Annotated in this window: 425 protein-coding genes, 10 tRNA genes, 3 rRNA genes and 18 pseudogenes (2 of these 456 cut by a window edge); 257 read left to right on the forward strand and 199 right to left on the reverse strand. The window is 62.6% G+C overall.

Translation table 11 applies throughout. The features are described 5' to 3' along the window. On the forward strand, positions 1 to 207 hold the 3' portion of the coding sequence (gene trkA, locus WJU18_RS08885) for a Trk system potassium transporter TrkA (RefSeq protein ID WP_423459728.1). It extends 1,182 nt beyond the left edge of the window; only the last 207 of its 1,389 coding nucleotides appear in the window; the start codon falls outside the window, past its left edge; it ends in the stop codon at positions 205 to 207. Between the two features lie 21 nt (positions 208 to 228). Next, complete coding sequence (locus WJU18_RS08890) at positions 229 to 1,689, forward strand: TrkH family potassium uptake protein (RefSeq protein WP_423459729.1); 1,461 nt, start codon at positions 229 to 231, stop codon at positions 1,687 to 1,689. On the opposite strand, the gene WJU18_RS08895 is transcribed toward WJU18_RS08890, so the two are convergent. Continuing rightward, complete coding sequence (locus tag WJU18_RS08895; RefSeq protein WP_423459730.1) at positions 1,664 to 1,930, reverse strand: hypothetical protein; 267 nt, start codon at positions 1,928 to 1,930, stop codon at positions 1,664 to 1,666. The genes WJU18_RS08890 and WJU18_RS08895 overlap by 26 nt on opposite strands. Continuing rightward, the gene (locus WJU18_RS08900; protein WP_423459731.1) at positions 1,927 to 2,601 is read right to left on the reverse strand and encodes a LysR family transcriptional regulator; all 675 of its coding nucleotides are present in this window, start codon (positions 2,599 to 2,601) and stop codon (positions 1,927 to 1,929) included. The genes WJU18_RS08895 and WJU18_RS08900 overlap by 4 nt, the downstream gene beginning before the upstream one ends. 176 nt (positions 2,602 to 2,777) lie before the next feature. On the opposite strand from WJU18_RS08900, the gene WJU18_RS08905 reads away from it, so the two are divergent. The 3 genes from WJU18_RS08905 to WJU18_RS08915 are packed head-to-tail and all read left to right on the forward strand — an operon-like array spanning position 2,778 to position 6,591. Then, entirely contained in the window at positions 2,778 to 4,376 is a 1,599-nt protein-coding gene (locus tag WJU18_RS08905; protein WP_423459732.1) for an AMP-binding protein, read from the forward strand. A 9-nt stretch (positions 4,377 to 4,385) separates the two neighbouring features. Next, positions 4,386 to 5,594: an acyl-CoA dehydrogenase family protein gene (locus tag WJU18_RS08910; protein WP_423459733.1), complete on the forward strand. Its 1,209-nt coding sequence runs from the start codon at positions 4,386 to 4,388 to the stop codon at positions 5,592 to 5,594. A 25-nt stretch (positions 5,595 to 5,619) separates the two neighbouring features. Then, positions 5,620 to 6,591 (forward strand): tripartite tricarboxylate transporter substrate binding protein, encoded by a 972-nt coding sequence (locus tag WJU18_RS08915; RefSeq protein ID WP_423459734.1) that lies wholly within the window; start codon positions 5,620 to 5,622, stop codon positions 6,589 to 6,591. Here the strand turns inward: WJU18_RS08915 and WJU18_RS08920 are convergent. From WJU18_RS08920 to WJU18_RS08935, 4 genes and pseudogenes are all read right to left on the reverse strand, one after another. After that, positions 6,578 to 7,084: a DUF421 domain-containing protein gene (locus WJU18_RS08920; RefSeq protein WP_423459735.1), complete on the reverse strand. Its 507-nt coding sequence runs from the start codon at positions 7,082 to 7,084 to the stop codon at positions 6,578 to 6,580. The two genes, WJU18_RS08915 and WJU18_RS08920, sit on opposite strands and share 14 nt — an antisense overlap. 809 nt (positions 7,085 to 7,893) lie before the next feature. After that, positions 7,894 to 8,801 (reverse strand): annotated as a pseudogene (gene gluQRS, locus WJU18_RS08925) (tRNA glutamyl-Q(34) synthetase GluQRS). A gap of 51 nt (positions 8,802 to 8,852) precedes the next feature. Then, positions 8,853 to 9,929 (reverse strand): NAD(P)/FAD-dependent oxidoreductase, encoded by a 1,077-nt coding sequence (locus WJU18_RS08930; protein WP_423459736.1) that lies wholly within the window; start codon positions 9,927 to 9,929, stop codon positions 8,853 to 8,855. A 19-nt stretch (positions 9,930 to 9,948) separates the two neighbouring features. Beyond that, on the reverse strand, positions 9,949 to 10,884 hold the full coding sequence (locus WJU18_RS08935; RefSeq protein ID WP_423459737.1) for a LysR family transcriptional regulator: 936 nt from the start codon (positions 10,882 to 10,884) through the stop codon (positions 9,949 to 9,951). Positions 10,885 to 10,989: 105 nt separating this feature from the next. Here WJU18_RS08935 and WJU18_RS08940 point away from each other — a divergent pair, with 105 nt between their 5' ends. Both WJU18_RS08940 and WJU18_RS08945 read left to right on the forward strand, forming a co-directional pair. Beyond that, the gene (locus tag WJU18_RS08940; RefSeq protein ID WP_423459738.1) at positions 10,990 to 11,691 is read left to right on the forward strand and encodes a pirin family protein; all 702 of its coding nucleotides are present in this window, start codon (positions 10,990 to 10,992) and stop codon (positions 11,689 to 11,691) included. Between the two features lie 111 nt (positions 11,692 to 11,802). After that, positions 11,803 to 12,201, forward strand: a complete 399-nt coding sequence (locus WJU18_RS08945) for a DoxX family protein (RefSeq protein ID WP_423459739.1) — start codon at positions 11,803 to 11,805, stop codon at positions 12,199 to 12,201. 111 nt (positions 12,202 to 12,312) lie between these two features. On the opposite strand, the gene WJU18_RS08950 is transcribed toward WJU18_RS08945, so the two are convergent. Beyond that, positions 12,313 to 13,089, reverse strand: coding sequence for an MHYT domain-containing protein (locus WJU18_RS08950; protein WP_423459740.1), 777 nt, complete (start codon positions 13,087 to 13,089; stop codon positions 12,313 to 12,315). Between the two features lie 469 nt (positions 13,090 to 13,558). Here WJU18_RS08950 and dnaE point away from each other — a divergent pair, with 469 nt between their 5' ends. Both dnaE and WJU18_RS08960 read left to right on the forward strand, forming a co-directional pair. After that, positions 13,559 to 17,065: a DNA polymerase III subunit alpha gene (gene dnaE, locus WJU18_RS08955; protein WP_423459741.1), complete on the forward strand. Its 3,507-nt coding sequence runs from the start codon at positions 13,559 to 13,561 to the stop codon at positions 17,063 to 17,065. A gap of 143 nt (positions 17,066 to 17,208) precedes the next feature. After that, positions 17,209 to 17,625 (forward strand): FKBP-type peptidyl-prolyl cis-trans isomerase, encoded by a 417-nt coding sequence (locus WJU18_RS08960; protein ID WP_423459742.1) that lies wholly within the window; start codon positions 17,209 to 17,211, stop codon positions 17,623 to 17,625. A gap of 61 nt (positions 17,626 to 17,686) precedes the next feature. On the opposite strand, the gene tolA is transcribed toward WJU18_RS08960, so the two are convergent. From tolA to ribBA, 8 genes are all read right to left on the reverse strand, one after another. Next, on the reverse strand, positions 17,687 to 18,724 hold the full coding sequence (tolA, locus tag WJU18_RS08965) for a cell envelope integrity protein TolA (protein WP_423459743.1): 1,038 nt from the start codon (positions 18,722 to 18,724) through the stop codon (positions 17,687 to 17,689). Between the two features lie 59 nt (positions 18,725 to 18,783). Further along, positions 18,784 to 19,194, reverse strand: a complete 411-nt coding sequence (locus WJU18_RS08970; RefSeq protein WP_423459744.1) for an ExbD/TolR family protein — start codon at positions 19,192 to 19,194, stop codon at positions 18,784 to 18,786. A gap of 4 nt (positions 19,195 to 19,198) precedes the next feature. Next, complete coding sequence (tolQ, locus tag WJU18_RS08975; protein ID WP_423459745.1) at positions 19,199 to 19,903, reverse strand: protein TolQ; 705 nt, start codon at positions 19,901 to 19,903, stop codon at positions 19,199 to 19,201. Further along, entirely contained in the window at positions 19,900 to 20,301 is a 402-nt protein-coding gene (ybgC, locus tag WJU18_RS08980; RefSeq protein ID WP_423459746.1) for a tol-pal system-associated acyl-CoA thioesterase, read from the reverse strand. Before ybgC ends, tolQ begins: the two co-directional genes overlap by 4 nt. Before the next feature lie 6 nt (positions 20,302 to 20,307). Further along, complete coding sequence (locus WJU18_RS08985) at positions 20,308 to 21,537, reverse strand: pyridoxal phosphate-dependent aminotransferase (protein ID WP_423459747.1); 1,230 nt, start codon at positions 21,535 to 21,537, stop codon at positions 20,308 to 20,310. Further along, positions 21,534 to 22,061, reverse strand: a complete 528-nt coding sequence (gene nusB, locus WJU18_RS08990) for a transcription antitermination factor NusB (RefSeq protein WP_423459748.1) — start codon at positions 22,059 to 22,061, stop codon at positions 21,534 to 21,536. Before nusB ends, WJU18_RS08985 begins: the two co-directional genes overlap by 4 nt. Next, complete coding sequence (gene ribH / locus WJU18_RS08995; protein WP_423459749.1) at positions 22,058 to 22,522, reverse strand: 6,7-dimethyl-8-ribityllumazine synthase; 465 nt, start codon at positions 22,520 to 22,522, stop codon at positions 22,058 to 22,060. The genes nusB and ribH overlap by 4 nt, the downstream gene beginning before the upstream one ends. Positions 22,523 to 22,600: 78 nt before the next feature. Beyond that, positions 22,601 to 23,743, reverse strand: coding sequence for a bifunctional 3,4-dihydroxy-2-butanone-4-phosphate synthase/GTP cyclohydrolase II (ribBA, locus tag WJU18_RS09000; protein WP_423459750.1), 1,143 nt, complete (start codon positions 23,741 to 23,743; stop codon positions 22,601 to 22,603). A 100-nt stretch (positions 23,744 to 23,843) separates the two neighbouring features. Between ribBA and WJU18_RS09005 the strand changes: the two are divergent. Next, positions 23,844 to 24,795, forward strand: a pseudogene (locus tag WJU18_RS09005) (AEC family transporter). An 8-nt stretch (positions 24,796 to 24,803) separates the two neighbouring features. On the opposite strand, the gene pdxH reads toward WJU18_RS09005, so the two are convergent. Then, positions 24,804 to 25,439 (reverse strand): pyridoxamine 5'-phosphate oxidase, encoded by a 636-nt coding sequence (gene pdxH / locus WJU18_RS09010; protein WP_423459751.1) that lies wholly within the window; start codon positions 25,437 to 25,439, stop codon positions 24,804 to 24,806. Positions 25,440 to 25,476: 37 nt separating this feature from the next. Beyond that, positions 25,477 to 26,039: pseudogene (locus WJU18_RS09015) on the reverse strand (gamma-glutamylcyclotransferase). Positions 26,040 to 26,261: 222 nt separating this feature from the next. On the opposite strand from WJU18_RS09015, the gene WJU18_RS09020 reads away from it, so the two are divergent. Continuing rightward, the gene (locus WJU18_RS09020; protein ID WP_423459752.1) at positions 26,262 to 26,891 is read left to right on the forward strand and encodes an OmpA family protein; all 630 of its coding nucleotides are present in this window, start codon (positions 26,262 to 26,264) and stop codon (positions 26,889 to 26,891) included. A 122-nt stretch (positions 26,892 to 27,013) separates the two neighbouring features. On the opposite strand, the gene WJU18_RS09025 is transcribed toward WJU18_RS09020, so the two are convergent. Beyond that, positions 27,014 to 27,532, reverse strand: a complete 519-nt coding sequence (locus WJU18_RS09025; RefSeq protein ID WP_423459753.1) for a GNAT family N-acetyltransferase — start codon at positions 27,530 to 27,532, stop codon at positions 27,014 to 27,016. Positions 27,533 to 27,622: 90 nt separating this feature from the next. Here WJU18_RS09025 and WJU18_RS09030 point away from each other — a divergent pair, with 90 nt between their 5' ends. Genes WJU18_RS09030 through WJU18_RS09040 form a run of 3 tightly spaced genes read left to right on the forward strand, consistent with a single transcriptional unit; the run spans position 27,623 to position 29,289 of the window. Next, positions 27,623 to 27,895, forward strand: coding sequence for a metal/formaldehyde-sensitive transcriptional repressor (locus WJU18_RS09030; RefSeq protein WP_423459754.1), 273 nt, complete (start codon positions 27,623 to 27,625; stop codon positions 27,893 to 27,895). Between the two features lie 24 nt (positions 27,896 to 27,919). Beyond that, positions 27,920 to 28,900, forward strand: coding sequence for a CDF family Co(II)/Ni(II) efflux transporter DmeF (gene dmeF, locus WJU18_RS09035; RefSeq protein WP_423459755.1), 981 nt, complete (start codon positions 27,920 to 27,922; stop codon positions 28,898 to 28,900). Beyond that, complete coding sequence (locus tag WJU18_RS09040) at positions 28,897 to 29,289, forward strand: YkvA family protein (RefSeq protein WP_423459756.1); 393 nt, start codon at positions 28,897 to 28,899, stop codon at positions 29,287 to 29,289. Before dmeF ends, WJU18_RS09040 begins: the two co-directional genes overlap by 4 nt. Positions 29,290 to 29,303: 14 nt before the next feature. Here WJU18_RS09040 and WJU18_RS09045 read toward each other — a convergent pair whose 3' ends face one another. From WJU18_RS09045 to WJU18_RS09060, 4 genes are read right to left on the reverse strand one after another with little or no spacing between them, the layout of a single operon-like run. Then, entirely contained in the window at positions 29,304 to 30,824 is a 1,521-nt protein-coding gene (locus tag WJU18_RS09045) for a CHAD domain-containing protein (RefSeq protein WP_423459757.1), read from the reverse strand. Positions 30,825 to 30,862: 38 nt separating this feature from the next. After that, positions 30,863 to 31,276 carry a lactoylglutathione lyase gene (gene gloA / locus WJU18_RS09050; protein ID WP_423459758.1) on the reverse strand — a complete coding sequence of 138 codons (414 nt, stop codon included), beginning with the start codon at positions 31,274 to 31,276 and terminating at the stop codon, positions 30,863 to 30,865. Between the two features lie 53 nt (positions 31,277 to 31,329). Then, positions 31,330 to 31,641, reverse strand: coding sequence for a hypothetical protein (locus tag WJU18_RS09055; RefSeq protein ID WP_423459759.1), 312 nt, complete (start codon positions 31,639 to 31,641; stop codon positions 31,330 to 31,332). A gap of 8 nt (positions 31,642 to 31,649) precedes the next feature. Next, the gene (locus tag WJU18_RS09060) at positions 31,650 to 32,153 is read right to left on the reverse strand and encodes a metallophosphoesterase family protein (protein ID WP_423459760.1); all 504 of its coding nucleotides are present in this window, start codon (positions 32,151 to 32,153) and stop codon (positions 31,650 to 31,652) included. Positions 32,154 to 32,454: 301 nt separating this feature from the next. On the opposite strand from WJU18_RS09060, the gene WJU18_RS09065 reads away from it, so the two are divergent. Then, positions 32,455 to 32,838, forward strand: a complete 384-nt coding sequence (locus tag WJU18_RS09065) for a hypothetical protein (RefSeq protein ID WP_423459761.1) — start codon at positions 32,455 to 32,457, stop codon at positions 32,836 to 32,838. Between the two features lie 73 nt (positions 32,839 to 32,911). Here the strand turns inward: WJU18_RS09065 and WJU18_RS09070 are convergent, their stop codons facing one another. Next, positions 32,912 to 34,150, reverse strand: a complete 1,239-nt coding sequence (locus tag WJU18_RS09070; RefSeq protein WP_423459762.1) for an ArgE/DapE family deacylase — start codon at positions 34,148 to 34,150, stop codon at positions 32,912 to 32,914. After that, complete coding sequence (locus WJU18_RS09075; protein ID WP_423459763.1) at positions 34,151 to 35,131, reverse strand: Bug family tripartite tricarboxylate transporter substrate binding protein; 981 nt, start codon at positions 35,129 to 35,131, stop codon at positions 34,151 to 34,153. It abuts the gene before it with no gap. A gap of 115 nt (positions 35,132 to 35,246) precedes the next feature. Between WJU18_RS09075 and WJU18_RS09080 the strand changes: the two genes are divergently transcribed. After that, positions 35,247 to 36,152, forward strand: a complete 906-nt coding sequence (locus WJU18_RS09080) for a LysR family transcriptional regulator (protein WP_423459764.1) — start codon at positions 35,247 to 35,249, stop codon at positions 36,150 to 36,152. Between the two features lie 9 nt (positions 36,153 to 36,161). Here WJU18_RS09080 and WJU18_RS09085 read toward each other — a convergent pair whose 3' ends face one another. Next, the gene (locus WJU18_RS09085; RefSeq protein WP_423459765.1) at positions 36,162 to 37,967 is read right to left on the reverse strand and encodes an acyclic terpene utilization AtuA family protein; all 1,806 of its coding nucleotides are present in this window, start codon (positions 37,965 to 37,967) and stop codon (positions 36,162 to 36,164) included. A 2-nt stretch (positions 37,968 to 37,969) separates the two neighbouring features. Continuing rightward, entirely contained in the window at positions 37,970 to 38,974 is a 1,005-nt protein-coding gene (locus WJU18_RS09090) for a Bug family tripartite tricarboxylate transporter substrate binding protein (protein ID WP_423459766.1), read from the reverse strand. A gap of 111 nt (positions 38,975 to 39,085) precedes the next feature. Here WJU18_RS09090 and WJU18_RS09095 point away from each other — a divergent pair, with 111 nt between their 5' ends. The 4 genes from WJU18_RS09095 (at position 39,086) to WJU18_RS09110 (ending at position 43,192) form a co-directional block, all read left to right on the forward strand. Continuing rightward, positions 39,086 to 39,982: a LysR family transcriptional regulator gene (locus tag WJU18_RS09095; protein ID WP_423459767.1), complete on the forward strand. Its 897-nt coding sequence runs from the start codon at positions 39,086 to 39,088 to the stop codon at positions 39,980 to 39,982. Then, positions 39,979 to 40,665: a Crp/Fnr family transcriptional regulator gene (locus WJU18_RS09100; RefSeq protein ID WP_423459768.1), complete on the forward strand. Its 687-nt coding sequence runs from the start codon at positions 39,979 to 39,981 to the stop codon at positions 40,663 to 40,665. Before WJU18_RS09095 ends, WJU18_RS09100 begins: the two co-directional genes overlap by 4 nt. Positions 40,666 to 40,731: 66 nt before the next feature. Then, positions 40,732 to 42,183: a sulfatase-like hydrolase/transferase gene (locus WJU18_RS09105; RefSeq protein ID WP_423459769.1), complete on the forward strand. Its 1,452-nt coding sequence runs from the start codon at positions 40,732 to 40,734 to the stop codon at positions 42,181 to 42,183. A gap of 73 nt (positions 42,184 to 42,256) precedes the next feature. Beyond that, on the forward strand, positions 42,257 to 43,192 hold the full coding sequence (locus WJU18_RS09110) for a tripartite tricarboxylate transporter substrate-binding protein (RefSeq protein WP_423459770.1): 936 nt from the start codon (positions 42,257 to 42,259) through the stop codon (positions 43,190 to 43,192). A gap of 242 nt (positions 43,193 to 43,434) precedes the next feature. On the opposite strand, the gene WJU18_RS09115 is transcribed toward WJU18_RS09110, so the two are convergent. The 6 genes from WJU18_RS09115 to trxB all read right to left on the reverse strand — a co-directional run bounded on the left by WJU18_RS09115 (position 43,435) and on the right by trxB (position 46,085). After that, positions 43,435 to 43,824: a type II toxin-antitoxin system RelE/ParE family toxin gene (locus tag WJU18_RS09115; protein WP_423459771.1), complete on the reverse strand. Its 390-nt coding sequence runs from the start codon at positions 43,822 to 43,824 to the stop codon at positions 43,435 to 43,437. A gap of 15 nt (positions 43,825 to 43,839) precedes the next feature. Beyond that, positions 43,840 to 44,142: a type II toxin-antitoxin system Phd/YefM family antitoxin gene (locus WJU18_RS09120; protein ID WP_423459772.1), complete on the reverse strand. Its 303-nt coding sequence runs from the start codon at positions 44,140 to 44,142 to the stop codon at positions 43,840 to 43,842. Positions 44,143 to 44,267: 125 nt separating this feature from the next. Then, positions 44,268 to 44,355, reverse strand: a tRNA-Ser gene (locus tag WJU18_RS09125). 117 nt (positions 44,356 to 44,472) lie between these two features. Further along, positions 44,473 to 44,643: a 50S ribosomal protein L33 gene (rpmG, locus tag WJU18_RS09130; RefSeq protein WP_006298735.1), complete on the reverse strand. Its 171-nt coding sequence runs from the start codon at positions 44,641 to 44,643 to the stop codon at positions 44,473 to 44,475. A 22-nt stretch (positions 44,644 to 44,665) separates the two neighbouring features. Beyond that, complete coding sequence (gene rpmB, locus WJU18_RS09135) at positions 44,666 to 44,899, reverse strand: 50S ribosomal protein L28 (RefSeq protein ID WP_028601562.1); 234 nt, start codon at positions 44,897 to 44,899, stop codon at positions 44,666 to 44,668. A 232-nt stretch (positions 44,900 to 45,131) separates the two neighbouring features. Continuing rightward, a complete protein-coding gene (gene trxB / locus WJU18_RS09140; RefSeq protein ID WP_423459773.1) occupies positions 45,132 to 46,085 on the reverse strand; it encodes a thioredoxin-disulfide reductase in 954 nt (317 codons plus the stop codon). A 161-nt stretch (positions 46,086 to 46,246) separates the two neighbouring features. Here trxB and WJU18_RS09145 point away from each other — a divergent pair, with 161 nt between their 5' ends. The 3 genes from WJU18_RS09145 (at position 46,247) to lolA (ending at position 50,106) form a co-directional block, all read left to right on the forward strand. After that, entirely contained in the window at positions 46,247 to 46,921 is a 675-nt protein-coding gene (locus WJU18_RS09145) for a Crp/Fnr family transcriptional regulator (RefSeq protein ID WP_423459774.1), read from the forward strand. A 41-nt stretch (positions 46,922 to 46,962) separates the two neighbouring features. Continuing rightward, positions 46,963 to 49,302, forward strand: coding sequence for a DNA translocase FtsK (locus WJU18_RS09150; protein ID WP_423459775.1), 2,340 nt, complete (start codon positions 46,963 to 46,965; stop codon positions 49,300 to 49,302). Positions 49,303 to 49,449: 147 nt separating this feature from the next. Next, a complete protein-coding gene (gene lolA / locus WJU18_RS09155) occupies positions 49,450 to 50,106 on the forward strand; it encodes an outer membrane lipoprotein chaperone LolA (RefSeq protein ID WP_423460966.1) in 657 nt (218 codons plus the stop codon). A 50-nt stretch (positions 50,107 to 50,156) separates the two neighbouring features. Here the strand turns inward: lolA and WJU18_RS09160 are convergent, their stop codons facing one another. Next, positions 50,157 to 50,606, reverse strand: coding sequence for a MarR family winged helix-turn-helix transcriptional regulator (locus WJU18_RS09160; RefSeq protein ID WP_423459776.1), 450 nt, complete (start codon positions 50,604 to 50,606; stop codon positions 50,157 to 50,159). Positions 50,607 to 50,708: 102 nt separating this feature from the next. On the opposite strand from WJU18_RS09160, the gene WJU18_RS09165 reads away from it, so the two are divergent. Then, the gene (locus WJU18_RS09165; protein ID WP_423459777.1) at positions 50,709 to 51,473 is read left to right on the forward strand and encodes a siderophore-interacting protein; all 765 of its coding nucleotides are present in this window, start codon (positions 50,709 to 50,711) and stop codon (positions 51,471 to 51,473) included. A 49-nt stretch (positions 51,474 to 51,522) separates the two neighbouring features. On the opposite strand, the gene WJU18_RS09170 is transcribed toward WJU18_RS09165, so the two are convergent. After that, positions 51,523 to 52,362: an acid phosphatase gene (locus tag WJU18_RS09170; protein WP_423459778.1), complete on the reverse strand. Its 840-nt coding sequence runs from the start codon at positions 52,360 to 52,362 to the stop codon at positions 51,523 to 51,525. Between the two features lie 194 nt (positions 52,363 to 52,556). Between WJU18_RS09170 and WJU18_RS09175 the strand changes: the two genes are divergently transcribed. Then, positions 52,557 to 53,861 carry a replication-associated recombination protein A gene (locus WJU18_RS09175; protein WP_423459779.1) on the forward strand — a complete coding sequence of 435 codons (1,305 nt, stop codon included), beginning with the start codon at positions 52,557 to 52,559 and terminating at the stop codon, positions 53,859 to 53,861. 13 nt (positions 53,862 to 53,874) lie between these two features. On the opposite strand, the gene WJU18_RS09180 is transcribed toward WJU18_RS09175, so the two are convergent. After that, a complete protein-coding gene (locus WJU18_RS09180; protein WP_423459780.1) occupies positions 53,875 to 54,777 on the reverse strand; it encodes a LysR substrate-binding domain-containing protein in 903 nt (300 codons plus the stop codon). A gap of 75 nt (positions 54,778 to 54,852) precedes the next feature. Between WJU18_RS09180 and WJU18_RS09185 the strand changes: the two genes are divergently transcribed. From WJU18_RS09185 to WJU18_RS09210, 6 genes are all read left to right on the forward strand, one after another. Then, positions 54,853 to 56,022 (forward strand): MFS transporter, encoded by a 1,170-nt coding sequence (locus WJU18_RS09185; RefSeq protein WP_423459781.1) that lies wholly within the window; start codon positions 54,853 to 54,855, stop codon positions 56,020 to 56,022. 15 nt (positions 56,023 to 56,037) lie between these two features. Beyond that, on the forward strand, positions 56,038 to 56,844 hold the full coding sequence (gene dkgB / locus WJU18_RS09190; RefSeq protein ID WP_423459782.1) for a 2,5-didehydrogluconate reductase DkgB: 807 nt from the start codon (positions 56,038 to 56,040) through the stop codon (positions 56,842 to 56,844). A 267-nt stretch (positions 56,845 to 57,111) separates the two neighbouring features. Beyond that, on the forward strand, positions 57,112 to 58,041 hold the full coding sequence (locus WJU18_RS09195; RefSeq protein WP_423459783.1) for a branched-chain amino acid ABC transporter permease: 930 nt from the start codon (positions 57,112 to 57,114) through the stop codon (positions 58,039 to 58,041). Positions 58,042 to 58,207: 166 nt separating this feature from the next. Continuing rightward, positions 58,208 to 59,401 carry an ABC transporter permease subunit gene (locus tag WJU18_RS09200; protein ID WP_423459784.1) on the forward strand — a complete coding sequence of 398 codons (1,194 nt, stop codon included), beginning with the start codon at positions 58,208 to 58,210 and terminating at the stop codon, positions 59,399 to 59,401. 20 nt (positions 59,402 to 59,421) lie between these two features. After that, positions 59,422 to 60,195 (forward strand): ABC transporter ATP-binding protein, encoded by a 774-nt coding sequence (locus WJU18_RS09205; protein ID WP_423459785.1) that lies wholly within the window; start codon positions 59,422 to 59,424, stop codon positions 60,193 to 60,195. Further along, on the forward strand, positions 60,195 to 60,911 hold the full coding sequence (locus WJU18_RS09210) for an ABC transporter ATP-binding protein (protein WP_423459786.1): 717 nt from the start codon (positions 60,195 to 60,197) through the stop codon (positions 60,909 to 60,911). The genes WJU18_RS09205 and WJU18_RS09210 overlap by 1 nt, the downstream gene beginning before the upstream one ends. A gap of 30 nt (positions 60,912 to 60,941) precedes the next feature. Here the strand turns inward: WJU18_RS09210 and ribD are convergent, their stop codons facing one another. Further along, positions 60,942 to 62,063 carry a bifunctional diaminohydroxyphosphoribosylaminopyrimidine deaminase/5-amino-6-(5-phosphoribosylamino)uracil reductase RibD gene (ribD, locus tag WJU18_RS09215; RefSeq protein ID WP_423459787.1) on the reverse strand — a complete coding sequence of 374 codons (1,122 nt, stop codon included), beginning with the start codon at positions 62,061 to 62,063 and terminating at the stop codon, positions 60,942 to 60,944. A 110-nt stretch (positions 62,064 to 62,173) separates the two neighbouring features. Here ribD and hemH point away from each other — a divergent pair, with 110 nt between their 5' ends. The 6 genes from hemH (at position 62,174) to rrf (ending at position 68,850) form a co-directional block, all read left to right on the forward strand. Continuing rightward, the gene (hemH, locus tag WJU18_RS09220; RefSeq protein WP_423459788.1) at positions 62,174 to 63,187 is read left to right on the forward strand and encodes a ferrochelatase; all 1,014 of its coding nucleotides are present in this window, start codon (positions 62,174 to 62,176) and stop codon (positions 63,185 to 63,187) included. 399 nt (positions 63,188 to 63,586) lie between these two features. Next, a 16S ribosomal RNA gene (locus tag WJU18_RS09225) occupies positions 63,587 to 65,115 on the forward strand. Positions 65,116 to 65,224: 109 nt separating this feature from the next. Next, a tRNA-Ile gene (locus WJU18_RS09230) sits at positions 65,225 to 65,301 on the forward strand. 23 nt (positions 65,302 to 65,324) lie between these two features. After that, positions 65,325 to 65,400: transfer RNA gene (locus tag WJU18_RS09235), tRNA-Ala, on the forward strand. A gap of 349 nt (positions 65,401 to 65,749) precedes the next feature. Next, positions 65,750 to 68,620 (forward strand): 23S ribosomal RNA (locus tag WJU18_RS09240). Between the two features lie 117 nt (positions 68,621 to 68,737). Further along, a 5S ribosomal RNA gene (rrf, locus tag WJU18_RS09245) occupies positions 68,738 to 68,850 on the forward strand. The 16S, 23S and 5S rRNA genes sit together here with 2 tRNA genes alongside, the layout of an rRNA operon. A gap of 182 nt (positions 68,851 to 69,032) precedes the next feature. Here rrf and WJU18_RS09250 read toward each other — a convergent pair. The 7 genes and pseudogenes from WJU18_RS09250 to WJU18_RS09280 all read right to left on the reverse strand — a co-directional run bounded on the left by WJU18_RS09250 (position 69,033) and on the right by WJU18_RS09280 (position 76,620). After that, positions 69,033 to 69,910, reverse strand: a pseudogene (locus WJU18_RS09250) (alpha/beta fold hydrolase). Positions 69,911 to 69,918: 8 nt separating this feature from the next. Beyond that, entirely contained in the window at positions 69,919 to 71,010 is a 1,092-nt protein-coding gene (locus WJU18_RS09255) for a branched-chain amino acid ABC transporter permease (RefSeq protein ID WP_423459789.1), read from the reverse strand. A gap of 16 nt (positions 71,011 to 71,026) precedes the next feature. Beyond that, positions 71,027 to 72,010, reverse strand: a complete 984-nt coding sequence (locus WJU18_RS09260) for a branched-chain amino acid ABC transporter permease (protein ID WP_423459790.1) — start codon at positions 72,008 to 72,010, stop codon at positions 71,027 to 71,029. Next, positions 72,007 to 72,732: an ABC transporter ATP-binding protein gene (locus WJU18_RS09265; protein WP_423459791.1), complete on the reverse strand. Its 726-nt coding sequence runs from the start codon at positions 72,730 to 72,732 to the stop codon at positions 72,007 to 72,009. The genes WJU18_RS09260 and WJU18_RS09265 overlap by 4 nt, the downstream gene beginning before the upstream one ends. After that, on the reverse strand, positions 72,729 to 73,487 hold the full coding sequence (locus WJU18_RS09270) for an ABC transporter ATP-binding protein (RefSeq protein WP_423459792.1): 759 nt from the start codon (positions 73,485 to 73,487) through the stop codon (positions 72,729 to 72,731). The genes WJU18_RS09265 and WJU18_RS09270 overlap by 4 nt, the downstream gene beginning before the upstream one ends. A 218-nt stretch (positions 73,488 to 73,705) precedes the next feature. Continuing rightward, on the reverse strand, positions 73,706 to 74,905 hold the full coding sequence (locus tag WJU18_RS09275; protein WP_423459793.1) for a substrate-binding domain-containing protein: 1,200 nt from the start codon (positions 74,903 to 74,905) through the stop codon (positions 73,706 to 73,708). Between the two features lie 206 nt (positions 74,906 to 75,111). Next, complete coding sequence (locus WJU18_RS09280) at positions 75,112 to 76,620, reverse strand: sigma-54 interaction domain-containing protein (RefSeq protein ID WP_423459794.1); 1,509 nt, start codon at positions 76,618 to 76,620, stop codon at positions 75,112 to 75,114. 222 nt (positions 76,621 to 76,842) lie between these two features. Between WJU18_RS09280 and WJU18_RS09285 the strand changes: the two genes are divergently transcribed. Together WJU18_RS09285 and WJU18_RS09290 are read left to right on the forward strand one after the other, a co-directional pair. Further along, positions 76,843 to 77,367, forward strand: coding sequence for a DUF2239 family protein (locus WJU18_RS09285; protein ID WP_423459795.1), 525 nt, complete (start codon positions 76,843 to 76,845; stop codon positions 77,365 to 77,367). Beyond that, a pseudogene (locus tag WJU18_RS09290) lies at positions 77,364 to 78,756 on the forward strand (MATE family efflux transporter). Before WJU18_RS09285 ends, WJU18_RS09290 begins: the two are co-directional and overlap by 4 nt. 118 nt (positions 78,757 to 78,874) lie before the next feature. Here WJU18_RS09290 and WJU18_RS09295 read toward each other — a convergent pair. From WJU18_RS09295 to WJU18_RS09305, 3 genes are read right to left on the reverse strand one after another with little or no spacing between them, the layout of a single operon-like run. Further along, positions 78,875 to 80,365 (reverse strand): tripartite tricarboxylate transporter permease, encoded by a 1,491-nt coding sequence (locus tag WJU18_RS09295; RefSeq protein ID WP_423459796.1) that lies wholly within the window; start codon positions 80,363 to 80,365, stop codon positions 78,875 to 78,877. An 8-nt stretch (positions 80,366 to 80,373) separates the two neighbouring features. Continuing rightward, a complete protein-coding gene (locus WJU18_RS09300; RefSeq protein ID WP_423459797.1) occupies positions 80,374 to 80,934 on the reverse strand; it encodes a tripartite tricarboxylate transporter TctB family protein in 561 nt (186 codons plus the stop codon). Between the two features lie 55 nt (positions 80,935 to 80,989). After that, complete coding sequence (locus WJU18_RS09305; protein WP_423459798.1) at positions 80,990 to 81,952, reverse strand: Bug family tripartite tricarboxylate transporter substrate binding protein; 963 nt, start codon at positions 81,950 to 81,952, stop codon at positions 80,990 to 80,992. Between the two features lie 188 nt (positions 81,953 to 82,140). On the opposite strand from WJU18_RS09305, the gene WJU18_RS09310 reads away from it, so the two are divergent. From WJU18_RS09310 to WJU18_RS09320, 3 genes are read left to right on the forward strand one after another with little or no spacing between them, the layout of a single operon-like run. Next, positions 82,141 to 82,563: an RNA-binding S4 domain-containing protein gene (locus tag WJU18_RS09310; RefSeq protein WP_423459799.1), complete on the forward strand. Its 423-nt coding sequence runs from the start codon at positions 82,141 to 82,143 to the stop codon at positions 82,561 to 82,563. 10 nt (positions 82,564 to 82,573) lie between these two features. Continuing rightward, complete coding sequence (locus tag WJU18_RS09315) at positions 82,574 to 83,464, forward strand: alpha/beta fold hydrolase (protein WP_423459800.1); 891 nt, start codon at positions 82,574 to 82,576, stop codon at positions 83,462 to 83,464. A gap of 11 nt (positions 83,465 to 83,475) precedes the next feature. Continuing rightward, a complete protein-coding gene (locus tag WJU18_RS09320) occupies positions 83,476 to 84,141 on the forward strand; it encodes a DsbA family oxidoreductase (RefSeq protein ID WP_423459801.1) in 666 nt (221 codons plus the stop codon). A 29-nt stretch (positions 84,142 to 84,170) separates the two neighbouring features. Here the strand turns inward: WJU18_RS09320 and WJU18_RS09325 are convergent, their stop codons facing one another. Continuing rightward, a complete protein-coding gene (locus WJU18_RS09325) occupies positions 84,171 to 85,469 on the reverse strand; it encodes an Hsp70 family protein (RefSeq protein ID WP_423459802.1) in 1,299 nt (432 codons plus the stop codon). A gap of 208 nt (positions 85,470 to 85,677) precedes the next feature. On the opposite strand from WJU18_RS09325, the gene WJU18_RS09330 reads away from it, so the two are divergent. Next, complete coding sequence (locus WJU18_RS09330) at positions 85,678 to 86,586, forward strand: aspartyl/asparaginyl beta-hydroxylase domain-containing protein (protein WP_423459803.1); 909 nt, start codon at positions 85,678 to 85,680, stop codon at positions 86,584 to 86,586. Here the strand turns inward: WJU18_RS09330 and WJU18_RS09335 are convergent. The 5 genes from WJU18_RS09335 to WJU18_RS09355 form a co-directional block, all read right to left on the reverse strand. Then, positions 86,534 to 87,415, reverse strand: coding sequence for a zinc-dependent peptidase (locus tag WJU18_RS09335; RefSeq protein ID WP_423459804.1), 882 nt, complete (start codon positions 87,413 to 87,415; stop codon positions 86,534 to 86,536). The two genes, WJU18_RS09330 and WJU18_RS09335, sit on opposite strands and share 53 nt — an antisense overlap. A 31-nt stretch (positions 87,416 to 87,446) precedes the next feature. After that, positions 87,447 to 88,253, reverse strand: coding sequence for a UDP-2,3-diacylglucosamine diphosphatase (locus WJU18_RS09340; protein ID WP_423459805.1), 807 nt, complete (start codon positions 88,251 to 88,253; stop codon positions 87,447 to 87,449). 210 nt (positions 88,254 to 88,463) lie between these two features. Next, on the reverse strand, positions 88,464 to 88,970 hold the full coding sequence (locus WJU18_RS09345) for a peptidylprolyl isomerase (protein WP_423459806.1): 507 nt from the start codon (positions 88,968 to 88,970) through the stop codon (positions 88,464 to 88,466). Positions 88,971 to 88,999: 29 nt separating this feature from the next. Next, a complete protein-coding gene (locus WJU18_RS09350) occupies positions 89,000 to 89,668 on the reverse strand; it encodes a peptidylprolyl isomerase (RefSeq protein ID WP_423459807.1) in 669 nt (222 codons plus the stop codon). A gap of 42 nt (positions 89,669 to 89,710) precedes the next feature. Further along, positions 89,711 to 90,406 carry a tetratricopeptide repeat protein gene (locus tag WJU18_RS09355; RefSeq protein WP_423459808.1) on the reverse strand — a complete coding sequence of 232 codons (696 nt, stop codon included), beginning with the start codon at positions 90,404 to 90,406 and terminating at the stop codon, positions 89,711 to 89,713. Between the two features lie 233 nt (positions 90,407 to 90,639). On the opposite strand from WJU18_RS09355, the gene cysS reads away from it, so the two are divergent. From cysS to WJU18_RS09370, 3 genes are all read left to right on the forward strand, one after another. Next, positions 90,640 to 92,019, forward strand: coding sequence for a cysteine--tRNA ligase (cysS, locus tag WJU18_RS09360; protein WP_423459809.1), 1,380 nt, complete (start codon positions 90,640 to 90,642; stop codon positions 92,017 to 92,019). Positions 92,020 to 92,053: 34 nt separating this feature from the next. After that, on the forward strand, positions 92,054 to 92,710 hold the full coding sequence (locus WJU18_RS09365; RefSeq protein WP_423459810.1) for a DNA-3-methyladenine glycosylase family protein: 657 nt from the start codon (positions 92,054 to 92,056) through the stop codon (positions 92,708 to 92,710). A 212-nt stretch (positions 92,711 to 92,922) separates the two neighbouring features. Next, on the forward strand, positions 92,923 to 93,897 hold the full coding sequence (locus WJU18_RS09370) for an acetyl-CoA carboxylase carboxyltransferase subunit alpha (RefSeq protein WP_423459811.1): 975 nt from the start codon (positions 92,923 to 92,925) through the stop codon (positions 93,895 to 93,897). A 40-nt stretch (positions 93,898 to 93,937) separates the two neighbouring features. On the opposite strand, the gene WJU18_RS09375 is transcribed toward WJU18_RS09370, so the two are convergent. Next, the gene (locus WJU18_RS09375; RefSeq protein ID WP_423459812.1) at positions 93,938 to 94,219 is read right to left on the reverse strand and encodes a YkvA family protein; all 282 of its coding nucleotides are present in this window, start codon (positions 94,217 to 94,219) and stop codon (positions 93,938 to 93,940) included. Positions 94,220 to 94,377: 158 nt separating this feature from the next. Between WJU18_RS09375 and tilS the strand changes: the two genes are divergently transcribed. The 4 genes from tilS (at position 94,378) to WJU18_RS09395 (ending at position 97,640) form a co-directional block, all read left to right on the forward strand. Beyond that, a complete protein-coding gene (gene tilS, locus WJU18_RS09380; protein ID WP_423460967.1) occupies positions 94,378 to 95,304 on the forward strand; it encodes a tRNA lysidine(34) synthetase TilS in 927 nt (308 codons plus the stop codon). 156 nt (positions 95,305 to 95,460) lie between these two features. Beyond that, positions 95,461 to 96,729, forward strand: coding sequence for an aspartate kinase (locus WJU18_RS09385; protein ID WP_423459813.1), 1,269 nt, complete (start codon positions 95,461 to 95,463; stop codon positions 96,727 to 96,729). Between the two features lie 30 nt (positions 96,730 to 96,759). Further along, positions 96,760 to 96,852 (forward strand) — tRNA-Ser (locus WJU18_RS09390). 173 nt (positions 96,853 to 97,025) lie between these two features. Then, entirely contained in the window at positions 97,026 to 97,640 is a 615-nt protein-coding gene (locus tag WJU18_RS09395; RefSeq protein ID WP_423459814.1) for an intradiol ring-cleavage dioxygenase, read from the forward strand. A 32-nt stretch (positions 97,641 to 97,672) separates the two neighbouring features. On the opposite strand, the gene WJU18_RS09400 is transcribed toward WJU18_RS09395, so the two are convergent. Then, on the reverse strand, positions 97,673 to 98,497 hold the full coding sequence (locus WJU18_RS09400) for a DUF899 domain-containing protein (protein ID WP_423460968.1): 825 nt from the start codon (positions 98,495 to 98,497) through the stop codon (positions 97,673 to 97,675). Positions 98,498 to 98,602: 105 nt separating this feature from the next. Between WJU18_RS09400 and WJU18_RS09405 the strand changes: the two genes are divergently transcribed. Both WJU18_RS09405 and WJU18_RS09410 read left to right on the forward strand, forming a co-directional pair. Then, positions 98,603 to 99,829: a helix-turn-helix domain-containing protein gene (locus WJU18_RS09405; RefSeq protein ID WP_423459815.1), complete on the forward strand. Its 1,227-nt coding sequence runs from the start codon at positions 98,603 to 98,605 to the stop codon at positions 99,827 to 99,829. Positions 99,830 to 99,865: 36 nt separating this feature from the next. Further along, on the forward strand, positions 99,866 to 100,507 hold the full coding sequence (locus tag WJU18_RS09410; protein WP_423459816.1) for a PQQ-binding-like beta-propeller repeat protein: 642 nt from the start codon (positions 99,866 to 99,868) through the stop codon (positions 100,505 to 100,507). 31 nt (positions 100,508 to 100,538) lie between these two features. Here the strand turns inward: WJU18_RS09410 and WJU18_RS09415 are convergent, their stop codons facing one another. From WJU18_RS09415 to WJU18_RS09430, 4 genes are all read right to left on the reverse strand, one after another. Further along, positions 100,539 to 100,904 carry a nuclear transport factor 2 family protein gene (locus WJU18_RS09415; RefSeq protein WP_423459817.1) on the reverse strand — a complete coding sequence of 122 codons (366 nt, stop codon included), beginning with the start codon at positions 100,902 to 100,904 and terminating at the stop codon, positions 100,539 to 100,541. 132 nt (positions 100,905 to 101,036) lie between these two features. Further along, positions 101,037 to 102,452: an FAD-binding oxidoreductase gene (locus WJU18_RS09420; RefSeq protein WP_423459818.1), complete on the reverse strand. Its 1,416-nt coding sequence runs from the start codon at positions 102,450 to 102,452 to the stop codon at positions 101,037 to 101,039. A gap of 12 nt (positions 102,453 to 102,464) precedes the next feature. Beyond that, complete coding sequence (locus WJU18_RS09425) at positions 102,465 to 103,442, reverse strand: Bug family tripartite tricarboxylate transporter substrate binding protein (protein ID WP_423459819.1); 978 nt, start codon at positions 103,440 to 103,442, stop codon at positions 102,465 to 102,467. A 63-nt stretch (positions 103,443 to 103,505) separates the two neighbouring features. Further along, positions 103,506 to 104,960, reverse strand: coding sequence for a sulfatase-like hydrolase/transferase (locus tag WJU18_RS09430; protein WP_423459820.1), 1,455 nt, complete (start codon positions 104,958 to 104,960; stop codon positions 103,506 to 103,508). A gap of 106 nt (positions 104,961 to 105,066) precedes the next feature. On the opposite strand from WJU18_RS09430, the gene WJU18_RS09435 reads away from it, so the two are divergent. Next, entirely contained in the window at positions 105,067 to 106,032 is a 966-nt protein-coding gene (locus WJU18_RS09435) for a LysR substrate-binding domain-containing protein (RefSeq protein WP_423459821.1), read from the forward strand. Between the two features lie 16 nt (positions 106,033 to 106,048). Here the strand turns inward: WJU18_RS09435 and WJU18_RS09440 are convergent, their stop codons facing one another. The 10 genes from WJU18_RS09440 to WJU18_RS09485 form a co-directional block, all read right to left on the reverse strand. Further along, positions 106,049 to 107,149, reverse strand: coding sequence for an ABC transporter ATP-binding protein (locus tag WJU18_RS09440; protein WP_423459822.1), 1,101 nt, complete (start codon positions 107,147 to 107,149; stop codon positions 106,049 to 106,051). Continuing rightward, the gene (locus tag WJU18_RS09445) at positions 107,146 to 108,162 is read right to left on the reverse strand and encodes an ABC transporter ATP-binding protein (protein ID WP_423459823.1); all 1,017 of its coding nucleotides are present in this window, start codon (positions 108,160 to 108,162) and stop codon (positions 107,146 to 107,148) included. Before WJU18_RS09445 ends, WJU18_RS09440 begins: the two co-directional genes overlap by 4 nt. Beyond that, entirely contained in the window at positions 108,159 to 109,028 is an 870-nt protein-coding gene (locus WJU18_RS09450) for an ABC transporter permease (RefSeq protein ID WP_423459824.1), read from the reverse strand. Before WJU18_RS09450 ends, WJU18_RS09445 begins: the two co-directional genes overlap by 4 nt. Continuing rightward, entirely contained in the window at positions 109,025 to 109,945 is a 921-nt protein-coding gene (locus tag WJU18_RS09455) for an ABC transporter permease (protein ID WP_423459825.1), read from the reverse strand. The genes WJU18_RS09450 and WJU18_RS09455 overlap by 4 nt, the downstream gene beginning before the upstream one ends. Positions 109,946 to 109,952: 7 nt before the next feature. Beyond that, entirely contained in the window at positions 109,953 to 111,479 is a 1,527-nt protein-coding gene (locus WJU18_RS09460) for an ABC transporter substrate-binding protein (RefSeq protein WP_423459826.1), read from the reverse strand. A 21-nt stretch (positions 111,480 to 111,500) separates the two neighbouring features. Next, a complete protein-coding gene (locus WJU18_RS09465) occupies positions 111,501 to 112,631 on the reverse strand; it encodes a serine hydrolase domain-containing protein (protein WP_423459827.1) in 1,131 nt (376 codons plus the stop codon). After that, on the reverse strand, positions 112,628 to 114,061 hold the full coding sequence (locus tag WJU18_RS09470) for a serine hydrolase domain-containing protein (RefSeq protein WP_423459828.1): 1,434 nt from the start codon (positions 114,059 to 114,061) through the stop codon (positions 112,628 to 112,630). The genes WJU18_RS09465 and WJU18_RS09470 overlap by 4 nt, the downstream gene beginning before the upstream one ends. 11 nt (positions 114,062 to 114,072) lie before the next feature. Then, entirely contained in the window at positions 114,073 to 115,227 is a 1,155-nt protein-coding gene (locus WJU18_RS09475; RefSeq protein WP_423459829.1) for a mandelate racemase/muconate lactonizing enzyme family protein, read from the reverse strand. Positions 115,228 to 115,456: 229 nt separating this feature from the next. Next, positions 115,457 to 116,347, reverse strand: coding sequence for a LysR family transcriptional regulator (locus WJU18_RS09480; RefSeq protein WP_423459830.1), 891 nt, complete (start codon positions 116,345 to 116,347; stop codon positions 115,457 to 115,459). An 85-nt stretch (positions 116,348 to 116,432) separates the two neighbouring features. Beyond that, the gene (locus tag WJU18_RS09485) at positions 116,433 to 117,629 is read right to left on the reverse strand and encodes an acyl-CoA dehydrogenase family protein (RefSeq protein WP_423459831.1); all 1,197 of its coding nucleotides are present in this window, start codon (positions 117,627 to 117,629) and stop codon (positions 116,433 to 116,435) included. Between the two features lie 23 nt (positions 117,630 to 117,652). Here WJU18_RS09485 and WJU18_RS09490 point away from each other — a divergent pair, with 23 nt between their 5' ends. Beyond that, complete coding sequence (locus WJU18_RS09490; protein WP_423459832.1) at positions 117,653 to 118,552, forward strand: LysR family transcriptional regulator; 900 nt, start codon at positions 117,653 to 117,655, stop codon at positions 118,550 to 118,552. 40 nt (positions 118,553 to 118,592) lie between these two features. Here the strand turns inward: WJU18_RS09490 and WJU18_RS09495 are convergent, their stop codons facing one another. Continuing rightward, positions 118,593 to 119,585 carry a Bug family tripartite tricarboxylate transporter substrate binding protein gene (locus WJU18_RS09495; RefSeq protein WP_423459833.1) on the reverse strand — a complete coding sequence of 331 codons (993 nt, stop codon included), beginning with the start codon at positions 119,583 to 119,585 and terminating at the stop codon, positions 118,593 to 118,595. Positions 119,586 to 119,803: 218 nt separating this feature from the next. On the opposite strand from WJU18_RS09495, the gene WJU18_RS09500 reads away from it, so the two are divergent. Beyond that, entirely contained in the window at positions 119,804 to 121,357 is a 1,554-nt protein-coding gene (locus WJU18_RS09500; protein WP_423459834.1) for an AMP-binding protein, read from the forward strand. Positions 121,358 to 121,413: 56 nt separating this feature from the next. On the opposite strand, the gene WJU18_RS09505 is transcribed toward WJU18_RS09500, so the two are convergent. The 3 genes from WJU18_RS09505 to WJU18_RS09515 form a co-directional block, all read right to left on the reverse strand. Beyond that, entirely contained in the window at positions 121,414 to 123,831 is a 2,418-nt protein-coding gene (locus WJU18_RS09505; RefSeq protein ID WP_423459835.1) for a TonB-dependent siderophore receptor, read from the reverse strand. Positions 123,832 to 123,978: 147 nt separating this feature from the next. Then, the gene (locus WJU18_RS09510) at positions 123,979 to 125,217 is read right to left on the reverse strand and encodes a FecR family protein (protein WP_423459836.1); all 1,239 of its coding nucleotides are present in this window, start codon (positions 125,215 to 125,217) and stop codon (positions 123,979 to 123,981) included. A gap of 109 nt (positions 125,218 to 125,326) precedes the next feature. Continuing rightward, a complete protein-coding gene (locus WJU18_RS09515; protein ID WP_423459837.1) occupies positions 125,327 to 125,839 on the reverse strand; it encodes a sigma-70 family RNA polymerase sigma factor in 513 nt (170 codons plus the stop codon). A gap of 168 nt (positions 125,840 to 126,007) precedes the next feature. Between WJU18_RS09515 and WJU18_RS09520 the strand changes: the two genes are divergently transcribed. Both WJU18_RS09520 and WJU18_RS09525 read left to right on the forward strand, forming a co-directional pair. Next, a complete protein-coding gene (locus WJU18_RS09520; RefSeq protein WP_423459838.1) occupies positions 126,008 to 126,367 on the forward strand; it encodes an MmgE/PrpD family protein in 360 nt (119 codons plus the stop codon). A gap of 26 nt (positions 126,368 to 126,393) precedes the next feature. After that, on the forward strand, positions 126,394 to 127,395 hold the full coding sequence (locus WJU18_RS09525; RefSeq protein WP_423459839.1) for an MmgE/PrpD family protein: 1,002 nt from the start codon (positions 126,394 to 126,396) through the stop codon (positions 127,393 to 127,395). 80 nt (positions 127,396 to 127,475) lie between these two features. Here WJU18_RS09525 and WJU18_RS09530 read toward each other — a convergent pair whose 3' ends face one another. Further along, positions 127,476 to 128,243, reverse strand: coding sequence for an IclR family transcriptional regulator (locus WJU18_RS09530; RefSeq protein ID WP_423459840.1), 768 nt, complete (start codon positions 128,241 to 128,243; stop codon positions 127,476 to 127,478). Between the two features lie 208 nt (positions 128,244 to 128,451). On the opposite strand from WJU18_RS09530, the pseudogene purB reads away from it, so the two are divergent. From purB to WJU18_RS09550, 4 genes and pseudogenes are all read left to right on the forward strand, one after another. Beyond that, positions 128,452 to 129,823, forward strand: a pseudogene (purB, locus tag WJU18_RS09535) (adenylosuccinate lyase). Between the two features lie 77 nt (positions 129,824 to 129,900). Beyond that, positions 129,901 to 130,887: a Bug family tripartite tricarboxylate transporter substrate binding protein gene (locus tag WJU18_RS09540; RefSeq protein ID WP_423459841.1), complete on the forward strand. Its 987-nt coding sequence runs from the start codon at positions 129,901 to 129,903 to the stop codon at positions 130,885 to 130,887. Next, entirely contained in the window at positions 130,884 to 131,738 is an 855-nt protein-coding gene (locus WJU18_RS09545; RefSeq protein ID WP_423459842.1) for a sulfurtransferase, read from the forward strand. The genes WJU18_RS09540 and WJU18_RS09545 overlap by 4 nt, the downstream gene beginning before the upstream one ends. 10 nt (positions 131,739 to 131,748) lie before the next feature. Beyond that, complete coding sequence (locus tag WJU18_RS09550; RefSeq protein ID WP_423459843.1) at positions 131,749 to 134,043, forward strand: molybdopterin-dependent oxidoreductase; 2,295 nt, start codon at positions 131,749 to 131,751, stop codon at positions 134,041 to 134,043. Between the two features lie 98 nt (positions 134,044 to 134,141). On the opposite strand, the pseudogene WJU18_RS09555 reads toward WJU18_RS09550, so the two are convergent. Both WJU18_RS09555 and WJU18_RS09560 read right to left on the reverse strand, forming a co-directional pair. Next, positions 134,142 to 134,875, reverse strand: a pseudogene (locus WJU18_RS09555) (ABC transporter substrate-binding protein). After that, positions 134,872 to 135,804: a LysR family transcriptional regulator gene (locus tag WJU18_RS09560; RefSeq protein WP_423459844.1), complete on the reverse strand. Its 933-nt coding sequence runs from the start codon at positions 135,802 to 135,804 to the stop codon at positions 134,872 to 134,874. The pseudogene WJU18_RS09555 and the gene WJU18_RS09560 overlap by 4 nt, the downstream one beginning before the upstream one ends. Positions 135,805 to 135,908: 104 nt before the next feature. On the opposite strand from WJU18_RS09560, the gene WJU18_RS09565 reads away from it, so the two are divergent. From WJU18_RS09565 to WJU18_RS09630, 14 genes are all read left to right on the forward strand, one after another. Next, positions 135,909 to 137,060: a CaiB/BaiF CoA transferase family protein gene (locus WJU18_RS09565; protein WP_423459845.1), complete on the forward strand. Its 1,152-nt coding sequence runs from the start codon at positions 135,909 to 135,911 to the stop codon at positions 137,058 to 137,060. A gap of 10 nt (positions 137,061 to 137,070) precedes the next feature. Then, on the forward strand, positions 137,071 to 138,045 hold the full coding sequence (locus WJU18_RS09570) for a Bug family tripartite tricarboxylate transporter substrate binding protein (protein WP_423459846.1): 975 nt from the start codon (positions 137,071 to 137,073) through the stop codon (positions 138,043 to 138,045). A 14-nt stretch (positions 138,046 to 138,059) separates the two neighbouring features. Further along, on the forward strand, positions 138,060 to 139,331 hold the full coding sequence (locus WJU18_RS09575; protein WP_423459847.1) for a CaiB/BaiF CoA transferase family protein: 1,272 nt from the start codon (positions 138,060 to 138,062) through the stop codon (positions 139,329 to 139,331). Next, positions 139,328 to 140,116, forward strand: a complete 789-nt coding sequence (locus tag WJU18_RS09580) for an enoyl-CoA hydratase/isomerase family protein (RefSeq protein WP_423459848.1) — start codon at positions 139,328 to 139,330, stop codon at positions 140,114 to 140,116. Before WJU18_RS09575 ends, WJU18_RS09580 begins: the two co-directional genes overlap by 4 nt. Positions 140,117 to 140,121: 5 nt before the next feature. Then, positions 140,122 to 141,924, forward strand: coding sequence for an acyclic terpene utilization AtuA family protein (locus WJU18_RS09585; protein ID WP_423460969.1), 1,803 nt, complete (start codon positions 140,122 to 140,124; stop codon positions 141,922 to 141,924). An 18-nt stretch (positions 141,925 to 141,942) separates the two neighbouring features. Beyond that, positions 141,943 to 142,929, forward strand: coding sequence for a Bug family tripartite tricarboxylate transporter substrate binding protein (locus WJU18_RS09590; protein ID WP_423459849.1), 987 nt, complete (start codon positions 141,943 to 141,945; stop codon positions 142,927 to 142,929). A gap of 1,197 nt (positions 142,930 to 144,126) precedes the next feature. Beyond that, complete coding sequence (locus tag WJU18_RS09595; protein WP_423459850.1) at positions 144,127 to 145,110, forward strand: Bug family tripartite tricarboxylate transporter substrate binding protein; 984 nt, start codon at positions 144,127 to 144,129, stop codon at positions 145,108 to 145,110. 71 nt (positions 145,111 to 145,181) lie between these two features. Then, on the forward strand, positions 145,182 to 145,922 hold the full coding sequence (locus tag WJU18_RS09600) for a TetR/AcrR family transcriptional regulator (RefSeq protein ID WP_423459851.1): 741 nt from the start codon (positions 145,182 to 145,184) through the stop codon (positions 145,920 to 145,922). Positions 145,923 to 146,023: 101 nt separating this feature from the next. Beyond that, positions 146,024 to 147,307 carry an alpha/beta hydrolase gene (locus tag WJU18_RS09605; protein WP_423459852.1) on the forward strand — a complete coding sequence of 428 codons (1,284 nt, stop codon included), beginning with the start codon at positions 146,024 to 146,026 and terminating at the stop codon, positions 147,305 to 147,307. 79 nt (positions 147,308 to 147,386) lie between these two features. After that, positions 147,387 to 148,268, forward strand: a complete 882-nt coding sequence (locus tag WJU18_RS09610; RefSeq protein ID WP_423459853.1) for a VOC family protein — start codon at positions 147,387 to 147,389, stop codon at positions 148,266 to 148,268. Between the two features lie 144 nt (positions 148,269 to 148,412). Further along, complete coding sequence (locus WJU18_RS09615; protein ID WP_423459854.1) at positions 148,413 to 149,981, forward strand: AMP-binding protein; 1,569 nt, start codon at positions 148,413 to 148,415, stop codon at positions 149,979 to 149,981. A 52-nt stretch (positions 149,982 to 150,033) separates the two neighbouring features. After that, entirely contained in the window at positions 150,034 to 151,170 is a 1,137-nt protein-coding gene (locus tag WJU18_RS09620) for an FAD-dependent monooxygenase (RefSeq protein WP_423459855.1), read from the forward strand. Positions 151,171 to 151,204: 34 nt separating this feature from the next. Next, positions 151,205 to 152,194: a Bug family tripartite tricarboxylate transporter substrate binding protein gene (locus WJU18_RS09625; protein ID WP_423459856.1), complete on the forward strand. Its 990-nt coding sequence runs from the start codon at positions 151,205 to 151,207 to the stop codon at positions 152,192 to 152,194. Between the two features lie 21 nt (positions 152,195 to 152,215). Continuing rightward, positions 152,216 to 152,986, forward strand: a complete 771-nt coding sequence (locus WJU18_RS09630) for a maleate cis-trans isomerase family protein (protein ID WP_423459857.1) — start codon at positions 152,216 to 152,218, stop codon at positions 152,984 to 152,986. Here WJU18_RS09630 and WJU18_RS09635 read toward each other — a convergent pair. Together WJU18_RS09635 and WJU18_RS09640 are read right to left on the reverse strand one after the other, a co-directional pair. Beyond that, the gene (locus WJU18_RS09635; protein ID WP_423459858.1) at positions 152,983 to 153,936 is read right to left on the reverse strand and encodes a CysB family HTH-type transcriptional regulator; all 954 of its coding nucleotides are present in this window, start codon (positions 153,934 to 153,936) and stop codon (positions 152,983 to 152,985) included. The genes WJU18_RS09630 and WJU18_RS09635 overlap by 4 nt on opposite strands. Before the next feature lie 178 nt (positions 153,937 to 154,114). Then, positions 154,115 to 155,134: an aldo/keto reductase gene (locus tag WJU18_RS09640; RefSeq protein ID WP_423459859.1), complete on the reverse strand. Its 1,020-nt coding sequence runs from the start codon at positions 155,132 to 155,134 to the stop codon at positions 154,115 to 154,117. Between the two features lie 218 nt (positions 155,135 to 155,352). Here WJU18_RS09640 and WJU18_RS09645 point away from each other — a divergent pair, with 218 nt between their 5' ends. From WJU18_RS09645 to WJU18_RS09675, 7 genes are all read left to right on the forward strand, one after another. Then, entirely contained in the window at positions 155,353 to 156,198 is an 846-nt protein-coding gene (locus WJU18_RS09645; RefSeq protein ID WP_423459860.1) for a MarR family winged helix-turn-helix transcriptional regulator, read from the forward strand. A gap of 272 nt (positions 156,199 to 156,470) precedes the next feature. Beyond that, positions 156,471 to 157,670, forward strand: coding sequence for an ABC transporter substrate-binding protein (locus WJU18_RS09650; RefSeq protein WP_423459861.1), 1,200 nt, complete (start codon positions 156,471 to 156,473; stop codon positions 157,668 to 157,670). Beyond that, entirely contained in the window at positions 157,670 to 158,437 is a 768-nt protein-coding gene (locus WJU18_RS09655; protein WP_423459862.1) for an ABC transporter ATP-binding protein, read from the forward strand. The genes WJU18_RS09650 and WJU18_RS09655 overlap by 1 nt, the downstream gene beginning before the upstream one ends. Then, positions 158,434 to 159,153: an ABC transporter ATP-binding protein gene (locus tag WJU18_RS09660; protein ID WP_423459863.1), complete on the forward strand. Its 720-nt coding sequence runs from the start codon at positions 158,434 to 158,436 to the stop codon at positions 159,151 to 159,153. The genes WJU18_RS09655 and WJU18_RS09660 overlap by 4 nt, the downstream gene beginning before the upstream one ends. A gap of 10 nt (positions 159,154 to 159,163) precedes the next feature. Then, a complete protein-coding gene (locus tag WJU18_RS09665) occupies positions 159,164 to 160,036 on the forward strand; it encodes a branched-chain amino acid ABC transporter permease (protein WP_423459864.1) in 873 nt (290 codons plus the stop codon). A gap of 55 nt (positions 160,037 to 160,091) precedes the next feature. After that, positions 160,092 to 161,057 (forward strand): branched-chain amino acid ABC transporter permease, encoded by a 966-nt coding sequence (locus tag WJU18_RS09670; protein WP_423459865.1) that lies wholly within the window; start codon positions 160,092 to 160,094, stop codon positions 161,055 to 161,057. Between the two features lie 5 nt (positions 161,058 to 161,062). Further along, positions 161,063 to 161,917 (forward strand): SDR family NAD(P)-dependent oxidoreductase, encoded by an 855-nt coding sequence (locus tag WJU18_RS09675; protein WP_423459866.1) that lies wholly within the window; start codon positions 161,063 to 161,065, stop codon positions 161,915 to 161,917. Positions 161,918 to 162,015: 98 nt separating this feature from the next. On the opposite strand, the gene WJU18_RS09680 is transcribed toward WJU18_RS09675, so the two are convergent. The 5 genes and pseudogenes from WJU18_RS09680 to WJU18_RS09700 form a co-directional block, all read right to left on the reverse strand. After that, positions 162,016 to 162,561: a cupin domain-containing protein gene (locus tag WJU18_RS09680; protein ID WP_423459867.1), complete on the reverse strand. Its 546-nt coding sequence runs from the start codon at positions 162,559 to 162,561 to the stop codon at positions 162,016 to 162,018. Between the two features lie 31 nt (positions 162,562 to 162,592). Further along, positions 162,593 to 163,792, reverse strand: a complete 1,200-nt coding sequence (locus tag WJU18_RS09685) for an NAD(P)/FAD-dependent oxidoreductase (protein WP_423459868.1) — start codon at positions 163,790 to 163,792, stop codon at positions 162,593 to 162,595. Continuing rightward, positions 163,789 to 164,127, reverse strand: a complete 339-nt coding sequence (locus WJU18_RS09690; RefSeq protein WP_423459869.1) for a non-heme iron oxygenase ferredoxin subunit — start codon at positions 164,125 to 164,127, stop codon at positions 163,789 to 163,791. Before WJU18_RS09690 ends, WJU18_RS09685 begins: the two co-directional genes overlap by 4 nt. Before the next feature lie 13 nt (positions 164,128 to 164,140). Continuing rightward, entirely contained in the window at positions 164,141 to 165,076 is a 936-nt protein-coding gene (locus WJU18_RS09695) for a phthalate 4,5-dioxygenase (RefSeq protein WP_423459870.1), read from the reverse strand. A 14-nt stretch (positions 165,077 to 165,090) separates the two neighbouring features. After that, positions 165,091 to 165,363: pseudogene (locus WJU18_RS09700) on the reverse strand (Rieske 2Fe-2S domain-containing protein); the annotation flags it as partial. Positions 165,364 to 165,604: 241 nt separating this feature from the next. On the opposite strand from WJU18_RS09700, the gene WJU18_RS09705 reads away from it, so the two are divergent. Then, positions 165,605 to 166,873, forward strand: coding sequence for an NAD(P)H-dependent flavin oxidoreductase (locus WJU18_RS09705; protein WP_423459871.1), 1,269 nt, complete (start codon positions 165,605 to 165,607; stop codon positions 166,871 to 166,873). Continuing rightward, entirely contained in the window at positions 166,870 to 169,350 is a 2,481-nt protein-coding gene (locus WJU18_RS09710) for an adenosylcobalamin-dependent ribonucleoside-diphosphate reductase (RefSeq protein WP_423459872.1), read from the forward strand. Before WJU18_RS09705 ends, WJU18_RS09710 begins: the two co-directional genes overlap by 4 nt. Positions 169,351 to 169,359: 9 nt before the next feature. Here WJU18_RS09710 and WJU18_RS09715 read toward each other — a convergent pair whose 3' ends face one another. Beyond that, on the reverse strand, positions 169,360 to 171,174 hold the full coding sequence (locus tag WJU18_RS09715; RefSeq protein WP_423459873.1) for a tripartite tricarboxylate transporter substrate-binding protein: 1,815 nt from the start codon (positions 171,172 to 171,174) through the stop codon (positions 169,360 to 169,362). 108 nt (positions 171,175 to 171,282) lie between these two features. On the opposite strand from WJU18_RS09715, the gene WJU18_RS09720 reads away from it, so the two are divergent. The 6 genes from WJU18_RS09720 to WJU18_RS09745 all read left to right on the forward strand — a co-directional run bounded on the left by WJU18_RS09720 (position 171,283) and on the right by WJU18_RS09745 (position 175,353). Then, positions 171,283 to 172,287: a ketopantoate reductase family protein gene (locus WJU18_RS09720; RefSeq protein ID WP_423459874.1), complete on the forward strand. Its 1,005-nt coding sequence runs from the start codon at positions 171,283 to 171,285 to the stop codon at positions 172,285 to 172,287. 5 nt (positions 172,288 to 172,292) lie between these two features. Next, on the forward strand, positions 172,293 to 173,162 hold the full coding sequence (locus WJU18_RS09725; protein ID WP_423459875.1) for a fumarate hydratase: 870 nt from the start codon (positions 172,293 to 172,295) through the stop codon (positions 173,160 to 173,162). Beyond that, the gene (locus WJU18_RS09730; protein ID WP_423459876.1) at positions 173,159 to 173,650 is read left to right on the forward strand and encodes a fumarate hydratase C-terminal domain-containing protein; all 492 of its coding nucleotides are present in this window, start codon (positions 173,159 to 173,161) and stop codon (positions 173,648 to 173,650) included. The genes WJU18_RS09725 and WJU18_RS09730 overlap by 4 nt, the downstream gene beginning before the upstream one ends. After that, a complete protein-coding gene (locus WJU18_RS09735; protein ID WP_423459877.1) occupies positions 173,614 to 173,793 on the forward strand; it encodes a hypothetical protein in 180 nt (59 codons plus the stop codon). Before WJU18_RS09730 ends, WJU18_RS09735 begins: the two co-directional genes overlap by 37 nt. A gap of 68 nt (positions 173,794 to 173,861) precedes the next feature. Continuing rightward, positions 173,862 to 174,869 (forward strand): Bug family tripartite tricarboxylate transporter substrate binding protein, encoded by a 1,008-nt coding sequence (locus WJU18_RS09740; protein WP_423459878.1) that lies wholly within the window; start codon positions 173,862 to 173,864, stop codon positions 174,867 to 174,869. A gap of 88 nt (positions 174,870 to 174,957) precedes the next feature. Continuing rightward, positions 174,958 to 175,353: a RidA family protein gene (locus tag WJU18_RS09745; RefSeq protein ID WP_423459879.1), complete on the forward strand. Its 396-nt coding sequence runs from the start codon at positions 174,958 to 174,960 to the stop codon at positions 175,351 to 175,353. Here the strand turns inward: WJU18_RS09745 and WJU18_RS09750 are convergent, their stop codons facing one another. Then, positions 175,354 to 176,232 carry a LysR substrate-binding domain-containing protein gene (locus tag WJU18_RS09750; protein WP_423459880.1) on the reverse strand — a complete coding sequence of 293 codons (879 nt, stop codon included), beginning with the start codon at positions 176,230 to 176,232 and terminating at the stop codon, positions 175,354 to 175,356. Between the two features lie 120 nt (positions 176,233 to 176,352). Between WJU18_RS09750 and WJU18_RS09755 the strand changes: the two genes are divergently transcribed. The 5 genes from WJU18_RS09755 to WJU18_RS09775 all read left to right on the forward strand — a co-directional run bounded on the left by WJU18_RS09755 (position 176,353) and on the right by WJU18_RS09775 (position 182,016). Then, positions 176,353 to 177,363, forward strand: coding sequence for a Bug family tripartite tricarboxylate transporter substrate binding protein (locus tag WJU18_RS09755; protein WP_423459881.1), 1,011 nt, complete (start codon positions 176,353 to 176,355; stop codon positions 177,361 to 177,363). Positions 177,364 to 177,384: 21 nt separating this feature from the next. Beyond that, a complete protein-coding gene (locus WJU18_RS09760) occupies positions 177,385 to 178,563 on the forward strand; it encodes a M20 aminoacylase family protein (RefSeq protein ID WP_423459882.1) in 1,179 nt (392 codons plus the stop codon). Between the two features lie 45 nt (positions 178,564 to 178,608). After that, positions 178,609 to 179,004 carry a hypothetical protein gene (locus tag WJU18_RS09765; protein ID WP_423459883.1) on the forward strand — a complete coding sequence of 132 codons (396 nt, stop codon included), beginning with the start codon at positions 178,609 to 178,611 and terminating at the stop codon, positions 179,002 to 179,004. A gap of 110 nt (positions 179,005 to 179,114) precedes the next feature. Continuing rightward, entirely contained in the window at positions 179,115 to 181,184 is a 2,070-nt protein-coding gene (locus tag WJU18_RS09770) for a TonB-dependent receptor (RefSeq protein WP_423459884.1), read from the forward strand. Between the two features lie 118 nt (positions 181,185 to 181,302). After that, entirely contained in the window at positions 181,303 to 182,016 is a 714-nt protein-coding gene (locus WJU18_RS09775) for a hypothetical protein (protein ID WP_423459885.1), read from the forward strand. Here WJU18_RS09775 and WJU18_RS09780 read toward each other — a convergent pair. Both WJU18_RS09780 and WJU18_RS09785 read right to left on the reverse strand, forming a co-directional pair. Continuing rightward, on the reverse strand, positions 182,013 to 182,945 hold the full coding sequence (locus WJU18_RS09780; RefSeq protein ID WP_423459886.1) for an MBL fold metallo-hydrolase: 933 nt from the start codon (positions 182,943 to 182,945) through the stop codon (positions 182,013 to 182,015). The genes WJU18_RS09775 and WJU18_RS09780 overlap by 4 nt on opposite strands. Next, positions 182,938 to 184,647: a long-chain fatty acid--CoA ligase gene (locus tag WJU18_RS09785; protein WP_423459887.1), complete on the reverse strand. Its 1,710-nt coding sequence runs from the start codon at positions 184,645 to 184,647 to the stop codon at positions 182,938 to 182,940. The genes WJU18_RS09780 and WJU18_RS09785 overlap by 8 nt, the downstream gene beginning before the upstream one ends. Positions 184,648 to 184,752: 105 nt before the next feature. Here WJU18_RS09785 and queC point away from each other — a divergent pair, with 105 nt between their 5' ends. Together queC and WJU18_RS09795 are read left to right on the forward strand one after the other, a co-directional pair. After that, positions 184,753 to 185,478: a 7-cyano-7-deazaguanine synthase QueC gene (queC, locus tag WJU18_RS09790; protein WP_423460970.1), complete on the forward strand. Its 726-nt coding sequence runs from the start codon at positions 184,753 to 184,755 to the stop codon at positions 185,476 to 185,478. Between the two features lie 92 nt (positions 185,479 to 185,570). After that, positions 185,571 to 186,110, forward strand: a complete 540-nt coding sequence (locus WJU18_RS09795) for an acyloxyacyl hydrolase (protein WP_423459888.1) — start codon at positions 185,571 to 185,573, stop codon at positions 186,108 to 186,110. 181 nt (positions 186,111 to 186,291) lie between these two features. On the opposite strand, the gene WJU18_RS09800 is transcribed toward WJU18_RS09795, so the two are convergent. From WJU18_RS09800 to WJU18_RS09820, 5 genes are all read right to left on the reverse strand, one after another. Beyond that, on the reverse strand, positions 186,292 to 188,277 hold the full coding sequence (locus WJU18_RS09800; protein ID WP_423459889.1) for a peptidase U32 family protein: 1,986 nt from the start codon (positions 188,275 to 188,277) through the stop codon (positions 186,292 to 186,294). Positions 188,278 to 188,320: 43 nt separating this feature from the next. Next, positions 188,321 to 189,289, reverse strand: a complete 969-nt coding sequence (locus WJU18_RS09805) for a tripartite tricarboxylate transporter substrate-binding protein (protein ID WP_423459890.1) — start codon at positions 189,287 to 189,289, stop codon at positions 188,321 to 188,323. A gap of 58 nt (positions 189,290 to 189,347) precedes the next feature. Further along, positions 189,348 to 190,775 carry an amidase gene (locus WJU18_RS09810; RefSeq protein WP_423459891.1) on the reverse strand — a complete coding sequence of 476 codons (1,428 nt, stop codon included), beginning with the start codon at positions 190,773 to 190,775 and terminating at the stop codon, positions 189,348 to 189,350. Continuing rightward, a complete protein-coding gene (locus tag WJU18_RS09815) occupies positions 190,772 to 191,167 on the reverse strand; it encodes a RidA family protein (protein ID WP_423459892.1) in 396 nt (131 codons plus the stop codon). The genes WJU18_RS09810 and WJU18_RS09815 overlap by 4 nt, the downstream gene beginning before the upstream one ends. Before the next feature lie 172 nt (positions 191,168 to 191,339). After that, positions 191,340 to 193,109, reverse strand: a complete 1,770-nt coding sequence (locus WJU18_RS09820) for an ABC transporter ATP-binding protein/permease (RefSeq protein ID WP_423459893.1) — start codon at positions 193,107 to 193,109, stop codon at positions 191,340 to 191,342. A gap of 252 nt (positions 193,110 to 193,361) precedes the next feature. On the opposite strand from WJU18_RS09820, the gene WJU18_RS09825 reads away from it, so the two are divergent. Beyond that, positions 193,362 to 194,675 (forward strand): MgtC/SapB family protein, encoded by a 1,314-nt coding sequence (locus WJU18_RS09825; RefSeq protein ID WP_423459894.1) that lies wholly within the window; start codon positions 193,362 to 193,364, stop codon positions 194,673 to 194,675. Here WJU18_RS09825 and WJU18_RS09830 read toward each other — a convergent pair. From WJU18_RS09830 to WJU18_RS09855, 6 genes are all read right to left on the reverse strand, one after another. Continuing rightward, complete coding sequence (locus WJU18_RS09830) at positions 194,669 to 195,895, reverse strand: DUF1501 domain-containing protein (protein ID WP_423459895.1); 1,227 nt, start codon at positions 195,893 to 195,895, stop codon at positions 194,669 to 194,671. The two genes, WJU18_RS09825 and WJU18_RS09830, sit on opposite strands and share 7 nt — an antisense overlap. A gap of 34 nt (positions 195,896 to 195,929) precedes the next feature. Then, the gene (locus WJU18_RS09835; protein WP_423459896.1) at positions 195,930 to 197,426 is read right to left on the reverse strand and encodes a DUF1800 domain-containing protein; all 1,497 of its coding nucleotides are present in this window, start codon (positions 197,424 to 197,426) and stop codon (positions 195,930 to 195,932) included. Positions 197,427 to 197,506: 80 nt separating this feature from the next. Beyond that, complete coding sequence (locus tag WJU18_RS09840; RefSeq protein ID WP_423459897.1) at positions 197,507 to 197,914, reverse strand: EF-hand domain-containing protein; 408 nt, start codon at positions 197,912 to 197,914, stop codon at positions 197,507 to 197,509. After that, positions 197,911 to 198,852, reverse strand: coding sequence for a 5'-nucleotidase (locus tag WJU18_RS09845; RefSeq protein ID WP_423459898.1), 942 nt, complete (start codon positions 198,850 to 198,852; stop codon positions 197,911 to 197,913). Before WJU18_RS09845 ends, WJU18_RS09840 begins: the two co-directional genes overlap by 4 nt. 18 nt (positions 198,853 to 198,870) lie before the next feature. Further along, complete coding sequence (gene gspF, locus WJU18_RS09850; protein ID WP_423459899.1) at positions 198,871 to 200,091, reverse strand: type II secretion system inner membrane protein GspF; 1,221 nt, start codon at positions 200,089 to 200,091, stop codon at positions 198,871 to 198,873. 98 nt (positions 200,092 to 200,189) lie between these two features. Further along, positions 200,190 to 200,993: an IclR family transcriptional regulator gene (locus WJU18_RS09855; protein WP_423459900.1), complete on the reverse strand. Its 804-nt coding sequence runs from the start codon at positions 200,991 to 200,993 to the stop codon at positions 200,190 to 200,192. A 163-nt stretch (positions 200,994 to 201,156) separates the two neighbouring features. Here WJU18_RS09855 and WJU18_RS09860 point away from each other — a divergent pair, with 163 nt between their 5' ends. The 6 genes from WJU18_RS09860 to WJU18_RS09885 are packed head-to-tail and all read left to right on the forward strand — an operon-like array spanning position 201,157 to position 207,138. Then, positions 201,157 to 202,158 carry a Bug family tripartite tricarboxylate transporter substrate binding protein gene (locus WJU18_RS09860; protein ID WP_423459901.1) on the forward strand — a complete coding sequence of 334 codons (1,002 nt, stop codon included), beginning with the start codon at positions 201,157 to 201,159 and terminating at the stop codon, positions 202,156 to 202,158. Next, positions 202,155 to 202,982, forward strand: coding sequence for an SDR family NAD(P)-dependent oxidoreductase (locus WJU18_RS09865; RefSeq protein WP_423459902.1), 828 nt, complete (start codon positions 202,155 to 202,157; stop codon positions 202,980 to 202,982). The genes WJU18_RS09860 and WJU18_RS09865 overlap by 4 nt, the downstream gene beginning before the upstream one ends. Positions 202,983 to 203,009: 27 nt before the next feature. Beyond that, entirely contained in the window at positions 203,010 to 204,149 is a 1,140-nt protein-coding gene (locus tag WJU18_RS09870; RefSeq protein ID WP_423459903.1) for an acyl-CoA dehydrogenase family protein, read from the forward strand. After that, complete coding sequence (locus WJU18_RS09875; protein WP_423459904.1) at positions 204,146 to 205,045, forward strand: acyl-CoA dehydrogenase family protein; 900 nt, start codon at positions 204,146 to 204,148, stop codon at positions 205,043 to 205,045. Before WJU18_RS09870 ends, WJU18_RS09875 begins: the two co-directional genes overlap by 4 nt. Before the next feature lie 19 nt (positions 205,046 to 205,064). Then, complete coding sequence (locus WJU18_RS09880; protein ID WP_423459905.1) at positions 205,065 to 206,294, forward strand: CaiB/BaiF CoA transferase family protein; 1,230 nt, start codon at positions 205,065 to 205,067, stop codon at positions 206,292 to 206,294. Between the two features lie 19 nt (positions 206,295 to 206,313). Then, on the forward strand, positions 206,314 to 207,138 hold the full coding sequence (locus WJU18_RS09885; protein ID WP_423459906.1) for an enoyl-CoA hydratase/isomerase family protein: 825 nt from the start codon (positions 206,314 to 206,316) through the stop codon (positions 207,136 to 207,138). Here the strand turns inward: WJU18_RS09885 and WJU18_RS09890 are convergent. Continuing rightward, positions 207,135 to 208,340 carry a midcut-by-XrtH protein gene (locus WJU18_RS09890; protein ID WP_423459907.1) on the reverse strand — a complete coding sequence of 402 codons (1,206 nt, stop codon included), beginning with the start codon at positions 208,338 to 208,340 and terminating at the stop codon, positions 207,135 to 207,137. The genes WJU18_RS09885 and WJU18_RS09890 overlap by 4 nt on opposite strands. A gap of 269 nt (positions 208,341 to 208,609) precedes the next feature. Here WJU18_RS09890 and WJU18_RS09895 point away from each other — a divergent pair, with 269 nt between their 5' ends. Next, positions 208,610 to 210,376, forward strand: a complete 1,767-nt coding sequence (locus tag WJU18_RS09895; protein ID WP_423459908.1) for a kelch repeat-containing protein — start codon at positions 208,610 to 208,612, stop codon at positions 210,374 to 210,376. Positions 210,377 to 210,482: 106 nt separating this feature from the next. Here the strand turns inward: WJU18_RS09895 and WJU18_RS09900 are convergent, their stop codons facing one another. Then, complete coding sequence (locus tag WJU18_RS09900; RefSeq protein ID WP_423459909.1) at positions 210,483 to 212,495, reverse strand: TonB-dependent copper receptor; 2,013 nt, start codon at positions 212,493 to 212,495, stop codon at positions 210,483 to 210,485. A 471-nt stretch (positions 212,496 to 212,966) separates the two neighbouring features. Here WJU18_RS09900 and WJU18_RS09905 point away from each other — a divergent pair, with 471 nt between their 5' ends. After that, positions 212,967 to 213,746: an IPTL-CTERM sorting domain-containing protein gene (locus WJU18_RS09905; RefSeq protein ID WP_423459910.1), complete on the forward strand. Its 780-nt coding sequence runs from the start codon at positions 212,967 to 212,969 to the stop codon at positions 213,744 to 213,746. 57 nt (positions 213,747 to 213,803) lie between these two features. Here WJU18_RS09905 and WJU18_RS09910 read toward each other — a convergent pair whose 3' ends face one another. Continuing rightward, positions 213,804 to 214,784 carry a Bug family tripartite tricarboxylate transporter substrate binding protein gene (locus WJU18_RS09910; protein ID WP_423459911.1) on the reverse strand — a complete coding sequence of 327 codons (981 nt, stop codon included), beginning with the start codon at positions 214,782 to 214,784 and terminating at the stop codon, positions 213,804 to 213,806. 569 nt (positions 214,785 to 215,353) lie between these two features. Here WJU18_RS09910 and WJU18_RS09915 point away from each other — a divergent pair. The 3 genes from WJU18_RS09915 to WJU18_RS09925 are packed head-to-tail and all read left to right on the forward strand — an operon-like array spanning position 215,354 to position 216,402. Next, positions 215,354 to 215,587, forward strand: a complete 234-nt coding sequence (locus WJU18_RS09915) for a hypothetical protein (RefSeq protein ID WP_423459912.1) — start codon at positions 215,354 to 215,356, stop codon at positions 215,585 to 215,587. Between the two features lie 23 nt (positions 215,588 to 215,610). Further along, entirely contained in the window at positions 215,611 to 215,826 is a 216-nt protein-coding gene (locus WJU18_RS09920; protein ID WP_423459913.1) for a helix-turn-helix domain-containing protein, read from the forward strand. Continuing rightward, the gene (locus WJU18_RS09925) at positions 215,827 to 216,402 is read left to right on the forward strand and encodes a PIN domain-containing protein (RefSeq protein ID WP_423459914.1); all 576 of its coding nucleotides are present in this window, start codon (positions 215,827 to 215,829) and stop codon (positions 216,400 to 216,402) included. Between the two features lie 80 nt (positions 216,403 to 216,482). On the opposite strand, the gene WJU18_RS09930 is transcribed toward WJU18_RS09925, so the two are convergent. From WJU18_RS09930 to WJU18_RS09945, 4 genes are all read right to left on the reverse strand, one after another. Beyond that, on the reverse strand, positions 216,483 to 217,106 hold the full coding sequence (locus WJU18_RS09930) for a BRCT domain-containing protein (RefSeq protein ID WP_423459915.1): 624 nt from the start codon (positions 217,104 to 217,106) through the stop codon (positions 216,483 to 216,485). Continuing rightward, on the reverse strand, positions 217,103 to 217,480 hold the full coding sequence (locus WJU18_RS09935) for a hypothetical protein (RefSeq protein WP_423459916.1): 378 nt from the start codon (positions 217,478 to 217,480) through the stop codon (positions 217,103 to 217,105). Before WJU18_RS09935 ends, WJU18_RS09930 begins: the two co-directional genes overlap by 4 nt. Positions 217,481 to 217,828: 348 nt before the next feature. Beyond that, positions 217,829 to 218,134 (reverse strand): outer membrane protein assembly factor BamE, encoded by a 306-nt coding sequence (locus WJU18_RS09940; RefSeq protein ID WP_423459917.1) that lies wholly within the window; start codon positions 218,132 to 218,134, stop codon positions 217,829 to 217,831. A 154-nt stretch (positions 218,135 to 218,288) separates the two neighbouring features. Continuing rightward, a tRNA-Arg gene (locus tag WJU18_RS09945) sits at positions 218,289 to 218,363 on the reverse strand. A gap of 113 nt (positions 218,364 to 218,476) precedes the next feature. On the opposite strand from WJU18_RS09945, the gene WJU18_RS09950 reads away from it, so the two are divergent. Next, a complete protein-coding gene (locus WJU18_RS09950) occupies positions 218,477 to 219,073 on the forward strand; it encodes a hypothetical protein (protein ID WP_423459918.1) in 597 nt (198 codons plus the stop codon). Positions 219,074 to 219,093: 20 nt separating this feature from the next. Beyond that, a pseudogene (locus WJU18_RS09955) lies at positions 219,094 to 219,411 on the forward strand (tyrosine-type recombinase/integrase); the annotation flags it as partial. A gap of 52 nt (positions 219,412 to 219,463) precedes the next feature. Here WJU18_RS09955 and WJU18_RS09960 read toward each other — a convergent pair. From WJU18_RS09960 to WJU18_RS10070, 23 genes are all read right to left on the reverse strand, one after another. Next, a complete protein-coding gene (locus WJU18_RS09960) occupies positions 219,464 to 219,739 on the reverse strand; it encodes a hypothetical protein (RefSeq protein ID WP_423459919.1) in 276 nt (91 codons plus the stop codon). Further along, positions 219,736 to 219,915 (reverse strand): hypothetical protein, encoded by a 180-nt coding sequence (locus tag WJU18_RS09965; protein WP_423459920.1) that lies wholly within the window; start codon positions 219,913 to 219,915, stop codon positions 219,736 to 219,738. Before WJU18_RS09965 ends, WJU18_RS09960 begins: the two co-directional genes overlap by 4 nt. After that, the gene (locus tag WJU18_RS09970) at positions 219,908 to 220,216 is read right to left on the reverse strand and encodes a hypothetical protein (RefSeq protein WP_423459921.1); all 309 of its coding nucleotides are present in this window, start codon (positions 220,214 to 220,216) and stop codon (positions 219,908 to 219,910) included. The genes WJU18_RS09965 and WJU18_RS09970 overlap by 8 nt, the downstream gene beginning before the upstream one ends. Beyond that, positions 220,213 to 221,208 carry a hypothetical protein gene (locus WJU18_RS09975; protein WP_423459922.1) on the reverse strand — a complete coding sequence of 332 codons (996 nt, stop codon included), beginning with the start codon at positions 221,206 to 221,208 and terminating at the stop codon, positions 220,213 to 220,215. The genes WJU18_RS09970 and WJU18_RS09975 overlap by 4 nt, the downstream gene beginning before the upstream one ends. Then, positions 221,202 to 221,489: a hypothetical protein gene (locus WJU18_RS09980; protein WP_423459923.1), complete on the reverse strand. Its 288-nt coding sequence runs from the start codon at positions 221,487 to 221,489 to the stop codon at positions 221,202 to 221,204. The genes WJU18_RS09975 and WJU18_RS09980 overlap by 7 nt, the downstream gene beginning before the upstream one ends. Continuing rightward, positions 221,489 to 221,923 (reverse strand): hypothetical protein, encoded by a 435-nt coding sequence (locus tag WJU18_RS09985; protein WP_423459924.1) that lies wholly within the window; start codon positions 221,921 to 221,923, stop codon positions 221,489 to 221,491. The genes WJU18_RS09980 and WJU18_RS09985 overlap by 1 nt, the downstream gene beginning before the upstream one ends. Next, complete coding sequence (locus tag WJU18_RS09990) at positions 221,913 to 222,047, reverse strand: hypothetical protein (RefSeq protein WP_423459925.1); 135 nt, start codon at positions 222,045 to 222,047, stop codon at positions 221,913 to 221,915. The genes WJU18_RS09985 and WJU18_RS09990 overlap by 11 nt, the downstream gene beginning before the upstream one ends. Before the next feature lie 4 nt (positions 222,048 to 222,051). Further along, positions 222,052 to 222,387, reverse strand: coding sequence for a hypothetical protein (locus WJU18_RS09995; RefSeq protein WP_423459926.1), 336 nt, complete (start codon positions 222,385 to 222,387; stop codon positions 222,052 to 222,054). A gap of 3 nt (positions 222,388 to 222,390) precedes the next feature. After that, positions 222,391 to 223,026, reverse strand: coding sequence for a hypothetical protein (locus WJU18_RS10000; RefSeq protein WP_423459927.1), 636 nt, complete (start codon positions 223,024 to 223,026; stop codon positions 222,391 to 222,393). 363 nt (positions 223,027 to 223,389) lie between these two features. Beyond that, positions 223,390 to 223,560: a hypothetical protein gene (locus WJU18_RS10005; protein ID WP_423459928.1), complete on the reverse strand. Its 171-nt coding sequence runs from the start codon at positions 223,558 to 223,560 to the stop codon at positions 223,390 to 223,392. Then, positions 223,553 to 223,834 carry a hypothetical protein gene (locus WJU18_RS10010; protein WP_423459929.1) on the reverse strand — a complete coding sequence of 94 codons (282 nt, stop codon included), beginning with the start codon at positions 223,832 to 223,834 and terminating at the stop codon, positions 223,553 to 223,555. The genes WJU18_RS10005 and WJU18_RS10010 overlap by 8 nt, the downstream gene beginning before the upstream one ends. A 229-nt stretch (positions 223,835 to 224,063) precedes the next feature. Further along, positions 224,064 to 224,486, reverse strand: a complete 423-nt coding sequence (locus tag WJU18_RS10015) for a Lar family restriction alleviation protein (protein WP_423459930.1) — start codon at positions 224,484 to 224,486, stop codon at positions 224,064 to 224,066. Next, positions 224,483 to 224,659 (reverse strand): hypothetical protein, encoded by a 177-nt coding sequence (locus tag WJU18_RS10020; protein ID WP_423459931.1) that lies wholly within the window; start codon positions 224,657 to 224,659, stop codon positions 224,483 to 224,485. Before WJU18_RS10020 ends, WJU18_RS10015 begins: the two co-directional genes overlap by 4 nt. After that, positions 224,656 to 224,880, reverse strand: coding sequence for a hypothetical protein (locus tag WJU18_RS10025; protein ID WP_423459932.1), 225 nt, complete (start codon positions 224,878 to 224,880; stop codon positions 224,656 to 224,658). Before WJU18_RS10025 ends, WJU18_RS10020 begins: the two co-directional genes overlap by 4 nt. After that, positions 224,877 to 225,863 carry a phage Gp37/Gp68 family protein gene (locus WJU18_RS10030; RefSeq protein WP_423459933.1) on the reverse strand — a complete coding sequence of 329 codons (987 nt, stop codon included), beginning with the start codon at positions 225,861 to 225,863 and terminating at the stop codon, positions 224,877 to 224,879. The genes WJU18_RS10025 and WJU18_RS10030 overlap by 4 nt, the downstream gene beginning before the upstream one ends. Next, a complete protein-coding gene (locus WJU18_RS10035; RefSeq protein WP_423459934.1) occupies positions 225,863 to 226,177 on the reverse strand; it encodes a KTSC domain-containing protein in 315 nt (104 codons plus the stop codon). The genes WJU18_RS10030 and WJU18_RS10035 overlap by 1 nt, the downstream gene beginning before the upstream one ends. A 27-nt stretch (positions 226,178 to 226,204) precedes the next feature. After that, positions 226,205 to 228,235, reverse strand: coding sequence for a YqaJ viral recombinase family protein (locus WJU18_RS10040; protein ID WP_423459935.1), 2,031 nt, complete (start codon positions 228,233 to 228,235; stop codon positions 226,205 to 226,207). A gap of 10 nt (positions 228,236 to 228,245) precedes the next feature. Next, positions 228,246 to 229,229, reverse strand: coding sequence for a hypothetical protein (locus tag WJU18_RS10045; protein ID WP_423459936.1), 984 nt, complete (start codon positions 229,227 to 229,229; stop codon positions 228,246 to 228,248). Continuing rightward, complete coding sequence (locus tag WJU18_RS10050) at positions 229,222 to 229,428, reverse strand: hypothetical protein (RefSeq protein WP_423459937.1); 207 nt, start codon at positions 229,426 to 229,428, stop codon at positions 229,222 to 229,224. The genes WJU18_RS10045 and WJU18_RS10050 overlap by 8 nt, the downstream gene beginning before the upstream one ends. Beyond that, entirely contained in the window at positions 229,425 to 229,640 is a 216-nt protein-coding gene (locus WJU18_RS10055; RefSeq protein ID WP_423459938.1) for a hypothetical protein, read from the reverse strand. Before WJU18_RS10055 ends, WJU18_RS10050 begins: the two co-directional genes overlap by 4 nt. Further along, positions 229,637 to 230,278, reverse strand: coding sequence for a hypothetical protein (locus WJU18_RS10060; RefSeq protein ID WP_423459939.1), 642 nt, complete (start codon positions 230,276 to 230,278; stop codon positions 229,637 to 229,639). Before WJU18_RS10060 ends, WJU18_RS10055 begins: the two co-directional genes overlap by 4 nt. Before the next feature lie 58 nt (positions 230,279 to 230,336). Beyond that, positions 230,337 to 230,660: a hypothetical protein gene (locus tag WJU18_RS10065; protein WP_423459940.1), complete on the reverse strand. Its 324-nt coding sequence runs from the start codon at positions 230,658 to 230,660 to the stop codon at positions 230,337 to 230,339. Beyond that, positions 230,657 to 231,064 (reverse strand): hypothetical protein, encoded by a 408-nt coding sequence (locus tag WJU18_RS10070; protein WP_423459941.1) that lies wholly within the window; start codon positions 231,062 to 231,064, stop codon positions 230,657 to 230,659. Before WJU18_RS10070 ends, WJU18_RS10065 begins: the two co-directional genes overlap by 4 nt. 179 nt (positions 231,065 to 231,243) lie before the next feature. Between WJU18_RS10070 and WJU18_RS10075 the strand changes: the two genes are divergently transcribed. Together WJU18_RS10075 and WJU18_RS10080 are read left to right on the forward strand one after the other, a co-directional pair. Then, positions 231,244 to 231,546: a hypothetical protein gene (locus WJU18_RS10075; RefSeq protein ID WP_423459942.1), complete on the forward strand. Its 303-nt coding sequence runs from the start codon at positions 231,244 to 231,246 to the stop codon at positions 231,544 to 231,546. Positions 231,547 to 231,587: 41 nt separating this feature from the next. Continuing rightward, positions 231,588 to 231,893, forward strand: a complete 306-nt coding sequence (locus WJU18_RS10080; RefSeq protein WP_423459943.1) for a hypothetical protein — start codon at positions 231,588 to 231,590, stop codon at positions 231,891 to 231,893. On the opposite strand, the gene WJU18_RS10085 is transcribed toward WJU18_RS10080, so the two are convergent. From WJU18_RS10085 to WJU18_RS10095, 3 genes are all read right to left on the reverse strand, one after another. After that, on the reverse strand, positions 231,872 to 232,207 hold the full coding sequence (locus tag WJU18_RS10085) for a hypothetical protein (RefSeq protein ID WP_423459944.1): 336 nt from the start codon (positions 232,205 to 232,207) through the stop codon (positions 231,872 to 231,874). The two genes, WJU18_RS10080 and WJU18_RS10085, sit on opposite strands and share 22 nt — an antisense overlap. Positions 232,208 to 232,392: 185 nt before the next feature. Beyond that, positions 232,393 to 232,887, reverse strand: a complete 495-nt coding sequence (locus WJU18_RS10090) for a hypothetical protein (protein ID WP_423459945.1) — start codon at positions 232,885 to 232,887, stop codon at positions 232,393 to 232,395. An 818-nt stretch (positions 232,888 to 233,705) separates the two neighbouring features. Further along, positions 233,706 to 233,921 (reverse strand): hypothetical protein, encoded by a 216-nt coding sequence (locus tag WJU18_RS10095; protein WP_423459946.1) that lies wholly within the window; start codon positions 233,919 to 233,921, stop codon positions 233,706 to 233,708. A 346-nt stretch (positions 233,922 to 234,267) separates the two neighbouring features. On the opposite strand from WJU18_RS10095, the gene WJU18_RS10100 reads away from it, so the two are divergent. The 27 genes from WJU18_RS10100 to WJU18_RS10230 all read left to right on the forward strand — a co-directional run bounded on the left by WJU18_RS10100 (position 234,268) and on the right by WJU18_RS10230 (position 253,184). Further along, positions 234,268 to 234,528, forward strand: coding sequence for a hypothetical protein (locus tag WJU18_RS10100; protein ID WP_423459947.1), 261 nt, complete (start codon positions 234,268 to 234,270; stop codon positions 234,526 to 234,528). Continuing rightward, the gene (locus WJU18_RS10105; protein ID WP_423459948.1) at positions 234,521 to 234,697 is read left to right on the forward strand and encodes a hypothetical protein; all 177 of its coding nucleotides are present in this window, start codon (positions 234,521 to 234,523) and stop codon (positions 234,695 to 234,697) included. Before WJU18_RS10100 ends, WJU18_RS10105 begins: the two co-directional genes overlap by 8 nt. Beyond that, the gene (locus tag WJU18_RS10110; RefSeq protein WP_423459949.1) at positions 234,697 to 235,890 is read left to right on the forward strand and encodes a DNA-methyltransferase; all 1,194 of its coding nucleotides are present in this window, start codon (positions 234,697 to 234,699) and stop codon (positions 235,888 to 235,890) included. Before WJU18_RS10105 ends, WJU18_RS10110 begins: the two co-directional genes overlap by 1 nt. Then, the gene (locus WJU18_RS10115; protein WP_423459950.1) at positions 235,890 to 236,198 is read left to right on the forward strand and encodes a hypothetical protein; all 309 of its coding nucleotides are present in this window, start codon (positions 235,890 to 235,892) and stop codon (positions 236,196 to 236,198) included. The genes WJU18_RS10110 and WJU18_RS10115 overlap by 1 nt, the downstream gene beginning before the upstream one ends. Next, positions 236,191 to 237,201: a hypothetical protein gene (locus WJU18_RS10120; RefSeq protein WP_423459951.1), complete on the forward strand. Its 1,011-nt coding sequence runs from the start codon at positions 236,191 to 236,193 to the stop codon at positions 237,199 to 237,201. The genes WJU18_RS10115 and WJU18_RS10120 overlap by 8 nt, the downstream gene beginning before the upstream one ends. Further along, entirely contained in the window at positions 237,188 to 238,570 is a 1,383-nt protein-coding gene (locus tag WJU18_RS10125) for a replicative DNA helicase (protein WP_423459952.1), read from the forward strand. Before WJU18_RS10120 ends, WJU18_RS10125 begins: the two co-directional genes overlap by 14 nt. Positions 238,571 to 238,599: 29 nt before the next feature. Next, positions 238,600 to 239,307, forward strand: coding sequence for a hypothetical protein (locus WJU18_RS10130; protein ID WP_423459953.1), 708 nt, complete (start codon positions 238,600 to 238,602; stop codon positions 239,305 to 239,307). 2 nt (positions 239,308 to 239,309) lie between these two features. After that, positions 239,310 to 239,786 (forward strand): RusA family crossover junction endodeoxyribonuclease, encoded by a 477-nt coding sequence (locus tag WJU18_RS10135; RefSeq protein WP_423459954.1) that lies wholly within the window; start codon positions 239,310 to 239,312, stop codon positions 239,784 to 239,786. Then, a complete protein-coding gene (locus WJU18_RS10140) occupies positions 239,783 to 239,935 on the forward strand; it encodes a hypothetical protein (RefSeq protein WP_423459955.1) in 153 nt (50 codons plus the stop codon). Before WJU18_RS10135 ends, WJU18_RS10140 begins: the two co-directional genes overlap by 4 nt. After that, positions 239,932 to 240,477 carry a hypothetical protein gene (locus WJU18_RS10145; RefSeq protein ID WP_423459956.1) on the forward strand — a complete coding sequence of 182 codons (546 nt, stop codon included), beginning with the start codon at positions 239,932 to 239,934 and terminating at the stop codon, positions 240,475 to 240,477. Before WJU18_RS10140 ends, WJU18_RS10145 begins: the two co-directional genes overlap by 4 nt. Then, positions 240,474 to 240,743: a hypothetical protein gene (locus WJU18_RS10150; protein WP_423459957.1), complete on the forward strand. Its 270-nt coding sequence runs from the start codon at positions 240,474 to 240,476 to the stop codon at positions 240,741 to 240,743. The genes WJU18_RS10145 and WJU18_RS10150 overlap by 4 nt, the downstream gene beginning before the upstream one ends. Then, complete coding sequence (locus tag WJU18_RS10155; RefSeq protein WP_423459958.1) at positions 240,743 to 241,000, forward strand: hypothetical protein; 258 nt, start codon at positions 240,743 to 240,745, stop codon at positions 240,998 to 241,000. Before WJU18_RS10150 ends, WJU18_RS10155 begins: the two co-directional genes overlap by 1 nt. Then, positions 240,997 to 241,533: a nuclease domain-containing protein gene (locus tag WJU18_RS10160; RefSeq protein ID WP_423459959.1), complete on the forward strand. Its 537-nt coding sequence runs from the start codon at positions 240,997 to 240,999 to the stop codon at positions 241,531 to 241,533. The genes WJU18_RS10155 and WJU18_RS10160 overlap by 4 nt, the downstream gene beginning before the upstream one ends. 1 nt (position 241,534) lies before the next feature. Then, positions 241,535 to 241,849, forward strand: coding sequence for a hypothetical protein (locus WJU18_RS10165; RefSeq protein WP_423459960.1), 315 nt, complete (start codon positions 241,535 to 241,537; stop codon positions 241,847 to 241,849). Further along, the gene (locus tag WJU18_RS10170; protein WP_423459961.1) at positions 241,846 to 242,304 is read left to right on the forward strand and encodes a hypothetical protein; all 459 of its coding nucleotides are present in this window, start codon (positions 241,846 to 241,848) and stop codon (positions 242,302 to 242,304) included. The genes WJU18_RS10165 and WJU18_RS10170 overlap by 4 nt, the downstream gene beginning before the upstream one ends. Positions 242,305 to 242,548: 244 nt before the next feature. After that, on the forward strand, positions 242,549 to 243,094 hold the full coding sequence (locus tag WJU18_RS10175; RefSeq protein WP_423459962.1) for a hypothetical protein: 546 nt from the start codon (positions 242,549 to 242,551) through the stop codon (positions 243,092 to 243,094). Positions 243,095 to 243,158: 64 nt separating this feature from the next. Continuing rightward, positions 243,159 to 243,812, forward strand: a complete 654-nt coding sequence (locus WJU18_RS10180; protein ID WP_423459963.1) for a hypothetical protein — start codon at positions 243,159 to 243,161, stop codon at positions 243,810 to 243,812. After that, complete coding sequence (locus WJU18_RS10185; protein ID WP_423459964.1) at positions 243,809 to 245,254, forward strand: terminase large subunit domain-containing protein; 1,446 nt, start codon at positions 243,809 to 243,811, stop codon at positions 245,252 to 245,254. The genes WJU18_RS10180 and WJU18_RS10185 overlap by 4 nt, the downstream gene beginning before the upstream one ends. A 1-nt stretch (position 245,255) precedes the next feature. After that, positions 245,256 to 247,442 carry a portal protein gene (locus tag WJU18_RS10190; RefSeq protein WP_423459965.1) on the forward strand — a complete coding sequence of 729 codons (2,187 nt, stop codon included), beginning with the start codon at positions 245,256 to 245,258 and terminating at the stop codon, positions 247,440 to 247,442. A 39-nt stretch (positions 247,443 to 247,481) separates the two neighbouring features. Next, positions 247,482 to 247,697 carry a hypothetical protein gene (locus WJU18_RS10195; protein ID WP_423459966.1) on the forward strand — a complete coding sequence of 72 codons (216 nt, stop codon included), beginning with the start codon at positions 247,482 to 247,484 and terminating at the stop codon, positions 247,695 to 247,697. 33 nt (positions 247,698 to 247,730) lie between these two features. Then, positions 247,731 to 248,618 carry a hypothetical protein gene (locus tag WJU18_RS10200; protein WP_423459967.1) on the forward strand — a complete coding sequence of 296 codons (888 nt, stop codon included), beginning with the start codon at positions 247,731 to 247,733 and terminating at the stop codon, positions 248,616 to 248,618. A 17-nt stretch (positions 248,619 to 248,635) separates the two neighbouring features. Beyond that, a complete protein-coding gene (locus WJU18_RS10205; protein ID WP_423459968.1) occupies positions 248,636 to 249,682 on the forward strand; it encodes a N4-gp56 family major capsid protein in 1,047 nt (348 codons plus the stop codon). Between the two features lie 43 nt (positions 249,683 to 249,725). After that, the gene (locus WJU18_RS10210) at positions 249,726 to 249,932 is read left to right on the forward strand and encodes a hypothetical protein (RefSeq protein ID WP_423459969.1); all 207 of its coding nucleotides are present in this window, start codon (positions 249,726 to 249,728) and stop codon (positions 249,930 to 249,932) included. 24 nt (positions 249,933 to 249,956) lie between these two features. After that, a complete protein-coding gene (locus WJU18_RS10215; protein ID WP_423459970.1) occupies positions 249,957 to 250,325 on the forward strand; it encodes a hypothetical protein in 369 nt (122 codons plus the stop codon). A 54-nt stretch (positions 250,326 to 250,379) separates the two neighbouring features. Continuing rightward, the gene (locus WJU18_RS10220; protein ID WP_423459971.1) at positions 250,380 to 250,832 is read left to right on the forward strand and encodes a hypothetical protein; all 453 of its coding nucleotides are present in this window, start codon (positions 250,380 to 250,382) and stop codon (positions 250,830 to 250,832) included. 1 nt (position 250,833) lies between these two features. Further along, positions 250,834 to 251,490 carry a DUF6682 family protein gene (locus WJU18_RS10225; RefSeq protein WP_423459972.1) on the forward strand — a complete coding sequence of 219 codons (657 nt, stop codon included), beginning with the start codon at positions 250,834 to 250,836 and terminating at the stop codon, positions 251,488 to 251,490. Between the two features lie 17 nt (positions 251,491 to 251,507). After that, positions 251,508 to 253,184, forward strand: a complete 1,677-nt coding sequence (locus WJU18_RS10230; protein WP_423459973.1) for a hypothetical protein — start codon at positions 251,508 to 251,510, stop codon at positions 253,182 to 253,184. Between the two features lie 8 nt (positions 253,185 to 253,192). Here WJU18_RS10230 and WJU18_RS10235 read toward each other — a convergent pair whose 3' ends face one another. Together WJU18_RS10235 and WJU18_RS10240 are read right to left on the reverse strand one after the other, a co-directional pair. After that, the gene (locus WJU18_RS10235; protein WP_423459974.1) at positions 253,193 to 254,188 is read right to left on the reverse strand and encodes a hypothetical protein; all 996 of its coding nucleotides are present in this window, start codon (positions 254,186 to 254,188) and stop codon (positions 253,193 to 253,195) included. 295 nt (positions 254,189 to 254,483) lie between these two features. Next, on the reverse strand, positions 254,484 to 254,825 hold the full coding sequence (locus WJU18_RS10240) for a hypothetical protein (RefSeq protein WP_423459975.1): 342 nt from the start codon (positions 254,823 to 254,825) through the stop codon (positions 254,484 to 254,486). Between the two features lie 58 nt (positions 254,826 to 254,883). Here WJU18_RS10240 and WJU18_RS10245 point away from each other — a divergent pair, with 58 nt between their 5' ends. Both WJU18_RS10245 and WJU18_RS10250 read left to right on the forward strand, forming a co-directional pair. Further along, a complete protein-coding gene (locus WJU18_RS10245; RefSeq protein ID WP_423459976.1) occupies positions 254,884 to 260,706 on the forward strand; it encodes a JAB domain-containing protein in 5,823 nt (1,940 codons plus the stop codon). A 125-nt stretch (positions 260,707 to 260,831) separates the two neighbouring features. Next, on the forward strand, positions 260,832 to 263,399 hold the full coding sequence (locus WJU18_RS10250; RefSeq protein WP_423459977.1) for an LPD38 domain-containing protein: 2,568 nt from the start codon (positions 260,832 to 260,834) through the stop codon (positions 263,397 to 263,399). Here the strand turns inward: WJU18_RS10250 and WJU18_RS10255 are convergent. Beyond that, complete coding sequence (locus tag WJU18_RS10255; RefSeq protein WP_423459978.1) at positions 263,389 to 263,559, reverse strand: hypothetical protein; 171 nt, start codon at positions 263,557 to 263,559, stop codon at positions 263,389 to 263,391. The two genes, WJU18_RS10250 and WJU18_RS10255, sit on opposite strands and share 11 nt — an antisense overlap. A 128-nt stretch (positions 263,560 to 263,687) precedes the next feature. On the opposite strand from WJU18_RS10255, the gene WJU18_RS10260 reads away from it, so the two are divergent. From WJU18_RS10260 to WJU18_RS10365, 22 genes are all read left to right on the forward strand, one after another. Beyond that, positions 263,688 to 264,488, forward strand: a complete 801-nt coding sequence (locus WJU18_RS10260) for a hypothetical protein (RefSeq protein ID WP_423459979.1) — start codon at positions 263,688 to 263,690, stop codon at positions 264,486 to 264,488. A gap of 13 nt (positions 264,489 to 264,501) precedes the next feature. Next, positions 264,502 to 265,587, forward strand: a complete 1,086-nt coding sequence (locus tag WJU18_RS10265) for a hypothetical protein (RefSeq protein ID WP_423454261.1) — start codon at positions 264,502 to 264,504, stop codon at positions 265,585 to 265,587. Further along, positions 265,584 to 266,294 (forward strand): hypothetical protein, encoded by a 711-nt coding sequence (locus WJU18_RS10270; protein ID WP_423459980.1) that lies wholly within the window; start codon positions 265,584 to 265,586, stop codon positions 266,292 to 266,294. The genes WJU18_RS10265 and WJU18_RS10270 overlap by 4 nt, the downstream gene beginning before the upstream one ends. Next, positions 266,288 to 267,457, forward strand: a complete 1,170-nt coding sequence (locus WJU18_RS10275) for a hypothetical protein (RefSeq protein ID WP_423454257.1) — start codon at positions 266,288 to 266,290, stop codon at positions 267,455 to 267,457. Before WJU18_RS10270 ends, WJU18_RS10275 begins: the two co-directional genes overlap by 7 nt. Further along, positions 267,454 to 269,676, forward strand: coding sequence for a hypothetical protein (locus WJU18_RS10280; protein ID WP_423459981.1), 2,223 nt, complete (start codon positions 267,454 to 267,456; stop codon positions 269,674 to 269,676). The genes WJU18_RS10275 and WJU18_RS10280 overlap by 4 nt, the downstream gene beginning before the upstream one ends. A gap of 322 nt (positions 269,677 to 269,998) precedes the next feature. Then, entirely contained in the window at positions 269,999 to 270,433 is a 435-nt protein-coding gene (locus tag WJU18_RS10285; protein WP_423459982.1) for a hypothetical protein, read from the forward strand. A 2-nt stretch (positions 270,434 to 270,435) separates the two neighbouring features. Then, a complete protein-coding gene (locus tag WJU18_RS10290; RefSeq protein WP_423459983.1) occupies positions 270,436 to 272,241 on the forward strand; it encodes a hypothetical protein in 1,806 nt (601 codons plus the stop codon). Positions 272,242 to 272,315: 74 nt separating this feature from the next. Next, positions 272,316 to 272,732, forward strand: coding sequence for a hypothetical protein (locus WJU18_RS10295; RefSeq protein ID WP_423454249.1), 417 nt, complete (start codon positions 272,316 to 272,318; stop codon positions 272,730 to 272,732). Then, positions 272,729 to 273,397, forward strand: a complete 669-nt coding sequence (locus tag WJU18_RS10300; protein WP_423459984.1) for a hypothetical protein — start codon at positions 272,729 to 272,731, stop codon at positions 273,395 to 273,397. The genes WJU18_RS10295 and WJU18_RS10300 overlap by 4 nt, the downstream gene beginning before the upstream one ends. Positions 273,398 to 273,405: 8 nt before the next feature. Next, positions 273,406 to 273,915 carry a hypothetical protein gene (locus tag WJU18_RS10305; protein WP_423454245.1) on the forward strand — a complete coding sequence of 170 codons (510 nt, stop codon included), beginning with the start codon at positions 273,406 to 273,408 and terminating at the stop codon, positions 273,913 to 273,915. After that, positions 273,857 to 274,576 (forward strand): hypothetical protein, encoded by a 720-nt coding sequence (locus tag WJU18_RS10310; protein ID WP_423454243.1) that lies wholly within the window; start codon positions 273,857 to 273,859, stop codon positions 274,574 to 274,576. Before WJU18_RS10305 ends, WJU18_RS10310 begins: the two co-directional genes overlap by 59 nt. Beyond that, on the forward strand, positions 274,573 to 274,734 hold the full coding sequence (locus WJU18_RS10315) for a hypothetical protein (RefSeq protein WP_423454241.1): 162 nt from the start codon (positions 274,573 to 274,575) through the stop codon (positions 274,732 to 274,734). Before WJU18_RS10310 ends, WJU18_RS10315 begins: the two co-directional genes overlap by 4 nt. A gap of 2 nt (positions 274,735 to 274,736) precedes the next feature. Further along, positions 274,737 to 275,162 (forward strand): hypothetical protein, encoded by a 426-nt coding sequence (locus WJU18_RS10320; protein WP_423454239.1) that lies wholly within the window; start codon positions 274,737 to 274,739, stop codon positions 275,160 to 275,162. 509 nt (positions 275,163 to 275,671) lie between these two features. Next, positions 275,672 to 276,124 carry a hypothetical protein gene (locus tag WJU18_RS10325; RefSeq protein WP_423454237.1) on the forward strand — a complete coding sequence of 151 codons (453 nt, stop codon included), beginning with the start codon at positions 275,672 to 275,674 and terminating at the stop codon, positions 276,122 to 276,124. A 21-nt stretch (positions 276,125 to 276,145) separates the two neighbouring features. Continuing rightward, positions 276,146 to 276,565, forward strand: coding sequence for a hypothetical protein (locus tag WJU18_RS10330; RefSeq protein ID WP_423454236.1), 420 nt, complete (start codon positions 276,146 to 276,148; stop codon positions 276,563 to 276,565). Positions 276,566 to 276,619: 54 nt separating this feature from the next. Continuing rightward, on the forward strand, positions 276,620 to 277,465 hold the full coding sequence (locus WJU18_RS10335; RefSeq protein ID WP_423454234.1) for a hypothetical protein: 846 nt from the start codon (positions 276,620 to 276,622) through the stop codon (positions 277,463 to 277,465). 1 nt (position 277,466) lies between these two features. Next, positions 277,467 to 277,679, forward strand: a complete 213-nt coding sequence (locus tag WJU18_RS10340) for a hypothetical protein (RefSeq protein ID WP_423454232.1) — start codon at positions 277,467 to 277,469, stop codon at positions 277,677 to 277,679. A 13-nt stretch (positions 277,680 to 277,692) separates the two neighbouring features. After that, a complete protein-coding gene (locus WJU18_RS10345) occupies positions 277,693 to 278,382 on the forward strand; it encodes a glycoside hydrolase family protein (protein WP_423454230.1) in 690 nt (229 codons plus the stop codon). Then, on the forward strand, positions 278,382 to 278,567 hold the full coding sequence (locus tag WJU18_RS10350; RefSeq protein WP_423454228.1) for a hypothetical protein: 186 nt from the start codon (positions 278,382 to 278,384) through the stop codon (positions 278,565 to 278,567). Before WJU18_RS10345 ends, WJU18_RS10350 begins: the two co-directional genes overlap by 1 nt. After that, entirely contained in the window at positions 278,564 to 278,713 is a 150-nt protein-coding gene (locus WJU18_RS10355; RefSeq protein WP_423454226.1) for a hypothetical protein, read from the forward strand. Before WJU18_RS10350 ends, WJU18_RS10355 begins: the two co-directional genes overlap by 4 nt. Beyond that, positions 278,710 to 279,156 (forward strand): hypothetical protein, encoded by a 447-nt coding sequence (locus tag WJU18_RS10360; protein ID WP_423459985.1) that lies wholly within the window; start codon positions 278,710 to 278,712, stop codon positions 279,154 to 279,156. Before WJU18_RS10355 ends, WJU18_RS10360 begins: the two co-directional genes overlap by 4 nt. A 40-nt stretch (positions 279,157 to 279,196) precedes the next feature. Continuing rightward, positions 279,197 to 280,000, forward strand: coding sequence for a Gp49 family protein (locus WJU18_RS10365; protein ID WP_423459986.1), 804 nt, complete (start codon positions 279,197 to 279,199; stop codon positions 279,998 to 280,000). A 253-nt stretch (positions 280,001 to 280,253) separates the two neighbouring features. Here WJU18_RS10365 and WJU18_RS10370 read toward each other — a convergent pair whose 3' ends face one another. The 4 genes from WJU18_RS10370 to WJU18_RS10385 form a co-directional block, all read right to left on the reverse strand. Further along, on the reverse strand, positions 280,254 to 281,354 hold the full coding sequence (locus WJU18_RS10370; RefSeq protein ID WP_423459987.1) for a hypothetical protein: 1,101 nt from the start codon (positions 281,352 to 281,354) through the stop codon (positions 280,254 to 280,256). 124 nt (positions 281,355 to 281,478) lie between these two features. Further along, the gene (locus WJU18_RS10375; protein ID WP_423459988.1) at positions 281,479 to 284,280 is read right to left on the reverse strand and encodes a translocation/assembly module TamB domain-containing protein; all 2,802 of its coding nucleotides are present in this window, start codon (positions 284,278 to 284,280) and stop codon (positions 281,479 to 281,481) included. After that, the gene (locus tag WJU18_RS10380) at positions 284,277 to 285,344 is read right to left on the reverse strand and encodes a hypothetical protein (protein WP_423459989.1); all 1,068 of its coding nucleotides are present in this window, start codon (positions 285,342 to 285,344) and stop codon (positions 284,277 to 284,279) included. Before WJU18_RS10380 ends, WJU18_RS10375 begins: the two co-directional genes overlap by 4 nt. 118 nt (positions 285,345 to 285,462) lie before the next feature. Next, the gene (locus tag WJU18_RS10385; protein ID WP_423459990.1) at positions 285,463 to 287,394 is read right to left on the reverse strand and encodes an autotransporter assembly complex protein TamA; all 1,932 of its coding nucleotides are present in this window, start codon (positions 287,392 to 287,394) and stop codon (positions 285,463 to 285,465) included. 90 nt (positions 287,395 to 287,484) lie between these two features. On the opposite strand from WJU18_RS10385, the gene WJU18_RS10390 reads away from it, so the two are divergent. Further along, a complete protein-coding gene (locus WJU18_RS10390; RefSeq protein ID WP_423459991.1) occupies positions 287,485 to 288,033 on the forward strand; it encodes a hemerythrin domain-containing protein in 549 nt (182 codons plus the stop codon). A 62-nt stretch (positions 288,034 to 288,095) separates the two neighbouring features. On the opposite strand, the gene WJU18_RS10395 is transcribed toward WJU18_RS10390, so the two are convergent. After that, the gene (locus WJU18_RS10395) at positions 288,096 to 288,908 is read right to left on the reverse strand and encodes an IclR family transcriptional regulator (RefSeq protein WP_423459992.1); all 813 of its coding nucleotides are present in this window, start codon (positions 288,906 to 288,908) and stop codon (positions 288,096 to 288,098) included. Between the two features lie 90 nt (positions 288,909 to 288,998). Here WJU18_RS10395 and WJU18_RS10400 point away from each other — a divergent pair, with 90 nt between their 5' ends. From WJU18_RS10400 to WJU18_RS10415, 4 genes are read left to right on the forward strand one after another with little or no spacing between them, the layout of a single operon-like run. Next, positions 288,999 to 289,808: an enoyl-CoA hydratase-related protein gene (locus WJU18_RS10400; protein ID WP_423459993.1), complete on the forward strand. Its 810-nt coding sequence runs from the start codon at positions 288,999 to 289,001 to the stop codon at positions 289,806 to 289,808. Positions 289,809 to 289,812: 4 nt separating this feature from the next. Then, a complete protein-coding gene (locus WJU18_RS10405; RefSeq protein ID WP_423459994.1) occupies positions 289,813 to 290,982 on the forward strand; it encodes a CaiB/BaiF CoA transferase family protein in 1,170 nt (389 codons plus the stop codon). A gap of 31 nt (positions 290,983 to 291,013) precedes the next feature. Next, complete coding sequence (locus WJU18_RS10410) at positions 291,014 to 291,979, forward strand: Bug family tripartite tricarboxylate transporter substrate binding protein (RefSeq protein ID WP_423459995.1); 966 nt, start codon at positions 291,014 to 291,016, stop codon at positions 291,977 to 291,979. Further along, positions 291,976 to 292,740 (forward strand): enoyl-CoA hydratase/isomerase family protein, encoded by a 765-nt coding sequence (locus WJU18_RS10415; RefSeq protein WP_423459996.1) that lies wholly within the window; start codon positions 291,976 to 291,978, stop codon positions 292,738 to 292,740. The genes WJU18_RS10410 and WJU18_RS10415 overlap by 4 nt, the downstream gene beginning before the upstream one ends. Positions 292,741 to 292,753: 13 nt before the next feature. Here WJU18_RS10415 and WJU18_RS10420 read toward each other — a convergent pair whose 3' ends face one another. The 4 genes and pseudogenes from WJU18_RS10420 to kynB all read right to left on the reverse strand — a co-directional run bounded on the left by WJU18_RS10420 (position 292,754) and on the right by kynB (position 296,804). Further along, entirely contained in the window at positions 292,754 to 293,941 is a 1,188-nt protein-coding gene (locus WJU18_RS10420) for a vWA domain-containing protein (RefSeq protein WP_423459997.1), read from the reverse strand. A 78-nt stretch (positions 293,942 to 294,019) separates the two neighbouring features. Further along, a complete protein-coding gene (kynA, locus tag WJU18_RS10425; protein WP_423459998.1) occupies positions 294,020 to 294,859 on the reverse strand; it encodes a tryptophan 2,3-dioxygenase in 840 nt (279 codons plus the stop codon). A gap of 24 nt (positions 294,860 to 294,883) precedes the next feature. Further along, the gene (kynU, locus tag WJU18_RS10430; protein WP_423459999.1) at positions 294,884 to 296,167 is read right to left on the reverse strand and encodes a kynureninase; all 1,284 of its coding nucleotides are present in this window, start codon (positions 296,165 to 296,167) and stop codon (positions 294,884 to 294,886) included. An 8-nt stretch (positions 296,168 to 296,175) separates the two neighbouring features. Beyond that, positions 296,176 to 296,804 (reverse strand): annotated as a pseudogene (gene kynB / locus WJU18_RS10435) (arylformamidase). A 157-nt stretch (positions 296,805 to 296,961) separates the two neighbouring features. Between kynB and WJU18_RS10440 the strand changes: the two are divergent. The 3 genes from WJU18_RS10440 to WJU18_RS10450 are packed head-to-tail and all read left to right on the forward strand — an operon-like array spanning position 296,962 to position 299,471. Next, entirely contained in the window at positions 296,962 to 297,309 is a 348-nt protein-coding gene (locus WJU18_RS10440; RefSeq protein ID WP_423460000.1) for a FeoA family protein, read from the forward strand. Continuing rightward, complete coding sequence (feoB, locus tag WJU18_RS10445; protein WP_423460001.1) at positions 297,306 to 299,243, forward strand: ferrous iron transporter B; 1,938 nt, start codon at positions 297,306 to 297,308, stop codon at positions 299,241 to 299,243. The genes WJU18_RS10440 and feoB overlap by 4 nt, the downstream gene beginning before the upstream one ends. Before the next feature lie 24 nt (positions 299,244 to 299,267). After that, the gene (locus WJU18_RS10450; protein WP_423460002.1) at positions 299,268 to 299,471 is read left to right on the forward strand and encodes a hypothetical protein; all 204 of its coding nucleotides are present in this window, start codon (positions 299,268 to 299,270) and stop codon (positions 299,469 to 299,471) included. A 717-nt stretch (positions 299,472 to 300,188) separates the two neighbouring features. Here the strand turns inward: WJU18_RS10450 and WJU18_RS10455 are convergent. The 5 genes from WJU18_RS10455 to WJU18_RS10475 all read right to left on the reverse strand — a co-directional run bounded on the left by WJU18_RS10455 (position 300,189) and on the right by WJU18_RS10475 (position 307,965). Beyond that, a complete protein-coding gene (locus WJU18_RS10455) occupies positions 300,189 to 301,601 on the reverse strand; it encodes an efflux transporter outer membrane subunit (protein WP_423460003.1) in 1,413 nt (470 codons plus the stop codon). Next, positions 301,598 to 303,616, reverse strand: coding sequence for a MacB family efflux pump subunit (locus tag WJU18_RS10460; RefSeq protein ID WP_423460004.1), 2,019 nt, complete (start codon positions 303,614 to 303,616; stop codon positions 301,598 to 301,600). The genes WJU18_RS10455 and WJU18_RS10460 overlap by 4 nt, the downstream gene beginning before the upstream one ends. A 10-nt stretch (positions 303,617 to 303,626) precedes the next feature. Further along, positions 303,627 to 304,844: an efflux RND transporter periplasmic adaptor subunit gene (locus WJU18_RS10465; RefSeq protein ID WP_423460005.1), complete on the reverse strand. Its 1,218-nt coding sequence runs from the start codon at positions 304,842 to 304,844 to the stop codon at positions 303,627 to 303,629. Between the two features lie 141 nt (positions 304,845 to 304,985). Continuing rightward, entirely contained in the window at positions 304,986 to 305,369 is a 384-nt protein-coding gene (locus WJU18_RS10470) for a YkgJ family cysteine cluster protein (protein ID WP_423460006.1), read from the reverse strand. Between the two features lie 37 nt (positions 305,370 to 305,406). Next, entirely contained in the window at positions 305,407 to 307,965 is a 2,559-nt protein-coding gene (locus WJU18_RS10475) for a TonB-dependent siderophore receptor (protein WP_423460007.1), read from the reverse strand. A gap of 260 nt (positions 307,966 to 308,225) precedes the next feature. Here WJU18_RS10475 and WJU18_RS10480 point away from each other — a divergent pair, with 260 nt between their 5' ends. The 3 genes from WJU18_RS10480 to WJU18_RS10490 all read left to right on the forward strand — a co-directional run bounded on the left by WJU18_RS10480 (position 308,226) and on the right by WJU18_RS10490 (position 310,545). Continuing rightward, positions 308,226 to 308,540 carry a DUF3649 domain-containing protein gene (locus tag WJU18_RS10480; RefSeq protein ID WP_423460008.1) on the forward strand — a complete coding sequence of 105 codons (315 nt, stop codon included), beginning with the start codon at positions 308,226 to 308,228 and terminating at the stop codon, positions 308,538 to 308,540. A 92-nt stretch (positions 308,541 to 308,632) separates the two neighbouring features. Continuing rightward, positions 308,633 to 310,270 (forward strand): PepSY-associated TM helix domain-containing protein, encoded by a 1,638-nt coding sequence (locus WJU18_RS10485; RefSeq protein ID WP_423460971.1) that lies wholly within the window; start codon positions 308,633 to 308,635, stop codon positions 310,268 to 310,270. Continuing rightward, positions 310,267 to 310,545 (forward strand): DUF3325 domain-containing protein, encoded by a 279-nt coding sequence (locus tag WJU18_RS10490; protein WP_423460009.1) that lies wholly within the window; start codon positions 310,267 to 310,269, stop codon positions 310,543 to 310,545. Before WJU18_RS10485 ends, WJU18_RS10490 begins: the two co-directional genes overlap by 4 nt. Before the next feature lie 21 nt (positions 310,546 to 310,566). Here the strand turns inward: WJU18_RS10490 and argF are convergent, their stop codons facing one another. Both argF and WJU18_RS10500 read right to left on the reverse strand, forming a co-directional pair. Continuing rightward, positions 310,567 to 311,481 carry an ornithine carbamoyltransferase gene (gene argF / locus WJU18_RS10495; protein WP_423460010.1) on the reverse strand — a complete coding sequence of 305 codons (915 nt, stop codon included), beginning with the start codon at positions 311,479 to 311,481 and terminating at the stop codon, positions 310,567 to 310,569. A gap of 2 nt (positions 311,482 to 311,483) precedes the next feature. Next, the gene (locus WJU18_RS10500) at positions 311,484 to 312,680 is read right to left on the reverse strand and encodes an aspartate aminotransferase family protein (protein ID WP_423460011.1); all 1,197 of its coding nucleotides are present in this window, start codon (positions 312,678 to 312,680) and stop codon (positions 311,484 to 311,486) included. Between the two features lie 247 nt (positions 312,681 to 312,927). On the opposite strand from WJU18_RS10500, the gene WJU18_RS10505 reads away from it, so the two are divergent. Further along, positions 312,928 to 313,245, forward strand: coding sequence for a DUF3579 domain-containing protein (locus WJU18_RS10505; protein WP_423460012.1), 318 nt, complete (start codon positions 312,928 to 312,930; stop codon positions 313,243 to 313,245). Between the two features lie 146 nt (positions 313,246 to 313,391). On the opposite strand, the gene rpsT is transcribed toward WJU18_RS10505, so the two are convergent. Further along, positions 313,392 to 313,694 carry a 30S ribosomal protein S20 gene (rpsT, locus tag WJU18_RS10510; RefSeq protein WP_423460013.1) on the reverse strand — a complete coding sequence of 101 codons (303 nt, stop codon included), beginning with the start codon at positions 313,692 to 313,694 and terminating at the stop codon, positions 313,392 to 313,394. A gap of 142 nt (positions 313,695 to 313,836) precedes the next feature. Here rpsT and murJ point away from each other — a divergent pair, with 142 nt between their 5' ends. Further along, a complete protein-coding gene (gene murJ, locus WJU18_RS10515; protein WP_423460014.1) occupies positions 313,837 to 315,390 on the forward strand; it encodes a murein biosynthesis integral membrane protein MurJ in 1,554 nt (517 codons plus the stop codon). Between the two features lie 65 nt (positions 315,391 to 315,455). Continuing rightward, positions 315,456 to 316,307: a SirB1 family protein gene (locus WJU18_RS10520; protein ID WP_423460015.1), complete on the forward strand. Its 852-nt coding sequence runs from the start codon at positions 315,456 to 315,458 to the stop codon at positions 316,305 to 316,307. Here WJU18_RS10520 and WJU18_RS10525 read toward each other — a convergent pair. Both WJU18_RS10525 and purM read right to left on the reverse strand, forming a co-directional pair. After that, a complete protein-coding gene (locus WJU18_RS10525; RefSeq protein WP_423460972.1) occupies positions 316,304 to 317,266 on the reverse strand; it encodes an AI-2E family transporter in 963 nt (320 codons plus the stop codon). The genes WJU18_RS10520 and WJU18_RS10525 overlap by 4 nt on opposite strands. A gap of 72 nt (positions 317,267 to 317,338) precedes the next feature. Continuing rightward, positions 317,339 to 318,379 carry a phosphoribosylformylglycinamidine cyclo-ligase gene (purM, locus tag WJU18_RS10530; RefSeq protein WP_423460016.1) on the reverse strand — a complete coding sequence of 347 codons (1,041 nt, stop codon included), beginning with the start codon at positions 318,377 to 318,379 and terminating at the stop codon, positions 317,339 to 317,341. A gap of 138 nt (positions 318,380 to 318,517) precedes the next feature. Here purM and hda point away from each other — a divergent pair, with 138 nt between their 5' ends. From hda to WJU18_RS10565, 7 genes and pseudogenes are all read left to right on the forward strand, one after another. Next, entirely contained in the window at positions 318,518 to 319,204 is a 687-nt protein-coding gene (hda, locus tag WJU18_RS10535) for a DnaA regulatory inactivator Hda (protein ID WP_423460017.1), read from the forward strand. 18 nt (positions 319,205 to 319,222) lie between these two features. After that, the gene (locus tag WJU18_RS10540; protein ID WP_423460018.1) at positions 319,223 to 319,897 is read left to right on the forward strand and encodes an HAD family hydrolase; all 675 of its coding nucleotides are present in this window, start codon (positions 319,223 to 319,225) and stop codon (positions 319,895 to 319,897) included. Between the two features lie 9 nt (positions 319,898 to 319,906). Further along, positions 319,907 to 321,486 (forward strand): annotated as a pseudogene (gene pcnB / locus WJU18_RS10545) (polynucleotide adenylyltransferase PcnB). After that, positions 321,476 to 321,973: a 2-amino-4-hydroxy-6-hydroxymethyldihydropteridine diphosphokinase gene (folK, locus tag WJU18_RS10550; RefSeq protein WP_423460973.1), complete on the forward strand. Its 498-nt coding sequence runs from the start codon at positions 321,476 to 321,478 to the stop codon at positions 321,971 to 321,973. Before pcnB ends, folK begins: the two are co-directional and overlap by 11 nt. A gap of 67 nt (positions 321,974 to 322,040) precedes the next feature. Further along, the gene (locus WJU18_RS10555; protein ID WP_423460019.1) at positions 322,041 to 322,403 is read left to right on the forward strand and encodes a DMT family protein; all 363 of its coding nucleotides are present in this window, start codon (positions 322,041 to 322,043) and stop codon (positions 322,401 to 322,403) included. 152 nt (positions 322,404 to 322,555) lie between these two features. Further along, complete coding sequence (locus WJU18_RS10560) at positions 322,556 to 323,203, forward strand: DUF47 domain-containing protein (protein WP_423460020.1); 648 nt, start codon at positions 322,556 to 322,558, stop codon at positions 323,201 to 323,203. 30 nt (positions 323,204 to 323,233) lie between these two features. Further along, entirely contained in the window at positions 323,234 to 324,244 is a 1,011-nt protein-coding gene (locus tag WJU18_RS10565) for an inorganic phosphate transporter (protein ID WP_423460974.1), read from the forward strand. 31 nt (positions 324,245 to 324,275) lie between these two features. On the opposite strand, the gene WJU18_RS10570 is transcribed toward WJU18_RS10565, so the two are convergent. Then, positions 324,276 to 324,722 (reverse strand): hypothetical protein, encoded by a 447-nt coding sequence (locus WJU18_RS10570; RefSeq protein WP_423460021.1) that lies wholly within the window; start codon positions 324,720 to 324,722, stop codon positions 324,276 to 324,278. Positions 324,723 to 324,972: 250 nt separating this feature from the next. Between WJU18_RS10570 and rpsP the strand changes: the two genes are divergently transcribed. Then, positions 324,973 to 325,233 (forward strand): 30S ribosomal protein S16, encoded by a 261-nt coding sequence (gene rpsP, locus WJU18_RS10575; RefSeq protein ID WP_423460022.1) that lies wholly within the window; start codon positions 324,973 to 324,975, stop codon positions 325,231 to 325,233. Beyond that, positions 325,233 to 325,802 (forward strand): ribosome maturation factor RimM, encoded by a 570-nt coding sequence (rimM, locus tag WJU18_RS10580; protein WP_423460023.1) that lies wholly within the window; start codon positions 325,233 to 325,235, stop codon positions 325,800 to 325,802. The genes rpsP and rimM overlap by 1 nt, the downstream gene beginning before the upstream one ends. 120 nt (positions 325,803 to 325,922) lie before the next feature. Here rimM and WJU18_RS10585 read toward each other — a convergent pair whose 3' ends face one another. The 5 genes and pseudogenes from WJU18_RS10585 to WJU18_RS10605 all read right to left on the reverse strand — a co-directional run bounded on the left by WJU18_RS10585 (position 325,923) and on the right by WJU18_RS10605 (position 330,568). After that, the gene (locus WJU18_RS10585; RefSeq protein ID WP_423460024.1) at positions 325,923 to 326,198 is read right to left on the reverse strand and encodes a septum formation initiator family protein; all 276 of its coding nucleotides are present in this window, start codon (positions 326,196 to 326,198) and stop codon (positions 325,923 to 325,925) included. 170 nt (positions 326,199 to 326,368) lie between these two features. Next, positions 326,369 to 327,655: a phosphopyruvate hydratase gene (gene eno / locus WJU18_RS10590; RefSeq protein WP_423460025.1), complete on the reverse strand. Its 1,287-nt coding sequence runs from the start codon at positions 327,653 to 327,655 to the stop codon at positions 326,369 to 326,371. Positions 327,656 to 327,725: 70 nt separating this feature from the next. After that, entirely contained in the window at positions 327,726 to 328,016 is a 291-nt protein-coding gene (locus tag WJU18_RS10595) for a DUF1330 domain-containing protein (protein ID WP_423460026.1), read from the reverse strand. 28 nt (positions 328,017 to 328,044) lie between these two features. Then, positions 328,045 to 328,901, reverse strand: a pseudogene (gene kdsA / locus WJU18_RS10600) (3-deoxy-8-phosphooctulonate synthase). Next, the gene (locus tag WJU18_RS10605) at positions 328,898 to 330,568 is read right to left on the reverse strand and encodes a CTP synthase (RefSeq protein ID WP_423460027.1); all 1,671 of its coding nucleotides are present in this window, start codon (positions 330,566 to 330,568) and stop codon (positions 328,898 to 328,900) included. Before WJU18_RS10605 ends, kdsA begins: the two are co-directional and overlap by 4 nt. A gap of 211 nt (positions 330,569 to 330,779) precedes the next feature. On the opposite strand from WJU18_RS10605, the gene WJU18_RS10610 reads away from it, so the two are divergent. The 6 genes from WJU18_RS10610 to WJU18_RS10635 all read left to right on the forward strand — a co-directional run bounded on the left by WJU18_RS10610 (position 330,780) and on the right by WJU18_RS10635 (position 335,683). Continuing rightward, positions 330,780 to 331,511, forward strand: coding sequence for a hypothetical protein (locus tag WJU18_RS10610; protein ID WP_423460028.1), 732 nt, complete (start codon positions 330,780 to 330,782; stop codon positions 331,509 to 331,511). Between the two features lie 77 nt (positions 331,512 to 331,588). After that, entirely contained in the window at positions 331,589 to 332,770 is a 1,182-nt protein-coding gene (locus tag WJU18_RS10615; protein WP_423460029.1) for a trypsin-like peptidase domain-containing protein, read from the forward strand. Positions 332,771 to 332,866: 96 nt separating this feature from the next. After that, entirely contained in the window at positions 332,867 to 334,090 is a 1,224-nt protein-coding gene (coaBC, locus tag WJU18_RS10620; RefSeq protein WP_423460030.1) for a bifunctional phosphopantothenoylcysteine decarboxylase/phosphopantothenate--cysteine ligase CoaBC, read from the forward strand. A 19-nt stretch (positions 334,091 to 334,109) separates the two neighbouring features. Beyond that, entirely contained in the window at positions 334,110 to 334,319 is a 210-nt protein-coding gene (locus tag WJU18_RS10625) for a hypothetical protein (RefSeq protein WP_423460031.1), read from the forward strand. A gap of 235 nt (positions 334,320 to 334,554) precedes the next feature. Further along, the gene (gene dut / locus WJU18_RS10630) at positions 334,555 to 335,001 is read left to right on the forward strand and encodes a dUTP diphosphatase (RefSeq protein WP_423460032.1); all 447 of its coding nucleotides are present in this window, start codon (positions 334,555 to 334,557) and stop codon (positions 334,999 to 335,001) included. Between the two features lie 184 nt (positions 335,002 to 335,185). Continuing rightward, the gene (locus tag WJU18_RS10635) at positions 335,186 to 335,683 is read left to right on the forward strand and encodes a glycine zipper 2TM domain-containing protein (protein WP_423460033.1); all 498 of its coding nucleotides are present in this window, start codon (positions 335,186 to 335,188) and stop codon (positions 335,681 to 335,683) included. Between the two features lie 68 nt (positions 335,684 to 335,751). Here WJU18_RS10635 and WJU18_RS10640 read toward each other — a convergent pair whose 3' ends face one another. Beyond that, positions 335,752 to 336,276, reverse strand: coding sequence for an FKBP-type peptidyl-prolyl cis-trans isomerase (locus WJU18_RS10640; RefSeq protein ID WP_423460034.1), 525 nt, complete (start codon positions 336,274 to 336,276; stop codon positions 335,752 to 335,754). Positions 336,277 to 336,309: 33 nt separating this feature from the next. Here WJU18_RS10640 and WJU18_RS10645 point away from each other — a divergent pair, with 33 nt between their 5' ends. Both WJU18_RS10645 and WJU18_RS10650 read left to right on the forward strand, forming a co-directional pair. Continuing rightward, on the forward strand, positions 336,310 to 337,512 hold the full coding sequence (locus WJU18_RS10645) for a JmjC domain-containing protein (protein ID WP_423460035.1): 1,203 nt from the start codon (positions 336,310 to 336,312) through the stop codon (positions 337,510 to 337,512). Positions 337,513 to 337,831: 319 nt separating this feature from the next. Beyond that, complete coding sequence (locus tag WJU18_RS10650; RefSeq protein ID WP_423460036.1) at positions 337,832 to 338,152, forward strand: hypothetical protein; 321 nt, start codon at positions 337,832 to 337,834, stop codon at positions 338,150 to 338,152. A gap of 112 nt (positions 338,153 to 338,264) precedes the next feature. On the opposite strand, the gene WJU18_RS10655 is transcribed toward WJU18_RS10650, so the two are convergent. The 4 genes from WJU18_RS10655 to WJU18_RS10670 form a co-directional block, all read right to left on the reverse strand. Then, positions 338,265 to 339,041 (reverse strand): MBL fold metallo-hydrolase, encoded by a 777-nt coding sequence (locus WJU18_RS10655; protein ID WP_423460037.1) that lies wholly within the window; start codon positions 339,039 to 339,041, stop codon positions 338,265 to 338,267. A gap of 9 nt (positions 339,042 to 339,050) precedes the next feature. Then, positions 339,051 to 340,154: an outer membrane protein assembly factor BamC gene (gene bamC, locus WJU18_RS10660; protein ID WP_423460038.1), complete on the reverse strand. Its 1,104-nt coding sequence runs from the start codon at positions 340,152 to 340,154 to the stop codon at positions 339,051 to 339,053. An 84-nt stretch (positions 340,155 to 340,238) separates the two neighbouring features. Further along, positions 340,239 to 341,126, reverse strand: a complete 888-nt coding sequence (gene dapA / locus WJU18_RS10665; protein ID WP_423460039.1) for a 4-hydroxy-tetrahydrodipicolinate synthase — start codon at positions 341,124 to 341,126, stop codon at positions 340,239 to 340,241. A 36-nt stretch (positions 341,127 to 341,162) separates the two neighbouring features. Further along, entirely contained in the window at positions 341,163 to 341,807 is a 645-nt protein-coding gene (locus WJU18_RS10670) for a class I SAM-dependent methyltransferase (RefSeq protein ID WP_423460040.1), read from the reverse strand. Between the two features lie 158 nt (positions 341,808 to 341,965). On the opposite strand from WJU18_RS10670, the gene WJU18_RS10675 reads away from it, so the two are divergent. From WJU18_RS10675 to WJU18_RS10690, 4 genes are all read left to right on the forward strand, one after another. Next, on the forward strand, positions 341,966 to 343,942 hold the full coding sequence (locus WJU18_RS10675) for a DNA topoisomerase IV subunit B (protein ID WP_423460041.1): 1,977 nt from the start codon (positions 341,966 to 341,968) through the stop codon (positions 343,940 to 343,942). Positions 343,943 to 344,036: 94 nt separating this feature from the next. Continuing rightward, on the forward strand, positions 344,037 to 345,023 hold the full coding sequence (locus WJU18_RS10680) for a lytic transglycosylase domain-containing protein (RefSeq protein ID WP_423460042.1): 987 nt from the start codon (positions 344,037 to 344,039) through the stop codon (positions 345,021 to 345,023). 45 nt (positions 345,024 to 345,068) lie between these two features. Beyond that, positions 345,069 to 347,447 carry a DNA topoisomerase IV subunit A gene (gene parC, locus WJU18_RS10685; protein WP_423460043.1) on the forward strand — a complete coding sequence of 793 codons (2,379 nt, stop codon included), beginning with the start codon at positions 345,069 to 345,071 and terminating at the stop codon, positions 347,445 to 347,447. Beyond that, positions 347,444 to 347,632 (forward strand): hypothetical protein, encoded by a 189-nt coding sequence (locus tag WJU18_RS10690; protein ID WP_423460044.1) that lies wholly within the window; start codon positions 347,444 to 347,446, stop codon positions 347,630 to 347,632. The genes parC and WJU18_RS10690 overlap by 4 nt, the downstream gene beginning before the upstream one ends. Before the next feature lie 329 nt (positions 347,633 to 347,961). Here the strand turns inward: WJU18_RS10690 and WJU18_RS10695 are convergent, their stop codons facing one another. Beyond that, positions 347,962 to 348,246 carry a hypothetical protein gene (locus WJU18_RS10695; RefSeq protein WP_423460045.1) on the reverse strand — a complete coding sequence of 95 codons (285 nt, stop codon included), beginning with the start codon at positions 348,244 to 348,246 and terminating at the stop codon, positions 347,962 to 347,964. A gap of 62 nt (positions 348,247 to 348,308) precedes the next feature. Between WJU18_RS10695 and WJU18_RS10700 the strand changes: the two genes are divergently transcribed. After that, positions 348,309 to 348,914 (forward strand): isochorismate synthase, encoded by a 606-nt coding sequence (locus tag WJU18_RS10700; RefSeq protein ID WP_423460046.1) that lies wholly within the window; start codon positions 348,309 to 348,311, stop codon positions 348,912 to 348,914. Between the two features lie 73 nt (positions 348,915 to 348,987). On the opposite strand, the gene WJU18_RS10705 is transcribed toward WJU18_RS10700, so the two are convergent. From WJU18_RS10705 to WJU18_RS10735, 7 genes are all read right to left on the reverse strand, one after another. Then, a complete protein-coding gene (locus tag WJU18_RS10705) occupies positions 348,988 to 349,980 on the reverse strand; it encodes a Bug family tripartite tricarboxylate transporter substrate binding protein (protein WP_423460047.1) in 993 nt (330 codons plus the stop codon). A gap of 152 nt (positions 349,981 to 350,132) precedes the next feature. Continuing rightward, the gene (gene mmsB / locus WJU18_RS10710; protein WP_423460048.1) at positions 350,133 to 351,041 is read right to left on the reverse strand and encodes a 3-hydroxyisobutyrate dehydrogenase; all 909 of its coding nucleotides are present in this window, start codon (positions 351,039 to 351,041) and stop codon (positions 350,133 to 350,135) included. A gap of 233 nt (positions 351,042 to 351,274) precedes the next feature. Beyond that, positions 351,275 to 352,087, reverse strand: coding sequence for an enoyl-CoA hydratase/isomerase family protein (locus WJU18_RS10715; RefSeq protein WP_423460049.1), 813 nt, complete (start codon positions 352,085 to 352,087; stop codon positions 351,275 to 351,277). Beyond that, the gene (locus WJU18_RS10720) at positions 351,994 to 352,368 is read right to left on the reverse strand and encodes an enoyl-CoA hydratase/isomerase family protein (RefSeq protein WP_423460050.1); all 375 of its coding nucleotides are present in this window, start codon (positions 352,366 to 352,368) and stop codon (positions 351,994 to 351,996) included. The genes WJU18_RS10715 and WJU18_RS10720 overlap by 94 nt, the downstream gene beginning before the upstream one ends. 7 nt (positions 352,369 to 352,375) lie before the next feature. Then, positions 352,376 to 353,164 (reverse strand): enoyl-CoA hydratase, encoded by a 789-nt coding sequence (locus tag WJU18_RS10725; protein WP_423460051.1) that lies wholly within the window; start codon positions 353,162 to 353,164, stop codon positions 352,376 to 352,378. Further along, positions 353,161 to 354,321, reverse strand: coding sequence for an acyl-CoA dehydrogenase family protein (locus WJU18_RS10730; RefSeq protein WP_423460052.1), 1,161 nt, complete (start codon positions 354,319 to 354,321; stop codon positions 353,161 to 353,163). Before WJU18_RS10730 ends, WJU18_RS10725 begins: the two co-directional genes overlap by 4 nt. A 326-nt stretch (positions 354,322 to 354,647) precedes the next feature. After that, positions 354,648 to 356,162 (reverse strand): CoA-acylating methylmalonate-semialdehyde dehydrogenase, encoded by a 1,515-nt coding sequence (locus WJU18_RS10735; protein ID WP_423460053.1) that lies wholly within the window; start codon positions 356,160 to 356,162, stop codon positions 354,648 to 354,650. Between the two features lie 119 nt (positions 356,163 to 356,281). Between WJU18_RS10735 and WJU18_RS10740 the strand changes: the two are divergent. Then, positions 356,282 to 357,174, forward strand: a pseudogene (locus WJU18_RS10740) (LysR family transcriptional regulator). Between the two features lie 50 nt (positions 357,175 to 357,224). On the opposite strand, the gene WJU18_RS10745 reads toward WJU18_RS10740, so the two are convergent. Beyond that, positions 357,225 to 358,709, reverse strand: coding sequence for a PLP-dependent aminotransferase family protein (locus tag WJU18_RS10745; RefSeq protein WP_423460054.1), 1,485 nt, complete (start codon positions 358,707 to 358,709; stop codon positions 357,225 to 357,227). Positions 358,710 to 358,775: 66 nt separating this feature from the next. Between WJU18_RS10745 and WJU18_RS10750 the strand changes: the two are divergent. Together WJU18_RS10750 and WJU18_RS10755 are read left to right on the forward strand one after the other, a co-directional pair. Further along, positions 358,776 to 360,016 (forward strand): annotated as a pseudogene (locus tag WJU18_RS10750) (benzoate/H(+) symporter BenE family transporter). A gap of 15 nt (positions 360,017 to 360,031) precedes the next feature. Beyond that, entirely contained in the window at positions 360,032 to 360,838 is an 807-nt protein-coding gene (locus WJU18_RS10755; protein ID WP_423460055.1) for a YggS family pyridoxal phosphate-dependent enzyme, read from the forward strand. A gap of 12 nt (positions 360,839 to 360,850) precedes the next feature. On the opposite strand, the gene WJU18_RS10760 is transcribed toward WJU18_RS10755, so the two are convergent. Both WJU18_RS10760 and WJU18_RS10765 read right to left on the reverse strand, forming a co-directional pair. Beyond that, complete coding sequence (locus WJU18_RS10760; protein ID WP_423460056.1) at positions 360,851 to 362,857, reverse strand: sensor histidine kinase; 2,007 nt, start codon at positions 362,855 to 362,857, stop codon at positions 360,851 to 360,853. Next, positions 362,847 to 363,533: a response regulator gene (locus tag WJU18_RS10765; RefSeq protein ID WP_423460057.1), complete on the reverse strand. Its 687-nt coding sequence runs from the start codon at positions 363,531 to 363,533 to the stop codon at positions 362,847 to 362,849. Before WJU18_RS10765 ends, WJU18_RS10760 begins: the two co-directional genes overlap by 11 nt. 223 nt (positions 363,534 to 363,756) lie before the next feature. Between WJU18_RS10765 and WJU18_RS10770 the strand changes: the two genes are divergently transcribed. Next, positions 363,757 to 365,127: a glycerophosphodiester phosphodiesterase family protein gene (locus tag WJU18_RS10770; protein WP_423460058.1), complete on the forward strand. Its 1,371-nt coding sequence runs from the start codon at positions 363,757 to 363,759 to the stop codon at positions 365,125 to 365,127. Positions 365,128 to 365,142: 15 nt separating this feature from the next. Here WJU18_RS10770 and WJU18_RS10775 read toward each other — a convergent pair whose 3' ends face one another. Further along, positions 365,143 to 366,060 (reverse strand): LysR substrate-binding domain-containing protein, encoded by a 918-nt coding sequence (locus tag WJU18_RS10775; RefSeq protein ID WP_423460059.1) that lies wholly within the window; start codon positions 366,058 to 366,060, stop codon positions 365,143 to 365,145. 193 nt (positions 366,061 to 366,253) lie between these two features. On the opposite strand from WJU18_RS10775, the gene WJU18_RS10780 reads away from it, so the two are divergent. The 8 genes and pseudogenes from WJU18_RS10780 (at position 366,254) to WJU18_RS10815 (ending at position 373,327) form a co-directional block, all read left to right on the forward strand. Then, complete coding sequence (locus tag WJU18_RS10780) at positions 366,254 to 367,282, forward strand: amidohydrolase family protein (protein ID WP_423460060.1); 1,029 nt, start codon at positions 366,254 to 366,256, stop codon at positions 367,280 to 367,282. 10 nt (positions 367,283 to 367,292) lie between these two features. After that, positions 367,293 to 367,976, forward strand: coding sequence for a 4-carboxy-4-hydroxy-2-oxoadipate aldolase/oxaloacetate decarboxylase (gene ligK / locus WJU18_RS10785; protein ID WP_423460061.1), 684 nt, complete (start codon positions 367,293 to 367,295; stop codon positions 367,974 to 367,976). Positions 367,977 to 368,018: 42 nt separating this feature from the next. After that, complete coding sequence (locus WJU18_RS10790; protein WP_423460062.1) at positions 368,019 to 369,020, forward strand: Bug family tripartite tricarboxylate transporter substrate binding protein; 1,002 nt, start codon at positions 368,019 to 368,021, stop codon at positions 369,018 to 369,020. A gap of 10 nt (positions 369,021 to 369,030) precedes the next feature. Then, positions 369,031 to 369,963, forward strand: a complete 933-nt coding sequence (locus WJU18_RS10795) for an amidohydrolase family protein (protein WP_423460063.1) — start codon at positions 369,031 to 369,033, stop codon at positions 369,961 to 369,963. A gap of 20 nt (positions 369,964 to 369,983) precedes the next feature. Continuing rightward, positions 369,984 to 370,352, forward strand: a pseudogene (ligA, locus tag WJU18_RS10800) (protocatechuate 4,5-dioxygenase subunit alpha); the annotation flags it as partial. Between the two features lie 99 nt (positions 370,353 to 370,451). Then, a complete protein-coding gene (locus WJU18_RS10805) occupies positions 370,452 to 371,339 on the forward strand; it encodes a class III extradiol dioxygenase subunit beta (RefSeq protein WP_423460975.1) in 888 nt (295 codons plus the stop codon). Next, complete coding sequence (locus WJU18_RS10810) at positions 371,340 to 372,308, forward strand: Gfo/Idh/MocA family oxidoreductase (RefSeq protein ID WP_423460064.1); 969 nt, start codon at positions 371,340 to 371,342, stop codon at positions 372,306 to 372,308. An 11-nt stretch (positions 372,309 to 372,319) separates the two neighbouring features. After that, positions 372,320 to 373,327 carry an aldo/keto reductase gene (locus WJU18_RS10815; RefSeq protein WP_423460065.1) on the forward strand — a complete coding sequence of 336 codons (1,008 nt, stop codon included), beginning with the start codon at positions 372,320 to 372,322 and terminating at the stop codon, positions 373,325 to 373,327. A gap of 113 nt (positions 373,328 to 373,440) precedes the next feature. Here WJU18_RS10815 and WJU18_RS10820 read toward each other — a convergent pair whose 3' ends face one another. Both WJU18_RS10820 and WJU18_RS10825 read right to left on the reverse strand, forming a co-directional pair. Next, positions 373,441 to 375,081: a penicillin acylase family protein gene (locus WJU18_RS10820; protein WP_423460066.1), complete on the reverse strand. Its 1,641-nt coding sequence runs from the start codon at positions 375,079 to 375,081 to the stop codon at positions 373,441 to 373,443. A 106-nt stretch (positions 375,082 to 375,187) separates the two neighbouring features. Next, positions 375,188 to 375,808, reverse strand: a complete 621-nt coding sequence (locus WJU18_RS10825) for a penicillin acylase family protein (protein ID WP_423460067.1) — start codon at positions 375,806 to 375,808, stop codon at positions 375,188 to 375,190. Positions 375,809 to 375,917: 109 nt separating this feature from the next. On the opposite strand from WJU18_RS10825, the gene WJU18_RS10830 reads away from it, so the two are divergent. Next, positions 375,918 to 376,967, forward strand: a complete 1,050-nt coding sequence (locus WJU18_RS10830) for a GlxA family transcriptional regulator (RefSeq protein WP_423460068.1) — start codon at positions 375,918 to 375,920, stop codon at positions 376,965 to 376,967. On the opposite strand, the gene WJU18_RS10835 is transcribed toward WJU18_RS10830, so the two are convergent. Next, on the reverse strand, positions 376,955 to 378,823 hold the full coding sequence (locus WJU18_RS10835) for an AI-2E family transporter (RefSeq protein ID WP_423460069.1): 1,869 nt from the start codon (positions 378,821 to 378,823) through the stop codon (positions 376,955 to 376,957). The two genes, WJU18_RS10830 and WJU18_RS10835, sit on opposite strands and share 13 nt — an antisense overlap. 172 nt (positions 378,824 to 378,995) lie before the next feature. On the opposite strand from WJU18_RS10835, the gene WJU18_RS10840 reads away from it, so the two are divergent. Next, positions 378,996 to 379,745, forward strand: a complete 750-nt coding sequence (locus tag WJU18_RS10840) for a tyrosine-protein phosphatase (protein ID WP_423460070.1) — start codon at positions 378,996 to 378,998, stop codon at positions 379,743 to 379,745. 678 nt (positions 379,746 to 380,423) lie between these two features. Here the strand turns inward: WJU18_RS10840 and WJU18_RS10845 are convergent. From WJU18_RS10845 to WJU18_RS10880, 8 genes and pseudogenes are all read right to left on the reverse strand, one after another. Beyond that, positions 380,424 to 381,599: a PP2C family protein-serine/threonine phosphatase gene (locus WJU18_RS10845; protein WP_423460071.1), complete on the reverse strand. Its 1,176-nt coding sequence runs from the start codon at positions 381,597 to 381,599 to the stop codon at positions 380,424 to 380,426. Continuing rightward, complete coding sequence (locus tag WJU18_RS10850; protein ID WP_423460072.1) at positions 381,596 to 382,495, reverse strand: patatin-like phospholipase family protein; 900 nt, start codon at positions 382,493 to 382,495, stop codon at positions 381,596 to 381,598. The genes WJU18_RS10845 and WJU18_RS10850 overlap by 4 nt, the downstream gene beginning before the upstream one ends. Next, positions 382,488 to 383,372 (reverse strand): patatin-like phospholipase family protein, encoded by an 885-nt coding sequence (locus tag WJU18_RS10855; protein WP_423460073.1) that lies wholly within the window; start codon positions 383,370 to 383,372, stop codon positions 382,488 to 382,490. Before WJU18_RS10855 ends, WJU18_RS10850 begins: the two co-directional genes overlap by 8 nt. An 8-nt stretch (positions 383,373 to 383,380) precedes the next feature. Further along, positions 383,381 to 383,719 (reverse strand): STAS domain-containing protein, encoded by a 339-nt coding sequence (locus tag WJU18_RS10860; protein WP_423460074.1) that lies wholly within the window; start codon positions 383,717 to 383,719, stop codon positions 383,381 to 383,383. Positions 383,720 to 383,730: 11 nt separating this feature from the next. Beyond that, positions 383,731 to 384,164, reverse strand: a pseudogene (locus tag WJU18_RS10865) (ATP-binding protein). An 11-nt stretch (positions 384,165 to 384,175) separates the two neighbouring features. Continuing rightward, entirely contained in the window at positions 384,176 to 384,553 is a 378-nt protein-coding gene (locus WJU18_RS10870; protein WP_423460075.1) for a response regulator, read from the reverse strand. Further along, complete coding sequence (locus WJU18_RS10875; protein WP_423460076.1) at positions 384,550 to 386,340, reverse strand: ATP-binding protein; 1,791 nt, start codon at positions 386,338 to 386,340, stop codon at positions 384,550 to 384,552. Before WJU18_RS10875 ends, WJU18_RS10870 begins: the two co-directional genes overlap by 4 nt. A 187-nt stretch (positions 386,341 to 386,527) precedes the next feature. Further along, the gene (locus WJU18_RS10880; RefSeq protein WP_423460077.1) at positions 386,528 to 388,039 is read right to left on the reverse strand and encodes an exopolyphosphatase; all 1,512 of its coding nucleotides are present in this window, start codon (positions 388,037 to 388,039) and stop codon (positions 386,528 to 386,530) included. 148 nt (positions 388,040 to 388,187) lie between these two features. On the opposite strand from WJU18_RS10880, the gene pstS reads away from it, so the two are divergent. The 7 genes and pseudogenes from pstS (at position 388,188) to phoR (ending at position 395,020) form a co-directional block, all read left to right on the forward strand. Next, on the forward strand, positions 388,188 to 389,234 hold the full coding sequence (pstS, locus tag WJU18_RS10885; RefSeq protein WP_423460078.1) for a phosphate ABC transporter substrate-binding protein PstS: 1,047 nt from the start codon (positions 388,188 to 388,190) through the stop codon (positions 389,232 to 389,234). 148 nt (positions 389,235 to 389,382) lie between these two features. Beyond that, a pseudogene (pstC, locus tag WJU18_RS10890) lies at positions 389,383 to 390,347 on the forward strand (phosphate ABC transporter permease subunit PstC). After that, positions 390,344 to 391,228 carry a phosphate ABC transporter permease PstA gene (gene pstA / locus WJU18_RS10895; RefSeq protein WP_423460079.1) on the forward strand — a complete coding sequence of 295 codons (885 nt, stop codon included), beginning with the start codon at positions 390,344 to 390,346 and terminating at the stop codon, positions 391,226 to 391,228. Before pstC ends, pstA begins: the two are co-directional and overlap by 4 nt. A gap of 78 nt (positions 391,229 to 391,306) precedes the next feature. After that, the gene (pstB, locus tag WJU18_RS10900; protein ID WP_423460976.1) at positions 391,307 to 392,065 is read left to right on the forward strand and encodes a phosphate ABC transporter ATP-binding protein PstB; all 759 of its coding nucleotides are present in this window, start codon (positions 391,307 to 391,309) and stop codon (positions 392,063 to 392,065) included. 18 nt (positions 392,066 to 392,083) lie between these two features. Next, positions 392,084 to 392,785 (forward strand): phosphate signaling complex protein PhoU, encoded by a 702-nt coding sequence (gene phoU / locus WJU18_RS10905; RefSeq protein WP_423460080.1) that lies wholly within the window; start codon positions 392,084 to 392,086, stop codon positions 392,783 to 392,785. Positions 392,786 to 392,789: 4 nt separating this feature from the next. Then, entirely contained in the window at positions 392,790 to 393,518 is a 729-nt protein-coding gene (gene phoB / locus WJU18_RS10910; protein ID WP_423460081.1) for a phosphate regulon transcriptional regulator PhoB, read from the forward strand. Between the two features lie 164 nt (positions 393,519 to 393,682). Beyond that, positions 393,683 to 395,020 carry a phosphate regulon sensor histidine kinase PhoR gene (phoR, locus tag WJU18_RS10915; protein WP_423460082.1) on the forward strand — a complete coding sequence of 446 codons (1,338 nt, stop codon included), beginning with the start codon at positions 393,683 to 393,685 and terminating at the stop codon, positions 395,018 to 395,020. Positions 395,021 to 395,089: 69 nt separating this feature from the next. Here phoR and WJU18_RS10920 read toward each other — a convergent pair whose 3' ends face one another. After that, on the reverse strand, positions 395,090 to 396,475 hold the full coding sequence (locus WJU18_RS10920) for an MATE family efflux transporter (protein WP_423460083.1): 1,386 nt from the start codon (positions 396,473 to 396,475) through the stop codon (positions 395,090 to 395,092). Between the two features lie 82 nt (positions 396,476 to 396,557). After that, positions 396,558 to 398,267: a hypothetical protein gene (locus tag WJU18_RS10925; RefSeq protein WP_423460084.1), complete on the reverse strand. Its 1,710-nt coding sequence runs from the start codon at positions 398,265 to 398,267 to the stop codon at positions 396,558 to 396,560. A 118-nt stretch (positions 398,268 to 398,385) separates the two neighbouring features. Here WJU18_RS10925 and WJU18_RS10930 point away from each other — a divergent pair, with 118 nt between their 5' ends. Then, positions 398,386 to 399,360, forward strand: a complete 975-nt coding sequence (locus tag WJU18_RS10930) for an amidohydrolase family protein (RefSeq protein WP_423460085.1) — start codon at positions 398,386 to 398,388, stop codon at positions 399,358 to 399,360. 58 nt (positions 399,361 to 399,418) lie between these two features. On the opposite strand, the gene WJU18_RS10935 is transcribed toward WJU18_RS10930, so the two are convergent. From WJU18_RS10935 to trxA, 3 genes are all read right to left on the reverse strand, one after another. Then, entirely contained in the window at positions 399,419 to 399,673 is a 255-nt protein-coding gene (locus WJU18_RS10935; RefSeq protein WP_423460086.1) for a type B 50S ribosomal protein L31, read from the reverse strand. Between the two features lie 280 nt (positions 399,674 to 399,953). Next, on the reverse strand, positions 399,954 to 401,219 hold the full coding sequence (gene rho / locus WJU18_RS10940; protein ID WP_423460087.1) for a transcription termination factor Rho: 1,266 nt from the start codon (positions 401,217 to 401,219) through the stop codon (positions 399,954 to 399,956). Positions 401,220 to 401,538: 319 nt separating this feature from the next. Continuing rightward, on the reverse strand, positions 401,539 to 401,871 hold the full coding sequence (trxA, locus tag WJU18_RS10945; RefSeq protein ID WP_423460088.1) for a thioredoxin TrxA: 333 nt from the start codon (positions 401,869 to 401,871) through the stop codon (positions 401,539 to 401,541). Between the two features lie 77 nt (positions 401,872 to 401,948). Between trxA and WJU18_RS10950 the strand changes: the two genes are divergently transcribed. From WJU18_RS10950 to WJU18_RS10970, 5 genes are all read left to right on the forward strand, one after another. Further along, positions 401,949 to 403,634 (forward strand): hypothetical protein, encoded by a 1,686-nt coding sequence (locus WJU18_RS10950; RefSeq protein WP_423460089.1) that lies wholly within the window; start codon positions 401,949 to 401,951, stop codon positions 403,632 to 403,634. Further along, the gene (locus WJU18_RS10955; RefSeq protein ID WP_423460090.1) at positions 403,604 to 404,590 is read left to right on the forward strand and encodes a RecB family exonuclease; all 987 of its coding nucleotides are present in this window, start codon (positions 403,604 to 403,606) and stop codon (positions 404,588 to 404,590) included. The genes WJU18_RS10950 and WJU18_RS10955 overlap by 31 nt, the downstream gene beginning before the upstream one ends. Before the next feature lie 400 nt (positions 404,591 to 404,990). Continuing rightward, entirely contained in the window at positions 404,991 to 406,139 is a 1,149-nt protein-coding gene (locus WJU18_RS10960; RefSeq protein ID WP_423456874.1) for an IS481 family transposase, read from the forward strand. 245 nt (positions 406,140 to 406,384) lie between these two features. Next, on the forward strand, positions 406,385 to 409,660 hold the full coding sequence (locus WJU18_RS10965; RefSeq protein WP_423460091.1) for a UvrD-helicase domain-containing protein: 3,276 nt from the start codon (positions 406,385 to 406,387) through the stop codon (positions 409,658 to 409,660). Between the two features lie 26 nt (positions 409,661 to 409,686). Beyond that, positions 409,687 to 409,935, forward strand: a complete 249-nt coding sequence (locus WJU18_RS10970; protein WP_423460092.1) for a hypothetical protein — start codon at positions 409,687 to 409,689, stop codon at positions 409,933 to 409,935. Positions 409,936 to 409,968: 33 nt separating this feature from the next. Here the strand turns inward: WJU18_RS10970 and WJU18_RS10975 are convergent, their stop codons facing one another. Continuing rightward, complete coding sequence (locus WJU18_RS10975) at positions 409,969 to 410,916, reverse strand: LysR family transcriptional regulator (RefSeq protein WP_423460093.1); 948 nt, start codon at positions 410,914 to 410,916, stop codon at positions 409,969 to 409,971. Between the two features lie 78 nt (positions 410,917 to 410,994). On the opposite strand from WJU18_RS10975, the gene WJU18_RS10980 reads away from it, so the two are divergent. The 6 genes from WJU18_RS10980 to WJU18_RS11005 all read left to right on the forward strand — a co-directional run bounded on the left by WJU18_RS10980 (position 410,995) and on the right by WJU18_RS11005 (position 417,682). Next, the gene (locus tag WJU18_RS10980; protein WP_423460094.1) at positions 410,995 to 411,966 is read left to right on the forward strand and encodes a Bug family tripartite tricarboxylate transporter substrate binding protein; all 972 of its coding nucleotides are present in this window, start codon (positions 410,995 to 410,997) and stop codon (positions 411,964 to 411,966) included. Further along, entirely contained in the window at positions 411,966 to 413,198 is a 1,233-nt protein-coding gene (locus WJU18_RS10985; protein ID WP_423460095.1) for a CaiB/BaiF CoA transferase family protein, read from the forward strand. Before WJU18_RS10980 ends, WJU18_RS10985 begins: the two co-directional genes overlap by 1 nt. Before the next feature lie 3 nt (positions 413,199 to 413,201). After that, positions 413,202 to 414,779 carry an acyl-CoA carboxylase subunit beta gene (locus WJU18_RS10990; protein ID WP_423460096.1) on the forward strand — a complete coding sequence of 526 codons (1,578 nt, stop codon included), beginning with the start codon at positions 413,202 to 413,204 and terminating at the stop codon, positions 414,777 to 414,779. Between the two features lie 150 nt (positions 414,780 to 414,929). Beyond that, the gene (locus tag WJU18_RS10995) at positions 414,930 to 416,465 is read left to right on the forward strand and encodes an acyl-CoA carboxylase subunit beta (RefSeq protein WP_423460097.1); all 1,536 of its coding nucleotides are present in this window, start codon (positions 414,930 to 414,932) and stop codon (positions 416,463 to 416,465) included. An 11-nt stretch (positions 416,466 to 416,476) separates the two neighbouring features. Beyond that, positions 416,477 to 417,451: a Bug family tripartite tricarboxylate transporter substrate binding protein gene (locus WJU18_RS11000; RefSeq protein ID WP_423460098.1), complete on the forward strand. Its 975-nt coding sequence runs from the start codon at positions 416,477 to 416,479 to the stop codon at positions 417,449 to 417,451. A gap of 9 nt (positions 417,452 to 417,460) precedes the next feature. Next, positions 417,461 to 417,682, forward strand: coding sequence for a biotin/lipoyl-binding carrier protein (locus WJU18_RS11005; RefSeq protein ID WP_423460099.1), 222 nt, complete (start codon positions 417,461 to 417,463; stop codon positions 417,680 to 417,682). A 26-nt stretch (positions 417,683 to 417,708) separates the two neighbouring features. On the opposite strand, the gene WJU18_RS11010 is transcribed toward WJU18_RS11005, so the two are convergent. After that, the gene (locus tag WJU18_RS11010; RefSeq protein ID WP_423460100.1) at positions 417,709 to 418,641 is read right to left on the reverse strand and encodes a LysR family transcriptional regulator; all 933 of its coding nucleotides are present in this window, start codon (positions 418,639 to 418,641) and stop codon (positions 417,709 to 417,711) included. An 85-nt stretch (positions 418,642 to 418,726) separates the two neighbouring features. Here WJU18_RS11010 and WJU18_RS11015 point away from each other — a divergent pair, with 85 nt between their 5' ends. The 8 genes and pseudogenes from WJU18_RS11015 (at position 418,727) to WJU18_RS11050 (ending at position 427,190) form a co-directional block, all read left to right on the forward strand. Then, entirely contained in the window at positions 418,727 to 419,533 is an 807-nt protein-coding gene (locus WJU18_RS11015) for an alpha/beta fold hydrolase (protein WP_423460101.1), read from the forward strand. Positions 419,534 to 419,549: 16 nt separating this feature from the next. Next, positions 419,550 to 421,244, forward strand: coding sequence for a thiamine pyrophosphate-binding protein (locus WJU18_RS11020; RefSeq protein WP_423460102.1), 1,695 nt, complete (start codon positions 419,550 to 419,552; stop codon positions 421,242 to 421,244). Positions 421,245 to 421,409: 165 nt separating this feature from the next. Then, positions 421,410 to 422,681 carry an aldehyde dehydrogenase family protein gene (locus WJU18_RS11025; protein ID WP_423460977.1) on the forward strand — a complete coding sequence of 424 codons (1,272 nt, stop codon included), beginning with the start codon at positions 421,410 to 421,412 and terminating at the stop codon, positions 422,679 to 422,681. Positions 422,682 to 422,707: 26 nt separating this feature from the next. Further along, complete coding sequence (locus WJU18_RS11030) at positions 422,708 to 423,676, forward strand: Bug family tripartite tricarboxylate transporter substrate binding protein (RefSeq protein WP_423460103.1); 969 nt, start codon at positions 422,708 to 422,710, stop codon at positions 423,674 to 423,676. A gap of 35 nt (positions 423,677 to 423,711) precedes the next feature. Then, positions 423,712 to 424,332, forward strand: coding sequence for a hypothetical protein (locus WJU18_RS11035; protein WP_423460104.1), 621 nt, complete (start codon positions 423,712 to 423,714; stop codon positions 424,330 to 424,332). 8 nt (positions 424,333 to 424,340) lie between these two features. Next, positions 424,341 to 424,760, forward strand: coding sequence for a hypothetical protein (locus WJU18_RS11040; protein ID WP_423460105.1), 420 nt, complete (start codon positions 424,341 to 424,343; stop codon positions 424,758 to 424,760). Further along, entirely contained in the window at positions 424,757 to 425,770 is a 1,014-nt protein-coding gene (locus tag WJU18_RS11045) for a zinc-binding dehydrogenase (protein ID WP_423460106.1), read from the forward strand. Before WJU18_RS11040 ends, WJU18_RS11045 begins: the two co-directional genes overlap by 4 nt. A 150-nt stretch (positions 425,771 to 425,920) precedes the next feature. Further along, positions 425,921 to 427,190, forward strand: a pseudogene (locus WJU18_RS11050) (TIGR03862 family flavoprotein). 82 nt (positions 427,191 to 427,272) lie between these two features. Here the strand turns inward: WJU18_RS11050 and WJU18_RS11055 are convergent. The 5 genes from WJU18_RS11055 to WJU18_RS11075 all read right to left on the reverse strand — a co-directional run bounded on the left by WJU18_RS11055 (position 427,273) and on the right by WJU18_RS11075 (position 432,762). Continuing rightward, entirely contained in the window at positions 427,273 to 427,953 is a 681-nt protein-coding gene (locus WJU18_RS11055) for an OmpW/AlkL family protein (RefSeq protein ID WP_423460107.1), read from the reverse strand. A 20-nt stretch (positions 427,954 to 427,973) separates the two neighbouring features. Next, complete coding sequence (locus WJU18_RS11060) at positions 427,974 to 429,140, reverse strand: SGNH/GDSL hydrolase family protein (RefSeq protein ID WP_423460108.1); 1,167 nt, start codon at positions 429,138 to 429,140, stop codon at positions 427,974 to 427,976. A gap of 144 nt (positions 429,141 to 429,284) precedes the next feature. Next, the gene (locus WJU18_RS11065) at positions 429,285 to 430,748 is read right to left on the reverse strand and encodes an NAD-dependent succinate-semialdehyde dehydrogenase (protein ID WP_423460109.1); all 1,464 of its coding nucleotides are present in this window, start codon (positions 430,746 to 430,748) and stop codon (positions 429,285 to 429,287) included. A 130-nt stretch (positions 430,749 to 430,878) separates the two neighbouring features. Further along, the gene (gene cls / locus WJU18_RS11070; RefSeq protein ID WP_423460110.1) at positions 430,879 to 432,330 is read right to left on the reverse strand and encodes a cardiolipin synthase; all 1,452 of its coding nucleotides are present in this window, start codon (positions 432,328 to 432,330) and stop codon (positions 430,879 to 430,881) included. Positions 432,331 to 432,393: 63 nt separating this feature from the next. Then, positions 432,394 to 432,762: an ArsC family reductase gene (locus tag WJU18_RS11075; protein ID WP_423460111.1), complete on the reverse strand. Its 369-nt coding sequence runs from the start codon at positions 432,760 to 432,762 to the stop codon at positions 432,394 to 432,396. A 180-nt stretch (positions 432,763 to 432,942) separates the two neighbouring features. Between WJU18_RS11075 and folC the strand changes: the two genes are divergently transcribed. From folC to WJU18_RS11130, 11 genes are all read left to right on the forward strand, one after another. Then, positions 432,943 to 434,244 (forward strand): bifunctional tetrahydrofolate synthase/dihydrofolate synthase, encoded by a 1,302-nt coding sequence (gene folC / locus WJU18_RS11080; protein ID WP_423460112.1) that lies wholly within the window; start codon positions 432,943 to 432,945, stop codon positions 434,242 to 434,244. A 335-nt stretch (positions 434,245 to 434,579) separates the two neighbouring features. Then, entirely contained in the window at positions 434,580 to 435,191 is a 612-nt protein-coding gene (locus WJU18_RS11085) for an SPOR domain-containing protein (protein WP_423460113.1), read from the forward strand. Continuing rightward, on the forward strand, positions 435,188 to 435,676 hold the full coding sequence (locus WJU18_RS11090; protein WP_423460114.1) for a CvpA family protein: 489 nt from the start codon (positions 435,188 to 435,190) through the stop codon (positions 435,674 to 435,676). The genes WJU18_RS11085 and WJU18_RS11090 overlap by 4 nt, the downstream gene beginning before the upstream one ends. A gap of 200 nt (positions 435,677 to 435,876) precedes the next feature. After that, complete coding sequence (gene purF, locus WJU18_RS11095) at positions 435,877 to 437,382, forward strand: amidophosphoribosyltransferase (protein ID WP_423460115.1); 1,506 nt, start codon at positions 435,877 to 435,879, stop codon at positions 437,380 to 437,382. A 33-nt stretch (positions 437,383 to 437,415) separates the two neighbouring features. After that, the gene (locus WJU18_RS11100) at positions 437,416 to 438,654 is read left to right on the forward strand and encodes an O-succinylhomoserine sulfhydrylase (RefSeq protein ID WP_423460116.1); all 1,239 of its coding nucleotides are present in this window, start codon (positions 437,416 to 437,418) and stop codon (positions 438,652 to 438,654) included. A 144-nt stretch (positions 438,655 to 438,798) separates the two neighbouring features. Continuing rightward, positions 438,799 to 440,211 (forward strand): glutamate--tRNA ligase, encoded by a 1,413-nt coding sequence (gene gltX, locus WJU18_RS11105; protein WP_423460117.1) that lies wholly within the window; start codon positions 438,799 to 438,801, stop codon positions 440,209 to 440,211. Between the two features lie 58 nt (positions 440,212 to 440,269). After that, positions 440,270 to 440,345 (forward strand) — tRNA-Ala (locus WJU18_RS11110). Between the two features lie 30 nt (positions 440,346 to 440,375). After that, positions 440,376 to 440,451: transfer RNA gene (locus WJU18_RS11115), tRNA-Glu, on the forward strand. 75 nt (positions 440,452 to 440,526) lie between these two features. After that, positions 440,527 to 440,603 (forward strand) — tRNA-Asp (locus WJU18_RS11120). 71 nt (positions 440,604 to 440,674) lie between these two features. After that, positions 440,675 to 440,750 (forward strand) — tRNA-Glu (locus WJU18_RS11125). A gap of 75 nt (positions 440,751 to 440,825) precedes the next feature. Next, positions 440,826 to 440,902, forward strand: a tRNA-Asp gene (locus tag WJU18_RS11130). Between the two features lie 61 nt (positions 440,903 to 440,963). Here WJU18_RS11130 and WJU18_RS11135 read toward each other — a convergent pair. Continuing rightward, positions 440,964 to 441,920 carry a LysR family transcriptional regulator gene (locus WJU18_RS11135; protein WP_423460118.1) on the reverse strand — a complete coding sequence of 319 codons (957 nt, stop codon included), beginning with the start codon at positions 441,918 to 441,920 and terminating at the stop codon, positions 440,964 to 440,966. 191 nt (positions 441,921 to 442,111) lie between these two features. On the opposite strand from WJU18_RS11135, the gene WJU18_RS11140 reads away from it, so the two are divergent. The 5 genes from WJU18_RS11140 to WJU18_RS11160 all read left to right on the forward strand — a co-directional run. Beyond that, on the forward strand, positions 442,112 to 443,932 hold the full coding sequence (locus WJU18_RS11140) for a CocE/NonD family hydrolase (protein WP_423460978.1): 1,821 nt from the start codon (positions 442,112 to 442,114) through the stop codon (positions 443,930 to 443,932). Positions 443,933 to 443,943: 11 nt separating this feature from the next. Next, positions 443,944 to 444,954, forward strand: coding sequence for a Bug family tripartite tricarboxylate transporter substrate binding protein (locus WJU18_RS11145; RefSeq protein ID WP_423460119.1), 1,011 nt, complete (start codon positions 443,944 to 443,946; stop codon positions 444,952 to 444,954). Positions 444,955 to 445,067: 113 nt separating this feature from the next. Continuing rightward, positions 445,068 to 446,234 carry a thiolase domain-containing protein gene (locus WJU18_RS11150; protein ID WP_423460120.1) on the forward strand — a complete coding sequence of 389 codons (1,167 nt, stop codon included), beginning with the start codon at positions 445,068 to 445,070 and terminating at the stop codon, positions 446,232 to 446,234. A 1-nt stretch (position 446,235) separates the two neighbouring features. Further along, positions 446,236 to 446,637, forward strand: coding sequence for a Zn-ribbon domain-containing OB-fold protein (locus WJU18_RS11155; RefSeq protein WP_423460121.1), 402 nt, complete (start codon positions 446,236 to 446,238; stop codon positions 446,635 to 446,637). A 244-nt stretch (positions 446,638 to 446,881) separates the two neighbouring features. Continuing rightward, positions 446,882 to 447,083: the start of a VRR-NUC domain-containing protein gene (locus WJU18_RS11160; RefSeq protein WP_423460122.1), read on the forward strand. Its footprint extends 1,484 nt past the window's final position; the window shows 202 of its 1,686 coding nt (coding positions 1–202); it begins with the start codon at positions 446,882 to 446,884; the stop codon falls past the right edge of the window.

Genomic DNA, 447,083 nt, shown 5'->3' on the forward strand with positions numbered 1-447,083 from the left:
GTAGGCCGCCGGATCGAGGACATCAAGCTGCCCGCGGGCGTGCGTATCGGGGCCATTGTGCGCGGCGAAGAGGGCGATGCGCGCGTGCTGATCCCCAGCGGCGAGACCGTGATCGAAACCGATGACCACGTCATCATTTTCCTGCCGCACAAGCGCATGGTGCGCGAGGTCGAGAAGCTTTTCCAGGTACGAGCCACTTTCTTCTGAGCTTGTGCCTCTCTATAAAAAATGAAGCGCTTTTCCGGTACCTTCCTCGTGCTCTCATGGGTGATCATGGGCTTTTCGTTCGCCTTTCTGGTGCCCATGGCCTGGGATTGGTTCTGGGAGGGCGGGCGCAACTGGAGGATATGGGCCTGGTGTTTCATGTTCACGCTGGCCACCGGCGCTTGGCTATGGGTGCGCCATCGGGAATCCGCGGGCGAACTGACCGTGCGGGATGGTTTTCTGCTGGTCACCCTGGTGTGGGTGGTCCTGCCCATTTACGCCGCGCTGCCGCTGATGTTCGTGGTGCAAGGCATCAGCTGGACCGATGCCTATTTCGAAGCCATGAGCGGCCTGACGGCTACCGGCGCCACCACGCTGGCGGGCCTGGATCTGCTGGCCACTTCCGTCAACATCTGGCGGTGCTTCCTGCAATTGGTGGGCGGGTTGGGCATCATGCTGCTGGCGGTGGCCATTCTTCCATTTCTCGGGCTGGGCGGCATGCAGCTGTACAAGGCCGAGATGCCCGGCCCCATGAAGGAGCAGCGCCTGACGCCGCGCGTGGCCGAAACGGCGCGTGGCTTGTGGGGGGTGTACTTCGTGCTGTCGGCGGCCTGCATGCTGGCCTACCGCGCGGGCGGAATGGATTGGCCCGATGCTTTCATGCACATGTGCACCACGGTCGGCCTGGGGGGGCTCTCGTCGCATGACAAGAGCTTCGGTTACTGGAATTCGGCGCAACTGGAGTGGACGGCGATCCTCTTCATGGTCCTCTCGGGTATCAGCTTCGCGCGCTATTTCATGCTGTGGCAGCAGCGCTCGCTGACGCCCGTGGCGCGCGATGCCGAGGTGCGGGCTTATTTCACGGTCATGCTTTTGGCCACGGCCGTGATCACTGTCATGCTGCTGATCGGCTCGGTCTATCCAGATGCCGGCACCGCGCTTCGGCAGGCGGCCTTCCAGGTGGTTTCCGTATCCACCACCACCGGCTACGCCACCACGGACTACCTGCTCTGGCCCACCTTCGTGCCAGTGCTTCTGCTGTTCCTGGGCTGCTTCGTTTCCTGTGCGGGGTCGACTGGCGGCGGCATCAAGATGGTGCGCATGCTGGTGCTGGTGCGGGTCGCACAGCGCGAGTTGCTGCGCATTGTCCATCCGCGCGTCGTACACCCGGTGGCGCTCGGCCGCACGGTGGTGCCGCAGAACGTGATCAGCACGGTCATGGCCTTCATGCTCATCTATGGCGGCGTGATGGTGGGGCTGACCATGCTCATGCTGGCATCAGGCCTTGATGTGGTCACGGCCTTCACCGCGGTGATCGGCTGCCTCAACAACATCGGCCCCGGCATGGGCAAAGTGGGGCCGGCTGGCAACTTCGGTTCGCTGAACGCGTTCCAGATCTGGATCTGCAGCCTGGCCATGCTGCTGGGGCGTCTGGAGCTGCTTTCCGTGTTGGTGTTGTTTACCCCCCAGTTCTGGAGGCGATAGTCTTTCTGGAAGCGCTTTGCGCCTTTCCTTTTTGCAGGATTTCGATGAGCCTCACCGCCAGCGGAGGGAGCGGATGGTGCTTGCGGGTCACGACACCGATGGCCCGTGAAAGGCGGGCTTCGGCGAAGGGCAACGGCGCCAACCCCTGGCCGTTCGGCCCTGCGAGGCTGGCCTCGCTCATCAGCGCCACCAGGTCGCTCTGCGCGATCAGCCGGCTTAGCGGAGCAGTGGTGTTGCTCACCTCGATGGCAACGTGCGGGGAGGAAGGCCCGCTTCCGCCAATCTGGCTTCGACCCCGCGGCGGCTGGCGACGGCCGCACCCGGCAATATCCATTGCGCATCCACGAGGTCTGACAACCGCAGGTGACGCCGCGACAGCAGCGGATGGCCTTCGCGCACCACCATGCACAGGTCATCGCTCATCAGCGGCAGCGCTTGCAGATCGTCGGGCAAGACCTTCGGGATGGCATTGATGCTCAGATCCAGGTCGCCCAGGCGCAGCGCGGCCAGCAGTGCATCATTCAGGTTGATCATCAATCGTACCCGGGCCGCGGGGCGCTGCTGGTGCAACTGCAGGACGGCCGGCACGAAAAGCCGCTCTGCATACAGCGGGGAGACACCTGCGCGTAACGTGCCCATGGCTCCCAGATGGAGATCTGCCGCTTCCTTGATGGCGTCTGCCAGGCTGGCGCGCAAGGTTTTCGTGCGTTGGCGGAATTGCTCGGCGACGGGCGTCAGCGTCATGCCGCGCGAGCCCCGTTCGAACAGAGGAAAGCCCAGCTCTTTTTCCAGCCGCTGCAAGCCCTTGGTCAACGCGGGTTGAGACAAACCCAGCGCGGCGGCGGCTCTGCGCACTTGCCCATGCTCCGCTACCGCGAGGAAGTAGTCAACGTCGTCGAGCCGCAGCGCCAAAAGTGCCTCCTGAAAATTCCCGTTCGATAAAAGTGGACCATCTCCGATAACCATGTGTTATCGGAAAACGAGCTTGGATTATCCACAGGCGCGCCCGTGATTCCTAGACTTGCCTTCAACACTTCAGGAGACAAGCTCATGACCGACTTCGCAGTCCCGCTACCGAGGAGTTTTCCATGAATCTCGGCATGTACCTCGCGCGAGGTGCCCGCCAGTGGGGTGAACGCCCCGCCGTGATCTTCCGCGACCGGACGCTCAGCTACCGTGATCTGGAGTTGCGCTCCAACCGCCTCGCGCACGCACTGCTCAAGCTGGGTTTGAAGCGCGGCGACCGAGTGGCCGTAGTGTCTCCCAATCGCCCGGAAATCGTGGAGCTGGAGTGCGCGCTCTACAAAGCGGGCCTCGTCAAGGTCGCGCTCAATTCCCGGCTGGCGCCTCAGGAGCTGGCTGATGCGCTTGGCAACGCCGAGCCTGTGGCCTGCCTGGCGGGCCCGGAGCACCGGCGCATGGTCGACGAGGCCGTGATCAGCGTACCTTCCGTGGCCCACCGCATCGCGCTCGATCCCGCCGAGGCAGGTGCCACAGGTGCCACAGGTGCCACAGGCACCACGGGCGGCTGGCTCGCGTATGAAGCGCTGTTGGCCGGATCCCCGGAGACCCACATGCGCGAGGAGATGAGGCCCGAGGAGCTGGCCGTGCTGCACTACACCTCCGGCTCCACCGGCAAGCTCAAGGCCGCGATGCAGACCGTTGGTAACCGCTTTGCATCGCTTCGCAAGAACACCATGGGCCGCATGCATGCCGGCGAAGGTGATGTGCTGATGCTGTCGGGGCCCATCACACATGCCAGCGGCATGTTTATTCAACCCATGCTTTTTCAGGGCGCGACGATTCTGCTGATGGAGGGTTTCCGCCCGGCCGAATACCTGGAAGCGATCGAGAAGCACCGCGTCACCATGGTCTTCCTGGTGCCGGCCATGATTCATGCGCTGCTGGCCGAGCCGAGCGTGCGCACGCGGGATCTGTCGAGCCTGCGCCTGATGAGCTACGGCGCCGCACCGATGTCGCCTGCGCGCATACGCGAAGCCTGGTCCGCGTTCGGTCCGGTGCTGGCGCAAGGCTATGGCGCGGGCGAGACCACCGGCGGGGTCGTCGGGCTCAGCATCGCCGATCACGCGGCCGCCATCGAGGGCGGCAGGGAAGGGCTGTTGTCTGCCTGCGGCCGGCCTATCAGCGAGTCCGATGTGCAGGTGCTCGATGAGGCCGGTATTCCCGTCAGCGGGGAGGCCATCGGGGAAATCTGCGTGCGCGGTCCTGATGTGTTTGCGGGCTATTGGCGCGAGCCCGAGCAGACGGCACAAGCGCTCGATGCCAACGGGTGGCTGCGCACCGGTGATCTGGCGCGTGTGGACAGCGAAGGCTACATCTATATCGTCGACCGCAAGAAGGAAATGCTGGTCTCGGGCGGCTTCAATATCTATCCGAGTGAAATCGAATCGGTGCTGGCCCAGCACCCGGCGATTTACGAGGTTTGCGTGGTTGGTGTCCCTGACGACCATTGGGGCGAAGCCGTCAAGGCGGTTGTCGTGCTGCGGGACGGCACGCAAGCGGACGATGGCGACATCATGGCTTTCTGCCGAGGCCGGTTGGCCGACTTCAAACGTCCGCGCTCCGTCGATTTCGTGTCGCAATTGCCGAAGAACGGGAACGGAAAACTCTCCCGCAAGGACGTGCGCGAGCCCTATTGGCGCGGCCGCGAGCGGCGGGTCAACTGAGGAGGTGCCATGAGTTCTGAACACAACACACCACGTTCGCCGTGCACGCCTTTCGAGGGCTCCGACGCCGCGCGCGATTTCATCGCACGGCTCGATACCTTCTTCCGCGAGGAGTTGCATCCGCTCGCCGCCCAGCATGAGATCACCTCCGAGAAGGGCGCGTCGCGCGCCGTGCTGCAACAGGTCTGGAAGCGCTCGCGCGATCTGGGGTTCTACGGCATGACGCTGCCTGAAGCGCTGGGCGGCGCGGGGTTCAACGTCGTGGACCATGCGCTCATCAAGGAGTTCATCTATGCCAGCGGTTCACCTTTCGCGCCCCATGTGCTGGGCGAGCTGACAGGGCCGCCCCGCGTGGGCGCGCTGATCAGGCAGGCTACACCGGACCAGATGGAGCGCTTCATCCTGCCCGTCGCGCGCGCTGAGAAAGCCATCTGTTTTGCCATCACAGAACCCGAGGCCGGGTCCGACGCTGGCGCGGTGCAGACGAAGGCCCGGCGGGACGGAGACAGCTTCGTCCTCAACGGAACCAAGCGCTTCATTTCCGGGTCGCCCTTCTGCGATGTGGCGGTGATCATCTGCTCGACCAGCGACGATCCCGCGGTGCGCGAGACCACCGCCTTCTTCGTCGAGCGCGATCGGGAAGGGTTCCGCATCGAGGAGGGTTACAAGACCATGGCGGGCCAGTCCCACACCGGCAACATCGTGCTGACCGATTGCCGCATACCGGCGGGCAACCAGATCGGCGAGCGTGGCCGGGGGTTGGCCTTGGCCTTGGGGCGCATCACGGTCAACCGCTTGCTGCACTGTCCGGCCATGCTCGGCCTGGCCCGGTTGGCGCTGGATGACTCGCTTGCGTACGCTGCGAGAAGACGCCAGTTCGGGCAACCCATTGGCGCTTTCCAGGCGGTGCAGCACCTGCTGGCGGACATGGCGACCGAACTCGCCGCCGCGCGGGCGTTGATGCTGAGCGTGGCGCGCAGTCTCGATGCGGGCAGCGATGCCCGGGCCGAAGCCTCGATGGCGAAGCTGTTCTGTTCTGAGACCGCGTTTCGCGTGGCCGACCGGGCGGTGCAGATCCATGGTGGCGAAGGCATCGTGCAAGGCAGCCGGGTCGAGTTCCTTTTCCGCTTGCTGCGCATGTACCGCGTGCTGACGGGCACCAGCGAAATCCAGCGCAACACCATCGCCCGCGAATTGCTGGGCGCTTCCGTGCACTGACATCCATCGACAACAGGAGACGAACATGCAGACCATGACCCGACGCCATGTGATCCTGGCCGCGGCCGGCCTCGCGCTCAGCGGTGCGGCGGCCGCGCAGGAATACCCTGCGCGGCCCATCAAATGGATTGTTCCCTTCCTGGCCGGCACGGCGCCCGACACCACGGTGCGCATTGCTGCCGAGGCCATGTCGGAGATCCTGAAACAGCCGGTGGTGATCGAGAACAAGGCCGGCGCCGCCGGCAATCTAGGCGCGCAGATCGCGGCCCGCGCACCGGCCGACGGCTACACCTGGGTTTACTCTGCCACGCCCATGGCCACCAACATGCGCATGTACCGCAAGCCAGGGTATGACGTTATGAAGGACTTCATCCACGTGGGCGGGATCACGCGCTCGGATACCGTGGTGGTCGTTCCGGCGGATGCCGGCATCGAGAGCATGAAGGACCTGATCGAGCATATGCGGCGTGAGCCTGGCAAATTTTCCTACGCATCGGGCGGCGTGGGTTCGCCAGCGCACATGGGCAGCGAGTTGATACTCAAGGCGACCGGTACGCAGGCGCTTCATGTCCCCTATAAGGGCGCATCGGAATCCGTGAATGCCGTGATGGGCAAGCAGGTGAACTTCGCGCTCACGATCAGTTCGGTATCGCTGCCGCACATCGTGGGAGGCAAGCTCAAGGCGCTGGCGGTCACGGCGCCGACCCGCAATCCGCGCCTGCCTGATGTGCCTACGTTGGCGGAAGCCGGCGTGCCTGATATCTCGCTCGTGTCCTACGGCGGCCTTTCCGTCCCGGCAAAGACACCGGAACCCGTCGTGGAGCGCATCTCCGAAGCGCTGCAGCAGGCATTGGCCAATCCCCAGGTCCGGGCGAAGCTGGAAGCCAATGGCGGGGCCGTCGTGGCGAGCAAGCGCAGGGACTATTCGCACAGCCTGGAAACCGAGATCGCACTGACGGAGCAACTGATGAAAGCCACAGGAGTCAGCGCGCAGTAGGCTCCAGCGGTCCCGGCTCGGACGAATCGCGGTTTCGAAGCACCACAGTGATCTGGCCGCTGGTTTCGATGGTGGCCTGCTGGACTTCGTACGTATGCAGGCAGCCGGCGGCGCGCAGCGCCGCTTGCACGTCATCTGGCGTGAGCCGCTCGGCTTGCATCGTTTGCGGGTTCAATTGGCCGGCGTGGATGAGGACTTGCGGCTTGCCATCCACCCAGCGCGCTATCCGCGGGTAGCGCCAGCTGATCTGCGCCATCAGCGTATGGCAGCCGATGAGTGTCAGTGCGGAGATCAGGCCGCCGACCAGCGAGTTGTCGCCCGCGTTCATCGAATTCTGAACCGCGTTGGAGAGGATCAGCAGCAGGATCAGGTCGAACGGGTCATATTGCCCTATCTGGCGCCGCCCCGTGAGGCGCAGAAAGAACAGCAGGAACGCGTACACCGCGATCCCGCGAACGACGAATTCCCACCAGGGTACGCTCATCTCGAACATCTGGACGCCTTTCGTACTGAGTTGAATTGCTCTCGGAATTATTGAGTCGGCATTCTTGAACTTGAAATACCCGTTTGGGTTGAGCGAGTATTCACCGCCCCGAGGGCGGCGAAAGGCGAGTTGATCGAACAAGAGGCTGCGCTGTCTTAGCTCCTTCCCCCGCTGGGGGAAGGCTGGGAAGGGGGCTTTCACGGCTGGTTGATCTTGAACGGCTTTCTGCTTCCTAATGACCTTCTGCTGCCTGATTTGAGGTCGGAGGCCGGGATTGCCCCCGGCGGTGCACCTACTCTTCTTTGCGTCGCCAAAGAAGAGTAGGCAGAAGAAAGGCGACCCCACTTGCCGCGTCCCTACGCTTCGCTTCTGGCAACCTGCGGTGCTCGATCGTGGAGTGGTGCCGTCGAACTCGCTATGTTCACTTCGTTCACGCCGCTCGAACAACGCCGGCAAGTCAGAGCACGAAGCAAGGGCATCTTGCAGTGCCCTTGCCCACCCCACGCTCTGCGCTCCTCGGCGCAGCCAGAGGGGGTGGATACCTGGCTCGGGCCATGGCTTCGCTCGGCCTGCGAATTGCTGGATTCCTGCTTGCGCAGGAATGGCAAGTGGATCAAACAGCATGACGCTGTTTGGTCGTTCTGCTGAAGAGCGGAGTACGTTGCTAAGTGATTGAAATCAAAGAATGAAAAAAGCTGTTCGTTGAGAGCTTGTCGAAGTGGCCTCGCGCGTCACCACTTCGGCAGGCTCAGGACAGGCTTCGACAAGCTCAGCGTGAACGGGTTCAAGTTAGCTAATGCCGGCTCAAGAGGCTGGAGTCAGCTGTATTTTTCAGCCCATTCACCGGTCCAGCCGGACAGGGCTGCGGATAAGGTGCTGGCGCCCGAGGGCGTGAGCATCAAATGCCGCGCGGCCTGCGCTACGGTGTGCAGCGGATCGCCGAGGTCAAGCGCCTGGGCACCGTTCTGCTTGCTGAGCTTTTCGCCATCGCCGGCCATGACGAGAGGCGTGTGCAGGTAGAGGGGCGTGGGAAGATGGAGCGCCTGCTGCAACAGGATCTGCCTTGGCGTGTTGTCTGCCAGATCCTGCCCGCGCACCACGTGGGTAACGCCCTGAGCCGCGTCGTCAATGACCACGGCCAGCTGATAAGCCCACAGGCCGTCAGCCCGCTTGAGGACGAAATCCCCCACCGCCGATTCAACGTTCTGCTGCTGGGAGCCCAGGCGCCGGTCCTGCCAATGAATGAGACCGTCCTGCAAGGAGCTTCCAGCGGCACGGACGGTGTGCAGGCGCCAGGCCCGCGCTGATTTCTCGTGCAGGGCATGCGGAGGGGGCGTTCAGGCCGGCAGGTGCCTGGGTAAGGCAATTCACTGCCACGCACGCGCACTACGCCGCGAGCGGCCTGCGCTGCCTCGATCTCCTTGCGTGAGCAGGTGCAGGGGTAGGCCAGCTCCTCGGCCACGAGTTGATCGAGTGCTTGCTGGTACAGCGCCCCCCGCCGGGATTGCCAGAGCGGCGTTTCATCTGGCTGGAGACCGCAAGCGGCCAACTGGCTCAAAATGAGCTCGCCCGCTCCTGGCATGCACCGGGGCGTATCTACGTCCTCGATGCGCACCAGCCAGCGCCCGCCATGCGCGCGTGCATCCAGCCAGCTTGCCAGTGCAGCTACCAGCGAGCCTGCATGCAAGGGGCCCGTGGGCGAGGGGGCAAAACGGCCGATGTACATGAAAAAGGGCTGCGCGGGAGAATCACTCCCGCAAGCGCACAGTATTTCCGGTCAGGCGAGATGAAGCGCCAACTCCAGCCCCGACACAAAAGCGTCTTCCACCCGGTGGCCCAGGCACCAGTCGCCGGCCACACCCAGGCGAAGGTCGGCATCCCAGGCGAAAGCACGGCCGAGAGGCTGGAGCGTCTTGGCTTCATGCCACAGCACGGCCTTCGTCCAGGCCGGCGTGGCGCGGATGCCGGTGATTTCCGCAAAGGCTTTCAGCAGCTTGGCCGCGGCACGTGATTCATCATCTCCTTCATGCTCGCGTGACCAGCCCGGGCTGGCCTGCACCGTCCAACGTTCGATGGATTCGCGCCCTGGCTTGGATGATTCGCGGGCCAGCCACGCCACGCGGTGGTGGGTGCTGCGTGCGGCGTTCCACTGCGGGCCCAGGGTTTGCAAGCCGGGCTGGGTGGCATTCGGGAAGGCGATCATCAATGTCCAGCAGGGCGCTATCTCCACCGGCCCAGTGCTCTCGGCCAAGGTTGCCGCCTGCTTCGAACCGGCCAGCAGAAGCCGGAGCTCCGACACGGGCAGCGCCAGCAGCACAGTATCGAAGCCGCCAAATACCCGCTGACCGCCTTCGCTGTCTTCGGTGTGCAACTGCCAGCGCGTGGCGTCGAGCGCGTCGCGCTGCAACTGCGTCACGCGGGTATTGGTCAGCAACTGCTTCTGAGCCAGCAGCGGGGCCGCCCAACGCATTGGCAATTCGGCCATGGCCGGGGTGGCCACCCAATGCGCCTCGCCGCCTGGCAGGGATGCCTCCACCACACGGCCTTCGGCGTCGAGCACGCGCACGGCATTGGCGCTCCAGCGCCGGGTGAGGCTTGGAGCGGTGGCTTCCAGCACCTTGGCAAAGCGTTCATCGCGCACAGTGAAGTACTGTGCCCCCATATCGAAACCGCCAAAGGGTGATTCATAGGTTGCCACGCGGCCGCCGGGCGCGCTGGCGGCCTCGAACACGGTGACTTGCTGGCCAGCCTGTGCCAGTGTGCGAGCGCACGCCAAGCCGGCGATGCCGGCGCCGATGACGGCCGTGTGGCGCGGTTCTGATGGGGGGCGGTTGGTCACGTGTGATGCTTTCATTGATCGGATGGGATCCACTCTACACGCCGCGGTGCCGTTCCAGCAACGCATGGCGTGTGATAGGGCGTTCAAGTTGCTCCAGCCACCACGCCAAGGCCTTGCCGGGCGGTCCGCTGGCGCGCCATGCATAGGATAGGCTGACCTCGCGCGTGCTGCGCTCCACCTGACGGGCCACTAGGCGCCCGGTCTCCAGATAGGGGCGCGCCATCGGTTCCGAAAGAAAGCCCGCGCCCAAGCCACGCAACTGGGCATCGAGCTTGGCGGCGATGCTGCCCACCACGAAACTGTCCTGCCCTTCGAGAAGGCCGAAAGACTGGGTCACACCGCTTTGCGTGGAGTCGGCGACGACCACGGCCCGGTGCTTTTGCAGCTCTGCATCGCTGATGGGCTCGGGCATGCTGGCCAGAGGATGATGTGGTGCTACGGCGTAGACAAAACGCACCACGCCCATGGGTTGGGCCTTGAGGTCAGCTGCGCTCGACGGACCCAGTATGGCGCCCAGTGCCAGATCGGCGCGCCCTGAAGCCAGCGCGCCGATGGTGCCGCTGAGGATCTCGTCGCGCATGCGCAAGCGCGTTGGTGGGTTCAAGTCGAAAAAATCGCAGACCAGCTCCATCAGGGCCGGATGGGAGATCAGCCCATCCACGGCGATGGTCAACTGGGGCTCCCAGCCCGTGGCCATGCGCTTGACGCGATTCACCACCGCATCGACCTCGCCGCGCAGCCGCTCACCCTGCCGCATCAGCTCAGCGCCGGCGGCCGTGGGAATCGCCTGCCGCGAAGAGCGATCGAACAGCAACACATCCAGCGCATCTTCGATCTGGCGCACGCGGTAGGTGAGAGCGCTGGGGACCAACCCGAGCGCACGGGCCGCGCCGGCAAAACTGCCGGCCTGGGCAATGGCGTCCAGGATACGGAAGGCATCTGGCGTCAGGACATCGCTGGGGTTTTGCATGTTAAGCGTCGATTAATTCAAATTATTTGAATGATGCCATCAATGGCGTGCAGCCTCAAAAGCTCCGGAAATTCCTACATTCACTCTACTGAAGGAGAAAACACCATGCTTACTGTTCGTCAATCACAGGATCGCGGCTACGCCGACCACGGCTGGCTGAAATCTTTCCACAGCTTTTCGTTTGCCGGCTACTACGACCCGGACCACATGGGCTGGGGCAACCTGCGCGTGATCAATGAAGACCGCATCGCTCCCGGCACTGGGTTCGGCACGCACGGCCACCGGGACATGGAAATCATCAGCTATGTGCTGGAAGGCAATCTGGCGCACAAGGACAGCATCGGCAACGTCAAGGGCATTCCGCCCGGTGACGTCCAGCGCATGAGCGCCGGCACCGGTGTGATGCACAGCGAGTTCAATCACGCCGAAGGGCAGACCACGCACTTCCTGCAGATCTGGATTCTTCCCAACGTGACCGGCATCGAGCCCAGCTACGAGCAGATCACGGTGCCAGCCGGCGACAAGCGCGGCCAGCTCAAACTGGTGGCTGCCGCCAAGCCGGTGGACGGCGCCGTGAAGATCCATGCCGATGCGGCGATGTATGCCGGTTTGTTCGACGGTGCCGAGAGCGCCACGCTGGCGATCGATCCGTCGCGCAAGGCCTATGTGCACCTCGTGCGGGGCTCGCTGCATGTCAACGGCACCCCGCTCGCCGCGGGCGACGCGGCCTTGATCGAAAAAGAGAGCCAGATCGTGCTCGACAGCGGCAAGGAGGCCGAGGTTCTCGTCTTCGATCTGGAGGCGTGAGCCACCTCCCGTGTTCCCGGCGCGAGCCTTTGGGCCCTCCGGGAACACGTCACTTGATTATTTAGCCGAACTTTCTTATTCTTTTTCAACCACTTCCAAAGGAAATTGCCTGTGAACTCTCTCAACAACCTCCTGGCCCTGGTCGGCCGTGTCCTGCTGGCGTACCTGTTCATCCCTGCCGGTATCGGCAAATTGGGAGCCGGTTTTGCCGGCACGGTGGGCTACATCACTTCCAAGGGGCTGCCCATGCCCACGGTGGCTGCGGTGGTGGCGATCATTGTTGAGGTGGGTTGCGGCCTGCTGCTGCTGGTCGGTTTCAAGGCCCGCTGGGCAGCGCTGGCTCTGGCGCTGTTCACTCTGGTGGCCGGCTTTTTCTTTCACAACTACTGGACGCTGCCAGCTGATCAGCAAATGATGCAGCAGCTCATGTTCACCAAGAACGTGGCCATTGCTGGCGGCCTGCTGGCTTTCGTGGCGTTCGGTTCCGGAGCTTTCAGCATCAGGAAGTAATCCCAAGGGGACCTGCGCGCCCCACTTCTTCCGTGAATTGACATGTGCCCGACGCCCTCTCTGGAGGGCGTCGTCGCGTCGGCTACGGGGTTTCTGTCTGCGCCATGCCGGTCAAGTTGGGCGGTGCCCGGTGAAAGCCTTTTCCAGCCACTGCTCGTAGGCGATCACCAGGATCATGCCTACCGCAAAGATGCCGGTGAGGGCGGGCAGGTTCATGGCGCTGATGACGAGGAAACCATTCAGGGTGGCGAAGCGCTCGGTGGGGGGCGATGTGCAAACGAAGTCAGCGGCCGCCATGCCGGTGTAGTGCATCGCGCAGACCGCCACGCCCATCACCGCTGCCGCGACCATGCGCAAGCTCAGCGCACGGGTCCGGAAGGCCAGCCAGAGTGCCGCGCTGGCCGCTGCCATGGCAATCACCACCGAAAGTGCCACGATCTCCCAGGACCAGACGATGAAGCCGGGAAAGCGCATGCCGTACATGCCAAGATAGTGCATGACCGCTACGCCCAGGCCGAGCAGGATGCCCGCCGTCAGGATCCGGCGGGGGCTGCCTGGGTCTTTGGCCACATAAGCCAGGGCGGCGGCGGTCGCGCCGATGGCCGCGACGAGCGACACCACGGTTTCCACCATGGAGTAACCCGACGCCATGCCCAGTTTGAGGGCCAGCATCCCGGTAAAGTGCATGGACCAGACGCCAATGCCGCCGAGCGCAGTGCTGGCGGCCAGCAGGTTGAACAGGCTGATGCCATTGTTGCCGTAACGGATGCGGCGCGCGGCGGTCAACGCCACGAAGGACCCAACAGTCGCGAGGATGTAGGACAGCAGGACTAGGCTGACCTCGTAACTCGTGTTGAGAAGTTCACCTGCTTGCGCTGTTTCACTCATGCTGGACCTCCAAGTGGACGATGGGACAAGACACGAACCTGCTGAACTGGGCGCTTACAGTAAGTTACTCCAAAATCAGCAAGCGTGGTTAATTTATTTTTACATAGTATATTTTTTGTTTCATGCTTTGTGTAGCCATAAAGATGTATCGAATGCGCAACGGATTGCGATATATCTATTTTTATAAGTATTAAAGCTTATTGGCAACGTAAGTTCGTCAATATTTGCCGATCAATTCTCACAAGCGGGGTTTTCGGTCATGGGTGGCACCAATCGTTCTGGTGGCCTCATCATGGCTTCCTGCTCATTCCTTACATGCATGCCGTGGCCGCACTGATGGCTGCAATGAGGGACACTAGAGTTTTCAACGTGGGGTGGCTTGAGCCATTCCCAGTTCGAGGGTCCGCATGCCGGTAAAGTGCATGGTCCGAAGGGGCGGTCCTCACTGTCTGTCGTACTGAAGTTTTCAATGTTCGTTCATCTGCGTTTGCACACCGAGTTTTCGGTCATCGACGGCACCAATCGTGTCGATGACATCGTCAAGGCCGCCGCCGCCGATGGCCAGCCGGCGCTGGCCATTACCGACCTCGGCAACCTTTTTGGCGCCATCAAGTTCTACAAAACCGCGCGTTCGGCCGGCGTCAAGCCGGTCATCGGTGCGGAGGTGCTGCTGGAAGGGTCCGATGACGACAAGGGCACGCCTTCCCGCCTGCTGGTGCTGGTGCAAAACCATCAGGGCTATCTGAACCTGTCGGAGCTGCTGGCGCGCGCCTGGACCCAAGGCATGGTCAAGTCGCAGGCCGTGGTCACCTGGGACTGGCTGCGTGAGCTTGCCGATGGGCTTCTGGCGCTTTCTGGCGCGCAGGCGGGGCCTGTCGGGCAGGCCTTGGTGCGGGGCGACGCCGCGCGGGCCAGCGAGTTGGCGCTACGGTTGGCGGAGATTTTTCCGCACCGCTTCTATCTGGAACTGCAGCGCGCCGGCCGGCCCGATGACGAGCCCCACGTGGCGGCTGCCGTGCAATTGGCGGCACGTCTGCGCCTGCCCGTGGTGGCCACGCATCCCATCCAGTTTCAGCAGCGGGACGACTACGAATCGCACGAGGCCCGTGTCTGCATTGCCGAGGGAGAAATCCTCGGCAATCCGCGCCGCGTGCGCCGTTTCACGGAAGAGCAGTATTTCAAATCCCAGAAGGAGATGAGCGAGCTCTTCGCCGACGTGCCTTCGGCATTGGCGAACACGTTGGAGATCGCGCGCCGCTGCAGCCTCACGTTGACCCTCGGCAAGCCCCAACTGCCCGACTTTCCCACGCCAGGAGGCATGCCGATCGGCGAGTACTTCCGAATCGCCTCCCAAGAAGGCCTGGAAGAGCGTATGGCACACCTCTACCCGGACGAAGCCGAGCGGGCCGAACAGATGCCGCGCTACCAGGAGCGGCTGGAGTTCGAAATCGGCACCATCCTGAAGATGGGTTTCCCGGGGTACTTCCTGATCGTGGGTGACTTCATCAACTGGGCCAAGCAGAACGGCTGCCCGGTGGGGCCGGGCCGGGGTTCTGGTGCAGGCTCGCTGGTGGCCTATGCGCTCAAGATCACTGATCTCGATCCGCTCCGCTACAAGCTTCTCTTCGAGCGGTTCTTGAACCCGGAACGGGTCAGCATGCCCGACTTCGATATCGATTTCTGCCAGGCCAACCGTGACCGCGTGATCGATTACGTGAAGGACAAATACGGCAAGAACGCCGTGAGCCAGATCGCCACCTTCGGCACCATGGCGGCGCGCGCGGCCATTCGCGACGTGGGCCGCGTGCTCGATATGAGCTACATGTTCTGCGACGGCATCAGCAAGCTGATTCCCAACAAGCCGGGCCAGCACATCACCATCGCCGGCGCGCTGGAAGTCGAGCCGATTCTGGCCGAGCGTCTGGCGAAGGAAGATGAAGTCAAGACCCTGCTGGATCTGGCGCAGAAGCTGGAAGGCATGACGCGCAACATCGGCATGCACGCGGGGGTGCTGATCGCCCCGGGCAAACTCACCGATTTCTGCCCGCTCTACCAGCAGCCGGGCAGCGAATCAGCGGTGAGCCAGTACGACAAGGACGACGTGGAAGCCGTCGGACTGGTGAAGTTCGACTTCTTGGGCCTGGCCACGCTGACGATCCTGGAGATCGCCAAGGAACTGATCGTCCGCCGCCATCCGGGTCAGAAGGATTTTGCCTTCGAGAACATCCCGCTTGACGATGCCAAGACCTACAAGCTCTTCCAGGACGGGCGCACCGAAGCCGTGTTCCAGTTTGAAAGCCGCGGCATGCAGGGCATGTTGCGCGATGCGCGGCCCACGCGGCTGGAGGACCTGATCGCGCTCAACGCGCTCTACCGCCCCGGCCCGATGGATCTGATCCCCAGCTTCGTGGCCCGCAAGCATGGCCGCGAGCCGGTGGAGTACCCGCACCCGATGGTGGCCGAGATGCTGAGCGAGACCTACGGCATCATGGTCTACCAGGAGCAGGTGATGCAGACCGCGCAGATCCTGGGCGGCTACAGCCTGGGTGGCGCCGACTTGCTGCGCCGCGCCATGGGCAAGAAAAAAGCCGAGGAGATGGCCGAGCACCGCCAGATCTTCCGCGCGGGTGCCGCCAAGAACGGCATCGAAGAGGCCAAGGCCGACGAAATCTTCGACTTGATGGAGAAGTTTGCCGGCTACGGTTTCAACAAGTCGCACGCGGCTGCGTATTCACTGCTGGCATACCACACGGCTTGGCTCAAGGCGCATTTCACGGCCGAGTTCTATTGCGCCAACATGACCGTTGAAATGGACAACACCGACAAGCTCAAGGTGTTGTTCGAAGACGCGGTGCGTGGCGGCATGAGCTTTGATCCGCCCGATATCAATCGCGGCACGTACCGGTTCGAGCCTATCAGCGACAAATTGATCCGCTACGGCCTGGGGGCCGTCAAGGGTACGGGCGAGCAGGCCATCGAGGCGATCGTCGCCGCCCGCGAGGGGCGTGGCACGGGGCCCTCGGGCGATCAGTCGGGGCCGTTCAAGAGCCTGTTCGATTTCTGCAATCGTGTGGACCGTACACGCGTGAACAAGCGCACGGTGGAAGCGCTCATTCGGGCCGGTGCCTTCGATTCATTGCAAATGAACCGAGCAGCCCTGGCCGCGTCGCTCGATCTGGCTTTCGAGTATGGCGCCGCGTGCGCCGCGCATGCGAATCAGAGCGGCCTGTTCGACATGCTCGACGATGGCCACGGATCGGTGTCCCAGGAACCTGAACTCGCGCAAGTCACGCCTTGGGGCGTGAAGGAGCGGCTCTCGCTGGAGAAAACGGCCATCGGCTTCTACCTTTCGGGCCATCTCTTCGACGAAGTCGAGCGTGAGGTGCGGCAGTTTGCGCGCCGGCGCATCGACGACTTGACCGACAGCCGGGATCAGCAATTGCTGGCCGGCATCGTGGGCGATTTCCGCGTGATCAACGGCCAGCGCGGCAAGCTGGCGCTGTTCAAGCTCGACGACAAATCAGGCACCATCGACGCTCGCGCGGAGGAGTCGTTGATCAACCAGCACCGCAACCTGCTAAAGGACGACGAACTCATCATCGCCATGGGCAAGGTGCAGCCAGACCGCTTCTCTGGCGGCGTGCAGGTGACAATCACGCAGATATGGGATCTGCCGTCCGCGCGCTGCCGCTTCGGCAAGTTCCTGCGCGTGGCGGTCAATGGCCAGCCGCCGGACGTCAAGCGGTTGCTCACCGAGCATCCTCCGAAAGTGGAAGTGACCGAGCACGGCGAGCTGCCGCAAGGCCTACCCGTTCGCCTGGTGCTGGAGCGGCGGGCAGAAGGGCAAAGCGGCATCAAGGGCGTGATGGCCCAATTGCAATTAGGCGAGCAATCGCGCTTTTTCCCCAGCGATGCAGCACTGGCCTGTTGGATGGCCCAGGCTGACGAGGGGCGCGCGATGATCGTGTACGAATAACTGGGTCCCTGGGACCGCCGAGTTCCAGCTCGGCATGCCGCGCTTGGCTGCCCTGAGCCCCTCCAGAAAAACCCGCCTTTACCAAATTCTGCCCGGCCAATACGGGCGCAAAATATCGTTTTGACCTGAAAGTGAAAACTTCTATGAAAGCATTGACCGCCAGCGCCCTGTTCGTGGCTATCGCCTTGACCGCCGGCTTCGCCCAAGCGCAAAGCAAGCCTGTCACCACCAAGAGTGGCCTGGTGTACGAGAGCGTGAAGGACGGTACCGGCGCCAACCCCAAAGCCAGCGACGTCGTCAAGGTGCATTACAAAGGCACCTTCCCGGACAGCGGCAAGGAGTTCGACAGCTCCTACAAGCGCGGCGAGCCGATCGAATTTCCGCTGCAAGGGGTGATTCCCTGCTGGACCGAGGGTGTGCAGATGATGAAGGTCGGCGGCAAGGCCAAGCTGACCTGCCCGCCTGGCATTGCCTACGGTGCACGGGGCGCGGGCGGCGTGATTCCGCCCAATGCGACCTTGAACTTTGAAGTGGAACTGCTGGGCATCAGGGGGCAGTAAACCAGGCGGCTGAGGCCGCTCTCCCATGGAAACCAGGGCCGATCGAATCGGCCCTGTTTGCTTAGTCTCTCAGCTTGAACTGAATTTCCATCGGATTCCAGTACCGCCCGTTGTCCGAAGGCAGCTTCTCGGTGCGGTCCAGCGCGCGCAGCACCGCATCATCCCAGCTCTTGACGCCGCTGGATTTGATGATGCGCTTGCTGATGATGAGGCCAGTGGGGCCGGTGCGGACTTCTACCTCGGCCACAGGGTTGCCCGGCACGTTGTCAGAGAAGACGATGTTGGGGCGGACGGCGGCACGGATGCGGCCAGCGTAGCTGGAGGAGGGGCCTGCATCGCGCTCGTCGTTGCCACCGGCATTGCCCTTGCCGTTGCCTTTGGCAGAGGAGCCGCCGTCGCTGTCGGCGCTGCCAGCCAGTTTGGACAGGCGGGCTAGCTCGGCTTTGCGGCGGGCATCGGATTCCTTGGCCTCGCGTGCGGCGTCTGCCTTGGCTTTCGCCTTGGCCTCGGCGGCCTTGCGCTCAGCTGCTTCTTCTTTCTCGGCAGCCGCCTTTTCCGCTGCTTTCTTTTCGGCCGCTTTCTTCTCGGCAGCCTTTTTCTCAGCCTCTTTCTTCTCGGCGGCTTTCTTTTCAGCCGCTCTTTCCTCGGCCGCTTCCTTGGCCGCGAGTTCCTTGCGGCGCTTTTCTTCCGCGGCTTTCTTCTGCGCCAATTCCTTGCGCTCGAGCTCTTCCTCGCGGCGTTTTTCTTCACGCGCTTCGGCAGCCTTGCGGCGGGCTTCTTCCTCTTTCTTCTTTTTCTGCGCAAGGGCGATCTCGGCTTCGCGATCTTCGTCGACCGTCGGCTTGGGCGGAGGCGGTGCTTTGACGGCTGGCTCAGGCTCGGGGGCCGGCTGTGGCTTTGGGGGCGTGGGTGTACGTTCAGCCACTGGCTCCGGTGGCGGCTTCGGGGCAGCCCTGGAAGAGGCGCGCTGCACGGACGGCGACCAGAGCTCGGCCTCCACCGCATCTTCCTGCGCGTCTCGGCGCCAATGGACGCCCCACGTCAGGGCCAGGATCAGCAGCAGATGGGCTATCAGCGCCAGCACCATCGCACGCGTCATCCCCCCTGTGGGGGCGGGGCGAACTCGTTGCGTTCGGTGGTAACGGCGTTCATGGTGTGTTACTTCACAGCAAGGCCAACGCGCTGCACACCAGCTTCGCGCAATTGCTTCATCATGGTGATCACTTGCTGGTAGCGCAATTCGCTGTCAGCGGAGAGCATGACGGGCATTTCCGGATTGGCTTCCAGCGCTTCCTTGATGGCGGCAATGGCTTCCTTCTCGGAAGTTTTTTCCAGCTTGACCTCTCCGCCGAGCGAGAGGTTGCCATCGGCGTCGATCTGCACGTTGATGAGCTTGTCCGGTGCCTTCGATGATTTCCCTGCGCTCGGCACGTTGATGACCCCAGGCGTGATCAGCGGCGCCGTGACCATGAAGATGATCAGCAGCACCAGCATCACATCGATGAAGGGCACCATGTTGATTTCATTGATGGTGCGGCGTCCGCGGCCGCGCGAGCTGACGGCAGGCATGGTGTCAGTGTCCCGTGGCTGTGGCGCTGTGCGTATGCACGCCCAGGTTGCGCTGCAGGATGTTGGAGAACTCTTCGATGAAGGTTTCCTGCTTGTTGGCGATGCGGTCGATGTCGCGCGCGAAGCGGTTGTAAGCGATCACCGCGGGAATGGCGGCGAACAGGCCCAGCGCGGTGGCGACCAGTGCCTCGGCGATACCTGGGGCCACCGTCGACAAGGTGACCTGCTGCAAGCTGGCCAGGCCCGTGAAAGCATGCATGATGCCCCACACGGTGCCGAACAGGCCCACATAGGGGCTCACGGAACCTACCGAGGCGAGAAAAGAGAGATTGGTTTCCGCGGCATCCATCTCGCGCTGGAAACTGGCCCGCATGGCGCGGCGGGCGCCGTCGAGCAGGGTGCCTGGGTCCTGGATGCGGCGCTCGCGCAGCTTCTGGTATTCACGCATACCGCTGGCGAAGATGCGTTCCATCGGCCCGCAGCTCTTGGCGTTCTGGGCCGCTGCCGCGAACAGATCGTTCAGGCTCGTGCCGGACCAGAACTCCCGTTCGAAATCATCGTTGAGCTGCTTGGTTTGCTTGAGCGAGCGCAGCTTGCGGAAAATGGCCGCCCAACTGGCGATTGACACGGCCAGCAGCAGCAACATGACGAGTTGCACGACGAAACTCGCGTGCATCACGAGCTGGATGATGGAGAGGTCCTGGTTCATGCTTGTAGCTTTTCGATGATCACGGCCGGAATACGTGCGGGTTTGAGGGTTTGCGCGTCTACCCAGCCGATACGGATGCTGCCCCGGCAGAGCAGCACGCCGTTCGCCTTTTGGGTGGCTTGCTGTTCGATGACCAACGCCGCCCGGCCCGCTTCTTGGAGAGCCGCGGTGACAATAAGTTCATCGTCCAGCCGCGCCGGCTGATGGTATTTGACACTGGTCTCGCTGACAACGAACATGCCGCCCGCCTGTTCGCGCAGCAAATGCTGGCTCACGCCCAGCGCTCGCAGCCACTCCGTGCGGGCACGCTCGAAGAACTTGAGATAGTTGGCATAGAAAACGATGCCGCCAGCGTCGGTGTCTTCCCAGTAGATGCGAATGGGAAATGCGAAGGCCATGCAATTTCAGGCGAGCAGGGCACGCAGCCGCTCGATGGCGGCTTCGAGTTGCGCCATGGAGTTGGCGGTCGAAAACCGGATATAGCGCGCCGTGTCGGCGCGGCCGAAATCGCGCCCAGGCGTTACCGCCAGATGAGCACGTTTCATCAACTCGAAGGCGAATTCCCAGCTTCCGAGAGTTTGGCCGGCGGTCAGCATGTCGCTATTATATTCGGAGCGGCCGGCGAACAGTTTGTCACAGGCGGCGGAGCAATCGGCCCAGGCGTAAAAGGCGCCATCAGGTGTTACCGGCACCGGCAGCCCGAGCGCGCCGAGCTGGGGCACGAACCAATCCCGCCGTGCCTTGAATTCGGCCCGCCGGCTCTCGTAGATGGACAAGCTCTCGGGCTCGAAGCAGGCCAGCGCCGCATGCTGGGCGATGGTGCTCGGGCAGATGAAAAGGTGCTGCGCGATCTGCTCGACCACATCCACCAGAGCATCTGGCACCACCAGCCAGCCCAGGCGCCAGCCGGTCATGTTGAAATACTTGCTGAAGCTGTTGATGCTGATGATCTGGTCATCAAGCCCCAGGGCGCTGCGGCTGTAGGTATCTTCATAGCTGAGGCCGAGGTAGATCTCGTCGATCAGCGTAATGCCGCCGCGCTCCGCTACCGCCGCATGGATTTTGCGCAGTTCATCGGGGTGGATGGAGGTGCCGGTCGGGTTCGAAGGCGAGGCCAGCAGCACCCCGCGGGTATGGGCGTTCCAGGCCTGTTCCACCTTGTGCGCGCTGAGCTGAAAGCGCTTTTCGGCATTGGCTGGCAGCAGCACTGCGCGGCCTTCTGCGGCGCTGACGAACTGGCGGTTGCACGGATAGCTCGGATCGGGCATCAGCACCTCGTCGCCGACGTCCAGCAAGGCCAGGCACGCCAGCTGCAGCGCGGCCGAGGCTCCGGCCGTGACCACGATGCGCCGCGCCGGCACCTGCACGCCGAAGCGCTCGGCATACCAATGGCTGATGCGCTCGCGCAATGCGGGCAGGCCGGTGGCCTGGGTGTATTGCGTGCGGCCGTCCCGGATGGCTTTCTCGGCGGCTTCCTGAACCAGCGGCGGCGCGGTGAAATCCGGCTCTCCGATGTTGAGGTAGATCATGGGCCGGTCGGTGCCGGCTGCCTCGCGGGCGATGACGGCGGCCGACTTGGCCATTTCCATCACATAGAAAGGCTCTACGCGTTGCGCCCGGGCTGAGATCTTCATGAGGCTTTGTTTTTCAGGGCGGTCCGGTCAGCCTGCACCTCCGCGGGGCGCAGTTGAGGTGCGATGCCATTCAGCACGGCGTTGACGTATTTGTGTCCATCGGTGCCGCCAAAATCCTTGGCCAGCTCGATGCATTCGTTGAGCACCACGCGCCAGGGCACGTCGGGGCAGCGCAGGAATTCGTAGGCGCCAATCCACATGCAGCCATGCTCGATCGGGGAGATTTCGGTCAGCTTGCGATCCAGCAGGGGCACGATCAAGGCGTCCAGATCGTCCTTGAGCTCAATGCAGCCGTGCAGCAAGGCGTCATAGTGCACCGAGTCGGCCTTCGCAAAGCCTTGCAGCTCGCGTGTGAAGCCGTCGATGACCGCCACATCGCCGCCACCCACGAAGTGCTGGTAAAGCGCTTGCAGGGCGAATTCACGCGCGCGCGAACGCGCCGATTTGGTGGACGATCTGCGCGTGCCGGCGCTTTGGGCTGCGGCCGGTCTTTTGGCCCCGGTCTTGGGTGCTTCTCCACTCATGCCAAGCGCTCCAGCAGTTGTGCCATTTCCACGGCCACGCGCGCGGCGTCGCGCCCTTTGTCAACTTGGCGCGCCACGGCCTGCGCCATGTTCTCTGTCGTCAGGATCGCATTGGCGATCGGGATGCCGTGCTCCAGTCCCACCTTGGTAACGCCGGCCCCGGACTCGTTGGCAACGAGCTCGAAGTGATAGGTTTCCCCGCGGATGATGCAGCCCAAGGCGATCAGCGCATCAAACCGCTCGGAATCGGCCAAGACCTGCAGTGCCAGCGGTACTTCGAGGGCGCCGGGGACACTGACATGCTCGATGTTCTCGTTGGACACGCCCAGGGCGGCCAGTTCGTCCCTGCAGGCGTTGAGCAGCGCACCGGTGACATCTTCGTTGAAGCGGGCCTGCACGATGCCGACCCGCAACTGGCTGCCATCGAGTGCGGGCAAGGTGCCCTGGTTTGCGTTTTTCATAGAAGTATCTTGTTCTAGTTCACTGGCACAGCACTCTCAAGCGGTTAACCGCGTGGAGGACACCAATGGTTCGTTCGTTCATTCGTTCGTGATGTACCCAGCCACTTCAAGCCCGAAGCCCCCCGCCATGCTGGGCAGGCGGCGTGGCGTGCCCATGAGCTGCATGCGCTGCACGCCGCAGTCGCGCAGGATCTGCGCGCCCACGCCATAGCTGCGCAAGTCCATGCGGCCGCGCTCGGGCGCATGGGCAGCGCGGGACTTGCCCTCGAACTGGGCCAGCAGCTGATCGGCGCTTTCTCCGCAGTTGAGCAGCACCGCCACGCCCTTGCCTTCGGACTGTATATGCGCCAGGCTCGCGTGCACGCTCCAGGAGTGCATGCCGCCCTGGACTTCCAGCGCATCGAGCACGGAAAGCGGCTCATGCACGCGCACGGACACGGCATCTTCCGGTGCCCATTGGCCCAGGACCAGGGCGAGGTGCAGCTCGCCGCTCGGCTTGTCGCGGTAAGCATGGGCCATGAATTCACCGTGAGCGGTGCGCACGGTGCGCGAGGCGACCTTCTCCACCAGGGATTCGTGGCGGCTGCGGTATTCGATCAGATCGGCGATGGTGCCGATCTTCAAGCCATGCGTGGCGGCGAATTCCTGCAGATCCGGCAGCCGTGCCATGGTCCCATCGTCTTTCATGACCTCGCAGATCACGGCAGAGGGCGAGCAGCCAGCCATGGCGGCCAGATCGCACCCCGCCTCGGTATGGCCGGCGCGCATCAGCACCCCACCATCCACGGCCTGCAGGGGGAAAACGTGGCCTGGCTGAACCAGGTCGTCGGCCTGGGCGTTGGCGGCTACCGCTGCTTGCACGGTGCGGGCCCGGTCTGCGGCGGAGATCCCGGTGGTTACGCCCTCGGCCGCCTCGATCGAGACTGTGAACGCGGTGGAGTATTTGGTGCCGTTGCGGGTGGCCATGGGGCGCAACTGCAGGTGCTCGCAGCGCTCACGGGTGAGCGTGAGGCAGATCAGCCCGCGGCCGAATTTGGCCATGAAATTGATGGCATCAGGCGTGACATGATCGGCCGCAAGCACCAGATCGCCTTCGTTTTCACGGTCTTCCTCGTCAACCAGGATGACCATGCGGCCGGCGCGCAGCTCGGCAACAATGTCTTCCACCGGGGCGATGGCCGCTGGTGCGGCGGGTTTGGAAGGGGGCAGGGGAGCGTTCATGGTGGTGCCGTTCGGCGTGGCGCAATCGTGCGCGAGCCGGAAGAAAGCGGAAAAAGTGACATTATCGGCGCTTTGGAATGCTCCATTTGGCTTCTGTCCCATGACCTTGTCGCTTGACCACCCCGTTCTATCCTCGCTGCTGCCGGTGGTGGTGCTGATCGGCATCGGCTTTCTGGCCGGCCGCATGAAGCTGATTCGCGGCGAGGGCGTGCGCGATCTGTCCAATCTGGTGTTCCTGGTGCTGGTGCAGGCGTTGCTGTTCCGCACCATGGCCACGGCGCACCTGGAGCAGCTCGATTTGCGGTCGGTGGCGCTGTATTACATCGTGGCCGGAGCCCTGTTCTTCGCACTTTTGTTCATCCAGGGCCTGAACAGCCGCTCAGCCGTGCTGGCCCTGGCGGGAATTTTCAGCAATACCCTCATGATCGGCGTACCTTTGGTCCAGCTGGCCTACGGCCAGGCGGGGCTGGTGCATCTTTTCACGCTGATTTCCATGCACGCGCTGGTGCTGCTGACCATCGCAACCATCGTCATCGAGCTGCTGGTGGCCCGGGAAGGGGCCGCCGCAGAGGGGGCCGCCCCGGCACATCGTGGCCACGGTGGCGCAGGCTGTCAAAAACGCCATCCTGCACCCGGTGCCGCTTCCCATCATCGCGGGTTTTCTCTATTCACTGACCGGCATCGGTTTGCATCCCGTGGTCGAGCGTCCGCTCAAGTTGCTGGGGGATGCCTTCGGGCCTGTGGCGCTGGTGCTGGTGGGCGTGACCCTCGCGCAAACCGCCATTGGGCCTCACCTGCGCGGAGCGCTCGTCATATCAGCCATCAAGACGGTGCTGCACCCTTTGCTCATGGCCTTTGCGGGGTGGGCGCTCGGTATCACAGGCCTGCCACTCGCGGTCATGGTGGTCGCCGCGGCCCTGCCGGTCGGCGCCAATGTGTTTCTGTTTTCGCAGCGCTACCACAAGGCCGAGGATCTTGTGACGGCCTCGGTGGCTGTGTCGACGGCTGTGGCCATTGCCACGGTATCGGTGGTGATGGGCCTGTTGCGCTAGTCATGCTCCTAGGGAGCGAGCCGCTCCCGTGTCCAGGAGCCGTCCTGCAAACGGTAGCAAAGCCGGTCATGCAGCCGGCTCTTGCGGCCCTGCCAGAACTCCCAGCGGTCCGCCACCAGCCGGTAACCACCCCAATGCGGAGGGCGCGGCGGATTCAGGAGGAATTTGGCGCCGTATTTGGCGGCTTCCGCCGCCAGCCAGGTGCGGCTGGGGATGACTTGGCTCTGCGGGCTGGCCCAGGCGCCGATGCGGCTGTCGAGAGGGCGGCTGGCAAAGTACTCGTCGCTCTCGGCGTCGCTCACTTTTTCGACCTGGCCTTCAATGCGTACCACACGCTCCAGCTCCACCCAGTGGAATTGCAGTGCGGCATAAGGATTGCCAGCCAGTTCCAAGCCTTTGCGGCCCTGGTAGTTGGTGTACCAGACGATGCCGCGCGCATCAAAATCCTTGATCAACACGATGCGTGTGCTGGGCCGCATATTGCTTCCCACGGTCGCCAGTGTCATGGCATTGGGTTCGGGCACTTCGCTTTTGCGGGCCTCCTCGAACCATTGGGCAAACTGGTGCAGAGGATCGGCGTGTGAGGCTTCTTCGGAAAGCTCGGCGCGTTCGTAGCTTTTGCGCAGGTGGGCAATATCGCTCATACGCGGAAGTATAGGCAGGAGAACAGGCTGGAGAAGTTTATTTTCCCGGCTCCGCGTGGATGAGCAGCCGGCCAAGCGAGCGATCGCCAATGCCATGGGCGAGCAGGCTCTCGTGCGTCTGGCGGGCATAGTCCAGGGTGGTGCCGTAGCGCCCGCGCGCTTCCTGGAAGATGCGGCGGTACTGCTCCGGTGTCAGTTCTCCGGTGAACGACGGGCTGCGCCGCGAGAGCGTGAAGGCCAGTGCCGGTACCGTGCCGTGCGGCGTGGCGCAGGGCAGCCAGCGCGGGTCGTAGACCCCGGTCGGCATCTCGCGTGCCCATAGAAGATCGAACACTTCATCGGCATGGCGGCGCGGCACCCGATAGACCACCCCCGGCAACTGCCCCCGGCCAGCAGAGCGAACACCAAGCCGGGCAACTCGGGCGAGCCGCGATTGACGCGGCTCCACATGGCCAGCGCACGGTGCCAGCCGTGCACGCGCGTGGCATGGCGTTCGGTGTGATCGAAATCGGGGCGCCAGATCAGCGACGCGTAGCCGAATACCCACAGATCCTGCGTGTGGCCACGCTTTTGCCATTGTCCGCGCGCTTCCTCGAGCATGCGGGCGGGATCCCGCCCTGAGATGCGCAGATGCAGGTAGGGATCGGGCGCCGCGCGGACGGTCTGCTCCGGCGGTCCGGCATTTTCTCGAAGAAGGGACATGACTCTTTATATAATTTCCGGTGAATCAATAAAAGACCCCCCACGCTTTCCCGCTCCGCGTGGTCCGCTGCCCCCTTTGCCGGGGGCAGTTTTTATCTTAGGGCGGCTTAGCGATCAAAAATGGCTTCTTCTCAAGACGACGACAACAACCAGCGGCTGGCGCTTGGTATCGTGTTCAGCGTGATTGTGCTGGCGGTGGGCCTGGCCATTGGCGTGGCCATGCATCAAGTCAGCAAGCGGGCTGCGAAACTCGGCGGCGCGAATGCGGCCGTCAGTACGGTGGATGCGAGCGCGGCTGGCGCAGCCGGAGCTGCAGGGGCAACTGGTGCTGCGAGCGGCGGTGTGGCGCTGCCGGCCACACCGGGCAGTGGTGCAATGGGCATGGGCACTGGTGCGGCCAGCACGGGCGCCATGACGTCCGACGCCGCCAGCGTGGTGGTGGAGAGCGGGGTGGTCAAGTTCTACTTTGCCAGCGGCAAGGCCGAATTGGCTCAGGGCGCCAAAGAGGCGCTGGGCGATATCGTCAAGGGCGTGGCCGCGGGTCAGACCGCTTCGATCAGCGGTTTCCATGACGACACCGGCAACGCAGCGCAAAACGAAGAGCTGGCCAAGCTGCGTGCCGTGGCCGTGCGCGACACCCTGATTTCGCTCGGTATCGGCGAAGACAAGCTGGAGCTGCGCAAGCCCGAAGTCACCACGGCTACCGGCAGCAACGCCGAAGCGCGCCGCGTGGAAGTGCGTTTGCAGTAACACTGCTTTCCGCTCTTTCCTGTCGCATGGCGGGGAAGAGTGCTTGCGGAGCGCGGCCAGCGCCTCAGAGCATGTTCAAAGTCTCGGCGCAACGGACCCGCGAGGAGACTTTGAACATGCTCTCAGGCCGTGGCCTCAAAGGCCTCGCTATAGCGAACAAGGCCTTCGGGCACCGGCCCGTGCAAAGCCAGTGCCAGAAAATACTCGGGCGGTACTCCCGGTAGTTTCAGTTCCGGATAAGGCCGGAACCCAAAGCGGGTGTAGTACGCCGGCTCTCCCAGCAGCACGCAGCCTGCAGCCCCCATGGCTTTCAAGTCGGAGAGTGCCATTGCCATCAGGCGCGAGCCAACACCCTGCCTTTGCCTTTCGGGCAAGACAGAGATCGGCCCCAGGCCATACCAGTCGTTCGCTGGCTCTCCACTCTCTTTAGCGACGCTGACCGGGGAGACGGCCACGTGACCGACAATTTGCCCTCGTTCCTCGGCAACGATTGAAAGCGTTAACGCATTGGTGGCGCGCAGTGCACGCACAATGAATTGTTCAGTGTGGCTGGTGTGAGGCGCATGGGCAAACGCAGCGATAGTCACCTTCTCGATGGCGTCGGCATCGCCCCGGGTTTCCTGCCGGAATTGAATGGCCATGAATGGATGATAGCCTCTCGATCGATCATATTAGTATAGTCCCCTATACTATATTGACTGAATGTTCATGTGATTGCTTCGAACCTTGCCATGTCTCACACTTTGCGCCAGAAAGACAAGCTGATAGCCCGCGTTCGCCGCATCAAGGGGCAACTGGAGGGAATCGAGCGCGCATTGGCGGCAGATGCGGCATGTATCGAGGTGCTGCGACAAATTGCCTCGGTGCGGGGGGCGGTGGGCGGATTGACAGCGGAGGTGATGGAAGATCATCTGCGCGAGCATGTCGTGGAGGCGGCCACCGAACAGGAGCGCCGTCAGGGCGGCGATGAACTGCGCGACATCATTCGCGCCTACGTGAAATAAGCCGATTGATTCAGGAGCTCCCAAATGGTCAGCAGTAGTCCCTTGGCTTCGGGTCACGATCATTTCTTTCTTGGGAGCGACCACCAGCGCAATGAGCGCAAGGTATGGCTGGTGATTGCGCTCACGGCCGGCATGATGCTGGTGGAAATCGGCGCTGGTACGGTCTATGGCTCGATGGCTTTGGTGGCTGACGGCTGGCATATGTCCACCCATGCGGTAGCCATGCTGATTTCAGCGCTTGCCTATTGGTTCGCCCGTCGGCAGGCGGCCAATCCTCGCTTCACCTTTGGTACCGGCAAACTTGGCGACCTGGCAGGCTTTGCCAGCGCGGTGTTCCTGTTCCTGGTGGCCTTGCTGATTGGCTGGGAGAGTCTGATTCGCCTTGCCCAGCCTATACCTATCGACTTTGAGCAGGCGATCGCCGTGGCTGCTGCAGGGTTGGTGGTCAACCTGATCTGTGCCTGGTTGTTGAAAGACGACCATTCCCATGACAGCCCCCATCACAGCGATCACCCTCATCACCACGATCAACAACAACATCATCACAGCCATCACGAGGCGCCTCATGGGCCTGCCAAGGTCCGCGACAACAACCTGCAAGCGGCCTATCTGCATGTACTGGCCGATGCATTGACCTCCGTTCTGGCCATTGTCGCGTTACTGCTGGGGCGGAGCTACGGCTGGTCATGGGCCGATCCCGCCATGGGCGTGGTAGGCGGCGTAGTGATCGTCCGGTGGTCCTGGGGCTTGATCCGGGATGCTGGCAGCGTGCTGCTTGACGCTGTTGCCGAAGGGCAGGAAGTGCGGCGGGAAGTCCGGGAGACCATCGAGTCCACGGGAAGCCAGATCACGGACCTGCATGTATGGCAGGTGGGGCCTGGCCATTTCGCGGCCATCGTTTCACTGACCACAAGGAATCCCATGGAGCCCGCCGGCTACAAGGCGTTGCTGGCACACGTCCATGAGTTATCGCATGTCACTATCGAAGTCCAGCGCACGGCATGAGCATCAGCATTGCTCTGAAAAATTGGGCCAAACGGATCAAGCGAGACGGCGTGACGCTGTGGTTTGCAGGCAAACATCCGCAGACGCCATGGTACGCAAAGGCACTGGGTATATTCGTTGTGGCTTACGCGCTGAGCCCGATTGATCTGGTGCCGGACTTTATCCCCGTGCTGGGCTATGTGGACGACGTGCTGCTGCTGCCAGCGTTGATCTGGCTGGCCGTGCGCATGCTGCCTCCAGATGTCCTCCTGGAGTGCCGCGCTCAGGCAGATGAGTGGATGCGAACGCAGGGCGCCAAGCCGAGCAGCCGGTGGGGCGCGTTGCTCATCATGGCTGTTTGGGTGGCTCTTGGCGCCGCGCTGTGGTTTTGGTTGAAGCGGTACCTGTAGCCCTTGGAGCGGGTTTAGCGCACACTCTTACGGCTTGACCAGGCGTGGGCCGCGATGCCGCGCAGGAAGCCGATAATGGCGCGGTCCACTCCCAGGGGCTGCAGCAGGTCGGCCAGCAATTGCAAATCGCGCGCAGCGCCAATGCCGGTCTGCAGCTCGGTCGCCTGGTTCGTCCAGCGGCGCGCGCGAGCGGTAGGCACTACCGCTTGCATGGCTTCCAGGCAATAGCGTGTGCGCTTGGCCAACAGGCGTGCGCGGTGCTGATGCTTCACAGCCTCGTTGTCCTGCGAATCTTCGGTGGCTTCCATCGCGTCCACCTCTCGCGATAAGCGCTGATGCAGACGTTGAACGCGTTTCGCTGCCCAGGGGCCAAGCCGTTCCGGGGTGGCTTGGGCATGCAGTCCATGCAGCCATTCGCTGGCACGCACCAGTGCAGCACCGGTGGCCGGGGCCGCCAGGGCTTTCAGCAGCGTCGTACGGCCAGCGCGGCGTTGAACTTGCAAAGCGGCTTCCATGGCGCGCCAGTCAGCTTCGCGGCGCGCATCGCCAGCGATGAACGCATCAGCCCACGGGGGCAGGCTTTCGAGCGCGGCAACATCGAGATCACGCAGGGCGCCCAACGCCTTCAGCAGCGGCTCCAGGGCTGACATGTCTGGGGCGGGGTAGTGCTGCAGCAAGGGCTTGAACAGCCACAGCCCACTGCGCCAGCGGCGCCAGCCCACACGGGCTTGGTGCACCAGCTCCGCATGATCGGCGTGCAGGATGCCGGTCAGGTTTCCGGTGAACTGGCTCAGCATTTCGCCGAGGATTTCCTGCGCTGCCTCCAGTGCGGGCTGGTGGGGCTCAAGCGGCAGCACCCGCGCACGCACGGGGACCGCACTGATGCCGCTTGCGAGCCGCCAGCCATGTTCGGCCTTGCTGGTTTCGGCAGGAAGTACAGCCGTATGAGCTGCAATCTGCTTTGCCAGAGTGAAGATCGCCTCGGTACGGCCTTGGACCAATTCCAGCTCAAGCTCGCAGATCGGCAGGCGCAGTCCATTGGCACGCACGGTGCCGAGGTCGAGCGCGATCTCGATCCGGCTGCCATCCTCGGTGTTTATTTGCCAAAGGGTGCGCGTGCTCTCGGTTTCAAAGCAAGGGGCCAGTTGCGCGAACAGGTGCTCGTCGCCGTCGATGGCATGCCAAGGCGTGTCCTGCAAGGCAGCGGGGTCCAGTGCGCCCCGGCGAAGCGTGGTTTCCCACTCGCCCCGCTGGCTCAGTCCGCCCGCGCTGTGGCCGGCGGTTTTCAGGGTCTGAATCCATCGCGGGCGGCTTCCGGCCCCTTCGCGCACGCTGCGCAGGCGCAAGGCCGCCTTGTGCTTGCGCAGATGCTGTTCAGGCGTGTCGAAATAGATATTGCGCAGGCGTTGCTGCTTGAAATCGGTTCCCGCCAGCGGCAGAGCGGATGCCAACTGCTGAACGATGTGACGCTGCTCGGCTCCGGGCAGGGCGAGCTTTAGCTCGATTTCACCGGGCGTGCTGGAGGCATGTGCCATGGATCGCTCACGCTTTCACCGCTTGCTGTGGCTATCGGCTAACGCAGTCCCTGGCCGCCGCTCTCATCCGTGCGCTGGATGAGCTCGATCTTGTAGCCGTCCGGATCCGTGACGAAGGCGATTACGGTGGTACCGCCTTTGACCGGTCCGGCTTCGCGCGTGACATTACCGCCGGCCGCCTTGATTTTTTCGCAAGCCGCATAAGCATCAGGCACGCCCAGGGCGATATGGCCGTAGGCCGTGCCCATCTCATACTGTTCCGTGCCCCAGTTGTAGGTGAGCTCGATTTCCGCCTGACCGGGGTTGCCACCCGCATAGCCCAGGAAGGCCAGTGAATATTTGTACTCAGGGTTTTCGGAGCGGCGCAGAAGCTCCATGCCCAGTACACGAGTGTAGAAATCGATTGAACGATCCAGATTGCCGACGCGCAGCATGGTGTGAAGGAATCTCATGCGTCTATTTTCGCTCCATTGCCGCCATACACGACACCGTATTCAGCACTGCCTTAAGTAGGAAATGGCCCTGGAAATGGCTCCACATGGCTGAAGTGGCACGCCATGCCATCCTCGGCCGTCCAGCGGTACAGGCCGATCATGGGGGGTTCCAGCCGGCAGGCCACGGGTGCCCCGGGGCGCAGGTTCAGCTCGAGCTGGTGGGATGAGGAGGGTGCCACCAGCACGGGGGCACCTCCCAGCGAACCCAGGATCGGCCGATGCATGTGACCCGCCGCGATCAATTGCACCGCGCCGTGCGCTGCCACCAGCCGCTTCAACGGAGCGATGCCTTCCAGCAGGCCACAGGCATCCATGGCGCTCATGCCGGTCATCAGGGAGGGTGGTGCATGAAGATCACCACGGGCTGGCCGGCGCAGGCATTCAATCGGGCCTCCAGCCAGTCGAGCTGAGGCGGGCTCACGACACCGTAGGCCTTGCCGGGTACCACGGTATCCAATCCGATGAATTGCAGCCCGCCATGCTCGACGTGAACGCACGCGTGCCCGGCAGGCGCGTCTTCAGCCACGGGCATCAAGTCGCCCAACACAAGCCGCGCGGTTTCAGGGAGATCGTGGTTGCCCGGCACCGCAAGCACCAGCGGGCCTTGCGTGGCTTGTTCGGGCAGTTCTTCTTTCAGGATGTTCAGCAGCGTGGCGTAGTCTTGTGCACGCCCTGAATCACTCAGGTCGCCGCTCAGAAGCAACACCTTGGGGGCTGGGGAAAGCTGCTTGACATGCGCGAGCGCGCGCCGGAAGGCCACTTCGGTTCCCGGATGGCCGGGCATCGGGCTCATGTCCAGCCCGATGTGCGGATCGGTGACGTGGGCGATCAGCATGACATTCTCGAAGTCATGCTGTGGTGATCCTGCGATCCATCTTCATGAGAGCGTATGGGCGAGTACTGCTGCTGCATAAATCAGCTGAGTGAAGCTCGGGGTTTCCATGGAACCTCCGTTTTCCTGAACGAAGGCTCCATTTTGTATCTTTGGCGTCCATGTGTCATGGTTCAGACCTGTGACAATTGTCACGCGGAGGGCTTCCCGTTGAGGTCAGGCTTTGAGATTGCGCGCTGGGCGAGAATGCATGCCAAGTTCTGCGATCATTTGCCAGCCGATTGAACCGAAGAAAGAATTCTGCATGACCATGCTGACACAATCCTTGCTCTACACCGATGCCGATGGCCGTGCGCGCTGGCGTGACGAGGCCTTGCCCCTGGCTGAGGCCGCGCCAGGGGTGCGCCTGTCGGCGCTATCGGCTTCCGGAGGCGTGCAGTGGCGCAGCAGCCCGGTGGGTTTCAAGAGCGATTTTCATTGCACCACCACGCCGCAGTGGCTGGTGGTGATTCAGGGACGCATGGAGATCGGCTTGCAGGATGGCAGCACGCGTATATTCGGGCCCGGCGAGTATTTTTATTCCAACGATACTCTGCCCGCAGGCGCTACCTTTGATCCGGCGCTGCACGGCCATCGCAGCAGGCAAGTAGGCGACGAGCCCCTGGTCACGCTGTTTGTGCGTTCCTGAGTGCAGCCATGCGCGCGTTTGCGTGCGTAGCGGCGTGCGCAGTGGCATGCGCCGCCAATAGCACTTCGGCTGACTACGCCAGCGACAACAATTCCTTGGCGACAGCCAACTGCACCTGATATACAGCTTTCACCTGATCAATCAGGACATGCTCGTCCACCCCGCCCATATTGAAGGCCGTAGGGCCGTAGACGACGGCGGGCATACCGGCGTGCCTGAACAGGCGGGCATCCGTCAAGCCGACACGCATGTTGGCGACGGCCTCGGGGGCTACCTTTTCACGCGCATGCTTCAGGAAACATTGAACCAGGCGATGGTCCGGGGAAGTCAGGGCTGGTTCGGTTTCGCTGCCCGGAACTGTTTCCCATTGAATGGCGGGATGCCTGGACAAGCGCTCGGCGATAAGGCGCTTCATGTCTTCACCGCTGAAGCCGGACGGAAAACGGATGTCGACCGTGGCTTCCGCGTGCGCGGGAACGATGTTGGGAACCTGTCCTGAATGGAAAGAGCCCACATTGACCGTAATGTCCCGCAGGTTCTCGAACTCGCCAGTACCGCCTTCCTGCTCGGAGACTTCCCGCGCCTCCTTCATGGCTTCCAACACGTGTGCAGGAAGCCTGGTCGGCAAGTCGCGCAGGGTAAGGAGATCGTTCAGCGCTGCTGTCAACAGCTCGATCGCGTTCACTCCCAGATGGACGTGCGCGCCATGACAGGCTTTACCCCGGCTGGTGAGTTTGAGCCACATGACGCCTTTCTCACCATAGCGCACCACTCGGGGATGTCCGGCGTCGGCATTGAGCAGATAGTCGCCACGTGACTCCGGCACGTTTGCCAGCAGCCAGCGGGTTCCCCAGGTGCCGCCGGTTTCTTCATCGGACACCAGCGTCAAAACCAGCTCACCTTTCATTTTCCCTTGCTGCTGCGCCAGCGCCCGTACCACGGTGACGAGAATGGCGACGCCGGCTTTCATATCACCCGCGCCGCGTCCGTAGAGGCGGCCATCGCGGAGGTCTCCGCTGAACGGGTCCGCGGACCATCCGGCGGGATCGCCCGCGGTGAAGGTGTCCAGGTGTCCGTTGAGGACGACACGTGGGCCGGCTTCCGCTCCGCGGACAATCGCCACCAGGTTCACGATGCCTTTTTGCGGTTCGAAGCGATTGATCTCGATGTGAGGGTGGTCCAGATGCTTCGCGACGGCGCTGGCCACCGCGGTGGTATCGCCCGGAGGGTTCTCGCTCGGGATCTGGATGAGCTGGCGGGCCAACGAGATCAGCTCAGTGTCCGCGTGCGGTGTATCCATGTTGGCGGTCATTCAGTTCACCGTGATGTTGCGCGTCTTGACGACATCGCCCCAGCGTTTGTATTCGGTCTGGATTGCACGGGTCAGTGCGGGTCCCGATGTGTCAGATGCCTTGGTAATGGCCAGTGCATTGAATTTCTCTTGCACGCTGGTCGACAGCAACGCTTTGTCTAGTGCGGCACGGACGCGTTCCACGGCGGCTTTGGGCGTTCCCGCAGGTCCCGCGATGCCTAGCCAGTAATCGACCGTGACATCGCGGTAGCCGGCTTCGGCAAAGGTCATGGCGGAAGGAAATTCGGGTACCCGCTGATCCGAGGCGATCGCGAGCATGCGGACTTTTCCGCCATCGAGATAGGGCTTCGTCGCCAGATAGCTGTTGAAAAGGCCGTCGAGCCGTCCGGCCAGCAGATCGGGCAGCGCGGGACCGGTACCCAGATAGGGCAGGTGGGTCAGTTTGAAGCCGGCGGACTGGGCGAATACTTCTGCCATCAGATGCGTGAGACTCCCGTTTCCACCGGAGCCGATGCGCATGCCTTCGGGGCGTGAGCGGGCCAGCGTCACGAATTCGGCCAGGGTTTTCGCAGGCAAGGTGTCTGGAACGATGAATCCCAGCGAAGAGCCGCCGATCAGTCCGACGGGTTCCAGATCCTTGACGGGGTTGTACTTGACGGACGCCTTCAGCACATGGGGAACGATGGTGACAGGCAAATCCGTCAGCAAAAGCGTATAGCCATCCGCCGGGCTCCGGACAACGATCTCGGTGCCCACCATCGAGCCTGCTCCGGGCTTGTTGTCGATCACCAGGGGTTGCCCCAGTGAACGGCCCATCTCTTCGGCGATCACGCGTGCCACGATATCCGAAGGTCCTCCCGGTCCGTAGGGGACGACCAGCCGGATCGGCTTGCTGGGATAGGCGGCGGGCTGGGCGAGGGCGGCGACGCATGACAAGGCCATCATGCCGGCGAGGAAAGACTTGCGGGAGATGCGAATCATGGTGGGCCTCAGGTCAATTGAATCGGTTGAACCGGCAGGAGTGTCCCAACAGACTTGGTCATGAGTCAAATGAATAATAAGCGGCATTTTCAAACTTGGAGTTATGCTCGGCCAAATGAAAAATGCCCCCATACGGCTGCACCACATCGCGCTGCTGCAAGTTCTTGCGACATCGACCACCTTGACGCAGGCTGCGAACCGCTTGAACGTCACCCAACCTGCGGTGAGCAAGCAGTTGGCGCAGTTGCACGAGGCTTTGGGTTACCGGCTTTTCGAGCGCAAAGGCCATACGCTGCGGCCGACCTTCGAAGCCCGGGCGTTGCTGGACCAGATCAGCCGCGTAAGTTCTTCGCTATCGGTGCTCAATGAACTCGCGATCGAATTTCGAAATGCGCGGCCGGGACACTTGCAGATCGGGTGCATTCCCTCGGCCGCTATCCACCTCCTGCCGCATGCGCTGTCGCCGATCCAAGCCGAGAACAAGGATCTTCTCTGCACGGTGCATACGGGCAATACGCAGCAGGTGGTGCACTGGATCGATACTCAGCAGGTGGATGTCGCCATTGCCATGAAGGTGCATGACGCTGGCAAGTGGCACTATGAACGTCTGCTGCCGCTCAGGCTCGAGTGCCTGATGCTGCGCGATCACCCGCTGGCGAAACTGCGCTCCATCAAGGCAAGCGATCTGAATGAATGGCACGTGATCGGCATCGAGCTTCCATCCATTGTCTGGCCGGGAGCCGGGCAGCCCTGGTGGGACCAGGAAATCTCATCGGTTCAAACCCGGGTCGATTCAGCCCATGTCGCCTGCAAGATGGCCGAACTGGGCATGGGTGTAGCGGTCGCCGACAGCATGTCCGTGGCTTCGTTTGCGAATGAGCGCATGTGCCGCAGGCCACTCAGGAATGCGATGCGCGCGGAAATCGGGATTTACAGGGCGACGGACCGGCCGGGCAATGAAGTCGCGCAGAGCATGGTGAGCGCCCTGCACAGGTACGCGTCTTCCCTGGAGCCCTTGTGATGACATGATTCAGTGCGGGTCTGGAGTAGGCCGGGCCACTTCCATCTCAAGCAGCATCTGAGCCATGCCCTTGCCCATCGGATCGGTGCGCAAGGAGGAGGGGCCCCCGCCATCCAGGGCTTGGTCCATCACGAAGTTCAAGGCCTGAAGTCCTGGCACCTCATAGCGGCTGATGCCTCCCTTGACCAGGTGGCCAAGATGGCCGCGGACTTTGCCGACAGTCAGCACCCGCTTCAGGTGACCGAAGTGCGCTGGGTCGCGGGCGAACACAGCAACATTGGAGGTGTCGCCCTTGTCTCCCGAGCGGCCATGCGCGATCTCCAACAAAGGGATGGCAGTACCACCCGCAGGCACCTCTGGATAGCTGCTGTCCTGCCGCTCCGCCTCGGTATAAGGGTGCGGCGGCGAGCCTTCAGTATTCAAGGCCACGGGATGCTGCTGGCCTGCCAGGATCACCAGGGGAGGCGTCAACCGCGCCTTGCCGACCAGGCACGTGAACAGCCGATGCATGGGCTCCACGGGCGGCCGGGCATTCAGCGTCAGGGAGCTGCCGCTCGTGGTGCCGGGCGCGAAGGAAACCCCAGGCGCACGCGATTCCCGTGAGAACAGATCCAGGGCTTCGGCAGAGTCGTGCGTCACCACCAGCCGGGCAATGGCTTCCCGGCTGTGGCAGGGCTGCGCGTGCGGCCCATAGCCATCTTCGGCGCCCACGACCGTCGCGGAGTATCTCGAAAAATCCGAGAACCCTCGTGTCTTGAGCAAATGCCTCGTGCGATTCAGCAGCGCTTCGGCGGTGCGCCGCGCCTTGCCCGCGGCGTTAACTCCAAATACCGACACCTGGGCCGTGCACCGGTAGCCTGCCTGGTAGCTGGCGGACATCTTGTAGGTATCCGGTGCCATGCTGCCGCGCGCGCCCTGCACGAGAACCTGATCCTGCCCGACGGAGGTCGTGGTGACTTCCGTGAAATCGCAGACCACGTCAGGAAGCACATAGTGGGCTGGATCGGCGACCTCGTAGAGAATCTGCTCCTTCACCGTCATGGGTTCGACGAGACCGCCCGTCCGGGCCGGCTTGCGGAGGACGAAGGAGCCATCCGCTTGGCACACCGCGTAGGGGTAGCCGATGTTTTCCCAATCGGGCACGCGTTCCCAATCGGTGAAGATGCCGCCCGTTGCCTGGGCACCGCATTCCAGCACGTGCCCAACCAGTGAGCCGCTCGCGAGCAGATCCCAGTCATCGGCGCGCCAGCCGAACTCGTGCATCAGAATGCCCAAAGTGGCCGCGCTGTCCACGATGCGTCCCGTCACCACGATATCGGCACCCAACGCAAGCGCCTTGGCTATGGCGGGTGCGCCAAGATAGGCATTGGCGCTGTCCACGCTGCCGGGCGCCGGCGCTCCCGTATAGAAGTCCCGGGCATCCGATGCGCGGAGCTGGTCCATCAGATGCGTGCAATCATCGCCCGTGACATAGGCGACCTTCATGGACAGGTTCAGCTTCGCGAGATGGTCTTCGATAGCCGCGGCGCAGGCCTCCGGGTTGAGTCCGCCGGCATTGGCCACCAGTCGGATGCCCTTGCCGGCGCAAGTCCTGGCGATCTGAGGCAGCACGTAATCGACGAACTCGATGGAGTAGCCAAGCCGTGCATCATTCTTGCGCGTCTGGGAAAAGCCCGAGAGCGTCATCTCGGCCAGGTAGTCGAACACAAGATACTGCATGCCCGGTACCCCCACCAATTGAGTGGGGCCGAGAATGCTGTCGCCGACAAAAGCCGAGGCGCCGCCGATCAGGACGGTTCGGGATGGAGTGGTCACAATCAGTCCAGGGAGATGTTGAGCGCTTTGATGATCTTGCCGTTGACGTCCGATTCGCTGACGAGGAACTTGTCGAACTCGGCAGGCGTGCTGCCCACGGGGTCGGTGCTGATGGAGGCGAGTTTGCTCACCAGTTCCGGGTCCTTGAGCACTTCAGCCACTGTTTGCGACAGGCGGTCTACGATGGCCTTCGGGGTCTTGGCCGGCGCCAGCAAGCCGGACCAGGCGTAAGCCACCATATCGGGATAACCGGCTTCGCGCATACCCGGGGCGTCCGGCAGCAGGGGCGAGCGGCCTGAGCCGGTGACCGCCAGCGCGGTCAACTTGCCGCTCTTGATGTGCGCACCCATGGCCGAAACGGCATCGAACATGAAGCCCACGCGCCCTGCCAGCAGATCCGAGACTGCGTCGGCGGAGCCCTTGTAGGCCACATGCTGCGTCGAACTCATGCCCGAGCTTCTCGCGAACCGCTCACCCAGTAGATGCGCGGCGGAACCCACGCCGCTGCTCGCGAACGTCAGCGGCGCGTTCTTGTCGTTGCCTGATGCCACCAGTTGCTTGAGGCTGGTGATGCCTGGCCTGCCAGTGACCACCACCAGCGAGGTGTTGGTCATGTGCGAAATCGGCACGAGATCGGCGCGGCTGTAAGGCAGCTTTTTGTAGAGCGCAAAGTTGTTGGCGTAGGCGCCGATGGCCACGAGAAGCGTATAGCCATCCGGCGCCGCCTTGGCCACGGCTTCTGTGCCGATGATGCTGTTGGCACCCGGTTTGTTGTCGATGAGGAAGGTCTGGCCGAGCTTCGCCGACAGGCGCTTGGCGACCTCGCGCGCGATGATGTCCGTATTGCCGCCAGCCGGGTAGGGAACCACCACGCGGACCGGGCGCTCCGGGTAGGCTGTGACCGGGTCCGCGAAAGCGGTGGCGCTGGCCGCCAAGGCCAGCCCGGCTGCCAGCGCCGGAAAGAGGCGCGCCGGGCGGGCGGCCATGAGGAATCCATTCATTTTCATCTTGCGTCTCCTTCGGGTTTCTTTCTGCGTCCGATTATGGGAATGGACTCTCTCATGCGCTATGCTGAAACCGAGTTTTTTGTGATAACCAGATAGAATCGGTAGAGCGCCATGGAAATCGATGATTTGCTTTGGTTCAAGCGGGTGGCCGAGCGGGGCAGCGTGCGCCGGGCTGCGGCGGAACTGGGTGTGAGCCAGCCCGCGCTTTCCAAGGCCATCAGGCGCCTGGAAATCTCCTTTGGCTTGAAGCTGTTCGAGCGCACCGCGCGTGGCGTGTTGCTCACCGATGCCGGCCGCACGGTGTACCAGCGGGCGATCCAGATCTCGGACTGGAGCCTGAACATGGCTGCTGACGTCGCCAGCCTGAAATCAGCCAATACCGGCCTGCTGCGGGTGGGCGTGGTGCCTGCGCTGATCCAGGCTTTGCTGATACCAGCCGCCAGGGCCATGCTCGATCAGAGCCGGTTCACGATCCGCGTGCAACTGAGCGACCAGTTGTTTCAGCTTCTCAGCACTGGCGAGATCGATTGCGCGATCGCGGCCATGGACGACCGGGCATCAAACGAATTCAACCACCAGATTCTGGGTCAGCAACGCAGCATGGTGGTGGGGCGAGCCCACCATCCGCTTCAGAAACGTTCATTCGATGTGACCGATCTGGGGGCCCAGGAGTGGGTGTTGTCGCCCAAGCACATCGTGCTCAGGCAGTGGGTAGACCGCTTCCTGAGAACCAACTCCCGCAAGGAACTGATGCCTGCGATCGAAGTCGACGCCACACCAGCCGTGCTCGCACCCTTGATCGAAACCACTGACCTGTTGACCGTGCTCACGGAGGATGCCTTGAGATCGCCCGCATGCCGGAAGCTGCGCGCCTTGCCCGCGCCCGCGCCGGTCTGGTGTTTGGATATTGGCCTGTTCTGGCGCCGTACCGCACAATTCGGGCCTCAGATGGAGCGATTCCGCAGTCTGGTAGCGGAAGCCTACGCGGGCAGTCGGCATACAAAATGACCCATTCAAGACCGCAAGCGGCGCGCAGCCTCGATCTCGCTCTTGACCTGGCTGCGGCTCTGTTGGCCCACATGGGACTCGATCGGTACCCGGTGGTCAAGATGAGCAAGGGGAGGTGGGTCAAGAGAACGGGTGAACGGCTGGATGCCTTGCCCTATATTGTTCGGGGCCGATTGGACGCCGTGCTGCAGTTGGGCGAAGAGGGCATGCAGGTCATTCCAGTCACATTTGGCCCAGGTGAAATCGCCTTGCTCTCGGCGCTGTTCTCCGGAGAACCGATTCACGGTGAATTTCTCGCGTCCGAGGACTTGCAGATCCGCTGGTTGCCTATTCACGATCTGGAGTCATTGCTGCAGCTTGAGCCCGGGCTATTGTTGCTGCTGGTGAAGTTTCTTTCTCAACGGCTTCGCGAGGTACGGGCCAGAGAACGCGGCTGGCTTGAACGAGGTGTGCATGAGCGCGTTTGCGCTGGCCTGGCACGCGTCGCCTTGGAGGTGATGCCCGGCACATCTGACCAGCCCTGGACCGTGCGAATCACGCACGAACGCTTGGCGCTGCGTTGTGGTGTGAGTAGGCCCAAACTGTCGCTGACGCTCAAGCAACTGGAAAGTGCAGGCGCCATACGGCTGAGCCGTGGCCGCGTCGAGCTGCTGGACTACGCGGCGCTGACCGCCCGGCGGTGAGCGCGGACATGTGCAATGTTCCTGCGGGAACAGACACGCACGCACGAGCCGCGAACAATGCGGCCCATGAGCCACACGCTTGCGCCCAAGAATCTGCTGTTGATCGTTTCGGATGAGCACAACCCCAAGGCCATGGGCTTTGCCGGGCATCCGGAGGTGAAAACCCCGCACCTGGATCGCTTGGCCGCAGGGGGGACGTGCTTTACCAACGCGACCTGCGCCAGCCCGATCTGTGTGCCCGCACGCGCGGCCCTCGCGACCGGTCTCAACCTCTTCGAACTGGGCCATTGGGACAATGTAGACGCCTACGACGGCCGCACGCCGAGCTGGCACCATGTGGTCAGGGCTGCCGGCCATGAGGTGGTGTCGATAGGCAAGCTGCACTACCGCGGTTGGGAAGGTGACGACTACGGCTTCACCGAAAGCCTCCTGCCCATGCACATCCATGGTGGCCGTGGCGAAGTCAAGATGCTGCTGCGCAATCCGCCAACTTCCATTGGCGACGGCTCCAACATGCTGGCTTCGGCCAAAGCGGGCGAATCAGACTACACCCGCTACGACGCACAGATCACTCAGCGCGCGGTCGACTGGATACACGCGCACGGCCGCACGCCTAGTGACAAGCCTTGGGTGTTGATGGTGTCGCTGGTGGCGCCACATTTCCCGTTGACTGCGCCAACCGAATTCTTCAACCTGTATGCCGACAAGCCTTTGCATTTGCCCAAGGCTTATCACTTCGGCGTGGACCCGAAGGCCCATCCCTTTGTACGCCAATACGCGCAGCAAAGCGGCTACAACCAACACTTCAAGACCGAAGCCGATGTGCGGCGCGCGTTGTGTGGCTACTACGGCCTGGTGTCCTATCTGGATTCACACGTCGGCGCGTTGCTCGATGCGCTCTCCGAAGCCGGGCTCTCCGAGGACACTCGGGTGATATACACCAGCGACCATGGCGACAACACAGGCGCTCGCGGCCTGTGGGGCAAGAGCACGATGTACGCGGAGTCTGTGGGCGTTCCCATGATCCTGAGCGGACCCGGCGTGAAGCCCGCCCGCACAGAACACGCAGCCGTGAGCCACATCGATGTGTACAACACGGTGCTGGAGGCAGTGGGCGTGCCGCTGGACAGCAGCACCGCCAGTGTCCGGTCGCAATCGCTGTTGTCCCCGGTAGCGGCTGAACGCATCACGCTGTCCGAATACCACACCATCGGCTCGCACTCAGGCGTGTTCATGCTGCAGGATGCGCGCACCAAGTACGTCCATCACTGCGACCTGGCGCCGGAGCTGTTCGATCTGGAGAGCGATCCGCAGGAGTTGGTGAATCTGGCCGAGCGGCCTGACCGGCAAGCGCTGCTCAGGCATTGGGAGGCACGGCTGCATGGGCTGTGTGATCCCGGCGAGGTAGACCGGAGGGCCAAAAGCCGCCAGAACGCGTTGATCGATTTTTTCGGAGGTGAAGACGCTATCCGGTCAGGGCAGGGCATTGGTGGCTATACCCCGTCACCCATCCGTTGAGCCGGGCAGGCCACTCAAACTCAGGAGACCTATGAAAACCTTGCATACCCTGGTCCAAATCCAAGTGGCCGCCATGAGCGTGCTGTTGATGGCCACGGCGGCCCAGTCACAGACCGCTGGCGGCACAGTAAAAATTCTGGTGGGCTTTCCGGCCGGCGGCGCACCCGATGCAGTAGCACGCGCATTTGCCGACGAACTCAGGCAAACGACGAACGCGACCGTGGTCGTCGAGAACAAGCCGGGCGCGAGCGGCAAGATCGCCATCGACAGCTTGCTGTCTGCCCCTGCTGATGGCAACACCATCGCGGTGATCCCCTCCAGTATCTTGGTTTTGGTGCCCCAAATCATCAAGGTTGCCAAATACGATGCCGTGCGCGACTTCGTCACGTTGGGCAGCGTCGCGGAGTACGGGTTCGGCGTTGCGGCGGGGCCAGCCTCAAAGGCCACCACGATGGCTGAGTACAAGGCGTGGGCACGAGCCAACAGCAGCCATAGCGCGTTCGCGACGCCGGGTGCCGGTACGCCGCAGCATTTCCTGGGTGCGCAACTGGAAAAGGCCCTGGGCATCTCGTTGACGCAAGTCCCCTATAGAGGCGGAGCGGCCGCGGTCGGTGACGTCATAGGCGGCCAGGTTCCGCTTCTGATCACCACGGAGCAACTGCTTGTTCCGCACGAGGGGCAAGGCAAACTCAAGACACTGCTGATCACATCCAAGGAGCGCAATCCCAAATTGCCCAACGTGCCGACCGCGCGCGAAGCAGGTATGGCCCAACTGGAGTCGGTTGACTGGTTCGGTCTATTTGGAAAAGCTGGTATGGCATCGGCCAAAGCCGCCCAGTGGCGTGCGCAGGTGGACAAGGTTCTCGCATCGAACCGATACCGGGAAGCCATGAAAAACATGGGCTACACGGTGCCCGCCAAACAGCCGGACGATTTTCCTAAGTTGCTTGCAAGCGAGCGGGCTGCATGGGCAGATCGCGTGAAGCTGTCGGGATTTGCTGCCGAATGAAGCGGCTTCAGCCGGATAGCTGGCCCTCGCGATAGGTGCCAGTCGTGGGATCGGTCATCCGGCTGCATGGAATGCCGCAACCCTTCCTCCGTCATTCCCGCGAAGGCAGGAATCCAGTGCCTCCTCTTCACCGCTGCCTGGACTCTCGCTTGCGTGGGAACGACGAGAGTCATGTTCAGGGTTTTTACAATACCCTCATGCGGCTAGTCCCACAAAAATAAAAGCACATCAGAGCACCGGTTTCAGCTACTGGGCCACAACGCCTGAAAATCGAATGAAAGCTGCCGCTGATGGCGGATCGAAAGAAGGTAGACCGTGCCCATGATCCGCGCATACAGCAGCAGGTAGCGCGTCATCACGTATTCGCGCAACTCACCGTCCTCAGCGATCGAGCCCAGTTGTGTGGTCAGGCGGGCAATACCGTTGGCCACCTCGACTGACCGTGCAGGCCGTTTCAGGAATAAGCGCCCCATGCCGGGAAAGCTTTCCAGATTGGGGATGACAGTATCCGTCAGCTCGTCCAAAAGCGCGTCGAAGGCATGTGGAGCCTCGGCTGCGGCCGCGAAAGCCTCGATCTCTTCAAGGTTCCGCTCAAAGTTGCCTGTGAGTTTGACGGTGTGCTTGGCTGTCACGAAGCGAGGCCGTTCCTATCCTGCGGCCTTGGTCGCACGGCGGCGCTTGAGGGTAGTCAGCGTGCTGTGTGCGTCCTTGACCTTGCCCGCTGAGACATCTGCAAGGCCCTGGCTTGCATCGTCAATCAACAGCAGGTGGATGCGCTCGCGCTCAAGCTGGTGGTAGTAGTCCAGCCGCTGGGCGTCGATGATGGCCACATAGCTCTCACCGTTCTTGGTGATGATCTTCTCCGAACCCGCCTTCACCTGGTCAGCCAGTTCGGACAAGTTCGCCCTGGCTTGCGACAGCGGGATCACGTCACCAGCAGAAATGGCCATGGCTTGCTCCTTTGAGGCTTAGCATAGTGTACGAAATTTTGTACATCATACGCGCTCGAAAGTTGGCCGGTAAAAATCAAATAAATAAAAAAAGCACCTGGATAGGCGCTTTTTTTAAGATCATCTGGCGGAAGGGGTGGGATTCGAACCCACGGACACTTGCGCGTCGCCGGTTTTCAAGACCGGTGCAATCGACCACTCTGCCACCCTTCCTGAGACGTTCATCTGGATTCTACCGGCTCGAAGTGAACCGTTTTCCAGATTCCTCCAAAAAGAAACCCGCTGCGCACAGCGGGCTCAGTTTCTGAGAACGTCAGAATCAATGCTGAATTACTTCAGCTTGATTTCCTTGTACTCCACATGCTTGCGAGCCTTGGGGTCGAACTTCATGATCGACATCTTCTCGGGCATGGTTTTCTTGTTCTTGCTGGTGGTGTAGAAGTGGCCGGTACCGGCCGTGGATTCCAGCTTGATCTTTTCGCGTCCGCCTTTGGTGGCCATGATGCTGCTCCTTTAGTTCGGTTTAAGCTTGGCCGCGGGCACGCATGTCGGCGAGCACGGCGTCGATGCCATTCTTGTCGATCAGGCGCAGGGCTGCGCTCGATACGCGCAGGCGCACCCAGCGGTTCTCGCTCTCGACCCAGAAACGGCGGTATTGCAGGTTCGGCAGGAACCGGCGCTTGGTTTTGTTGTTGGCGTGGGAAACATTGTTCCCGACCATCGGGCCCTTGCCCGTGACTTCGCACACTCGTGCCATGAGATCTGACTCCACTAACAGCCGTTGCTGGGCGCCGCATGAAAAAGCGACTCGCTCCGGCCTCACCTCGCCAGGATAGGGGTGGCGGTAACCCCGAAATCAACCAATTCACTCTTCCACTCTTCATGCATTGCAATAAATTGCAATGAGAGTGACAGGCTAGATTTCGAAAAGCCTTTGATTATAGCCAGAATTGGCCCAGATGCGTAGCCGGGCCCAGTTCGGCCTGCCTTCAGTCGCCTTCCTGCTCCAGAAAACGCTGGGCATCCAGGGCCGCCATGCAGCCGGTGCCGGCGCTGGTGATCGCCTGGCGGTAGACATGATCCTGGACGTCTCCCGCCGCGAAAACGCCGGGCACGGAAGTCTGCGTGGCAAAGCCTTTCAGGCCGCCCTGGGTCACGATGTAGCCATTTTCCATGTTCAGGTGGCCCTGGAAAATCTCGGTATTGGGCGAGTGGCCGATGGCGATGAAGCAGCCTTTCAGCTCGAGGTCTTCGGTGCTGCCGTTTTCGGTGCTCTTCAGACGGATGCCCGTGACACCGGAGTCGTCGCCCAGTACCTCCTCCAGGGTGCGGAAGGTCTTGAGTTCGATCTTGCCGGCGGCCACTTTGTCCATCAGCTTGTCGACCAGGATCGGTTCGGCGCGGAATTTGTCGCGCCGATGCACCAGAACGACCTTGCTGGCGATGTTGGAGAGATACAGCGCTTCTTCCACTGCCGTGTTGCCGCCGCCCACCACGCAGACGGGCTGCTCCCGGTAGAAAAAGCCGTCGCAGGTGGCACAGGCCGATACACCCCGGCCCATGAAAGCTGTTTCTGAGGGTAGTCCCAGATACTTGGCAGACGCGCCTGTAGCGATAATGAGTGCATCGCAAGTGTAGGTACCGTTATCCCCTGTCAATGTAAAGGGACGCTGGTGGAGGTCTACTTTGTTAATGTGGTCGAATACGATCTCTGTCTTGAAGCGTTCGGCGTGGGCCTGAAAGCGCTGCATGAGGTCAGGGCCTTGCACGCCATCGACGTCGGCGGGCCAGTTGTCCACTTCAGTGGTGGTCATGAGCTGGCCGCCTTGAGCCATGCCCGTGATGAGAAGCGGGTTCAGATTGGCCCGGGCGGCATAGACAGCGGCGGTGTAGCCCGCCGGGCCGGAGCCCAGGATCAGGACTTTGGCGTGTTTGGCATTCATTTGGTGGAAACCTTGGGGTGTGCGTCCGTTACGCTACGATACAAACAATGTGAACCATTTCGCATTGTCGCTAAGAACGTGAAGCCGTTCTTAAAGCGGGGCGCGGGCGCTTCCGATTTTAAGAACTCGAAGAATGGTGCGAGAGCAAGAGGTTATTAAATATGACGATGCTGTCCAGTCTTGATCTGATCCGCAGGGTGCCGCTCTTTTCCATGCTGACTGACGCGCAGGCGGCCTCAGTGGCGGAGGCCGTGGTCAAGCGCCGCTTCAAACGAGGCGAGAACATTGTGGAGCAGGGGAAGAAAACGAATGCGCTTTTCATTCTCTTGAACGGAAGAGCGCGTGTGGTCACGGCAGATGGCCGCGGGCGGGAAGTGATTCTTGCCACGCTGCACTCAGGCGATCACATCGGTGAGATGAGCCTCATCGACAACGAACCGCATTCAGCCACCGTGCGTGCCGAGGTGCAAACCGACCTGCTCATGCTGGGGCGCCTGGAGTTCGCGCGCTGCCTGCCGGAGAACTCCTCCATGGCCTACGCCGTCATGCGCGGTCTGGTGCAGCGGTTGCGCCAGGCCGACCGCAAGATTGAATCGCTGGCGCTGATGGATGTTTATGGGCGGGTGGCGCGCTCGCTTCTGGAAGCGGCCAGCGAAACCAACGAAGGCGAGATGGTGATCCGCGACCGGGTTTCGCGCCAGGATATCGCCAAGATGGTCGGGGCTTCGCGCGAGATGGTCAGCCGCGTGATGAAGGATCTGGAAGAGCGCGGTTTCATCAAGACACAGGAAAACGGCCTGATTCTGGTCCAGGAGCGCCTGATCAAGCTGGAGTGATCCGCTGCATGCGGTAAGCTTAGGGGGCTGTAGTTATATCCATGGCCTACTCACTCAATACCCTCAATACGCCCGCAGGCGCCTCGGCGCCGCGCAGCGGAGCGAGCCGGTTCGCGCAAGAGCTCATATTGGTGCTCGGCTTGGCGGCGCTGATTTTCTTCATCATGGCGCTTGCCAGCCATTCGGCACAAGATGCCGCGTGGTCCACTTCCGGCTCTGGCGGGCCGATCCGCAACTGGGCCGGCAAGCTGGGCGCCTGGATTTCCGATCTGGCCTACGTGCTGCTGGGCTTTTCTGCCTGGTGGTGCGTGGCTGCTGGTGCGCATGCCTGGGTGACCGGTGTCATGCGCTGGCTGAACGGCTCACCCTCGGCTCCCCAGGTCTCCGCTGACGGCTGGTGGGGGCTTTTGCTCCATACCCGCGCCGCCTTCTGGGGCGGTTTGATCCTGTTGCTGGCGGCCAGCACGGGACTTGAATGGACGCGGCTTTACCGCTGGGAGGATCTCCTGCCCGGCTCGGCAGGTGGCGTCCTGGGCTATCTGGGCGGCCCGCTGGCGGTCAAGTGGCTGGGATTCACGGGATCGGCATTGCTCGGTATCGCAGCAGGGCTGGTGGGCGCGGCGTTGACATTCCGGTTCTCCTGGAGCCGGGTGGCCGAGCGCATCGGCGCCGCCTTGTATGCGCTGGTAGAAACGCGGCGTGAAAAACGTGAGCTTGCGCAGGACAAGGCGCTGGGCCAGCAGGCCGCGCGCGAGCGTGAAGAGGTGGTGCACCATGAGCGCGAGGAAAGCGAGGAGCAGCACCCGATCCCCGTACTGATCGAGCCAGCCATCGCACCCGTGCCCGCGAGCGAACGGGTCGTGAAGGAAAAGCAGAAACCCCTGTTCACCGAGTTGCCTGACAGCAGCCTGCCGCAGGTCGATCTGCTCGATGGCGCGCAAGCCAACCAGGAAACGGTCGCGCCTGAAACGCTGGAGATGACCAGCCGCCTGATCGAGAAGAAGCTGAAGGACTTCGGGGTCGAGGTGCGTGTGGTCATGGCCTCGCCGGGCCCGGTCATCACGCGCTATGAGATCGAACCAGCCACGGGCGTGAAAGGCTCCCAGGTGGTCAACCTGGCCAAGGATCTGGCGCGCAGCCTCAGCCTGGTGTCGATCCGCGTGATCGAGACGATCCCGGGCAAGAACTACATGGCGCTGGAGTTGCCCAATGCCAAGCGGCAGTCGATCAAGCTGTCGGAAATCCTGGGCTCGCAGATCTACCATGAGGCCAAGTCCATGCTGACGCTGGGCTTGGGCAAGGATATCGTCGGACGGCCCGTGGTGGCTGATCTGGCCAAGATGCCGCACGTGCTGGTCGCAGGGACCACCGGTTCGGGTAAATCGGTGGGTATCAATGCCATGATTCTCAGCCTGCTGTACAAGGCAGAGCCCAAGGACGTGCGCTTGCTGATGATCGACCCCAAGATGCTGGAAATGTCGATGTACGAAGGCATTCCGCATCTGCTGGCGCCAGTGGTCACCGACATGAAGCAAGCCGCCCACGGTCTCAACTGGTGCGTGGCCGAGATGGAGCGGCGCTACAAACTGATGAGCAAGGCGGGCGTGCGCAACCTGGCCGGCTTCAACCAGAAGATCGACGACGCCAAGTCGCGCGGCGAGTTCATCTACAACCCTTTCAGTCTCACGCCGGACGATCCGGAGCCGCTGGAGCGCCTGCCGCACATCGTGGTCGTGATCGACGAATTGGCCGATCTGATGATGGTGGTGGGCAAGAAGATCGAGGAATTGATTGCCCGGCTGGCTCAGAAGGCGCGCGCGGCCGGTATCCACCTGATCCTCGCTACGCAGCGGCCCAGCGTGGACGTGATCACCGGCCTGATCAAGGCCAACATTCCCACCCGTATCGCGTTCCAGGTGTCCAGCAAGATCGACAGCCGCACCATCCTGGATCAGATGGGGGCCGAGGCGCTGCTGGGCATGGGCGACATGCTCTACATGGCCAGCGGCACGGGCCTGCCGGTCCGCGTGCACGGTGCGTTCGTGAGCGACGATGAGGTGCACCGTGTGGTTCAATACCTCAAGGGCCAGGGCGAGCCGAATTACATCGAAGGCGTGCTCGAGGGCGGCGTGGCCGACGGCGAAGAGGGTGGCTTTGGCGAGGGCGGTGAAAGCGGTGGGGAGAAGGATCCCATGTACGACCAGGCGGTCGAGATCGTGCTGAAAAACCGCAAGGCCAGCATTTCGCTGGTGCAGCGCCACCTGAAGATCGGCTACAACCGCGCCGCGCGGTTGGTGGAAGATATGGAAAAAGCGGGTTTGGTCAGCGCCATGAGCGGCAGCGGCCAACGCGAAATCCTGGTGCCCGCGCGCGCGGAGTGAAGGGGACGCACGGTGTAGGAGATATCCGGGCGGGCAACAAGTGCCTGCCCTACGGCGCTGAAAAGCCCGCGGCGATATGCTGATACATCTGTTCACTGTGCGGGGGAACCTTCCTGCGCCGCGCATATTCCATTGCTACACATGAAAATGAATTCCCGCTTTACCCGAACCGCCGCCGCCATCGTCTTTGCAGCCGTGGCCCCCCTTTCGTGGGCCGGCGGTATGGATAGCCTGGAGCAGTTCGTCAAGTCCGCACGCTCCGGCAAGTCAGGTTTCACCCAGGTCGTGACGGCCCCGGCCAAGGAAGGCCAGGCACCTCGCAGCAAGACGCAAACCGGCACTTTCGAGTTCCAGCGCCCGGGTAAATTCAGGTTCCACTACACCAAGCCTTTCGAGCAGGTCATCGTCGCCGACGGGCAGACGCTGTGGCTGTACGACATGGATCTGCAGCAGGTCACGGCACGCCAGCAGGAGCAGGTGCTGGGCTCCACACCGGCGGCCATTGTGGCGGCGGCGCCCAATGTGAAGGCCTTGGAGAAAGACTTCAACCTCGCCGAGGAGCCGGACAAGGATGGTCAGCAATGGATCAAGGCTACGCCCAAATCACGCGATGGCCAGCTGCAGAGCATCCGAGTGGGCTTCAAGCAGGGCGCCAAGGGGCCTGAGCTCGGCACCTTGGAGATCCAGGATAGTTTCGGTCAGCGCTCGGTGTTGACCTTCAATGCGTTCGAGATGAATGCCGAACTGCCTGCCAGCACATTCCAGTTCAAGCCGCCTGCGGGCGTCGACGTGCTGCGCAACTGATAACGGCCCTCGCGACGAGATCGTGAATACGGTTCTCAGGGGCTGAATCTCTACTGCCCCTCCGCACATTTTCGGGCGCTGCTTCTGGCCTGTTGCAGCAGGGCCAGAAGCTCAGTCTGCTGGGGGAGCGGGCAATCTTGCAACAATTCCCTGGCCACCTGCTCCCGCACCCCGCGTAGCTGTCCATAAAGCCGCTGCCCCTGCTCGCTCAGATGCAGGCAACGCACACGCTTGTCGCTTTCGCTGGCGCTGCGCATGAGCCAGCCCTTGTCTTGCATGTGCACCAGGATGCGGGCCATCTGTGCCTTGTCGGTACGGCTGTGTTCCACCAGATCCTTCTGCGTCAGGCCCGGTTCGCGGCCTGTGCGCATCAGTATGCGCATTTCATTGAAGGTCAGTTCCGGATGCAAGGCTTCCATGGATCTGCGCATGCGGGCACGGAAAAGATGCAGAAGCTCGTGCAGGCTGTCGAATACTTCGATCGAAGGAAATGTATTCATGGTGGGTTTATTGTTGACTAAGTCAACTTTTAATCTGATAATAAGTGGACTTTATCAACTAATTGAAAGAACATGTCCACCCCTGACACAACAACCCCTATCATGCAGCGAGTACGCCATCCCTTCCGTGCCCGCCATGTGCAACTGCTGGCACGCGAAACCATCAGCCCGGGCTTCCTTCGCTTGACGCTGGGCGGGCCGGAGTTGTCCGGCTTTGTGAGCGCGGGCTTTGACGATCACGTCAAGCTCATCCTTCCGCAAGCCGGGTTGGAGAAGCCAAATCTTCCCGTCATGGTCGAAGGGCGTCCGCATATCGAGGGAGAGCGTCCCACCATGCGCGACTACACGCCATTGCGCTACGACGTCGCCCGCAACACGTTGCTGATGGACTTTGCCATCCATGGTGCCGGTCCTGCGGACGAATGGGCGCAGAGCGCTCCGATCGGCCAGTGGCTGGGCCTGGCTGGTCCGCGCGGCAGCCTGCTGATTCCGCGCGATTTGCAGTGGCATTGGCTATTGGGCGATGAAACTGCCATGCCTGCGATTGAACGGCGTCTGGCAGAGTTGCCGGCAGGCTCGCGGGCTGTGGTGCGGGTACAAACCGCGCATGCGGCCGACCGGCGTGCCTGGGTCAGCGCCGCCGATCTCGATCTGCAGTGGGTGGATTCGCTGGGGGAAGCGGTGCAGCCACTGGAGATTCCTCAAGGTGAGGGCTTTATCTGGGCAGCTGGAGAAAACCGGAGCATGGCCGAGCTGCGCACATGGATACTGGCCAAGCCCGGTGCCAATCCCAAGCGCATGCGCATTGCCTCCTATTGGAAACAGGGTGAAGTTGGGCACCATGAAGAACTCAGCGCCGCCGATTGAGTTTGGAGTTTGCAAGTACGGCGCTCGGCATGGCGGCTTTGAATAGGCTCTAAGGCGCCAGCTTCACAGAAGTGGCCAAGGCGGCGGCTTCAGCGCTGCAGTCAGCGGCCGGCGGTGTTCGGCCAGCGGTTCGGGCCTTGGCGATCTCTTCCTTGGCGGCGGCCATCTGCGCCAGGAACACCGGGTTGTCATGCAAGCGGGCCACCGTGGCAGATCCGATCAAGCGGCCAGCTTCGATATCGCTCATCCAGTGAACACCGCAGACGCCACGGCTTTGCGTATACGAGCGGCCCCGCTGCAACAGCGCATCGGCGCGTTCAGGTGCGATTTCGGTGAGCACCAGGGCCCAGGCCCAGCCCAATGCCGAGTGCCCTGAGGGATAGGATCCATCCTTGCGCAGCTTGGCTTCCTCGTCCGGCGTGCAGCTTTGACCGTTGAGCGCGGCAAAGGGGCGAGTGCGGTTGTAGTGATCCTTGGCCTTGTACGTTGCCAAGCCCGCATCGGTCAGGGTGCGGCGCAGAAGCATGTTCAGATTGGGCGTGCCCTGCTCCGAGATGTTGACGCCCAGTGCGCAGGAGAAATGCGAAGCGGCTGCGGGAAACTTGAGATCGGCGTCTTTGGTGGCTTGGGCACCGCGCGGGCCCTTCTGCAAGGCGGTAAGGGCGCGGTAGGCCTCTGCATCAGCTGCCAGCGCGGCCGAGCCCTCTGCCGGAGGCGGTGGCAGCAGCGCCAGGCTGTCGGGCAACTCGCTGCGCTGCAGGTACCCTTTGACCAGCCCGGGGCGGATCTCCCCCACCTGGCTTGTGGCCGTGGGCGGCTGGGGTGCCGTAGTGCAGGCGGAGGCAAGAACGGCGGCAGCGCCGAGCGCCAGCAGGGTACGAATGGGCATGAGCAAGGGTCTCCTGATTGAATTGAAATAATGCCAGTGGCTGGCATTTGCTTTTGCGCAAGTTTTGGGGGAACTATAGGCTCGCTGTGATTTTGCCCGCTACGATGTGAACCAGATGTTCATCATGATGCTCCTTTTCGATGTTTTCCAGTTCCCGGCCGGATGCCTTGCCCGCTGCCCGTTGAAGGTTCCGCATGCCTGATCTGTTTGCGCAAGAGCCCTCCGCGCCTTTGGCGGAAGCGCTTCGCCCCAAGACCCTGGATGAGGTCATCGGGCAGTCCCACCTGTTGGGTGAGGGCAAGCCTTTGAGGCTGGCGTTCCAGTCGGGCAAACCCCATTCGATGATTTTCTGGGGGCCGCCAGGCGTGGGCAAGACCACCCTGGCACGCCTCACGGCCACGGCGTTCAAATGCGAGTTCATTGCCTTGTCGGCCGTGTTTTCCGGTGTGAAGGATATCCGGGCTGCCATGGAGCAAGCCCAGCAGAACCTGGCGATGGGCAAGCACACCATCCTTTTCGTGGACGAAATCCACAGGTTCAACAAGTCTCAGCAAGACGCTCTGCTGCCGTATGCGGAAAGCGGCTTGGTCACGTTCATTGGCGCCACCACCGAGAACCCTTCTTTCGAAGTGAATTCGGCTTTGTTGTCACGGGCGCAGGTCTACGTGCTGAAGTCGCTGAATGAGGAGGAATTGAAGCAGCTTCTTCAGCGCGCACAGGAAAAGGCGCTGGGGGGCCTTGAGTTCGATGACCTGGCGAGGGACACCATCATCGGTTACGCGGACGGCGATGCCAGAAGATTTCTGAACCTGTTGGAGCAGTGCCAGACTGCGGCTGGTGCTGCTGGTGTTGCGCGGATCGACGCTGGTTTTGTCCAGAACGCCCTGACTTTGAACTCCAGGCGTTTCGACAAGGGTGGAGACAACTTCTACGACCAGATTTCTGCATTGCACAAATCCGTTCGCGGCTCACACCCCGATGCAGCGCTCTATTGGCTGACACGCATGCTCGACGGCGGGGCCGATCCCCGTTACTTGTCCAGGCGGATCGTTCGCATGGCCTGGGAAGATATTGGCCTGGCCGATCCGCGCGCCATGCAGATAGCCAACGATGCCGCATTGACCTATGAGCGCCTGGGTAGCCCCGAAGGGGAGCTGGCGCTGGGGCAGGCCGTGATCTACCTGGCTGTAGCGGCCAAAAGCAATGCCGGCTACAACGCCTACAACCTGGCCAGGGCCTTCGTGAAGCAAGACAAGAGCCGCGAGGTCCCCGTGCACCTGCGCAATGCGCCCACCAAGCTCATGAAGGAGTTGGGCTACGGGCATGAATACCGGTATGCCCATGATGAGCCCAACGCCTACGCGGCCGGTGAGACCTATCTTCCCGATGGCATCGAGGAGCCAGGTTGGTACCAGCCGGTGCCCAGAGGTCTGGAGACCAAGATCAGCGAGAAGCTGGCATTGCTGAAGAAATGGGATGAAGAGGCCGGAGAGGGGTGAGTCTCTTTCCTGGTCATTCATCGAATGGCTTGGGACCCAGGGCGCCAGCCACATGATCCACAAAGCAGGTGATCCGCGCGGCCAGGCTTGTATTCCGGTAATAGACGGCGTTGATCGGCTGGCAGATGTCCAGCGTTTGCCTTGGAAACAGTTGAACCAATTGGCCGCTGCGGCGGTCTTCGCGTGTCATGAAATCAGAAAGGCAGACGAGCCCCAGGCCGGCCAGGGCCATATGCCGCAGCGTTTCACCACTGGACGAAGCGATGGTCGGCTCGATGTGCACCGTATTGCCATCGGCGTAGCGCAGCGGCCATTCATTCAGTATCTCTGGTTGAGTGAAACCCAGGAGCACATGGGTCTTGAGGTGTGCGGGTTGAGTGGGTGTGCCACGCCGTTTCAGGTAGGTTGGGCTGGCCAGTACCCGCAGACGGCTGGTGCCGATGGGCCGCGCATGCAGGGTTGAGTCTTTCAGCCTGCCAACCCGAAACGCCACGTCAGTCCGCTTTTCGATCAGATCGACGATGCCCTCGTTCGAATTCATCTCCAGGGCCACTTCTGGATAGCGAGCATGAAAGCCTTCCAGCAGCGGTACCAGTACGTGCAGCATGAAGGGTGTGGAAGCGTCTACCCGCAACCGCCCGGCAGGGCGCAGGCGCCGCGCGGCCATTTGCTCTTCGGCTTCATCCACCGAGGCCAGAATGGCCCGGGCATGTAGAAGGAATGCCGAACCCTCCTCAGTAAGTTCCAGGCGCCGCGTCGTGCGCCGCAGCATGGTGGTCTGGAGTTTTTCCTCCAGCCGGCCCAGGGTACGGCTCGTGGCAGAGATGGTCAACCCGAGCTGCTCGGCGGCGGCGGTGATGGAGCCTGTGTCCACCACCGCCGCGAAAGCCTGCAACTCGTCGAGTGTGGTTTTCATATTTGATTTTTATTCAAAAGTATTTGATGGATATAGGGCTTAATCTGCAAATATTATCCAGGCAAACTGCGCAGCATGAAATCTTCCGCAGCCCTCTTAGCCCTGGCCATTGGCGCGTTTGCCATTGGCACTACTGAATTCACGCCCATGGGCCTTTTGCCCGTGATCGCGGATGGCGTTCAGGTGAGCATTCCTACCGCGGGAATGCTGGTCTCCGCCTATGCCGTGGGCGTCATGGCCGGCGCCCCGGTGATGACCTTGCTGTTCAGCCGCTTCGGCAAACGCACAGCCTTGATGTCGCTGATGCTCATCTTTACCATCGGCAATCTGCTTTCCGCATTCGCGCCGAGCTATGCGACGCTGCTGCTCTCGCGCCTGGTGACCAGCCTCAACCACGGTGCTTTCTTCGGCATTGGGGCCGTCGTGGCTGCCAGTGTCGTGCCCAAGGAAAAACAAGCCAGTGCGATCGCCGCCATGTTCATGGGCCTGACCATCGCCAATATCGGTGGCGTGCCGGCAGCCACCTGGATCGGCCAACAGCTCGGGTGGCGCCTGGCTTTTGGCGGGACAGCTGTACTGGGCCTCGTGACCATCGCGGCGCTGTGGGTGGCGCTACCCAAAGGCGAGCCTGGCGCGCGTCCCGACGTGCGCCGCGAACTGAAGGTGCTGACACGCCCTGAGGTTCTGCTGGCGATGGGCACCACGGTGCTGGGAGCCGGTGCCATGTTTGCGCTCTATACCTACGTGGCGCCGGTACTGGCCGAAATCACCCATGCCAGCCCGGGCTTCGTGGCTTTTGCCCTGGTGCTGATCGGTATCGGCTTTACCTTGGGCAACACCCTGGGCGGGCGCCTCGCAGACTGGTCGCTGGACGGTGCCACCAAGCTCATTCTCGCGGTCCTGGCGATCGTGATGGCCTTGCTGCCTTTCATGATGACGACCCATGTGGGTGCGGCCATTGGGCTGGTGGTCTGGGGCGCGGCCGCTTTTGGCATCGTGCCGCCGGTACAGATGCGCGTCATGCAGGCCGCCGCGCAGGCGCCTGGCCTGGCCTCATCCGTCAACGTCGGCGCCTTCAACCTGGGCAATGCGGTGGGTGCAGCTCTGGGTGGCGCCGTCATTGGCCAAGGGCTGGGCTACGCCGCGGTGCCCCTGGCCGGCGCGGCATTGGCTGCCGGCGGTCTGGCGCTTGTCTGGCTCGGCAATACCAGCCGCCGTACTTCGGTTTCCTCTTGTTCCATTTGATCCAAGGAGTTTTCCATGAGCAACATCCCTTCTTTTGGCGTCGGGACTTTCCGTTTGAAAGGGCAGGCTGTCCTCGATTCAGTGCGCAACGCGCTGGATGTCGGCTACCGTGCCGTCGATACAGCCCAGATCTATGGCAATGAGGCCGAGGTCGGCCAGGCTGTTGCGGCAAGTGGGGTGCCGCGCTCCGACCTGTTCGTGACGACCAAGATCTGGACTGAAAACTATGCCAGGTCCAAGCTCGTGCCCAGCCTGCAGGAGAGCCTGAAAAAGCTGCGCACCGATTACGTGGATCTCACGCTGATCCACTGGCCGGCGCCTGGCAACGGCGTGGAGCTGTCCGAATACATGGAAGCGCTGGCTGAAGCCAAGGCCCAGGGCCTGACTCGCCAGATCGGCATTTCCAACTTCAACATCGAACTCACTAAGCAAGCCATGGCCGCTGTGGGCCAGGGCGAGATTGCCACCAACCAGATCGAATTGAGCCCCTATCTGCAAAGCCGCAAGCTGACCGCCTTCCTGAAGGAGCAGGGCATCACAGTCACCTCGTACATGACTTTGGCCTATGGCAAGGTTCTGCAGGATCCGGTGCTGGCCCAGATCGCTGAGAAGCACCAATCCACTGTCGCGCAGGTGGCGCTGGCCTGGGCGTTGCAACTTGGCTATGTGGTGATTCCGTCTTCAACCAAGCGCGAAAACCTGGCCAGCAACCTGCTCGCCCGCGGCCTGAAGCTGGATATGGATGACATGGCCCGCATTGCCGGCCTCGAGCGCAATGGCCGCGAAGTCAGTCCGGACGGTCTCGCACCCGTGTGGGATTGAGCGCGTACTAACGTCTTCAGCATCTCCTCGATCCGTTTTACCGCAGAAATCGCCGGATGATCGCGAGGGAAAACCCCTGTGATAAACCGCAATTTGGCGCGCTTTTTGGCAAATCGCCTGGGATAGAATTTTTCACAAGAAACCCGCCGGAGAGAGCTGCTTGGCGGGTTTTTTGTTAAGTGAAGGCTGTCCACAAGATGGCTGATTCACTTGCTTGAAACGGAAATAAGCCGCCGGCGACCTCGGTGGAACAGGAGGAAATCCTTCATGGATATATTGCTTCAGCAGATCATCAATGGTCTGGTCCTGGGCAGCATGTACGCCTTGATTGCCTTGGGCTATACCATGGTGTACGGCATCATTCAGCTCATCAATTTCGCCCATGGTGAAGTGCTCATGGTGGGGGCGCTTACAGCGTGGACTTCCATAGGCTTCATGCAGACCCATATGGCCGGCACTCCGGGCTGGGTCATGCTCATCCTGGCCATGGTGCTCGCCTGCGCAATAGCTGCGGTACTCAACTTCGTGATCGAGAAAGTGGCCTACAGGCCGCTGCGCAACAGTCCGCGGCTGGCGCCGCTGATCACGGCCATCGGCATGTCGATCCTGTTGCAGACGCTGGCCATGATCATCTGGAAGCCGAACTACAAGCCTTTCCCCTCGCTGCTGCCCAATCAGCCTTTCCTGGTGGGCGGCGCGGTGATCACCTGGACGCAAATCATGATCCTCAGCGTGACCGCGGTGGCGCTGGCGGTGCTCATGTGGGTGGTGCACTACACCAAACTGGGCCGTGCCATGCGGGCTACGGCCGAGAACCCACGCGTGGCGGGGCTGATGGGCGTCAAGCCGGACATGGTGATCTCGGCCACGTTCATCATCGGCGCCGTACTGGCGGCCATCGCCGGGGTCATGTATGCCTCCAACTACGGCACGGTGCAGCACACCATGGGCTTCCTGCCGGGGTTGAAAGCCTTCACCGCGGCGGTGTTCGGCGGCATCGGCAACCTGGCCGGCGCGGTGATCGGCGGCATCCTGCTGGGCCTGATCGAGGCGATTGGCTCGGGCTACCTGGGATCGCTCACGGGCGGCCTGCTGGGCAGCAACTACACCGATATCTTTGCCTTCATTGTGTTGATCGTGATTCTGACCTTGCGTCCCTCAGGGCTGCTGGGCGAGCGTGTGGCCGACCGCGCTTGAAATGATGCTCCCCCTGAGTCGCTTACGCGCCTTCCCCTGAGGGGGACGCAGCCTGCGGCCGGGCCAAGCCCGCTCCGCGGCTGCTCTGGCATGGCCTGCTCCGCGGCCGTACGAGTCTTCGTGTTCCATACCCTGTGGATGGCGCGTAGCGCCCTGGAAGTCTGATATGACGCAAAAACAGAAGATCATTGTTTTCGTGCTGTGCGGCATCGGCTTGCTGGTGCTGCCGCTGTTTCTCCAGCAGTTCGGCAATGCCTGGGTGCGCATTCTCGATCTCGCCCTGCTGTACGTCATGCTGGCCCTGGGGCTGAACATCGTGGTCGGCTATGCCGGCTTGCTGGATCTAGGGTATGTGGCCTTCTTCGCGGTGGGCGCGTATCTCTACGGCCTGCTGGCCTCGCCGCACCTGACCTCGACCTTCCCGGTCATCGCGGCCATGTTCCCCAATGGTTTCCATACCTCGCTATGGATGGTGATTCCATTGGCGCTCTTGGTAGCAGCCGGCACGGGGGTGTTGCTCGGGATACCGGTACTCAAGCTGCGGGGGGATTACCTGGCTATCGTCACGTTGGGCTTCGGCGAGATCATCCGCATCTTCATGAATAACCTGGATCACCCGTACAACATCACCAACGGGCCAAAAGGGTTGAGCCAGATCGATTCGGTGAAAATCTTTGGGCTGAACCTGGGCAAGCCGCTCAGCATCGGCGGCTTCGAGATTTCCTCGGTGTCGCTGTACTACTACCTCTTCCTGGTGTTGGTGATCGTGACGGTGATCGTCTGCCAGCGCCTGGAGAATTCGCGCATCGGCCGCGCCTGGATGGCCATCCGTGAAGACGAGATCGCCGCCAAGGCCATGGGCCTGAACACCCGCAACCTCAAGCTGCTGGCCTTCGGCATGGGAGCGTCTTTCGGCGGGGTATCGGGGGCTATGTTCGCGGCTTTCCAGCAATTCGTGTCACCGGAATCCTTCAGCCTGATGGAGTCCGTGATGATTGTGGCCATGGTGGTGCTGGGTGGCTTGGGCCATTTACCGGGCGTGATTCTGGGCGCCCTGCTGCTGGCCGCGCTGCCCGAAGTGCTGCGCTACGTGGCTGGGCCTTTGCAGGGCATGACGGAAGGCCGGCTGGATGCTTCCATCCTGCGCCAGTTGCTCATCGCGCTGGCCATGATCATCGTCATGCTGCTGCGTCCGCGCGGCCTGTGGCCCTCGCCTGAGCAGGGCAAGATACGCAAGACACCGGCGGACGGCGGCATGGTGCAACCGCCCACTGCGCAGCAGGATCCGCCGGGCGTCGAGTTCCCGGGCGATGCGGTGCCTGGCAATGTGGAGAACCGTCAGTTCTCCGTCAATCCTTGAATGAACGGGAGTCGAGCAATATGAGCACCGATACCGTTCTCAAGGTACAAGGCGTTTCCAAACGGTTTGGCGGCCTGCAGGCGCTTTCCGAGGTGGGTATTTCCATCAACCGCGGGCAGATCTATGGGCTGATCGGCCCCAACGGCGCCGGCAAGACGACTTTTTTCAACGTACTGACGGGCCTCTATACGCCTGACCGCGGCACGTTCGAGCTGGCCGGCAAACCCTACAAGCCCAGTGCCGTGCACCAGGTCGCGAAGGCAGGCATTGCCCGCACATTTCAGAACATCCGCTTGTTCGCCGAGATGACCGCTCTGGAAAACGTGATGGTCGGCCGCCATGTGCGCACGCATTCGGGCCTGATGGGCGCTGTGTTCCGTACCAAAGGCTTCAAGGCAGAAGAGGCAGCGATCGAGCGGCGCGCGCGGGAGTTGCTGGATTACGTGGGTATCAGCAAATATGCCGACTACAAATCGCGCACGTTGTCTTATGGCGATCAGCGGCGGCTGGAAATCGCCCGTGCACTGGCCACCGATCCTCAGCTCATCGCCCTGGACGAACCCGCCGCAGGGATGAACGCCACCGAGAAGGTGCTGCTGCGCGAGCTCATTGACCGTATCCGCAAGGACAACCGCACCATCCTGCTGATCGAACACGACGTCAAGCTGGTGATGGGGCTATGCGACCGCGTCACCGTGCTTGACTACGGCAAGCCTATTGCAGAAGGCACTCCTCAGGAAGTGCAGAGGAACGAAAAAGTGATCGAGGCCTATCTGGGCACCGGAGGCCACTGATGTCACAAACCCTACTCAAAGTATCTGGGCTGAAGGTAGCCTATGGCGGCATCCAGGCTGTCAAAGGCGTGGATTTCGAGGTGCGCGAAGGCGAGCTGGTGTCGTTGATCGGCTCCAATGGCGCCGGCAAGACCACCACCATGAAAGCCATTACCGGCACGCTGCCGCTGAATGCCGGCGACATCGAATACCTGGGCAAGAGCATCAAGGGCCGGGGCCCTTGGGATCTGGTCAAGGAGGGCCTGGCAATGGTGCCCGAAGGGCGCGGTGTGTTCACGCGCATGAGCATCACCGAGAACCTGTTGATGGGTGCCTATACCCGAGGCGATAAAGCCGGCGTCGCGGCGGATGTGGACAGGGTCTTCACCATCTTTCCACGCCTGCGCGAGCGCAAGGATCAACTGGCGGGCACCATGTCTGGCGGCGAGCAGCAGATGCTGGCCATGGGCCGGGCGCTGATGAGCCGGCCCAAGCTCCTTTTGCTCGACGAGCCATCGATGGGCCTGTCGCCCATCATGGTGGACAAGGTTTTCGAGGTGGTTCGGGATGTTTACGATCAGGGCGTGACCATTCTGCTGGTGGAGCAGAACGCCAGCCGCGCCCTGGCGCTGGCTGATCGGGGCTACGTCATGGAGTCGGGCCTGATCAGCATGTCGGGCGCGGGCCAGGAGTTGCTGAATGATCCCAAGGTGCGCGCGGCTTATCTGGGGGAGTAGGGGCAGCGCTTTTGCAACTTGGAGGCTAGACTAGAAGCGATCTCGCCCTGCCACCCGGGCCCTCATCCGCATATCGCTTCCCACGGGGCTGGCTTCCGCCCATTCCAGCGCCACACCTTGTGCGAGCTCCGTGAAAGGCCCCAGGGCGGCGATGCCGGGGCCTTCGCCCAGCAACTTGGGCGCCTGGTAGAGCAGAAGCTCGTCAACCAGCCCTTCGCGCAGCAGCGAACCATTGAGCTTGTGCCCGGCCTCTACATGCACTTCATTGACTTCGCGTTGGGCGAGGTCGCGCAGCATGGCCGCCAGATCGACCTTGCCATTGGCCCCAGGCAGCGTGATGACCTGCGCGCCTCGTTCAGCGAGGACTTGCTGGCGGGCCGCATCCACGCTGGCGGTGTAGATCAGGATACGGCGCTCGGCGGCATCCCATAGCTGCGCCTGTACGGGCGTTTCGAGGCGGCTGTCCACCAGAGCCAGTGCGGGCTGCCTGCGGATGCCCGGAATCCGTACGTCGAGCCGGGGATCGTCTTCCAACACAGTGCCGATACCCGTCAAGATCGCGCATGCACGTGCCCGCCAGGCGTGGCCATCTTCGCGCGCGGCGGGGGAGGTGATCCACTGGCTGGCCCCGTTGGGCAATGCCGTGCGTCCATCAAGCGAGCTGGCGGCTTTCATTCGCACCCATGGCGTGCCTCGCACCATGCGGCTGAAAAAGCCGATATTCAATTCACGCGTTTCCTGCGCACCTTGCCCGATCTCGACACCGATACCCGCGGCACGCAGCCTGGCAAAGCCAGAGCCGCCAACCTTGGGATTCGGATCTTGCACCGAAGCGACCACGCGCCCGATGCCTGCCGCGATCAGGGCATCGCTGCATGGCCCTGTACGGCCCTGGTGTGAGCAAGGCTCGAGCGTGACATAAGCCGTGGCGCCCTTTACTGAATGGCCTCGCTGCGCGGCATCGCGCAGTGCCATGACTTCCGCATGGGCATGGCCGACAGGCTGTGTATGTCCTTGTCCCAACACGGCGCCACCGGCACTCACGATGACGCAGCCCACGGCCGGATTCGGCGGGCAGTCCAGCCGGGCCTGCTGCGCCAGTTCCAGTGCATGGCGCATGGGGGGATCAATGAGCGGTGCGGCAGTTGGCATGCGGGTAAGCGGAAGTCAAGTTCTGAGGGATGAATCAAAAATAGTAGCACGCGGTTACCTGCAGGGGCCGAAGCCGCGCGATTGCGCGCTGCTATGCGGGACAATACGGTATGCGATTCAAACAAGAACCTGCGATCAGCGAGGCGCAGGCCCCACGCACGGGAGTGCTGTTATGTAATCTGGGTACGCCCGATGCACCTACCTCGGCGGCGGTGCGGCGTTATCTGGCTGAGTTTCTGAGCGATCCGCGGGTAGTTGAAATCCCGCCGTTGGTATGGAAGCCCCTGTTGCATGGGGTGATCCTTCGTACGCGTCCGGCCAAGTCGGCCAGGAAGTACCAGCAAATCTGGACCCCTGAAGGTTCGCCTTTGGCCGTCTGGACAGCCAAGCAGGCCGTGATGCTGAGGGGTTATCTGGGAGAGCGCGGCCACCAGGTCAGTGTGCGGCATGCCATGCGCTACGGACGGCCTTCCATGGCGGATGAACTCGATGCGCTGAAGGCCGAAGGCTGTAGCCGTGTGCTGGTTGTGCCGCTCTATCCGCAATATTCGGGCTCCACCACGGGCAGCGTGATCGATGCGGTGGGGGACTGGGCACGCGGCATTCGGCATGTGCCGGAGTTGCAATTCATCAACCGCTTCCATGATGATCCGGGGTATATCCGGGCGCTTGCGCGGCAGGTCAGCAGCCACTGGCAGAGCCATGGCCGGCCAGGCAAGCTCGTGATGAGCTTTCATGGCGTGCCTGAGCGTGTGATCAAGCTCGGCGATCCTTACCAGAGGGAGTGCATGGAAACGGCGCATCTGCTGGCGGAGCGCCTGGCGCTGAAAAGCGATGACTTCGTGGTTTGCTTTCAGTCACGCTTCGGCAAGGCCAAATGGCTGGAGCCCTATACCGACCAGACCCTGCGCACCCTGGCGCAGCAGGGCGTGGCGCGCGTGGACGTCGTGTGTCCCGGCTTCGTGAGCGATTGCCTGGAGACGTTGGAGGAAATCGCGATAGAAGGGAAGGCCGCTTTCCTGGAAGCGGGCGGACAGGAGTTCCACCATATTCCATGCATGAACGACAATCCGGCCTGGGTGGCGGCGCTGATGGAGCTGATCATCCCTTCGCTCAGGCGCTGAGACTCCGACAAGAGCTCTCAGATCCAACGGAACCGGGCTGACATGGCAGACATCAAAAAAATGTCTCGAAAGTTTGAAGTTCCGAAAAACTGTGCCATAATCGAGGGCTTCGCTGATCGGCGGTTCTGACAGAAGTCAGCAAGCCGAACGGTAAAGAAAAAAGTTTGCCAGATCTTAAAAATCTGTGCTACAATCAAAGGCTTCGCTGATCGCAGCGAGCTGAGCGAAATAAGAGATTATTTCGCGGGATCATTAAAAATATACAGCCGATAAGCGTGGGCGTTTGAATGGTGAATAGCCAAGTCTTTTAGACTATCAAGCGCTCATGGAAATAGAAGTGAAGTTCACTTCAATTCCGTTTTTATGAGTGAACTCGAAAGAGTATAAATTTTCAAGATCGAACTGTAGAGTTTGATCCTGGCTCAGATTGAACGCTGGCGGAATGCTTTACACATGCAAGTCGAGCGGCAGCGCGGGGCAACCTGGCGGCGAGCGGCGAACGGGTGAGTAATACATCGGAACGTGCCCAGATGTGGGGGATAACTACTTGAAAGAGTAGCTAATACCGCATGAGATCTGAGGATGAAAGCGGGGGACCTTCGGGCCTCGCGCATTTGGAGCGGCCGATGGCAGATTAGGTAGTTGGTGGGGTAAAGGCTCACCAAGCCTGCGATCTGTAGCTGGTCTGAGAGGACGACCAGCCACACTGGGACTGAGACACGGCCCAGACTCCTACGGGAGGCAGCAGTGGGGAATTTTGGACAATGGGCGCAAGCCTGATCCAGCCATTCCGCGTGCAGGATGAAGGCCCTCGGGTTGTAAACTGCTTTTGTACGGAACGAAAAGGCTTTCTCTAATACAGAGGGCTCATGACGGTACCGTAAGAATAAGCACCGGCTAACTACGTGCCAGCAGCCGCGGTAATACGTAGGGTGCAAGCGTTAATCGGAATTACTGGGCGTAAAGCGTGCGCAGGCGGTGATGTAAGACAGTTGTGAAATCCCCGGGCTCAACCTGGGAACTGCATCTGTGACTGCATTGCTGGAGTGCGGCAGAGGGGGATGGAATTCCGCGTGTAGCAGTGAAATGCGTAGATATGCGGAGGAACACCGATGGCGAAGGCAATCCCCTGGGCCTGCACTGACGCTCATGCACGAAAGCGTGGGGAGCAAACAGGATTAGATACCCTGGTAGTCCACGCCCTAAACGATGTCAACTGGTTGTTGGGAATTCACTTTCTCAGTAACGAAGCTAACGCGTGAAGTTGACCGCCTGGGGAGTACGGCCGCAAGGTTGAAACTCAAAGGAATTGACGGGGACCCGCACAAGCGGTGGATGATGTGGTTTAATTCGATGCAACGCGAAGAACCTTACCCACCTTTGACATGTACGGAATCCTTTAGAGATAGAGGAGTGCTCGAAAGAGAGCCGTAACACAGGTGCTGCATGGCTGTCGTCAGCTCGTGTCGTGAGATGTTGGGTTAAGTCCCGCAACGAGCGCAACCCTTGCCATTAGTTGCTACGAAAGGGCACTCTAATGGGACTGCCGGTGACAAACCGGAGGAAGGTGGGGATGACGTCAAGTCCTCATGGCCCTTATAGGTGGGGCTACACACGTCATACAATGGCTGGTACAGAGGGTTGCCAACCCGCGAGGGGGAGCTAATCCCATAAAGCCAGTCGTAGTCCGGATCGCAGTCTGCAACTCGACTGCGTGAAGTCGGAATCGCTAGTAATCGCGGATCAGAATGTCGCGGTGAATACGTTCCCGGGTCTTGTACACACCGCCCGTCACACCATGGGAGCGGGTTCTGCCAGAAGTAGTTAGCTTAACCGCAAGGAGGGCGATTACCACGGCAGGGTTCGTGACTGGGGTGAAGTCGTAACAAGGTAGCCGTATCGGAAGGTGCGGCTGGATCACCTCCTTTCTGGAAGAAAAGCTATTCCGAATTTAAACGTCCACACTTATCGGTTGTTGGAAGGATGTCGCCAGCGACGCTGAGGCGCAAAGCTTTAGTGAAACCGAAGCGACCGGCCGGGTCTGTAGCTCAGTTGGTTAGAGCACCGTCTTGATAAGGCGGGGGTCGTTGGTTCGAGACCAACCAGACCCACCATTCCCTTTCATCTACGGATACCCGGGGGATTAGCTCAGCTGGGAGAGCACCTGCTTTGCAAGCAGGGGGTCGTCGGTTCGATCCCGTCATCCTCCACCACGCATCTTATCGAGTTAGCGTTCATATCAAAGCATCTGGAGAGACTTCAGGTGTTTTGATATTGGCGATAACGTCAATAATGAGTCGAAAGGCTCACGGCTGTTCTTTAAAAATTCATAGAGTCGAATCAGCGTTGTTAGCGGAAAGAGCAAAACGTACAAGGTTTTAGCTCACCGTGCCGCTAGCAACAAGAATTTTTGATTGCGTCAAAACGAATACAACTAGCTTGTTGAATTCGAGTATTCCGAGGTTAATTTATTAATTCTTGGGTACGGCATAACGCGTCAGGTGAGAGACCTGACAGGTCCTTGATGGATTTTGAGTTTCGTGAGAAACGTCAAAGTTATAGGGTCAAGTGACTAAGAGCATGTGGTGGATGCCTTGGCGATGATAGGCGACGAAGGACGTGATAGCCTGCGATAAGCTTCGGGGAGCTGGCAAATAAGCTTTGATCCGGAGATTTCCGAATGGGGAAACCCACCGAAAGGTATCTGCAGCTGAATACATAGGTTGCAGAGGCGAACCGGGTGAACTGAAACATCTCAGTAGCTCGAGGAAAAGACATCAACCGAGATTCCGAAAGTAGTGGCGAGCGAAATCGGAGAAGCCTTCTAGTGATAGCACGAGTGTTAGCAAAACGGGATGGAAAGCCCGGCCATAGCAGGTGATAGCCCTGTATGCGAAAGCGCCCGTGTGGTACTAGGCTAGAGACAAGTAGGGCGGGACACGTGTAATCCTGTCTGAACATGGGGGGACCATCCTCCAAGGCTAAATACTCATCATCGACCGATAGTGAACTAGTACCGTGAGGGAAAGGCGAAAAGAACCCCGGGAGGGGAGTGAAATAGATCCTGAAACCGCATGCTTACAAAAAGTCGGAGCCCTTCGGGGTGACGGCGTACCTTTTGTATAATGGGTCAGCGACTTACATTCAGTGGCGAGGTTAACCGAATAGGGAAGCCGAAGAGAAATCGAGTCCGAATAGGGCGAAATTAGTCGCTGGGTGTAGACCCGAAACCAAGTGATCTATCCATGGCCAGGATGAAGGTGCCGTAACAGGTACTGGAGGTCCGAACCGACTAGTGTTGCAAAACTAGCGGATGAGCTGTGGATAGGGGTGAAAGGCTAAACAAACTTGGAAATAGCTGGTTCTCTCCGAAAACTATTTAGGTAGTGCCTCAAGTATTACCTTCGGGGGTAGAGCACTGTTTTGGCTAGGGGGTCATGGCGACTTACCAAACCAAGGCAAACTCCGAATACCGAAGAGTAGAGCTTGGGAGACAGAGCACCGGGTGCTAACGTCCGGACTCAAGAGGGAAACAACCCAGACCGCCAGCTAAGGTCCCTAAAATTGGCTAAGTGGGAAACGAAGTGAGAAGGCTAAAACAGTCAGGATGTTGGCTTAGAAGCAGCCACCATTTAAAGAAAGCGTAATAGCTCACTGATCGAGTCGTCTTGCGCGGAAGATGTAACGGGGCTAAGCCAGTTACCGAAGCTGCGGATGCACAGTTTACTGTGCGTGGTAGGAGAGCGTTCTGTAAGCCTGTGAAGGTAGCTTGTAAAGGCTGCTGGAGGTATCAGAAGTGCGAATGCTGACATGAGTAGCGTTAAAGCGGGTGAAAAGCCCGCTCGCCGTAAGCGCAAGGTTTTCTACGCAACGTTCATCGGCGTAGAGTGAGTCGGCCCCTAAGGCGAGGCAGAGATGCGTAGCTGATGGGAAACAGGTCAATATTCCTGTACCGATGTATAGTGCGATGTGGGGACGGATTCTAATAGGTCATCCAGTTATTGGATTCTGGTTTAGGCAGAAGTAGGCGACAGGTAGGCAAATCCGCCTGTCATATACCGAGGCTGCCGATCGAGTGGGCTTGCCCATGAAGTGACTGAACGGGGTTCCAGGAAAAGCCACTAAGCTTCAGCTATACACGACCGTACCGCAAACCGACACTGGTGCGCGAGATGAGTATTCTAAGGCGCTTGAGAGAACTCAGGAGAAGGAACTCGGCAAATTGACACCGTAACTTCGGAAGAAGGTGTGCCCTTTTAGTGTGAGGTGAACAACTGAGCATGAACGGGTTGCAAAAAATAGGTGGCTGCGACTGTTTATTAAAAACACAGCACTCTGCAAACACGAAAGTGGACGTATAGGGTGTGACGCCTGCCCGGTGCTGGAAGATTAATTGATGGGGTGCAAGCTCTTGATCGAAGTCCCAGTAAACGGCGGCCGTAACTATAACGGTCCTAAGGTAGCGAAATTCCTTGTCGGGTAAGTTCCGACCTGCACGAATGGCGTAACGATGGCCACACTGTCTCCTCCTGAGACTCAGCGAAGTTGAAATGTTTGTGATGATGCAATCTCCCCGCGGAAAGACGGAAAGACCCCATGAACCTTTACTGTAGCTTTGTATTGGACTTTGAACAGATCTGTGTAGGATAGGTGGGAGGCTTTGAAGTATGGTCGCTAGATCATATGGAGCCAACGTTGAAATACCACCCTGGTGTGTTTGAGGTTCTAACCTAGGTCCCTTATCGGGATCGGGGACAGTGCATGGTAGGCAGTTTGACTGGGGCGGTCTCCTCCCAAAGCGTAACGGAGGAGTTCGAAGGTACGCTAGTTACGGTCGGACATCGTGACGATAGTGCAATGGCATAAGCGTGCTTAACTGCGAGACTGACAAGTCGAGCAGATGCGAAAGCAGGACATAGTGATCCGGTGGTTCTGTATGGAAGGGCCATCGCTCAACGGATAAAAGGTACTCTGGGGATAACAGGCTGATACCGCCCAAGAGTTCATATCGACGGCGGTGTTTGGCACCTCGATGTCGGCTCATCTCATCCTGGGGCTGTAGCCGGTCCCAAGGGTATGGCTGTTCGCCATTTAAAGAGGTACGTGAGCTGGGTTTAAAACGTCGTGAGACAGTTTGGTCCCTATCTTCCGTGGGCGCTGCAGATTTGAGAAAGCCTGCTCCTAGTACGAGAGGACCGGAGTGGACATACCTCTGGTGTACCTGTTGTCACGCCCGTGGCATCGCAGGGTAGCTAAGTATGGAAGAGATAACCGCTGAAAGCATCTAAGCGGGAAACTCGTTTCAAGATAAGATCTGCCGGGGCCTTGAGCCCCCTGAAGAGTCGTTCTAGACCAGGACGTTGATAGGCTGGGTGTGGAAGCGCAGTAATGCGTTAAGCTAACCAGTACTAATTGCTCGTGCGGCTTGACCCTATAACTTTGATGTAAATACCATCAAAGCAGTTATGCCAAGACGCAATCAAATTCACACTGATTCAACCTCTATGAATTCGTCAGCAAGTTCAAAAAACTCGCCGACAACAAGTTATGCCTGATGACCATAGCAAGGTGGTACCACTCCTTCCCATCCCGAACAGGACAGTGAAACGCCTTAGCGCCGATGATAGTGCGGATTCCCGTGTGAAAGTAGGACATCGTCAGGCTTCTACAGCCTCAAAACCCCCAGTCATTCACCTGACTGGGGGTTTTGTCTTTGTACCTCCCAAAATAAGCTCGCCACCCTCTCCTGCGTCATCCCCTCCCGCTCAGAAACAAACCAGCCGGTTATGAAGGGGGAAAAACTTCAGCCGTGATAAACCTTGGCTATCCGAATATCACGCGCCCATTACGCCTGCGCTCGCTCAATAAACTCGCTCACCAACACCAGTTGCTCCGGCACGTTCAACGCAGGCGCGTGGCCGCAATCCGGTACTTCAATGACCTGCAGCTGGCCTCGCGCCCCAGGACCGCGCCGACCCATTTCCTCCGCGGTCTCACGCAGCACCAGGTCTGACTCCGCTCCACGCAGAAGCAACACCGGCACATCAAGCGCGTCGTAGTGATGCCAGAGCAGATAGTCATCGGGATAATGAACGAACTGGCCCACCATGGCTGGGTCGTAGTGTGGCGTGACACGGCCATCCGGCAGGCGGCGGGCTGAGGTTTCGGTCAGGCGGCGCCATTGGGCATCAGTAAGGAAACCAAAGGGCTTGTAGGCTGCCCGAAAGAACGCCTCCAGCTCCGCGATGGTGCCAAATTGCGGTGGATGGCCGGCATACTGCTTGATACGTTCGATGGCTGGCTGCGCCAGTTGCGGCGCGTTGTCATTCAGCACTAGGCTCTGGATACAGGCTTTCAGTGCCGGCTCGAAATATCCGGATGCACCCACCGTGCCAATGGCTCCCCCATCGAGGTGCCCACCCAGTGGCAGCGCTCGATGCTCAACTGCTCGAGAAGCTCGCGTGCCAGGCGGGCGTAGAACGCCAGACAGTACTCGTCTTTCGGGTTCGAGGCCCACTGCGACAAACCCCTGCCGATGGTGTCGGGGCAGATGACGCGAAACCCCTTGCCGGCCAGGTGTGCCGCGAGTTCGTCCATGTCGCGGCCCGTCCGCGCCAGTCCGTGCCAGGCGATCACGGTGCCGCGTACGGTGCCCGCGGGTTGCCAGTCGGTGAAATGGACTTCGCGGCCGGAGCAGGTGAGGTAGTTGGAGGTAAAGCTCATGGGAGATATCAATGAGAAGCCGCGGAATCTGCTGAAGAACGGGATGCGCGGGCGCGCAGCTTGCCCACTACGCCCGTCGGGAAGTAGTACACGGAGAGCACGAACAGCAGGCCCAGCCACAGCAGCCAGCGATCGGGCGAGAGCAGCGAAGGCAACAGCGGAATGTTCGCGACCGCCTCATTGCCCAGACGCAGCAAGTCCTGCAGATAGCTCTGCGCCACCACGAACAGTACCGAGCCGATGAGCGCGCCGTAGATCGTGCCCATGCCGCCGATGACCACGATGAGCAGCACATCGATCATGATTTCGAAGCTGAGCGACGTGTCAGGACCGTTGTAGCGCAACCAGAGCGCCAGCATGCAGCCGGCGAGTGTGGCGAACAGGGCCGACAGCACCGAGGAAAGCGTGCGGTACACCACCACGCGGTAGCCGATGGCTTCGGCTCGGAACTCGTTCTCGCGGATGGCTTGCAGGACCCGGCCGAACGGGGAGTTCACGATGCGCAGAAGCAGCAGCACCAGCACCACGCAGGCGGCGAAGAGCAGGTAATAGCAGAGCAGGCGGCCATCCAGCGAGGCACCCAGGAAGGGTGTTTCGCTGAATTCGAAGGAGGGCGAGAGAATCTCGGGTACCTTGAAGGTGAGACCGTCTTCGCCACCGGTGAAATCCGAAAGCTGCGAGGCCAGCGTCTGGAAAGCGGCGGCCACGGCCAGCGTGATCATGGCAAAGAAAATGGCCCGCACCCTGAGCGAAAACAGGCCGATCGCCAGCGAAAGCAGCAAAGACAGCAGCAGCGCGCCGGCCACGCCCACGGCAAGCGCACCCCAGGTAGGCCCCAGGCGCGTGGTGGCGATCGCGATGCCGTAGGCGCCGATGCCGAAGAACATGGTGTGCGCGAAGCTGACGATGCCCGTATAACCGAGCAACAGATCGAACGCCGCCACAAGCACGATGAACACCAGGATTTTGGCGGCGACATTCAGCGCCTTCACGCCAGGGAAGATGAACGGCGCAAAGGCCAGCCCCAGCACGATGGCAATGAGGATGAACGCGAGCAGCTTGCTGCGCGGCAGATCATGGGAAAGCAGACGGCTCAGCATGAATGTATTTCCCGGATTACCTGTTCGTCACGGGGTAGACCCCCTGGGGGCGCCACAGCAGGATGGCGACCATCAGCGCGATGTTGGAGAACAGCGCCACCTTGGGAGCCAGAAAGCCCGTGTAGTTGGCGACCAGGCCTACCAGCAGGGCGCCGATCAGAGCGCCACCCGTGGAGCCCAGGCCGCCGATGATGATCACGATGAAAATCAGCACGTTCACCTGCGCGCCCATCTGCGGCGTCACGTTCTGCTGATAGAGCCCCCACATCACACCGCCCAGGCCAGCCAGCGCGCTGCCTGCCACGAACACGCCGATGAACAGGCGGCGGATACGGTAGCCTAGTGATTCGACCATCTCGCGGTCCTGCACGCCGGCGCGGATCAGCAGCCCGACCTTGGTGCGCGAGAGCGTCCAGGCCAGAAGCGCAAACACCACGAGGCCCACGATCACCGCCACCACGCGGTATTTCTCCACCGCGGCTTCACCGATCAGCCACGAGCCTTGCATGCCTGTGGGCAGAGGCAATGGAATCTGCTGCGGGCCCCAGATGACCTTGATCAGCTCTTCGCCGATGATCATGCCGCCCATGGTGATCAGAATCTGTTTCAGGTGCTGGCCATAAACCGGCCGCACGATGAAGCGCTCGAACGCCAGGCCTACGGCACCGGCCACCAGCATCGCTACCACCATCGCAGGCAGCACCGCCATCAGGTTGCGCCAGATGTCGCCGGAGCCTGTCCAATCGCCCATCAAGCCCAGCACACTGGTCGCCACGAAAGCGCCCAGCGCGATGAACACGCCGTGGCCGAAGTTGAGCACGTCCATCAGGCCGAACACCAGCGTGAGGCCGGAGGCAATGATGAAGATGATCATGCCCATGGCCAAGCCTGCCACGGTGAGTGTGAGCCAGGTGGAGGGCGAACCGATGAGCGGCAGGGCGACCGCGGCCAGCACGGGCACCAGCAACAGGGGTTTGAAGTCGATATCGCGCATGTTCATAGTGAGAGCCCCAGCAATGACTGCTGCAATGCCGTGTCCTGTGCCAGCGCCTGCATGCTGCCGGCATGCACCACGCGCCCGTCGTCCATCACGGCCACGGTGTCGCCCAGCCGCTTGGCGAAGCTGATGTTCTGCTCCACCAGCAGAATGGTGACGCCGCTTTGCTTGAGTTGCTGGAACGCGTCGATCATGTTGTTGATGATGCTGGGGGCCAGGCCCTTGCTCGGTTCGTCCACGATCAGCAGCTCGCGCGGCTCGACGATGGCGCGGCTCACGGCCAGCATCTGCTTTTGCCCGCCGGAGAGCTTGCCGGCCGGATGGTTCCAGAACTTCTCGACGGCAGGGAACAGCTTGAAGATCCACTGCAGGCGCGCCTCGTCCATCTGCGCCGCGTTGCGTGCGCCGCGGGCAGCCAGCACCATGTTCTCCTTCACCGTCAGGTCGGCGAAGATGCCCATGTTCTCGGGCACATAGGCAATTCCCAGGTGCGCGATCTGTGGTGTTTGCTTCTTCGTGATGTCTTGTCCCGCGAACGTGATGCGGCCTTGGCTGGCTTGCCACAGGCCCATGATGGTGCGCAGGGTCGTGGTCTTGCCGGCGCCGTTGCGGCCCAGCAGCATGGTGAGCTGGCCGCGCGGTACTTCCAGATCGACGCCATGCAGGATGTGATAAGCGCCGATATGGGTGTGAACGCCCTCCAGCTTGAGCAGGATATCGCTCATGCTTCAGCCTCCTCTTTGCTGACGCCCAGATAGGCCTCCTGCACCACGGGCGAGGCGATCACCTCGGCCGGCTCGCCATCGGCCACGAGGGTGCCGTTGGTAAGCACGATGATGCGGTCTGCCAGCTCGCGCACCACATCCATCTTGTGCTCGACCAGCAGAATGGTCTTGGTCTTGTCCTTCTTGAGTTCACGGATCAGATTCAGGATCACGGGGGCTTCGTCGTGACTCATGCCGGCGGTAGGTTCATCGAACATGTACACCTCCGGATCGAGCGCCATCAGGAGAGCCACTTCCAGCTTGCGCTGGTCGCCGTGGGGCAGGCTCGCGACGGGCATGTGCTGCTTGTCGGCCATGGCCACGGATTCGAGCAGGGCGAGCGCACGGTTCGTGAGTCCATGGTGGTCGCTCCAGATGCTCCAGAGATTCAGGCCCGTGTTCTGCACAGCTTGCACCGCCAGGCGTACGTTTTCCAGCACACTCAGGTTGGGAAACAGATTGGTAAGTTGAAACGCACGCCCCAGGCCCGCCTTGGTGCGCGCCGATGGCGACAGGCTGGAAAGATCCTGTCCGCCCAGATGCACGCTGCCAGCGCTAGCCTTGAGCTGGCCGGAGATCAGGTTGAAATAAGTGGTCTTGCCGGCCCCATTGGGCCCGACGATGGCCGTGAGCGTGCCGGGTTCAAATCGGCACGTGACCGCATTCACGGCCACGTGGCCACCGAAGCGGATGGTGAGATCGCGGGTTTCTAGCATCGAGGATGACAGAGGACTTCGCCGCTAATGCAGCGTAAAAGTGAGATGACTACGGGGATGACCACATATCTCGCGCGGTGTCGAATGCCACCCGTATCTCGCGAAACGCCCAAACTCGAAAGGCCGCGGAGCAGGCCATACGGGGCACCCGCGGAGCTGGCTTTGCCAGGCCGCCGGGTGCGTCCCCTGGGGGAAGGCGCGTCAGCGCCTCAGGGGGATCAACGCTTGTTCCGGATGGGAACCTGCATCTCTTCCGGCTTGATCTCGCGCACCAGCTCCGGCACACCCCAGGCGAATGCCGGATCGTTCTTGATCCGGAAGTGGTACATGCTCTGCATGGCCTGGTGGTCTTCCTTGCGGAAGGTCATCTTGCCTTTGGGCGTGTCGAAGCTCATGCCTTCCATGGTGCTAATGAGCTTGTTCGTGTTGGTGTCGCCGCCGGTCTTCTTCAGCGCGGTGACGACCGCCATGGCCGCCGAGAAGCCGCCCGCGGTGAAGAAGTCAGGCGGTGTCTTGTAGGCCTTGTAGTGGGCGGACACCATGGCTTCGTTGACCGGGTTCTTCGGGATGCCGAAGTAATAGTAGGTCGCACCTTCCATGCCCGGGAAGTTCTTGTAGGCCGCCATGGCCGGGAGGATGTTGCCGCCCGTGAATACGTCGATGTCATAGCGCTTCTTCAGATCGGCTGCGGCCAGGGCGTTGAACGGCGGCACGCCGCCTGCCCAGATCACCTCGATGGCCTTGCGGCCGGGCTTGCTCTTGAGCGCATCGACCACGCGCTGGATGCCGGCGGTGAAGTCAGTGGTGTTCTGAGGCAGGTATTCTTCATGCACGATCTTGGCGTGCTTGAGCGCGTCCTTGAACGCCTTCACGCCGTCGCGGCCGAAAGCGTAGTCCTGTGCCAGCGTGGCGACCGACACGCCGTCCTTGTCCATGGCGGCGGCGTTGCTGATCGCATCCTGGCTGGAGTTGCGGCCCGTGCGGAAAATGTACTTGTTCCACTTGTCGCCGGTGATGGAATCCGCCACGGCGGGTTCGACCAGCAGGATCTTCTTGTATTCCTCCGCCACCGGCAGCATGGCCAGCGCCACGCCGGAAGAGGTGGGGCCGACGGCCAGATCCACCTTGTCGTCCGCATAGGAGGCCGCCAGCAGGCTCTTGCCCAGGTCGGGCTTGCCCTGGTCGTCTTTCTCAATCACGGTGATCTTCTTGCCATTCACCGTCATGGTGCCGCCGGTGGCGTACTCCAGGCCCATCATCAATCCGGCCTGGGTTTGCTTGCCATAGGCTTCGAGAGGACCGGTCTTGCTGTAGATGTGAGCGATCTTGATGGTGCCTGATTGCGCCAGGGCAGACCCCGCGCCGGCAACGGTCAAGACAGTCAGCGTGGCCAGGGAGATGAGAGTGCGACGATGCATGAAAGAGTCTCCTAATGAATGAACGGAAGCTGCCAAATGAATCGCACAAGGCGTGCCAATGGATAAGTCTTTGATCTAAATGGAGAACGACCTTATTCTTAGATAGATTTGTATGAAAATAATGCAAAAATAGTGTCTATATATCAGTCAATTGTCTGAATAAAGATCAGCGTTTTCCCTGAATTCAAGGCATCCATGGTGGTGCGCTAAGCACTGTGAGTTTTCGTCGGATTCAGGCGTTCATACAGCTTCGCCCTTGAAATACCCAGCAAGCGCGCGGTGGCCAGTTTGTTGCCACCCGTCGTTTTCATGGCTGCCGCGATCGCGCGCTGCTCCAATTCGGTCACCTGTTCTGCCAGCGGGCGCAGGAGCGCGCCGGCGTCGGGGGGCGACGGTTCGGGCGGTAGCGCCGGCTGGATGAGGGCCAGGCCTGAATCGCGCAGGACGGCTTCCATCTGAGCCGCATCGAGCCGGTCCGAGTCAACTCGAAGTGCTGCTTGCTCGAGTACGTTGCGCAACTCCCGGATGTTGCCTCGCCAAGCCTGCGCCGCCAGAAGCGCGAGAGCGCTTTCCGTCAATTCGGGGGGATGGGTGCCTCGGTGGGCCATGTCCTCGCAGAGCGCATCGACCAGCGCGGAGATGTCACTGCGCCGTTCGCGCAGGGGCGGCACGCGGATCGGCAGCACATTCAGCCGGTAGTACAGGTCTTCGCGGAACGTACCCGCCGCCACCAGCGCGGAGAGATCGCGGCTCGTGGCGGCGATCAGCCGGGCATCGAAGGGCACCAGTTCATTGCTGCCCAGAGGTTCTATCTCGCCCTCCTGCAAGGCTCGCAGAAGTTTGGCCTGCAGCCCCAGCGGCATATCGCCGATTTCGTCCAGAAACAGCGTCCCGCCATCGGCCAGCTTGAATTTGCCTACGCGGCCCTTGCGTTCCGCGCCGGTATAGGCGCCGGGGGTGACGCCGAAGAACTCTGCTTCCAGCAGGGTGTCGGGCACCGCGGCGATGTTCACGCTGACCAGCGGCCCACGCGCCCGGGGTGACACCGCGTGAATGGCATGCGCCAGCAACTCCTTGCCCGTGCCCGTTTCACCCAGCAGCAGCACCGGGCTGCGCGATTGCGCGGCTCTGCGCGCCTGCCGCTTGACTTCCATCGCCGCCGGGCTGGCTCCCACAAAGCTTGCAAAAGTATAGCGGGATTGCCTTTCGGCACGCGGTCCAGCGCCTCTTTGTGCGGCGAGTTCACGGCGCGCATCGTCGAGGTCCTGCTGGAGGCGGGCAAATTTGGCGATCAGCGGCTGCAGATTGGTGGTGGGCTGATCGAACAGCACGATACCCAGCACGCCGATCACTTCTCCGGCATCGTCGCGCAGCGGAATGCGGCTGACCACGAAGGTCCCTGCGCGGTTGGTCAGAAGATCGATCAGGATCGGCCGGCCGGTCTTGAGGACCTGATCCATCTGCGTGTTCTGCACCACGCTGGATACCGGGCTGCCGATGAAGTCCTCTTCGCTCGCAAAGCCCAGCGCAGGCAGGAAGCGGCGGTATTGGTCGTTGATCCACACCACGCGCGCGTGGCGGTCAACCAGGATCATGCCCTCGCTCGCACCGGCGAACAAATCGAACATCGACCGCGCCGCCAGCTCCAGAATGCTGGCTGCATCGCGAGGCAAGCTCGAATCAACCATGGGCTCGGTGTTGAAAGTTGGCGACATGAGCATTGCCGGAAAAATTCACGACACCGCATCGTAACTCCTGAATCTATTGCCGAATCTATTGCCCGAAAACAACGGCCTCAAATAAAGTCCGGGTTAAATTAATAAATCCGGGTAGAATTTGACCATCATGAATACTTCACACACAGAGATTTCAACGGCTGAGCCCACCTATACCGCGTTCGCGGGTGGGCTGCGGGTGGCTGGGGGCCCCTGGCTGATGTGGCGCAGATACTGGCGGCATTGGGTGCCCAGGAGGCGCCCATTCTGGTTTTCAACGATGCCACTGGCGGGCTGGTCGATACACCGCCTTCGCCGGAGCAGGCGCAAACCCTGGCGGCCAGGGGGCCGGCCGTATCGCCCGCCATGTCAACGCCGGCACCGGCCCCCAGTGTGGGGCGGCCCCGCCTCGGTGTGGTGGCGCGCGAAGTGACGCTGCTGCCGCGCCATTGGCAATGGTTATCGGCTCAGCCGGGAGGCGCCTCGGCGGCGCTGCGCCGGCTGGTGGACGAAGCGCGCCGGACCCATGCGGAACGTGATGCGCAGCGCGCTGCGGCAGAGCGGGCCTATCGCTTCATGAGTGCCATCGCGGGTCACGAGCCTGGTTTCGAAGAGGCTTCCCGTGCGCTGTTCGCGCATGACGCGGCGAAGTTCGCCGCTTGCATCGGGCCTTGGCCGCAGGATGTGCAAGCCTACTTGCAGACGTTGGCGCGGGGCGCGTTCGAGACCGCCGGAGGTCAAGCATGAGCGCTCCCATGCCGTCCGGGCGGGCCAAGGCCGTGCCCCTGGCCTCTTCCACGCGTCCGCTGTGGCGCACCTACCTGGCCTTTCTCGGACCAATGGTGCTGGCCAACATATTGCAGTCACTCTCTGGCAGCGTGAACGGCGTGTACATCGGGCAGATGCTCGGCACCAAGGCGCTGGCGGCGGTGGCGGGCATGTTTCCGGTGATCTTTTTCTTCATCGCGCTGGTGATCGGCATCGGAGCAGGTGCGTCCGTGCTGATCGGCCAGGCCTGGGGCGCGCGCCAGGTTGAAAAAGTGAAGGCCATTGCGGGGACTGCCTTGACCCTCGGCGCTTTGATCGGTCTGGTAGGCGCGGTGTTGGGCAGCATCTTCACGCGCCCGGCGCTGGCGGCGTTGGGCACCCCCTGAGGTGCTGGGCGATGCCGTGGCCTATGCACGGGTGCTGATGATCAGCTTGCCGCTGCTGCTGGTGTTTATCCTCTATACCCAGTTGTTGCGCGGTGTAGGCGATACGGTGACACCGCTGTACTCGCTGTTGCTGTCCACCGGCATCGGTTTGCTGCTGACGCCTGCCTTGATCCTCGGTTGGGGTGGTTTGCCACAGTTGGGGGTGGTGAGTGCCGCCGTGGCGGGCCTTGTGTCGTTCACGGTGGCGCTGGGTTTCCTATACGTCTACCTTCTGCGCCGCCGCCACGCACTGGCGCCTGATGCCGTGCTGCTGCGTGCCTTGCGCATCCAGCCGGCGCTGCTCAAGGCGGTGCTGCGCATCGGTGTGCCGACAGGTATCCAGATGGTCACCATTTCGGCGGCTGAGCTGGCCATCCTGAGCCTGGTCAATCACTACGGCGCCGGGGCCACGGCGGCCTACGGCGCGGTCAATCAGGTGGTCAACTACGTGCAGTTTCCCGCGCTGTCGATCGCCATCACCGCATCGATTCTCGGCGCTCAGGCCATTGGTGCCGGCCGCACGGAACTGCTGGGAAAGATCGTGCGCACGGGACTACTGATGAACCTGGTGCTGACCGGCGCGCTGGTGCTGCTGGGCTATGCGTTGGCGCACTGGCTGCTGGGCTTTTTCCTGACCGATCAGCCTGTGCTGGAGATGGCGGCCCACTTGCTGCGCATCATGCTGTGGAGCAGCCTCGTGTTCGGCATGCAAGCGGTGATCGCGGGCATGATGCGGGCCAGCGGCACCGTGATGGTGCCCGTGGCCATCGCAGTCGGCTGCATTCTGCTGGTCCAGTTGCCGGCGGCCAACCTGCTCAGCGCGCGCTATGGGTTGGAAGGGGTGTGGATGTCGTACCCGGTCGTCTTCGTGACCATGCTGGTGCTGCAAAGCGCGTTCTATCTGCTGGTGTGGCGGCACAAGAAAGTGGAGCGGCTTGTGTAAAAAGCTCCCCCTGAGGCGCTGACGCGCCTTCCCCCTGGGGGGACGCACCCAGCGGCCTGGCAAAGCCAGCTCCGCGGGTGCTTTGGTGTGGCCTGCTCCGCGGCCCTTCTTTTGATTTTTAAGCAGCCTTGCGCCGCTTTGCCAGCCGGGGCAGCACGAGCACCGCGACGATCACGATCAGCAGGAAGATCGAGAACGGCCGGTCTACGAATACGCTCCACCGGCCTTCACCGATCGATAGCGCATTGCGCATCTGGGCTTCCGCGAGGGGGCCGAGGATCATGCCCACGACGACTGGAGCCGTCGGAAAATCAAAACGGCGCATCACTACACCGACCGCGCCGATGGCATACAGCAGAAACAGATCGAACGCGCTCTGGCGCATGCCATAGGCGCCCACGGTGGCAAAAACCAGGATGCCGGCATAGAGCTGCGGCTTGGGAATTTTCAGCAGCTTCACCCACAGGCCCACCATGGGCAGATTCAGCACCAGCAGCATCACATTGCCAATGTAAAGCGACGCGATCAGCGCCCATACCAAGGCCGCCGAACTCGTGAACAGCTGCGGCCCAGGCTGGATGCCGTAGTTCTGAAAGGCGCCGAGCAGAATGGCCGTGGTGTTGCTGGTGGGCAAGCCCAGAGTGAGCAGCGGGATCAGGGCCGCCGTCACGGTGGCGTTGTTGGCGGCTTCCGGGCCGGCCACGCCTTCGATGGCGCCAGACGTGCCGAATTCAGCACGGTTATCGCCCTTGGCCAGTTTCTTTTCGGTGGCGTAGCTCAGAAATGTGGGGATTTCAGTGCCGCCAGCCGGTATGCACCCGAACGGTGTGCCGATCGCGGTGCCACGCAACCACGCAGGCACGGAGCGGCGCCAGTCACCCCCCGTCATGTGGACGCGGCTCAAGCGGTTCTGTGTCTCGACGACCTTGCCTTCGAAGAGCACGGCATGCAGCACCTCGGCCACGGCGAACAGGCCCACGGCCACCAGCACGATCTCGATGCCGTCGAGCAATTCAGGTACGCCACCGGTATAGCGTGGCTGGCCGCTGATCTGATCCATGCCGATCAGGCCCACGGCCAAGCCGATGAACAGCGAGGTGAGGCCCCGCACCGTGCTTTTGCCGAGCACCGCGCTCACCGTGGTGAAGGCCAGCACCATCAGCAGAAAATACTCCGGCGGGCCAAGCCGCACCGCGTATTCGGCCACGTAGGGCGCGAACAGGGTCACGACCACGGTGGCAATCGTGCCAGCCACGAACGAACCGATGGCCGCGGTGGCAAGCGCCGCTCCGGCGCGGCCGCTCTTGGCCATCTTGTTGCCTTCCATCGCGGTCACCATGCTGGCGGTTTCGCCCGGCGTGTTGAGCAGAATGGAGGTGGTGGAGCCGCCGTACATGGCACCGTAGTAGATGCCCGCAAAGAAGATCATCGAGGCGGTGATGTCCACCTTGGCGGTGATCGGCAGCAGCATGGCCACCGTGGTGGCGGGACCGATGCCTGGCAGCACACCCACGGCCGTGCCCAAGGCACAGCCGAACAAGGCCCACAGCAAATGGCTGAGCGTGAGGGCCGTCTGGAAGCCCTGAATCAATTGGCCAAAGGTATCCATGGTGTACCTCAGAGCCAGCCGGTGCCCGTGAGGCCCGGGAGGTTGATGGCCAGAAACTTGGTGAACAGCCAGTACACCGGCGCCGAGAGAACGATGCCGGAGATGACGTCCACAAGCCAGGTATTGCCTTTTTGCCCATAGGCGCGGCGCAGGCCCTGCACCGCGAGCACATAGCAAAGCGCGCAGCTGAGAATGAAGCCCAGTGTGGTGATGAGCGCCGCATTCAGCAGCAACCCGGCTGATACCCAGACAAAACCGCCCCAGTCGGGCGCGGCCTGATCCGGAGCGTCTTCCATGGCTCGAAAACCGCCGGTGCGCGCTTCCCAGACCATGAACGCGCCACACACCGCCAGCGCCGCCGCGACCACCCATGGCAGGAAGTTGGAGCCGACGCCGCCATAGCCCGCCTCCGACGAAATGCTGAGGGCGCCGAAGCCCAGGCCCGCTCCGATCAGTATCACCAATCCCCCCAGCGCCGTTTGCCAGAACAGGGCTTGCCGATCGGGGTGCGCGGGCGGCGGGTGATCGGGGCGAAGTTCCGGGGCGATGTTGGGCAGCGGGCTGGTCATAGAGTGAGGGCCTTTTCTCGCGCGCGAAGCGTATCTTTCGGATCGGAACAGGTTCTCAGGTGGTCATGCCCGACTTGGCCATGATGGCGCGCAGCGAGGCGAAGTCGTCCTCGACGAACTTGCTGAAGGTGTCGCCGGAAAGTAGCGAGGGCGTCCAGTCGTTCTTCTTCAGGGCTTCCGCCCAGGATGCGGATTTGGTGGTGGCGACGATGAGATCGGTCAATGACTTGCGCTGTGCCGCCGTGATGCCAGGAGGGGCGAATACGCCACGCCAGTTGCCTATTTCGACATCGATGCCCTGCTCCTTGAGCGTGGGAACGTTGATACCGGGCAGCCGCTGGCCGGAGGTCACGGCGATGGCTTTCATCTTGCCGGCCTTGATGTATTCCGCGAATTCACTGTAGCCGGAGCCACCGATGGTGACATTACCACCCAGAATGGCAGCCGTGGCCTCGCCGCCTCCGCGGAACGCCACATAGTTGATCTTGGCCGGATCCACGCCTACCTTTTGCGCGATCATGGCTGCCGCGATGTGTTCCGTGGACCCGCGCGAGCCACCGCCCCATTTCACGCTGCCAGGATCCTTCTTGAGCTGCGCGATCACATCAGCCATGGTCTTGTGCGGCGAATCGGCTGGAAGCACGAAGACGTTGTATTCGTTGATCAACCTGGCAAGCGGAGTGCATTGCATCAGGTTCAACGGTGATTTGGCGGTGATCAGGCCGCCCAGCATCACGGCACCCATCACCATCAGCGAGTTCGGATCGCCCTTGGAGCCGCTCATGAACTGCGCCAGTCCCAGGGCACCGGCCGCACCCCCCTTGTTGTCGTAGGTGACAGTGTCTGCCTGCTTGGAGTCGATCATGGCCTTGCCCAGCGCGCGGCCGGTGGTGTCCCAGCCGCCGCCGGGGTTGGCGGGGATCAGCATCTTGAGGTTGGGGGCTGCCAGCGCCGACAAGGGCAGGGCGCCAGTGGCGGCCAACGCGGCCATGGATTTGAGGAAGGTGTCTCGGCGCATCGGAAGTAGTCTCCTGCTGGAAAATGAAGAATGGTTTTTTTCCAATCCACATCATCCTCCAACCAGCGATGGTTTTTGAGACCTCACCGATGAGGGAAAACACCTAACTTGGTAGCGGGGTGTTCAGGCCAAGGTCGAGCGCGAGAGAGTTGCGCACGCTTGGATCCTTCGATGTAGCATGCATGCTGATGGCAGAAATTCTCGACAGACAGCGCATCGACAAATGGCTTTGGGCGGCGCGCTTTTACAAGACCCGGGCACTGGCGGTGGAGCAGTTGGACAACAGCCGAGTGCAGATCAACGGCCTGGATGCCAAGCCTTCGCGCGAGGTCAAGCCGGGCGATGAGGTACGCCTCAGGCAGGGGCGTGACGAACGCACTGTGATCGTCAAGGCGCTCAGCAACATACGCGGGCCGGCACCGGTCGCCCAGCAGCTTTACGAGGAAACCGCCGCCAGCAGTACCGCGCGTGCCGAAGCCGCCGCCACGCGCCGGCTGGCCCCCGAGCCAGCGCATACCATTACCCAGGGCAGACCCACCAAGCGCGACCGGCGGGCCATCGACCAGCAACATGGCTGGGGCGATCGCTGGTCAGCTTCCATTGATGAATAATTTCCTTTTCATGACCGAATCCCAGCATTCACCTGAACTCGCGGTTCCCTCCATGTTGACGCTGCAGGAGCGTGGCCGGTTGGCCCAGGGCCGCCGTATGACCACCCCTTGCGGGGAGGGTGACATCGTCTGGCATGCCTGGGGGGAGCGGCGTGCGGGGGTGGCGCCGGTGGTGTTGTTTCATGGCGGCAGCGGCTCCTGGACGCATTGGGTGAAGAACATTCTTCCGCTAGTGGATGATGGCCGCTGGGTGCTGGCTGCTGATCTGCCGGGTTTTGGTGACTCCGCGCTACCGGAAGGCGGGGTTGATGCCAACGCCATGCTCGAGCCGCTGGCGGCCGGACTGCGTCAGTTGATTCCAGGCGAGCAGGCCGATCTGATCGGGTTTTCTTTCGGCGGCATGACGGCGGGCATGCTGCTCGCGGCCTATCCCGGGCTTGCGCAGCGCTTGGTGCTGGTGGGCGCGCCTGCCATGGGCGTGACCCCTGGGCCGCAATTCGAACTGAGAGCCTGGCGCCATCTGAAGACCCCGCAGGAACAGGCAGAAATCCATCGCCACAATCTGGCCGTGCTGATGCTGCATGATCCCAGTTTGATCGATGGTTTGGCGCTGGAGGTGCACATCGCGAACGTGCACCGCGATCGCCTGCCGAGGCGGCGCCTGTCGCGATCCGATATTCTGGCGACCAGCCTGCCGCAGGTAGCATGCCCGGTGCATGCCATCTATGGCGCGCACGATGTGTTGTATAGCCGCTATCTGCCTCAACTGGAGGCAGCGCTGGAGGCGAGCGCGCCAGATTTCCGCGGGCTCACCCTGATCGAAGGCGCGGGGCACTGGGTGCAGTTCGAAGCTGCCGAAGCTTTCAATGCCGCGTTGCGGCGCGCCTTGGTCTCATCCTGAAAGTTGAATCCATGCCTACTCCGATGAAGATTGATTTCGTTTCCGATGTGGCCTGCCCCTGGTGCGCCGTGGGCCTGGCCTCTCTGCAGCAGGCGCTGGCGCAAAGCGGTGATGCGGTTCAGGCCACCCTGCATTTCCAGCCTTTCGAGCTGAACCCCGACATGCCCGCTGGCGGCGAAGACATCAACGAGCATCTGGCGCGCAAGTACGGCGGCTCGCCCGAGCAGTTCGAGCGCAACCGCGCCGCTATCCGCGAAAGAGGCGCCGCCGTGGGGTTCTCGTTCAATCCGGCGGGCCGGGGCCGCATCTACAACACCTTCAACGCGCACCGGCTGCTCCATTGGGCTGGGTTGCAGAGCGACGAACAGCAACTGGCGCTGAAACGCGCATTGCTGGAGGCCTATCACGGCCGCGGAGAAGCGGTGGAACAAGACGAGGTACTGCTTGCCGCCGTGCGCGCGGCCGGGTTGGACGCGGCCCGTGCCCAGGCCATTCTTGCCGGCGAAGAGTATGGCGCTGAAGTCCGCGCTGCGGAGCGGCTTTACCAGCAGGCGGGTATTTCGTCGGTGCCAGCGGTCATCATCAACGACCGGCATCTGATTTCAGGCGGGCAGCCGCCGGAAGTCTTCGAGAAAGCGCTGCGCCAGATCGCCGCCGAATCGAGCGCGTCCCCTTGAGTGGCCTGTTTAGAACGTAGAACGTGTTCTTAGCGGTACAGCCGCTGCGCATGTACCCCAAGCCCTTGCGCCACGCTCGCATGGCGATCGCCATGCATGGGGCGCGCCGCTGGAAGGCTCTCGGCAATGCGCTGTGCCAAGGGGCGAAAGCCGGTGGAGCCGCCGGTGAAATAGAGCACGTCGACGGCATCGGCGGCGACGCCCGCCACGCGCAGTGTTTCACCCGCCGCGTCGACGATGCGCTGAAGATCGGCGTCGAGCGCGCGCACGGCCTGCGGCTCGTCGAGCGTGGCGGTCAGATCCTGCTCCAGCCGTGCCAGATCGATGCGTGTGGCACCGCCTTCAGCCACCGCGATCTTTGCGGCCTCGGCCTCGCCGAGCAGCGCATGGCCCAGGTGCTCTTCCAGCACCGTCATCAACCGTTCGTGCTGGCGCGGATCGCCATAGAAGCTGCGCATGCGTTGCAGCTCGGCCATGCGTGGCGCGGTATAGACGGTGTTGATCAGGTGCCAGGTCGCCAGGTCGAAATAGACTCTGCTCGGCACCTCGCGCGGCGTGGTGCCGGGCCGTGCCGGTCCAAGGCCGCGGTACCCGCATAGCGGCAGGATGCTGGCCAGTTCGATGTGGCGGTCGAAATCGGTGCCCGCGATGTGCACTCCGTGGTTGGCCAGAATGTCGTCCTTGCGCTCCAGCCGCTCGCGCCGTGCCGGACCCACGCGTACCAGCGAGAAGTCGGAGGTGCCGCCGCCGATGTCGGCTACCAACACCAGCTGCTCTTCCGTGGCCTGCTGTTCATAGTCGAGCGCGGCGGCGATGGGCTCGAACTGGAAGCTGATTTCCTCAAACCCCACTGAGCGCGCGGCCGCTTCCAGCGCGGCCTGTGCGGCGGCGTCGCGCACCGGGTCGTCGTCGACGAAGTAAACCGGCCGCCCCAGCACCGCGCGTGCCAGCGGCGCCCCGGCCTCACGTTCGGCCAGTGTCTTCAGGTGCTGCAGATAACCGCCCACCACGTCGAGGTAGCGCACCGCGCGGCCGTCGCCGACTTCAGTGCTCTGCTCGGCCAGTGTCGAGCCGAGAATGCTCTTCATGGAGCGCATCAGCCGGCCCTCATGCCCGGCCACGTAAGCCGCCAGCGCCGCACGGCCGTAGAGGCGATGCGGCGGCTCATGCGGCGCCAGGCCTTCGACTTGGTAGAAAACCGCGGTGGGCATGGTGTGCTGGCCGGATTCGACATCGACCAGTGCCATGCGCCCCGCCGCGCCCGAGAGGGCAATGGCGGAGTTTGAAGTGCCGAAATCGATGGCGCAGAAAAGGGTATGCGAAGTCATGCCAATAACACCTGGCTAGCATCCGGCATGCCGCGTCGCGCGGGCCGGGCCGATCGGAAATAGGGGAGGGGCGCGGATTATAGCGAGGCGGTTTCTGCGCTTGCAGGCACAATGTGCTCAATCACACGACAATAGAGTGTTGGCTGGCGCCCTACATCGGGATCACGTGGGTCTTGGTAGAGGCAGAGCGCTACAACGGTATTTTTTCATGAAAGTAACCATTTTTATTATCGTGCTGCTGTTCGCGGCCAGCGCGGCGGTCATGCACTTTCGCGGCCGGGTTCGCCTGAAAGCCACGCGCCAGGTATTCGACCATTCCACCTTCATGGCACCGGTGAACGTGTTCATGCTGGCGTTTTCTGGCGTACCGCGGCAACCCTACCTGCCGCCCGAGCGCTTCCCTGATCTGGCAGTGCTGCAGGCGCATTGGCAGGAGATCAGGGATGAGGCGCTGGCGCTGGCTGAAGCTCAGCGCATTCGGGCCGCCGCCAACATGGACGATGCCGGCTTCAACTCGTTCTTCAAGACAGGCTGGAAGCGGTTCTACCTGAAATGGTACGGCCAGGCGCACCCCTCCGCGACCGAACTCTGTCCGCGCACCACCGCGCTGCTGGCAGGGTTGCCGAGCATCAAGGCGGCCATGTTTGCCGAATTGCCCCACGGCGCCAAGCTGGGCAAGCACCGCGATCCCTATGCGGGCTCCCTGCGCTACCACCTGGGGCTCGTGGCACCGGGTGACGAGCGCTGCTTCATCGATGTAGACGGCGAGCGCTACAGCTGGCACGAGGGCGAGGGCGTGGTGTTCGATGAAACCTACATCCACTACGCTGAAAACCAGAGCGGGCAAAACCGTATCGTGCTGTTCTGCGATATCGAGCGGCCCATGAAGTACGGTTTTGCGCAGAGCCTGAACCACTGGTTTGGCCGCAACGTGGTGGCCGCCGCCAGCTCGCCCAACAGCGAGGGCGATCCCACGGGCCTGATCAGCAAGCTGTTCCGTCTCTCGTTCTATGCAGGCAAGGGGCGCCGGGCATTCAAGGCCTGGAACCCCACGGTCTACAAGCTCACGAAGCTCGGTTTGCTGGTGGGGGTGGTAGCGCTGTTTGTCTGGTGGTGAGCGCCTGCCCGCGCGGATCGAAGAAAGCATCAAACAGCATCGCCAGACCTGGCCACTCTTCAGCAAAGCGCTTCCGCTGCACGAAGTAGGCCTCGCAGGCCACCGGAAGGAATTCCACTAGTGATGTGGCGCCGTAGGCATCCAGCCAGGGCATCGGCTGGCCAAAGCGTTCTGCCTGCGTGACCTGCTCGCGCAGCGCATGATAGGCTGGTTGCAACATGGAGAGCCAGGCTGCGCGTGCTGCACGGGCGCTCTTGGTGCCCATGAAGCCGGGAGGCAGGGGCGGGCAACCGTTGGGGCGGCCGCTTTTCATGTCCATCTTGTGGATGAACTCGTGGATCACCACGCTATGGCCTGGGCCGCCATGGCTGGCGGCTTCCACCGCGGGCCAACTCAGCATGACCGGGCCGCGTTCCATGGCTTCGCCGGCAATGACCTCGTGGTAGCGGTGCACCACGCCAGCGGCATCCATGCTCTCGCGCCGCGCCAGTACATTGCCCCGTTGGATGACGATGCCCACGAAGTCGTCATACCAGGCCAACGCGGCCTCGGGGCGCCCAGGCGGTCCCAGGTGCACCAGAGGCAGGCACGCCTGGGCGGCAATGGTCACGGCCACGGCGTCGGTAATTTCGAATCCATGCGCCCCCGTGAACTCCTTCTGAGTCAGAAAATGCGCCGCAAGCCGCCGCAGCCGCTCATTGGCGGCTTCATCCGCTTGAACAAGGAACGGGTAGCGGGTGAGCGTGGCGGACCATAGCTCATCAGGAATGGGTGGGGGCGCGGCAAAGCCCTGAGCCCAGCGGGAGAGACGTTGAGCCAGTTTCATCATCAAGCAGAAGATGCGGCCCAGAGCCGATTCATCAAGGCTTGGCGGAAACTTCTACTTCTGTCAGCGCGAGGCGATGCAGGCCGGCGGTATCGAGCCGCAGGACATCGGCGCGTGGGGCAGGGCCATCCAGGTGCCAGTCGGAGAGCACCACGCGGCGCAGGGGGCTGCCCTGATCACTCGCGCCCAGCGAGTGCTCGGCAGGGCGATGCGTATGGCCGTGGATCAGGGTCGTTGCATGGGCGGTCGCCAGCCAGGTACGGGCGGCATTGGCGTCCACGTCAGCGTGGCTCGCCATTTCATGCTGGCGTGCGGCGCTGGCCTCGCGCATGGCCCGGCCCATCGCCTGGCGTTCGGCCAGCGGGCGTGCGAGGAAGCCGCGTTGCCAGGCCGCACTGCGCACCTGAGCGCGAAAACGCTGGTAGTCGGTGTCGTCCAGGCAAAGCTCGTCGCCATGGGACAGCAGCCAGCGCTGTCCGGCGAAAGTGAAGACGGTGGGGTCAGGCAGATCCCTGGCATGGCAGGCATTCAGAAAGCCCGAGCCGATAAGGAAATCGCGGTTGCCGCGCAGAAAGAATACAGAGCAGCGTGCGGCGGCTTCCCGCAGCAACTGGCCGCACTGCGCTTCAAAGCTGTCAGGCAGGGCGGCATCATCGCCAACCCAGACTTCGAAGAGGTCGCCTAGGATGAAAACACCATCGGCGGGGGTGTGGCGCAAATACTCGGCGAAGGCCGCCAACGTGGCTGGCTCGCCAGGGTGCAGATGCAGGTCAGAAAGAAACTCGACCGCCCGCCAATGGGGCGGGAGGGTGAGTTCAAACGCCGCGGGCGGATGCGCCATGGGATTACAGGAGAGGCTTCAGCCGCGGCGAGGCGCCAAGCGTGCGCTTAGAACGTGTTCAAAATCTCCTCGCGGGTCCCTTGCGCCCGAAAAACTGCGTCTGCCGCGTTGAAAATCCTCGCGATACCACGAGGTATACCTGCGGTTTTCGCCTTGCAGCCACAGCTTTTCGAACACAAGAGCCCTCGCGCCGAGATCTTGAACACGTTCTTACAGTGCGACCGCTTTTTCGATGACGACGTCATCCTTGGGTACATCGTCGTGCATGCCGCGGCGGCCCGTGGGCGTGCCCTTGATGGCATCGACCACTTCCTGGCCCTTGACGACCTTGCCGAACACCGCATAGCCCCAGCCTTGCGCGGTGGGAGCCTTGAAGTTGAGGAAGTCGTTGTTGGCCACGTTGATGAAGAACTGGGCAGTAGCCGAGTGCGGATCGGACGTGCGTGCCATGGCCAGCGTGTACTGATCGTTCTTCAGGCCGTTGTCGGCCTCATTGGTGATGGGGGCCTGCGTGGATTTCTGCTTCATGCCAGGCTCGAAGCCGCCGCCTTGGACCATGAAGCCGGGAATGACGCGGTGAAACACCGTGTTGTCATAGTGGCCGCTCTTGACGTAGGCCAGGAAGTTGGCGGCCGATTTCGGCGCCTTGGCTTCGTCGAGCTCGATGGTAATGACGCCGCGGCCGGCGATGTGCAGTTCGACTTGTGGATTTGCCATGGTGGTACGCTTTCTATGGATTCAATGGGTTACAGAATTTTTGCCGATTCGATCACGACCATTTTCTTAGGGACATCCGTGGGGAAGGGGCCGCCAGAGCCGGTAGGCGTGTTGCGGATTTTTTCCACGGTGTCCATGCCGCTCACGACCTTGCCGAACACGGTGTAGCCGAACAGTTGCGGATGGTTGATGACGTTCTTGCGCGGGATGTCCTTGTGGACCTGGCCCTGGAACTCAAACGTGACAGGGTCGCCCGGGGGAATGATGACCGGATCGAGGCGCTCGTTGTCCACCACGTTGATGAAAAACTGGGCAGTGGCTGAATGGGGGTCGCCTGTGCGTGCCATGGCGACGGTGCCTACCGTGTTGTGCAGGCCTTTGGCCAGCGCTTCGCGGCCTTCATGGGCGATCGCGGGCCGGGTGGGTTTCTGCTTGTAGTCCTTGTCGAAACCGCCGCCCTGGACCATGAAGCTGGGAATCACGCGGTGGAAGATGGTGCCGTCGTAGAACTTGTCTTTCACGTATTGCAGGAAGTTTTCCACGGTCTTGGGCGCTTTGTCGGGATAGACCTCGATCACGAATTCGCCTTCGCTCGTCACGAACTTCACGCGGGGCGCACTGGCGGCCATGGCGGGGACGGCCGTGGCGAGAGAGAGGGTTGCGGCCAGTGCGGCGATACGCCTTCTGGAAATCGGCATGAAAGGACTCCTGAGAAACAGCGGAAAGAATGAATGGATGGCTTACGGAAAAGGCCTCGTCATTCCCGCGCGGGCGGAATGACTGAGGCGCAGACTCCGGTTGGTTCTCTGGCAGTGCTGCAAGTTCCTGTCCAAAGGGTTACTGTGCGTTCTGGCGGGGGCTTTCTTGGGCGATGCCGGGGCCGTACTTGTATCCAGCATGGCGCGCAGCGCTTCTATCTTTGGGGCCAGGCGTGTATTTCCGGCATCGAGCTTGCGTGCCCGTTCATACGATTGGCTGGCTTGCCGGGCCTGGACGTCTCCCAGGTTTTCCAGCGCGGTGGCGTAGTCGGGGTTCTGGCGCACGGCGGTTTCAAGCGCCTCGCGGGCCTTGCTCAATTCCCCTTTGCCTGCATACAGCACGGCCAGGTTGTTCCAGGGCTCGGCCAGCTCGGGATAGTCCTGGGTGAGCCGTATCAGGATGGCCTCGGCTTCGCCGGGCTTGCCGCTTTTCTGCAGCACCTGGCTCTTGATGAAGCGCATCTGCGGATCGCGCGGGTTGGCGGCGATGTATTTGTCGGCTCGCTCCAGTGCCTCGGTGGTCTGGCCGGCATTCAGCAGGCGGTTGACTTCCGTGTATTCGTCGGCCAGCACCTGCGGGGCCAGGGTACCCAGCGCACCGGCGATCATCAGGGTACGCAGCCAGCCGAGAACAGCAGAGGAGGAAAATAGCCGCAGAGATATCTCGGGGGAGTGCACGAGGAAAGATCTCTCCAAAAAGTTAATGCCCAAAGCGGGCTGTGCATCAGGCACCCGCCGGTTTCCCGATCGCGGGCGCCCTTTATACTGTGAAGGATTGTAGCCATGCAGCCTGTCATGTCCCGCGTCCGCAGACAAGCGCAAGCCGAGCACACTCTTTCTGTTGACTTCTCTTCCGGCAGGCCGGGCTCCACGATTGGCGTATCGTGGCCTACCTGCAGCACCCATTTCCGATGACCTTGAAGATCTACAACACGCTTTCGCGTGGGTTGCAAAGTTTTTCGCCGATCGAGCCCGGCCACGTGCGGATGTACGTGTGTGGCATCACGGTCTACGATCTTTGCCACATCGGCCACGCGCGTTCCGCCGTGGCTTTCGATGTGGTGCGGCGCTGGCTCCTGGCCTCGGGGCTGCGCGTGACTTTCGTGCGCAACATCACCGATATCGAAGACAAGATCATCCGCCGTGCGCTGGAAAACGGTGAAACCATCCGTGAACTCACGGACCGCATGATCGGCGAGATGTACCGCGATTTCGATGCCCTGAGCATCGAGCGCCCCACGCACGACCCCCGCGCGACCGACTACGTGCCGCAAATGCTCGGCATCGTGCGCCAACTGGAGGACAAAGGCCTGGCCTACACCACTGCCAGCGGCGACGTGAACTATGCCGTGCGCAAATTCAAGGGCTACGGCAAGCTCTCGGGCAAATCGCCCGACGAACTCCAGGCCGGCGAACGCGTGGCCGTGGACAGCGAGAAACGCGATCCGCTTGATTTCGTGTTGTGGAAATCCGCCAAGCCCAGCGAACCCGAAGGCGCCAAATGGGACAGCCCTTACGGCCTGGGCCGGCCTGGCTGGCATATCGAGTGCTCCGCGATGAGCTGCGCCTTGCTGGGCGAAACTTTCGACATTCATGGTGGTGGAGCGGATCTGCAGTTTCCCCACCATGAAAACGAGATCGCCCAAAGCGAAGGAGCCCATGGCGTGCCCCTGGCGCACCTGTGGATGCACAACGGCTTCGTGAATATCGACAACGAGAAGATGTCCAAGAGCCTGGGCAACTTTTTCACCATCCGGGAAGTGCTGGAGACGTTCGATGCCGAGACCATCCGTTTCTTCATCGTGCGCAGCCACTACCGCAGCCCGCTCAATTACAGCGATGCGCATCTGCAGGACGCGCGCTCGGCGCTCAGGCGCCTGTACACGGCGCTCGACGCGATCACAGCGGCCGACATCACCGCCATCGACTGGAGCAATCCCTACGCGGCGCGCTTCAAGGCCGCGATGGATGAGGATTTCGGCACGCCCGAGGCAGTGGCTGTTCTCTTCGATCTGGCGGGCGAGGTCAACCGCGGCAAATCACCCCAGGATGCCGGCCTTCTGAAGGCGCTGGGCGCATGCCTGGGCCTGCTGCAAGCCGATCCCAAGGCGTATCTGCGCATCGGCGCCACGCTGGACGAAGCCGCGATTGCCGAGCGGATAGAAGCCCGCGCGGCGGCCAAGAAAGCCCGGGATTTCGCGGAGGCTGACCGTATTCGCGCTGAACTGCTGGCAGCCGGTATCGTGCTGAAGGATTCGCCCACGGGCACCACCTGGGAGGCCGCGCCATGATCGTGTTCGTGAATGCGCTCCGCCTGGAGGTGGTATGGCGGTAAAACCAGCGAAGAAGGATGAGATCGAGGCCAGCACGCCCGCTTATTGGGCCGAGGCCTGCGAAGAGCTGTCCAAGCGCGACCGCGTGATGAAACGGCTCATTCCGAAGTTCGGCAACGCCTGCCTCGAATCGCGCGGCGATGCCTTCATTACTCTGGCGCGCAGCATTGTCGGGCAGCAGATTTCGGTCAAGGCGGCGCAGTCGGTATGGAACCGCTTCGAAGCGCTGCCCAAGCGCATGACGCCCGCCAATGTGCTCAAGCTCAAGGTCGACGACATGCGCGCGGCCGGCTTGTCAGCGCGCAAGGTGGAGTATCTGGTGGATCTGGCGTTGCATTTCAGCAGTGGGCAGATTCACGTCAGCCAGTGGAAGAAGATGGAAGACGAGGCCATCATTTCCGAACTGGTGGCCATTCGAGGCATCGGCCGCTGGACGGCGGAGATGTTCCTCATGTTCCATCTGATGAGGCCTGACGTACTTCCCCTGGATGACGTGGGCCTGATCAACGGCATCAGCCTCAACTATTTTTCAGGCGAGCCGGTGAGCCGCAGCGACGCCCGGGAAGTGGCCCAGGCATGGCAGCCTTGGCGCAGCGTGGCCACCTGGTACATGTGGCGCTCGCTGGAACCCATACCCGTCGCGTATTAGCCCACCCCGAAGGCGCTGCGCGCCTCCCCCTCAAGGGGGCGCTCCTGGCGGCCTGGCAAAGCCAGCTCCGCGGGAGCCCTGGCGCAGATCCCTGAGGAGAGGTAGCTTCCGGTAGCTTGGCTAAGCCAGTTTCGCGCGGGGGCTTGGCACAAAATCAGGGGGTGCGTCGCATCCGGTAACATTGCAGCCATTACGGCAGTTGGAGAAACCATTTGGCCAAGAAGACATTTCTTGATTTTGAACAGCCGATCGCCGAGCTGGAAAACAAGATTGAAGAGCTGCGCTACGTACAGACCGAGAGTGCGGTCGATATCTCCGAGGAGATCGAGCAGCTCGACAAGAAGAGCTTGCAGCTCACCAAGGACATCTATTCCGATCTGACCCCGTGGCAGATCACCAAGATTGCCCGCCACCCCGAGCGCCCCTACACGCTCGACTACGTGCAAGGCATCTTCACCGATTTCGTCGAGCTGCACGGCGACCGGCATTTCGCGGACGACCAGAGCATCGTCGGCGGGCTCGCGCGCTTCAATGGCAACGCCTGCATGGTGCTGGGCCACCAGAAAGGCCGCGATACCCGGGAGCGCACGGTACGCAATTTCGGCATGACCCGGCCCGAGGGCTATCGCAAGGCGCTCCGGTTGATGAAGACGGCCGAGAAATTCAAGCTGCCGGTGTTCACTTTCGTGGATACGCCGGGCGCGTTTCCGGGCATCGATGCTGAAGAGCGCAGCCAGTCCGAGGCCATTGGCCGCAACATTTACGAGATGGCGCAGCTTGAGGTGCCGATCATCACCACCATCATCGGCGAGGGCGGCTCCGGCGGCGCGTTGGCCATCGCGGTGGCTGACCAGGTGCTGATGCTGCAGTATTCCATCTACTCGGTCATCAGCCCAGAGGGATGCGCCTCGATCCTCTGGAAAACCAGCGACAAGGCGCAGGAAGCCGCCGACGCCCTGGGCATTACTGCCCATCGGTTGAAGGCCCTCGGCCTAGTCGACAAGATCGTCAGCGAACCCGTGGGCGGCGCCCATCGCGACCACCGGCAGATGACGGCGTTTCTCAAGCGCGCACTGGGCGATGCCTGGCGCCAGCTCAGCGACCTCAAGGTCAAGGAGATGCTGGACCGCCGCTACGAGCGCCTGCAAAGCTATGGGCGCTTCAGCGATACCAAGGCGGAGCGTTAGTAGGGCGGTAGGGCACGAAACCGGGAGTTAGAACACGCTTTCAGGCCGCTCGGGCCTTGACTTTGGAGCGCAGCGCGGCATGCAGATCGGCCGGCAGGAACTTGAAGGCCGCCTGCAGCAGCAGATAGGCGATCAGGCCATCATCCAGCCAGCCGAGGATGGGGATGAAGTCAGACACCAGATCCACAGGACTGATCACGTACAGAATGGCCAATACGGCGGTCAGCTTGGCCGCCATCGGTGTGCGCGCATCGCGCAGCATGGCCCATACCATGAGCAGTTCCTTGCGGAACATGGCAACGATTTTCCCCAGTTTCCACATGCGATGATCTCCCGCGCCATTCATTTGGCGTACAAAACCTTAACGTAGGTCCACTTCCCGGGATGACAAGGTTTATCCTCAAGAAACCAATCCCGTGAAATATGACTGCTTCCGCGTCTGATCCGAGCCAGAACGCCGCCAGGCCCGTGAACGAAGCCATGGTCCGTTTTGCCGCCACGCATCCCGCGTTGCCTTTGGCCGTGGCCCTCTCGGGCGGCGCGGATTCCACGGCGCTGTTGCTGGCCTGCGCCGAACGCTGGCCGGGGCAGGTGCACGCCCTGCACGTGCACCATGGCCTGCAGAAGGCCGCGGACGATTTCGAGCAGCACTGCATCGCCTTGTGCGCGCGCCTGGCGCTTCCGCTGCATGTCCAGCGCGTGGATGCGCGCCATGCCGGCGGCCAGAGCCCCGAAGCCGTCGCGCGCGACCACCGCTACGAAGCCCTTGGCGCTCTGGCTGGCCAGGCGGGCGCACGGACGGTACTCATCGGACAACATGCCGACGATCAAGTGGAAACCATCCTGCTCGCGCTGTCGCGTGGCGCCGGCCTGCGCGGCCTGGCCGCCATGCCGGCGGCGTGGACGCGCGGTGGCGTGGCTTATGCGCGTCCGTTGCTCGACGTGCCAGGCGCCGCACTCCGCGCGTGGCTTCGGTGGCGCGGCGAAGCCTGGATCGAGGATCCGAGCAACGCCAGCGAACAGTTCACCCGCAACCGCATCCGGGCGCGGTTGCTGCCCGTACTGGAGGCCGCATTTCCGCAGTTCCGCACGACTTTCTCCCGCAGCGCCGGACATGCGGCCCAAGCGCAACAGGTTCTCGATGAAGTCGCCACCCAGGATCTGGCTGCCGTCGGTTTGCCGCCGCGCATCAGCGCCATTCAAGCCCTTTCTCGTCCGCGCCAGGCCAACCTGTTGCGCCACTGGCTCTGGGTATCGCACGCCGTTACGCCCAGCAGCGCCCAATTGACCGAACTGCTGGACCAGATCGCCGCCTGCAAGACGCGCGGCCATCGAATGTATTTGAAGGTGGGTGGCGGATTCGTCCAGCGAGAAGGTGCGGCCATTACCTGGCATCCGCCTTCCTGATGCGGTGCTTGTGAAGGGGAATTACCCGGAGTTGTCCTGGAAAAGCTAAAATCCCAGGTTTTTCGGCGAAAGCCAAATTTTTTCCGCGCATCCGCGTGTTCCGTCCGGTGGCGTGTCCCGTCCCATGCGTCGGGCGCCGGTCATCATTTTTTTGCCATGGCATTGATCGTTCACAAATACGGCGGCACCTCGATGGGCTCCACCGAGCGCATCCGCAACGTCGCCAAGCGTGTGGCCAAATGGGCCCGCGCCGGCCACCAGATGGTGGTGGTGCCCAGCGCGATGAGCGGGGAGACCAACCGCTTGCTGGGCCTCGCCAAGGAGTTGGCTCCCGGCAAGCACACCGCCGCTTATCGCCGCGAGCTGGACATGCTGGCCTCCACCGGCGAGCAGGCGTCTTCGGCGCTGCTGGCCATCGCCCTGCAGGCAGAGGGCATGCCATCGGTCAGCTATGCCGGTTGGCAGGTGCCCATCAAGACCGATAGCGCCTACACCAAGGCCCGCATCGACAGCATCGACGACAAGCGCGTGCGCGCTGACCTGAATGCCGGCAAGGTCGTCATCATCACCGGCTTCCAGGGCGTGGACCCTGATGGCAACGTCACCACCCTGGGCCGCGGCGGCTCCGACACCTCCGCAGTGGCCGTGGCGGCCGCTCTGAAGGCTGACGAAGCCTTGATCTACACAGACGTCGATGGCGTCTACACCACCGACCCGCGGGTGGTACCCGAGGCGCGCCGCCTGCAATCCTTGAGCTTCGAGGAAATGCTGGAAATGGCGAGCCTGGGCAGCAAGGTGCTGCAGATCCGCTCGGTGGAATTCGCCGGCAAGTACAAGGTCCCCATGCGCGTGCTCTCCAGCTTCACGCCCTGGGACATCGATCTCGCCGAAGAAGCCAAATCCGGCACCCTGATCACTTTCGAGGAAGACGAAAAAATGGAAAAAGCCGTTGTATCCGGCATTGCCTTCAACCGCGATGAAGCCAAGATTTCCGTACTGGGCGTGCCCGATCGCCCTGGTATCGCCTACCAGATCCTGGGCACGGTGGCTGATGCCAACATCGAGATCGACGTCATCATCCAGAACGTCAGCAAGGACGGCAAGACTGATTTCAGCTTCACCGTCAATCATGTCGACTACGCCCGCTGTATCGACCTGCTGAAGGAAAAGGTGCTCCCCGAACTCGGGGCTGCCGTGGTCGAGGGCGATCCGCGTATCTGCAAGGTGAGCATTGTCGGCATCGGCATGCGCAGCCACGTGGGTGTGGCGGCCAAGATGTTCCGTGCCTTGAGCGAAGAGGGCATCAATATCCAGATGATCTCCACTTCCGAGATCAAAACCTCCGTCGTGATCGACGAAAAGTACATGGAATTGGCCGTTCGGGCGCTCCATCGTGCATTTGATCTCGATCAGGCGCCGGTTTAAGCCCGAAAGAATGGCATAATCACTAGTTCTGGAGCGATGACCGAGTGGCCGAAGGTGCTCCCCTGCTAAGGGAGTATGGGGTGTAGAGCCTCATCGAGGGTTCGAATCCCTCTCGCTCCGCCAGTTTGCTGATTTTGGACGGTTCACAAAAGCGTTCAAGCAAGCATTGAAAAACCCTGTAGATCAAGAATCTACAGGGTTTTTTTAATTGCGCTCCATCCTTTCCATCACCTCAGCCTGAACTCTTGAAGAGGACCAGGGTCCTACGGTCTGTTGACTGCCTCCAGGGGAAACGGATGAAGCTGGAAAGACGCGGGTTCTTTGCAACGATTTCAGGCTTGGCTCTCTGGCTCAAGCCGTTCTCACAAGCCTTTGCACAAACGCGAACGCCACGCCAGACGGAGGGCCCCTACTATCCAAGCCAGTCCATGCGGGGCACGGACCAAGACAATGACCTCGTGCGGGTCAGCGGCGCTGTGCAAGAAGCGGGCGGTGAAATCATCCACCTGAAGGGCAAGGTGTTTGCGGAAGGCAAATTACCGGCATCGGGTGCTCGCATCGAAATCTGGCAGGTCGACACCAATGGCCGCTACCTGCACACCAGCGATGCCAATTCGGCGGTCCGCGACCCTCATTTTCAGGGCTTTGGTTATGCCATCGCAGATGCTGAAGGGGCTTTTCGCTTCCGCACCATCAAACCCGTGCCTTACCCCGGACGGACGCCGCATATACACGCCAAAGTTTTTCATCAAGGCCGGGAGCTCACCACCCAGTTCTATATCGCTAATCACCCACAGAATGATCGGGATTCGATCTGGCGCCGGCTGAGCACCGCCGAGAAAGAGGCGGTGGCCATGCGCTTTCGGAAAGGTCCTGACGGCGAAGAAACCGCGCTCACTGTTTACTTATAGAAGGTTGGCATTGAGCGAGAGCTGCCTCGTGGTCAATGACAACACCCTCCATTGAAGGTGGCAAAAAGCTCCGCGACTGAACTGCCCTTGGTTTTCCTGGTGGCAGTGGGCTCATAGCGGTCATGGTGGCGCACCCACTCCATTTTGTGTTCCACGTCTTTCTCGTCGCGGCCTTTGGGTACGAGATCAAGCATGCTGTAGGTGCCCATCATGGCTTCCACACCACGGCCATAGGTCGAATAGGTGTGGAAAATCTCTCCGGCTTCGTTCTTGAGGAAGGCGCTGATGCCGGGCCACTCCTCATATGAGTAGGGCCAGTGGCCGTAGTTGTAATCGAGATTTCCTCTGCTGACTTCTTCCGGTGTGAAGCTGACGCGAAAATCGTAGTTGAAGCTGCTGCCATTCGAGGAGACCCAATTGAAGCGCCAACCCATGCGCTGGCGGAAGCGCTCGATCTCCGGCAATTCCGCGCGGGAGACGGCCACCAGCGTGACTTCGCGATGGGCCAGGTGCACCAGCATGCCATCGGTGTGGTCCGCCATGAAGGAACAGCTCGGGCACCCTTGCTCCCAGCCGGGTGCAAGCATGAAGTGCTGCACCAGCAACTGGCTGCGACCGTCGAACAGATCGGCGAGCGAACGTTGGCCGTCAGGCGTGCCGAAGATATAGTTTCTCTCGACGCGAACCCATGGCAGGGCTCGGCGCTGTGCGGCGAGCTGGTCGCGCAGGCGCGTCAGCTCCTTTTCCCGCGCCAGCAGGAGACGCCTCTCGGCAAGCCACTCGTCCCGCGAGACGATGCGGTGCTTGTCGATGCTTTCGGAAGCGTTGCCCGGGGCGTTGGTGGCGTGCGTGGTCATCATCTGGCTCCTTTCGTGGTGGATTGGCTTTCACGTGAAAGAATGCTAGGGGCTGACCCGAAAAAGGGTGAGTGACAAATATGGCGTGATTATTTCTAACTCACCATGGATTCACTGATCACTGCTGCCGCGCGAGCACTCGCTCAGGGCGATCTCATTGGTGTGCTCAATCGCGTCGCTCTGCGCGAAGACCCGCCGGCGTTGGCGCTGCGTGGCATTGCGATGGCGCAACTCGGAGAGCTGGAGCGGGCCAAGTTACTGCTCAAGACCGCGGCGCGCGGTTTCGGACAGAAGGAACGGGTGGCGCGTGCGCGCTGCGTGGTAGCGGAAGCCGAGATCGCATTGGTCTCCCGGGATCTGGGTTGGCCGGAAGCCGCGCTTGAGACGGCACGGGGCACGCTGGCAGCGCATGGCGATACCGTGAATGCCGCCCATGCACGGCATCTTGCCGCCCGCCGGCTGCTTCTGGTCGGCCGGCTGGAAGAGGCGGAGCAGATGCTCTGGGCGCACGAGCCGTCGCACCTGCCGCCCGCGCTGCGGGCCGCCTACGAATTGACTACTGCGGGGCTCGCCATACGCCGGATCAAGACCGGGCAAGCGCGCGCCGCCTTCGTCCGCGCGCAAGAGGCCGCACGGGAGGCAGGCCATCCTGCCCTGACGGCTGAAGTGCAGCACGCATCCCGTGTTCTTCGCACGCCGGCGGCACGCCTGATCGCCGGCGGGGAGGCGCGTCTTGTCTTGCTTGAGGAGGTCGAAGCGCTGCTGGCGTCGGGCGATCTCGTGATCGACGCATGCCGTCACGTCGTGCGCCGGACGGGCACGGTGATTTCGTTGGCGACGCGGCCGATTCTGTTTGCGCTGGCTCGTCTTCTGGGCGAGGGGTGGCCTGATGATGTACCGAGAGAGGCGCTTCTTCTGGGGGCATTTCGCGCGAAGGAGACCGATGACTCGCACCGCGCGCGGCTGCGGGTTGAAATGGGCCGCCTGCGTTCGGAACTTCGCGAGCTCGCGGAGGTGAGGGCGACGAAACGAGGTTTTTTGCTGGTGCCGCGTGAAGCGAGAAGGCTGGTGGTGCTGGCACCGCCCGCCGATGAGCCGAATGCGGCGACGCTGGCCTTGCTCCACGATGGGGAGGCGTGGTCCAGCTCTGCGCTGTCCATTGCGCTTGGCGCAAGTCCGCGTACCGTGCAACGGTCGCTTGAGCAACTGGCGGCGGCAGGCAAGGCGCAGTCTTTCGGGCGAGGCCCGGCGCGGCGCTGGGTGGCTCCGCAAGGGCCGGGGTTCCCGACAACATTGTTACTCCCCGGTCCGCTGCCAGGACGGTTAGGCTAAGAGCATGTTCTTTGAAAAGCGAGAAGGCATCTTCCCATGAAACATTCTCAAGCTGAAATCATCCGCGAATACGGCCCTTTCCCGGGCGTGACCAATGTCCATGGCCTGACTTTCGATGGCCGGCATGTCTGGTTCGCATCCGGAGAAAAACTCCACGCGCTCGACCCTGATACGGGCGAGACCGTGCAGGTTTTCGACGTTACGGCGGATGCCGGAACGGCCTTTGATGGCAAGCACTTCTTCCAACTCGCCGAAGACCGCATCCAGAAGATCGACGCGAGGACAGGGCATGTGCTGGCCGTCATCCCGGCGCCTGGTCATGGTAACGATTCAGGGCTTGCCTGGTCCGATGGCTTTCTCTGGGTGGGGCAGTACCGCGACCGCAGAATCTGCCAGATCGATCCAGAGACAGGAAAGGTCCTGCGAACCATTGAATCCAACCGCCTGGTCACCGGCGTCACGTGGATCGATGGCGAGCTTTGGCATGGCACCTGGGAAGGGGATGAAAGCGATGTCAGGCGCATCGATCCCGCCACAGGCGAAGTCCTGGAGCAACTCGAGATGCCGGCAGGCACAGGTGTTTCAGGATTGGAATCCGATGGCGCCGGCCGCTTCTTCTGCGGCGGCGGAGGCAGCGGCAAAGTGCGCGCCATCCGCCGGCCAAAGGGAGGGTTGTAGAGGCGTTGCTTGATCTCCGGGGTCTGATCTTTCAAGCTCCGGCCGGGACTTTGTCCAGAAAGCCCGTCACCGATTTGAGCCTTCCGTTTTCCACGACCGCGAAGTCTGTTCCCTTGATCATGTCGGGTTCCGATTGCGGGCCGAGCATCCAGGAGAAGCGGATCTTGTCTCCATAGCCATCCGGATTTCCATCGAGCGTGAAGCGAAAGCCTGGAAAGCGCTCATGCACCGCCCCCATCAGGCCGGCGATCTGCTCGTGGCCGGCAGCTTGCATCATGGGGTCGATATAGATGGCATCCTTGGCCCAGTGGTCCAGGACGAGGCGTTGGCGCTGAGCCGCATCCGTCTCGTTCCAGGCGGCAATGTAGTTCTGGGCGATTTGCGTGGCATTGGTCATGGTTTTCTCCTGGGGTTGATGAACTGCCTTGGTCAGGCGGTTCCCATGGTGCAACCAAGCTGCGGTCTTCTCAATTACTTCCCGGGTAATGGAGGTGCTTCCAGCGAGTCGTGCGTTTCTCGTGATTCCGGATCAGTCAAGGGCCAGGGCAAAAATCTTCCCTGGATTCAACACATTGTTTGGATCCATCACGCGCTTGATCGACGCCATGACCTGCACGGGATCCAGCCCGGCCTCTTCGATGAGAAAGTCCATTTTGTGCAGGCCAATACCATGTTCTCCGGTGCAGGTGCCTCCAGACGCTATGGCCCGCCGGACCAGTTCGCGATTCAATTGCTCGGCTACCGCCCGTTCATTTTCCAGTGAGGGATCAATCAAGTAGCCCATGTGGAAGTTGCCATCGCCCACGTGGCCGACGATAAAGTAGGGAATGCCTGCAGCTTCGGCGTCGGCCACGGCATGATCAATGTTGCAGGCCAGCTCGGAGATGGGGACACATGCGTCGGTGGTGACGCTGCGGCAACCTGGGCGCGTCTGCAAGGCAGCCAGGTAAGCATGGTGCCTGGCGGTCCATAGCCGCGAGCGCGTCTCTGGTGTCGTCGCCCACTCAAACCTTTCACCGTTATTGTCTTCCGCCAGTTCTTCGACCATCTGTGCCTGTTCCTGGACGGCTGTGTCCGAGCCATGAAACTCCATCAGCAGCATGGGCGCCTCGCGCAGTTGGAGTTGGTCATGGCGGTTGACGGCGCGGACAGCATTGGTGTCGAGCAATTCGCAACGTGCGATGGGGATACCGCTTTGCATGATTTCGATCGCGGTCCGTACGGCTTGCTGCACGGTCGGAAAAGCGCAAACTGCGGCGGAGACGGCGGTTGGCAGAGGATGGAGACGCAGGGTGACCTCCGTGATGACACCCAGCGTGCCCTCGCTGCCCAGCATGAGCCGTGTCAGGTCGTAACCTGCGCTGGATTTGCGCGCCCGCGTTCCCAGGCGCAGCACCCGTCCGTCAGCAAGAACGACCGTCAATGCCAGCACGTTTTCACGCATCGTGCCGTAGCGCACAGCGTTGGTGCCACTGGCCCGAGTGGCGCACATGCCTCCCAGAGTGGCATCGGCGCCTGGATCCACAGGGAAGAAGAGGCCGGCATGCCGAACAGCTTCATTCAAGGCCAGCCGCCGAACTCCGGCTTGCACGGTGGCGGTCATATCGTCCGCGTTCACTTGGACGATGCGGTCCATCTGGCTCAGATCCAGCGAGATGCCTCCTCTAACTGCCAGGATCTGCCCTTCTACTGAAGACCCCGCGCCGTAGGGAATCACCGGAATGCGGTGCGCATTCGCGATTTTCATGAGTGCTGAGATTTCTTCCGCGCTGCGGGCAAGCGCCACGGCGTCCGGAGCGGTCAAGGGGAAAGGAGACTCGTCTCGCCCATGGTGTTCACGAATACCGGGTGCGGTGCTGAAGCGGTCGCCGAGAAGGGCCCGCAATGAGGCCAAGGCGGTTTCGGGGATGCTGGGGCAGCTGGCTGAATCGACAGGATGGAGCATGGTACTGCGCGCTTATTCAGCCTTGATATTGAATCGGCGGATGATGTCTTCGTAGCGCTTATGCTCTCGCTTGATGCGCTCGGCGAACGCAGCTGCGGGCAAGGCGACGACTTCGGAGCCCATCTCGTTGATCTTGGCTTTGATATCGGGCCGGGCCAAGGCTGCGCTAACGGACTTCTGCAGGGCTTCCACTACCACTGGCGGTGTTTGTGCTGGAGCCAGAAGGCCGTACCAGGTGCTGTAGTTGTCCATGCCGGTGACACCCAGGGCTTCTTCAAGAGTCGGGATGTCAGGCAGCAGTTCGCTGCGCTTGGGTTGAGTAACGGCAATGGCTTTGAGTTTGCCGGATTTGATGTGTGGAATCAGCGGTGGTGCGCCTGTCAGCGCCAGCCGTACTTGCCCACCCAGAACATCGATCACGGCGGGACCGGCACCCTTATAGGGGATGTGAATGAGGTCCAGCTTGCTTTTGCTCTTGAGTACCGCCACTGTCAAGTGTTGCGGCGACCCTTGGCCGGGCGTGCCTACCGTCAGCGGAGCATCGGCGTGTTGCGCGCCATTGGCGATTTCACGCAGGTTGATGTTGAATCCCGTCTGCGCCACCAGAACGTTAGGTGATTCCGCCACCAGCATGATGGGGATGAAATCTCGCGTGACGTCGTAGCGCGCGCCGGGCATCAAGGTCGGGTTGATGACCAGTTCCGGATTCCCAGCCATCAGCAATGTGTATCCATCCGGAGTGGCTTTGGCTACGGCTTCTGCGCCAATCATTCCTCCGGCACCGCCTTTGTTTTCCACGACGATCGATTGCCCCAATTTCTCTGACATGGCTTGTGCCACCAGGCGCGTGATGCCATCAAGGCCACCACCGGCCGCGTAAGGCAACACCATACGGATTGGCTTGGTAGGGTAGCTCGGCACTTGCGGCCACGCTTGAGGCGCAGCAAGGCAGGTCAGCGTGGTCAGGGCCGTCAAGATCCAGCGTTTCATGTTTGTCTCCTGTAATGGGTCTCCAAGAACGCGTTCGCGTTCTCAGGACACTTGTTTCACTGTTCAATAAAAGCGTGCTGACTCTCCGGGGGCTGGTGTGTTGCCAAAGTCGCCTCGCTCGACAATGGCTGCCCGTCCCCCGTTTTCTTGAATGATTTCTTCCTGCCGAGTCTTGGCACGGCGCTCGACGGCTTCCGGATCGCAGATCGCACGCAGCGCCCCTTCGCACGCCAGGCGTACGGCCTCATGGCCGGGATCACTTGCAAGGTTGTTCAGCTCTTCGGGGTCGCTCTCGAGATCGAACAGCTCAGGCGGGTGGGCGATGTAGTGCACGTACTTGAACCTCCCGTGGCGAACGGCAAAGGCGCCAGCTACGGAACCAGTCGCGTGATATTCGATCAGGAGATGGCGGCCGGGCACTTCACCATGCGCCAGGCGTTCCAGCGAAACCCCGTGGCGGTCATGCATCAATTCGCTGCTGGATTCTCCTACCGCGTCGAGAATGAATGGGAACACGTCGATATGGCCTACTGGAGTGGTGCAGACGTAGTCCTTGGGAATTCCCTCGCCGGCAACGATCATCGGGCAGCCGGCGGATTCCTCGTACATGGTCGACTTGCCCCAGAGGCCCCTGGCTCCGAGGTTGTCTCCGTGGTCGCTGGTATAGACGATGCGCGTGCTGGATTCCAGGCCGGCGGCGCGCAACGCGTCCAATACCTTTCCAATCTGCTCGTCAAGGAAGCTGCAGAGCCCATAGTACGAAGCCAAGGCGCGGTGTATATGGCGATCGTCCTCGAAGTACGCGCCGTAGTCTATGCACGAAGCGTAGTCTCGTACGTAAGGATGGCTGTGGGCTCCTGGGCGCTGGTGGAGCTTGGGCAGCGGCAACTGCTGGTCGGCATAGCGATAGTAGTGCTCAGGTGGTGCGGTCAGCGGAAAGTGCGGTGCAACGAATGATACGAACAACACCCATGGTTTGCCGGTATGGAGTCTGGCCTTTTCGCGCAGCCAGATCTGTGCCTGTGCTGCGATGGCGCGGTCGTAGGTCGTGTATGTCGATTCGCCTGGGCCGGCCGTGGCGGCGAGTTTTTTGGCGTGTCCGCGCGCGGCAATGGGATCGCGCAGCAAGCCGATCAGATCGCCTTTCTTGTCCACTACGTGCATCGGCAGGATTTCTTCCGAGAAGCCGTTGTCTTCATCAGTGCTGCGAAAGTGCAATTTGCCGATGGAGGTCACGTTGTGCCCGCGGTCACGCAGGATATGGTGCCAACTGGTGGCCGAGCCATCATAGGGATCGGCGTTGTCCCAGAAGCCGATCTGGTGCACATACTTGCCGACAGCGAAAGCGGCGCGTGCGGGCACGCAGATGGGGCTGCTGGTGTAGGCGTCAGTGAAGCGCGTGCCGCGGCTGGCCAGCGCATCCAGATGAGGTGTTTGAACAACGGAGTTTCCATGGCAGCCGAGGATCTTCCGGCTGTGCTCGTCGGACATGATGACCAGCAGGTTCTGAGGCTTCATTGGCGGATTCGCTTCGAGCAGTAGTGATGGCAAAAGTCTAGTAATTCACCAACCCGGAGCGCGGTTTGTTTCTGATGAGGGATAAGGTTTTGCTTATGATGAGCTTGTGAAAACCCTCGAATCACAAGCCGCCGCCCAGTTGTTGCGCCGCGTCACCATGAGCGAGCTCCGAGCTTTGCTGGCCATCAAGTCTGCCGGCACGCTGACCCGCGCCGCAATGGCATTGCAGATCACTCAGCCAGCCTTGAGCCAGCAACTGCGCGAAGTCGAGAACAAGTTGGGCATGCCGCTGTTCACCCGTCATCGGCGTGGCCTGGAGCCGACCCCGCCTGGCCATGTGATGCTGCGTCTGGCGGCGGCTTTTGGGGTGGATCTGAATATCGCGGCACAGGAGTTGGCGATGGCGACTCGGGAGGAGACGTCGGTGCTGCGCGTGGGCAGCATGGCGGTGACCTCCGCCGGCTTGCTGGCCGTGGCCCTGGGGCGCTTTGCGCAGCAGTCACCCGATACGCAGGTGGTGTTGATGGAAGGGCCGCGGGAGACTCTGCTGGAGCACCTGCGTCATCGCCGAATAGACGTTTTCGTCGGCCGCTTGCCGGATGCCGGCGAAGCCACGGACCTGGACCGCGAGACGCTGCTGCTTGATGGGGCGGGTGTTATTGCGTGTGCCCAGCATCCGCTCGGACGCCGCAGCCGGCTGAGTCTGGAGCAATTGTTGCAGGCGGGCTGGATACTTCCAGCGGAAGACACCAGTTTTTATCAGCAGATCGCGGCGTCGCTGCGTGCGGCGGGCCTGATCACACCGCTGGCCCGGATACATTCATATTCCATGTTGGCCATTCCCGCGGTAGTGTCGACCTCCGATCTGATCGGATTCCTGCCCACCTCGATGCTCGCCTCAGGTACCATGTCCGCAGGCTTACAACGCTTGGCCGTTGATTTCGATTGGCACGCCTCGCCGGTGGGCATCATGACGCGGAGCGAACCCCGGGTATCCGAGCAGACCATGCAGTTGCTGGCCATCCTGCGTTCCGTTGCGGCCAGTACGCGCGGCGTCAATGGAAGGCGATAGCGCTCATCGGCGTTGATCACTCCACGCGCGCGGAGTTTTCGCTGCGGCGCTCAGCGTAGAGCGCGAGCCGCTGCCGCGTCTTGAGAGAGGCCTGAGGCACAGCCACTGGTTGCCACTCGGGTAGTTCGTCCTGCCGATGGCACGCGGTCAGGTGCGCAGGCTCGCTGGGCAGCAGCGCGGGCACTTCGGAGCGGCAACGCTCGATGACAAAAGGGCATCGCGTATGGAACGGGCAGCCGTTGAGCGGATTCGACGGGCTCGGCAGATCGCCCCGTACATCGGCCGGCGATCGCTGCGCATCGGGATGGGGTGCAGGGACCGCCGCGAGCAGCATCCTTGTATAGGGGTGGCGCGGATGGGCGAACAGGGCATCCTTGGGCGCGATTTCCATCAGGCGCCCCAGATACATGACTGCCACGCGGTCGGCAATGTGCTTGACTACCGCCAGGTCGTGCGCGATGAACAAGTATGACAACTCCAGTCTCGCCTGCAACTCCTTCAACAGGTTGATGACTTGTGCCTGGATGGATACGTCCAGTGCCGAGACGGCCTCGTCGCAGACGATGAGATCAGGCTCCAGCGCCAGTGCGCGGGCAATGCCGACACGCTGGCGCTGGCCCCCGGAGAATTCGTGCGGGTAGCGCATGCCATGCTGGCTGGAGAGCTTGACCAGTTCCAGCAGTTCGTCCACGCGCGCGCGCCGGCTGGCGGCGTTGCCCAAGCCATGGGCAATGAGAGGCTCTTCCAGTGTCTGCCGCACTGTCATCCGCGGATCGAGTGAGGCAAAGGGATCCTGGAACACCATCTGCATGCGCCGCCGCAGAGGCCGAAGCTCGCGTTGGGACAAGGTGGTGATGTCCATACCGCCAAAACGGATGCGGCCGGCGGTCGGATCTATCAGGCGCAGCACGAGGCGCGCCGTGGTGGATTTCCCCGAACCGCTTTCACCCACGAGGCCCAGCGTCTCTCCGCGCCACACGCTGAAGCTCACGCCATCGACCGCCCGTACCTTACGGCTTCCTCCGGCCAACAGGCTGCCGCCGGTGCCGAATTGCTTGCCAATATCCTGGACCTCGAGCAATGGCTGTTCCTGAAGCATCTTTTCAGCCGGATTCATGCGGACTTTTCCATGGATGCAGAGACAAAGGTTTCCACGGGCGCGCGGATGCAGGCGGCGTGGTGCATAGGGGCCACCTCCAGCAGAGCCGGGTCCTGCCGCGAGCAGGCTTCGGCACGGAATGCGCAGCGCGGATGGAAGCGGCAGCCCGCCGGGAGGTTGCCCGGTGGCGGCAGCGTTCCCTCGATCGACAGGAGCCGGTCGCGGGTTTCCTCGATACGCGGGATGCTTCCCAGCAAGCCCAGCGTGTAGGGATGCTGAGGGTCTTCGAAGATGTCCGAGACGGATGCGCGTTCCATCACCCGCCCGGCATACATCACGGCCACTTCATCGGCCACGCTGGCGACCACGCCCAGATCGTGCGTGATGAAGATGATCGCCATGCCGGTGTCGCGCTGGATTTCCTTGAGCAGTTGCAATACCTGGGCCTGTACCGTCACATCCAGGGCGGTGGTCGGTTCGTCGGCGATCAGCAGATCAGGGGAGCAGCTCAACGCCATCGCGATCATGACCCTCTGGCGCATGCCGCCGGACATTTGATGGGGGTAGTCGTCAAACCGCCGGGCGGGATCCGGAATACGGACCTGATCGAGCGCCTGGATGGCGCGTGCCTTCAGGGCAGCCGCCGAGGCGCCCGGTTCATGCGCGCGCATGGCCTCGACAATCTGAAAGCCCACGGTATAGGAGGGATTCAGGCTGGTCATCGGCTCTTGAAAAATCATGGCCATGCGTTTGCCGCGCAACTCGCGCATCTGTGGCGCGGTGAGTTTGGCTAGATCCAGGCCATCGAAGGCGATGCGCCCCGAGGCGATACGGCCCGGCCGAGGCACGAGTCCCATTATTGAGAGCGACAGCATGGACTTTCCGCATCCGCTCTCACCCACGATGCCCAGTGTGCGGCCGCGGCGCACGGCCAGATCCACGCCATCGAGGACGGCAAGATCCCCGCTATCCGTGGTAAAGACCGTGCGCAGGCCTTCGATGCTCAGCAACAAGTCGGAGTCTTGGTTCATCGGCCACGCGCTTTCGGATCCAGAACCAGCTGCAGGCCGTCCTGGAAGAGGTTGAGGCTGAACACCAGCAAGATGATCGCGAGCCCTGGAAACACAGCCAGATGGGGCGCGATCAGCAGCGCGGTGCGGCTGGAGGCCAGCATGGCACCCCATTCGGGCAGCGGGGCCTGTGCGCCGAGACCCAGGAAGCTGATGCTGGCGCAGGTCAGAATGGCGATGCCCACACGCAGTGTGGCAAGCGCGAAGAGGGGCGCCGCGATGTTGGGAAACACGTGGCGTGCCAGGATCCGCAGATCGCTCATGCCGATGGCGCGGCAGGCCTCGATATAAGGCTCCTCCTTCAGTGCCAACGTGGAGCCGCGGGCGAAGCGCGCGAAAATGGGAATGGTGTAGACCGCAACGGCAATGATGGCGTTGATCAGGCTTGGGCCCAAGATGCTGATGATCACGATGGCCAGCAGCACACCAGGGAAGGCCATCAACACGTCGAGCAGACGCATCAGCACGGCGTCGGTCTTGCGCCCCGCATAGCCCGCGAACACGCCGAGCGGAACGCCGATCAGAAATGCGATACCCACGGAGAGCAAACCCTCCATCAGGGAGATGCGCGCGCCATACAGAATACGGGTGAAGATGTCGCGGCCCAACTCGTCCGTGCCGAACCAATGCTCGGCAGAGGGTGGGCTCATCACGTTGGCCAGATCGGTCGCGTCCGGGGCGTAGGGAGCGATGACGGGGGCGAGTAAACCCGCGATCACGAACAGCAGGAGCAGCACGAGGCCGGGCAGGGCCAGGCGCGAGCGCCGAAACTGTTTCCAGCCGGCGCGCCAGTGCTCACGGCGAGTGGTGGCGATGGTCGTGCTCATTGGACTGAAATCCTCGGATCGAGCAGTCCATATAGAAGGTCTGTGAGAATGTTCACGAGCACAAAGGTCACGGCCACGATGAGGACCGCTGCCTGCACCACAGGAAAATCACGCGCCAGGATGGACTGCACCAACAGGCGTCCAAGGCCAGGCCATGCGAAGACGGTCTCGGTGACCACCGCTGAGCCGAGAAGGTAACCCAGTTGCAGGCCTGCCACGGTGACCACGGGGATGATCGCATTGCGCACGCCGTGGCGCCAGACCACCAGCGTTTCGCGCAAGCCCTTCGCCCGGGCCGTGCGTACATATTGGTTCTCCATCACTTCCACCAGGCTTGTGCGCATGACCCTGCTGATCACCGCCATGCTGGCCGCCGACAGCGTGACGGCTGGCAGGATGATGGCGCTCCACGAATCAAAGCCCGACATCGGCAGCACGTTGTACCAAACAGAAAACACCAGAATCAGCAGCAGGCCCAACGAGAAGGCCGGCATCGACACCGCCAGAATCGAGAGGACCAGCGACAAGTTGTCTATCCAGGAAAAGCGCTTTACCGCCGAGACGATGCCCGCCAGGCTGCCAACCACTGCCGCGATCAGCAAGGCCACGCCACCCAGCAGCAGGGTGTTGCCATAGCGCAGTCCGATTTCCTCGAGCACCGGCCTGCGCGTGCGGAAGGAAATGCCGAAGTCCCCGGTAAGGGCATTGCCCACGAAGGCAAGGTACTGCTGGATCAGTGGTTGGTCGAGCCCGAGCGACCGGCGCACGTTCTCCACGTCTTCATGCGTGGCCATCTGGCCGGCGATCAGTTCCGCTGGATCCCCGGGAATAAGGTGAACCATGAGGAATACGCCCACCGAAACGCCGAACAGAACCGGCAGCGCTTGCAGCAGTCGGTGGATCAGGAAGCGGAGCATAAAGGGGTTAGCCCTTCCAGGCTTTTCTGAAATTCACGAACTCGTTCACGTAAACCTGCACATCGTGAATGTTGCTGCGCGTGGCCCAGAGCTGGTCCTCGTAGTAGAGAGTAACGTGAGGGGCTTCCCGGTACACGGCCCTCTGGAGATCGTCCAGCACTTTGCGGCGCTGTTCCGGATCCACAGTGACGCGTTGCTTGAGAATCAACTGGTCCACTTCATTGTTCTTGAAGTTGAAGTGGTTCATGCGGCCTGTGCTTCCGTTGGACAAGGTCTGCGTGAAGTCCATGTCTCCGGTCGGGCTGCCCTTGCCTCCGATGAACATCGGCGCCTTGGCCTGGGACAGCGTGGTCAGATAGGTGCTGATCTCAGGAGCCTGGATCTTCGCCTGGATGCCGACCGCCGCGAGTTGGGCCTGAATGGCTTCGCCCAGTTGCCGATCCATGTTGTAGAGGCCGGTGGGCACGAAGAATTCGGTGCTGAAACCGTTCGGGTAGCCTGCCTCGGCCAGCAGCTTCTTGGCCTTGGCGACATCGTAGGCGTAGGGTTGCAGCGATTTATCGTGGCCAATGATCACGGTGGACTCATAGGAGCCGCCCAGCGTGCCGATGCCACTCAGGACGCCTTGCACCAGCGCGGGCTTGTTAAGGGCGTGGGCCACGGCTTGCCGCACGCGCACATCGTCGAACGGTTTGACCGCGAGGTTCATGCCGAGGTAGATAGTGCGATAGCCGGTGCGTCGGATCACGTGCACCTTGTCGTTCGATTGCAGGCGCTTGACCATGACGCTTGGCACACCGGAAACCACGTCGGCCTGGCCGCTCAGCAGCATCAGGGTGCGGGCGGAGTCTTCGGGCACCACCTTGAAGATCACCTGGTCGAGCTTCGGTTTGTCGCCCCAGTATTTGTCGTTACGTTCAAGCGTGATCTGCTCGCCGGGTTGCCAGCTCTTGAGCTTGAAAGGCCCAGTGCCGACGGGTGCCCGCTTGATGTTGTCCCCGGCCTTTTTTACCTGTGTGGGACTGAGGATGTAGACGTTGTAGGCACTTAATTGCGCGAGCAGAGGAGCGAACGGCTCTTTGGTGGTAATGCGGAACGTGAGGTCATTCACCACTTCCATTGATTCCACCGCCGCCAGCGTACTGCGCCGGGGCGAGCCGGTAGCGGGGTTGAGAAGGCGCTCGTAGGTGAACTTCACTGCTTCCGCGTTGAACGGCGTGCCATCGTGGAAAAGCACACCAGGACGCAGCTTGAAAGTCCAGGTGCGCTTATCGTCCGATACCGACCAGGAAATCGCCAGTCCCGGGCCGATCTTGCCATCGGCATCCTGGGCAGTGAGCGCTTCGTGTATAGCGCCCGCCACGCGAAAGGTGGGGATGTCAGTGATGAACTGCGGATCCAGCGTTTGCGCATCGACGCCTGCGGCATAGGTTAATGTGCCGCCGGTTTTTGCCTGCTGGGCGAATCCGGAAGGTGAAAGAAGCGCGGTCGCAGCGGCGATGGCGCTGCCTTGGAAGGTTCTGCGATTGATCATGCTGTTGTCTCCTGGGTAGTTTTAGTGCCGTGCGCCGGCGATTCGTCCAAGCAGTGCATCGCATCGGGACCGGTCGGTCCAGCGCAGTACGGCCACGAGGTCTTGCTCCGCATCAGTCCAGATCACGTGTTGACCTCCGCCAATGGCCAGCACCGCCTGGCCTGAAATCGAAGGGAAAAGCGCGCGGTCCGTGTTGAGCCACCACATGAATCCATATTGGCGGTTCACCGTGCAGGGACGTGTCATCTCTGCGAGGTATTCACGAGAGATGATCTGCTCGCCGGCCCATTCTCCGCCCCGCGCCACCAGCAGGCCCATGCGGGCATGATCGCGCGTGGAGATGAAAAGACCGGCACCCCAATGGCCTCCTCCGGAAACAGAAGGGATTTGCCGGCCGCCGATGTCTACATAGGCATTGTCGTAGCCGTGCCATTCCCAATCGCCAGAAGCACCGATGGGGGTCATGATGCGCTCGCGAAGCACTTCGTCCAAGCCGCAGCCGAAGAGGCGCGTGAGTGATAGCGCACAGCGGTTGACGCGCACGTCGTTGTACTCGAAGCGCGTTCCGGGCGCTTCGAGTTCGCGGGGTTGGCCTTTGCGGCTGTTGGCGTCGCTATCGCGAGGGCCCGCCTGGCGGTGATGGTCCACGCTATCGGGCTTGCCCCACAGAGTGCCTTGCCATTCGCTCGTTTGCTGCAGAAGGTGACGCCATGTGATCAGGGCATTGTGCGGGGAGCGGAATCCTTCATCCTCCGGCGGCATGGCATCGCCTACGCAATCGTCGAGCGAACGGATGAGCCCGTCGTCGTATGCGATACCCGCAAGGAGGCTCAGGTAGCTTTTGGCTGCCGAGAAGGTGGTGTCTGGCCGGACGGTATCTCCCCATTCGGCCACGATGCGGCCACCGCGCGTGACCAAGCCGCTGGTGCCTCCGCGTGGGCGCACGATGCCAATCGGTTGGTCATGCGGAGGCTGATCGTTGACGTGCGCCGTGCCGACATAGCGGCCATCGGACAGGTACAGGCTTTTCGGCCAGTCGCACTCCGAGGCCTGAGCGAACTCGATGGCATCCCGCAGGCGATCGGCAGACATACCCGTGGCTTCGGGTGCCACCTGCGCCCACTCGTTTGCGGAGGGGAAGTACCGGGTCATGCGGTCTCCAAGCTCAATACGGGAAGGAGTGCGCCGAGCGCTTCGTTCACCTTGTTCTTGGCATTGACCCAGCCGCACGAGTGACCCATGCGGACGATGACGGTATCGATGGAGGGCGCGATGAACACATACTGGCCGCCGCCACCCGCCATGTAGAAGGTATCGGGTGGGAGCGGGAATTCCCCGATGCTGTTGATCCAGAACTGTCCACCATACTGGCCTTGCTTCCAGGCAGGCGCGGGAGCGCGGACGAAACGGGTCCATTCCTCCGGCAAGACGCGATCTCCTTGCCAGAGGCCGCCACGCAAATAAAGCAGTCCGAGGCGCGCCCAGTCGCGGGCCGTGCCGTAGTTGAAACCACTTGCGATGAAGCGTCCCGCGCGATCCGGTTCCTGTATCAGTCCATGCATGCCCACACGATCGAACAGGGTCGCCTGAGGCCAAGTCAGCGGATTACTGCCAAGCGAGCGCACGGTGCTGTGAAAGATCGTGGCCAGTGTCAGCGTATCGCAGTTGCGGTAGCGGCCCACGGTCGCAGGTGGATGCTCGGCAGGCCTGTTTGTGGCGAACTGTTCCACGTCCAGTGCCTGGGTATAAGGCAGGAAATGTTCCGGCAAACCGTCCCGCCAACTGCTGCGCGGGTCATCCTGCCCGGTGCAGCGCAAGCCGCTCGACATATTCAGCAGATGCCGCAGGGTGATCTGTGCGCGCGGATCGCCTGGGGCCTGCCAGGCAGGCACGGGCGCGGGCGCGTCCAGTGCGAGCGCGCCTGAACCGACCAACTGGCCAATAAGCGTGGACATGACGCTCTTTCCCATCGACCAGCTCTCCAGCGGCTGATCGCCCGACAGGCCGGCAGCGTAGCCTTCGCCCACGATATCGCCTCCTCGGATGACCAGCAGGGCCGCATGGTGGGCGTCCTTGTCACCGAGTGCGGCCTCGATGACCTGTTGCACCGCGGGCAGAGGTCGATGAGCGCCGCACCAGTTGCTCATTGGCCTCGGGCCTCGGCGCAGCTGGATGGGTTCGAAGACGACTGAGCGGTCGCCATCTCGCGGCAAAATCAGGCAGCCTTGATCGGGCACATACTGGGCCGAACCCTTCAGATTCCCGAGCGTGGCAAGTCGGCGTTCCTCGCCCTCCCAGTCTGTTTCGAACCCCGGATACGCGGCACGGTGCGCGGCGACCAGTTGGGCAGCCACTTCCGGGGTCATGCTTAGTTGAATATCGACACGTCGTCCAGGGCGGTCCAGCGCCCAGCGTGCATGTTGCCGCAACACATCAGGGAGCTGATTCGCATGCAACGCTGAAGGAGCGCTATGCGCAAAGGCCTCGGCAGGTTCTCGTCCAGAGACAAACACCGCGGAAGCCAGCACCTTGGCAGTGGTGGCCAGCAGTAGCTCAATCGGAATCACATGCTCTTCGGTCATGGGCATCGCGCTCATGCCTTACCCACACCGCGTGAGCCCGGCAGCTTGGCCAACTCGGCCATGCGTTCCCGATTGGGGGCGAAACCCAGGCCAGGCTTTTCGGGCAGCGTGAGGATGCCTTTGTCTGGTTCAGGGAGATCATCGAAGACTTGCTTGCATGCCTCTACCGCCACGAAGTGGTATTCCACCAGGGATCCGTTGGCCAGGCCGCCGTGCAGGTGCATGTTGTGATGTGGCCAAGCGCCGCCATTGGCAAAGCGCGTGTTGAACGCCTGTGCCAGGCCGGCGATCTTGGCGCACTGGGTAAAACCTCCGGTGATGCAGGCGTTCGGCTGAACCACGTCCACCGCCTGCGCTTGCAGCATGTCACGGAAGCGGCTGGCCAAGCCTTCGTTCTGCCCAGCCGCCAACGGGATGGAGGTCTTGGCGCGCAGTTTGGCGAGATTGGGAATATCGTTGGCGGACACGGGCTCCTCGAAGAAGCTGATGTCATAGGGTTCCACATGTTTGGCGAGCTTCAGCGCATGGAAATAGTCAAGACTGCAGTTGGCGTCAATGTAGATTTGCACGTCGGGGCCTACGGCTTCGCGGACAGCACGGATTCGATGGACGTCTTCGGCGATCACGGCATCCAGCGGTCGTGGTTCGTCACGGCGCTGCAGCGCATGGTGGCCGACTGTCATCTTCAAGCGTTTGAAGCCCCGCTCCACCCATTCGCGTGCGGCCTGAGCCAGCTCATCTCGGTCATAGAAAGCAAAACCGAAGGTGGCATACACCGGTACCTGGTTCCGGGCGCCTCCCAACAGGCGCCAGCAGGGTTGGCTCAGTGCCTTGCCCTTGAGATCCCAGAGCGCGAGGTCGATCGCGGCGATGGCATGGCTTCCATAGCCTGACTGGCCGCGCGGCGTGAGCAGCCAGTAGAGCTTCTCCCAGGCCTTTTCATGGCACAAGGGATCCATGCCGATCAGAGCATGTGCCGCGATGTCATTGATGACAGACCCGATAACCTCTTCCTCGGTAATGGCCGTCATGCCTGTGCCGACGAGGCCGGTATCGGTTTCCACGTCTACCACGCAGATCGACAAGCAGGTGCTTTTTGTTTTTCCGTTGCTACCTACCGTGACTGGCAGGTTCAAGGGGGTTGCGTGTACGCGGGTGATTTTCATGCCGTCTCCGTCTAGGCGCCAAGGTGACGTTGAAGCAATCGCCATGGCGCGGCGCCCCGGAACAGGGTGAGCTGCAAGGCGCAAACATTCAGCGTCGCCTTAAGTGTGGCGAGCGCTTGGAGATGCAGCAACAAGCTGGGCCGAACGCGGCTTTCGTCATTCACGAAATCCGGGATAACCCGAATGACGAGGTTCCCGCTACGGCTGGAATTCAGGGCAGGTGATGAGGTTACCTTGCAAGCAATGCATCAATGAAGGTCTTGGTGGCTGGCGACGGCACAGGGTCATTGCGCACGGCGATGCGATGCGTACGGCGCGACCAACTGTTCGTGAGCGGGATCGCGACCAGTGGAAGTTGTGCGAGCTGTGGCCCAATGGCTTCCAGCGGCAACACGCCGACGCCGAGCCCCCCCGCAATCATGCGTGTCTGCGCGTCAAAGCTCTGCATCCGCATGCGAACTTTCAGCTTTTGCCCTTCGGCGCTGGCCGAACCTTGCAGGCGAAGCGAAAGAGCGGTCGAATTGGCCAGTCCGATGAAGGGCTCTTCGAGTGCATCACGCAAGGCTACTTCCGGCTGCCCTGCGAGTCGGTGGCCTTGGGGTACCAGCAGAACCAGCGTGTCATTGAAGAAATCCGTGAAATGCAGGCCCGGTGGCGCCACCGGCAGATCGAGAATGCCTACATCCACTCGGCCTTCGAGTAGTGCCTGAGGAATATCCGGGCTACCGCGTTCTTCCACCTCGATCTGGATCAGGGGATAGTCCCGCGTGAAGCGCTCGATCAGCGAAGGGAGGATTTCCATCAGGGCCGATGCGTTGGAAAGCACGCGCACATGGCCTTTCAGCCCGCGCGAATAGTCCTGCAGATCCGCGGCCAGCCGATCGGCATCGGACAGCAGCGCACGGCTGCGCTCCAGCAGCATGTGTCCGGCTTGTGTCGGATGTACCCCGCGTGGCGAGCGATCGAAAATGCGAAAACCTAGCGAGTCTTCCAGCAGCGATATACGCGTGCTCGCCGCGGCCACGGAAAGGCCGAGGTGATTGCAGGCCGAACTGATGGAGCCGAAATCCGCCGCGCTGATGACCACGCGCAAAGTGACTAGATCGATCGATTCGTTCATGGCGAGAGTCAGGCCACCTCGATGGTGGCTGGCATGGGGTCTCCTGAATCAGTCGATTGTGCCGCGAAGCGCGTGGGATTGGGTTCTATTTGTCCAGTATTCCCTTGGCGATCGTATTCCGCTGGATTTCACTCGTGCCGGTGACCACACGGTACATGCGCAGCCGGCGGAAGATGAATTCGACCGGATGGTTGTGGGTGACCCCCACGTTGCCGTGAATCTGGACGGCCTTGTCCGCGATGTCGAAGCACCGTTCGGACACGAAGAGCTTGCACATGGAAGCTTCGGTGCGGACGTCCTGGCCCGCGTCTGCCGCGCGGGCGGTGGCGAGGATCATGTGCTCGCAGGCATAGAGGTTGGTCGCCATGTCGGCCAACATGTGCTGGATGGCCTGGAAGCGGCTGATCGCGCCGCCGAATTGCTTGCGCTGCTGCGCATACGCCAGGGCGTGTTCGTAAGCTTGCCGGGCCAGACCCAGCATGGTCGGGCAGTGCAGCAAGCGGTTGGTATTGATGCGGTTCATCGCGATGCGGAAGCCCTGGCCTTCCTCGCCGATCAGGTGGCTTACCGGTACGCGCACGTTCTCGAAGATGATGTCGGCGTCGACGAACTGACAGCTCATCGGTATGCAATCGAAGTCCAGCCGCACACCCAGCGCGTTCAGGTCGACAAACAGCGCGGAGATGCCCTGGCTGCCGGCATCCGGATCGGTCACGCACATGAGAATGGCCGCGTCGGCGAAGGTCGATGCCGTGATGAAATGTTTGTGCCCGTTGACGATGTAGTGATCTCCGTCCCGCACCGCGCGCGTCTGGATGCTGGCGGCGTCGGAGCCGGATTGTGGCTCCGTCATCGCAAAGCAGATGCCTTTTTCGCCCGCGACCACCGGATCGAGGTAGTGGCTCTTTTGCTCCGGTGTCAGGTATTTCACCAGCGAGCCAATACGCGAGGGGCCGCCCCAATCGCCCAGCACGTGCGGAAACAAGATGGCCCCTGATGCCGCGGCATCTTCCTTCAGCAGGCAGTGCTGCTCGATGGTCAGCCCCAGCCCACCGAGCTGCCGCGGCAGTTGAGCTCCGTAGAACCCCAGCTCGCGGCAGCGCCGCCAGATGCCATGAATCAGCGAACGCTCGAATTGGTCCTCATATCCAATGCTCAGGCTTTTTTCCAGGGGTACGAGCTCGGATTTAAGATAGTTGTCCAGGCGCGAGCGCACCGCTTCGAAGGGTTCGTCGCCAGCAGGTGGCGTTGCCGCCGATGAAGGGTGTTGAATAGCATTCATGGTGAGGGGCTTGAGGGGTTGGGATGAGAACTGACGATCTGCGTTATTTCGTTGCGGTCGCTACCGAAGGCCACGTCGGCCGCGCGGCACAGCGGCTTGGTGTGACGCAGCCGGCGCTCACCAAGGGCGTGCAGCGGCTCGAGGCCAGTCTCGGCCTGCAGCTTTTCGAGCGCACCTCGCGCGGGATGTCGCTGACCACCGTCGGTAGCGTGTTTTTCGAGCGTGCCAAGCATTTGTGCCTGGGGCTCGATGAAGCTGTACAGGAAGCAGAGGACCTGCATCTTGGGGCGATCGGCACGATCCGTGTCGGGGTTTCTCCGCCGTTTGCGGACAACCTCGTGAGCGAAGCGTTCGCCCGGCTTCTCAAACAGCGGCCCGGCGCCAAGATACGTGTGTCCATCAGTCTGAATGACAACTTGCTGCACTCGCTGAGGCTGGGTGATCTGGACATTTCAGTCAACGCCCTCGACGACACCGAGCCCGACGATCTTCATTACCAGGTGCTGTTCGACGATGAGCTGTGCGTGGTGTTGCGCGAGCATCACCCCTTGCTGCAAAGGCAGAGCTTGAGCCTGGCGGATCTCGCTTCCTGGCAGTGGGCCTTGCCCGCCACCCAGGTGCTTGCGCGCCGCCGCATCGAGGCGCGTTTTGCCGAAAATGGCTTGCCGCCGCTCGACGTGGCTTTCCAGACCGACACGTCGATGACGCTGGCCCCCTCCGTGTTGCGCCGCACGGACCTGCTGGGATTGATGCCTCGTCAATCGCTGCGTTCCGCCGTGGGCCAAGGCCTGGTCGCGCTTGATCTCCGCAACGCCGTTTGGCCACGGCGCATTGGTGTCATCTCGCGGCGCGGGGCTTATCTTTCGCCCTTGGTGCAGCGATATATTGAAGTGCTGACGGAGCGCGCGCAAGAGATGGCATGACATATTGAACCCACTCTTGGAGCTTTAGAGCTTTAGAGCTTTAGAGCTTCAGATCGGCAATCACCGCCTTGAAGCTCTTTGCGTCCTGTAGCGAGAAAGATTTCATCTCTTCGGGCGTGCCGGGCGTGGCAGAGAAGCCCTGGCTTTCGAACATGCGGTGAACCTCGCTGCTGGAAAGCGCCTTGGCGGCGCTCTGGTTCAGCCTGGCGACGATGTCGGCGGGCGTCTCCTTGGGAACGGCCAGGCCCGCCCAGCTTCCGGTATCGAGATCCTTCATGCCCATTTCGGCCAGCGCGGGGATGCTTGGCGCCACCTTGGAGCGTTTCCTGCTGGTCACGCCAAGCCCCGCTACTTTTCCGGCTTGAATGAAGCTCAGGGCCGGGCCGATCGCGATGATAGCCAGGTCGATGTTGCCGGAGACCAGATCGTTCATGACATTGGCGCCGCCCTTGTAGGGCACATGCAGGATGTCCAGCCGATAGTGGCGCTTGACGAGCTCGAACGCCAGGTGCATGGATGTTCCCACGCCCGGGGAGCCGTACGACAGCTTGGCGCCGGATTTGACTTTCTCCTGCAACTGCTGAAATGTCTTGATGCCGCTACCCGGCGAAGCCATGATCACATGGGGGGCCAGACTCAGGCGTGACACCGGCTGCAGATCCTCCAGTGGATCGTAGTCCAGCGATTTGTAGATATCCCGTGCCGTGGCCAGGTTGCCGCCGTAAAGCAGCAGTGTCTGGCCATCCGGCTTGGCTCTTACCACCCTGGCGCCCGCGATGGTGCCGCCCGCGCCACTGACGTTCTCCACGATCATGGGCTTGCCAAGATCCGAGGCCATGGCCTTGGCGACGATACGTCCGATCGAGTCGAACTGGCCGCCCGCGGAGAAGGGCACGACCAGCGTCACAGGCCCTTGCGGATAGGCGGGGGCGGCCATGCTCATACCCGGCAGCGCGGCGGCAGCACCCAGGCTCAATCCCTGGAGAAATTGCCTGCGGTTGGCGTGACGCGGCGAAGCGTTCGAGAAGTTCATGTCGTCTCCTGATTTTTGGTGGCCCCAGTTTCAACTCCTCAGGGCGCGGGCGTGATAGCGAAACATGCCGGGACGATGACAAAGCGGAATGACCGCCCTTCGCGCCGGGGTCATAACGCAGCGGCATCGGTTCGAGCGAATCGCTTATCGCGCGGACTGCAAAGCGTTCCTAGCATTCCCAGGCACCGTGAATCCACTCATCGCACAGGAGACTCCTCGTGAACCAGGGCCGCTTCATCACGCGCAATGCGCGCTACTTTCCCCATCAACCCGCCGTGATCTTCAACGATCAGGTCATGACGTTCCAGGAGCTGGACCGCCGCTCCAGCCGTCTGGCGAATGCGCTGTTGGGGCTGGGGCTGCGCAAAGGGGACCGGGTCGCCTTTCAGATGTCCAACCGCCCGCACATCGTGGAGATTGAAGTCGCGCTGTACAAGGCCGGGCTGGTGAAGATGCCGCTGAACGCGCGTCTGTCGCCGAACGAAGTGGTGGATGTGATCAGCAACGGCACACCCAGCGTCTTCATCGTCGGCGACTCGCACAGCGAGCTGGTGCAGTCCATTCTCGGGCGAATCGAAGTGCCTGCGTTCGTTTCCTGTGGCGCGCGGGTCGGCGGCTGGCTGGACTACGAAACCTTGTTGCAGATGGCCAGCGAGACGAGTCCTGACGTCGAGATGCAGCCGGGGGATCTGGCGGTGCTTCACTACACGTCCGGCTCCACGGGCAAGCTCAAGGCCGCCATGCAGACAGTCGGCAACCGCCTGGCACATCTGCAGAAAGTGGGCATGCACCGCATGCGCGTCACAACGGGCGACGTGCTCGCCCTCAGCGGCCCGCTGACGCATGCGAGCGGCATGTTCATGCAGCCCTTTCTGTACCAGGGCGGCACGCTGCTGATCCAGGACCGCTTCGATCCAGGCATGCTCATGTCGGCCATCGAGCGCTGGCACGCGAGCTACACCTTCATGGTGCCCACCATGCTCAACCGTCTGGCGACCAGCCCCGAGGTGAGCAAATACAAGCTCACGAGCCTCAAGCAGATCGCTTACGGCGGCGCTCCCATGGCGCCCGCGCGGATCCGCGAGGCTTGGCAAACGCTGGGTCCGGTGCTTTCGCAGGGTTATGGCGGTGGCGAAACCACGGGTGGCCTTATTCTGTTCGATACACCTTCCCACGCGCGCGCGCTGGCCGAAATGCCATCGCGGCTGGCTTCCTGTGGCCGCCCCATCGGGCTGTCGCAACTGATGGTCGCCGATGCCGAGGGAAATCCGGTCAGCGGCGATCAGGTGGGAGAGATCGTGGTGCGTGGCCCGGATGTCTTCGCCGGGTATTGGGGAGAGCCTGAACTCACCGCGCAATCGTTCACCGACAAAGGCTGGTTCAAGACCGGCGATCTGGCCAAGGTCGATGAAGAGGGGTTCGTCTACATCGTGGATCGCAGCAAGGACATGATCATCTCCGGCGGCTTCAACATCTACCCGACCGAGGTCGAGCAGGCGCTGTACCAGCATCCCGCGGTCTACGAAGCCTGTGTCGTCGGCGTGCCTGATGAGGTCTGGGGCGAGTCCGTGAAGGCCGTCGTCGTGTTGAGGCCCGGACTCGAGGCGACCGAGGCGGAGATCGTCGGGCATTGCCGCGAAGTGCTCGCGGACTTCAAGAAGCCACGCTCCGTTTCATTCGTGCCGGAGTTGCCGCGGAACCCGAACGGAAAGATCTCGAGAAAGGCGGTGCGCGACCCGTACTGGGCCGGCCTCGATCGCCGGGTGGGATGAGCGGCACGGTGCCGGGAAGCCGTCACCTTCATTCTTCCCCGACGGGGAGGGGGCGGTCAGAAGTCGTAGCGCATGCCGACGTTCACGCTGCGGGGCGCGCCCCAGGTATAGAACAGGCCAACGGCGCTGAAGTTCGTCATGCCGGACATATATTGTTTGTCCAGCAGGTTGTTCACGTTCAGGCTCAGTGACAGGTTTTTGTTGACCTGGTAGCGCGCCATCAGGTCGAAAACGGCATAGCCGCTTTGCGCCAGCGTGGCCGCGCCGTTGGTCACGGAGGTCTTGCCTTGCCAGCGGGCGGCGGCTCCCACGGTCAGTCCCGTCAGCGGGCCGCGGCTGAAGCGGTAGGTCGAGCCCAGTTTCATCTGGTACTTGGGGTAGTTGCTGGCACTGTTGAGCGAGCTGTTTTGCTGCACGAGGCTGCCCTGCATCTGCCAGCCGCGGGCCAGTTCCCCGGACAGTTCCAGCTCCCAGCCACGCCGCGTGGCAGCGGAAACCGCGCGGTAGGCCGTGGATCCGCCGGGCGTGAGGCCACCGGTTTCTTCCGCGGTGTTTTTGGTCTGCATCCAGAAGTGGCTGATGCTGGCGTTCAAGCGCTTATCGAAGAACTCGCCCTTGGCGCCGATCTCATAGGTGTTGCCTTGTTCGGGGTCGAGGGTTCGGCCTTGTTCATCTTGCGAGGTCTGCGGCTGAAAGATGCTGGCGTAGCTGGCATAGAGCGAGACGTTCGGGTGCACTTCGTAGATCAGCCCCGCATAAGGCGTGAACACGGCGTTTTCCTTCATGTCGTAGTTCCACCAGTAGGGCGTGATGTCGCGTTCGTCGAATCTGGTGACGCGCAGCCCCGCGATCACCTGCAGTGGGTCCGCCACGCGGAAAAGCCCGGCGGCATAGACATAGCGTTGCTTCTGGCTGAAGGTGTTGTCGCCAAATTCCCAGTCGCTGGTGTCCGGCTTGGGCAGAGAACCACCGCCTTGGGCAAAGCTCATTCCCAGATCGGCCAAGGGCACCAGCGTCAGTGAGCGGAGCGGCAACTGCACGCTGCTGTGAAAGCGCGAAATGCCCGCGCCTGCCAACAGCTGGTGCGTGCGTCCCATCAGATTGACGGGGCCTTTGACGTCCATGGCCACCGTCCAGTTGCCGCTCTTCATGTTTTTCCAGCGGCCATAGTTCACGCGGTCCTGATCATAGAAATAGCCCGCGAACATGTCATCCATGGTCACCTGCTCGTGCGAAAACTTGAGCGTGGCAGACCAGTCGTTGGCCAGGCGCTGCTCCAGGCTGCCAAACACGCTGACCGAGTTCTGGTCGTAGCCACCCCATTCGGCGCCGGTATTGAACGATCTCGGCATCCAGGGCACTTCAGCGCCTGCCTTGGTGTAGCGCTGGATCGGCTGCGTGGTACCAATGCCGTACGCATCGCGCTGGCGGTAGGTCACCCCCACGTTGAGGAGCGTGCTGGGTGACAGATCTGCTTCCAGAGCGCCGTATAGCATCTTGCCGGAACTGCCTTGGTTGTCACGGAAGCTGCCAGCGTCCGAGGCTGAGGCGACGAGGCGCCCGCGCACCGTACCCGCCGCGTTCAGGGGGCCGCTCACATCGGCCTGAGCGCGGTAGGTGTTCCAGCTGCCCGCGTCGGCGCGCACGCTGGCCTGAAATTCATGCGTGGGCCGTTTGCGGATCATGTTGACGGTGGCGCCATAGTTGCCTTTGCCAGCGATCAGGCCCGAAGAACCCTTCAAAACCTCGATACGGTCGATCTCGGCCATATCGTCAAGGGAGTAGAGGGTGCTGGTGAGGTAATACCAGCCGCTTCGGATCTGGTTCAATCCATCCGTTTGCAGATTGACGTCCGTACCGCGGGCCTGGTAGTCGGTGGCATCGCCCTGGCGGTAGATGCCTATGCCAGGGGTTTGCTCCATGACGTCGGTCAACGTATCAAGCTTGAAGTCGTCCATGCGCTGGCGTGTCATTACCGTGACGGACTGGGGTGTTTCGCGCAGCGAGAGGGCCAGGCCCGTGGCAGTGCGGCTCGGGCCGGTCTGGGTGTAGCTGCCGGTTCCTTCGGTCGACCCATCGTGCAAGGCTTGCGCGCGCACCGTGACGGTGGGCAGGCTGGCTTCCGAGTTGCTTGAAACAGGTGGCGGAGTCCTGCGGATGATGACCTCCGCCCCTTTGAGATCCGCCGTCAAGCCGCTGCCGGCCAGCAGTTGATCCAGCGCTTGCCTGGGGGTCAGCGTGCCCGAGACGGCTGGCGCATGCTTGCCCGCCACGAGGTCGGGATGCACCATCAGCTGCAGCCGCGCCTGCCGGGCCAGTTCATTCAGGGCCGTACCCAGCGGCTGCGCGGGCAGTGAGATGGAAGCGGCCGCAGAAGGCTCTTGCGAAAAGGCTGGAGTGGCAAATGACAATGGCAACAAAGTCAGCGCGGTGGCCAGGGCGATTGGCCCGAGTCGGAAGCGCGGGTGCGGCATGAAAGCGATCTCCACAATAGAAAAGAAGGGTTCCTGGATGTGCTGACGCACGGGCCTTCGATCTGTTGAGGTCGGTCGTGAACTTTCTTGCAAAAACATGTGGCGAGGGTCAGGCCACCTGGCCCGGGTGCTGCTCGCCTCATGATTTCAACGGGCGCTGGGGGCTGCAGCTATCTCGGTTTGCTCGCCCATGGGGCGTACCTGTACAGGCAAGACCTGCGGCAAGGCACGTACAAACGCGCCGACGTGCTGCAGATCGAAGCTGCCATGCACTTTGAGTGCGGCGACCGCGGGATCACGGATCACCAGGCCGGTTGCTCCATAGCGCTCGAACTCTGCCAGCGCTTGTGCGAGCGGGGTGCCGTTGAAGTTGACTCGCCCTTCGCGCCAGGAAGCTGGGGCGGGGGATTCGCTGCTGACAGGACCGAGGGTGCCCGCGGCGGTCGCGGTGACAGACTGGCCCGCAGCGAGTTCGACATATCCGCCAGTTTCAAGGGCCTGCGCCTCACGCGGCGTACCCGCCGAGAGGCTGGCCACGCGCACACAGCCTTCCTCCACGACCACGTTGACGCTGCCGTCGCCGCTCAGGCCGCTGCGGGTATGCCGCACCGAGAAGCGTGTGCCGACCACTGTGATGCGCGTGTTTCCCGCGAGCACATCGAAGGGTTGTCCTGGGTTGTGCTGCACGGCGAACAGAACCTGTCCTTCGGACAGGCGGACTTCGCGCCGTTGGCGGAAAAGGGCCACGTCGATCCGGGTGCTGGTGTCCAGCCACAAGGTGCTGTCGTCGGGCAGTTTCACTTCCTTGCGCTCGCCGCGTACCGTGGAAAAGGCCTGCTCGAACGTGGGGGATCGTTGCCATGCGCGCCAGCCATACCAACCGCCGCCGCCCACACTGAACGCCACCGCCGCCATGGTCGCTTGAGGTACGAACCGGCCCAGCCCGATGAGCCATGAGCGCCGGCCGGGTGAGGCGGGTACCGGCGGCCTGGCCGCTTTTCCTGCCTTGGGGAAGGAAGGTACAGGAGGAAAGGGCGCGGCGATGGCGCGTGGCGGCGGGGTGGCGGCTTCCCTTGGCGGCAAGCCGGCCTTGAGCGCCTGGACGCTTTCATCGGGCAACTCGTCCATGTGGCCCCAGACCTCTTCCAACTGCTCCAGCGCCTTGGCGTGGGCGGGATCGGACGCCAGCCACTCTTGCAGTTCGGCCTCTTCCTCGGCGGTGAGCCCGTCCTGGCCGCGCACCAACCAACTGGCGGCGGCGGCATCGATCGGGTTCTGGCCGGCGATGAATTCAGCAAAATCGCGCGCATCGGCTTCCTCTTGAGAGGAGTGCAACGAGCGCGTGTCAGGCCTCGAGGCGGTGCGTGGGAGATGGAACTGGCTCATGAGGGAGTAGGGCTTCTTCCAGATGTAGACGCGCGAAAGCCCGATCAGTGGAGGTCTGGAAGCGGAGTCGGGGTAATTATTTATTCCACAGGTGCTGGCGGCACAGACTTTAACGGGCCCGGCCGTTGAAGCGGTCGTCGCAAGCCTTGCAGACGAGCACGGCCCGAATGACATGCTGGGCCACCATGTTGCGGGAAATGCCCATTTGATCTGCGACGTCCTGATGCGAGAGGCCGTCGAATCTGTTCAGGAGGAAAGCTTCGCGGCAACGCGTCGGCAGGCTTTCGATGGCGGCATGGATGGCCTGGGCGTATTGGCTGAACGCGAGAATTTCTTCCGGCTGCAGATGCCGAGGCGCCAGGGGCTGTTCGTTTTCCAGCAGCGTGTCGAGGCTCAGGTGGGAACGGACCTCTGCACGCCGGTGCTGGTCGGTGAGCAGATTGCGCATGGTGCGAAACAGCAGCGCGCGCGGGTCTGCAACCGTGGTGCCTGATCGCTGGACACCCAGCAGGCGCGCATAGGCTTCCTGCACCAGGTCGGCCGCCGCGTCACGGTCTTTCACGGCGCGGGTGCAGAAATTCAGCAACTCCCTGTAGTAAGCGCTGGAAGCCTGGGCCTTCATCTCGGTTCAGTCCGTTCCCGCTGGCGTGTCATATGAATTGAGAATCATTTTCATTTGAGTGGGTGGATTTTATGGTGCATTCCGCATGACTGGAGGTGGCTTGAGAAAGTTGATGGCGGATTTGTTTTTGAATTTCATACAATGAAAGAAATTTCATTGAACAAAACAATGACCCAAGTTCCTGAAAACACGTTGATCGCTCATTTGCAGGCGCAGGCTGCTCGCGGCGTGCCCTCAGACAGCCGGCTGCGTTTGGCGCAGGCGCTGCTCGACTGGTTCACCGCCGGATGGTCGGGCAGCGCCATGGCGCTGGCCGCACCCTATCGGCAAGTGGCGCGCAGCGCTTTCCCTGGCGCAGGTTCGGCGCCCGTGTTTGGAGCGGGCGCGCTCATGCCGCTGGGAGCAGGTTTTGCCAACGCAGCCATCGCCCATCTGCGGGAGATCGATGACGCGCATCGTGCCGCCATGCTTCATCCGGGTGTGGTCTCGATCTCACCTGTGCTGGCATTGGCAGCCGAGGGGGGCTGACGCAGCGGCAGGTCATCGCGGGCGTTGTGGCGGGCTATGAGGTGGCGTTGCGCCTGGGAGAGGCGCTCGGCACGAGGCATGCGGCGCTGTTTCATGCCACGGCGACTGCCGGGGCCGTGGGCGCGGCAGCGGCCAGCGGGGTGGCGCTGGGACTATCGGGGCAGCAGCTGCACCACGCGCTTGGCATCGCGGCCACGCAGTCCGCCGGTCTGTGGCAATTGGTGGATGACGATGCGCACGAAGCCAAGTCCTTGCACCCCGGCTTCGCGGTGCGTAACGGCATGATGGCCGCTTGGTCGGCGCAAGCAGGCCTGCCGGGTGCGAGGGCCTTTTTCACCGGTCCGCGCGGCCTCTATGCCCTGCTGGCCGGCGATGGGCCGCTCGAGGCGATCCATGGCGGGCTGGAGGAGGGCGACCGCCTCAACACCACCACCATCAAGGCTTGGCCCAGCTGCGCGCAACTCTTCACGCCGCTGGATGCCATGCGCGCTTTGATGGACGAACATGAAGGTGTCTCCGCCTCCCGGGTGGAGGCCATTGAGGTGACTATCTTTCCCCACGCGCTCAAGATTGCCGGTGTGGACTGGCCGACGAAGGCGACAGAGACGCCTTTCAGCTTGCGTTATGTGTTGGCTGCCCTGTTGTTGAAGGGGCGGCTGGGTATCGATGAAATGGAGTCTCCCGATCTGGCCGATCCGGCACTCATCGCATTGGGCAAGAAAGTCCGCGTAGCCACGAGTGATGAGTTCCAGAAGGCGTTTCCCGCGCGGCGTCCGGCGGAGGTCTCCGTGGTAATGAGGGATGGCCAGCGCTTGACGGCCAAGCGTGAACTGCGGCGCGGTGATCCGGAGGATCCGTTCTCGTGGGAGCAACTGCAGCGGCGTATGCGTGCCTTCGCACCTGCCATGAGTGATGCCTGCGCGGCCCGCATCACTGCTTGGTGTGAGCGCTTTGCTGATCCTGCTTGTGACAATGAGTTGTGCGAGGTGGATGCGGCGTTGTTTGGTGTGGAGGATTCGGCCGAGTAGGTTCAGGTCACATGAGCGCGGCTCTTCGCTCCTGAACGGGCCGCGTATTGATGAGCACGTCGCCGGTCGGTCAGGGCGTGTCAGCCGCCGTGGGCCTGTACGGTCCATCCGGCGGGCGGCTGTGTCAGAAAACCATGCAGCGCCAGTTGCTCGCGCGCGTAGGCTACACCGGCCAATTGCGCCTCTTCGGGGTGCCGCGAGGCGAGGCCGATCACCACCAGCGCGCCCAGGAAGCTGCCGTCTCCTTCGAACACAGGCAACGCGATGGAAGCCATTTCAGGAACGCGCTCCGCCCGGGTGAGCACGAAGCCTTTCTCCTCGATCTGCTTCAGATGCGGAGTCGGTGAACCGGTGTAGTGGAGCAGGATGTGGGCGGAAGCGCCGCCCGAAGCCAGGTGCCGGCGCGTGCCCGGCTCCACGTGGTGGCGCACTTCCTTGTGCGTGATTTCGCGGTAGAGGCAAACGCGGTCTTCACCGCTGCGCACGTAGAAGGCGGTGGTTTCGCCGGTGCGCTGCATCACGGCATGCAGCACGGGCTGCAGGCGGGTGCCCAGATCGAAGCTGTCGCGATAGAGCATGCCCATGTGCAGCAAGGCGGGTCCCGGAGAGTACTGGCCGCTCTCTGAGCGCTGGAGCATGCGTGCCTTTACCAGCACACCCAGCAGGCGCAGCAGGGTGGCCTTGTCCAGGCCGGTGTACTCGGCCAGTTCGCGCAGCGACAGGCGCAAGCGTTCTTCGCTGAAGCATTCCAGCACCGAGATGCCTCGTTCCAGCACGCCAACAGGGGGCGTGGGGCGGGAGGCGGCGGGCGTTGAGGGGGCGGATGAGGTGGAGGTGCGGCGGGCCATGGTTGACGAGTTGTAATCCATCTTTTATAGTTTTAATTATTAAAACACATTTCAATGAATGAAACGATAAGAGATGGTCAATAAGGACCATAAAGCCCATGGATCGGCTTGCGGATCGGCCCATGGATGGTTTCCCAATGTCTGATTTCATGCACGCCGTTCAACGCAAGGCGTGCGCCGGTTTCACACCTCACTTCACGTTTGCACCATGACCGTTTCCGTTTTCGACATGCAATCGCTCCAGCATTTGTGGAGCACCGAAGAGCTGCGCACCGTTTTCTCGGAGGAGGCGCGTGTGCAGAAATGGCTTGATTTCGAAGCGGCGCTGGCTACCGCCCAGGCGGAAATGGACATCATTCCCGCGGCGGCGGCCAAGGAAATCAACGAGAAGGCCCAGGTGGCCCATATCGACATCGCCAGGATGTCTCGCCGAGATCCGCCGCATCAAGCACTCCCTGGTGCCGGCGCTCAAGCAGCTGCAGGCCGCTTGCTCGAAGGAGAACGGCGAATGGGTGCATTACGGCGCGACCACTCAGGACGTGGTGGACACCGGCGTCGCGCTGCAACTGAAGGATTTCCATGCCATCGTGATGCGCGACATGAAGGCCGTGGGAAACGAGCTGATGCGCCTGGCGGTGGCTCATCGCGATGTGCCCATGGCGGGCCGCACGCATGGCGTGCAGGCGTTGCCCATCACCTTTGGCCACAAATGCGCGCTCTGGCTCGATGAGTTGGGCCGCCACCACGAGCGCCTGCTTCAGGCCGCGCCGCGCGTGCTGGTGGGCATGCTGGCGGGAGCGGTCGGCAGCCAGGCCTCCCTTGGCCCCAAAGCGCAGGAGTTGCAGGACCGCGTCATGGCTCGGCTGGGATTGGGCTCGCCCGCCATCAGCTGGGCGCCCGCGCGCGACCGCTTCACGGAATACGCCAACCTGCTCGCCATGATCGGCGCCACGCTGTCGAAGATCGGCAACGAGCTGTTCAACATGCAGCGCAATGAGTTCGGCGAAGTCGAGGAAGGCTTTTCAGAAGGAAAGCTGGGCTCTTCCACCATGCCCCACAAACGCAACCCGACCTCGGCTGAAAATCTGGCGGGGCTCGCCCGCCCGCTGCGCTACAACGCCGCGATGATGGTGGAAGGCATGGTCCAGGAGGGCGAGCGTGACGGCATCGCCTGGAAGATGGAATGGAAGGCGCTGCCCGAATGCTGCCTGATCGCAGGCGCCATGCTGTTTCAAGCCAGGAACCTGCTGGCGGGCCTGAAGGTCAATGCGGACGTGATGGCCGCCAACCTGGACAAGATGCGCGGCTATCTGCTCTCCGAGCGCGTGATGCTCGAGCTGAGTGAGCGGGTGGGCAAGCAGACGGCCCACGAGTGGATCTATGAGGCTTCCATGCACGGCATCGAGAACAAGCTGGCGTTCGCCGAAGCCATGCGCCAGCACAAAGGCCTGGGCCAGGCCCTTTCCGACGCCGAGATCATTGATTTCACCGATCCCGCGGCCTATCTCGGGCAGTGCGCGGCTTCCGTCGATCGCGTGGTGGCCGGGCAGAGCGGCTGGCTCAAGACCGAAAAGGCTTGAAGAAGGCGCTTGACTGCGGGTGAGCACATTTTTCGGGTAGGCATTTTTTTCTTGTTCATGCTTGGAGACAACTAGCCATGATGTCCTTCGTTTCACGCGGCCGTTTCGCGGCCATGGTCTTGGCCGCTTGCAGTGTGCTTTCATGGAGCGCTCCGGCGCGGGCTGCATTTCCGGAGCAGCCCATCAAACTGGTCGTGGGTTTCCCGCCTGGCGGCGGCGGAGATCTATATGGCCGCATGATCGCGCAGGCCCTCAGCAAGACTGTGGGGCAATCGGTCGTGGTCGACAACCGGGCGGGGGCGGGGGGCAATATCGCGGCCGACATCGTGGCCAAGGCCAAACCGGATGGCTATACCCTGCTGCTGGCCATGAGCGGCAACCTGGCAGTGTCACCCGCCACCAAGCCGCAAAGCCTGCCCTACAAGGTGCCGGATGATTTCGCGCCGATTGGTCTCATCCTGGAAGCGCCCCATGGCTTGTTCGTGGCCCATAACTCGCGCTTCAAGACGGCTCAGGAATACCTTGCGGCTGCCAAGACCCGCAAGCTGAGCTTCGCTTCCACAGGCACGGGCGCCGCGGCGCACATAGGCATGGAGATGGTCAAACAGGCCGCGGGCGTCGATATCCTGCATGTTCCATACAAGGGTTCGGGGCCGGCCATCACCGATATGCTGGGCGGTCAGGTGGATGCGTTCTTCGCGACGGCCTCGCCGCTGATCGGGCAGGTGAGGCAGGGCCAACTGCGCCTGCTCGCCATCACCGGTGAAAAGCGCAATGCCGCCATCCCCGATGTACCCACTTTCAAAGAGTTGGGACTCAACGTACCCGTGACTCAGTGGTATGGTGTGGTGGCGCCAGCTGGTACACCGGAGCCTGTCATCAGGTTTCTGGCTGAGCATCTGAGCGCGGCTTTGGCCACTGCCGAAGTGCGCGATGCCGTCCGCAAGGATGCGGCCACGGAACGCGACCTGACGCAAGACCGTTTTCGGAAATTCATCCTGGAAGATATTGCACGCTACAAGAGCGCCATGACCCCCGCTCTGATGAAGGAAATTGCCCAATGACCTATGACACCCTCATTTCCGTTGACCAACTGATCACCAAGCGCGATGGCGGAACGCCCACGGTCGTGCTCGATTGCAGCTTCGAGCTGACCGATCTCGCCGCTGGCCGGAAGGCCTATGAGGCAGGCCACATTCCGGGCGCTTTCTACGTGGACCTGGAGCACACCATGAGCGCCGCCAAGACCGGAAAGAATGGCCGCCACCCCCTGCCCACCCAGGAGAATTTCGTGCAGGCCATGGCCGAGCTCGGGCTGAACAATGACTCCCAGGTGGTGATCTACGACAACGCGGGCGGCATGTACGCGGCCCGCCTGTGGTGGATGCTGCGCTGGGTCGGCCATTCGGCCGCGGCCGTGCTCGATGGGGGCCTCGCCGCCTGGAAGGCGGCTGGCCAGCCGCTGGACACTATCGCGCCCGCACCCGCCGCCAAGGGCAACTTCAGCTTGCGCCCCACGCTGGTCAGTACCGTCGACTACGAAAGCGTGAAGGCCAATATCGGGAGCCAGCACAAGCAGGTGCTGGACGCCCGCGCGCCCGACCGGTTCCGTGGCGAGAACGAAACGCTCGACCCTATCGGCGGCCACATCCCCGGCGCCAAGAACCGTCTGTTCCGCGACAACCTGGCCGCGGATGGCCGCTTCAAGCCTGCCGCGCAATTGCGCCAGGAGTTCGATGCGCTGACGGGCGGCCGGCCTGCGGGCGAGGTGATCAACCAATGCGGCTCCGGTGTGACCGCCTGCCACAATCTGCTGGCCATGGAGGTAGCCGGGCTCAAGGGCGCTGCGCTCTACCCCGGTTCCTGGAGCGAATGGAGCGCGCAACCCGGTGCGCCCATTGCCACTGGCGCTTGAGACCCTGGCAATGACCTCCACCACCACTTTTTCTCCGCACAGCTCCCATTGGGGCGTTTTCTCCGCTCGCGCGGAAGGTGACGGTGTCTCCGTGCGCCCCTACCCGGGCGATCCGGATCCCAACCCTATCCTGGACAACTTCACCAATGCGTTGCGGCACAAGGTGCGCGTAACCACCCCCATGGTCCGCCGTGGGTGGCTGGAACGCGGCCCGGGGCCGGATGCCGCCCGCGGCCGTGACGAGTTCGTTGCCATGCCCTGGGCCGAGGTGCTCGACCGGGTGGCAGCGGAACTGAAGCGGGTGAAGGACCAGCATGGTGAAGGCGCTATCTTTGGCGGCTCCTATGGATGGTCGAGCGCCGGGCGCTTCCACCACGCGCAGAGCCAGGTGCACCGGTTTCTGAATACCGCGCTCGGCGGCTATGTGCGCTCGGTCAACAGCTACAGCGCGGGTGCCTCGGCCGTGATCCTGCCGCATATCCTGGGCAGCATGGACGATGTGGCGCGCCGCGCCATTACCTGGGAGCAGATCGTCGAGCACACGGACGTGGTGGTGGCCTTTGGCGGCATGGCATTGAAGAACATGCGGGTGGCCTCCGGAGGCATCAGCCAGCACATCGAGCGCGACTCCATGCGTGCTGCCGCCCAGCGCGGCTGCCGCTTCGTCTCCGTGAGCCCGCTCAAGAACGACATGCCCGAGGAAGCCGGTTTCGAATGGCTGCCCATCACGCCCGCTTCGGATACCGCCATGATGCTGGCGCTGGTCCATACCCTGGTGCGGGAAGGCCTGCATGACCGGGCATTCATCGACCGGTACTGCGACGGCTGGCAGACATTCGAGGACTATCTGATGGGCCGCGCCGACGGCGTGGCGAAATCCGCCGAGTGGGCTGCGCCCTTGTGCAGCATCGCGGCGGCCGATATCGAGGCATTGGCCCGTTCGATGCACGGCAAGCGCGCACTGGTGGTGCTTTCGCACTCGCTGCAACGTGCCGAGCATGGCGAGCAACCCATCTGGGCCGGCCTTGCGCTGGCCGCCGCGCTGGGGCAACTGGGCTTGCCTGGGGGCGGCTATGCCTATGCGCTCGGCACCATGGCCCACTATGGCAAGCGGACCAATGCCGTACCGACGGCCGCGTTGCCGCAGGGCCTCAACAAAGTGAGGGCGTTCATTCCGGTGGCACGCATCACGGACATGCTGCTCAAGCCTGGCCAGCCGTTCGACTATGACGGCAAGCGGTATACCTACCCGCATATCAAGCTGGCCTATTGGGCCGGAGGCAACCCCTTCCATCACCACCAGGATCTGGCGCGCATGGCCGAGGGTTTCCGCACGCTCGACACCTTCATCGTGCATGAGATCGCCTGGACTTCCACGGCACGCCATGCGGACATCGTGCTGCCTTGCACCATGACGCTGGAGCGCGAGGACCTTGGCGTCACGCCGACCGATCCGCTGATGGTGGCCATGCACCGCATTGCCGAGCCGCACGGGTTGGCACGGGACGACTATGACATCTTTGCCGATCTGGCCGAGCGCCTGGGCCAGCGGGAGGCCTTTACGGAGGGGCGCGACACGCGCCAGTGGCTGGCCCATCTGTACGAGCGGACCCGCCAGGCGCTGGAAGACAAGGGGCTGGATGCGCCGGGCTTCGAGGAGTTCTGGGCGCGCGGCGAGTTGATGCTGCCGCAGGGGCCGGACAACGGCGGCATCGTACGGGCATTCCGCGAAGACCCCGATGGCAAGCCGCTGCCCACGCCCAGCGGCAAGGCCCAGATCAGCTCGCCCACGGTGGCTGGTTTCGGCTATGCCGACTGCCCGGGCCATCCGGCCTGGCTGCCCATCAAGGAGGCGCCCAGCGCGGAGTATCCGCTCTGGCTCATCGCCAACCAGCCGGCGTCGCGCTTGCACAGCCAACTGGATTTCGGCGCACACAGCCAGTCGACCAAGCGCCAGCAGCGTGAAGTTTGCACCCTGCATCCGCAAGCGGCGGCCGAGCGAGGCATCTCCGAAGGCGATGTGGTGCGCCTGTTCAACGCACGGGGCGCCTGCCTGGCGTCGGCGCATCTCTCGGACGGCATGCGCGCCGATGTCGTGCGCTTGCCGACAGGGGCCTGGTTTGATCCCGTGATCGACGAGCAGGGCCGCACGCTTTGCGTCCATGGCAATCCCAATGTCCTGACGCAGGACGTAGGGACGTCGTCATTGGCGCAAGGCTGCACAGGGCAACTGAGCACGGTGCAGATCGAGAAATATACCGGCGCATTGCCGCCTATCCGGGCGTTTGAGCCGCCAGTAGCCTGACCTTTTTCTCCTCTGGGACCGCCAAGCTCCAGCTTGGCATGCCGCGCTACCTGCATCCGCTGCCGTGCCAAGCTGGAGCTTGGCGGTCCCAGAAGGGGTCAAGCTGCGGGCGCGACGGAGGCGCCTTTGATCCCATGCCGGGCCAGGGCTTCGGCGACGAAACCGCTGGCCTTGCATTCCTCGACGAAGGCGCTGAGAGCCTTCGCTGCCGCTTCGCCCCGGGGTGCGGGCGTGCCCATGGCCTGCTGGATCACCATGAAGCGCCCGGGCAACAGGCGCAGCCCGCCCAGCTTTCGCGCATCGCCTTCCAATTGCTGCTTCACGCCCGCTGCTACATCCGCGTTTTGCGCCAGGAAGGCCGGGACGACTTCGGGGAGCTTGGCGCGCGTTCGATGGACGCCGACTTGAGCTCCCGCGTCAGGTAGAGATCGTAGGCGCTGCCTTTGCCCACCACCACGCGCGTGCCCGTGCGGTCCACCTCGGCGTTGTCTTGAAGGGGTGAATCCTGACGGACGAGATAGGCTCCTTCAATTAGCACATAAGGGGCCGTGAACCGCATGCCTTCGCCGCGCAGCGGATCGATGGCGAAGAAGCCGATGTCGGCCTTTTCGCTCCGCACGGCCTCCACGGACTTGGCGGCGGTGTCGAAGACCACCAGCTCCAGTGAAACCCCTAGCTTGCGGGCAAATGCCCGGGCCAGGTCCACCGAGACGCCGCCCACTTCGCCGCTTTGCGGGTCCTGCTTGGCGAGAATGGGGTTGCCCAGGTTGATGGAGGCGCGCAGCGAGCCGGCAGGGGTGAAGGCTTTGATGATGTCTGGCGTGATGGTCATGATGAGGCAGTGGAGGAGTGTGATGAGTGTGACGGGGTGGGGGCGGAGGCTTGGCTCAGCAGGGTTTCAATGAACGCATGGCCGACCGGAGGCAGCGTGCGCCCGATGCGGGTGATCAGGCCGATCGACCGGTTGATCTGCGGGCGGACGAGGGGCACCGCCACCAATTCTTCCATGCGCACCAGATCGAGCGCCATGCGGGGCAGTGCCGTGATGCCCAGGCCAGCGCCCACGAGGGCGCCGCAGGCTGAAACGCTGGGGTACTCCAGCGAGGGGGAAACCGAGAGGCGGAGCAGCGCTGCGTCGGTGATGGGGCGGATGCTGCTGCGGGCCTGGGAGGCAATGAACGGGCGGGTGGTGAAGACCGACCAGGGGACCGAGTCCTTGGCTGACAGCGGATCGTCGCGCCGGCACAGCAGCATCATGGGGTCGTTGATCATGTGGCGGTAGCGCAGGCGCCTGTCGGGAGTGGGGCGCACGCTCAGGCCGAAATCGGCCCGGCCCTCATCGATGGCGGAAAGCAGCGCGTCGGCCGGCGCCTCCGTGAGGGAAAACTCGGCTTGCGGATGCTGGGCGCGGAAGGCCGCGATCGCTCTGGGGATCAGCGCCACACCGGCGGAGGGCAGCGCTACGATCGACACGCGGCCGATGCGTCCCTGCAGAAATTGCCCCAGTTCGCCGAAGGAGTTGTCGAACTCGCGCAGGATCCGCTGCGCGATCGGAAGCAGCTCCTGCCCGACGGCCGTGATTTCCACATTGCGTGTGTCACGATCGAAGAGCCGGGCCTGCAGTGTCTGCTCGGCCTGGCGGATGGTCCGGCTCAGGGCGGGCTGCGACACGCCGATGTGTGTGGCCGCCGCGCGAAAGCTCCCTGTGGCGACGATCTGCACGAAGGCTTCCAGTTGCTGGAGAGTCAGATTGGTGCGCATATGATTGATACGTTTACGTTATCACACATATAGCAAGATGGCTATTCACAGATCAATGCGCGGGTCTTAGACTGCCTCCAACATCACATCAGGGGACAACTAGCGTGAACTCACGTGGATCAGGCGTGCTGGAAGGCGTGCGCGTTCTGGAGCTCGGCCAGGTGCTGGCCGGCCCATTTGCCGGGGCGATCCTGGCGGATCTGGGGGCCGAGGTCGTCAAGCTTGAACGGGTGGAGGGCGGCGACGATGCCCGCCGCATGGGGCCTGAATTCCGGCATGGCGATGCGCTCAACTTCCAGGTGTTCAACCGCGGCAAGCAATCGGTGGCCATCGACCTGAAAACCGATGCGGGCAAGGCAGCGTTCGAGCAATTGGCGGCCGAGGCCGACATCTTCATTCACAACCTCCGCCCGGGCGTCCCCCAGGCGCTCGGCATCGACGGCCCCAGCGTCTGCGAGCGTCACCCCCGCCTGATCTACTGCGAGATATCGGCCTTCGGCCACCTCGGCCCCATGGCGCCGCGTCCAGGTTATGAACCGCTGATCCAGGCGTTCAGCGGCCTCTCCAGTACCAACGGCGGCCCGGACGATCCTCCCATGCGCGCGGGCTCTTCGATCTGCGACCAGGGCACCGGGATGTGGGTGGTAATCGGCGCGCTGGCGATGCTGCAGCGGCGGGCCGCGACGGGGCGCGGGGGCCTTTTGCAGACGTCTCTTCTGGAAACCGCGCTGGTCTGGAATGGCCAGAAGGCGGATGCATTCACCAACCAGGGCTACCTGCCCGCGCGCCACCGCTCAGGGCACCCTGGCTTCGTGCCATATGAGGCGTTCGAGACGGCGGATGGCCCGCTGTTGATTTGTTGCGGCAATGACCGTCTGTTCGCCAAGCTGGCCACCGAGATGGGACGCGCCGAGTGGTTGCAGGACGAGCGCTTCGCCACCAACCGTGGGCGATTGGCGAACAAGACCGCGCTGTTTGAACAACTGGAGCCGCTGCTGGCTTCCACACCGCGCGCTGCATGGCTCGCGCGCTTTGAATCCGCCGGCGTGCCTTGCGCTCCGGTTCACACCGTACCCGAGGCGCTGGCACACCCGCATGTGCAGGCGCTCGGCATGTTGGCGCCGGTTCCGGAAGAGGGCTTCTCCCTGACCGCGCTGCCGCTCTCGATCGACGGCTCGCGCCCGGCCCTGACGACCGCCGCGCCGCGTCTCGGTGCGCACAATCAAGCGCACGGTTTGCCTGTCTTCAAACTCTAAAGGAGATACCATGAAACGCCGACTCACCCTCGCACTGGCCGCGATGTTTGCAACCGGTGCGGGCCTGAGCACGCTGCCCGCCGCCGCGCAGCAATTCCCCAGCAAGCCCATTACCCTCGTGGTGCCGTTTGGCCCTGGCAGCGGCACCGATCAGCAGGCACGGTTGGTGGGACAACTGCTCGGCGACGAGCTGAAAGTACCTGTGGTGGTGGACAACAGGGCTGGCGCCAGCGGCTTCCTGGCCGCGCAGTACGTGAGCAAGGCCGCGCCCGACGGCTACACGATGCTGATCACCACCAACACCACGCACGCGGCCAACGAGCATCTGTTCAAGAAAATTCCTTACGATCCGGTCAAGGGCTTTACGCCGGTGAGTTCGCTCTCGAACGGGCAAATGCTTCTGCTCGTGCGCCCTGATTCACCCTACAAGTCGCTGGATGACTTGCTCGCGGCGGCCAGGAAGGCGCCCGGCAAGCTCAACTTCGGCAGCGGCTCTTCCTCCAGCCGCGTGGCAAGCGAGTTGCTCAAGCAGATGGCCCACATTGACGCGGTCCACGTGCCCTATAAGAGCAATCCGCTGTCCATCACGGACCTGCTCGGTGGCCAGATCGATTTCATGTTCGCGGATTCGTCGACGGCTCTGCCCCAGGTGCAATCGGGCAAGCTGCGCGCGCTGGCTGCGAGCGGCGCCAAGAGGCTGGCTGCCGCTCCCGACGTGCCGACGGTGGCCGAGGCGGGCGTGAAAGGCTACGTGATGACCTATTGGACGGCCGCCTATCTGCCCCCGGGCACGCCTGCTCCCATCGTGAGCCAGTTGAACCACGCGCTCGGCAAGATCATGGCATCTTCGGCTTCCAAGGCGTTTCAGGAGAAGACGAGCGGAGAGGTTTTCGTCTCCACGCCCGATGGACTGGCGAAATTCCAGGCCGAGGAATCGAAGAAGTGGGGCGAGGTGATCCGAGCCGCAGGCATCCAGCCGGAATGACGAGAATACGCGACATGCAGAATTCCACCGCCCACAAGGCATCATCCGGCCCGCTCGCGGGAGTGAAGGTCCTGGATCTCACCACGGTATTCATGGGGCCCTCCTGCACCCAGCTTCTCGCGGACCTGGGAGCCGATGTCATCAAGATCGAGGCACCGGGCGGAGATTCCACCAGATCGATCGGCCCATGCGGTGATCTCGGGCTGGGCCCCTTGTTCCTTGGGCTGAACCGGAACAAGCGCAGCGTCGTCGTGGACCTGAAAAACCCTGAAGGTGTGGCCGCGCTCATGCGTCTGGCGAAGGATGCGGACGTGTTCACCACCAATGTGCGTCCGGCCGCCATGCGCCGGCTGGGCGTGGGGTATGAGCAACTGTCGGCCGTCAACCCGCGGCTCATCTACGCCAGCATGGTGGGCTTTTCGCAGCGTGGCCCCTATGCCGGCAAGGCTGCCTTCGACGACATGATCCAGGCGGCAACCGGCTTGCCCGGCGTGGTGGCGGAAAGCACCGGCGATGTCCCGCGCTACCTGCCCATCACCATTGCCGACCGTTCCGTCGGCCTCTATGCCTTCGGGGTGATCTGCGCGGCGCTGCATGCGCGCAACCAAACGGGTGTAGGCCAGAGCGTGGATATCCCCATGTTCGAAACCATGATCCCCTACGTGCTGGGCGATCATCTCTACGGCCATACCTTCGTGCCTGAAAAAGCTGGCTTCGGCTACCCACGCCTGATGACGCGCCACCGCAGGCCCTACAAGACCAAGAACGGCTATGTGTGCTGCCTGATCTACACCGACCGCCACTGGACGCTGTTTCTGGACGCAGTGGGCAAGGGCGAGCTAATGAAGACCGATCCGCGCTTTCGGGATATCCGCGCACGCACACAGGCCATCGATGAGCTGTATCAGCTTGTCTCGGACGAACTGGAGCAACGCACCACCGAAGAGTGGCGCCAACTCCTGCCCGAGAACGAGATTCCGATTTTTCCCATGCACACCGTCGAAACCCTGCTGGACGACGAGCACCTTGCCAGCACGGGCTTTTTTCAGGAAACCGAGCACCCCGTGGTCGGGAAGATCCGCGAAACCGCCGTGCCCAGCGAATGGTCCGGCACGCCGCCAGAGCGCCGGCTGCCAGTGCCGGTGCTTGGCGAGCATACGGTTGAAGTGCTGCGGGAATCGGGTTTTTCCGCCGATGAGATCGAATCGCTTCTCGCGGGCGGTGCCGTCCGCGCCAAGACTATCAACACAACCACTTCCGCCAGCAAGGAGACGAACGCTTCATGACTTCCACCCAGTACAACAGCACCGATGAACTCGGCGTACGCTTGAGCGACGGCGTACTTTGGCTGACTATTCAAAGAGAAGCGCGCCGCAACGCGATCAGCCCTGGTGTGTTGGCCGCGCTGAGCGAAGCGCTGACCCGTGCCAACGCCGATCGGAGCGTGCGCGCCATCGTGCTGACGGGCGCTGGCGACAAGGCATTCTGCGCGGGTGCCGATCTGCAGACCGGCCAGTCCTTCAAGTTCGATTACTCCGAACCCATGGTGGGTTTTGCCAATCTGTTCCGGCTTTCCAGGCAACTGATGGTGCCCCTGGTGGGCCGCATCAATGGTGCCTGCATGGCTGGCGGCATGGGCCTGATGGCGATGTGCGATATGGTCGTGGCCGCACCACATGCCGTGTTTGGTTTGCCAGAAGTGAAGATCGGCCTGTTCCCTGCACAGGTGCTTTCACTGCTGAATGGCCTGATCGGCCCGCGCGCGCTGAATGAGCTGTGCATCACCGGTGAGCCCATTACGGCCGCCGAAGCGCTGCAGATGGGCATGATCAACCGTGTGAGCGAAGACCTGGATGCCGGCGTGCAGGCGCTGCTTGGCCGTTTCCTGGATAAATCACCTGCTGCCATCCGGCGCGGGCTGTACCTCATGAAGCGCATCGGCGCGATGTCCTTCGAGGAGTCCATGGCGTTCACTGAAAGCCAGATTGGCTTGTTCGCGCTCACCGAAGATGCCGCCGAGGGCCAAGCTGCTTTCCGCGAGAAGCGCAAACCCAACTGGAGCGGAAGATGAGCGGCATGAACGGTAAAGTGGTCCGCATCGGCGGCGCCTCCGGCTTCTGGGGCGATTCAAGCCTGGGTGCGCCGCAACTGGTGCAAAGCGGGCAGATCGATTTCCTGGTGTTCGACTACCTGGCCGAACTCACCATGTCCATTCTGGCCGGCGCACGTCTCAAGAAGCCCGAGATGGGCTACGCCACCGACTTCGTGACGGTGGCCATGAAGAGTGTGCTCAAGGACGTGGTCGACAAAGGCATCCGCGTGATCAGCAACGCCGGCGGCGTGAACCCCGAGGGGTGTGCCGAAGCGCTGCGCGCGCTGGCAGCCGAGCAGGGCGTCGAAGTGAAGATTGCTGTCGTCACCGGCGACAACGTGATGCCTATCCTGCCTGATCTGCGTGCCGCCGAGCCCCCTGTGCGCGAGCTACAGAGCGGCGCGCCATTGCCGGCCAAGGTGCTCACTGCCAACGCCTATCTGGGCGCGTTGCCCATCAAGGCCGCGCTGGATGCGGGCGCGCAGATCGTGATCACCGGCCGCTGCGTCGACTCGGCCGTGACGCTGGGTACCCTGATGCACGCCTTCAATTGGTCCGTGACCAATTACGACCGCCTTTCCGGCGGCAGCCTGGCTGGCCACATTCTGGAGTGTGGGTGCCAGGCCACCGGTGGCCTGCATACCGATTGGCAAGATGTGCCCGATTGGGCGCATATGGGCTACCCCATCGTGGAATGCGCCGAAGACGGCAGCTTCATGGTCACCAAGCCCGCGGGCACGGGCGGCTTGATCGCGCCGCAATGCGTGGCGGAGCAGCTGCTCTACGAAATCCATGACCCCGCCAACTACCTTCTGCCCGATGTGACCTGCGATTGGCGCGAAGTGCGCATCGAGCCGGCGGGCGAAGAGCGGGTGCACGTGTCCGGCGCGCTGGGCCGCCAGCCTACGGATACCTACAAGGTCAGCGCGACCTACCTGGATGGTTTCAAGATATCGGCGCAGCTTTCCATCGTGGGCTTCGAGGCCGTGGCCAAGGCGCGCCGCACGGGTGAAGCCATTCTGGAGCGCGTGGGCGAGATGCTGAAGGCGCGCGGCATGCAGCCCCTCAGCGCCACGAACATCGAGGTGCTGGGTGCGGAAAGCTGCTATGGCCCGCATGCCATGCCCGAACTCGACCGAGCGCGGGAAGTGGTTCTTCGCCTGACGGCCTGCCACGCTGAAAAAGCCGCGCTGGAACTGCTTGCGCGTGAAATCGCGCCGGCTGGCACCTCTTGGGCGCCGGGCACCACGGGCTCGGGGGGCGGGCGCTCATCGGCATCGCCCTCGATCCGCCAGTATGCTTTCCTGTTGAACAAGGAGCGCCTGACGCCCGCCGTGACGTTGGACGGCAAGGCCATTCCTACGCCGGGCCATGCCAAAGCGAACGCTCCGGCAGCCGGTGCGGCTCCCGCCGCGAAGCTACCCGCCGCCGGTCCGGTAGACGCTCCGCAAGGCTGGACCGAAGTGCCGCTGATTCGTCTGGCCTGGGCACGCTCAGGGGACAAAGGCAACACTTCCAACATCGGCATCATCGCGCGCCGCCCCGAGTGGCTTCCGCTGCTGCGTGCCGAGCTGACCGAAGCCCGCGTGGCGGAGTATCTGCGGTACCTTGTGGATGGGCCCGTGACCCGTTACGACCTGCCCGGTATCCACGCGTTCAACCTCGTCTGCGAACAAGCTTTGGGCGGCGGGGGCATGGCCTCGCTGCGCAATGATCCACTGGGCAAGGGTATGGCGCAGATACTGCTCAGCTTTCCCGTCCGCGTGCCCGCGCATTGGCTTTCCTGATTCCTGAGGTGATATTTGATGAGTAACCTGTCTTCCATCCGTTTGAGCCGCCGTGCCGTGGTGATGGCTTCCGCCGCCGTGCTGGCTGGCGGTGTGCATGCCCAAGCCAACTCCAAGCCCATCCGCATCATTGTTTCCTTCGCGCCCGGCAGCGCCAACGATCTGATCGCGCGCGATCTGGCGCGCTACATGGCGGAGCTGTTGAACCAGCCGGTGATCGTCGAGAACAGGCCCGGTGCGGGCGGCATGATCGGTACCGAAGCCGTGGTCAAGGCGGCACCTGATGGCCTGACGATCGGCTTGGGAACCAGTTCGCAGCTCGTGATGAACGTCGGCCTGTACAAGACGATGCCGTTCGACATCGAGAAAGATCTGCGCATGATCGGCCTCGTGGCGCGTACGAACCTGGTCCTGGCGGGAAAGGCGAACGGGCCCAAGACGCTCAAGGCGTTGATTGCCGAAGCCAAGGCGAAGCCCGGCCAACTCAGCTACGGCTCGGGCGGCACCGGTTCCATCAGCCATATCGTCGGCGAAGCTTTCGCCAAAGCGGCCGACATCAAGCTCAACCACGTGCCTTACAAGGGTAATGGGCCCGCGATGGCCGATCTGGCGGGCGGCCATGTGGACATGGTGTTCGATGGCCTGGTCACGTCGCAGCCGATGGCCAAGCAGGGCCGTGTGCATCTGATCGCCATCTCAGGCGCCAAGCGCGACCATGTGGCGCCTGATGTGCCGACCTTCGCGGAGCAGGGCCTGAAAGACTATGAGGCCTACACGTGGAACTGCCTGATGGCACCTGCCAATACCCCGGCTGATGTCATTCAACGGCTCAATGCGGCGCTCAACAAGGCGCTTGAGCTGCCGGCGTTGCACACCCGGCTGGTGGACCAGTTCGGCTCGCAGATTCTTGGGCCCAGTACGCCTGAGCAGGCGGATACCTTTGGTCGCCGGGAGCGGGAGCGTTGGGTGCCGTTCATGCGGAGCTTGAAGTTGGATGTGAACTGAGTTTCCCTCTTGCTCTAGGAGAGGGTGGGGGTGAGGGGCCGCGGCGATTGTTCGTTCCCTGTGCTTTCTAATGGCCCCTGCTGTTTGATTTAAGGTCGGAGGCCGGGATTGCCCCCGGCAGTGCACCTACCTTTCTTTGCTCGCCCAAAGAGACGTAGGCCAAAGAAAAGGCGCCCCACTGGACGTGTCCCTGCGCTGCGCTCCGGGCAACCTGTGGTGCTCGATCGAGGGGTGGTGCCGTCGAACTCGCTATGTTCACTTCGTTCACGCCGCTCAAACAACGCCGGCAAGTCAGAGCACGAAGCAAGGGCATCTTGCAGTGCCCTTGCCCACCCCTCGCTCTGCGCTCCTCGGCACTTCCAGAGGGGTGGGGAGCCCTACTCGGGCCATTGCTTTGCTCGGCCTGCGAATAGTTTGACCTAACTGCGCTCGGGTGTTTTGCTCCTTCCCCCGCTGGGGGAAGGCAGGGATGGGGGCTTTCACGGCGGTTGATCGGAATGGGCTTTTGTTGTGCAGATACTGCAGTGAAAGCCCCCACAGGATGGCCTGCCCCCCAACCCTCCCCCAGAGGGGAGAGAGCAAGACCACCGAGCAGAGCGAGGTCTGACTATTCGCAGGCCGAGCGCAGCGATGGCCCGATCCACGGGCCCCCTCTGGCCGTGCCGAGGAGCGCAGAGCGAGGGGTGGGCAAGGGCACTGCAAGATGCCCTTGCTTCGTGCTCTAGCTTGCTGCAGCTGTTTGAGCGGCGTGAACGAAGTGAACAAAGCGAGTTCTGCAGCACCACCCCTCGATCGAGCACCGCAGGTTGCCCGGAGCGTAGCGCAGGGACACGTCCAGTGGGGCGCCTTTTCTTTGGCCTACGTCTCTTTGGGCGAGCAAAGAAAGGTAGGTGCACTGCCGGGGGCAATCCCGGCCTCCGACCTCAATTCAAACAGCAGAAGGCCATTAGGAAGCACAAGACCGTTCAGATCGATCGACCGTGAAAGCCCTCACCCCGGCCCTCTCCCAGAGGAAGAGGAAGAGGAAGAGGCACAGTCCTCCCGAAGTACCCATCCTTCAAAGACCTTGAAATCAACCCCTCCCAGTAAATAAAAACGCTCTCAAACCAGGCAACTACGTGGCATCATGCGACACGCCCCGCGAAAGAGACTGCGGGACGGGGACAAGTTCTGTAGACCAATCGAGGAGACAACCCGATGAGTAACCGCCCCTGCGTCCACGTCAGCCGTCGTGCCGTCGTGATGGCTTCAGCCATGCTCGCCACCGGCGTGCGCGCCCAAGGAGATTCCAAGCCGATCCGAATCATCGTTTCCTTCGCGCCCGGTAGCGGAAACGACCTGACGGCGCGCGACCTGGCACGCTACATGGCCGAGCTGCTGAATCAGCCGGTCATCGTCGAGAACAAGCCCGGTGCAGGGGGCTCGATCGGCACCGAGGCAGTGGTTCGAGCCGCACCTGATGGGTTGACCATCGGCCTGGGAACCAGCTCTCAACTGGTCATGAACGTCGGTCTTTACAAGTCGCTGCCATTCGATGTCGACAAGGATCTACGCACCATCGGCCTCGTAAGCCGCACGAACATGCTGCTGGCCGGCAAGTCGACAGGCCCCAAGACGCTCAAGGCACTCATCGCGGAAGCCAAGGCCCGGCCAGGCCAGCTCAGCTACGGCTCGGGGGGCGCTGGTTCGATCAGCCATATCGTCGGAGAAGCCTTTGCCAAGGCGGCCAATATCAAGATCAACCATGTGCCCTACAAAGGCAACGGTCCGGCCATGGCCGATCTGGCGGGCGGCCACGTGGACATGGTGTTCGACGGCCTTTCCACCTCGGCGCCCATGGCCAAGCAGGGGCGTGTGAATCTGATCGCGATCTCGGGGGCGCAGCGCAATCCCTCTGCGCCTGATCTGGCTACCTTCGCGGAGCAAGGTTTGCAGGGGTACGAGGCCTATACATGGAACTGCCTGATCGCGCCCACGCATACCCCGGCGGATGCCATCCAGCGGATCAATGCGGCGCTCAACAAGGCGCTTGAGCTGCCGGCGTTGCATGCCCGGCTCGTGGATCAGTTCGGGTCACAGATTCTGGGGCCCAGCACGCCAGCCCAGGCAGATGCGTTTGGCCGGCATGAGCGTGAGCGCTGGGTGCCGTTCATTCGCAGTTTGAAGCTGGATGTGGGGTAAGCTTCGGCGAATGTTCCCTTTCGCAGGGGCGCACGGGGCTTTTTCGGCCTCGGACCGCAAGCAAGCTTCGCATGAGTAAAGATCCCAAAGCCTCACTAGCGCCCAAAGCAACCAAAGCCCGTTCCACCCGCAGTGATGCGCAGCGCCAGGCGATCCTGGATGCGGCATCGCTCCAGTTCATCGAAAAAGGGTTCGGGGGCACCAACATCAACGATATCGCTGACGCCGTGGGCATGACGCGCACGGCGCTTTACTACTATTTCCCCAGCAAGGAGTCGATGCTGGAGGTGCTGACCAGGGAAATCACCGAGCGCGCCAGCGACCTGGCCAAGGAGGTGGCGCAGCACGAGGATCGTTCGCCGCAGGAGAGCCTCCGGCAATTGATCTGCCAGCATGCCTCGCTGATTCTTGCGCACCCATTGCAGTTTCGCGTGGCCGAACGCAGTGAGAGCAGCTTGCCGCAGGAACAGCGCCAATCGGCCCAGGCGGCGCGGCGTGCACTGCGGGACCATTTCATGAACGTGATCCAGCGCGGCATCAGGAAGGGCGTATTCGTACCGGTTGACGCCGATGTCGCCGCCTTTTCGCTCATCGGTATGTGCAACTGGTGCGCCTGGTGGTTTGACAGCCGGCGCGGCGAGCCTATCGAACCCGTGGCCGAACTCATCGCCTCGTTTGGCCTGCGGATGCTCGGAGCGGATGAAGCGGCCTCCAAGGGGGGCAAGCCTAGCGGCGTGGAAATCAAGCACGCCTTGGCTCGCATGCATGAAGCGTTGGCCAGCTTGGAAAGCGAGCTGAATAGCAAGCGGTAATGCAATGGGTGTTAACACTAACGTCAAATATTTGACGTTAGTGTCAAAAGCTCCTAACATTGACCCATGTCAATGAGAGGCGCTTTCACGCGACCAACACCATGAGCAGCTCTCCGTCATCCAGCGCACCGGCAGCCCAGGCGACTGCGGGCTTTCTCAATACGGATTGGAATCCGCGCAACGTGCCGCCCGGCACGGTGACCACCAATGTGGTGCTGCGTACTCTCGATCAGGCTGCTTGCGGCGGTTCGCTGTATCGTCCGGCCACGCCGGCCGATACCGTGGTGTGCGTGATGCACCCGCGCGAGTTCATGGCCTGCCACTACCTGATCCCGGATATCGTGGAGGCGGGTTATGCCGCGTGGTCGCAGTCGCCGCGTTCGGTGGGGAACGATCTGCGGCTGGAGCACGAAACGGCACTGCATGACGTGGCCGCTGGCCTGCAATACCTGCGCTCGGTGGGGTTCAAGCGCATCGTGCTGCTGGGCAACTCCGGCGGCGCGGGCCTGTATGCGCTGTATGCCCAGCAATCGGCCTTGCCGGGGGCGCAACGCATTGCCCGCACCCCCGCGGGGCGCCCTGCGCAATTGGCCGAGCTTGAGATGCCGCTGGCGGACGGCTTTGTGCTGGTGGGGCCGCACCCCGGTCAGGGGGCCCTGCTCATGGGATGCATCGATCCCAGCGTGGCAGATGAAAATGACCCTCTGTCCGTGGATCCCGCCCTGGATCCCCTGTCGCCAGCCAACGGCTACGCAGGCAAGGGCAGCACGCGCTACAGCGAGGAGTTCGTCGAACGCTACCGCCATGCCCAGCAGGCGCGCGTAGCGCGTATCGATGAGCGCGCACGGGCGCTGATCGCACGCAAGCAAGCCGCCCGCAAGCGCGTGAAGGACGCGGTGGCCAATGGCGGCAAACCCACGCCGGAAGACAAGCGCCTGGCCGGCCATACGCCGATCTTCAACGTCTGGCGCACCGACGGCGACTTGCGCTGCTTCGACCTCACACTGGATCCCTCGGACCGCAAGTTCGGTTCGCTGTGGGGCAGCGATCCTTACGCCTCCAATTACGGCGCGGTGGGTTTCGCGCGCCAGTGCACGCCCGAGAGCTGGCTTTCGACCTGGTCGGCGCTTTCTTCCAATGCCTCGCTGGCCAAGACGGCGCCATCCATTACCCAGCCGGTACTGGTGGTCGAGTACACGGGTGATCAGGCGTGCTTCCCGGGTGAGGTGAAGCGCATCGTTGATGCGATTGCCTCGCCTGCGAAGCGCCACCTGCGCGTGAGGGGCGATCACCACGGCCGCGCGCTGACCGCGGACGAGGAACCCGGCCGGCTTGAAGCGGGCCGTCTGCTGGCGCAATGGCTGCGCGAACAGTTTCCTCTCTGATTTGACAACCCGTTGCCGAGGCCTGGGGCCACCGGCACCTGCCATCGTTCTGTTGACTTCTTTCCAAGGAGCCGTTGCCGTGCCCGTACAAAATCTTCCTTCTCTGGCGCTGAAAGGCGTTGATCACACCGCCCGCCCGACGTGGCGCCTGCGCGAGACCGTGGAGTTCTACCGGGACAAGCTCGGCCTGCCCTTGATTCACGTGATCTCGGCGCGCGGTTGGGGGCCTGCCACGCACCCTGATTTTCTGCACTTCTTTTTTGATAGTGGAAACGGCAGCACCATTGCGTTTTTCTACTACCTCGGTGCAAAGGAACCGGCCGGCATTCCCGAGCGGGCCGCTTCGCGTCCGCTGCCCGAGGACCACATTGCCGACGCCACGCACACGGCATGGCTGGTCGACGGCCCCGAAGAACTGCGGGCCTGGAAACAGCACCTGGAAGCGCAGGGGCTGACTGTCTCGGTAGAGACCAAGCACGAAGTGATTGAATCCATCTATGTGCGCGATCCCAATGGCTATTTCGTCGAGTTCACCCACAAGCTGCGCCCGCTGACGGCGCTGGACGCCACCGATGCCCGCCTGACATTGGAGGCGGCCATGGCGCTGGAGGACGTAGCCCATGCCGCCGGCCGCCGGGTAGACCACGTGGATGCCGTCTGGAACCGGAAGGCGGGCTTGATGGCGGGGCATGGCCTGGCGTCTGCCGCACCGGTGCAGATCTTCGTGCCTCGCGTGGATGAATTCGCGCCCTTGGCGCAGGCGGCGCGCCAGCTTCCCGGGTGCAAGGTGCGCGCGAGCGAAGAATACGACATCGTGGAGGCCGATGGTCCCATCGAGTTCGAGCGCAAGGCGCTCGGCTTCAAGCCGGCCTTGTGGTACGGCATGCTGACCGGCGGTGTGCATGGCCATATTGAACGGTTTGACCGTGATGTCCTGCGCATCGCGCCGGTGTTGACCTGACCCGCCGGACCAGGAACCCAAGGAGCTCATCATGGCCTCTCCCGTGGAACATCCGAACGTGAAGCATCACATCGCAGGCGTCGTCTATCCCCCGCGGCGCGGGCCGAAGCCGCGCTTGCCAGCGGTGCCTGGGTCAACAGCACCGTGGGGGATGCGCTGCGCGGCACCGCCCGGCGCTACCCGCAACGCCTGGCCTTCATCGGCGACGATCTCCGCCTCAGCTTCGCCGAGCTTGACGAGATCACCGAACGGCTCGGGGCGGCATTGCTCGCGCTGGGCCTGGTGCCCGGCGACCGGGCCATTTTCCAGCTCGGCACCACGGTGGAAACAGCCATCGCACTGCTGGCCTGCTTCAAGAGCGGCATTGTTCCGGTGTGTTCACTGCCGCAGCACCGCGAGATCGAGATCGGGCAGTTGACCGAGCAATCCGGCGCGCGCGGCTATTTCGTTCAGGGTGATTTCAGCGTCAGCTTCGATCTGCCGGCTTTCGCCGAGTCCATGGTGGCGCGCCATCCATCGCTGGCGCATCTCATCGTTGTGCGAGGCGAGCGGGCGGGAGCCAGCAGCATGCAGCAACTGATCGATCAGATGCCGCTGGCCGAAGCCAGGGAGCGCCTCGGCCGCGTATCGCTGGGCATCTCCGACGTGCTCAGCTTCCAGCTCTCCGGCGGCACGACCGGTGTACCGAAGATCATCCCGCGCTTTCATGCCGAATATCTCGGCCACTCGCAGGGTTGGGCGAGCCGCTGGGCCATCGATGGCGACAGCCGTCTGATCTGGTCCTTGCCCCTGATGCACAACGCAGGCCAGTTGTATGTGTTGATCCCGAATGTGCTGATGGGCACCCAGGTCGTGCTGATGTCGCGTGTGGACATCCCCCGCATGCTGGATCTGATCGCGGAGCATGGGATCACGCACGCCCTTTCCATCGGGCCGATCGCGCCGCAGCTCATGGCCTACCAGGACATCGCCCGGCACGACCTTTCTTCGCTCAAGCTGTTCTCCACCATGAGCCGGTCAGACACGCTGGAAGCCCATCTGGGCGTGCCATGCTCCAACCTGTACGGCATTACCGAGGGCCTGCTGCTGGGTTCCCCAGCCGGGGCTCCGGCGCATGCGCGGCACCAGACGCAAGGCTGTTCGGGTTGGGCGGATGACGATATCCGCCTGCTCGATCCGGAAACCGAACGCGAGGTGGCCGAAGGCGAGGTGGGCGAGATGTGCTTTCGCGGCCCTTCGAGCCTGACGGGCTATTTTGCCAACCCCGAGGCGAATGCGGGTGCTTTCACGAGCGATGGCTACTACCGCACCGGCGACATGATGAAAGCCCACCGTGTGAACGGTGTGCTGCACTACAGCTTCGAAGGCCGCCTGCGCGACAACATCAATCGTGGCGGCGAGAAGATCGGTTGCGAGGAGGTGGAGGGCCACGTGAGCCAGCACCCCGCGGTGGCCGATGCCAAGCTGGTGGCCATGCCCGACCCGCTCTTTGGGGAAAAGGGCTGCATCTTCATCATTCCCCGTCCCCATATGCAGGCGCCGGACGTGCAGGCGCTCGGCAAGTTCCTGATCGAGCGGGGCCTTGCCAAATACAAATGTCCCGAGCGGGTGGAAGTGCTGAACGAGTTTCCGCTCACACGAGTGGGCAAGGTCGACAAGCCCGCCATGAAGCGGTTCGTGACGGAGCTGCTGGAGCGGGAGGCCAAACCGTGAATCCTGCATCCGTATCCGCGTTCATCTCGATCACAAGCTGAGAGGCATCACCATGAAAATCAACATCGTTGGCGCCGGCCCCGCCGGCTTGTACTTTGCCCTGCTGGCGAAGAAGCACAACCCCATGCACGAGATCCAGGTTCACGAGCAGAACCCGGAAGGCGCGACCTACGGCTGGGGCGTGGTGTTCTCGGACATCGGCCTGTCGTTCCTGAAGGAGGCGGATGCCGCGTTCTTCGAGGAGTTCGTGGCCCATCACGAACGCTGCGACTACATGGAAATCGTGCACCAGGGCACGCACGTGCAGGTGCATGGCAACCATTTCTCGCGCACTTCACGCATCGACTTGCTGCGCGTTCTGCGAAGCGCCTGCGAACGCGAGGGTATTCGCATCGAGTACGGCCGCCGCGTCGAGGACGCGAGCGCCCTGGCGGCGTCGTGCGATCTGCTGGTGGCAGCCGATGGCGGCAACAGCGCCGTACGCACGCAGCTTGCCCAGCACTTCCGCCCGAGCTTCGTCAAGCGCCGCAACAAGTTCGCCTGGTATGGCACGAACCAGCGCTTTCATCCGGTCTCCCTGATTTTCCGGGAGACCGAGCATGGGGTGTTCATTGCGCACAGCTACCAGTACAGCCCGGAACTCTCGACTTTCCTGGTGGAGGTGGATCCCGAAACCTGGCAGCGTGCGGGCCTGGACAAAGCCAGCGAAGACGACAGCCGGCGCTTCTGTGCGGAGGTGTTCCGCCCCGAGTTGGGCAGCCATGAGCTGCTCACCAACCGTTCGCTCTGGTTCGAAGCCAATATCGTCAGCAATGAGCGCTGGAGCCACGGCAACATCGTGCTGCTCGGCGACGCCTTGCGCACCGTCCATTTCTCGCTGGGTTCGGGCACGCGCATGGCCATGCAGGATGCGATCGCACTGCACAACGGCGTGGCGGCGCATCCGGGTGACCTGCCTGCCGCGTTGGCTGCCTTCGAAGCCAAGCGGCGCGATGCTTCCAGCAGCTTCCAGCAGTCAGCCAGCCGCAGCCTGGATTGGTATGAAAACGTGGCCAACAAGATGAAGCTGGATCCGGTGGCCTTTGCGTACGACTACATGCGCCGTACCGGAAAAGTGAGCCACGAAGACCTGCGCCAGCGTGACCCGCTCTTTGCCCGCGCCTGCGAATCTTTCCAGACCGCTTCTTGACTGCCCTCATTTATTCATTCACCAGGAGACATTCATGTTCAAGGCTTTTCAGAAGAAGACAGGCCGCACCGCGGCGTTGCTGACCTTTGTGCTGGCTTGCACCGCCGCTGGTGCGCAGGGCAGCTATCCCACGCAGCCGGTCCGCGCCGTGCTCCCGTACTCGGCCGGCAGCGGCCCGGATTCGGTAGTGCGCCACGTTGGTGAATTGATCTCGGGCAGCCTGGGGCAGTCCGTCGTGGTGGACAACCGGCCAGGCGGCAACGGTTGGCTGGCGGCAGGTGAAGTACAGCGCGCCAAGCCGGACGGCCATACCCTGCTGGTGCTGGACAACACCTACATGGCGCTTCAGCCGCACCTGTACAAGAAAATGCCGTTCGACCCGGTGCGTGATTTCGAGCCGGTGGCCGGGCTCTACAACCTCGATTTCTTCATCGTCGTGGGCGCCAAGTCGCCCTGGAAATCCGCGGGGGAATTGATCGCGGCCGCCAAGGCCCAGCCCGGCAAGGTGACCTATGGCAGTTGGGGCTTGGGCAGTGTGGCCCATGTAGGGACCGCGCAACTGGAGGCGGCTTCGGGCATCCAGATGCTCCACGTGCCATTCAAGGAGCTTCCTCAACTCTATACCGCCGTCTCGACAGGAGAGGTGGATTGGGCTTTCGGCTCCGCGGCCACGGTGGCTCCTTTGTACAAGGCGGGCAAGGTAAAGCTGCTGGCCTATGCGGGACCGAAGCGCCAGCCCAGCTACAAGGATGTACCTACCCTGGCCGAATCCGGTGGCCCTTCCGGCGTGGAGGTAGGCACCTGGGTAGCGGTGTTTGCACCCAAGAACACGCCTCGTGCCGCGATCAGCCGCCTTCAGGCCGAGATCGGCAAGGCGCAGGCCAGCCCTGCCTTGCTTGAGCGCCTGTCCGGCTTCGGCTTTCAGCCCTGGACGGCGGGGACGGCTGAAGTGGCCAGCGCCATGAGCGGCGACAACCAACGCTTTGCCCAGGTGGTGAAGAGCGCCAGGATTTCTCTTGACTGAATCTCGAAGAAAGACATTCCCATGACCCGCACTTTCCGCATTGGCCAGATCGTGCCGAGCTCCAACACCACGATGGAAACGGAGATCCCGGCCATGCTCCGCGCCCGCGAGGCGCTCCACCCGGAGCGCTTCACTTTCCACTCCAGCCGGATGCGCATGCACAAGGTGACGAAAGAGGAGCTGGAGGCCATGAACAAGGAGGGCCTGCGCTGTGCGGCCGAGCTGGCGGATGCGCGGGTAGACGTGATGAGCACCGCGTGCCTGGTTGCCATCATGGCCATGGGCCGCGGCTATCACCGGGAGGTGGAGCGCGACCTCACTGCGGTGGCGCGTGCCAACCAATGCCTCGCGCCTGTGATGACTTCCGCAGGGGCTCTGGTCCATGGCCTGAAAACGCTCGGCGCGAAGCGCATCGCCCTGATGGCGCCCTACATGCGCCCCCTCACGGATCTGGTGGTCGACTATGTCGAGCACGAAGGCATCGAAGTCCAGGATTCGATCTGCTTTGAAATTCCCGACAACCTGGAAGTGGGGCGCCGTGATCCGATGCAACTGGTGGAAGACGTACGCCGCCTGAATACCCAGGAGGTGGATGCGGTTGTGCTCTCTGCTTGTGTGCAGATGCCCTCGCTTCCCGCGATCCAGATCGTGGAAGACGCGCTGGGCTTGCCGGTGATCTCCACGGCAGTGTGTACCGTGCGGCAGATGCTGGAGAACCTGGGGCTGGAACCAGTGGCGCCGGGGGCCGGTGCGCTTCTTTCAGGCAAATACCCGGTTCTTCAGAAGCGCTAAATATTGTCCCCCCACGGCTGCGGTTCGTCGCTGCGCATGGATTGCTCCACGTCGGCACGCGTCAGCGTTGGTGCGAACATTTCTATGAAATCATAGGCGTAGCCCCTGAGCCATGCGCCTTTGCGCAGGCCCAGGCGGGTGGTGTTCAACTGAAACAGGTGGCGCGCATCGAGTGTTTGCAGTTGCCGGTCGCGCTCAGGGTCGAACGCGATCGCGGCAATGATGCCCACACCCATGCCGAGCTCGACGTAGGTCTTGACCACGTCGGCGTCCATGGCGGTCAGCACGATATCGGGTTTGATGCCCGCGCGCTGGAAGGCATCGTCGATGTGGGAGCGGCCGGTGAAGCCCAGGTCGTAGGTGATGATCGGGTGTTCGGCCAGCGCCTGCAACGTGAGCGGCTGGGTGGATGCCAGCAGCGGGTGGCCGGCGGGCAGCACCACGCTGTGGGACCAGCGATAGCAGGGGAGCGTCAGCAGCCCTTTCTGATTGGCCAGCGCTTCGGTGGCAACGCCGATGTCGGCTTCTCCCGACATCAGCATGTCCGCTACCTGCCGTGGTGATCCTTGGCGCAGGTGTAGCGACACATGTGGATAGCGTTCACGGAAGTCCCGCACCACCGGGGGGAGGGCGTAGCGGGCTTGCGAATGGGTGGCGGCAATCGAGAGCTGCCCCACCATGCTGGCACTGAAATCGTCGCCCGCCCGCTTGAGGTTCTCCGCTTCGAGCAGCAAGCGCTCCACCACGGGGAGCAAGGTCGCGCCAGGGGGCGTCAGGCCGGTCAGGCGTTTGCCGGCGCGAACGAAGATCTCGATGCCGAGTTCGTCTTCCAACTCCCGGATCTGGCGGCTGACGCCAGGCTGCGAGGTATGGAGCGCTTCTGCCACATCCGTCAGGTTGAAGCCGCAGCGGACTGCTTCGCGCACGGAGCGCAGTTGCTGGAAATTCATGGCGGTGGTGCGTGGCTAGAGCTGATGCTGTGAAGGTATGCATCATTCACCTGAAACCGGCAGGAACCAACTATATTATTTTTGTTTGCTTATATGGCGCGCCTTTGAGCGCGTCCCTACTCTTTGGGGCCTGGGCGATACAAGGCCGGTACAGAAAGCCGGCGCCCCTGCTTTGCGTCTATTTCGATGAGGAGTGGCGGCGGCCATGGAATGGATAGCTCGGGTCGTTATACCCCGGGGTGGAGGGGTGGCCCGGTGTCACCCAGCGGTCCGCCTGCTCCTCGTCGGCTTCGCTGACGACCACGTCCAGGGCAGGGTAGTAGTCCTCCATTTGCGCGAGGGTGCGGGGCCCGACGATCACGGAGCTGATGATGGGGTTGGCCAGAACCCAGGCCGCAGCGAAATGCCCTGGCTGGGTGCCCCTGGCTTGCGCGTATTGGGTCAGTTCCGCCGCGATTTTGAGGGATTCCTCCCGGAACTCCGTGGCCATGATGCGGGTGTCGCCCCGACCAGCCCGGGAGTCGGAGGGTGGTGTCTGGCCAGGGGCATATTTGCCGGTCAGAACGCCGCGCGCGATGGGGCTGTAGGGAACCACGCCCAACCCGTGGTAGGCGCAGGCGGGCAGGATTTCGACCTCCGGCCCGCGGTTGAGCAGGTTGTAGTAGGGCTGGCAAACCACAGGGGGCGGCACGCCAAGCGCGCGGCACAGATGCACCACTTCGGCGATACGCCAGCCACGGAAGTTGGACAGGCCGAAGTAGCGGATCTTGCCGGCGCGTATCAGATCGCCGAGGGCGCCCACGGTTTCTTCCAGATGGGTGTCGTGGAAGTCGCGGTGGAGGTAGAGGATGTCGATGTGGTCTGTCTGCAGGCGCCGCAGGCTGTTGTCGGTGCTTTGCAGCAGCCAGGCGCGGGACAGCCGGCCTTGATTGGGAGCCGAGCCAAATGCGTTGCCCACCTTGGTGGCCAGCACCCAGTCATGCCGCTGGTCCTTGAGCAGGCGGCCGACAACTTCCTCAGATCCCCCCTTGTGGTAGACATCGGCGGTGTCGATGAAGTTGAGCCCGTGCGCCTTGGCGGAAGCGACGATCTCCGCCGCTTCCTGCTCTGGCGTAGGGCCACCGAACATCATGGTGCCCAGGCAGAGACGCGAGACTTGGAGGTTGCTGCGGCCGAGCCGCCGGTAGAGTGTGTTCATGAGCATAGGGCTTGCGCGCAAGTTTGCGCAAGCTGATCCAAGAGCCGAGAAAGTTTAGGGCTTGTAACACATCGGCCTTGGCCGATGCAAAACCCGGGGCTTGCCTTCGTGAATGAGGTTCTGTACGTCCGAGCTGCCAACACGCCCTGAGTGCGCATTCCCAGAAATCAAGTTGGGCAAATTGGATAATGTCATGGTCATTGGGTAAGAATCACGACATGACCGAGGCCTCCATAGATCTGTCTTCCAGCCAAGTGCGCGGTGCGCTGCAAGTTCGAACCAAGCCATACTGGCAGATCTGCGCGCCAGGTGCCCATCTGGGGTACTACAAGGGCAACCGGGGTGGTGCCTGGTATGGCCGTAAGTTCATGGGCGAGGGCAAGTACCGGCAGACCAAGCTAGGGCCAAGTCTCGACGAAAAGGGCGACCGTGCTCACGGCTTGAGCTACGACGCCGCTGTAAAAAAGCTCTTGCGCTGGGTTGCCGAGGAAGGCGTCGCCGAGCACGAGGTGCCGCCGAGGCCTGTTCTGCCACGCAGGGCGGATGAGCGGCCCACTCGCACGACAGAGCAACTCCAGCCCAATCGGCTGGATGCCATCTCTCAAGCCTGGGCGCAGGAGCGGCCGGATGTCGATTTCTGGCTGGCGGGCTTCTTCCTGCGCATCGAGTACGCCCATATGATGCACGACCGGCGGGTGCAGGATGTGGCCAAGCATTCGGGGACCAATGTCGGAGACTTGCACGTTCTTCTCGCTCTTCGGCGGTATGGGCCGGAGAATGCCATGCGTCCTACAGATCTGTACCGCACCCTGCTGGTGACTTCCGGGGCCATCACCAAACGGTTGGATAGCCTGCGCGCACAGGGACTTGTCGAACGCGTAGCGGCGGAGGTCGATCGCCGTTCCGAGCTCGTGAAGCTTACAAGGCGCGGCCAGGCTATTGCCGATGACGCCATGTCTCGCATTGCCACGTCTCTGGAGGCCATCGTGAAGGCCAGTGGTGTCGATCGCGCCGAACTGCGCCGCATCGATGACGGGCTTCGGCGCCTCATTGCGGCCATGTAGAGGCGCTTCGCGCTAGAGGATTGCGCCCGTGCGCCGCGGAAGCGTGCGTTGCGTGTTCATCTTGGCTCCCTTTCAACTGCGGAGACATGGCTTTCCGTTGCCGGCTTTCTATGGCCGGTGTCTCCGTTTGTCGTGGCCCATAGGGATAAACCCGAGGTTGATTATGTCTTTCTAGGAAGATAATTGGGGCCATTGATTGATTGGGCAAATTCAGCAAGCCCTTCCTCTGCAAGGGAAGGGAGGAAAAATGCCTATAGCCGAAAAGGACCCCGATGAACCTTGTTACCCAACTATCCGTCTCGCGCCGGCGTCTATTGCAGGCTTCTCTCGCGTTGGGCGCCGGCCCGGTGTGGGCCCAAGGTGCCACGCCATTGCGAGGTGAGATCAAACTGGGGCAAACCATGCCCTACAGCGGCCCGGCTTCCGCGCTCAGCGCGATTGGCAAGGTGCAGCAGCGCTACTTCAAGATGCTCAACCAACAGGGGGGCATCCATGGCCGCAGCATCACACTGCTTTCTCTCGATGACGGCTACAACCCTGCAAAAGCCGTGGAGCAAACCCGCAATCTTGTCGAACGGGAGGGTGTGAAGGCCATGTTCGCGAGCATGGGCACGGCGCAGAACGTGGCCGTTCAGAAATATTTGAACAGTCGCAAAGTGCCGCAGCTTTTCGTGTACGCGGGTAGCGACCGTTTCGCGGATCCACGCAATTTTCCCTGGACCATGCCGGGCTTGCCGACTTTCTCCACCGAGGCCATCGCCTATGCGGATTACGTTCACCGGACCAAACCCGGCGCCAAAGTGGCGGTGCTTTATCAGAACGATGATTTCGGCAAGGAGTATCTGGAAGCTTTCAAGCGCCGTCTGCAGGAATTGGGGGGTAAGGAACAGATCGCAAGCGCCGCTGGCTACGAGGTGACGGCACCGACAGTCGATTCGCAAGTCATCTCTCTGGCAGGAACGGGGGCGGATGTGTTCTTGAACATCACCAGCCCGAAATTCACCATTCAGACGATTCGCAAGGTCAGCGATTTGCCATGGAAGCCGTTGCAGATTATTCCGATCACAAGCAACTTTGTGGCTACCGTGCTCAAGGTCGCGGGCCTCGACAAATCGGTCGGCCTCGTGTCAGCCACGCCGAGCAAATCCGCCGGCGATCCCGAGTGGACCAACGATGCAGCCTACAAGGAGTGGCTTGCGTTCATGGGTAAATATTATCCCGAGGGCGACACCACGGAACAGTTGAACCTGGTGGGATACAGCATGGGCCATCTCATGGCCGAGGTGCTGCGCCGGTGCGGCGATGACATCACCTCGGCGCGGATCCTGAAGGAGGCGACCAATCTGAAGGAGGTGGCCTTGCCGGCACTGATTCCCGGCATCACCGTGAACACCTCTCCAACAGACTACCGCATCGTGCAGCAGGTCAGGTTGCAGCGTTTCGATGGCAAGCGCTGGACGCCGATCGCTTGATGGAAACTCTGCTGCAAGTCAATGGGGTAGGCGTGCGCTTCGGCGGCGTCCAGGCCCTATCCGATGTTTCGTTCTCGGTGGGGCACGGCGTCATCTGCGGCATCATCGGCCCTAATGGCGCGGGAAAGACCACGCTATTCAACTGCCTGAGCCGTATCTACGACGCTCATGACGGTTCGATCCGCCTGGGCGATCAAGATTTGCGCACGGTGCCGCCGCATGGCGTGGCCGCCATCGGTATTGCGCGTACCTTTCAGAACGTCGCGCTCTTTGAGCGCCAATCTGTGCGCAGGAACGTCGAGACGGGCTGCTTTTTACGCTTCGGGGGCCGCCATATCGCGTCCGTATTGGGTACACGGCGAGGCCGTCAGGATCGGGAGCGTGTGTCCGCACGAGTGGCGGAACTGCTTGCTTTTGCGCGGCTGGAAGAGGTGGCCGACGTTCTCGTTTCCGAGTTGTCTTTCGGCACGAGAAAGCGCGTGGAGTTGGCGCGAGCCCTTGCCATGCAACCCAGGCTGTTGCTGCTTGATGAACCGGCGGCTGGCCTGAATCACCAGGAAGTCGAGGAACTGCTGGGTTGGATTCGCCAGATCCGGGACGGCATGGGAGTTTCTGTATTGCTGATCGAGCACCACATGAACCTGGTGATGCGGGTTTCCGATCAAGTCGTGGTGCTGGAGTTTGGCCGGAAGATCGCTGAAGGCACGCCGGAGGAAATCTCGGCTCATCCTGAAGTGATACGTGCTTACCTGGGGGGCGCGGCATGACGCGCTCTCTTTTGACCGTGCGTGGACTTACCGCCGCCTATAAATCGACAACCGTCCTGAAATCAGTCGATCTGGATGTGCCCGAGGGAAGTATCACGGCGCTGCTGGGTGCCAACGGTGCCGGCAAGACGACGACGCTCCGCGCAATCAGCAATGCCATGGTGAGGATGCAAGGACGCATCGAGTTGGGTGACCGGCGTATCGACAGCCTTTCAACCGATGCGATTGCCTGCCTTGGCGTCGCCCATGTGCCCGACGGGCGCGGTACTTTTACCCAACTGACGGTGGAGGAAAACCTGCTCGTCGGCGCGATCGCGCGGCGTGACCGTGCGGGCGTTCGGCAGGATACCGAGCGCATGTATGCGCTTTTCCCCAAGCTAGGCGAGTACCGGCACAAGATGGCCGGGCTGCTCAGCGGCGGCGAACAGCAGATGGTGGCGATTGCCCGGGCCCTGATGCTACGCCCACGTCTGCTGATGCTGGACGAGCCTTCCTTCGGCTTGGCGCCGCTCGTGGTGCAACAGATTTTCAAGGTGCTGGGGCAGATCAACCGCGAGACCGGCCTGGGCATTCTGGTCGTCGAGCAGAACGCACATCTGGCGCTGAGCCTGGCGCATAACGCCTACGTCTTGGAGATGGGGCGGGTGGTGATCAGTGGTCCGGCCGAAGCGCTGCGGGAAGACCCGCGCGTGCGCGCCGCGTATCTCGGAATGTAGGGAACACGATATGACGGAACTGCTGCAACAGGTGGCTGCGGGTTTTGTGAATGGCTGCATCTATGCGATGCTGGCCTTGGCGCTGGTGATGATCTACCGCGCCACCAATCACGTGAATTTCGCGCAAGGCGAGATGGCGATGTTTTCTACCTTCGTGGCCTGGAGCCTCATTCACGCCGGGCTGCCGTACTGGGCTGCGGCGGCCGGGGCTGTCGCTTTCGGCTTCCTGGCCGGCGCGTTGGTCGAGCGGGTGGCCTTGCGCCCTCTGCATGATGCGCCGGTGTTGGCCGTGGTGACCGTTTTCGTCGCGTTGATGGTCATCATCCAGAGCGGGGCGGGCCTGATCTTCGGCCACGAGAGCCACAGTTTCGAGAGCCCATTCGAGAGTTGGGCCGGCGTGGGCCAAGGTTTGCTTTCGGGACACGGTGTCGGGACGGTGGTGGTGACCCTGTTGGTGCTGGGGGCGATGAGCGCTTTTTTCAAATTCACGAGGCTTGGACTGGCCATGCGAGCCGCGGCGCTGAATCCGCTGTCCAGTTCCCTTTCAGGCGTGAGCGTCAGCCGGGTGCTGATGCTGGGCTGGGGAGTGGCCGGCGCCATTGGGGCGGTGGCGGGGTTGCTCGCTGCGCCGGTGGTATTTCTCAGTCCGCACATGATGAGCGGGATCATGATCTACGGCTTTGCGGCCGCGGTCGTCGGCGGAGTCGACAGTCCTGCGGGCGCCATCGTCGGTGGCTTGCTGCTCGGCATTGGCGAAAACCTCCTGGGAGCTTATGTGACCGGCAACGAGTTGAAGCTGACTTTCGCGCTGATCGTCATGTTCGCGATCCTGGTGATCAGGCCTCAAGGTCTTCTGGGTGGGAAAACAATTCAGCGTGTATGAGATGACCCATTCCAAGCCACTCTCTACGCTCTCCATAGTCTCCACGTTATCCGCCATGTCTTCCTTGTCAATCCGTGTCTCCATTCTGGCGGGTATTTGCATCGCGGCCGGGCTGGCGGCGATGCTCCTGATCCATGGGTACTGGGCTTTCAAATTCGCGATGCTCCTGGTGATGGCGCTTTCGGTGCGCGGTCTTCAACTGCTGATCGGCGGCAGCGGTCAGGTGTCGCTTGGACACGGGGCGTTCTTTGCGGTCGGTGCTTATGTCTCGGGCATCGCGATTTCGCAGCAATGGCTGCCCGTATACGTGACAGTGCCTGCGGCGCTGGCGGTCTGCTGCCTGCTAGGCTTTCTGTTCGGCTTGCCTGCCGTGCGGCTTGTTGGCCCCTACCTGGCTCTGGCCACCTTCGCCTTGGCGATCGCCTTGCCGCAATTGCTGAAACATCCGCTGCTTGAGCCCTGGACAGGTGGTGTCAGCGGCTTGAGCCTCGATCCGATCGAGGTGCCTGCCTGGATCCCCTTGCACGCCGACCAATGGATCTTGTTGATCACCGCCTTGTGGGTGGCATTGATCTACTGGGTCCTGTATCGCCTGATGCAAGGGCCGGCCGGTCTGGCTTGGCACATGCTGCGTGATCACCCGACGGCTGCAGCGGCGGCAGGGGTCGATGTCAGGAAATGGAAGGCTGGCGCTTTCGCGGTCAGCGCAGGTGCCGTCGGTGCGGCCGGGGCGCTCAACACCTGCCTCACGAATTTTGTTTCACCCGACAGCTTCACGGTGTTCCTCTCCTTGAGCTTGCTGGTGGGTGTGGCGATCGCGGGACCGAAGTCGATCATGGGCACCTTTGTCGCGGCTGCCTTCCTCTCGTTCGTGCCGGATATGGCCGAAAAGATCTCGCAGGAATTCACGGGCGTGCTCTATGGCCTTGTCATGCTCGCCGTCGTGTTCATCTCTCCCATGCTTGGGCGCTGGCGCCATCGCCGAGCGCTTATCAGTGGGGACGAACGACAGACTCAATAGGAGAAATGAAAAATATGCAAAGCAGCAAGCAACCCCTCAAGGGGAAAGTGGCTGTCGTGACTGGCGGGACGCGGGGCGTCGGCAAGGGCGTTGCCCTCGCGCTCGGTGAAGCCGGGGCGCGGGTGTACGTGACCGGCCGGACTATGGACCGGGGTGGCTCACAATGGCCTGGCTCATTGAAGGAAACCGCCGAGGAGGTTATCGCGCGCGGCGGAGAGTGCATTCCCATCATCTGCGATCACGCCAACGACGAGGACGTGAAGGCTCTTTTCGAGAAGGTGCATGAACGGGAAGACGGCTGCATCGACATACTGGTGAACAATGTCTTCGCGGCACCGGCCAAGATGCCGGTCAATGTGCCGTTCTGGGAATTGGACGATGGCCTTTGGGAGATGCTGTTGCGTGTGGGCCTGCGTTCGCACTACATTGCCAGCCGCTGCGCCGCGCCGGGGATGGCCGCGCGCCGGCAGGGGCTTATCGTGAACACGTCTTCGGGTGGTGCAGTGCGCTACACCTTCAACGTGCCTTTTGGTGTGCAAAAGGCGGGTGTGGACAAGATGGCCAAAGATATGGCGCACGATCTGCGCCCTTTCAATGTGGCTTCCGTGGTGATCTGGCCTGGCTTCATCAAGAGCGAGAAGTTCTTGGCGCAGCCCGATCGCATGCCAGCTCCTTTGGCCAAACGCATCATGGAGCACGGCGAGTCCGCCGAGTTCGCGGGGCGCGCGGTAGCCGCATTGGCGGCTGATCCCGGGGTGATGAGCAAGTCGGGCCAGTTGTTGCTGGCGGCCGAGTTGGCGCGGGAGTATGGTTTTTCCGATATCGACGGGCGTTTGCCCGAAGCGCCTTCTCGGGTCTGAACACAACGAACTTGAAAAAAGGGGCGTCCGAAGGCGCCCCTTTTTCGCGCCTCCTGGCGCACGTTGCCAGTAGGTTGCAGTCTGACGCCGTATCGCTTTTATTTCTCGAACGTCAGCAGTGGCCCGCAGTTTTCTTCCGTCACGTAGACTGCCATGATTTTCGCGTGTACCGCGGGATCGGGGTTTTCGGCGAACAGGTGCAAGGCGCCAGGAGGTTCGAAGAAAGTTTGGCTCTTGCCATAGTTGGCGGCTGGTGAGCCGGCAATTTGGGAGCGGACAGTGCCTTCCAGCACGACGACCGAAACGGATCCCGGGTGGCGGTGAGCCGGCGTATGCGCCAGCGGCGGAAAATCGACGAGCTGCGTCGTGATGGATTTTCCTGGAACGTGCGGCAAGGGCTCGCACGAGAGGATCTTGGATGAGGTCACGGGCCGGGATGCCTCCGACGAACCGGCAGGTGCGGGGGCCGACATGAACATCGGCCGACTGACCGAGGAGCAGACGTCGGCGAACCAATCGACGGCTCCTTGCTTTTGGGTGGACGGCAGCAACCCCCAGCCGACCGCAAGAGCAGCGGAGAGACCGATGGCGCCGAGCGCAAGTGGCTGGCGCGTATGGAAGGGCAGACGTTGAAGGACTCTCATATGATGCTTTCTGTTCAGGCTTTGTGATGGTTCAATGGCTTGAAAAGCCATGTTGCTGCAGCGCTGCCTCGTCCAGGAGGGCCTGTTCGCCGAGCAGCTTGCGCAGGCGCCGCATATCCCGCGCGCGATTGATGCCGACGGCACCAACGACCGCACCGCCGCGCAGATGGATACTCAGCCTTTGAGGGCCGTCGCTTTGGCTGGAGATCACGGTGTTTCCCTTCAATGGCGAACCCACCACCTGAAGGTTTATTCCGTACTGATCAGACCAGAACCAGGGCACGGACGCAGGGCCTTCGCCGGCAACTCCTGCGATATGCGCCGCTGCCGCCTCACCTTGACGGTTGGCGTTGTCCCAGGTCTCGATACGCACCGATTCGCCATGCCACGCGCACGTCTGCTCGGCAACGTCGCCGGCCGCGTAAATGCCGGAAATGGAGGTGCGGCCATGCCTGTCGATCACCACGCCGTTGCGAACGTGCACGCCGCATTGATGCGCCAGTTCCACATTCGGCGCAATGCCGATGCCCGCAATCACGGCGCCGACTTTCAGGCGGCTGCCATCGGACAAGTGCGCATGCTCGGCAAGGCACGAGCCTTCAAGGCGCTCCAACGTGGTGCGAAGCCGAATGGCCACGCCGCGGGATGTATGCAGGCTCTGCATCCACTCCGCATCGGCTGTCGGCAGCGTTCGCGAGCAAAGGCGGTCGCCCCTCTCCAGCAGTACAACCTCAATACCCGCTTCCCGCGCCCCCGCAGCGACTTCCAGGCCGATCCAACTACCGCCCACCACCAACAAGGCTTGGCCTTTGGCGGCGCAGTGGTCCAGAGAGCGCCGGAGCGCCCCGGCATCGAGGGCCGTCCGCAGGCAATGAACGTTGGCCAGATCGCTGCCGGGAATGCTCAGGCGGCGCGGCCGTCCACCTGTGGCCAACAACAGAGCTTCATATGGCAATACCGTGCCGTTCGCGCAGGTCACGGTTTTGGCGTTCGGGTCTATCGATGTTGCTGATGAGTCGAGCAGCATGCGCTCATTGGATTGCCTGCCAGGTGCAATGCATCGAAGATCCTGCTCGATACGCCAGAGGTACTCCTTGGAAAGAGGAGGGCGCTCGTACGGCAAATGGCTTTCGTCGCTGACCAGTACCACCTGGCCGGCATGGCCCAGCTCCCGCAACTTGCGAATGGCGGCCCCTGCCGCTTGCCCGCCGCCGATGATGACGATGCTCATGGCGCCGGCTCGGTGACGGGGAGTTCCACCAGCACACCGCCGTCTTCCACGCGGACCTGGTAAGTGGCCAGATCGGTCGTGCCGACCGCGCGGCACTTGCCGCTGCGGATCTCGAAGAGCGCGCCATGCAGAGGGCATTCGACGACATCGCCTTCGATATATCCTTCTGACAGCAGCGCGTAGGCGTGCGTGCAGACGTCATGCGTGGCATACACGCCGTCATCCAGGCGATACAGGGCAACGGGAATGCCGCCCAGCCTTACCCCCTTGGGTTCACCGGTGCGGATGTCGCTTTCGGCGCAGGCCAATACCCACTGCTTCGCTTCGGTATTCACGATGAACTCCTGCTCAACGGGGAAGAACGCGCCAGTCGTCTTCCACCGACTTCATCCGGCCGCCAGTGGCGGTTATGCCGGAGTAATCGCGTGAGCCGGATTGGGCGCTGATGGGCACTTCGCCTGCGATGAACTTTTTTACCGACTGCATCAAGTGGCGGCGCAGACGAACGATGGCCTGGTCAGCGGAGCAAAGATATTCCTCCGAGCGGTCGACGATCGGTCCCATGCTGGCCTGGGTGACGAAATCCTCGATCACTATGTCGGTGAAGCCTGTGTGATTGCCGTTCGCCATGAGCCGGCGGTCCTGGCCCCAGTGCTGATCGGCGTCGTTCACGATGCCGCCCGCCATCGGCCAGGTATTGGCACGCTGAGTGCGCTTCATCGAATCGGTGGGCCGCTTGGTGTTGTAGTAGATGTACCACTGGATCAGGTGCTCATCGTCAATGGGCACGGCGATGATCACGGTACGGTCTTGATCGTCACCGGTATTGATCGGCGGAATGAGGCCGTAGTAGGGCATGATGAATTCGGTGACGCGCGCCAGGCATTCGCCGTCGGGGCCCTCCCGTAGCGCCGCGGCGCGGTAGCCGTAAGGCGTATCGTCGAATTTGTAGCGCACGGCGTTGCTTACTCGCGTGGCCGCCATATCCATCTGCGAGTGGGACAAATGGCTTTGGTGGAGCACGGCAATATGCGAGGAATCGATGGTCGCCTCTACGCCTTGCAACCAGTTGGAATTGAGCTCCAGGCCACAGGCGTAGGCCTGGTTGGCCGGCAGCCCCATAAACTCGAAATTAGGTGGCGGCGGGGGTTCACCTTCGCCGAGCCACGTCCACACGAGGCCGGCGCCTTCCACTGTGGGGTAATGATGGACGTTGACTGTCTTGCGGAAGCCCTCCGGATTGGCGGCCTCGTTGGGCACCTCCAGAACTTCCCCGTGACGCACATCTTCCAACCATGGAAGATGCAGCGTAGCGCATTGTCTTCGTTGCGCGCGAGTGCCAGCGACACACCGCGGTGCGGACACGCTTCGTTGAGAAACCCGACTCGGCCGTCATGTGTGCGGTAGGCGACATAGCGCTTGCCAAACAGCTTGACGCGTACCGGTGCGCCGCCCGTTTCCAGGCGGGAAGAGAGAACGGCTGGAACCCAGTAGTGCTGCCGCAGCATTCGTCCCATGGGCGCATCGCCTTCCACCCTGGTCAGCAGATCGTTGTCTTCTTTGGTCGTCATGTGTACTCCGGTACGGTGTTGTAGATGATTTGGTAAGTTTTCCAACTATCTTTCTAAGAAGATAAATTGTCAAGACTCTAAGGGTTTTCCTTAGCAAGCGTTGCAGGGCTCCGTTCGGCCTTCAGACGATTGCATTAGCGGATTTCGGGGCTTTCATGCGGGCGCTTGACTTGAGGCAAGGCTGTTTTGAAAGCGAAGGGGTAGCCTGCGCACCGTTCTTTGTTCGGGTTCTGCTTTTTCCATGACCTCACCGATTCCCTGTGCTGCAGCTTCGCGCGTCAACTCCTCTGTCTCAGGACACCTCGAACGGTTGTGGTCGCTGTGCCGAACCTCGGCACTTGCGCCTTTGATATTGAAGGGCCGTTCGCTCTTGCCGGTGGTTCAGGGCGGCATGGGCGTGGGCGTATCGGCGGGCGGACTCGCAGGGGCGGTGGCGCGCTTGGGGAGCCTTGGCACCATTTCTTCCGTCGATCTGAGACGCTTGCATTCCGATCTCATGGCGCAGACCGGTCATCTCGCGAAAGAACCTGATGCTGCGGAACGCATCAATGCCGCCAACGTGGAGGCGCTCAGGCGTGAAATACGGCGCGCGCGGTCGATCTCGGGGGGCAGCGGCGCGATCGCTGTCAATGTGATGAAGGCACTCAGCCAATATGAGGCCTATGTCCGCTGCGCTCTGGAGGAGGGGGCCGATGCGGTGGTGGTCGGCGCTGGTTTGCCGCTGGATCTGCCAGATCTTGCCAAGGATCATCCCGCCGCGGCGTTGATCCCGATCCTCTCCGACGCGCGGGGTGTTCAGTTGCTCGTGCGCAAGTGGGAGAAAAAAGGCCGCTTGCCGGATGCCATCGTCATTGAGCATCCGCGGTTGGCAGGCGGGCACCTCGGGGCCGCGAGGATGGCGGATCTGCGGGATCCGCGTTTTGACTTCGAGAATGCCATTCCCGCCGCACGGGAATTCTTCAGAAGTGCGGGTATCGAGCGCGAAATTCCATTGATCGCCGCAGGGGGAATCAGCTGCCGGGAAGACATTCAGCGCCTGCAGGCCCTGGGCGCTGCGGGCGTCCAATTGGGTACGGCTTTCGCTGTCACAGAGGAGTGTGATGCCGCACCTGAATTCAAGCGTATATTGGCTGAAGCGAAGCCTGAAGATGTAGTAGAGTTCGTCAGCGTAGCTGGGTTACCGGCGCGCGGCGTTCGTACACCGTGGCTGGAAAAATACATTCGTATCGAGTCGAAACTGAAGGCTGCGGCTCACGTCAAGAAACAATGCAACATGGCCTTCGATTGCCTGGCACACTGTGGTTTGCGCGATGGCGTGGCCGCCATGGGCCAGTTTTGCATTGATCAGCAATTGGGCCACGCATATGCTGGTCATACCGACAAAGGCTTGTTTTTCAGAGGGGCTGGGAGCCTGCCTTTCGGATCGCGAATTGCAACAGTGCAAGAATTGATGGTTTGGCTGCTCGGCGCGATGACGCCGGCAGCAATATTCCCGGAGTTCACCACATGAAAAGAGACACCCTGCCAAACGCGCAGGCCCGTCTGGCCGTTCAACCCATCAGCCGTGATGTGCTGGCCGAGAAATACTTCAAATCAGGCGAAACCAGCCTCGAGCAGCTCTACGGCCGTGTGGCCCGCGCGCTGGCCTCGGTAGAAAAACCCAAGCTCCGCACCGAATGGGAGCAGAAATTCCTGGCCAATCTGCACGCGGGTGCGATTGGCGCCGGCCGCATCATGAGCGCGGCGGGCACCGATATCCAGGCCACGTTGATCAACTGCTTCGTACAGCCCGTGGGCGATGCCATCCAGGGCGTGGATGACGAAGGTTATCCGGGTATCTACGAAGCGCTGCGCGAAGCCGCCGAAACCATGCGCCGCGGCGGCGGCGTGGGCTATGACTTCAGCCGCATCCGCCCCAAGGGTGCCTATGTCAAGGGCACCGCCAGCATGGCCAGCGGGCCGTGCAGCTACATGAACGTGTTCGATCAGTCGTGCTCCACGGTGGAGAGCGCGGGTGCGCGGCGTGGCGCGCAGATGGGCGTGCTGCGTGTCGACCACCCCGATGTACTCGAATTCATTACTGCCAAGCGCACGCCGGGCCGCTGGAACAATTTCAACGTGTCCGTCGGCGTGACCGATGCGTTCATGAAAGCCGTGGCGGAAGGCGCCGAGTGGGAACTGGTGCACAGCGCGCTGCCCGGCCCGAAACTGATCGAGGAAGGCGCGAGCCAGCGTGCCGACGGCCAGTGGGTGTACAGCAGGCTGCCCGCGCGCGAGCTGTGGGACACGATCATGAAGTCGACCTACGACTTCGCCGAGCCGGGCATCCTCTTTCTGGATCAGATCCGGCGCGACAACAACCTGAACTACTGCGAGCGCATCGAGGCGACCAACCCCTGCGGCGAGCAGCCGCTGCCGCCCTACGGCTGCTGCGATCTCGGGCCGATCATCCTCACCAACTTCGTGCGCCACCCGTTCGGCGAAGGCGGCCAGCCGGCTTTCGATTTCGATGAGTTCGAGAAAGTCGTGGCCACGCAGACGCGCGCGCTCGACAATGTGCTTGACGTCACTTTCTGGCCGCTCGAACAGCAGCGTGCTGAAAGCGCGGCCAAGCGGCGCATCGGCGTCGGTTTCACCGGCCTGGGCAATACGCTGGCCATGCTGGAGTTGCGCTACGACAGGCCTGATGGCCGCGAAATGGCCACGCGCATCGCGCGCCACATGCGCGATGCGGCTTACCGAGCTTCGGTCGGGTTGGCTCAGGAAAAAGGCGCGTTCCCCAAGTTCAATGCCGATGGCTATCTGGCCGAAGGCACTTTCGCCAGCCGCCTGCCTGAAGACATTCAAGCCAGTATCCGCCAGCACGGCATCCGCAATAGCCACCTGCTCTCGATCGCGCCCACGGGCACCGTGAGCCTGGCGTTTGCCGACAACGCGAGCAACGGCATCGAGCCGCCCTTCAGCTGGACCTACAAGCGCAACAAGCGCGAAGCCGACGGCAGCCGCAGCGAGTACACGGTGGAAGACCATGCGTACCGCCTGTACCGCTCGCTCAACCGGGGCGACACGTTGCCTGAGTATTTCGTGAGCGCCCTGGAAATGAGCGCGGCCGATCACGTGGCCATGATGGAAGCGGTGCAACCCTTCGTGGACACCAGCATCAGCAAGACCGTCAACATTCCGGAAGACTACCCCTACGATGATTTCAAGGACCTGTACCGCCAAGCATGGCGGGCTGGCCTGAAAGGGCTGGCAACCTATCGTCCAAACAGCATTCTCGGCGCCGTGCTGGAAGCCACGCCGGTGAACAAGGACGCGGGCAAGCCCGCAGAGGCATCGCCTGCGGTTGCGGCACCTGCCATGGCTCAGCCGCCGGTCGATCCCATGCGCACGGTGATCGAAAAGCGTCCCTCGGGCGGCCTGCCCGCGATCACTGAGAAGATCGAATACTGGACAAGCGAAGGCCAGCAACGCTTGTACCTGATCGTGTCTTTCCTGCCCGTGACCACACCCGATGGCCACAGCGTGGAGCGAGCGATCGAGTTCTTCATGCCGGTCGGCCAGAGCGGTGAATCGCAGCAGTGGATCACGGCCACCATGCGCATGCTCAGTCTGGCTGCGCGCGGCGGTTTCCTGGACCGCGCGCTTTCCGACATGCGCAAGGTCACATGGGACCGTGGTCCGGTACGCCTGGGCACCTATGAGAAGCCCGACGGCACGCACGTGCCGCGCTGGCACGACAGCGAAGTGGCCGCCATCGGCTACGCCATTGAGAACCTGATTGCCCAGCGCGCGCAGGCAGCGCAAGGATCGCTGTTTGATGTGGAAGAGCTGCCTGCTACCGAACCCAAGGTCGAACCCTCCACTCTGGTGTCTCCTTCGGCCATGGCTGGCAAGAAATGCCCCGAGTGCGGTGCCCATGCCATGATCCGCAAGGACGGCTGTGACTACTGCACGCAGTGCGGTTACATGGGCAGCTGCGGGTAAGCTTTAGCTTCAAACCAACAGAAAGAAGGCGAAGCCTTCAACTCCTTCGAGAAGGGTTGAAGGTTCGCCATTTTTTTGCTCGGACCGAATGAACTCGGCGTAGAAGGGGCCGCTTTGCAGGTCGGGTTTGACACCCAGTTGTTCGAATCGATCTGCGATCTCTGCGGACCGAAGGGTATCGGTGATGGCGCCGGACAGATGCGTGAGCACGTGTGCGGGCAAGGATGCAGGGGCCATGAGACCGTAGCCGTGATCGGTTGCCAAGCCTTGCAAGCCCAGTTCATTGGCGCAGGGGACTGTGGGTAACAGGGGGCATCGCTCGGAACCTGCTACCACAATGGCACAGCCCTTCTGGTTTTGAATGACTGGCAGAACCCCGACCGGTTCACCAAAAACCAAGTCTACTTTTCCGCGCATGAGGTCTTTTACCGCCGGCGCGAGTCCGTCATAGAGTTCGATCTGCAACGATATCCGGGCCAGTTCCTGGAACCGCTCCGCAAGGGTTCGGCTGCTTCCGTGCCCCGCTGCCGCGATTCGAAGGCCTCGGGGGTGGAGCCTTGCGTGAGCCAGCAACTCGCGGAGGTTGGCCGCCGGTAAGTGTTTCCCAGCCACCAGCACCGAGGGTACGCGGACAAGGCCACCCAGGAAGGTAAGGTCCTTGAAGATGTCGACGAAGCCTTGCATTTCACCGCCCTCGGTAAAAACCGTGGTTCCGCTGCCTGCAATACCAATGGTGTACCCGTCTGCTTCGGATCGGGTCAGTTCGTGGACCCCTTGCGCACCGCCCAGTCCGACGGTGTTCTTGATCACGACCACCTGGCGAAGGTGGCGGGAGAGGACTTCTCCGAAGGTACGTCCGTATCGATCAACGGGACCTCCTTCAGGAAACGGAATCAGCACGGTGAGCGGGCGTTCCCGTTCCGGGTTATCCGCCCCAGATCCCGAGGCTCGCCGGATGATCAACTCATGGAGCTTTTGAGCCGCTTCCGAGAGGCTGCTGCCTTTGCGCTGCGTGAGCACGATATCTCTCATGGGAGAGGGGTCCAGTTCGACGGCCTTCAAGCGCAGCTGTTTGGGCAATGGCAACCGGCTGGCGGGCAATATGGCGACGCCAAGGCCTTCTGCCACCATTTCCATGGCTGTAGCGGCCAGTGTGACTTCTTGCGCGGGTTCCACGGCCACGCCATGGCCACGCAGAAGGCTGTTCAATCCGGATCGTCCGCCCAGTGCCGTAGCCAGGAGAATCAGGCGCTCGAACCGTAGCTGAGTGAGTTGCACCATCTTCCGGCGTGCAAATGGATGGTCGTGCCGGCAGATCAACATGAACTGGTCGCGCAGCACTCGGGTTTGAATCAAGTCCGTGAGCCGCTCATCTCCTACTGCAAGAGCGAACTCCACTATTCCTCGCCGGACGCTTTCCACGGCGGAAGGCTGAGGTTGTTCCCGAAGTTGAATTTGCAGATCAGGGTATTGCCTGGCGGCGTCTGCCAAGCATTGAGACAAAAGCCGCCCGGACAGATGAGGGGTACAGGCCACCTGGACCACTTTCTGTTGAATCGCGCCAGCGGAGCGCGCCTCCACCAGTACGGATTCAAGCCGGTCCAGCGCATCTTTCAACGGAACCATCAGAGCCTCGCCCGCCTGGGTCAGGCGAACGCGCCGAGTGGACCGCTCAACCAGTTGAGTTCCCAGTGATTCTTCCAGGGCTTTGACGCCCTGGCTCACGGCAGACTGGGAAAGCCCGATGGCTTGAGCAGCCTCGCTGAAGCTGCCGTGTTCAGCGACTGCCAGGACCACACGAAGCTGGCGCAACGAGACGTGCATGGAATTGGTTTATTAGATTAACTGATAAGTCTATCTCGATTTCGCGTTTTTCAAACGCGGCGTCTGCAACTCTAATTTCGTATTCGCTTTGTCTTGCCAAAAAAACACATGAATGGAAAAGGAATCCGTGTCTGCGTTCTGGGCGCTGGCGCCATAGGGGGCTACCTCGGTATCCCTATTGCCAAGGCTGGCGCAGAGGTCAGTGTGCTCGCCAGAGGCGCCACGCTGGCCGTGTTGCGGCAATCAGGCTGGACTTTGGAAAGCGGCGAGGACATTAGCACCGTGCACGTCAATGCGGTGGAAGCAGAGGGAATCGCCAGCCTCGGCCCGCAGGATGTCGTGGTCATTGCGGTGAAAGCTTATGCCCTGGCGGATGTCGTGCATCTGGTGCCACCGCTGCTTGGTCCGCACACGGTTGTCGTACCGGCGCTCAACGGTGTTCCATGGTGGTTCACGCATGGCCGTGCGGAACCCGCGCTGGCGCAACCTCTTGCGGCACTCGATCCGGCGGGGCGCATCTCCGCGATGATCCCCGGCCATCAGGTCCTGGGCGCTGTGGTTTATCCCGCCTGCTCAACGCCAGAGCCTGGTGTGGTGCGGCACGCTTCCGGATCGCGCCTGGTCTTTGGGGAAATTGCAGGTGCTTCCTCGACTGAAAGGCTGAGCGGCTGGGTGAATCTCCTCAGGCAGGCGGGGCTTGATGCGTTCGCATCCTCCGATATCCGCGCCGAAGTCTGGATGAAGCTGCTCGGCAATGCCTGCTTCAACCCTGTCAGCGTGCTGGCGGGGTGTTCCACGGATCAGCTCATAGATAACCCGGCCATCTTTGAGCTGTTTTGCGCCTTGATGGAGGAAACGCTGGCAGTAGGCCGCGCGCTGGATATTCCGCTGGGCGTGACACCGGCCGAACGCATCGCCGTGACTCGCAAATTAGGGAACGTCAAGACTTCCATGTTGCAAGACGCGGAGGCGGGAAAGCCCCTGGAGGTCGAGGCGTTGATCGGTGCGGTCGTGGAGATCGCAAGGCGTTTGGGCGTGCCCGTTCCACGCGGCGAAGCACTCTATGCACTCACCAAGATGCGCGCGCACGTGCTCGCGCGGCAAGCTCTATAGAAACCATGTCCATTTCACCTGAACTCATCAAGACGGTGACCGCCGATCTCTACGACCGGTCGCTCCGCGGCGTGCCCAAGGATACGCATCAAGCTCTTGAAGCAGCGGCATTGAGCGATTCCAGTGAAACAGCGCGTCACACGTTGCGCCTCATGCTGAAGAGTGCGGAAACAGCAGAGCGGACAGGCCATTTCGTCTGCTCCGATGCCGGTGTTCCGGTGTATTTCGCGCGGGTCGGCACTCAAGCAAGGTTCAGCGGAGATGTGCGCCAGGCCATACAGGATGGTTTTGCGGAACTGGTGAACCGTATACAACCGCCTCTGCTTCCTCACGTCACCCATCCCTTGACCTTGGAGCGCGGCTACGCAGGCAAGGGCATGCCGATCACGACATTCGATATGGTCGACGGCAGCGACTGCCTGGACATCACTTGCAGCCCCAAGGCATTGGGTTCGGGGCGCTGGGCTGCGCTCGAGATCTTCAGCTTTCCCGATTTGGCCACCATTGAGCGGTTTGTGATGGAGACTGTGATGAAGGCGGGGTCCCAACACTGCCCTCCGGTGGTCATCGGCGTGGGCATAGGCGGGAGCTTCGACTATGCGGCGAAGCTGGCCAAGGAGGCCACGCTTCGTCCCATTTCTCAGCCGCACCCGGAACCTATGGTGGCGGCCATGGAGCAAAGGCTCAACGCCGCGGTCAACAAGACGGGCTTTGGCCCCATGGGCACAGGCGGCAGCACGACCGCCATGGCAGTGCATGTGGAGTATGCGGCAGGCCACGGCTTTGTGCCTGTGGCCGTGGCCTTCAATTGCTGGATCAACCGGCGCACACGGGCGCGCATATACAACGACGGACGCGTGGAGATCGTCGAATGAGCATCACCACTCATCGCATGCAGTTTCCCCTGTCGCGCGAGGATGCCTTGCGGTTGCGCGCAGGTGACCAGGTCATCATTGACGGTGAGATCGTGATCACGGCCGGTTTGCCCACGCATCAGCGCTTGGTAGCCGCTTTGGGAGGGGCTGAGCCGCTGCCCATGGATCTGTCCGGCGAAAGCCTGTTCCATCTCGGCAGCTACAGCAGGGAAGTGGAGGGCAAGTTCAAGGTCGACTACATGAACCCTACGACCAGCACCCGCTTCAATCCCTATATGCCTACCCTGATTCGAGGGTTGCAACTCCATGCCGTAGGCGGCAAGGGCGGACTTGACAGCACCTGCGTGCAGGCACTGCGTGAAGTAGGGGGGTCTATTTGTCGTTTCTTGGCGGCGGGTGTGCGCTCTTGTCGAGTGCGGTCAAGGAGGTCATGCAGGTGGGGTGGCCGGACATGCTCATTCACTACCGGCTGGTACGCCTTCGCGTAGAGGGTCTGGGTCCGCTGACCGTGGGTATTGATGCGCACGGCAGCAGCTGCTTCGAGATGGCTCGTGAGCAAGCCGCGGAACGGTTTGACGGCATCTTGAATGAGCTCGCGGCGGCCCGTGCGGAGGCCTCCCATCTTTCCTGACACGTGCGGAGGTTTTGGCTGCGTGTCGCTTCTTCATTTCTGATGTTCTTTCAAAACGACAGGAGACAATGGTGCAATCCATACAACTGCTTACCCGACGTTCCGTAATCGCGCTGGCAGGAGGGGTTACTGCCGGCGGCGTGCTTGGACTCCCCACGGCGGCGCTTTCGCAGACGGCATCCTGGCCGAGCCGGCCTGTGCGTCTAGTCGTGCCATTTGCCGCTGGGGGGCCCGCAGACATCCTGGCGCGGTTTCTCGCGGTACGTCTGGCGCGTGAACTGGGGCAACCTGTCGTTATTGATAACAAGGCAGGCGCGGGCGGAACACTGGGGGCCGCTGACGTGACCAAGTCGACAGACGGGCACAGCCTCCTGTTTTCATCGACAGGTGCGCTTACAGTCGTGCCGGCGGTTTCGACCAATATGACCTATAACCCCGAGACTGACTTGGCGGCGGTGGGGCAGGCTGTAGTGACGCCGCAGGTGATTGTGGTCGCCAGCAGCAGCCGCATCACCACGTTGCGAGAGTTGATCGCGGCAGCCAAGGCTGCGCCCGGGAAACTCAATTTTGCCTCCGCCGGCAACGGCACCACGACACAACTAGGCGCTGAACTTCTCAAACGGGAGGCCGGTGTCTTCATGACGCACATCCCCTACCGGGGTGCGGCACCAGCTATCGTTGACGTGATGGCTGGGAACGCAGATTTCCTTGTGGCGGACGTTCCTGGCGTAATGCCGTTCATCGCAGGAAACAAGCTGCGCGCCCTGGCCATCGCCGCGACCCGCCGATCCGAGGCGCTTCCGCAAGTCCCCACGACAGCGGAGATGGGCCTGCCCGAGGTGCTCAGCTCTACCTGGTATGGCGTGATGGCACCTTCCAAGATGCCGGCAACTGCCATCGCCAGGGCGAACGAGGCACTCAATCGTGTGCTTCAGTTGCCCGATGCCGTGGCGTTCTTCAAGGAGCAGGGCGTCACCCCTGTCGGCGGGACGGCACAGGAGTTCGCCCGGTTTATTCAAAGCGAAAGCAAGAAGTGGGGGAGTCTGGCCAAGTATGCGGGCGTCACGATGAACTGAAGAGGCTCAGGTTGCCGGGCCGCGTCAATGCCCGCGAACACGCCATTGGTCAATCATCTCGCGTGACGAGAAAAGAGATAGGGCATTCATGAGAAAGCAAGTACTCTACAGCGACCGCGTTCCCAGATCAGCGTCTCCTCATTGCCATGGTGTGCTGGCCGGAGGTTGGGTGTTCGTTTCGGGTATTCCGGGATTCGAAGGCGGAAAGCCTGAAGTGAGATCGGGTGACTTTGCCGCCCAAATGCGTGCATGCCTCACCAACATAGGCTACATCCTTGAAGAGGCACGTTGCGGCTTCGACGACATTGTCAAGGTCAATGTCTTTCTGGACCGGAGAGCTGACTTTCAGGCCATGAACGACATCTATCGGGAGTTTTTTGGCACGGACCCCTTGTCCTGGCCTGCCAGAACCACGGTGGAGGCGCGCCTTCCCCGACCCGACTTTCTTCTTGAGATTGAGTGCGTTGCTATCCAGCCGGACTGATCAGTGCAGCACTGAACTCATCAGGCTACGCAGGACGGGTATATAAAGCCCCTCAGATTTGTGCGCCAGCGTGATGTGGCCAAAGCGTGCATTGGCATCAAGCGGCGGATATACCGGGACTTCATGAAGCGCTGGCGCTGCCGCGCGGATGGCCAGGAGTACGGTATCTGTGCGTTCGGTGACGCTGATCAGATGCGCGATTTCGTCGCTCGTGTATTTCACCAGCACCTGCGGGTGCGCTTTTTCTCCGTAGCGTTCCACCAGAATGCGAGCCAGTTCGTCGCTCAAGGGGGTAGAGGCTATGGGAAACTTCTGCAATTGATCGAAGCGTATTCTGGTGCGATTCGCCAGGGGATGTCCTTGACGCACCATGAAGCACCCTTTCATCTCTGACAGATGGTCGACGCGCAGATCGGCGGCCGGCCGCAGGGAGCGTATATCGACCACCATGGCGTCGATCTGCCGGTCGCGCAGCATCTGCGTCAAGGTTTCGGTGTTGGCGCGCACGAAATCGATGTGTACCTCGGGAAAGTGCTGCGCGAAATGGGCCATCAAGGGCGTCGTCAACATCATTCCCGGGCCGGAACTCAAACCCAGCCGCAAGCGGCCGCGGGCCTTGCTGTCGAGCACTCTTCCTCCATGCCGCAGCAGTTCCGCGTCTTCGATCAGCAACTCGGCCCGCTGCAGCGTCTCCCGGCCGAAAGGCGTCAGTTCGATGCGCCTGCCCACGCGGTCGAAGAGCAATTGGCCGAGTTCTTCTTCCAGCGACTTGATGCTGCGGCTCAGTGCCGGCTGGGTGATGTGCAGCAGGTCCGAGGCCTTCACGAAGGAGCCGGCCTTGGCGAGCGTCGCGAAGTGCCGCAGTTGGATCAGGGTCATGGCAGAGGATGGCAATCCATGAGTTTCAGGTTATCAATCAGGCATTGACAATGCATTGGACTGCATTTTGAGCTAGTCCTACCATCAGCGGCAAATTTTTGACAACGCTAGGGGACACTCATGAATTGGCTGCTCAAGGCTCGACCCGTATCCACATTCCTATCCGCATCCGTATTCGCGGGTGCTCTGCTGGCCGGAGGCTCCGCCCTGGCCCAGAGTTTCCCGAGCAAACCTGTCAGCCTGGTCGTGCCGTATCCGGCAGGGGGCGTATCGGACGTCATCGCGCGCAGCCTGAACAACACCTTGGCCAAGCACCTGGGCCAGCCGGTCCTCGTCGAGAACCTGGGGGGCGCCGGCGGCGGCATCGCGGCGCAGAAAGTCCTCAATGCGCCGGCCGATGGCTACATGATTTTCCAGGGCTCCCCCAACGAACTGGTCCTGTCGCCTCTTACCAATGCCGCCATCAAGTACAAGGCCGAGGATTTCCGCCTGGTGCAGATGATCACGATCAACCCGCTGGTCATGCTGGCGCGCAAGGACCTGCCGGCCTCCAACGGCGATGAACTGATGGCCTATGCGCGCAAGACGGCTGCCGAAGGCAAGCCCATGACCTATGCCAGTGTCGGCCCGGGATCGCTCTACCACTTGCTGGGCGCCCACATGTCGCAACTGACGGGGGTGCCCATGACCCATGTGCCCTACAAGGGCGGTGCGCCCGCGACGCAGGATCTGCTGGCCGGCCAGGTCGACATTTTCATGACGCCGTACAGCAAGAGCCAGGTGGCGATGGTCGAGGAGGGCAAGCTCAAGGCGCCCGCGGTGCTTTCGGCCGAGCGCCAGGAAATGTTCTCCAAGGTGCCCACGCTCAATGAGAGCAAGGCGCTCAAGGGTTTCGTGTTTGAAACCTGGGCCGGCTTCTTCGTGCGCAAGAATACGCCGGAGCCTGTCGTGCAGGCCTTGCATAAGGCGCTCAGCGAGGTAGCCAGCGACCCGGCGGTGCGTGCGGCGCTGGAGGCACAGGCCATGATCGTTCCACGCCCGCTGGGCTTGTCCGCCCTGGACAAGCTCTACGCTGACAATACGGCCCGGTACCGCGCCATCGCCCGCGACATGCATCTGCAACCACAGTAAGCGGTGGCGGGAGATTCGACAGTGCAAGCAAGCTACCTGGGCCAGGCGATTTCATCGCGCGTGGGTGAGTTCATCGAGTTGCGGCGCGACATCCACGCGCACCCTGAACTGCCTTTCGAAGAACATCGGACATCCGCGCTGGTGGCGCGCAAGCTCGGCGAATGGGGGTATGAGGTGACCTGCGGGCTGGGCGGCACCGGCGTGGTGGGCCGTTTGAAGCGAGGCGAGGGCCATCGGTCGCTGGGCATCCGTGCGGACATGGACGCCCTGCCCATCGCCGAAGAGGGCTCGCGGGAATGGCGTAGCCGGCACCCGGGGGTCATGCACGCCTGCGGCCACGATGGGCATACCGCCATTCTGCTGGCCGCCGCGAAATACATCGCCAGGCAGGCCGATTTCAATGGAACGCTGAACCTTATCTTCCAGCCTGCCGAAGAGGGGGCCGGCGGGGCGGTGAAGATGATCGCCGACGGGTTGTTCGAGCGCTTCCCCTGCGACGCGGTTTTCGCCCTGCACAACATGCCGGGGATCGAGGCGGGCAAGTTCGTCTTCAGGACCGGCCCTGCCATGGCGTCCAGCGACGATGTCTTCATTACGCTGGAGGGCGTTGGCGGACATGGCGCCATGCCGCATACCTGTGCCGACCCCATCGTGGCCGCCTCATCCATCGTGATGGCCCTGCAGACCATCGTTGCCCGCAACGTCCCTCCGCTCAGGACGGCCGTCGTGACCGTTGGCGCGCTCCATGCGGGCCAGGCCAACAATGTCATCGCACCGCAGGCGACCATGGCCCTGAGCGTACGCGCCCTGGACCGCGAGGTCAGAGACCTGCTCAAGGCGCGCATTTTCGAGCTGGTGGAGCAGCAGGCCGCCAGCTACCGGGTCAAGGCGCGAGTCGACTGGCGGGATGGCTATACAGTGCTGGTCAATACGCCGCGAGAGACGGCATTGGCTACCCAGGTGGCGCTGGATCTGTTCGGCCCCGAGCGCGTGGTGGCACAAGGCGAACCCATGACCGCCAGCGAAGACTTCGCCTTCATGCTCGAAAAAGTGCCGGGCAGCTATCTGCAGGTGGGCAACGGTGCTGCCGGTTCCCCTGGTGCCTGCATGGTACACAACCCAGCCTACGACTTCAACGACGATCTGATCGAACCGGCGTCCCGGTTCTGGTTCAAGCTGGCCGAGAATTTCCTGAAGTGAGTTGATTTTTGCGGCAGGGCTTGACGCATCCGCTACATTGGAGTCATGCGTTCCCGCCTGACACCGCTGCGCCTCTGGCTGCTTCTGCTCGCCCTGCTGGGCGCGCAGGCGCTGGGGTTGGTGCACGGTGTTCTGCATGCGTACGACGCATTCCCGGCCTCGGTCCGCACGGTCATCACCAGGGCCGCGCAGCCGGCCGGCACACAAGCGCTGCCGGCCGATGCGGCGCGAAGTTGGCTTTCGCATGTGTTCTCGGATCACAGCGCGGGCCAATGCCGGCTGTTCGATCAATTGGCCCATGGCGACCAGGCGCCTCTGCCGCCGGCGCCAGCGCTGCCCGCGCATGCCGCAGCACCAGGCGAATCGTGCTGGCCGCCGGAACTTTGGGTGGCCGCCGAGCCCACCCCATTCGACGCACGAGCTCCGCCAGCGCAGGCCTGAACTCGTCATTTGCGGGCCCGATACCAGCGGTCCCTTCTTTTTCCTTGGTTTCCCCGGCTGCCCATGCGGCAAGGGGAGGCTTTGCGTCGTCGAAATTCCTGAATCCATCCATGAATCCTTCCATTCCTTTTTCGCAAGGGGCGCTTGGCGCGGCCGTGTTGCTGTGCGCCTTGAATGCCACGGCGCAGCAGACCGGTGCACCGCTCGGTGAGGCGCCCACGCTGGGCGAGGTCACCGTGACCGGCAATCCCTTGGGCTCGGAGCAGACCGTCGCGCCCGCCAGCAGCCTCGCGGGCGACGACCTGCTGCTGAAACAGTCGGCCACGCTGGGCGATACGCTGCAGAATCTGCCGGGCGTGTCGAGCACCTATTTCGGCCCCAATGCCGGCCGCCCGGTGATCCGCGGCCTCGACGGCGACCGCATCCGCGTGCTGCAGAACAGCGGTGCGACCGTGGACGCATCGGCCCTCAGTTACGACCACAACACGCCCATCGATTCACTGGCCGTCGAACGTGTCGAGGTGCTGCGGGGGCCCGCCGCGCTGCTGTATGGCGGCAGCGCCGTGGGCGGCGTGGTGAACGTGCTTGACAACCGCATTCCCAAGGTCCCGGTCGCCGGACCCGAAGGCGGATACACGGGCCGAGCCGATCTGGGCTACGCGAGCGGCAACAAGGAAAAAAGCGGCGCCGTGCTGTTGGAAGGCGGCACCGACCGCTATGCCTTGCATGTGGATGCCTTCGCACGCGACAGCGGCGACGTGGCGGCGCCGATCGAGCTGCCTTGCACGCGCTCGGGCGAGCCGAGCCTGGCGCGGCGCATCTGCAATTCCGCGAACCGGGCAGAGGGCGGGGCTGTCGGCGGCACTCTGTTTTTCGATCGCGGCTACCTGGGCGCTTCAGTGGCTGGCTACAGCAGCCGCTACGGTACGGTGGCTGAAGACGATGTGCGCATCGGCATGCGCTCCACCCGCACCGCGCTGGAGGGCCTGTACCGGCTGCCGGGCGGATGGCTGGAAAGCGTGAAGGGACAACTTAGCTACGCGGACTACCGCCACACCGAATACGAAGGCGAGGAGGCGGGCACCGTATTCACCAACCGCGGCACGGACCTGCGCCTGGAAGCGCGCCACCGCCCGTTTGGGACGTTGCAAGGGGTCTGGGGCCTGCAATGGGAAGATACACACTTCGAGGCATTGGGTGACGAGGCTTTCGTGCCCCCCAGCCACACGCGCTCAGTGGCGCTGTTCGCGCATGAGGAGTTGGGGTTCGGCTGGGGCAAGCTCCATTTCGGTGCGCGTGCCGAGAGCGTGCGCGTGAACACGCCGGGCGCGGACGACGACCGCTTTGCCGCGGATTCCAGAAGCTTCCATCCGGGCAGCGTGGCGTTTGGCGGGCTCGTGAACGTGGCACCCCAATGGCAACTCACCGGCAACCTGGCCTATACCCAGCGCGCGCCCAAGGACTACGAACTGTTCGCCAACGGCGCGCATGTGGCCACCGGTACCTGGGAGCTGGGTGATCCCCATCTTGGCCTGGAAAAATCCACGGGCATCGACGTGGGCGCCAAGTGGCAGGACGGCCCGCACCGTTTCGCCGTCACGGCCTTCGCCAGCCGGTTTTCCAATTACATCGGGCTGATGAACACCGGGCGCATGGCGGGAGAGGATGACGAGGCCTTGCCTGAGTATGCCTATGCGGGTGTGAAAGCGCGCTTCGTGGGGATCGAGGCCAGCGGCACGGTTCGCCTGATGGGGCCGGGCGCGGTCGCGGAGGCGGCACGCGGTAACGGCCACGTACTGGATCTCGATCTGCGCGCCGACATGGTGCGTGCCACCAACCTCACATCCGGTGAGCCCTTGCCCCGCATCGCACCGGCTCGCGTGGGCGCTACCTTGCGTTGGGCGCAAGGGGCATGGGGCGCGCGGCTCGGCTTCGACTATGCAGCCGCCCAGAATCGCGTTCCAGAGCCTGACCGCACCACCGGCGCCTATACGTTGTGGAATGCGGCGCTCACGTACAAGCAAAAGCTCGGCCGCACCCAACTGCAATGGTATGCCCGCGTGGACAACCTGACCAACCGGCTGGCCTACAGTGCGACGTCGGTCTTGACCACCACGGCGTTTCCCAGAGCGCCGTTGCCAGGACGCAGCGTGCGCGTAGGGGTACAGGCCATGTTCTGACACCGATGCGGGCTGCCGTTCCAGGCCCTGTGGTGTTGGTGTTGCGTGCAGGATGCAGAGCTCTCGTCAATATGTGACTTTTTGCATAATATCTTGTCTTTCGAAAGAAGGTGTATCCATGCATTCGAGAGGCATCTTGCGCGCTTTGGCTGCTTTTCGCGGCCGGCACGGTTGGGTTGTGGTGCTGGCGGCGGTGGCTAGCCCAGCGGCATGGGCACAGTCCCAGCCCACGGGCGTGACTTTGGCATGCCCCGGCATGGCCCCTGGTACCGGCGTTCAGGCGGATCTGAGCACGCAGCCGAACCGATGGGGCATCAGCACCAATCAGGCGCCTGCCGAGATCGCCGCGACTGGTGCGTCCGATGAGTATTGGGGAAGCATCGCGGGTGCGGCATGGATCGGGGATTCCACACATAACGGCGCCCCCAGCTTCCCAACGGCCATCACCTATTCACTGAAGGTGACGGCCAACGACCCGCGCATTGTGCCGGGGTCGGCCAAGATCAGCTATACCTACACTGTGGACGATTCCGTGACGAGCGTGGCATGGAACGGTAACGCGCTAGGGTTCAACCCAAGCACGAGGTTCACGACACTGCCTTACGACTATCCTTCGACGGCGGTGCCGCTGAACCCTGGTGCCAATACCTTGGTCTTTGGCAGCACCAATGGAGGCAATCCATACGGTTTGATCGCCAGGGTGACGCTGACCTTCGATTGCTCCGCCGGGGCTGTGGCGTCAGTGCCCGCCAATGGGCCTTGGACCTTGGCTGCGCTGGCCGCCGTCCTGGCTGCGGCAGGGGCCGGCATGGCCAAGCGTAAACGCCGCTAGGCGGCTATTCGGTACAAACCCCGTTCATCCATCCGCACACGCTCGTTCGCCATCATCTCGTCCAGATGGCGCGCGATGGTGCGGTGCTCGGCCATGACCACCCAGGGCGCTTCAAAGCCGGGCGGGTAGAGCAGCCGTTTTTCCACCAGTTCATCCAGGGTTTGAGGCGCTTGCCTCAGGTAGGCCAGCAAGCGCTCGTTGCGCTCGTCGAACTTGGCCGCGAAGGCGGCAAGATCGGCCAGGAAGCGTTCCCTGTCGGTATAGACACCGCGGTGATGGGAGGTGACCCACACCTTGGCCGGAATGTCGGGCAGCTTCTTCAAGGTATGGCGGAACGCTTGCAGGCTGGAGCCGGCATCGCCGTAATAGGGGCCGAAACCCGTCAGGTCGATGTCGCCGATGAAGGCCACGCCTTCGGGTTCTATCAGCAGCACCGTATGGCCTGCGGTGTGCCCTGGCATGTGGAAGGCGCGGATCCGTGAGCCGCCCAGTTCCCAGGTGGCGCCGTCTTCATAACCTTGCGCATCGGGCCGGGGCGCGTAGAAGAACTTGCGCTGAAAATAGGCTAGGGTCTCGTCTTGCGCATTTTTGTCCCGGGCGCCCATGACCGCGGCAAAACCTTCCCAGCTCTGCACGGCGGGCAAATCGTCCATGGGGGCGTACACCTGCGCTTGAGGCAGGCGGTGCAGGCCCGCCATATGGTCTTCGTGTACGTGCCCCAGGACCACCAGTTCGGTGGCATCGAATTCCGGCCCGATCACGTTCGAGACGATCGGGGTGTCGAGTGCCGTGAGCGTGTCCGATCCCCGGATGAGGACTTGGTTGCCGTCCGGGTACTTGCCGCTTTTGTCGCCCAGGAACACCGAGACGCGGCCCAGATCGAACCGGCTGACCGTGCCGGCATGCGGCTGGTGCAGAGCGTCAGCCATGGGTGCCGCCAGCGCTTTCCTGTTCCAGCAGGTGGCGCCACATCACCTTGCCGCTGCCGGACTTGGGCAGGGCTTCCACGAATTGCACCACGCGCGGCACCTTGTAGGCGGCCATGTGTTCGCGGCACCACGAGATGACGTCTTCGGCGGTCGTGTTTTCGTGCCCTTTCCTGAGCACGACGACGGCCTTCACGCTTTCTCCCCGGTAGGCATCCTTGGTAGGAATGATGCAGGCCTCCTGAATGGAGGGATGGCGGAACATCAGCGCTTCGACTTCGGCGGGCCAGACCTTGAAGCCGCTGGCGTTGATCATGCGCTTGAGGCGGTCGGTGATGAAGAAATAGCCGTCTTCATCCACATGCCCCAGATCGCCGGAGCGGAAGAACCGTTTGCCCTCGATCTCGATGAACACCTGTTCCGTGGCTTGGGGCTGCTGCCAGTAGCCTTCGAAGATCTGGGGGCCATGCATCACGATCTCGCCGGTTTCACCCTGGGGCAGTTCCGCGCCTGTTTCCGGATCGATGATGCGCGAATCCACGCCCATGAAAGGAATGCCCAGGCATTGCTGCTTGGGCCGGTCGTGCGGATTGCTGTGCGACGGCGCGGCGGTTTCCGTCAGGCCATAGCCTTCGCAGAAGCGCAAGCCATATTGCTCGAACAGGCGCTGGGCCACGGCTTGCGGCATGGCCGCGCCGCCGCCGCCGATGTATTTGAGGCTGGAAAGATCGAATGAATCCAGGTTGGGGCTGCCCAGCAGATCGATGATCATGGTGGGGATGTTGGTCCAGTTGGTGATCTGGTAGCGCGAGATTTGCCGGCCAGCCAGTTCCCGGTCCCAACGCGGCATGATGACGAGGGTGGCCCCCAGGAAGATCGCCGTGTGCAGTACCGACACCATGCCCGTGATGTGGAACATGGGCACCACACCCAGCACCACGCTTTCACTGGTGCCGGTGCCCCAGTAGCTGCCGGCCACCGCATTGTGGTTGAGGCTGCGGTGCAGGTGCACGCAGCCCTTGGGGTTGCCCGTGGTGCCGCTGGTGTAGGGCAGCGCGGCCATGTCGTCCCGGCCGACGGTGTGCGGGGGCGGGGTATCGGTGCAGGCCAGGGCATCGGTCCAGGCATGGACCTGGCCGCCTTCCAGCCCGGCGGGTTCACGCCTGGTCAGCAGCCACTTGCTCCAGGCCTCAGGCGGTGCATCGTCGCCCTTGATGTCCGCGTCGAAGGCGTCGGTGAATTGGGAAGCCACGAGGTGCTGCAGCCCCTGGCCGGCGGGCAGGCCGTTGCTGGCCTTGGCCAGTTCGGGCGCGAGATCGGCCGTGGTGATGGCTACTTTGGCCCCGGAGTCGGTGATGTAGTGCTTCAGCTCCTCGGCCATGTTCATGGGGTTGACCGGCACCACCACGGCGTTGGCGCGCAGGATGGCGTAGTGGGCCATGACCAGCTGCGGCGTGTTCTGCATCATCAGGATGACCCGGTCGCCCTTGCTCACACCCAGGCGGTGCAGGTAGGCGGCCAGGCGCTCCGTGCCGTCGCATAACTCGCGGTAGGTGGTGGTACGGCCCAGGAATACCAGCGCTGCCTTGTCGGGGTAGCGCCGGGCATTGACCGCGAGGTTGTCCCAGATGCTGGTCGCGGGCGTGGTGATGGCATATGGAAGCCGGGCAGGCCAGTGGGCGTAGTGAGCTTGGTGATCAGGCATGGTCAAGACAGCTGTTGGCGGTAACAGTCTAACCAGTCTGTTGGCCTCGTCCAGGAGAAGTGGTCCCCTAGGCGACGCATTCAGTGACAGCGCTACCATTGCATGATGCACACCAGCGCCCTTGTTCTGTTCTCTGGCGGCCAGGATTCAACCACCTGCCTGGCCCATGCGCTTGCGCGCTATTCACGCGTGGAGACCATCGGTTTCGATTATGGCCAGCGCCATCGTGTCGAACTCGATGCGCGCCTGGTGGTGCTGCGGGAGCTGCGCGCCCGCTTTCCGGCCTGGGAGGGGAAACTGGGCGACGACCATATGATCGACGTCGGTGTGCTGGGGCAGATCAGCGAAACCTCCCTCACACGCGACATGGCGTTCCAGGTCGAAGCCTCGGGCCTGCCCAACACTTTCGTGCCCGGGCGCAATCTGGTGTTTCTCACGCTGGCCGGCGCGCTGGCCTACCGGCGCGGCCTGCAGGCGATCGTGACCGGGGTCTGCGAGACGGATTTTTCGGGCTATCCGGATTGCCGCGACGACACGATGAAAGCCATGCAGCTGGCGCTGTCCCTGGGAATGGACAAGCGCTTTCTGATCGAGACGCCGCTCATGTGGATAGACAAGGCGGCCACCTGGCAGCTGGCGCATGATCTCGGCCAGCAGGCCGATCCAGCCGGGGGCGGCGATGCGCTGGTTCAATTGATCACCGAGCATACGCACACCTGCTATCTGGGCGATAGGGGGCAGCGCCATGATTGGGGCTACGGTTGCGGGCAGTGCCCGGCATGTGCGCTGCGGGCGGGGGGATGGCAGCGATGGCACAATCAGTCCCATTAGCTGAAAGCACCCGTCATGACGCAAGCCGGAAAATCCATCCAACACCATAAAAATCTTCTTCCTCCGCACGCCACTCATGGACGCGTGCCGTTTTGCTCACCGGCGCCTTGCTCGCCGGACATGCGAGTGTTTCGGCGCAAACCTGGCCGCAGGCTGCTCCCCAAGGCGTGGATTGGCAACTGTCGTATGGCAAGAGCAATAAAGCCGACGTCAAGAAGGTGGGCGTGATCGCCGGCTGGCACCATGGCACTCCCTTGTGGCAGGGGGATCAGTGGCGCTTGGCGCTGCGCCATGAGTTGGAACTGGCCTATTGGCGCGTGCCGCAGGCGCAGGACATCGTGGAGGCCGGTTATTCGCCTTTTCTCCGCCTGGAGCGGCCCGTGGGCGGCTCGGGCCTGGTCTTCGCGGAAGCTTCCATCGGCGTGCGCCTGCTCTCCCATGTCCGCATAGCGGATGATCACACGCTTTCCAGCGCGTTCCAGTTCTCCGACCAACTCGGGTTGGGTTATCAGTGGGGTGCTGAAGGCCGGAATACCTTGGGGGTGCGCTTCCAGCATATTTCTAATGCGGGTATCAAGAAGCCCAACCCGGGGATCAATTTCACCCAGGTCTACTACCGGTACCGGTTCTAAGGCATCTTTGATTTAAGTCGCGACAGGTTTTTCCCCGTCATTCCCGCGCAGGCGGGAATCCAGCGACAGCGCTAACTGGATGCACTGGATTCCCGCCTGCGCGGGAATGACGGTTACTTGTTATCGTTACTCGTTATCAATACCTAGCCTGGTATCGTTCCCAGGGGCTGGCCCCGCACCTTCAGGGGTGCGCGTGGCTTGCAGGCATGGTGCGGTAGAACACCAAGGCTTGCTCGGCCGCCTCGCGCGCGCCGGCCTGGAGCACGCCGCGCTTGATCTTGCCGACGACATGCATTTCGCAGGGCTTGCAGTCGAAGCGCAGGGTGAGTTTTTCCTTGCCATTGACCAACTGCAGGGGCTCGGCCTTGATGGTGCCCTTGACGCCAATGACGCCCTTGGCCTGCTTGGGGCACAAGCTCAAGGAAAAGCGCACGCAGTGCTTGGTGATCATGAGGCTGACTTCGCCTTCTTCCTCCTGGCTTTCGTAGGCGGCATCAATCACCTTCACGCCATGCCTTGAGTAGAAGTCGTGCGCTTTCTGGTTGAAGACGTTGGCCAGATAGCTGAGCGTGTCGTCAGGATAGGGCACAGGCGGCTGAACGGGCGTGGCGCGCGGCAGGCGCTCCCAGGCGGCGGCACGTGCGGCCTCCAGCGCGGCCATGGCGTCCCGGCGCAGTGCATTGGCGGTGCTGGCGGGCACGAACCAGGGCCGGGGCAGATCCACCCGGATGTCGATGGGCGCAAAGTGGGTTTCACCCAGCCGGCCCATCGCTTCGCGCAGCTTCAGGGCCGCGCCTGCTTCGTCCTTGGGAGCGGCCCATTCCAGGGCCACACGTGATTCGCCGGCATGGCCGTCCTCATCGGTGACGGTGAGCCGAAGGCCGCCTTCGCATTCGGCCAGGTGCAGCCATGCGCCGATACGGCGGTCGGAGGATTTTTTCTCCAGCGTCCGCACCCAGTCCATGCTGCGGTTGCGGTGAATGGTGGTGCCTTTGCGCAGGTCGTGCAACGTGGCCATGGCGTCTTTGGGGAAGACGCGCCACAAGCCGCTTTGCATGTCTTCCACCCGGTTGGTCTGCGCGCCCACCAGCGCCTTCTGCTGATTCCAGTAGCACAGGCCATCGCCATTGGAGAGCTTCAACTGCGGATCGTCGGTGCGCAGCTCGAAGTGATCGGATGCCACGCGGGTGACGAAGCCGATGGGCTGGCCAGGGTTCTTGGGCGTGTCGAAGGCGCCGATGTCGGCCTGGCGGCCATTGACGAAATAATCGGTGAACTCGCGATTGAAGTTCTGCAGCGGATCGGGCGTAAACCCGAAAGACACTTGACCGCTGGAGGCGCGCGCCAGCTCGGGGCGCTCTTCCAGAATTTCATCGAACAGGCGGCGGTAGTGGGCCGTGATGTTCTTCACATAGCCCATGTCCTTGTAGCGGCCCTCGATCTTGAAACTGCGCACACCCGCATCGATGAGGGGGCGCAGATTCAGGCTCTGGTTGTTGTCTTTCATTGAAAGGACATGTGCATCGTGGGCCACGAAGCGGCCCTGGGCATCGAGCACCTGGTAGGGCAGGCGGCAGGCTTGCGAGCAGTCTCCGCGGTTGGCGCTGCGGCCGGTGTGGGCATGGCTGATGTAGCACTGGCCGCTGTAGGCCACGCAGAGCGCGCCATGAATGAAGAATTCGATGGAACAGCGGTCCGGATCGAGCGCGTCGCGGACACCGGCGATTTCCTGCAGCGTCAGTTCGCGGGCCAACACGATCTGGGACAGACCCGCGTCTTGCAGGAACCGCGCTTTCTCGGGCGTTCTGATGTCGGTCTGGGTGCTGGCATGCAGTTGGATAGGGGGCAGATCCAACTCCAGCAGGCCCATGTCCTGGATGATGAGGGCATCCGCGCCGGCTTCGTACATCTGCCACGCGAGGCGGCGCGCAGGTTCCAGTTCATCGTCGCGCAGAATGGTGTTGAGCGTGACGAAAATGCGTGCATCGTAGCGGTGCGCGTGCGCGGCCAGGCGGGCGATGTCGGCCACGGAGTTGCCGGCGCTGGCGCGCGCGCCGAAGCCTGGGCCGCCAATGTAGACGGCGTCAGCGCCGTGCTGGATGGCTTCGATGCCGATATCGGCGTCGCGCGCGGGGGCAAGCAGTTCGAGCTGGTGAGCGTGGGGCATGGGGGCGATTATCCCAGCCTGCCCCTGCCGCCGCTCTCCTTGGCTATTCCGTGCTGAAGCCGGAAGCCTTGACGATGGGGCCCCAGCGGGCGAAATCGTCGCGGATGCCTTGCGCCAGGGCAGAGCCAGGAGCCGAATCGGCATTGGAGCCGAGTTTCAGCAGCGCTTCCCTGACTTCCGGCGTTTGGGCGATCTTGAGGGAAATCGTTTCCAACTGCTTGACAGTGGCGTCGGGGGTGCTGACCGGCACGAAAAAGCCCGTCCACTCCAGATCGTCGAACTCGTTGTAGCCCAGCTCCTTCAGCGTGGGGACGCCAGGAATCATCTCGCTGCGCTTGGTGCCGTTGATGGCCAGGATCTTGACGCGCTTGCCGTTGTATTGCGCCATGTCGGCGATCGGCAGAATGGCTGCCGCGACCTGGCCTCCCAGCAGGTCTTGCGTGAGCGGCGCGGCGCCACGATAAGGCACGGAGGTCAGCTTGGTCTTGGTCAGCTCTCCCAGCCGGTAGCCCACGAATTGAGGCAGGCTGCCAGGGGCGGGCACGCCGTAGTTGGAGTGCTTCTCATCGCGGCGGGCCAGTTCCAGCCATTCTTTCAGGCTGTTGGCGGGGCTCGAGATCGGCACCGTGATGGTTTCATTGAAACTGGACAGGCGCACCACCGGCTTGAAGTCCTTCAAACTGTCGTAGCGCACGCTTTTCATGGTCAGCGGGGCGGTGACCATCATGTGGGAGGTGCCCAGCATCACGGTGAGCCCATCGCCCGGCTGGCCTTTCACGTAATCGGCAGCGATGGCACCGCCCGCGCCCGTGCGGTTGTCGACCACTACCGGCATGCCCAGCTCCGCCTTGAGCTTGTCGCTCAGGGTGCGGGCCAGCACGTCGGCCGAGCCGCCTGCGGGAAAGCCGACCACCAGGCGCAACGGGCCGCGGCTGGTGGGAACCTGCGCCCAGGCCGGGCCGGTGGATGCCAGCGGAATCAGGGCCGAAGCGAGTAGTTGACGCCGTTTCATGGAGTGGTCCTTTTTTGATGTAAGGAAGTCGGGATTTCATCGGGCTTCGCGCTTCATGTCACAGCGGCGCGGTGCGCTGGAACCAAGGCCAGGCGCGCTCGATCTCGGCGGCCAGTTGCAGCAGGGTGGCGTCCTCGCCAAACCGGCCGACCAATTGCACGCCCAAGGGCAGCCCCTCGGCTGTCCAATGCAGAGGCAGGCTGATGGCTGGCTGGCCGGTGGCATTGAAGGCGCCGGTGAACGGGCAGAACGCCGAAGCGGCTTGCTGGAACTCATTCAGAGAAAGGGCTTGGGTAGACAGGGTGCCCAGGGGAAGGGGAGGCGAGGCCAGTGTCGGTGTGAGCAGCACGTCCACGGTCTGGAAAAAGCGCCCAATCCGCCGCACTTCCTGGTTGATGCGGGTGAACTGGCTTGCATAGTCCACTCCGGTGACCTTCTGGCTCAGGCGGATGGCCTCCCAGGTCACGGGCTCCAGTTCGTCCTCGCGGGCGGCGCGCCCGAGCACGGCCTCCCGCGCCCGCAATTGGGCAGCCAGGCCGGTCAGCAGCAGCAGGCCTGTGGCGGCGCTGAGAGCGCCAGCGTCGAAGTCGGGCGCACCGGGTTCCACCACATGGCCCAAGGTTTCGAGCCGGCGTGCCGTTTCCAGTACCGCAGCCTCGCATTCCGGGTGCGAGGGCTGCTGGCGGAAGGTGTGCGAGGTAAAGGCGATCCGCAGCCGGCGGGGCGGCCGGTTGAGGAGCGCCAGAAACGATTCGGCAGGCGGGGGCGTGAAGTAGGGCGCGCCCACATCGGGGCCTGCCGTGGCATCCAGCAGGGCGGCGCAGTCGCGCACCGACCGCGTGACGGCATGCTCGTGGCTAAGCCCGTGCGAGGCCTCGCCTCGGTGCGGCCCGGTAGGCAGCAGGCCCCGCGTGGGCTTGAGGCCCACCAGGCCATTGCACGCCGCGGGTATCCGGATGGAGCCGCCGCTGTCGGTGGCGTGCGTGGCCGGCAGGATGCCGGCAGCCACGGCGGCAGCGGCTCCGCCGCTGGAACCGCCAGCGATACGGGTCAGGTCCCAGGGGTTGCGGGTAGGGCCGGCCAAGGCCGTCTCGACGGAGGGGCTCATGCCGAATTCGGAAGACGCGCTGCGCCCCAGAATTCTCAAGCCGGCTTGCCGCAGCCGGGCGACGGTTTCGCTGTCGAAGTCCAGCCGCTGGTCCGCGAACAGCCGGCTGCCGTGGGTCAGCGGCATGCCGCGCACGGGGGCGTGCAGATCCTTGATGAAGTAGGGCACGCCGCCGAGCGGGCCGGCTGCGGGTGCTTGGCGGGCCTCCGCCACGGCGGCTTCGTCGAGGTAGGTGATGGCATTGACCTGCGGGTTGACGGCCTGCAGGCGGTCCAGGGCCGCGTCGAGGACTTCATGCGGCTGCAGTTCCTTGCGCCGGATCGCCTCGGCCAGGCCCACGGCATCGAAGGCGCGGTATTCGTCGAAGCGCAGGCTCATGTGCGCTCACCCACGACGGCCATGGCTTCGATTTCCAGGCGGCTGCCCAGCGCGAGCTGCTTGGCGCCGAAGGCGCTGCGGGCGGGGTAAGGCTTCGTGAAAAAGCGGGTGTAGACCGCATTGAAAGCCGGCCAGTCCGCCATGTCGGCCAGCATCACCGTGCACTTGACCACGTCGCGCATGGAGAAACCGTGGTGTTCCAGCGATTGCTGGATGTTGCGCAAGGCTTGCTCGGCCTCGGCTTCGATGCCGCCCGGAGCCAGCTGCAGACTGTCGGGCAAGGTGCCCATCTGGCCCGAGAGGTAGAGCGTGTCATCGACACGCACGATTTCGGAAAAAGGTAAGCCCAGGCGGAGAAAGGCTGGCGAGTTGAGGTGTTGAATACGCGGCATGTCTCTTGGTTGTTTTTTAGAATGGTCTGCCAGGATGCTTGTCTCTTTTAGGCAGAAACGCAGACTCTACGCAGTCCTTGGCATTTCAACAAGCCTCTTTCTCTTCCGTCATTCCCGCCTGCGCGGGAATGACGAGTGTGGCGATCAAAGTTCAGGGATGGTGAAAGAATGCTCAGGGCGGCGTCATGGCCCAGCGCCGGTCGTGGAACTCGGTCACCGTGGGCCGGTGTGCAATGGAGATCATCGCTCCTCCAGCCCGCTCGGTCATCTGCCGCAAGCGCCCATACAACGTTTGCTCCGCAGGCACGTCGAGCGCACTGGTGGCTTCGTCGGCCAGCACCCAGGCAGGTTTTTTCAGCAGTACACGGGCGATCGCCAAGCGCTGCTGCTCGCCGCCGCTGAGTTTTTGTGTCCAGTTGTCGGATTCGTCAAGGCGCCCGGCGAGTCCGGGCAGCAAGGCCTGCTCCAGGGCTTCGCGCAGGGCGTCGTCGGTATATTGGGAGGCCGGTTCGGGATAGGCCAGCGCGTCGCGCAGCGAGCCGTCGGGGAAATAGGGACGCTGGGGAATGAACATGGCGTCGCGCGGCAGGGCGACTTGCCCGCGCGCCCAGGGCCAGATGCCGGCGAGCGCGCGGAACAGGGTGGATTTGCCGCTGCCTGAGGGGCCCTGCAGCAGCGTGTGCTCCCCGGGGGCGGCGCGCAGGTTGGCGTCTTTCAGCAGCGTGGCGCCAGTGGGCAGCCACACGGTCAACCCATGCGCTTCCACCGCGCCTGGGTTTTCGTCTGGCCGCGCAGGCTCGATGCTGCCCTGTTGCTGCCTTTGCCGCGAAAGCGTGGCTTCGAAACTCGTCAAGCGCTCGGTGGTGGCGCGCCAACTGGCCAGGCTGTCGTAGTTGTCGACGAACCAGGAGAGCGCAGTCTGCACACGGTCGAACGCACTGGCGATCTGCATCAGTTCGCCCAGTTGAATCGCTCCACCGAAAAAGCGCGGCGCGGCGACGATCATGGGGAACACGGTGGCAGCCTGCCCGAACAAGTTCGTGAAGCCGACCAATTGTTTCTGCTTGGCAATCAGTTTCAGGTAGTTCGCCAGGACAGAGGTAAAGCGCGTATCCAGATTGCGGTTTTCCAGGGCTTCGCCTTTGTCGAGCGCAATCGATTCGCTGTACTCGCGCACCCGCATCAAGTGATGGCGAAAATCAGCCTCGCGTTTTTGTTGCTCGAAATTCAAGCCGATCAAGGGCCGGCCAATGTAATGGGTCAGCACGGTACCGACCCCACAGTAGAGCAGCGCCATCCAGACCATGAAGCCCGGAATGGTGAAGCTGCTGCCCCCCAGGCTGAAAGAGAAGCTCCCGGACAGTGACCACAGGATGCCCACGAAGCTCACCAGGGTGACCACGGCGTTCAGGAACCCCATTGTCAGGCCGACGGTCTGGGCGGTGAACAGGTTGACGTCTTCCTGCAGGCGCTGATCGGGGTTGTCGGGCACGTGCTGGCCCGCTGCGGGCAGCCCCGCTGCCGTCTGGGGTTGCGTGGCCGCCTCGGTGTAGCGCGCCAGCTCGATGCGGTAGAAGGCATGGTCCTTCAGCCAGCGGCTCATCATGTGGCGCGTCATCCAGGCGCGCCAGCGTACCTGCAGCAGTTGGGCAATATAAAACCGGTAGACCGCGATGACGATGAAGATCATCGCCAGATAAGTGAAGCGGCCCAACTGCGACCAGAACACCGCCTGGTTCTTGTTCTGCAAGGCATCGTAGAACACGCGGTTCCACTCGTTGAGCTGCACCAGCATGTAGACCGCGCCCAGATTGAGCGCGATCACTGCCGCCAGCATGCTCCGTGCCCGCCATTTTTCTTCTGACTGGAAGTAGGGCAAGGACAGATGCCAGACTTGGCGCAGGAAGCCTCTGAAGCGGGAGAGTTTGTCAGACCAGTTCATGGAAAGAGCCGCGATGGGCGGCCAGGATCGTGGAGTTGCCATGCTAACGGGTGGGCCGCGGTAGCCGGGACACTGCCGCGTTCAGGCAAGCGGCCTATACTTGTTTTTTGTGTCTTTTTTGTTGCAGGGCCGCTCCCAAGACAAAAAGCACCCCCACGGGGGGCAGCAGACCATGCGAAGCAGGGGAGCATAGGGGCAATTTTTTGTGACAAAGCAAAGACATCGCACCATGTGCTGGGAGGATGGGCTGGCATGCCGAATGTAGTGGTAGGGTTGCCTCAGGCCGAGTGGCCGTATGCGCAGATTCTGGTGAGGCTTGCGCTGGGGCTGGTTCTGGGCCTGTTGATCGGGTTGGAGCGCGAGCGGCGCGGCAAGGAAGCAGGGCTGCGCACCTTCGGCTTCATAGGCTTGCTGGGCACGATGGGCGGGGCGCTCGGTCCGGCTTTCGCGCTGGGCACGCTGGGGCTGACGGCCATGCTGGCGGTGATCTTGAATGTCTCGTCGCTGCGCAGCGGCCAGGGCACCGAGTTGACCACTTCCGCGGCCATGATGGTGACCACCATGGCAGGCATCATGTGCGGGCTGGGCCACACGATTTCACCCGCCGCCGTCATGGTGATCGCCACCGCGCTGCTGGCCTGGAAGGAACGGCTGTCTGATTTCTCCATGGGCATCTCGGAAGGCGAGGTGCGCTCGGCGCTGCTGCTGGCCATTCTCGGGATCGTGATCTACCCGGCATTGCCGGAAGGCCCTGTAGGGCCATGGCATTTGATCGAGCCGCGAGCGGCCTGGGTCACGGTGATCCTGATCGCTGGCATCGGCTTTTTCAACTATGTGCTGTGGAAGCTGTACGGTACGCGCGGCACCGAGCTCTCGGGATTTTTCGGCGGCCTGATCAACAGCAATTTCACGGTGATCGAGCTTTCCAACCGCGTGCGGGAAGTTGGGACGGCGTTCGTCGGCACGGCCTACCGCGGTATCTTGCTGGCCACCACGGCCATGGTGGCGCGCAATGCCACCTTGCTGCTGATCCTTGCCCCCGCGGCGTTGGTGGGGGCCTTGGGCGCCTTCGCGCTCATGCTGTGCATGAGCGCGATCATGGTGCTGCTGAGCATGCACCGGCGCCGTTTTCAGGCCGCCGGCAGCGCCCCCGAGATCAATCTGGACATGCCGTTTTCACTACCGCAGGCCTTGAAGTACGGCGCCATCTTCTTGATCCTGCATGTGCTGGGCGCGCTCACGCAGCGGCAGTTCGGCGATTCAGGTTTTTACTTCATCAGCGTGGTGGGCGGATTGCTCTCGAGTGCGAGCGCGGTGGCGGCCGCGGCGGCGCTGGCGACGCAGGGCAGTATCGAGCCGACCACGGCGGGCATTGGGGCTGTACTGGCTTCTTTCACCAGCATTGCCTTCAGTTTGTCCTTCGTGCTGCGCACGCGCGATCAGGCGCTGGTGCAGCGGCTCGCGGTCTCCATGGTGTTGATCGCGATCGCCGGTGTGGTGGGGTTGCTGCTGGGCCACCTCGTGCAGCCCTGGGTGGCGCCGCTATTGGGGCGGGTGATTCATTGATTCTTCACGCGCGCCGTATGAGTCCGTCGAGCTGAGGATCCCAGGTGGCGCCGGGCAGGACGGCGGCCAATTGGCTGTCGCGCAGGCCGAAGCACCTGTGCCAGCACGGCACGAAAATCATGATGTACGGGCAGATCGCGCTTTTCATGCAGCTCGGCCGACGCCAGGCCTGTCCATTGCCCGTGCCAGCGTCCGCCATTGATGCGATTGCCCAGCAGCCAGAGGGCGTTCCCATGGCCATGATCAGTGCCTCGGGTGCCGTTTTCCGACAGGGTGCGGCCGAACTCACTGGCGATGACGATCGCATCACCGTCTTCGCTGAAATCGCGCCGCAACTGCATCAGCGCGGCGCCGAGCTTGCGCAGGTTGCCGGCCAGTGAACCGGTGGCGGCGCCTTGGCCGGCATGCGTGTCCCAGCCGCCCGCCGAGAGAAAACCGATGCGTAGCTTCCGTTCTTGCCGCATCAATGCTCCGAGGTTGCGTGCGTCGTTTTCCAGCGCGGCGGCGGGGGCGGCGCCGTTGTCAGCGGCTTGCATCTCGCGGCTCAGCTCTTGTGCGGTTTGCAGCCGACTCTCGGCGCCTTGGCGAAAGGCGGTGGAGAGCGCGTCAGGGCCGTCGTAGAGGGCCATCAAGGCTTCGCGTGTGCGTGGGTTCTCCAGCGCACCGGCGCGTTGCGCGGCCTTGCCGCGCGCCACCAGCTTAACGGCCTGCGGGCCGGCCAGAATGCGCGGGTTGGCTTCACCGACGCCAATGGCCCGGGCTGAACCGTGGGCACCACCCAGTCCTGCCAGGGTGTTGAGCCAGCCAGACACTTCGCTGGTCCGGCCGGGACGCGCGGTCTCCCATTGATACTGCGCGTCGAAATGGGAGCGCGTGGGATCGGGCGAGCCAGCCGCCGGCACCACGCCCAGCACACCTTGCTGCCATAGCGGGAGGAGGGCGCCCAGCGAAGGGTGGAGCCCGAAGCGGTCGTCAAGCCGGATCGTGGTCTGGGCACTGCCGTCCGGCGCGGCAATGGCAATGCTGGGCCGGGCGCGCCCGTAGTCCGGGTCGGCCCAAGGGATGAAGGCCGAGAGGCCGTCGTAGGCGCCTCGCAGAAAGACGACGATCAGGCGGCCGTCTCCACGCGCGGCAGGCATGGTCTGCCCCCAGGCATGCGGCATGGTGGCCAGCGTGGCGCCAGCAAGCAGGGTGCGGCGGGTCAGGACGGAAGTGGTCATTGCGGGCCTTCCATTGAGGAGTGCGCTTTTGCTTTTACTTGGCCATGAAGTCGGGGCTGGCCAGCAGCAGGCCGGCACGCAGCCTGGGCGGCTGTGCATCGATCCTCTGCATGGTGGCCGGTTGTATGAAGGGCGTGAGGTAGTCCAATGACGGCTCGCGGCGGGCGACCGCCATGGCATAGTCGGCACGGCGGGCCAGAGCTTCGGGCGCCAGCCAGGTGGCAGCATCGGATTTGTAGCCGTCTGGTGTGGACCAGCGGTGAATGCCTTGGCCGGCGCCATTGAGGGCGCCCAGTGCCTGATTGATTCCGCGGTCATCTTGGGCCCCGCCCGCGGCGGTCAGGACCGAGCAGACATAGTCGTAAGGGGTCTTGAACAGCTTGTTGGCCGGGTCCCAGAAGGCTGGCGAGGCTGCCAGGGTTCGCATGATCGCGCGCAGATCACCCTGGCTGGATTCGAAGCTCCGGGCCAACTTCTTCACCAGGGCGGGCGGTGGTTCGTCGGCCACGAACCACTGCGCCAGCCTCAGGGCGATACGCCGCGCCGTGGCCGGTTGTGCTGCCAGCAAGCGGATGGCGGCGATGCCTTCTTCTTCGCCTTGCAGCGGCTTGGCGGAGACGAAGGTCTGACCCAGCAGCGTTTTGGGTTGCGCGTCATGCAGCCGCGGGGCGAAGCGGAAACCTTCGGGCTGCTGAGGGGCTACCGTCCAGCCGGTGAGTATGCGTGCCAACTCATGCACATCCTGCTGGGTATAGCCACCGTGTACGCCCAGCGTATGCAACTCCATCAGTTCGCGCGCGTAGTTTTCATTCAGGCCGCGGCGCTGCTTGCCTTGGATGGTACCGTCGGCGACGCTTTGGGCTTGGTCGAGGTAATAGAGCATGGCCGGGTGGCGGCTGCTGGCAAGCAGCAGTTCATCGAAGCGGCCCAACACATGCGGACGGATGGCGTTGAGCACATAGCTGCCCACGAAGGGTTTGACGGAGCCCTTGTCCGCCGAGACGTTGAGGTGATTGAACCAGAATTCGGTCAGGCGTGCCAGCAAGGGGTTTTCGATATCGGGGCGGCTGCATGTGGTCAGTCGCCACGCGGCGGATTCGCGGGCCATGCGGTTGCTGTAGGCGAGGCGGGGATCATCGGCGGGCATGGGCTGCGCGGAAGGCGCGGACATGGGCGGTGCCGAGACGGAGGCTGCCTGCTCGTCTGCGCGTTTTTCACGGCGTGCCGCTTGCTCAGCCCGGTAATTGGCAAAGATCTCCGGCAGCGGCGCGTTGAATTCGGCAACGGCTGGTTCGAGCTGAGCAGGGCGTCGGCTCGCGGCAAGCGCCTGATCGATCTCGCGCAGCGCCCATGCGCGCGGCCCGCCGGCTCGCTGCACCTGCGCAACCAAGGCTGGCGTGGGACCATAGCCGAGGCGGGAAAGCGCGCGCCATGCATCTGCATCGGATTGGCGGGTTTCTGCTGCGGCACTGCCCAGCAAGCCCAGGCAGGCGAGAATGGCGGCCGCACATGAGCCCAGGAGCCGGTTCATAAGTATTCCGTTGGAAAAGGGTTCCAGGATGTCCCAATACAACGAGCCGCGGGAGGAGATCGGCGACGGTCTTACAAAATTTACTGTGTGGAAACGGCGCCGGATGCGGAATCCTGGTTGCGTTGCTCCTTCAGGCGGCGTGCTTCGCGCTCAGCACGGCGCTGATCCGCCAGGGCGCGAATTTCATCCTGCGTGACATAACCATCGTGGTTGGCGTCAGCGGCCTTGAATTCTTCGGCCAATGCGGGCCTGATGCGGGTGATCCAGGCGACTTCGTCTTTCGACAGGACACCGTCATTGTTGGTATCCAGCATGCGGAACCAGCGGAGGGCTTGCTCTTCACCCTTGTTGGCAGGTGCTTGCTCTGAGGCGGCCGAGGCTGGTGCGGCGGCGGATACGGCCGGTTTTGATTGGGCCAGCACCTGACTGCTGAAAGCCACACAGGAAAAAACGACGAAGGTGGTAACGACGGATGCTTTGAAACTCATTCAACTTTGGTCTGTGCCAGCGCGGTCAGTTCCCGCGCATGGCCGGGGTTTGTAACACCGCTGGCCACATGACCGGCTGGCACATGGCGCGCGGCGTGCTCGATGTGGCCTGTTTGGTCGTCGAAGAAGAAATCCGGTTCGAATTCGCGCAGGAATTCACCCTTGGGCAGGCCGCCCAGGAACATGGCTTCGTCCACCCCCACGCCCCAGTGCATCAGCGTGCGAATGGCGCGCTCGTGCGCGGGTGCGCTGCGCGCCGTGACCAGCACGGTACGGAGCCGCATGGCGCCGCCACTCGATTGTTGCAACCGGTGCAGCGCCGAAAGCAGTGGCTTGAAAGGCCCATCCGGCAGCGGCAACGCGGCCTTGCGTTTTTCATGTGCCTGGAAAGCGGCGAGGCCTTTTTTCTGGAACACTTGCTCGGCTTCATCGGCGAACAGCACGGCATCGCCGTCGAAGGCAATGCGGACTTCATCCGCATGGTTGCCCATGGCTTGCGCCGAATCGGTCACCACACGCGCAGCCGGAAAGCCAAGGCTCAGTGCTTGCCGCACATCCGCTTCATTGGCGGAAAGGAACAGGTGCGCGCCGAGCGGGCGCAGATAGCGGAACGGATCGCGGCCCTGCGTGAAGACACCGCGCTCCAGTGAGATGCCGGCCGCCGCCGCGCTGCGGAACACACGCATGCCGCTCACCGGATCGTTGCGTGAAAGGATCACGACCTCTACCCGGTGCTGACCAGGTTCGTTGAAGGCGAGCAGCTTGCGCACCAGCGAGAACGCCACGCCCGGCTTGGCCGGGACGTCGATGCGCTCAAGCTGGGTGCGCATATACGCAGCGGCATCCCCGGCTTCGAACAGCCGGTTCTCCTCCTCGAAATCGAAAAGCGCGCGCGAGGAGATGGCGACGACGAGTTGATCCTGAAGCGACGGTGGCATGGTGGAAACGGGGTTATGTTATTTGACCCACTGATTGAGCTGAATGATCGGCAGCATCACGGCCAGAACGATCAACATCACGACGATGCCCATGGCGACAATCAGAAGCGGCTCCAGGATGGTGGCCAACTGCATGGCGCGGCGCTGCACTTCGGCAGAGAGCTGATTGGCCGCGCGCTGCAGCATGATGGGCAACTGGCCGGTCTGCTCGCCCAGGCGGGCGAACATGGACAATAGGCCAGGAAAGCGCTTTTTCTGCGCCATGGCCGAAGCCAGCGGCGCGCCTTCGCGCACCAGCACCAGGGCGTCTTCGGCGTCGGCGCGCATGGCGGTGTTGTTCAGGGTTTCGGCGGCCGCTTGCAGGGCCCTCAGGATGGGCACGCCCGATCCTGCCAGCATGGCCAGGGTACTGGCAAATCGCGCTGAGTTGTAGCCGCGCGCGAGCCGCCCGACGACGGGCAGGTTCAGCCAGGCCGCATCGAACTCCTGGCGCAGCAGCGGCCGCGCCAGCGCCCACTTGGTGAAGGCCGCCACGAGCACCACGGCGCCCAGCATCCACCAGCCCCAGTTGCGCACGAAATCGCTGATGGCCAGCATGGCCACCGTGAGCCATGGCAAGGCGTGCTTGGTGCCGGCGAACACGGTAGCCACCTGGGGCACGACGTAGCTCACGAGAAAGATCACGATCACGATCGCCACCACGGTGACGATGGCGGGATATAGCGCTGCGCCGATCAACTTGGCTTTCAGGGCCTGGCGCTCTTCCAGGTCATCGGCCAGGCGCTCCAGGACGGTCCCCAGGTGCCCGCCTTGCTCGCCCGCCGCGATGACGGCGGTGTAGACCTGCGAGAACTCGCGCGGATGCTGCATCATGGCCTTGGCCAGCGGCGAGCCGGCGTTGACCTCGGAGCGCAGGGCGGCGATCAGGTTGCGCTGCTTGTCGTCTTCGGCTTCGTCGGCCAGCGCGGTGAGAGAGCGCTCCAGCGGCAGGCCGGAAGCCACCAGCCCGGCGAGCTGGCGTGTCCAGATGGCCAGTTGGGTGGAACTGAAGGTGCGGCCGCCGATGATGGGTTTCGACAGGAGCCCCGCCGCTCCGCCATCCGCCACTGGATCAACACTGAGCGGCACCAATGCCTGCCCGCGCAAAAGCGAGCGGGCCGACTTGGCGGTGTCGGCCTCGATGACACCCTTGCGGGTCTTGCCGTCGGCTTGAAGAGCCTCGAAAGTATAGGCGGGCATGGGAGTATGGTAGCGGCTCGGACGGAGGTTTTCGTGAAGCTGCGCCGATGGCGTGTACGCGGATCGCGGCGCTCGGGGTTGATCCGGCTTGTCCGGGTTCAGTCCACGCTCTCATGTCCGCCGGCATCGATTTCTTCCGCGATGATTTCTTTCCAGGCTGCGATACGGGACTCGGTGACCATGGTGGCATGGACAGCGATGCTGATGGCGAGGTGCGGTGCGCCTTGGGCGCTGGGCAGGGCACGGCCCATTCCAAAGCCGCCCTCCACCACGGTGCCCTGGCTGATCGCGAAGCCGCTGCGGCGTGCCAGCGCGGCGGCGCTGCGCAAATGCTCCGGGCTCAGCCTTGGGTAGCGCGTCAGGCTGGGGGCAATGGACTGAATGATGCGCTCTGTCTGAGCCGGATCGAGTGCGGCCAGCAAGGCGGTGGCACCTGCGCCCACACCCAGCAAGCGGCGCTGGCCAACATCCACGGGGACGAAGCGCACGACGGCATTTCCGTCGACCTTGACCAGGCACACCGCTTCGACACCGCTGCGGCGCATCAGGTACGACGTGACTCCCGTGCGTCTCGCCACCGCTTCCACGGCATGGTGCCAGCGGCGCACATCTTCAGCGCCCACTGTGGGCGTGAGGCCAAGTTCATGAATGAGCGGGCCCATCCGGTAGAGCCGGTCGGTCGCGCGTTCGACAAAACCTTCTTCGACCAGGCAGCCGAGGATTCGATGCACGGTGGACCGTGGCAGGTCCATGCGCCTGGAGACTTCCGCCAGCGTGCTGCCGCCGGCATTGGCCTGTGCGATGGCTCGCAGGATGCCGGCGGCACGGCGTACCGCCTGGGTGCCATCCGCGTGCTGCGGTGTGGCGGCCACGGCGGGCTGCTCAGATGCGGTTTTCTTCATATGGCCGCATTATGGAACATATGAATTGTGTTTTCCCTTGCTTTTGCGATCTGCTGTTTCAGTTTTTGAGAGAGGTAAATAGAATTTTTGAATTCCAGATGCATTGAGCTGTATGGCCATGCATCAAAAAATATGTTCCATAATTTGAAACAGGAGATATGCCGTGTCAGATAAACAGATCCGCCGCTCATCCGCATCTCCGCGCCGCCGCTGGCTCGCGCGCACGGGTGCGGCATTTCTGGCGCTCGCTGGACTTTCGGCGAGTGCTTGGGCGCAAGCTGATTTTCCGAACAAACCTCTGCGCCTGGTGGTGCCCTTCGCGGCTGGCGGTTCGGACGTGATGGCGCGTGCTTTCGCAGAAAAACTGGGGGAAGTGCTCAAGCAGCCCGTGATCGTGGAAAACAAGCCCGGCGGTGCCGCCATCATTGGATCCAGCTATGTGGCGCAGGCGCCGGCTGACGGCTACACCATGCTGTGGCTGGGCGGCGGTAGTCTGACACCCGTGCTCATCAAGGACTTGAAGTTCGACATTCTCAAGTCGTTGAAGTCGGTGGTGAGTATTGCGCGTGGCGGCATGACGCTGATGGTTCCTGGCTCCATGCCCGTGCATAACTTCGCCGAATTTCTGGCCTATGCCAAGGCCAATCCAGGAAAGCTGAATTACTCGCACACCGCGGGCAGCATCTTGCTGTCGACAGAGATGCTCAAGTCCAAGGCGGGCTTCGAGGCCGTGGCCATTCCCTACAAGGGCTCCACGCAAGTGGCTGCGGCGCTGATGGCCAATGAGATCCAGATGGGCATCGACGTGCCGGTTTTCTATCTCGGCATGATCAAGACCGGCAAGATCAGGGCGATCGCGCACGGCAGCCAGGAGCGTTCGCCTTCGTTGCCCGATGTGCCCACGCTGGCCGAAGTGGGCGTGAAAGACCTTGTCTTCGCGTTTTCCTATGGCATCTGGGCACCGGCGGGAACACCTGATGCCATCGTCGAAAAACTCAATGCCGCCTACAACGAGGTCCTCAAGGACCCATCCATCCGGGAGCGCCTGGCGCAGGCGGGCGTAGTACCTGTGGGTGGGGGCGCCGGCGTGCATGCGAAGGCGGTCAAGGCCGAGCAGGATATGTGGGCCTCAGCCGCCAAGCAGATTGGCTACGAACCGCAATGAGGGCGCCGAATCTGTTCTCGCTCGCCGGCAAGACGGTGGTGGTTACCGGTGGCGGCAAAGGCATCGGCCGAGGTATCTCGGAAGCCATGGCGCGCCACGGTGCCAACGTCGTGGTGGCTGGCCGCTCCTTCGAAGCGCTGGCCGATACCGCTGAGGCGATACAAACCCTGGGCGCATCGGCGCTTGCCGTGGCGGGCGACATCACCCGGACAGCAGACCGCGAGCATCTCATTGCCGCCACGCTGGAACGCTATGGTGCCATCGACGGCTGGATCAACAATGCGGGCAGCGCCAGCCCATCCGACGTCGGGCCGCTCGATGAGGTTGGGGAGGCGCAATGGGATCGCGTGCTCGATCTCAATCTCAAGGCCGCATTTTTTGCCGGGCAAGCTGCCGCGCGGGCCATGGTCTGTGGGGGCTCCATTATCAATATCACCTCGCGCAGCGCTTCCTATCCGAATCCGGGCACCGGCCATTACGGAGCCGCCAAGGCAGCGATGGAAAACCTGACGCGCACCATGGCGGCGGAGTGGGGCCACCGGGGCATCCGCGTCAATGCGGTGGCGCCAGGCGTGGTGTTGACTGAGGAGCTCGCGAAAACGTTCAACTCACCCGGGCGCATACGCCGCCAGGTGGAAACTGTGCCGCTGCAGCGCCTCGGACGGCCCGAGGACATCGGCCCGTTGTGTGTCTATCTGGTGAGCGATGCCTCGGCCTGGACCAGCGGGACAGTGATTGGCGTCAACGGCGGCAGTTTTGTGCCCATGGGCTATCTGAGCTATTTGGCCAAGGTTTACCGCGACGCGGAGCCTGCCGCTATCTGATTTCAAGGAAACCAGGATGGATTTTTCATGGTCTTCGGAGCAGGCCGCATTGCGCCAGCGTGTGCGCGATCTGCTGGCTCGCGAACTACCCCTGATTGGGACAGCATCAGCCGGCATGGCCCAGGCAGCCCCGGGCAGACGGCGTTCTCGCTCGATTTTTGCCCCAAGTTGGCCCGCGAAGGCTTGCTGGTGCCGCATTGGCCCGTGGAGCATGGCGGTAGCGGCGCACCGCCTTGGCATCATTTCATTATTGGCGAGGAGCTTTGGGCTGCGGGTGAGCCGCGCGGATCCCAGTACATGAACGTCAACTTCATTGGCCAGACGATCATGAAGTTCGGCTCCCGCGAGCAGCAACAGCGCTTCCTGTCACCGATGGCGGCGGGCCGGGCGATCTGGTGCCAGGGTTTTTCCGAGCCGTCGGCCGGATCGGACCTTGCAGCCTTGCGCACACGTGCCGAGCGCCGAGGTGATGGCTATGTGATCAACGGCTCCAAGATCTGGACCTCGTATGCCGGCCTGGCGCAGCATTGCTTCTTGCTCGCTCGAACCGGCGGTGTGGGCCGCCAGGGCATCTGCATTTTTCTCGTGCCCATGGATACGCCCGGCATCACTGTGCGTGCCATCCCCTCGCTGATTGGGGAAGGTGATATCCACGAGGTCTTCTTCGACGATGTGCGGGTACCGGATGCTGCGCGGTTGGGCGAGGAAGGGCAGGCTTGGCCCATCATTGGCTGGGCGTTGTCGCACGAGCGCGTGGGCATCGCGCGCTATGCCTTTTCCCGCCGTGTGCTCGACGGCATGGTGAAGCGCCTGCAGAGCCACGGCCGCTTTGATGACTCGGTGGTGCAGGCACGTGCCGGCCAGGCTCTGGCCGCCTGCGAGGCGGCGCGGTTGCTGGTCTACCGTGTGATCGACCAGCGGGCACGCGGCCTGCCGCCCACCGCGGATGCCAACGTGGCGCGTACAGCGGTGATCGCCGCGGACCACCAGGTGTCTGACTTTGGGCTTTCGTTTTTGCCGGACACCTATTGCGGCCATGAATTTCCGCTGCATCTGTCGCACCATGAACGCGCGATCGCGGCCGGCATCGCCTCGGGCGCAGCCGAGATCCAACTCAATCTGGTGGCGCAGGAGTTCCTGAAGCTGCCGCGCGAGGCCCGTGCATGAATTTTGACTTCACTGATGACCAACGCCATCTGCTCGATGCCATCGAGCAGATCATCGCGCGGCACCTGGCGCGCCCGCTCGCACCAACGCGCATCGAATGCAGTGCCGAGCTTGATCGTGACCTGATGCAGGGCGGCTACTTCGAAACCGTGGTCACCGAAGGGCTGGGGCCGGTGGCCGCCGTGGCGATGGTGATGGCCTTGGCCCGCTTGCCGTTCTGCACCGAGCTTGGCGCTTCTGCGCTGCTGGCGCCGCGTTGGGGGCTACCCCGGGTCTGTGCGGTGCTCGAGGGCGGGCGGGACTTGCCCGCGCGCTTTCTGGCACAAGCCGCATGCGCCGTCGCGATCGAGGCTGATGGCGTGTTCGCCGCTCACCTCGCACCAGGCGATGCACGTGAGATCGAGAGTCCATGGGCTTATCCGATGGGTGTGCTGGCCGCGCCCGAGACGCTGGATTGGCAGCGGCTGGATGCCGAACCCGCCGAATGCCTGGATCTGTGGCGGGTGGCCATCGCGGCGGAGATCGCGGGTTGCTTGTCGGCTTCACTGGCCAGCGTGGTACAGCACGTGAGCGACCGGCGCCAGTTCGGACGGCCACTGGGCAGTTTTCAGGGGGTGCAGCACCGTTTGGCCCACAACGCGGTGACGGTCGAGGGCGTGCGGTGGATGACGTTGGCGGCGGCTTCGGGCAACGTGCCGGCTGCGATGGCTGCAGGCCAGGCACAGCAAGCGGTTCGCCAGGTCGCCTACGACCTCCACCAGTTCATGGGCGCGATGGGGCTCACGCTGGAGCATCCGTTGCATCGATGGACGTATCGTGCCAAGCGCTTGCAGTCGGAGCTGGGCGCTTGCGAGCATCAATTCCAACTCGCCGCACAGCAGATCTGGTGCGCTTGACTTCAGGAAGGATCAGATCTTGAAACGCTTGCCTCTTACCGGCATCCAGGTCCTCGACCTCAGCCGGATCCTCGCGGCGCCCCTGGCGGCGCAGTCGCTGGGTGACCTTGGTGCTGAAGTCATCAAGGTGGAACGTCCTGGCCGTGGCGACGAAGCGCGCCGCTGGGGCCCTCCTTTTCTCAAGGATCGCGAAGGTGGCGACACGCGCGAATCTCCCATGTATCTTTCGGCCAACCGCAACAAGCGCTCGGTGACCATCGATTTTGCGCGCCCTGAAGGGCAGGACCTGGTGCGCCGCCTGGTCGAGAAAAGCGACGTGCTGATCGAGAACTACAAGGTGGGTGACCTGGAGCGCTATGGGCTCGATTACGAGTCTTTGCGGCGCGTGAATCCCCGGTTAATTTATTGCTCTGTCACGGGGTTCGGACAAAGTGGGCCCAGCAGCAAGCAGCCCGGTTACGACACCGTGTTCCAGGCCATGAGCGGCTTGATGGCCGTCACAGGCTTGCCCGATGGCGAGCCGGGAGGCGGTCCGATGAAGACGGGCCCCAGCCTGGCGGATTTCATGGCTGGCCAGTTTGCGACGGCGGGTGTGCTGGCGGCGCTGTACGAACGCGATACCCATTCGGGGGAGGGCGCCCACATCGACATCGCCCTGCTCGACAGCACCATCGCCGCCCAATCGCACTATGTGGCCACCTACCTCGCCACCCACAACGTGCCGCCACGCCGCGGCACTGAGGGCAACGGTGGCCTGCCATCCCAGGCGTTCGCTTGCCGCGACCGCAGCATCATCGTGATCTGCGGCAGCGAGAGCCAGTACCGAGATTTCTGCGAGGTACTGGGCCACCCTGAACTGGCCTCGGATTCGCGCTTCGCCACCAACAGCGACCGCTTGCGCCACCGCCGCGAGCTCGCGGCCACCTTCGGTGCGATCACCGAGCAATGGCCCTCGACTGATTTGCTGGCGGCATTGAAATCGGCGGGCATTCCGAGCGGGCCCGTCAACACCTATCCGGAAGTGTTCGCGGACCCACAGGTGCGGCACCGCGGACTCACGATCACGGCCGAGCACGCGCAGGCAGGACCTACGAATTTCTACGGCAGTCCCATACGCTTTGCCGGCGTGGCCGATCGTGCCCCGATGGCGCCGCCGGTACTGGGGCAGCACACGCAGGAGGTGTTGCGCGAGGTGCTGGGTCTCGACCACGCTGCGGCGGCTGCACTGCATGCGAATGGCGTGGTCTGAACCTTGGAGGGAGCTGTATATGCCGAGTCCGGAGACCTTGATACTGACCGAGCACGAGGGGGTGGTCCGCGTCACTTTGAACCGCCCTGCGGTCATGAATGCGATCAGCCGCCAGATGGCGGATGAGTTCGCGGATACGCTCCTGGCGCTTCAACCGCGCAAGGACGTCCGCGTACTCGTGTTGCATGGTGCTGGCGGCAACTTCTGCGCGGGCGGCGACGTCAAGGGGATGCATAAGGCTGGGCCCCGCGGCGTTGGCGAAGCCCGCGAGGGCATGGCGCGCTACCTTCGCATGACCAAAGCCTTGCGAGATTTCGACCGGCCGGTGATCGCCGCTGCGGATGGCGTGGCCTTCGGGGCGGGCTTCAGCCTGCTGTTGCTGGCGGATATGGTCCTGCTTGGAGAGCGGGCGCGGCTTTCCATGGTGTTCGGCCGGGTGGGGCTGATTCCCGACTGCGGCGCGCTCTACACCTTGCCTCGAGTGGTGGGTGTGCAGCGGGCCAAGGAGATCGTCTTTTCCGCGCGTGAGCTGCATGCGGCGGAAGCGCACGCGCTGGGCCTTGCCATGGAAGTGCTTCCGAGCGATGCCTTACTGGATCGGGCCACCGCGATCGCCGCTTCACTGTGCCATGCATCACCCTTGGCACTGGCTTCGGCCAAAGGCATCCTCGATCAATCGTTGAACTGCACCTTGGATGATTTGCTGGAACAGGAGGTGGATGCGCAGGCGATGGCCTTGGCCAGTGACTACCACCGTGAAGCCGTGAACCGGTTCACAGCCAGAAAGCCGCCCCTGTTCGCATGGCCTGGATCTGTGGCGATGCCTGACCCGTCTGGTTTCTAGCAACCCCATCCCTGAAGTTTGGCGGCCAGCGTGTTTCCGAGATCAGCCGTGCAGTTGACGATCACGTTGGTCACGTTGGCGCCATTCATGACGCCCGAGCCATTCGAAACCGTGCAGGTTTGCCCTGCAGGCTGCTGCAGCACGGTCACGTTGTAAGGGCTTCCTTCGGCAACAGGCGTGGAGAAGGTAAATGAAGAATCGCCACTGCACTGAGCCAGGTTGTCGGCGCCGTTGTTTTGCAGCACCAGGCTTTCACCTGCAGCCAAGCCTGAGATGATGCCGCCCACCGTGTACGTACTGACGGGCGCTTGCTCCACGGTGACGGCGGCTGTGACCGTGTTGGTGTTGTCACCCGCAATCGTGATGTCCGTGGATGCTTGCGCCGTGAGGCTTGCCAGTGTGATCGTGCATGATGCGCCCGGCGCGAGCGAGGCGGAGCAGGTGGTGCTCTGCACGAGGAGACTGCTGCCACCAGGAATGGTGACGTTCACATTCTGGGCAGTCAGCAATGAGGCGGGATCGGACGTGACCGTGAGGATGCCGGTGCTGGTGGCTTCAAAGCTCAGGCTTTGGGGCAAGACGCTGATCGCGGCCACGCCTTGCGCGCACATGGCAGCGACATCCACCACGCAACTCGCGTTCTTCTCAAGCTGTAAATCTACCGTGCAGACAGGCACCCCTTCGGGCAGAGGTGTCGTTGGCAGGCTTCCCGGAGGGCCCGCGGGAAAGCAGACGGCGGGGCTCTCGGGGGATGTGATCTCGGCAATACGGAGCTTGTTGCTGCTCGCATTAGTGAACTGCACTGGCGCGAAATCCGTGGGTGTTCCTTCTGAAGGGGAGGGCAGGATGGGAATAGCCATCGTTTCCCCTTGAGCCTGGGTGAATGAAAGCATCCAGGGTGCCAGTGCCGCACGCACCGATGGGTTGTAGCTTGCCACCATCACCCCTGATGCCAATACCACCAATCCACAGAAGAACCGCGCCGCACGTTGGGCGCGGCCTGAGCGGATTGCCCACGACCCGGCGGCGGCCAGCAGGCTGACCAGCAGCGCCAGCATCCAGAACCCCCGGTGGGCACGGAAGCCACTGTGGCGGGATCGGCCATGGGCACGGTGGTGATGGTTTGGCCCGATGCCGGTGTTGCTGCGATCAAGGCCGCTGAGCCCCAGGCCAGCATGGCGGCCAGCCGAGAGGGTGGGCACGGCCTGGATCTGATCAGGGCAGTATTTTGAGCCTCAGTATTCTCAGTATTATTTGTAGGCATTTGGTTTTCCTGTATTCCCGCAGATTGTGCCCAATGATTTCTGGAGGAGGCAAGAGGGCTTTTCCTCCTGAGCCTCTGTCGCCTTGTAGCCCTAAAGGGTGACATACAAGGCCCGGGAAGTCCTGTAATTTGCGCGGCAAGGTGGGGAGGTTCTGAGCGCGTTCGAAGGCAGACAGACCCTGATTCACAATCTTTGGAGGAGGTCTCATGAAGCGGATTTTTCGAGTGGCAGGCGTAGGGTTGTCCGCATTGCTGTGGCAGGCCGCCGCATCCGCTGCGCCAGGCTGGAATGCCGAGGCGCCCATGGTTGCCGCCAGGGGCCAGCACGCGGCCGCCTTGATGGACGATGGCTCGGTGGGCGTCTTCGGGGGAGTCAGCTCCCTGGGGTTTGTGACTGGCAGTGAGCGCTATTCCTCGGGAGCCTGGACCTCGATCGGCGACGCCGGCATCACCGGGAACGTGACAGAGGCGGTCACGCTTGGAACGGGACATGTGCTGGTGCGAACCGACGGAAGCCTGAGTGCGCGTTTGTACGACCCTGTGGCCAATGCCTGGTTGGCGGGCGGGATGCAGACGGTGGCGCGCCAGCTTTCTTCCATGACCCTGCTGCCCGATGGCAGGGTGCTGGTTGCGGGAGGGAACGGCCTCAGTTCAGCAGAGCTGTATGACCCGCAAACTCGCACCTGGGCACCCACCGCCAGCATGTCGGCCGTTCGCTATGCCCACGGTGCCATCCTGCTGCCCGACGGCCGTGTCCTGGTGGCTGGGGGACGCGATGCTGTTGGCCCGGTGCCGAGCGCGGAAATCTATGATCCCGCTTCCGCGACCTGGACTTCGATAGCCCCTCCGCTGATCGCCCGCGAGTTTGCCAGCATGGCCCTGCTGCCCGACGGCAGACCGTTGATGGCAGGTGGTACTGATGCCGGTGGCGCGACCACCGCCGGGGAAATTTATGATGTCCAGGCCAACACATGGACCGCCACGGGAAATCTGAGCGATCCCCATGCGGGCGCCATGGGATCGCCGCTGGGCTACGGTACGGTGCTTTCCTCTGGCCTGGTACTGGTGGCTGGCGGGTCCGATGATGCGAGAGTGCCATCGCCTTCGGCGGAGCTCTATGACTTCACGACCGGTACCTGGTCGAGCGCTGGCTCCATGGGGGTGGGGCGTGCGTTCGGGACGGCCAATCTGCTGCCCAACGGAGACGTGCTGTTCGCAGGCGGGTTCGCCTCTGATCCCTCGACGATCTTCTACGCCAACACGGAGCTCTACACCCCCGCCGTGCCTCCGGGGCCCGTGCCCGTTGTCGATGCATTGCCGCTTTTGCAGCGGGCCAGTTCGGCGCTGACGCTCACTGGGGCTGGTTTCTCGGGCGGCTCGGGCCTCAGCCTACCCACGCTTCAACTCCAGCGCGTGGAAAATGGCGCGATCACTGTCCTGACGCCGTCAAGCTACAGCCAGACCAGCTTTACCTCGCCGGTGCTGGGCCTGATGCCAGCGGGCCTGTACATGGCGCGAGTGGTCGTCGATGGGGTTCCATCCGGGGGTCGTCTGATCCGGTTCACTGACCCCGTTGGTACGCCCAGTGGAACACCAGGCAATGCCCAGGCGGTGATCAGCTGGACCGCCCCCGTCAACACGGGCGGCAATCCGCCGGATGGTTATCTGGTGACGTCCAGCCCTGGCAATCAGACTTGCACCGTGGACGCGCCCGCCACAAGCTGTACGGTCACCGGGTTGGAGAACGGTACACCCTACCTCTTTACTGTGCAAGCGCAGCACCCCAACGGCCTGGGACCCTCGGCCTCCACCGCTACGGCGATCACGCCAACAGGCGGGGGCGCCGCGCCGCGCACCGTGCCGGTGCCTGGGTTGACGCCTGCGGGAATTGCGCTGACGGCATTGATCGCTGCCGCCATGGCTGGGTGGGCACGTAGAAACAAGCGAAATGGCCGGCACGACTCTGCTTGTTGATTCGGCATTTTTGAACTTGAAATCCCGTTCGGGCTGAGCTTGCCGAAGCCTTGCGCCGCGCTTCGACAAGCTCAGCGTGACCGGTTTCAGGTTGGCTCATACCGGTTCAATAAAACCGCATGTCGGCCCTCAGCCAGACGGTGCGCCCTGGTTCGTTGATGCGTGTCTGGCCGGGAAAGCCGAAGCCGGCGTTCCCGGCCAGATTCAGGTGCTCCGCGTAGGTCTTGTTGAAGACGTTGTCCACGCCAGCCAGCAGCTTGAATTTTGCATGAAGGCGGTAGCTCGCATGGAGGGAAAGTACCCCAAAGCCACTGCTCGCACCAAAATCCTTGCCTACGGCATTGCCTTGTCCCACGGCATACCGGCGCTGCGCCGACACCACACGCCAAAGACCGCCCGCGCTCCAGGGACCTTCGGCATAGTCGAGGCCTACCCGTAACTCAGAGGGCGGTATTTGCGGCAGCGGCCGGCCATCGGTGCGGTTTCTTGACCATGTGCCTGCGACGGTCGCCTGTGCCTTCCAGGAGGACGCCAACTGGCACTGACCGCCAAGTTCGAATCCGATGGTGACGGCATCCACATTGCGGACAGCTGAGCGGGGTCCTGCATGGTCGAAAAGAATGTAGTCCTTGACCACGCCTGCATAACCTGAGGCCCAGAGCTGCCAGCCTTCGCCCGTCCAGTGAGCGCCCAGATCCAGCTGCGTGGTTTTTTCCGGCTTGAGCGTGATGAAGGCATTGCCTCTGCCGCTGGCGCTGTTGCCCGGTGGGATCAGTTCCCAGTAATCCGGAAAGCGCTGAACATGGCCCAGTCCGGCGTAGACCGTGGCGCCGTTTTCGCGCTGTTGCTCCCACCGGATGAACGCGCTGGGCAAGGCGCTGCGGCTTCGGTGATCGCTCGCTCCAGTGGGGTAGCGCCGGGCCTTGGCATGATCCAGGCGCAAGCCGCCGACCCAGCGGGTGCGCTGCGTGGCTTGCCAGCTGGCTTCGCCGAACCAGCCCAGATCGGAGAGCTTGGCTTCGGCAATCCAGGGGCGCTCCTGGTAGGGGGATGCAAGGGTGCCGCCGCGCCAATCGAGCGGGCTGCGCTGGGCGTCGAAGCCGGTGATCAGTTGCCAGCTTGCTTTCGGTTGCAGGGTGGCTGCCAGGCGGCCGCCTGTGGTGGTCCGCTGCACATTGCTGGCCCTGAGCATGGCCATGCCGCCGCTTGGCGTGAATGGGCGCAAGCTGTAGTTGTCCATCACATGATCGATGTGGTTGGCATAGGCCTGCGCTTCCAGCTTGGTGAGCCAAGCATTGATGTTTTTCTTTTCGAAGCGCACGCCCCAGCTCTCGCGGCGGAACCGTGCGCCATCCATGCTGCGGCTCGCATAGCGCGCATGGCCGTTGCCCATGCCCGCGCTCAGCTCGAGCAGCGTGCGGGTGTCCGGTGTGAAGCCCAGCGCGAGATCGGCATTCCATTTTTTCCAGCCCGAGTGAATGCGCTGGCTACTGCCGTCCTTGTAGTCCTGCGCTTGGGAGTGGTTGGTGGTGCCGCGTAGGTACATCCGAGAGTTGCCGGCTTCCAGCTCTGCCGTCTGATCGTGGCGGCCTCCGGTGGCACCCAGCAGGCTGGCGGAAAAGTGCACACCAGGCTCTACGAACGCAGGTGGCAGGCGATCGAAGCGCACCACGCCTGCGGAGGCGCCTGGCCCCCAGATCACGGTCTGCGGCCCTTTGATCACGGTGAGCAGGTCATAGGTGTCAGGCGAGATATAGGAGCTTGGCGCATCCATGCGCGAGCCGCACGCGCCGAGTAATGTGGAACCGTTGGTCAGGATCGGCAGGCGCGAGCCAAACTGGCCGCGAAACACCGGATCGCTGTTCGCACCGCCACTGCGAATAGCCGAAAAACCCGGAACGGTCTTGAGATAGTCCGCGGCGTCACTGGCCGGAATCGGCTGGCGCGGCTGCCTGGGATCAGTGACTACTTGCACAGGCGAGCGGGCGTGGACGGAGGTGACGACAACCTCACTTAAATCACTCGCTTCACTGGCGTCTTGGTTGGCCATGGCTAAGAGGGGTAGCGTGACCATGAAGCTTACACAGGCAACGGCAAGGGCGGGCCCTGAAATCCTCATCTGATTTGGAAAAAGGGCTGGATTCTAGCAATTTAATAAAATAGTTCTAAATTCTGAGGAGATATTTTTTAATCGTGCAGACCAGATGTGAGCGCTGCCGCGCAGGGCATACGAGGCGCTTACAGGGGAATGGGTGCTTCCTTTCGATCTGTCCGGCCTGAGCTTCAGCGGATGGAGCGGCGCTTAAAGTAAGTTACCGAAGCGCCAAATAGTTCACAAAATGAAATTTAAAAGCAAAGATGTTTGAATTTTTGCAAACATTAGAGGGTTTGTAAAAGAATCTAATTTGGAAGTGGGCGTTAAGACGTTAGAGTAAGCACTGGTTCGTTCGTCAACAATTTCGCGTGGGGTTCTTTAGGCGAAAGCGCGTTGGCTTGTGCGAGTCTGCAGTGCGAGCTTCAAGAGGGGCCGGTCTTTTTTGCCGGTGGAGACGGATTGACGCATTCACATCTACCCACTAGGAGCAGAACGATGCGAAAGAAGATCCTGACCGCCATGGCGGTTCTGGCCATGATGATGCCGATTTCGTCCATGGCCGCCTTGCTGACAGGTACTGTCACCTGGACCGGACATCAACTCTATTCGTTCACATCGAATAACCTGCAATATTCCGATGGAACACCCTACAGCCCTGATTTGCCTGTGCTGCTGATCTGCCTTGATCATGGAACAGATGCGCCGTTCGACCTTACGCAGGTTAGCTACGACAGCGGAGCCGGGTCTGGTGCTCTCAAGGGCGGCTCGGGCACGGCGGGGATTGCCTTGGCTCATTGGCTGCTCGATCAGTTCTATTTGACTTATTACAAGAATGGAACTGAGCCGCAGCGGCGGGCGATGCAATATGCGATTTGGGAAATCGGAAACGACTACAACGGTACCGCCGCCAGCATCAACGCCTACGCAGGCAGTTCAACGCCAGGGAAGATGGAGACCGACACGACGTATGACCCTGTATTCAGAAATGGTGCAGAAGGTCCACTCATCACGGCTTACCAGGCCCTGTACGCGGCGATGAAGGCCGCGGTGCCCACTCTTCCGAGGACCTACCGCTCCACCACCTATACCCTGGATTTTTTCAAGAGCAATGACGAGGGGTATCAAAACATGCTGACCCTTATTGAAAAGGCGCCACCGCCCGTCGTCGTGCCACCAGCTGTCACAGCGGTACCTACCTTGGGGCAGTGGACCCTGATTCTGCTGTCCGGGCTGTCTGCCGCATTCGCTTTCCTGAAGCTGCGCCGCCGCGCATAAGCCGTCGATGCGCGCCGCCGTCTGGTGGCTGTCCCGCTGCGGGCGCAGCGGGTTCAATTATTTTTTCGGTATGCCCGCCGCACTGATCAGTTGGCCATACCGTGCAATCTCGGACGAGACAAAGCTGCGCAGTTGAGCCGGGCTCGTCACCATCGCCGAGGCGCCCATCTTTTGAATGTAGTCCTTGCCTTGCGGGCTCGCGAGAATCTTGTTCACCTCGGCATTCAAACGGTTCACGATGGCCGGGTCGGTTTTCGCAGGCGCAAACAACGCCACAAAACTCACGAGTGCCACGCTGGGATAGCCTGCTTCAGTCATGGTGGGAATATTGGGCAGTAGCGGCACCCGTGTCGCATCGCTCACGCCCAACGCCTTGATCTGGCCACCGTTGATGAAGCCCGCTGCGGCGAACGGGTCAGAGAACGAAACATCTATCTGCCCCCCCACCAGGTCCGTCATGACTTGCGGCATGCCGCGGTAGGGCGCGATGGTCAACTCAAGCCCTCCTGCCGCCTTCAGCAACTCCCCGGCAACCCGGCTTGACGTATTGCCGGTGCCGAAAGACAAAGGCTTGCTTGCCGCGCTCCGCTCCTTGGACAATTTGATGAAGCCGGCCACATCGCTGGCCGGAAAATCCTTGCGCACCACCAGCATCTGAGGGATCTTCATGATACCGGCTACAGGCTCGAAATCCTTCTCGGGATCGTAGGGGAGCGTGTTGTACAGCGCGGGGTTGGTGCCGTGCGCGGAATTGGTGCTCACCATCAGTGTGTAGCCATCGGGCGGCGCGGCCTTGACCGCTTGCGCGGCGATGATGCCATCGGCACCGGCCCGGTTTTCGACCACCAATGTTTGGCCGAGGCTCTTGCGCAACTCGTCCGCAAGAAAGCGCGATACGCCGTCAGTGGCGCTGCCTGCGGGGAATGGCAAGACCAACTTGATCGGCCGATCGGGATAGCTCTGAGCCAAGGCCAGCGAGGCGCTGAAGAGCAGGGTGAAGGCGGCCATGAGGGGCCTTAACAGACGCACGACGGTCACGGATGTCTCCAGTTATTGGAATGGGAGGAGTGCAGTGCGTATGGGGAACGTGTTTCGATGCACTCCGAACGCGCCGAGTCTATGAGCGGCGTTTATCTGCCGTCCATTCGCTTTTTCGGGATGCGGAGTCGCTGATTCCTGAAGATGTAGCGGCTGGCGAGTGCTACTCAGGATTCACGAAAAGCAAGAAAATTAACGGGGCAGACAGCCCGAGGCCAGCGATCCAGCGCTGAATGCGTCCACCAGACCCTGGTCGCTCAAGGGTCTGCAGGAGGTGGGCCATGGCCGCTACCGGTTTGGGTTGGCAGCCATGGCGCCAAGCGCACTCCGCCGCCCGCTGAAAGCCTTACGCTACGAAATCGAGGGAGTGAAGGACAGAGCAGGCATCATGGTGCAAGCCGGAGGCGGCGTAGCGGCCTTGCTTGAGAGGCGACTGGTATGGGTCAGTTCACGCAAGCGCGGCCGCGAGCCAAAATGATCTACTTATTGCGCTTATTGCGTTTATTTCGAATGCGTGCTAAATTTGCGTTGCAAGGCAATTGATGCTTGCTATCACTAGGAGTACCGATATGAAGGCGCATGATGTGCTGGATCAACCAAGTGTTGCAGAAGCTGAAATGGCTCGCGTTGCGCACAATTGTTTGGTTGCTGCGCTTGATCACTCGAATGCCGAGGTCATTAAGGTAACGATTGAAGGGGGGGAACGGTTGAAAATCATCCTGCCCCAGTTCTGGAGCTTCCACCTAGAGCACTTCGATTCTTTGCCGACGTGTTGCGGCAAATGGGAAAGCGCGAGCCGTTAGTTTTAATTCCGCAACGACATGAAATGTCAACGCAAGATGCGGCCAATTTTTTGAATATATCAAGGCCATTCTTGATTAAGTTAGTCGAAGCTGGTGAGATACCGTGCAGACTCGTTGGAACGCATCGACGAATAGAGTTTTCTGAAATTAAGAAATATAGCGAGCGTCAAAGAAAGCAGTCGGAAGACGCAATGCAAGAGCTTGCAGACCTATCCGGAGAACTTAAGTTGGAGCTATGAGTGGCGGGTTCAGCGCGTTACACAGTAATCTTGGACGCAAATGTCCTTTATCCTTCGTTGCTCAGGGATACACTGATGTCTTTGGCTACCGCTGGTCTCTATCATGCGCGCTGGACCAATCAAATTCACGAGGAGTGGACTAGGAATCTCGCAAAAAATCGACCCGATATCGCGCATAAACTTGCAGACGTCGTAAGGGTTATGAATCGAGCTGTTCCGGATTGTTTGGTAGAAAACTATGAGGGATTGGTCCCATCAATAGTCTTACCAGACCAAGATGACCGACATGTGGTGGCTGCAGCCATTGCGGGTCATGCGGATGCAATTGTGAGCTTCAATGTTGATGATTTCCCACTTGCCGAGTTAGCCAAGTACAACATTGAAATCCAGCATCCGGATACTTTTTTGCTTAATCAGATTCATCTGCACAAAATTGGTTGTCTGAGTGCGATTAAGCGAATGAGAGAGCGATGGAAAAATCCAGAATTCTCAGCGATAAAATTGGTGGAGATATTAGATGCACATGGTCTACCATTTTCCGCAGATGAGCTAAAAGAAGCAGTAGATCTGATCTGATTTTTTATCTCCTACTACCTCAACCTGCAGGGCTTTTCGCGCTCAAATAGCGCCTGTGCTTATGGGGGGCCGGGAGGAGGCTATAGGCACTCAGCAGCCGCTAACCAACCGCGTTCAGGAATGATTGCCAATCCATGGCCTTTTCCCTTTAGCTCCATGGCCTGCATAATCTTTCTTCCATAGGACTGCGTCACCCAATCTGGCGACACATGAGTCCCTACGACAAGGTAACTTACCTTTTTGGATATCGTGGACAAAGGTAGCCCGCCCATTTTTTCCGTCAACCGTTCGCACGCCGCTCGGGTGCCATAAAGGAATTCACCGGTATGACAAACCCCGCACGCTCGGAGGTCTACAGCGAGTCCATTGTCAAATGGAAGTGCGGCGACATCCGGAGTGGTTGCACCAGACTCCGAAAAATCTGAACCCACTAGCCCCTGAAGCGTTACTAATAGATGTGTTCGCTCGTCGGCATCCAATATTCCGTCTGCCAGGGAGTCGTCAATTAGCTTTGCGATGGCTGAGCCTGGCCATGTTGACGCAACCTCGGCATTCTCCGCGAGCCATGTTCTGAGCATGCTCACCTCCATGTCGTGAAGGTGGCCATCGGCAACAATTCCAGTAACGATTCCCTCTAGCACTTGGTAGGCGCGGGTGCGCTTTCGTGTGTCAAGAGTACGTTTGATAGATGGATTCTCGGTCATGGTGTGTCCTCAGCACTGGCGAGTTTTCTCCAATCGGCGGTGAATCTCACCCTGACCCCATGTTTTGAGCACATAAGAACTGACTCTTCTGACAGGTTGACCCTCAGGTCATCCCCCCTGAGTCCCTGCCACATCGCTACGTATTGCAATGCGCCCAGCTTTTCTTGCAGTTTGATCTTGCGCTCAACTCCACCGGCGAAAGCCAGGATTGGCAATTCATTTGCCGTCGCAGCGGCAGCTAGATCCGGGCGCTGACTGCTTAACTCCCGACCTGCTAGCCAGGCGCTCACCATTCCGCCATCAGGCCCATTCACTCGTTTTTCGAAATTCGCCTCTGCCGTTGGTGGCGAAGATGCGCTGCACTCAACCAACATTTCCCTATCTCCTGCAAGAAACATTGTCTTACATCATAGCCGCGCCATGTCACAGATAGGTCAGTGAAATCCAGGGGTTGATCGTCGCGATGAAGATATAGCAATCCTGGTTTTCTGCCTGGATTGAATAAAATCAAAGACTTAGGCGGAACAAATGCAAATACGGGGATACTCCGCATTTGAAGACTCGCCGCGGCGGAGGTGGCGCACCTGGTCGCTTCCCAAGTTAGCCGCCTCGTTTGCCCAGTGGTTCAGCGACGACTTGGGGTGTGGCAACCTGCAGATCGACGCTCTTATCCCCGACGGCGCACCGAAAAGGGCACCACTCTGGCCTTACCTTCGATTCAGTTATCGGTTGCCGCTGTTCTCGGTGCTTTGCTCTCCGTAGCGAACCACTTTGCCGTCTCGGAAGGTGACTTGATAGTTTTGTGGCTCCCAGGAGACGACGTGCGACATACGCCTATAAACCAGGTATTCCTCGCGCTTGTCGCTGTCTGCGTGAACGGTGGTGGGCGTGCCCAGGGTTTCAATCACCTGCGGGCGTGTCATACCGATCGAGAGTTTGTTGAGATCGGCTGCGGTGCCATACATCATGGCCTGGCAGCCGACCAGCAGCGAAGCAGAAGCAATGACCGAGGCGGTTGTCAGTCGCATGATCAGATTGGAACGGAGCGTTCGGCGGGTCGTAGGCTTGAGAGAAAGAGCTGAGTGCTACCGAGTCGCTACGTATAGCACCCTCAGTTTGTCCCACTCATGTCCCATCTACCCAGTGAGCACCATGTAAGTTCTTGGGAACGAAGAGCTTTTCTGGTACCACCGACAGGAATCGAACCTGTATCTAGCGCTTAGGAGGCGCTCGTTCTATCCATTGAACTACGGCGGCCGGGTGCGGCATTGTATCCGGGTTTCCTCTGAAGAGGATCATTGGGAATCACCCAAAATCACCATGTATCATTTGGCAGCTACTACACGATTACTACACGTAGTAATTGACCTATGGCTGCATTTCTTCAGATCAAAGACCGGTGGCGCGTTCAGGTGCGCCGCAAAGGCCATCCATCTTACAACGGCACATTCGCCACAAAGGCGGAGGCCGAACGCTGGGCACGATCTGTCGAGGCGCAACTCGACGCGGGAAAGCGGCCAGAAGCGCGAAACCTGATCGGGAACGCTTACCGGGTTCGTGATGTGATTTCAGACTATCGGCGCCTACGGGCAAACTCACGACCGGTGGCTGATGACAGCAACGAGCACTACCAGCTCAAACGCCTTGCAGCCCATATGGGTGAAAAGGACTCACTCACGCTTGCGACGGAAGACCTGATTGAGTTCTGCCGGGAGCGTGCTGAGGACGGGGCCGGGCCGTACACCATCAACATGGATATCGGCAAACTGGGAACAGTCTTGCGTTTGGTGTTCGGCGTCAAGCACCTGGCCATACCGGACATCGTTGCTCAATCCAGGCCGGCCCTGAACCACCTCGGGCTGATCGGCGGGGAGGGAGGCGCGAGCGCCGTCCGAACGATGATGAGCTTTCAGGCGTTCTGGCGTGGCTGGCCAGGGAGCGTGGCAAGGTCTATGCCGATGCGGTGAAGTTTGCTGTGACGACGGCAATGCGCCGCGCCGAGGTATGCCGAATCGTCTGGGAAGACGTGGACGAGAAGCGGAAACTCGTCATGATTCGGCAGCGGAAGCACCCGCGGCAGAAGAAGGCCAACGATGAGCAGATCCCATTGCTGCATGGCGCCTGGGAGCTGATTCAAGAGCAGGCTACCCGGGAGGGTCGCATCTTCCCCATACACCCTCAGACGATCAGCAAATACTTCCGAGAGGCATGCCAAGCTCTCTCCATCCCTGACCTGCAACTGCGGGATATGCGCCACGAAGGTGTCTCCAGGCTCTTTGAATACGGCTACCAGATCCCGGAAGTGGCCCTTGTGAGCGGCCATAAGAAGTGGGAGACGATGAAGCGTTACACGCAGCTCAAGCCGGAAGACCTGCACCTTGGGCCTGCTGGTGGTTCTGGCGCGCCTGCTTCCGCAAAGAGTCCAGATGGGCCGCCACGTCGCGGAAGTCGGCAAAACGCCGCTTCCCCTCGTGATAAGTCGGGATCGGGAAAGTCCCGGCGCTGATCTGATTCAGGATGCCACCACGGGTCTGGCCAAGCAACTCGGCCAGTTGATCGGTGTCCAGGCGGGCGCCGTATTTCTCGAAGACCACCATCTGGGAGACGAGCGAGGGGGCTTCTTGATCGTTCATAGCTGCTTTCCTTCCTTGACCTGCTGCGCCAGCCAAGCCGCTAAATCCTTCTGATGTCGGGCGCGCTGTAAAGTCTCCAGCCGCTCCACCCTGCGTTTGAGCGAGGCGCAGTCACACTGCGCCTCGAAGAGTTCATCTCTTAGGCGGGGCAGGTCTTCTTCGTTGTCATTAAGCATGCTTGCCTCCTTCCTTGGCCTGGGCGCGCAATCGGCGGATCAGCGAATCGCGCGCCGCGATATTGAGGCGGTCGTTTTCGCGCTCTCGACGGTGTTCAGCCTGCTCGGCCTGCACATGATCGAAGATCCGCTGCGCCGCCTCCATCGGGTCATCGACCGTCAAGCCAGGATGCAGGCCCGCCAGTAGATCAAGGGCGGCCTGAAGCTTTCCAGCCTTCGTCTTCGGCGTCCAGCTACATGGCTCTTCGCACATTGATTGGCAGGGCTCATTGCCCACCGGGCAGTAGTCAGGGCGGCTCACGATCCACTCTCCTTGGTCTGGACGATGGCGGCGTCAATAGCGGCGTCCGCTTCAGCATGATCGGCGGTCAGTAATCCAGTCCCGTCAATCACCATGGAAAAAAACTCAGCCTGACTACGACACCAGCGGTATCGCGCCGCATCCTCCGCATCCCCCTGTGCTGGCACTCCGGTGGGTTGGGTGGCACTGCCATCCACTTCGCGGCAGTGCACGAGATTCGACTCCATATTCTCCAGGGCCGTTTTCGGGTCGCTGATGCCATCGACGATGTTCCGCAGCCACTGCAGCCCATTGATCGCCATGTCGGCCCACTCGTTTGCACGGTGGCGCATCGCTTCCAAGTCCGGCCCCGCTACAGCAGGCGCTGCCGGTGCTGCTGGCGCGCTCGCCATGTCTTCGTATAGGCCCAGTTCCTGAGAGATGTTCACCAGCTCCTGCAAGGCGGCCTCGGGTGCTGGCGCGCTCGGGGCGGCGGTGATCAAGGCCGCCATATCCCGCTCTTGGTATGCAGTAGTGCCAGCACCGTACCTCTTCACTATTTCGATGCACGCCCGAATCGCATCGTTTCTCCATTGCACCACGGTAGGGTGACGTGGCCCAACGATGGAATCCAGCACTTTCAGGATTCGGGCCGGGTACTCCTCCAGAGGAACATCCTGGTTATCGGCGGCGGCGAGGTCTTCGTATACCGCTTCCGAGAACTTCTCCCGCCACCCCTCCGGCACCGATTGCGCTGCCTGGGCACGCAAGCATTCGACCTCCTTCTTCGATTTCATGTACAGCTCTTGCAGAGCATCTGCGTCATTGCGCACGCTCATGAACTTCTCGAACGTTGTTTCCCCGTTTTCCAGGTACGCTGACCATTCATCAGCCTGGGCACGGGAGGCTGCATCAATGAACTGTGCGGCGCTCTTGAAGAAGATGTTGCCGTCACCATGGACGATTCCGCCTGCAGCGCGGATCAGGCTTGTGGTGTCAGATTTGTTCACCATAGGTCCTCCGAATAGAGTTCGTCTCCGGCGTAATCGCTGGAAGAGACGCGGCGCCGGGGCGTGCCCTGGCCGCATATATGGGCGTGGTGGTAGGCGGCTCGCCGGTTAAGGAATACGCCGTCATCAGTGAGGAAGCCTTGCTCCTCTGCTTCATACGTCCACCCAGGGCGCTCACCTGGTCCGTATAGGCCCGAGATCTGACGCAGGATGTCCGCATGCCGCGCGGGACGTGACATCGTGATAATGGCGCCGTTGATCTTGACGGCTGCTGCGACGATCATCAGAATTTCTCCGATCGTTTGAGGATGTCTCGTACAGCGGCGGCCCTGAACTCTGGGTGCAGCGCTGTTGGCGCGCCGCTTAGCCGCCCCTTTACGCTGGGGCCGTATTTTGGGTGAGCAAGACATTTCGTACGTGCGGCGATGTCGTCCCGCACAGCGGCGAAGATCCGCTCCCACGCCTCCGGGCTGAGCTTCCACATCAGGTAGTCGTCTCGGTGGTAGAGCGTGGTCCACCACCCGTTGTGTACATGCTCCATCGTGAAAGCCGCCTCGCGCTTTTCTGAATGCGCGAAGCCGACATAGGGGTAGGCGAGAGGCCACCCACCGCAATCGTCGATGTGGGCGAAGAAATCGGCATCTTTGAGGCCGGCGTAGGCATGGCGGAGGCCTTTGTGGGTTACCTTCGCTGGCTTGGTTGAGGGATCATTGGTCATTTGGAATCTCCTTGGGAGCGCTCTTGGCCCAGCGGTATGCCCCCGCGATGCCGAAGGCCAGAATGATTAAAAGGAACACCGCCCATTCCATGAGCCAGCGCGTTTCTTCGGCGTTGCATGTCATGGGCTCACTCCTTTGGAGCCAGCAGGTCTGCTTTCGCATCACTGCGCTTTTCCAGAATGTTCATGATGTTGTTGACGAGCTCAACGCCGTGCCATGGGCCACCAGGGCAGCCATCTCCGAGCCATTCAGTCAAGGCCAGTAGTTCGTCCTTGATCGGCAGGGCGATCCGGTCTTGGGCTTTGGCTGCGAACACCGCCAGGCGCTGCAATTCGAACTGGCGCGAAGCGATGGATTCGATCCATGCGTCGCTGACCCACTGTTCATCGTTCAGTGACACTGCTTCTGAGGGCGCACCCATGGTGCTCAGGTCGGCTAGCTTGAGGTTACTCTGCATTGCCATGGCTCACTCCTTTGGAGCGGGAGGAAGGGGCCGCGCCTTGAGCGTGAACATAAAGGTGCCGTTCTTGTATGACCGATAGCTATCCAGGCTCATGTCTGCTGGCAGCATCATTCGGCACAACTCGTTCCACCACTCGACGCGCCAGTTCGCGCCGTTCTTCGGCTCGCGCAGATCGTCGGCGGTCAATGGCACTTCAGGCTGCACAGGCGCAGATTCGGCAGCGGACTTGAGCGAAACACCCTCGCTGCACGATCCAACTGAGTCCTCCGCGCACGACCGGCAGTATTCAAGGTGCTGTGCATAGTCCTTCCAGGCGGAGGTGCCGTGCTGCTGCACTGGCTCTGCCTTGGCTGCCTTGGGAGCAGCTGCGAGCAGAGCGCCGAAATCGTCGGAGGTGTCCATGTCCTGCTGCCGCCAGCCGTGATCCATCAGGAATTCGCCCATGGTCTCCTGCACGCGCTCTGCAAGCTCAATGGGCACCATCACCTTTCCTGCTGGCGGCTGTGCTGCGGTGGATAGTGCATCTGCTGCTTGCTGCATGAGCGGGATCAGATCGCTCAGTGGGTACGACTTGCTGCGTACCGATGAGCATGCGTCCCGAAGACGTTGAGCAAGGGTGGCATTGGTATTGGTGTTCATTCGAAATCCCCGTCGTCCAATGTGTATGGCTGGGAGTTTTTGACGGAATAAAATCTCGGCGCAGGACACTCGGATAGCCACTGCTCTAAGAGGGCTTGCAGCTTCTCCGCCTGTTCTTTCGTGCATTCCGGGTAGTCTTCGGCGTATTCGCCGCCGATGTCGTAGGCACGCTCCCCAATCCGCTCGATAACATCATCAGCATTGACCAGTTGTCGCGTGGTCGGGGGTGTGCCTCGGCTCGGTAGACTACATCGCCGGGTTTCAAGTCAATATATGATTCCAGGAGGTCGCCAAGGGTATCGTGGTCGAAATCCGCGCCGTTAGTGGACCAGCATTCATGTGGGGCGGCATTGGTATTGGTGTTCATGATTGGAGCTCCTTTGCTATCGCTTCTTTGGCGCGCTTCCCGCCGTCCAGCGCCAGTTCCTTCATCAGTGCCAACATGGTTTGGCTGCTTTGGTGCAGGCAAGCCTTCTGCATCTGTTTTGCCATTTCGGCGTACCAGTTCAAGGCTTCTTTCAGAGGATCAGCCATTGGTGCTCTCTCCCTTGGTGGACGCCAGGAATCTATCCACCGTGGCGCGCAGCGTCGTGCCGGTGCGCTCGGCCTCTTCCTCGAAGCTGCTCACGATGGACTCGGTGAGTTGGCGGCTCGGTTGCTGGAAGAGCCAGCCGCGAGCCCAGGCGCAGCGTGCCCACATAGGCCAGCGCTGCTGCTCGTGTCGGTTGTGGTTCATCGGTAAACCCAGCGAGTACGCCCGCCGCCCCCTGGCTTCGAACCAAGCTTTGCCGGCTAGCGGTGTTCGCATGTCGGCTCTCCCTTGGTTGATGGAGGCATGTCAGCCCTTGCCGCGTTGAGGCTGTTTGGATGCACGCCAGCCTGAAATGCCGGGCAGGCCAAATAGAGGCTGTGGCGGTTGTCATCGCGTGCCGTTTTTGGGTGTTGGCAGTCTCCGTACCAGACGCCATAGCCGGAGGCGGATTGACCCTTGAAGACCGTATCCACCCAATGTTTGCAGTGTTCACATCGCTGGGCCATTACTCGGCTCCCTTGGTTGATGGAGGGAGGGGCGGCAGTTCGGACCAGCGAGTGAAGTTCTGGGGCCAAGTCCTAACTACCCAGTCCTGGACGACTCGGCGCACACCTTCTCCCGGATAGTTGGAATCTGCTGCATATGTTTTCTTCCAGATCGCGACAACATGTCGTGCGCGCTCTCGTTGCTCCGGCAAACGCTCATCAACGCTGATCCAGCCAGACTGAGGAGCGCGACGGTTCCACAGCGCTACCGCCTTGCTTTCATCATCGGCGCACAATTGACAACCGCAAGCTTTACAGCCGACGTGAACAGGGCCGACCCATTGCCCACCACTGCCGCGCTCGTCAGGCTCAATGAATATTTCCGCGCCTGCGCAAAAAGGGCAGGGCTTCAGGGCATAGTCTTGGGGTGTGGGGGTGGTCATGTGACGCGCTCCCAGATCTCGTCGAGCGTCGCGGCCTGCTTGTCAGTGAGTGGGCGGCCGCCAGCAAGCTGGTGGGAGAGGCTGTCAATGAAGCCCCGCTCCCAGTCGGTCAGCTTCGATTCCCGTTTGATGCAGTCCTCTACCATCAGGATATGGTCTTCATGGGTGCTCATTGGCGACTCCATCGGATGCAGGCTGCCGCGACACAGCGGCCAGAGGTATAGCCGTCAGCGGCCACGGTGAAATTCACCCGGCTCCCGCAACGGGGACAGGCGATGTGACCCGAGACAGGCGCCTCTGGCTTGTAGGTGGGTGGCTTGCAATGCACCTTGCGCACGGCCGCCACGGCGCGCGCGGTGGGGCCGGAGAGGGCGGCAAAGGCGGCTGTAGTCACGCCGGCACCTCGTCCCATGTGCGGCCGTCCAGCAGGCGGCCAGCGGCCTTCTTGCCGACTTGCTCAAGGATGCAGCGGGCCCCAAAACTGGTGAAGGCTCTAGGGTAGTGGCCGGTCCTGACGAACCGCTCGCGATCATCCTTGTAGTCGCCAAATGCAAACGTCCCAGGAACCTCGCTTTGATATCTCCTTGATGGAGCCCATTCACCCCATTGCTTAAAGAAGAATGGAACGCCAGCAGAGACACATTGGTCGCGAAGCTCTCGCGCCCACGGGATGCTCATGGGTCTCGCACCTGGGCCGCTCTCACCGCCGACGATGACCCAATCGATCGTCGCGCCACCCCACTGGTCATCCTCGGTCTCAACGTCGCATTCAAGGGCGCTGAAGTGGTGCTCGCCAGGGCCTACTTTCTGGACGAGATCTGTGAGGTCCACGGGACCCAGCAGCGGCTCCATGCTGAGGAATCGCACGCTGGCGGGTACGGATAGCAGCTTGGGGATGTCGCGGTCGGCTTCCTCCTGATTCACGATCGTGGCGCCGATCCAGACATTCGGGAGCAGCGGCAGGTGCCCGCCACGTGCAAGGAACATCATGTCAGCCGCATTGCCGATCCGCTTCGTCAGCAGCAGCCAGTCGAGATTTGGCGTGGCCTCGATGAGGGTGAACAGGTCAGCACGCCAAGTCGGATCCACGGCGTTGTCGAACACATCGGCTAGGCTGGCGCAGAACACGCGCTGACGGCGACCGTGCTGGGCGAAGAACTCCGCATGCGCAGCGTCCCATACCTTGGGCTTGTTCCAGTTGCTGGCGCTTGTACGGCGCCGCGGTGCGCCCGGGCCCCAGTTGACCGCCTGACCACCGCCGAACCGAGCATTACGCGTCTCCGCGTAGCAGTGGTCACAGCCTGGGCTCACCTTCTGGCAGCCTTCCCACGGGTTGAACGTGTGATCTGTCCATTCGATTTTGGAGTCCTGGGCCATCAGGCTGCCTCTTCCTGCTTCTGCAGCCCATCACCCTCCGGCGCTGGCGGCCGGAACTTCTCAAACCCAAGCGGCCTGATGTGCTGCTCGAAGAAGGCGCCTTTGGACTCCGCATCCATGAAAGCCTGATGGGTTTCCGGCAAAACACCTGGGTAGTGGTACTCAGCATCGCCGCGGAGGAATCGCACGGCCAGGGTGTTGGTGTCGGCGCAAAACCCTATGCAAGCGATCTGATGGCTCTCCACCTGGGCCATGGGGATGGCGACATAGGGCTTCTCGGAGAAGGCTTGAGGGGTGGGGAATTTCTTGTTCATGGCTGTTCCTTTGGGGTGGTGGCGAGGTCAGGCGGTGGCGTGCTGAGAGTGCGCAGCCTTGGCTTCCAGGGCGCGGCGTGCGATCGCATCGCAGAGGGTGGGAAACTGCGACTCGTGGTACAGGACCGAGCCGCGTTCCTTTGCGGCCGGCTCAATACCCAATGTGCGCATTTGCTCGGCAGTCATCGACCAGCCCAAGCGGTCCGCGATGTGGCCGATGCGCAGGGTCGGTTGACCCTCGGGCGCGCCTGGTGCCGCCGCGGCCGTGCGCTGCGCGTTGCTGATCGCTTCGCGCGATACTGGAGCGGCCGTCAGATCGTCCTGAATGGCCCGGATGTCTTGCGCAAGCGGTGCGGCCAGTTCGCCTTGCTGGACGGCCTGTTCGATATCGGCCTGGGCGGACTTCTCGTTCTGCAGCAGGGCCTCGCGGCGCTTGCGCTCGGCTTCTTCCGCTTGCCACTGGGCGCGTTCTGCATCCTCGTGCGCCTGCGCCTCTTTGAGCTTCACCTGCATTTCGGCGCGCGCTTCGGCGACAGCAGCGGCTACACGTGGACGCGGATCGTCGGCAAATTTGCCTGGGCCGGATTCGAAATAACCTATAGCCTTCTGCACGTAGCCAACCCGATTGCCCTCGATGCGCCGGGCATGCCTCCATATGGCTTCAATCGTTTCGTCTTCGTCCTGCTGGGCGGCGCGAACCTTCTCTTGCTCTTCCTTGCGGATGCGCTCGCGCTCGGCTTCCAGCTTGGCTTCCTCCTTGGCTTTGTGCTCGGCAATGCGAGACTTCACCAGCGCCTCCAGGTCATCAGGCGCCTTGAGCACGATGCTGGCCGTGTCGGCGAACAGGAAAACGTGGTCGGCGGCCAGCGTGCGGAGCGTTTCCAGATTCACTTGGATCCGATCGGCGATTTCGTTGGCGGCGATCTTGGCCCGGGCCAGTTCGGTATTGATCGCATCCTTCAGGCTATCGACGGTGCGCTTGCCCTTGATGACGCCACCGAAGTCCGCCTGGACATTGGGCATGTAGTTCTTGCCAAGGCGCTTGTTCAGGCTCACAACATGGGCAGCCAAGGCGTTTTGGCCGGCGGCCACCAGTTCGCCGCGGATCTGTTCCTTGCGCAGCGCCACCAGCTTCTCACGCTGCAGGCGCGTGGTGCGTGCCAGCTCGCGGAACTCCTTTACCAGTTGGCGCATGGCGTTCACATCGGCCATCTGGGCAAGGGCGTGCTCTTCCGCCGATTCGAGCTCTTCCTCGGCACGCTTCAGGCGCTTGCAGGCCGCTTCTGTATCGGCGAATTCCTGATCGGTGCTTGGGTTCGCTGGAATGCGCACGATGAACGACTTCAGCGCCTGGCCGAATGACGGCAGGTTGGAGACGATTGCCAGTTGGCCATTCATCTGGACGCTGACGGAAGGCAGGGTTTCCTGCGGCGCAGGCACGACGGGATCAGCCTTGGGCGCATCGGGCGTGTAGTTCGCCAGATCCTCCGCAAACTGCCGCCATCCGGCGAGCAGGCGCTCGATCTTTTCAGGCGTCGTCTCGTACCAGCACGACACCGTACGCTCTGGCGTGCCATCCGAGCATGTGAACAAGCACCGGCTCGCGCCGCTCACGAGCAGCTGCTGATCCATTTGGACCGTGTAGTGATCGGCGAGTGTCTCTTTCTCGACGTCAGCTGCCAGCTTCTCGTTCCAAAGCTTGGTTTCCCATGAGAGTTCATCTGTCATGGTCAGACCATCCATGCTGGCCAGCAGACTCAAGCCGTCCACGTCTGCGGTAAGCGTGACAGGGAACAGCTCGTCTCCCACGATGGATTCGGCCAGCGGGCGGGCAGCAGACTCGGCGGCATGGCCGCGATCGAAGAGGGCCTGCTTCGCGCCGCCCACTTCCTCGGTGATGCCAGTGGCCTTCTGGCGCAGCAGATCCTGGCGGCTGGAGTATTTGCTGACGCCCATCATGGCCGGGGCTTCGGAGGCCGTGAAATAGCGTGCGCGAAGCAGCGCCCATTCAGGGGAGCCTTGCTGGACGCTGTGCGTGATGCGGTTCTGGATGTTCATGGATGGCTCCTTATTTGGCGAATTCAGCGGCGCGGCGCTCGTAGAGGGCGCCGAGTTCGGCGCGATGGCCTGCATCGGCCACGCTGGCGATGAGGCTGGCGGCCTCGGCCAGCTTTTCTTCGGAGTCAGCGGCGGTGAGGCGGTCTGCCACCTGGGCATACGTGAAGAGGATTTCGCCGTCGCTGGTGGTCTGCGAAGGCTTTTCCTTCGGCTGCACGTCCGTGGCCTGATCGGCTGATTTCCCTGCCACCTTGACGTGCTCCAGAGCTTTCTTCTGGTCGGCAGTCAGTGGATTGCCCTTGGCCTCGATGAAAGCGATCAGGTCCGCGGCGCTCTTGCGGCCACTGGCGATCACGTCTTTCCATGCCGGGAACTTGGCTTCGAAGTCGGATTGGCTGTACTGAGCAGGCTCATTGCGCACTTCATCCACCGGCCCCATGAATCGCTCGGACGGCGTATCCATCGCCTCTTCGGCCACCGCCAAGCCCTTGATGACGTCGGCGAACTGATCGCGCAGCGCAAATGCCCGAGCGCGCTGCTTGAGCATGCGGTCACGGTATTGGGACCAAGGCCCCTGCTTGCCAATCAAGCCCGCGCCTTGGGCATCCTTGACGGAGAAGCGACCGACCTTGTCGGCGCGGCCGTGCCGTTTGGCGATGCAGACGGCGGTGAAGCCTTCGCCCTGGCCCTCGTAGAACTCCTCAACGTCCTTGCAAACGGGCGACGAGAGCACGAGGGCGAGCAAGGCGTCACCCCAGATAGAAGGGCGCCCATTGATGACGGCAATGCCTTGCAGCGCCTGCAAGGGCTTCAAGCCGACTTCCATGCCCCACTGCATTGCAATGAGGCAGTTGCCGGGCTTGCCCTTGAAGTCCTTGGGCACCATGTCGCTGTCGGCCATGTAGTTGGCGAAGGTCAGGGCTTGTTCAAAAGTCTGTGGACTCAGGTCGAACTGCTGGCGCGGTGCGACGGAAAGCGCGGTTTCTTCAGGCATATCGCCCTCCAAGTTGGTGGTTGTTGTGAATGGTTTTGGTGGGCTTCTTGAGCCCGCTGATGATGCCCACGTGCCAGCCGTTGCCGACCGGGCACCGGTAGGCGCTGGAGTGGTGGTCCTTGGCCCGGCCGCGTCGAGCCGCATCAATAGCGTGCTCGCGGGTCAGCGCGGGCTTGAGGCAGTTAGGGCAGTCGCTCATGGCAGACACCTCGGGCTTCCGCCGCAGTAGCTGTAGTCCGGGTCGAAGTCAGCCAGGTCGCACAGGATTTCGTAGCGCTCACCGCATGCGCGGCACTTGGCCTCATAGGTGCCGTCCGGTCCTTCGGTCACACCCTCCGGAAGAGATGGCAGCGCAAAGGCGCCCGATCTGATGGCGTGCCAGATAGCGGCTGCAATGACAGTGGCTCTCATGGCAGCCTCCGGAAGGACAGCGCCCATACCCAAGGATTTGCATCCCACGACCTAGCGCCGTGTATCGATTCCCAAAGCTGCGCATAGAGCGGCTTGGCGTCTTCGAAGCAGCAGCCGAGGCGCTGGGCCATGTCGTACTGCGATGAGTCGCTGAAGTCATGAATGACTTCCTCGATGCCTTCAGCCCAGCAGTCGGCCTCGCTGATATCCTGAAGTCGCTCGACGCGCACACCAGTAACCTCGAGATCAATGCGCGAGAGGCCACGCGGGCAATGCATGGGCGGCAGATAGGAGCGCTTCCACGGCCATGCATCGGCAACGGTCAGCGAGCCGTCGGCCGCATAGATCGAAAGCACACGGCCAGTGCCGTCGTCGGGCTCCTGGTCGGGAACCAGGCGAATGGCTTCGCGCACCCAAAGACGATCACCTGGCTGCCCATAGGGACAGTGCGCTTCCGCGAGGTCGGCCATTTCGGGCAGGAGAAACACCTCGGCATGCCTCTTCCCCGTGCGCGCCGCGAACACAGCCTCTCGCCCCACTGCGGCCTCTGTCTTCACAATGCGACGGGTTTGGGTTTTCGTGCCGGCCAGAAGTGCACGCACCATGGGCGCGCTGAAAAGAACAGGGCGCTCTTTCACGGCCGGACCCCTTCCAGATACATGGCGCTGGCACGCACTCGCGACAGATCGTGCTCAGTCAGGTACGGATTCGCCTCCTTGGCGGCTTGAACCCATTCCTCGACACGAGCGTTGTCGATTGGGGGAGGGGCTCATCTGCCCAGGCGGCAACCGCTTGATCCGCATCGGCCTCGCTCACGCAACCGGTGAGCATCACGAACGTGAGAACGCACAACACCAGAGCCGCCCAGTACGCCACCGCGCTCCAGAACGTCGGCGGCTCTTGCTCCGGTGGCCAGATGGCTTGCCCATAGTCAGCACCACGGAAAGCGGATTCGACAGTGCGATGAGCGCGCCCCGTGTGCGTGCTGCTGTAAATGCGATCTGTGGGCACGGTGCTCATTTCCAGCCCTCCAGCAGTCCAACATTGGCCAAGCCCTGCTGCTGAGCGGTCAGGTCGCGCTCGTACTGGCGGCCCTTGGGCTCGGTCTCGCTTGCCCTGGCCACGCGGGCGAGGTCCGCAATCTGGGCCTTCGTGAATGCCGGCGGCTGGGTGCGCCCGTCGCGCTGCCTGCGTGCTTCATTGCGCTGGCTTGCGAGGGCGGCCTGACGGACCATGGAGTTCACAACGCGGCGGCTGGCACCGATGCTCAGCCGGCGAGTCTCTGCCGCGGCGTCCGGATCGACGCTGCGATCAAGGACGTCGCGCTGGCGGGTCTCGAATTCAACCCGGCCCCAGGCAGCGCGCTGCTCTGAGGTCATTTGGCGGTACTGGGCGTGCCCCGTGGATGGGGTGCTGTCTTCCATTGGGTTCCTCCTGTTTGCGCTGCCGATGTGGTGCGCTTGGAGGAAATTATCAGCGCAGCGCTAATTTCTTGTCAATAGCGCGGCGCTAATAAAATTGATAGACTGCTGCCCACCCACCATCCTGTGGGCGTAAGAAAGCCGCCTCAGTGGGCGGCGGAAAGGAAGCTATGCAATCAGGGATGAATCAAGTGAAGGCCGTGCGCGCCTATGCGGCGGAGGCACCTATCGAGGCTACACAGAAGGAATTGCCGTCGATAGTGATACAGCTGGAGTCGACTGTCTCGGATGTTGATGCAGCACTTCAACGACTGCATGATCGCCTCGCGCCGGTTCGCATGCGGTTGCCGACCCGCGATACCGCGCAAGGTCGGGCTCAGCTAACGGGCTCCTCCCCAGTGGGTGAAGAGTTAGCCGGCCAGGTGAACCGTCTGCGCAACTTGGTGTCGGCAATTGAACAACTCACCGACGAGTTGGCGGTCTGAAAACAAAGAGTCGCCCCCATGGGCGACTGTGAGGAGTGAATATGGATTCCGATAAATTGCTGTTCGAACTGCTCGGCCCTGACGGCGAGGTGTGGAGGCTTTACCTTGACGGCCGCACAGAGGGTTTCCCGCAAGGAACAGTCATGCAGAACTTTGCGTTTCCGCTATGGTGCACTCTTGTCGGGAACGGTAGGAAAGAAAACGCGCAACTAATGGAGAGAGCCCGTATGCTGGTTCAGGTTTCGAGAAACCTAAATCTCCCGATAATTAGTGATGGTCCGCCCGATGCATTGGATGTCGCCATAGCGATTGCGCAAAAAGAGCTTCAGTCGTCTTCTGAAAGTTGATCCGTAAAGGGAAGATTGAGAGATTCGGAGATGCGATCAAGCATTTCGTTTCTCAATCTCTCCGCTTGCCTTTCTTTTTGCTTGAGCTGATTTTCGACGTTGTGATACGCCGCAATGAACGCATCTATGTGTTCATTTTTTATAGATAGTGGTTCGAGTTCAGTTTTTAGAATCACATATCCATCAACCAATGATGCAGTAATTTTTTCCAGTTTGACTTTGGAAACAATTTCATGCTCCGGGGGATCTTTAAAGTCCAAGGCAACCTCATTCGGGCCTTTGGTTTTCTCGCGTTTGAGTCCTTTGAGATACATAGGTCTTTTCCTTCATTTGATCCTCGAAAATCCGCACGTCTCCGGTAGCGCACCCATCACAGATTCTCCAGGGCATGCGCACCATGCCTTTTCGCTCTTTCTGCACAGTCCCCGAAGGCGCTCCCACCTATGGTTAATACCGTGCACCACAATGGGGATTAACCGGTAGAGTCGGGCGGGGGTGGTCAGATCCTTGGTCCGTTTCCAACACGAAGGGGCTCAGTGTTGTTCTGGGATTCGCGACGAAGCGCCGCGAGCACACGCTGCCGCAACTCATCGCTGTCCGGTACCTCGCCCAACAACTTAAGCGCTTCTGATAGTGCTTTCCTTTCGGTTGGTGGCAACGGAATCGCAGCGGCGATCAATGCGGCCAGAGCCCTTTCGAGCGGATCGCGATCCAGTGGCAGTGTCATGACCACGTTTGTGGCGGCTCGCAGCAACTCCGGATCGGTATCCATCCAGCCGCGCGTTTTATTCAAAGCGTTTTCGAGCGCGCGTGCTTGGTCCGAGCCCATCGTCTTGGGCTTTTTGGTCTTGCTCCCGATAGAGCCGTTAGCGATCTGGCTTAGCGTCGAGTCAGTGGCGATTCGACCGAGCTTCTCGTTGATGGCTGAGAAACTGCCGAACTCTTTCTTGAGCTCGAGCAGGCGTTCTCGCCTTACTTCTTCCACAGTTTTCATAGCGCCCTAATTTCATAGCGCATTGCTAATCCTGTGGCGTAGCGCAGCGCTGTTGACAATGATTAGCGCGGCGCTATCATTGATGGCATGCGCCTTTCTGAACTGCATAGTCACATGAGCCGGTCCGAACGATCGGAATTCGCCAAACGCTGTCTGATCTCGCCTGGGTACCTATGGCAGATCGCCACGAGATGGCAGGGTCGACGTCCAACAGTAGACCTGCTTGCCAGGCTGGCGAAAGCGGATCCCCGGCTCTCCGTCGAAGAACTCGTGGAGGAATTTGCGGAGAGTTCACCCCCCACCCCCGAACCAACAGGTGAGGTGGCCTGAGATGACCTCACCAAAGATTAAGCGCCAGGACCGCGCGCTGCACGTGATCGGGTTGTTGACCGTCTGGAAGAACAAGCAGTGGCTCCAAGACGACGACTGGAAACGCCTTGAGGATCTGGCACACGTTTTGAAGAGCGCGCGCCGGATTGAACAGATCAAGCTGACAGAAGTACAGCCAATTGCGGAAGCGCTTCTGAGATTTGCAGGGTTTGAGCCGCCCGCCGAACCCGACGCAGCTTCCGTAGAAGTAGCTCGCCCGCCTCGCTCGCCTTCAGGCGGAGCCAAGGCGAGCATGCAGGCGATGTACGAGGCAGTCCAGGCGGCCGCCCTTCGTGAGGCCCCGTCCACGTATGAGGCACTGCCAGGTCGACCAATCACCCTGACGGAACTACCGGACGGCCGTGCGGTACTTGATGTCGGTGACAGGCAACTGTCGTTCTCTCCCGCCGAGTTCGCCAGCTTGCGCGCTCGGTTTACCCCGCGCGTGGCTAGTAGCGAATCGGTTGGGCGGCCAGAAGCGCCTGTACGCCACTCAGGATGTCGTTTTTCAACGCCAGGGGATTCATTTGCACCGATATCAGAGTTGAGCAGTGAGGGCAGGTGTACGCGATGCACTTCCAGTGTTTCGGGCCACTCGCTGTGCCCGTGATCTCTTTCATGTCGATTTGGGTGATGTCCTGCTCGCAGCGTGGGCACTTGGTCATGTCCGCTCTCCTTGTGGCGATTGATGGTGTCGTGGGGATTTCCATCGTAGCCCAAGGCAGAGCGGGCACCCATTACGCCGAGGTGGCTCATGGCTGATCACCGCCAGGAACCGCCAGAGCCGCTGCCCTGCTCTGTGCTGCCGCGGAGGCCGAACCCGTCACTCCCGGGTGGCATTTCCCTTGCCATTCCCCAGAGCACCACCTTGGCTAAGAGCCAAGCCTGCCAGTCCGCAACCCAGTTTCCCCCGCGCCCAGTTTCTCCTCCCTCCTCCTCCTGCAGGGCGCGGGTTTGCGCGCTGGCCTGAGGGCTGGCGCGCCTTTCTATTTCCCAGATCAAGAGCTCCACATGAATGAAAAGCAGCCATTCCAGTACGCCCAGCCGAGAAATCCGGAAAACCACACCGTAGAGATGCGTATGCGTGTGCCGAAGTACATCGTGGATGCCTTCGATGCCGTTTCGATCGCTCGAAGGATGGAGCGCTATGAACTGGTCTTGATGACGCTGAAGAACGAGGCAGATCAGTGGTTGCATGAGGCAAGTTTGCTGACCAATGGCGCGCGAAGCAATCCACTGCTTGCGGATACGGAGGATGCGACGAATGGCTGATTCCATCCGTCCCTTGACACCATCGGACATCCGCGCTGCTGCCGAGGCGGCCGCGCACCAGCGGATCCCGCATGCAGAGGCCAACGACTTTCCGCCTGGCTCTGAGCAGTGGCGCACATTCGCTCGGGCTTATGCCGATGCGCTGCCACCGGTGACGGAGGCAGCCTGATGGAGAGGTATCGGCTACTTCATGGCGATTGCTGCGCCCTGCTTCGCACATTCGCCGACAGCAGCGTCGACTCGATCGTCACTGATCCTCCGTATGGGCTTACGTCCAACGGCGGAGGCCCGAGCAGTAAGGGGCAAAACACTCCGCACGGTCGCGCTCAGGCCGGCGCCTCGCGCGGGGGATTCATGGGATTGGCCTGGGACCGCGACGTGCCGTCCGTTGAGGTCTGGGCCGAATGCCTGCGAGTCTTGAAGCCGGGCGGGTACCTGTTGGCATTCGCGGGCACGCGCACCCAGCACCGCATGGCAACGCGCATCGAGGACGCTGGGTTTGAGATTCGCGACTTAATCGCTTGGGTTTATGGCTCGGGCTTCCCGAAGTCGCACAACGGTGAGTGGGGCGGCACCGCGCTCAAGCCGGCGCTGGAGCCCATCACCATGGCGCGCAAGCCGCTGGCGGGCACCGTGGCGGCGAATTGGACCGAGCATGGGACAGGGGCCCTAAACATCGACGCCTGCCGGGTGCCAAGCGAGTCCATGCCACCGAATACTGGAGCCGGCGGAATGCCACGGCGCCATGATACCGAGGCTCGCGGCCCTGGCATCGTCGCGCAGCCGCATCCAGGCGGCCGCTGGCCAGCAAACGTAATCCACGACGGCAGCGATGACGTAGTGGCGTGCTTTCCCCAGTCCAAGGGGCAGCAGGGCGCCGTCAGTGGCGACGAGCCAAGCAGCAAAACCAACAACGTGTACGGCCAGTTCGGTGGGCGCCCGGCAACCGAGCCGCGCGGCGACACCGGCAGCGGCGCACGCTTCTTCTACTGCGCCAAGGCGAGCAAGCGTGAGCGAGATGAGGGGCTGGATGGGTTTGAGCAGAGGCGCGGCGGTGCGGAGCAATTCGATAGCCGCTGGAAAGAAGGGACTGGAGAAATGCGCCAACCAACGCGCGCAAACATCCACCCCACGGTCAAGCCTACCGACCTGATGGCGTACCTCTGTCGGCTCGTGACGCCGCACGGTGGCGTGGTGCTGGATCCGTACATGGGTAGCGGCAGCACCGGGAAAGCTGCCATCCGTGAGGGATTCCGGTTCACTGGCATTGAACGCGAGGCCGAGTACCTTGCTATTGCTCGTGCGCGTATCGAGTTCGAATGCCGCCGCGGACACCAGATTTCATTGCCGGAGGTGGCCTGATGCGTACCACCATAGAAACCGCCACAGTGACGCAGGCTGGTGCCGAGCCGGCCATGGTACCGGTGACCGTCGTCAGCTTCGGCGCGCACGCTGAGCCGCTTTCCCTGGAAGACCAGGAGCGCGAGTTGCTGATCCAGATCGAAGGCCTGCAGATCCAGCGGGAAATGTTGGTCTGGGAGCGGACCGGAGACTTTGGTGCCCGCGGCCAGGCCGAACGGCACCGCCTCCGCATGGAAGAGTTGATCAAGGGGCGATCCGATGCTGTGCGTGCCCGCATGGCACAGGAGCGGGGGTTGCCGCATGGCTGAGGCGTGGATTCGCATGCGCGGAAGCCTTTTGACCAATCCCCGTGTCATCGCGATGGCAAGGCTGTTGCTGGTCGACCCGGATTTCCTTGAATGGTACGGAAACGATGGTGTCACGCAGGAATCGTCACGCGGCGTCACGATGCGTCACGTGACGGTCGTGACGCGCGTCACGGTGGGTGCTCTGGTTCCGTTGTGGACGATGGTCAACGAGTGTGCCGCGCACGACGGTGTACTGCGTGACGCGACCCTGTTTGAGGTCGACGCCATGGCAGGCGTGCCAGGCTTTGGAAAGGCCATGCGTGACACCGGCTGGCTGGACGAATTGCCGGACGGCGGGGTGCGGTTTCCTAACTTCTTTGAGCACAACACCGTGCAGGAGAGCCGTTCTACAGGGGCCAAGAGCGGTTCGCAGCGCTCGAAGGAGTATCGGGAGCGCAAGAAAGAAAAGGGCGGGGATTCGCCTCGCTCACAGTCCCAAAATTCGTCACGTGACGGTGTGACGGAAAAAAGTGACGCGTCACGTGACGGCGTCACCACAGAGAAGAGTAGAGAAGAGAAGAGTAATAACCCCTCTTCACTACGTTCAGAGGGGGAGGGCGCTGACACGCCACCCCCTCCCGCTCCTGCTAAGCCGAGAAGGGCGAAAGGGGAAGCCCGCCCGCTGTCGGCCTACCTCGTCGAATGCCGGACCGCTGGCGTCAAGCCCATTCCCGACGATCACGCCGTGCGACGCTGGGCTCAGGATGCGGGCATTGCACCGGAGATGCTGCAGATCGCCTGGGTGCAGTTTCGCGAACGCTACACCGAGGGCGAGAAGGGCAAACGCAAGCGGTACATCGACTGGCCGAGCCACTTCGCCACGGCGGTGAAGGGAAACTGGTTCAAGCTGTGGTTCCTCGGGGAATCGGGCGTGGTGTGGACTAGCGGGGGCCTGATGCACAAGCAGGCGCTTGACGCTCACATTGCGTCTAAGCAGCAAGGGAGTGGTCATGCACCCGAATGACATCGACCCATCGGCTCTTCCGTGGTCCCCCGAGGCGGAAGCCGCTGTGCTGGGCTCGCTGATGCTCAACGCGGACGCCTGGGACATGGTTGGCGACATCCTGGAGCCCCATCATTTCTTCGACCGCCGGCACTCGCGGATCTTCGCCGCGATCACGCGGCTGGTGCTGGCATCCAAGCCGGCGGACGTGGTCAGCGTCTGGACCGACCTCGAGCATGCCGGCGAAGCCGAAGACATGACGGTGGCCTTCGTGAACGAGCTGGCCGCGGTGCCCTACAGCCTGGCCAATGCCCGACGTTACGCCGAGGTGGTAGCCGAGCGAGCACTGATGCGCGGGCTGATCGAGGCCTCCGCAGAAGTGCGCGAGATCGCCATGGAGCCCGGGCTTGCTGTCGCCGACCGCCTGGACAAGGCGCAAGGCACTCTGCAGGCGCTGGCCATCAACCGCAGCCGGCAGGTGCCGGTGCACGTGGGCGATATGGCTGCCGCGCTGTGCGATCGCATCCAGGACCTCCACGAAGGGCGGATCGAGCCCGGCACCAGGACCGGAATCCCTTCCATCGACAAGCGACTGAACGGCGGCTGGCGGCCGGGCAAGCTGATCATCCTGGCGGCGCGCCCCGCGATCGGGAAGTCGTCTCTGGCGATGCAACTTTGCATCAACCTGGCCGAGCGTGGCCAGGGCGCGGCGTTCCTCTCGCAGGAAATGCCCACGGCCGATCTCATGGACCGTGTGGGCTGCAACGTGGGCCGGATCCTGCTGGACAACGTGGTGACGGGCAACCTCAGGGATTGCGAGTGGCCGCGCCTGACGGACGCCGTGAATCGGATGCGCACGCTGCCCCTATACCTGGACGATCAGCCGGCGCTGACGCTGGCCGACATCCAAGCGAAGGCCCGGGCCCTGGTTCGTCAGTCAGGCATCAAGCTGCTGGTGCTCGACTACATCCAACTTTGCGGCTCTCGCAAGACTGCCGACAAGCGGCACCACCAGATTGAAGAGATCAGCCGCGGGCTCAAGACCTTGGCCAAGCAGCTTGGCATCACGATCCTGGCGCTGTCCCAACTCGGCCGCGAGGTCGAAAAGCGCCCAGGCGGCAAGCCCCAGCTATCCGACCTGAAGGAATCCGGCGCGATCGAGGAAGACGCTGACGTCGTGATCTTCCTCAGCCTGAGCCACATAGCCGATATGGGCGGCAAGGTCATCGAAGCCGATTTCGCCAAGAACCGGCAGGGCCGTGTCGGCAGCGTGGCGCTGGCTTTCGATGGCGGCTTCCAGTCCTGGACCGATAGCGGGGAGCCCCTGAGCAGATCCGGGGCTGCCCGACCGCGCGGCGCGCCAGTCCCAACGTATGACCCCGATTTTTGACTCCACCACCACCCCGAAAGGACCTTCCCATGACCCCTACTAAATCCGAGTTTGCTTTCCGTGAAGTCACCGACGTGAAACTCACCAGTGTCAATTTCCGCAAGGAGATCCACGGTGATGAGCACGTGCAGGCCGTCGATTTGACGATGGGCGTCGACGTCCCAAACACCTTGCTGGACATCATCCAACCCGGTCTGCGCGAGGCGCTGTATTTCAACATCGACGCCAGCCGCGGCCAGGTGACTATCGTGGATTTGCCCGAGACGCTGCCGAACCTGCGCTTTCCACGCTTGAACGGGGGCAAGTTCAGCCTGGATGACAAGAAGAACAAGCTGGCCGGCTACGAGCTGTTCATCGACTACGGGCTGGGCGATGACCGCAGCAACATGGTCTTCGACTGCTGCAAGGTCGTGAAGCGGGCAATCGAGACGAAAGAGGGTGGCACCGTTCACCTGAGTTGGCAGGTTCAATACTCCGGCGACCGCCTGGATCAGGAGACCTGTGGGAAGCTGGCGCTGCTGGAGCAAGATCTGATCGCCATTCGGCTCATCCCCCCCGTGGTGACAGCCGATCCGGAGCCGGAAGAGAAGCCGAAAAATCCGCTCTACATGGGCGAGGATGAGGACGAAGACGAAGGGGGTGCTGGCCAGACTGCCGAAGACCTGTTCCTGGCCGGCGCGGGCGAGTCCTCGGACGAGCAGGGCCAGACCGAGACCCTGGAATCGGACGCACGCTGAACATGATCGAGCTCAGCCTGCCATACCCGCCCAGTGCCAACCGGTACTGGGAGACGCGGATCATCAAGGCCAAGGCAACAGGCCGGATGATGGCGCTGACCTACGTCAGCCGGGAAGCCAAGGAGTTCAAAGAAACCGTGGGCTGGCTGGCGCGCGCGGCCGGGGTTCGATCGCCCATTCCTGGCCGCGTGGCCGTCTCCTACCGCCTCCATCCTCACCGTCCGCAGGACTGGCAGCGGCGGCTGAAGCGCGACCCGGAAGGCTGGGAAGACACGGTCCAGTGCATCGACCTGGACAACGCACAGAAGGTGACGTTGGATGCGCTCAAGGGCATCGTCATCGTGGATGACGGCTGGGTTTGGTCAAGCACCGCCATGCGCGGAGAGCCTGTCGAGGGCGGAAAGATCGTTGTTCGGATTGCGCCAGCCCGCCCCCAGGTGCGCTCGGTGCCGCCTCAAGCCGTATTGGAGTTGGTGTGACGCTGATTCTGCGCCCCGTAGGCCGCGGTAACTGGCGCCCCCAGACCTTCACAGTGGATGAGCGCCACGTGCCGCCCATGCTGGTGCGGGTGGGCGAGCGCTTTTCTCTGGGCGGCGTGCTTTTCCGGATTGCGAAGGTGCTGCCATGACCAAGCCCAGCCCCATCCTGATCACCAAGCGCGCCAGCTTGGCCAACATGCCAGAAGCGCAGCGCGCCACCGTTCGGCACGTGCTCCTCGATGCCGTAGGCGGTCTGGACAGCGTGCACAACACCAGGTGGCGCCGTTTCGTGAACCGCCTGCTGCGCGCCGAGCCGGGCGAGGTGTTCGAACTGATGACCCTGACGGATCGGTCGGGCAAGTTCCACCGCCGCCACATGGCGCTCGAGCAGCGCCTATTCGACCACCAGGAGCGCTTCGCCACCTTGGGCGCGCTGCGCGACTGGCTCAAGACGGGTGCCGGATGGGTCGAGTGGAAGCCCGGCGCCAGGGGAAGCATTGTGCCGGTGCCGCGATCGACCGCCTACGAGGCCTGCAGTGACGACGAAATGCGCGAGGTGCACGAAGCCATGCTGGCCTTCCTGCACCAGCCAGCCACCCAGCGGAAGCTCTGGCCGCACCTGAGCAGCCATGCCCGCGCGGCCATGCTGGAGAGCGTGTTGGCCAGCCCTGAACAAGGAGAGCAGCAATGATTCCCCCGCTTTCCGATCTCGAAGCCCGAGCCCGCTGGCACCTTGAGATAGGCTATCCCGCGTATCCGTACCCAGTGGTTCAGGAAGAGCCCGAGTATGACGACGACTACGACGACGGGTACGAAGGGCTCTATACCTGCTGGAAGTGCGGCGGCGAGGGTATCGAAGTTTTCTGCTGCGATGACCTCTGCCAGGGACAGGACTACTGCATGCACGGCGACGGGCAGCGGATGTGCCCTGAGTGCCACGGGGAGGGCGTGCTGTGATGATGCGTACAGCTTCCGAACTGTGTGCAGAACTCGGCCTTTCGTCGATTGCGTTGGCTGACATTCCCAGGGTCGTTGCAGCGCTGCACCGCGCCTATACCGCTGGACAGCGAGACGGGGAACGCGTGGAGCGCGAAGCGTGTGCAGGCATTTGCGACCACTACGCCCACGCGCTCGACAACGGCGGCAGTGCCTATTTGCGTTCTCACGAGTGCATGCAGGCCGCCCGGAGCATTCGTGCTCGGAGTCCGAAATGATGCGCCGCCAGCCTCTCCGGTCCCGCCCCAAGGCGCCGGCCCGCCCAGATCGCGAGCAGCGCCTGACCGAGCGTGCCGCGCGCGCCGTCGAATACGCCAAAAGTTGCGAAATTTCGAAATCTGGAAATTTCACCCTGGCGCGGCCGGTGCCGAAGCCGGAAGCCCACCGCAACCCGCATCTCCTGGCCATGGCCAAGGGTATGCCCTGCCTCTTGCAGGTGCCCAGCGTGTTCTGCGCCGGTTGCGAAACCGTGGTCGCCTGTCACAGCAATTTCAGTGTCCACGGCAAGGCCGGCACCAGGAAGGCAGATGACCAATACAGCGTTTGGGGTTGTGCCGCCTGCCATAACTGGTTGGATCGACTCGGTGCGCCACGAAAGCAAAAAGAAGCCGTCTTCATGGCCGCCCACCTCCGTCAAGTACTTCATTGGCGGGAAATCGCCAGCAACCCAGCCGCCCAGGCTCGTGATCGCAAAGCCGCCCAGTGGGCGCTCGATCGCCTAAACGCCACCCCTGTTACCGATATCGACTGAAATGAGAACTTTGGAAGAATCCCCCGCGCCGGAATTGCGCAAGCCTTGGACCACGAAAGAACTGGCCTACGTTCGCGAGCACTACCCGTCTCAAGGCGGGGAGAAAGTAGCCGCGACACTTGGCCGTTCGGTAGGCGCTGTATGCAGGTTCGCGAGCAAATACGGGATCGCGAAAGACCATGTGAGGCTGGACATGGGGAAAGTCAGCGAAATCCGGACCTCACGCGAACCGGCCAGAGTGTTCGCGGAGCGATTCGGCGTGAGCGTCACCCAGATCAACCGAGTGCGTCAAGGGCTTGCGTGGAGGGCGGCATGAGGCAGCGCCGCCATCACAACCGGCCCGGGCCCCAGGTGCTGCCCAAGTTTTGGCGGCCGAAGCTTTCCGCCGGCCAAGTCCTGGATGCCCGAATCATTCATAACGATCTCCTGGACCGCCTGACCACAGGAAAAGCCACCAGCGGGGATTTGTGGGACTGGATGGAAACCGGCTTCACCTACACCCAGATGATGCGCATGCTGGCCGAAGACGGCATGGAGTTCACCGACGAAGCCATGCACGCACTGGCCGCTCAGTTGGAAAGCTACGAGGAGATTTGCGCCCGCCTGCGCCGCACCGGCCGGGTAGGGCTCAGCGGCCCCGAGATCCGGATTGCCCAAGACGCGGCCGCCGTGATGGATGAACTTGTCGGCCTTGATCGCCACGGCATCGCCGAGCGCGCGGCTCGGTGGTCCATCGAGCAAATGTCCAAGATCCGGAGGGCTGCTGGATGACCTGTCCCGCCTGTGAGAAAGCCCAGACGGACCCCCGGCCCGGCCTGTTCCATAGCAACTGCCGCGGCTGCCAGATAAGGGCATTTGCTGGTGGCCCGACATTCTTTGCCACCCGTCGAGCCGGGGTCGTTACGCCGGTCTACAAAGCTGCTTTGCAAACGCTCTTTGGTGACGACTGGAGAACGGCACACGAAGACGTGAAGAGGGAGTTCAAACGGCTGCAATCATTGAAAGGAGGCAGACCATGAGCACGATGACCCCCCCAAAGGCCACCGGCCAGATCATCTGGGACACGATGGTGGGCATGAGAGAAGCCAACCAGGCGATCAGCAGAAACCGGCTCCAGGAAATCACCGGCCTGAAGTACACCCTGATCGATGATCACGTCACCCGCCTGATCGAAGAAGGCAGGATGCGCAGGGTGATCGACGGCGTGTACGAGCTGGTTGACCCCATGCCCGAACCCCGGCCCGTGTCCGTCACCCACCTGCCGGACGGAATGACCATCATCGAATGCGGCGACGGCGAACTGCGCATGTGGCCGCCCGAAGTCCGAAAGCTGGGCTTGGCCGTGGTGGGCAACGCCATGCAGTTCTCCCAGCTGCAGAGCCAACACGATATGGCGGCCATGTTGACGGAAGCCACGGTGCGCAACCGAGCACTGGCGGACCGCTTGAGCGACTTGGAGCGCGAATATAAGGCCTTGTTGGAGTTCCCTGGGCTGCGCGCGTATGTGGAACGCCAGCGCAAGGCTCAGGCGGCGGGGCAAGGTGATTTGCTGGGTGAGTGAGGGTTAACAACCCACCCCCTGTAGGGTTGGCGTAAACCGCCCGCGCCCGGAATCATCCCGGGCAATGTCCAATACACCCGAGTCAAAGCCGTCCGTAGACTGGGAGCGCATCGAGCTCGATTACCGCGCCGGTATCAAGAGCCTGCGCGAGATCGCCGACGGCTCCGGCACCAGCCACGTCAATATCGCCAAGCGCGCAAAGAAGCTCGGATGGGTGCGCGACCTCTCCGTCAAGATCCAGGCCAAGGCGGACGAACTAGTTAACAAGGCTTCGGTTAACGCTCCGGTTTACAAAGCCAGTCCTGTTAACGAGCAGCAGACGGTTGAGGCTGTAGCGCAGACGCAGGCGGGCATTCGGCTGGCGCACCGGGAAGATATTCACCGCGCTCGGGTTGTCACAATGGCGCTGCTGTCGGAGATGGAACTCCAGGCTGGGCCCGAGAACGTCGCATTGCTGCAGGAATTGGGCGAGCTGATGCGCAAGCCTGGCGACAAAGACCAGGACAAGCTCAACGAGATCTACCAGAAGATCATCAGCCTGCCAGGCCGAGCCAAGACTATGAAGGATCTAGGCGATGGCTTGCGGAATTTGGTGGCGCTGGATCGTCAGGCCTACGGCATCCGGGATGAGATGCCTGAGCCGCCAGCCAAGGGGATGGAGCAAATCACCACGGCTGAACTTCTGGCCATGCGCGCGGCGCTGAAGGCGGTTGCATGACGGCCACGGTGGAAAAGCAGGCCGCGATGCTGGCAATGGTCGAGCGGGAACTGGCATTCCGCCAGTTGGACCAATACAGCCCATATGCCAAGCAGCGGGAGTTCCACCGGGCCGGGGCGACGTTCAGCGAACGGCTTTTCATGGCTGGAAACCAGCTTGGGAAAACGAAGGCCGGTGGTGCGGAATGGGCCATGCACTTGACCGGGCGATATCCGGATGACTGGGACGGCGCCACCTTCAACAAGCCGGTCCTCTTCTGGGCGGGCTCCGTGACCAACGAAGCCACGCGGGACAACCCGCAGCGGATGCTGATCGGCCCGCCCGCCACACCCGAAGCTTGGGGAACTGGGATGATCCCACGTGATGCCATCATCGGGACCACGCGATCCATGGGCGTGCCAAACTTGCTTGACGGCGCTGTGGTCCGCTGGGGCGGCGGCGGCGACGTTCAGGCCGGTGAATCCATCATCGCCTTCAAGTCCTACGAAAAGGGCCGCGAGAAGTGGCAGGGCCCCACGGTGGATGGCGTTTGGTTCGATGAAGAGCCTCCGGAAGACATCTACTCGGAAGGTTTGACTCGGACCAACAACGGACAGCGCGGCCAGTTTGCGCAAACCACGTTCACGCCCCTGCTGGGTATGTCCAAGGTCGTGATGCGGTTCCTGATGCCGGACGCCAACGATCCCGGCGCCAAGGCGCGCAAGGTCATCAGCATGACCATCTGGGACGTGGATCATTACACCGAGGAGCAGAAGGCCTCCATCGTGGCCAGCTATCCTGCCCACGAGCGGGACGCGCGTTCCAAGGGGATTCCGACGCTGGGCAGCGGACGCATCTTCCCGGTGCCGGAGGAGAGTATCAAGGTTCCGGCCTTCCCGATTCCGCCGCACTGGGTCAGGATCAACGGCCTGGACTTCGGTTGGGATCACCCCACCGCGGCGGTGCAACTGGCGTGGGATCGTGACAACGATTGCATTTACGTGATCCAGGCGCATCGCCAGGCCGAAGCCGCGCCGATCATCCACGCGGCAGCGGTCAAGGCTTGGGGCACTTGGGTGCCTACCGCGTGGCCACATGACGGCCTGCAGCACGACAAGGGCAGCGGTGAGCAGCTTGCCCGCCAATATGCGGCAGCCGGCCTCCTGATGCTCAAGGACCGCGCCACTTTCGAGGATGGCACCAATGGTGTCGAAGCCGGCCTGATGGACATGCTGGAGCGCATGCAGACCGGGCGCCTAAAGGTGTTCAGCCACCTTGAAGACTGGTTCGGCGAGTTCCGCCTGTACCACCGCAAGGACGGGAAGGTTGTGAAGCTCCAAGACGATCTGATGAGCGCCACGCGGTACGCCATCATGATGAAGCGCAAGGCCATTACTCGGCCGGCACCTGCACGACCGATGACAGGCGGCTGGACGCCGCTAGACCGAGAAATAGGGTACTGACATGCAAGCCACCGAGACTAAAGGGGGCGAGCAGCCCCAGGCCGACGAACAGCCGCGTGACCTTCGCGGCGAGTTCGTCATCACACTGCTGGACAAGCGCAAGGACGCGGTCAACGGGCGCGCCAACTCCGGCATCGAGGAGGAGTGGACGGAGGACGAAGAGCACTACCAGGGCATTGACGATGCCAACCGTGCCTTCCAGAACGCCAATCAACTATATCGGAGCCGTAAGACCGCGATGATCAGCGGCCGCCCCACGGCCGCACCGACCCGCTCCGTCATCTTCCTGAACATCACACGCCCCTATACAGACGCGGCCAGCGCTCGGGTAGCGGACATGCTTCTGCCCACCGATGACCGATCCTGGGAGATCAAGCCGACACCGCTGCCCCGCCTGAGCCAGATGCAACTCACCAAGCTGGGGGAAGCCATTGGCGTGTCTGACCCTGTGCAGGTTCAAGCGCAGATCGAAGCGAGGCAAGCGAAGGCTAAGGACGCCGCGGAGCGCATGCAGCGCGCCATTGAGGATCCGCTGGTCGAATCGAACTGGCACGGGGAAGTTCGCCAGGTAATCGAAGACGCTGCCCGAATTGGCTCTGGCGTGCTCAAGGGACCTTTCCCGATCTCGCGCACCGTGCGCATGACCACGAAGAATCCGATCACCCAACTGACTGAGTACGCCAAAGCCGAGGAAATCAAGCCCGGGTCCAAGCGAATCGATTCGTGGAATTTCTTCCCAGACCCTGATTGCGGCGAGAACATCCACAACGGCAGCTTTACCTTCGAGCGGGAATACATTGGGCGCCGTCAGATTAAGGAGATGCTGGCTGATCCCAGCTACGAGACCGCAGAGTTGATGGCAGCCTTGAACGAAGGGCCATCCCGCACCAACGATGGCACGGAGGCGGTGTATCGACCTTCCAAGGACGAGTTCGTAATGTGGATCTTCTACGGGCACTGCGCCCGGGAAACGTTGCTTCATCTCGGTATCGAACTGGATGAGGGCGCCGAAGATCGAGTTCCGACCATGGCGGTGATGATCAATGACCGCTTGGTGAAGACGGTCGAGAGCCCGATCGAGAATGGTGAATTTCCCTATGACGTTCTAGCGTGGCAGCGTCGGCCGGGCATGCCTTGGGGGATGGGCGTTTCCAGACAGATCCGCACCGTCCAGCGCATGCTCAATGGGAGCGCCCGCGCACTGATGGACAACTCGGGCCTCTCTGCCGCGCCCCAGTGGATCATCGGGAACGGCGTTACCCCGATCGACGGCGAATTCACCCTGCGGCCAGGGAAGGGCTGGCGTCTAGACACTACAGCCTCTGCCGACGACGTGCGCAAGGCATTCGCTGCCTTCGTGGTCCCGAGCGTGCAGGCCGAATTGATGGCCATCATCAACTTCGCCATGCAGATGGCCGAGGACACCACGGGCATGCCTGCCATGCTGCAGGGAATCAGAGGCGATGCGCCCAATACGCTTGGCGGCATGCAGATGCAGAACAATAACTCCACCAGCGTGCTGCGCCGGCTGGCCAAGCGGTTTGACGACTACATGACGCGCCCCCACATCCAGCGGTACTTCGACTGGATGATGAACTACTCGGATGACGAAACCATCAAGGGCGACTTCGAAATCGAGGTGCGGGCATCGTCGGCACTGGTCGAGCGTGACGCCCAGCAGCAGTTCCTCCTGCAGATGGTTGGACTTGCCCGAGATCCTGCCTACGAGATCGACCCCGCCAAACTCTTCGCGGAGTTGTGCAAGGGCCAGCGCCTGGACCCAAAGAACTTCCAACTGGACGAGCAGCAGAAGGCGCTCCGTGCACAGCAGGGGCAAGACCCGACGGTACAGGCCAAGGTCAAGCTACTCGAATCACAGGCGCGCAAAGCGGATGCCGATGCCACCAACACTGGAATGGATACGCTTTACAGCGGTGTGCAGACTGGTCAGGCTATCTCCATGAATCCTGCCGTCGCTCCGCTGGCCGACGATCTGGCCAAGTCGGTCGGGTTTGTAGACCAGAACGCGGCGCCCATCGTGCCCCTGGCTCCGGCAAGCCTCGAGCCAGTTCCTCCGGTCCAGAACACCAACCCGCTCACCCCCGCCAACCCGGAAAGCCCGGAAGTGGGGGTACGGCATGGCATTGAAACACCCGAGGCAGACGGTGGACCGCTGCCCCCCGCATAGGGTTCGACGGAGGCGGCGCCAGAGTGAACACTGCGGGACATGCAACACAAGGGACTCGATCTCACCTCGCCAACCTGGCGCGCGCTCAAGGCGCATGCCGATCAGCAGATAGCCACGCTGCGCGAGAAGAACGACGGGTTCACGCTGGACGCGATCCGCACCGCCGAGCTGCGCGGGCGCATCGCGGCCTGGAAAGAGTTGCTGGCGCTGGCTCAGCCAGCCCCGGCGCAATCGGCTGACGTTGGTAGTTACTGACCTTCAGCTTTTTAAGACAGGAGTGCATGACACATGGACGCACAGCAACAGGAACAGGCCGCGTTTGAAAGCAGCTTCGCTGAATCCGCAGGCGCCGCGGCACCAGCCCCCGCACCGGCAGAGCCGGTAGCCGAGGCTCCGGTACCCGCGCCCGCACCAGCAGAAGCCGCAGCGCCTGCAGCCGAAGAACCCGCCGCCGCTCCAGCGGCACCGGACGGTGAGGCAGCCAATGCCCCCGCCCCGGCGCCGGAGGAAGACCCGGAGGTGTTCGACGGCTTCAAGCGCAGCGAGGTCAAGCGCCTGTTTGCTCAAGCCGCGAAAGTGGAGAGTCTTGAAAGTCAACTGCGCAAGGCGAACGGGAAGATCGGCGAGCTCAACGGCCGCCTGCAAACGCCCGCCGCCCCGGCACCTGCTCCGACGCCAGCCCCGGCGCCCGAGCTTTCTCCGGAGATGCGTCAGTTTGAGCAGGACTATCCCGATGTGGCGAAGTACGTCCGTGGGCTTGGTATCACACCAGCACCGCAACCGCAGGCAGCCCCGCCCGCTGAAGTGCAGCAACCCGTGGCCACGGGAAGTGCACCGGAGCCGGCCGAGTTGGACCCGGTGGCGATGGAGTTGGCTGTGATGGACCGCATACACAAAGGCTGGCGCGAGAAGGTGCAAGGCGAGGAATTCGTCCTCTGGCTTGCATCGCAGGACGAAAAGGTGCAGCAGGACTACCAGGCGGCTACCACCGTTGATGGCCTGTCTGCCGTGATTGGGCAATACGACCAATGGGCGACCGCACGCACCGCCGCTGCCGACAAGGCGGCCAAGGGGCAGCAAAAGCTCAAGAACGCCGTCACGCCCAACGGCAACGCACCACGTCCGCAAACCGCGTTGACGGAACAACAAGCATTTGAGGCCGCGCTCAAAGGTTAAGCGGCCAGGAGATTGACATGACTGGATTTGTTAGCACCAACCCCGCCGCGCGAATTGGCAAGCTGAAGGGCGACATCCTGAAGCACGCCATGCCCGTGGAGGTTCTCGGCATCACTGGCCAGCAACGCGCGATGCCCAAAAACAGCGGTATGACGATCGTGCATCGCCGCTATCTGCCCTACGGCGCCACTGCGACTGATCAGAACACGATCAACCGTCCTGTGGTCAGCGCGGCCGCTCACGTGCTCACGGAAGGCGTGACGCCCTCGGCCGACTCGCTGACTCCACAGGACATCACGGTGACCTTGTCGCAATACGGCTGCCTTTACGGGCTGACTGATGTGACAGCCGACACCTACGAGGACGATGTCCCGGCCGAGATGAAAAAGCACGTCGGTGAGCGTATTGCGCGTATCCGCGAGCAGATCCGCTACGGCGCGCTGAAGGGTGGCATTAACGCGTACTACGCCGGCGGCGGATCGACCCGTCCCAGCGTGAACTCGAAGATCACGCTGAACCTGCTGCGCAAGATCAGCCGCAACTTGCAGGCCAACCACGCGCAGCGGATCACGGGCATTCTGGAGGCGGGTCCCAAGATCTCCACTCGTCCTGTGGAAGCGTCGTATCTGGTGTTTGCCCACACAGACACTGAATCCGACATCCGTGATCTGCCTGGGTTCACGACTGTGGCCGAGTACGGTACTCGCAAAACGGTGAGCCCCTACGAGGTGGGTTCGGTGGAAAACTACCGATTCATCCTCTCGCCCGACCTGACGCCCTACGCCAACGAAGGTGCGGCGGTTGGTAGCACTGGCCTGTATAGCACGGGTGGCGCGAACGTCGACGTGTATCCCTTCATCGTCACCGGTGAAGACGCTTGGGGCCAATTGGCGCTGCGCGGTCTGGATGCCATCGACCCGACCTACATCCCGCCCGGCCAGAAGGACAAGAGCGACCCGCTGGGCCAGCGTGGCTACGTGGGCGCCAAGTTCTACATGGCCTGCACCACCCTCAATGAGGGCTGGATGGCGGTGGCCGAAGCTGGGGTTTCCAGCCTCGCGTAACCACTGAGGAGGGGCCTCGGCCCCTTCGCTACAGGAGAACGACATGCCCGAATCCATCAGCCGGCGCATCAATGCCGCCAACCTGAGCGGCGCTGATGAGCGCCAACTCCGTGCACTGCTGCTGTCCATGTTCGCTGACCTGCAGAGCATCGCTACGCAATTCAACCAGTTGCGCACCGACTACAACGCGAACGCAACCATCGCCACCGACACCACGGCCACGGCGATCACCCTCAACACCACTAGCTAAGGCTGAAAGTCAAGGAGAACTATCGTGGCCGATAACACAGCGGGCCAGATCCGCACTACCTCCGACAAGCAGGATTCCCCTGCTGTCGCTCGCGGCAAGATCGTGCTCGACGCGACTGCCCTTACCGCTACCGACTCGCTCCGAGTGGCCTGTGGTTTCACGCCGCGTTACGTGCGCATCGTGAACGTCACAGACCGCATTGAAGCCGAGTGGTTCGATGGCATGGATGCGAACTCCTGCCTGAAGACCGTTGCAGCCGGTACGCGCACGTTGGAAGTGACTGGCGGCAACGGCGGCATCACGGTGGATCGTCAGGGCTTCCGCATCCTGCAGAACGCCACCTTGGCTGTCATCGCTGCGTCCAAGACCATCGTCTACGAAGCCCAAGGCTGATATCCACCCTCTGCCCCGGCTTCGGCCGGGGCCCACCTTTGGAGAAGTAGAGAAATGGCCACCAAACAAGTCGCAGTTGATTCCACAAATGAGTACCTGGGCGCCACAAACGTCATGGAATTTGGCATCGTGCCCGATATCTCGCAGGAGATCATCGATTCCCCAGTGACCATGAAAGACGCGGAACTCGAAGCCTTTATGAACGAGCCCGTGATGGTCACTGTACTGTCCAGCGGTCGTGACAATGAGGCTGAATATATCCCGGTCTCCGTGAACGGAGTGACCCAAATGTTCAAGCGTGACACGGCGATCGTGGTCAAGCGCAAATATGTCGAGCGACTCGCACGCGCCAAGGAAACCGGCTACACCCAGAATCTCGACGAGCGTCTGGGTGAGGCCATGAACCACGTGAAGCCTCACCGCTCGCTGCGTTACCCGTTCCAGGTGAACCGGGACGACAACCCCAAGGGCGCCGCCTGGCTTCGCTCGATCCTCGCGGCGGTGTGACATGACGCTCGGGGAAATGATCGCGCTGTACCGGGCCGACGCCGTAGATGACGCGGAAGGGCGATTCTGTTCGGACGAGTTGCTGACGATCTATGCGAATGAAGCCCAGGACGAAGCCTGCCGCCGCGGCCAGCTTCTGCGCGACAGCACTTCCCCGATGTGCTCCGTTTCGTTCGCTGCGAGCGATGAATCTGTCCGCCTTGACGCCGCCATCATCCGCGTCCTTCGCTCCCATATAGGGACCGCCGACGTTGACGTGGTTGACGCCGAGTTGATGGATTGCACGGTGCCGGGTTGGCAGTTCAATGCCGGCGCAATGCAGCCTCAGCGACTGGTGACCGGTATGACCACCGGCGAGTTGTTCCTTTGGCCCAAGCCCATGCAGCCGGGGACGATCCGGCTGACAGTGCAGCGGCTGCCCAAAAAGCGACTGGCGTCGAAGAGTGAAACACCCGAGATCCGCCGCGAGTTGCACCCTGCACTGGTGGCCTGGATGCTCTACCGGGCCTACAGCCGCGAGGACACTGATCTGTACAACGACACCAAGGCGGCTGTGCACCTGGCCAAGTTCGAAGCCGAGTTTGGCCGCAAGGTCAGCGGCCGGAATGAGGAATGGGTGCGGGCACCGTCGGCCACGGGCCCCGGCCCGATCGCCTGAACAACCGAGGAACGACCATGGCCACGATGATTGAAGAAATGCAGCGGCAACAGCGGATCAACCAGATCCCAGCCGATGGCTACCCGAAGGCCCCGGCAGCGGACGGCTCGCAGAACAACCCGCTCAATACCGAGTTCGGGCGCAACGCCACGAATGCGCTCAGCGCGCTTCCGGGCGCCGCCTCCATCCCCGGTGCGATGGGTCGAGTAGCGAGCGCCGCCGGCAGTGCGCTGGGCGCATCGGCTCCTGCCGCTACTCTGGTTGGGCGGTTGGCCCAGACCGCGGCACCGTATGCGCCCGTCGCTGGCGGGGCGGCGGCCCTGATGTCAGCGTCGAGCCCGGCGTCATCCTCGCCTGCCAGCCCGCCAGCGGTAGCCGGTGCCGCGAACCCGACCGATCAGCGTCTTGCTGGCGGCACACAGACCACTCCAGGCGTTGGCGCTTCGGCCGCGCTGAATCAGGTCATGCCCGGCGTCTACCAGCACGGCCGAGGCCAGTACAGTGACAACCCGGCAGGCATGGGCATGAGTCCGAATTTGGGCCATCCCAGTGCCGCGAATATCGACCGAGCCGACTCCCTGATCAGCCGCATGAACAGCAGCGCTCCCGCGAGCCCGACCCCCTCTGGTGGCAACTCCCTGGTGCAGGCGGCAGGACTGATTCCCGAGGGAACCATGGCAGTTCTCGGCGGAGATGGATATGGGCTCCGTGATCCGAACTATCTGGCTGAGCGAAATGCATTGGTCTCAGCGGGTAGTTTGCGGGCGGCGAACGAGCGCGCCGGAACTCCCGGGCGGCGTGGCGGGCAACCCGGCGTTTCCGAAGCTGATAAGAGGCTTGACAACTTCTACAAGGACCGACAGGACGCGGCGAAAAACGCCAACAATCTGGCCGTCCAAGGCATGCGGTCGGACAGCGATCTGGCTCAGGCTGGAATGCGTGAGCAGGGCCTGGATCGGCGCTCCTTGGTGCAAGCCATGCTCGAGCAGCAGAAAGTGGATCAAGCCGGAGAGGCGCAAGGCTATTCGAACCGGGCGGCCGGCCAGCTTGAACAGCTGCGCGCAACACTGCTGGATCCGAACGCCACACCACAGCAGCGGCAGCAGGCGCAGCAGGCGCTCATGGCCATTCAGGGCAAGACGCCAGAATCTCCCTGGAAGTTGCAGTTCTCGCCAGCGACAAAGAACCTGGATGGCTCTACTACGCAGCCGATTGCCTTGCGGTCGAACAGTATTACAGGGCAGGTGGAACAAGTGCCGCTGGGGCAGGGGGCGGGCAAGGTCCTTCTGTTGGCGCCGTCGAACGCGGCTACCGTTTCAAAGGTGGCGATCCCGCAAGCCCGACGAGTTGGGAAAAGGTCTAACGCTAACGCCCTTGGTACTGCCGCCAAGGGCCGTCTTCGTCATACAGCTTCCGACAAGCCGCTGAAACTAGCTGAGCCGCCCGAATGCTCCGCGTGTCCCGCGTCTTGTCGGCTACGCAGGCTGCCCCAGACTTTGGCGCGAACATTCCCCGGCCTGAACCCTGGGCCACTGCGGCAAGACCTCCAGGGTTCTCCGACAGGCACACCTCATGGATTGCGCTGGCCGCCACGTCGTTCGCTGCCCCTGGAGCCTTGTCCAGTACACACGTGGCGTAGTTGGCTGACCAGGCCGGGCCGGCGGCGAGGAGGAAGAGGGCGGCGAGGCGCATGATTGCCTATCTATGAGCCTTTAATCGCTTCCTTCTGGCTATCTCTTCCTGCATCTTGTTGAACACCGGGAGCTGAAGTCGGGGATCCCGACTCTCCAACTCGGGCGGCTGCTGATTCGTTTGCGGCAGGGGCTGTGCCAGAAAGCTCGACCTTTTGGCTAGTAACCGACTCGATGGAAGGAGCGGTTCGGAATGGTTCAAAAAGTTCATGGCATTCGGTAGTGGCAATGTGGTTTATGCGGCCATGCTCTCGCTCGGCCCTTTCATATATTTTCTCAAGCTGGTCCACAACGTCTTCCCTGAATAGGATGTAACCCCCATCAGCGACGGTGACAACGACCATATCAGTCTCTTTACCAACGCCGGGCGTAACTTCTGCGCGTTTCTTTGCTGCCAGAGTTAGATAAACAGCGGGGTCTAAATGCATTTCTGCGTGGTGCCCACCGAACATCAAGCTTGATGTCGCCTGATACATCCCAACCCCAATGGCCACGAAGCCAGTCTCATCGTGGCAGGCCAGATGTCCGTTTTCGACGGTATAGATATGTGCTCTCTGATAACCTTGGCTCGCATCGATGCCCATGAATATTGCTGAGCAGTGCGGCATCTGAAAGTTAATGATCTCGCGTGTAATCTCGGCAGCGATCTTGTCTTCCATTTTGCGTTGATTGCTCGCAAAGGATTCAGCGGTTAATCCGAGAGGAGCAAGAAACCTTCGTTCTGCTCGCCTCTTCTTTGCCTCCAAAAATGCCAGTGCATACGAATCTGCAATATTCTTTACTGTAAGCAATTCGGGCATGTCTTTCGCGTCGGAGATCATCGCCCGAGTTTCGATCAGCAACTCAGTATGTAACTCCACGTCGCCGGCAATCATTGCAACCACTTGAGCAGTGAGGTGATGCACCTTCAGGCGTTTGGTTTGGTTATCTGCTGTTGAAACCATCCGGTCTGACGCGCCGATAGCGGCAGATCCGTCGCTGCTAATTACGGCTACACATACAGTCATAGTCTCCTCCTTTCTTGACTGTATCAAAACTTGGCCCCCGCTAGGGTTTGTCCCTGTGGCTCTGCGGGGACACAGTGGGGGGATGCAAAACACGCTCATCTTGATGCTCGCGATCCCCGTGGTGCTTGCCGTCGGGTTGGCTGCGGTCATATGGGAAATCTGGCATTGCAATGCAGCGGTCAAGGAGATCCGTCGCCAGCACGAGCGTTGGAGACAGGATTTTGAGAAGCGCCAAATTGAAGCGCAGATCCAGCGCTTGGAGCGACTGGAGGATCACGTTGCCCGCGGAATACAGCTACTTGCGCGAGGGTGCGAACCAACTCGCCAAAACGGCTATGGCAGCGACGATCACCGAGACAATCGAAACCCGTCGGGAAATTCTGGCCTCCTTCATTGACCTCTCGGCAATGACGTTGGCTTCACGAGCGAGATCCAGTGTTTTCTCTTCGCGGATGTCGCGTACTGTTGCTAAAACCTCTTCTCTCCTGGTCTGCTGTTCCCCGAGCCAGGCAGTCGCCTCGCGCCCAACCTCATCATCACGCTGGGCCAAAACGCGAACATAGGTCTCGCCTGCGGCTTCGAACGCGGCGCGATGCTTTAGGTCCCTGGTCATCGCATCTCCTGCTTTTTCCTGCAATTTAGCAGACCCCTCCTAGGGTTTTACCCTTGGGCTGGGGTGGAGGAAAGTGCGGGGCATGGCTGATACATCCGGACCTTGGGACCAATACCGCGCGAGCGCGCCTCCTGCTGCCGACTCAGAGGATGGCCCTTGGCGAAACTACGGGGGCTCGGGAGCGCTACCGAGCCGCTCCATAGTCCGAAGCGCAGCTGACACAGCCATTGCTGCTGGAACCGGTGTGGTGCAGGGCGTCAAGATGCTGTCCGATGTGGCTGGCGCAGACAACCCGGTTTCGCGCGGGTTGGGCGCCGCGTCCGATGCGCTGACGGATCTGGAGTCACCCTACCGAAAAGCTCAGAAGCAGGAGCGGGCAGCCAAGATTCAAGAGGCTGAGGCATCCGGCAGCACGCTGAAAGAGATTGGGGCGCACCTGGGTTCGTTCGCCGATGCGCCAATTGACACGACGGTCAACGCGGCCGGCACGATCTTGCCGACGATTGCCGCCACTGTGTTGACTGGCGGCGGGGCTGCAGCAGCGGCAGTTCCGGCCGTCGTCGGTGGGCTCCAGGGCATCGGCAACATCAAAGGCTCTGTCAGCGATGCAGTGAAACGCAAGGCGCTGCAGGAAGGCGCGAGCGAGGCTGAGGCCGCCAAAAAGGCTGACGAAGCGCAGGCGTACAGCGGGGAGAATCTGGGGAATATTGTGGTCGGCGGCGCGCTCGGCGCACTGGCTGGCGGCACTGGCGTGCAGCCCGCAATCGGCCGACTGTTGGGCCGCAAGGTGGCGACCGAGGTTGCAGAGCGTGCGGCGCCTGGTGTTGTCCGGTCTACGGTCGAAGGCGTGCTGAAGGAATCGCCAATGGAAGCCCTGCAGGGCGGTCAGGAGCGGTATTCCGGCAACGTGGCACAGCAGCGCGCGGGGTTTGATGTGCCCACGTGGCAGGGTGTCGCGGGGCAGGCTGCACTGGAAGGCGTAGCGGCGGCTCCGCTTGGCGGCGCCGTTGGGGCGACCGAAGGTGTGCATGCCCGGGGAGAAGCGCGAGCTGCAGCGCAGGCTGACGCCCAGGCCCGGAAGAATGCCGAGACCGCTGCGGCCGATGCCAAGGCCAAGATGGACCAGATCCCGGCCCCGCTGGCCCTACCCAACACGCCGCCCGATCGCCTGTACGTTTTCCCTGACGGCACCGTGGGCCGCACGGGAGAGGTTGAAAGCTACATCGCCAGCCTGCCCGAGGACCAGCAGGCCGCTGCCCGCGCGAGCTTCGCTGGCCAGAACTACACGGAACTGAACGACCCCCAGCGCCAGCAGGATCGGCGGTGGTGGGAGAACTACGGCGACGGCCAAGCCCCAGCGCCGCGGCCCGACTATCTGGCCGAGGTGCAGCAGGCCGTGCGTAGCGGCACGCCGTTCACTACGCAGGCAACCGTCGATACCGTGCGCAACGCCATGGAGGATGCCTGGCTTGAGCAGAACGTCAGCAACGCGGCACCGGTGGCAACGCAAGCGGCTGACACCGTGGGTGCGCAGCTGCAGGGCGAGTTTGACCAGGCCGGCCAAGATGCCTCGCTGGCTGCCACTGACGCCCGCGTGCGCACCGGCCGGATTCTCTCCGGCCTGCAAAACATCCTCGATGCTGGCGCTGACAACACTGTCCAGGTACTGAATCGCCTGAATGACGGGCTTTCTCGGGTGAACGAAGCGCCGCTGGCCCCCGATGAAATGGCGCGCGTGCGACGGATCACGGACGCCTATATGGGATTCCGGGGTGTGGGTGAGCAGGCACCGCTGCCCGGCAACCCAGCGCCGCCGGTCGACCGCTTTGCTGATAACGCGGCCATGGAGGCGCAGATCCCCCAGCGCCCGAGTGAGCGCATGGGCATCAACCCTGCCGCTGGCCCGCTGTCCAAAGCTGCCGCCACTGCCGTGGATTCGGGTCTTACCCCCGTGCTGCCCACCACCGTTACGGCACTTGCTCCCCAGGAGAACCCCAATGCCCAAACTGCCCAGGCGCCGCTGGCCGGAGCCGCCGCAGCCATTCCCGCAGCCCGAGCCGCCACCGTGGAAACCGCTGGGCCTGGATCTGTTTTTCAACCCGTAGGAGTAGCCAGTGTCCCTCAAGCCAGTCAAACCGAGCAAAGCCGCCCGTCGGCGCAAGAAGGAAGAGCAGCGCCGTCGGGGCCTCAAACCGAGGGGCTGACGAATGCCACCCAGACTGGCAACAATAGCGCGCAAGCAGTTGCGACGGGAGCGGCGCCGGGACAAGCGGCGAGCGCTGCGCCTGCGGTAACAACTCGCCCGAAGAACTGGCGCACCAGCATGCTGGGCGCCGGGCCGGTGGCCAAGTCCATGGGGCTCGATCCCAAGGGGAAGCGCACCGCGCAAGTGGTGGCCGAGATTGATGCAGCCGATGCGCAGCGCGCTGGCGTAGCACAGGACGGCAAAGATCTATCTGCAGGCCAGATCGATCGCGAGTGGAGCGCATTTGCATCGGAGACGGGCACGCTGGGTGTCCCGCGCGCTGATATGCCGCAGATCAAGGCGGAGCACCGCGGCGCCCTGGTGAACTTCCTGAAGGCCCGCGGCATAGATAGCCAGGCCGCCGAGGTGCCCGCCAATGACCTGAAGCCCACGCAAGCGGAGTTCTCGCAGGCCAAGGTCGACAAGGCCCGGGACTTCAAGGGCGGCGATCGCTCCATTCTGGTTTCGTCCGATGGATACGTCGTGGACGGCCATCATCAGTGGCTGGCCAAGCGGGCGAACGGGGAGCCAGTGAAGGTGATTCGGCTCAAAGCGCCAATTCGGGATGTGCTGTCCCAGGTGCAGGAGTTTCCGAGCGTAGCGATAGGCCAGGGCGCCGACGCGTATGCGCAGCAGCGTAGGGATTTCGCCGACGCTGAGCGACGCCGTGCTGCCCCCGGCCAGCGAGCGAGAAGCGCTGCGGCTGAAGCCAACCCTCTGCGCGCATTCCTTGGTAAGCACGGTGTTTCGATGGACCTTCGTTCGGAGTTCGCTCCAGGGCGCACGGAGCAACGACAGGCCATGGTGCCGGGGTATGGGCCCATATTCCGCAAGAGCGGAAGACAACTGGATGCGCTAGCACAGGCTGCAGTGGAAGAGGGATTTCTGTCCTCACCTGACAGCGCAGCCATGCAGGCGTTGATCGATCTCGCCATGCGCGGCGAGCGCGTGGTGCCGCAGTTCGCCGAGGGCGTGGCCCAGTCCGAGATGGATGCCCGTATTGCGCGACGGCGTGAGATGGAGGAAGATGAGGCCCTCACGGCTCTGGACCGAACAGACGACGCGTTGGCATTTGACTTGGATGATTCCGGCATTCCATGGGATGCGGAACCAAGCAACACTACGACAGAGCAGTTTTTGCGCGCCATGGGCGCGAGCGAAAAGGAAATTCAAGATGCCGTTGCCCAAGAATCCAGAGGAACGCAAGAAAGCAATCAAGGCCGTAGTGGCCCTGAGCAAGCTACCGCCGGACGGCCGCAAGGCAGTGATGCGCAAGCATATGGAGCATCGCGGCCTGGAGGTTCCAGCGAAGTTCAAGGCGGCGAGCCAGGCAGCGTAGAAGATGTCAAACGTGACGGATACACACGCGACCTATTCGGTGGATCCGTCGACTGGTCTTCACGTTCCGGATCCAGAGAGTCCCGCCCACCTGGGAACGTACAGCCCGCCACCACCGTACAAGGGGACACCCCCGCCCTTGAAGGCGAGTACCGAGTCCGGACAATCGTCGGAACCCGCGGCGAGCGACAACTCGGCGTCAACCGAATTCAAAGCCTAGCCGATCTCGCGACTGCAACGCAGTATCTATACCGATCTGCCGTCGAGCGATTTGACGGCATAGTGACGGACTCAGAAGGCACGCCTCTTGCGGTGGTCGGCGGCTTCAAGGGGGCACTCAGCCAGACATCAGTCTATCCGTCGACCATCATCGGCGAGGCGGTTCGGGTGCCGGGAGCCGCACGCATTTGGTTCTCGCACAATCACCCCTCTGGGAGTCCTGAGATATCAGCGGCTGATGAGCGCGTGGGCCGCAATCTGCACGACGCCTTCCGTGGCACGGGCATTCAGCCGATGGGACTGATTGCGGTGGGGAATGGTCGATTCTCATCGACAAGTGGAGAGTCCGGCGACATCGGCGCTTCGGTGGCTCAGGTCCGCGTACCCGTGATCGAGCGCGAGCTGGCATCGAATTCAGGGACGCCCGGAGCGTTCGTTGATGCGCCGGATACGGCTCGCAGCCTATCTGCCGCCTACTATAACGAAGCACAGGCACCTGGATTGATTTTGCTCAATCCTTTGCATCGCGTCATTGGGTGGGTACCGTTGCCATCGCAGATGATGGGCGATCTGCGAGGAACAGGGCAACTTCGAGCCCTGTACCGCGCTGTGAGCGAGAGCAATGCCTTCGCCGCCATACTGGCGCACGGCGGAGAGTTAGACACTATTCACCCGTCTTCGAGTTCAATTACCGTAGGCCAGAACATTGGTGCGGCCTTGAGCGGTGTGGATGTCCGCGTGTTGGACATCATTAACGCGAAAACCGGAAAATCCGCTGTGCTGTCAGGTATTGATACCGCGAGTGGACCGGTATTCAGCCGGCGATCTGGTGGCATGACCACAGCACTGGCCGCTGAGCTAATGAGGCTTCGCACACCAGCTACAGTCGACTCAGTGCGCGCTGCGGTGCGTCAGCTTGTGAACGGCCTCGGCTCGCTGCCGAACAGCCTGGGGCGCGTAGTGGTGGCCACGTCCGACGAGATCAAACAGCACTGGGAGCCGCTGATCGGCACCACGGGAATGGAAGCCGCGGGCGAAGCTGGGCGGGCCCAAGGCTTCTACGATCCGAACACCCGCACCGTCTTCCTGGTCGCCGATCACATCAAGGCCGGCGAAGAGGTGGGCGTGGTGGCGCACGAGCTCATGCACAAACACGGCCAGGCGGTGCTCGGCGCCGAGGGCTGGAACCGGCTGCATGGCGCCATTGAGGGCTGGGCACGTGCCGCCGAGGGCAGCATGGAGCGCCGTGTGTACGACGAGGCAGCTGCACGTGTTCAGGCTTCCAGGCCACAGGGAGCCGATGCCACTGCATATTCCTCTCAGGAACTCTTCCCGTATGCCGTGCAGGTAGCGCTGGAGATGGGCGTCAAGCCGAACCTGCTGGCCAAGCCCGGCACCGTGGCGCGCTGGCTCGGCGAAGTGAAGCGGGCCCTGCGCCAAGTATGGGAGAAGATCACCCGCAAGCCGGATGCCTTCAACTCGCAGGATCTGGTGAACCTGGCCTTTGGTATCGCTCAGCGGGAGAACCCTGAACATACGGGAGAACTGGATGGGGCGATCGCTCCATTGCGTACAGCGACCAACTTCCTGCAGGCGCGAATGGCCGCCAAGGAGTTCCAAGGCAAGGAGCTTACAAACGCCGCTACCGGCATGACTGCAGTGGTCGCTCGCAACAGTCTGGACAAGATGCTTTCGGCAAAGGCAGTCGAGAAATCCGAGACCCCCGCAACGCACGCCATGGCAGTCGCCAACGCCGACAACCTGTTCGAGCGCGCAATCTTGGGTTGGAGCAAGCCGGACCGATCGAACGATCCGAATATTCGCGCCATTCACCGATTCTTTGCGCCGATGGACGTCAACGGTCGAACGAAACTGGTGAAGCTGACGGTGAAGGAGAGCGTGCGCGAGGATCGGCAGAACCCGCTCTATACCGTGGAAGCGGTCGAACTCAATGAAACGCAGCCGGGCTTGGAATGGCTGGAGGCCGCTGCACGTGAAGACGGGGTGAGCCTGGACGAAAAAATCCCCTGCAGCGGGGAGTGGGTCGGCGAGATAGCCAGCAAGCTGGCCCTAGAGCAACCCTCACGCAGCCCCGCGATGTAACCCCGGGCCGCTCTGCAGAGGATGTGCGTAGTTTAGCGCAGGAGGTCGAACGCCGCAATTCAGCGCAATCTGAAGGAGGGCGTCTCCCGGTCCGCCGAGTTTCCGGGACTGACGCCGCGAGCGGCGTGGAGCGATCCGGCTCATCCAGTTCAGGAGACGGTCCGACCGTACCGGAATCCGGCGATGGTGGCATCCAGTTCAGCCGCGCCGCCACGATAGGGGCCAATTACAACCCCGCTCAGCAGCAGGCGGCCGAGCGCGCCTTCGGCTCGATGGCCACCCAGACGCTGGCCGAGCGCGCCAAGGGCTTGCGTGCCAACCTGGGCACCAAGCTGCGGCAGGGGCTGGTGGACCAGTTCGCCCCCATCAAGGAAATCAGCCCGACCGCGTACATCTTAGCCAGGCTGTCCAAGGGCAGCGATGGAGCAGTGGAAGCCGCGATGCTGTACGGTAAGCCGTTCCTTCGCGACGGCGTGGCCGACGTTGACATCAAGGACGGCGGCTTCGCCAAGGTGCTGGCCAGCCTGAAGGGTGAGCATGATCGCTTCTTCCAGTGGGTGGCCGCGCAGCGTGCCGAGCGCCTGAAGGCCGAGGGCAAGGAGAATTTGCTCACAGATCAGGACATCACGGCTCTGAAGTCCCTGAATGCCGGGCAGTTCGCCGACGGCACACCGCGCATGCCTGCCTATGCCGCCGCGCTGCGCGAGCTCAACGCATTCAATGAGGCCTCATTGAAGGTGGCCATGGAATCTGGCTTGATCGACCAGGCCGCTTACGACCTCATGAAGGATCAGCCCTATGTGCCGTTCTACCGCCTGATGGAAGAAGACGGTGGCATGCGCGGGCCCCGGTTCAGTTCCGGGCTGGTAAACCAGCAGGCCTGGAAGAAGCTGAAGGGCGGAACCCAGCAGTTGAATGCGGATCTGCTGCAGAACACGCTGCTCAACTGGAGCCACCTCTACGCCGCGGCGGCGCGCAACCGCGCCTCCTTGGAGACCATGAAGGCCGCCGAGAGCATGGGCGTGGCGTACAAGGTACCGGCGGATACCAAGGGCGCCGTGAAGGTCATGCGCGACGGCATGGCAGAGCACTGGGCCGCAGAGGATCCATACCTGCTAGATGCCATCTCCGCCATGAGCTATGCCCCTGGCGGCCTGGTTAAGGCCATGGCGCCATTCAAGCGCCTGCTTACCTTCGGCGTCACGGTGAACCCCACCTTCAAGATCCGCAACCTGATCCGGGATTCGCTCTCGGCTATGGCGCAGTCCGACCTGAGTTACAACCCCCTGGCCAACGTCGTCAACGGCTGGAAGGCGACGGATAAGGACAGCCAGACCTACGCCTCGATGCTAGCCAGCGGCGGCATCATCAAGTTCGGCACGCAGGAAAACAGCGATCGCGTGCGTGCACAGATCGAGCGGCTGGGCGGCGAGATGCTGGACAAGACCGGCTTCGACAAGCTCAAGGGCCAGATGAAGTCTCTCTGGGAGACCTACGAGGCGCTCGGCGATCGAACGGAGAACGTCAACCGGGCGGCCTTGTATGAACGCCTGATAGCCAAAGGGCACAGCCACGCCGAAGCCTCTTTCATGGCCCGCGACTTGATGGACTTCAGCATGTCCGGCAAATGGGAGGTGGTGCGATTCCTCACTCAGACCGTGCCGTTCCTGAATGCACGCCTGCAGGGGCTCTACAAGCTCGGCCGTGCCGCCAAGGAAGATCCCAAGCGCTTTGCCGCCATGGCCGGTGCCGTCTCTATGGCCAGCCTGGCGCTCATGGCCGCTTATGACGACGATGAGGACTGGAAGAAGCGAGAAGACTGGGACCGCGATACCTATTGGTGGTTCAAGATCGGCGACAAGGCCTTCCGGATTCCAAAGCCTTTCGAGGTGGGCGCCATCGGCACCCTGGCCGAGCGCACCGCCGAACTGATGTTCTCGAAGGAAATGACCGGCAAGCGCTTCGTTCAGCGAATCAGCGACATGGTGTTCAACACTTTTGCGATGGACCCGACCCCGCAATTCATCAAGCCGTTCATTGACGTGTACGCCAACAAGGACAGCTTCAGCGGCCGACCCATTGAAGGTATGGCGGATGAGCGCTTGCGCCCCCAGGACCGGTACAACGAACGCACCTCTGAAGTTGCCCGGCTTCTGGGATCGTGGGGCCTGCCCGATCCGGTCCGGTTGGCCAAGGGGGAATACTCTGGCCTGTCGCCCAAGCAAGTTGATTTCCTGCTGCGCGGGTATTTCGGCTGGCTGGCTACGGTGAGCACCACTGCATCAGATGCCATGCTGCGCCCCGCGCTTGGCCGTGGAGAGCGGCCGGAGATGCGCTTACGGGACGCCTTCCTGGCTGGCAACTTCGTGGAGACCTTGCCCACTGGCAGCAGCCGGTATGTGACGACGATGTACGAGCAGGCGCGCGAAGTCGAGCAAGCGTGGGCGTCGTATCAAGCGGCGTTGAAGTCCGGGGACCTGGAGAAGGCCCAGGCGATCCAGCAGGAGGAAGCGCCGAAGCTGCGCAACCGGCTGGCCGTGGCGAATGCCAAACGCCAGATCTCGGAACTGGGCCAGCAGGCCAAGCGCATCGAATCGAGCAAGTTATTGTCCTCGGAGGAGAAGCGGGTAAGACTGGACGCGATCGAGCAGCGCAAGCACGAGGCTGCGCGCCGGGTGGCGGTCACGAACTGATCGTGCCCTGCCGCAGCAACTGCCACGCAAACCCCGCGGCGCCGAGCAGCACGATCAGAACCCAGTAGGTTTCAACCAGCGCGCGGCGCTCGGCCCGCGTGGTCAGCTTGAAGAACAGCACGACGGCGACCACGAGGATCCAGAAGATGAGGGTGGGCATTCGCGCATCGTAGGGGCACGGCGGTGCCGGGGCAATCCGCACTGGGTGGATACCCCCGATAGGGTTCGACGAGAGAGGGGATGCCGGGAAAACTCCCGGCTATTACCATTCAATAGCTGGAGCCTCGCATGGCCAACAAGTCGTATCCCAAAGGCATGGAGAAGCTGCTCCAGGGCGCCATCGACTGCACATCCGACACCCTCAAAGTAACGCTCGTGCCCGTCGCCTATACGTTCAGCACGGCGCACGAATTCTTGTCGGACTTGGGCACGACGGTTGGGAGCGATCAGGAGCTGGCGGGCGTGTCGGTCACCGGTGGCGTGCTGGATGCCGATGACCCTGATTTCGGCGCTATTGCCTCCGGCAGCACGCTCAAGGCTATGGTGCTCTACAAGGATACCGGCAACGCCTCCACTTCGCCGTTGCTGCTCTACATCGACATGATCACCGGATTCCCGTTGGCGACCAGCGGGTCGGGCCTTTCGATTCCGTGGGATGACGGGCCTAAAAAGATCGCTCGAATGGGTTTGCCGTTTTACCCCTTGGGCGCCGAGAAGGTGTTCTCCGGCCAGATCAATTTCCTGACCGCTTCCCTCAGGGTGGCGCTAGTGCCCGCCGCGTACGTCTACAGCGCGGCGCACGAGTTCCTGGACGACGTGGGTGCGCTGATTGGTACACCCCAAGCGCTGACGAGTGTGTCAGTTGCGAATGGCGTCTTCGATGCCGCGGACGCCGCCTTCGGCTCACCTGCGTCTGGCAGTACCGTGGGCAGCGCGATCATGTACGTGGAGGGTGCCGATGCCACCGATTCGCCGCTACTGATGCACATCACTGATGTGGTCGGCTTTCCGGCTGGAACGACTGGCGGGGCTTTCTCCCTGATCTGGTCGAACGGCGCGGCGCGCATTTTTAGCTTGGCGTCGGCTTAATCTGGGAGGGGTTATGGCGCTCAATTTCGTCAACAACGCTCGCGCCACCTTGACTGGCACCCTTGGGGCAAGCGCCACCAACGTGCTTAAGTCGAGTCTCGACGGCTGGGAGTCGCTCTCCGTGCCGGAGAGTGGAGCCTTTGGTTTGCTGGTCACCATCACGAGCCCGGCAGAGCCTGGCGAGATGGAGATCATCAGGATCACTGCCGCCAGTGGAACGGCGATCTACATGGCTCGCGGGTTGGAGGGGACGACGGCGCGGGAGTGGTTGACGGGCGCCATCCTTGAGGCAAGGATTACGGCCGGCGCCTTGAACTCGTTCCTGTCAATGGGGATTGACGGCGAAGGTTCCTTCGAGCCTGGGGAGCTTGCCAACTATCGGTGGCTCGTTGGAGCCAAAACCGGCTATCCCGCACTCTCAATGGTCACGCGGACCACGGGATTCCCAGTCCTGGAGGTGCGCGACTGGGCAGGCCAGAGCCCGCAGGATCAGAATCCCAGCCCGAGCAGAGAAATCGTCAACGGGAGTGTGGTGGTCGGCTTGGGAACCATACCCGCGTGGGCTTCTTCCACCACTTATGTGCCAGGCAGTGTTGTTCAACCGACCACGCCAAACGGGTATCAGTATTCGGTGGGCGACGTGTACGACACCACTGTGGGCACGGTGCAGCCGGACTTCAGTGCAAGCATGCCAAATTCGACCTCCGAGTACATCTCCGGGAACCTCACCCGCATATGGGTGCCTACCCCAATTCCTGCCGTGGTTGCCGTCACTCTGGCCGGATCTAGCGACTTCAGCGGCCTCGACCCAGCCGGCTTCGTGGTCACAGAAGTGGGTGCGATCTGTTTTAGCCTGGAGAGCGAGGCGACGACACCGGTGGTATCCATCGGCACCCAGGCCGACCAGACGCGTTTCGCGGACAGCGTGGCGTTGGATCAGATCACCGCCGCAGGGCACATCCACCGAATTGCGGTCACGGCCGGCGGCGCTCCAGTGGAGGATCTGGTGTTCACCGTGGAGACCCCCTCCGACAAGCAATACATGGGGCGCTTCTACTGGAAGGGCTTCTACGTTCAGAACGCACTGATCACCCCATGATCCCAGAACTCGTCAACTCTCATGCTGTCAACGCCGGGGACTCCGGGGCTGATGAGTTGCGGGCGCTCGGTTTTGATTTGGTGGTCGCGGGGCAGGCCACGGCTGATGTAGGCGCCGCTCCGATCTATCCAGTCCTCGAAGGCATTGATCTGGTGAGCGCTGGGCAGCCCGTGGCCGTGGTGCGCTCGCCGGCCTATCCTGTGTACGAGGGGCTCGACTTAGTACGCACGCCCACGCATTCGGTGTTCATCTATCCGGTCAGCGCGGCTACATCGTATTCGGTCAACTCTGCCCTCCCTCTGGAGTTTGGGACACCTAGACTGGAAGTGGAGCCCATTTCCTTTCAGGTCGGCGGCAGCATGCCGCTGGAGTTCGGGACACCCCATGCGCGCCAGAGCTTCGCGGCGCCGTCCCATCAGCCCCTTGAGTTGGGTTCGCCGACCCTGGAGCAGCGCGCGATGGCTGCGAGCGCATGGCCGTTGGAGTTCGGGACACCCCGGGCAACTGCACGATTCGGCGCCGCAGGCTTCGATTTGCTGCGTGCTGGCAAGGCCACGGTCGAAGTAGGCGGGGCCACATTCGCCGTGCCAGGACATGCGCCGCTGGAGCTGGGCACCCCGGGTCCATGCCGGTATGCGGTGATGGCGCGGCCGGCATTCCCGCTGGAAATCGGGACACCCCGAGTTGATCGAGGCACAGGATGCTGACGTTTGCAGAATTCACAGGCATCAACAATGTGCTGCCCGAGCACCGCCTGAGTGGCGAAGATCTGATTGCAGCGAAGAATGTCGATATCGGCCTGACAAAGGAAATCAAGCGGCGCGGTGGATTCACGGAGTCGTCAGACCAGTGCCACAAGAATGTGTGGCAAGCCGATGGCTTCATGCTGGCCACCTGCGGCAGCGTGCTGACGGCCATCCATCCGAATGGGGATCGGCACGTGATCCATCCCGCGCTTGGTCATGATCGAGTCTGGTACTGCAACCTTCCAGACGGCCGCACCACGTATACCAACGGGCTGATTCAGGGTGTGACCGATGGCCTGACCGGGGTTGAACGCAGCGTGCCTGCACCCGATTCGTTGGGTGTGCCTGATGCCGCTTTTGGCGCGCTGCATCCTGGCCAGTATCGGTACTACCTGACCTTCGTGCGCCTGGCCGATCGGATCGAGGGTCCTGCCTCCGCAAGTTCCGAGCCCTTCACCGTCGACCAGGGCGGGCTTCGCTTAGGCGGTTTGCCCGAACTCGAAGGCCATGCTGTCAACGTCTACCTGAGCGGGCATGACGGGGAGGGCGCCTATCTGGCCGGCGTGGCCACGGGCCGCAGCTTTGAGTATTCTGGCAATAACTCGGCGCTGGTGCTGCCATGTCGTACGCTCGGCGCTCAGCCTTTCCCTGTCGGCACGCTGACCGCTTTTTGGCGCGGCCGTGTCCTGGTGGTTCAAGGTGACGTTCTGTGGGCGAGCCGCCCCAATGCGCCACACTTGTCTGACTGGCGCGATTTCAAGGCGCTCGGCTCGCGCATCACGGCCGTGCAGCCGGTCCTGGACGGTGTGTATGTGGGCACCGAGAAGGATCTGATATTCCTCTCCGGAACGGATTGGGTGGGCCTGGCGCACGTGGCCACGAAGCGCGGGCCGGTGGTGCTGGGATCAGGGGTTAGCGCTCCTGGCGACAAGATCAAGGTGGGTGACGGATCCGGTAGCGGCGAGGCCATGCTGTGCATTGCCGGCGGCGAGATCGTGGCGGGCTTTTCAGGTGGGCAGACTGTAAGCCTGACGGGCAACCGGTACCGAACAACGGTCCAGGAAGTCGCCGCTGCCTTCCGGGTGATTGACGACATCCCCCAGTACATGGCGGTGCCGCAATGACGTTTCTGCACGACCACCTGGCGTTCGATATCTTCGGCAATCCGAAGCCCATTGCGCCGCTGCCTGAGCTACGCATCGTCGGGCGGGGGATGTCGCGCGATCAAATCCAGATGGCTCAACGAGCCTTCACCAACTACAACCAACGGGCCAGCTTGTCGAGCGTCCCGAACCCGGTAGAGGCAGGCCGTTTGCCTGATGGCTCGCGCTATAAGGCTTTCACGGTTGGGCGCAACAGGTACATGCAGGTGTGGCCCGCGGATGTTAGGGACGAGGTTGCTACGTTCTATGTTCCGGTTGGTATTCTTTTTGGCGGGATGGTGGCAGATCCCCCGTTAGATGGCGGACCCCCTTTACCCACAAGAACCTACCTCTGGACTGTGGTCAGCCCTCCTGGGCCGGTTCTCGCTGAATGGACACGCCAAACGATCCGTACCAAAGATCAGGGTAACGTGATCGAGATTCCCAACTTGGCGCCGCAGAACTATGGCGCGACGAGAGCTGGAACGGTTGCCTCACCGTCTGCGGACTACTTCCGAGTGGTTGACTTTACTACCGGCGTCAGCAGGGCGGGGCTCCTCAAGATTCCCTTTGCAAATGAAGGGGGTGATGCCGTATCGGTGACCGGCGCTCCTCTTTTCCGTGAAGACGAAACGATCTTCTTGGGCTATTTCCATTCAACGAGATGGGACGGTGACACCCTCAATCTTCGCCTATTCAGGTCGTTCAGACGTCCAGTAGCTGCGCTCAGCAGTGCCGGGTACTTTGAGAAAGATGGCGATGCCTTTGTGGGGAAGATACTCCCTGCGCAACTGGCACCCGAAACTGATGTCTCGGACCTTTGGGAGTTTCCGATCCCGGTGGAATTAACCACCTTGGGCGATACCACACCGACCTCCAGCTACAACAAAGATCGGACGAGGTTGAATCTCTATTTAAACGGTACGAAGCATCAGCCATCGGTGCTGGATTCGACGCTTGCGTCAGGGCAGACCCGTTTGGTCGAACTGCCTTATGTCTCACTGAACAGGTATTACTGGGGCGTCGATCTAGAGCCGAGGCAAGCCATCAGCTGGTGGCGGCGCGTGCCCACAGGTCTTGGGACCGGAGACTACCAAATGCCCCAAGTGACGGATTTTGTGTCAGGCACGTTCTCGGCATCAGTCGACACAGAGAACGATGAGGTCCTTGAAAGCAGTTGGGAAGAGGGTGCCTATGTAGCCGAACCGAAACCCTACACCAGATTGCTGTGGGTGTATGACCCATTCCTCGTGAGGACGAAACCGATTCAATCGACCTCCACCACCGGTATAGGCGGGGGAGGCGGCACGGGCGTGGGCATGATGTGCACCGCTTCATCGCCTGTACCAACCCTCAGCCGGAGTGTTTCTGTCGAGTCCCCAAATATGTCCAGGGTCTCCTGGGCTCGCACAATTTCGGGGCCTTGCACATTCAATGGCCACTCCAAAATTACCTCGCGCAGCATTCTTCAGGGAGCATTTAAAGACGACGAGCTTCAGGGAGTCATCGAGCTTTCGGTTGAGGAGATTGATTACGACATGATTGGGAGTAATACGTACGTCGAAAACACGTACGAAATCGTACCCACAGGATCCGTAACTCCATTTGTTCCCGAAGATCTTTACAAGGATGGCGGCGGCCCGTCTGGAACAATATCCTCATCCTGGTCGGCCAATACGACGCTGACCGTTAGTAAGCATAGGACCGCTGAGATTGACGGCCGCGAGAATCTCGTCCTTGAGGATGCGCTCTTTGTCGAGACCGCATCGACCTCATCGTCAGGTCCGCATGCCGTATCGCATTCTGTCCAGCGCACCCTCCGAGAGATCGCTGTATTCAATCCGGACTTGAATCTGCTTTGTTACTTGGAGACCGAGTTCACTGCTGGCTATTCTTATGACGTAGTTCCTGGAGTGGGCACGTCGGATATGACGTTCAGCTCCCGCCCTTCACTGTCGACAGGAGAGTGGCCGAAGATTGGTCTTGTCATAGAGCACGCCTCAGACACCATTCGGTTGACGACAAACATGCCCGTCTATGACGATGTCTTCATCGCGTCTTTACACCCTGCTGCCGGCCTATATCCGGGTTACGATGGTGGGACGGTATCTATGTATATGCGCGATGCAGCCTTGGGGGGGCGATCTACGGGGGCGGGACGAACTACACCACCGTTTCTGATACCGGTGTGCCAGAAATAGGTGCCGTCTATGGGACCACTTTCGACGCACCCAATTTGCTCTGGACAGTCGATAAGAAGACTGGTGCGCAGCCAGGGCCTTTCAGGGGCAACTACGAAGGGCGCGGCAGATTTCGTCCCATTGCACTGAATCGGTTCACACGCATTTATTTTCAAGAGTCACCGGACCGGCGCGGGGCGATTTTGGCCATCCTTCCGGCTGAGGGCATGCCAGAACTGGACTTCGGTCGGAAGGTGTATCTCATAACCGCCGGCTCTATTGAGGAGATGTCAGAAGAGATGGCGGCGGGTCTGGACTTCACAACAATGTCGGTGTTCTAACCATGATCGTTTGCAACACACTCAATGGCGCAGTCACTGAGTATGACTGGCCGGCATTCCAAAGCATCACGGCAACCCATGCTGGGTCGGCGTCGGGCTTGTTTGCATTTGGCGGCGACACGGATGCTGGTTTGCCCATCGTTGCAGAGATCAAGCTGCCTGCCACGTTGCGCAAGAACACCCTGAAAAAGCACATCGCCGCGGCCTACCTGTCCATGCGTGGCTGTGGCTGCGCGCAGTTCCTGGTCTACGGCCCGAACCATGAGCGCTGGGGGTACGAGTTCCCCCTGGTGAGCAGTGGCCAGACGCGCGCGCAGCCGGGCAGGGGGATCCGAGAAAACTATCTGGGCTTCGGCGTTCGAACCCCAGCCGGCCAGGCCTTCACGCTCGATCGCGTGGAGATCCTTGAAGCAACATCCAAGACAAGGAGGGTCTGAACATGGCCGATCCAAGCGGCAGCATTGCTGCCACCATCGTTACCGAGAAGTATGCGCAGTCGGTCGCGCTCGCCAATGCGGCGAATGCGCAGATTGAAGACTTGCAGCAGAAACTGACCGACAGTCTCTATTCGCCACCCACCATTGACGTGAAATGGGAAACTCTGGCGGCGCCGGCTTTGCCGCCGATTCCCGATCTCCCGCCTTTGCCTGATATGGCGCTGGCTGCGTTCGATGCGGCGCCCTCCGCCTTTTCCGACACCGTGCCGGATGTTCAGGTGGACGGCGATGCCCCCGTCGCGCCGGCCTTGAACTTTGGGATCGCGCCCACTTTGACCATCGGGCAAGCGCCGGTTTTGCCTGCCGTGCGGGATGTCACCTTGCCGGACGCGCCTGTCGTGGTGCTGCCAGACGCCCCGCAGTTTCTGGCGCTGCAGACGCATACCTTCGGCGGCGTGAATCTGCACGAGGACTGGCTGGACAAGCTCGATGAGATTCCCGAACTCTCCATCCTGCAGCCGGCGCCGTTCAACTATCAGCCGGGCGCTAAGTACGCATCCCAGTTGCTGGACAACCTCAAGGCCGTTCTGAATGCGCGGATCCAGGGCGGTACCGGTTTGGCGCCGGCAGTGGAACAGCAGATCTGGGACCGGGCCCGTGATCGGGAAACGCAATTGGCCTTGGCGCGCGAGCAAGATGCTCTTCGTCAGTCGGAGTCACTGGGCTTTCCATTGCCCTCCGGGGTTCTCGCTGGCCAGCTCGCCGACGCGCGCCGGGAGTACCTGGACAAGATCTCCGGCCTGAGCCGCGATATCGCCATCAGGCAGGCCGAGCTCGAGCAGCAGAACGTTCGCGAGGCCATTGGCCAGGCCTTGCAGCTCGAAACCACGCTGATGGAGGACTGCTACAAGCTGGAGATGCTGGCGTTTGAGGCGGCCAAATCGACAGCCGAGAACGCTATTGCGGCGCACAATGCCGCGCTCGAGCACTTCAAGGCGCTGCTGGCCGGGTACCAAGCCTATGCCGCGGCATACGACACGGTTATCAAGGCCGAGCTATCCAAGATCGAGGTCTTTAAGGCTCTGCTGCAAGCCGAGCAGACGAAAGCCGACATCAACAAGAGCTTGGTCGACCGGTATAAAGCTGAGATTGAAGGCTGCATGGCGGCCGTCGAGATCTATAAAGCGCGGGTTGGCGCCGCTCAAACTCTGGTGGAGCTGGAGCGCACGCGGATCCAGGCCGGAGGGGAGCAGGTCAAAGCCTTCGTCGCCACAGTGAACGCCGAAACCGCCAAGGCTGAGATGTACAAGGCGCAGGTGGGTGCCGAGTCAGCCAAGAGCGATGCTTACCGGTCGGCGGCGCAGGCCTATGGCGCGAAGGTGGGCGCTCAGGTGGAGGTTGCTCGCCTGGGTCTCTCGAAGGTGCAGATCAGGCTCGACGCCAAGCGCTTGGAGTGGGACGGCTGGCGGGCCAAAGTCGATGCCAACGCCCGGCGCGTGGAGTCTGCGGCCCGTCAATCCAGCATCATTGTGGACGGCTACCGTATTGGTGCCAACGCCTCCGAAGCGCAGGCTGGCTCATATATGCGCCGGTGGGAGGCCGACATTCGGCAGTACCAGGCCGCCCAGTCACTGACGTTCGATGTGGCAAGAACCAACGCGGCTGCGGTCATGCATGCCAACGACGCGCGAATGGAAGCAGCGAAGATCGGCCTGGCTACTGGCGCGCAGCGTGTGGCCAGTGCCTGGGCGATGGTGAGTGCAGGTGCGCAAGTGTCGGATCAGACTCAACTGGAAATCAAGGCGTGACGCGCGGGGGGCTGGTGATGCGCGCCCCCGTATAGGGTTAGACGGTAGCTGGCTGCTCCGGAATCATCCGGAGCATGACCTCTCCGGCAAGTCTCGAATTCACCATCTATCAGGGCGCGACGTTCAGCGAAACGCATGAACGTGAGACGGTGCCCTATGGCGCACACTGGGCATGCGGCCAGTTGGTGAAAGACGACTGCGGCACGCCGGTTCCTCCCGAAGACATCACCCCTGAAGACTATACGGACTGTGAAGCCCGGATGCTTCTGTGGGCGCAGGTGGGAAATTCCACGGTCGAGATTGAGCGCACCTCACAGGATGGCCACATCTCTCTGAGCGGGAAAGAGATTACTTTCACTTGGACTGCCGCCGAAACTGAAGTGCTGGCTTGGCGGCAGGCCGCGGGGATCGTGGAAATCACCCGTCAGAGCGGCGAGGTCGAGCGGCAGTACAACGTTTGCGCAACCGTCGTCCCGAAGAGGCCGCAGTGACCAATCTCGTGTCTCAAGACGAAGACACCGTGGTGATCACGCGGGAGACGTCAGTGGTCGTGACGCGGCAAGGGGCTGCGACCGTGGTGATCAAGCGGCAAGACCCTGGTTTTGTCGTGATCACCAAGCGGGAATCTGAGCCTGTCTCGGCTCAGCCTGAACCGGTGATCGTGAAGCCGCAAGTGATGACGCCCATCGTGATTTCCCCGCCGCCGAGCACGGTTGTCGTTTCTGACGTGAAGCCGAAGACGGTAGTTGTCACGCGGGGAATTCCGGGACCTGAGGGGCGTCAAGGGCCTCCTGGCCCAGCCGGCGGCGCCACTTTGATAGAGGTCGGTCCTGCGCCAATCGGCGGTCATAGCGCGGTGGCCTGTAATGCGGGAGGTCTCTTGGTACCGGCCGACAGCACGGTTTATGCGCACCTTGGGGCTGTGGTTGGTCTGGTGCAGAACGCTTACGTGCCCGGCGACCTGGCAGAGGTGAAAGCGGGCTATCCACTCGAGCACGCTGGCTGGACATGGACGCCGGGACCGGTGTACGTGGGCGCGGCTGGTCAACTCACGCAGACCCTTCCGCTCGGAGCGATCTTTGTCCAGGTGATTGGCTTTGCACTGTCGGCGACTCGGGTACTCATCGATCTTCAACCCCCCATCTTGATTTCATAGGAGGCCTCATGGCTGCAAAAAAACTTCTCCGCCTTGTCTCAGGGGTGATTACCGAGGTGTTCGGTATCCAAACGAGCGCTGGCGCAGGCAACGCGGGTGATATCGTGGCGCTGGACGATAGCGGTCGAATCGATAGTTCCATGATGCCTGTAGGTATCGGCGCCGACACGGCGGTCATCGTCGCCTCAGAGGCCTTGGCCGCTGGTGACTTCGTGAACGTCTGGAATGACACCGGCACCGCGAAGGTGCGCAAGGCAGACGCGACCGTGGCTGGCAAGGATGCGCACGGCTTCGTCCTGGCGGCCGTAGCCAGCGCCGGGAACGCTACCGTCTATTTCGAGGGCACAAATACGCAGGTCACCGGACAGACTGCCGGCAACGTGTTCTTGCAGACCACCGCCGGTGCCGGCGGCTCTACCGTTCCAAGCGCCACCGGCAACGTGGTGCAGCAGATCGGCGTTGCCACGAGCGCGACCGCGATCAACTTCGAGCGGGGCGTTCCCGTTACGCTGGCCTGAGATGGCTGAACGGCGCCCCCTTGTCCTGATCGGTGGACAGCCAGCGGAGCTGCCCGGTAGCGATTCGCTGCCGAGCACGCCGGCACGGGCGTTCGTCAGCGATACACCGCCTGTTGGAGCCACGGCCAAAGACTTGTGGTTCAACAGCTCGAACGGGCAGATGTACATCCTCTATGAGGACGCGGATTCAACGCAGTGGGTCGGCGTGGTCGGGAAGCAAGGGAAAACCGGGCCGATGGGGGCCACCGGGAGTACAGGGGCGACGGGCGCCACTGGAGCAACCGGAGCGACAGGCCCAGCCGGGTCGGGACTCTCAAGTAGCGGCGCCATAGGCTACACAACCGGTGCGGGCGGCACGGTCACTCAGACCGTCAGCAAGAACAACACTGTCTCGATCAACGAGCCATCCGGAACAATTACCACACACAACGCCGCACTAGCTGCTGGCGCCACAGTGTCTTTCACCGTCAACAATACCGCGGTTGATTCGGACGACGTGGTTTATGTTACGACCCACAGCGGCGGCGGTCTCAACTACAGGATAGATGTGCCGATCTCGGTGGCCGATTCGTTTGTGATTCGCATGACGAACATCTCTGCTGGGTCTCTATCGGAGGCCCTCAGCATCAGCTTCGCGGTAGTTCGGGTGGCCACATCATGATCGACTTCCCTTCTTCCCCCACGGTCGGAGACACCCACACCGCCGGCGGCGCTACCTGGGAATGGGACGGCGTGGCCTGGGTGCCGATCGACAACCCTGCAGGCGGCTCTGGCGCTGATATGGGTCTCATCTTCAATCCTGGCGGGGCGTTGCTCTAACCATGGCCAAGACCACTACTTCTCCATTCCTCCAGGCCGTCAAGAACCTGGACGGCACCCTCACGAACGCCAACGGCACGGCCAAGGTGACGGTGTTCACGGCTGGCGCGAACGACTCCGTGCTGAAGTCGTTCAACCTGGCCAGCACCGACTCCGCTGCCAACAATGTCCAGGTGTTCATCAACGTGGGCGGCGCCGGTACCGACCGGCTCATCAGCACGGTCCCTGTCCCCGCCAACTCTGGCAACAACGGGACCGTAGCGAGTGTGGACGTGCTGCGCTCGGCGCTGCTGCCCTTTGCCAGCTATGACGCCTACGGCAACCGCGTCCTGAACCTCGCAGCCGGCACCACGATCAAGATTGCTCCGCTCACCACGCCGGCATCGGGCAAGGTGATTGATGCCTTCGGGGAAGGAGGGGATTTCTGATGTTCGGAGATATGAGCCCAAGAACTTCTAGCCGGGTTCGGTCGAGTTCCATTCAACTGGTGTCCGCAAGCAATCAATCGCTGACCGCGAACCAGTATTCCCCGATCAGCTTGACAGGGCAGGGCGCTCTACCTGGGTGGCGAGGCAGCTCCTTTGTGGCGCCACATTACGGACTCTATAGCTTTCGATTTTTTGGCTATATGACCACGAACTCAGGCACGGTGACAGGCTCCTTGGTGGTAAATAGCTTGAATGACTATGTAGAGACTCTGGCCAACTACTGGAAATCCCTCTCTGTCGCTCTCATCTTGCAGCCGCAAGATGTTGTATCGGTGTCGCTGCATCCCGGCGGTACGAGTAACACTCTTGTGGCTGGGGCAGTCCTTCGCATAGATGGTCTCTTGTTTGCGGGGGGGTAACCCCTGCAAGGCAAAACGTCAAGTCCATCGACGGAGGCTCGCATGTTTGGCGAGCTAAATCCGCGAGGGCTATTCCAGGGCAGCGGGGCCGTGCTGCAGCACATTCAAAAGAGAATCCCCGGCACCGCCACCACCTCAAGCGTCACCCTGGGCATTTCTACGGTTCCGACGTCATCCGACGGGGATTCACTGATCGACTATTCGATCAGCATCACGCCGCGGCGGCCGGACAGCACGCTGCGCGTGGGCCTATTCATTCCGTTTGGAGTGACCACCGTAACCGGGGCTGGCGTTCGCTTCGCCTTGTTCAGGAGTGGGGAACTCAATGCGTTCTTCGCGACAACCACGGTATTCAATTCAAACCAATCGATCAGCCTGGAGGCATCGTTGCCAGCAGATGGAGGTGCGCCGATCACCATTCTCACGCGTTGGGGCGTTTCGAGCGGGGCTGCGTACCTAAACCGTTCATCGACCGTTTCGTCATATTTCGGCGGGAATGTCATGGCGTCACTTCTCAGCGTGCAGGAGCTGGCGAGCAACTGACTGGCTTTCAAGGAGGTCACCATGTTCGGTGACCTCAATCCCCGATCTGGCGCAAGGAAGCCGCTCGGGCACATGTTGGTATATCGCGGCACCAACGTCGCAGTGGGGTCCGCCACGAATATTCCTTATGACGTGATCGACGTCGACTCGGACAGCATCTGGACTCCCTCATTGAATGCTGCTGTCATTGAAAGGGCTGGCCTGTACTTTATGGGCGCCTTTCTAAGGAACGGGTCCCTGGGGACATCCACCGACGTGCGGATTCATTTAAATGGAACAGCAATGGCCGTCAGCGCTGCATCGACGGGGCTCTATAACCAAGTCACATGTATGGCAATCCTGTCGGTGGGGGACCAGATCAGTGCATCGCTTTCCAATGCGATAACTGTCAGCACCGCCGGCAAGCTGTCGCGGCTGGAGCTTTTCGGCCCGCTCGCCTGAGCACCCCCGTATAGGGTTCGACGTATAGAGCCCGGCCCGGAAAACTCCGGGTTCATGAAAACCGAACTCGCGTCATTCTTCGCAACATTCCTTGCATGGGCTGGCGCTTCTGCTGGGGTGGCGCTGGCTGTCATGCTGGTCTATGACGCGCTCGGACATAGGGCCGTCAGGAAGGCCATAGACGCACTCCCCGATGTGCCAGAGGCGGATAAAGCGTTCGCATGGTCGTGCATGTGGCGGGCGCTGGTGTCCGACTGGAAGATTCGCTTCTTCGATCTGTCGGCGCCGATTGTCATGGCCATGGTCATACCGTTCGTGCCGCGATCGGCCAACAAGCTGCCGCCGCCGTTTTCGGCTTGGGACAACAACATCTCGTTGAACGGTGATTCCGGCGGAGTCTGGGTACCCGCAAATCATCCGGAGTTCATCAGGTATGCGAGTGCAGGCGAGGGCGTCTGGGTCGACTACCACGACGTGCTGAACTGGGATCCGCTGGTTGATTGCCTGCAGGTGACCTATGACACCCCTTTCTATGACGGCGACGCCTATTACGCCAAAGGGCATCACCCGCGGAGCCGCTGGGCCCGCTATGTCTGGGTAGGCCTGCGAAACCGGGCGACGAAGCTGGCGCTGGATCTGGGGGCGGCTGTCAACGGGCCTATCGATCTGATCAGCGGCAGCCTCGCTATCAGTACCGGCCAATCTGGACACTTCCTCCTGCGCTGCGGGGACGCCTATCACTTCAAAAGCATTGAACGCGTGAGCGTGCTTGGCCGCGATTTCGCGCGCATCCGAAGCTACGGCTTCAAGCTGGAGATTGCCCTGAAGTCGCCGAAAGAAGGTGATCGCGTGGCGGTGGTGGCCATCGGCTGGTCGGCCAAGGCATGGAAGGAAGCTTGACATGGAAGACCGAACCCAAATCAGCATCCCTATGGCAAAACTCATCAGCGTCTGGGTGGCGTTCGGCATCACCTCCTGGGAGAAGGCTGCTGCTGCGGCGGCGTTCTTCTACTCGGCCTTGCTCATCAGCGAGTGGTTCTGGAAGAAGATCTGGCGCCCGGCATTCGAGCGCTTCGGCTGGATCAAGCCGAAAGGTGGGGCCGATGGCGAGTGATGGCCGTTCGCGCATGCCGGCCCGAATCCTGGTCGTTTCGATCACCGCGGGCTTGGCGTGGATGGGGGTTGAGGGCTTCAGCTCGCCACCCTACATTCCGACCAAAGGCGACGTGCCAACCATCGGCTACGGCAGCACCCACTACGAGGACGGCACTCGCGTCACGATGACCGACCCTCCAATCAGCAGGGAGCGGGCCAAGGATCTGGCGCTGGGGGAGCTGGAGCGCACCTACGGTCAATGTGTCCGAGATAGCCTTGGGGACACCTTGGTCAGCCAAGCTGAATTTGATATCGCGGTGGACTTTGCAGGCCAATACGGCTGCGGCGCCTTCAATGCATCCAGCATCCGAGCCAAGACCGTGGCGGGCGACTACGTTGGCGCCTGCAAAGCCTATCTGGCCTACAAGCTGATGAACGCCGGCCGCCAAGGGCCCGGCCCTGGTCTCGTGCTGGTCAAGGGCGCCTGGAAACAGGATTGCTCCTATCCGGGCAACAAGGTGTGCATGGGCTCGTGGACGCGCCAGCTGAAGCGCTACGAAGACTGCATGGCCGCGCAACCAATGCCCGAGACGCCAGATGCTCCGCCCGCCGTGGTGGCCGAGCCTTCCGTCACTCCTGAGATCTCGGTTTCCGCACCAGCGCCCGCCCCCGCTCCCTGGTGGCGCCGCGCGCTGGATTTCCTCATGTTCTGGAGACGTTGATGAAAGCCATCTTTCTTACCTTCCTGATCGCAATTCTGCCGGTTTCGGCCCTGGCCAGCGGCGCCTATATGCCGCCCTGGTTCAAGGTGCTGATGTTCCTGGCGCTCACGCCTGAAGGCTGGGCCATCGTGGCGATCGTCCTGATGGCGCTGATCATCATGATCTACAACGCGGTGCGGAAATGAAGCTGCTGGAGCAGGCCAAGTATTGGGCCGTCCAACTCGGCGGTGCCATGCTCATGGCGGTCTGGGAGATCCGCAATCGAGTGCGCGGCGCATGGCGCCGGAGCGCGCTGCGCGAGCGCCTGCAGGAGTGGAGGGCGCGGCTGTGATCTATACCCACGTCGCTGCCGCACTGCTCGGCGCAGCCATAGCTGCTACCGGCGCTTGGCAAACCCAGAACTGGCGCCTGGGCGGCCAGATCGCGGCCTTGGAAGCCAAGCATGCCGCCGACCTCGCGCAAGCCCAGAAGGCCACCCGCACCGCGGAGAAAGCCGTCAACGCCAAATACCAAGGAGCCATCAATGCTGCCCGCACACGTGAAGCGCGTCTGCGCTCTGACATTGACCATCTCAACGCTGTTTCTGACGGCCTGCGCAGTCAAGCCGCAGATGCCGCCCGCCGACTCGCTGACGCTCCCCCACCTCCGTCCTTGAGTACGCCTCTGCCGTCAACACCGTATACGACGACTGCCGCCGAAGATATGGAGCGCTGGCAGCAAAAGCTACAAGCCACGCGTCTGATGTCCGAGCCTTCAGCGAGGCCTGGCCCGTGATCCCGCGCCGGCCGGATGCCGGTTCCTCTGAAAGTCCTCAATGAACTCTCCCGTCATTCCGCCCACTGTTGGCCGCGTTGTTTGGTTCCATCCGGCGATCAATACCGTTGAATCTGGGTTCGCCCAGGCCAGAGGCGATGCGCCGCTGGCGGCCATCATCGCTCGCGTCTGGAGCGATAACTGCGTGAATCTCGCCGTGTTCGATGCCAACGGGAATTCGCACTCCCGAACCAGCGTTCTTCTTGTGCAGGATGCGGATGCCTGCGATCGTCCCGCCGGCAACTATTGCACCTGGATGCCGTTCCAGAAAGGGCAGGCCGCCAAGACCGAGGCAGCGAAGAGCGCCGCACCAGCCAGCGGCACGGCGCGCGATCCCCGCGACGTTGCCAGCGATCCCCAGGCCATTCTGTGCGGGAAGCTCGGCGAGCCGATCAAGGCCGCGCCCATCGCGCTCACCGTCATCGACACCGGCCCCGACGCCCTGGAGCGCGAGATCCAGGCCAAGGCCAACAATGGCCCGCGCGTCACTCCTACCGACATTCAGGCCGAGATCGCCAGCGTGCACTACTTCGTGGCTAGCGATGCAATTCAGCACGAGAACGCGGTTCATGAGCACGACGCTGCCGGTTGGCTTCTGGGCGCCACGCAGCAACTGACCTTTTGCGTTATCCAGCTGCGCAACGGCTTCACGGTGACCGGCGAAAGCGCCTGCGCCAGCCCGGAGAACTTCAACGCCGAGATCGGCCGCCGCATTGCACGCGAGAACGCCGTCAACAAGATGTGGCTGCTGCTGGGCTTCCGTCTGAAAGACAACCTCCACGCCCTGGCCAACGGCCCGACCTGACGAATCACCAGCCATAGGCAGGGGAGTCTCATCTTGTCATGAGTTGGTTTTTCCGACCAACTACTACACATTTGCTACAAATGGATAGGTTCTAGAGGGGGTTCTATCCATTGAACTACGGCGGCGAATCGCGAATTGTAATCGCCGGTGATGTGCCATTTTGCGGAGGCTCCATTTCTTCCCCTCAAGGCCCTCACTGGGCGCGTAAAGCTTGGCAGGAGGGGATGCCGTTCAGGCGTGCGCCGGCACACGGTTATTTGTAGAAGCTGACTTTCCAGATCTGATAACCGTGCGCGACATACAGGTTCCCTTCGCGGTCGAGCCTTAGGTTGCTCACCGAGATGTGTGATGAAGAATCCCAGGGCGGCATTGCGCCGCCATCGGGCCCTTTGATCAGTTCGGTCGTTCCATCTGCTTTGCGGCGATAAGGGCGATATCCCGAGCCGTTGGTGTCTAGCTTGATGCCGTAGACGGTTCCATCGCTGCTGATGGCGAAGACATAGGTCAGCCCGGGCACAGGGATTACCTGCCCATCGAATCGAGTCAATACACCCTGACCCTGGAACCAGTCGCCCGTACGCTGATAGAGCTCACCCGTGTTGTCTGCCATGTCCGGCCTGTAGGGGAGCGTCATAGTAGTGACCACCGCATCTTCCGTGACCTTGCGGATCGTTGTGCCTCCGTACTCGGTGATGATGAGGGCGCCTTGGCCAAAGACCATGTTCTGTACGCGATCGAACTTGGCATTGAGCCCCTGACCATCGATCGGCGACATGCTTTGCGATTGAAGGCCGGCAAACGCCTGTGCACCGGTGGGGGTGATTTTCCAGACGCCGGAGGCCATTCCTGGCGAGTAAACCGGTCTCAGGAAATCACCATCCCAGACAACCTCGCTAAGGTACACCGCCCCGCTATCTGCAACGGCAAGCTGACCGCCGACCTGGAACGAGGGGGGCAATTCTCCAGTCTGCAGCGTACCGGCAAACCCGGTCGCCACGGTGGTAACCTGGCCGGAGGCGGTAATTGAGCGTACGCGCTGAGGCGTGCTCAAGGTGCCTGGGCAGGAATCTTCGAGGACATAGACGGTACCGTCGTTGGCTACCGCCATGTCACGAGCGTAGCCAAGCCGGGCGTCGGCTCCAAGGCCATCGGCGGATCCGCATGACCCACCATCTTCAGCGCCTCCGCCAGCAACGAGCGATACCGATTTGACCGCACCCGGAGCGGGAGCAGGAGTAGGAGTTGGTGCAGGTGGCGGTGCAGGCGCAGAGGCATCATCGCCGCCACAGGCTGATAGTGCAAGGCACAGGGATGCCAGGATGATTTTTGAGAGTCGGGAATCCGTGCCCGCCATGTGGCGCTCCTCCATGATTTCAGATCAGTGCTGAATGCTTATTCGCTCCTGTCCTGAAAATAACAGAGAGAGACCAAGGGAGGTATGGGCATTTGCCCCATGATCTGGGGCCGTCCTGGTCAAACTAGTCAAACGAAAGCGTGAAGATCAGATCGACCGCGCTGCGCTCGCCCGCCTGGCCGCGCAGGAGCCACCGTTTGGAGAGCTCGTAATACACGAATACGGTCCCCATGGCGCCTGCCAGGCTGTGCTCGTAGGTGGCATAGAGCTTGTCGGAAATGCGCTTGCCAAAGGTGAGGGAGGCGCCAGTCGTGCCGGTGTCGGTGTCTCCGCCGCCACTGAAGCTGAGCTCGTCTAAACCAAAACGCGAGGCCATGCTCTTGCCTTCGCGGCCGCCCACAATGGCCAGGGCCGCCTGTTGCAGCATCGCGGATTCCGCGCCGCTGGAAGGGGCGGCGCGCCCAAGGATCAGCCACGCGAGTTTCTCGCTGTCGGGTAGCTCCGGCTGCGCGTACAGGCGTATGCGAGGCAGCAGGGCGGAACCGGTGATCTGCACGCCCACGCGCTGGTCGGACTGGTAATTGGGCCGCAGCGCCAACACGTTCAAGGTGGGGTTGGTCAGCGGGCCGTTGAAGCGGACTTCGCCCGTTTCGATATTGAGCTGCTGGCTGTAGGCGCGGAAGGTGCCCCCCACGGTGTTCACCACACCGGTCGCGCGCGGTAGCGTGCCGACGGGGCCGCTGGTGGCCAGTTGCAGTTGGCCGGCCAGGCGCGTATCGACACCTTGGCCGCTAAGGCGGAAATCATCACCCAGATCGATCTGCACATCGGCCTTCAGCGTGGCGCCTTTCTTGGTTGGCCCTTCGGCCGCCGTTTGCTTCTGGCTGGCAAGGTCTGAAGGGTAGGCCCTGCCGGTGCCTATGCGTTCCTTGGCGCCGCGCACGACCACATCGTCACCCAATGTGGGAGCGGTTTCGTCAGGTAGTGTGATGCGCGCCCGGTCCACGCGCAGTTTTCCGTCGAGCGTGGCTTCGCTGCCGTCCATGCCGGCCTGTATCTGGCCCGACACGGTTACGAGGCGGTCGGTGCGCAAGCTGGCATGCAGGTGATCGAGCGTGGCATTCAAGGTGGCCCGTACCTGGCCGTTCTGCAGACCTGCCTCGCCGCTGGCTTTCAAGGTGCCGCCGGTTTGTGCTCCGCCACCACCGCCGCGCAGGCTGAATTCGTCGACGATCAGGCGCTGGCCGTCCAGGCGGGCGCGCAGCTTGCCGTTATTGAACTCAATGCCGTCGACGATCGAGCGCAACGCCAAGTCATCCGCACCCAGCGTACCTGACAACTGCGGCGCTTCGCGTGTGCCAGCGATGCGCACGTCCGCCGCCAATGAACCCTTCAGCCGCCAGCCTGGAGGCGCCAGCCTCGACCAGGCGGCAATGCGAGGAAGGCCGGCACGGACTTCTCCGGACAAGGGGGCCGTTTCCGGCCAACTCCATGAGGTGCCGCCATCGGCGCTGGTCACGGGCGTGAGTTGCGAGCGCATTTCGCCGGTCACCGTGCCCAGTTGCTCGGTGTCCCAGTTCACGCGTAGCGTGACAGCTTGTCCCTGGCTGCGCAGTTGCAGGCGCGCGTCTTTCACGCCGGCGGCGATGCGGCTTTGCACGCCGGTGTCGGCGTCTTTCGTGGTGATGGCCAGATCACCGCGGGTGCGCGCCAGCTCGGCATCGATGAGCATGGTCTTGCCCAATTGCGCATTCCACTTGCCATCGAAAATCACGTCGCCAGAAACACCTGAATCCGCGGCTTGCGGGCCGCCGAAGAGTTCGGTCCAGGCGAGCGGCAGGCCGGTGATGCGGCCGCTGGTGCTGAGGGTGCCGGCGCGCCATTCGATCGGTTGCCAGGCCACGATGGCCTGTGAATCGGCGGCGGCCTTGGTGGGGGCCGTCAGCACGAGCTCGCCCGCACTGGCGTTGAACTCGCCGCCGCCGCGCGCTCCGGGCGCGGGTGCCCAGGAGAACGTGACCGGCGTACGGCTATTGATCCGCCAGGGGGCATCGGTGCGGTTTTGGCTCAGGGCTGGGTCAAGGACGGTGAGATGGAGTTCACGCAGCGTGGCCTGCCAGTTCGAGGTGGCCAATGTGGCGCCAGCGCGGTTGCGGCCGCCAGCGGCGCTCGCTTGCAGCTTGAGCGTGCGCTGGCCTTGCAGGAGCGTGCCCTGCGCTTCCAATTGCGCCTGGGCCAGCCGGCCGTTCAGGCTGAGTGAAGTGGCCTGGAGCTTGATCGGCGGTGCGGCCTCGTCGCTGGCTTTGTCCTTGGTGTTCGCGTGCCATTCGGCCGCGGGCACATCGAGTTGAGCCTTGACGGACGGATCGGACCAGCCGCCTTGCCAACTGCCGTTCAGGCTCAGGCGGCCGCTGGCTGAGGCGGCTTTCAGATCGGCCGGTATTCCGGGGAGTTTCTGCACCCAGGCGAAGGCGCGGGCGAGGTCGGATACTTCGGCGCTCAAGGTGCCGCCGCCCGCGCGTTCGCGCACATCGCCGTCGAACTTGACGAGGGTGCCCGGCGCGCTCAATTGAAGCTGGCCCTTGCCGGAGGGGCCTTCCGGGCGTGCTTCGATGTTGGAGCCGGTCAGCTCGGCGTCGGTGGCGCGCACGCGCAGGGTGCCGATGCGCAGCAGTCCGTCTTGCCAGCGGCCCTGCGCGGCGGCGCTTTGCAGGCGCAGTGCGGAAATATCGCGTGCCAGTGCCTGCGCCTGTGCGGAGGGGGCCTGCGAGCGCGGCGTGGCGGGGCGGCTTGTAGCGCGCGCCTGGAGCGCGGCGTCGAAATCAATCGCAGTTCCTTCGCCAGATACCTTGGCAGTCCCATCCAGCGGGAAGGGGGCCAATTGCGTGTGCAAGCGCGCGGGATCGATGCCATTCAGTGTGGTCACGAGCTGCCAGCGGCCAGCGCCTTCCGCGTTGGAGGAGGGGGCGCAGACCAGGATCCCGTGGTTTCCAGCTTGCCGCCGCCCAGTTCGGCTTTCAATGCCTTGACAGTGGCGATGCCGTCTTGCCACGTGGCCTCCGTGTCCAGGTTGTCCAGCGGCAGACGGCGGTGATCCCACGGGCCGGGAATGGCATTGGCGATCTGCGCGACTACTTGCCATCCCGAAGGGCCGCTGCCGGAGGAGGTGGGACTGATGTCCAGCTTGCCCGTCAGGAGCGTCTGCGGGCCTGCCGACCAGAACGGTGCGACGTCGAGGTCGGAAAACTCCGCCTTGGCTTCCGGCAGCGGCTGCGCTGCCCAGGGGGTGATGCGCGCGGTCGCATCCGCGCGTGCGGCGGGTATGCCTTCTTCGGTGGGCTGGCCTCGTACCTGGGCTTCCGCTTTCATTTCGGTCAGCGGGCCGCGTATGCTGGCTTCCACCGATAAAGGCACACCTTCGCCTCCTTCAGGCGCGGGGCTCAGGAAATTTCCAGAGAGCCGGGCGTCGATATCTGGAGCGCCCACAGTGCCCAGGCGTACGTCGGCCCGATACGTACCTTCAGCGATGGTGGCGCTATCCAGGTGCAACTGGTGATTGGTGCCGTCGAAAAGATAGCGCCCAGCCACGTCAGCGGCACTGACCACCTGTGGATTCACGACTTCCAGCTTGCCGGCCTTGATGTCGTCGATCTGAACGCCCAGGGGGAGGCCCAGCGATGTGGGCGGGCCCGCAGAGGGCTCCGGATTGGGCGGGCGTTGATCGTCTACACGGATATGACCTGCGCTCAGGGTGTTGAAATGCAGCTTGCCGCGCAACAGAGCCAAAGGGTCCCAGGTGTAGCGGGCATCGTAGACATCCACGGTCAGGCCGCCTTGGCTCCAGCGCAGGTGCGATGCTTCGCCGCCGCGCCGCAACGCGCCCTGCAGGCCGTCGATGCGGAGCGCATCGGGCGGCAGATAGGGTTGCCCCCAGCCCAGCACCCGGGCCAAGGAGCCTTCGCTACCGGCCCAATGCCAGAGGGCCGTCAAACCCAGTACCAATATAAGCAGGATGCTTACAAAAAAATAGCAAAGGCGTCGCAGCCAGCGGCGCCGGCGTGGTGGCCGTACGGCGGCTGAGGAGGGGGTGTCTCGGCAGGCGCTGTCATCAGAATACAAAGCCCACGGAGAAATGCAGGCGGAATTTGCGCGATTTCAGGCCATACGCGACATCGACCTCCATGGGGCCGACCGGTGTTTTCACGCGCAGGCCGGTACCAATGCCAAAGCGGGGACGCAGGTCTTTCGCCTTGTCGGCCACGTCGCCGAAATCAATGAACACGGTGTGTTCCAGCGCGCCGGGCTGGCCGTCCTTCAGGATGGGGCGCTGCCATTCCACGCTGCCGATCGCCATGTAGTGGCCGGGGCCGACGACGTCGTCCGGATAGTCGATGCCAATGGCTCGGTAAGCATAGCCACGCACGGTCGTGTCGCCGCCGGTACGGAACAGCAGCGAGCTCGGGATGCGGGCGTTACTGTTGGCGACGACTGCGCCGCCCTCGGCACGCAATGCCAGCCGGCTGGCGCTGGCACCTTCGCCCAGCGGCATGATGCCCAGCCACCGGGCTGTACCGCGCACGAAAGGTTTCTTGACCCCTTCCAGCGTGTAGCCGCCGCCCAACTCGGCCCCCAGGCCGAAGCCGCGCGAGGGGAACGGCAGGCTGTCAAAGTAGCGCCCTGTCCATACATAATTGACGGAGATGGCGGAACCATCGCCCGAGCGTGCGTCGGTCAGCGCGGCCCCATCGCGTTCCTTGACGTCCGAACGGTCGAGCTGCACATACATGTTGCGGTCGAAGCGGTCGTCCGAGCGCGAGCGGCCAAAGCGCAATTGCTGCGAGGTCGTGATGAGCTCGCCATCATCCAGCCGGTCGATCTTGGCCAGCGCGCCCCAGCGCCAGCCGTCTTCGTTCGGAATGCCTTGCCAGTCGGTTTGCAGGTAAGAGTGCGTTTTCTCGATCTGCATCTTGGTGATGGCGCGCCAGCCGATGCCTGGTACGCGGTTGTGCCGGTATTCCAGTGACAGGCGCGGGCCGCCATCGGTGGAAAAACCGCCGCCCAGGACCACCTTCTGCAGCTTGGCTTCCGTCACCTGCACGTACACCGGCGCGGCGGCGGGGTCGTCTTCGGGGTTGATGAAGACGGTGGCTGAATCGTAGTAGCCGCTGGAGGTCAGGCGGTATTGCGCGTCATTGAGCTTTTTCTGGTCGTAGATGTCGCCAGGCTGCAGGCGCGCCAGCCGTGGCACCAGTACCGGATCGTAGCGGTCGGTGCCGGTGACCTTCATGTCGCCCAGGCGGTACAGGGGGCCCGAATCCAGCTTCACGTTCAGGTGCGCCAGATTGGCGGAGGGGTCGATGTCCGCCAGGCTGTAGCTGACCTTGCCGGCCGGGTAACGGCGGGCCACCAGCTGGCGCAGCGAACTGGTCTTGGCGCTGCTCCAAGCCTCCTGTGTGAAGCTGTGGCCGGAGGAGAGCGGCCAACCAGAGCGGATTTCATCCCGCTGCGCCACGGCGCCGGGGTCGCTCGATTGCCCGATATCGCCCTCGAAATCGATCGCCACCTTGCCGATCTCGGTAGGCTCGCCCGGCTCGATATCCATCACGATCGTGGGTTTCTCGCCATTGGTGTCCTTGCGCGTGATCTTGATGCCCGGGTTGAAATACCCTTGCGTGCCCAGCAGGTCGCGCAGATTGCGTTCGGTCAGCACCAGCAGGCGCTCGAGTTCGTGGCTATCCAGGTCCGTGATGGCCTGATAGCGCCGGAGCTCGTTATGGCGCTCGATCAGTTCCCGCACTTCATCGGGGGCATGCACCTCGATCTCGAAGGCTTGTTTTTCCGGCGCATGGCCTGTCTCGCCCACCATGCCTTGCGGGGTGGTTTCCGCGGGCTTGGTGTCTTCCTGCTGAGGTGCCGGCGCCTGCGCCATGGCGGGAGCGGCCATCGTCCACGCGCCCAGGCACAGGGCGCTTGCTCCTAGCCGGCGAGCCAGCCAGCGCGCAGCCGGCAGGCGGTCATCAGAGAAAAAATAAAACCACATCAAGTCCTGAGTTTATGAAGTACCCACATACTTACCGGTAACGACTCGCAAAAAAAATCGTGCCGATTTACCTCTCCGGTGGAAAAGTTCATGACTTCGACTACTTTACTACCTGGGTTCAATGCCCCCGCCGTCGGCTTCGAGCAGCCATTCGAGATGCTCGAAGCATGCCATGAACGCGTGCAGCGCAGCCTGGGGTTGCTGGAGCGGTTGTTGGCCCACATCGATGCCAACGGCCATGATGCCTCTTCACGCTCGGCGGCGGCCGATGTGCTGCGCTACTTTGACATCGCCGCGCCGCATCACCATGAAGACGAGGAGCGTCATGTGTTTCCGGCCCTGGCTGGTAGCCAGGATGACCGAATTCATGAGGCGGTGGCCAGGTTGAAATCCGACCATGCGCGCATGGATTTTTTGTGGGCGCGTTTGCGGCGGGTGCTGCTGGCCTGGCGCGACGATCAACCGGCACCGCTGCCCACGGCGGCCGATCGGGCCTTGGTGCGCGATTTCGCCCTTTGCTATGCGGATCACATTCCGCTCGAGGAAACGCTGGTGTATCCGGCTGCCCGCGCGCTGTTCGATGCCGGCCGCTTGACTGCTATCGGCGAGGAAATGGCTTCTCGGCGGCGGGCGTCCTAAGGACTGCCCTCCGTCACACCCATCCATGCGCTGACTCAACCTAACCTCGGGTTGTGGCCCTTCTACCCCAGCATTTGCCACCGCTCCTCAATGGCCGCAGTCAACCCTCGCAACAGCTCACCATGGTTTTCAATGAACGGCCCCATGGGCCCATTGGGAATCTGGCTGCTGACGTTGAGCGCGTAGCGCTGCCCATTCGGTTCCTTCACGCTGGTGGCTATCGCCACGACACCCTCCTGCCATTCTGCCCAGCAATAACCCAACTGCCTGAGCTCCTTGAACGAAGCCGAAATCTCCTTCTGGATGCGGGGCCAGTGTGAACCTTGCTCCAGCGCTATCTTGCGCAGCACGGCCTGCCGCTCGTTCGCAGGCATGGAGAACATATAGGCACGCCCAAGTGCGGTGATAGCCGCTGGAATGCGTGAGCCGGGCACCAGGCGGCGAAAGAGGCTGGAGCGTCCCAGGCGCACCGAGTCAAGGTAGACCATGTCGGTCTGATCGAGCACAGCCAGGCCGACATTGATCCGGCGGCCTTCGGCCAGTTTGCGCATCAGGGGCAACGCGGCATCCAGTGCCGCCTGGCTGGTCCGGTAGGAAAGCCCGAGGCTCAGGCAGACCACGGAGAGGCGGTAGCCCTGCTCGCCGTGGTCGTAGGACAGAAAACCGGCGTCCACCAGGGAGCGCGTCAGACGGCTGACCGTGGAGCGCGGCAGGCCGCAGCGCGTAGCCAGATCCGCGTTGGTCAACACGGCCGAACCCAGCCGGAATGCCCTCAGCAAATCCAGGCCCCGTTCGAGCGAATGACTGCCGGGGCTGGTTCGCACGAAGCTTCCGGAAGCGCGGCTTTGAGCACGCGTGGACAGCGCTGGTTTCATGGGAGGACTCTTTCACAATTCCGCATTCCAGAATTGTAGGGTTGTGCCCCGAAGGCTTCCGATGAAAACTTCTGCGCCAGGAGACACCCCATGCAAGCCTGCGAAGAATTGCTTTACGCCGTACGGAACGGCGTGGCCACCATCACTCTCAATCGCCCTGAGCGGCTGAATGCCTGGACCCCGACGCTGGAGCGCGAGTTGCGTCAAGCCATGCACGAAGCGCAGCAGGACGATGCCGTTCGTTGCGTGGTGCTGACCGGTGCCGGGCGGGCCTTTTGCGCCGGCATGGACATGGCTGTCCTGCAGTCGGGGAGTGCCACGGAGGCTTCCGCCAAGCCCTCCGCACCTTCCTCTGATGCCCCTGAAGAAGACCACCAGCAGCGCTATGGCTATCTCTGGGATATCGAAAAGCCAATGATCGCGGCCATCAACGGCCCAGCTTCCGGCGTGGGCCTGTGTCTGCCGCTCTATTGCGATCTTCGGTACGTGGCGGCAGGTGCCAAGCTCAGTTTTCCCTACGCGCGGCGCGGCCTCGTGGCCGAGCATGGCGTGGCGTGGCTGCTGCCGCGGCTGATCGGTCCGCTGGCGGCTTCGGAGCTGCTCTTGACCGGGCGCATTTTTCAAGCGGAGGAGGCCGATCGCATCGGGCTGGCGCGCGCGCTGCCGGCAGAGGGTTTCCTCGCCGCCGTGGAGGCCGTGGCGGCCGAGATCGCCACGCTGTCTTCGCCGCGTTCGGTGCGGATCATGAAGCGCCAACTGCTGGCGGCCCGTTACCAGACGCTGGGTCAGGCGACCCGCGCGGCCGATGCCGAAGTGGCGCGTTGCCGGGGCACCGAGGATTTCAAGGAGGGGGTGGCGCATTTCGTCGAAAAGCGCGCTCCCCGATTCACAGGACGCTGACACCATGACCAACGCCAATACCACTACACCTCTTCCCCTGGCCGGCATCAAGGTGCTCGAAATCGGCCAGAACATCGCAGGACCCTATGCGAGCGAGATCCTGCTGTCGCTTGGTGCCGACGTCATCAAGGTGGAGCGCCCCGAAGGCGGGGATGATGCGCGCGGCTGGGGGCCTCCTTTCTGGCGAGGCGTGGCCACCACATTCCAGGCCATGAACCATGGCAAGAAAAGTATCGCGGTCGATCTGAAGGACCAGGAGCAACTGGCCTGGCTCAAGACCTTGGCGAGTCAGTGCGATGTGCTCGTACAGAACATGCGGCCGGGTGTGATGGGGGATCTTGGCCTGGATGCCGAGAGCCTGCGCGCGATCAACCCCCGGTTGATCTACTGCTCGCTCTGGGCCTTCGGACACAAGGGGCCCAGGCACCTGGCGCCTGGCTATGAGCCCATGGTGCAGGCTTTTGCGGGCATGTTCAGTGTCAATGGCACGCAGGACGGGCCATCGGCGCGCGTGGGCATGCAGGTGCTGGATCTGGGCACGGGCATTTGGGCCGCGCTGGGCTGCCTGGCCGCGTTGTTCCGGCGCCAGGCCACAGGGTTGGGATGCGTGGTGGACACCTCTTTGTTCGAGACAGCGCTCGGCTGGCTTCAGGTCATGATGGCTGGCTTTCAGGCCACGGGAAAACAACCTGCCCGGCACCGGAGCGGAAACCCCAACGTGGTGGTGTTCCAGGCTTTCTCCACGCAGGACCACGAGATCGTGGTCGCGGCCGCGAATGACCGGCTGTTCAAGAAGCTCGCACGCCTGATCGGCCACGAGGAATGGACGAAGGACGAGCGCTATGCCAGCAACGCCTTGCGAGTGGCTCACAAGTCTGAACTGTTGCCCGAACTGGAGGCAGTTTTCCGGCGCAGGCCTTCCGCGTACTGGATCGAGGCCCTGGAAGCAGTAGGCATCCCCTGCGCGCCGATACAGGACTTCGATCAGGTGATGGCGGATCCCCAGACCGAGGCGATCGGCATTTTCCAGAGCGTGCCCGATGCTGATCTGCGGATCGTCGGCCTGCCGGTGTCTTTCGATGGACAGCGTCCGCCGGTGCGGGGGCAGGCGCCCGCGCTGGGTGAGCACACGCGCGAAATTTTTCCCCACTCAGTGAATTCGGTGAGTTCCTGAAATCTTGAAAGCCTGAAAGGAGACATCAATCATGCAACTGCCTGGTCTGCCGAGAAGAAGCATGCTGGCGTGGATCGCCGCCGCCCCGTGGCTGGCGCACGCGGCGAGTGACGAGAAACCCATGCAAATCATCGTGCCGTTCGGTCCCGGCGGCTCGGGAGATATCTCGGCCCGCATGCTGGCCGAAGCCGTCACGCGCAAGACCGGCCGGCCGGCAGCGGTGGACAACCGCCCTGGCGCCAACGGCATCATTGGCGTGGAAGCCGCCCGCAAGGGCCCGGCGGATGGTTCGGTGCTGCTTCTGGCCACGACTTCGACGCACCTGGCCAACCCGAGTTTGTTCCGCAAGCTGCCTTACAACCCCAGTGAAGACTTCCGGCTCGTGGGCTCCTTCGGCACCGCATCGACCTATCTGCTGGTGCGGCCTGACTCTCCCTACAAGACCCTGGGCGATTTGATCCAGTTCGCCAAGCAAAACCCTGGCAAGCTCAACTACGGCCATTTCAATGCGACGTCCAACGTCTCCGCAGCCCTTTTTGCAAAGGCGGCGGATATTTCCGTGACCGCAGTTCCCTACAAGCAGGTCGGGCAGGCCATGACGGAGTTGATCGCGGGCCAGATCCAGATGGTCTTCACGGATACTGCCCAGGGCGACTCCCTGGTGTCTTCCGGCAGGCTGAGGCCCTTGGCGGTGCACGGTGCCCAGCGGCTCAAAAGCTATCCTCAGATTCCACTGATCACTGAAACCCTGCCGGGCTTCGATATGGGCGGCGGCTTGTTGGGCGTGGCGGTGCCTTCCGGCACACCGCTTAACATTCAGCAGCGGCTGAATGATCTGATCAATGAGGCAGTGACCACTGATCCCATCAAGAGCCGCCTGGAGGGCTTTGGCTTTTTCCCTTCACGCGTCAGCCTGGCCGAACTGGCGGCCTATGAACGCAGGGAGCAAGCCAACTGGCGCAAATATGTCGATATCGCAAACCTGGAAGTTCAATGAACATCGCTCAACTGCCCTGTGACCAACCCCATGTAGCGGTTCTCGAACTGAGAAGGCCCCCGCACAACCACCTGAATCTCGACACGCTGGCGGAGCTGGCGGATGCGCTGGAGCGGCTGGATGCGGATCCTGAGTGCCGCGCCGTCGTGCTGGCGGCCGAGGGCAAGGTGTTCAGCGCTGGCGCGGAGTTCAACCAGGGTGGGGGCGAAGATGCCTCGCGCAATACGGCGGACTTCTACGGCCATGCGCTGCGATTGTTCCGAACCAGCAAGCCGATCGTCGCGGCAGTGCAGGGCGCGGCGATCGGCGCGGGGCTGGGGCTGGCGGTGGTGGCCGACTTCCGGGTGACCTGCAGCGAGGCGCGATTCAGCGCCAATTTCAACCGGCTGGGCTTTCACCCCGGCTTTGGCCTGAGCCTCACGCTGCCCCGTCTCGTGGGCGAGCAGCAGGCGGCGCTGCTGTTCTACACCGGACGGCGGATCAGCGGCGAGGAAGCGCATCGCATCGGTCTGGCGGATGTGCTTGTGCCGGCAGATGAAGTCCGGAACGCCGCGCTGGCTCTGGCAGGGGAGATCGCCGTTTCGGCGCCCCTGGCTGTCGAGTCAACGCGAGCCACCCTGCGCAGCCAGTGGGTCGATCAGGTCTATGAGGTCAACCAGAAGGAGCTGGCGCTCCAGCGTGTGCAGTTCGCGAGCGAGGACTTCAGGGAGGGCGTAGCCGCGATGGCGCAGCGCCGGCCGCCCGTTTTCCGGCGCAGGTGAATCTGCTCGGGGCTTATTTCGACAGCATCCGCATGGATTCCTCCAACCCTTTGAGGGTCAGCGGGAACATGCGGTGTCCCATCAACTGCTGAATCACGGAGATGCTCTGGCGATACTGCCAGACACCTTGAGGTTCAGGATTGATCCAGGCGAACTTGGGGAAGGCATGCGTCAGGCGTTGCAGCCATTCGGCGCCGGGTTCCTCGTTGTTGTATTCGACGCTGCCACCGGGTTGCAGGATCTCGTAGGGGCTCATCGTGGCGTCGCCGACGAAGATGAGTTTGTAATCCTTGTTGTACTTGCGGATGATGTCCCAGGTGGGAAACTTCTCGGCGAAGCGCCGGCGGTTGTTCTTCCACATGAAGTCGTAGACGCAGTTGTGGAAGTAGTAGAACTCCAGGTGCTTGAACTCGGCCTTCACGGCTGAAAACAGCTCTTCCACGCGCTGGATATGCTCGTCCATGGTGCCGCCCACGTCCATCAGCAGCAGCACTTTCACGTTGTTGTGGCGCTCGGGCACCATCTTGATGTCCAGCCAGCCGGCGTTGGCGGCGGTGGAGCGGATGGTGTCGGGCAGGTCCAGCTCCAGCTCGTTGCCTTCGCGGGCGAACTTGCGCAGGCGCCTCAGGGCCACCTTGATGTTGCGTGTGCCCAGTTCCTGGCTGTCGTCGTAATCCTTGTAGGCGCGCTGGTCCCAGACCTTCACAGCGGTCTTGCCGCCGCCCTTGCCGCCGATGCGGATGCCCTGCGGGTTGTAGCCCCCATGGCCGAAGGGGCTGGTGCCGCCGGTGCCGATCCACTTGCTGCCGCCCTCGTGGCGCTCCTTCTGCTCCTCCAGGCGCTTCTTGAGCGTTTCCATCAGCTCGTCCCAGCCCATCTTCTCGATGGCGGCTTTTTCCTCGGGGCTCAGTTCTTTTTCGAGCACCTGGCGAAGCCAGTCGGCGGGGATTTCCTTGGTGAAATCGGTCAGCATCTCCACGCCCTTGAAATAGGCGGCGAAGGCACGGTCGAATTTGTCGTAGTGCTTTTCGTCCTTGACCAGGGCGGCGCGGGCCAGGTAGTAGAAATCGTCGATCGAGCAGGCATCAGGCTGCCGGGGGCCGACCACATCGGCTTGCATGGCTTCCAGCAAGGTCAGGAATTCCTTGACCGAAACCGGCAGTTTGGCGGCGCGCAGGGCGTAGAAAAAATCGATCAGCATGGGGAGAGAAACCTAGGGCTGGATTCCTCTGATTATGGGCCGTAACGCTTTTCCGCGTTGATACGCCGGTGACAGGGCTCAAAGATCCGTCCGCAGCTTCCACAACTCTGGAAACAACACCACGTCCAGCATCTTGCGCAGGTAGCTCACACCACCTGTGCCGCCCGTGCCGCGCTTGAAGCCGATGATCCGCTCGACGGTAGTCACATGGCGGAAGCGCCAGAGGCGGAAGGCGTCTTCCAGGTCGGTCAGTTTTTCGGCCAGCTGATACAGATCCCAGTGTTCCTCGGGCGCCCGGTACACGGTCAGCCAGGCGGCCTCCACCTCGTCACTGGCTTCGTAGGGTTGGGTCCAATCGCGCTCCAGGTGGCTGGCCGGTACGGGCACGCCTTGGCGGGCCAGCAGCCGCAGGGATTCGTCGTAGAGCGAGGGCGCCTCGAAGAACGAGCGCACCATGGCGAGCCGCTCGGGATGGTGTGCGTGGGGCGCCAGCATGGCGGCATTCTTGTTGCCCAGCGCAAACTCGATGCAGCGGTACTGAAAACTCTGGAATCCGCTGGAAGGGCCCAGAAAGGGCCGGATGGCGCTGTATTCCGGCGGTGTCATCGTGGCCAGCACATCCCAGGCGTGCACCAGTTGCTCCATGATCCGGCTGGCACGGGCGAGCTTCTTGAAGGCCGGGGCCCGCCGGTCCGCGCGCAGATCTCCCATGGCCGAACCCAGTTCAGTGAGCAGCAGTTTCATCCAGAGCTCGCTGGTCTGGTGCTGGACGATGAACAGCATCTCGTCGTGCGCCGGCGAGAGAGGGTGCTGGGCGCTCAGGATCTGGTCAAGATGCAGGTAGTCGCCATAGCTCATGCTGCGGCTGAAGTCGAGCTGCGCTTTTTCGGTATGAACGATGGATTCCGGGGTGGCCATGATGATGTCTCCTCTCCGCGCTCTTCAGGTGACCGCCTGCTTGCGGTTGAACTGGGGCAGGGCGTACTCTTTCTTCAACAGCACTTCTCTCAAAGCCTGCGCCGCCATGGCCACGTTCTCGAACGAGAGATACAGCGGCGTGAAGCCAAAGCGCAGGATGTCGGGCTGCTGGCTGTCGCCAGCACGGAAATCGCCGACCACACCGCGGGCGATCAGCGCCTGCACGATGGCGTAGGCGCAGCCTGCGGGGAGTTTGTCCGTGGGGGTCAGGCAGACTTGAGAACCCCGCCGGGCGTGCTCGCGCGGCGTCACCAATTCAAACTGCCCCGGGCATTCCTTTTCGGCCAGCTGGATGAACAGATCGGTCAAGGCCAGCGATTTGGCGCGCAGGGCCGGCATGCCGCCCAGTTTGCCGGCTTCGGTGAAGACATTCAGCGCATAGTCGAGCGCCGAAAGGCTGATGATGGGCTGGGTGCCGCATTGATAGCGGGTGATGTCCATCGCGGGCTGGTATTCGGGCGTGAACGCAAAGGGCGTTGCATGGCTCCACCAGCCTGCCAGGGGCTGCCAGCAGCGCGAGACGTGGCGCGGGTGCACCCAGGCGAAAGCAGGTGCGCCGGGGCCGCCATTCAGGTACTTGTAAGTGCAGCCTACTGAAAAATCGGCATCGGCGCCCGTCAGATCGACAGGCACCGCGCCGGTGCTGTGGCACAAATCCCAGACCATCAATACGCCGGCAGCGTGCGCGGCCGCAGTCACGGCGGCCATGCCGTGCATGGCGCCGGTACGGTAGTTGACATGTGTGAGCAGCATGACCGCCACGTCGGGCTTGAGGCTGGCCTCGACCTCGTGCGGCTCGATCAGGCGCAACTCATATCCGCGTTCGCGGCAGAGCGCTTCGGCAATGTAGAGATCGGTCGGGAAATTGCTGCGCTCGCTCACGATGGCCTTGCGCTCCGGAGCGTCCTGAGCGGTGATATTCAACGCCGCCGAAAGCACTTTGTAGAGGTTGACCGAGGTGGTGTCAGTGGCTACCACCTCGCCCGGACCCGCACCGATGAGTGGCGCGATGCGGTCGCCAATGCGGCGCGGCAGATCGAACCAGCCGGCGTTGTTCCAACTGCCGATGAGATCGCGCCCCCATTGCTCGGTCACCACCTTCGCCACGTGCGCTTGCACGCCGCGGGGCATGGCGCCCAGGGAGTTGCCGTCCAGGTAGATCACGCCATCAGGGAGATCGAACAGGTTTCTGAGCGGCGCCAACGGGTCGGCGGCATCGCGGGCTTGGCAGTCTTGGCGTGTGGTCATGATGGTGTTCACGGTAAGGCGCGCAGGACGGCCCGGACGGGGGAAGCGTCGGCGCTCATGAGTTTGAGGGGCAGGGCGATCAGTTCGTAGTCGCCCTCGGGTACGTCGTCGAGCACAAGGTTCTCCAGCACGCGCATGCGGCGGCGGCGGATGACCTGATGGCTGTCCAGGCCCTTGCTGCTGGCGGGGTCGATACTGGCGGTATCGATGCCGATGAGCTGGACTCCGGCGTCGGCCAGGCGCTCCACGGTGTCCGGCGCGAAGGCGGCCAGCCCGGCATCCCAGGCATCGATGGGCATGCGTGAATAGGTTCTGACGAGCACCCTGGGCGGCAGGCCGTCCAGCGAATGCGCCAGATGCTCCCACAGGACGAGCGGCCGCACACCGATGGCGTGGATGACGCGGCAGGGGCCGAGATAGGGCGAGAGGTCCAGCGCGCCGGCGGTTTCCCCATGGGGGTCGTAATGAAGCGGCGCATCCGCGTGCGCGCCGACGTGCGGAGACAGCGTGAGGCTGCTCACGTTGACCGGGCAGCCGGGACCGATTTCAGCGGTCCAGTGCTGCGAATAGGCCGTGTCGCCCGGGAAAACCGGTGAGGCGGCATGGACGGGGGCGAGATGTCCCACAAGGTTGGCATGGGGAGAGGGCGGCAGCGCGCTTATTTGCGGTGGATGAAGTGGGTGACTGCTCGTAAGGTAGCGGTTTGGGCGTCGCGTGGTGTCGGTTTTTTCCAACGGCCCTGATGACAAGAACGTTGATTCCCTTGCGTCACCTCTGGCACGGACAGGAATAAAATGAGAATTGATCTCATTCTGTTGTCCCTGCCAATGGCTGTTGAATTCCCCTCTCCTCCGGTCGTGCTTGCGGACAACCTACGGCCTTTGCATGCGCTGCCGCGTGGCGCGCGCGGCGTGATCGAACATTTGGGCAGCCCTGCGCAGGAGGGCGACCGAGAAGTGCTGCTGCGTTTGCTGGAGATCGGCTTTCTGCCGGGCGAGACGGTACGGGTGATCGCCCATGGCCGGCGCGGCGCCGAGCCGGTGGCCGTGCGCATCGGGCAGGCCACCTTTGCGCTTCGGGCGCGTGAGGCCGCACTCATCCGGGTGCGTCCGCTGGCCGCAGAACAGGAGTGTCTGGCATGACCCAGCCTTCAGACGCCATTCCGGATGCAGAGGCTCTTGGCGCCGCGCCGGAGCAGATCGTGGCCGATGCCTCGAAGCCCCTGCGTATCGCCCTGCTGGGCAATCCCAACTGCGGCAAGACGGCGCTGTTCAACCTGCTCACGGGCAGCCGGCAGAAGGTGGCCAACTATGCCGGTGTCACGGTTGAGCGCAAGGAAGGGCGTTTGGGCACGCCAGGCGGCAAGCAGGTGATCGTGCTCGATCTGCCCGGCGCCTACAGTCTTCATGCCATGAGCGTGGATGAGGAGATCACGCGCGATATCGTGACGGGCCGGCGCGCCGGCGAACCTCTGCCCGACCTGCTGGTGTGCGTGACCGATGCCACCAAGCTGCGCCTGAACCTGCGCCTGGTGCTCGAAGCCAAGCGCTTGGGATTGCCCATGCTGCTGGTGCTCAACATGGCAGACATGGCCGAGCGTGAAGGCGTCGTGATCGATGTGCAGCGCTTGTCGAAGGAGTTGGGCGTGCCGGTGGTTCGCACCGTCGGCATTCGCGCCGATGGCGCGGCCGAGCTGTTGGCGCAGCTGGATGCGTTTAAGCGGCCTTTGATCGGCCGCGTTCCGCGGCGCGAGGCCTCGTTGCCGGGAATCGAGGATGTGATGCTGACGCAGCGCGAGGTGCTGCGCGTGCTCGATGTCGCCGTCAACATGCCGGCCCATACGCTGGACCGCGATGACCGCCTTGACGCCGTCGTGCTGCATCCGGTATGGGGCATGTTGCTGCTGGCGGCGCTGCTGTTCCTGATGTTCCAGGCGGTGTTCAGCTGGGCGCAGCCGCCGATGGACTGGATCAAGGGCGGCGTGGATGCCGCGGCAGCCTTCGTGCTGCACCACATGGCCGATGGGCCGCTCCGCAGCCTGCTGGTCGACGGCATATTGGCGGGGGTGGGCAGCGTGCTGGTGTTCCTGCCACAGATTCTGATTCTGTTCCTGTTCATCCTTGCGCTGGAAGACTCGGGATATTTGCCGCGCGCGGCGTTCCTGCTCGATGGCGTGATGGGAAAGGTGGGCCTTTCCGGCCGCTCCTTCATTCCCCTGCTGTCCAGCTTCGCCTGCGCCGTGCCCGGCGTCATGGCCACGCGCACCATTACCCACTGGCGCGACCGGCTGGTCACGATCATGATTGCACCGCTGATGACCTGCTCGGCGCGCTTGCCGGTGTATGCGTTGCTCATCGCCGCTTTCATTCCGGCGCGCAAGGTGGCCGGGGTGTTCAACCTCCAGGGGCTAGTGCTGTTCGCTCTGTATCTGGCGGGCATCCTGGCGGCGCTGGCGATGGCTGGCGCCTACCGGCTGACCGGCGGCCGCGCGCAGACGACGCCGCTCATCATGGAGTTGCCGGCCTACCGCTGGCCCAGCCCCCGCCAGTTGGCCTTCGGGCTGTGGGAGCGGGCGCGCATCTTCCTGCAGCGCGTGGGCGGCATCATCCTGGCGGTCATGGTGCTGCTGTGGTTTCTCTCCAGCTATCCGGTGCCGCCCGCGGGAGCCACGGGGGCCGCTGTGGAGTACAGCCTGGCGGGGCACATCGGCCGCGCTCTGCAGTATGTGCTGGCGCCGATAGGCTTCAACTGGCAGATCTCCATCGCCCTGGTGCCCGGCATGGCGGCGCGCGAAGTGGCCGTGGGCGCACTGGGCACGGTGTATGCGCTGTCGGCCTCGGGAGACGACGTGGCTCAGCAACTGCAGCCCCTGATCGCCCACGGCTGGAGCCTGGCCACGGCGCTGTCGCTGCTGGCCTGGTATGTTTTCGCGCCGCAATGCGTTTCAACGCTGGTGGCCGTCAAGCGTGAAACCAATGGCTGGCGCTACCCGGTCATGATGATCGTGCAGTTGTTCGGGTTGGCGTACGTGGCGGCTTTCGTCACCTACCACGTGGCCCTGGCGCTCGGCGCCTGAAAGGCCTGAAAGGAGCGAACGGCTATGCAGGAGTGGATCGTCGGCGTGGTGGTGGTGCTGGCTGCCGTCTATGCGGTGTGGAATTTCATGCCTGCGGGCTGGCGCCAGCATCTGGCCGGCCGATGGGGATGGCCTGGTGCCGCGAAGGTGGGCGGCTGCCATGCCTGCGATGAATGCGGCAGTTGCCAGACACCTGCTGGCCCGCCGGATCGCCCTACGGCGCCTTGAGCCATGCTGAGGGGCCCTCTTTGCGGCTTGTAGGGTGGGCATTTGTGCCTACGCGGGTTTTTTGCTCCCTCTCCCTCTGGGGGGGTACGGCCATCCGGGAGGGCTGGGCGGGGCAGGCCATCCTGTGAGGGCTTTCACGGCTGGTTGATCTGAATGGTCCCCTGCTTCCAAATGACCTTCTGCTGTTTGATTTGAAGTCGGAGGCCGGGATTGCCCCCGGCGGTGCAGTCACCTTCTTTTGCGTCGCCAAAAGAAGGTGACCCAAGAAAAGGCGACCCCACTTGCCGTGTCCCTGCGCTTCGCTCCGGGCAACCTGCGGTGCTCGATCAAGGGGTGGTGCTGCAGAACTCACTTTGCTCACTTCGTTCACGCCGCTCAAACAGCTGCAGCCAGCTAGAGCACGAAGCAAGGGCATTTTGCAAGTGCCCTTGCCCACCCCTCGCTCTGTGCTCCTCGGCACGGCTAGAGGGGACCCGCGGCTCGGGCCATCGCTGCGCTCGGCCCGCGAATCAACGGGCTTCGCTGCGCTCCGCTGCCTTTACTCCTTCCCCCACTGGGGGAAGGCTGGGATGGGGGCTTTCACCGCGCCACTTTCTCAACGGCTGCCTATTTCCCTGCTCTCCGCACTTTCGTGCACACGGCCCTCGGAAGTGACGGACGCAGGCACTCAGACCCGGTGGCGCATAGCGTTATCCAACGCTATCGAAATGCATGGTTCTACAGCATGGCGCCACCCAGCGCCTTGTACAGCGTGGCATGGTTGATCAGGCGGTTGAGGCGGTTCTCGGCCAAGGCGGTTTCCGCTGAGCGGCGGCTCTCCTGTGCATCCAGCCAGGGCTTGAGCGCGACGGAGCCCGCGCGGTACCGAAGCTCGTACAGCCGCTCGGCACGCTGTGCATCCGCCAGGGATTGCTCCAAGTGGGTGGCCTGTTCGGCGTATTGGGCACGCGCGGAGAGGGCATTGTCCACATCGGTGAAGGCCTGGTACATCGTCTGGCGGAAGTTGATCACGGCCTTCTCGTAGTCGGCGCGCGCGATCTCGGTGTTGACCTGCATTTCCGTCTGGTTCAGAAAGGGCAGCACCAGCCCCGCGCCCAGCGTGGCGATCGGGTTGGCGAGCAGATTGCCCAGTGAGCTGCTGCTGGTGCCCAGCGCGCCTGTGAGGGAGAACTGGGGGTAGTATGAAAGGCGCGTGGCATCTACCGTGGCCAGCGTGCCACGCAGCCGGAGTTCCGCGGCGCGCAGGTCAGGGCGGCTGGCGAGCATTTCCGCAGGCAGGCCCTCGGCCACCTCGGGCAACGGTGTGGCAGGCAGCGCCTGCGGCGGGCTCCAACCCGGCACGCTGGAGTCAAGGGCCGTGCTGCCCAGCAAGAGCGCCAGCGCGTTCGACGTTTCCACGTATTGCTGCTCTTGCTGTGTGCGCGTGGCGCGTTGGCTGGCCACGCTTTTGCGCGATTCGGCCAGTTCGAGCGACGAGACGGCGCCGGCGTCATACTGTGCCTGCACGAGGGCCAGTGTGCGCTCTGCATAGGCGATGCTTTCAGCGGCAGAGCGAAGGCGCTGGCTGTAGTAGCCCAGTTGCCAATACAGCGTGGCGGTCGTGCCGACGAGCGACTGCGCGGTGGCTTCTCGGTCTTCGGCGGTGGCCTGGGCTTCCCAGCGGGCGGCGTCGAGCGAAGCGCCGAGGCGGTTCCACAGATCCAGTTCGTAGCTTACACCCAGAGACGCGCCGCTGGATCGCGTGGTGCTGCCGCCTTCGAGTGGCTTGCCTACGCTGGCGTTGGTGCTGGCGTTGAGCGTGGGGCGGTTTTCCGACAGGCGGGCTTGCAGCTGCGCGCGCCGCACCTGGATGGCCGCGGCTGCCAGGTCGTTGTTGCGTGCGAGAACGGCACCGACCAGGCCGTCGAGCGCCGGGTCATTGAAGGCCTTCCACCAGCCGCCGGTGGCGGCCTGGGCATCCCGTGCGGGGGATGCGGTGAGGGTGGTCGAGCCATGCTGCCATTGGGCGGGCACCGCCACCGCGGGTGGTTCGTAGGGGGAGCGCAGCGTGGAGCAGCCCATGAGCGCCAAGGACAACACCAAGACGGAGAGCGCGGGTGAGGCGGGGAAGCGGAAAGCGTGTGATGTCATTCTCTGGAGAGGGCTTGTACCGGATCCAGCCGGGCGGCGCTGCGTGCTGGCAAAAAGCCGAACACCACACCGATCAGCGTCGCGCAGGCGAAGGCTGTGGCCATGGAGCCGGTCGAGTAGGCCATTTGGAAGTCGCTGCTCGCCTGGGCGAACACCGCGCCGAACGCGAGTGCCGCCAGGATGCCCAGCGTGCCTCCTATCAGGCATACCAGCACGGCTTCGATGAGAAATTGCTGCTGGATGTCGCTCTGGCGCGCGCCCACGGCCATGCGCACACCGATTTCACGTGTCCGCTCGGTCACGCTCACGAGCATGATGTTCATCACGCCGATGCCGCCCACCACGAGCGAGATGACTGCGATCGATGAGATCAGCAGCGTCATGGTGCGCGTGGTGGCCTCGATGGTCTGGCGGATGCTGTCCGTGTTGAGCACGTAGAAATCCTTGCGGCCGTGGCGCTGCTCCAGCAGTTGGTTGATGCCTTGCTCAGCGGCGCTCGTGGGCGCGTCGTCGCGCACGCGGACGGTGATGCTGCGCAGGTAGCTCTGGTTCACGATGCGGCTCATGGCCGTGGTGTAGGGCACAAAGGCGTTGAGCGCTTCGGTGTTGCCGAAAGCCGAGTCGCTCTTGGCCGTGACGCCGATCACGCGAACGGGCACGCTGCCGAGCAGGATCACTTCGCCTACCGGGTCGGGGGTCTGCGGAAACAGCGTCTTGCGCGTGTTGTCGTCGATCACCACCACCTGGTCGCGGCGCGCGACATTGTCGGCATCAAAGGCGTTGCCCTGCGCGACCTTCACACCTTTGACACGGAAGTATTGGTCGCCTGCACCCGAGACGGTAATGGAGGCCTCGATGTTGCGGTAGCGGCCTGTGACAGCGCTGCTGAGCATGGGCGTGACGCTGTCCACGTAACCTTGCTGCATGAGCGCATCCGCATCGGCGGGTACGAGTGTCTGTACCCGTGCGGAGCGCGGGTCTCCAAAGCCTGCGCCGGAGAAAATCTCGATGGTGTTGGTGCCGATGGCACTGATGTTCTTGAGCACCTGCTGGCGCGAGCCTTCGCCCAATGCCACCACGGCCACCACGGAAGCTATGCCGATGATGATGCCGAGCATGGTCAGGAAGGTGCGCAGGCGGTGCGCGTTCATCGCGATCAGCGCCATCCGGAAGGCTTCGAAGAAGCGGTCCCGCAAGGCGCCCAGGCCATTGCGGGCACGGGGGGCAGATAGCTGCGCGGCGGGCGCGCTCGTGGCAGACGCTTGCGCGGCGGTCGCGCGCTCCGTGGGGTGGTCGCCAATGATGATGCCGTCGCGGATCTCGATGATGCGCTCGGCATGCGCGGCCACCGCCATGTCGTGCGTCACGATGATGATGGTGTGGCCCTCGGCGTGCAACTCGCCGAGGATTTTCATCACCTCCTCGCCGCTCGCGGTGTCGAGCGCTCCGGTGGGCTCGTCTGCCAGGATCACGCCGCCGCCGTTCATGAGCGCGCGCGCAATGGACACGCGTTGCTGCTGTCCGCCAGAGAGCTGCCCTGGCCGGTGGCTCATGCGGTCGGACAATCCCAGCCTCGTCAGCAGCTCGGCCGCGCGTTCATGGCGTTCCGCGGCGGCCACGCCGGCATATACGGCGGGGACTTCCACGTTGCCGCGTGCCGTCAGGTCGCCCAGCAGGTGGTAGCGCTGGAAGATGAAACCGAAATGCTCGCGCCGAAGGGCGGCCAGTTCATCAGCCGTCAATTCGCGTGTTTCGCGCCCCGCCACGCGATAGCTGCCTGCGGTGGGTTGGTCCAGGCAGCCCAGAATGTTCATGAGCGTTGATTTGCCGGAACCCGATTGGCCCACGATGGCCACCATTTCGCCGGTGCGGATGTCGAGATCCACATCCTGCAGCACGGCGATCGTGCCTTCGCCAGCGGGGAATTCACGGCGCAGCCCGCGCAACTCGAGCAGCACGGGGGCGGTGGCGTCAGCCGCGCCGCTGGCGGCAACGGAGGGAAAATCCTGCTTCATCGCCCAGGCCTCACATCCGCATCCGCGGCGGCCCCGTTCTGCCGCCTTGCGAAGCGCCTGCCGCTGAGGCTTCGCCCAGCACGACCTTGTCGCCCTCGGCCAGGCCTTCAGTGACTTCGGCGTTCACGTTGTTGTTGATGCCCACGCGGATGGTACGCGCCTGCGGCTGCCCGTCGGCACCCACCACGCGCACGGTGTAGCTGCCTTCCTTGCCGCGGGGGCCCAGGGCCGACGAGGGAATGACAATCGCTCCTTTGGCTTGCGCACGCACGATCGACACCTGTGCCGTCATGGAGATGCGCAGCTTGTTGTCCGGGTTGGGCACGTCGAACAGGCCGTTGTAGTAGATGGCCGTGGTGGTGGAACTGCTCGTGCTGCTGCTCGATGCGCTGGAGGTGCTGTCCGTCAGGATGGCGTCGGTCGCGGGTTCGATGGTGCGCAGTTTCGCGTGATAGCGCTTGTCTGGTTCGCCCAGGATGGTGAAGTACACGGGCAGGCCTGACTGCACTTTCACCACATCGGCCTCGGAGATCTGGGTTTTCACGGTCACGGTGTCAAGCTGCGCCACCTTGATGATGGTGGGGGTCGCCTGGTTGGCGTTTACGGTCTGGCCCTCCTGCACCACCAGAGCCACGACGATGCCATCGATGGGCGAGACGATCTTGGTGTAGCCCAGGTTCACCTTGGCCGTATCGGCCGTGATTTCAGCCTGCTTGATCTGTGCGCGCAGTGCCGCGATGTTGGCTTTCGTCGTGGCCAGTGTCGCCTCGGCGGCCTGGAAATCGGCCTTGGAACCCGCGTCCGCATCCAGCAGTTGCTTCTGGCGCTGGTAGGTGAGTTCGGCCGAGATCAAGGTGGCTTGCTGCGCCGCGAGCTGGGCGCGGGTGTTGTCCAGGGCGGCTTCTGTGTTGAGCACGGTGTTGCGCTGCGTGGTCGAGTCGATCTCCGCGACGGGCTCGCCTTTTTTCACGCGCTGGCCCAGCTCCACCAGGAGCGCCTTGACCTGCCCCGACACCTGCGCGCCGACGCTGACCTGCTTGAAGGCCTGCACCGTGCCCGTGGCCAGCACGGCGTCTTCCAGATCGCCGCGCATGGCGGTGGCCGTGACGAAGCGGGGAGCGGGCGGGGCACTGAAAAACAGCAGCTTGATCCCGAAGGCGAGAACCGCCAGCAGGATGACTGCCAGGATGATGCGAAGAGGAGTGGAAGATTTACGGATGGCTGGCATGTTGTAGCAAAGATGAGCCGCTGGATTCCGCGCTTTGGGCACGCTCTGGAAGGCTCAGTGTTTGCAAGTATGTCCACTCAGCCGCACTGTTCCGTGGCAGTTTCGTAAAGTTCGGCAAAGCGGGACTGGCGCGAACACTTTCTAACTCGAAATGGGCAAATCCCCCAGTGGCGCCAGGCCATGGCGCGCGCGTGCCCTATGACAGGCGTCGCTGCCTTCCTCGAACTCGCGGCAAGGCGAGGAGCGCCACTCGTAGATGCCGCAGGCGACCCTCTCACCCACACAGCCGGTGAGGGCCGCGCAGCGTGCGGGTGCATGGTCGGTGCCCCGCATGCGGCGAAGGCTGTGATTGACCTCCACGGTCAGTCCATCAGGCACGCTGCCGCCTTGAGACTGCAACTCATGCACCGAGAAATCCACCCGGAAACTGGCGCAACAGGCGCCGCAGGACTGGCAGTCTGGGTCTGAAGGGGGCACGGGGCAGAGGAGGCGAGGGACGAAAAGGGGACACGGCCTGGGTGCCATTATGGCGTGGCTTTCCTGCATGCAGCCTCCTGAGGTGCTAGAAGGCCGCATGCAACGACAGCATCACGTTGCGCGGCTCTCCATACCAGTTGCCTGTACCAGTGCCGATGGTCCGGTAGTAGCGCTTGTCGAAAATATTGTTGATATTCAGCGCGGCTTGCACATGGCGGGTAATCTGCCAGCTGATGCGGGTAGACCAGACTGCGTACTTCGGCTGCTCCACATACAGGGAAGGCGCGTTGGAGTTGTTCGAGCTCGCATTGGTCTTGAAGGTCTTGGTCTGGAAGTTGACACCGCCCGCCACTGTCCAGGCCGATGCCGCCCCAGGCAGTTTGTAGGCCGTCCAGACGCGCAGCAGATGCTTGGGCGTGAAGCTGGCCAGAGGCTGGCCTTCATTCCCGCTGGGCGCGCCCGACGAGGCGGGATCACTGAGGTACTTCGTCTGGTTGAAGGTGTAGCCCAGCGACATCTGCCAGCGGGGCGTGATGGCGCCCGTCAATTCGGCATCCAGGCCCTGGCTGCGCACTTTTCCTTCAGCCACATAGCAGGGGCCGCCGGTCGGGGAGGCTGCGCAGGGGGAGGGGTTGTCCGGGTCAATCGAAGACCGGTTGTCTTCAGTGGTGCGGAACAAGGCGACCGAGGCATTGAGTTTGCCGTCGAACAGCGCGCCTTTCAATCCGAGCTCCATGTTGTTCCCGGTGACCGGATCCAGGCGCCTGCCGGCGGCGGTGTAGCGGTCGGCTTGCGATCGGAAGATCTCCGCGTAACTGCCGTAGACCATCCAGGTGGGCGTGAGATCGTAGGTGAGGGCGCCGAAGGACGTGAAGACATTGTCGTCCTTGTATTGCGCGGACACGTTGCCGGTCACCCTGTCGAGGGTTTTGGTTTCCCATTGGCTGAGCCTGCCGCCAAAGATCAGCTTGGTCCGGTCGGCCACCGCCAGCCGCATGGAGCCATACAGGCCCATCTGCTCGCGCTCGGTGTCCGTGGACCGGGCCGCGCGGGAGGGCTTGGTGAGCGGGTCGGTGTAGTCGGCAGGGTTGTAGGTGAAGGGGTTGTAGGCAAAGCCTTCATAGGCCTGGCTGTCCAGCTCATAGTTGCGCTTCTGGTAGTTGGCGCCAAACAGGACATCGTGCCGGCGGCCCCAGGCGTCGAAGCTGCCTTCCACATTGGCATCGAGCACGGTCTGCTTGCCGACCAGGTGCTGGCTGAATGCAGAGATCATGCCCCCCGCCAGGGTGTCCCGATTGATCGTGCCGTAGGCAGCACCCGTGTACTCGGTGTTGTTTTCTGTCAGGTGGGATAAACCCACTTTGAGCTTCCAGTCGTTGTTGAACCTATGGTTCAAATCCGCGAACAGGGTCATGTTGCGGATGTCGGATTTGGACCAGCCGCCGTTGTTGTAAGTGGAGCGGGGCAGGCCGATATCGCTGCCATCGGTGTAGCGGGGCAGGCCGGTGTAGTACGGGATTGAATCCGTGCGCTCGTAGTGAACACCCAGGCCCAGCGTGGTCTGGGTGCCCAGATCGGTTTCGACAATGCCGTACAGCACGTCTTTTTTCGCGGTGGCGTAGTCGTAGAAGAAGTCTCGGTCTTCGCGTGCTGCAATCAGGCGGCCACGTAGATTGCCGGCCGCATTGAGCGGGGTGCTGAGATCGACATCCAGGCGCTTGAAGTTCCAGGTGCCCAAGCGAGCCTGCGCCTGGTATTGCGCGTAAGGCGTGGGCCGCTTGCGCACCAGGTTCACCGTGCCGCCGGGTTGCCCTGCGCCATTGAACAAGCCGGCAGGGCCCCGAAGGATTTCCACGCGGTCGAAGGGAGCCAGATCCGGACTGGTGCTGAACCCGTTCCCTCGTTCGGCCGGTACGCCGTCATACTGAATCTGGTCAATCTCGAATCCGCGCGAATAGAACTTGCGCTCGGTGCTGCTCTGGTACTCGGCGATGATTCCTGGCGCGCTGAGCAGCGCATCGTCGATCGTGCGCATGTTCTGATCGTCCAGGCGGTAGCGCGTCATGACCGTGACGGACTGAGGCGTCTCCTTCAGGGAGCGGGTAGTCTTGCCAATGGTGACGCCGCCCGTGGTGTAGGAGCCTGAGTTTTCCGTGATGTCGCCCAGCGCATCGGCTGTGACCACCACGGTGGAAAGCGTGCCGGCGGCTGCTTCTGCCGGGGCTTCTTCAGCGGTTTCCGTAGAAGCAGGGGCAGAGGCTGGCGCAGGGACCAGCGTCATGATGGCGCCGCGTGAGGGGCCGATGATCAAGCCGGTGCCGCTGATCAACTGCTCCAGCGCCTGGGTGGTGCCCAGGCTTCCGCTGACCGCCTTGGAGGTGCGCCCTTGCAGCAGGCTGGCATCCGCCCTGACTTCCTGCCGGGCCTGCCGCTCGAATTGGCGCAGGGCGTCAGCTAAAGGCTGGGCAGGGAGATCGAAAGCGACGGGCGCAGGGCTTACAGACGCGCCGAAGGGGCCCATGCTTTGCGCCGTAGCCGCTGGCGTGGCGGCGAACAAGGTGGCCATGGCACAGGCCATGGCGCTATGGCGGCATCGCTGGATGCCTTTGGACGCACGCGGCGAACGGCCATGCTCATCGAACATATTTTTCCTTCCTCTCCTCAATGAAAGACCAAAGGCAGCGCCAATCGTGGACGTCTGCGTTCTTGAAAAATCGGTGATCTGGCGGCGGTGCGAAGAAGATTTTTTATCTGTGCGCGCGCGGCCAGCATGGGGCTCGATGCCTGATCGAGTGCCCTGAAGCGGCACCCTGAGGCAGCAATGAGAATTTCATTATTGCATATAATAATCATTCTCATTTGCATTATCTTTGTGAGGCAAATGAGGCTGTTGCACTTTTTCTTATGAACCGCCCCCTCACTGTCGCGCCTGTTTTCGGCGTCACCTGTGCCAAGCTCCTTGGCATCGTTCCACTGGTCTCGCGCATCGTGGCTGCTGTTTTAGGCGGCTATGTGCTGGCCGCGCTTTCCAGCATGGCCGCGCTGGCCCTGCCCACGGCCGCGCCCCAGGCCGTCCTGACCGGGATGCTGGCGAGCTTTGCCGTCTACGCGGGGGCCGTGATCTGGGTGTTCGCCACGCGGTCGGCCACCCGCGCTTGGGTAGGGCTTATCGTGGTGGCGGTGCCCCTGGGCCTGGTGGCATGGGGCGTTGCACCGTGAGCGCGCCAGAAAAAGCATTGCCCACCGAGGTGCCTGCAGCCCCGCTGAAAAAGAAAACCGGGCCCAAGAAAGCACCCGGCATTCGCCAGAGCATGTCAGACCTACACATCTGGGCGGGGCTGCTGGCGGGCTGGCTGCTGTATGCCATGTTTCTCACGGGCACGGTGAGTTACTTCAAGGAAGAAATCTCGCAATGGATGCGTCCGGAACTGGCGCATCAAGCCGAAGTTCCGGATCCGGCCGCAGTGGCGGCGCGCATCGCAAAAGAGCTGGAAACACTGGCGCCGGGAAGCCCGCAGTGGAGCATCGGCTTGCCGGATGCGCGCAGCAACATCGCGAGCGCCTTTTGGCGCCAGCCCCAGGCCCAAGCCCAACCGGGAAGAAGGGGAGGCTTCGGCCGTGCCACCTTCGATCCGGCCACGGGTCAGAAAGTGAGCGCGCGGGACACCGTGGGCGGCGAGTTCTTCTACCGCTTCCACTTTCAGTTCCATTACATGCCGGTGTTTCTGGGTAGATGGCTCGCAGGCTTGTGCGCCATGTTCATGCTGGTGGCCATTGTGTCTGGCGTCATCACACACAAGAAAATCTTCATCGATTTCTTCACGTTCCGGTGGGGAAAGGGGCAACGCAGTTGGTTGGATGCGCACAACGCGCTTTCCGTGTTCGGCCTGCCATTTCACGCCATGATCACCTATACCGGGCTGGTCACGCTCATGCTGATGTACATGCCTTGGGGGCAGGATCTGGCCTTCAAGACAGCGGCAGAGCGGCAAGAGGCGCAAAACACGGTGTTCTTGCGGCCGCCCCAAGTCAAGCCCGCGGGCGAGCCGGCAGCATTGGCCCCGATCGATGACATGGTCAGGCAGGCCCAGGCGCGCTGGGGCCGCTACAACCTGGGCCGTGTCACCGTGTCCAACCCGAGCGATGCCAATGCGCGCGTCACCATCACGCGGGGCAGTGACGAGCGGGTGTCCACGACATCGCAGTTCATGCATTTTGACGGCACCACAGGCCGGTTGCTTGAATCGGCGGGCAGTGCGGGCGGCGCCGGGGAGACGCGCGGCGTCATGGTGGCGCTGCACCTTGGGCATTTCGCGGATCCGGTGTTGCGCTGGCTGTATTTTCTGGTGAGCCTGGCGGGCACGGCGATGGTAGGAACGGGCCTGGTGCTCTGGACGGTCAAGCGCAGGGCCAAGCTGCCTGATCCCGAAAAACCTTATTTTGGTTTCTGGCTGGTCGAGCGACTGAACATAGCGGCGATCGCCGGTTTGTCTATTGCCATGGCCGGCATGCTGTGGGCCAATCGCCTGCTTCCGGGAGATATTGCCAAACGTGCGGATTGGGAGATCCACATGTTCTTCATCGTCTGGGGGGCGACGCTCGTGTGGGCCTTGGTTCGTCCGGCCAAGCGGGCCTGGGTGGAGCTTCTGTGGGCGGGTGTCGCGGCCTTGGCGCTACTGCCCTTGCTCAATGCGCTGACTACCGATCGGCCACTTTGGCGCAGCCTGGCCAGTGGCGATTGGGTCTTCGGCGGATTGGAGTTGACCTTATGGGTCTTGGCCCTGGCGCATGCGGCGCTGGCCATTTGCACGGGGCGCCACAAGCCCAAGGCGCGTCCAGCGCGTCAGGCAGGCGCTGCGCGGCCGGCTTCCCGGCAGGACAGCGCTCCCAAAGCCATTGCGCCGGATGTGGAAGCTGGCGAGTTGGCATTGCAAAAGGCAGCCCCATGAGCCACCTGTATATTGGTTTGATATCGCTGGTGGCCTTCGGACTGCTGGGCTTGGCGATGGACAGATCCCAGACGACTGTTTGGGGCCGGGAGTTGCCGGCCGGAGCGACACGTGCGCTACGCATCGGCGGGTGGCTCTTCCTGGGCGCTTCCCTGGTTTTTGCGGTGCGCTTGCAAGGCTGGGCCGTCGGCCTGGTCGCCTGGTGCGGCCATATCAGTTTCAGCGCCGCCCTGGTCTTGCTGGCGCTGATCATCTGGGACCGGCACAGCGCGTAGGCTGCGCCTCAAGTCTGATGCTTAAGCGATTTTTCCCAGCATCAGATATTCGAGCAGCGCCTTTTGCGCATGCATGCGGTTTTCGGCCTCATCCCACACCACGGATTGCGGACCATCGATGACGTCGGCGGTGACTTCTTCGCCGCGGTGCGCGGGCAGGCAGTGCATGAACAGCGCATCGGGTTTGGCCGCGCGCATCATCTCGGCGTCCACGCACCAATCGGCGAAAGCCTTCATGCGCTCGGCGTTCTCGGCTTCGTAGCCCATGGATGTCCATACGTCGGTGGTCACGAGGTCGGCGCCGCGGCAGGCATCCAGCGGGTTGCTGAAGAACTCGTAATTCTTGCCGTTCACCAGCTTTTCATCGATCTCGTAGCCGCGCGGGGTGCTCACATGCACCTTGAACCCCAGGATGTCGGCCGCCTGCAGCCAGGTGTTGGCCATGTTGTTGCCATCGCCCACCCAGGCCACCGTCTTGCCGGCGATCGCGCCGCGGTGCTCGATGTACGTGAAGATGTCGGCCAGGATCTGGCAGGGATGGAATTCGTTGGTCAGGCCGTTGATGACCGGCACACGCGAATACTCGGCGAAGCGCTCGATGCGCGTCTGTTCGAAGGTACGGATCATCACGATATCGACCATGCGGCTGATCACGCGCGCAGTGTCTTCGATCGGCTCCGAGCGCCCGAGCTGGCTGTCGCCGCTGGTCAGGTTGACCACCGAACCGCCCAACTGGTACATGCCGGCTTCGAAGCTGACGCGCGTGCGCGTGGAAGCCTTCTCGAAGATCAGCGCCAGCGTGCGGTCCGCCAGCGTATGGTGCTTTTCGTATGACTTGAACTTGCGCTTGATGAGCGCGGCGCGCTGAAACAGGTAGGCGTACTCGTCCGCGTTGAAATCGCTGAACTGAAGGTAGTGCTTGATTGGCTTGTTCATCGTCATCCCTTAAGGAAGGCCTCGATTAGCGGCACGAGCAGGGCGACGATCTCGTCGGCCTCGGCTTCGGTCAGGATCAACGGCGGCACCAGGCGGATCACGCTGTCGGCGGTGACGCTGAGCAGCAGGCCGGCTTCCGCGGCGCGCTCGGTCAGGGCGCCGCAGGGCTTGTTCAGCTCGATCCCCAGCATCAGCCCCTGGCCGCGGATTTCCTTCACGCCCGGGTTGCCGGCCAGTGCTTTTTCAAGCGCTGCCTTCAGGTGCGCGCCCACCTTGGCCGCATTTTCCATCAGCTTGTCTTCTTCCATGATGCGGATGGTTTCCACCCCCGCGCGCATGGCCAGCGGATTGCCGCCGAAGGTGGTGCCGTGGTTGCCGGGCTGGAAGATATTGGCCGCTTTCGGTCCTGCCACCACGGCGCCGATAGGCACACCGGATCCCAGGCCCTTGGCCAGCGGCATCACGTCGGGCACGATGCCGGCCCATTGGTGCGCGAACCATTTGCCCGTGCGGCCCATGCCGCACTGCACTTCGTCGATCATCATCAGCCAGTCGTGCTCGTTGCAGAGCTGGCGCACCTGCTGGAGGTAGTCGATGCGCATCGGATTGATACCGCCTTCGCCCTGGATGGTCTCGAAGAACACGGCCACCACATTGGGGTTGCCTTCGGTGGCTTTCTTCAGCGCCTCGATGTCGTTGAGCGGCACGCGGATGAAGCCTTCCACCAGCGGCTCGAAGCCCTTTTGCACCTTCACGTTGCCGGTGGCGCTGAGCGTGGCGATGCTGCGGCCATGGAAGGCTTTCTCGTAGACCACGATCTGCGGGTTGCTGATGCCCTTGTCGTGCCCGAACTTGCGCGCCAGCTTGAGCGCGGCTTCGTTGGCTTCGAGACCGGTGCTGCAGAAGAAGGCATTGGTCATGCCGGAAAGCTCGGTCAGCTTCTTGGCCAGCACCTCCGCATTGGGCACGTGGTAGTAGTTGCTGCAGTGGATGAGCTTGCTGATCTGATCCTGAAGAGCCGGCACGAGCTTGGGGTGGTTGTGCCCCAGCGTGTTGACGGCAATGCCGCCCAGCCCGTCCAGATAGCTCTTGCCATTGACGTCCCACACGCGGCAGCCTTGTCCGCGCTCCATGGCGATCGGCAGGCGGGCGTAAGTGTTCATGGTGTGCGGCGAGGCTGCTTCGATGTGATTGGTCACGACAAGGCTCCTTGAAATGAAAATCGGGCCAACGAGGCCCGCTGAAGCTGCATTCTAGGGGCTTGCCGCGACAGGTTTGTTGCAACTCTGGAATAAGAGTGATGCTTGGCGGTTCGAGTAGTACGATCCGGTTGACCCGTCTCTTGTGGAACCTTCCGCGTTGTCACGAGTCTTATATAAGATACAATTTTGTGCGGTGCAACAGCCATAAGCCAGGGGCACCGCTTTCTCCCAGCCAGAACCCACAATGGCCAGCAACTCATCCAGCAGCGAGGTTTTCATCCAGGGCGTGACGCGCTCCGGCCGCACGTTTCGTCCCAGTGATTGGGCGGAGCGCTTGGCCGGCGTCATGAGTCCTTTTCGTCCGGGCGGCGCTTGCCCGGGCAGCCACCTGAGCTATTCTCCCTGGTGTGTCCCCACGGCGCTGAATGGCGTGAAATGCGTGGTGGTCAACACAGCCTTGCGTGACCATGAGCCCATGGCATGGGATTTCGTCATGAATTTCGCCAAAGACAATGAGCTGCAGGTGACCGAAGCCTGTCTCCTGCCGGACGACAGGCCTTGATCAGCCTCCTGTGGACGAAAAAAGAGCCGCGAAAGCGGCTCTTTTGTTTTCTGCTGACAGCGCACCCGTTACAAACGGCGGCGGGCTTTCTGATGTCGTACGAGATGTATCAGGGGAGCCCGGCCGGGCTGTTTGCCTGAAAGTCGTCAGGCGGCGGCTTGTGCCAGGGTCTTGACCTTGGCAGACAGGCGGCTCTTGTCGCGAGCAGCCTTGTTCTTGTGGAAGATGCCCTTGTCGGTCACGCTGTCCACCACGGATTGCATCAGGGCGAAGGCGCTCTTGGCCTTGTCCTTGTCGCCGGCGAGAACGGCTTTTTCAACGTTCTTCACCGCGGTACGGTATTTGGAACGCAGCGAGGTGTTCGCGGCGTTGAGTTTGACGTCCTGGCGGGCGCGTTTGCGGCCCGATGCCAGGCGGGGGTTCTTTTTCTTCGGCTTTCCAGCGGCCATTGAAGTATTCCTTTAAGTGTCTGTGGATGTTGTCGGCAGAACCCGGCATTCTAGCAGTTTTGGGAAACTCGCGTTTTGGGGCTGTGAACGCGGATTTCAAATCCGTTCTCAGTGCCCGCGACTACACTCGGGGCCACTTCCTATGAGCCTCTTCAAATCCGCCTCCACCGTTTCCCTGCTGACCCTGGCCTCGCGTGTGACGGGGCTGGCGCGAGACGTCCTGATGGCATCGGTATTCGGTGTCAGCGCGATGACCGACGCTTTCTGGGTCGCGTTCCGGCTGCCCAATCTGTTTCGGCGCGTCCTGGGCGAGGGCGCATTCAGCCAGGCCTTCGTGCCGGTGCTGGCGGCCACGCGGGCCACGGAGGGCGACGAGGGCGCCAGGCTGCTGGTGGGCCGTGTCGCTTCGATTCTGTCCCTGGTGCTGGTTCTGCTCAGCATCCTGGGGGTGTTGGCAGCGCCGGTGCTGGTGTGGGGGATGGCCAGCGGCCTGCCCGCCGACGGCGCCGCGGCCGCGGTGCACATGACGCGCTGGATGTTCCCCTACATCGCCTTCATGTCGCTGGTGGCCCTGGCCGGCGGGGTGCTGAACACATGGGGGAAATTCGCCGTGCCGGCGGCGTCGCCGGTGCTGCTCAACCTGGCCTGGATTGCCGCGCTGATCCTGCTGGTGCCGGTGTTCAAGCGCTTGGGCATCGAGCCCATCTATGCACTGAGCGTGGGGGTGTTGCTGGGTGGTGTGCTGCAACTGGCGCAGCAGTTGCCCGCCTTGCACCGGCTGGGCCTGCTGCCGCGCCTGCGCTGGGGTTTCAAGGCGCTGAAGGAGGCCTGGGGGGATGAGCACACGCGCAAAATCATGCGCCTGATGCTGCCGGCCTTGCTGGGCGTGAGCGTGGCGCAGATCTCGTTGCTCATCAATACGCAGATCGCCTCGCATCTGGCGCCCGGCAGCGTCAGCTGGATCACCAGCGCCGATCGGTTGATGGAGTTTCCCACCGCGTTGCTCGGCGTGGCGCTGGGGGTGGTGCTGATGCCGCAACTGGCGGCCGCCCGCGCCCGCGAGGACGCGGAGCGCTATTCGGCTTTGCTGGATTGGGGCCTGCGGTTGGTAACCCTGTTCACGGTGCCATGCGCTGTCGCGCTGCTGGTGTTCGCCGAACCCCTGGTGGCGGTGCTGTTTCACTATGGGGCGTTTGGCGCGCGGGATGTGCACATGGTCACGCAGGCCCTGACGTCTTACGGTGTCGGCTTGCTGGGGATCGTGGCCGTCAAGGTGTTGGCGCCGGGCTTCTATGCGCGGCACGACATGCGGACGCCGGCACTGATCGCAGTGGTGGTGCTGGTGCTCACGCAACTTCTGAACATCGTTCTCGTGCCCTGGCTGCAGCATGCGGCGCTTACACTGACCATCAGCCTGGGCGCGCTGATGAATGCGCTGTGGCTGTTGATCGGGCTGATCCGCCGGGGCAGCTACAAGCCGCTGGCGGGCTGGGCAGTGTTTGCGGCGCGCGTGCTGGGCGCTACTGCGCTCATGGCGGCGTTCCTGTACTGGGGAGCCAGGTATGTCGACTGGGTGGCGGTGCGCGGCCTGATGCGTGTGGGCCTCATGTCCGCATTTGTGGCGGGTGCCGCTGCGATCTACTTCGGAGCCCTGTTGGCCTCGGGGTTGAAATTAAGGCAATTGCTGCGGCGCTGAGGGTGTCCGCAGATGATGATCTAGGATGATTTGACGCTTGCTGTCGTCAGCTATACAAAGCTTCCATGGCCCTGAATTTTTCCATTCCTACCCCGTTGGGCTATTTTTCGGCCTTGGTGGAAAGCGACGAGCATTTCCCGCTTCTGGAGGCCGCCGCCAGCCTGGCGCAGGACGAATATCCGGAACTGGACGTGCAGCAGGTACTCGGCGATGTCGACCGGATCGCGGCGCGGCTCAAGCGCCGCGTGGCGGCCGATGCGCCGGCGCTGGAGCGGGTGCGCGCGCTGAATCAGCTCTTTTTTGGTGATCTGGGCTTCAGCGGTAACGTCAACGATTATTACAACCCCGACAACAGCCATCTGAATGTGGTGTTGCATACCCGCAGAGGAATTCCCATTTCCTTGGCCATTCTGTGGATCGAGCTGGCGCAGGGCCTCGGGCTGAAAGCCGAAGGCGTGGGTTTCCCGGGACATTTCCTCACGCAGGTGAGTTTGCCCGACGGGAAGGTGGTGATCGATCCCTTCACGGGCCAGTCGCTCAGCCGCTCCGATCTGCGCGAGCGGATCACGGAAATCCATCCCAGGCTGCCCTTGGGCGAGGATGGCGATCTACCGCTTGCGCTCTATCTGCAACCCAGCCGCCCGCGCCAGACGGTGGCCCGCATGCTGCGCAACCTGCAGGACATCCACCGCACACAGCAGGACTGGCCGCGCCTGCTGGCGGTGCAGGAAAGGTTGGTGGCGCTGCTGCCGCGCGCCTGGGAAGAAGTGCGCGACCGCGGCTTGGCCTTGGCGGAGCTGGGTGAGCGGCAACGCGCCAGGCGCGATTTGTCTGTTTACCTGCGCGAGGCCCCTGATGCGGGCGACCGGCAGGAGGTGGCTGAACGGCTGGCGGACCTGGGTGGCCAACTGCCTTAGACCCAGCCCGACGCTTCCAGCTCTTTCTTGAGATAGGCGTAGAACAGCGGCCCGGCCACCAGGCCAGCGGGGCCGAACACGGCTTCCATCACGAACATGACCGCCAGCAGCTCCCACACCCCCATGTGCGTGCTATGGCCGATTACCTTGGCGTTGATGAAATATTCGGCCTTGTGGATCAGCACCAGGAAGGCCAGGCAGGCCAGCGCTACCCAGGGGGACACAGACAGCCCTACCAGTGTAAGCACGGCGTTGCAGATCAAGTTGCCCACAATGGGAATGAGCCCGGCCGCGAACGTCAACAGAATCAGCGCCATGGTGTAGGGCAGGCGCTGATTCCACAGCGGCAGCACAACCAGCAGGAAAATGGCCGTGAGCGTGGTGTTGAACAGGGCGATCCAGAACTGAGCTACCACGATCTGGCGGAAGGTTTCGCCGAAGCGCGTCAGCCGCAGGTGCAGCTGGGCTGTCAGGGGGCGCAGCGGGATCACCGAGGGCCGCGCGGCAGCCAAGGCGCCGATCAGCAGCCCTACGAAGGCAAACAGCAGGCCCGACAGCCAGGCGCGCCCCGTGATGGCCAGCGTGCCGGCCTTGCTGGCCAGATAGGAGGCAATGGCGCGCTGCACGTCGGCGGCACCGGCAGGCAGTTGGGCGGCGATGTCGAAAGGTAGCCGCTCGCGCAGCTCCAGCACCGTGTTCGCCATGAAGCCCAGCAATTCCCGGTAAGTGGCCGGGGCGTCAAGGATGACACCCCGCGCGCGTGGCAGCAGCACGGCGATCAGGATGAGCGGAATCAGCGTGACGACAGTGGCCGCCAGCTTCGGTGCCCGATGATCCGGCGAGCGCAGCAGTACGCCCAGCCGCGGACTGAACCAGCGCGAACCCAGGAAGCCCAGGCACACACACAGCAGTCCGGGCAGCAGACTCTGGTACATGATGAGCAGGAGCGCTGCCACCATGGCGACGTAGCTGGCGATGGTGGCAATCTGTTCGCGGCGCTGCGAGGATGGAGTCACGTTCTACAGTTGTGCTCAAGCAACGACGACAGCGGCATCAGTGCCGCGCGGGGCTATGCGGCCGATCTCGAACACCTGCTCGCCAGCTTCGCGCAGCGTGGCGGCGCAAGCGGCAGCCTGGTCGGCGGCGATGACGATCACCATGCCGATGCCGTTGTTGAAGGTGCGGTTCATTTCATGATCGTCAATGCCGGCGGTTTGCTGCAGCCAGGCAAAGAGTTCGGTTTGCGGCCAGCTGCCTTTCTTCAGGTGCGCGGCCAGGCCGTCCGGCAGCACGCGAGGAATGTTTTCCAGCAAGCCGCCGCCGGTGATATGGGCCAGGGCCTTGATCGGATGTTTCGCCAGCGCCGCCAGCGCGCTCTTGACGTAAATGCGCGTGGGAGCCATCACGGCCTGCCGGAAAGGCTGGCCGTCGAGGGTTGCGGGCAGTTTGCCTTCTGCGCGTTCCAGGCACTTGCGCACCAGGCTGAAGCCGTTGCTGTGCACGCCGCTGGAGGCCAGGCCCAACACCACATCGCCCTCAGCCACATTCTGGCCGGTGAGGATCTTCGATTTTTCGACCGCACCCACGCAAAAGCCCGCCAGGTCGTATTCACCCGGGGGATACATGCCGGGCATCTCGGCCGTTTCGCCGCCGATCAGCGCGCAGCCAGCCAGCTCGCAGCCCCTGGCGATACCGCCCACCACGGAGGCTGCAGTGTCGACATCCAGCTTGCCGCAGGCGAAATAATCGAGAAAGAACAGCGGCTCGGCACCCTGCACCAGCACGTCGTTCACGCTCATGGCCACCAGATCGATGCCCACGGTATCGTGTACGGCCCATTCGAACGCCAGGCGCAGCTTGGTGCCTACGCCGTCGGTGCCGCTCACCAGCACGGGTTCCTTGTAGCGTTTGGGCACCTCAAAGAGCGCGCCGAAGCCACCCAGGCCCGAGAGTACGCCCTCGCGGAGCGTGCGTTTGGCCATCGGTTTGATGCGCTCGACGAGCGCATCGCCGGCGTCGATATCAACGCCGGCGTCTTTGTAGGACAGAGGGGTGGAAGCTGAAGAAGTCATGAAGCAGGCGCGGCATGCCGGGCTGCCGCATAAAATTTGGGGAGTTTGGAATGATGACATACCCGGAAGACCTTGGATCCGTTGAAAGCGTGTTCACGACACTGTCTCGACGCAATTTTTTGCCGTTTCCCCTCTACCATGAAGCAGATCGCGCTTGATATCGGCTTGTCGCACCAGGCGACCCTGAACGGTTTCCTGGCCGGTCCCAACCAGGCGGCCCTGCAGCACCTGAGCACCTGGAGCGGTGGCGCCACCCGCTCGCCGGTCCCCACTTATCTCTGGGGACCGGCTGGCGTGGGCAAGAGCCATCTGCTGCGCGCCGTGCGCCATGCGCTGCTCGCGCAAGGCGCCGCGGTAGGCTGGCTGGATGCCGAAGGCGAGCCGGGCGCGGCCTTCAGCGAGCAATGGGACGCCATATTGATGGACGACGTCCACCTCTACAATGCCGAGCAGCAGCACACGGCGTTCAATTGGTTCATCAATGCCGTCAGCCCTGCATCGGGCAGGCCGCGAGGTGTGCTGGCGGCAGGCTTGCTGCCGCCTTCCGACCTGCCGCTGCGCGATGATCTGCGCACCCGCCTGGGGTGGGGCCACGTGTTCGAATTGCACCTCCTGCAGGAGCAGGAGTGCCGGGCCGTTCTGCGCCAGGCCGCCGATGCGCGCGGGGTGTTCCTGTCTGATGAAGTGATGACTTTCGTGCTCGCGCGCTTTTCGCGCGATCTGGGCAGCCTGATGCAGCTTCTCGAACACCTGGATCGCTATGCCTTGCAGACCAAGCGTGCCATTACCATTCCGCTCGTCAAATCGATGCTGGAAAATGAGTAGTTTTGACTTATAAATTTCATGAAACTTGCCCTTTTCGACCTTGACCACACGCTGCTGCCGCTGGATTCCGACCACGCCTGGGGAGAGTTCACGACCCGCATCGGCTGGACCGACGGGGCGGAGTTCAAGCGCCGCAATGATGATTTCTTTGCCCAATACCAGGCCGGTGCCCTGAATACCCACGATTACATCCGTTTTGCCACCGAGGCCATTCGGCGGCAGGGCGCTCGTGCGGCCGCCTTGGCGCACGAGCAGTTCATGCGCGAAGTCATCACGCCGGCCATCACGCCGCAGGCGCTCTCGCTCGTGAAGGACCGGCAGCAGGACAGCGACGCCGTGCTGATCGTGACCGCCACCAACGAATTCATCACGCGGCCCATCGCGCATGCCTTCGGCGTGGAGGAATTGATCGCCACCAATCTGGCGCGGGAGGCGGGCGGCTGGATCACCGGCGAGATCTCGGGCACGCCTTCGTTCCGCGAGGGCAAGGTGGCACGGGTGGAGCAGTGGCTGGCCGAGCGGGCTTTGGGCTGGGGCGATGTGGAAGTGAGCTTCTACTCCGACTCCACGAACGATCTGCCGCTGCTGGAGAAATCGCACCATCCCGTGGCCACCAACCCTTCGCCGGAGCTCGAGAAAATCGCGGAGGAACGTGGCTGGCGCATACTCAGGCTTTTCGCAGAACAACAATAACCAGCAACAATGATCAAGAAACTCCTCGACAAGCTCATCGGCAAGGCGACCGGCAAGCCCGCGTCCGCGGGCGCAAGCGCCTGGGCAAACGGGTGGAAGTCGGGCCGCAGGTGCATGGCATCAATCCGGCGCTGGTTGACGAGCGGGCCTCCAATGTGGTGCGCACGCTCAAGGAAGCCGGGTACGAGGCCTATATCGTGGGCGGCGCGGTGCGCGATCTGCTGCTGGGACTCAAGCCCAAGGATTTCGATGTGGCCACCAACGCCACGCCTGAGCAGGTCAAGAGCTTGTTCAAGCGGGCCTTCATCATCGGCAGGCGTTTTCGCATCGTGCACGTGGTGTACGGGCGCGGACGCGACCATGAAGTGATCGAGGTGTCCACCTTCCGCGCCAACGTGGACAACGCTTCCGCGGAAACCGTGAGCGGCAACGAACGCACGGCGAAAGGCCAGTTGGCCAGCATGACTCACGCGGTGGATGCCAGCGGCCGCGTGTTGCGCGACAACGTCTGGGGTCCCCAGGACGAAGATGCGGCGCGGCGCGATTTCACCGTCAACGCCATGTATTACGACCCCGAGACACGCATCGTGGTCGACTATCACCAGGGCATTCAGGATGCTCAGAAAAAGCTGCTGCGCATGATCGGCGACGCCGCCACGCGCTACCGCGAGGATCCTGTGCGGGCCATCCGGGCCGTTCGCTTCGGCGCCAAGCTGGCAGGACTGGGCTTCAAGCTCGAACCCAAGACCGCAAAGCCGCTGGTCGAGGCCAAGGCGCTGCTGGCCGATATTCCGCAAAGCCGCCTGTTCGACGAAATGATCAAGCTGCTGCAGACCGGCCACGCTCTGGCCAGTGTGGAGCAACTGCGCAAGCTGGGGCTTGCCAAGGGTATTTATCCGCTGCTCGACATCGTGGTGGAGCGCGCCGATCAGCCCTTCGTGAAAGCTGCGCTGCAAGATACCGATCGCCGCGTGACCGAAGGCAAACCCGTGGCCCCTTCATTTTTGCTGGCGTGCGTGCTCTGGCAGGATGTACTGGCTGGCTGGAATGCGCGGCTGGCCCGCAGGGAGCATCCGTTTCCCGCCCTGCAGGCGGCGATTGACGAGGTTTTCGACGCCCGGGTGGGCGATGTGTCGGGCCGGGGCAAGCTGGGCGCCGACATGCGCGAAATCTGGATGATGCAGCCGCGCTTTGAAAAGCGCGGCGGCAGCTCGCCCTTCAGCCTGGCCGAGCAGCCGCGCTTTCGCGCTGGTTTCGATTTTCTGCGCCTGCGCGCCGATGTGGGCGAAACCGGCGAGGAACTGGCCGACTGGTGGCAGCAGTTCAGCCTGGCCAGCGATGGCGCGCGTGAAAGCATGGTCGAGGAACTGCGCGCTGAACAGCAGCGAACCAAACGCCAGCAACCGCGTGTGCATCGTGTGGCAAAGGGTGGCGCGGCTGGCGCGGAACCGGGCGCCAGCCAGGTTTTGACACCGGCCGCCACGGAGTCTGAGGAGGCCATGGCGGCTCCCGCCAAGAAGCGCCGCCGCCGCCGCCGCAAGCCGGCGGGTGCGGCAGGGGAGGGAGCCCCAAGTGCAGATCCCTCCTGAGCCTGACGCTGGCAGGGAACCCGTGACCGCCTACGTCGCCCTTGGCGCCAACTTGGGCGATGCTCAAGGGGCGGTCGTTGCGGCCATGAGGCAACTGGACAATCTGCCGCATACGCGGGTCTCCGGCCGCTCCAGCCTTTACCGTACCGCTCCCGTGGATTCCGGTGGCCCCGACTACATCAATGCGGTGGCTGGAATCTTCACCCGCCTCAGTGCCCCTGATCTGCTGCGTTCCATGCAGCAGCTCGAACTGGCTGCCGGACGGGAGCGCCCCTATCGCAATGCCCCGCGCACCCTTGATCTGGATCTGCTGCTGTACGGCGACGGGTGCGTCGACAGCCCATTGCTCACGCTGCCGCATCCGAGAATGACCGAGCGCGCCTTCGTGCTGGTTCCGCTGGCCGAGATCGCGCCCGGCCGGGTGCCGCCCGAGGCGCTGGCGGCTGTCGCTCGGCAGCGTATAGAGCGCATAGAGCGTGCAGGCTAAGAACGGGTTGATTGACCACATCCCCCTGCGCTGAGCTTCGGAACCATCTTCACTTCAGGCTTTCACCATGCAAGCCCTCCAATCGCTTCCAATTTCCCTGCAAACCGTGCTGCTGCTGATCGCCAGCAACGTGTTCATGACCTTCGCCTGGTACGGCCACTTGAAGAACCTGGCGAGTTCCCCCTGGTGGGTGGCTGCGTTCGTGAGCTGGGGCATCGCGCTGTTCGAATACCTGCTTCAGGTGCCGGCCAACCGGATCGGCTTCACGCAGTTCAATGTGGGGCAATTGAAGATCATCCAGGAGGTCATCACGCTCCTGGTGTTCGTGCCTTTCGCGGTGATCTACCTCAAGCAGCCGTTGAAGCTCGATTTCCTGTGGGCGGGGCTGTGCATGGTGGGGGCTGTGTACTTTGTTTTTCGGGGGAGTTGAGTTCACGGCACCTGGATTGGCAAGGCCTCAGACCTCCCAGGCCCGGGAAACCGGCCACGAGGAGAGCCCATACACCGTTGCCTTAAACTAAAGAGTCACTGGATTTTCATTTTTGTGACATCACGAAGTCACAGATCACCGGAACCCGTACCATGCTTTTCAGCAAGCTGCTGCCCAAGGAGGGCAATTTTTTTGAGCTTTTCATTCAACACGCGGATCGCGTCGTTGAAGCGGCGAAAGCATTCTCCCAGTTGGTCACCCACTACGACGACGCTGCTCTGCGCGAGCAGTATCTGCAAGAGGTGGATACCGCTGAACGTGCCGCCGACCGCGTGACCCATGAGGTCAACCGGCTGATCCACACCACTTTCATCACGCCGATTGACCGTGAGCAGATTCACACCTTGATCAATCTGATGGATGACGTGGCAGACCTGCTGCAGGACACGGCCGAAACCATGTCCCTGTACGACATTCGCCACATGACCGACGAGATCAGGCGCCTGACCGATCTATCGGTGAAGTGCTGCGAGCGGGTGCGCCACGCCGTGAGCCTGCTTGCGAAGATTGCCGAACCGGCCACCGCCGAAGCAGCGCTGAAAACCTGCGAGGAGATCGATCAGCTCGAATCCGATGCCGATCGCGTGATGCGCAGCGCCATGAGCAGGCTGTTCCGCAATGAGCCCGATGTGCGGGAGGTCATCAAGTTGAAGGCCATCTACGAACTGCTGGAAACCGTGACCGACAAGTGCGAGGACGTGGCCAATCAGATCGAAGGCATCGTGCTCGAGAACTCGTAACCGAGTTCCAACCGGAGAATCTTGAGAATGATGCAAACCGCACAAGCCGCGCTTTGGGTTGTCGTCTTACTTGTGGCGCTGGCGATCGTGTTTGACTTCATGAATGGCTTTCATGATGCTGCCAACTCGATCGCCACCGTGGTATCCACGGGTGTCCTGCGTCCGACGCAAGCTGTCGTGTTCGCCGCGTTTTTCAACGTGGTGGCTGTTTTCGTGTTCCACCTGTCCGTAGCGGCCACGGTGGGCAAGGGCATTGTGTTGCCCGAGGTGGTGGATGTCCACGTCGTGTTCGGTGCCCTGGTGGGCGCCATCGCGTGGAACCTCATTACCTGGTACTACGGTATTCCCAGCAGCTCCTCGCACGCCCTGATCGGCGGCATTGTGGGGGCTGCCATGGCCAAGGCCGGCCCCAGCGTGCTGGTCATGGGCGGTATTTTGAAAACCGTGGCGTTCATTTTCATCTCGCCTCTGCTTGGCTTCTTGCTGGGCTCGATGATGATGGTGGCCGTGGCCTGGATTTTCCGCCGCACGCGCCCCAGCAAGGTAGACAGGTGGTTCCGCCGCTTGCAACTGGTGTCTGCCGGGGCCTACAGCCTGGGCCATGGCGGCAACGACGCGCAGAAGACCATCGGGTTGATCTGGATGCTTCTGATCGCCAGCGGGTATGCCGCTGCGGGCGAGGCCCAGCCCCCCACCTGGACCATCGTGGTGTGCTATCTGGCCATCGGCCTGGGCACCATGTTTGGCGGTTGGCGCATTGTGAAGACCATGGGGCAGAAAATCACCAAGCTGAAACCGGTAGGCGGCTTCTGTGCCGAAACCGGCGGCGCTCTGACGCTGTTTTTTGCCACCGCGCTGGGGGTGCCGGTTTCCACGACCCACACCATCACGGGCGCGATTGTCGGCGCAGGTTCCACGCAGCGCGCCAGCGCGGTGCGCTGGGGCGTCGCCGGCAGCATCGTCTGGGCCTGGATTCTGACTATTCCCGCCAGCGCGCTGGTGGCTGCAGTGGCCTATTGGATCAGCACGGTGCTGTTCTGACCCTTCAGCAACATCCTGAACATCCCACTTTCTACTGCGAAATCTTCCGCGCTTCTTCGATCTGGTATTCGAAGTAGCGCTGGAAGCTGAACGCGATCGAGGCCATCAGCACGGCGGTGCCCACCATCAAGGACACGGCGATACCGAAAATGGTGAACCAGTTGGTATGGCCTGGAGCCGCGTCGGGCGGCGCCTTAGGGTTGAAGCGGGCATTCCATTTCTCGGGCGTCATGAGGCCGTAGATGATCGCCGTGAGGGCGCAGCCGGCGAAAGTGAAACCCAGCACGGGGAGCAGCACCCAGCTCCACATGTCGTCCACCCCGAACTGTTTCACGCGCATGATGCCGTACAGGCCGAGCAAGGTCGGGATCGGCAGCAGCCACCCCAGCCAATCGCCGAAGCCGCGCAGGTAAAAGCGATGCAGCCCCAGCGGGCCTCCCAGGAAAGTCAACCAGGTGGCGAGAGTCTTGTTTTTCATCGCTGGGCCGCTCCCAAGATGAAAAAGGGCCCCCTTGGGGGGCAGAGGACCTCGCGAAGCGGGGAAGTGTGGGGGTTGTTTTTCATGTGGATTGCGTAAGGTCGGACAAATACTATAATCTTAGGCTTTCCAGTGTGTCGCTGGCCGGGTGGCCATGTCGCGTGTCTCAACATTGGAGATCAACCGGGCCCGTTGGTTTCATTCAATTACAACAAACGGATCCGGGCAACCACCCACAGGATATTTAATCATGGTCGTTATTCGTCTCGCGCGCGGCGGCGCCAAAGCTCGCCCCTTCTTCAGCATCGTGGTCGCCGACAAGCGTGTCCGCCGCGATGGTCGCTTCATCGAGCGCATCGGTTTCTACAACCCCACCGCCGTTGGTGGCGCTGAGGGCCTGCGTATTGCTCAAGATCGCCTGACCTACTGGAAGAGCGTTGGCGCGCAGACTTCTCCCACTGTCGAGCGCCTGATCAAGCAGGCAGCCAAGGCCGCTCCCGCGGCAGCTTGATGAGCGTTCCTGGGCTGGAACCGGCTGAGTTGCCGGCAGATGCGGTGGAAGTCGGCCGCATCCTGGATGCCTGGGGGGTCAAAGGCTGGATCAAGATCCAGCCCTACAGCGCCTCGCCCGAGGCGCTTTTTTCTTCCAAACGCTGGTTTCTGCAGCCTCCTGAGCGTGGCGGCAAGGTGGCCTTCAGCGGCACCGTGCGACTGTCCGTCAAGTCGGCCAGGGATCATGCCGATTCGGTGGTGGCCAGTGCACACGAAGTGGCCGATCGCGACGCTGCCGAGCAGCTCAAGGGCGCGCGCATTTTCGTTTCCCGCGAATCCTTTCCCACGCCTGAAGAAGGCGAGTATTACTGGGTCGATCTGATCGGCTTGGCAGTGGTCAACCGGGAGGGGGTTTCGCTAGGAGAAGTGAAAGATCTTCTGGCCACCGGGCCGCAAACCACTCTGGTGCTGGAGTACGAGGAAGCCGACAAGCCGCGTGAACGGATGATTCCGTTCGTGGACGCCTATGTGGATAGCGTCGATCTGGCTGCCAAGCGGATCACGGTGGATTGGCAGCCCGACTACTGATGGCCTGGGACCGCCGAGCTCCGGCTCGGCATCAGTGCTACGTACACGCGCTGCTGCCAAGCTGGAGCTTGGCGATCCCAGGGCGGCCATCCCATCTGGAAGCGCGAACAGCTATTCGCGCTACCTCGTTACCTGCACGAATATCTCGTTGGGCTTGACCATGCCCAGCTCCAAACGCGCCTTTTCCTCGACCATCCCCAGGCCGGCCTTCAGGTCGTCCACTTCAGAGGCGAGTTGCTCATTTTCGAGTTTGGCCCGTGCGTTGGCGGCCTTTTGCTGATCCAGCTTGTACTGCAGGCTTGCCACATTGGGAATGCTGCCGCGGCCGAACCACATCTGGCTGTGCAGAATCACCAGCACGGCGACCAGCACGAATGGGACGACGCGGTTGCTCATGCCTTTGATTCGTTGCAGCAGTTGGTTAACGTGCTACGATTTTAGTAGGAATTTGGTAGGGTCGGCTAGATGCGGCCGGGCAAGAGAGGTCGCCCAGGTGCAAAAGCCTGTATCCAGGAGCTAGAGGACCCTTGGGAGGCGAGCCTCCCAAGGTGTTTGGCCTACTGCTTTTAGCGAAGGTTGTAGAACGCCGTGCGGCCAGGGTATTGCGCCATGTCGCCCAGATCTTCTTCGATGCGCAGCAGTTGGTTGTATTTGGCCATGCGGTCGCTGCGGCTCAGGGAGCCGGTCTTGATCTGCCCGGCGTTCGTGCCCACGGCAATATCGGCAATGGTGGAGTCTTCTGTTTCGCCCGAGCGGTGGCTGATCACGGCGGTATAGCCGGCGCGCTTGGCCATTTCGATGGCAGCGAAGGTCTCGGTCAAGGTGCCGATTTGGTTGATCTTGATCAGGATCGAGTTGGCGATGCCTTTGTCGATGCCTTCCTTGAGGATCTTCGTGTTGGTCACGAACAAGTCATCACCCACCAGCTGAACTTTATCGCCCAGGCGTTCGGTCAGCAGTTTCCAGCCGTCCCAGTCGCCTTCGGCCATGCCGTCTTCGATGCTGATGATCGGGTATTTGTCGACCCAGGTGGCGAGCATGTCGGTCCACTGCTGGGCGCTCAGGCGCACGCCGCCTTCGCCTTCCAGCACATACTGGCCGTCCTTGAAGAACTCGCTGGCGGCGCAATCGAGGGCGAGGACGATGTCCTGGCCAGCGGTATACCCGGCATCCGCGATGGCCTGCAGGATGAGCTCGATGGCGGCTTCATGGCTTTCCACGCTGGGAGCGAAGCCACCTTCATCGCCCACGGCAGTAGACATGCCCCGGCCATCGATGATCTTCTTCAGTGCATGGAATACCTCGGCGCCCTGGCGCAGGGCTTCGCGGAACGAGGGAGCGCCCACGGGCACGATCATGAATTCCTGCAGATCGAGCGAGTTGTTGGCGTGCGCACCGCCGTTGATGACGTTCATCATCGGCACGGGCAACTGGCAGCCGTTCATGCCGCCGAAATAGCGGTACAGCGGCAGGCCGGATTCCTCGGCGGCGGCGCGCGCCACGGCCATGCTGACCGCCAGCATCGCGTTGGCGCCCAGGCGCGACTTGTTGTCGGTGCCGTCGAGATCGATCAGCGTCTTGTCGAGGAAGGCCTGCTCGGAGGCATCCAGGCCCAGCACGGCTTCGCTGATCTCAGTGTTGATGTGTTCCACGGCCTTCAGCACGCCCTTGCCGAGGTAGCGGCCCTTGTCGCCGTCGCGCAGCTCAATGGCTTCGCGCGAACCGGTGGAGGCGCCGCTGGGCACGGCCGCGCGGCCCATCACGCCGCTCTCGAGCAGCACGTCGCACTCGACGGTGGGGTTGCCGCGGCTGTCCAGGATTTCGCGTCCTACGATATCAACGATTGCACTCATGATGTGGATTGGTTTGAAGTTGGGAAATGGAAGAATCAAATAGGAATCGCAAACAGGCGCTTCAGATGCCTTAGACGCCTTCCACGGCGATCATGTTCATGATCGCAGCGCCGGCCCGTGCTTCCCTGGCGCGCCGGTATTCCGGCGTGTCATGGAACGCCTTGGCCTTCTCGAAGCTGTCGAATTTCAGTACAACCACACGGGTGGGGGCCCAATTGCCCTCCAGGGGTTCCACCGCGCCGCCGCGCACACATACTTCAGCGCCATGCACTTGCATGGCAGCGGAGGACCACTTCTTGTACTCCTCGTATTGTGCGGGGTTGGTCACTTCGATCTGGGCAATGATGTAGGCGCTGCTCATGGCGTGAATGTCTCCGGCAAAATGGGGTTCAGGCGTCAAAGGCGTTCTCGAGAAAGCCATTTTTCTTGGTGACCTGATCGAGCGCGAGCAGGGTTTCGAGCAAGGCCTTCATGTGCTTGAGCGGCACGGCATTGGGGCCGTCGGAGAGTGCCTTGGCCGGCTGCGGGTGCGTTTCCATGAACAGCCCCGCCACGCCCACGGCCACCGCCGCCCGCGCCAGCACCGGCACCATTTCACGCTGGCCGCCGCTCGAGGTGCCTTGGCCACCAGGCAATTGCACGGAGTGGGTGGCGTCGAACACCACGGGGGCACCTGTTTCGCGCATGATGGCCAGGCTGCGCATGTCGCTCACGAGGTTGTTGTAGCCAAAACTGGCGCCGCGCTCGCAAGCCATGAAGCTGTCGGGCGGCAAACCTTTTCGGCTGCCGCCGCGCGCGCCTTGTCGATGACGTTCTTCATCTCGTGCGGCGCGAGAAACTGGCCCTTCTTGATGTTCACTGGCTTGCCGCTTTGCGCCACGGCACGGATGAAATCGGTCTGGCGGCACAGGAAAGCGGGGGTTTGCAGCACATCCACCACCTGCGCCACCGCGGGCACCTCGGCCTCGGTGTGCACATCGGTCAGCACCGGCACGGCCAGCTCTTTCTTCACCTTCGCCAGGATCTCCAGCCCCGCTTCGATGCCCGGGCCGCGAAAACTGGCGCCGCTGGTGCGGTTGGCCTTGTCATAGCTGCTCTTGAAGATGAACGGGATTCCCAGGCCGGCGGTGATTTCCTTCAACTGGCCCGCCACGTCGATCTGCAACTGCTCGGACTCGACCACGCAAGGGCCGGCAATGAGGAAAAACGGCTTGTCCAGCCCGATGTCGAATCCGCAGAGTTTCATTTGACGGCCTTGAGCGGCTTGGCGCTGGCCTCGCCTTGGCGGGCTGTTTGATGTTGCAGTGCCGCCTTGATGAATGCATTGAACAGCGGGTGGCCGTCCCAGGGCGTGCTCTTGAACTCAGGGTGGAACTGCACGCCGACGAACCAGGGGTGCACGCTTTGCGGCAACTCGACGATCTCGGTCAGTTGCTCGCGCTGCGTCAGCGCGGAGATCACCAGGCCCGCCTGGCGCAGCGTGTCCAGGTAGTTCACGTTGGCTTCGTACCGGTGGCGGTGGCGTTCGGTCACGACGTCGCCGTAGATCTTGTGCGCCAGCGTGCCGGGCGACACGTCGGAGCTTTGCGCGCCCAGGCGCATGGTGCCGCCCAGATCGGAGGCGGCGTCACGCTTCTGGATGCTGCCGTCCTTGTCTTTCCACTCGGTGATGAGCGCGATGACCGGGTTGGGCGTGGACGGGTCGAATTCGGTGCTATTGGCGTTTTCCAGGCCTGCCACATGGCGCGCGTATTCAATGGTGGCTACCTGCATGCCCAGGCAGATGCCCAGGTAGGGCACCTGGTGTTCACGGGCAAAGCGGGCGGTGGCAATCTTGCCTTCCACGCCGCGCGGACCGAAGCCGCCCGGCACCAGGATGGCGTCGTACTTGCTGAGCTGAGCCACCGTGGCCGGTGTGATGGTTTCCGAGTCGACGTGCTCGATCACCACGCGTGCATGGTTGTGCATGCCGGCATGGCGCAATGCTTCGTTCACCGATTTGTAGCTGTCCGAGAGGTCGACGTACTTGCCCACCATGGCAATGGTGACGTCGGCCTGCGGGTGCTCCACCTCGTGCACCAGGTCGTCCCAGCGGTTCAGGTTGGCTGGTGGCGTGTTCAGCCGCAGCTTGTCGCAGATGAGGCCGTCGAGCCCTTGCTCGTGAAGCATGCGCGGCACCTTGTAGATGGTGTCCACATCCCACATGCTGATCACGCCCCAGGCGGGCACGTTGGTGAACAGGCTGATCTTGTCGCGTTCCTCCTGCGGAATCGGGCGGTCGGCGCGGCAGAGCAGGGCATCGGCCTGGATACCGATCTCGCGCAGCTTCTGTACCGTGTGCTGTGTCGGCTTGGTCTTCAGCTCGCCGGCGGCGGCGATCCAGGGCAGGTAGCTCAGATGAACGAACGCGGTGTGATTGGGGCCGAGCTTCAGGCTCAGCTGGCGCACCGCCTCCAGGAACGGCAGCGATTCGATGTCGCCCACCGTACCGCCGATCTCGACGATGGCCACGTCGACGTCGCCCGCGCCGCGCCGGATGAAATCCTGGATTTCATTGGTGACATGAGGGATCACCTGCACGGTTTTGCCCAGGTAGTCACCGCGCCGCTCTTTTTCGAGGACGCTTTTGTAGATCTGGCCGGTCGTGAAGTTGTTGGCGCGCTTCATGCGCGTCGTGATGAAGCGCTCGTAGTGGCCGAGATCGAGGTCGGTTTCGGCGCCATCATCGGTGACGAACACCTCGCCGTGCTGAAAAGGGCTCATGGTGCCCGGATCGACGTTGATGTACGGATCCAGCTTGATGAGGGTGACTTTGAGGCCGCGCGATTCAAGGATCGCGGCCAAGGAGGCCGAGGCGATTCCCTTGCCCAGGGAAGACACCACACCGCCGGTGACGAAGACGAATTTGGTCATGTCAGGACGAAGGCTTCTGGCCTTCGCTCGGTGGGAAATTCCGATTATAGGCGCCTTGCCGCAAAGGCCTTGCCGGAGCAGGGCCTGCATGGAAAAGGGCGTTGTGGGCAGGATGATGCGCTGATTTGAATTCTTTTTAGTTCAATTTGTTTGGTTTGTAAGTTTTTTATAATTCTAAGTAACTAATATTGATGAATTTGGAGGAGAACGAATGAAACTCAGCCGCTTGATGCGATCTGGGCTGGTGCCGCTGTTGTGGGTGGTGGTGTCGGTGTTGGGCTGTGGTGCATGGGCACCGGTTGCCGCCATGTCTGTGGATGCCTACATGCCGCCACAGGATGCGTCACGGGACGTTGTTTTTGCCAAGCGCACGGGCAAGGTCCTGTCTGCCGATCCGGTGGAGATCAGCCTGGGCGCGTGGGTGCCGCCCGCGCCAGTAGAGCCCACCGGCGGCCGGGCCGTTGCCGGCCATGGCCGGCCAAGCCCGAGAACCGCGTCTGCTGCTGCGTTTTCGGGCCTTCTGCGCTGGAAACCATCCGCCGCGGGCGGCCTGGTGGCGGCCGTGAGCTTTCGCTCAGACGGCGCCAAAGGGTTGCGCGTGGGCCTTCTGGTGGATCAACTGCCCGGCGGCGCGTTGCTGCGTGTGTATACAAAAAAGCAGCCCGAGGCCCTGTTTGAATACACCGGCGCATACGTGCGGGATCTATTGCAAGGGGTCGCCAAGTCGGGGGACACCAGCGTGGAGGCCCGCACCTGGTGGGCTCCCAGCACCGAGGGCGAAGAGGTCACGCTGGAGATCGAGTTGCCGCGAGGCGCACCGCCTGGCGCCCTGGTGGCCGCTATTCCGACGGTGGTGCACATTCATGTCGATCTGGGCGTTTTTTCATCGCCGGGCCGTTCCCAAGATGAAAAAGCCCCCTGGGGGGCAGCGGACCTCGCGTAGCGGGGGAGCGTGGGGGCCATTTTTCATCGCCGGGCCATTTCCCGGCAATGGGCGAGAAGCAGGTGGAAAACCGCGCGATGTCCTGCCACAAGGATGCCAATTGCGAGGCTGCCGAGCACGTGACGCAGCGGCGGGCCGTGGCACGCATGAGCTTTTTCGAAAACGGCTCCATGTACCTTTGCTCAGGTACGCTGCTCAATGACCGTAAAAACTCAGGCACACCTTACTTCCTGACAGCCCACCACTGCATCCATTCGGACACGGCCGCGGCCACGCTGGAAACCAGGTGGTTCTACTGGTCCACCACATGCGGTAGCCGGACATTGAACCCGGAGCACAGGATTTTGCGGGGTGGGGCGGACTTGCTTCATTCGAGCCCCAATCCCGATATCGCCCTGTTGCGCTTGAAAGAAATGCCGCCGCCTGGCGCCTTGTTCGCCGGATGGGACAGCTCGGCGCTTGCCACTGGCAGCCAGATTCTGGGCATCCATCATCCTCAGGGTGACATGCAGAAGATGAGTTTCGGCAAGGTCTCCCATCGTGCCAGTTGTTTTCAGGTCGGATCCAGGATCTACTGCTACGGTTTGCCCAACGGAAACTACTATTTTGTCGACTGGAACCGGGGATTGATCGAGGGCGGCAGCAGCGGCTCCGGGCTATTCCATGACGGCCGCCTCATGGGAGCCCTGTCGGGCGGGTCTTTGACACCCTCGTGCTCCGGCGGAAATGTGGCCACCTATGCCAGCCTGGAAAGCGCTTTTCCCGCGCTCAGGCAGTGGCTTGCCCTTCCTCCCGAACCTCCGGTCACTCCCGGGCGTGCGGCCGTCTATCGCCTCTTCAACACCCAGACCGGCGCGCACTTCTTCACCTCGAACGCGGCTGAGCGTGATTTCGTTCTTGCCACTTACCCGGTATTCCGATACGAGAACATCGCCTTTTATGCCGGGGCTCAGCCAAAGCCTGGGCTGAGCAGCGTCCATCGTTTCTATAACCCGGCATCAGGCGCGCATTTCTACACGATCAGCGAAGCCGAGCGCGAATACGTGCGTAGCGCCTTTCCCGTGTTCCAGTATGAAGGCCCGGCCTGGTATGGCAGCTCCAAGCCCGTGGAAGGCATGGTGCCCGTGTTCCGCTTCTACAACCCGTCCACGGGCGCGCATTTTTATACCAATAGCCCTGATGAGCGCGATTTCGTGATCGCCACCTACCCGGTGTTCCAGTACGAGGGCGTGGCCTACTACGTCTGGAACACGCCCTGATGGTGTGCTCGAGCGTGTGCCCGAATGTATGCCCAAATGTGTGCCCAATAGGCCGGGTGCCGCCCTGGCGGCATTTTGTTGCTACATTTGCCAGCCATGGACCAACTCAGCGGCAAACATATCGTTTTAGGCCTTAGCGGCGGCGTGGCAGCCTTCAAGTCGGCCGAGCTATGCCGGCGCCTCATCAAGGCAGGTGCCACGGTGCAGGTGGTGATGACAGAGGCCGCGCAGCAGTTCATGACGCCGGTGACCATGCAGGCCCTTTCCGGCCGCCCGGTCTACCTGTCGCAGTGGGATGCGCGCGAACACAACAACATGCCGCACATCAACCTGAGCCGCGACGCCGACGCCATCCTGATCGCGCCGGCCAGCGCCGATTTCATTGCGCGGCTTGCGCAAGGGCGCGCTGATGAACTCCTGAGCCTGCTGTGCCTGGCGCGGCCCGCCGATCGGGTGCCGCTGCTCCTCGCTCCTGCCATGAATCGCGAGATGTGGGCGCATCCTGCCACTCAGCGCAATCTGGGGCAGGTGGTGGACGATGGCGCGCATGTGCTGGGCGTGGCGCACGGCGATCAGGCCTGCGGTGAGTTCGGCGATGGGCGCATGCTCGAGGCCGAAGAGCTGACCGAGGAATTGATCGCCTTTCTCACGCCCAAATCGCTCGCCGGCCAGCGCCTGCTGATCACGGCGGGGCCCACCTTCGAAGCGATCGACCCAGTTCGCGGTATCACCAACCTGTCCAGCGGCAAGATGGGGTTTGCCATCGCGCGCGCGGCGCGTGAAGCCGGCGCGGAGGTTACCCTGGTGGCCGGCCCCGTGCACTTGCCCACGCCGCGCGGCGTGGCGCGCATCGATGTGCAGTCGGCTGAAGACATGCGCCAGGCGGCCGTGGAGCACGCACAACTGGCCGATATTTTCGTGGCCACCGCCGCGGTGGCCGACTGGCGTCCCGCCGAGACGGCCGAGCACAAGATCAAGAAAGATGGCTCCGGCGAAGTGCCGCACCTGGCTTTCGTCGAAAACCCGGACATCCTCTCCGAGGTCGCCCACTCGCCGCGCGCGCAGTCGGGTGAGCTGTTCTGCGTGGGGTTCGCAGCCGAAAGCCAGGATCTCCTGGCCAATGCACAGGCCAAGCGGGCGCGCAAAGGCGTGCCGCTCCTGGTGGGCAACATCGGCCCCGCCACGTTCGGCAAGGACGACAACGCGCTGCTGCTGGTGGATGACGAGGGTGCGAGCGAGTTGCCTCAGGCGAGCAAGCGGGTTCTGGCTCAGCAACTGGTCGCAGAGATCGCCCGGCGTGTCTCGGGACTCGCGGCATAGCACACCGGATAGGGAAACCATGAACGCGCCCGTGAATGTGCCCACGACTGTGCAGTTGGTGGATCATTCGCCTCCCAACGGCGACTATGCACGCTATATCGAGCAACTCATGCAGCGTTCGGAAGCCGCGGCGGCGGCCCAGGTCGCCCAGGCCGGGGAGCACGGCCGGTTTCGTCTGTCCCGGCGGCTCATACCTTACCCGGCAGGCGTGAAGGTCCACCGGATCTGAAGGAGCTGCTGGGCCAACTGATCAAGAGCAAGGTTCCCCAAGGCAAGCGGTCCGGGCTGGCCAAGGCAGGACAGCCCAAGGGGGTGGCCGCTGTTCCGGCATGGTGGCTCTGGGCCGTCGTGGCGGTGATCGTGGCTGGCGTGATTTTTCCGTACGGTCTTGGATGGATCGTAGTCGTTGTATTTATTCTCTGGCGGATGGCGAAATCAGCCTCTGGCAAGGGAGGGAGAAAGTCTTGAAGATTGATGTGAAGATTCTGGATGAGCGCCTGCGTGCTCAGATGCCCGCATATGCCACGCCCGGCAGCGCCGGCCTGGACCTCCGGGCTTGCCTGGAGGCGCCTCTGGAGTTGGCGCCGGGCGCGTGGCAGTTGGTGCCCACCGGCATGGCTGTCCACCTGGCCGATGCCGGCTATGCGGCCTTGATCCTGCCGCGCTCGGGGCTCGGCCACAAGCACGGCATCGTGCTGGGCAACCTGGTGGGACTGATCGACAGCGACTATCAGGGCCAGTTGATGGTGAGCGCCTGGAACCGCAGCAGTACTGCCTTCACGATCGAGCCGATGGAGCGCATTGCCCAATTGGTCATCGTGCCCGTGGTGCAGGCCCGCTTCAATATCGTGAGCGATTTTCCCGCCAGCGAGCGGGGCGAGGGCGGCTACGGCTCTACAGGCAAGCGCTGAAAATACGCTCTTACTCTTAGCATCTCCACGGCTTTAGCGCCTCCACGGCTGTACGATTTGTCTGACGTGAACACCCTCTTTTCACCGGCTGAATTCCTGCGTTGTTGAAGGCCTAATGTCGGATATGTGCCGGTCCGTATTTTTCGGAGCGGCACCTGATCTCATTCAAGAAGGAGTAGTTCACATGACAGGTTTTCAACGACTGGGCAGCATCACGCTGAGTGCCGTGGTCATCGCTTCGCTGGCGGCTTGCGCCGGCCAGCCGAACTATGGCAATCCCAACTATGGCGGCAGCCCGAACTACCCCGCAGGTCAGCAGCAGCCCGCTTATAACCAGGGCTACGCCGGCTACGGCACCGTGACCAATGTCCAAATGGTTCGTACCGGCGGCGGTGGCACCGGTGGCGTAGCGGGCACGGCGATCGGCGGTGTGGCCGGCGGTGTGCTTGGCAACCAGGTGGGCGGCGGCAGGGGGCGTACGGCAGCGACGGTGGCTGGTGCCATTGGCGGTGCGCTGATCGGCAACGCCATTGAGCGGAGCCGGACTGCGCCAGGAATGGATGTCTACCGTGTGACCGTCCAGCTGGAAAACGGCGCCATGCAAAGCTTTGACTACCAGCAGGCACCCAACGTCCGCCCGGGCGATCGTGTGCGAGTGGACGGCAATCAGCTATACCGCTGAAAACCAGCAAGTTCAAGGCAAAAAGCCGGCGCGAAGGCGCCGGCTTTTTGCGTTTCAGCGGGAGGGCGTCAGTGCAGAAGCGATCCACCCGGCGCGGCAGGCTGCACTCGGAAAAAACCCGTGCCAGCGGTGCCTGCTCTGAGCTCGTCCTCGGCGGCCTCGCGAACGGCTTCCACTTTCAAGTGCAACCGCAAGCCCACGCCTGCCAGGGGGTGGTTGCCATCCAGGACCACGTGTTCGGGGTAGATATCGGATACGGTGTAGAGCGTCTCCGGCGGCAGCTTGGCACTGACCCCTTGGGGCAGGGCATGGCCCTCGAAGACCATGCCTTCTTCCAGGCCCTCCGGAAAGAGCGAGCGCGGCTCCAGAAAGAGCTTCTGGTCGTCGAAATCGCCAAAGGCGTCTTGCGGTTCCAGGTTCAGATCCAGCGTGGCGCCGGGTTCATGGCCTTGCAGGGCTTCCTCGATCTTGGGCAGCAGATCGGAGCCGCCCAATAGAAACTCGACGGGTTCTTCGAGCACGTCCAGTACTTCACCCAAGCCATCCTTGAGTGTCCAGGTGAGCGAGACGACGCATTGCGGTGTGATTTCCATTGGACAATTGTCGCATTGCATTTTCATTAGATCATGGATATTTCCCTACCCTTGCAGTTGCTCGGCGGCCTGACCCCCGAGCAGTTCATGAAGCGCCACTGGCAGAAAAAGCCGCTTCTGGTGCGTCAAGCCATTCCGGGCTTCACTCCTTTGCTTCCGCGCGCCGCCCTGTTCGAGCTGGCGGCGCAGGAAGACGTCGAATCGCGACTGCTGAGCCATGGCCAACGCGGCTGGCAGCTCAAGCGGGGGCCTTTCCTGTCACGGAGCCGTTCCAAGGGCAAAGAGACTTCGCCGGGGCGCAGCGGGCATGAAGCGGGGAGCCCTTTTCCTCGGAGCGCATTGCCGCCCGCGAGCCGGCCCGATTGGACCTTGCTGGTGCAGGGGGTAGACCTGCACCATGCGGGCGTGCATGAGCTCCTGCAGCAGTTCCGCTTCGTGCCTGACGCCCGGCTGGACGATGTGATGATCAGCTACGCGAGCGACGGCGGCGGTGTGGGGCCCCATTTCGACAGCTACGACGTTTTCCTGTTCCAGGCGAGCGGTACGCGCCGCTGGCGCATCGGCCGGCAGAAAGACCTGAGCCTGGTGGATGGCTTGCCGCTGAAGATTCTGGCGAACTTCGAGCCCGAGCAGGAATACGTGCTGGAGGCGGGTGACATGCTCTATCTGCCGCCACGCTGGGCCCACGATGGTGTGGCCCTGGGCGGCGAGTGCATGACCTATTCGATTGGCTTTCGCCAGCCGGCGCGCGGCGAACTGGCGCGCGAGTTGCTGGCCCGCTCAGCGGAGGAAGCGGCCGAGGCCTTGGGAGACGTGGCCTACCGCGATCCCGGCCAGCCCGCAGTGTCCCGTCCGGCGGAAGTGCCCGCAGCCATGTTTGATTTCGCGCGCGATGCCGTGGAGCGGGCCTTGCGCGATCCTGCGCAACTCGCCATGGCCCTGGGAGAGGTGTTGACCGAACCCAAACCTCATGTGTGGTTCGATCCGTTGCCTGAGGATGCGGCCTGTGAAGCCAGCGGCGCTGTGATACTGGACCGGCGAACCCGCATGATGTATGACGCATTGCACGTATTCATCAATGGCGAGAGCTATCGTGCGGGTGGGCGGGATGCCCGTCTCATGCGGACATTGGCCGATGAGCGTCAGCTCAGCGAGCAGCAGGTGGCTCGCCTGAGCGCCGATGCGCGCGACTTGCTTGGCCAATGGAAAGAGGCAGGCTGGCTGCACGACGCATAAGGCCGTGAACACGTTCTAAGAGGGTATTTTTTCACGGTTCCCCCTATTGGATGAAGGAGCCTCGTGAGCAGATTACCCTCTTTCTTTGCCGTTTTCCGAGTGAAAGAAAGGCGAAATCAGAATCGTGTAACAAACCCTCACCTGTTCGGACTTTTTTGGTGTCGCATCGGCGCATCAGGGTTTATCAGAATTGTAAGGGCGTGGCTATAATCGAAAGCCGAGCGGAAAGAGCAGGATTTAATTGCTCTGGGTCAAGGCGCGGAGTTTGAACAGGCGTCGTGACGCATCCGAAATGATTACTCTCACAAGGACCATTGAAATGAATAAATCCCTTATTTTGGCCGCCCTGATGGCCGCTGCTGCCCTGACCGCTTGTGGCAAAAAAGAAGAGGCAGCTCCTGCTCCCGCTCCGGTTGAAGCGCCCGCTGATGCTGCTGCTTCCGCCGCCGACGCCGCTGCAACCGCTGCCGCTGATGCCGCTTCCGCTGCTGGCGCTGCCGCCAACAGCGCTGTTGACGCTGCCAGCGCTGCTGTGAGCGACGCCGCTGCTTCCGCTTCCGCTGCTGTGGATTCCGCTGCTTCCGCCGCCGGTGCAGCTGCCGCCGCCGCTGTTGAAGCCGCTTCTGCTGCCGCCAAGTAAGCACGCATACTTTTGCCGGAATGGTTTCATTCCGGCATTTTGCGAAAGCCGCCTTCGGGTGGCTTTTTTATTATCTGAGGTGTTTGAAATCCAGGCCTCCTGGATCACGTTCTTAAACGCTTAGCCAGCTGCTTCCCATGGCCGTGCAGAAAAGAATTTCCTCGGCAGGGCAATTCAATACTGCCGATAGCGCGGCTTGGGCCAGGCCGGGTTGATTGTTGCGCTCGCTCAGGTGTCCCGCAATCACTGTATGCAGTTTCTCATGCAGCAAGGCCTGCAATGCCTGCGCCGACTGGCCGTTGTTGAGATGGCCATGTGAGCCGCCCACGCGGCGTTTCAGGAAGGGCGGGTAGCTCGATCGGGCCAGCAGATCCGGATCGTGGTTGCATTCGAGCAGGAGAGCGTGGCAGCCGCGCAGATTGTTGAGCACGTGGGGCGGTACGTGGCCCAGGTCGGTTAATACCCCCAATGTACGTGCGCCGTCGGTGCAGTTCAATTGCAGTGGTTCCAGGGCATCGTGCGGCACCGTGAATGGGCGCAATTCAAGGTCGCCTATGGCGACCTGCTCGCCGTCTTTCACCAGTGTCAAGGCGAGGCCCTCGGCCGATGCGTCCAGTGCCCGCCAAGTGCCAGCGCTCATCCAGAGCGGAATGTGGTGCCGCTTCGCCAGCGACAAGGCGCAGCCTATATGGTCGCTGTGCTCGTGGGTGATGAAAATGGCATTGAGCTGGCTGGCGCCTTCCAGTCCGCAGCGCCGCAGGCGCTCATCTATCTGGCGAATGCCCAAACCACAATCCACCAGCACCCGGGTGCTGGTGATGCCATCGCTGGCTTCGATCAGCGTGGCGTTGCCTGAGCTGCCGCTGGCCAGGCTCCGAAAGCGCAGCATTGCTGCGGTTTATTTCAACTCGTCGGCGATCACTTGAACGATGCGCTTCGCGGCGTCAGCGGGCACCGGGCCGCCGTTGGCGTCAAGCACAGCCACCGTGCTGGTTTGCGCTTCGCTGCGCACGACAACCTGATAGCGGCTCGTGGGCAGCGGCGGGGTGGAGCTGCCGAACAGCCTGCCGAAGAAGCCGGGTTCTTTCTTCTCGATCGTGGGATCGATGTAGCGTACGAAGTAAATACCCTTGCTGCGGTCGCGATCTTCCACCGTGAAGCCGGTGCGATCCAGCGCAAGGCCTACCCGCCGCCAGGCGCGGTCGAAGTCTTCACCAAGCTGCACTACGGGAGCGTTGTTTGCCGTGGCCACGCGCGCGTTCGGGGCGGCCGGGACTTGTGCCTGAGCGGCAATGAGCGCCTTGGATTCCTCTTGCGATACGCCCAGCTTGACCATCAGGCGGCGGAGGAATTCCGCTTCCAGCTCGGGGCTGCTGGCGCGAGGTTGCCAGACGGTATTGTCTTTCTGTGCGCTTGTAAAGACCTCTTCCATGCCCTTATGCGAGACGAAGATGTCCGTGCCGCCCTGGGCATTGCGCTCCAGGCGCGTGCGGAACTTGTCCCGCTCACCGGTGGAGTAGAGAGAATCAAGTGCCTTGCCGATGGTGGCGCGAATGAAATCCTGCGGAATCTTGGCGCGGTTTTCAGCCCAGTCGGTTTCCATGATGCCGATATTGGGTTGATCGATGGCCATCAGGAAGCCGCTTTCCAGCCAGAAATCGCGCACTGGGCTCCAGAGCTTGTCGGCGGGTCGGTCCACGCGCAGCCAGCGTTCATTACCGGCGCGCTCGAAATGCACGTCGGCAATGGTGGACGCCGCGGTGGGCGTGCCGGCCGCAGCGGTCGCGGCCTGGTTGACTTGGTATCCGCTGGCCGTGACCGTACCGCCTGGAATCACGTAGCGCGATTGGCCGGGCAACTGTGTCAGGTCCGGCGGCACTTCCAGGGAGACGCCACGGCCCGAACTCTTGTAATCGATCCGGTCGGGTTCGAACACTGAGCACGCGCTGAGCCCCAACAGGATGGCGAAGGGGAGCACGCGGATAGGAAAAGATGGCTTCACGTGTGAAATTCCTTTAACACTGCACTAGCACGAGAGAGGGCTGACGCGTTGACGCGGCTGGATGTGGCTGCCGCGTTGCCTGGTTTATTGGAGCAGACCGCTTGCCCGCAGTGCTTCTTCAACGGCGGGCTCGAAGGCCTTCGCCAGGGGAGTCATGGGTAGCCGCAGAGTGCCGCCGCAAAGGCCCATGCGCGCCATGGCCCACTTCACGGGGATAGGGTTGGCTTCCACGAACAGATGTTTGTGGATAGGCAGCAGCTTGAACTGGATCTCCATGGCGCGCCGTGTGTCTCCGGCCACGGCGGCCATGCACAAATCGTGCATTTGCCGTGGGGCCACGTTGGCGGTCACGCTGATATTGCCTTGCCCGCCGCACAGCATCAGTGCCACGGCGGTGGGGTCATCGCCCGAATAGACCGCGAAATCCTTCGGCACATCGCGGATGAGCCACTGCGCGCGTTCGATGTTGCCGGTGGCTTCCTTGATGCCCACGATGCCCGGCACCTGGGTGAGGCGCAGCACGGTGTCGTGTTGCATATCGCCTACCGTACGCCCCGGCACGTTGTAGAGCACCATCGGCAGATCGCCCACAGCTTCGGCGATGGCCTTGAAATGCAGGTACTGGCCTTCCTGCGTCGGCTTGTTGTAGTAAGGCACGACCTGCAATTGGCAATCGGCGCCCACCTTCTTGGCAAAACGCGCGAGTTCGATGGCTTCCGAGGTCGAATTGGCACCGCAACCGGCCATGATGGGCGTGCGGCCTGCCGCCTGCTCCACAGCCACGCGGATGATTTCCTGGTGTTCCTCGACATTCACGGTGGGCGATTCGCCCGTGGTGCCAACCACACCGATGCAATCGGTGCCTTCGGCGATGTGCCAGTCGATCAGCTTGCGCAGTGTCGGGTAATCGACGCTGCCGTCTTCGTGCATCGGCGTTACCAGGGCGACGATGCTGCCAATGATAGGGGTCATGAGAAAGTGCTTGTCTTGCGGCGTGAAACGGGCATTTTAGTGTGCGGCGAGCCGGTTGGGCTCCCCCGCCACGCATTGTTCGCCGATTGTCGGTTGGTTATTGGATGGTTTAGAGCGGATATCGTTCCGTTGGCTGGTCGTGCCCCCTGCATTGTTCGGCATGCGAACCGCCGCGATGCGCTGCACGAAACGCTCCGGATGCGACAGAAAACCGTCTTCGTAGCCTACCACCCGCCACGCCGGGCCAGCGCAGGCGCGCAGCAACTCGCCGGGCTGAAGCAGGAAATCCGGCCGCGAAGGCTTACCAACGGTTTCATTGCCGGCCGCGAATGTTTCATATAAAAGTGCGCCGCCCTCGGCCACGCTCTCCAGGATGGCCGGCAACAGCGGCCGCCACAGGTAGTTGGTGACCACCACGGCGCCGAAGCGCCGGTCCGCGAACGGCCAGGGCCCGTTCTCGATGTCGGCCTGCACCGCTTCGCCCAGGCTCCGCACAGCTTCGACCGCCCGTGGATCGCGGTCTACCCCGGTGACCGGATGGCCGCGTTGTGCGAACCAGCGCATATGGCGGCCGCCCCCGCAGGCCACATCGAGAACGGGGGCGCCGGCAGGCACGAGCGGGCTCCAGCGCCACACCCAGGGGGAGGGCGCCTGCAAACCGTGGAGAGGGGTGGTATTCATTGAAATTCTTGAAGTCGGCGCCTGCACGGAGACCTGTCCCGGTATGACGAATGCATGAGCCTTGCAAGGGGATGAATGTAGCCTGATCCTGCAATCTGTCACGGTAGGCTGTAGTTTCATCCAGTCCGGGAAGTATCCGATGGATAGAATGCCAGGTTATGGCTACGAATTCGACAACGGCAGAAGGTTATTCCGAAGGCTCGATACGGGTGCTGAAAGGGCTGGAACCCGTCAAGCAGCGCCCCGGTATGTACACGCGTACCGACAACCCGCTCCACGTGATCCAGGAGGTGCTGGACAACGCTGCCGACGAGGCGCTGGCGGGTTTCGGCAAGAAGATCAAGGTGACTTTGCACGCGGATGGCTCCATCAGCGTGGAAGATGACGGCCGCGGCATTCCCTACGGCATGCACCCCGAGGAAAAGGCACCGGTGCTCGAGCTGGTGTTCACCCGCCTGCACGCGGGCGGCAAGTTCGACAAAGGCAAGGGGGGCGCCTACAGCTTCTCCGGCGGCCTGCACGGCGTGGGGGTGAGCGTGACCAACGCGCTGGCCAAGCGCATGGAAGTCTCCAGTCACCGTGAAGGCATGGTGGCCAGGATGGTGTTCGAGGCTGGCGACGTGGTCGAAAAACTCGAGCTTCGCAAGCAGGCCGAAGGCGATCGCCGCCAAGGCACCACTGTGCGCGTATGGCCCGATCCCAAGTATTTTGAATCTCCCGTGCTGCCGGCAGGGGAGTTGATGCATCTGCTGCGCAGCAAGGCGGTGCTGATGCCGGGGGTCAGCGTCTCGCTGATCGACGAAAAGAAAAAGGACACCCAGACCTGGCAATACAAGGGCGGCCTGCGCGACTACCTTGAGCAGACCCTGTCGGCCGATGCCGTCATTCCTCTTTTCGAGGGCGAAGGCTACGCCGGCAAGGATGCCGACAGCTTCGCCGAGGGCGAGGGCGCCCAGTGGTGCGTGGCTTTCACCGAAGAAGGCCAGCCGGTGCGGGAGAGCTACGTCAACCTGATCCCCACGAGCGCCGGTGGCACGCATGACAGCGGCTTGCGCGACGGCCTGTTCAATGCCGTCAAGAGCTTCATCGAGCTGCACAGCCTGCTGCCCAAGGGCGTCAAGCTGATGCCGGAAGACGTTTTCGCGCGCGCCAGCTATGTGCTGTCGGCCAAGGTGCTCGATCCGCAGTTCCAAGGCCAGATCAAGGAGCGGCTCAATTCGCGCGATGCGGTGCGCCTCGTGTCGAGTTACGTACGCCCTGCGCTGGAGCTGTGGCTGAACCAGCACGTGGATCATGGCAAGCGGCTGGCCGAGCTGGCCATCAAGGCCGCCCAGACCCGGCAGCGCGCTGGCCAGAAGGTCGAGAAGCGCAAAGGCTCGGGCGTGGCCGTGCTGCCTGGCAAGCTCACCGATTGCGAAAGCCGCGACATCGCGCACAACGAGGTGTTCCTGGTCGAGGGCGATTCAGCCGGCGGCAGCGCCAAGATGGGCCGCGACAAGGAAACCCAGGCCATTTTGCCCCTGCGCGGCAAGGTGCTCAACACCTGGGAGGTCGAGCGCGACCGGCTCTTCGCCAACACCGAAATCCACGATATCTCGGTGGCCATCGGCGTCGATCCGCACGGCCCTGCGGATTCACCTGATCTCTCGGGGCTGCGCTACGGCAAGATCTGCATCCTCTCCGATGCCGACGTGGACGGCTCTCACATCCAGGTGCTGCTGCTGACCCTGTTCTTCCGCCACTTTCCCAAGCTGATCGAGACGGGCCACGTCTATGTGGCGCGGCCGCCCCTGTTCCGGGTGGACGCGCCTGCGCGGGGCAAGAAGCCCGCGGCCAAGATGTATGCGCTCGATGAAGGGGAATTAACCGCCATTCTCGATAAGTTGCGCAAAGATGGCGTTTCTGAAGGAAAATGGACGATTAGCCGCTTCAAAGGCTTGGGTGAGATGAGCGCGGAACAATTGTGGGAAACCACGCTCAATCCCGATACCCGCCGACTGCTGCCGGTGCAGCTTGGCCGCTTCGATTTCGGCCAAACCGCCACGGAAATGAGCAAGCTCATGGGCAAGGGCGAGGCCGCTGCGCGCCGCGAGCTCATGGAGCTGCACGGCGACGCCGTGGAAATCGACATCTGATCCCACACGCAGGGCTCAGAACGTACATCGTTTTCATGTCACTGGTACGTTTTAGGCACGTTTTTGGCAAGCATCTGGCAGGCATTTGGCAAGGATGACACCGACCTTTTTCAGACGAGTTTCCGTCCGCCTCCTGCAGGTGGCGGCGGCCTTGTCTCTGTCGGCTTTGCATCTTGGCGCGCGGGCCGATTTATGGGCCTATGTCGACGAGCAAGGCGTGACTCATTTTGCGGCCGCGCAGGTCAATGAACGCTACACGCTGTTTTTCAAGGACAGCGACCCGAACAGTTTCAGCCTCATCGACGGCAGCTTCGGCCTTGTCGAGGACGAGGAGGCCGGGGCTGCAGACAAGCGCAATGGCCCGGCCTTCGTTCTGCCCAAGCGCTTCGTAGCGCTGGAAGCGTCCCAGGGCTACAGGGCGGTGCAAAAACACATGCAGGCCGCCGCGAAAGCGCATGCCGTCGATTACGAGCTTCTGAAGGCGGTGATTGCCGCTGAGTCGGGTTTTGATCCTGCAGCCGTATCGCCCAAGGGCGCCGTCGGCCTGATGCAGCTTTTGCCCACCACCGCCCAGCAATATGGCGTGGAGGCCGACAAGCCGGACCGCCGGGACAGAAAAGGCAGGCTTCTGCCGGTGCGCACGGTGGAGCAGAAGCTGACCGATCCGCAAACCAATATCCAGGCAGGGGCGCGTTACCTCGCCTATCTGCTCAAGCTGTTCAAGGGCGAGCTCTCGCTGGCCCTGGCGGCCTACAACGCGGGTGAAGGTGCTGTGCAGCGTGCCGGCAACAAGATCCCGAACTACAAGGAAACCCAAGGCTACGTCAAGACAGTGATGGGTCTTTATGAGGTGTTCGTCGCCGGGCCGCCCCAAGACGGACAAGGCCCCCTCGGGGGGCAGCGGACCTCGCGCAGCGGGGGAGCGTGGGGGTCTATGGTCAAGCCACCAGAGACGGCTACCGCCGCAGCCGATGCGGCACGCCCGCTGGCCAGCGCGGTCGGCCGGATCGGCAATGGTATGGGCGGGCGTGTACGTGTGGAGTTGGGTGGTTTGCCGCAAATACCGGCCAACACACCTTGATTCCATCCTGATTCCGCCCTGATTTTTTCTAATGTTTTCCTTTCAATGAACGATCAATCGGTCTTGGACCTGGCTGGGGAGGGCAGCGGGTCTGGTGATGACCTCGACCTGGCCACTTACGCCCAACGTGCCTACCTCGAATATGCCCTTTCTGTCGTCAAGGGCCGTGCGCTGCCCGATGTGTGCGACGGCCAGAAGCCCGTGCAGCGGCGCATCCTGTATTCCATGGAGCGCATGGGGCTCGGCTACAACGGCAACACGGGCGCCAAACCTGTCAAGAGCGCCCGCGTGGTGGGCGACGTGCTCGGTAAATTCCACCCTCATGGCGATACCGCCGCGTACGACGCGCTGGTTCGCATGGCGCAGGATTTCAGCCAGCGCTATCCGCTGATCGACGGCCAGGGTAACTTCGGCAGCCGCGACGGCGACGGCGCCGCCGCCATGCGCTATACCGAGGCGCGGCTTGCCAAGATCACCAGCCTGCTGCTTGATGAGCTGGACGAGGGCACCGTGGAGTTTGTGCCCAACTACGACGGCTCGCATGACGAGCCGCGCCAGTTGCCCGCGCGCCTGCCTTTCGCGCTGCTCAACGGTGCCAGCGGCATCGCGGTGGGGCTGGCCACGGAAATCCCCAGCCACAATCTGCGCGAGGTGGCCGACGCCTGCGTGGCGCTGGTCAAATCACCCAAGCTCACCGATGAGGAACTGTTCGCGCTCATCCCCGGTCCTGACTATCCGGGTGGCGGGCAGATCATCAGCACGGCCAGCGACATCGCCGATGCCTACCGCACCGGCCGCGGCAGCCTGAAAGTACGGGCCCGCTGGAAGATTGAAGATCTGGCGCGCGGCCAGTGGCAGATGGTCGTCACTGAACTGCCGCCGGGCGTGAGCAGCCAGCGCGTGCTCGAAGAGATCGAGGAGTTGACCAACCCCAAGGTCAAGAATGGCAAGAAGGCCCTGACGGCCGAGCAGACCAACGCCAAGACCACCGTGCTGGCCGTGCTGGACACCGTGCGGGACGAATCCAGCAAGGATGCGCCCGTGCGTTTGGTGTTCGAGCCCCGGACCAGCCGCATTGGGCAGGATGAGTTGGCCAACACGCTCCTGGCGCACACCAGCCTGGAGACCTCGGCCCCGATCAACCTGACGAGCGTCGGCCTGGATGGCCGGCCGGTGCAGAAATCGCTGCGCCAGATGCTGGAAGAGTGGGTCACCTTCCGCCAGCAGACCATCACCCGCCGCAGCCAACACCGGCTGCAGAAAGTGCTGGACCGCATTCACATCCTCGAAGGGCGGCGGCTGGTGCTGCTGAACATCGACGAAGTGATCGCCATCATCCGCGAGAGCGACGAACCCAAGGCCGCGCTGATCGCGCGGTTCGGGCTCACCGACCGGCAGGCGGAAGACATTCTGGATATCCGGCTGCGGCAATTGGCGCGGCTGGAGGCCATCAAGATCGAACAGGAGCTCAAGGAGCTGCGTGAAGAACAGGGCCGCCTGGAAGACATCCTGGGCAACCCGAGCAGCCTGAAGCGCCTGATGATCAAGGAAATCGAGGCCGATGCCAAGCAATTCGCCGACGCCCGCCGTACCTTGATCCAGGCCGAGAAAAAGGCGGTGGCCGAAGTCAAGATCATCGACGAGCCCGTCACCGTGGTGATCAGCGAAAAAGGCTGGGTACGCGCACGGGCCGGCCACGGGCACGATGCGGCGGGCTTCGCCTTCAAGGCGGGCGACGGCCTTTATGGCACCTTCGAATGCCGCACCGTGGATACGCTGCTGGTGTTCGGCAGCAACGGCCGTGTCTACAGTGTGGCCGTGGCCAACCTGCCGGGCGCCCGCGGCGATGGACAACCCATCACCACGCTGATCGATCTGGAAGCGGGCACCCAGCCGCTGCACTACTTTGCCGGCGCCGAGGGCGCAACGCTGCTGCTCTCGGGCTCGGGCGGCTACGGTTTCCTGGCACGGGTGGAGCACATGCTCTCGCGCCAGCGCGGCGGCAAGTCTTTCATCACCGTGGGCGAGGGCGAGCAGATCTGCCAGCCGTCGCTGGTGTCGCTGGCGACCGCTGCAGCGGCTCCTGCGGCATCCAATGGATCCGTAGCGCCCATGCTGCCCGCCACCCATGTGGCCTGCGCGTCTACGGGCGGCCGCATTCTCACTTTCGAAATCGGCGAATTGAAGCTGATGGAGAAAGGGGGCCGTGGCCTGACCCTGATCGATCTCGAAGCCAAGGACACTTTGGCTGGTGCCGCTGCCTATACCCGCAGCGTGCGCATCCGCGGCATCGGCCGTGGCGGCAAGCCGCGCGAGGAAACGCTGGAAATCCGCAGTCTCAACAATGCCCGCAGCGCCCGTGCGCGCAAGGGCAAGGCCGCCGATCTGGGCTTCAAGCCGAATGGCGTGGAGCGGGTGCAATGATCGGTTTCGATATCTCCACGGTGGGCTTGCTGGTGGCGGTCGTTGCCGGTTTGGGCAGTGCCTGGCTGGGGCGGCGCCTGTCGCGGGGCTGGCGCGCCAAACGGGAAGCCCAGCAAGAGGCTGCCCGGCGCGCCAATGAGTCCCGCCAGGTGCGGCGGGCGAGAGAGCGGCAGCAGAAGCGCTAGACCGCTGGATCGTTAGAAACTTGTTCGATAAGCCGCCGCGGCGCTCTCGATTTCCGGGGCGTCCGGCGTGGTGCATGAAGATGGAGTGAAGAACTGAAATGGTTCAAGTGAAAGAAGGCCAAGCGGTGCAAGGTTCCTGGCTGGTGGAGCAGATGAAAAACGGCGATGTGTTTTTTGCATCGCCCACGCTGCAGTGGCGCTCGCGGGGGCTGCAAGGAGCCGTATGCAGCCACGAACCCGCTTCGGCGGCAGCCGTTCAACGCCTTTTCGGCCAGGCGCGCTCAGAGGGGAATGCCGAGCCGGTCATGTTCGGCCTGGTGCCGTTCGACTCATCCCTGAAGGCGAGTTTCACCATTCCCGCGCAGGTGGAAGCCATGCCAGCTTCCCATGGCGGCAGCAGCAGCGTCCAGCCGGCGGGGCGCAAGCCTTCCGTGGTCGACCGCCGGCCGGTGCCCGCTCCGGAGGTCTATGGCGACATGGTGCGCAAGGCGCTGACGCTGTATGCCGCTGGCGGTGTGAGCAAGATCGTGCTGTCGCGCGCCCTGGATGTGGAGCTCGATACCCCGATCGACTATGAATACGTGCTGCGCGATCTGCTGCGCCGCAACGCGCACGGGTACACCTTCGCGGTGCCGGCCTGGTCTGGCGGCGACGCAGGTGCACCCCGGCGGCGGTCATGCTGGGGGCGAGCCCGGAGTTGCTGGTGCGCCGTGAGGGCGATCGCGTGTTCATCAACCCGCTGGCAGGCTCCATTCCGCGCCATGCCGATCCCGCGGAAGACAAGGCCCGCAGGGAAGGGCTGGCCGTCTCGGAGAAGGATTTGCGCGAGCACGGCTATGTGGTGCGGGACATTGTCCGCATCCTGAAGGCGCATTGCGATGACCTGGAAGTGCCGGATGGCCCCTCCGTGATCGGTACGGATGCGCTTTGGCATCTGTCCACCTTCATCACGGGGCGCCTGAAGAATCCTGAAGCCACCGCGCTGGATTTGGCCTGTGCCTTGCATCCCACGCCCGCTATCTGCGGCTACCCGACGGCAGTGGCTTTCCAGCATATCAAGGAGCTGGAGCCTTTCGAACGCGAGTATTTTGCGGGCCTGGTGGGCTGGCAGCGCGAGAATGGCGATGGCGAGTGGGCGCTGACGCTGCGTTGTGCCCGCTACGACGGCCAGCGCACGCTGCGTCTGTATGCCGGCGCCGGCACGGTGGCAGGCTCTGATCCCGATAGCGAGATCCGCGAGACGGCGACCAAGATGGAAACCTTCATGCGGGCGATCGCATAGCCGCATCTGCAAATCTGTAATCCTCAAAAGCCAAGGCCCGCACGAAGCGGGCCTTGGCTTTCGAGGGGCTGAATCAGCCTTCCGTCAGGTTCAAGCGTTTGATCAGCGGCGACCAGCGCTGCAGTTCCTCACGCATGTACTGGCCGAATTCGTCCGGCGTCATGGGGGCCGGTTCCATGTACATGGTTTTCAGGCGCTGGCCGACTTCCGGCGAAGCCAGCGCTTTGGTGAGCGCGGCGTTGAGTTTGGTTTTGACGTCGGCGGGCACGCCAGCCGGGGCCACGAATCCGATCCAGCCTGAACCTTCGACACCAGGATAGCCCTGTTCGGCTACAGTAGGCACTTCAGGCAGGAAGCTCAAGCGCTTGGCGGCTACGGCTGCCACGGCCCGCAGGCGGCCGTCCTTGATCATCGGCATGACAGCCACGGGCGGTAGCGCGGCAAAGTTCGTGTCTCCACTCAGCAGGGAGGTCACCGCGTCGGGAGAAGACTTGTAGGGCACATGCAGGGCTTTGCCGCCTACGCGGTCCAGCAGCAGTTCCACCGCCAGGTGTGAAACCGTGCCAGCGCCGGTGCTGGGGAAGTTCAGCTTGGCGTCGGGCTTTTTCATCTGCGCGATGAGATCCGCTAGATTCTTCACGGGCGAATTGGCGGGCACGACCAGCACGTTGTACTGGTGAACGGCCAGCGTCAGCGGTGTGATGTCCGTGGCGGGGTTGTAGGGCAGATGCTTGTAAATGACGGTGTTGTTCACCAGCGGGCCGGTGATCGACACGCCGAAGGTGTAGCCGTCGGGCTTGGCTTTGGCGATCTGATCCGTGCCCAGGTTGCCGCTGGCGCCTGGCCGGTTCTGGATGATGATGGTTTGCTTGAGGGTCTTGCCTGCTTCCTCGGCCACCACACGCGCCATGGTGTCGGGGCTGGAGCCGGCGCCAAACGGCACGATCAGGGTCAGCGGCTGCCTGGCCGGCCAGGCAGCTTCCTGCGCAATGGCCGGAGCTGTCAGCCCGGCGGAAAACAACGCGGCCATGCCGCCCAGAACCAGTCTTCTCGTATGGAGTTTCATGCGTTGGAGATGAGGATAAATTGAAGCGAAAAATACGGCGTCAGTTTATCAGTGGGGCTATTCCGCTGGGACCGCCGAGCTCCAGTTCGGCAAATGCGGCGCATAAGGAGGGCGTGGATGCCGAGCTGGAGCTCGGCGGTTCAGGGGTAAGCTTACTTGCCCGAACCTTCGCCCGTCAGCAGCTTGACCACGCTCGAGAAGTCGAGGCCGCCGCGGCCAGCCTGCTTGTTCATCGCATACAGGTTGCGCGCCACTTCACCCAGCGGAATGGTGGCGCCGACGCCCATGGCCGCCTCGACGGCCAGGCCCATGTCCTTGAGCATGAGGTCGTTCCCGAAGCCGCCTGCATAGCCGCGCGAAGAGGGCGCATTTTCCAGCACGCCGGGCCAGGGGTTGCACACTTCGGTCGCCCAACTGCGGCTGGTGCTGACGGCCATCATTTGGGAAAGGGCCTTGGGGTCGAGCCCGTGAGCCACGCCCAGTGCCAGGGCTTCGCCGGTGACCGCCATGATCACACCCAGCGCCATGTTGTTGCACAGCTTGGCGACTTGTCCGGCGCCGGCTGCACCCATGTGGAAGATGTTCTTGCCCATGGCCTGCAGCAGCGGGCGGGCGCGCTCAAGCGCCTCGGTGTCACCGCCGACAATAAAGGTGAGCGTGCCGGCCGAAGCGCCTGCCACGCCGCCTGACACGGGCGCATCGATCATCGCCACCCCGCGCTCCTTGGCCGCAGCGGCGACTTTCTGTGCCGAAGCCGGGGCGATGGTGCTGCAATCGATGACCAGCGTGCCTTTGGGTAGCTGGCCTAGCAAACCGCCTTCGCCCAGGTACAGGGCTTCCACATGCTTGCTGGCGGGCAGCATGGAAATGACGATCTGGGCGCCTTCCACGGCGGCTTTCGCCGAAGCCGCGGCAGTGACGCCTTGCTCGCGTACCTTGCCGAGCGCATCCGCGCTCAGATCGAAGGCGCTCACGGTGTAGCCTGCCTTGTGCAGGTTGACGGCCATCGGGCCGCCCATGTTGCCCAGGCCGATGAAGGCAATGCGTTCGGATGTGCTCATGGTTCAGGTCTCCAGTTGGGTTTGGTCTAAGGGCTTTACGCTCATTCCCTTCAGAGTCCTTGCGTGGTTTTTTCTCCCTCCCCCACTGGGGGAGGGTTGGGGTGGGGGCTTTCACGGCACGATCTGCACGGCGGAAGGCTGTTCAGATCAAACGCCGTGAAAGCCCCCATCCCCACCTTCCCCCAGCGGGGGAAGGAGCCAGTCAAAGACCTTGAAGCGCGCGGGCGTCACAGTTACTTCAAATGTTCTTCAATCCACTCCGGGGTCACTTCGGCCAAGGTGGCCGGCTGCCAGCGAGGGGTCTTGTCCTTGTCGATCAGCAGGGCGCGCACGCCTTCCGCAAAGTCGGGGTGGGCGCAGCAGCCGATGGAGGCTTTCAGTTCCAGATCGAATACTTCGGCCAAGGACATGTGCCGTGCGCGGCGCAGCAGCTCCAGGCTCAAGGCGGCGGAGGTCGGGGAGCCCTTGAGGAAGGTTTTGCCGGCCAGAGCCAGCCAGGGGTCCGCGTCTTCCGCCAGCGCGGCCAGGCGCGGGGCGATGTCCTGCAGACGGTCATGGCCGATCACGGTATTGATGCGGTCCAGGTGGGTGCGCAGTGGGGAATCAGGCATCGGAGTGCCTTGGCCCAGACGTTCGAGGAGGTGGCTCATTTGGGCCGAGTCCGTCTCCGCGTGGCCTTGCCAGGAGGCGCCGGCAATGGCTTGCAGCAGGGCGCCGTGTTGCTCGTGCGGCACCAGGAAGTCGGCCAGGCCAGCGAACAGCGCGTCAGCGGCGTTGATGGAGGCTGCCGTCAGTGCCAGGAAGGCCCCGCTCTTGCCGGGCAGGCGGGACAGCAGCCAACTGCCACCCACGTCCGGGTACAGGCCGATGTTGATCTCGGGCATGGCCATGCGGGTCTTGGGCGTGGCCACGCGGTGCGATGCGCCCGCCATGAGGCCGATACCGCCGCCCATCACGATGCCATGGCCCCAGCACACGAAAGGCTTGGAGTAGGTGTGGATGAGCAGGTCCAGCTCATATTCGCGCTTGAAGAAGGCAGAAGCCACGGGGGGACCTGGCCGGGAGGCAGGGCGCGGATCGCTTTGACGAGGTCGACCACATCGCCGCCGGCGCAGAAGGCTTTCTCACCGGTGGCGTCCAGGATTACACCCGCGATGTGCGGATCGGCAGCCCACGCGGCCAGTTGCGGGTTGAGCAGGTCCACCATTTCCAGCGAGAGGGAGTTCAGGCTGGCGGGAGCATTGAGGGTGGCGCGGCCGAAGCGGTGGCCGCTGGCGGTCTGCAGGGTTTCGAACAGGACGGGTTGAGAAGCTGGCTGATCGCTCATGAGGGGATTAGGCGTTTTTCCATTGAGGGCTGCGCTTGCCGAGGAAGGCATTGACGCCTTCGCGCTGGTCTCCGGTATCGAACAAGCCGATGAAGGCTTCGCGCTCGGCGGGCAGAGCGTTGGCAGGGCCGCCGTGGCGGGCTGCCTGGATCAGATTCTTGCATACGCGCACGGCGCCAGGACTTTGGCGGCCGACCTGCTCGGCCAGCGCCAGCGCGCGCGCCAGGCCCTGGCCGCGCGGCGTGGTTTCATCCACGAGGCCAATGCGTTGCGCGGTGGCGGCGTCCACGCGCTCGCCCAGCAGTACCATGCGCTTGGCCCAGCTTTCGCCGACGTTCCAGGCCAGCCACTGGGTGCCGCCAGCGCAGGGCAGCAGGCCCACGGAGGCTTCGGGCAAGGCCATGACAGCGTGTTCCTCGGCCACGCGCAGATCGCAGGCGAGCGCGCATTCCAGGCCACCGCCCATGGCGTAGCCATTGAGCGCCGCGATGCTGACGCCGCCATAGCCGGCCAGCGCTTCAAAGGCCGCGCCAAAACGGCGCGCCATCGTGGCGGCCATCCCCTTGTCGCCGTCGGCGAACAGCTTGAGATCGGCTCCCGCGCTGAAGAATTTTTCGCCATCGCCGGTGATGACCAGGGCATAAATGTCGCGGTCGGCCTCCAGATCGCGCACCAGCCGTTCCAGTGCGGCCAGGCTCTCCACCGTCCAGGTATGGGCGGGCGGGTTGGTGAGGGTGACGAGCGCTGTGTGGCCGCGCTTTTCCAGGCGCAGGCCTGCATAGGTGGATGAGGTCACTTCAAGGCTTCCAGGGCGTCGTTTTGGAGCAGGCGGCGCGCGATGATGGTTCGCATGATTTCGTTGGTGCCTTCGAGGATCTGGTGCACCCGCGCATCGCGCAACAGGCGCTCCAGCGGGTATTCGCGGATGTAGCCGTAGCCGCCGTGCAGTTGCAGCGCGTCGTTCACCACATTGAAGCCGGCATCGGTAGCGAAGCGCTTGGCCATGGCGCAATAGGTGCTGGCTTCGTGCGCGCCTGCGTCGAGCTTGGAGGCCGCCAGGCGCACCATCTGGCGCGCGGCGACCAGTTCGGTGGCCATGTCGGCCAGTTTGAACTGCAACGCTTGAAAGCTCGCGATCGGCTTGCCGAACTGCTGGCGCTCCTGCATGTAGCGCTGGGCATGTCCGAGCGCGCCCTGGGCCGCGCCCACGGAGCAGGTGGCGATGTTGATGCGCCCGCCATCGAGGCCCTTCATGGCGATCTTGAAGCCTTCACCTTCCTGGCCCAGCAGGTGATCGGCCGGCACGCGTACGCGGTCGAAGCTGATCTGGCGGGTGGGCTGGCTGTTCCAGCCCATTTTTTCTTCTTTCTTGCCGTAGTGGATGCCCGGCGCATCAGCCGGCACGACGAAGGCGCTGATGCCACCAGCACCGCCCCCGCCGGTGCGGGCCATCAGGATCAGCACATCGGTGGAGCCGGCGCCGCTGATGAAGGCTTTGCTGCCGCTGATGACGTATTCGTGGCCTTCGAGTTCGGCACGGGTCTTGAGCGAGGCGGCGTCGGAGCCAGCGCCGGGTTCGGTCAGGCAGTAGCTGGCAAGCTTCTGGCCGCTGGTGAGCTGAGGGCCCCAGTGTTCGCGCACCGCTGCCGTGGCCCAGGTGCCGAGCATCCAGGTGGCCATGTTGTGGATGCTGATGAACGCGGTGGTGGAGGGGTCGACGGCTGCCATCTCCTCGAACACCAGCGTGGTGTCGAGGCGGGACAGGGCGAGGCCGCCAGCGTTTTCGGGGGCATAGAGGCCACAAAAGCCCAGCTCCCCCGCTTTAGCGATGGCCTCGCGGGGAAAAATGGCCTCGGCATCCCACTTGGCCGCATGGGGAGCGAGTTCGGCTTGCGCGAACTCGCGCGCGGTATCGGCGAAGGCGCGCTGGTCTTCGGTGAGTTCGAAATTCATGTGGAGGTGTCATTCCTCTTGGTTTCGCAGGAGCGGCTTGAGCGCGTGGCGCCAAAATTCCCGGTTTTACTCCATCCCCTTCTGGGCATAGGTATCTACACATCTTCTCCCGTCATTCCCGCGCAGGCGGGAATCCAGGATTACGTGGCGCTACGCCAGCAAAAGCACTCCCTTTGCATCCCCGTTCTGCCAATCCCACTGCAAACCATGTTGGATGTCCGCGCTTCTTATCCCTGGATTCCCGCCTGCGCGGGAATGACGGGGATGAAATACAAAGATGTGTAGATACCTATGCCCAGAAGAGGAAGGTGCAAGACCGCAATGTTTTACTTCAAGCTGATCGTCGTGTTCACGCCATGCGAAGTGGTGCTGTCGTCGAACCAGCGGGCTGTCACGGTCTTGGTCTGCGTGTAGAACAGCACGACCTGTTTGCCGTAGGGGCCCAGATCGCCCAGCTTGGACGCGCGCGAGCCGGTGAAGGAGAACATCGGGACGGGCACAGGGATTGGCACGTTGATACCCACCTGGCCCACGTCGATGTCTTCCTGGAACTGGCGTGCCGCGGCGCCGGATTGTGTGAAGATGGCCGTGCCGTTGCCGTTGGGGTTGTCGTTGATGAAGTCAACGGCTTCCTGCAGATCATTGGCAGCCACCAAGCACAGCACCGGGCCGAAGATTTCCTGGTCATAGATGGCCATGCCGGGCTTCACGCCGGAGAAAATCGTCGGGCCGACGAAGTTGCCGTTGCCGTAACCAGCCACCTCCGGGTTGCGGCCATCCAGTTCCAGCGTGGCGCCATCCTGCACGCCGCGCTCGATCAGGCCTTCCACACGGCTCTTGGCGGCGCAGGAAATCAGTGGACCCACATCGGTGCCTTTTTCAGTGCCGGCATTCACTTTCAGGGTTTTGGCCTTGGCGACCAGTTCGGGGATCCACTTCTGCGCCTCGCCCACCAGCACGGCGGTGCTCACGGCCATGCAGCGCTGGCCAGCGGCACCGAACGCGGCGCCCGCCAGGGCATTGAGTGTCTGTTCCTTGTTGGCATCGGGCAGGACGATGGCGTGGTTTTTCGCGCCCATCATGCACTGCACGCGCTTGCCGGCCAGGCTGGAGCGGTTGTAGACATGCGTGCCCACTTTGGTGGAGCCCACGAAGCTGACGGCTTTGATGTCCTTGTGGTCGCAAATGGCGTTCACCACGTTTTCACCGCCGTGCACCACGTTGAGCACGCCGGCGGGAATGCCGGCTTCCAGCGCGAGCTCGCACAGGCGCATGGTCACCATGGGGTCCTGCTCGGAAGGCTTGAGCACGAAAGTGTTGCCGGTGACGATAGCCATCGGGAACATCCAGAGCGGGATCATGGCCGGGAAGTTGAACGGCGTGATGCCGGCGCACACACCCAGCGGCTGCAGCAGCGTGTAGGTGTCCACACCGTTGGCCACGTTGTTGGCCAGTTCGCCCAGTTGCAGGTTGCCGATGCCAGCGGCATGTTCCACCACTTCCAGGCCGCGGAAAACATCGCCCTCGGCGTCGGGCAGGGTCTTGCCCTGTTCGGCGGTCAGCAGGGCAGCCAATTCACCCATGTTTTCACGGATGAGCTGCTGGTATTTCAGGAAGATGCGGGCGCGCGTGCCGATGGGGGTCTTGCGCCAGGTCTTGAAGGCCTTCTTGGCCACGGACACCGCATGGTTGATTTCGTCCGAGGTGGCGAAAGGCACGCGTGCCAGTACCTCCTGCGTGGCGGGATTGACCACATCGCGCCACTCTGTGGTGGCCGATTCCACGAACTCGCCGCCGATCAGCAGCTTGACGGTGGGGACAGCAAGGGTCTTGGATTGCATGGGTGCCTCGGAAAGTGATTGGAAATATAAAGACAGGGAGGATCTTAGGTCTGCAAAACTTTATGCACAATAGCCTGAATTGAAAACGCCCTTGCAAATTTGCACAGCTGCCGGACACCATGGACTGGGATCTTTTGCGTTACTTTCTGGAACTGGCGCGAACCGGCCGGCTTACGGCGGCGGCGCGCCGGCTGGATGTGGACCACACCACGGTTTCGCGCCGGGTGCAGGCCCTCGAGAAGAAGCTGGGCACCACGTTGTTCGTGCGCACCTCCTCGGGCATGGATTTGACGGAGGAGGGCAGGCTTCTGCTTCCCGAGGCCGAGGCCATGGAGTCGGCGGCCTCGCGGGTTCAGGGGCATGCCGAGCAGCCCGCCAATGAATTGGGCGGGGTGGTGCGGGTGGGCGCTACCGAAGGCTTTGGCTCGGCGGTGCTGGCACCCTATCTGGCTTCCTTTGCAGCCAGCCATCCGCGCCTGACCATTGATCTCGTGGCGGTGTCGGCCATTGTGAGCATCTCGCGGCGTGAGGCGGACATCGTGATCTCCCTGGAGCGGCCCCGGCGGGGCCCGTTCGTGGTCACGAAGCTGTGCGACTATGTGCTGCTGCTGTATGGGGCCAGGACCTACCTGGCCAAGCACCCACCCCTGAAATCCCTCCAGGATCTGAAGCACCACAGCCTGATCGGCTACGTGGATGACCTGCTGTTCAGCAAGCAGTTGCAGTTTGTCAACGAGATCGATCCGCCCGAGCGCTTTACCTTGCGCAGCACCAGCATCGCCGCCCAGCTCAACGCGACCGCGGCAGGCGGGGGCTTTCCGTTCTTCCGGCTTTCCTGGCGGATCCTGAGCCCCGTCTTGAGCCGGTACTGGAGCAGGAGGTCCGTTTCCAGCGTACGTTCTGGATGTCGATGCCCGAGGAGGTGAAACAGGTTCCCCGGATTCGCCAGACCTGGGACTATCTCCGGGAGATGATTGATGCGGAAAAGTCGTTGCTGATGGCTGAGCGCTAACAGCGGCTAGGGGGCATCAGTCGACCCCACAAAAGTCCCCAGCCTTGGATTCAAGGATCCAGCTTGCGTAACACTTGCGCAAGTTTCCTGACTGCAAGTTCCATTTCTCCCGGCGTATGGGCGGCAAACCCCATCAGGAAGCCCGGTTGGCGCTCATGCGATGCGTGCAGCGCCGTCAATCCGAGCAGGTCAATCCCTTCCCTGCGTGCGGCTTCCACGGCTTTATGTTCAGGGATGGAGCCGGTCAGGAAGCAGGGCATTTGCATGCCGCCCGCAGGCACCCGAGGCGTGAGGAAATCGCCGAGATGGCTGTGTACCAGTTCCGCCAGCACATCGCGCCGTTTGGCATAAACGGCGCGCATGTGGCGCACGTGCGCGCCGAAATGCCCGCCCTCGATGAAGCGCGCGAGCGTCAATTGCGGAATGGACGCGCTGTGCCCGTCCAGCAGGGTGCGGGCCACGGTCATGGGCTCGACAAGCTGCGGCGGCAAGATCATGTAGCCGATACGCAAGCCCGGAAAGAGTGACTTGGTGAAGGTGCCAATGTAGATGGTGCGCTCGTGCCGGTCGAGCCCTTGCACGCACGCGGTGGGTTTGCCCGCATAGTGGAATTCGCTGTCGTAATCATCTTCGACGATCCAGGCCTGATGCTTGCGGGCCCATTCGATCACGGCCAGCCGCCTGTCGAGCGCCAGCGTGGCGCCGGAGGGAAACTGGTGCGAGGGTGTAAGGAAGACCGCCTTGGCGGGTTGCTCGGATCTGCTCAGATGCTCCACGAGCATGCCATCCGCATCAAGCGGCACGGGGACGCATTCCAGGCCGGCTGCGTTGAAGGCCTTCCGGGCGCCGTGGTAAGCCGGGTCTTCGATGAAGATGCGGTCGCCGGCGTCAAGCAGGACGTTGGCGCACAAGACCAGGGCTTGCTGTGAACTCGTGAGAATCAGTACGCGCTCGGGCGCGGCATGTGCACCGCGTTCCAGGTTGGCGTAATCGGCAATGGCCCGTCGCAGCGGCTCCATGCCTTGCGGCAGGCTGGGCAGTAGCGCCTTAGTGCCGTATTCCTTCAAGACCTGCCGCTCCAGCCTCTCCCAGGTAGGCAAGGGGAAGTTTCGTGTTTCCGGCACTCCAGGCGCGAAGGCGCGCGGCCCCAGGAAGTCACGCACGCCGCCATCCTTGAGCATGGCGCTGCCGCGTTGGCTCAGGCGCCCCGAGGTCCTGGAGGCTGGTCCGCGTTTCGGCGCACCGCGCGCGGGCAGGCGCCCGGCACGTTCCGAGACGAAGCTGCCGCTGCCTACTTTACGTTCAATGAAGCCCTCGGCGTGCAACTGGCCGTAGGCCGCCTCGACCGTATCGCGGGAAACCCCCAAAGACTGCGCCAGCGCGCGCGATGCAGGCAGCGGCCTGCCTGCCCCCAGCGTACCTTCGAGGATCAACTGTCTTATGGCCCGTTGGATGCGCGCATGCAAGGGGAGGTCCCCTCGGGCTGGATCGCCGATCCAGGATTTGACGGATTCGAGTTGGGCGTGCTTGAACAATTGGCTGGTATAAGCTCTTGAAAGTGGATGGAATTATCAGACCATTACGGACGTATAAACCTGATCATGCAGTCCGCCAATCCACCGTCATCTCTTCATTGGAAAGATCTCGCCCCTCCCATCGTGGCGGGTTTGATTTCGGTCATCGTCAACTACGGCGGTACTTTCATTCTGGTGTTCCAGGCCGCGAAAGTCGCGGGCCTCAGCCCGGAGCTGACTGCTTCCTGGGTATGGTCGGTCTCGATCGGTGTAGGGGTGACAGGCTTGCTGCTCAGTTGGGTTTTTCGCGAACCCATCATTACGGCCTGGTCCACGCCCGCTGCAGCGTTTCTGGTGACGGCTTTGGCGGCGACACCGTATGCGGAAGCGGTGGGCGCCTACCTGATCTCGGCCGCCGCATTCGTCGTGTTGGGCTGGTTGGGCTGGTTCGAGCGCGTGATCCGGTTGATTCCGCCTGGTGTGGCGGCGGGCCTGCTGGCGGGCATCCTGCTGCAGTTCGGCATCAAGGCCTTTGGCGGCATGAGCGTGGATCCTGTGTTGGCCGGTCTGCTGATCGCGGCCTATGTGGTGCTCAAGCGGGTGATGGCGCGCTACGCTGTCGTGGGGATCCTGATGCTGGGCGTGACCTTTCTCCTGCTGCAGAACCGCGTGGATTTATCCGGGCTGGCGCTGAAGTTTGCCGTACCCGTCTTCACCAGGCCGGAGTTCTCGCTCAATGCCCTCCTGAGCGTGGCGCTGCCGCTTTTTCTCATTACGCTGACGGGCCAGTACATGCCCGGCATGCTGGTGCTGCGTAACGATGGTTTCCGGACCAGCGCCAATCCCATCGTCATGCTGACCGGCCTGGGCTCCTTGCTGATGGCGCCGTTCGGCTCGCATGCCTTCAACATCGCCGCCATCACGGCGGCGATTGCCACGGGCCCGGAGGCGCACGAGGATCCATCGAAGCGCTGGATCGCGGGAATCGCCGCAGGGGGGTTCTACATTCTCGTAGGGGTGTTCGGTGTGACACTGGCCGCCGTCTTCATGGCCTTTCCTGCCACCTTCATCGCCACGCTGGCGGGCTTGGCGCTCCTGGGCACCATCGGCGGCAGCCTGGCGGGCGCTCTGGCTGATGCCAGAACACGCGAGGCGTCGCTGATTACCTTCCTGGCTGCAGCCGCCAACATCACGATGTTCGGAATCGGGGGGCTTTCTGGGGCTTGGTGATAGGCTTGGCCGCCTATGTCGTGCTCAACGGCCAGATGCTTTGTCGTGCGCCGCAGGCTGCCCTGTCTCCCGCCGTACCGGCCGCCCGCAAGGGGTAGTTCAAGGAAAAGGTCATGCCTGTGCCATCGGACACTCAAGCAGAAACCCAGACACGCCACGACCAGCATAGTCTGTATCCCCAGGCCCTGACCGCGGACGATTTCAGGCACAACCTGGCTGCAGTCCAGGCGCGCATGGCAGCCGCATGCCTGCGCTCGGGACGAGACCCCGGCGCCGTGAGGCTGCTGCCGGTCAGCAAAACCAAGTCCGAGGCCAGCCTGCGCCTGGCCTATGAGGCAGGCTGCCGCCACTTTGGGGAGAACAAAGTGCAAGAGGCCTATGGCAAGTGGGAGACCATGCAGGATCTCGCGGGTCTGAATTGGTCGGTCATAGGCCATCTGCAAACCAACAAGGCCAAGCTGGTGGCGCGGTTTGCCAGCGAGTTTCAGGCGCTGGACAGCCTGCGCGTGGCCGAGTCGCTGGACCGGCGCCTGCAGGCCGAAGGGCGCTCGCTGGATGTGTTCGTTCAGGTCAATACCTCCGGGGAGGACAGCAAATATGGTCTGTCACCGGAAGAGGCGTCGGGCTTTCTCAAGGAGCTTCCGGCGTTTTCGGCGCTGCGCGTGCGTGGCCTGATGACATTGGCGCTTTTCTCCTCCGACGTGGAACGCGTGCGCGGGTGCTTCGTTCTATTGCGCCATCTGCGCGATCAACTACGGCAGCAGGCGCCCGTGGGCGTCAGCCTGAATGAGCTGTCGATGGGCATGTCTGGCGACTTCGAGATCGCCATCGAGGAAGGCGCCACCGTGATACGCATGGGGCAAGCTATTTTTGGCGCCCGGTCTTTGCCGGACAGCCATTACTGGCCTGAGGCAGGCTAGTGCGAACACGCCCTAGACTTCTTTCTCCAAGGAGTTTTCTCCAGATGCCGGTTGAGGGGCATCCAGCGGCAGCCACAGCGTGAACACCGTACCCCGCACAGGTTGCGGCTCCCATTGCACGCAGCCGCCCAGGGCGCGGGCCCGGGCTTGTACGTTGCCAAGGCCTTTGCGGCCGGGCTCGTACTCGCTGGCCGGGGGCGGCGAGAAAGGCCGGCCATCGTCTTCCACCTGCACCTGCACGCCGGGCCGCCCAACGGCATCGGCGCAGGCGGTGCGGAACGTGATCTGGTGTGCGCTGCTGTGCTTGACGATGTTGGTCAGCACTTCCTGCAGGATGCGCAGCACATGCAGCGCGCTTTGGGCATCCAGCCAGGGCAGCGGAGGCACATCCTGCACGGCCCAGTGCAGGGTCAGGCCGGCGCCCTCCAGGCGGGGGCCCAGGCGGAAGCGCAGATTGGCCAGCAGGGCCAGCAGATCGGCATCCACGGGTTCCAGCGAGTCGATGGCAATCTTCAGGTCATCTATGCATTCGCGCAGCACCTGGGCCACATCCACTTGCGCGGCAGGCTGGTTTTCGACCAGGCGCAGCGCGCTCATGAGCGACGAGCCCACGCCATCGTGCATCTCGCGCATGACGCGCTGCCTCTCGTTCAGCAGGGTGCGGGCGCGCTCGGCTTCGCTCAGGCGCGCATGTGTTTCGGCCAGCGCGTGCCCCTGTTCCGCCAGGCGCTGCGTGAGGGTGGCGCTGGCGCTGGCGGCGACCTGCAGCGCGCTGGTGTAGCGATTCAGCGCGATGACCAGAAACAGCGTGAACATGCCCAGATAGACATATGGGGTGAAATAGATGTCTTCGATGTTCTGGTAGTTCTGCAGGGCCAGGTCGTGCAGCCCCATGGGGAACGAAGCCAGTATCCAGATGGCCAGCAGCACACTGCTGGGCGTGCGCTGCCGCCAGGCACCCAGCACGGCCACAGCCAGTACCAGCAGGGAAGGCGGCAACAGCGTCAGGCGCAACAGCGGCAGCATGGTGGTCAGCGATGGCGCCCACAGGGGCAGGGCGGCCAGGGTGACGGCCACTACATAAACCAGCAGCACCAGGCCCAGGCGTGGACGCGGACGCTCCTCCACCATGCAAAGGAAGTGAAATGAACACAGGACCGAGCCCTGCGAGCCCGCCAGGGTCAGCCATGAGAACCAGTCGTCGCGCAGCGCGAAGCCTTGGCTGTCGACCAGGAAGTGGAGCGACGACATGAGGTGGCAGACCGACATCAGGAAGAACATCAGATACACCTCGCCGCCTCGCCGCCGCACCAGCCACACCACCAGCGCGAACACCCCCAGCACGAGATAGGCGCCGCGCATCAAGGTGATGAGATCGGCCTGTAGCAGGTTGCGCGTGCGCCACGCGCCTTCCAGTTGTTCCTCTGGGCCTGCCCAGACCGTGGACAGGGCGCCTCCTATTCCGGGGAGCATGGCTGCGCGCACGTGGAGTACAGCCGGCTCGCCGGGGCGTGTGGCGCCCCCCAGATCCAGCCAGATCGGCCGATTGAAACTGTTCCATACCCGGCTGCCGCGCGATTGCCACAGCAGGTGGCCATTGACATAGAGCGCCTGCGTGCCCACCGTCTGCCAGCGCGGGATATACAGCCTCGGTCCTTGCGGAGTGATGGTCAGCGCGGAAGGCGGCAGCGTCATGCGGTACCAGAGTACCTGCGGAGGCACACTGGCCGGGTCGGAGGCACCGGCCATCAGCCGTGGACGGGCGTTGGGCAGCGTCACATCCTGCCAGGGCGTGCCGGCTGCGAGCACGGCGTCGTCGCTTTCCTCAAGGGAGAGCGGCGGCTCCCACTGCGTGCTGCTTGAAGACCACGCCTGGGCTTGCGTCAAATGGGCGGGCGGAGGCAGGCTGCCGGGCACCGGTGCGCAACCGGTGAATATGAGAGAGAGCAGCAGAAAAAGGAAGGCGAGGCCCACGGAGAGGGCGGATCGCAGCCTTGGCCCCACCTGCTCAAGGGGCATCGATGATCCCTTGGCGTACACCCGCGTGGACGGCTTCCACGCGAGTTTTAACCTGCAGTTTGGCATAGAGCCTGCGCACAAAGGAGCGGACCGTGTGGCGCGAGACACCCAGTGCCTGCGCGACTTCGTCCAGCGTATGGCCGCGCGCCACCAGGCGGAGCACTTCGGTTTCCCGAGCAGACAGCGTCGTGTCGGTCTCGGCGGCAGGTTCAACGGGAGGCTGCCGCCGCAACAGCAGCTTGCGCGCCACCATGGGGCTGATCGGGCTGCCGCCGGCATGCAGATGGCGTACCTCATCGACCACGCCCTGCGCCGGCACATCCTTGAGCAGGTAGCCCAAGGCGCCGGCTTCGATGGCCCGCAGCACATTGGCTTCGTCCCCGAAGATGGTGCTGACCATCGGCGCCGCATCAGGCCAGCGCGCCCGCGCGGCGGCGATCACTTCCAGCCCGCTGCCATCGGGCAAGCCCAGATCCACCAGCAGCACGTCTGGTTGTTCGGCGCTCTTGCGCGCCACGGCAGCCAGCGCTTCCGCCCGACTGGCCACGGCCCAGAGCAGGCGCATGTCGCCAGCGGCGTTCAAAGCCGAGACAAGTGCGATGCGGCAGGCGGCGTCGTCCTCCACCACCGCGACGCGGATCGGGGTGGTGGCGAGCGAGGATGAGGTGGTGGGCATTCCCGCTATCTTGACTCAAATAAGGACGCTGAGGATGTGGCCCGTTTGGGCTACATGCAGCGAAGGCCGGCACCGGAGCCAGCGAAGCCACAGCCATGCTGGTCTGTCATCACACCTTCACATACGGCCAAGAGGATTGCCGGCAGGAGTTGGCTTGCCGATGGCTTCCGTCATTCAGCCGGCGTCTTACATAACCATTCATAACCATTCCCGGATGTTGGCCATGATGCATTCCCTCAAGCCGTTCAGGCTCGCTTCTCTGTGCGCCGCCTGCGTGGCTGCCCTATTGACTGGCTGTGGGGGCGACGATGATGCGGCGGCGCTCAAATACCTGACGCTGGACGGCTCTCCTCCGCAAGTCATTGCGCACAGGGGCTACTCGGGGCTTTATCCCGAGCAGACGCGCATGGCCTACGAGAAGGCGGCCGATGCGGGCGCTGACATGCTGGAGCTGGACATGCACATGACGCGTGACTGTCAGCTCGCGGCGCGCCACAACGCGTGGCTGGGTGACAACACCAACATCGCCGATGTCGCCAAGACCAATGCCGAGGTGGCCAGCCGCAAACGCACGACGCCCGGCGTGCTCGTCGATGTCAAATATCCGGCGATTCCAGCGAATGGCCCCGCGCAGTACCTGTCTGATGAGCTGGATGCCAATGATCCTGCGTCGGTCTTGAAAGCGCTTGTCGTGGACGGGGAAGACCACACGAACGATTGGTCGATCAGCGACTTCACCATGCAGGAGCTGCGTACCTGGATCGCGGGCAAGATTCTCGACAACGCAAGCGACCGCCCGACTGAGTGGAACGGCAAGCTGCCGCTCATCAGCGCGCAGGACGTGATCGACATCGCGGCAGCCAAGGGGGCCGAGTTCAAGCGCACGATTCCGGTGTACGCAGAAACGAAGAACTCATACTGGAACAACAAGCAGGCGCTGGCCAATGGCTGCGGCAAGCCTGGTTCGACCCACCCGTTTGAAGATGCGGTGATCGAACTGCTGGAAAAGAACAAGCTCAATGCCAAGGATTCACCGGTCTACATCCAGAGCTTCGATCCTGCCAGTCTCAAATACCTGCGCCAGGCCGGCATGAAGGCCAAGGGGGTGCAATTGATCGACGGCAACGACATCGACTATCGGGACGGCTCGATGATCTTCATCACCAATGATGAATGGACTTTCATCAGTGGCCGTCCCTACAGCTGGACGCTTGCCGGCGACGCGCGAACGTTCGCGGCGATGCTGACACCTGCAGGGTTGGCGGAGATCAGGACCTACGCCGACGGCATTGGCCCCTGGAAGCCGGAAGTGCTGGCGCATTCGGTCGTGCCCTACAAGGACGGCGCGGGCCTCAAGGATGTCAACACGTTGAAGGACACCGGCCTGATCGCCAATGCGCACAAGGCAGGTCTGGTGGTGCACAGCTTCACTTTCCGCAATGAGCCAGGGCGCCTCGCAGGCATCTTCAAGGGCGATCCGGTGCAGGAGTTTCTGGCGTATTTCCGTCTGGGCATCGACGGGGTGTTCACGGACTTCACGGGCACTGGTGTCGAGGCGCGTGCGGCCTACGACAAGGAGCTGGCCGCCAAGTGACGATGGGGACTTGATTCAATTGTCTTCGTGGGCATCGAGCTGTTCGCGCGCAAGGGCTCGTACCAGCGTCAGCGCCGCCTGCTGCGTCCGGGTGGCAGGCCGGAGCGCGCTGACGGCGGTGTAGAGGGCGATGCGCAAGGCCGGGGCGTGGCGCGTTTCGATGCAGCGGGCGCTATAGGCCTCTGGGCGGGGTGCGGTGGCGATCGCGTTGCGCGACAGGATGGCACAGCCCGCGCCGCCCGCGACCAGATCGAGAATGGCGGGTACGCCGTCGATCTCGAGTTCGATGCGCGGTGTGCGCCCCACGGAAGCCAGCGCGGCCTCGATGTGCATGCGGATGGCGTTGGGGCGGCTTGGAATGATGAGCGGCAACTCTGCGATCTCGCCGAGCGTGGCGGCAGGGGTGTCTTTTTCTGGTGTGGCGGCTTGCACCAGAACCAGCTCCTCGCTGGCCAGGGGCGTGATGTCGATGTCAGGCCTGGGCTGGGCGTTGTAGAGCACCGCGATGTCGAGCCGGCCGCTCAGAAGCGCCTCCTGCATGCTGGTGGACAACCCTTCAGTGATGGCCAGGCGCGCCTCGGGTAGTTGGGCTCGAAAGGCGTGGGTGAGCGGCACCGCCAGCGCACGGGCCACGCTGGGCGGTAGCCCCAGCGCCACGCGGCCGGCCAGCCCGCCGCGCATGCGCGCAAGCTCTTCGCGCGCCCGCTCGACCTGGTGCAGGATGCCGCGCCCGTGCTCCAGCAGCAGGGCACCGGCCTCGGTCGGGACGGCTCCGCGGCCATTGCGCGCCAACAGGGTCTGGCGGAGCTCGACCTCCAGCAGGCGCACCTGGCGGCTCAGGGCCGGCTGCGCCACGCCCAGGGCCATCGCGGCGCGCGTGAAGCTGCCTAGTTCCGCGACCCGGACGAAGTATTCGAGCTGTTTGAGATCCATGGAGTGATTGCAGAAGACTTTATATAGTGTTCATGGCATGACTGATGTCAAGTTATCGCAAAATTGTATATCTGCTAGTGCCTGTATCGGCTGGTATTCAGGGCGGTCACGGGCCAAAATGGCCCGTGAATGACCGGATTCATGCTGCCCTCAGGGCGGCCGGCCGGTTCTGCGACAAACAAGGAGAGTGTTCATGATCATCGACTGCCACGGCCACTACACCACGGCACCCAAGGCGCTGGAAAACTGGCGCAACGCCCAGATCGCCGGCATCCAGGACCCCGCGGCCAAGCCCAGCCGAGCCGACCTGAAGATCAGCGACGACGAGCTGCGTGAGTCCATCGAAAGCAACCAGTTGCGCCTGATGAAGGAACGAGGCAGCGACCTCACGCTGTTCAGCCCGCGCGCCAGCTTCATGGCGCACCACATCGGCGACTTCGAGGTCTCCAGCACCTGGGCCGCGATCTGCAACGAACTCTGCTACCGCGTCTCCACCCTGTTCCCCGACCATTTCGTGCCGGTGGCCATGCTGCCGCAGTCGCCCGGTGTCGATCCGAAGACCTGCATTCCCGAGCTGGAAAAGTGCGTCAAGGAATACGGCGCCGTCGGCATCAATCTGAACCCCGATCCCTCGGGCGGTCACTGGACCAGCCCGCCACTGACCGACAAGCACTGGTATCCCATCTACGAAAAGATGGCCGAGTACGACCTGCCGGCCATGATTCACGTCAGTACCAGCTGCAATGCCTGCTTCCACACCACCGGCGCGCACTACCTGAATGCCGACACCACAGCCTTCATGCAGCTGATCCAGGGCGATCTATTCAAGGACTTTCCGACGCTGAAGTTCTTGATCCCGCATGGCGGCGGCGCGGTGCCCTACCACTGGGGGCGCTTCCGCGGCCTGGCGCAAGAGATGAAAAAGCCACTGCTGGACACGCATCTGCTGAACAACGTGTTCTTCGACACCTGCGTGTACCACCAGCCGGGCATCGACCTGCTCAACACCGTGATCCCGGTCAAGAACGTGCTGTTCGCCAGCGAGATGATCGGCGCAGTGCGCGGCATCGACCCGACCACCGGCAACTACTACGACGACACCAAACGCTACATTGAAGCGTCGACGATCCTGAGTGCCGAGGACAAGCACCAGATCTACGAAGGCAACGTGCGCCGCGTGTTCCCGCGCCTGGATGCGCGTTTGAAGGCCAAGGGCCTGTAAGGAGTTTGAAATGTACGAATTGGGCGTTGTTTATCGCAACATCAAGCGCGCCGACCGCGAAGCCACCGACGGCCTGGCCGCGCTCGGCTCGGCAACGGTGCACGAGGCCATGGGCCGCGTCGGTTTGCTCAAGCCCTATATGCGTCCCATTTTTCCGGGCAGCCAGGTGAGCGGCACCGCGGTCACGGTACTGCTGCAGCCAGGCGACAACTGGATGATGCACGTGGCGGCCGAACAGATCCAGCCCGGCGATATCGTGGTGGCCGCAGTGACCGCCGAATGCACGGACGGCTATTTCGGCGACCTGTTGGCCACGAGCTTCCAGTCGCGCGGCGCGCGGGCGCTGATCATCGATGCCGGTGTGCGTGATGTGAAAACGCTCAAGGAAATGAACTTCCCCGTCTGGAGCAAGGCCATTTCCAGCAAAGGCACCATCAAGGCCACATTGGGCTCCGTCAATATCCCCATCGTGTGCGCCGGCATGCTGGTCACGCCTGGCGACGTGATCGTGGCGGACGATGACGGCGTGGTCTGCGTGCCGCGTGCCATGGCCGCCAAGACGCTCGAAGCTGCCGCCGCACGCGAAGCCAATGAAGGCGCCAAGCGCGAGAAGCTCGCCAGCGGCGTGCTGGGGCTGGACATGTACAAGATGCGCGAGCCGCTGGCACAGGCCGGCCTGCGCTACATCGACTAGAAGATTGAGCGCCTGACACCCAAAAACCAAAGGAGACAAACTGTGCCAAGCTTCCCTATTGCCCGCCGTGCCCTCCTGGGCGCGTGCACCGCCGCCGCTGTGGCTGCGGCACTACCTGCGGCTGCCCAGAATGCGGCCGCCGCATTCCCGGGCAAGCCCGTGCGCATCATCAACCCGTTCCCGGTCGGGGGCGGGCCAGATGGCCTTTCGCGCCTGGTGGCCGAGAAGCTGTCGCAGAAATGGGGTCAGCCTGTCACGGTGGACAACCGCCCGGGCGGCAATGGTTTCATCGCCATCGACGCGTGGAAGCGCGGCGCCAAGGACGGCACCGATATTCTGCTGCTCGACAACGTGCACCTGACCGCCTATCCGTTCCTGTTCAAGAAGCTGCCCTACGATCCGGCCAAGGATTTCGACGTTCTGCTGCCGCTGTTCCGTACGCATTTTTTCTTCACGGTGGCGGTCAACAGCCCTTACAAGACCGTCGGTGATCTGATCGCCGACGCCAAGGCGCATCCGGGCAAGCTCAACTTCGGCTCGTGGTCCATCGGCAACCCGGTGCACCTGGGTTCCGAGTATTTCGAGAGCGTGACCGGCACGAAGATGGAGCACGTGGTCTTCAAGGAGACTTCGCAGCTCTATACATCGGTATCGACGGGCGACATCCAGTTTGCCCTGGGCAGCGCCGCGACCGCCGGCCCGCTGTACCGGGCGGGCAAGCTGCGCCTGCTGGCCTTTGCCGGGCCCAAGCGCTCGGCCGACTACCCGGATGTGCCCACGGTGGCGGAATCGGGCGGTCTGAAGGACTTCACGGTGACCGGCTGGAATGCCATTGCCGTGCCACCTGGCCTTCCGCCTGCCGTAGCCGAAAAAATTCGTACCGACATCCTGCAGGCCCTCACCGGCTCTGACGTGGCGGAAAGATTCAAGACCTTCGGCTACGAGCCGTTCCCGGCCACGCGCGCGCAGTTCAACCAGTTCATCAAGGACGATGCCAAGAGCATCGGCGAAGTCATTCGCAACGCCAAGATATCCATCGATTGATTACCCACTCATGAGCAAACCCACTACAGGCCCTTTCGAGAAAACCGCCGGCTGGCTTGACTGGTACGAAGGCCCCGCCAAACCGGGCTTCCAGTTGCCGCCCGGCAGCGTGGATGCGCACTGCCATGTGTTCGGCCCTGGCGCGGAGTTTCCTTACGCGCCGGAGCGCAAGTACACCCCTTGCGATGCCTCCAAGGCACAGTTGTTCGCCTTGCGCGATCACCTGGGCTTTTCGCGCAACGTGATCGTGCAGGCCACTTGCCATGGCGCCGACAACCGCGCCATGGTGGATGCCTGCATGGCCGCGGGCGGCCTTGCACGCGGCGTTGCTACGGTGCGCCGCGACGTGACCGATGAGGAGCTGCAGCGCTTGCATGCCGCTGGCGTGCGGGGCGTCCGTTTCAACTTCGTCAAGCGGCTGGTGGATTTCACGCCGCGTGACGAGCTGATGGAGATCGCGGGCCGCATTGGCAAGTTGGGCTGGCATGTGGTCATCTACTTCGAAGCGGTCGATCTGCCTGAGTTGTGGGATTTCTTCACCGCCTTGCCCACCACGGTGGTGGTTGATCACATGGGCCGGCCTGATGTGAGCAAGCCCATCGACGGCCCGGAGTTCGAGCTGTTCGTGAAGTTCATGCGCGAGCACCCCAACGTGTGGAGCAAGGTCAGTTGCCCGGAGCGCCTGTCCGTCAGCGGACCGCCTGCGCTGAACGGCGAGCGGAATGCCTATCGCGACGTCGTGCCTTTCGCGCGGCGCATCGTCGAGACTTTCCCGGACCGCGTATTGTGGGGAACCGATTGGCCGCACCCCAACCTGAAGGGCCACATGCCCGATGATGGCCTGCTGGTCGATTTCATTCCTCATATCGCGCCCACGGCCGAGTTGCAGAAGAAGCTCCTGGTCGACAACCCGATGCGCCTGTACTGGCCGGACGAGGCGTGAACCTGGAAACGGATACAAGCATGTCTCTTGAAAAGCCCTACCTGGACGTGCCCGGCACGACCATTTTCGATGCCGACCAGAGCCGCAAGGGCTACTGGCTCAACCAGTTCTGCATGTCGCTGATGAAGGCGGAAAACCGCGCCCGCTTCAAGGCTGACGAAGATGCCTACCTGGCCGAGTGGCCCATGACCAGCGAGCAACGTGCTGCCGTGCGCGCGCGCGATATGAACTGGATGATGCGCACCGGCGGCAACATCTATTTCCTCGCCAAGCTGGGGGCCACCGATGGCCTGAGCTTTCAGCAGATGGCGGGCAGCATGACGGGCATGTCCGAGCAACAGTACCGCGACATGATGATCGCGGGTGGCCGCTCGGCTGAAGGCAACCGCGTGGTGGGGGAGGGCGGCAACGCGCAAGGGCAGGCGGCCCGCACGGAAGCCTGGAAAGATTGGGACGAGACGCAGGCGCAGACGAATCTGGCGGCCGCGGTGCAGGACGCCGGGAAGGCCAAGGCAAAGGGGCAGGCGCGCATCGCCGCTTCTGTCTACTCGTCGCATGTGCCCGCCATCGGCGCCGCGATCGATCTGGGCAAGACCGACGAGCCCTACTGGCAGCCGCTTTTCAAGGGTTTCGAATTCACCAAGCAATGGATGAAGGAGAACCAGCCGGATGTGATTTTCCTGGTCTACAACGACCACGCCACCAGTTTCGATCTGGGCGTGATCCCCACATTTGCCATCGGCACCGCGGCTGAATTCGAGCCGGCCGACGAAGGCTACGGCCCCCGCCCCGTGCCCGTGGTGAAGGGGCACCCGGAGCTTGCCTCGCACATTGCGCAGTCGGTGATCCAGCAGGATTTCGACCTCACCATCGTCAATAACCTGAAGGTCGATCACGGCCTGACGGTGCCGATGAACCTCATGTTCGGCTCACCCGCTGAATGGCCCTGCAAGGTGATCCCGTTTCATGTGAACGTGGTGCAGTATCCCGTGCCTTCCGGTGCGCGCTGCTTTGCCCTGGGGCAGGCGATCCGCCGGGCCATCGAGAGCTATGACGAGCCGCTCAAGGTACAGATCTGGGGCACGGGCGGCATGAGCCATCAGTTGCAAGGCCCGCGCGCCGGCTTGATCAATGCCGATTGGGACAACCGCTTCCTCGATCGCCTGATCGCGGATCCGGCTGGCCTTGCCACCCTGCCGCACATCGACTATGTGCGCGAGGCGGGCAGCGAGGGGATCGAGCTGGTCATGTGGCTGATCGCCCGTGGCGCCATGGCGGATGTCCATGGCGGCCCCGCGCCCAAGATGGCGCACCGTTTCTATCATGTGCCGGCGTCGAACACGGCGGTTGGCCACCTCATTTTGGAGAATCAGTAAATGAGCAAGACGATCAAGGTCGCCCTGGCTGGTGCCGGGGCCTTCGGCATCAAGCACCTGGACGGCATCAAGAACATCGATGGCGTGGAAGTGGTTTCCCTGGTGGGCCGCCGTAAGGAGCAGACACAGGAAGTGGCCGACAAATACGGCATCAAGCATGTGGCTACTGATCTGGCTGAAAGCCTGGCGCTGCCCGAAGTCGATGCCGTGATCCTGTGCACGCCCACGCAGATGCATGCCGCGCAGACCATCCAGTGCATGGAAGCCGGCAAGCACGTGCAGGTGGAAATCCCCATGTGCGACAGTCTGGCCGACGGCCAGCGCCTGGCGGAGCTGCAGAAGAAAACCGGCCTGGTGGCCATGTGCGGCCACACGCGCCGCTTCAACCCCAGCCACCAGTACGTGCACCACAAGATCAAGGCGGGCGAATTCAACATCCAGCAGATGGATGTGCAGACCTATTTCTTCCGCCGTACCAACATGAACGCGCTGGGCCAGCCGCGCAGCTGGACCGACCACCTGTTGTGGCACCACGCCGCCCATACGGTGGATCTGTTCGCTTACCAGGCTGGTTCGCCCATCGTGAAGGCCAACGCCGTGCAAGGCCCGGTCCATCCCGAACTGGGCATCGCCATGGACATGAGCATCCAGCTCAAGGCGGCGAATGGCGCCATCTGCACGCTCTCCCTGAGCTTCAACAATGATGGCCCCCTGGGTACTTTCTTCCGCTACATTGGCGATACGGCGACCTACATCGCGCGCTACGATGACCTGGCCCAGTCGCACAGCAAGGGGCCGGAGACCTTGGTGGACGTGAGCAAGGTCGATGTGAGCATGAACGGCATCGAGCTGCAGGACCGCGAATTCTTCGCCGCCATCCGCGAAGGCCGCGAACCCAATTCCAGCATCGCTCAGGTGCTGCCGTGCTATGAAGTGCTGCACGATCTGGAGCAGCAACTGAACAACTAAGGAAACAAGGAATGCAACAGCGCCAACTCGGGCCCTTCACCGTCAATGCCGTCGGTCTCGGCTGCATGAACATCTGTCATGCGTACGGCAACCCTGTGTCGGCCGATCAGGGCGAGCGCGTGCTGCGCACGGCGCTGGATGCGGGGGTGACGCACTTCGATACGGCGGCGCTGTATGGCTTTGGCGTGAGTGAAACGCTTGTGGGGAAGGTGCTGGCACCGTATCGCCAGCAGTTCACCCTGGCCAGCAAGTGCGGCATGACCGTGGAAGACGAGGGCGGCCGCGTCAAGACCGGCCGCAAGATCGATGGCCGTCCCGAAGTGCTGCGTGCGACCTGCGAAGGTTCGCTCAAACGCCTGAAGACCGATGTCATCGATCTGTACTACCTGCACCGCTGGGACAAGAGTGTGCCGATCGAGGAGAGCGTGGGGGCTCTGGGTGATCTGGTGCGTGCTGGCAAGATCCGCACCATCGGGTTGTCGGAGGTGTCCGCCGCCACGCTGCGCAAGGCGCATGCCGAATACCCGATCACCGCGGTCCAGACGGAGTATTCGCTCTGGACGCGCAACCCCGAGATCGCGGTGCTGGCGGCGTGCCGTGAGCTGGGCGTGAGCTTCGTGGCGTTCAGCCCGGTGGCGCGCGGGTTCCTGACAGATACCGTGCATGATGTGGCCGCGCTGCCGGAGAAGGACATCCGCCGGGCCATGCCGCGCTTCCTGCCTGAGAACTACGCGAAGAATCTGGCGCTGCTGACGCCCTACAAGGCAATCGCGGCTGAGGTGGGGTGCACGCCGGCCCAACTGGCGTTGGCTTGGGTGCTGCACCAGGGCAAGGATATTCTGCCCATTCCGGGTACCGCGAATGAAGAGCATGTGCGCGAGAACATGGCGGCTGCTGAGGTGGTGTTGTCTGCAGAGGTGCTTGGCCGGTTGAATAGCCTGATCAACACGGAAACTGTTTCGGGTAACCGCTATACCGAGCAGAGCTCTCGGGAAGTGGATACTGAGCCGCTGCCCTGACGCAGCTTCTGTAGGGAGGTTCCGGGGGTTTACTCCCTCTCCCGCAAGCGGGAGAGGGCTGGGGTGAGGGCTTTCACGGCGCCGCTCCCCGGCGCCTCAGGAAGCAAAAAAACTCAACGCACCAACGTCAAATCTTTCCCCACACGCTGCTTGGCAATATCCTCCGCATGAAACGGCAGACGGTGCCAGCGCTTGGCCGAGAATTCACGCAGTTGGTCGTTGGCATGGGGTGAGGCAGGGTCGGTAGACTGGCCGTAGGTCAGGATGGCTTCCGCCACGGGGCCGCGGGCATCGAAGGTCACGGTTTGCACGTAGCTGGTGCCGTAGTCAATGCGCAGCCCGCGTGCGTTGATGGGCTGGGGTTCCGGGTCCTGGCGGCCGAGGTTGTTGAGCACGCCTACGAATTCATAGCCGCCATGCAGGGGAATGGGTTCTTCGGTGATGTCGGGGTGCTGCACGCTGCCCAGCGTGGCATCGAGCGCGAAGCCTGCCGTACGAACGGTTTTGACTGCGTTGTCCAGCGATTGCCACACTTTGGCGGCCACGGCCGGGTCGTTCATCTTCAGGCCGGCTGGCGTGGCCACGGGCTCCTTGAGGTCGAAAGGCACGCGGTAGACAGAAGGGATGTTGCGCGCAGTGCGCCAGAATTCCTGGAACAGGTGGGCGCCGCGAGAGTTCAGGTTGTTGCGCAGGTCCCAGCCTTTCAGAGCCGCGCAACCGTCGCGTGATTCGGGGCTGAGGGCTCCTGCGGGCGCTTTCTCGCAGGCGGCCAGCAGGTCCGGCATGATGACCGAGCCCATGAAGTTGCGATTCTGGAAAAGTTGGTCCTGGATGGCGTGCAGCGTCAGCTTGCCCCGGCCCAGCATTTCAGGAATTTCGGTGAGACCGGCCCGAGTGCGGGGGCGCTGTACGGAGGCATCGCCCACCATGGGCGAGATGCCTTCGAATTTCTGTCCTGGGTGGGTGTAGAGGTAGCTGTCGTTGCTGTTTTGCACCCAGTCGCCGCGGAAGGCCACGGGCATGCGCTCGATCGGGATCAAGCCGGGAACGGGCGAACGGCTGTCGCTGTGCCAGGCGCAGTCGGCACGCGCGCCATTCAGGACCACCAAGCCTGCCGCGTTGCGCAGGGCGGCGGCGGGCTTGCTGGGGACGCAGCGTTCGAGTTGGGCGGCGTCCAGGTCGGGCACCACGCTCACGTCGGTGTACATCGCCGTGCCGCTGCGGTCGGCGGCCAGGGTGTTCACCCAGGGCAGGCCCAGGTTGGCATGGGCTTTGTGCAGGTCTTGCACGGACTTGGCATGCGCAAAGGCAATGGCCGCATCCATCATGCGCGTGTTGCCCGTGTTGGCGTCGCGCAGGGCATAGGCGGTTTTGGTGTTCCAGGTCAGGCCTGCGCGGGGAATGATGACCAGCGGGCCCCAGCGGCTCGACCAGACCGTGTGTTCCATCACCTGCGGCTTGCCGTCGGGGCCGGGCAGCGCCAGGCTGACTTTGCGGGCACTCATTTTCTCGGGCTTGCCGTCCACCAGGTAGCTGGTGGGGTCGCCATCGGCCAGCGTCAACTCATACAGCGTGAAGCGCTTGCCTGTCGACACGGTATGCGACCAGGCCACATCCTTGTTGAAGCCGATCGACACCATGGGATAGGTGCCGATGCCCACGCCCATCACATCCATCTGGCCGGGAATGGTCAGGTGAAGTTCATAGAAGCGGTTGGGGCCGCTCCAGGGGAAATGCGGGTTGCCCAGCAGCATGCCGCTGCCGTTGGCCGTGACTTCCCGGCCGAAGGCCCAGGCGTTGGAGCCCAGGGGGAGTCGAGCAAGCCCACGTCACGCAAAGCCTGGGCGGCGTCGGCCAGGTTCACGGCTTCCGCGGCGGGGACCTGCGATGTCTTGGCCGCGCCGGGTTGGGGGGCTGGGCACCCAGCATGCCGTCGGCCAGGGCGGCGATACCGGCTTGCACAGCCACTACTTCGGCCATGCGCCGGTATTCGGCCATGGTCATGGGCTTGACCCAGGGTTTGCCGCGGCAGGCCTCGGGGAGCGTGGCGGCATTGTCGGCCAGGAAACGGTTGTAGCCTGCCACGTAGCCGCGTGCCAGCGCCTGCGCTTCGGGGCTGATCTTCCCCCAGGCACGTTCCAGCGCGGCATCATCCATGTGCGCGGCCGTGAACAGGTCGATCTGCTGATTGGGGATGTAGCGCCGGCCCAGCAGGCCGATGGTCTTGGGGCCGAAGGTGGCGCTGCGCTCGCCGCGCGCCGTAACGAGCTGGTCCGCCGTCATGCACACGTTGTCCTGCGCATAGGCATAAGCCACGCCATAGCCGAGCGATTCCGGGTTCTGCGCCGTGACATGCGGAATGCCGTAGGTAGTGCGCGTGATGGTGACGCTGCGGTCACCTTGCGCGGTGGGGCTGCTGGCGCAGCCGGCAAGCAGGGCGGCTGCGGCGATGGCAGTCAGAGCGCTCGCGATGGGCCTCATGGTGATCTCCTCTTTTTTGAACAGGGTAGTGCGCCTTTGATGCTAACGGTGGACGCTTCGCCGATGCGGTGGTGATTTCGCCAAGAAAGGTGGCAATATCGCCATCAACATGGCGCGGCATATTTCTTCGTTCGTACCCAATCAGATCACGGTGGGCATTCTCTGGGGCCCGGGCTGCTTCGCCACCGGTGCCGCCGCGGTGGTGGATGCCCTGCGTGCCATGAACACATTGGCCAGCGTGCGCCATGGTGGCGTGCAACCGCTGCAATGGCACTGGCTGCCGCTGCCTGGCGAAACGGCCGCTGCTCCTCCACCCGCGCCTGCGTCGGGCGGGGCGGCCGCACCGCCCGACGTGCTCGTTATTCCCGGCTGGCTGGTGACCACGGGACCGCAGCTGCGCCAGTTCAGCCGAACGTATCTGGACCATTTCGCTCCGTTGCTGCACGCCCATGTGACGCGAGGAGGGCGGATCGCTGCTTTTTTCAACGGCTCAGCCCTGCTGGCCGAAGCAGGCTTGCTGTCCGGGCGTGAGGCTTCCCTGCCTTGGGCGCTGGCCCCGTCCATCGTGCTCCAGTCAGGCCATGCCGTCCGCTGGCGGCGGGACAGGTCTTGGCATGCCGACGGCCCCATCTGGACCACCTCGGCGTTGCCCGAAAGCCTTGCCGCCTTTCTCGACCTGCTGGGCCATACCTCCGTGGCTGAATTGGCGAAAGCGGTGGGCACCGTGTTGCGGCATGACCCGCAGCGGCAACTCACCGCCACCGAAGAACTGGAAACGCCCAACAACGAACCCATGGCCGCGGGCGCACTGGAGCGGGCCCGCCGCTGGCTGCAGGTTCACCGCAACGAGCCCTATAGCCTGGCTGCCACGGCTCACGCTGCCGCTACCAGCCCGCGCACGCTGCTGCGCTGGTTTTCGCAGGTGCACGGGCAGACGCCGCTGCAGTACCTGCACGGCCTGCGCGTGGCGCAGGCCCAAGTGCTGCTGCAGACCACTTACCTGACCGTGGAGGCTGTGGCGCGCCAGTGCGGCTATGGCGACGTGGGCAGCTTTCGCAAGGTGTTCACGCGTGCCACGAGCGAAACGCCCACCGCATACCGCCAGCGCTTTCTGCTGCGCACCAGCCGCAAGCAATGGACGGGGCCTCAGGCGGAATGAGAGAGGGACACACGCCCTATCCGGCTCTCGGCGTCTGCCAGCAGCTCATCGAGGGAGGTGACCAGCGCTTCTGCGCCAGTCGTTCGCGTGGGGGTCGCGTCCTGGGTATCCGGCGCATGGTTCCATGCCGCCAGAACGAACTGGATATGCGGCCACCGCCGTTTGAGGCGGCGCACGAAAAACCGGGCGTGGATGGCCGGAGCTGGTGAAAAGTAGCAGAGGCACACGACCTCGATGTCCTGCAAATCGAGCTGGCCTATGTGCTCGGCCGAGATGATTCCTGCCGGCACCGCCCGGCTGCCGAAACCATGGAGCGCCAGGGTATGCGCGGCCATTTCGGCGGCCAGGGTATCGGCGGTCCATCGCCCGCCGATGCAGGCGATACGTACTGGCAAGTCCGGTTTGGGCGGGTATTGCTCGCGCAACTCCTCGATCACCCTTTCCATTCCCGAGACCACGCGGTGCCGATGCTGGGCCGTGGCCGCGGTGCCATAAGCGCTGGTTGCCAGGCGCAGCGTATTTAGGCCGACCGTGGCATAGAAATTCTCTGGTGAAGTTTTTTCCGCGTAATCCTCAGCCAGTTCCACGGCCTCATCGACATCGCCTGCCAGCAACCGCTGATGTAGGCGCGTGGGTTCGTCGAGCGCCCGCTCGCTGCCCAGCAGCACCTCCAGGAAATGCAGCGCTGGCACATAGCGCCCCGCGACGAGCAGCACCACCGTGATCGGCGTGGAGAGGATCAAGCCCATGGGGCCCCAGAGCGCCGTCCAGAACATGGCGGCCAGGATCAGGGAGAGCGTGGAGATTCCGGTGCTGGAGCCGTAGAGCCAGGGCTCGATGATGTTGTTGCTGACCAGCTCCAGCGTGAGGATCAGCGCCAGCGTCCAGAGCACCATGTTCCAGCCTGGATCGACGGCGAAGGCCAGCGTGAGCGGGAAGACCGCCGCGATCAGAGGGCCGGCATAGGGCACGAAGCGGAGCAGGGCCGCCAGCACGCCCCATACCAGCGCCCCTGGCACTCCGATGAGGAGCAGGCCGATCGTCATGGGCAGCCCATAGGTGGCGTTCACGATCAGCTGCATGGTCAGGTATTTGCTGACCCTCTCGCTGGCTTCCGAGAGCGCGGTGGTGGCCTGTCCCAGGTTGCCGCCCATAAGGCGCAGAAACCGGTCGCGCAAGTCGCCCCGGTCAAGCAGGATCAGGAATACGAAAACGATGACGATGCCCGCTGCGGCGATGGTGGGCACGAAGGTTTCCACCCAACTGAGGACACGATCCATCGGCTTGGCGGCATCACGCACCACCTCCACCTGCGTGGGCGCCGCTGCGCGAGGGCCCAGGGGCACCTGAGCGGCGTTGATTTCCTTCTGAACCTTGCCGAACACGCGCGAGTACTGGTCGAGCAGCCCTGGCTTGCGCAGATCACGGCGGAAATCACGCAGCTTTTTGGTGATGGTGGTTTCGTAGGTGGGCAGGTTGTTGCCGATCTGCCGCAACTGTGTAAAGGCGAGAAAGCCGGTGGCCACGATCAAACCCAGCGCAGCCGTGACCACCAGGGTCACGGCTGCGCCGCGTGGAATGCGAAAGCGCTTGAGCCAGGTGACCACCGGATCGAGCACGAAGCTGATCAGGATGGCGAAGGCCAGCGGAACCAGGAGATCGCGCCCGAAATACAGCGCTGCCACTATGATGGCAAGGCTGACCAGCGAGTTCATCAAGGGCGCGCGCGGTGCCGATTCGTAGAGAGGGTCCTCTGCTTCCTCAGGGGAGTGAAGCCCGCTCTCCGGCCCGAGCAGAGAAGGCCCGTTGGACGATGCTGGCCGGCCCGTTTTCGGCTCCAGCGTATCAGCTGCCATCGGGCGTCCTCCATGTAATGTTCATTGGCGAGGGCATTGTCCGCAGCAGAAGGGGCGCCAGGCTGTAGGACAAGCGCTTGATGTCAATTCGGAGACCGGAGCCATCTCGCCTTGTCACGGCCAGTACGCGAAAATCGCTTAATTTAGTTCACTTTCCTTTCCTGGATCTGCCATGCTTCGTCATCCTGACCGCTCCCTCAAACTCTCCGGTGCCAGCAATTTTCGTGATTTGGGGGGCTACACCGGAGCGGGCGGGCGCGAGGTGAAGTGGCGGCACCTTTTCCGTTCCGATCATCTGGCGGCCCTGACAGCGGAGGATGAGCAAGCCCTCAAGTCGCTGGGGGTGGCGCGGGCGTTTGATTTCCGTGGCGTGGGCGAACGTGCCGCGGTGCCTTACAACCTGCAGGGCATGGCCCAGCATTCACTCCCGATCGAGCCGACGGTCGTGCAGCGCATGAAAGACCTGACGGAAGCCGGCCACCAGATCACCCCAGCCGAGACCGTGGAGCTCATGCAGCAGACCTACCGCGCTTTCGTGCACGACAACGCAGCCAGGTTTGGAGATCTCTTCAAGCATCTGCTGGAGAGTGATCAGCCGCTGGTGTTTCACTGCACGGCCGGCAAGGACCGCACCGGCTTTGCCGCAGCCCTCATTTTGCGGGCGCTGGATGTGCCGCATGATGTGGTGATGCAGGATTACCTGCTGACCAACGAGCTCTACCGCATGCCTGCGCTCAGCGTGCACCGCGCGCCGCAGGAGGTGCTGAATGTGTTGTGGCGGGTGCAGGAGGCTTTTCTGGATGCGGCCATGCAGGCGGTGGAGAAGGATTACGGTGGGGTGGTGGCTTATTTGACTGATGAGTTGGGGGTGGGGGAGAGGGAGCGTGCTCAGTTGAAAGAGATGTATTTGACTCAGGCTTGAAGCGGGCTTGTCTGGCTTTGATTGGGTAGATGGGGTGTGAGGCGGGGTTTTGCTCCCTCCCCTTTGGGGGAGGGCTGGGGTGGGGGCTTTCACTGTCGGTTGATCTGAACGGCCTTCTGCTTCCTAATGACCTTCTGCTGTTTGATTTAAGGTCGGAGGCCGGGATTGCCCCCGGCGGTGCACCTACCTTTCTTTGTTTGCCCAAAGAAACGTAGGCCAAAGAAAGGGCGCCCCACTGGACGTGTCCCTTCGCTCCGCTACGGGCAACCTGCGGTGCTCACGCATGGGGCGGTGCCGTCGAACTCGCTATGTTCACTACGTTCACGTCGCTCGAACAACGCCGGCAAGCTAGAGCACGAAGCAGGAGCATCTTGCAGTGCTCCAGCCCGCCCCATGCGCTGCGCTCCTCGGCACGGCCAGAGGGGCAAGGAGCCTGAGTCGGGCCATTGCTTCGCTCGGCCCTCGGATGATCAGGCTTCGCTGTATTTACTCCTTCCCCCGCTGGGGGAAGGCAGGGATGGGGGCTTTCACGGCGGTTGATCCGAATGGGCTTTTGTTGTGCAGATACTGCAGTGAAAGCCCCCACAGGATGGCCTGCCCCCCAACCCTCTCCCGGAGGGAGAGGGAGCATCCCCGACACCCCACGCGTCCTTCTTCATCAACCCCACACCACAACCATCAACTCGCCCCCCGCCGCACCACCAGCAAAGTGACATCATCAAACGCCTCGTCGTGCGTAGACACCCGCAACTCAGCCCGAATACCATCCACAGCCCCATCCGCGCTTTGAACGGGCCGCGCAAGCAACCCCAGCAGACGCTCTTCACTGAAGCGCGTACCATCGGCACAAAGAGCATCGGTCACGCCATCCGTGAAGGCGACCAAGACCTCACCCGGCCCCATCACCACATGGCCGGACAAAAAGGGCAACCCTTCCATCATGCCCACCGCCGGCCCCGTCGGCGCCAACCGCTCGCGCACCCCCTGAAGCCCCGCCAGCATCGGCGCTTCATGCCCGCCATTGACATAGACCAGATCACCCGTCGCAGGATCCAGAACAGCGGCAAACACGGTGGCGAACATGTTGGCGCGGCCATGCGTGCGGGCGATGTAGTCATTCACCCCGGAGACCAGTTCGCGCACCTGCGCCGCGTTATCGCCGCCAGAGGTGAACAAGCGCTCAGCCAGTACCCGGAACAGGCTGCGGAACAACGCCATGAAAAGGGCTGCGCCTACGCCCTTGTCACAGACGTCGGCCACCACCAGCACGGTGCGTGTGCCGCCCAGAACGGGAAAGGCATCATAGAAGTCACCGCTGACCTGGCGGGCAGGCTGGAACCAGGTGGCCAACTCCCAACCCGGTGCCTCTGGCAGGGCTTCGGGCAGAAAGCCGGCCTGGATCTTGCGGGCGATTTCCAGCTCACGCTCCAGGCTGCGCGCGTGCATCTGCTCCCGGTCGTGCAGGCGCTTCTTCGCCAGGCTGGCGTCCACGCGGGCGCGCAAAATATGAGGGTTGAAGGGTTTGGGAAGGTAGTCGTCCGCGCCCAGTTCGATCCCCTTGACGATGCTCTCGCCATCGCCCAGCGCCGAGATCAGAACCACCGGCACATGGCGCAGGCCGTCGTCGGCGCGGATGCGTTCAAGCACTTCGTAACCGTTCATCACCGGCATCATGATGTCCAACAACACCATGTCAAACGCGCTGGCACGCAGCATGTCCAGCGCCTGCTGTCCGTCGGTGGCGGTATCGGTGGCATGGCCTTGTCTTTGCAGCCGCCGTACGAGCAGGTCGCGGTTGGCCTCGGTGTCATCGACCACCAGGATGCGCCCCGGGGCTTGAGCCATGGCGGTCATGCGCCCTCGATGGAAGCTTCGGTCAGCTTCAACTGACGCAAGTAGGGCAGCACCTGCAAGGTAGCCCGTTCACCCTGCTCGATGATGTAGGGAATCAGGTGGGTGTCGCTCACGCCAACAGGTTTCTCGAACTCGGGCATGATCGGCACAATCTCGGCGTGGTGCACGGCGCTGTAGAAAGCATAGGTCGAGCGCAGCAGATGATTGACGGTGGTGGCGATCGAGTGCCGGACCACGCCCCGCAGTGAATCCATGCGTTCCATGGGCGGCGTTTCAAAGCCCATCGCGAGAATGATGTCGGCTCCTTCGCGGATCGCCAGGCTGATGGGCAGCGGATCGGACACGCCGCCGTCGATGAGCAGCCGTCCATCGATCGGCCAGGGCCGAAGCAGCAGCGGCATGGCGATGCTGGCGCGCACGGCGTCGACCAGGCGGCCCGAGGCCAGCCGTACGCGTTCGCCGGAATGGAGGTCGGTCGCGGCGATCAGCAACGGAACCTTGGTGTCGGCAAAGCTGGCATCACCATACAGTTCCTTCAGCGCCTCCCCTACGGCGCGGTCGTTGACCAGCCCGACGCGCTCATTGAAGCCCCAGCGCCGGGGCAGCAGACTGCGCAACACCGAGGCATAGTGCACGCGCTGGAACAGGCCGTCCCACATGCGATGGCTGCGGTGCTCGGCTTCCCGTGCGTCCATGCCCAGCGCCATTCCGGCGGTGTAGAGGCTCCCGCCGCTGCAACCGACCACCAGATCGGGATGAATGCCTTCGCGCTGCAGGATCTTCCACATGCCCACGCCGGCGACGCATTTCAGGCCGCCGGAACCGATCACCACGGCCAACCTCGGACGCCGCCGCAGCGGCGGCGCATCGGGCTGGCGCGCCGCTGCTTCAGGCATGGACCGTCTCCAAAGCCCGCAGCAGATGATCGAGCTGGGCCTCGGTGGCGCGCTGGCCTTCTTCGATGACGTAGGGAATTTCGTGGGTATCGAACAAGCGTATCGGACGGTCGAAGTTGGGCAGCACCGGGATGATCTCGGCGTGATGGGCGAGGTTGTGGAAAGCGTAGTTCGCGCGCAGAAGGTTGTTGGTATAGACGCTGTTGACCTGGAAGGCATAGCGGGTAGCCGAGCGGATCGCCTTCGGATAGGGGCTTTCAAAACCCATGGCCAGGATCACGTCCGCGCTTTCCCGGATGGCCACGTCCACCGGCAGGGGATCGGACACGCAGCCATCGAGCAGCCAGCGCCCGCCGATCTGCCATGGCTTCCAGATGTAGGGAATGGCGATGCTGGCGCGTACCGCATCACGCACGCGGCCCTCGGAAAGCGTGGTCATGCGTCCGCTGTGCAGATCGGTGGCGGCAATGCGCAGCGGGATGGCCGTGTCCTCGAAGCGCTTGTCGCCGTACAGCTGGTCCAATGCCTTCATCAGCGGCTTGTCGCTCACCATGCCGAAGGAGCCGTCGAACTTGAAGAGGCGCGGCATGATGGCCGCCAGCAACGAGGGCATGTCGCGTTTCGTGGTCAGCGCGGGGGTCCACAGCTCGCGGGTCAACCGTTCGCAGGTGGCCACATCATTGCCAAGTGCCATCACGGAGGCGTACAGGCTGCCGCCGCTACAACCCACCAGCAAGTCGATGTCGATGCATTCCCGCTGCAACACTTTCCACATGCCCAGCGCGGCGGCGCATTGGACGCTGCCGGAGCCGATGACCAGAGCCACCCGCTTGCGGCGCGGGGCTGAGCCCACCCCTGATGTCGTGTCTGATCGCATCTTGTGTCCTAGGCGAGAAAGCTGCCCAACGCGCCGTCCACGTCGTCGTAGCATTTCATGATGGTGGTGAAGCCGCTCAGCTCCAGCACCCTGAGCACCACCGGGTTGATGTTGGCCAGTCGCAAGTCGCCGCCGCGTTGGCGCGCCTGCTTGACCGTGGCCAGCAGGGCCCGCAGGCCCGCGCTGCTGGTGTATTCCACCTGGTGCAGATCCGCAACCAATTGGATGTGGCCTGCATCGACATAGCCTTGCAGCGTTTCCAACAGGGTCTCGGCGGTCAGCCCGTCCACGCTGCCGGTGATGACCGCGACGGCCGCGTGTTCTCGGGGGTGAATTTCGATTTGCATTAGTGGCTCCTTCAGGAACTCAAGATGTCCGGTGCCGGCCGGACGCGAATTTTCTTGACCAGGGTGTAGACGTTGCCCCCATGGCGCCCAGGGGCCCGGCGCACCTCATCCATGACCTGGCGAACCAGGTGCCAGCCCAACCCGCCGATGGGCCGTACCTGCCAGTCGGAAGAGAGGTCGGGGGCGGCCAGGCTGGCTGGATCGAAATCCGGCGCCGAATCAGCCAGGGTGACGGTGACGGCCAAGGGGTGGCGGCCACCGTCACCGTGACGGGGCCGGACGCACTGCGATAGCCGTGCCGGAAAATGTTGGTGAACACCTCTTCCGCCGCCAGGCGCAACTCGGACTGGGCCTGGGCATCGGCGTCCATGCCTGTGCAGGCCCGCTCGATCAGGGTGGCCATGGCCGGCAGGTCGGCCATGGCAGTGGCGCGGAGCACGGCCATGGTGTCTGTACTCACGAGGCGACGCCTCCCTCGGGCAGCAGCGCGGCGATCTTCGCGCGCAGGCGCTCGAAATCCACGGGCTTGGTGTCGAAGTCATCGCACCCCGCGGCCAGCGCACGCTCACGGTCGTCGGCCATGGCATGGGCGGTGAGGGCGATGACCGGGATCGACGAGGTGCGCGGGTCGGCCTTGATCCGGCGCGTCGCTTCCCACCCGTCCAGCACCGGTAATCCCATGTCCATCAGGACCACATCAGGCTGCTCCTGAAACGCGGCTTCCACGGCGGCCAAGCCATCCACGGCCGCCACCACGGCATAGCCGCGCCGGGTCAGCCGCCGGGTGAGCATGTCGCGGTTCATGTCGTTGTCCTCGACCAGCAGGATCTTCATGCCGGCTCTTCCATGTGAGGGGCCGGGTCGCCGCCGGTCGCAGGGATGGGCTGGGCGGGTAGGGCGCCCAGATGCCGGCGGATCACCTGGCTCAGGCTTTCGCTGCGGACGGGCTTGACCAGATAGTCCGCGGCACCAAGGGAAAAACCCAGGGGCTTCTGCTCGGTCACCGACACCATTACCACCGGAATCGGCTCCAGTTCGCGATCCGCTTTCAGCTGGGCAAGTACATCCCAGCCATCCTTGCCGGGCATCAGCACGTCCAGCAGCACCAGAGCCGGGCGCAGCTCGCGAATGCGCTGAATGCCTTCGGCGCCGTTGCCGGCCGATTCCGCGCGCAAGCCATGCCGGGCCAGCATGCGGATCATCAACTCGCGGCCCGCTGGATCATCATCGATCACGAAGGCCAGCGGCGCATCCGCCGGTACGGCGGGGCCCGCACCGGGCATCGAGAGGGCGGGAGAACCATCGGCGGGCAGACGCATGGTGAAAGTGGTGCCTTCGCCCTCGGCGCTGCGCATGCTGATGTCGCCGCCCAGCATGTGCGAAAAGTGCCGGCACAGCGCCAGGCCCAGGCCGGTCCCGCCGTATTTGCGGGTAGTGGACGAGTCCGCTTGCGAGAACGGCTGGAACAGGCCCGCCTGCTGCTCGGGCGTCATGCCAATACCCGTATCTTCGACCTCGAACACCAGCCAATCGCCTGCCGCCAGTGCCTCACGGCGTACCCGTAGATGGATCTGGCCGTTCTCGGTGAACTTGGCGGAGTTACCCAGCAGATTGAACAGTACCTGCCGCAGTTTCGTGACATCGGTGTGCATGCGGCCCGGCGCGTCGGCTTCCAGCAGCAAGCGGTTGCCGCGCTGCTCGGCCAGGGCCTGCACGGTATCCACGACGTCCTGCAGGATTGGGGCGAGTTCGACCTCCTCGAGATGCACCTCCATCTTGCCGGCCTCGATCTTGGACAGATCCAGCACGTCGTTGATCAACCCGAGCAGGTGTTTGCCCGCGCGGTGGATCTTCTGCAGATCCGGGATCATCGCCTCATCGCCGGTGTCTTCCGCTTCCTCGACCAGCAGCTCGCTGTAGCCGATGATCGCGTTGAGCGGCGTGCGCAGCTCATGGCTCATGTTGGCCAGGAACAGGCTCTTGGAGCGATTGGCCGTATCGGCCGCCTCCTTCGCCTGCTCCAGTTGCAGGCTTTTTTCCTCGATCTTGCGATTCTGCTCTTCCAGGGTGACGTTCTGCTCCTCCAGCAATTTGCGGCTGCGCACGAAGCGCTTGCTCTGGAGGTAGGAGTGAAAGGCGAACACCGAGCTGGTGACGAAGATGCCCAGAATGCTGGCAAAGACGGTCAGCTGCGGCGATTCGAATTCGACCTGATAGCGGGTAAAGGCGCCGCAGACCAGAATCCCCAGCGCCACGGCAATCCAGCCCCTGCGAGCCGCTCGGAAGCCGCCCACCCCGAGGTTACCCAGGTTGAGCGCCGTGATGAACATGATGCTGGGCCACAGGCTGAAATACATCGCCGCGGTCCAGGCCCCCACCATGACCGAATCAATGACGAGATTGCGGAGCTCCGCGCGCTTGGAATCTTTGCTGAAATAGGCGTGCAGATAGGCCAGTTGCGGCCATAGCAGGCCCCAGAGCAACAACACGGTGAGCGTAGCGGCGCTGGCGCGGCTCTCGGCAAGGAACACCGAATAGAACACCGCGATCAACGGCGGAAAACAGGTGATCCGCACGACATAGTCGAGCCGGACGATCGGATGCAACCTGCGTTTGCTCATGAAGGCTCTCGGACGTGACCGCATGAGTGGCATGAAGGGGCGCTCCGGCGCGGGTAGTAAAAGTGGGCTGAACTACTCCGAGGGTACGTAAGCCGGGCAGGTTTGTATGTCGCCCTTTTTGGCGACAAGACGCCCATGGCGGGTCAGGGCTTTCCCGCGCCCCTCCCGGCTGCAGGGGTATTTACCCTCAGGCTGCAGCCATTTCCAGCTTCAAACCCCAGGGGGTCTTCTGCCACGCCAGGACCTCCTCGCGCAGCAGGTGCGCTGATTGCGGCCAGGCATCGGCCCAGCCGGAACGGAAGGTCAGGGTGAAGCCATGCTCCGGGCTGGGGCTGGCTGCAATGCGGATGTCATCGATGTTGGGTTCCTGGCGGGCGTGGCAGAAAACCACGGCCAGGCGCAGCGCCATCAACTGCTGCATGAACAGCGTGTCGCCAAAGCGCGCTTCCAGCTTGCGCAGCTTGCCGCGATGGCCCAGCACCAACTGGCTCAGGTCGTGCAACTCGTGCATCGAGAATCCTGGGGTGTCGGCGTTGTCGAGAATGTAGGCGCCGTGCTTGTGGTAATCGGCGTGAGAGATATGCGATCCGATTTCGTGCAGCCGCGCTGCCCATTCGAGTTGGCGCTCACAAGCCAGGCGTTCACTCTTCTTCAGGCGCGGCAGCAACTGGCCCAACAGGTGGGCGGCGGCGCGGCCCACACGCGCGGCTTGTGCCGGGTCAGCGCTGAATTTCGCGGCCAGCCGCTCGATGGACGAGGTGCGCACGTCGGTTTGACTGCCTTCGCGGTCGATGAGATCGCACAAGGCACCGTGCCGCAGCGCGCCGCGGGCGTACTGCATGGATTCGATGTCCAGCAGATCGAATACGGCGCGCAAGACCGCCAGCCCGCCGCCCACCACCGGCTTGCGATCGTCCTTGAGGCCCTCGATGCGCACGGCGTCCACGCGCTGGGCCTTGATCAGCCTGTCGCGCAACCAGTCCAGCCCTTCACGGGTGATCATGCCTTCAGTCGGCACGCGGCCGGCCTGTTGCAACACATCAGCCACGGCCCCCACGGTGCCGGACGAGCCATAGGCGGCGTCCCAGCGGCCGGGTACATAAATGGACAGGGCTTCATCAAGCACGGCCTTGGCGGCCACTTCGGCGATTTCGAAGGCGTGCGTCGAGAAGACTCCGTCGGGAAAATACCGCATGGACCAGGCCACGCTGCCGATACGGTAGGACTCCATGGTCTCGGCGGAATAGCCTTGGCCGATGATCATCTCGGTCGAGCGGCCGCCGATATCGACCACCAGCCTTTTCTCGTCGGACTGGGGCAGCAGATGTGTCACGCCCTGGTAGATCAGGCGCGCTTCCTCGCGGCCGGAGATGACATCGATCGGGAATCCCAGCAGTTGCTGCGCCACCACCAGAAATTCCTCGCGGTTGCGTGCTTCGCGCATGGTCTGCGTGGCCACGGCGCGCACCTGGGTGGGCTTGAAGCTGGCCAGCCGTTCGCCAAAGCGGGCCAGGCAGTTCCAGCCCCGCTGCATGGCGTCCTGGGAAAGGCGGCGGTCGGCGTCCAGCCCGTTGCCCTGGCGCACGGTTTCCTTGTGGTATTCCATACGCTGGATCTGGCCCAGTTCCAGGCGGGCGATTTCAAGGCGGAAGCTGTTGGAGCCGAGATCTACGGCGGCGAGACGGGTACCGGGTTGCATGGCGCCGCAGCATAGCACCGGTTGAGGGGCCAATAAGACGAATTTGTGACGGTTTCAGGGGGTGATATTTCCGGGATATGTCTGTCACAGAGATGTCATAAGGCGGTCGTACAGTCTGTTTCGTTCTACCACCACTAAGGTTCGATTCATGAATAACTCTCGCACATTCGCTCTCGGCAGTTTGGTTGGCTTGGCGCTGTTGGGTGCATCGGCCACGGCATTTGCGCAAACCGCCACGGGCGCTGGCGCCAGCTTCCCGGCTCCCCTGTATTCCAAATGGGCCGCCGACTACAACAAGGCCACGGGCGCGCGCGTGAACTATCAATCTGTCGGCTCCAGCGCGGGCATCCGCCAGATTGAAGCCAAGACGGTGGATTTTGGCGCCTCCGATGCGCCCATGACCGACGAAGAACTGAGCAAGAAAGGCCTCGTGCAATTCCCCACGGTGGTGGGCGGCGTGATTCCCGTGGTCAATATCGCCGGTATCAAGCCGGGCGAAATGAAGCTCGACGGCCAAGTGTTGGGGGATATTTACCTGGGTAAAATCACCAAGTGGAGCGATCCCGCCATCACGGCGCTGAACCCCGGCGTGAAGCTGCCCGATGCGCCGATCGCTCCGGTGCGCCGCGCCGACGGCTCCGGCACCACCAACGCCTTCACCAACTACCTGAGCCAGGTCAACGCCGAGTGGAAGTCCAAAGTGGGCGAAGGCACGGCCGTGAACTGGCCTACCGGTGCCGGTGGCAAGGGTAACGAAGGCGTGGCCGCTTTCGTGGGCCGCCTGCCCAACTCGATCGGCTATGTGGAATACGCCTACGTCAAGCAGAACAAGATGAACTACGTGCAGATGAAAAACGCTGCCGGCAAGTTTGTCAGCCCCGATGACGCGGCCTTCAAGGGCGCGGCTGCCGGCGCCGATTGGGCCAAGTCCTTCTACCAGGTGCTGAACAACAAGCCTGGCGATGCTTCCTGGCCCATCACCACCGCCACCTACATCCTGATGCACAAGGCCCAGGACAAGCCTGCCCAGGCCACCGAAGTGCTGAAGTTCTTTGACTGGGTCTACACCAACGGCGACAAGGCCGCCAGCGATCTGGACTACGTGCCTATGCCCGCCAGCGTGAAGGATTTGATCCGCCAGCGCGCCTTCACCGAAATCAAGGACGCTTCCGGCAAGGCCGTGGCTGTCAAGTAATCCCAGGAAGATCAATCAGCCCGCCGCACGCTCGACGGGCTGATTGGTACCGGCTTTTCATCAAAGTTTGGGGTTAAATACTGTGTCTTCCACTCTTCCTGTTGGCGCCGATGGTTTTCCCCTGCCAGACCAGCGGCCCAGGGTCTCCATGAACAATCCCCCTCCCGTGCGCAAGGCGCGCAGCGGCGCCGGCACCGACCTGATGTTTGCCGCCCTGACCAAGGGGGCCGCGCTGCTCACCTTGGGTGTGCTGATCGCCATCATGGGATCGCTCCTGATGGGCGCCTGGCCGGCCGTCAAGCAATTCGGCCTTGGCTTCCTGACGAGCGCGAAATGGGATCCGGTGCAGCAGGAGTTCGGCGGCCTGGTGATGATCTACGGCACGCTGGTCACCTCGCTGATCGCTCTGGCGATCGCGGTGCCCGTGAGCTTCGGCATCGCGCTGTTCCTGACCGAGCTGGCCCCCAATTGGCTCAAACGTCCCCTGGGCACCGCCATCGAGTTGCTGGCTGCCATTCCGTCCATCGTTTACGGCATGTGGGGCCTGCTGGTGTTCGCACCCATTCTTTCCACCTACGTCCAGCAGCCGCTGCAACGCTGGTTCGGGGATGTGCCTGTGCTGGGCTCCCTTTTTCCGGGCCACCGGTGGGTATCGGCATTCTTTCGGCCGGCATCATCCTGGCCATCATGATCATCCCGTACATCGCCTCGGTGATGCGCGACGTTTTCGAGGTGACGCCGGCCCTGCTGAAGGAATCGGCCTATGGCCTCGGATCCACCACCTGGGAAGTCGTCTACAAAGTCGTGCTGCCCTACACCAAGGCCGGTGTGATTGGCGGCATCATGCTGGGGCTGGGCCGCGCATTGGGTGAGACCATGGCGGTGACCTTCGTCATCGGCAACATGAACCAGCTCAATTCCCTCAGCGTGTTCGAGGCGGCCAATTCGATCACTTCGGCGCTTGCCAACGAATTCGCGGAAGCCGGCCCTGGGCTCCACCAAGCCTCGCTGTTGTATCTGGGCCTGGTCCTGTTCTTCATCACGTTCGTGGTGCTGACGCTGTCCAAGGTGCTGCTGTCCCGGTTGGCCAAGGGTGAAGGAAGCAAGTCATGAGTACCGCCTCTTCTGGTTTTTCTTCCGGTTTCGCCTCGGAAGCCCGCCTGGCGGTTTATGGCCGGCGCAAGCTGGTCAACAAGATTGCCCTGAGCCTGTCGTTCGCGGCCATGTTGTTCGGCTTGTTCTGGCTCGCCTGGATCCTGTGGGAAACCTTGAGTTCGGGGTTGGGTGGCATCAATCTGGCCACTTTCTCCCAGGCCACGCCACCACCCAACACCGAAGGCGGGCTCATCAACGCCATCTATGGATCACTGATGATGGTTGGCGTGGCAACCCTGGTCGGGACGCCCATCGGGATCCTGGCCGGCATCTACCTGGCTGAGTACAGCCGCGGCAACCTGCTGGGCAGCGTGACGCGTTTCGTCAACGACATCCTGCTGTCGGCGCCTTCCATCGTGATTGGCCTTTTCGTGTTCGAGGCAGCGGTGCGGCCCTTTGGCGGATTTTCGGGTTGGGCCGGTTCCGTGGCTCTGGCGCTGATTGTGATTCCCGTGGTCATCCGCACCACCGAGAACATGTTGAACCTGATTCCGCCAGGCCTGCGCGAAGCAGCCTATGCGCTCGGTACGCCGAAGTGGAAGGTGATCCTGAGCATTACGCTGCGGGCCGCCCGGGCTGGCGTCACCACCGGCATTCTGCTGGCCGTGGCTCGTATCGCGGGTGAAACGGCACCGCTGCTGTTCACGGCGCTGTCGAACCAGTTCTGGTCAGCCGATCTGTCCTCGCCCATGGCGAGCCTGCCTGTCGTGATCTATCAGTTCGCGATGAGCCCCTATGAAAACTGGCAGCACCTGGCCTGGGCCGGTGTGTTCCTGATCACGATCGCGGTGCTGGGCTTGAATGTCCTTGCGCGTTCGCTGTCTCGCAGCAAAAGTTAAGAATTGAAAGAGGTCCCCGGAATGTCCGCAGTCCTTGAAGCCCCGGCCGCCACGCTTGGCGCCCATGCCACCACCCCCATGCCGAAGGCAAAAATTTCGGCGCGCAACCTGAATTTCTATTACGGGAAATTCCATGCGCTCAAAAACATCAACATCGACATTCCCGAAAGCAAGGTGACCGCGTTCATCGGCCCCTCGGGTTGCGGAAAATCCACGCTGCTGCGTATTTTCAACCGCATGTTCGAGCTCTATCCCGAGCAGCGCGCCGAAGGCCAGATCCTGCTGGACGGCCAGGATCTGCTGGACAAGAAGGTGGATGTGGCGCTGGTGCGCGCCAAGGTGGGCATGGTGTTCCAGAAGCCCACGCCGTTCCCGATGTCGATCTATGACAACATCGCTTTCGGTGTGCGCCTGTTCGAAAACCTGAACAAGGGCGATATGGATGACCGCGTGGAATGGGCGCTGCGCAAGGCGGCCCTCTGGAACGAGGTCAAGGACAAGCTCGGCCAGAGCGGCAGCGGCCTCTCCGGCGGCCAGCAGCAGCGCCTGTGCATCGCGCGCGGCGTGGCCATCAAGCCCGAAGTGCTGCTGCTTGACGAACCCTGCTCGGCGCTCGATCCTATCTCCACCGGCAAGGTGGAAGAACTGATTGCCGAGCTGAAGGACGAATACACCGTGGCGATCGTCACGCACAACATGCAGCAGGCCGCTCGGGTGAGCGACTATACGGCCTACATGTACCTGGGCGATCTGGTGGAATTCGGCGAAACCGAGCAAATGTTCTTCAAGCCCAAGCGCAAAGAGACCGAAGACTACATCACGGGCCGCTTCGGCTGAGCCAAGGAGACTTAACCCATGCACGAGAAGCATCTTTCCAGCCAGTTCGACAGCGATCTCAACCGGGTGTCCACCCGCGTGCTGGAACTGGGGGGTCTGGTTGAATCGCAGATCCGGCAAGCCATCTACGCGTTGTCGGAGTTCAGCACCGAAGTCGCCGACCAGGTGATTGAAACGGAAACGCGCGTCAACTCCATGGAACTGGAGATCGACCGTGAGCTGTCGAGCATCATCGCGCGGCGGCAGCCAACGGCGGTCGATCTTCGGCTGCTGCTGGCGATTTCCAAGACCACGGCCAACCTGGAGCGCGTGGGCGACGAAGCCGCCAAGATCGCGCGCATGGTCAAATCCATCATCGACGCCGGGGCCGCGCGCACCTTGCCGGCAGGCGAGTTGCGGGTGGCGGCCGACATGGCGGCCTCCCAGCTGCGTAAGGCGCTCGATGCCTTTGCCCGGCTCGATGTGACCGAGGCCGTGTCGATCCTGAAGGAGGACGATCACCTCGACAACGAGTTCGATGGTTTTGTGCGCAAGCTCATTACCTACATGATGGAAGACCCGCGCACCATCTCAGCCAGCCTGGATCTGCTGTTCCTGGCCAAGGCCATCGAGCGGATCGGCGACCATGCGAAGAACATCGCCGAATTCATCATCTACATCGTCAAAGGAGCGGATGTACGCCACGCTTCCATGGAAGAGGTGGAGTCCGCCACCCGATGAAGAAATGAGAACTATGCCCCGTGTACTGATAGTTGAGGACGAGGCCGCGATCGCCGAGTTGATCGCGGTGAATCTGCGCCACAATGGATTCCAGCCCACTTGGGCTATGGACAGCGAAACCGCTCAGCGCGAGCTCGACGCCGTGCTGCCGGATGTCATCCTGCTCGACTGGATGCTGCCCGGCGAGAGTGGTCTATCGCTGGCCAAGAAATGGCGCAAGGATGCGCGCACCAAGAGCGTGCCCATTCTCATGCTCACGGCCCGGGGCGATGAGTCTGACCGCGTGGCCGGCCTCGATGCCGGCGCCGATGACTACATCACCAAGCCGTTCTCGACCAAGGAAATGCTGGCGCGCATCCGTGCCGTGCTGCGCCGCCGCGCCCCGGAGCAGGTAGGTGGTTCCGTCGCCATCGGTAGCCTGCTGCTCGACGCCTCCACGCATCGTGTGTCCTATGACGGCCAGATGCTCAAGATGGGCCCCACCGAGTTCAAGCTGCTGCACTACATGATGAAAAACGCAGAGCGGGTGCATAGCCGCGGCCAGCTGCTGGACAAGGTCTGGGGCGATCACGTCTTCATCGAGGAGCGTACCGTTGATGTGCACGTCAAGCGCCTGCGGGAGGCCCTGGGCGTGGCCGGCGTATTGATCGAGACCGTGCGCGGCGCGGGCTATCGCCTGACCGCCCAGCCTCTGGTGCAGATTCCAAGCCCCCAAGACGCCACACAAGTTTGAATGTGAACAGTGTCTCCTCGTAGGTTGGCGCTGAGCGCAGCGAAGCCCAACAAGCATGCCCTCCTTGGCGCCGCCGCTTGTTGGGCTTCGCTGCGCTCAGCGCCAACCTACGCGAATACGCGCATACTCTGAACTCGCCCTGGCGAGTGCAAAGAAGCCTTCTCATGATTTTCCGCGTCACGATGTTCTTTCTTGCCCAGTTGCTGGGCGGCGTACCAGGTTGGCTCCTGGGCGGCTGGCCGGGGGCTCTGGCGGGCTCGGTCATTGGTGCTGCGGCGGTGTTCATTGGCGATTCGCTGCGCGGGCAGAGCTTCATCCGCTGGGCGACGGATCCGGACACCTCGGCGCCGCCCGTGCAGCGGGGCCTGTGGGGCGAGGCCGCGTACCGCACGCGCCGGGCGTTGCGTTTGGAACAGCAAAAGGCCCAGAACAGCACGCAGCGCCTGGAGGAATTCGTGGAGGCGATCCAGGCCTCGCCCAATGGCGTGGTGCTGCTCGATCCCGAAGGGCGCATCGAGTGGTGCAACGAGATCGCGGCACAGCACTTTGGCTTCGATGCCGAGCGAGACAAGCTTCAGCACATCGGCAATCTGGTTCGCCAGCCCGTCTTCGCGGCCTACTATGCGGGCAAGAGCTTTGAGCGTGATGTCAAGCTGATCGGCAGCGCCGACAGCCCCACCCATCCCGTCAAACTCTCGGTGCAACTGCATCCGTATGGCGAAGGCCACAAGCTGCTGCTTTCGCGCGACATCACGGCGCTGGCACAGGCCGAAGCCATGCGGCGGGATTTCGTGGCCAACGTATCGCACGAAATACGCACGCCGCTCACGGTGCTGGCCGGGTTCGTGGAAACCATGCAGAGCCTGCCCCTGTCAGAGGCGGAGCGCGAAAGCTATCTGTCACTCATGGCCGTGCAATCGGAGCGCATGCAGACGCTGGTCAATGATCTGCTCACGCTTTCCCAGCTCGAAGGCAGCCCTTTGCCAGGCGCGGGTGAAATGCTCGACCTCGGTACGCTCATGGGGCAATGCGAAGCCGAGGCGCGCGGCTTGTCTCTGCTGCTGCATCCGCTGGACGAGCGGCCACAAGCCCTGCATTTCGGCCCTGCGCCTGATTTCGTGCTGGCGGGCTCGCTGAGCGAGTTGCGCAGCGCGGCCTCGAACCTGATCAACAATGCCGTGCGCTATACCCCGGGTGGCGGGCGCATCGATGTGCGCTGGAGCCGGCTGGCTGACGGCAAGGTGCAGTTGGCCATTATTGATACAGGTCCTGGCATTGCGCCCGAACATCTGCCGCGGCTGGCGGAGCGGTTTTACCGGATAGACCGTAGCCGCTCGCGCGAGTCAGGTGGCACGGGGCTTGGCCTCGCGATCGCCAAGCACGTGGCCCAGCGCCATGGCGGAGAATTGCAGATTACCAGCAAGCTTGGCAAAGGTTCCTGCTTTGCGCTGGTCTTTCCCGCTCAGCGTGTGCGCAACAAATCCCTGGTAGTACCCCAGTAGCCAGACGGTTGGTAGGGTGTGCACGACGTCTGCACGCGGTGCGCCCGCCCCAGCCACTCGCACAGCCCCTCATCTCCGAGAACGCCGCGTAACCCGCCACACCAGCCCCAGGAAAATAACAGCCACCAGCGCCGTTGCACCCGCACTCGCGATCCAGAACGCTTGGGGCGCCGACATCGCTGGCCAGGGCCCCAGCCCATGGAATGCCAGGCGGTAGCCGCCCGTCAATCCCATTCCCCACAGCAGCAGGCAATAAATGAGCAGCGGCGCCAGCACGATCCGGTAGCTGCGCAGGATGAAGACGCTCACGGCCTGGAGCGCGTCGCCAAGGTGATAGATCCCCACCCAGGCCAGCAGCACCGAAGCGGTCGCAATGATGGCCGGCTCTTCCACATACAGGCTTACCAGGGGGCGTGCCAGCAATGTCATCAAGCTGGTCAGGCACAGGGCCAGGGCACCCGCCGCGCCAAGCCCCAGCATGGCAGCCCGGCGCGCTTCGGCCTCATGGCCGGCGCCAAGCCAGAAGCTTACCCGCGCGCTGGTGGCGATACCCAGCGCCAGCGGCACCATGTACAGCAGGGCTGCCACGTTCGATGCGATCTGATGGCTCGCTGCTGCCAGGGTGCCCAGGCGGGCAATGAAAAGCGCCATCAGCGTGAACGAGGTGACTTCCACCATCACCGCCAGCCCGGCAGGAATGCCAAGGCGGGCGAAGGCGCCGATCTGCTTCCAGTCGGGCCGTTCCATGCGGCTCCAGATGCCATAGGGCTGGTAGAAGCCACGAGTGCGCAGCAGCCATACCGCCACCGCGAAGAGCGCATAGTTGACTACCAGCGTGGCCCACGCGCAGCCGGCCGCCCCTTGCGGCGCCAGGCCAGCGCCGCCGAAAGTGAACCAGATCGAGAGCAGCACCTTGGGCAGCAGTGCGCCCACTTGCAGTACCGACACCAGCCGGGGTTGGCCCAGGCTCTGGTTGAGCGTGCTGAACAGGCGAAAGAACAGGGCGGGAGGCAGGGCCCAGGCCAGCACGGACAGATATCGTTCCACCTCGATCTGCAATTCCGGCGGAACCCCGGTGGCGCGCAGCATGGGGCCGGGTGAGAGCAGCACGGCCATGCCCACCAGGATCGTGAAGATGCACAGGTAGAGCGCTTGCCGTACGGACGGGCCTACTTCGTGGCGCCGCTGGCCTCCGTGCAACTCGGCCCACACCGGCAGCAGCGCCTGCAAGACGCCCATCAAACCCACATAGACGCTGACATACAGCGCGGCCCCTACCGAAAGGGCCGCCAGCGCGGTTTCGGAGTAGCGCCCGGCGACCACCGTGTCGGTGACGCCAAAAGCCATCACGGCCAACTGGCCGGCGAGCACGACGCCTGCGTGGCTGCCTATGTGGCGAAGTTCCTGGAAGCTTCCTTTGGAAGTGCTGATATCCGTGGCCTGTTTGGCGACCATTTGAGCTCAACTGAGTGCACCCTCTCCTGGAGGCCGGAGAGAGTGGAGGATGGGGCAATGCTCTTAGAGCGTGAACACGTTCTTACCGAGCAGGGGCTGTGCGCTTGAAAATCAGCAGCGTGTCGCTGGCCTCGGTAGGCCGCGATACGCGGTCCGTGAGCACCCACTGCGAAGTGTCGAGAACCGCTGGCAGGTCTTTCTGCGCATTCACATCCACCAGCAGCCACGAGCAGCGCTCGGGGCTGTCCAGCGGCTGTGTCATCCAGCCTCCATGAAAGCGTGCGGCGGCGAGTTGAGGCGTGCTCATGCCGAACGCGTACACGCATGGCGCAGGCCCGACGATGCGATGCACTTCGCGCATCTGCGGCGCCAGGCTGCGCGCATAGTCCAGGGCGGGAAGCCACAAGGTCATCAGGAGCAGCCAGCACAGGGTGGAGCCCGCGGCGGGAAGGACCAGGCTTTTCCATAGCGCGGTGCGGTGGCGGCCGGTGCGCCATCTTGCCAGCATGCACCAGGCGAGTGTGCCGGCCAGGGCGGCGAGAAAGGCCAGCCACTGGAACACCGGCTCGAAGCCAGGCGCCAGCCGGGCCACGTTCTGCGCGGGCTTGGGCGGTATGCCGGTTTGCAGTGACAGCCAGACGACCCAGATCACAATCGCCCAGACGCTGAAGAAGAGCACCGTGAACCAGTCAATGAAGGCCGAGGCACTGCGCTTGAACGTGGGCAGCGCGAACGCCGCTAGCGCTGCCAGCGCGGGCAAGGCCAGCAGCAGGGAGCGGTCATTGGCGTAGGTGACGACCGTGGCCACCACCGGCACAAGCGCCATGAAAAAGGGCAGGCCCAGATGCCGGTGCTGGCGCATGTCGAGCAGGTAGCGCCGCCAGCGCCAAAGCGTCCAGAGTACGAGTGGCCAGGCGGGCCAGGTGAACCACAGGAACAAACGCCCGATGATGCGCCACCGGTCCCAGTCGGCCAGCGGGAGCTCGATGCTCCAGCGGAACAGGTCCAGGGATTGCGCCAGCGCGGCGCTGGCCAGGGTGCCGCCGAGCACGGCGGTGAACGTGCGCCAGCGCGTGGGGGCTTCGATAGGGGTGACGCGCGGGCTGAGCAGGGCGAGGGCACTGACCCCGCCGTAGATCAAGGCCATGACCGGTGCGCCGGAGAGCGTCAGGCCGGGCAGACCGAAAGCCAGGGCGAGTGTGGCATTCAGGGTACGAAACGGAAAGGCCGCAAACCCGTAGAACACCAGCGAGACGAAAAAGAGCTGCGCCAGGGCGGGGGTGGTTTCGTGCGAAAGTTGTGCGAGGCCCAGGGTAGCGATTAGCGCCAGCAGGCTGCCGTCCGCCAGCGCACGCGCGTAGTCGGCAGGTTTGGCTTCTCCGCCGAAAGCGAAGGCCACTGGCTGGGCACTGGGGTTCCTGGCCAGGTAGTAAACCGCATACCAAGTGGCCGCCAGCGTGAGGCTCAGCATCAGCGCAAAGGGAATGCGGACCACGAAATCAGGGGCGATCCAGCCCGGCGCAAGCTGAATGAACCAGGCTCCGAGCCAGTAAGGCAGCAGCGCCGAGGTTTCAGCGGGCGTGCCCATCAATGTGGGATGCAGCCAGGCCTGCAGATGGCTCGCGCCGACCAACTCCAGCATGTAGCCGAACGAAGTGATGTCCGCGTTCTTCCACGGTTCCCGGCCAATGTAGCCCGGCAGCACGTAGGCTACACACAACAGTAGCAAGGCAAGGCGCGGCAGGCGGCGCACTGCATCCTGCGTGACAAGGGCGGGGCTAGGCTGATTCAAGAGATTCGTTCAGACGGAAAACCGAGCGATTTTGCCGGATTGGAGAAGGGCTTGGAGGCGTCATGGCCTGCGGCTGTGGTCAACCAGTGCGCAGGATATGTCGTTAGCACCACTAACTATGACTCCGATCGTATTGTCGGCTTTTTTAGCCCTTTTTTCGCTGGCGGCCTGGTCTCAGACCGATACACAGGCTGATCGACCCGCAGCCGCGCGGCAGATGCGTCAATCCATGCCTGCGGGTACTTCCGCAGAAGGCCCGGCCTTGAGGGCCACGCCACCTGCCAGCCTGATTCCCTTTGTCGATGCGCATGCGCACCTGAACGACCCCGCCATGCAGTTGGAGCTGATGCAGCGCTGGGGCGCCAGCCATGCGGTGGTGTTCTGGGGCGGGCGTAGCAGCAACGAGTCTGTCGCGGAAGCGGCGCGGGCTTATTCGGGACAATTGATCCCGTTTGCCTCGATCTCGCCGGAACGCACCGCCTATCGCCCCGCCTGGATTCAGAATGATGAGGCTTTGCTCAAGCAATTGGATGCTTTGCTCTCCACGGGTTTGTTCAAGGGTATCGGCGAGATATCCGCCGTGCATTTCCCTTCCGCTGGCTTCGACGAAACCGATTTCAGCCCAATGAGCCCCATGGCCGTGGGGATCCTGGCACTGGCACGTCAATACCGGGTGCCGGTAATGCTGCACGTGGAAAGCACGCGCATGGCCGAGTTGAGCCAGTTGTTGGAGCGGTTTTCCGATGTGCCGGTGATCTGGGCTCATGGTGGCTACACGCCTCTGTTCCTGGCGCGCCGCATGCTCGAGCGCCACGGCAATCTGTATTACGAGCTAAGCGCCCGTACCTGGCCGCACCATCCGCGCTCGCCGGATTACACCATCTTGCGCGATGGGCAGCAGGTATGGCCCGAGTGGTTGCGGTTGATCGAGGCGATGCCGCAACGCTTTCTGGTGGGAACCGATGCGAGCAACCGCTCGGCTTCGGTCGATGACCTGAAGTTTGCCAGTGTGCAAAATTTTCTGGCCCAGCTTTCGCCGTCCGCACGCGAGCAGGTGGGCAGCGGCACGTTGCTCAAGCTTGTTGGGAAATAAAAAAGGGGTAGCACGGATGACCGTGCTACCCCTTTTGAGTTGCTTTTTAAGCGAGTGCTCAGCGAGCCACTTTGCCGAAGCGGTTACGGAACCGCTCGACACGGCCGCCCATGTTATCGACCGATTTCTGCGTGCCCGTGTAGAACGGGTGGGATTCGCTGGAAGTATCCAGTTTGAAGAGCGGCAGCTCGCGGCCGTCATCCATCTTCACGGTTTCCTTGGTAGGAACGCACGAGCGCGTCACGAACTTGAAGCCGTTGGAGAGGTCCACGAAGCAGACTTCGCGATAGTCGGGGTGAATGCCTTCACGCATGATCAAAATCCTTGTGTTGCGTTACGGGAGCCGCGCCAGCCATTCCAGCGTACTTTCCGAGAAACCCTAAATTATAGCCTTACTCTGCCCAAATACCATCAGATGGCCGAAAAGGGCTTAGAACGTGTTCAAAATCTCCTCGCGGGTCCCTTGCGCCCGAAAAGCAGCGTCTGCGGCGTTGAAAATCCTCGCGATACCACGAGGTATCCCTGCGGTTTTCGCCTTGCAGTCACAGCTTTTCGAACACAAGGGCCCTCGCGACGAGATCTTGAACACGTTCTTAACCACCCCGGCGCATCATGTCGAAGAACTCGACGTTGGTCTTGGTGGCCTTCATGCTCTTCAGGACCATTTCCATCGACTCGATCTCGTCCATGTTGTACATGAACTGGCGCAGGATGCGGGTCTTCTGCAGTACCTCGGGCGCCAGCAGCAGTTCTTCACGGCGGGTGCCGCTGCGGTTGAGCTGGATCGAGGGGAACACGCGTTTTTCATACAGGCGCCGGTCCAGGTGGATCTCGCTGTTGCCGGTACCCTTGAATTCCTCGAAGATCACTTCGTCCATGCGGCTGCCGGTGTCGATCAGCGCGGTGGCGATGATGGTCAGGCTGCCGCCTTCTTCGACGTTGCGCGCAGCGCCCAGGAAGCGCTTGGGGCGGTGGAGGGCGTTGGCGTCCACGCCGCCGGTCAGCACCTTGCCGGAAGAGGGCACCACGTTGTTGTAGGCGCGCGCCAGGCGGGTGATGGAATCCAGCATGATCACCACGTCCTTCTTCAGCTCGACCAGGCGCTTGGCTCGCTCGATCACCATCTCGGCCACGTGCACGTGGCGGGCGGCGGGTTCGTCGAACGTGGAGGCAATGACTTCGGCCTTCACCGAGCGCTGCATGTCGGTCACTTCCTCGGGGCGCTCGTCCACGAGCAGCACCATCAGGTGGCTTTCGGGGTAGTTGGCGGCAATGGCGTGGGCGATGGTTTGCATCATCACCGTCTTGCCGCTCTTGGGCGGCGCCACGATCAGGGCGCGCTGTCCCTTGCCGATAGGGGCGATGACGTCGATCACGCGGCCGGTGATGTTTTCCTCGCCCTTGAACCCGTCGCGCTCCAGGCGCATCTGTTCGCGCGGGAACAGCGGCGTGAGGTTCTCGAACATCACCTTGTGCTTGTTCTGCTCGGGCGGGCCGCCGTTCACGGCGTCCAGCTTGGTCAGGGCGAAATAGCGCTCGCCATCCTTGGGGATGCGGACTTCGCCTTCGATCATGTCGCCCGTGTGCAGGTTGAAGCGCCGCACCTGGCTGGGGCTGATGTAGATGTCGTCCGTGCTGGCGGTGTAGCTGGTGTCCGGACTGCGCAGGAAGCCGAAGCCGTCGGGCAGTATCTCGAGCACGCCATCGGCGAAGACCTGTTCGCCGGCCTTGGCGCGCTTCTTGATGATGGCGAACATCAGCTCTTGCTTGCGCATGCGGCCAGGGTTCTCGATCTCAAGGGCCTCAGCCTGCTTGAGCACTTCAGACACGTGTAGTGCCTTGAGTTCGTTCAGATGCATGAATGCTTGTCCTGCAATGGGGCCACCCGGATGCGCGACCACAAAAAACCGAAACTGAAAATACGGGAGAGGGGAGTGGAAGGAGGCTCAGGCAGAAGGCCTGATCTCGGGTGTCCTGGACCTCAGGGCACCGGGCTGACGTTCACCTGCGCGCCAGCAATGAGGAAAGATTATGACAGGAAATTGGAGGCGGTTTTGAAAAATTCCCCCAAGCTTCCTCGTTTGAGGAGATTTTCCACCCCGCATGGAGCAGCATTCGCTGGGGGTAACCGTACTCAGGAAGGGCTCAGGGCGCGGTTCGGGCGCCCTGCGCGTACTCTCAAGCCAGTTGCTGGTCGATGAACTGCGTCATCTGGGCTTTGGTCATGGCGCCGACCTTGGAGGCAGCGAGCTGGCCATCCTTGAACACCATGAGTGTCGGGATGCCGCGAATGCCGTATTTGGCGGGCACGGCGCGGTTTTCGTCCACGTTCACCTTGGCGATCTGGAGTTTGTCGCCGTAGGCGCCGGCCAGTTCGTCGAGCGCAGGGGCAATGGCTTTGCAGGGGCCGCACCACTCGGCCCAGAAGTCCACCAGCACGGGCTTGCTGGATTGCAGAACATCGGCTTCGAAAGAGCTGTCGCTCACATGCTTGATCAAATCGCTGGCCATGAAAAATCCCTCGAAAAAAATGGCGGCTGGTTGAAAACCTAAAGCGGATAAAGTTGGGCCATTGTGACAGAAACCCCATGTCCTTGCGTCCTGTGATTTCTCCTGGCCTGGCGCCAGAAAACACCGCACAGCCGGTGCCAAGCCCTCATCTGGAAACCTGGCGGCAACTGCTCGGTCAGGTGCGTGAACACCTGTCGGCCGCTGGCGCGCATCCGGCGCGCAGCGTGGTGCTGCTGCCTTACCTGCAACTGGTACCGCTGGCTGCGGGCCTGTGGGCCGAGCAGTTTCCCGACGGCTTCGCGCCGCGCTTCGAGACCACGCGCACGTGGGCGGCCCGTGTGGGCATGTTCGCGCCTGGTCCGAACGATATCGCTTCGGATCATGGCCGTGATCTGCTCACGGCCGCCTCGTTGCTGGAGGGAGCCGGGCTGGGCGCGCGGCGCGCGCTGCTGACAGGCCCCCTGGTGGAGCAGGCCATGCAATTGGCGCCGCTGGCCGCCAGTGTGCCTGCCGAGTTGCGGCCCGACTGGGCCGAGCAGGCGCGCGCTGCCGTGCCGGCCGTCCAGGGCGGGCCGTTGGCGCTGGAGTCCGCCGTGGCGCGCATCGCCATCGCCTGGGCGGCGGCCTCCGATTACGCCACCGATGTGCTGTTCGAGCCCCGCGTGGCGCGCGAGCTGGATGCGCTGGTGGTGGTCAATGGCTTGCAGCCGGATGAGTTGATTTCTTCCCTCATCGATCACTTTGCCGAACGCGCCTGGGCGCTGACGCCGGAAACCGGGGGCCCGTCCGGCCGTCTCGTCCTGCATGCCGCGCGCAACGGGGAGGATGAGGCCCAGCGCGCGGCGGCTTGCGTGCTGCGCCACATCGAGGCCGGCCGCGTGCCGGTGGCGCTGACGGCAGGCGATCGCCTGCTCACGCGCCGTATCAGCGCGTTGCTGGCCGCGCAAGGCGTGCGCCTGCGGGATGAAACCGGCTGGAAGCTTTCCACGACCCACGCTGCCGCGCAACTGATGGCGGGGCTGCGCGCATGCGCGCACCACGCGTCTACCGACGCCGTCATCGATTGGCTCAAGCTGGCGCCTGCTTTCGCCGAAGTGGATGCAGCAGGCATTCGGGCCTTGGAGAGGCGATTGCGGCGCGATGCGGTGCGGGACTGGGCCAGTGTCGCGGCCTCTCCTGAGGGCGGGGCGCTCGTCAGCCGCGTCGCTGCGCTGCGCGACACCATGCAGGCTCCACGCCGGCTGCCCGATTGGCTGGCGGCTACCCAAGCGCTGCTTGAAGAGGCGGGCCTGTGGTCCGGGATGGCGGCCGATGCAGCGGGCGAAGCGGTCATGGCGGCGCTGGGCTTGCAGGAGGCCGAACAGGCCACGCTGCAGGCATGGCCCGCAGCACAGCGGCGCATGCCGCTGCCGGAGTTCACTTCCTGGGCCAGCGATGCCCTGGAGGCGGCCAACTTCCGTCCGCCGGTGCTGGCCGATGCGCAAGCCGTCATCCTGCCGATGAGCCAGCTGCTCGGCCGGCCTTTTGCCGCGCTGGTGTTGCCGGGCGCTGATGAGCAGCGCCTGCCCGCCGCGCCGGACCCCCTGGCTCCTGGAGCACCGCGCAGCGCGAGGTTTTGCGCCTGCCCACGCGCGGGGTGCTCGAGACCGCGCAGCGCGCGGCTTGGCGGGTGGCGCTCCAGACGCCTTTCGTGGATGTGCTGTGGCGGTGCAGCGACGATAGTGGAGAGCCTTTGCTGCCTTCGCCACTGGTGCAGGCCTTGAGCCTGCAAGGCGGTACGGAGGAGGGCGGGGAGCCGCGTGAGCCGCGCACCGTCGCGCCGCAGCCTGTGGCGCCGCCGCAGCCGCGCGGCGATGCGTTGCCAGCCATGCCGTTGTCAGCCAGCTCCTATGACATGCTGAGGGCGTGTCCCTATCGGTTCTTCGCGTTGCGGCAGTTGGGCCTGCAGGACGAAGGCGAGCTGGATGTGGATGTAGACAAGCGGGATTTCGGCAACTGGGTGCACCGGGCCTTGCGCCTTTTTCATGAAGCCCTGCAGGCCGAGCCCAGTGGCGACCGTGTGGCGCTGCTGGATGCGGCGGCGCTGCAGGCCACGCAGGATGAGGCGCTCGATGAGGGTGAGTTTTTGCCGTTCGGGGTGGGGTGGCCGGCGTTGCGGGATGGCTATCTGAAATGGCTGGCTGAACACGAGGCTTCCGGCGCTGTGTTCGAGGTGGCTGAGAAGGATGTACGGGTGGCGTTGGGGCAGCTTCAGTTGCGAGGGCGGCTGGATCGCCTGGATCGGCTCCCGGACGGAGCGCCTTTGATCGTTGACTACAAGACGGAGCCGCTGGCGCGTACGAAGGATCGGTTGAAGGGGGGCAATGAAGATACGCAGTTGCCCTTTTATGCCTTGCTTTCGGGGGCGGATGCGCCGCGGGCGGCTTATCTGAATGTGAGCGAGCGGGAGGGGAGCAGTCTGCATGAGACGCCTGAATTGCTGTTGCTGGCGGAGCAGCTTTATGAGGGGATGCAGAGTGATATGGCGCGTATTGCGGGGGGGATCCGCTGCCGGCTTTGGGGGAGGGGGCTGTGTGCGAGTGGTGTGAGGCGCGGGGGTTGTGCCGCAAGGATTTTTGGAGTGCCGAATGAGGTGCGGTTTTGTCTCTCTCTCCCTCTCCCTCTCCCTCTCCCTCTCCCTCTGGGAGAGGGTTGGGGTGAGGGCTTTCACGGCGGTTGATCTGAATGGTTTTCTGTTAGCTATCAGAGGTCGGAGGCCGGGATTGCCCCCGGCGGTGCAGTCACCTTCTTTTGCGTCGCCACCGGATCGCCGGCCGAAAGAAAGTAACCCAAGAAAAGGCGACCCCACTTGCCGTGTCCCTACGCTTCGCTGCGGGCAACCTGCGGTGCTCGACCGAGGGGTGGTGCTGCAGAACTCGCTATGTTCACTTCGTTCACGCCGCTCAAACAGCTGCAGCAAGCTAGAGCACGAAGCAAGGGCATCTTGCAGTGCCCTTGCCCACCCCTCGCTCTGCGCTCCTCGGCACGGCTGTATGGACCGGAGACATGGTGGACACCTGTTCGGGGACATGGTGAACAGATCAAGCTTAGGTATCGAACAGCCTTATAGGAGGTCACCGATGCCTTGGCAGGAAAGCTCAGCCATGTCCCTACGCGAAGAATTTGTAGCGCTCGCCCAGCACGAACAATCCAATATCCGAGCACTGTGCTTGCGCTTTGGCATTAGCCCCACTACAGGCTACAAATGGCTTGAGCGTGCTCGCCAGCTTCAGCCCTTGAGCGATCGAAGCCGCAGGCCTAAGCATTCACCCAATCAATGCCCGCTTGAGTTCGAGCAGCAAGTCTGTCAGTTACGCCAGGAGCACCCCGCCTGGGGCGCACGCAAGCTCACGCACAGATTGATGAACTTAGGAGTCAAAGTGCCTGCAGTGAGCACCGTGCATGCGATCTTGTGTCGCCATGGTTTGATTTTGGGTCAGGCCAGTGAGGCAGCCACGCCCTGGAGGCGCTTTGAGCACCCTGAGCCCAACGATCTGTGGCAGATGGATTTCAAAGGCCACGTAGCCATGCTGCGCGGACGCTGCCACCCACTGACGATTCTTGATGACCACTCCCGGTATGCCGTGTGTCTGCAGGCGTGCGGCGATGAGCAGGAAGCCACCGTGGTGCAGCGTCTTGAGATGGTGATGCGTCGCTATGGTGTGCCCGCTCGAATGACCATGGACAACGGCAGCCCATGGGGTGGCTACGATGGCTGTCACTACACCAGCCTGGATCTGTGGCTGATGCGTCAGGGGATTCGAGTGGGCCACTCACGGCCCTACCATCCTCAAACGCAAGGCAAAGATGAGCGCTTTCACCGCACACTCAAGGCGGAGCTGCTGCAGGGGTTGCCTCTTGCCAACCTGAGCGAAGCCCAGCAAGCCTTTGATCGTTGGCGCCAGATGTACAACCAGCAGCGCCCTCACCAGGCGCTGGGCATGCAAGTGCCGATCGTGCGATACCGGGCCAGTCCCAGGCCGTACTGCGAGCGGCCCGCAGAGCCTGAATACGCCAGCGCCGAGCAGGTGCGCCAGGTGCAAAAGCAAGGCGCCATCTCTTGGAAAAACCGCCTCTGGAAGGTCGGCAAGGCCTTCAAAGGCCAGCAGGTAGCCGTACGAGCTGATCCCACTGAAGATGGATGCTATGACGTGTTCTGGAGCACCCTTCGAATTGCTCGCATTGATCTGCGCGATCAGTCTATACAGGCCGGCAGAGTCATTGTTTAATATCCAAAAAACCGTTCACCATGTCCCCGAACAGGTGTCCACCATGTCCCCGGTCCATACACACGGCCAGAGGGGACCCTTGACTCGGGCCGTCGCTTCGCTCGGCCCGCGCATCAACGGGCTTCGCTGCGCTCCGCGGTCTTTACTCCCTCCTCCCCTGGGGGAGGGCTGGGGTGGGGGCTTTCACCGCGTCACCTCTCAGCCGCCATTTACTTTCCCCTATCCCAACCAGCCGAGGGCCACCCATGACCCCCGCCTACGAACACAACGGCCAACCCTGCACACGCGAGGCGTTCTACGCCATTGCATGCGACCCTCGCCGCAGCGTGGCGGTGGAGGCATGCGCCGGCGCCGGCAAGACCTGGATGTTGGTCTCGCGCATCCTGCGTGCGTTGATCGATGGTGCGGCGCCGCAGGAAATCCTGGCGATCACGTTCACCAAGAAAGCCGCCGGCGAAATGCGCCAGCGGCTGCAGGAATGGCTGGCAGACTTCGGCCACCCAAAGGCCGCGGAAACACCCGAACAATGGACAGAACGCCTGCGGAAGGAACTTATCGCCAGAGGTGTGGAGCCGCACGCGGTGGCGGCGCAGGCCGAGCGACTGCAAGGCCTCTACCGGGCCATCCTTGAACAGGCACGCCCGGTTCAGATCCGCACTTTTCACAGCTGGTTTGCGGCGCTGCTGCGCACCGCGCCGTTGCAGGTGCTGGATGATCTCGGGCTGCCTTCGGCCTACGAGTTGCTCGAAGATGATCAAGATGCAGTCGCCGAAGTCTGGCGCCGCTATCTGCGCGCCGTGGCGGCTGATGAGGCTTTGCGTGCCGATTACACCGCGCTGGTTTCCGAATACGGCCGCCATCAGGGGCATCAAGCGCTGCAGGCTGCGCTGTCCAGGCGCGTCGAATTCACCATGGCCGATGACGCAGGGGTGGTCGATGAAGCCATACCGCCTTTCGGCACACTGGTTCCGGAACTGGCTGGCTTGGCCGAACCTATCGATGCGCTGGGTTCGGAGGGCGCTCGCGTACGCTGGCTGGAGCGCGCGGCCGCTTTGGGGGCAGAAGCCAACAAGACGCCGCAGAAAGCAGCCAACGCCATCATCGATGCCTTTGAGCAAGGGGATCTTTCTGTGCGGCTGACGGGGCTGCGCAAGGCTCTTTTTGTGGCTACCGAAGATCGGCTCAGCCAGCATCTGAAGAAGTTCGCCGCCGCGCAGGAGGCCGAGGCGGAGCTGCAGCGGTTGCTGCTGGCTGCTCGCCAGCACCGCGGCCGCATGCACCAGCAACGCATGGCACGGCTGGCCCGCCGCTTGATCGAAGAATTCGGTCACCTGAAGCGCGATCGCGGATGGATCGATATGGGCGATGTGGAAAGCGCCGCCATGGTCATGTTGAGCGATCCGGTGCTTTCGGGCTGGGTGCAGGAGAAGCTCGATGCGCGCGTTCGCCATCTGCTGATCGATGAATTCCAGGACACCAATCCGCTGCAATGGCAAGCGCTGAATGCCTGGCTGGCAGGCTATGCCGGTACAGGGGGCGGGCAGGGCGCGCCGAGCGTGTTCATCGTGGGTGATCCCAAACAGAGCATCTATCGCTTCCGGCGTGCCGATCCGCAGGTGTTTGTGGCCGCCAAGGAGTTTGTGAAGACTGCATTGGGCGGTGATCTGCTGGCCTGCGATCACACCCGGCGCAATGCGCCTTGCGTGTTGGGAGCCGTCAATACCGTCATGCTGGCCGCGCAGGAGGCGGGCGAGTTTGCCGGCTACCGCGCGCATACGACCGAATCCGATATCCAGGGGCGCATCGCGGCGCTGCCGGCTATTCCCCGGCCGGAGCGAACCGCCGCCGCCGAGGTCGATCCGCTGGCTTGGCGAGACAGTTTGACCACTCCGCGCACGGTGCTCGAAGATACGCTGCGCACGCTCGAATGCCGGCAGGCGGCGGGGTGGATTGCGGAACAGGTGCAGGCTGGTGTCGCATTGCCGCAGATCATGGTGCTCGCGCGCAAGCGTGAGCCGCTGGGCGTTCTGCAGGCTGAGCTGCGGCGCTCCGGTATCGCTTGCGAGCAGCCCGAAGAGCAACTCCTGGGCGATCTGCCTGCCGTGCAGGACGTGCTGGGGCTGGTGGATGCCCTTGTTTCTCCAGGGCACGATCTGTCGCTGGCTCGGGCACTCAAATCACCCCTGTTTGGCTTGGGCGATGAAGATCTCACGCGCATCGCCATCGCTGCCCGCTCGGATGCCCACCGCGGGGCGTGCTGGCTGGATCTGCTGCCGCTGGTGGAGTTGGATGCGGCCGATGGGCGGACCTTGCATGCGACCTTGCTGCAATACCAGCAGTGGCTGGCCACATCTCCTCCGCACGATGCCCTGCAAGCTATCTACAGCCATGGTGATGTGCTGGCGCGCTACGCCGCTGCGGCACCCGCTCCGGAGCGCGAACACCAGATGGCGCAGTTGCAGGCGCTGCTGGCCGCCGCGCTGCAAGTGGGGGGAGGCCGGTACCTGACCGCCTATCAACTGGTGAGAGCACTGCGCCGCCAGCGCATTGCCGCGCCGCGACAGGCCAATCCCGAGGCGGTGCAGTTGCTGACCGTGCACGGCGCCAAGGGGTTGGAAGCCGACACCGTGGTGTTGCTCGATGCGCAAGCCGCGCCGCCGCGCAGCAAGAACATGGGTATCCTGATCGATTGGCCCGGAGAGGCCGCCGCGCCGCGCCAATTCGTTTTCGTGACGAGTGAAAAAGACATGCCTCCCAGCGCCATCGGGCTTGCCGAGCGCGAGCGCTTCGATGCGGCGCGGGAAGAGCTCAACGCGCTTTATGTCGCCATGACCCGCGCCAGGCAGCGGTTGGTGCTCTCCAGTGTTACGCCCTACACCCCGCCAGCTACCAGCTGGTGGCAGCGCATCGAAGCGCTGGCTGAGCCGTTGAGCGCGCCGGCGGCGGAACACGCTCACATGGATGCTTCATCCGAGCCGTTCGAATTGCTGGGTTTGCCGCAGGTGCCGACCGAACCCTCTGGCGCATCCGCTCTGCCCGAATCAGCGTCCAGCGAGGCCTCGCGCCTGGGTGAGGCGATGCATTGGCTGCTGGAGCACGTGGGAGATACGCCGCAAGGGTGGCGAGGCGAGCGCATGGCTCAGATCGAAACGCGCTTCGGCATCGGCGCCGAGCAGGCGGCTCGTGCCGACGCGCTGGCCCGGCGCATTCTGCGTGGTGAAGGCGCTTGGGCTTGGGACGCCGGGCAGGTTCTGGAGCAGTTCAACGAGGTCGAGCTGCTCTACCAGGGCCAGCGCTTGCGCATCGATCGCCTGGTCCGCCGGAGTGCCGGCCCGCATGGCCCCGAGGCCTGGTGGGTGCTGGACTACAAGAGCGCCGCAAGGCCTGAGGGCAATCCGTTGCTGCAGGAGCAGATGGCGCGCTACCGCAAGGCCGTGGAGCAGACCTATCCGGCACTGGCGGTGATAGCTGCCTTTCTCAGCGCGGATGGGCGGATGGTGATGGCCGATACTCTCCTCTAAGGCCATCCTGCCATCAAGAGACACTGATGAAATCAAATCGCAAGCAAAGGCTGTCGGCTCGAAAGGGGGAGCAGTCCATCGAGGACTTCGGCCTTGAGAAAACGGAACGTGGATTGCGCATCGGCTGCGGAGCGCTCGTGGGTGTGCTGCTCGCCATTTCCAGTTCAATTTACTGGCTCCGGAACGGAGGCTGGTGGGGCTTCGTGCTTCTCCTCGTTGTCACGGTAAGTCTTTGCGTTGGACTGGCGCTCAGGTATGGAGACGAATTTTTCTGAAGATGGGAAAGTGGTTGCCTTGGTGATCCATCTTCAGGCCGTGAGCGGCGCCCGCCGCTTTGTACCGCCATGGTGCTGCACGAACCAATCCTGCAGGAAGCCGTGGAATCCTTCCGCTACCGGCGTCATGGCCCGCCTGGCGGGCGAGTAGATTGAGAGCTGGCGCATGAGCTCTGGCTCCACCACGGGAATCATGCGCAGCTTGTGCATTTCGCACATAGGCCTGACATAGCCCGCACATATGGCGCTGCCGAGTCCGCTGGCCACCAGCGCGAGCGCCGTACCGGCATGTTCCACCCGCCACGCCGCTTGCAGGTGCGCCCCTGGAGGCAGGGCCATGTTGAGGCGCTGTGGGGTGTCGTTTCCGGTGAAGATCAACGGCTCTCCGGAAAGCTCACTCCAGCGCACCCGCTTGCGCTGGGCCCAGCGGTGATCCGCATGGCAGGCGAGGTGCAATGGTGAATCGAACGCAGGCGCGGCCTGCAGTTCGGGGCCGGTCGGCAGCCGCAGCATGATGGCCAGATCGACTCGCCCCGCTTCGAGACTGGGGAGAATTTCGTCTACCGGTAAATCAATGGGCTCCAGGCGCACACCCGGCCGGAAGGCGCGATAGGCCCGCAGCGCTGGGGGCATCAGCATCCATGAGACCACCTGGCTCGTGGCGATGCGCACGATGCCGGTTTTCTGGCTGCGCACGTCCTGCGCGCAGCGCTGCGCTTCGGCCAGCTCCGCAAGAACACGCTGGGCGCACGGCAGGTATTGCTCTCCGGCTGCCGAGAGCTTCAGTTGCCTGGTCGTGCGGTCGAACACCCGAAAGCCCAGCCCTTGCTCCAGTTCTGAAATCAGGATGCTCAAGGCGGAAGCGGTCACGTGCATGGCACGCGAAGCCGCCACGAAGCTGCCGAGCTCCGCGACATTGACCAAGGCATGCAGTTGGCGCACGGTGACATTGCTTGTGACATTTTCGGATTCATAAGTCATGACTCAATAATCAATAAAAAACATTAGCTTGTCTAGAGGAAGGAGTGGAAAGACACTTGGTTCAAAAGGAGACAAGCTATGAAGCATTTCATTCGGGCCATTGCGGCCTGCCTGGTATTGACCGGCAGTTTGGCCTGTGCTCAGGAGTGGAAACCGACGACATCCGTTGAATTCGTCGTGCCCTCGGGTCCGGGCGGCGCAGCCGATCAGTACGCCAGAGCCATGGGGGCGGCATTCCAGAAAATGAATCTGCTGGACGGCCACCCATGGGTGGCGGTCAACAAGTCTTCGAGCACCGGCGTCATTGCCTTGCAGGCCCTGCAGCAGAAGGCAGGCAACCCTCACGAGATGACACTGCTTCATACGGGCATCGCGACCGCCAACCTGACGGGCGAGTTGAAACTGACACCTTCGGATTTCACGCCAACCACCATCTTCCTGCGCGAAACCATGGCGCTCACGGTGCGGGCTGATTCCAAGTTCAAGAATGCCAAGGATTTTGCGGAAGAAGCCCGGCGTGATCCGGCCAGCATCCGGATTGGCTACCTGGGCCATCACGTGCTGCTTTCGCTGGTAAAGCCGTTGAAGGCCGCGGGCGTGGACATCAAGAAGCTCACGCTGGTGCCTTACCGCTCTTCCGCCGATGCGCTGACCGCCTTGCTGGGCGGTTTCGTGGACGCGGTGCCGGGCAGCACGCCCAACCTGGTCGGCATGATCACCTCGGGCCGCGTGCGTGCGCTGGCGGTGTCGTCCGAAGAGCGGTTGGGCGGCATCTTCGCGAATATCCCGACGTGGCGCGAGCAAGGCGTCAACTCAAGCTTCAATTCCGTCTACGGCATCTTGCTGCCCAAGGGGGTACCGCAGGAAGCGGTTCAATTCTGGGAATCCGCTTTCGAGAAGCTTTCAACCAATCAGGAATGGGTGGCCTTGCTTGAGCGCAACGGAGCAGTTCCCGTCTTCATGAACCAGCGCCAGACCACGGAATACCTGGCCAAGGAGCGCCACGACCTGGCGCCGCTGGTGAAAGACCTTGGCCTGGGAGCGAACTGATGTCCACCTCTCAGACTGGTGCGGGGCCTTTGGCCGGCGTGCGCGTCATCGAGCTTTGCAATACCTTTGCCGGCCCTGCGTGCGCACGCATGCTGGCGGATTTCGGTGCCGATGTCATCAAGGTTGAACCCCCCGAGGGCGATCCCGTGCGCCAGATGGGCATGTTCGCCGAAGGCGTGTCCTTGCAGGCTGTCTCGATCCAGCGGGGCAAGCGCAGCATTGCGGTCGATCTGAAAACGCCGGCCGGCAAGCAGGTGCTGAAAGAGTTGCTGGCAGGGGCCGATGTCATGATCGAGAACAACCGGCCCGGCGTCATGGAGCGCCTGGGGTTCGGGTGGGATGCCGTGCACGCGCTCAACGAACGGCTGGTGATGGTGCGCATCAGCGGATATGGGCAGACAGGCCCCAATGCCGCGCGCCCAGGATACGGGGCCATTTGTGATGCCTTTGCGGGTGTGCGTGAGCTCACGGGTGATCCCGACCGGCCACCCAGCCGGGTGGCGCTGGCCACAACCGACTACCTGACCGCCGTGTATGCCGCCTTCGGCACGATGATGGCGCTGTTTCACCGGCAATCCAGCGGCCGGGGCCAACTGGTCGATGCCGCGCTTTACGAAACCGCTTTTTCCATGATGGAGGGGTTTGTTCCTGCCTACGAGAAGCTCGGCCACATTCCGAAGCGGCAAGGGCCCAACCTGCCGAACGTCGCGCCCAACAGCCTGTATCCGACCACGGATGGCTATGTGCTGATCGCCGCCAACAACGGCCCTACCTGGGAGCGGTTGCTGGGCGCCATCGACCGCCAGGATCTGGCGGCCGACCCGCGCTTTGCCTCGGTCTATCTGCGCGGACAGAATGCGGCCGCGCTTGATGCGGGCATTGCCGAATGGACGAGCCGTTTCACGGGGGAAGAGGTCGAGGCCGCCATGTTGCGCGCCGGGGTGCCCTCTTCCAGGGTGTTCACCTTGGCCGATGTGTTCCGAGACCCGCACTTCGCGGCGCGCCAAATGCTGGTGGATGTGCCGCATCCGGTGCTGGGGTCGACCCGGCAGCAAGGCGTTGTTCCGAAGCTCTCGGAAACTCCCGGCCATATCCGCTGGAGTGGCCATGAGACCGGCGCCGACAGCGCAGGCATTCTTTCGGAAGTGCTCGGCTATGGCGAGGAGACCATCCAGGAACTATTGGCCAGCGGCGCGGTGCACACGCCGGCCCACCAGACCGAGGAGGCCTGAGCCATGCCGCTTTTTCAATCCCGGGAGTGGGGCGCGGAGCTCCACGAACTCGATGAACGGCGCGAGCGGGCCCATCAGATGGGTGGGCCGGAGAATCTTGCGCGGGCACGCGAGCGCGGCATGTTGAATGCGCGTGAGCGCGTGGACCGGCTGGTGGATGAAGGCTCTTTCACGGAGTTCGGCGCGCTCGCGGGCAAGGGGCGTTACGGCAAGCAGGGGGAGCTGGAGAGCTTCACGCCTTCCACGCACGTGCTGGGCGTCGGCCGCATTGGCGGCCGCAAGACCGTCGTGATTTCCGATGACTTCAGCATCCGTGGCGGTTCCTCGGAAGCGGCGGTTGCGGAGAAATGGATCTACTCGGACCGCTATGCGCATGAATATCGCTTGCCCATGGTGCGTATCGTCCACAGCTCCGGCGGCAGCGTGAACCTTCCCATGCAGATGGGCTACACGAAAATTCCAGGGTATGCCCTGCTGCCTTCGGTGCCGCTGCTCGGGCTGGCGCCCGTGGTCGGCATCGTCATGGGTCCCGCCGCGGGCTTGGGGGCGATCCGTGCCTGCACCGCGCATTTCAGCATCATGGTGCGCGGCCAAGGGCAGGTCTTCGCGGGTGGGCCACCGGTCGTGCGGCAAGCCCTCGGCATCACGGTCGACAAGGAGGATCTGGGCGGTTGGGGCGTGCACAAAGCCAACGGCGTGGTGAACAACGGCGCGGATTCCGAGGAAGAGGCGCTGGCGCAGGCAGGCCGCTTTCTCTCCTATTTGCCCTCCAATGTCTATCAGCAGGCGCCCCGCGTGGCGCCCGCCGATCCGCCTGCATCGTCGCAAGCCTGGCTGAACGATGCCATTCCACGCGACCGGCGCAAGGTGTTCGATCCCAAGCGCATCTTGAAGGCGTTGTTCGATACGGATTCGATCTTCGAGATGTCGCCTCAATTCGGCGGCTCGCTGATCACCTGCCTGGCGCGTCTGAACGGCTACTCGGTGGGCGTGATGATCAACAATCCCCGCGTCATGGGCGGCGCGCTCACGCGGACGGCGGCGCAAAAGCTCGAACGCTTTGTCGATCTCTGCGACACCTTTCACCTGCCCATCGTGAACCTGGTGGATCAGCCAGGCTCGATGACAGGGCCTGAAGCGGAACGCGAGGGCACCATCGGCGCGGTATTGCGCGCCAGCGCTGCGATCGAGCAATCGTCCGTGCCATGGCTGGCTGTGGTCATCCGCCGCTGCTTCGGCCTGGCTGGCGGCATGCTGAGCCCATGGAATGGCGCCAACGGCATGGCGCTGCCTCACCGCTTCGCATGGCCTTCGGCGCGCTGGGGTTCCATTCCGATCGAAGGCGGTGTCGATGCCGCTTACGCAAAGGACATCGCCGCCGCGCCCGATCCGCAGGCGCGCCGGGCCGAACTCGAAGCTCTGGCCCATGCGGTCGGGTCGCCTCTGCGCACCGCAGAGCGCTTCGGCGTGGTCGATGTCATCGAGCCCGCCACCACCCGGGCCTTGTTGGCCCATTGGGTGGAAGACGCCTATGCCGCCTGTGCAGACAAGCTAGGACCCAAACCCCGGACCATGAGGTAGTGGAATGACCCCCGGAGGGAATGCCCCCCTGAGTCGCTTGCGCGCCTTCCCCCAGGGGGACGCACCCAGCGGCCTGGCGAAGCCAGCTCCGCGGGTGCCTGGGCATGGCCTGCTCCGCGGCCTTTTGATTTTGTGTGATGGATCACTGAGATGACGCAGAAACACACGCCCGCGGCGGCGTTGGAAGAGTTTGAAAAGCGCCAGGCCATGGCTCAGGGGATGGGCGCTGCCGAGAAGCTGCGCCGCCGCCAGGAGGCTGGCCGGATGGACGCCCGTGCGCGCCTTGACCGCTTGTTCGACGCTGGCAGTTTCAGCGAAGTCGGCTTATTCGCCTATTCGGGGGAAGATCCCGCGCAAACGCCAGCAGACGGCAAGATCGCGGGCTATGGCCGAATCGGTGGACGTGAAGCGGCTGCCGTCTCGAACGATTTCACGGTGATGGGTGCGTCAAGCACCATCGTCAACGGCCGCAAGATCGGACACATGAAGCGCGTGGCGGCGCAGCGCGGGCTTCCGCTGGTGTTCCTGGGAGAATCCTCCGGCGCCCGCATTCCCGACACCATGGGAGCCACCGGCATGGGCGCGAGTGGAAGCGACCCTGCCCAGTACATGCGCTTGCGCGAAACACCATGGGCAGCGGCCATTCTGGGCCCATGCTTTGGATCTTCCAGCTGGTATACGTGCCTGTCGGATTTCAAGGTCATGCGACGCGGCGCCTTGCTGTCGGTCTCCAGCGCGCAGCTCGTCAGGCAGGCCACCGGTGCCAGCGTCGAGGCGGAAGAACTGGGCGGCTGGCGCCTTCACTCAGAGAGTACAGGCCTGGTGGATCTGGTGGTCGACACCGACGAAGAGGCCATCGATGCCATTCGGCGGTTTCTCTCGTATCTGCCTTCGCACGCCGGGGAGGCCGCTCCGCGGCAAGCCGTGCCGGCCGGGTCGGGCGAAGACATGGACCGGATCCTGGATCTGCTGCCCGCCAACCGGACTCAGGTCTACGACATGAAGAAGGTGCTGCGCGCAGTGGTCGACAAGGACAGCTTTTTCGAGCTCAAGCCCGGCTTCGGCAAGACAGGGATCACCGCGCTGGCTCGCATCGGCGGCCACTCCGTGGGGTTGATCGCGAGCAACCCCTTGCAGCGCGGAGGGGCGCTGCAGATCGAGGCTTGCCAGAAGATCGCCTCCTTCATCGTGCTGTGCGATTCGTTCAACATTCCGCTGGTGAACTTCGCCGATGTGCCGGGGTTCGCCATTGGCTTGGACGCGGAGCTGAAGGCAGCGCCGGCACGCATCATGAACTACATGTCGGCGCTGCAGATGGCCACCGTGCCCAAGCTCACCGTCATCGTGCGAAAGCTGTACGGCCAAGCCTATCTGAACATGGGGGGCGGCCGCAATTCCGACGAAGTGGCCGCATGGCCCACTGGAGAGATCGGTTTCATGGCGCCCGCCGCCGCCGTGACCGTGGTCCACGGCATCGGCCCTGGCGACGCCGGGTTCGAGGAAAAGATCGAGGCATTCGAGCGCGAAACCAGCCCATGGGCCATGGCGGGTCAGTTCTCCGTGCAGGAGGTGCTGCGGCCCGGCGACACGCGCGATTACCTGATCCGGATGCTGGAAGTGCACCAGCTTCGCGCGACGGGCGGCGTCGGTCAACGCCTGCTCCGAGCATGGCCTTGTTATCTCTGAAGGAGCGTCCGATGAACACCAACGCAGTGACCCGCCGTGCCGCCACGGCTCTTCTGGCGAGCAGTCTTCTTCCCGCGGCGAGGGCGGCCGATGCGGCATACCCAAGCCGGCCGGTCACGATGATCGTGCCCTTTGCCGCGGGCAACGTCACCGATGCGATCGCGCGCCTGCTGGCCGACCGCCTCACCGCGTCGCTGGGCCAGGCGGTCGTTGTCGAGAACAAGCCCGGCGCCAGCGGCGGCATTGGCATGTCGGCCATCAGCCGGGCCCAGCCTGACGGCTACACCGTCGGTCTTGGCGCCATCGGCCCGCTGGCGCTGAACCCCGCGCTGTATTCCAAGCTGCCCTACGACCCGGTCAACGGGTTTTCCGTTATCTCGGTGGTCTACCGCGGGCCCATGCTGATCCTGGTGCATGCGGCTTCGCCTTGGAAGACGATGAAGGATCTGGTCGAGGCGTCGCAGCAGGGAGGCCTGGATTACGCCACGCCGGGCGCAGGTTCTTCCCAGCATCTGACCGCCGAACTGTTCAAGCGCGCCTCGGGCGCGAAGCTCAATCATGTGCCCAACCGGGGTAGCGGCCAGGCGGCCACCTTGCTGCTCGGCAAGCACGTGCCCGTGCTGTTCGAAGTCACTACCGTGGGCGTGCCTTACGTGAAGCAGGGACAGATGCGCGCGCTGGCCATCAGCTCCTCCGAGCGCTTGCCGGCGCTGCCGGATGTGCCAACTCTGCGCGAGGCAGGGTACCCGGTATCCACCGAGGGTTGGCTGTGCCTGATCGCACCTGCCGGCATGCCGGAGGCTTTCCGCCTGCGACTGGCCGACGAAACCCGCAAGATCATGGAGCAGCCCGAGGTGAAGGCCCAGGTGGCGAACCTGGGCGGCTTTGCAACCTCGCTTTCCTCCGCGCAGTCCGCAAGCTATGTGCAAGCGGAAATCAAGCGCTGGGGTGAGCTGATCCACTCTCTCAACATCAAGCTTGATTAAGGAAAACTCATGGCCCGAATGGAAGTGCGCGCGGAAGTGACCGGAACGGTCTGGAAAATCATGGTCCCGGCTGGGGCGCGGGTAGAGGCCGATGAGCCGATCCTCATCGCTGAATCCATGAAAATGGAAATCCCTGTGGCGAGCGAGCGTGCAGGTACCGTGCTGGAGCTTATGGTGGGCGAGGGCGATCCCGTGGAGGACGGCCAAGTCGTCGCCATTGTGGAGGCCTAAAGAAACACAGGCAAGCGTTGCAGGCGCTAGCCTGCCGGCCTCGGGTGGCCCCCGCCGCTTTGCGCAGCCACCGCCTCGCAGGCATCGAGCACGAGTTGTGCGGCCTTCGGCGGGCTGTGTCCCTTGCGATGCAATACCACGATCGCACGCTCGAGCGTCATGCCTTCAAGGGCCACCTCCACAGCTTCGGCCCGCCTTGTATCGAGCAGAATGATCTGGCGTGGCACAAAGGTCAGGAACGGGCCTCGCTGCAAGAGCGACATGATCACGGAAGCCGAGTTGGTTTCCACCATCGCCCGCGGTGGCGCGCAACGCGCCGCCGTGAAAAGATCCACCAGCCGTTGCCAGGGCGCGCCTTCCCGGGCGGGCGTGATCCATGGATATCCCAGCAGTTCGGCAGGCTGCACCTTGCGCTTGCGCGCCAGTGGATGGGCTTTGCCGCAGCACACGACGAAGCGGTCCCGGAAGAGTTCGCGCCAAGCCAGATCCGGATCCACCCCTCTCGGGGGAAGGTTGGTCAGCGCGAAATCCAGCTCACCCCGCATCACGCCTTGCGATACGCCTTCGTAGAGCGCCTCCATCACTGTGATGTTGATCGAAGGATGCCTCTCGGCAACGCGCGCCATCACATCGGGCATGAAATGGGGCGACAGTGCGGGAGCGATCCCGATCTTGGCTTCTCCCACCTCACCCTGTTTGAGTTTGTGGAGCTCGACGATGGAGCTGCGCACGTCTGCCTGTATGGCCTGGCTGCGCCGGGCCAGCGTGTCCGCATAAGGCGTGGGTGAAATGCCCTTTGTCGTGCGGTGGAAAAGGGGCACGTCCAGCTCGGCTTCGAGCTTGCGGATGCTCTTGCTCAGCGCTGGCTGCGACAACCCCAGTTGCGCGGCGGCTTTGCCAAGGCTTCCCATTTCATAGGCAGCGAGAAAGTGCTCGAGAAGTCCGAGATTGATGGCCATAACTCATGGTTTTGACGACATGAGGACTAGTCTACTACCGGGTATGGGTTGAAAGACGGATACTGCGTCGGCCATGGAGACAACAATGAACGAATTCAAGCGAACGGCGCAGAGCCCCCGCATCGCTTACGCTGAAAAAGGGCAGGGCGAAACCGTGATCTTCCTGCACGGCATTGGAGGCAACCGCCGCAACTGGGACGGTGAGTTGCGGCACTTCGGCCGTACTTGCCGTGCAGTGGCCATGGACTTTCGCGGTTACGGTGACAGCGATGCCATCGAGGATGGTTTCGAGTTCACGGATTTCGTGTCCGACGTGACGCGGGTACTGGATGCCATGGGCGTCCGGAAAGCCCATGTGGTAGGGCTTTCGATGGGAGGGCTTGTCGCGCAAGCACTCTACAGCCGCGTGCCGGAGCGCGTCATGAGCCTGTCGCTGGTGGCATGCCGGGCTGCCGATGAGCCGATGCTGCCGCCTGTCCGCCGGGAAGCGTTCATCCGGGAACGTCTGGAGCCGCTGCGCATGGGCGGCTCCGAGGCTTTGGCCGTTTCGCTGGCGCCCAAGTTGCTGGGCAGCACAGCAAGCCCCGAAGCGCGCGATCAGGTGATGGACAGTCTGCGTAAAGTGCGGCCGGAGGCTTACTTCAAGATCATGGAGGCTCGGATGCGGGTGGCGCCCATGCTGGATCCGGGCACAGTCCGGGTTCCCACGTTGGTGGTCGGCTCCGACGAGGATCAGGTCGCACCGCTGGAGCAGATGCGCGCACTGGCTGCGGCCATCCAGGGGGCACGCCTGAAGGAGATCCGCGGCGCGGGGCATTTGATCAACCTGGAGAAGCCGCAGGAATTCCAGCTCGCGCTGGAAAACTTCCTGACTGGCCTGAAGGGGCGATGAGATGGTTGCAGTGCGCATGAGCATGGGGCAGCGGATCGTCGAACTTCTGAAGCAGGAAGGTGTCCGCGCAGTGTTTTCGCAAGGCGACATCACCACGCGCGACGTGTTGATGCATGCCGAGCGGGCTGGCCTGCTCACCGTGGGGCCCCGGCATGAAGCCTGCGCGGTGTTCGCTGCCATGGGCTTCTATGCGGTGACCGGGCGTCCTCAGGCGGCTTTTGGCGCCATGGGGCCGGGCGTGGCCAATCTCTTGCCTGCGGCCGTTGCGGCTTCGCGGGAGCACATTCCCGTTCTCATCTTTGGCGCCCGGCGCCATCAGGGGGCTGCACACGCGATTCGGCGCGGCCAGTGGCTTTCGGCCCCGATGGAGCCTCTGTTCGCGCAGATCTGCAAATTCGCTGTCGTCGTTCGGCATCCGGCGGAGATCGACGATGCGATGCAAGAGGGCTTTCGCCGCGCGGTCTCCGGAACGCCAGGGCCTGTCTATATCGAGTACGACAGCATGATGCACATCCAGGCGTGGGACTACCCCGCTCTGGTGCCTCCTTCGCGCTACCGGGCAGGGCCGCAGGGGGCCCCTGACGCCGCCATCAGGGCGGCAGCTCAGATGATCGGCCAGGCTGCCTCACCTCTGTTGCTGGCAGGCGAGGCTGTGCAGCACCATCGCTGCCAGTCTTTGCTCGTCCGCCTGGCTGAGAAGCTAGGCGGTCCGGTGTTGACTACCTTTGCAGGCAGCGGTGTCATTGCCGCCAGTCATCCGCAGGCGCTGCTGTTTCAGAGCGAAGCAGGACAACAGGCTATTGCGCGATCCGATCTCGTCCTGGCTGTAGGGACCTGTTTCCCGGAGAACGCCAATTACGGCCGCCTGCAAGCATTTGCGGCCCACGACGAGCAGCGCAGATTTATCGCGCTGGATACCGATCTGGCTGCTGTGGGAAGCAATCGCCCTGTAGATCTGGCGGTGCCAGGCGATCTGGAGCTGACTCTGCGGCAATTGATCGAGGCGTTGCCTGAGCGGGGCTTGGACTCCCGGTTGCCTGAGTGGAAAAGTCTGCAGGCGCGAGAGCACGAGGCGGCCGTGGCGGCCATCCCTGACCGCGGCGCGCTGCACCCTTCGCGCATGATGCTGGAGGCCAGGCAGGCGATTCCAGATGACACCACCATCGTGCTGGATGGCGGCCTCACGATCTTCTATCAGCACGCGTTTTTCGAGAAGCGCGGCGCTGATTTCATCTATGGCGCACACTATTCGCACCTGGGCTGCGGCTTGCCGCAGGCAGTCGGCGTGCAACTGGCCCAAGGGCGGGAGCGCCCGGTATGTCTGATCACGGGAGATGGCGCGCTCGGCTTTCATTTCATGGAGCTCGAGACAGCCGTGCGCCATCATCTGCCCCTGGTGGTGCTGGTCAACGATGACCGTGCGCTGGGCGCGGAGGTGGCTGCCCATATGAACCACATCGGCCATACCATCGAGGCCAGGTTTTCCGAAGTGCGTTATGACCAGATGATGATCGCCATGGGCGGCCACGGTGAGTTGGTCGAGCATGCGCGGGATGTCCAGCCTGCCATCCGGCGCGCCTTCGCGAGCGGAAAGACGGCGCTGGTACAAGTGCGCACCGATCCGCAAGCCAGCCACCTTGAGCCACACCCTTTCGCGGCAGCCCGGGCGAGCTGGATCAACGCCGATGTCGAGGACCGCTATGGACGCTGAACTACACGATGAACCGCTGGAGCAAGCCTTGCAGCGGCAGCGCGCGGCCTTCCTGCGTGACGGGCCGCCTGATGCGAAGACCAGAATCGAACGCCTAGATCGGCTGTCCGCCATGGTCCTGGCGCATGCCGAGGAGATCGTCAGCTCGCTTTCGCGTGATTTCGGATCGCGCTCCCCCATTCCACGCGAACAGGCGATGTCGTGGGCGCGGTCGCGGCCATCCGGTACAACCGCGACCATCTTTCCAAGTGGATGGAGCCCGTACCAGTCGCGCTGCCGGCGGCGCTCGAGCAGGCTGGAGCGCGCGCGGAAGTCCGCTATCAGCCATTGGGTGTCATCGGCGCGATCGTCCCGTGGAATGGCCCTGTGCTCATGGGTATTCTGGCGGCGGCGGGAGCATTCGCAGCAGGCAACAGGCTCATGCTGAAGGTGCCTGAAGGCACGCCCATCACTTCGGCGCTGATCGCACGCATGTTTGGAGCTTTCTTCAGCCCCGAGGAAACCGTGGTGGTGCAGGGCGATGTCGCGGTGGGTGCGGCGTTCAGCCGATTGCGTTTCGACCATCTGCTCTTTACCGGATCGGCCGCCACCGCGCGCCATGTGGCCAAGGCAGCCGCGGAGAACCTTGTGCCCGTGACGCTGGAGTTGGGCGGACGCAATCCGGTCATCATGGGCCGAACGGCGGATATTCCCTCCATGGCGGCGCGTTTGGCGACAGGCAAGATGGCTTCGGCTGGCCAGGTGTGCGTATCGCCGGACTACATACTGGCACCCCGTGAGATGCTGCGGGATCTGCTGCGTGAGCTTGAGGTACAGGCCGCTCGCCTGTACCCGGCACTTCTGGACAACGAAGATTACACCGCGATTGCCGCGCCGGGGCATTTCGCGCGCCTTCGCCATCTGGTTGAAGATGCGCGGCAGAAGGGGGCCGAAGTCACGGTCGTCAACCCGGCCTCGGAGCCGCTATGGGACAGCACCGCGCGCAAGTTTCCCTTGTGCCTGCTGACGGGCGTCACCAGCGACATGCTGGTCATGCAGGAGGAAACCTTCGGCCCGATCCTGAGCCTGATTCCATACGACCACCTGAACGAGGCGCTGGTCCACGTGGCGGGGCAACCGGGCCCTCTGTCTGCCTACTACTTTGGAAACGACGAGCAGGAGCAAGGCCATGTCGTCGAACGCGTGAGCGCGGGCAACATGGTGATCAACGATGTTCGTTGCCAGCTTTTCCATGAGCAGCTTCCCTTTGGCGGTGTTGGTATGAGCGGCAGTGGCCGCTACCGCGGCCATGAGGGTTTCCGAACGTTCAGCAACGCCAAGACTGTGCTGCACCAGATGGCGGATGACGCGCCGCTGGCCCTGCAGCGTCCCCCGTTTTCCGTGGCCGCCCGAGATGCGGTCAGAGCCCACATCGAGGCGCTTGGCGCAACCAACTGACATCACCTAACCGAAGGAGGCAAACCATGAAAACAGCCCGAGGGATCCTGGCCGTATGCGCCGCTGCGCTGGCTTTGGCCGCTGGCGCTCAGACCGCGCAAGACTATCCCGCCCAGCCCGTGAAGATCGTTGTTCCCTTTCCACCCGGCGGAGGCACGGACACCGTCAGCCGCATTCTTCTCGATCCCCTTGGACGAAAGCTCGGCCGGCAGTTTGTCATGGACTACAAGCCAGGAGGCAACACGGTAATCGGTACCAATGCGGCTGCCCATGCTGCGCCGGATGGATATACCTTGCTGACCACGCTGGACATGACCGCCACGATCCTGCCGGCGGTGTACAGCAAGCTGCCGTTCGATCCACAGAAACAATTGACGCCTGTGGCCGTGCTCGCCACTGTTCCGGCGCTGCTGATGGTCAATCCAAAGATACCCGCGCGCAACTTGAAGGAACTTATCGCGTACGACAAGGCCAATCCCGGCAAGCTGAACTACGGCTCTGCCGTGCTGCATGGGCAACTGTTCGGTGAAGCTCTCAAACTGGCCACAGGTCTGCAGTACACCTATGTGCCCTACAAGGGTAGTGCCGAGGCGGTGCAGGCCCTTGCGGGTGGCCACATCGACATGTTGTTTCTCGACATCGCCACGGGCCTCGGCTTCATCAAGGATGGCCGTGTCAGGCCGATCGTCATTACCGTTCCGAAGCGTCATCCCAGTGTGCCCGATGTGCAGACCGTGGCGGAAGCAGGTTACCCCGGGCTTGAGATGAGCGTCTGGTACGGCCTTTTTGCGCCAACGGGAACGCCGCCGGCCATTGTCGAGAAACTCCATGCCGGCCTGGAGGAAGTGGCCAAGGATCCGGCCATACAGAAACGCCTGGCCGATCTGGGCCATGAAACCAGTACCCTGACGCCTCCGCAGATCAAAGAGCTGATCCGCAAGGACAGCGCCAATTGGGCCAAGGCCGCGGCGGCCGGGAACATCAAGCTCGACTGAGAATAGGCATACGCACTGAAGGAGAGAAGGCGATCATGCTGATTGAACGAATCGAGGGGAAGTGGATTGATGCGTTCGTGGACGTATTCAGTCTTTGCCAGGTGGCTCGTGGCGATGCGGTAGCCATCCTTTCGGAGACTCAATCGCGGTCCGTGCTCGTGCAGCTTTCCGAGTTGGCCTTGCATCGTCTGGGGGCGCGCGCGTTCCATGTCGTATTGCCCACGCCGCCCCAGCGCCACCCGATACCGCTGCGCTCCACCGGCACTTCGTTGGCGATCGATGGCTTGCAGCCCGTGGTGGCTGCGCTGGCCGCCAGTACCATGGTGGTGGATTGCACCGTGGAGGGCATGCTGCATGCCCCGGAGCTCAAGACGATTCTGCAAGGTGGCGCGCGCCTGATGATGATCAGCAACGAGCACCCTGAACTGCTGGAGCGCACCAAACCAACGCCTCAACTGCGCGAACGCGTGCTCAAAGGACTGGCGGTGCTGGAAGCGGCCCGGCAGATGCGGGTCACCTCCGATGCAGGAACCGATCTTATGGTGGATCTGCAGGGGCTCCAGCGCGCGCTGCGCCAGGGTTCGTCGATCAACCGGGTAAGGTCGGCTACTGGCCGGCTGGCCTGGTACTGTGCTTCCCCGCGCGCGGCAAGGTGAGGGGCAGGGTGGTGCTGGCTCCTGGCGATGTCAATCTCACCTTCAAGCGTTATGTGGAAACCCCGGTGGCGTTGACCATCGAGGACGACGTGGTCACGAAAATCGAAGGCAGCGGTGTCGATACGGAGTTGCTGCGCAGCTACTATTCTGCATGGAATGATCCCGAGGCCTATGCGGTTTCGCATGTGGGCTGGGGCATGAATCCGGGAGCCCGATGGGATGCGCTCGCCATGTATGACCGCTCCCAGATCAATGGCACCGAGCAGCGTGCCTTCGAGGGAAATTTCCTGTTTTCCACAGGCGCTAACGAGACCGCTGGGCGTTTCACGGATTGCCACTTCGATTTCCCCATGCGCAACTGCTCGATCGAGCTTGATGGCCAACTCATCATCGACCACGGGCGGCTTGTCGATCCGCGCCTCGCATGAGCAGGATGGAAATCGCGCTCAAGCGCCAGCCCGGACAGCACCTTCGTCCCGATGATTTCGAGCTTCGCAGCTCGGCGCTTGACCATGCTCTGGATAAAGGACAAGTACGCCTGCGTGTGCACTGGCTTTCCATCGACCCCTATCAAAGGGGTCTGCTGGATCAGGTTCCCATGTTCGGCCGGCGTGTCATGGTGGGTGACATGATGGCGGGGCGCGGCATCGGAGAAGTCATCGAGAGCCGCTCAGAGCGCTTCGTCCCCGGTGATTGGGTCATTGGCGAAACCGGCTGGGCAACAGAAGCCATCGTGCCGGATAGCGCGCTCGTGCCGGCTGCCGGCGCTAGCGAGTTTCTTTCTCATCATCTGGGGGTGTTGGGGGTGCCAGGCCTCACGGCGTTCCTCGGTCTCTACGCCTTGGGTGATGTGGGAGAGGGCGACGTGCTTCTGGTGTCTTCCGCCGCTGGTGCCGTGGGCAGCACGGTGGTGCAACTGGCCAAGGCCCGTGGTGTCAAAGTGATCGGCCTCACCTCCGGCGCGGCCAAGGCGTCGTTTCTGCGTGAGCAACTCAAAGTGGATGGCGTGATCGACCGGCTACAGGGGCCGCCTCTGCCTCAGGCCCTGCGTGAAGCTGCACCGGACGGATTCAGCTGCTTTTTCGATAACGTGGGCGAGCAGATGTTGGTGGATGGCCTCGGTGCGCTGCGTCCGCGCGGCCGGGCGCTGCTCTGCGGCTACATCGCGGGTTACGAGGCGGGCGCGCCGGTAGTTCCCGCAGAAACACTGCGCCTCATCATGCGGCAGCGCCTGGAGGTTCGCGGCTTCCTCGTGCACGACCACGCGAGCCGTTTCGGCGAAGCGAGGAGCGCCTTGGAGGACCTCTTGCGCTCGGGGCAATTGCAGGCAGTGCAGACCGTTGTTCAAGGCTTGGAACGAGCGCCGGCAGCATTGTGCGACCTCCTGGCAGGCCGTGCCTCAGGCAAGGTGGTGGTGCGAGTTTTGGGAAGCGGCTAGTGGCGTGGACGGTTGGATCGCCAACACGCTCTTAGATCGTGAACACGTTCTTAGGGCTGATGCGAAAATCAGTGCTTACCTCGCGATCGGTGCACCTTGTTTTCTCAACCACTTTCTGTCGCCATCATCGGCGCGGGTCCTGCCGGCCTGATGGCCGCGCAGGTACTCTCCGAAGCCGGTATCCAGGCCGATGTGTTCGATGCCATGCCTTCTGTGGGCCGCAAGTTTCTGTTGGCCGGCAGAGGGGGCTGAATCTGACCCATTCGGAACCCTACGACGCCTTTGTTTCCCGCTACGGCCCGCGCGGGGCCAATATGGATCCCTTGCTGAGAGACTTTGACGCCCGCGCGCTGCGCGGCTGGGCAGAAGCGCTGGGCGTGGAAACCTTTGTCGGCACTTCCGGCCGGGTGTTTCCCAAGGAAATGAAGGCGGCACCTTTGTTGCGCGCATGGTTGCAGCGTCTGCGCCATCCGTCCTCTGGCGGTGAGCCGGTCCGCTTTCATATGCGGCACCGGTGGACTGGCTGGGAGGCGGCAGGAAGTTCTGGATCGGGCAGTATGCTGCGGTTGGAGACTCCGGCGGGCGTCCAATGCGTCACGGCGCGCACGGTCGTGCTGGCTCTGGGCGGCGCGAGCTGGCCGCGCCTGGGTTCGGATGGCGCCTGGGTTCCCTGGCTGACCGGGCGCGGTATCGATGTGGCGCCGCTGGTCCCGGCCAATTGCGGTTTTGATGTGGTGCACACGGCGGCCCGAGCCGCTGAAGGGGCGGGGCATGCCGACGACGAAGGCGGCTGGTCCGCCTATTTTCGGCAGCGTTTTGCCGGGCAACCGCTCAAGTCAGTCGCGATCACGGTGCCGGGCGTTGCCGGCGCTCCCGCCTTTCAACGCAGGGGCGAATTCGTGGTCACGGCCACGGGCATCGAAGGCAGCCTCATCTATGCCGCATCGGCCTTGCTGCGCGACGCCTTGGCGGTGAACGGTTCTGCCAACCTCCTGCTGGATCTTCTGCCGGCCCAAACCATGGCGCAAGTGCGCACCGCCTTGCAGGCGCCGCGGGACGGCCAGAGCCTGGCCAACCATCTGCGCCGCCGCCTGCGTCTGGACGGCATCAAGAGTGCCCTGCTGCACGAGTTGCTGCCACGTGAAGCACTGCGGGATCCTGAGCGCCTGGCCGGCTTCATCAAAGCGCTTCCTGTGGCCCTGGCCGCCCCGCGCCCGATACAGGAAGCCATCAGCACCGCCGGCGGCGTGCCTTTCGAGGCGCTGGATGACTTCCTGCAATTCAAGCGTTTGCCCGGCGTATTCTGCGCGGGCGAAATGCTCGATTGGGAGGCGCCGACAGGGGGTACCTGCTGACTGCTTGCATGGCCAGTGGCGTGCGCGCCGCGCGCGGTGTGTTGGGTGCCTTGGGCCGTCGGTAGCGCGTCATGCTCGCAATGACGGTGGATCAGGAAAGAAGAAACGGCCACCGAAAGGTGGCCGTCTGGATTCAGGCTGAGCCGGTCAGAACCGGTAGCCTACCGATATCGCCACGGTGGTTGGATCCAGCCGGGTGCTGATGGTTTGTCCTGTAGAGAGCGTGGTGGTGGTTTTGATGAAGGTCTTGCCAATCATGCCTTCGATGAACCAGCGGTCGTTGAAGGCGTAGACCGCACCAATGATCAGCGTGGGTGCCAGCTTCGACTCGATGCTCATGCTCGTTGGCATGTCGGCTGTACCGCCAGTGATGGAGCTCAGCGTGTTGCTGGCCGTTTCCTTGAAGAACTTGGCATAGGTCAAGCCGCCGCCTACGTAAGGACGGAACTTGGCGTTGGCTTCGCCGAAGCGGTACTGCGCGAACACCGAAATCGGCAGGCTCTTGGTGGTGCCGAGTTCCCCCGTGCCTCCCACTGCGCCGGCACCCTGGATGCTGTGCTTGAAGGGCAGGGAGAGGGGAACATCCACGGCAATATGGTCCGTCACCATGTAGGTGATACCTCCGCCCAATTGCGTGGCGGCGTCGACGTCGATCTTCGAGCCGGCGAGACTAGGCGGGCCCAGATCACCGCTCGACACGGAAGGCGCGATATGAATGGCGCCCAGGCGAGCCTGCCATGTGCCGGCGCTTTGTGCCGAAGCACTGCTGGCAGCTCCGAGGGCAGCCAAGGCGGCGAAGGAGAGGGAAAGAGCGCGAATGGTCCTCATGGTGCGTCCTCTCTTCGAATTCAGAGCCATCCGGCCTTGGCCAGATCAACCGCAACCATCTGGCCCATCAACTGATGGCCATAGGGCGTGGGGTGGAAGCTGTCGGAGAAGGCATAGGTCTTCCACCAATCGGGACCGCCAGTGCTGCCTGCCGGGGGCGTCATGGCGGACAGGGCATCCGCCGTGCAGGTGGCGAAGCTGTAGGTCGGCAGGCCGTCGCTGCCAGTGCCGGTGGGCGGGCAGGCCGGCGTGGTGACATTGGTCAGGCCGTATTGGGCAGGGTTCTGCATCTCGTTGACGAAATTCGTATAGAAATCGACCACGATCAGGCGCTTGTCGTCGCCGGCGTTTGCAACCAGGCGCGCGTTGAAGGTTTTCACCCAGGTGTCGAACAGGACGGCCGCTTGCTCGGCAGCGGTAGCCCCTTGCGCGGCGGCAATCGCACCCAGGACGGCCTGGAAGCGAGGGGTGAGTGTGACGGGCGGCATGTTCAGCGCGGCCACGTGTTCCGCGCCCTTGTCGAGCGCGAGGGATTTGATGGAGCCGTGGTACAGATCGGCCAGCGCGGTCATGTAGGCGCCGCCTGCTTTCTCTGCACCCTGCGGCTGGGACAGCAGCGCCTGCACTGTGGCGGGCGGCAGCAGTGAACTGAGGAACGCCGCATAAGCGGCACCGCCGTCTTTGGCTGCGCTGAGATAAGCGCCGATCAGGTCGGCTGCGTCATTGCCACCACCATCGATCAACAGCAGGTCGCTGCTTTTGTAGCCGCCGTTGACGGTGGCTGCATCGGTGAGCTGTTTGACCACCGAGAGGGGGCTTTGCTGCCCGCCTGACTGAGTGGCTGCATTGATGCGGCCGCCGCCCACTGCAAAGCTGGTGCAAGTGGAGACTGCCGAGAAGCTGGAACCGTTGAAGCGGTAGAAGGCACAGAGGGAGGCTGCCCCGAGGTTGGCCGTTACACGCTCGGTCCACAGCACGTTGGGTTCGCTGCTGCTGCCCTGGACCGTGAAGGTGCGGGACATGCCGGGCAAGCCGGCGAAGGTGCCGCTGTCGGCTAGGCTGTCTCCCATCACCTTGACTGAAGTAATACCGGCCGGATTGCCGGGAGATTCAGTGCCGCCGCCGCCGCAAGCGGCCAGGATTGCGCACGCGGCCAATGCCGAAAGAGCCCAGTGAATACGTCGCATACAAGAAACCTCTCATTCAAATGAATGCTATTTACTTAATTTGGCCAGGAAATGATAGCGGGTCGAAACACACGCGGATAGTGGGAAAACCCGCGTGAACTCTTGTATGCATCCAATGAACGGATCAGGCTGGCTGGCTCCTGGTCAGATCCCTGTGCAGAGGTACTTCATTTCCAGATACTCATCGATGCCGTGGCGGGACCCTTCGCGGCCCAGGCCGGATTGCTTGACGCCACCGAATGGCGCCTGCTCGACGGAGATGATGCCGGTATTGATGCCCACGATGCCGTATTCCAGCGCTTCGGAAACGCGTGTGATGCGGCCAATGTCGCGGGCATAGAAATAGCTTGCCAATCCGAAGATGGTGGCGTTGGCCGCGTCGACCGCTTCCTGCTCAGTCTTGAAGCGGAACACCGGCGCCAGCGGGCCGAAAGTCTCTTCGTCGGCCACCAGCATTTTCGAGGTGGCGTTGGCGATCACTGTCGGCGCATAGAACTGGCCCTTGAGCTTCTCTCCGCCCGTGAGAACCTTGCCGCCTTTCTTGACGGCATCCGCCACATGCTTGGCCACCTTCTTCACGGCGGCATCCTCGATCAGCGGGCCGATGGTCACGCCCTCATCGAAGCCATTGCCCACCTTCATCTTGCTGACGCGGGCGGCCAGTTTCTTCACGAACTTGTCGTACACGCCGTCTTGCGCATAGAGCCGGTTGGCGCACACGCAGGTCTGGCCGGCGTTGCGGTATTTACTGGCGATGGCGCCTTCCACCGCGGCGTCGATGTCGGCATCGTCGAACACGATGAAGGGGGCGTTGCCTCCCAACTCCAGGCCCAGTTTCTTCACCGTGGAGGCACACTGCGCCATCAGGATGCGGCCGACTTCCGTGGAACCGGTGAAGGACAGGTGCCGCACGGTATCGCTCTCGCACAGCACCTTGCCGTAGGCGGCGCTGTCGGTGCCGGTGATGACGTTCAGCACGCCGGCTGGAATACCGGCGCGCATGGCCAACTCGGCCGCCGCCAACGCGGTGAGCGGCGTGAGCTCAGCGGGCTTGATCACCACCGGGCAGCCTGCCGCCAGCGCGGGGGCCACTTTGCGGGTGATCATGGCCAGGGGGAAGTTCCAGGGCGTGATGGCGGCGCATACCCCGATCGGCTGGCGCAGCACGGCCATGCGCTTGCTGGGGTCTGACGTCGCCAGCGTTTCGCCGCCCACGCGCTTGGCTTCTTCGGCAAACCACTCCACGAAGCTCGCGCCGTAGCTCACTTCTCCTTTGGCTTCGGCCAAGGGCTTGCCCTGCTCCGCAGTCATGATGCGGCCCAGGTCGTCCTGGTTTTCCATCAGCAGCTGGAACCATTTCATCATGATGGCGTGGCGCTGCTTGCCCGTGAGTGCGCGCCAGGCCGGCCAGGCGGCATCCGCAGCCGCGATGGCGTTTTTCACGTCCCTGGGTTCAAGATCCGCCACATCGGCCAGCACGCGGCCGGTGGCCGGATCGGTGACATCGAAACGTTTCTTTCCCTTGATCCATTTGCCATTGACAAGGCCATCGGTCTTGAGCAGGCTGGGGTCTTTGAGCAGGGCGAGGGGGCTGGTTCTTGCGTCCATAGGGGGTCTCCAAAAATGAATGAGGCAGGACCTGCGCCGCCGGCCGTTTGTAGGAGCGGCTTCAGCCGCGATCAATGCCTACCGATACAGCCCTCTGGTTTTTCAGTCCTGTTGGCTCGATTGTAGGTAGCTACAGCAAGGGGGACGCCAGCCGAGCCACTGCTTCGAACAATCGCTGCGGAGGCGATGCGCGGCGGCGGGCCGGCACACGCTTGCAGGCCGAGAGGTCGTTTTCGAACATAGCGGCCAGTTGTTGGTTGAACGTGGTGCTGAACACCGCGGCCGCCACCTCGAAATTGAGCCGGAAACTGCGGTTGTCGAAATTGGCGGAGCCCACCATGCTGTAGGACTGGTCGACCAGCAGGGTCTTGGCATGGAACATGCGGCCGCTGTATTCGAACACCAGCACACCCGCGTTCTGCAACTCCTCGAAATACGAGCGCGCGGCGGCCGTGACCACGCGCGAATCACTCTTCTCGGGCACCATCAGCTTGACCGACACGCCGCGCAGCGCGGCATTGGTCAGCGCCATCAGCGCCGACTCGGTCGGAACGAAGTAGGGCGTGGCCAGCCAGATGCGCTCGCGCGCCATGTGAATGGCGTCGATCATCGCGCGGTGGATGGCTTCGCTGTCGCTGTCGGGCCCGGAGGCCACCACGTGCACCGGCACCGTGCCGGGCTGATCTTCGGGCAGCATGTCCTCGCCCTGGATCTGTCCGCCTCCGGCGTAGCCCCAGTCCTGCAGGAACAGGTATTGCAGCCAGCGCACCGCGCCGCCGCGCAGCAGGAGATGCGTGTCGCGGTAGGCATCTTGCGGACGCACGCGCTCATTCTCGTCATCCGTGATGTTGATCCCGCCGAGCAAGCCCACGCGCCCATCGATGACCGCGATCTTGCGGTGCGTGCGAAGGTTGACCAATGGACGCAGGCGGTCCAGCCGCCGGGGGTGGAAAATCGCGAACTGCCCGCCCGCGGCCAGGTAGTGCGCCAGATGGCGGCGGCCTTCGCGCGAGCCCAGCTTGGGCGAACCGATGGCATCCACCAGCAACCGCACGCGCACCCCTTCTTTCGCCCTGGCGGTCAAGGCCTGCAGCACTGCCAGGCCGGTGATGTCCGGCTCGTAGATGTAGTACTCCAAGTGAATATGCTTGCGCGCGGCGGCGATTTCACCAAGCAGCGCATCCAATGTGGCGGCGCCGCTGCCTAGCAGCTTCACTTCATGGCAACTCGCCAACTGGAGGCCGCAGCTCTGCTCGATCAAGGCCGCATGCTGAACCGCCCAGACCGGTGGCTCAGCGCGGCCTTGGCGCAGCGTCCGCAGATCTTCCTGTGACATCAGCGCGGCCCGGTGGTGCCAGCGTTTGAGACGCTGCCGTTTGACGCGCTGAGGGCCAAAATAGGCGTAAACCGCGAGGCCGATGACCGGCATCAGGTTCAGCACCATGATCCATGCCAGCGTGGAAACAGGTGCGCGCCGCTGCATCACGATCCACGTCGTGAGGACAATGCTCGAAACCGTCCAGGTCCAGCCCAGCCAGTTGAGCCAGGAGTAGCCGGCGATTGTCCAGACGGGCATGCTCATGCCAGCCTTGCCCTGCCTCGGAAAGAAGGCAGATGCCCCCCCAAGGCAGAAGAGTCGTCGGGGTTACCGCGCAAGCCGCGCCTGCCAGCCGTCAGCATTGAAACCAACCGTGACATCGTCGGCCGCCTCGCTCCACTCGACGACGGGCCGCTTGATCGCGCTGGGGTTCGCCAGGAGCAGCGCCGCGGCGCTGGCGGCATCATGGACGGCGGCCTGTTCGGCGGCGTCAAGCTTGCGCCAGGTAGTGCCTTGGCGGTTGAGCACTTTGTCCCAGCCGACGGCCTGCATCCAGCGCTGGAGATGATCGGGCGGCACACCTTCCTTCTTGAAATCGTGAAAGCGATAGGCCACGTTGTGTTCAGTCAACCAGGCGCGTGCTTTTTTCACGGTATCGCAGTTCGGTATGCCAAAGAGAGTCAGAGAGGCGGTCATGGCCGCGATGATGCCACGTGAAATAAACTCCCCCTGTGTCGCTTGCGCGCCTTCCCCCTGAGGGGGACGCCACCGGCGGCCGGGCAAAGCCCGCTCCGCGGTGGTGCGGGCATGGCTTGCTCCGCAGCCTTTTGATTTTTTTGGCCTCACACCGGTGTGAGAGGGGGCCGCGCAAGCGGCATGAAGACTGAGATGAATACTCTTGAAGACTGGCTTGCGCACGCCGAGCGGCTCCATCCAAAGACCATCGACATGGGTCTGGAGCGGGTACGTGCCGTGGCTGAACGCATGGCGCTGGGTTTTTCCTGCCCAGTGTTTACCGTGGCAGGCACCAATGGCAAAGGCTCGACCTGCGCCATGCTCGAATCCATCCTGGCTCGCGCCGGTTGGCGCACTGGCGTCTTCACGTCGCCCCATCTGGTGCGCTTCGAGGAGCGCTGCCGCATCCATGGCGAACCCGTGAAGGCGGCCGACCTGCTGGCCTCCTTCGAAAGTGTGGAATCAGCCCGGGGTGATATTTCCCTCAGCTATTTCGAGTTCACCACACTCGCCATCCTGCATGCCCTGGCCCATGCGGGACTGGATGCGGTGATCCTCGAAGTCGGCCTCGGCGGGCGCCTGGATGCCGTGAACATCATCGATACCGATTGCGCCATCATCACCAGCATCGACATCGATCATGCCGAGCTATTGGGCGATACGCGCGAGAAAATAGGTTTCGAGAAAGCCGGCATCATGCGCACGGGCCGCCCGGTCATCATCAGCGACCCCGTGCCCCCGCAGAGCGTGATCGATCATGCCCGCGAGATCGGCGCCGATGCCTGGCTGCTAGGCCGCGACTTCAACTACAACGGCGACCCGCAGCAGTGGGCCTGGGCGGGGCGCGGAAAGCGCTATGCCGGCCTGGCTTACCCGGCGCTGCGCGGCGCCAATCAGCTCATCAATGCCTCGGGCGCTCTGGCGGCGCTGGAAGCCCTGCGTTCGCGCCTGCCCGTCACCGCGCAGGCGGTGCGCAGCGGTCTGGCGCTGGTCGAGCTGCCTGGGCGCTTCCAGGTTGTGCCCGGCCAGCCTTCGTTGGTGCTGGATGTCGCGCATAACCCGCACTCCGTGGCCGCCCTGGCACTCAATCTGGACGCCATGGGGTTCTATCCCGTCACGCACGCTGTTTTCGGCGCCATGGCCGACAAGGATCTCACCCCGATGCTGGCGCGCATGGATCCCATCATCGACCGCTGGTACTTCACGGATCTGCCCACGCCGCGCGCCGCACCGGCCACGGCCTTGCAGGCGCGCTGGCAGGCGCTCACCAAGCGGAACGATGCCGCCTCCGGCACCTACAGCGATCCGCAGAGCGCACTGCGGGCCGCCGCAGCCGCGGCAGACCCCGCTGATAGAATCGTGGTGTTCGGATCGTTCTTCACGGTGGGAGATGTGCTGCAGCACGGTGTGCCCCGCCTTCATGCCGGCAGCGCTGGCGACTGACAATTCATGGCGTTTTTCAAGTTTCGGCTGCGCGGACAGTCCAATGAGTCAGTCCCCGCTGCGGGCCGTACGTCCGCTAAGAGTTCATCGACCCCGACGGAAACCGTCGAAACCCTGCGGCGCCGGGCGCGTTACCGGCTGATCGGTGCTGCGGTGCTGGTGGCCGTGGCGGTGATTGTCTTCCCCTTGCTATTCGATACGCGCCCCCGTCCGGTGGCGATGGATGTGCCCATCACCATTCCGGAGCGTGAGCGCGCCACCCCCTGGAGCCGCCATCCGCCAGTGGGCGCTCCAGCCAGGTTTCTCACGCTGCCGGCCTTGATTCGAGCGAAGAAATGGTGCCCGAAAGCACCCGCAGCCGGGAAACACCGGCAGTGCCGCCGCCTGCTCGTGTTGAAAGGCCCGCCGCGGAGGCGCCGGAGAAGCCTCCAGTCAAGCCCGCTGAAAAACCAGCCGAGAAGCCTGCCGCGAAGCCCGTGGAAAAACCGGTCGAGAAACCTGTTGAAAAGCCGGTAGAAAAGCCAGCAGAAAAGCCGGTCGCCAAACCGCAGGAAAAACCGGCGGAAAAGCCTGAGAAAACGCCAGAGCGCAAGCCGGCTGAATCGGCATCCCGCTCTGATGACGCGGCCCGTGCCCGTGCCCTGCTCGAGGGCCGCAGTCCAGACAAGCCGCAGGCGGCCAAACCCGCCGAGGCCAAGCCGCAGGCAGAGGCAGGCAGCGGGCGCTTCATCATCCAGATCGGCGCGTTCGCCGACGCCAGCTCAGCCCGCGACGTGCGCGCCAAGGCAGAGCGGGCGGGTGTCAAGACCTACACGCAAGAGATCAACACGTCGCAAGGCAAGCGCATTCGTGTGCGCGTGGGCCCGTATTCCAGCCGTGAAGAGGCTGACAAAGCCGCTGCCGCGCTCAAGAAATCCGGCTTGCCGGCCGCGATCCAGTCGCTTTGACCGGCTTCGACTGGATCTGCCTCTTCGTGGTGGCGGCCTCGCTGCTCCTGGGGGCTTGGCGCGGCTTTTTGTATGAGGTGCTGGCGCTCGGCAGCTGGGTTTTCGCGTTTTTTGCGGCCCGCTGGGCGGCTCCTGTGGTGGGTGCTTGGCTGCCCATGGGCGAATCCTCCGAAGAAATACGCTACGCCGCCGGTTTCGCGCTCGTCTTCATCGGTGCCGCTTTCCTGGGCGGCATGATCGCCTGGATGGTCAAGCGAGCCGTCGCCGCACTCGGCATGCGCCCGGTCGACAGGGTCTTCGGCGCTGTATTCGGTGTGCTGCGCGGCCTGGCGCTGCTGCTCGCGGTCGCGGTGGTCGTGGGCATGACTCCTGCGCGGGAGGCTGCCTGGTGGCGGGAGTCCACGGGCGCCCGCATGCTCGAAATCGCGCTGGACCAGCTTCGCCCCTTATTGCCAGAACCTGTAAGCAAATATGTCCCGACGTGATTCCCGGGCCGGGGCGGGCCCAGGAGATCGTAAACACGTTCTGAGGAGACTTTGAACACGCTCTCAAACACGTCCTGAACCTGAGGCGGGGCTTGAAATAGCCCCTGGCCACCGTCACTTTTTTGAAATCGTCCCGATGGCCGGGCCGCTTCGGCCTGACAATCGGGGCTTCCACTTCTTATCCTAGGACAGCACTCACCATGTGCGGCATCGTCGGCGTTGTCAGTAACGCACCCGTCAATCAACTCATTTATGACGCATTGCTGCTGTTGCAGCACCGCGGGCAAGATGCCGCCGGCATCGTCACGCAGCACGAGCGCAAGTTCTTCATGCACAAGGCCAAGGGCATGGTGCGTGATGTCTTTCGCACGCGCAACATGCGCGCGCTGCCTGGCAATTCAGGGCTGGGGCAGGTGCGCTACCCCACGGCGGGCGATGCTTCCAGCGAAGAAGAAGCGCAGCCTTTCTATGTGAATGCCCCCTTCGGCATCGTGCTGGTGCACAACGGCAACCTCACCAACGCCCACGTCCAGAAGGCTGAGCTTTTCAATACCGATCACCGGCACACCAACACGGAGAGCGATTCCGAGGTGCTGCTCAACGTGCTCGCGCACGAACTGGAAAAAGCCACGCGCGGTACCAGCCTGGGCGCGGCCGAGGTGTTTGCCGCCGTGGCCAACGTGCACCGGCGTGTGCGCGGCTCCTATGCCGTCATTGCCCAGATCGCCGGCCATGGCCTGCTGGCTTTCCGCGATCCCTTCGGCATCCGGCCGCTGTGCATCGGCAAAAGCAAGGACGGCACCGTCATGGTCGCCAGCGAGTCGGTTACCCTCGAAGGCACGGGCCATGTATTCGAGCGCGATGTGGCGCCGGGCGAAGCCGTGTTCATCACGCTTGACGGCCAGGTGCACTCGCAGCTTTGCGCGGAGCGCTCGCAGCTTTCACCCTGCATCTTCGAATACGTCTACCTGGCGCGGCCTGATTCCGTGCTGGACGGCATCTCCGTCTACCAGGCCCGCTTGAACCTGGGCCAAACCCTCGCCAAGCGCGTGATCTCGATGGTGCCGCCCAACGAGATCGATGTGGTGATCCCCATCCCCGAATCCAGCCGCCCCAGCGCCACCGAGCTGGCGCATCTGATCGGCAAGCCCTACCGCGAAGGTTTCGTGAAGAACCGCTATGTCGGCCGCACCTTCATCATGCCCGGCCAGGCGGTGCGTACGCGTTCGGTGCGCCAGAAGCTCAACGCGATCGCCAGCGAATTCGAAGGCCGCAACGTGCTGTTGGTCGATGATTCCATCGTGCGCGGCACCACTTGCCGGGAAATCGTGCAAATGGCGCGCGAAGCCGGCGCCCGCAAGGTCTACATGGCCAGCGCCGCGCCACCGGTGCGTTTTCCGAACGTGTACGGCATCGACATGCCCACCAAGGAAGAACTCGTGGCGCATGGCCGCACGATCGAGGAGGTGCGCCAGATCATCGGCGCCGACGCTCTGATCTATCAAGACGTCAACGCCATGAAAAAAGCCATTGGCGCGCTCAACACCCATATCAAGGACTTCGATGCCTCCTGCTTCGATGGCATCTATGTCACTGGCGACATCACCGACAGCGACATCGCCCGCATGAAGGATCAGCGCGTGGTTTCCAGGGCAAGCGACGACGATGACGTCCATCAAGCCCAGTCCAACGCCGCCTCGGCCTGAAATCGGCAATACGCCCTGGAATCCCTACACGCGATGAACTCTGCCTCCAAACCTTCTCCCGATCTGCCGGACGGCCTCCATCCCGACACCCTGGCGGTGCGCGTCACCGTGCCGCGCAGCCAGTATGGCGAGCACTCCGAAGCGCTCTATCTCACCAGCTGCTTCGTGCAGCCGGATTCCGAAACCTCGGCGCGCCGGTTTGCAAGCCAGGAAGAGGGCTATACCTACACGCGTACCAGCAACCCTACCGTGACGGGGTTCGAGCGCCGGTTGGCGGCGCTGGAAGGCGCCGAGAGCGCGATTGCCACCGCCAGCGGCATGTCGGCCATTCTGCTGATGGGCCTGGGCTTGCTCAAGAGCGGCGACCACGTGATCTGCTCGCAGTCGATGTTCGGTTCCACCATCAAGATGTTCGGAACCGATTTCGCCAAGTTCGGCGTCGAAACCACCTTTGTCTCCCAGACCGACACGGCCGCATGGCAGGCGGCGCTCAAGCCCAACACGCGCCTGCTGTTCGCTGAAACCCCCACCAACCCGCTGACCGAGGTGTGCGATATCGCCGCGCTCGCGGCCATCGCGCACGGCGCGGGTGCGTTGCTGGCTGTAGACAACTGCTTCGCCACACCGATTCTGCAGCGCCCGCTTTCGTTGGGCGCCGATCTGGTGATCCACTCGGGCACCAAGTTCCTCGACGGCCAGGGCCGGGTCATGGCCGGCGCCATCTGCGGCCCGAGCAAGTATGTCGACGGCATCTTCGCTCCTCTGATCCGTTCGGCCGGCGTGGTGCTTTCTCCGTTCAACGCCTGGGTGGTGGCGAAAGGACTCGAAACACTGTCCCTTCGCGTCAAGGCGCAAAGCGCCAATGCCCTTCAGATCGCCAAATGGCTGGAGCAACACCCTGCCATTGACCGCGTGTTCTACCCTGGCCTGGAATCGCATCCGCAGCATGCGTTGGCGATGGCCCAGCAGGGCGGTATCGGCGGCGCCGTGATTGCCTTCAGCGTGCGCGGAAATTCGCCGGAGCAGACGAGGGCGCGTGCATTCCACGTCATCGACAGCGCCCGTGTATGCAGCATCGCCACCAATCTGGGCGACGTGAAAACACTCATCAGCCACCCCGCCAGCACCTCGCATGGCCGCCTCTCCGAAGAGCAGCGCCAAGCTGCGGGTGTGGTGCAAGGCCTGATCCGCCTGGCCGTCGGCCTTGAGCACGTGCCCGATATCCAGACCGACCTCGCCCGCGGGCTGGACAACTGCGCCAGCGTCGGCTGAGAATTCAGCAGTAGGGCTGACGTATGGTGCATACGTCATTCCCGCGCAGGCGGGAATCCAGAGCGGCCTTTGAAAACCCCTGGATTCTCGCCTGCGCGGGGCCGAATAAATCTTGTTCACTGAACTGATAGCCATCTGAGAAGAATGTCGGATAAACCAGCTTCCACTGCCCAGCGCGTCCGCACCCGCTTCGCGCCGTCGCCCACAGGCTTCATCCACCTCGGCAACATCCGTTCCGCCCTGTACCCCTGGGCCTTCGCCCGCTCGCAAAAGGGCGATTTCATCCTGCGCATCGAAGACACCGATCTCGAGCGCTCCACGCAAGCAGCCGTCGATGTCATCATCGAAGGCATGGCCTGGCTCGGCCTCGATCATGACGAAGGCCCTTTCTACCAAATGCAGCGGATGGACCGCTACAAGGAAGTGCTGGCCCAGTTGCAGGCCGCCGGCCACGTCTATCCTTGCTACATGAGCGTGGCGGAACTGGACGCTCTGCGCGAGCGCCAGATGGCCGCCAAGCAGAAACCCCGTTACGACGGCACCTGGCGCCCCGAGCCCGGCAAAACCTTGCCGCCAGTGCCTGAAGGCGTGCAGCCCGTGCTGCGCTTCCGCAATCCGCTGGATGGCGTCGTGGCCTGGGACGACAAGGTCAAGGGCCGCATCGAAATCGCCAATGCCGAACTGGACGATCTCGTCATCGCCCGGCCCGACGGCACGCCCACCTATAACTTCTGCGTGGTCGTGGACGACATCGACATGGCCATCACCCACGTGATCCGTGGTGACGACCACGTCAACAACACCCCGCGCCAGATCAACATCTTCCGCGCCCTGGCGCAGGAGCCTCCGGTCTACGCCCATCTGCCCACCGTGCTGAACGAGCAGGGCGAGAAGATGAGCAAGCGCAATGGCGCCAAGCCCGTCACCCAGTACAGGGACGAGGGCTTCCTGCCCGATGCCATGGTCAACTACCTCGCGCGCCTGGGCTGGAGCCACGGCGACGACGAGATCTTCAGCCGCCAGCAATTCCTGGACTGGTTCAATCTCGACCACCTGGGCAGAAGCGCCGCGCAATTCGACGAAGCCAAGCTGCGTTGGGTCAATGCCCAGCACCTCAAGGCCATGGACGATGCGGCTCTTGCCGAGCTCGTCGCAGCGGTGCTGCAGCAGCGCGGCGTTGAACCTGATGATCGCCTGCCCGCCATCTGCGGCCTCTTCAAGGACCGCTGTGAAACCACGCACATGCTGGCCGATTGGGCGCAGGCCTTTTACACGGAAGTGCATCCCAAGCCGGAAGACCTGGCCGCGCATGTCACCGACGCCGTCAAACCCGCGCTGGCCACACTGGCTGCTCACCTGGAGCAGGTAGCCGCGTGGGACAAGGCTTCCATTGCCGCCGCCATCAAGCAGACCCTGGCCGAGCATGGCTTGAAAATGCCTCAGTTGGCGATGCCTGTGCGCGTCCTCGTCATGGGGACACCGCAGACACCATCGCTCGATGCCGTGCTCGCGCTGCAAAAAACGAAAAAAGTTTTGGGGAGTTTGCGAAGTCATTAAATTTCATCGTATACTTCAAGGCTCGACACCCAACGGTGACAACCGAGTAGGAAGTCAAGGGGGTATAGCTCAGCTGGGAGAGCGCTTGCATGGCATGCAAGAGGTCAGCGGTTCGATCCCGCTTACCTCCACCAATGTGTCGAGATGGTTAGTTCCAAGGTTTTGACCCTATCGTCTAGAGGCCTAGGACATCACCCTTTCACGGTGAGTACCGGGGTTCGAATCCCCGTAGGGTCGCCAAGTTTGGCTGCACTTGGACTCGTAGAGTCGAACTGAATGGTTTGATTCGAAAGAGTTGCAAAGCAGCTGCCACGCGGAGTGGTAGTTCAGTTGGTTAGAATACCGGCCTGTCACGCCGGGGGTCGCGGGTTCGAGCCCCGTCCACTCCGCCAATGGTTAAAAAAGGGTTAGCAGTCCTGCTAATCCTTTTTTATTTGTGTTGAGATACTGGTTCCAAGGTTTTGACCCTATCGTCTAGAGGCCTAGGACATCACCCTTTCACGGTGAGTACCGGGGTTCGAATCCCCGTAGGGTCGCCAAGTTTGGCTGCACTTGGACTCGTAGAGTCGAACTGAATGGTTTGATTCGAAAGAGTTGCAAAGCAGCTGCCACGCGGAGTGGTAGTTCAGTTGGTTAGAATACCGGCCTGTCACGCCGGGGGTCGCGGGTTCGAGCCCCGTCCACTCCGCCAATGGTTAAAAAAAGGGTTAGCAGATTTGGTCTGCTAACCCTTTTTCTTTTCTGCCCGGAATTCAAGAGCTTGCGGTTCGCTCGATGGCGGGGGCGGCACGGGCCCGATGCAGAAGAAACTCCTTGAGGGTTCTGGTCACAGGGCGCAAGGGGCGCGTCGCATGCCACATGATGGCGAGTTGATCATCCAGAGCGACGATGGGCGGTGTGATGATCCGAACTATTCCTTCCCGCTCCATTTCCAGGGCGCTCATATCTGTACATATGCCGAGAAAGCTGCCGGCCCTATGGAGTTCGGCGTGAGTCGTCATGTCATTGAACGTGGTGAGCCGCTTCGGCAAGGACAGTTTCTTTTCTCGTATGAGATCGTTGAACCGTTCGCGCAGAGGAGTACCGTCAGGAGGCAGGCACCAATGGTGATCCAAGAGCTCGCTCCAATCAATCTCGCCTTCTGTGTGGCATACGGGGGGCGCAGGATTGCTGGATACCACCACGGATCTGATGGGCATGAACGCCTCGAAATTGAGCGTGCCCAGCCACTTGGGCGGACCCATGCGCCCAAGCGCCAGATCGACAGCATCCCGCGCTACATCTTCATGCAAACCGTCTACGAGGCTGACTGACACCTGCGGTTGTCGCTCCATGAACGCCACCAATGCAGGCGCCAGCCACCGGAGTCCGTGTTGGAGGCGGACGCCTATCACGACGTGGCCCTGCAGCCCATCGCGTTGCGCGATCACATCCTCTCCCAGGCAATCCATGGCGTCGAGTATCTGGCAGCTGTATCTGGCCAGGCTGCGGCCAATGTCGGTCAGCTCCGTACTTCCCCCGCGTCCCACAAGGAGCCGGCTTCCAAGCACTGCTTCGATCTCCTGGCGGGTTTTGATGATCGCCGGGTAGCTGACGTTCAACTGCGCCGCCGTATCAGAGAGGTTGATGGTTTCCGACAGTACCTTCATGAACCGCAAGTGCCGGAGCTTGAGCCGGTGAGCGATCTGCTGTGCCGAAGAGGGCGTCATTTGAATCTAACCATTTGGTTAGTTATTGGGGAATATTCGTAACTTTACTTCTCTTGGCCGGATACTTAGAGTGAACCCATCTTCAACTTCGCCTGTGATGGCGGTGCCAACGGGTTCATGGGCATGCAAGAACAAGCCGTTCAAAGGGGGCGGAGCTACCGCATCCGGAGCATCTTTCAAATGGCGTACGCCTGTTCCGGGGTCTTGTATCGAAGGCCAGGGATGGCACCCGCTTGACCGCGGATCTCTACCTCCCTCCAGGTGATGAGTTGCGGGCCTATCCAACACTCCTGGAGCGCACGCCCTACGGGCGGCACATCCCGCGTTTTCGGGACTTTGGATCCGCCGCCGCCAGTGCAGGCTATGCCTATGCCGTGCAGGATACGAGAGGGCGGGGCGATTCCGGTGGTGTGTTTCACTTGATGACCAACACGCCGGATGAGGGCGAGGATGGCATTGACACCTGGAACTGGCTGCGTGAGCAGCCTTGGTGCGACGGCGATCGGATGGGCATGGTGGGCGGTTCGTTCAGCGCGGCGAATCAGCAAGCCCTTGCGCTGCACCACCCCAGGGGGCTGCGGGCCCAGGTGCTTCGCGACGCAGGCACGAACTACCGGCATCGCATGTTCCGCTACCACGGTGCCTACAACATCGGCGTCGCTTTGCCGTGGGCCATTACGCACGGCCTGGAGTTGGCGCTGCAGCGTGGCGATGCCCAGATGATCGAGGCCTTGGAGGATATGCGTGACCGATCTGCGCAATGGATCGATATGCTCCCTTTGAAGAAAGGAGAGTCGCCGCTCAGGCTCGCGCCGGCATACGAAGAGATCTACTTTCGGATGCTGCAGGAAAGCGATGACACGCCCTATTGGCACAATCCCACCGTGCGGCTGGAAGGGCGCTGGGATGAATATCCCACCGATGTGGCGATCTTCTTGATATCGGGATGGTTCGCGCATCACGCGAATGCCAATCTGGACAAGCTGCGCGAGCTGGGTGGCCGTAGCCACCGGCCTGTGAAGCTGGTCATGGGCCCTTGGGTGCACAGCCCCCAAATGTTGGAGCTGACCACCGCTGGCGAAGCCGATTTCGGGCCTGCGGCGGCAGAGCAGGGGCCGGTGACCGCTTCCTGGCTCAACTGGTTGGACAACCACCTGAAAGACGCCCACCCTCCGGAAAAGGCTAGCGAGCCTGCTCTCAAATACTTCGTGATGGGATTGGGCGATGGCCACCGTACCCCGGAAGGACGCATCTTCCATGGGGGCGAGTGGCGGGCAGCGGACAGCTGGCCGCTGAAAACCACGATCGCGACGCCTTATTACCTGGATGCAGGCGGCGGGCTCTCTCCCGAGCGGCCAGCCCCTGGTTCTGCTTCTTTGAGCTACTTGTTCAACCCAGATGATCCGTGTCCGGGCATCGGGGCCTCCAGCTTGCAAAGCGAGGCGTTCCCAAATTTCGTTTTACCAGGCCCTCGGGATCAACGCTGCCGGCCGTCGTTGTCGGCGTGCCGGGGGAGCGACAGGCCCCTGTCGGAGCGGTCCGATGTGCTGGTTTTCCAGACGAAGCCTTTGGCCGAACCTTGCGAAATCACCGGGCCGCTGGAGTTGGAGCTATGGGTATCGAGCACCGCGCGCGATACGGACTTCACCGCCAAATTCATAGACGTCTATCCCCCGAGCGATGAGCACCCGGAGGGTGCCGCACTCATGCTATCGGAGGGTATCGTCCGCATGCGTTACCGGGATGGCCGAGCTACGGGCGAATTGATCGAGCCAGGGCGGCCCTACAGAGTCGTGCTGGAACTCAACCCGACCAGCAATCTGTTCAAGCGTGGCCACCGGATCCGAATCGACGTTTCCAGCTCCAGCTTTCCCCAGTACGACGTCAACCCCAACACGGGCGAGCCGCTGGGTGCGCATACGCACACGGTGGTCGCAGAACAGACTGTGTACATGGATGGGTTACGAGCCTCACACATTGTCCTGCCCATTCAACCTTCCACCGCTCACTGAGGATTCGGCTCATGCATAGTTCCCACCAAGAAATTTCATCAGGCGTGCGCGTCGTCCACCGCCGGTTGGCAATCCTTGCCTTGGCGCTGGGTGCATGCCTGGGTTTTACCGGCGTGCACGCTGAGGACTATCCGTCCCGGCCTCTGAAAATGATCGTGCCCTATTCCACAGGCGGCACCGCGGACACCTTGGGCCGCATGATGGCGCAGGGCATGAGCGAGCCCCTTGGCCAAAGCGTCGTGGTGGAGAACCGCTCGGGCGCCGGGGCGTTGATTGGCGCCTCCTATGTGGCCAAAAGTGCGCCCGATGGCTACACGCTGCTGCTTGGCGCCGGGTCAACGCACACGACTCCGCAGGTGATGACCAAGAACATGCCTTATGAGCCGCAGGCGGATTTCGAGCCGGTGGCCATGATCGGCAACACCTCATACGTTCTGTTCGCGAACTCGAATCTGCCCTACCGCACGCTGGAGGATCTCATCCGCTACGCCAAGGCCAACCCTGGCAAGGTGTCCTATGGTTCCACGGGCCAGGGCACTGCCGTGCATCTGACGATGGCGCACTTCGCGAATCTGGCCGGCATTCGGCTGCTCCACGTTCCCTATCGGGGAGGCGGTCAAACGCTGGTGGACGTGATGGGCGGCCAGATTGACCTGACCCTGGGAACGGCGGAATCCGCGCCCATGGTGAAATCGGGGAAGCTGCGGGCGCTGGCGATCATGGGGCCGAACAGACTGAGTGCGCTGCCGGAAGTCCCCACATGCATTCAAGCGGGCGTGCCAAAGTGCGAATTCCCGGTCTGGAATGCGATCTTCGTACCCGCAAAGACCCCGGCGGCGATCATCGCCAAGTTGAGTGCCGCGGCGCAACAGTTCCTTGCATTGCCGCCTACTCAACAGCGTCTTCGAGATTTTGGATATGAACCTGTCGCTGACAAGCCCGAGCAGCTGAAAAAGCGCATTGCGAATGAGATCAAGCTGGTGAACTCGATCGCGGCGCAGGCGGGTGTTCAACCTGAATAGGGGCTCACGCTGCATTGTTCGTCCGTGCCAGGATAGTATGGTACAAAACCAAAGTCGCGCGATTGCAAGAGATCAATCAGCGAGACGCTTCTTTCCTGGAGGGACATTCATCGATGAGCATCAAGCGCAAAGCCTGCATAGCCGGCGCATTCGAGCACCCCACACGCAAGGCGCCCGACAAGACCGTACCGCAGCTTCATTTTGAGAGCGCCATGGGCGCGCTGGCCGATGCCGGATTGACATTGAAGGATGTCGACGGCTATTTCTGCGCCGGCGATGCGCCGGGCCTCGGCCCCATGAACATGGCCGAGTACATGGGGCTCAAACCGCGCCATGTCGATGCCACCGATATTGGCGGCTCTTCCTATCTGGCCCATGTCTCGCACGCCACACAGGCCATCATGGCCGGCAAATGCGATGTGGCGCTGATCACTCTGGCGGGCCGCCCCCGCTCGGACGCCTCAAGCGGCCTGCAGCCGCGCAGCTATGGTGTCAATTTGCCGGACGAGCCGTTTGAGTCTCCTTACGGCATGGTGACCGTGAACAACTATGCCATGGTGGCCGCGCGCCACATGTATGAGTTCGGCACCACCTCCGAGCAGTTGGCGTGGGTCAAGGTCGCTGCGTCGCACCATGCTCAGCACAATCCCAACGCCATGCTGCGCGAGGTGCTGACGGTCGAAGATGTGGTCAATTCACCCATGGTCTCCGATCCGCTGCACCGCATGGATTGCTGCGTGGTGTCCGACGGCGGCGGCGCGCTGGTGGTGGTCAAGCCCGAAATCGCCCGGTCACTCAAACGCCCGGTTGTGAACGTGCTGGGCGCGGGCGAGGCCCTTAAGAACACCAATGGAGGCCGGCACGACGTTTCGTTCTCGGCCGCGCAGCGCTCGGGCGCGGCCTGCTTTGCCGAAGCCGGAGTGAAGCCCTCGGACATCCAGTATGTGTCCATCTACGACAGTTTCACCATCACGGTGATCATGCAGCTTGAAGACCTGGGTTTCTGCAAGAAAGGCGAGGGCGGGAAGTTCGTCGCAGACGGCAACCTGATTTCAGGCGTAGGAAAGCTGCCTTTCAATACCGATGGTGGTGGCTTGTGCAACAACCACCCGGCCAATCGCGGAGGCATTACCAAGATCATCGAGGCTGTGCGCCAGCTTCGCGGAGAGGCTCATCCCGCCGTGCAGGTCAAGAACTGCGGCCTGGCATTGGCCCAGGGTACAGGCGGCGCATTGGGTTCGCGCCACGGAAGCGCCACCCTGATCCTCGAAAGGCAATGACATGGCTACTCCTTCTCAAGACCGCACCATCACCGCGCCTACCGTGTACCCGGACAACAAGCCTTTCTGGGATGCGGCAGCCGAAGGCCGGTTTCTCGTCAAGCACTGCACGGCATGCAACCAGCCGCATTGGTATCCGCGGCCGCTGTGCCCATTCTGTGGCAGCGACAAGACAGAGTTCCGGGATTCAAAGGGTACCGGTACCATCTACACGCTGAGCGTGACGCGCAGAGCCGGGCCAACGGCCTACGCCATCGCCTATGTCACCTTGGATGAGGGCGTCACGATGATGACCAACATCGTCGACTGTGACCTCGATGCCCTGCGCATCGGCGACAAGGTGCGGGTGGTGTTCAAGCCCAGCAATGGCGGTCCGCCGGTCCCCATGTTTACGCCAGCTTAGGGGGAACCCTCTGAGTCGCTTATGCGCCTTCCCCTCAGGGGACGCACCTGGCGGCCCTGGCAAAGCCAGCTCCGCGGGTGCCCTGGCATGACCGGCTCCGCGGCCTTTGGATCCTTTGAGTTTCATGCGATGCGGGTGGCGCGCTGCGCTATGGATAGCTGAAATGTCTTAGGGCGGCTCAGGCCGGGCCTTCCGGGGTTTTGCTATGATAGCTGTATAAATCATCAGTTTCTCGGGTGTCCCGTTGTCCGAGCCAGTGCCGCCGCACCGTTTCTATTACCTGCACAATTTCCAGCGGGCGCTGGATTGGATTGCCGAGCGCTATCAAGACCTGCTGAGCGAGGGTGAGCAAGCGTTTCTGGAGCAGTTCGCCGGGTTGCCTCAAGCCTCCAGGGCACTCCTGGTGCGGCTGCTGATGCGGCGGGGCCCCTGGTTTCTGGCGGGCA

The organism is Ottowia sp. VDI28 (genome assembly GCF_049532675.1).
Lineage (GTDB): Bacteria > Pseudomonadota > Gammaproteobacteria > Burkholderiales > Burkholderiaceae_C > Ottowia.

Excerpts from the sequence above, each read along its gene's own strand:
- WJU18_RS08890 (WP_423459729.1), top strand. The coding sequence starts at position 229 with ATGAAGCGCTTTTCCGGTACCTTCCTCGTGCTCTCATGGGTGATCATG.
- WJU18_RS08905 (WP_423459732.1), top strand. The coding sequence starts at position 2,778 with ATGAATCTCGGCATGTACCTCGCGCGAGGTGCCCGCCAGTGGGGTGAA.
- WJU18_RS08910 (WP_423459733.1), top strand. The coding sequence starts at position 4,386 with ATGAGTTCTGAACACAACACACCACGTTCGCCGTGCACGCCTTTCGAG.
- WJU18_RS08915 (WP_423459734.1), top strand. The coding sequence starts at position 5,620 with ATGCAGACCATGACCCGACGCCATGTGATCCTGGCCGCGGCCGGCCTC.
- WJU18_RS08920 (WP_423459735.1), bottom strand. The coding sequence starts at position 7,084 with ATGTTCGAGATGAGCGTACCCTGGTGGGAATTCGTCGTTCGCGGGATC.
- WJU18_RS08930 (WP_423459736.1), bottom strand. The coding sequence starts at position 9,929 with ATGAAAGCATCACACGTGACCAACCGCCCCCCATCAGAACCGCGCCAC.
- WJU18_RS08935 (WP_423459737.1), bottom strand. The coding sequence starts at position 10,884 with ATGCAAAACCCCAGCGATGTCCTGACGCCAGATGCCTTCCGTATCCTG.
- WJU18_RS08940 (WP_423459738.1), top strand. The coding sequence starts at position 10,990 with ATGCTTACTGTTCGTCAATCACAGGATCGCGGCTACGCCGACCACGGC.
- WJU18_RS08950 (WP_423459740.1), bottom strand. The coding sequence starts at position 13,089 with ATGAGTGAAACAGCGCAAGCAGGTGAACTTCTCAACACGAGTTACGAG.
- dnaE (WP_423459741.1), top strand. The coding sequence starts at position 13,559 with ATGTTCGTTCATCTGCGTTTGCACACCGAGTTTTCGGTCATCGACGGC.
- WJU18_RS08960 (WP_423459742.1), top strand. The coding sequence starts at position 17,209 with ATGAAAGCATTGACCGCCAGCGCCCTGTTCGTGGCTATCGCCTTGACC.
- tolA (WP_423459743.1), bottom strand. The coding sequence starts at position 18,724 with ATGACGCGTGCGATGGTGCTGGCGCTGATAGCCCATCTGCTGCTGATC.
- WJU18_RS08970 (WP_423459744.1), bottom strand. The coding sequence starts at position 19,194 with ATGCCTGCCGTCAGCTCGCGCGGCCGCGGACGCCGCACCATCAATGAA.
- tolQ (WP_423459745.1), bottom strand. The coding sequence starts at position 19,903 with ATGAACCAGGACCTCTCCATCATCCAGCTCGTGATGCACGCGAGTTTC.
- ybgC (WP_423459746.1), bottom strand. The coding sequence starts at position 20,301 with ATGGCCTTCGCATTTCCCATTCGCATCTACTGGGAAGACACCGACGCT.
- WJU18_RS08985 (WP_423459747.1), bottom strand. The coding sequence starts at position 21,537 with ATGAAGATCTCAGCCCGGGCGCAACGCGTAGAGCCTTTCTATGTGATG.
- nusB (WP_423459748.1), bottom strand. The coding sequence starts at position 22,061 with ATGAGTGGAGAAGCACCCAAGACCGGGGCCAAAAGACCGGCCGCAGCC.
- ribH (WP_423459749.1), bottom strand. The coding sequence starts at position 22,522 with ATGAAAAACGCAAACCAGGGCACCTTGCCCGCACTCGATGGCAGCCAG.
- ribBA (WP_423459750.1), bottom strand. The coding sequence starts at position 23,743 with ATGAACGCTCCCCTGCCCCCTTCCAAACCCGCCGCACCAGCGGCCATC.
- pdxH (WP_423459751.1), bottom strand. The coding sequence starts at position 25,439 with ATGAGCGATATTGCCCACCTGCGCAAAAGCTACGAACGCGCCGAGCTT.
- WJU18_RS09020 (WP_423459752.1), top strand. The coding sequence starts at position 26,262 with ATGGCTTCTTCTCAAGACGACGACAACAACCAGCGGCTGGCGCTTGGT.
- WJU18_RS09025 (WP_423459753.1), bottom strand. The coding sequence starts at position 27,532 with ATGGCCATTCAATTCCGGCAGGAAACCCGGGGCGATGCCGACGCCATC.
- WJU18_RS09030 (WP_423459754.1), top strand. The coding sequence starts at position 27,623 with ATGTCTCACACTTTGCGCCAGAAAGACAAGCTGATAGCCCGCGTTCGC.
- dmeF (WP_423459755.1), top strand. The coding sequence starts at position 27,920 with ATGGTCAGCAGTAGTCCCTTGGCTTCGGGTCACGATCATTTCTTTCTT.
- WJU18_RS09040 (WP_423459756.1), top strand. The coding sequence starts at position 28,897 with ATGAGCATCAGCATTGCTCTGAAAAATTGGGCCAAACGGATCAAGCGA.
- WJU18_RS09045 (WP_423459757.1), bottom strand. The coding sequence starts at position 30,824 with ATGGCACATGCCTCCAGCACGCCCGGTGAAATCGAGCTAAAGCTCGCC.
- gloA (WP_423459758.1), bottom strand. The coding sequence starts at position 31,276 with ATGAGATTCCTTCACACCATGCTGCGCGTCGGCAATCTGGATCGTTCA.
- WJU18_RS09055 (WP_423459759.1), bottom strand. The coding sequence starts at position 31,641 with ATGAGCGCCATGGATGCCTGTGGCCTGCTGGAAGGCATCGCTCCGTTG.
- WJU18_RS09060 (WP_423459760.1), bottom strand. The coding sequence starts at position 32,153 with ATGCTGATCGCCCACGTCACCGATCCGCACATCGGGCTGGACATGAGC.
- WJU18_RS09065 (WP_423459761.1), top strand. The coding sequence starts at position 32,455 with ATGACCATGCTGACACAATCCTTGCTCTACACCGATGCCGATGGCCGT.
- WJU18_RS09070 (WP_423459762.1), bottom strand. The coding sequence starts at position 34,150 with ATGACCGCCAACATGGATACACCGCACGCGGACACTGAGCTGATCTCG.
- WJU18_RS09075 (WP_423459763.1), bottom strand. The coding sequence starts at position 35,131 with ATGATTCGCATCTCCCGCAAGTCTTTCCTCGCCGGCATGATGGCCTTG.
- WJU18_RS09080 (WP_423459764.1), top strand. The coding sequence starts at position 35,247 with ATGAAAAATGCCCCCATACGGCTGCACCACATCGCGCTGCTGCAAGTT.
- WJU18_RS09090 (WP_423459766.1), bottom strand. The coding sequence starts at position 38,974 with ATGAAAATGAATGGATTCCTCATGGCCGCCCGCCCGGCGCGCCTCTTT.
- WJU18_RS09095 (WP_423459767.1), top strand. The coding sequence starts at position 39,086 with ATGGAAATCGATGATTTGCTTTGGTTCAAGCGGGTGGCCGAGCGGGGC.
- WJU18_RS09100 (WP_423459768.1), top strand. The coding sequence starts at position 39,979 with ATGACCCATTCAAGACCGCAAGCGGCGCGCAGCCTCGATCTCGCTCTT.
- WJU18_RS09105 (WP_423459769.1), top strand. The coding sequence starts at position 40,732 with ATGAGCCACACGCTTGCGCCCAAGAATCTGCTGTTGATCGTTTCGGAT.
- WJU18_RS09110 (WP_423459770.1), top strand. The coding sequence starts at position 42,257 with ATGAGCGTGCTGTTGATGGCCACGGCGGCCCAGTCACAGACCGCTGGC.
- WJU18_RS09120 (WP_423459772.1), bottom strand. The coding sequence starts at position 44,142 with ATGGCCATTTCTGCTGGTGACGTGATCCCGCTGTCGCAAGCCAGGGCG.
- rpmG (WP_006298735.1), bottom strand. The coding sequence starts at position 44,643 with ATGGCCACCAAAGGCGGACGCGAAAAGATCAAGCTGGAATCCACGGCC.
- rpmB (WP_028601562.1), bottom strand. The coding sequence starts at position 44,899 with ATGGCACGAGTGTGCGAAGTCACGGGCAAGGGCCCGATGGTCGGGAAC.
- trxB (WP_423459773.1), bottom strand. The coding sequence starts at position 46,085 with ATGAATGCCAAACACGCCAAAGTCCTGATCCTGGGCTCCGGCCCGGCG.
- WJU18_RS09145 (WP_423459774.1), top strand. The coding sequence starts at position 46,247 with ATGACGATGCTGTCCAGTCTTGATCTGATCCGCAGGGTGCCGCTCTTT.
- WJU18_RS09150 (WP_423459775.1), top strand. The coding sequence starts at position 46,963 with ATGGCCTACTCACTCAATACCCTCAATACGCCCGCAGGCGCCTCGGCG.
- lolA (WP_423460966.1), top strand. The coding sequence starts at position 49,450 with ATGAATTCCCGCTTTACCCGAACCGCCGCCGCCATCGTCTTTGCAGCC.
- WJU18_RS09160 (WP_423459776.1), bottom strand. The coding sequence starts at position 50,606 with ATGAATACATTTCCTTCGATCGAAGTATTCGACAGCCTGCACGAGCTT.
- WJU18_RS09165 (WP_423459777.1), top strand. The coding sequence starts at position 50,709 with ATGCAGCGAGTACGCCATCCCTTCCGTGCCCGCCATGTGCAACTGCTG.
- WJU18_RS09170 (WP_423459778.1), bottom strand. The coding sequence starts at position 52,362 with ATGCCCATTCGTACCCTGCTGGCGCTCGGCGCTGCCGCCGTTCTTGCC.
- WJU18_RS09175 (WP_423459779.1), top strand. The coding sequence starts at position 52,557 with ATGCCTGATCTGTTTGCGCAAGAGCCCTCCGCGCCTTTGGCGGAAGCG.
- WJU18_RS09180 (WP_423459780.1), bottom strand. The coding sequence starts at position 54,777 with ATGAAAACCACACTCGACGAGTTGCAGGCTTTCGCGGCGGTGGTGGAC.
- WJU18_RS09185 (WP_423459781.1), top strand. The coding sequence starts at position 54,853 with ATGAAATCTTCCGCAGCCCTCTTAGCCCTGGCCATTGGCGCGTTTGCC.
- dkgB (WP_423459782.1), top strand. The coding sequence starts at position 56,038 with ATGAGCAACATCCCTTCTTTTGGCGTCGGGACTTTCCGTTTGAAAGGG.
- WJU18_RS09195 (WP_423459783.1), top strand. The coding sequence starts at position 57,112 with ATGGATATATTGCTTCAGCAGATCATCAATGGTCTGGTCCTGGGCAGC.
- WJU18_RS09200 (WP_423459784.1), top strand. The coding sequence starts at position 58,208 with ATGACGCAAAAACAGAAGATCATTGTTTTCGTGCTGTGCGGCATCGGC.
- WJU18_RS09205 (WP_423459785.1), top strand. The coding sequence starts at position 59,422 with ATGAGCACCGATACCGTTCTCAAGGTACAAGGCGTTTCCAAACGGTTT.
- WJU18_RS09210 (WP_423459786.1), top strand. The coding sequence starts at position 60,195 with ATGTCACAAACCCTACTCAAAGTATCTGGGCTGAAGGTAGCCTATGGC.
- ribD (WP_423459787.1), bottom strand. The coding sequence starts at position 62,063 with ATGCCAACTGCCGCACCGCTCATTGATCCCCCCATGCGCCATGCACTG.
- hemH (WP_423459788.1), top strand. The coding sequence starts at position 62,174 with ATGCGATTCAAACAAGAACCTGCGATCAGCGAGGCGCAGGCCCCACGC.
- WJU18_RS09255 (WP_423459789.1), bottom strand. The coding sequence starts at position 71,010 with ATGCTGAGCCGTCTGCTTTCCCATGATCTGCCGCGCAGCAAGCTGCTC.
- WJU18_RS09260 (WP_423459790.1), bottom strand. The coding sequence starts at position 72,010 with ATGAACATGCGCGATATCGACTTCAAACCCCTGTTGCTGGTGCCCGTG.
- WJU18_RS09265 (WP_423459791.1), bottom strand. The coding sequence starts at position 72,732 with ATGAGCGATATCCTGCTCAAGCTGGAGGGCGTTCACACCCATATCGGC.
- WJU18_RS09270 (WP_423459792.1), bottom strand. The coding sequence starts at position 73,487 with ATGCTAGAAACCCGCGATCTCACCATCCGCTTCGGTGGCCACGTGGCC.
- WJU18_RS09275 (WP_423459793.1), bottom strand. The coding sequence starts at position 74,905 with ATGCATCGTCGCACTCTCATCTCCCTGGCCACGCTGACTGTCTTGACC.
- WJU18_RS09280 (WP_423459794.1), bottom strand. The coding sequence starts at position 76,620 with ATGTCGCCAACTTTCAACACCGAGCCCATGGTTGATTCGAGCTTGCCT.
- WJU18_RS09295 (WP_423459796.1), bottom strand. The coding sequence starts at position 80,365 with ATGGATACCTTTGGCCAATTGATTCAGGGCTTCCAGACGGCCCTCACG.
- WJU18_RS09300 (WP_423459797.1), bottom strand. The coding sequence starts at position 80,934 with ATGACCAGCCCGCTGCCCAACATCGCCCCGGAACTTCGCCCCGATCAC.
- WJU18_RS09305 (WP_423459798.1), bottom strand. The coding sequence starts at position 81,952 with ATGCGCCGAGACACCTTCCTCAAATCCATGGCCGCGTTGGCCGCCACT.
- WJU18_RS09310 (WP_423459799.1), top strand. The coding sequence starts at position 82,141 with ATGGCAGAAATTCTCGACAGACAGCGCATCGACAAATGGCTTTGGGCG.
- WJU18_RS09315 (WP_423459800.1), top strand. The coding sequence starts at position 82,574 with ATGACCGAATCCCAGCATTCACCTGAACTCGCGGTTCCCTCCATGTTG.
- WJU18_RS09320 (WP_423459801.1), top strand. The coding sequence starts at position 83,476 with ATGCCTACTCCGATGAAGATTGATTTCGTTTCCGATGTGGCCTGCCCC.
- WJU18_RS09325 (WP_423459802.1), bottom strand. The coding sequence starts at position 85,469 with ATGACTTCGCATACCCTTTTCTGCGCCATCGATTTCGGCACTTCAAAC.
- WJU18_RS09330 (WP_423459803.1), top strand. The coding sequence starts at position 85,678 with ATGAAAGTAACCATTTTTATTATCGTGCTGCTGTTCGCGGCCAGCGCG.
- WJU18_RS09335 (WP_423459804.1), bottom strand. The coding sequence starts at position 87,415 with ATGATGAAACTGGCTCAACGTCTCTCCCGCTGGGCTCAGGGCTTTGCC.
- WJU18_RS09340 (WP_423459805.1), bottom strand. The coding sequence starts at position 88,253 with ATGGCGCATCCGCCCGCGGCGTTTGAACTCACCCTCCCGCCCCATTGG.
- WJU18_RS09345 (WP_423459806.1), bottom strand. The coding sequence starts at position 88,970 with ATGGCAAATCCACAAGTCGAACTGCACATCGCCGGCCGCGGCGTCATT.
- WJU18_RS09350 (WP_423459807.1), bottom strand. The coding sequence starts at position 89,668 with ATGCCGATTTCCAGAAGGCGTATCGCCGCACTGGCCGCAACCCTCTCT.
- cysS (WP_423459809.1), top strand. The coding sequence starts at position 90,640 with ATGACCTTGAAGATCTACAACACGCTTTCGCGTGGGTTGCAAAGTTTT.
- WJU18_RS09365 (WP_423459810.1), top strand. The coding sequence starts at position 92,054 with ATGGCGGTAAAACCAGCGAAGAAGGATGAGATCGAGGCCAGCACGCCC.
- WJU18_RS09375 (WP_423459812.1), bottom strand. The coding sequence starts at position 94,219 with ATGTGGAAACTGGGGAAAATCGTTGCCATGTTCCGCAAGGAACTGCTC.
- tilS (WP_423460967.1), top strand. The coding sequence starts at position 94,378 with ATGGTCCGTTTTGCCGCCACGCATCCCGCGTTGCCTTTGGCCGTGGCC.
- WJU18_RS09385 (WP_423459813.1), top strand. The coding sequence starts at position 95,461 with ATGGCATTGATCGTTCACAAATACGGCGGCACCTCGATGGGCTCCACC.
- WJU18_RS09395 (WP_423459814.1), top strand. The coding sequence starts at position 97,026 with ATGAAGCTGGAAAGACGCGGGTTCTTTGCAACGATTTCAGGCTTGGCT.
- WJU18_RS09400 (WP_423460968.1), bottom strand. The coding sequence starts at position 98,497 with ATGACCACGCACGCCACCAACGCCCCGGGCAACGCTTCCGAAAGCATC.
- WJU18_RS09405 (WP_423459815.1), top strand. The coding sequence starts at position 98,603 with ATGGATTCACTGATCACTGCTGCCGCGCGAGCACTCGCTCAGGGCGAT.
- WJU18_RS09410 (WP_423459816.1), top strand. The coding sequence starts at position 99,866 with ATGAAACATTCTCAAGCTGAAATCATCCGCGAATACGGCCCTTTCCCG.
- WJU18_RS09415 (WP_423459817.1), bottom strand. The coding sequence starts at position 100,904 with ATGACCAATGCCACGCAAATCGCCCAGAACTACATTGCCGCCTGGAAC.
- WJU18_RS09420 (WP_423459818.1), bottom strand. The coding sequence starts at position 102,452 with ATGCTCCATCCTGTCGATTCAGCCAGCTGCCCCAGCATCCCCGAAACC.
- WJU18_RS09425 (WP_423459819.1), bottom strand. The coding sequence starts at position 103,442 with ATGAAACGCTGGATCTTGACGGCCCTGACCACGCTGACCTGCCTTGCT.
- WJU18_RS09430 (WP_423459820.1), bottom strand. The coding sequence starts at position 104,960 with ATGAAGCCTCAGAACCTGCTGGTCATCATGTCCGACGAGCACAGCCGG.
- WJU18_RS09440 (WP_423459822.1), bottom strand. The coding sequence starts at position 107,149 with ATGAATCCGGCTGAAAAGATGCTTCAGGAACAGCCATTGCTCGAGGTC.
- WJU18_RS09445 (WP_423459823.1), bottom strand. The coding sequence starts at position 108,162 with ATGAACCAAGACTCCGACTTGTTGCTGAGCATCGAAGGCCTGCGCACG.
- WJU18_RS09450 (WP_423459824.1), bottom strand. The coding sequence starts at position 109,028 with ATGAGCACGACCATCGCCACCACTCGCCGTGAGCACTGGCGCGCCGGC.
- WJU18_RS09455 (WP_423459825.1), bottom strand. The coding sequence starts at position 109,945 with ATGCTCCGCTTCCTGATCCACCGACTGCTGCAAGCGCTGCCGGTTCTG.
- WJU18_RS09460 (WP_423459826.1), bottom strand. The coding sequence starts at position 111,479 with ATGATCAATCGCAGAACCTTCCAAGGCAGCGCCATCGCCGCTGCGACC.
- WJU18_RS09465 (WP_423459827.1), bottom strand. The coding sequence starts at position 112,631 with ATGACCCGGTACTTCCCCTCCGCAAACGAGTGGGCGCAGGTGGCACCC.
- WJU18_RS09470 (WP_423459828.1), bottom strand. The coding sequence starts at position 114,061 with ATGACCGAAGAGCATGTGATTCCGATTGAGCTACTGCTGGCCACCACT.
- WJU18_RS09475 (WP_423459829.1), bottom strand. The coding sequence starts at position 115,227 with ATGAAAATCACCCGCGTACACGCAACCCCCTTGAACCTGCCAGTCACG.
- WJU18_RS09480 (WP_423459830.1), bottom strand. The coding sequence starts at position 116,347 with ATGAACGAATCGATCGATCTAGTCACTTTGCGCGTGGTCATCAGCGCG.
- WJU18_RS09485 (WP_423459831.1), bottom strand. The coding sequence starts at position 117,629 with ATGAATGCTATTCAACACCCTTCATCGGCGGCAACGCCACCTGCTGGC.
- WJU18_RS09490 (WP_423459832.1), top strand. The coding sequence starts at position 117,653 with ATGAGAACTGACGATCTGCGTTATTTCGTTGCGGTCGCTACCGAAGGC.
- WJU18_RS09495 (WP_423459833.1), bottom strand. The coding sequence starts at position 119,585 with ATGAACTTCTCGAACGCTTCGCCGCGTCACGCCAACCGCAGGCAATTT.
- WJU18_RS09505 (WP_423459835.1), bottom strand. The coding sequence starts at position 123,831 with ATGCCGCACCCGCGCTTCCGACTCGGGCCAATCGCCCTGGCCACCGCG.
- WJU18_RS09510 (WP_423459836.1), bottom strand. The coding sequence starts at position 125,217 with ATGAGCCAGTTCCATCTCCCACGCACCGCCTCGAGGCCTGACACGCGC.
- WJU18_RS09515 (WP_423459837.1), bottom strand. The coding sequence starts at position 125,839 with ATGAAGGCCCAGGCTTCCAGCGCTTACTACAGGGAGTTGCTGAATTTC.
- WJU18_RS09520 (WP_423459838.1), top strand. The coding sequence starts at position 126,008 with ATGACCCAAGTTCCTGAAAACACGTTGATCGCTCATTTGCAGGCGCAG.
- WJU18_RS09530 (WP_423459840.1), bottom strand. The coding sequence starts at position 128,243 with ATGGCCCGCCGCACCTCCACCTCATCCGCCCCCTCAACGCCCGCCGCC.
- WJU18_RS09540 (WP_423459841.1), top strand. The coding sequence starts at position 129,901 with ATGATGTCCTTCGTTTCACGCGGCCGTTTCGCGGCCATGGTCTTGGCC.
- WJU18_RS09545 (WP_423459842.1), top strand. The coding sequence starts at position 130,884 with ATGACCTATGACACCCTCATTTCCGTTGACCAACTGATCACCAAGCGC.
- WJU18_RS09550 (WP_423459843.1), top strand. The coding sequence starts at position 131,749 with ATGACCTCCACCACCACTTTTTCTCCGCACAGCTCCCATTGGGGCGTT.
- WJU18_RS09560 (WP_423459844.1), bottom strand. The coding sequence starts at position 135,804 with ATGCGCACCAATCTGACTCTCCAGCAACTGGAAGCCTTCGTGCAGATC.
- WJU18_RS09570 (WP_423459846.1), top strand. The coding sequence starts at position 137,071 with ATGAAACGCCGACTCACCCTCGCACTGGCCGCGATGTTTGCAACCGGT.
- WJU18_RS09575 (WP_423459847.1), top strand. The coding sequence starts at position 138,060 with ATGCAGAATTCCACCGCCCACAAGGCATCATCCGGCCCGCTCGCGGGA.
- WJU18_RS09580 (WP_423459848.1), top strand. The coding sequence starts at position 139,328 with ATGACTTCCACCCAGTACAACAGCACCGATGAACTCGGCGTACGCTTG.
- WJU18_RS09585 (WP_423460969.1), top strand. The coding sequence starts at position 140,122 with ATGAACGGTAAAGTGGTCCGCATCGGCGGCGCCTCCGGCTTCTGGGGC.
- WJU18_RS09590 (WP_423459849.1), top strand. The coding sequence starts at position 141,943 with ATGAGTAACCTGTCTTCCATCCGTTTGAGCCGCCGTGCCGTGGTGATG.
- WJU18_RS09595 (WP_423459850.1), top strand. The coding sequence starts at position 144,127 with ATGAGTAACCGCCCCTGCGTCCACGTCAGCCGTCGTGCCGTCGTGATG.
- WJU18_RS09600 (WP_423459851.1), top strand. The coding sequence starts at position 145,182 with ATGAGTAAAGATCCCAAAGCCTCACTAGCGCCCAAAGCAACCAAAGCC.
- WJU18_RS09605 (WP_423459852.1), top strand. The coding sequence starts at position 146,024 with ATGAGCAGCTCTCCGTCATCCAGCGCACCGGCAGCCCAGGCGACTGCG.
- WJU18_RS09620 (WP_423459855.1), top strand. The coding sequence starts at position 150,034 with ATGAAAATCAACATCGTTGGCGCCGGCCCCGCCGGCTTGTACTTTGCC.
- WJU18_RS09625 (WP_423459856.1), top strand. The coding sequence starts at position 151,205 with ATGTTCAAGGCTTTTCAGAAGAAGACAGGCCGCACCGCGGCGTTGCTG.
- WJU18_RS09630 (WP_423459857.1), top strand. The coding sequence starts at position 152,216 with ATGACCCGCACTTTCCGCATTGGCCAGATCGTGCCGAGCTCCAACACC.
- WJU18_RS09635 (WP_423459858.1), bottom strand. The coding sequence starts at position 153,936 with ATGAATTTCCAGCAACTGCGCTCCGTGCGCGAAGCAGTCCGCTGCGGC.
- WJU18_RS09640 (WP_423459859.1), bottom strand. The coding sequence starts at position 155,134 with ATGAACACACTCTACCGGCGGCTCGGCCGCAGCAACCTCCAAGTCTCG.
- WJU18_RS09645 (WP_423459860.1), top strand. The coding sequence starts at position 155,353 with ATGACCGAGGCCTCCATAGATCTGTCTTCCAGCCAAGTGCGCGGTGCG.
- WJU18_RS09650 (WP_423459861.1), top strand. The coding sequence starts at position 156,471 with ATGAACCTTGTTACCCAACTATCCGTCTCGCGCCGGCGTCTATTGCAG.
- WJU18_RS09655 (WP_423459862.1), top strand. The coding sequence starts at position 157,670 with ATGGAAACTCTGCTGCAAGTCAATGGGGTAGGCGTGCGCTTCGGCGGC.
- WJU18_RS09660 (WP_423459863.1), top strand. The coding sequence starts at position 158,434 with ATGACGCGCTCTCTTTTGACCGTGCGTGGACTTACCGCCGCCTATAAA.
- WJU18_RS09665 (WP_423459864.1), top strand. The coding sequence starts at position 159,164 with ATGACGGAACTGCTGCAACAGGTGGCTGCGGGTTTTGTGAATGGCTGC.
- WJU18_RS09670 (WP_423459865.1), top strand. The coding sequence starts at position 160,092 with ATGTCTTCCTTGTCAATCCGTGTCTCCATTCTGGCGGGTATTTGCATC.
- WJU18_RS09675 (WP_423459866.1), top strand. The coding sequence starts at position 161,063 with ATGAAAAATATGCAAAGCAGCAAGCAACCCCTCAAGGGGAAAGTGGCT.
- WJU18_RS09680 (WP_423459867.1), bottom strand. The coding sequence starts at position 162,561 with ATGAGAGTCCTTCAACGTCTGCCCTTCCATACGCGCCAGCCACTTGCG.
- WJU18_RS09685 (WP_423459868.1), bottom strand. The coding sequence starts at position 163,792 with ATGAGCATCGTCATCATCGGCGGCGGGCAAGCGGCAGGGGCCGCCATT.
- WJU18_RS09705 (WP_423459871.1), top strand. The coding sequence starts at position 165,605 with ATGACCTCACCGATTCCCTGTGCTGCAGCTTCGCGCGTCAACTCCTCT.
- WJU18_RS09710 (WP_423459872.1), top strand. The coding sequence starts at position 166,870 with ATGAAAAGAGACACCCTGCCAAACGCGCAGGCCCGTCTGGCCGTTCAA.
- WJU18_RS09715 (WP_423459873.1), bottom strand. The coding sequence starts at position 171,174 with ATGCACGTCTCGTTGCGCCAGCTTCGTGTGGTCCTGGCAGTCGCTGAA.
- WJU18_RS09720 (WP_423459874.1), top strand. The coding sequence starts at position 171,283 with ATGAATGGAAAAGGAATCCGTGTCTGCGTTCTGGGCGCTGGCGCCATA.
- WJU18_RS09725 (WP_423459875.1), top strand. The coding sequence starts at position 172,293 with ATGTCCATTTCACCTGAACTCATCAAGACGGTGACCGCCGATCTCTAC.
- WJU18_RS09730 (WP_423459876.1), top strand. The coding sequence starts at position 173,159 with ATGAGCATCACCACTCATCGCATGCAGTTTCCCCTGTCGCGCGAGGAT.
- WJU18_RS09735 (WP_423459877.1), top strand. The coding sequence starts at position 173,614 with ATGCTCATTCACTACCGGCTGGTACGCCTTCGCGTAGAGGGTCTGGGT.
- WJU18_RS09740 (WP_423459878.1), top strand. The coding sequence starts at position 173,862 with ATGGTGCAATCCATACAACTGCTTACCCGACGTTCCGTAATCGCGCTG.
- WJU18_RS09745 (WP_423459879.1), top strand. The coding sequence starts at position 174,958 with ATGAGAAAGCAAGTACTCTACAGCGACCGCGTTCCCAGATCAGCGTCT.
- WJU18_RS09750 (WP_423459880.1), bottom strand. The coding sequence starts at position 176,232 with ATGACCCTGATCCAACTGCGGCACTTCGCGACGCTCGCCAAGGCCGGC.
- WJU18_RS09755 (WP_423459881.1), top strand. The coding sequence starts at position 176,353 with ATGAATTGGCTGCTCAAGGCTCGACCCGTATCCACATTCCTATCCGCA.
- WJU18_RS09765 (WP_423459883.1), top strand. The coding sequence starts at position 178,609 with ATGCGTTCCCGCCTGACACCGCTGCGCCTCTGGCTGCTTCTGCTCGCC.
- WJU18_RS09770 (WP_423459884.1), top strand. The coding sequence starts at position 179,115 with ATGAATCCTTCCATTCCTTTTTCGCAAGGGGCGCTTGGCGCGGCCGTG.
- WJU18_RS09775 (WP_423459885.1), top strand. The coding sequence starts at position 181,303 with ATGCATTCGAGAGGCATCTTGCGCGCTTTGGCTGCTTTTCGCGGCCGG.
- WJU18_RS09780 (WP_423459886.1), bottom strand. The coding sequence starts at position 182,945 with ATGGCTGACGCTCTGCACCAGCCGCATGCCGGCACGGTCAGCCGGTTC.
- WJU18_RS09785 (WP_423459887.1), bottom strand. The coding sequence starts at position 184,647 with ATGCCTGATCACCAAGCTCACTACGCCCACTGGCCTGCCCGGCTTCCA.
- queC (WP_423460970.1), top strand. The coding sequence starts at position 184,753 with ATGCACACCAGCGCCCTTGTTCTGTTCTCTGGCGGCCAGGATTCAACC.
- WJU18_RS09800 (WP_423459889.1), bottom strand. The coding sequence starts at position 188,277 with ATGCCCCACGCTCACCAGCTCGAACTGCTTGCCCCCGCGCGCGACGCC.
- WJU18_RS09805 (WP_423459890.1), bottom strand. The coding sequence starts at position 189,289 with ATGAAACGGCGTCAACTACTCGCTTCGGCCCTGATTCCGCTGGCATCC.
- WJU18_RS09810 (WP_423459891.1), bottom strand. The coding sequence starts at position 190,775 with ATGAGCCTGCGCTTCGACGAATACCGCGCCTTCGATGCCGTGGGCCTG.
- WJU18_RS09815 (WP_423459892.1), bottom strand. The coding sequence starts at position 191,167 with ATGCCGCGTATTCAACACCTCAACTCGCCAGCCTTTCTCCGCCTGGGC.
- WJU18_RS09820 (WP_423459893.1), bottom strand. The coding sequence starts at position 193,109 with ATGAACTGGTCTGACAAACTCTCCCGCTTCAGAGGCTTCCTGCGCCAA.
- WJU18_RS09825 (WP_423459894.1), top strand. The coding sequence starts at position 193,362 with ATGCCGAATGTAGTGGTAGGGTTGCCTCAGGCCGAGTGGCCGTATGCG.
- WJU18_RS09830 (WP_423459895.1), bottom strand. The coding sequence starts at position 195,895 with ATGACCACTTCCGTCCTGACCCGCCGCACCCTGCTTGCTGGCGCCACG.
- WJU18_RS09835 (WP_423459896.1), bottom strand. The coding sequence starts at position 197,426 with ATGAACCGGCTCCTGGGCTCATGTGCGGCCGCCATTCTCGCCTGCCTG.
- WJU18_RS09840 (WP_423459897.1), bottom strand. The coding sequence starts at position 197,914 with ATGAGTTTCAAAGCATCCGTCGTTACCACCTTCGTCGTTTTTTCCTGT.
- WJU18_RS09845 (WP_423459898.1), bottom strand. The coding sequence starts at position 198,852 with ATGCCACCGTCGCTTCAGGATCAACTCGTCGTCGCCATCTCCTCGCGC.
- gspF (WP_423459899.1), bottom strand. The coding sequence starts at position 200,091 with ATGCCCGCCTATACTTTCGAGGCTCTTCAAGCCGACGGCAAGACCCGC.
- WJU18_RS09855 (WP_423459900.1), bottom strand. The coding sequence starts at position 200,993 with ATGAAGAAAACCGCATCTGAGCAGCCCGCCGTGGCCGCCACACCGCAG.
- WJU18_RS09865 (WP_423459902.1), top strand. The coding sequence starts at position 202,155 with ATGAGGGCGCCGAATCTGTTCTCGCTCGCCGGCAAGACGGTGGTGGTT.
- WJU18_RS09870 (WP_423459903.1), top strand. The coding sequence starts at position 203,010 with ATGGTCTTCGGAGCAGGCCGCATTGCGCCAGCGTGTGCGCGATCTGCT.
- WJU18_RS09875 (WP_423459904.1), top strand. The coding sequence starts at position 204,146 with ATGAATTTTGACTTCACTGATGACCAACGCCATCTGCTCGATGCCATC.
- WJU18_RS09885 (WP_423459906.1), top strand. The coding sequence starts at position 206,314 with ATGCCGAGTCCGGAGACCTTGATACTGACCGAGCACGAGGGGGTGGTC.
- WJU18_RS09895 (WP_423459908.1), top strand. The coding sequence starts at position 208,610 with ATGAAGCGGATTTTTCGAGTGGCAGGCGTAGGGTTGTCCGCATTGCTG.
- WJU18_RS09900 (WP_423459909.1), bottom strand. The coding sequence starts at position 212,495 with ATGAGGATTTCAGGGCCCGCCCTTGCCGTTGCCTGTGTAAGCTTCATG.
- WJU18_RS09905 (WP_423459910.1), top strand. The coding sequence starts at position 212,967 with ATGCGAAAGAAGATCCTGACCGCCATGGCGGTTCTGGCCATGATGATG.
- WJU18_RS09915 (WP_423459912.1), top strand. The coding sequence starts at position 215,354 with ATGAAGGCGCATGATGTGCTGGATCAACCAAGTGTTGCAGAAGCTGAA.
- WJU18_RS09920 (WP_423459913.1), top strand. The coding sequence starts at position 215,611 with ATGTCAACGCAAGATGCGGCCAATTTTTTGAATATATCAAGGCCATTC.
- WJU18_RS09930 (WP_423459915.1), bottom strand. The coding sequence starts at position 217,106 with ATGACCGAGAATCCATCTATCAAACGTACTCTTGACACACGAAAGCGC.
- WJU18_RS09935 (WP_423459916.1), bottom strand. The coding sequence starts at position 217,480 with ATGTTGGTTGAGTGCAGCGCATCTTCGCCACCAACGGCAGAGGCGAAT.
- WJU18_RS09940 (WP_423459917.1), bottom strand. The coding sequence starts at position 218,134 with ATGCGACTGACAACCGCCTCGGTCATTGCTTCTGCTTCGCTGCTGGTC.
- WJU18_RS09950 (WP_423459918.1), top strand. The coding sequence starts at position 218,477 with ATGGCTGCATTTCTTCAGATCAAAGACCGGTGGCGCGTTCAGGTGCGC.
- WJU18_RS09960 (WP_423459919.1), bottom strand. The coding sequence starts at position 219,739 with ATGAACGATCAAGAAGCCCCCTCGCTCGTCTCCCAGATGGTGGTCTTC.
- WJU18_RS09965 (WP_423459920.1), bottom strand. The coding sequence starts at position 219,915 with ATGCTTAATGACAACGAAGAAGACCTGCCCCGCCTAAGAGATGAACTC.
- WJU18_RS09975 (WP_423459922.1), bottom strand. The coding sequence starts at position 221,208 with ATGGTGAACAAATCTGACACCACAAGCCTGATCCGCGCTGCAGGCGGA.
- WJU18_RS09980 (WP_423459923.1), bottom strand. The coding sequence starts at position 221,489 with ATGATCGTCGCAGCAGCCGTCAAGATCAACGGCGCCATTATCACGATG.
- WJU18_RS09985 (WP_423459924.1), bottom strand. The coding sequence starts at position 221,923 with ATGACCAATGATCCCTCAACCAAGCCAGCGAAGGTAACCCACAAAGGC.
- WJU18_RS09990 (WP_423459925.1), bottom strand. The coding sequence starts at position 222,047 with ATGACATGCAACGCCGAAGAAACGCGCTGGCTCATGGAATGGGCGGTG.
- WJU18_RS09995 (WP_423459926.1), bottom strand. The coding sequence starts at position 222,387 with ATGGCAATGCAGAGTAACCTCAAGCTAGCCGACCTGAGCACCATGGGT.
- WJU18_RS10000 (WP_423459927.1), bottom strand. The coding sequence starts at position 223,026 with ATGAACACCAATACCAATGCCACCCTTGCTCAACGTCTTCGGGACGCA.
- WJU18_RS10005 (WP_423459928.1), bottom strand. The coding sequence starts at position 223,560 with ATGGCTGATCCTCTGAAAGAAGCCTTGAACTGGTACGCCGAAATGGCA.
- WJU18_RS10010 (WP_423459929.1), bottom strand. The coding sequence starts at position 223,834 with ATGCGAACACCGCTAGCCGGCAAAGCTTGGTTCGAAGCCAGGGGGCGG.
- WJU18_RS10015 (WP_423459930.1), bottom strand. The coding sequence starts at position 224,486 with ATGACCACCCCCACACCCCAAGACTATGCCCTGAAGCCCTGCCCTTTT.
- WJU18_RS10020 (WP_423459931.1), bottom strand. The coding sequence starts at position 224,659 with ATGAGCACCCATGAAGACCATATCCTGATGGTAGAGGACTGCATCAAA.
- WJU18_RS10030 (WP_423459933.1), bottom strand. The coding sequence starts at position 225,863 with ATGGCCCAGGACTCCAAAATCGAATGGACAGATCACACGTTCAACCCG.
- WJU18_RS10035 (WP_423459934.1), bottom strand. The coding sequence starts at position 226,177 with ATGAACAAGAAATTCCCCACCCCTCAAGCCTTCTCCGAGAAGCCCTAT.
- WJU18_RS10040 (WP_423459935.1), bottom strand. The coding sequence starts at position 228,235 with ATGAACATCCAGAACCGCATCACGCACAGCGTCCAGCAAGGCTCCCCT.
- WJU18_RS10045 (WP_423459936.1), bottom strand. The coding sequence starts at position 229,229 with ATGCCTGAAGAAACCGCGCTTTCCGTCGCACCGCGCCAGCAGTTCGAC.
- WJU18_RS10050 (WP_423459937.1), bottom strand. The coding sequence starts at position 229,428 with ATGAGCGACTGCCCTAACTGCCTCAAGCCCGCGCTGACCCGCGAGCAC.
- WJU18_RS10055 (WP_423459938.1), bottom strand. The coding sequence starts at position 229,640 with ATGAGAGCCACTGTCATTGCAGCCGCTATCTGGCACGCCATCAGATCG.
- WJU18_RS10065 (WP_423459940.1), bottom strand. The coding sequence starts at position 230,660 with ATGAGCACCGTGCCCACAGATCGCATTTACAGCAGCACGCACACGGGG.
- WJU18_RS10070 (WP_423459941.1), bottom strand. The coding sequence starts at position 231,064 with ATGGAAGACAGCACCCCATCCACGGGGCACGCCCAGTACCGCCAAATG.
- WJU18_RS10075 (WP_423459942.1), top strand. The coding sequence starts at position 231,244 with ATGAATCAAGTGAAGGCCGTGCGCGCCTATGCGGCGGAGGCACCTATC.
- WJU18_RS10080 (WP_423459943.1), top strand. The coding sequence starts at position 231,588 with ATGGATTCCGATAAATTGCTGTTCGAACTGCTCGGCCCTGACGGCGAG.
- WJU18_RS10085 (WP_423459944.1), bottom strand. The coding sequence starts at position 232,207 with ATGTATCTCAAAGGACTCAAACGCGAGAAAACCAAAGGCCCGAATGAG.
- WJU18_RS10090 (WP_423459945.1), bottom strand. The coding sequence starts at position 232,887 with ATGAAAACTGTGGAAGAAGTAAGGCGAGAACGCCTGCTCGAGCTCAAG.
- WJU18_RS10095 (WP_423459946.1), bottom strand. The coding sequence starts at position 233,921 with ATGACCAAGTGCCCACGCTGCGAGCAGGACATCACCCAAATCGACATG.
- WJU18_RS10100 (WP_423459947.1), top strand. The coding sequence starts at position 234,268 with ATGAATGAAAAGCAGCCATTCCAGTACGCCCAGCCGAGAAATCCGGAA.
- WJU18_RS10105 (WP_423459948.1), top strand. The coding sequence starts at position 234,521 with ATGGCTGATTCCATCCGTCCCTTGACACCATCGGACATCCGCGCTGCT.
- WJU18_RS10110 (WP_423459949.1), top strand. The coding sequence starts at position 234,697 with ATGGAGAGGTATCGGCTACTTCATGGCGATTGCTGCGCCCTGCTTCGC.
- WJU18_RS10115 (WP_423459950.1), top strand. The coding sequence starts at position 235,890 with ATGCGTACCACCATAGAAACCGCCACAGTGACGCAGGCTGGTGCCGAG.
- WJU18_RS10120 (WP_423459951.1), top strand. The coding sequence starts at position 236,191 with ATGGCTGAGGCGTGGATTCGCATGCGCGGAAGCCTTTTGACCAATCCC.
- WJU18_RS10125 (WP_423459952.1), top strand. The coding sequence starts at position 237,188 with ATGCACCCGAATGACATCGACCCATCGGCTCTTCCGTGGTCCCCCGAG.
- WJU18_RS10130 (WP_423459953.1), top strand. The coding sequence starts at position 238,600 with ATGACCCCTACTAAATCCGAGTTTGCTTTCCGTGAAGTCACCGACGTG.
- WJU18_RS10135 (WP_423459954.1), top strand. The coding sequence starts at position 239,310 with ATGATCGAGCTCAGCCTGCCATACCCGCCCAGTGCCAACCGGTACTGG.
- WJU18_RS10145 (WP_423459956.1), top strand. The coding sequence starts at position 239,932 with ATGACCAAGCCCAGCCCCATCCTGATCACCAAGCGCGCCAGCTTGGCC.
- WJU18_RS10150 (WP_423459957.1), top strand. The coding sequence starts at position 240,474 with ATGATTCCCCCGCTTTCCGATCTCGAAGCCCGAGCCCGCTGGCACCTT.
- WJU18_RS10155 (WP_423459958.1), top strand. The coding sequence starts at position 240,743 with ATGATGCGTACAGCTTCCGAACTGTGTGCAGAACTCGGCCTTTCGTCG.
- WJU18_RS10160 (WP_423459959.1), top strand. The coding sequence starts at position 240,997 with ATGATGCGCCGCCAGCCTCTCCGGTCCCGCCCCAAGGCGCCGGCCCGC.
- WJU18_RS10165 (WP_423459960.1), top strand. The coding sequence starts at position 241,535 with ATGAGAACTTTGGAAGAATCCCCCGCGCCGGAATTGCGCAAGCCTTGG.
- WJU18_RS10170 (WP_423459961.1), top strand. The coding sequence starts at position 241,846 with ATGAGGCAGCGCCGCCATCACAACCGGCCCGGGCCCCAGGTGCTGCCC.
- WJU18_RS10175 (WP_423459962.1), top strand. The coding sequence starts at position 242,549 with ATGAGCACGATGACCCCCCCAAAGGCCACCGGCCAGATCATCTGGGAC.
- WJU18_RS10180 (WP_423459963.1), top strand. The coding sequence starts at position 243,159 with ATGTCCAATACACCCGAGTCAAAGCCGTCCGTAGACTGGGAGCGCATC.
- WJU18_RS10185 (WP_423459964.1), top strand. The coding sequence starts at position 243,809 with ATGACGGCCACGGTGGAAAAGCAGGCCGCGATGCTGGCAATGGTCGAG.
- WJU18_RS10190 (WP_423459965.1), top strand. The coding sequence starts at position 245,256 with ATGCAAGCCACCGAGACTAAAGGGGGCGAGCAGCCCCAGGCCGACGAA.
- WJU18_RS10195 (WP_423459966.1), top strand. The coding sequence starts at position 247,482 with ATGCAACACAAGGGACTCGATCTCACCTCGCCAACCTGGCGCGCGCTC.
- WJU18_RS10200 (WP_423459967.1), top strand. The coding sequence starts at position 247,731 with ATGGACGCACAGCAACAGGAACAGGCCGCGTTTGAAAGCAGCTTCGCT.
- WJU18_RS10205 (WP_423459968.1), top strand. The coding sequence starts at position 248,636 with ATGACTGGATTTGTTAGCACCAACCCCGCCGCGCGAATTGGCAAGCTG.
- WJU18_RS10210 (WP_423459969.1), top strand. The coding sequence starts at position 249,726 with ATGCCCGAATCCATCAGCCGGCGCATCAATGCCGCCAACCTGAGCGGC.
- WJU18_RS10220 (WP_423459971.1), top strand. The coding sequence starts at position 250,380 with ATGGCCACCAAACAAGTCGCAGTTGATTCCACAAATGAGTACCTGGGC.
- WJU18_RS10225 (WP_423459972.1), top strand. The coding sequence starts at position 250,834 with ATGACGCTCGGGGAAATGATCGCGCTGTACCGGGCCGACGCCGTAGAT.
- WJU18_RS10230 (WP_423459973.1), top strand. The coding sequence starts at position 251,508 with ATGGCCACGATGATTGAAGAAATGCAGCGGCAACAGCGGATCAACCAG.
- WJU18_RS10235 (WP_423459974.1), bottom strand. The coding sequence starts at position 254,188 with ATGACTGTATGTGTAGCCGTAATTAGCAGCGACGGATCTGCCGCTATC.
- WJU18_RS10245 (WP_423459976.1), top strand. The coding sequence starts at position 254,884 with ATGGCTGATACATCCGGACCTTGGGACCAATACCGCGCGAGCGCGCCT.
- WJU18_RS10255 (WP_423459978.1), bottom strand. The coding sequence starts at position 263,559 with ATGCCCACCCTCATCTTCTGGATCCTCGTGGTCGCCGTCGTGCTGTTC.
- WJU18_RS10260 (WP_423459979.1), top strand. The coding sequence starts at position 263,688 with ATGGCCAACAAGTCGTATCCCAAAGGCATGGAGAAGCTGCTCCAGGGC.
- WJU18_RS10265 (WP_423454261.1), top strand. The coding sequence starts at position 264,502 with ATGGCGCTCAATTTCGTCAACAACGCTCGCGCCACCTTGACTGGCACC.
- WJU18_RS10270 (WP_423459980.1), top strand. The coding sequence starts at position 265,584 with ATGATCCCAGAACTCGTCAACTCTCATGCTGTCAACGCCGGGGACTCC.
- WJU18_RS10275 (WP_423454257.1), top strand. The coding sequence starts at position 266,288 with ATGCTGACGTTTGCAGAATTCACAGGCATCAACAATGTGCTGCCCGAG.
- WJU18_RS10280 (WP_423459981.1), top strand. The coding sequence starts at position 267,454 with ATGACGTTTCTGCACGACCACCTGGCGTTCGATATCTTCGGCAATCCG.
- WJU18_RS10285 (WP_423459982.1), top strand. The coding sequence starts at position 269,999 with ATGATCGTTTGCAACACACTCAATGGCGCAGTCACTGAGTATGACTGG.
- WJU18_RS10290 (WP_423459983.1), top strand. The coding sequence starts at position 270,436 with ATGGCCGATCCAAGCGGCAGCATTGCTGCCACCATCGTTACCGAGAAG.
- WJU18_RS10295 (WP_423454249.1), top strand. The coding sequence starts at position 272,316 with ATGACCTCTCCGGCAAGTCTCGAATTCACCATCTATCAGGGCGCGACG.
- WJU18_RS10305 (WP_423454245.1), top strand. The coding sequence starts at position 273,406 with ATGGCTGCAAAAAAACTTCTCCGCCTTGTCTCAGGGGTGATTACCGAG.
- WJU18_RS10315 (WP_423454241.1), top strand. The coding sequence starts at position 274,573 with ATGATCGACTTCCCTTCTTCCCCCACGGTCGGAGACACCCACACCGCC.
- WJU18_RS10320 (WP_423454239.1), top strand. The coding sequence starts at position 274,737 with ATGGCCAAGACCACTACTTCTCCATTCCTCCAGGCCGTCAAGAACCTG.
- WJU18_RS10330 (WP_423454236.1), top strand. The coding sequence starts at position 276,146 with ATGTTCGGTGACCTCAATCCCCGATCTGGCGCAAGGAAGCCGCTCGGG.
- WJU18_RS10335 (WP_423454234.1), top strand. The coding sequence starts at position 276,620 with ATGAAAACCGAACTCGCGTCATTCTTCGCAACATTCCTTGCATGGGCT.
- WJU18_RS10340 (WP_423454232.1), top strand. The coding sequence starts at position 277,467 with ATGGAAGACCGAACCCAAATCAGCATCCCTATGGCAAAACTCATCAGC.
- WJU18_RS10345 (WP_423454230.1), top strand. The coding sequence starts at position 277,693 with ATGCCGGCCCGAATCCTGGTCGTTTCGATCACCGCGGGCTTGGCGTGG.
- WJU18_RS10350 (WP_423454228.1), top strand. The coding sequence starts at position 278,382 with ATGAAAGCCATCTTTCTTACCTTCCTGATCGCAATTCTGCCGGTTTCG.
- WJU18_RS10355 (WP_423454226.1), top strand. The coding sequence starts at position 278,564 with ATGAAGCTGCTGGAGCAGGCCAAGTATTGGGCCGTCCAACTCGGCGGT.
- WJU18_RS10365 (WP_423459986.1), top strand. The coding sequence starts at position 279,197 with ATGAACTCTCCCGTCATTCCGCCCACTGTTGGCCGCGTTGTTTGGTTC.
- WJU18_RS10370 (WP_423459987.1), bottom strand. The coding sequence starts at position 281,354 with ATGGCGGGCACGGATTCCCGACTCTCAAAAATCATCCTGGCATCCCTG.
- WJU18_RS10385 (WP_423459990.1), bottom strand. The coding sequence starts at position 287,394 with ATGTGGTTTTATTTTTTCTCTGATGACCGCCTGCCGGCTGCGCGCTGG.
- WJU18_RS10390 (WP_423459991.1), top strand. The coding sequence starts at position 287,485 with ATGACTTCGACTACTTTACTACCTGGGTTCAATGCCCCCGCCGTCGGC.
- WJU18_RS10395 (WP_423459992.1), bottom strand. The coding sequence starts at position 288,908 with ATGAAACCAGCGCTGTCCACGCGTGCTCAAAGCCGCGCTTCCGGAAGC.
- WJU18_RS10400 (WP_423459993.1), top strand. The coding sequence starts at position 288,999 with ATGCAAGCCTGCGAAGAATTGCTTTACGCCGTACGGAACGGCGTGGCC.
- WJU18_RS10405 (WP_423459994.1), top strand. The coding sequence starts at position 289,813 with ATGACCAACGCCAATACCACTACACCTCTTCCCCTGGCCGGCATCAAG.
- WJU18_RS10410 (WP_423459995.1), top strand. The coding sequence starts at position 291,014 with ATGCAACTGCCTGGTCTGCCGAGAAGAAGCATGCTGGCGTGGATCGCC.
- WJU18_RS10415 (WP_423459996.1), top strand. The coding sequence starts at position 291,976 with ATGAACATCGCTCAACTGCCCTGTGACCAACCCCATGTAGCGGTTCTC.
- WJU18_RS10420 (WP_423459997.1), bottom strand. The coding sequence starts at position 293,941 with ATGCTGATCGATTTTTTCTACGCCCTGCGCGCCGCCAAACTGCCGGTT.
- kynA (WP_423459998.1), bottom strand. The coding sequence starts at position 294,859 with ATGGCCACCCCGGAATCCATCGTTCATACCGAAAAAGCGCAGCTCGAC.
- kynU (WP_423459999.1), bottom strand. The coding sequence starts at position 296,167 with ATGACCACACGCCAAGACTGCCAAGCCCGCGATGCCGCCGACCCGTTG.
- WJU18_RS10440 (WP_423460000.1), top strand. The coding sequence starts at position 296,962 with ATGAGAATTGATCTCATTCTGTTGTCCCTGCCAATGGCTGTTGAATTC.
- feoB (WP_423460001.1), top strand. The coding sequence starts at position 297,306 with ATGACCCAGCCTTCAGACGCCATTCCGGATGCAGAGGCTCTTGGCGCC.
- WJU18_RS10450 (WP_423460002.1), top strand. The coding sequence starts at position 299,268 with ATGCAGGAGTGGATCGTCGGCGTGGTGGTGGTGCTGGCTGCCGTCTAT.
- WJU18_RS10455 (WP_423460003.1), bottom strand. The coding sequence starts at position 301,601 with ATGACATCACACGCTTTCCGCTTCCCCGCCTCACCCGCGCTCTCCGTC.
- WJU18_RS10460 (WP_423460004.1), bottom strand. The coding sequence starts at position 303,616 with ATGAAGCAGGATTTTCCCTCCGTTGCCGCCAGCGGCGCGGCTGACGCC.
- WJU18_RS10465 (WP_423460005.1), bottom strand. The coding sequence starts at position 304,844 with ATGCCAGCCATCCGTAAATCTTCCACTCCTCTTCGCATCATCCTGGCA.
- WJU18_RS10470 (WP_423460006.1), bottom strand. The coding sequence starts at position 305,369 with ATGGCACCCAGGCCGTGTCCCCTTTTCGTCCCTCGCCTCCTCTGCCCC.
- WJU18_RS10475 (WP_423460007.1), bottom strand. The coding sequence starts at position 307,965 with ATGTTCGATGAGCATGGCCGTTCGCCGCGTGCGTCCAAAGGCATCCAG.
- WJU18_RS10480 (WP_423460008.1), top strand. The coding sequence starts at position 308,226 with ATGAACCGCCCCCTCACTGTCGCGCCTGTTTTCGGCGTCACCTGTGCC.
- WJU18_RS10485 (WP_423460971.1), top strand. The coding sequence starts at position 308,633 with ATGTCAGACCTACACATCTGGGCGGGGCTGCTGGCGGGCTGGCTGCTG.
- WJU18_RS10490 (WP_423460009.1), top strand. The coding sequence starts at position 310,267 with ATGAGCCACCTGTATATTGGTTTGATATCGCTGGTGGCCTTCGGACTG.
- argF (WP_423460010.1), bottom strand. The coding sequence starts at position 311,481 with ATGAACAAGCCAATCAAGCACTACCTTCAGTTCAGCGATTTCAACGCG.
- WJU18_RS10505 (WP_423460012.1), top strand. The coding sequence starts at position 312,928 with ATGGCCAGCAACTCATCCAGCAGCGAGGTTTTCATCCAGGGCGTGACG.
- rpsT (WP_423460013.1), bottom strand. The coding sequence starts at position 313,694 with ATGGCCGCTGGAAAGCCGAAGAAAAAGAACCCCCGCCTGGCATCGGGC.
- murJ (WP_423460014.1), top strand. The coding sequence starts at position 313,837 with ATGAGCCTCTTCAAATCCGCCTCCACCGTTTCCCTGCTGACCCTGGCC.
- WJU18_RS10520 (WP_423460015.1), top strand. The coding sequence starts at position 315,456 with ATGGCCCTGAATTTTTCCATTCCTACCCCGTTGGGCTATTTTTCGGCC.
- WJU18_RS10525 (WP_423460972.1), bottom strand. The coding sequence starts at position 317,266 with ATGGTGGCAGCGCTCCTGCTCATCATGTACCAGAGTCTGCTGCCCGGA.
- purM (WP_423460016.1), bottom strand. The coding sequence starts at position 318,379 with ATGACTTCTTCAGCTTCCACCCCTCTGTCCTACAAAGACGCCGGCGTT.
- hda (WP_423460017.1), top strand. The coding sequence starts at position 318,518 with ATGAAGCAGATCGCGCTTGATATCGGCTTGTCGCACCAGGCGACCCTG.
- WJU18_RS10540 (WP_423460018.1), top strand. The coding sequence starts at position 319,223 with ATGAAACTTGCCCTTTTCGACCTTGACCACACGCTGCTGCCGCTGGAT.
- WJU18_RS10555 (WP_423460019.1), top strand. The coding sequence starts at position 322,041 with ATGCAAGCCCTCCAATCGCTTCCAATTTCCCTGCAAACCGTGCTGCTG.
- WJU18_RS10560 (WP_423460020.1), top strand. The coding sequence starts at position 322,556 with ATGCTTTTCAGCAAGCTGCTGCCCAAGGAGGGCAATTTTTTTGAGCTT.
- WJU18_RS10565 (WP_423460974.1), top strand. The coding sequence starts at position 323,234 with ATGCAAACCGCACAAGCCGCGCTTTGGGTTGTCGTCTTACTTGTGGCG.
- WJU18_RS10570 (WP_423460021.1), bottom strand. The coding sequence starts at position 324,722 with ATGAAAAACAAGACTCTCGCCACCTGGTTGACTTTCCTGGGAGGCCCG.
- rpsP (WP_423460022.1), top strand. The coding sequence starts at position 324,973 with ATGGTCGTTATTCGTCTCGCGCGCGGCGGCGCCAAAGCTCGCCCCTTC.
- rimM (WP_423460023.1), top strand. The coding sequence starts at position 325,233 with ATGAGCGTTCCTGGGCTGGAACCGGCTGAGTTGCCGGCAGATGCGGTG.
- WJU18_RS10585 (WP_423460024.1), bottom strand. The coding sequence starts at position 326,198 with ATGAGCAACCGCGTCGTCCCATTCGTGCTGGTCGCCGTGCTGGTGATT.
- eno (WP_423460025.1), bottom strand. The coding sequence starts at position 327,655 with ATGAGTGCAATCGTTGATATCGTAGGACGCGAAATCCTGGACAGCCGC.
- WJU18_RS10595 (WP_423460026.1), bottom strand. The coding sequence starts at position 328,016 with ATGAGCAGCGCCTACATCATTGCCCAGATCGAAGTGACCAACCCCGCA.
- WJU18_RS10605 (WP_423460027.1), bottom strand. The coding sequence starts at position 330,568 with ATGACCAAATTCGTCTTCGTCACCGGCGGTGTGGTGTCTTCCCTGGGC.
- WJU18_RS10610 (WP_423460028.1), top strand. The coding sequence starts at position 330,780 with ATGAAACTCAGCCGCTTGATGCGATCTGGGCTGGTGCCGCTGTTGTGG.
- WJU18_RS10615 (WP_423460029.1), top strand. The coding sequence starts at position 331,589 with ATGTCCTGCCACAAGGATGCCAATTGCGAGGCTGCCGAGCACGTGACG.
- coaBC (WP_423460030.1), top strand. The coding sequence starts at position 332,867 with ATGGACCAACTCAGCGGCAAACATATCGTTTTAGGCCTTAGCGGCGGC.
- WJU18_RS10625 (WP_423460031.1), top strand. The coding sequence starts at position 334,110 with ATGAACGCGCCCGTGAATGTGCCCACGACTGTGCAGTTGGTGGATCAT.
- WJU18_RS10635 (WP_423460033.1), top strand. The coding sequence starts at position 335,186 with ATGACAGGTTTTCAACGACTGGGCAGCATCACGCTGAGTGCCGTGGTC.
- WJU18_RS10640 (WP_423460034.1), bottom strand. The coding sequence starts at position 336,276 with ATGGAAATCACACCGCAATGCGTCGTCTCGCTCACCTGGACACTCAAG.
- WJU18_RS10645 (WP_423460035.1), top strand. The coding sequence starts at position 336,310 with ATGGATATTTCCCTACCCTTGCAGTTGCTCGGCGGCCTGACCCCCGAG.
- WJU18_RS10650 (WP_423460036.1), top strand. The coding sequence starts at position 337,832 with ATGAATAAATCCCTTATTTTGGCCGCCCTGATGGCCGCTGCTGCCCTG.
- WJU18_RS10655 (WP_423460037.1), bottom strand. The coding sequence starts at position 339,041 with ATGCTGCGCTTTCGGAGCCTGGCCAGCGGCAGCTCAGGCAACGCCACG.
- dapA (WP_423460039.1), bottom strand. The coding sequence starts at position 341,126 with ATGACCCCTATCATTGGCAGCATCGTCGCCCTGGTAACGCCGATGCAC.
- WJU18_RS10670 (WP_423460040.1), bottom strand. The coding sequence starts at position 341,807 with ATGAATACCACCCCTCTCCACGGTTTGCAGGCGCCCTCCCCCTGGGTG.
- WJU18_RS10675 (WP_423460041.1), top strand. The coding sequence starts at position 341,966 with ATGGCTACGAATTCGACAACGGCAGAAGGTTATTCCGAAGGCTCGATA.
- WJU18_RS10680 (WP_423460042.1), top strand. The coding sequence starts at position 344,037 with ATGACACCGACCTTTTTCAGACGAGTTTCCGTCCGCCTCCTGCAGGTG.
- parC (WP_423460043.1), top strand. The coding sequence starts at position 345,069 with ATGAACGATCAATCGGTCTTGGACCTGGCTGGGGAGGGCAGCGGGTCT.
- WJU18_RS10690 (WP_423460044.1), top strand. The coding sequence starts at position 347,444 with ATGATCGGTTTCGATATCTCCACGGTGGGCTTGCTGGTGGCGGTCGTT.
- WJU18_RS10700 (WP_423460046.1), top strand. The coding sequence starts at position 348,309 with ATGCTGGGGGCGAGCCCGGAGTTGCTGGTGCGCCGTGAGGGCGATCGC.
- WJU18_RS10705 (WP_423460047.1), bottom strand. The coding sequence starts at position 349,980 with ATGAAACTCCATACGAGAAGACTGGTTCTGGGCGGCATGGCCGCGTTG.
- mmsB (WP_423460048.1), bottom strand. The coding sequence starts at position 351,041 with ATGAGCACATCCGAACGCATTGCCTTCATCGGCCTGGGCAACATGGGC.
- WJU18_RS10720 (WP_423460050.1), bottom strand. The coding sequence starts at position 352,368 with ATGAGCGATCAGCCAGCTTCTCAACCCGTCCTGTTCGAAACCCTGCAG.
- WJU18_RS10730 (WP_423460052.1), bottom strand. The coding sequence starts at position 354,321 with ATGAATTTCGAACTCACCGAAGACCAGCGCGCCTTCGCCGATACCGCG.
- WJU18_RS10735 (WP_423460053.1), bottom strand. The coding sequence starts at position 356,162 with ATGCAATCCAAGACCCTTGCTGTCCCCACCGTCAAGCTGCTGATCGGC.
- WJU18_RS10755 (WP_423460055.1), top strand. The coding sequence starts at position 360,032 with ATGCCTGTGCCATCGGACACTCAAGCAGAAACCCAGACACGCCACGAC.
- WJU18_RS10760 (WP_423460056.1), bottom strand. The coding sequence starts at position 362,857 with ATGCCCCTTGAGCAGGTGGGGCCAAGGCTGCGATCCGCCCTCTCCGTG.
- WJU18_RS10765 (WP_423460057.1), bottom strand. The coding sequence starts at position 363,533 with ATGCCCACCACCTCATCCTCGCTCGCCACCACCCCGATCCGCGTCGCG.
- WJU18_RS10770 (WP_423460058.1), top strand. The coding sequence starts at position 363,757 with ATGATGCATTCCCTCAAGCCGTTCAGGCTCGCTTCTCTGTGCGCCGCC.
- WJU18_RS10775 (WP_423460059.1), bottom strand. The coding sequence starts at position 366,060 with ATGGATCTCAAACAGCTCGAATACTTCGTCCGGGTCGCGGAACTAGGC.
- WJU18_RS10780 (WP_423460060.1), top strand. The coding sequence starts at position 366,254 with ATGATCATCGACTGCCACGGCCACTACACCACGGCACCCAAGGCGCTG.
- ligK (WP_423460061.1), top strand. The coding sequence starts at position 367,293 with ATGTACGAATTGGGCGTTGTTTATCGCAACATCAAGCGCGCCGACCGC.
- WJU18_RS10795 (WP_423460063.1), top strand. The coding sequence starts at position 369,031 with ATGAGCAAACCCACTACAGGCCCTTTCGAGAAAACCGCCGGCTGGCTT.
- WJU18_RS10810 (WP_423460064.1), top strand. The coding sequence starts at position 371,340 with ATGAGCAAGACGATCAAGGTCGCCCTGGCTGGTGCCGGGGCCTTCGGC.
- WJU18_RS10815 (WP_423460065.1), top strand. The coding sequence starts at position 372,320 with ATGCAACAGCGCCAACTCGGGCCCTTCACCGTCAATGCCGTCGGTCTC.
- WJU18_RS10820 (WP_423460066.1), bottom strand. The coding sequence starts at position 375,081 with ATGCTGCTGGGCAACCCGCATTTCCCCTGGAGCGGCCCCAACCGCTTC.
- WJU18_RS10825 (WP_423460067.1), bottom strand. The coding sequence starts at position 375,808 with ATGAGGCCCATCGCGAGCGCTCTGACTGCCATCGCCGCAGCCGCCCTG.
- WJU18_RS10830 (WP_423460068.1), top strand. The coding sequence starts at position 375,918 with ATGGCGCGGCATATTTCTTCGTTCGTACCCAATCAGATCACGGTGGGC.
- WJU18_RS10835 (WP_423460069.1), bottom strand. The coding sequence starts at position 378,823 with ATGGCAGCTGATACGCTGGAGCCGAAAACGGGCCGGCCAGCATCGTCC.
- WJU18_RS10840 (WP_423460070.1), top strand. The coding sequence starts at position 378,996 with ATGCTTCGTCATCCTGACCGCTCCCTCAAACTCTCCGGTGCCAGCAAT.
- WJU18_RS10845 (WP_423460071.1), bottom strand. The coding sequence starts at position 381,599 with ATGACCGCCATGGCTCAAGCCCCGGGGCGCATCCTGGTGGTCGATGAC.
- WJU18_RS10850 (WP_423460072.1), bottom strand. The coding sequence starts at position 382,495 with ATGCCTGAAGCAGCGGCGCGCCAGCCCGATGCGCCGCCGCTGCGGCGG.
- WJU18_RS10855 (WP_423460073.1), bottom strand. The coding sequence starts at position 383,372 with ATGCGATCAGACACGACATCAGGGGTGGGCTCAGCCCCGCGCCGCAAG.
- WJU18_RS10860 (WP_423460074.1), bottom strand. The coding sequence starts at position 383,719 with ATGCAAATCGAAATTCACCCCCGAGAACACGCGGCCGTCGCGGTCATC.
- WJU18_RS10870 (WP_423460075.1), bottom strand. The coding sequence starts at position 384,553 with ATGAAGATCCTGCTGGTCGAGGACAACGACATGAACCGCGACATGCTC.
- WJU18_RS10875 (WP_423460076.1), bottom strand. The coding sequence starts at position 386,340 with ATGAGCAAACGCAGGTTGCATCCGATCGTCCGGCTCGACTATGTCGTG.
- WJU18_RS10880 (WP_423460077.1), bottom strand. The coding sequence starts at position 388,039 with ATGCAACCCGGTACCCGTCTCGCCGCCGTAGATCTCGGCTCCAACAGC.
- pstS (WP_423460078.1), top strand. The coding sequence starts at position 388,188 with ATGAATAACTCTCGCACATTCGCTCTCGGCAGTTTGGTTGGCTTGGCG.
- pstA (WP_423460079.1), top strand. The coding sequence starts at position 390,344 with ATGAGTACCGCCTCTTCTGGTTTTTCTTCCGGTTTCGCCTCGGAAGCC.
- pstB (WP_423460976.1), top strand. The coding sequence starts at position 391,307 with ATGCCGAAGGCAAAAATTTCGGCGCGCAACCTGAATTTCTATTACGGG.
- phoU (WP_423460080.1), top strand. The coding sequence starts at position 392,084 with ATGCACGAGAAGCATCTTTCCAGCCAGTTCGACAGCGATCTCAACCGG.
- phoB (WP_423460081.1), top strand. The coding sequence starts at position 392,790 with ATGAGAACTATGCCCCGTGTACTGATAGTTGAGGACGAGGCCGCGATC.
- phoR (WP_423460082.1), top strand. The coding sequence starts at position 393,683 with ATGATTTTCCGCGTCACGATGTTCTTTCTTGCCCAGTTGCTGGGCGGC.
- WJU18_RS10920 (WP_423460083.1), bottom strand. The coding sequence starts at position 396,475 with ATGGTCGCCAAACAGGCCACGGATATCAGCACTTCCAAAGGAAGCTTC.
- WJU18_RS10930 (WP_423460085.1), top strand. The coding sequence starts at position 398,386 with ATGACTCCGATCGTATTGTCGGCTTTTTTAGCCCTTTTTTCGCTGGCG.
- WJU18_RS10935 (WP_423460086.1), bottom strand. The coding sequence starts at position 399,673 with ATGCGTGAAGGCATTCACCCCGACTATCGCGAAGTCTGCTTCGTGGAC.
- rho (WP_423460087.1), bottom strand. The coding sequence starts at position 401,219 with ATGCATCTGAACGAACTCAAGGCACTACACGTGTCTGAAGTGCTCAAG.
- trxA (WP_423460088.1), bottom strand. The coding sequence starts at position 401,871 with ATGGCCAGCGATTTGATCAAGCATGTGAGCGACAGCTCTTTCGAAGCC.
- WJU18_RS10950 (WP_423460089.1), top strand. The coding sequence starts at position 401,949 with ATGTCCTTGCGTCCTGTGATTTCTCCTGGCCTGGCGCCAGAAAACACC.
- WJU18_RS10960 (WP_423456874.1), top strand. The coding sequence starts at position 404,991 with ATGCCTTGGCAGGAAAGCTCAGCCATGTCCCTACGCGAAGAATTTGTA.
- WJU18_RS10965 (WP_423460091.1), top strand. The coding sequence starts at position 406,385 with ATGACCCCCGCCTACGAACACAACGGCCAACCCTGCACACGCGAGGCG.
- WJU18_RS10970 (WP_423460092.1), top strand. The coding sequence starts at position 409,687 with ATGAAATCAAATCGCAAGCAAAGGCTGTCGGCTCGAAAGGGGGAGCAG.
- WJU18_RS10975 (WP_423460093.1), bottom strand. The coding sequence starts at position 410,916 with ATGACTTATGAATCCGAAAATGTCACAAGCAATGTCACCGTGCGCCAA.
- WJU18_RS10980 (WP_423460094.1), top strand. The coding sequence starts at position 410,995 with ATGAAGCATTTCATTCGGGCCATTGCGGCCTGCCTGGTATTGACCGGC.
- WJU18_RS10985 (WP_423460095.1), top strand. The coding sequence starts at position 411,966 with ATGTCCACCTCTCAGACTGGTGCGGGGCCTTTGGCCGGCGTGCGCGTC.
- WJU18_RS10990 (WP_423460096.1), top strand. The coding sequence starts at position 413,202 with ATGCCGCTTTTTCAATCCCGGGAGTGGGGCGCGGAGCTCCACGAACTC.
- WJU18_RS10995 (WP_423460097.1), top strand. The coding sequence starts at position 414,930 with ATGACGCAGAAACACACGCCCGCGGCGGCGTTGGAAGAGTTTGAAAAG.
- WJU18_RS11000 (WP_423460098.1), top strand. The coding sequence starts at position 416,477 with ATGAACACCAACGCAGTGACCCGCCGTGCCGCCACGGCTCTTCTGGCG.
- WJU18_RS11005 (WP_423460099.1), top strand. The coding sequence starts at position 417,461 with ATGGCCCGAATGGAAGTGCGCGCGGAAGTGACCGGAACGGTCTGGAAA.
- WJU18_RS11010 (WP_423460100.1), bottom strand. The coding sequence starts at position 418,641 with ATGGCCATCAATCTCGGACTTCTCGAGCACTTTCTCGCTGCCTATGAA.
- WJU18_RS11015 (WP_423460101.1), top strand. The coding sequence starts at position 418,727 with ATGAACGAATTCAAGCGAACGGCGCAGAGCCCCCGCATCGCTTACGCT.
- WJU18_RS11020 (WP_423460102.1), top strand. The coding sequence starts at position 419,550 with ATGAGCATGGGGCAGCGGATCGTCGAACTTCTGAAGCAGGAAGGTGTC.
- WJU18_RS11030 (WP_423460103.1), top strand. The coding sequence starts at position 422,708 with ATGAAAACAGCCCGAGGGATCCTGGCCGTATGCGCCGCTGCGCTGGCT.
- WJU18_RS11035 (WP_423460104.1), top strand. The coding sequence starts at position 423,712 with ATGCTGATTGAACGAATCGAGGGGAAGTGGATTGATGCGTTCGTGGAC.
- WJU18_RS11045 (WP_423460106.1), top strand. The coding sequence starts at position 424,757 with ATGAGCAGGATGGAAATCGCGCTCAAGCGCCAGCCCGGACAGCACCTT.
- WJU18_RS11055 (WP_423460107.1), bottom strand. The coding sequence starts at position 427,953 with ATGAGGACCATTCGCGCTCTTTCCCTCTCCTTCGCCGCCTTGGCTGCC.
- WJU18_RS11060 (WP_423460108.1), bottom strand. The coding sequence starts at position 429,140 with ATGCGACGTATTCACTGGGCTCTTTCGGCATTGGCCGCGTGCGCAATC.
- WJU18_RS11065 (WP_423460109.1), bottom strand. The coding sequence starts at position 430,748 with ATGGACGCAAGAACCAGCCCCCTCGCCCTGCTCAAAGACCCCAGCCTG.
- cls (WP_423460110.1), bottom strand. The coding sequence starts at position 432,330 with ATGAGCATGCCCGTCTGGACAATCGCCGGCTACTCCTGGCTCAACTGG.
- WJU18_RS11075 (WP_423460111.1), bottom strand. The coding sequence starts at position 432,762 with ATGACCGCCTCTCTGACTCTCTTTGGCATACCGAACTGCGATACCGTG.
- folC (WP_423460112.1), top strand. The coding sequence starts at position 432,943 with ATGAAGACTGAGATGAATACTCTTGAAGACTGGCTTGCGCACGCCGAG.
- WJU18_RS11085 (WP_423460113.1), top strand. The coding sequence starts at position 434,580 with ATGGTGCCCGAAAGCACCCGCAGCCGGGAAACACCGGCAGTGCCGCCG.
- purF (WP_423460115.1), top strand. The coding sequence starts at position 435,877 with ATGTGCGGCATCGTCGGCGTTGTCAGTAACGCACCCGTCAATCAACTC.
- WJU18_RS11100 (WP_423460116.1), top strand. The coding sequence starts at position 437,416 with ATGAACTCTGCCTCCAAACCTTCTCCCGATCTGCCGGACGGCCTCCAT.
- gltX (WP_423460117.1), top strand. The coding sequence starts at position 438,799 with ATGTCGGATAAACCAGCTTCCACTGCCCAGCGCGTCCGCACCCGCTTC.
- WJU18_RS11135 (WP_423460118.1), bottom strand. The coding sequence starts at position 441,920 with ATGACGCCCTCTTCGGCACAGCAGATCGCTCACCGGCTCAAGCTCCGG.
- WJU18_RS11145 (WP_423460119.1), top strand. The coding sequence starts at position 443,944 with ATGCATAGTTCCCACCAAGAAATTTCATCAGGCGTGCGCGTCGTCCAC.
- WJU18_RS11150 (WP_423460120.1), top strand. The coding sequence starts at position 445,068 with ATGAGCATCAAGCGCAAAGCCTGCATAGCCGGCGCATTCGAGCACCCC.
- WJU18_RS11155 (WP_423460121.1), top strand. The coding sequence starts at position 446,236 with ATGGCTACTCCTTCTCAAGACCGCACCATCACCGCGCCTACCGTGTAC.